Here is a 347,500-nt window from a genome sequence, read left to right on the forward strand (position 1 = left end):
GCCCTGTTCCCAAGTGCTTTGGGCCGGGCCGTCGATCGCCACATTGACCGGCATGCCGCGTGACTGGACCGAGATCAGCGCCTCCATCGCGGTCATGTCGTTGCCAGTGTATTTATAAGGCTCTGCGCCCATCTGGTTCTCGCGGCAGTCGTTGATCTGCATCGCAAGCGTGCGTACTTCGCCCGCCTCTTCGTTCCATTTTGGATAGACCGCGCGGACGCCTTCCATCGATTCCACGTCATTGTGACACGACGCGCAGGACTTGCCCTCGCTGCCCTCTGCCGTGTCCCAAGCCGCTTGGGCTTGGTCGACAAAGATCATGCCGGGGTTGTCGAAGTCGTCCATCTGCGTTTGCTGGGTCTCTGCCGAACGAAAGCGCCAGCCAGACATGATTTCCGGCAAAACCCCCTCAAGATGTGCGGGCGCATCGGTCTTGGTCACCATCTCGATCTCGCCGTTGACGACAAGCTCGGCCTCCTCATCGGCCATCCCCAGCATGGGGGCGGCCACCAAAAGCGCCGCGACAGCGGTCATTGCCTTGAATTTCATGTCTTTCCTCCCTGTTCCACGCATGGTGCTGGCTGATGCGGGATCAGCCGACCGTGATGGATTTGACTTCTTCGTAGACAGAACCGTCGTCATCGTACCACGTGAATTTGAAGTCGCCGGCCTCTGGCACGGTGGCGTCAAATTCGAAATAGGGGTTGGTCGACATCGCCGGTTCCATCTTCACGTCGATCACGCTCTCGCCGTTGAACTCGGCGGTGAAGCGGTTGATGATCGAACGCGGGATGACGTTGCCGTCGCCGTCTTTGCGCTGGCCCGATTCCATCGGGTGGCTGATAAGGGTCTTGATCGTGATGACCTCACCTGTCTCGGCTTTTTCGGCACTTTGACGCGAGGGGTTACACCTTCTGCCATTTTGAAAACTCCTGAAAATTGGGGCGCGCGGGCTTAGCCGCCGCAGCCGCCGATTGTGACTTTGATCTCTGCGCTGGTGCGGGCGAATGTGCCGTCTTCCAGCTTGGCGATGGCAACAACGTCTTGGGTCGTGGCCAAACGAATGCGGGTGGAGGCGCTGCGGCTCCCTGCCAAGGGGCCGAAGTTAAAGGTGCCGACGGGCGGTGTCGGGTTGCCAGTGGCCAGCACCATGATCGCGGAAGCACCCGGCGCTTCGACCGAGATTGGCACGGTGTTGCCGTTCTCAGCGATTTCGGGCGCAGTCAGGGTCACGCCGGTGTCGGCCATATCGGCTCCGCCTGTGAATTCCGCGATCAGCTCGTCGACCGTGGCGGCAGAGGCCCCCACGGGCAGCATGGTCAGCGCCACGGCACCAAGGCCGAGGCCGAAAGTTTCACGTCTTGAGAAGTTCATCTCTCATCTCCTTATGCGTCAACGGCGCTCTGCGCCGTTATTCCATTGCCGCGGTGCGCTGACCGCGATGATCTGTCGAGCCTTCCGCCGCCCCTTGGCCGCGACGGGCCCCGCGTTACTCTTTCAACGTGACCAAGAACGCCACGATATCTTCGATCTGCTGGGCGTCCAACAGAGGTGGCAGCGGCTCAGACCCGGCCTTGCCGGTGAAACCATCGCCGGGGCGGATGTACCCGCTTGTCTTGTAGTAAGACGGCATCATCGAGCCTTCGAAGGTCATTTTGCTGTTGGCAACGATGCCGCGCAGCTCTGCCTCGGTCCAGCGGTCGCCCGCCCCGTCAAGCATCGGGCCGATCTCACCTTGGAAAGGCACATCGCTGAGCGCGCCGATCTGATGGCAGGCCACGCAGTTGCCCGCCTTTTTGTTGCCGACGATGGCGGCACCGCTGGCGGCGTCTCCGGCCGTGCCGGTCAAGGATTGTTCAACCGAACCATAGTCATCATAGGTCACGTCGGCAGGTGCCACGGTTTCAGCGGCGGCCAGAACGGGCGCGCCCGACACAATTGCGGCGGCGATCCATCTCATCATCGAAAACTTCCTCCCAGTGCCGATCACGGTGATGTGTGATCCGGTTTACCTGACCCTAAGACAGGGATGCGGCGCGGCGCAACAACAAATTCAAACTTTTGAATAGCTTTACCCGCGCAGCGCCGCTTTTCATCGGTCAATCCGTGCTGCCGTTGTTGCGCTCTTGGATCATCCGCGCGTGGTAGCGTTGGAAATCCTCAGCCCCCTCAAGGGCGTAGCGTTCCTCATTGACCCACGTCAGCATATCCAGCGTCGTGCCCTTGCCAAAGGCACCCGGCATCACTGCCACCGCGGCTTGCGGCGCTGTCGCGCCTTCGGCCACCTCAGGCGGGAGGAACATCATCGTCGGGGTAAAAGAATCCCCCATTTCCGCGCCATCTGCTTTTCCGAGAGGGTCTCGCCATCGAAATCGGTCACTTCGATATCGCCATGCAAGTTTAGCTGCACAACGAAGTAGTTTTCTTCGATGTAATCGGCGATCTCAGCGGCGGGAAAGACTTCCTCATGCATTTTTGTGCAGTAGATACAGCCGCGCTGCTCGAACATCAGCATCAAGCGCTTGTCCTCGGCCCCGGCCTCCTCCAGATCCTCGCGAAGGTCTTTGAAGGTGTCACGGATCCATGCCGTCTTGTGCAGCCCGTCGTCGCCCAGTTCCGCCGCGGCCAATGGCCAAGCCAGCATCGCTGCCGCCACTGCGGCCCCTATCCTTGAGATAATCATCTTGGCGTCCTCCTCCTTGTTGCGGTTACCCTAACGTCGTGAAGCTGGGGAACCAACGGATCATCGCATCCGCGATCAATTGCACCCCGCCCGTCACGATCAGCACGGCAAAGAGGATCAGCATGACCCCCATCGCCTTTTCGACCTTTTGCACCAGCGCCATATGCCGCGCGGCCCAGTTGAGGAACGGCTTGGCAAGAGGGCCGCCACCACGAAGGGCGCGGTCATCCCGACGCCATAGGCGAACAACAACAGCCCCATGCGTGATGTCCCCCATGCCCGACGCTATCATCAAGATCGCCGCCAGCGCCGGGCCCACGCAAGGTGTCCAGCCAAAGCCAAAGGCCAGCCCCATCACATAGGCACCCCAGATCGACGTGGGCTTGCCGCCCCCTCTAACCGCGCTTCGCGGTAGAGCAGCGGCACCTTGATGACGCCCAGAAAATGCAGGCCAAAGACCAACAAGATCGCCGCCGCCACCCAGCTGAGCGGCTCAAGGTATTGCGTAAACACCTGCCCCAAGGCCGTGGCCCCCATGCCCAAGAGCACAAAGATCGTCGAGACCCCAAGCGCAAAGAGCACCGAAGACAGCACCAACCGCCGCTGCGCCCCCGGCGCAATCGCGCCATCGCCGCGCAACTCGGTCACGCTGAGCCCCGCCATATAGCTGAGGTAGAACGGCACCATAGGCAGAATGCAGGGCGTAAAGAAGCTGAGCAGCCCCGCCAGAAGCGCACCTGCATAGGTGATGTCGAACATGTTACCCCCTGCCCGCGCCGACACATGCCGCCGCGCTTGAACAATTCACATATTCAAATTACGTTGAGTGTTGTCCAAACGTCAATCAGGCAAGCCAATGATCCGCACAGTGACCGCCCTGAGCCTCGCGGCCTTTACCGCCCTGCCCGTTTGGGCGGTGGAACTGGTCATGGTCGAACAGCCCGGCTGCATCTATTGCGAACGCTGGGACAAAGAGATCGCCCCCGCCTATCCCAAAACCGCCGAAGGGGAGTTTGCTCCGCTGCGCCGCGTTGATATTTCTGTCGTCGAAGACAGCGTCACCCAGCGCGCGGTGGTCTTTACGCCGACCTTCCTGCTGGTTGAAGATGACACCGAACTGGGCCGGCTCGAAGGCTACCCCGGCGCGGAATTTTTCTGGCCCATGCTGAACATGCTATTGCGCGACAAGACCGATTTCGAGGAACCAACCGAATGACAGCCCTGCCCGTGATGACACCCGACATGTCTGAAGAAGACATGGACCGGATGCTGACCAATGCCGTGACCGCATCGAATTTCCTCAAAGCGATTAGCCATGAGGGGCGCTTGATGATCCTGTGTCACCTTGTTTCGGGTGAGAAATCGGTGAGCGAGTTGGAAGCCCTGCTCTCGACCCGGCAGGCGGCGGTATCGCAGCAACTCTCGCGGCTCAGGCTCGAAGGTTTGGTGACACCGCGGCGCGACGGTAAAACGATTTACTACCGTCTGGCCGATGATCGGCCCCGCAAAATGCTGGAACTGGTCTACGAATTATTCTGCAAGGATGATTGAACTTCTGGGCCAGCCGCTGACCGCCGCCGTCTTGGGTGGATTGGGCGGCGTATTGCTGGGCCTTGCCGCACGTTTGGGGCGGTTCTGTACAATGGGCGCCATCGAAGACCTGCTCTATGGTGGCTCCAGCCACCGGATGCGCATGTGGGGCTTGGCGATCGGTGTGGCGATGCTGGGCAGTTTCACCCTCGGCGGGCTTGGGCTGATCAACATCGACCGCGCCTTTCACCTGACCATCGCTTTCTCTTGGGCGCCCGCGATCTTTGGCGGGCTGATCTTCGGCTACGGCATGGCACTGGCGGGCACCTGCGGCTTTGGCGCATTGGCGCGGCTTGGTGGCGGTGATCTGCGCGCCTTCGTCATTGTCGTGGTCATGGGGCTGGCAGCCTTTGCTGTGCTTTCCGGCCCCCTCGCCCCGGCGCGTGTGTTTCTCTTCCCCCGCCAGTTGAGCGTGGGCCCGCCCGATGGCATTGCCCATACGCTTTCTGCGCTCACGGGCGGGTCGGTGCCAATGATCGGTGTGGCTCTGGGCCTCGTGATCTGCGCCCTCATGCTGAGCGCCCGCAGCTTTCGCAGTGATTTCCGTATGGTCTTTTGGGGCATAATCGCCGGTCTCGCCATCGTCTCAGGCTGGGCGGGCACGGCGTGGCTGGCGCAAACCGGCTTTGGCGCACAGACGCTCATGTCTCACAGCTATGCCGCCCCCGTGGGAGAGACACTGCTCTACGCCATGCAAGGCTCTGTCCGCCCTCTGAGCTTTGGCATTGGCTCTGTCTCGGGCGTCTGGGTCGGCGCTTTCCTCGGCTCTCTCTGGCAAGGGCATTTCCGTTGGGAGGCCTGCGAAGACCCGCGCGAGCTGCGCCGCCAGATATTCGGCGCGGGGCTTATGGGCGCTGGCGCAGTGATCGCCATGGGCTGCACCATCGGGCAAGGCATCTCGGCCATATCGGTCTTGGCCTTCAGCGGACCTGTTACCTTGGCGTCGATCTTTGCCGGGGCTGCGATTGGTCTGCGTCAACTCATCGTCGGATTTCGCAACAACCCGATCTAGCGCGTCATAAAACCGTGACAGTCATCGTGCAGATGGGGGCCAGCCAAGTCACCAGAGGAAGCATGATGACCCGCCGCGAAATTCTCAACGACCCCGCCATCGGCAACAAGGCCGAAGCCTTTGAGGCCTTTGACGACATCCCCACGAACGCGAACCTTTCGCGCACCATCGGTGATGTGATCAACGCCCGCTATGGCCGCCGCGACATCCTGCGCGGCATGCTTGGGGTTTCCGCCACCACAGCACTTTTCGGCACCGCTGCCGCCATCGCCCCGTCCAAGGCCAATGCCGCCACCAGCCGCTATGTCTTTGATGAACTGGCATGGGGCAATGATGAGACCCACCATGTCGCCCCCGGCTATGACGCGCAGATCCTGCTGCGGTGGGGCGATCCGATCACCGCCAACGCGCCCGAGTTCGACGTGATGAACCAGACCGCCGCCGCGCAGCTACAACAATTCGGCTACAACAACGACTACGTGGGCTTTGTGCCCCTAAACGAAGACGGCAGCCGTGGCCTCCTGTGCGTGAACCATGAATACACCAACGAAGAGGTCATGTTCCCCGGCCTTGGCCGTCAGGACAAAGTCGACTTCAAAGGCATGACGCCTGAGTTGATCGACATTGAGATGGCCGCCCACGGCGGCTCGGTCGTCGAGATCGCCCGCGATGAGGTAGGCAAGTGGCAGGTGGTGCGTGATGGCAAGATGAACCGTCGTATCACCCCGCTCGACACCGCGATGACGCTGAGCGGCCCTGCGGCTGGTCACGCGCGGATGAAGACCAATGACGATCCCAGCGGCACCCACGTCATCGGCACTCTCAACAACTGCGCGGGCGGCCTCACCCCATGGGGCACATGGCTCATGGCCGAAGAGAACTTCCACGGCTATTTCTGGACCGACAAGCTGGATGCCGATGGCAATCCCGACATCAGCGGTGCCGCGGAAGAGAAATCTTGGGACCGCTACGGCGTACCGGGCATGTGGTACGCTTGGGGCCAAAAGCACGACCGCTTCAACGTGGATGCCGAACCCAACATGCCCAACAAATTCGGCTGGGTTGTCGAGGTCGACCCAATGGACCCGACCTCAACCCCCGTCAAACGCACCGCTCTGGGCCGTTTCCGCCACGAAGGTGCCGAGACCACGGTCAGCAAAGATGGCAAGCTGGTGGTCTATATGGGCGACGACAACCGCTTTGACTATCAGTACAAATACGTCTCCGAAGGCACCGTTTCCGATGATCCGGCGGCCAATGGCGCTCTGCTGGACGAGGGTACGCTCTATGTCGCGCGCTTTGAGGAGGATGGCACGATCAATTGGCTGCCGCTGGTGCATGGCGCCGGCCCGCTGACCGCCGAAAACGGCTTCAACGATCAAGGCGACGTGATGATCGACACCCGTCTGGCCGCCGACCTGCTGGGTGCCACCCCCATGGACCGCCCCGAAGACGCGCAGCCGCGCGGCGATGGCACGGCCTATATCCTGCTGACCAACAACACCAAGCGCAAGGAAGGCGACACCAACGCCGCCAACCCGCGCCCCGACAGCAGCTTTGGCCATATCATCGAGATCAAAGAGGCCGACGCCGACCACGCCGCCACCAGCGGCACTTGGTCGATCCTCGTGCAATGCGGTGACCCAAAGGTTGCCGAGGTCGGCGCGCAGTGGAACCCTGAGACGTCCGAAAACGGCTGGTTCGGCAGCCCCGACAACGCCGCGATGGACGCCGACGGGCGGCTCTGGATCAGCACCGATCAGGGCAGCAGCTGGGGCAAGACAGGCAAATCCGACGGGCTTTACGCGCTAGAGACCGAAGGCGAGGCGCGCGGGACCTCAAAGCTCTTCTTCCGTTGCCCCGTGGGCGGTGAGATGTGCGGCCCCTACTTCACCGAGGATGGCGAGACGCTTTTCGTCGCGGTGCAGCACCCCGGTACGGACGGAACCAAGGACATCCCCGGCTTTGAGCGGGAAAGCACGTTCGAAGACCCAGCCACCCGGTGGCCCGACTTCGACCCCAAGATGCCTCCGCGCCCGGCGGTGGTTGTCATCACCAAAGAGGGCGGCGGTAAAATCGCCGTCTGATCAGAATTCTATAAAAGTTATTTCAGCATGTAAGATGTGGTGCAGCTTCCCCGGCTGCACCACTTTTTCGTTTCGGCGCTAGGCTCAATCCGACAGGCAAGCGGCCATGTTCTCTGCCATGCCGCGCAGCAGATCGGCATAGAGCGCAGCGCCCGGTTCCAGATCAGCCCCCAGCGGATCGAGCGTGCCGGTCCCGGTGCCCTGCCCTTCGGTCACGGCGGCGATTAGGCCGGGGTTGAACTGCGGCTCGGCAAAGACGCATTTCGCGCCGCTTTCGGCCACCAAGTCGCGCAGTTCAGAAACCCGCGCCGCGCCGGCGCGCGGGCGTCATTCTCGCTGATGGCGCCGCGTGCTTCGATGTCAAAACGCGCTTCGAAATAGTGGTAGGCATCATGGAAAACGATGAAGGGGCGGTTTTTAACCGGCGCGAGGGTTTCGGCGATGTCCTCTTCCAAGGCGGCAAGCTCGGCCTGCGCCGCGGCGGCGTTCTCACGGTACTGTGCGGCGTTGTCGGGGTCTAGCTCGGCCAGCGCCTCGGCGATCTGGCCCAGCCAAAGCTGACCGTTCTGCGGATCAAGCCAGACGTGGGGGTCAACGCCGCTATGCGCATGAGCCTCATCATGCCCGCGATCGTCATGGTCTTCGTCAGGCGCTGGCGCGTCATGTTCTGCGTTGTCATGCCCTTCGTGGTCATGCTCCTCATCGTCACGCTTCTCGTGGTCATGCTCCTCATGCGCCTCGTCACCATGCGCGTCGTGACCATGCGCTTCGTGATCATCCCCCTTTTCGGCATGCTCCTCCGCCCCGTGGTCTTCATCTCCCTCATCGCCGTGATCATGGGCTTCGAATGTCGCCCCCTCACGGAACGCCAAGACGCGGGTGCCCGGCTGCTCCAGCAAAGCCAGATGGCTCGCGCTGCTGGCCAGAGATTCCAGCGGATCGGCCAGCCAAGGGGTCAGCAACGGGCCGACCCAGACGACCAAGTCCGCCCCGCTCAGCGCCCGCGCCTCGGAAGGGCGCATCGCATAGCCATGTGGTGAACTGCGCGGCGGCACGATGAGGTCAGGCGTGCCAACCCCTTCCATCACCTGAGACACCAGCGCATGGACCGGCGCGATATCCGTGGCGACGGCAGGCACCTCCGCCCAAAGCGGCGATGCGGCAGAGGCAAGAATGGCAGCGGGGAGCGTGAAACGATACATGGCAGACCTTCAAATGTTATAGTATCACCTTGCTAACACCGCTGTTATAACATATCAATACCCAAACGAATTGAGGTCCCCCATGAGCGCCATCGAATTCCGCGATCACGACCATGCCGCCTGTATGCGCAGCACCATGCAGGCCGCCGAAGCACAATGCGCCGCGCGCGGGCTGCGGCTGACGCCCGTACGCCGCCGCGCGTTGGAAATCCTGCTGGCCGAACACCGCGCCTTGGGCGCCTACGACCTCTTGGCCCATCTCTCGGCCGAAGGCTTGGGCGCGCAGCCCCCTGTGGCCTATCGCGCGCTGGATTTTCTTGTCAAAGCCGGGCTAGCCCATAAGATCGAAGCGCTCAACGCCTATGTGGGCTGCGTACATCCGGGCGAAGACCACGCGCCCGCCTTTCTGATCTGCCGCAGCTGCCGGTCGGTGGCAGAGGCCGAAACCTCACCCACGAAAAGCCGCCTTGGCGATGCCGCCCGGGCCGCAGGCTTCCGCATTGAGCGCAGCGTGGTCGAGGCCGAGGGTCTTTGCCCCGCCTGTCAGGAGACCGGCGCATGAGCCTGATTGAGACCCGTGGCCTTACCCTGCGCCACGACAGACAAGTCGCCCTGCGCGATGTGAACTTCAACATCGAACCGGGGGAGATTGTCACCATCGTCGGCCCCAACGGGTCGGGCAAATCCAGCCTGCTTCGGGCGCTGATCGGGGCGCTGAAACCGGCGGCGGGCAAGGTGTCCCGCAAACCGGGGCTGCGCATCGGCTATGTGCCGCAGAAGTTGCAGATCGACGCGACCCTGCCGCTGACCGTGCGCCGTTTCGTCAACCTGCCGCGCCGCCAAACGCCCGAAGCGATCCGCGATGCCCTTGCCACCGCCGGTGTGCCGGAATTGGCCGAGCGGCAGATGGTCGACCTCTCTGGCGGGCAGTTCCAGCGCGTGCTTCTGGCCCGCGCCCTGCTGGAGAAGCCCGACCTGTTGATCCTTGACGAGGCGACCCAAGGGCTCGACCAACCCGGTTCTGCTGCGTTTTACCGCCAGATTGAGGCCGTACGCCAAGATTTGGGCTGCGCCGTGCTGATGGTCAGCCATGATCTGCATGTGGTCATGGCGGCGAGCGACCGGGTGCTTTGCCTCAACGGTCATGTCTGCTGCGAAGGCACACCCGAGACCGTGGCCGATGCGCCGGAATACCGCGCATTGTTCGGCAGTGGCACCCAAGGAGCTCTGGCCCTTTACCGCCATGACCATGATCACCACCACCACCATCACGGCGACGCCTGTGAAGGCCACCACCAAGAGACTGAGAATGCTTGACGATTTTATTCTGCGCGCAGCGCTTGCCGGGCTTGGCGTGGCACTGGCCGCCGCGCCGTTGGGCTGTTTCGTAATCTGGCGGCGCATGGCTTATTTCGGCGATGCCACGAGCCACGCGGCCTTGCTGGGCGTGGCCTTGGCGCTGGCGACCGATTTGCCGATCACCGCGGGCGTGCTTTTGGTGGCGCTGGTCATGGCGCTGGTGATCAGCACGCTTTCGGGCCGCAATGTCAGCGCCGATGCGCTTTTGGGCGTTATGGCCCATTCCGCGCTGGCGCTTGGGTTGGTGGCCGTGTCCCTGCTGCCGGGGCAGCGGGTTGATCTGTCGTCCTACCTTTTTGGGGAAATCCTCGCCGTCACCCGATTTGACCTTGCCGTCATTTGGGGCGGTGCGCTGGCCGTGGCGCTGCTGTTGGCGTGGCGCTGGTCGGCGCTGCTGGCCGCCACGCTGAACCCCGATCTTGCCCAAGCCTCTGGCGGGAACCCGAAACGCGAGCAATTGATCCTGACATTGGCACTGGCGATCATGGTCGCCGTGGCCATCAAGGTCGTAGGCGCCCTGCTCATCGCCGCCATGCTGATCATCCCCGCCGCCACCGCCCGCCCCTTTGCCCGCACGCCTGAGACTATGGCGATTTGGGCGATGGGACTGGGCGCTCTGGCGGCGTTGGGCGGGCTGATGGCATCACTGGAATTCGACACGCCGACGGGGCCCAGCATCGTCAGCATCGCGGCAGGTCTCTTTGCGCTGTCCTCGGCCTTTTCGGCGGCGCTTCCGGCGCTGCGCCGCCGGGGCTGACCCCGGCGGCGGGATCGCTTAGCGGTTGATCACCGCATCGGCTTCGATCTCAAGCTTGGCGGCATCCTCGACCAATCCGGCGACGACCACCATCGCCATGGCCGGGAAATGCTTGCCCATGACCTCACGATAGGCACGGCCCACGTCCTTTTGCGCGGCAAGATATTCTTTCTTATCCGTCACATACCACGTCAGACGGGTGATGTCTTCGGGCGTGCCGCCAGCGGCTTCGACCACCTCGCGGATGTTTTGCAACGCCTGTTTCATCTGGCCGATAAAGTCATGGCAATCGAACTTCTGCTCGGCGGTCCAGCCGATCTGACCGCCGACGAACAGGTGACCATCCGCGCTCAGCACGCCGTTTGCATAGCCCTTCGCGGGGCCCAGCCCTTGGGCTGAATGATTTGATGCGACATGTCGTGTTCCTTTTTGTTAACAGTCACACGCCGAGAAATTGATCGGCGATTTGGGAATCGAGCGCGGGCATCGGGCCAGACCAGACCGAGCGGCCACGTTCGAGAATGACGGCGTGATCGGCCACGCGGCGCAGCTCGGCGAGGGATTTGTCCACCACCAAAAGCGCCAGCCCGCTGTCGCGTTTAAGCTGCGCCACAGCGGCCCAGATTTCTTGGCGCACCACGGGGCCAAGCCCTCGGTCGCTTCATCCAGCAGCAGCAATTTCGGGTTGGTCATCAACGCACGGCCAATTGCCAGCATCTGCTGCTCCCCGCCCGAAAGCGAGCCGGCCGCCTGATCGCGCCGCTCCCCCAGCCGTGGGAAAAGCGCCGTGACCCGCGCCTCGTCCCATGCACCGGGGCGAGCGGCGGCGATGAGGTTTTCGTGCACCGTCAGCGGCGCGAAACAGCGCCGACCCTCGGGCACCAGACCCACCCCGGCCTGCGCGGCCCGGAAACTGGGCAGGCCCGCGATGTCGCGCCCGTCAAAGCGCAGCCCACCGCCATCGTGTTTCAGCATCCGGCAGATCACCTTGATGGTCGAGGATTTGCCCATCCCGTTGCGCCCCATCAGCGCGCAGACCTCGCCCGCCTCCAGCGACAGATCGACGCCAAAAAGCGCCTGCGTCGGCCCGTAGGAGGCGGTGATGTCGTTCAACTCCAGCAAGCTCATGCTGCGTCCTCCTCGCCCAGATAGGCCACCCGGACCTGCGGATCGGCCTTGATCTCGGCCGCCGTGCCGCTGGCGATGATCTGGCCATAGACCAGCACCGAAATGCGGTCCGCCAGTGCGAAAACCGCGTCCATGTCATGTTCCACCAGCAGGATCGGCGCCTCGCGGCGCAGCCCGTCGAGAAAGCCTGTCATCTCCTTAGAGCCGCTGGCCCCGAGCCCCGCCATCGGTTCATCCATCAGAAACACCTTGGGCCGTAGGGTCAGCGCCACGGCGACCTCAAGCTGGCGACGTTGCCCATGCGACAGGTCCGCGGTGCGCTTGGCCGCGTGATCCGCGAGCCCTACCAACTCCAAGGCGCGCATCGCCTCTTCCCGCAACTTCTGCTGCCGCATCACTGGCGCGAAAAAGCGCATCACCCGGCCCGATTGGCCAAGCGCGCCCAGCACCGCGTTTTGCAGCACCGTGTATTCCATCGCCAGCGACGAAATCTGGAACGTTCGCCCCAGCCCCGCCCGCGCCCGCTGCACGGTGGTCATCGGTGTCACGTCCTGCCCGGCAAAATGGACCGACCCGCTGTCCGAGCGCAGCCCGCCCGCAATCTGCTTGATCAGCGTCGACTTGCCCGCCCCGTTGGGGCCGATAAGCGCGTGGATTTCGCCCGTCCGCAGGGTGAGGGAGACATCATCAGTCGCCTTCAACGCGCCAAAGCTTTTGTGCAGGTTGCGCACGTCCAACAGCACATCTGTCATCCCTTCAGTCATGGGCCACCTCCCGTCCGGCAACGAGGCCGATCATGCCGCCGCGCGCAAAGAGCACCACCAGCAACAGCAACAGCCCCAGATAGATGTGCCAGAACTCCGATAGCCCGCCCAAGACATGCTCAAGCAAGATGAATAGCGCCGCCCCGGCCACCGGGCCAAAGAGCCGCCCAACCCCGCCAAGGATCACGAAGATCATGATCTCACCAGAGGTCTGCCACGAGAACATCGTCGGGCTGACGAAACGGTTGAGATCGGCAAAAAGCGCGCCCGCCAGCCCCGTCACCGCTCCCGAGATGACAAAGGCCACCAGCCGCAGCCGGAAGGGCGCGAGGCCCACGGCTTCGACCCGCTCGGCGTTCTGCCGCGCCGCCGACAGCCCAAGGCCGAAAGGAGCCCGCGCCAGACGCCCTGCAAACAGCAGCACCAGCGCCAGCACCGCAAAGGTGATGGCAAAGAAAGTCAGCGGATCAAGCGTGTTGAGCCCCGGAAAGCCGTTGCGCACATAGATCGACAGCCCGTCCTCGCCGCCATATGCGGGCCATGAGATCGAGAAGTAGAACAGCATCTGCCCGAAGGCGAGCGTGACCATGATGAAATAGACGCCCGAGGTGCGCAAAGACAGCGCCCCGATCAGCAGCGCAGCAAGGCCAGAGACCACAATCGCCACCAGCCAGATCACCGGCATCGACTTGGTGCCTTCGATCAGAAATGGGCTCTCCATGATCGGTGTGTAGCTCTGCGCATGGGCGGCGAGAATGCCCATGGCATAGCCGCCGATCCCAAAGAATGCTGCATGACCAAAGCTCACCAGCCCGCCGAGGCCGAGCGCGATGTTCAGCCCCACGCCCGCAAGGGCGAGGATCGCCGCCTTGGTGGCCAGCGTGATGATGAATGGCTCGTCCAACGCGAAAGCCGCCAACGCCGTCACCGGCAGCAGCAGGAAGAGAAAGAGGTTTACGAGTTTTTCGCGCATCATGGCTCAGGCCTCCCCAAAGAGGCCGGTGGGTTTGAACAGCAAGACCCCCGCCATCAGAATGTAAATCGACATGGAGGCGAGCGAGGAGCCGACGGACGTGGCCGCCGAGGCCTCCATGAAATTCGCAAAAAGAGCGGCAGCAGGACCGATCCCAGCGTGTCCGTCAGCCCCACCAGTAGCGCCCCGATCAGCGCGCCCTTGATTGAGCCGATGCCGCCGATAACGATCACCACAAAGGCAAGGATCAGCACCGGCTCCCCCATGCCCACCTGCACCGACTGGATCGCGCCCACCAGCGCACCGGCGAGACCCGCAAGGGCGGCCCCAAGGGCGAAGATCAGCGTGTAGAGTTTGGCGATATCGACGCCAAGCGCCCCGATCATTTCGCGGTCAGCCTCACCTGCGCGGATCTGGATGCCGATGCGCGTGCGGGCGATCAGCAGGAACAGACCTGCAGCAATTACCAGACCGACGCCGATGATCACGAGCCGGTAGAGCGGATACTGGATGCCCCCGGCAGGGTCACCGGGCCGGACAGGGCCGCCGGAATGTCGAGAAACAGCGGGAAGGAGCCAAAGAGAAACCGTGTGCCTTCTGAGAAAATCAGGATCAGCGCAAAGGTCGCCAGCACTTGGTCGAGGTGGTCGCGGTCATAGAGCCTGCGGATCACCGTCATCTCGATCAAGCAGCCCGCCAGCGCCGCCGCGGCCAAGGCCGCCACCAGCGCCAAGAGAAACGACCCCGTCGCCGCCGCAACCGCCGCGGCGGCAAAGGCACCGACCATGTAGAGCGAACCATGGGCGAGGTTAATGAGCCCCATGACCCCGAAGATCAGCGTGAGCCCCGCGGCCATCAAAAACAGCATGACCCCGGATTGGACTCCGTTCAGCACCTGTTCAATCAGCAGGATGAGTGACATTTGGCAAAGCCTCCCGGCGCGCCGGTCGCGAGGACCGGCGTGAAAGCGTTGATACGTCGGCCCCGGCGCGCCAAATCGGCGCCCGGGGCCGCGCGGGATTACATTTTGCAGTCAGCCGCGTAGGCATCAGCGTGATCGGTCAACGAGGGGCCGATCAGCTTGTTGGTATAGACATCACCCTCTTTGACCACTTCGCGCACGTAGTAGTCTTGGATCGGGTGGTTGTTGTTACCAAACGAGAATTTGCCCCGCACGCTGTCGAAATCAGCCTCTTTCAGCGCCGCGCCAAAGGCTTCGGCATCCGACACATCCGCCTTCTCCATCGCGCTTAGCAGCAGGTTCGCGGTATCATAACCCTGACTTGCATAGAGCGACGGCAGACGGTCGTATTCCTCCTGAAAGGCCTCGACGAAGGTCTTGTTGGCTTCGTTATCGAGATCCTTGTTCCATTGGCTGGTGTTCTTGATCCCAAGAGCGGCCTCACCCACGGCCTGAAGGATGCCTTGATCAAAGCTGAAGGCCGGGCCGACAACAGGCAGGTCCACGCCCGAGTTGGCATATTGCTTGAGGAAGGAAATCCCCATCCCGCCGGGCAAGAAGAAGAACACGCTGTCAGCGCCCGAGGCACGGATCTGCGCGATCTCGGCGGCATAGTCGGTTTGACCCAGATCAGTATAGACCTCGCCCGCCGCTGCGCCATCATAGGTCCGTTTGTAGCCCGTCAGCGCGTCCTTGCCCGCCGGGTAGTTCGGCGCCAGCATGAAGGTGTTTTCATAGCCCGTGTCATTGGCATAAGCGCCCGCCGCTTCGTGCAGGTTGTCGTTCTGCCATGCCACGTTGAAGTAAAGCGGGTTGCAGCCTTTGCCCGCCAGCGCCGAAGGGCCTGCGTTGGGTGAGAGGTAGAATTTGCCCTGCGCCGTCGCCGCGGGCACCACGGCCATGGCGAGGTTGGACCAGATGATGCCGGTCATCACGTCGACCTTCTCGGACTGGATCATCTTGTCGGCCAGTTGCACTGCAATCTCGGGCTTGCGCTGGTCGTCTTCGACCACGACCTCTAGGTTCTCGTTCCCGGCCATCTTTGTGGCCAGCATAAAGCCATCGCGCACGTCGATGCCAAGGCCCGCGCCGCCGCCCGAGAGGGTGGTGATCATGCCGACCTTCACCTTTCCCTCTTCGGCCCATGCGCCGCCTGCCGCCAGTGCCGCGACCGAGGCCGCCATCACAAGTGATTTCATCTTCATTTCAGTCTCCCTTGGTTGGTTTGGGCCTCTTTACCGGGCCCGTTCAATTGGGTCGTCTTGCCAGCTTAGCGCCTGCGCCTGATGCTGTCAGGTCACCCGCGCGCGGGTCTTGTATTTTTCGTTATCCCAGAGACGGTTCTCCATCACATCGCGGATAATCGCGACCGCTTTGGAGACATCTTCGGCGTCGATATAAAGCGGCGTGAAGCCAAAACGCATGATGTCAGGCGCGCGGAAATCGCCGATCACGCCGCGGTCGATCACGGCCTGCATCGCGGCATAGCCTTCGTCAAAGCGGAACGACACCTGACTGCCCCGCTCGGCGCTGTTGCGCGGGCTGGCCAGGGTCAGCTGCGGCACGTCGCGCTCGATCTCTTTGATAAACTGCTCTTGCAGCGCGATAGAGGCCGCGCGCAGTTCTTGCATGTCCACATCCGCCCAAAGCTCCATCGCCACTTCAAGCGCGGTCAACTGGATCACCGGCGGGGTGCCGACGCGCATCCGCTCGATCCCCTGTCCGGGCTGGTAGCTCTGCTCAAAAGCGAATGGCTGGCGGTGCCCCAGCCAACCGGCCAGCGCCGGTTGCACTTCGTCGGCCAGATCGGGGCGGACGTAGATGAAGCCCGGCGCACCCGGCCCGCCGTTGAGATACTTGTAGGTACAGCCCACCGCGAACTCGCAGTTGCTGCCCGCAAGGTCCACCGGAAGCGCGCCCGCTGAATGGGCCAGATCCCAGATCATCACCGCGCCATTGGCATGGGCCAATTCGGTGATCGCCTTCATGTCGTGCTTGCGGCCAGTGCGGTAGTCGACCTCGGTCAGCATCACCGCGGCGATATCCTCGCCGATGGCCCCCGTCACCTCTTCTGGCGCCACGGTGCGCAGCTCATAGCCCTGCTCCAAAAGCCCCACCAGCCCCTCGGCCATGTAGAGGTCCGACGGGAAGTTGCCGCTGTCCGACAGGATCACCTTGCGGTTCGGGCGCAGCTTCAGCGCCGAGGCCAGCGCCTGAAAAACCTTGATCGACAGGGTGTCGCCCATAACGACCGAACCTTCCGGCGCGCCAACGATCCCGGCCACCATATTGCCAACGCGGGCGGGCTGTTCCATCCAACCGGCTTGGTTCCAGCCTCGGATCAACATCTCACCCCATTCCGCAGTGATCATCTCCTGCACCCGCGCGGCGGCGGCCTTGGACAATGGCCCCAGCGAATTGCCGTCGAGGTAGATGACGCCCTCCGGTAGGATGAACTGATCTTTTTTCAAAACAGACACTTACAGTGCTCCTCTCACATGCCAAAGCTCAGGGAAAAGCTCCACCTCAAGCATTTTGCGCAGATAGGTCACCCCAGCGGTGCCCCCGGTGCCGCGCTTGAAACCAATGATACGTTCCACGGTGGTCACGTGGTTGAACCGCCAACGCCGGAAGTAGTCTTCGAGATCGACCAGTTTTTCCGCCAATTCGTAGAGTTCCCAATGAGTTGTCGGGTCTTCATAAACCTGTTTCCACAGGGCTTGAACCTCGGCCTTCGGCTGCCAAGCTTGCGGCTCGGGGCTGCCGGCAAGCGACGGCTCCCCCAGCCGCGTGCAAAGCAGATCAATCGCCACCTGATAGAGGCTCGGCTGCTGCATCTCCGCCACCAGCGCCGCATGGGGTTCGGGCGTATGTTCATGCAGTTTGGTCAGCGCCGCGATCCGGTTGCCCAGCAGGTATTCGATCAGACGGTACTGGTAGGACTGAAACCCAGAAGAGGCACCAAGGTGCGGACGGAACTGGGTATATTCGCTCGGCGTCATAGTCCGTAACACATCCCAAGCCGAATTAAGCTGCTCGAAAATCCGTGCCACACGGGTCAACATCTTGAAACTCTGGCGCAATTCCCCTGCCTGAAGCGCCTTTCGGCAGGCGGTCAACTCATGGATCGCCAGTTTCATCCATAGCTCCGAGGTCTGGTGCTGGATGATAAAAAGCAGCCCATCATGCGCCATGTCGAGCGGGTTCTCGGTGGTCAGGATTTGGTCCAGCCCAAGGTAATCGCCATAGGACTTGTCCTTGGCGAAATTCATCTTGGCGCCTTTGGAGGCTTCGTCGAAACTGCTCATGTATCCTCTCTCAGCGCGAAACGCTGGATCTTGCCGGTCGCGGTTTTGGGCAGTTCTTTGATGAAACGAATGTCGCGCGGGTATTTATAGGGTGCGATGGTCGCTTTAACATGATCCTGCAATAGATTGATAGTATTGGCGTCTTCTGGAGTTCCGTCAACCAGAACCACATGCGCCTGAACGATAGAGCCGCGCGCGTCATCCGCGGCGGCCACCACCCCACATTCGCTGACACAAGGATGGCTCAACAGCGCCGCCTCGACCTCCGGCCCGGCGATATTGTAGCCAGAACTGATGATCATATCGTCGTTGCGGGCGGCGAAATGCAGATAGCCATCCTCGTCCATGGTGAAACTGTCGCCGGTGATGTTCCACCCGTCCTTGACATAATCCGCCTGCCGCTTGTCGCCCAAATAGCGGCAGCCGATTGGACCCCGCACGGCCAGACGGCCTACCTCGCCGCGCGGCACCTCGTTTCCGTCCGCATCAATCACCCGCGCCTCATAGCCCGTGACGGGCTTGCCGGTGCAAGCGGCGCGGTGGTCGTCGAAGCGGTTCGAGATGAAGATATGGAGCATTTCCGTCGCGCCGATGCCGTCAAGCATGGGTTTACCGGTCTTTTCCTGCCACTCGTGATAAACCGGTGCAGGCAGCGTCTCTCCGGCGGAAACGGCGGCACGCAGGCTGCTGAGGTCCGCGCCCTCTTCCATCGCCTGCAACATCGCGCGATAGGCGGTGGGCGCGGTGAAACAGACGGTGGCTTTGTACTTCTCGATGATCTCGATCATGTTGGGCGGGCTGGCGGTCTCCAAAAGCGTCGCGGCGGCCCCGAAGCGCAGCGGGAAAACCGCGAGGCCACCAAGGCCAAAGGTAAAGGCCAAGGGCGGCGAGCCGACGAAAACATCCCTTGGCGTGACGTTCAGCACTTCGCGCGCATAGCCATCTGCGATGATCAGAAGATCGCGATGAAAATGCATTGTTGCCTTAGGGTTACCGGTGGTTCCTGAGGTAAAACCCAAGAGCGCCACATCGTCCTGCGCGGTGTCCACCGGCTCGAACTGCACCGGTTTTTCCAGCGCCAACCGGTCCAACTCGGCGTCGTGGTTGCTGGTGCCGTCAAAACCCGCGACCGTTTTGAGGAATTTGGAGGTTTTGGCGCAGGCCGTCATCTCATCCATTAACCGCGTGTCGCAGAGCGCGTGGGTGATCTCGGCCTTGTCGACGATGGCCGCAAGCTCGCCCGCGCGCAGCATCGGCATGGTGTTGACCACAACCGCCCCCGCCTTGGTCGCCGCCAACCAGCAGGCCACCATCGCAGGATTGTTGGCCGAGCGGATCAACACCCGGTTGCCGGGTTTCACCCCCAAATCCTCGACCAGCGCGGAAGCCAGACGGTTGGTCCAGTCAGCCAGTTCCTTATAGGTTCGACGCCGCCCGTTGCCGATCAGTGCGGTGTGGTCGCCAAACCCTTTTTCCACCATCTTGTCAGTGAGTTCGACGCCGACGTTCAGGCGATCGGGATAGTCGAAGCGGTCCAACAGCAAGTCCGGCCACTGGTCGAAGGGCGGCAGGTTTTCACGGGCGAAGGTGTCTTCATGTCCGGTCGGGTGCAGCTTCATGACATGGCTCCCAAAGTCTGGCGGGCGATGACAATACGTTGCACGTCCGACGCGCCCTCGTAAATGCGCAAGGCCCTGATTTCGCGGTAAAGTCGCTCCACTGCCTCGCCATTGCGCACGCCGTCGCCACCGTGCAATTGAACGGCCTTATCGATCACCTTTTGCGCCTGATCCGTGGCGAAAAGCTTGGCCATCGCCGCCTCGCGGGTGACGCGCGGCGCGCCGCTGTCTTTGGTCCAAGCGGCGCGGTAAACCAGCAAAGCGGCGGCATCGACGTCAAGCGCCATGTCCGCGATATGGCCCTGCACCAGTTGCAATTCGCTCAGCGGCGCGCCCTGCACCTGACGGCTGGTGACGCGCAAAAGCGCCTCGTCCAGCGCACGGCGGGCAAAGCCGAGGGCGGCGGCGGCGACGGTGGAGCGGAAGACATCCAGCACCGACATGGCAATGGCAAAGCCGCGCCCCGCCTCACCCAGAAGCGCCGAGCCGGGTAGTTTCACGCCATCGAAATGCAAGGTGGCCAGTGGATGCGGCGCCATAACCTCTAGCCGTTCCTCGACCCTAAGCCCCGGTGTGTCGGCGGGCACGATGAAGGCCGACAACCCCTTGGCGCCCGGTGCCTCTCCGGTGCGGGCGAAGACGGTGTAGACATCCGCGATGCCGCCGTTGGAAATCCACGTCTTGCGCCCGTCGAGCACATAGCCGTTGCCGTCTGACGTGGCTGTCATGGTGGAGTTTGCCACGTCTGAGCCGGACTGCGGCTCGGTTAGGGCAAAGGCCGAAATCGCCTGTCCCGAACGGGTCTTGGGGAGCCATTCGGCCTTTTGCTCATCACTCCCGAAAAGTGAGATCGCGCCGGTGCCAAGCCCTTGCATAGCAAAGGCAAAATCCGCCAACCCGTCATGGCGCGCCAGCGTTTCGCGGATCAGGCAAAGGCTGCGCACATCAAGCACCTCGTCCCCCTCCGCGCCGCTGTGGCGCAGCCAGCCGTCTTGGCCCATCATCGTCACCAGATCGCGGCAGGCCCCATCGGTGTCGCCGTGATCCACGTTCTTCAACTCGCGTGCCGCCCACTCGTCCAGAGCCAGCGCCAACTCCTTGTGGCGCGGCTCAAAAAGGGCCAGTCGAGAAAACTTTTGTCAGCCATGGTTTACGCCTCCCCGCGTGTTTATCTTTTGGCTATTCGTATCTCAGTCCCCTTCGAAGACCGGGCGTTCCTTGGCGACGAAAGCGTTGTAGGCGCGTTCAAAATCGCCCGTTTGCATGCAGATCGCCTGTGCTTGCGCCTCGGCTTCGATCGCTTGTTCGATGGACATCGCCCATTCTTGGGCCAGCATCGTCTTGGTCATCATATGCGCGAAATTCGGGCCGGCTTGGATTTTCTGCGCCAGTTTAAGCGCCTCATCTTCCAGCGTCTCACCTGTCACCAGCCGGTTGTAGAAACCCCAGCGTTCCCCTTCTTCGGCAGACATGGCGCGCCCGGTGTAGAGCAGTTCGGCCGCCCGTGTCTGGCCGATGATGCGCGGCAGGATCGCGCAGGCGCCCATGTCGCAGCCCGCAAGGCCTACGCGGGTGAACAAAAAGGCGGTCTTGGCCTCTGCCGTTGCCAGCCGCAGGTCCGAGGCCATGGCGATGATCGCGCCCGCGCCCACGCAGACACCATCGACGGCGGCAATGACCGGCTTGCCACAGTTCACGATGGCCTTGACCAAATCGCCGGTCATACGGGTGAAACGCAGCAGTTCCTTCATGTTCATGCGGGTCAACGGACCAATGATATCATGCACATCTCCGCCAGAGCTAAAGTTACCGCCATTGGAGCCGAAGATCACCACATCGACATCATCGGCATAGACCAGATCGCGGAACCAGTCGCGCAGCTCGGCGTAGCTGTCGAAGGTCAGCGGGTTCTTGCGGTCAGGCCGGTCAAGCCGCACGGTGGCGATCCGGTCTTTGATTTCACATTGGAAATGCGTCACATCACTGCGCATTGGCTTTTTCCTTTTCTTCCGTTTGGGCGGCGAAAGCCTGCAGGCGGGCCGCCATGGCGCGGGCTTCCTCGGAGGAGATTCCGCGCAGTTTTTCGTTGATCCAGTCTTCATGCGCCTGCGCTTGGCGGGCGAATTGCGCCGTGCCCGCGGGGGTCAAGCGCAGCATCATCGCGCGGCGGTCGCCGGGGACCGGGATGCGTTCGACCAGCCCCTCCTCGCTCAGACGATCGGCGATGCCGGTGACATTGCCGTTGGACACGCGCAGCACGCCCGAAAGCTGGCTCATCTTCAGCCCTTCGGGATGGCGCGAGAGGGCCGACATCACGTCGAACCGCGGCAGCGTCGTGTTATGCTCACGCCGCAGCGTATCGCGCAATTCCTGCTCCAACCCGCGCACGACTTTCAGCAGCCGCAGCCAGAGGCGCACGCGATCCTTGGCCACGTCGCTCATACTTCGCCCCCGATAGCGCCAGCGCGTGGCCGTTGACCGAAGCCGCGGCGTCCGACAGCAGGTAGAGCACGGCACCGGCGACCTCGGAGGTTTCGACAAAGCGGTTCTGCGGGCTGGCGCGTTTCAGCAAGGCGCGGGCCTCCTCGGCGCTTTTGCCGGTGGTGGCGGTAATATTCTCGACCGAGCGTTCCAAGAGCGGCGTGTCGATGAAGCCCGGGCAAATCGCGTTCACGGTGATGCCCGTGCGCGCCAGTTCCAACGCCAGCGCGCGGGTCAGACCGACGACCCCATGTTTCGCCGCGACATAGCCCGCAACGTAAGGATAGCCCTTGAGCCCCGCGGTGGAGGCCACGGCGATCAAACGCCCCTGCCCGGCGTCTTTCATCTCCGACAGCGCGGCCTGCCAGACGTTAAAGACGCCGGTAACGTTCACCGCCATCATATCACTCATGTCCTGCGCTGTGATCTTGTGGAAAGGCGCGGAATGCGCCGCCCCCGCATTGGCGATGACGCCGGTGATCGGGCCATTCTCGGCGCGGGCGGCGGCGAAGGCCGCTTGTACGGCATCCGCATCGGTCACGTCGCAGGTCTGAAACGGCAGGCCCTGCTCGCGCAGGGTGCTTCGCGGCGGCCCATGATCGTGACCTTGGCGCCGGTCCCGGCCACCGTATGGGCGATCTCGGCCCCTACGCCGGTGCCGCCGCCGGTGATGACGATATGGCTCATACTTTCTCCATCTCCGCCGCGCGGTCTGCCAGACGCCATGCCTGATCGCGGCCCGGGCCGTAAGGCAGCGGCCAAGCGGCGTGGCGGTCGCCGATGGCGGCGGCGGCGTGCAAGGTCCAATAGGGATCGGCCAGATGTGGCCGGGCAAGGCAGACCAGATCGGCACGCCCCGCCATCAGGATCGAGTTGACGTGGTCGGCCTCATAGATGTTGCCCACGGCCATGGTCTTGATGCCGCCATCGTTGCGGATGCGGTCGCTGAACGGGGTCTGGAACATGCGGCCATAGACGGGCTTGGCCTGTTTCGAGGTCTGGCCTGCCGAGACGTCGATGATATCGGCCCCCGCGTCGCTGAACATACGGGCGATTTCAACGGCTTCGTCGGGGGTCACGCCGTCTTCTTCGACCCAATCGTTGGCCGAGATGCGCACCGCCATCGGCTTGCCCCCGGGCCAAGCGTCGCGCATCGCTTTGAAGACCTCAAGCGGGTAGCGCATGCGGTTTTCAAGACTGCCGCCATAGGCATCCTCGCGCTGGTTCGACAGCGGCGAGATGAAGGACGAGATCAAGTAGCCGTGCGCGGCATGCAGTTCGACCATGTCGAAGTTGGCCCGCTCGGCCATGCGGGTGGCTGCGACGAATTCGTCGCGGATCGCGTCCATGTCTGCGCGTGTCGCCGCTTTGGGCAGGGCATTGTTTTCCGACCACGGGATCGCGGAAGCCGAGATGATGTCCCAGTTGCCCGCCTTGAGCGGCGCGTCCATCTCTTCCCAACCCAGTTGGGTGGAGCCCTTGCGGCCCGAGTGGCCAATCTGGCAGCAAATCTTCGCCTCGGTTTCGGCATGAACGAAATCGGTCAGGCGCATCCACGCGGCCTCGTGCTCGGGTGCATAAAGGCCCGGACAGCCCGGCGTGATGCGGCCCTCGGGCGAGACGCAGGTCATCTCGGTATAGACCAGCCCCGCGCCGCCCTTGGCGCGTTCGGCGTAATGCACGAAATGCCAGTCGGTCGGGCAGCCATCGACGGCCTTGTACTGCGCCATCGGCGAGACGACGATGCGGTTTTCAAGCTTCATGTCACGCAGTTGAAACGGCGCGAACATCGGCGCGCGGACGGGGCCATTGCTGTCGGCACCCGCTTGGTCGAGGAACCATTTCTCGGCTCCTTCCAGCCACTTGGGGTCACGCTCGCGCAGGTTTTCGTGGCTGATCCGCTGGCTGCGGGTCAGCATGGAATAGTTCAACTGCACCGGGTCCAGATCGAGGTAACGCTCAACATCCTCAAACCATTCGACCGAGTTGCGCGCCGCCGATTGCAGACGCAGCACTTCAAGGCGGCGGGCTTCTTCGTATTTCTCGAACGCCGTGGTCAGGTCTTTGTCGTCGCTGACATGTTTCGCCAGCGAGATCGCAGATTCCAGCGCCAGTTTCGTCCCCGACCCGATCGAGAAATGCGCCGTGGCCGAGGCATCGCCCAGAAGCACGACATTCTCGTGGCTCCACTTTTCGCAAAGCACGCGGGGGAACTTGATCCAAGCCGAGCCGCGGATGTGGCTGGCGTTGGTCATCAGTTTGTGGCCGTCGAGGTGGTCCTTGAAGATCTCTTCGCAGATCGCGATGGTCTCTTCTTGGGTCTTTTCACCAAATCCATAGGCGTCAAAGGTGTCTTGGCTACATTCGACGATGAAAGTCGCCGTGTCTTTGTCGAACTGATAGGCGTGGACCCAGATCCAGCCTTTGTCTGTCTTTTCAAAGATGAAGGTAAAAGCGTTGTCGAATTTCTGATGCGTGCCGAGCCAGACGAAGGGGCAGCGGCGCACGTCGATGTCTGGTTTAAAGGTTTCTTCGAATTCCATCCGGGTTCTGGAGTTCAGACCGTCGGAGGCGACCACCAGATCGTAGTCATCCATGTATTCGGAGGCATCCTTGACCTCGGTCTCGAACTGCAGGTTCACGCCCAACGCGCGCGCCCGCTCTTGCAAGATCAGCAGCAGCCGCTTGCGCCCAATACCGCAGAAACCATGGCCGGTGCTGTGGATCACGTTGCCCTTGTGGTGCAGGGCGATATCGTCCCAATAGGCGAAATGGCTGCGGATTTCGCGTGCCGAGACGGGGTCGTTAACCTCAAGATTATCCAGCGTTTCATCCGACAGCACAACGCCCCAGCCGAAGGTATCATCGGCGCGGTTGCGTTCCAGCACCGTCACATCGGCCTCGGGCTGGCGCAGTTTCAGCGAAATCGCGAAGTACAGCCCCGCAGGACCGCCGCCAAGACAGATTGCACGCATCGAAATTCCCCTCTGGTTCGCTTTGGAACGGAGCCTAGGCTGAGTCGCTTTTTCATTCAAGGATAAATATTTTATGCTTGAAGTAATCGGGCAGTCGCACGGCTGACAGGGCATCGGACGCATTGAACCCGCAGCCCACAGGGCCTATGCCAGACGGAAATTCACGACGAGAGGCGGTGCGATGACCGATGTAAGCAAAGCAGACTGGCTGGCGGTTGAGGTCCAAGACGCGCGGTTGCAGGTCTGGGCGATGCAGGGCGGATCGGCGCTAGAGACCGCCACGGCGGAGTGCGACCCGGCGGGCCTGACCAGCGCCTCGGCCTTTGACGCCGCGCTCAAGACACTCACCGCGCCGTGGCAATTGCCGCGTTTGCCGGTCTTCGTGGCGGGCCTGCCCGTAGGCTGGACCGACGCCGCGCCCCGCATGGTGCCCTGCACCGCCACTGCCGAAGGTGCGACGCCTCTCCCCACGGATAACTTCGACCTTCAGGTCATCCCCGCCCTGCGGCAGCAAAGCCCCAGCGGGCTGCTACGAGGGGCCGAGACACAGATCGCGGGCTTTCTGAGCCTCAACAAAGACTGGGACGGGGTGATCTGCTTGCCAGGCGCGACTTCGGTCTGGGCGCAGATCAGCGCGGGCGAAGTGGTGAGCTTTCAGACTTTCCTGACCGGGGAATTGCTGGACCTTTTGGGCGACGGCACCCCAGCCGAGGGCACGGCGCTGGACGACACGGCCTTTGACGATGCGCTCAGCGATGGGCTGTCGCGGCCCGAGCGGCTGGCGGGGCGTTTGGCCTCCATCCGGGCTGATCTGGCTTTGAACGATATCCCGCCGCCCACGGCAGAGGCGCGGTTGGCTGGCACGCTGATCGGCGCGGAACTTGCGGCGGCACGGGCCTATTGGCTGGGGCAAACGCTGGCGGTGATCGGCACGGGCGGCGCGGCGCAGCTTTACCTGCGGGCCCTGACCCAGCAGGGCGCCCCGGCGACAGAGTCCGAGGGCAGCCGCATGGCGCTGGCCGGAATTTGCGCGGTGCGGCGGGCAGCAAAGGGGCTAACCCCTACGCGTCAGTCTTTCTTTGGCCCGTCGGTCTTTTTCTGCATGTCCAGATTGACGAGGTCTTCGAGCATATCCAGCAGGTCTTCCATCCGCTGCTTGCCGAAACGGGCCTCGAAATCGGAAAACAGCGCCGCGGCATCGCCCGCGTGGTCTTGTAAAATCTGTTGGCCCTGATCGGTGATCGTGACGATGGACTTGCGCCCGTCGTCCGGATCGCTGGCACGGCTCAGCAGCCCCTCTTCCTCCATCGCGCGCAACATGCGTGTCAAGCTCGGCAGCAGCAGACAGGCTTGCTGCGCCAGTGCTGTCTGCTCCATCGGGCCAGATTCCTCGACGACGCGCAACACGCGAAACTTCTGTTCCGAGATGCCGCTTTCGTTCAGGATTTCCCGGATCGGCCCCATCACCCTTTCCCGCGCGCGCAAAAGCGCAATCGGAAGGGAGCGGGCAGTGCGGCGCAGGGGGGCATTGTGGCCATTCTTGACGGTTTCCTGATCGCTACTTACCAAGTCAAAGAGCGCCCAAAAGGGCGTGACGATCACCATAACCGCTGCGGCATCATTCTTGAAGAGGCCAAGCCGCGCGGAACAACAGTGAGACAATACAACAACATGGGGCACAGATCACGTATGACAACCAAGATTATAGGCCAAAGGAGCCGCGGATGAACTGGGAGGATTTCCGCCAGTGGGGCCGCCGTGCGGCCGATTGGGCCGCAGACTACCACGCGGGCCTGCGCAATGAACCCGTCCGCGCACAGGTCGCCCCCGGTGCCGTGCTCTCTGCCCTGCCCGACGCCCCGCCCGAAGGGGCCGAGGCGATGCAGGCGATTTTCGACGATTTTGAGCAGACCATCATGCCCGGCATGACCCATTGGCAGCACCCCCGGTTCTTTGCGTATTTCCCGGCCAATGCCGCGCCTGTCTCGGTGCTGGCGGAATATTTCGTCTCTGCCATCGCGGCGCAGTGCATGCTGTGGCAAACCTCTCCGGCGGCGACAGAGCTGGAAACCCGCGTCTGCGATTGGATGCGCCAAGCGATCGGTCTGCCCGATGGGTTCACCGGCGTGATCCAAGACAGCGCCAGTTCCGCCACGCTTTGCGCCGTGCTGACGATGCGTGAGCGGGCATTGGATTGGCAGGGCAACAAGGCAGGTCTGTCGGGCCAGCCGCGCCTGCGGGTCTATTGCTCGGCAGAGGTGCACACCTCGGTCGACCGCGCCATTTGGATTGCGGGGCTGGGCGAAGAGAACCTTGTGCGTATCCCTACCCACGGCCCAACCCGCGCGATGGATGCCGATGCCTTGCGCGCCGCCATCGCTGCCGACCGCGCGGCGGGGCATCTGCCGGCGGGGATCATCGCCTGCACCGGCGGCACCAGCGCGGGTGCCAGCGATGACATCGCCGCCGTGATGGATGTGGCCGAGGCCGAAGGGCTCTACACCCATGTCGATGCCGCATGGGCCGGATCAGCGATGATCTGTCCAGAGTTCCGCGCCCTTTGGGCCGGGGTCGAACGCGCCGATTCCGTGGTAATGAACCCGCATAAATGGCTGGGCGCGCAGTTTGATTGCACCACGCATTTTCTGCGCAATCCTGACGATCTGGTCCGCACGCTGGCGATCCAGCCGGAGTATCTGAAGACCCACGGCGCGGATGGGATTGTGAACTATTCCGAATGGTCGGTGCCTTTGGGCCGCCGCTTCCGGGCACTGAAACTATGGTTCCTGATCCGTGCCCATGGGCTGGAAGGGCTGCGCGAGATGATCCGCAACCATGTGACATGGGCGCAGGACTTGGCCGCACGGCTGGAGGCGACGGAAGGGTTCGAGATCGTGACCCCGCCAATGCTCTCCTCTTCACCTTCCGCCATTTGGCGACCGCAGACCTTGAGGCGCATAACCAAAAGTTGCTCAATCGGATCAACGACGATGGGCGGATCTACCTGACCCAGACCCGCATCGACGGGGCTTTGGTGATCCGCTTTCAGGCAGGCGCCTTCACCGCCACAGCCGAGGATGTGGCCATGGCCTATGACGTGATCACCAAACTGGCTGAAGCCAATGTTTAAGGCGCGATCAGGCTGACGCACGGCATGGCGCGGATGACTTCGACATCCGCGTCATAAAGCGCCGTCATCCGCTCGACCAATTCCTCGGTCCAGCCGGGCATGTCGAGTTCTTCCTCGATCTCTTCTTCCAGCGCGTATTTGTCGAGAAACGCTGTGATTACCCTCCGTTTCTGCGCCTCGGACATCTCTGGATGGGTGTCGAGATAGCTGCGGAACCGCCGCATCCCCTCTTCGGACATGATGGCGTGCAGCAGATCAAAGCCGCCTTTGATCTTGGTCTCCGGCTCCAATCCGGCCATCTCGCGGATGATCTGCGCCCAGATCAGCGGCGTGTCTTCGTTGCACCAGACCGTGATCGGAATGCCCGGCGCCGCTTCGCGCAATTGGGCAATCGTCTCAGACCAGCGCAGGTCTTCCGGCCCCCGCTCCCCCAGAAGGCCGCCGAAGTCTTGTCGGCCGCTTTGTCATAGAGCACCGGCACCAGCGACGCGGGGTTTCGGATCGCCATAAAGATGCAGATCTCGTCCTCGGGGAACAGCTGCGCCATGCGCAACATCCGAACGGCGGCGGCGGGATAGAGCACCCCCTCTTGCAACGCCGTGGCGGGCGAGCGAAAGAAATTCGCATCCGACAGGATCACCCGGCTGGCTGTGCCCTCATCAAGAATCGCATCAAGCAGAACATCCCGCGCCACCTCAGAAGGCTCTGCCTTGTGCATCGCGTTGAGCGTATCGCGAAACAGATTGCGATAGGTGCTGGGCCCGGGCACTTTGACGCCGGTTTTGGCAAAATCATCCTGATTGCGCAGCAGGCATTTCAGCAGCCGCTCGTCTTCCGTGAAATGAACACCTGTGTGCAAAACGAGTTGCATGATACTCCGCTCAACCTTGAAAATCTTGGCGATGAATAGCCCGTCCCGCGCCGCGTGTAAAATCCGAAAGAAACTCTCATTTCCCCTCTTGCACCCCCGCGCCATTTCTCTAAATGAGCCCTCAGTGCCCCTATAGCTCAGCTGGTAGAGCAACTGATTTGTAATCAGTAGGTCCGCGGTTCGAGTCCGTGTGGGGGCACCACTTAATCCTTAAAATTCAGACCTTTGGCGCTTCGTCCGAATTTGGCCGTCCGACCGTCCGAACCCGTCCGAGTCGGACGGCGGCCATTCATATCGCCAGCATCCCAGTTGCCAGCTGTCGACAGGGTCGACACATGCGATGATGTGGGCCTTCGGATTTGAATGCAGTCCGGCAGGTGATGCACGGCCGCTGGGATAACTTCTCGTCGCGTGTGAGACGATTAATGAATGCAAAAGCCCGCTCTTCAGTTTTATAAACACTGCCTACAGGTCGCCCATTCTTATGCACCTGCCAACCTTCACCGCATCCAATTACGTCAAACATGAGTTCCTCCAATAAAGCTATCAGGCTCGCCCGCTACGTTCGTGCTGTGGAGCTGGTTTTCCGAAAGGATCAGGCCATTGCGGATCGACGCCAGTCTGCCCCTTGATGACAAGAGACACTGCATCGCGCATGAGCGCCATGAAAATCTGCTTCGCACTCTCGTCTTGGACGAATGCCATCTGGATCGAGCCCAAAAACAGCGCGCCATCCATGGTCTTTGGCAATGCGTAGTATGCGACCCATAGATCACCTTCGACACGCATCGCCAGCCTGCCCATTTCCTGTTTCTGGTTCATGCTTTTTTCCTCAGGCTTAGTTGGTTTTAAATAGATGGGGATGGATTTGGCGCGCTGACCGTTCGATCCATGGGGCTCGATGCGTGATACAAATGCGCCAAATCTGCCAGCGGATGAAATTCGCGCACCTGAACCGTGCGAAATATGGCTTGCGATAGTATCCACCGTTTTCAATAGAAATTAGCCTCGCCGTGGGCAGCTTCTTTCTGATGCTTTTAGGGATCATGGTGCCTCCGGGGCGGGTCCAGACGGGTCGAAAATCTCGGCAATCGCCATGTGCTCGGTAGCTTGGCGTTCAAAGGTCGCCAACTCCTCGGCCGTCGCGTCGGCTGGGGCGGTGCCTTTGATATAGCGCCGCCAATCGGCCGCATGGTTTCTAAGAGCATTTGCGACGATTTGTGCCTGTTCTGGTTCTAGGCTGAATTGGGTCATGCTTTTTTCCTCTTGGTTTCAGCTGGCCGCTGGATTGATGCCACCGCACGCGCGGCCGTGTGGAATGAGGGTGGCATGTAGATTTCGCCCAGCTGCGGATCGAGCGCGGCCGAGTTGCCCAGGACATCACCGACATCCTCTTTTGTGCTGCCGCCGGCGCGGGACCAAACCCCGAAGATTCGACGCAGATCTCGGAATTGGAGACTTGCGAGACCTGGCACAGACTTGGACGCCAGTGCGCGTATCGCGGCCCAGCGTTTTCGGAAGAGATCGCCAGAATAGGGTTGCCCGGTCGCCTCATCGATCAGCAGGTAAGTGCGATCTTCACCTTCGACTGGTAGCTGCATGCGCAAGTAAGGCTGCGCCTCGGGGTGTATTGGCATCACGCCATAGTTCTCGCGCTTGGATCGGATCAATTCCCAGATCATCACCGGCGCATCGATGCCCGCCACCTCAACCTCACGGAAATGAGCAACCTTGGCATTGATGACGTCAGTCTGACGTTGCGCCTGGAGGGTCGCCAGAACAATTCCGCAGGCAACGGCATGATAACCCAAAGACTGCGCAGCCTGCACCAGAGCATCAAACTCTGCCCAGGTGGCCGTGCGGTGCCGCTTGCGGACCGCTTTCATCTTCAGCTTGAAACAAGGGTTGGTATTTTCGGCACGCCAGCCCCGCACTTCGGCGTGGCTCATGAGGATCGAAAACATGCGGATCAAGGCTAAGGCCTGCGCCGGACCCGAAGCAGAATATACGGTCTCGTACCAAGTGCGGAGGATCGGCTTGGAGAAGTCCACGACGTTGCTTGGACCCCACTTTGTTTCGATCACGGCCAAATTGATGGCGTAGCTGCGCCGGGTCGCATCGGAGAGTTCCTTGAACGCTACGGAATGCCGATAGTCGGCTATCAGAGCATCAATCGTCCTGCCGCCGCTGCCGCGCGCTGGCGCGGTGTCACCGCGGCGCCTCCGATCAACGTCATCATTCAGGCGCTTGGCCTCACGGGCTGACCAGGTCGGACGATCGCCATTGAGCTCGACAGGCTGAAAGCCAAGTTTCCGAGCGGATGCATTCGGCTCCCACCACACCCGCCACCCGCCATCGGCGCGACGGCGCTGGCGCAGGCTGGCGATCTTGTCGGTGATGGGTGCCGCGCCACTCATGCCCGACGCGCCTCCTCAAGCAGCACCACATTTGGTCCGCCCACGAAGGGATCGTCGGAAGTCGGCCGGCATTGCAGATCAACCCAAGACGTCACCGCATCCTTGCGCCATTTCAACGGCCGCAAGCAGGTTGGCATAGGCAGTGGAAAATCGTGGTCACGCTCAAGACGCGGACGCGCTTGTAGGAATGCAGCGCCGTCGGAGAACCCGGTAAGCGCCGCGACATCAGCGGCGGTTATGAAAGTCACTGCCCCTTCCTTTCCTGAACATCGCCCCAGCGTTGCAGCGAGACCGAAAAGTCGTCTTGCGTTTCCGGGTGGTTGCGTGGCTGGGGGCGCCGAGGTGGCACCAGCAGGAGAACCACGGCCAGCGCGGCCGACAAGACTGTCACCCCGCCGATCGCTGTCAGTATGTCTCGAATGAGTTCCATGTCTTTGCCTGATGGTTTACCGGACAGTGTCGCCAGCCTGTCGGGCTTGTGGGTTGTGAGGGCGGTCGAGCAGACCCGCTGGCGACCCCCGGCAGAAAGTCTATGCAGACGCCTGACGCTTCATTGCGTCGGCAAGCCCTTGCGCGAAGCGGGCAGAATTCTGCATTTGAAGGCTAAGGGGAATGTCGAGGTCGGCGCCCCGAAGCGTCGGGGCTTTCTCTTCGATCTGCCCCGCCCAGTTGTGCATCACGTCGCAGGCATAAAGGAAGCCGCGCCGCTCTTCGGGCGCCATGGATCGGATCATGTCCGCAGGATCAGCAAGATCAGCCATTGTCGCGGACCGAGGGCATAAACGTGACGTTGTCGAGTTCGGTCATATCGGCGATGACGCCCATCGCGCGGCGGCGATGCAGCAGTTCCGTAGCGATCTGAGGGATAGTGAGGATGATCAACGCCGCATCGGCGTCGGAAAGCCCAGTACATTTCTGCGCGGTTGTGCCGGCGCAGATGACCTGTTCGAGCATTTTGTCGGTGATCGGCCCAGCCATAGCATTCGGGACCGTGGGAAGGTTGGCAACCTGTGTCATGTCAGCTCCTGTATGATGTCTTCACACAAGAGTTAGGAGTTGATACCCGCAACTGTCAACTGACTTTTATAGTTTTACTATATTTTTATTTTAGGTTGGCCGTCACACAACTCGCCAGCTACCTATGATTTTGCCCCTTATAAGAACATTGGAGCCATCTACAACGTCAACGCGGCGATCCGCCGCTTCAGGACTTGCGGCAACCAAGACAGGAGGTTCATACCTGCGAAGCAACATCCGAGATGCACCGGTCTTGCCGTCATACTTCTGCGCGATCACCACATCGCCGGCCTTGCAGAGCTCTGATTGATGGGTGTCGAGCAAGATCATATCACCAGGGAAATAGCCCATAAGGCTCAGCGCGCCCCTTTCTATCTGCCAAACGTCAACACCCGGCCTGGCGCCGCCCAACGCAGCAGCGATATTGTATACACCATCACTGCTATTGCCCTTGTCGCCCCAGGGTGCCGCATCACTATCTGCAAACTCGGGCGTGACCCGGCGCGCCTCAACAGGCTTCAACACTCCTGCGCGCTTCAAGACCTCATCGATAGGAACCTGTAGCACTTCAGCAAATGCCCGAGCCCATTCCAGCGACATTTTTTGACGGCCAGTATAGATATTCGAAACGTTCGCGCGCGTGCGACCCATTTTTTGCGCGATATCTTCGGCTGTCGCACCGACGCGTTTCTGCTGCTGCTTGAACCACTTGTCATCCATTTGTCAGCAAGTAGCTACTCACAACTATAATTTCACGATACAAATTCTGTATTTTATAGTTGCCAAGATATACGTCCCGCAGCTAGATGTCGTGTCATGAGTAGCAACCTGACACCACTGGAAGTATGTGAGCGCCTTATCGCCCCCATTGGCGAGTTGGGGCGGATCGTCGATATGGGCGAAAAAGCCGGTTATGGCTGGCGGCGCGCATCTCAATATCGTGATGCCGGCGACATGCCGCCCCGCGTCAATCGCAAGCTTCTTAAATATGCCAGACGCCAAGGCATTCCCTTGGCCGAAAAACATCTGATCTGGGGCGCAAGCCGCGCCGAGATCGAAGCACTGCTGGAGAATATGTCCGCGCAAGAGATTGCAGCGGAATGAGAGTTGCCCGGCACCTCCTCCCTACCGGACAACCGGATTGCTATTGGCCCATGAGGTACAGCGCCGCTAGGTGCGCCGCGATCCGGACTTGCGTGCAGGCCGCCGTGGGCGCGGACGGTCTGCACGCTTTTTTACCGGAGGTGCGCAATGGGCTTTGATCTGCGCAAGTCCGTCCGCCTTGAGGCTCTGTCGATCGGGATGCGGGCACGGTGCAATGATCTGAGCCGCGACGATGTCGATGCCATGGTTACCCGCGCTGAAGAGGCCATGTCTTCTGACGAACCGCTGTTTCGTGCCATCACCGACTTTGCCGTCCAGTACGAGGAATGCCGGTTCGATCGAGAACGCCTGGTCGCGATCGGCCAGACACTGACTGACGCGATCCGGACGCTGGTCCAGCACGAACCTGTCGATGCCGGGAGGGCTGATATCTATGGCTGATCCGGTAGGCATCGATGCACGGTTTTCGGCGGCAGACCAAACGCTCGCATTTGCGCTCACGTGGTTCGCGACCGAACGCGTGGTGTCGCAGCCCAATCAGAGGATGTGGATGGAGATCCTCCGGGATGTCCTGCCGCTGGTCACCGAGGATCATCCAATCGTGGCGCCGATGGTGGCTGCGGCAAAGCAGGTCATCGTGTCTGTCGATTTTAGCGGGGAGCTCTCGTTTCGAGCGCACCTCGATGCCAACACGGCCGTCGCGAAATTCGCGGCATGGCGGGCGGGTCGTTCCTACGAGGTTTTTAAAGAGCTGCGCGCCGACACCTGAAACCCAATCCAACGAATGGAGCATTCTGATGCAGACGTTTTTCGGAACTAAGCAGATCAAGGCCACCGCCATGACCCGGCAAGCCTATAACAACTATCGTGGCTGGACCCTTCCTGCTGATGAGGACGGTGCGGATCACGGCTATTTGGTCGAATACATCGACGGTGGCGCATCGAACCATCCTGACCATGCGGGCTATATCAGCTGGTCGCCGGCTGATGTATTTGCCCGGGCTTATCAGCCTCAGGACGCGATGTCGTTTGGCCACGCGATTATGGCCATGAAGTCTGGCGCCAAAGTCGCTCGGGCAGGTTGGAACGGCAAAGGGATGTGGGTCGCGCTGACGCCGGGATCGGCCTTTCCCGCGAAGCATGCCAAATGTGGTCACGCAGCTGCGAAGCGTGCTGTTGAGATCGATGACCCGGAGGGTGAGATCGAACTGTTGCCGCACATCGATATGCGCGCAGCAGATGGCGCTATGGTGGTGGGCTGGCTTGCATCGCAAACAGACATGCTCGCTGACGATTGGCAGATCGTCCCGGACTGATCATGTCCCAGCGCCCCACATACTCTCTGGATGAGATCAAATCCATGCTGCTGGACCAGCTCGACGGCGTGGTGGCGCAATACGCGCCGCCGGCCAAAGGCTCCTACACAGCGTTTGGCAAGTATTTCACCCTAAACCCCGGCCGCGCAGATCGCTCGGTCGGAAGCTTCTGCGTCACAATGACAGGAGCGGATGCGGGGCGCTGGAATGACTATGCCGTGGGCAGCGTACCCGGAAAAGGATATGGCGACGTGCTGGATCTGATCGCCCTGTCGCTGGACTGTGACCTTGCCCAGGCGGTGCGCGAAGCCCGTTCGTTTCTCGGCCTACGCTCCGACAGCCCCGAGGACTTCGCGCGGCGGAAAGAAGCGGCGCGCAAAGCCGCCGTGCGCCGATCCAAAGCTGAAGCAGAAGATCGAGCGCGCAAAAGGGCTCGCAGCGCCCAGGCGCAAGCGATCTGGCTGGGCGGTCAAGAGCGCATCGCCGACACGCCTGTGGAGTTCTATCTGCGCGACCAGCGCTGCATCGATCTGCGGGCGCTAGGCCGCCAGCCGCGGGTTCTGCGTTTTGTGCCCGAGTGCAGCTATTACCACGAGGATCCAAAAACCGGCGAGGTGTTCGAAGGCAGCTATCCTGCAATGGTAGCGATGGCCACAAACCAACGCGGCGAGAACGTGGCCGTCCACCGCACCTATCTGGCACGCGATGCCCAGGGCCGCTGGAACAAAGCGCCCGTGCCGGCCGCGAAGAAGGTGCTGGGTGAATACCACGGCTCGGCGATCCACATCTGGAAAGGCATTGGCCCCCGTGGCGGCAAGCCGGTCGGCCTGCGCCATGCGCCTGCGGGCACCCATCTGTTCATGGCTGAAGGCATCGAGGACGCATTGTCGATCGTGATGCTGAAGCCCGAGGCCCGCGTTCTGGCGGCGATCTCCCTCGGAAACCTCGGCTTTGTCGCCCTGCCCGACACGGTGACCGATCTCACCTTGGTCGCTGACCTCGACGACAACGACACGGCCCGCGAGCAGCTGGAGCGCGCCGTCGCGCAGCACCAGAAGGCTGGCCGCCGGGTGAAGCTGTTTCAGAACCGCTGGGGCGGCAAGGATTTGAACGACGCTCTGCGCGCCTCGGCCGCAGGGCATGAGCAAGGAAAGGAAGCCGGATGACCCAAGCTGAAATCAAAAGCGATGCGCGCGATCGGATTGGCGAAACCTTAGATTTGGCGCTCCGTATGCGCACGGCAATGTTGAAAAAGAACAAGCGCCGTGCCTGGACAAAATGCCCGGTTTGCGGGTCGAAAATCCGTGCCTATTTGGCTGGTTCCAAAGCGCATTTGCACATGGCCTGTGAGAGCAAAGGCTGCATCTGGGTGATGCAATGAATGCCCTCTTAGCAGCCGACACACTCGAGGTCGGAAACTGCGGCCCAGACTGCGACTGCCAGTCCATCCACTTGGTCATGAACGACGCGGGCGGCGATGGTTTCGCGGCTGCCTCGATGCAGCCTGAGACCGCGCGCCGTGTGGCGGCCGATCTTCTGAAATGTGCTGACATTGCCGAAGCGCAGCAGCTCAAAAATCACGGGCGGATCACATGAATTTTCGCACTGAAATCCGCCTCGGCCGCTACGGCGTCGCCTTTGGACACGGCAGCTGGGCCGGGATCGATCATCTCGGCCTGCTGCATCCGCACTTCAAGGAGAAGGATGTCCTCGATCGCCAGTTCTACGCCAGCGCCATAGGCCTGCTGGACAAAGCCTTGCAGGCGTCTCGCACCCTCGCACCCGGCCCTTACGGGGAAAAGAAGAGCGCCCGCCGGCGCAAGTTTTGCGATCGCGTTGCCTCGGTCGCCAATGAATTGGAGGCACAACAGACGTGACAGAGCAGGCAAGCAACGACGCGTGGCTTGGAAATCAGGATCGCGCCAGCTACCGCAAGGCCCCAAACCGTCCCACCAAGGACGAGCTGCGCGATGCTTTGGACAATGCGCCGGAGGCCCCACGAGCGGATGACAGCGCAGGTGGCGGTGGTGACGCCCCTCCCCCGCCGGGACAGCCCCCGGAGGACGGAGATCGCAGCTATCGCGGCCGCCCCAAAGGAGAAATCTACGATGGCTGCCCTGTTACGCCGTTGGGCGTGCGCGGAGATCATCATTACTTTCTCGATGTGCTGGGTCAGATGCGTGGCGCCAAGAAGCTGGAAGGCCAGTTCATGCAGTCGCTGTTCGGCCATCAGATCCCCAAGCTGTGCTTCAATTTCGCCCAGTGGGAATACAAGGGCGACAGCTGGGTGCGCAAACCCGGCCGCTTCGATGCCTACAAGGCCAGCATGGCGATGTACGAGGCGACGTCGGAGCTGGGCGTCTTCAACCCGCTGCACGACGTGCGCGGTGTGGGTGCCTGGACGGATGACGACGGCCGGCTGATCTATCACGCCGGTGACGCGGTGCTGGTGCGCGGCGAGAAGAAACGCCCCGGCAAGGTGGGCAAGCATATCTATCCCGCACAACCCCCAATCCCCCACCCTGACGAGGCTGATGAAGCCCCGGACCCCGTGCCCGAGATATTGAAAACCATTGAGACCTGGAACTGGGCGGTGCCGGATGTGCACCCATTCATATCTCTGGGCATGATCGCGACGCAGATGCTTTGCGGTGCCCTCGATTGGCGGCCGGTCTTCTGGTTGGTTGCGCCGGCTGCCTCAGGCAAGTCTGAGTTCCAGAAGTTGATCAAGTTGCTGCACGGCGACGACGGCCTTGTGCAGACCACCGACGCCACCAAATCCGGCATCACGTCCAAGCTGGGGCAGTCGAGCTTGCCAGTGGCCGTCGACGAGCTCGAACCCGGCGATGAGCGGTCAACCAAGGAACGGGACATCATCGCGCTGGCGCGGGTCGCGGCATCGGGTGGAGAATGGTTTCGCGGGTCGGCCGACCAGACAGGCGTGGGCGGCAAGGTCTATTCGGCTTTCCTCTTCAGCTCGATCCTGATCCCGGGCGTAATGAAAACACAGGACGTTCAGCGTCTGATCCGGTTGGAGATGAAACCGCTCGATAAGGGCGCGGCCAAGCTGAACTTGCAGCCCCGCACATGGCGGGCACGCGGCGCACGTCTGAAGAAGCTGCTCATCGATCGGTGGGAGAGCTGGCCGGACCGCATGTCCGCGTGGCGTCACGCACTGGAGCATGAAGGTGTTATGGGCCGCGATGCCGACAACTGGGGCACAGTCCTCGCAATGGCGGATATGGCGAGCCAAGCGGATATCGCGACAGAAGATGTCATGGCCAGCTGGGCCAAGAAGATCGCCTTCATCGCCAACGCCGATCGCGAAGACACGGTGAACGATGCCGATGCCATGCTGTTGCACCTTATGGGTCAGCAGTATGATCCCTACCGAAAGGGTCAGCAGTACAACATCGCCCAGTGGGTGATGGGCGCGGCTGGCCTGCCTGGCACACCAGAGGGGCTCCGACACCCGGACGATGAGGGCCACAGCAGCCTGCGCATCACCCAGCAGCGATGTAACACCCAGCTGGCCAGCGTCGGCCTGCGGGTCAGCGGCACGGGCGAAGAGGCGCAGCTGTTCATCGCCAACCAGCAGCTTCAGCAGCTGAAGGACCTGTTCCGGAACTCGGACTGGGCCGGTGGTGTCTGGAAGCAATCAGCGTCCCGCGTTCCGGGTGCCACACCAACCCCGCACCCTCTCACCTTGGCCGGTATTCGATCACGCGGCTACCTGATGCCGATCAAGTCGATCCCGGGCCTGACCAGCTTCCCGATGGACCGTGAGCGCGCCGATGACGTTGTGGGCACACCGGTCTCCAAGCATGACGTCGAGGATTGGGGCTAAGATGATGAACGCTGTGATCAACTACCTGAATTCGCGTTATTCTTTGCGCTTCCCCCGCACCCGCTGGGATGCCATTATCTACGCGCGACGAGGGCCGCAGACCATGGGTCAGGGGCACAACGGCGCACAAAATGAAAACCCCAGCGTTGTGCCCTCTGTTGTGGGCAAAAGACGTTTAACTACAGCGGGTTACTCTCTACCCACAACGCCACAACGCCAAACTGGCCCCCTCTCGTGTGTGTGCACGCACGCGTGCGCGCGTACGAGAGCAACTCCGTTTTTCCGTTGTGGCGTTGTGACTAAACCTTATGACATTGATATATATAGAGAAAGAGGCACAACGCTACCCACAACGCTAGGCCAAAAGGGCCAAAAACCGTTGTGGGTAGCGTTGTGGGCAGCACTTAACCCCCTGTTATCTAATAAAAAAGGGGTTTTTGAGCATGGCTAAGCCCAAGAATTCCTTCGAAGTCATGGCTCGCACCGCTGCTGAGCGGTTGGACAAGGTCCGCGAAGCTGGTGAGCAGCTGACCTTCCTCCCCGATGAGCAGGGCAACGCGGTCGATCTGGTCGAGGACAAGCCAGTCGGCCGTCCGAAGGGTGCCAAGGGCAAGGTGAACAACCAGATGCGCGACTGGCTCGCCGCTCAGGGCTATTCCATGCCAGAGGACGTTCTGGCGCAGATGGCTGGGCTGGCGTCGAGCGGCGATGCCGTGATGGCAGCCATGGAGCGCGCGGAGCTGGTCCTCGCCTGGGCCTTCGACGGTGCGACCCAGAAGGTGAAGGGTGGCGGCACCAAGCCTGCCGTGCCCGGTGCTGGCACGCGGCTGTCGACGTTCATCCAGCTCTACACGATCCAGCTGCGCGCAGCCGACGCACTGCTGCCCTATGGCGCGCCCAAAGCGACACCGGACGTCAGCGTCCAGCAGTCGGTCTTCGTCAACGTTCCCTCCGCCCCGAGCACCGCCCATCCGGGCGACAATGCCCGCGTGATCAGCGGTCGATCGGGCGGTCGGATGGTGCCTGCGGACGTGGCCTACAAAGACCAGCAAAAACAAGAGGTTACCGAAGCGGACAATTCAGCTTCGGACGATGAAAGTCGGACGGAATGAACAACGGGTTGAAACAAAAGGGAAAAGCGGTGCCTGTATCACTGATTGAAAATCATTTGGACAGCATCCCGGCCGGTCCGATCTGCGGGTGTCCCGCGCTGCTGGGCGCGGCCGCCGCGACCCCCGGGGGAGGTCCCGCGCTCCGTCTCTATGGCCCTGTTTCCGACCCCATTCAGCCTTTTGGTCCTTCCGGAGGTTTCAGAATGAGCGCGATTGTTGGATTTGATGGATGGGGTTGGGGGAGAACCTATTCCTCTGCCCATGAAGGGGTTGGGGGAATGCACCTCTTTCGGGTGCAAAGCTCGGACTGACAGATGAACAGATTGCCGCCCTGGCGGGGCAGTCGGCGAAAGAGGCAATTGACAGCCTAGAGGGCGAATTCGCCACTGGCAACCTGCCGGATGTCGAGACGGTCACTTTTCCCGGACCGATCTCCGAGGCGTTCTACTGGTCCAATGCCGATGTCTGCGGCATCCAGGGCCCGGTAGGCTCGGGCAAGACCACCACGCTGATGAAATCGCGCCTGCGTCGCGCGATTGAGATGCCACGGTCCACAATCGACGGTGTGCGGCGCTACAAGGTGCTCTTCATCCGCGAAACCTATCGCCAGTTGTGGTCGACCTCGATCCCATCCTATCTGGAAACCTTTCCAAAGGAGCTCGGGAAATGGTCAGGCGGCCGCGGCGACCCGGTGACCCACGTGATCCACTTCGAAGATGATCATGGGCCGATCGAATTCGTCGCTGAGTTCATGGCGTTTGGTGACGACATCGTCGCCTCGATGCGCGGGGTGCAGACCACCGATATCGTGCTGAACGAAAGCGATACCATGCCGGTGGAAATTTTGACTGTTGGTATTGGCCGGATCGACCGCTGGCCTGCCCGCCAGCACTTCGAAGGCCTGCCGGTGCATCTGCGCGGCTACGGTCAGATCGTGGGGGACTTCAACGCCCCGGATGAGGACAACTGGACCTTTGAGGTTTTCCACGACGAAGAAAAGCGACGGTTGTTGCTGGATGCGCTGTCGGCCGATCTGCCAGAGGGCGCAAAACAAATCGAGATCAAGTTCTACAACCAGCCCGGCTACGGCATGGACGGCTGCGAGAACATGCAGAACCTCTCGCCGACCTATTACCAGCGTCAGATCGCGACACAGCGACTGGCTGGGCGTGGGGATATGGTCGACCGGCTGGTGTACAACAAGGTTACCTATCTGCGCGTGGGCGATCCGGTCTGGAAACGTGAGTTCAGCCGCAGAGTGCACGTCAGTGACACCCCGTTGCAGCCAGTCCAAGGCGTTCCTCTGCGCATCGGCCTCGATCAGGGCTTCAAGGGCGCGGCAGTGATCGCGCAATGTCTTGAGGATTACCGCTGGCGCATCTACGCCGAGCTGCATTTTCCCGAAGAGCGGCTGATGGCGGCGGTCTTTGGCAATCGCCTCGCGGACCTCCTCGATGAACGGTTCAACGGCTTCCGTGTCGAGGCGGGCTGGGGCGACATGGCGGGCGAGCACGGTGCCTCCCAGGCGGCGGACGAGAACGCGACTTGGAACCTGATGGTCGGCAAGGCTGCGGGTTTCTACATCCGGCCTCAGCGGATCGGCACCAACCGGATCACACCGCGTCTTGAGGCGGTTCGCGCAGCGCTGGAAGCCCCTCTGACGCGCGGTGAGCCCGGTCTGCTGATCGACCCCTCCTGCAAGTTCCTAATCCGTGGTTTTGCGGCCCGCTACGTGTGGACCGAAGAGACCAACAAGAGCGGCGACAAGCGGAAGGTCCCCGACAAGAGCTTCACCGAAGCCAACGTGCATGACGGGCTGCAGTACCTGCTCCTGAGCGAACACCAGGCGGACGGCACCAGCCCCTACGCCAAGAAAATGCCCGACACCGACAGACGTGGCCAGATGGGCCACAACGGAGGGCCGCCCCTGTCGGGGAATACCGGCGGCCTGCAAACCGGTTGGGATATCACCAACCCCTATGGAGCGTGAGAGCATGAGCAAGACGGACCAAAAGGCATCCGACGCCAAAATCGACCAAGAAAAGAAGGCGGCTGATGAAAAGGCCTCAGTCGAAGCGAAGGCGACCGAGGACAAAAAGGTAGCTGATGAAAAGGCTCCGGCGGAGGCGAAAGCATCCGAAGACAAGAAGGCGGCTGATGAAAAAGCGGCGGCCGAGGCGCAGCCAACCGAAGAGCCGGTGCAAATCGACAAGCAGCGCGTCAAAGACCTGATCGAACAGGTCGAAAACCGCCATGGCCACCGGATCATGGACCTGGTCCACCGGTTCGAGCGCGAAGAAGGTATGCAGATGGCGGAAGGGGACGAGACCGCAGCACCGAAGATGACGATGGCTGGTGTTTCCTGTCGCTTGCGTGCTGGTCCCGACCAGACCTTGGAAAACTGGGCCAACGCAGCGCGGCGCGCCTTGCTGAAGGCAGCATAGGCCATGAGAGCTACACCACCCGTGCTGGTCCAGCCCTACAGCGATCATGCGGCCATGAACGTTTTGTCGCGGTTGGACGTGATGGATCACATCGAGGCCGAGCAGATGCGCGGTCGCCCCATCTCGCACCTCGAACTGTTCGCTGACTGGCGCGCGATCGAGCCAGCACGGGTGGTGTCTTTGGTGCTCAGCACCGGATCCGAAGCTGCGCCGCGCCCCTTCGCGGTCCTCGGGCTTTCCAACACTGGCCAGGCCGGTGTTGCGCAAGCGGCACTCCTCGCCCGCGACCACAAGAAGTTCCGGGGGCGCTGATCGGTGCCGCCCGGCACATCCGCGCCCAGATGCCCGTGTTCTGCGCTGAAAACGGCATCTACCGCATCGAAGCCCGCAGTTGGGCAGGTCACCCCCGTGCCGCCCAGTTTCTGCGCGCTTGTGGCTTTGTCCACGAAACAGACATGCCCGGTTTCGGCGGGGCAGCCGCCACCATGTTTAGCCAATTCGCCTGGACCCACCCCACCCCCGAGAAGGAAACCTGAACCATGTGTTTTGCACCGAAATCCCCGAGCATTGCGGCCCCTCGTATCGCGGCAGCTGACAACCGTGAAGCCACCCAGCAAGCCGACATCGAGGCTCGCCTGCGCAAACGACGCGCCGGCGCCGCGGCAAACGTCCTCACCAGCAGTGTCGGCATCCCCTCGACCCCGCGTCTAGGTCAGTCCGCATGAAGCCGGACACCGTGATCGAGAATGATCCCCGCGCCGAAGAGGCGATCCGGCGTTGGGATGAGCTGAAAAGCAGCCGAAGCCGTCACGAGCAGGATTGGGAGGATATTGCCAACCTGATGCGGCCGCAGCGCGGCGGTTTTGGTCTCTATGACCACAAGCGGCGGCAGCAGGAAAAGCCGCTGTCCAGTGAGCCAATCATGGCTTTGGGCAGTTTTGCAGCAGGCATGTACGCCGCGCTGACGAACCCGGCCAACCGTTGGGGCGGTTTTGAGACACCGGATCAGGAGCTGAACCAGTGGCGGCCGATGGCCGAGTGGAATGATTTAGTGACCAACCGCGTGCTGGCCAGCTTCAGCCCGTCGGTGTCCGGCTTCTATGGCGCGACTTTCCAAGCCTATTCCGACCTTGCGGGGTTCGGCAACGCGGCGGGCTATGACCAGATCGACACCGTCAACCGAAAGTTCATCGATGTCACGATGTCGCTGGCCGAAGTGGTGGTGGAGATCGACGCCCATGGCCGCGTCGTGGAAATGGTGCGCAAGTTCACCCTGAAACCGCGTGCAGCGGTTCGCGAGTACGGGGCAAAGATGCTGCCGAAAAAAGTCAATGAGATGGCGGACAAGGGCAGCTCCGACGATGTGACCTTCTACTACCACATTCTGAACAACGACCAGTTCGTCAAAGGCAAGCTCGGGCCACGTGGTAAGCCTTGGCTGGGCATCACTGCCTGCGAGGAGGGGCGCTCTCTGGTGAAAATGGCTGGGCACGAAGACATGCCGGCCTATTACCCCCGATGGGACGTCGACAGCGGGATGACCTATGGCACGGGGCCCGGCATGATCGCCCTACCCTCCGCGCGCATGGTCAATTTGATGGATGGCGCTACGATCCGAGCAGCACAGCAGGCCGCAGACCCCACACGGCTTGCACCTGACCGTCAAGCGGTGCCACTGAACGGGACATTCCGGCCCGGATCGGTGGTCTATGGCGCGGTGGACATGCGGGGCAATCCGCTGATCCGGAACCTCGAACAGGCTGGAAATATCGGCCTCACGATCGAGGAAAAACGCGCAAAGACCGAGGCGGTCAAGGAAGCGTTTCACTATGCGGTGATGTCGTTGTCCGGCCGAACCGGGGTCACCGAGGAAGAAACCCGGATCATGGAAGAAGCGCGGCTGCGCAACTGGGCCCCACACGCCGATCGCATCATGGAGGAATATGCGGCGCGCAAATTTGAGCGGCGTTTCCGCCTGCTTTGGCGCGCCGGACAATTGCCGCCACCGCCGCCCGAGGCCAGCGGCATGCCCCTGCGGGTGCGGTACCAGTCAGCCGCGGCAATGGCGATGCGCGCGCGCGAAGGCACCGCAATCCGCCAATTCATCGGCGATCTCGGCCCCCTCGCCCAGTTGAACCGGCGTTATGTCGACCGTTTGGAGCCCGACGCTATTGCCGAAGCCTTGCATGACGCCAGCCCATCGCTGCCGGCACGGATCCTCCGCTCGCGGGAGGATGCCGACGAGATTGCGAAGGCCCGTGCAGAGAAAGAGCAGCAGGCTGAACAGATGCAAATGGCTGAAGCCGCCGGTGGCGTGGCCAAGGACTTGGGCGTCACGCTCGGAAACGGAGGGATCCAATGATCTGGCAGCGCCTCCCCATCATCCGCAGCTTCTTCGGTGGGCCGAGCCCGGAGGTGGACCCGGCCGGCGCTGCGGCGGCGGACGATGCCGCCAGCCTGGTTGCACAACGGTGGCGCCGCGCTTTCGCGCGCGATCCGGAGCTCGCTGAAGATCTGATCCGGCAATCGGGCCTCATGGCCTTGCAGCCGATCGACATGGTGGATGGCTATCCCCAGCCGACCCCCATCGACCCCTACCGCCTTGCATATGACGCTGGGCGACGCGACCTCGCCCTGCTGCTGCTGGCACAGGGCAATATTTCCCACCACGAATTGAGCCAACTGATGGAGAGCCTCGATGTACGTTAAATTTTTCCTCAAACCCCTGATCTGTTTTGCGCCCGAAGGCGACGCCGGTGGCGGCGCTGGCGGTGAAGGTGGCGCTGCCGGCGTGGGGGACGATACAGTGTCCGCCGGCGCGGGCGATGACACCGTCAATGGCGGTGCCGGGGCCGATACCCTCACCGGCGGCGGCAACGATACCCTCACACGTGGTGACGGTGGCTCAGCCAAATGGTGGGAGGGCGACAAGTTCAAAGACCATCGCGACATGCTCGAAGCCACCGGCCTGACCGTCGACGATCCTTTGGACGCTGTGATCAAACTGGCCAAGATGGAAAAATCTGCCCAGACCAAACTTGGCAAGCCAGCCGATCAGCTGCTCACCAAGCCCGGCAAGGACGAAAGCGTCACCGACTGGATGAAGACCAACGCTGATATTTTCGGGATCCCCGAAAGCGCCGACAAATACGACATCAAGAAACCCGAGGCTTGGCCGAAGGATGCCAAGTGGGATGAGGGCCTTGAGGGTAAGGTGCGCGAACTGGGGCTCGAGAAAGGCATGTCGAACGACGCGGTCAACGCAATGGTCGGTCTCTACGCAGAGAACATCATGGCCCTCGATAAGAATTCGGCGGACGATCTGGCCAAAGCCAACAGCGAGATGATGGCCGATCTGCAAAAGGACTGGGGGCAACAAACCGAAGCCAAGCTCACGCTGGCCAGCCAGGCCGCGTCGGTCATCGCCGAAAAAGCGGGGTTGGATCAAACCGCAATGCAGAACCTTGCCGAGAGCCTAAAGCCGAAGATTGGCGACGCGGGGACCATGCGCATCTTTGCCGCGATCGGCGAGATGATGGGCGATGATCAGATGGTGATGGGCAATGGTGGCACGTCGCTGAGCACCACGCCGGCCGAAGCGCGTGCGGAGTTATCGAAGATGCAAAGCCCCGGTGGCGAATATTATGAGGCCACCAGCAAGCGCGACGCTGCCACAATCGCCCGACTGAAGCCGCAGATCGATCGCCTGACCAAAATTGCCACTGGCTAACCCTTGCCTGCTTGACGCCCACGACGCCCCTGCTAGCAGGGGCGTCCTTTCAACACGCGGATTATGCTTAGGTATGGTAGAATCAACAGTGATCTGAAAGCCTCGCGACTATTGCCGAGGAGACATTATGATTACTGAAACATTACGGTCTATGGAAAAACGGATGTCTTGGACCAACGGGCGGAAAATGCTGGCCCTTGCGGGCATTTCGCCAAGCGTAGGTTGGCAGCGGACGATCGAAAAATACTCTGGTGACGATAAAGCCCTCCCTGTTGGAGAGTTGCAGGATGCTTTGACCGAACATAATTTGTGCGGCGACAAATTTACCAAGCTTTACCGGTTCAATGAGGATGCTAGAGACCGCCTATATGCGTTCTTTACTCAATGCGAAGTGACCGAGAGCAAAGCAACTGAAGCTTTCCCGAACACCGTTTCTGATGACGAACTTGACGAGTTGGGTAGTGATTTCGAGATCGTCAATGTCACCAGCAATGAAGATGGCATCGGTATGGTCTTGAGCAGCGTGTTTACTTATACGAAACGAGAAAGCATCGAATTTAGTGTATTCGATGAGCCGTCAGAGATGCGGAACAAATACGAAGAGGTCGTTGGTCTAAAAAACGTCCGCACGCAGCTCCTTCACGTCATCTGGCTACCACATCATCGCGATTACCTAGAAATACGTGTCGATTACCCCAAAGGCATGAAAGAGGTGGAGGCGCACGGGTTTCATTCAATACTCAAACGCAAAGTTAACGATTGGGGTATCGTTGCCTTAGAGAGGCCAATAAATCTGTTTCCTGCTGTGCGTGCGCTCTATGACGACGAAGACGAGGGTACCGTAACCGAAATCACCTTTGCCACACCAACCTCAGCGATCAAGAACGAGAAAATGTTACGTCGAAATCGACAGTATCTAGATCAGCGAAAGGAAGTGTACCATCTCGCAGGGAAGAAGGGACTTGGCGACGACGCCGAAATTATAGTGTACAAGGTCACTGTGGAATGGCCGCGTCCAGAGGAAGGCATCGACTATGTTCCCTCGGTCGCACTGTCAGCATCCGGTCCCTCTGGGAACGGGCCTGGTAACATGCCAACGATCTCAGGGGCCTCAATTGCAAACTGTATCCGCGCCGCTGATTATGAATTTGTCATCGAACGCTTGGGTGAGAAAGCCAAACTAGAGGAGCTCGCAGGTCACTGACGCAGATCAGAATAGATCAGACACTAGACGATCTGGGGTCGGCGAACCTGCCGCCTGGCCTCTATGAAGCATGCGTAGCAATTGCCGAACATCTGCAGCGTTTAGATGAAGGTACGCTGCATTTTATGCCCGCGAGCTATTTCTATTCAAAACTGGGTGACGAGGCGGATCTTCAGTACATTCTGCCAGCATTAAACCTCTTGACCACGATAGAGCATGCTCTGTTGAAGGCGCATGGATATCTCCAGTTTTCCAACGAAGACCCCCGGCCGCTTGACGACGAAGACTTTCACGAATTGTTGGTCACTGGAGAGCTGGTCGACGACGAGAGCGGTGAATTGATCGAAAATCCTTGGACTAAGGTGCACCTTTACTATTCTGCACGGGAAAATGCCTTTGTCTGAGCGTTCACCTGCCTCTTCTGCCTTTGAAGACCTTTTCAAGTTCAATCCTGAACCACAGCTGCGGCTGACATTGGCCTATGCCACGGCGCCAAATTACGAGGCTCGGTTTGAGGCATTAGAAAAGCTGATCGACAAATGCTACCGCACCCTTGTTGATGGCCGGGCGGAGAACCGGGAAGAAAGCGAAGACCAGCTGAGCCAGCGTATAGTTGACATGCTCAAGTTCGCGTCGGTCAACGCCGAGCATGATACAAAGGTCGGAGGCCACTGCGACATCATCGTACGGGGCCCTGAAGATTTTCTTTGGATTGGCGAAGCGAAGGTGCACAAATCTTACCAATGGCTTGTTGACGGATTTCTTCAGTTATCACGACGTTACGCTACCGGCCTTAAAGGCCGGAACAGAGGCGAGATCGTGATTTATCATCGTGAAGGAAAATCTCGGCTAGTCTTGGAAAAGTGGCGGCAGATCATTGATAAAGAATTTTCTGATGTTACGGTCACCCATGAAATTTCTGATGGCGAACTTTGCTTTAGGACCTCACATATCTGCCCCAACAGCGGCCTTACGTTTCACGTCAGGCATTGCATTATCCCATTGATGCACAAACCTGTGAAATAAGGCGGCCGTTGTCGTGTGGCACACCTTATGTCTACTCGCGAAATACTAACCCCTAGTTTTATCTTGACAGAACTCCGAAAATCGCGATGACATTTATGCACGACGGGTGGCATCGCATATGCGTTGTCCGTCTGATCAGGGACAAGCCCCTGCGCTGATGCGGCGTTACGCCCAGGTCGGGTCCGGATATACCGGGCGGCCCCTCCGAAAACTCACCAAAGCAACGTTGATTTTTCGAAGGAGAGGGCTGCATGTCCTACGCTCAATTGGTGGAAGCCCACCACAAGCTCACCTATTCCAACAACATCAAAATGGTCGCACAGCAGATGCAGAACCCACTGCGCGCCGCAGTGACCATGGTGCCGGCAACCGGCGAGGCGCAGGACGCCGCCGATCTGCTTGGCAAGAAAGACTACATCGAGGGCGAGGACTATTCCCGCCGTAACCCTGACAACCCGACCCCGCGCAGCCGTCGCTGGCTGATCCGTCCGACCGTCATCGAGGACGGTGAATACATCGACAAGGAAACCAAGTTCGACGCGGCGCTGGATCCCACGTCTCCGCTGGTGCGCAACTCGGTAAAAACTGTCGAGCGCGGTGTGTTCGATCGCATTCTCGGCGTAAAGAAAACCAGCGCGGGCTTTCAAGCCTTGGGCGGCGGCATCATGGGTCGCGCAGTGGAGGGCAAGCGCCCCGGCGGTACGCCAACGTCACTGGCCACCGGCAACTACGTTGCGGCCGATCTGGACACCCCGGGCACACCTCTTGGTCTGAGCTTGCTGAAAATCCGAAGCGCCTGCGAAGCCATGGAACTTGAAGATTTCGGCCTCGAGACCGACGACGAAATCTACGGCCTGATCACGCCGAAACAAAAGACCGACCTGATCAACCTCGCAATCGAGACCGGCAAGAACCTCAACCCGTTTGAGGTCAAGAACATCTCCGAGGGCAAGCCGGGCCAGCTGCTGGGCGTGAACTGGTTGTTCTCCAACCGGGTGCCGAAGGACAGCAGCGGCAACCGCCTGATCCCGATCTGGTCCAAGGAAAACGTGGTGGCGGGGGTCTGGCAGGATGTCGATGGGCAGATGTGGAATGACACGTCGGCCAAGAACCTCCCCTACATCTACACCGACGCCTACATCGACTGCGTCCGGGTGGAAGATGTGGGTGTGCGCATCATCCGCTGCGCCGAGTAATCCTGATCCCGACGGGGCGGGATCGCCGCCCTGTCGTTTCCCCAAATTCTGACAAAGGAAACGCAAAATGGCCGTTGTCAAATCCACCTCAGACCTGATCCACGACTACTTCGACATGGACGCCTATCCACCCGATCCGGTGCAGGCCCGCGGCCGCCTCGTGATCGCGACTGGCATTGTCGCCAACCTCGCCACCGACAGCGCCCTCAGCCAGTATCATCTGGTCGATCTGCCGTCCTCCTGCATCTTGCACCCAGACACGTTCTTCGACGTCGAGAATGACGGCTTCGCGCAGATTGTCATTGGCACCGAGAGTGACACCGACGCTCTGGTCGATGTTGCCAAGATCAACGGCAACATGATCAGCCCTGTTGCCAAAGGCGATGCCAACCACGGAAAGCGTCTGTGGGAGATGCTGGGACTGGCGGCCGATCCCGGTGGGAACATCGGCATCTGGAAGCATGCTGAAGCTGCAGCAACGGCCGCAGGCTCGATGCCCTTCCAGATCCATTACATCACCGCCTGATCTGGCACCGCACCTGCGCGGGGCGGTGTCTGCCGCCCTGCCCTTCCTGATCGAGGCGTAGCATGGCCACCCCCAAAGCGACATCCACCATCGTCAGCCAAGCATTTCGCTTCATGGAAGTGACGGCGCCGAGCTCGTTGGGGGATGGGTCGATCAAAGCGACAGCTGCCAATGAGCAGTACCCTCTCGCGCTGAATGCTTGCCTTGAACAAGAAGATTTCAGCTTTGCCCGCCGGTTCGTGTCTTTGAAGCTCGCCAACACGCCGGAAGGTGAAGTCGTGGATCCCGATCTACCGAACTTCCACGTCCTTCCCAGCGATTGCCTCAAGCTGCGCGGCCTGCGCGACAAATCAATCAAATGGCGTATCGACGGTCAGTACGTATTAACGGACCGCGCCGAGGCAGTGGCAATCCGCTACACACGCCAGATTACAAACGAAACACGTCTACCGGCCTTGTTTCAAACAGCGGTGAGCTATCAGCTCGCCATCCTTTTGGCTCCGGTCTATGTCGCGTCGCGCACTAAACGGGCCGACTTGGTTTCCGACGGCGCAGCAGCCCTGCGCAAAGCGATCGACAATGACGCGGTGTCTGCCAGCCATGCCCGCTGGGACGGGATGGATGATCAGGGCGACTGGGCCAGCGAGGCGACCCGATGACCCGCTCGCGCACGCCTCAGTTCTCGTTTTCCTCGGGTGAGATTTCACCGCTGCTGTTTTCCCGGCCGGACTATCAACGCAACCAGTCTGGCCTGCGCAGCTGCAACGGCTACATCCCTTTGCGTCAGGGTGGCGCGACGCGTGGACCAGGCACGAAATTCCTCGGCTATACACACGCGAACGCCAAGGCGCGGCTGATCAATTTTGAATTTGCTGAAAATGACGCTTTAACGCTGGAGTTCACCAACCTTCGGATGCGCGTTTGGCGCTATGGTGAACTGGTAATGGACGGGGCCAGCCCGTTCGAGTTGGTCACGCCCTACCCAGAAGCTGTGCTGGGCGACCTGTGGTGGGTGCAATCGGCGGACGTGATCTATCTCGCCGATGGCGTCAGGCCAATTCAGAAGCTCTCTCGCTTCGCTTTGGACAATTGGACAATTACAGACGCACAGTATGACGCCGGGCCGTTCCGGGTGCAAAACCTTGATGAGGCCAAAACCCTTCAGTGCTCCGCTGCGTCGGGCAGCATCACCCTAACCGGCACAGGCAACATCTTCGATGCAAGCTGGGTCGGTGTGCTGATCCAACTAAAGCCGGTCGACTTCACAGCGCTGCCTCTCTGGAGCGGAAACACAGCGATCGCGGTCGGCGACCTGATGCGCTTTGACGACAACATCTACGAGCTTACAGCCGGCACGAATACCGGCGTCAATCCACCCATCCACAACGAAGGCGATCAGCTCGTCGACAGCGAAAAAGGGACGCGCTGGCTTCACATCTCAGACACCTCCGGCATCGTGCGCATCACCGCAGTTGCGAATGCAAATTCTGCAACGGCTGATGTTATCAAATCTATTCCGCAACCCTGCATCACCTCGGCCACGTATCGTTGGTCCGAAGGCGCCTGGTCAGACCGTCATGGCTATCCGCGCACGGTAGAGATCTTCGATCAGAGCTTCTTCGCTGCCTTCAACACTGCTGAACCCCGCGGCATCTGGGCGTCTACTCTTGGTGATTTCAACGATTTTGAGCCGAGCATCGATGCCGACGGGGCATTCGCCTATACGATCTCAGGCAGCGACACCCAAAACTCAGGCACCTGGTTGCGCCGGGCGCGGCGTGGCATCTACATCGGCGCTCTGGGCGAAGTCATCCGCGGATTTTCCAATGCATCAGGTCAGCGGATCGGTCCGACCACCTTCGACACATCAGTGGAAGGGACCGACGGGTCTCGCCCCGTCAGGCCGATCACGCCATATGGCTACCCTGTCTTTGTGACGAAAGACGGAGCTCGGCTGGAAGAAATCCGGTATTCCTTTGAGGAGGATGGCGGCAAGCCCGTCGAGCTATCCCTTCCCTCGCAACATCTTGGCGCGACCGGCTTCGAAGAGATCGTCTGGCAATCGTCGCCGCAGCGGTTGGCATGGATCCGGCGCGGCAGCGGCGATTTGGTCGTGATGCTCTATGACCCGGACGAACAAGTTCTGGGTTGGGCCCGCTGCTCCCTTGCGGGAGGTTTTGTCGAGAGCCTTTCAATTTCCAGCAGCGCAGACAGCAAGACCGATATCCTGACCATGATTGTCCGCCGCACGATTGACGGTCAGACCGTGCGCATGATCGAAGAGCAATCGGTCATCTACGGCATCATTGCGGGCTTCCAACCGATCGCTGAAGCCAACCATTTCTTCGCTGCCTCTGAGTTTACGGCCCTTCCCGCCACCGACACATTCTCTGTCCCGCATCTCGCCGGCGAAACTGTTCATGCTTGGACTGACAAAGGCGAATACGGCCCCTACCTCGTGCCTGCCTCCGGGGAGGTCGTCTTGGATGCCGAGGTAAGCCGCGCCTCTATCGGCCTGCTCGACGAGACCCATGAATTCGAACTGCTAGACATCCCCGCTCCGGCCCGGGATGGCTCCACGATTGGTCGAAAAAAGCGCCTGCACGCCGGAAGCGGAATCATTCTGCGCAAAACCGCAGCTGGCCGCGTCAGCACCGTCGAGCGCAATTTCGCGCAACCCGATACCGTCAATCAATCCGAAGAACTCGTGCCGCTGCAAGTCGCTGCCGACCTCGTGAATGGCTATGACGGCGTGATGCGGCTCGAAGCAAATTCTGGTTACGCCGACGAAGTCAGCCTGCTCTTCAAACCGACCGGCGGTGCCCCCATGACCGTCATGGCCGTGATCCCCAATGTCGAGGAGGCGAATGCCTGATGTGTGATTTTATCACTCCGATGTTGGCGGCCTTCGGTGCTGGCGGGGCTACCGCTGCCGGCGCGACTGCTGGCGCGGCTACCGCCGCTACGACAGGCGCGAGCCTCGCCCAGATCGGTACGTTGCTGTCGATAGGCGGGTCACTGTATCAAGGCTATGCCGCCAATAAAGCTGCGAAACAGAACGTCGCACTCATCGAGCAGCAAAAGGAAACGGAAAAGCAGCTCAACGCGGTCAAGGATCAACGCGAGCGGCTCCGTTTCGCATCGTCGATCTCCAAGCAGGCTGCTGAATTGGCCGGCCGGGGTGTTCAGCTCGACAGCCCCACAGCCGTGCTGCTAGGTCAATCCGCCGCACAGGAAATGTCTTTCCAATCGCAAGCAATCCGCTCGACCGGCCAGGCAACTCAAATGGAACTGACCGGCGAGCAGCGCTCACTGGAGGCGCGTGGCCGCATGGCACTGCTCCGCGGGGGCTCTCAGCCGCAGGCACTTGGCTGAACAGGGAGCCAGATGACTGGCCGGGGCTCGCGGCATGACGCTCACCGTTCCAAAAGCTGGGAGCGACGGCGGCCGCGCCGCTCGGGTTCGTGTGGAAGAGCCCCAAGGCGGCGCCATGCTCGCCCAGTTCGGCGACCAGATGCGTCAGGTGGGCGAAGCTCTGGAAAACGACTACCTGTCGCGCGAGGCGCAGCGGTTCCAAACCGACCTGACCGGCGAAATGAACAATCTGCGCCTTGAGGTTATGGAGATCGGCGACCCCGATCAGGCCGAAGCTGCATGGCGGCAGGGCAGCCAGGCTCTGCGTCAAAGCTACCTTGAAGGTCAGACCGATGATGGCCGGCCCCGCGTCAGCCCAAAGAATGCGGAAAAGTTCGGCCTTACCTTCGATGAGTTGCACAATCGAAATGCTTTTTCTCTTGGCAAGCAAACGCTCGGCGCGCGTCAAGCGCAACAGGAAGCGACCTTCATACGTTATGCGCAGACCGCCACACAGCAAGGCGCAACCGCCGACCCAGACATGCGCGCGACATTGCTTGGACAAGGGTATGAGCAAATCGATCAGATGGTGGCGGCCGGTGTCATTGATGCTGCCGAAGGTGAGCGGCGCAAACTGGGCCTGACCCAAGACATGGACAACGCGCGGGCGATCGCGATGGTGGCCAGCGATCCAGACGGGTTCCTGGCATCCAGCGGCGACGGCGACTTTGCAGGCCTCCCCGCTGATGTGCGGGCACGGTACCGTGTCCAGGCTCAGGGGAACATCGACCGCGCAGCTTCTGCCGCTCAGACGGCAGCTGAGAAGGCCGCGAAAGAACAAGAGAAAGTTGTCGGCGAGCGCCTTCAGGCGATCATCGATGTTCGCGACGGAGGCCTTAAATCGGTCGATGAACGTTGGCTTGCCAGTGACGAGGCAAAGAACCATCCAGACCACCCGAAAGCGATGGCGAAGCTGTCGCTGTCCAACGAACAGCCCCGCCTTCAACAAATGACGCCGGCCGAACTCCGCGCCTCAATTGCTGGCGAAGAAAATCGCCCGGTGAAGCACAAGTATCAGACCGAGCGTGTGCAGCTGCTGAAAGATCGGTTGAAGCTCGCTGAAACCGAACTGAGCAAGGATGCCGTGGCCTATGTGCGCGACATCGGTCTTTATGTTCCTGACCTGCCAGAATTCGACCCGAGCGATCCGGCCGCCTATGCCAAGGGATTGCAGGCACGCGTCAAGATGTCCGATGATCTGGTCGAGAAAGGCTTCGTTCGGGATCCCGTCTATCTCGATGAAACCGAGCTTGAAGCGCTCAAAGAAGCCGCGGCCATTGAAAATGATCCGTCTGCGCGAGCATCGCTGGCCTATGCGCTCACGCAATCTTTGCCAGCGGACAGCTCGGTCACCGTAGCCGACCTGATCGACGATCCGGTCATGAACCATATCGGCGGGCTCCAAGCCGCTGGCGGCCGAGCCACTTTGGCAACTGAGGTGCTTCGCGGCCAGCAGGTCATTGAGGCAGGAAACGTCAAGCTTCCCCCGGCTGCCGATCGCACGAGTGCTGCCCATGTCGCATTGCAGGGTTACTTTGCCGACGAGCCCGAAGGGGAACAAACAGAAGCCGCAATTCGGGCGTCGGCTGACGCGCTTTATGCTGCTCGCGTACGACGCACTGACCCGACGGCGGCGATCGATGAGGATATCTATCGTCAAGCGCTTCATGAGGTCTTGGGCGGCACTGGGAAATACGGCCGGAGCAATGCGAAGGGCGGAATGCAGAATGTCAGGGGCGCTCTCACACCGTTGCCCATGAACATCAGCGCGGACAGCGTTAATCGCGCACTGGCGCAACTCCAGTTCGACATGGAAGGCCGTAAATCCCCCGTTTACGACAGAATGGACGCAGAGTTCGCAGCTATGGCTCAAGCTGGTGGAGCCTTGCCGCCGCAAGACTTCATCGGTGGCGCGGATGCTCAGGCCCGCGCCGATGCAATCTGGCAAGCAGCAAGCCGTTCTGGCGGCCAACCCGGTATCAATGGCGAGGTCATCGCGCCTGACGCCTTGGCCGACATGCGTCTCAAGGCCGTGGGACCCGATGAATACCGCCTCATGCATAACGGCCGCACAGTTGCCGACACACTGTCCGGACTTCCCTTTGAATTCAGCCTCACAGAAATTCTGAAAGGGTATGAGCAATGACCTTCTTCCTCAAGAAACGGTCTGAAGAAGAGCAGCAGCAAGTCGATCAGCTGATGTTTGAGGGCACGCCCTCCTTTGGGGAACGCCTTCAGGCGCAAACCAAAGAGACCCGCATCCGCAAAGACCTCAACGGCCAACGTGCGAAAATGGAAAAGTCTGTTGTCGAAGAAATCACCAGTCAAATTCCGCCCGAATATATCGTCGCGCCTGATCCTGAGGCTGGCATCCCAACCCCGATGCATCGCCATGATACCCTGTTCGCGAGCATTAACCGGGCCAAAGCCGCAAATCCTAAATTTAGTAATCTGCCCACCTCGATCGAGGAGCTTGACGCTGAGGTTGATCGGCGTCGCAAAGAGGAGCTGCAAGAAGCTCAGGATGTCCTTGCCCAGGCAGACGGCTTTGTGCCGGAGCTTTTGGGTGATCTCTGGGCAGAAGTGACGACCCCTGAAGGTGCAATCATGCTCGGGACCGGCCTCACAGGTCCAGCGCGCTTGGGCACCACGATGTTAGTCGAAGGAGGGCTGGCGGCGCTCGATGAAACCCGGACCCTTGCCACGCAACAGCAAGTGGCAGACCAGCTTGATATTGATCCGCCGCGGCCAGTTGCCCAGATTGGTCTTGCAGGTCTGACCGGTGCCGGTTTCGCCGGCGTTCTCGTCGGCGGGGGCCATGCCCTCAGCTATGCAGTGAACCGTCAGCGTACGACTGGGCTTCGTCGCCCTGCCGACGCACCACAGCTGCGCTATGCACAATCGGTGGAAGAGACTGAGACTGCCCTTTCACAGGGTAGTGATCTGCCGACCGACACGGCGCCACCACCCTCCGCCACTCCTCGCTACATCGACACACCGCCGGGCTGGGAGCCGATCAAGAACGGCATTTTCGCAGGGGAAAGTGGCGGCGATTACAACGCGCTCTTCGGCTATCAGAACCGTACCGGCGGCCGGTTTGCCGAAGTCAAACTGACTGAGATGACAGTTGACCAGGCGATCGAATTTTCCAGCGTGCGCGGAGAGTACGGTCAGTGGGTTAAAGGTCAGATCGGTCGCGTCGCCACACCCATGGGCGCTTATCAGATTGTCGGCACCACGCTCCGGCTGGCGAAGAAAGGCCTTGGTCTGCGTGGCGACGAGCTGATGGATGAAGCACTTCAGGATCAGCTGGGCATCTGGATCTATCGCAAGCAAGGCACAAAGGCATGGGAAGGTTATCGCGGGCCACGTAGCACGCCGCCAGCGCCCGCAACAGGCGATGCTCCGGCGACCGACTTTGCCAGCTATGCAACAAGCCGGGGATATACCGCATCCGGTCAAGTCACCGCCGGCCGGGATTTTCGCATCGATGTCGACTATGAGGTCGTTGATGCCAGCACCTTGACCCGCGCGAGTGGCAATCTACAGCCGCGCGATCGCGGACGGGCGTCGAGCGACGAGCAGGTGTCAGAGATCGCCGCGTCGCTGGACCCTGCCCGGTTGATGCCGGCGCCGGAGGCTGATCGCGGCGCGCCTATCATCGGACCCGACAATATCGTTGAGAGCGGCAACGGCCGGGTGATGGCGATCCAGCGGGCGTTCGAGCAGCATCCTGACCGTGCCGCCGCTTATCTCGAAGAAATCGAAGCGGCAGGTTTCGAGGTTCCGGAAGGCGTTGAGCAACCAGTTCTCGTCGGTCGCCGCCGTTCGGAACTGACAGACAGCCAGCGCCAGAACTTCGTGCGGCAAGCAAATTTCTCTGCGACAGCCCGCATGTCGGCGACCGAACGCGCCGCTGTTGATGCGCGCAGTCTCGACGCCGACACGGTTGCGATGTTCGACCCGGCCCAGCCGCTGACCGCGCGCGCGAATGTGCCGTTCACCCAGAGAGTGTTGAACTCTCTGCCCCAGACAGAGCGGAATGCTCTGGTCGATGGTGTCGGACGGCTGAACGCTGAAGGTGTCACCCGTGTTCGGCAGGCAATGTTCGCGCGCGCCTTTGATGCCCCGGATATTCTGGCCCGCTTCGCAGAGGCTGATGCAGGTGATCTGCGCGGGTTGATGGATGCGTTGGAAGGCGCGGCCCCGAGCTGGGCTTCCATGCGCTCAGCGGTCCAGGAGGGTCGCCTGCGCGACGAGCTCGACGTGACACCATTTCTGATGGAGGCGATGCGCACGATCGCCGATGCCCGTCGGATCGCCACGAGGGACAACAAAGCCTCCGCTCAGATGGTCGAAGAGTTGCTGGCGGACGTTGACCTGCTGGATGGGGCTCTACCGCCCCTGACGGCTGCTCTGGTGCGTATGATGTATCCTGACGGCCGTGCCCTCCCCGCGCCCAAGATCACCGCGTTCTTGGACCGCTTTGCGGCCGAAGCCCAGAAGGTGGGCAAAACCGATGCGGCATTGTTCGACGATACCGTCGGTGTGCTGGATATTCTGAAGACGATCGACAGCCGCGCCTTTGGTCAATTGACCGAGATCGGCACAGCCCGGATACCTGCCACGCCCCCGCGATCCGCCGACATGCCCAGCGATGCGATCCCGGAGAATGCATTTGCCGAGGGCGCGTCATCGCCTGAGCTTCAGGAAGCGGATGACGTGCTGGCCGCCGGCTTCGATGAACGCGCCTCACAGAAGGTCGATGACCGTCAGGCGGCGGCTGACATTCGCGCATTGGCTGATGATGTTGCGGCGGGTGAAGACCTCGCGATCCCCATGGCCGATGGCACGACGTTCTCAACCCGGCAGGTGCTCGATGACCTCGACCAGGACGAGGCCTTGGAGACAATCATCGATCTTTGCACAATGAAAGGGGCGGCCTAATGGCGAACATCCATGATTGCTTGGCGCGCGCCGTTGAAGCAGGCGAACTGAACAAGGAACACGCCGAGGCTGCGGCCTCGAATTCGATCAGCTGGTGGCACGGTATGAACAGGCGATGCCACGCCACCAGGCTGAGGTGAGCGCGCGGGCCAATTTGAAAGAGGCAACTTCAAAGGCCCGCCGCTCACGCAGACATATGGTCTTGAACCAGTTGCAGACACTGCAACGGATCAAGGCATTGCTGACCGAGGCGAGAGATCCCTCAAAAGCCATTCTCGACATGTTTGAAACCACGCCGAACAGCGGCTTCAAAGGTGAGAACGTGCGCTTCATCCAGGAGGCCATTCAGGCCCGGATGCGTCACGACATGCGGGAGTTCTTGGAAAAGGCCGGCCTTGGGGTCACCGGCCGCAGCAAAGACCCTGCCCTGATGCGGGATGTGATGCGCGAGCTGCATGATCAACCGACCGAGAGTGCCAATGCCAAGGAATTCGCCGACGCAATCAGAAAGTTGAAAGCCTTTCTGCGTCAGAACTTCAATGCCCATGGCGGCGACATCGGCGAGATCGCTGACCACGGTGTACGCCACAGCCACGATGCCCGCAAGATCGAGGACGCCGGGTTCGAGAGCTGGAAAGATGCAATTTACGACAGTCTCGATTGGAGCAGGATTACCGACCTGTCGACAGGCAAACCCTTTGCCGTGGCTAAAGGCGCCCGCCCTTACCGTGCCGAGGCCGAAGCCTTCCTACAGCGGGTATATGACAACATCACCAGCAATGGCTGGGAGAGCCGCGAGCCAAGCATGAGTTACGGCGGCAAGGCACTTTACAACAAAAACGCCGAGCCCCGCCTGCTGCATTTCAACAATGGCGACGGCTGGATGGACTACAACGAGCTGTTCGGCACCACGGATCCTTTCACCGCGCTGGTCGGCGGCATGGATGCTCTGGCGCGAGACATTGCCTTGATGAAGGTCTTCGGGCCCAATCCAAACGCTGGCATGGAGTTTGCCATCCAAACGCTGCAAAAGCGCGTGAGCACCAGCGGCAATCCAAAGCTGAAATTGAAAGTAGATGAAAGCGCTACGCGCGCGCGGGTTCTGATGAACCACGCCACCGGCGCCATCAACCAGGCGGAAAGCGAGTTCTGGGGCCGCGCCATGTCGACCGTGCGGCACGTCAACGTGTCCACCAAGCTGGGCTCGGCCGTTGTCTCGGCCGTGAGCGACTTGGCCACGCTGACGGCAGGCTCCGTCGCCATGGGGCGCAACCCCAGCAACATGTTGGGCAACGCCGTTTCAATGGTCTTCGCCAACGGAACGCGCAAGTCGGCGGCGCGCATGGGTTTTACCGCCGAGACACTGCTATCGATGATGTCGAGCTCTGCCCGTCTGACCAATGACGAAGTGGCAAACGACTGGGCATCCCGGTTGTCTGGCTTCACCATCCGCGCGTCTGGTCTTAGCCGATGGACGGACGGCATGCGATTGGCCGTACAGATGGAAAACGCTGGCCATCTTGCCGACAATGTTGGACGTGGCTTTGATGATCTGGACGTGATGATCCGCAAGCAGTTGGAACGTCACGGCATCACAGCCCGCGATTGGCAACACCTGTCCGACCCGGCCGCCCTCTTCGATGAGGGCAAGGGCGATTTCCTCACACCGTTCTGGTGGCTGGAACATCAAACCACCCTGCCCCGCGGCGAAGCCGAAGGGCTGGCCCTGAGGCTTCAAGCGTCGATCCAAGACCAAGTGGAATTGTTTGTCCCATCTAAACGGATGCGGGCGACGGCCGCATTTATTAACGACAGCCGTCCAGGCACGCTTGGCGGTGAATTCCTGCGCTCAACCATCGGCTTCAAAAACTACGCGCTGTCCCTGACCTTGGGGCAAATCCATCTTTTCAACGCTCTGCCCACACCTCAGACCAAGGCCGCTTACCTTGTGACCATGGCCGCCTCGACATTGATCATGGGCGCGCTGGCCGTCCAGTTAAAGGAAATGGTCAAAGGCCGTGATCCTCAACCGATGGATACCCCGAAGTTTTGGTTCGCTGCCCAAATGCAAGGGGGCGGTCTTGGCATATTCGGTGATTTTGCATTCGCAGAGAAAAATCGCTTCGGCGGCGGCTTGGCGCAGACAGCCGCTGGTCCTGTTGTTGGCTTAATCGGTGACGCCGCACGCATACCTGCTTCTAACTTCAACCTCGCTGTCGAAGGCAAGGACACCAAATTCGGCCGCGATGTGGCAAACTTCCTGCGCTACAATACGCCCGTCGCGTCGAGCCTCTGGCCCAGCCGTGTAGCATTTGACCGGCTGGTCTTCGATCAAATTCAAATGATGCTGGATCCGGAAGCGGAGGCGCAGATGCGCCGCGCCGAGCAGAGCCAAGTCAAGAACCGTGGCAACGCCTCTTGGTGGGCCCGCGGAACACCTGCTCCTTCTCGCGCCCCTGACCTCTCCAACGCCATAGGTGGCCAATGACGCGCGAAGCTTTTTCCCCCAGCCCCAGCTATCCCATCAGCGGCACAGGCCCCTACCAGATCACGCATCCTTACAAGGAAGGCACACTGGTTGTCGCAGCGGTTCTGGATGGAAGCCGTGTTGAGCTGCTGGAAAGTGAATATGTTGTTTTTCCCCTTGAAAGCCTGACGACTGGGGAAATCACACTCACTGCGCAGTTCGCGGCCGATTACGCTGGCGCCATACTCTACATTCGCAGAATGACAGAGATCGAGCAGGGATGGCTTGGCCAGTCCTCGCGCGAAAAGGGTCTGGAAGCCCAAATGGACTGGCTGGCTGAAGCCGTTCAGGATCTCCGGACTGACAGCAGAAGAACAGTACGTCTCGACAACCCTATTAAAACCGCCACCTCGCTGCCTGGTCATGTGCTGACGTTTGACGAAAGCGGCACACCCATTCCAGGCCCGTCGATTTCCGCGATCTCCGCAAAGGGAGATGGCGTGCTCAATGAATTCGAGAAGAGCTTTACCGTCATCGATCCGGCTGGGCAAAAAACGTTCGCGCTCAATTCTGACCCAATCAACAAAATCCTTTGCGAGGTATTTGTCACCAAGTTTGGGCAAACCGAGCGTCTGAAGCAAAGCGAATTTTCTCTAATCGGGCTGAATATCGTTCTGACCAGCGCAATTTTCCCGCCCGCGTCCGTGGCGATCCGGTACCGGGTTCCGGCTCAGACCAGCGCGGCATCCAGTACGGAACTCATTTCTGCGAACAGTGGGCAAACTCTCGAAGAGGAGATCGGTCAGCGTCCTTTTTCATTCAGAGATCGATCCGCCCTCGCTGCGCACATTGAGAAATACGGAGCGATCCCGGGTCAAGAATATCGCGAGGGCGGACGATCCTACCTAGGCCAAGCTGGAGCCTCGGATATTTCTGACCTCTCGGACATGGTATACGGCGGAATACTCGTGAAAGGGTCGATGCACACTTTTGGCGGCGTGGATGATGGTGCTGTGCTAATCGCCAGCAATCGGTCGGACCTTACTCCCGATCCTGCCAACCGTGGCGCCTACTACTATCAAAACTATTCTTCCTCAAAATCTGGCTCCGGCTCTCTGTTTGGCTATGCCGCCAATATTAAGCGGGTTGGTGGAACACGGAAGGTCGTTCCGGGGCAATTTAACGGCTATGCGATGGACGCCAGTGGAGCATCCGTTTGGGGCGTGGCGACCGAAGCATGGACCGGCGATGCAGTAACTGAGCCTATTGGAGACGCCCCCTCATCGGCGGCGAAGTCTCAATCATCTCCCAAAAGCACGACAACACGAAGCCGCTTGTCGGCTCGGACGTTGTGTTCAAAAACCGCAAGGACGGGGCGACGGAGGTACTTCACGGCTCTATCGGCTCCAATGCTTTTAACCGGTATTCCAAGGGCATCAACATTTCGTCTCAGGATCGCCCGGCTTCGGGCGCGTTCACAGGCTGGGCAACTGGCATCTACTTCGCGTCGGACTCACTGGACGAAAGCCTAGATGGCAAGGCAGTGGGTATTGATATGTCCGTTGTTCCGTCTGCTCGCATCAAAGCGGCTTTTATGCCCCCCAAGGACGTGGCGTCTATGGCGTGGCTGGTCAACGGCGGCGGCGGTATAATGGACGGTATCCGATACAACGGCCCGTCCCGGTTGCTTGAATTTGTGCGCGACGTTGCGGGTACACCAGTAAGCCGTGTGCATATCGATCTGACTTCAGCGGGGCCAACCGGAACCATTCTGGCGTCAGCCGGGACTGCGGCGTCAGCTACGGCAGGAGCCGGTGGTGCTCCGCCAGCAACGGTGGCTGCTTATCTACTGCTCAATATCGCCGGAGTTACCTACAAAATTCCCCTATATAGCAACTAAGGATCACACCAATGGAAAAAGAAAAGCAAATTCAATCATTTATACATGACCAAATCGCGCGGCATATTGGTCATCTGCAAATTGATCTGATTTCAGCTCAAGTGCGCTTTTCTGAAATGCAACAAACAGCGCCAGAGACTCAAGATGACCATGGCGAGCCCAGTAAGAGGGCTAAAAAATGACCGCACCGCCAACCGCTTCATTTGTGGCCCATCTCATCTGCCCCAACGACGAGAGCCACCGAAAATGGCTGACCGATCGTCCAGAACTGGCGCTCACTGCAGCTCGAAATTTCCCTTCAGGTTGGCGGGTCAAACTGTTGTGCACTGCCAGCTTCCCAAATGAGAATTCCTTACCAGATGGTGCGACATGAACCAGCTTGTTCCCAATGCCCGCACGACCCTACGACCCGTCGATCATTTAGCAAACGCGTCGGGCAAAATCAGTCCCGTAATGATTTTAGTCGGGGATAGCATCAGCACGCCAATCCCAACGGCGACCTTTGATGAGACCGCATCTCTCTGGGGTATTCTGCGCGAAGAGGTCCTTAAGCGGAACCCTGACGTAAACCCGAGCTTCTACAATCGAGGCATCGGTGGCGCGCGATGGGACCATCTGAGCGACAACAAGTTTGCGACGCTCAACGCTACTGGCCTGACCTTGCCGACGTGGCCAGATAATCCTGTCTACGATCCAGCGACAGATAGCTGGATAGACACGATCGAAGCGTTGGCGCCCGACGCGGTATTTTTCAACTTCGGGATGAATGATGGCGATATCTTCGTGGAGGCCAATTTTCAGGACGTATTGAACGACTTCGCTACTCGTCTACCGAACACTGACATTGTGCTCATCACGAACATGGTCCCGAACCTTTACAGCACGACCGAGAATATAGGCGGTCAAGCAGCGCAGGATAGTCGGCTCTTCGTGGCCGAACGGATACGCTCCCATGCTTTCTACAATGATATTGGCCTGATTGATTTAGGACGGGAGCAATGCCGAAAAGTAGCAGGGTTTGACCCAACGCTCACCTATATGACACGGGGTGTGAATGCGGCCGCTGTCTCGACACCCTATACGGTGGGGCCGTGTGATCTGGACTTTGGTCTTGTCGCTGACATTCCCGTGCCAAACGTGTGGTCGAGCAGGATAAAGATCACCATCTCCCAGACCGGGGCGAACTCTGCAAGCTGGCTCGAAATCTACCGCGAAGCTGGCAAGGTTGCGGTCGAGTATGTGGTTCTGGACAATGCGGCCGGGCGCTATCGGACGGTAGTTTCGTCAGTGAACAGTCCGACTGAGGGCACGATGACGCTCTCCGTGTTTCTAAGCGGGCCCACGGCGCGCATCGAGCTGAATGGTGAGCTCGTTGATGAGGCTATCATCATGCGCCATGGTGGCCGGTACTCCCCAGTGATGTCCTTCCTCGACGGGCGGTCAACGGCGATCACTGCCACCACCTATCTTGGGACCTTCATGCCCGTCACGCCACAACTAACCTTTGCTGAGTGCTTCGGATCGACCGGCACTGCGGACGATGTCGAGGGCGGGAACGACCAGAACCATCCATCAAGCAAGGGCTGGGCCTATGTGTTCGCATCCGTCTTGGGCGACACGGACCTTCGCCTCGATCGTGGTCATGTCGCCGGTGGTATTTTGCGCACCGGGGGTGTCGTTCCGCTGATTGCCGATAACAGCACATTTGAGATTGAGGCACCGTTCGACAGCGGAACCTTCTATTTGTGGTGCGACCACCAATCCGGAGGGGCGGCTGTCGTTGGAGCGCAGGTTCACTTTTACGCAGGCGCCACACCTTCGGTTCTGTTCTCGCAATTAGGTTCGCTTACGGAGCTTGCGGCAGCCGGAACCGATCTGACCGGTACGACTGGCGCCGACACCAAATTCACCATCAGCGTCAAGAACGGAGCGATCGAGTTGGAAAATCGGCGCGGCACGGCGATTGGCAGCGCGAGGTACATGTTTCTAGGTCCGAAGGGGTAAGTGTGTGACACAGCGTATCGAAAATTCGGATCGCGGCATAACCCTCAACAAGGGACTAGCGTGGACCATGGCCTGCGGCATGGTCGGCGCTGGACTGTGGGTGGGGATGCAACTGGCCAGCGTCACAACCAAGATGGACCAAATCTCTGATGTCAGCGTTGAGGCTGCATCTGCGCGGCTGTCGCTAGAAGTTCGCATCCGGTCGCTTGAGAACACGATGGCCCAGACCCGTGTCCAGTTCGAGACGCTTTACCAATCCCTCCAAGAAATCAAAGCCGATCAGCGTGAAAGCACCACGCTCTTGCGGCGCATTCTGAACGAAAGGATAACCCCGTGAAACTGATCCCGAACTGGAAACAGATTGCCAAGCGATCGCATAGCATGTGGGCCAATTACCTCGGCATCCTGTGCCTACTTGCGCCGGAGGTGATCTACTACGTGACAGAGCGCGACACGAACCCGCGCTTCTGGTGGCTGCTGGGCGTTGGTTTGATCATCTACGGCCTACTCGGCCGTGTGAAGGACCAGGGCGTGGGTGATAGCACGACACGCTGTGCCTCGGCCGTCACCGTTGCTGCCTTCCTACTTGTGGCTTTCCCCCTGGTGGCAAAATGGGAGGGCAAAGAGAACACCGCCTACCTCGATCGCATCGCGAGCCCACCGGTCTGGACGGTCTGCCACGGGGAAACACGCGGCGTCAAAGCAGGCGATCACTACACCGATGCAGAGTGTCAAGCGATGCTCGAAGCGGGGCTGTTGGAGTATCGCGATGCACTTTACCAGTACTTCACCCCTCGCACGATCGACACCCGCCTGACGCCGGAGCGTGACGCCGCCTATGTTTCGCTCGCCTGGAACGTGGGGATCCGTGGCGCCGGTAAAAGCACGGCAACGCGTCGCTTGAACGCGGGCAGCATCGCCAGCGGCTGCACCGCGCTGACGTGGTGGAACAAAGCAGGCGGCCGCGTGGTGCGCGGTCTCGTGCGTCGTCGGTCTGATGAATATCGGCTCTGCATGCAGGGACTGGCATGATCCGCCTCGCCCTGCCCTATATTCTGGCGGCTGTGGTAGCTTCTGCCGGTGTTTGGTGGGTCATGTCCATCAAAGCAGACAATGCCGCCCTACGGGCTGAAAATGAGCGCATCAAACTGACCTTGGCGGGATGTACCGCCCGGGCTGCCAATCGATCCGAGGACAAGGAAAGCGACAATGCGGTTGATAACATGCCTGATCTTCGTGCCGTTCCTGATCACTGGCTGCTCCCCGGCCCCGGTAATGGTGGCGTCTACTGAGGCAGCCTTCTGCGATGTTGAGGAGAAGCGTCGATTTTCGAAAGAGGAAGTCGTCTGGCGTGCCGAGCACGCTCCGTGGAACTTGCGCCGTGATTACAAGACAAACCTCACGTTCGAGCGTGAATGCGAGGCGAAGACAGATTAAACGGCCTAGGGGAATAGAACGATGCCTATTGAACATGTTCGATTTGTTTGGCTGTGGCTTGCGCAGCGCCGAGCTTGCCGCGACCCCTATCTTGCGAAGGGTGCGAACATTCAGGAGGCAGAGCGCCCTGTCGCTCTGAAACAGAATAAGGCCGGCTGGCCGGATTCTAAATTGGAACTCAGGCGGTCACCGAGGCGAGGTTCTACGATTGAAATCCGGACCATTAGATACCTGAGAAGGAGTGCGTGAGATGCCAGAAGATCAGAGAAAGACCGCGACAGAGATCAGAGTAACCGAAGAGATGATATCGGAAGCCTGGAAAGTTGCATCGGAGTTAGACTATGACATTCGTTGCCCGCGAGTTTTTTTACAAAGGTCTTTACTGCTATGATTGAAGCTAAACCGAAACGGGGTAAGTTGTGATCTGAAGTTCGCGAAATACTCTTCCCACCAATGAACGAATATCACTGACGGTATGCGCTAATTCGTCTGGGTCGACCTTTCGTTTCTGGCCTTTTCGTCCCGCAGTTGTGACGTAGGGTGTTACCCAAGCGTCTCCATTCATGTTTCCCTCCCAAAGCCCATGAACATAGAGGTTTCGCACCGCGTTAAGCTTAAACATTTCGTCTACAAACGAAGTCAGCGTCTCTCGATTTTCAACCACGTGTGCTGACATTTGCACAAGGTCTTTAACAATCTGGCATCGGTCTGAGAAATTTCGAACCCTGCCGCAGATAACTTGAGACTGCGCTCGGTCATCGTCCTCACCTAAGGCTGCAGCACCAAGAATCACCAGTAGAAATTCCAAGACTGCAAAGTTAGCGACGATCAATCCCAATTGATAGCTTACGTCGTGGGACTGGTCCACCATGCCAATGAAAGCATCTAGATGCGCGTCTCTCTGATCGTTTTGAGACACAGTGAATGTCCTTTTCAAGATGAAATTAGAGCCCCCAATGGGGACTCGATTTCATTTGAGAGTCAATCCGAGTCGAGACAAATCGTCTAGCAATGCTGCATGGCGCGCGGCATGCGCTCCGTGGAACCTGCGCCGTGATTACAAAACCAATCTGACCTTTGAGCGATAATGTGAGACGGAGAAAGGTTAAACGGCCTCCGGCATTCGTTTTCCTTTCGGTGGCCTCCGGGGGTTTTTAGGATTCAGGTTGAGATGCCTTCATTGCATCAATCCGTTGATCGTTCAGCGCTCCACAGCCCCAATCGCAATGCTCCGTTCCGGCGAGTAGGCATTGGCCGTCTGGCATCATCCCGCATTCTACACATTCCCAAGGATACTGGCCGCACCCATCGCACAGCATGTCGTCTGTAATCACATCTTCGGGGTCGCAATTGTAGACGGCTATTGATTTGGTTTTTGCCATATCGGCCTCCGGCCTGAAAGCACCGTGTTGCCCCACGGAAAGGCGCGGCAGAGGTGGCTAGCGAAGTTCGGACGTCACTCTAAGTCATTGATATCAAACGAACCTGCGAAGTGACTTAAATTCGATAACCCTTTGAAAACACACAATAGCATGGCAATTTGTAATCAGTAGGTCCGCGGTTCGAGTCCGTGTGGGGGCACCACTTTTCCCGCCAGATGAAACACTTATCCTCACGCTGATCCGATACCTGCCGCCCGCGGTTTACGGATGCCTGTGCGCATTGCTCGCCCCCAAGGCCCCGCGATCACACCAGTTTCGGCGAACGCGGGGCCGTGGCGCTTACCCCATCAGCTTGGAACTGTAGCTGCCCGGCGATGCCGGAAAGACCACGGTTTTATTCCCATTCAGAAAGACCCGTTGATGGGCATGGGCGTGGATCGCCCGCGCCAGGACGCTGGCCTCAACGTCACGGCCCAGCGACACATAGTCAGAGGCGCTTTGCGCATGGGTGACCCGTACGGTGTCCTGTTCGATAATCGGTCCTTCGTCCAAATCGGCGGTGACGTAATGCGACGTGGCACCGATCAATTTCACGCCCCGCTCATAGGCCTGTTTATAGGGGTTCGCCCCCTTGAAAGACGGCAGGAAAGAGTGGTGGATGTTGATGATCCGGCCCGACATTTTCTGACACATTGCATCCGACAGGATCTGCATGTAGCGCGCCAGCACGACCAGTTCCGCGCCGGTATCCTCTACCACCTCCATGATCCGCGCCTCTGCCTGCGGCTTGTTGTTCTTGGTTACCTTGATGCAATGAAACGGAATGTCATGGTTCGCCACCACCTTTTGATAGTCCATGTGGTTCGAAATCACGGCGACGATCTCAATCGGGAGGGCTCCGATCCGCACCCGGTAGAGCAGATCGTTCAGACAATGGCCAAAGCGAGAGACCATGACCACGACCTTCATCGTGGTGTCTTGGTCATGGAAATCATAGGTCATGCCAAAGGGTTCTGCGACCGCATCAAACCCGTCGCGCAGGTTCTCAAGCGTGGCCCCGGTTTCCGCCTCTGCGCTGATGCGCATGAAAAACTGGCCGTTCTCCGTGTCGTCGAACTGCGCGCTGTCGGTGATATTGCACCCGGTTTCGGCGATGTAATTGGCGATGGCGGCGACGATCCCCCGTTTCGAGGGGCAAGTCACGGTCAGGCAGAACTGGGTCATGGGGTGGTCCTTTGGGCAGTTGTACGTGGCGGCAGGGGGCCTGTTTTGCTTACGCAACGGATTGCAGGCTCCACGCGGAAAGGCAAGCGATAGCGGGCTCACGGCGCCGCCAAAGCGGCCCATACCAAATGGTGAGCATCTGTTATCGCTTGAAATCTACGCGGCGGCCTTAAATTTGCCCATAGTGGACCCTGTCTGCGGACCATCAAAGGAGCGCCCGAAATGAACGCCAAACCCCAGCCGATGTCCCCTGATGAGGCCTTGAGCCTTTTCGCCACCACCCGCAGCCGGACGCAGGCTTTGGCAGCGCCGCTTTGTCCCGAAGACATGATGCTGCAAAGCATGGAGGATGCCTCTCCGGTGAAATGGCATCTGGCCCATACGACGTGGTTCTTTGAGGAGTTCATCATCAAACCCCGGGTCGCTGACTATCGCTCGCCCGATGACCGTTTCGCGGTGCTGTTCAACTCCTACTATGTGCAGGCTGGACCGCGTCATGCGCGTGACAAACGCGGATTGGTCTCGCGCCCCGATGGCGCCGCGGTGGGGGCCTATCGCGATCATGTGGAGAACAGCCTGAACGATCTGATGAACGCCAGCCGCGACGATGCCGATGAGATCGCTCAACTGGTTGAACTGGGCTGCCACCATGAGATGCAGCATCAGGAGCTGTTGATCACCGACCTGCTTCACGGGCTGAGTTTTAACCCTTTGCTGCCCACCTACAAAGACCCCGAGCCGCTGGCGGTCACCGACGAAATGCCACTCAATTTCAGCCGCTACAGGGGCGGTCTTGTTGAGATTGGCCATGAGGGGGGCGGCTTTGCCTATGATTGCGAAGGGCCGCGCCACAGGGTCTGGCTCGACCCCTTTGAGATTTCCGACCGTCCGGTGACCAACCGCGAATGGATCGCTTTCATGGAGGACGGCGGGTACAGCGACGCGCGGCTATGGCTGATGGAAGGCCATGCCGTAGCGCAGCGCGAAGCATGGGCGCATCCGCTCTACTGGTGGCAGCAGGATGGCGCATGGTGGACCTTTACCCTGCGCGGACCACAGCCCGTAGCGCTCGATGCGCCGGTGGTCCACGTCAGCTATTATGAGGCCGAAGCCTTTGCCCGTTGGGCCGGGGGCCGTTTGCCCACCGAAGCCGAGCATGAAGTTGCCTTTCGCGATGTGCCGATCAACGGCAACCTGATGGGCGATGCCGATGCCATCGGTGCCCTACGCCCCCTGCCCGGCAAGGGCATTTGGGGCGATGTCTGGGAGTGGACCGCCTCTGACTTTGCACCCTACCCCGGTTTCCGCCCGCCTGAGGGTGCTTTGGGCGAATACAATGGCAAGTTCATGGTCAACCAGCGCGTTTTGCGCGGCGGATCGTGCGCCACGCCAAAGCAACAGTTGCGCCCGAGCTACCGGACGTTTTTCTATCCGCATCAACGCTGGCAGATGATGGGTCTGCGGTTGGCGCGCGACGCGGATTAAGGCCTGAGCGGAGTAAGGCCCCGGCGGGAAAAGCCCCGGCGGGAAAGACCGGGCGGAAAAGGCCGAGCGGAAAAGGCCGAAACGCCGGAGCATCGCGGCGCCCCGGCATGAGCCTTGCCGCTGGGCCCGCGGCCTATTGAATGCCAACCCTGAACTGCACTGCCCCGGTCTCACCCGGCAACATCTGCCCGGTGCAGTTCCACTCGATCGCCCCGGCATAGCCTGCCAGGTTGCTTGCTGGCCGCACCAAATCACAACTGAGGTTGGGTGAGACCTGTTGCGGATCGACGATGGATTCCGACAGCTCCGTATAGGGTGGGGTCATGTCGTAAATCTTGACGTTCGATGCCTGGGTGGTCGCATTGTTGCGCAGGTATATTCGGTAAAGCAGGATATCATTCACACCGCCAAGGTTGATGGTCCCTTCACCGGTGCCTTGGGTCTCATTCTCCACCGTTTTGCGCAGCTCGATCTGGGTCGATTGCCCCCCGACCGAGACTTCGTCGGTGTTGCTGGCCGAACTGGTCACCGTGGTGCGCGCAAAGGCCGTGGCCGCCAGCACCTGATAGACATAGGTACTGCCCTGCCCAGCGCCAGACCCGGCAGAAACCCGCGAGACGATACAGACGGTTTGCCCCGTCGTGACCGCGATGGGACCGGTGATCGGCCCATCGACACTGTCGTCACAGCCGATGTCTTGGAAAAGTGCCGCGCTGAACGCGCCGGTTGGGGTCGAGGTGGCACCGGCGTAGGAGAAGGTCACCTGCCCTTCGGAGGTTGCGGTATAGATATGCGGCAGGGTCGCGACCTGCCCCTGAGCGACCGTCGTGGTTTGGTCGTTGGTCAGGCTGGGCAGTTGCAACAGGCCGATATCCAGTCCCATGCGATTGCCGAAAGCCTCAGGGGTGAAGGTAAATTCACCGTCATGGGGGTTGGCGTTCACCAAGTCGGGCAGACCTGCCGCGGCTTCGGAGATCGCGCGGTAGTTATTGGCCGGGATCGCACGGATCGTGATCGGACCGCTATAGGCGCCGGAGAGCCCATAGCTCCACGTGCCATCCGTCGCCAGCCCGGGGGTGGCCAGCACCGCGCCGCCACTGTCGAGGATCTCAAGCACCGCCGAAGACGCCCCTTCTTCGCTGCCATTGCGCAGCGCGTCATGCGCGGTGCCGCCGCCCGCCCCATTGTCGATGAAGACACGGCCCGTCAGGATCCGCTCACCTGTCACAAGGTTCACGGAATAGGACGCTTCGTCGTCATCGGGCAGCTGGTCGAACAGGTCATCGGTCAACGGCCCCGTATTGGGATCGCTGTCGGGATCGGGCAGCGAGCTATAGATGATCTCGGCCTGGTTGGTGAAATCACCGCTGCCAAGCACCGTGGTGGTGATGGTCAGGGTCTCGCTCGCCCCGCTGAGCAGTTCATCCACGAACCACAACCCGGTATCGGACTCATAGGTATCCCCGGTCGCGGGCGCATCGTCCGAGACATAGGCAAAGCCGCTTGGTATTTGGTCAATCACCTTGACGCCCGAGGGCGAGCCGCCGCTGACATTGGTGATCGTAATGATCCAATCAATCGTGTCCCCTTCCGAGACATTTGTGATCGGCGTCGTCGTCCCGGTCGCGGCGGCGATTTTGCTGAGTTCAAGATCACTGCCCGCCGGATCGAACCCGAAGTCTTGGTCACTGGTCACGCGATTGCCGGAAACCGGGACGCCAATCAGCGGGTTAGAGGTGCCGATGGTCAGCCCCGAGGGCAGATCAGGGTCCGCCTCATCCAGCGCGACGCGGTAGGTCGTGTTCACCATCAGGTCACCCACCGCATAGGTGCCATCGGCCAATGTATCCGTTGTGACAAGAAAGATATCATCGGCGGTATTGGCCGGGGTGCCATTGTCGGCAAAGACCGAGATGCCCACGCCCGCCCCGAAATTGGTCTCCCCATTGTCCTTCACGTCCGATGCATCCGCCTCCTCATAGATGTTGCCCGAAATGCCCCCCAGCGGGATCGGTGCTGGCCCCCGACAGGAGACGCCATCGCTGCGCCCGCCTTCGTCAAAGGGAATGCCGGAAACCAGTTGCGGCACACCCGTCGCCGTCGAAATCACGAAAAGGTTGTTGGTGGTGTTGGAATAGCCATAGAGCCTGCCATCGCGGTCAAACCACAGCGCATCGAACTCGCCCGCATAGACGGCGGGACCAATCGCCTGCGGTGTCACGCTGCCCGGTGTGCCGTTGTTGACCGCCGCGCGGAACAAAAAGCCCGAGTTCCTGTCGATCCCATACATGATGCCGTCGACGGGATTAAAGGCGAGGTCTTCCGCATTGACTCCGATGGTGAGTGCGATGTCACCCAATACAATCGGTGCGGCAGGGTTGGTCAGATCAACGATCTGCCATGTGTTTGGATCAACTTCGTAGATCAGCCGCCCATTGGGTAGAATATCCCCGGCGTTCAGCGCATCGTCCGCGCCGGGGATGTTGCCGAAATCCGTGATGTCGCCAGCCCCATCAATCCGGTAGAGCCTGCGGGTGTTCTGCTCCACGCCATAGATATAGCCATCCAGCGCGTTGTAGCCCCAAGCGCCATCGCGGTTCTGCCCGGTGCTGCCAGAAGCCTCAACCGTCGTGGCGTAGCTGCCGCCGCTATCGCGGAAGGTCATACGCACCAGTGTAGAAGGTCTGTCGACGATGGCATAGAGCGATGCATCGCAGACCAGCGGTGGCGGATCGCTGGAGATGGTCAGCGTGTAGTCTTCCACCTCCCCTTCGAAAGCAGTGGCAAGGCCGGTGCTGTCCGTCGACCAGCGAAAACGGGCGTAGGTGGGCAATGTGGTCGCCCCTGCGGGCACCGCCACCTCGAAAAGGATTGTCCCATTGGTCAGACCATCCTTATCCAGCAGACCGCCGTCTTGCAGGTTCAGCGCGACCTGCTCTCCGGCTTGGTTAAAGGTGCCGTCGCCATCAAAATCGATGAAGGCTTGAAGATAAGAAGACCCCGGCGCTCCGGCCAGATCGCTGACCGCCACTGTGATCTCGGCCAACCCGCCGCGATAGAACTGTGGCAAGGTCACCCCGTCTTCGTCATCCGACCCATCGGTATCGTCGCCCGTGGCCCCGATGGAGTTCTGCGCCAAAAGATCGATATCGGGCGCTGTGCTGCCCAGATAGACCTCCGGCGCGCCGGGGCCTTCGATGATATGCTGCGGATCGCCATAGCTGGCAGGGGCATCGCCGCGGTCGGCGTCGGGCGGTGTTCTGATGGTAATGCCATAGTCTTCGACTTCCCCATCGGGGGCGGGGGTGATTGCGTCCAGCCCAGGCGTTGAGGACCAGCGCAGTCGGACGAAAGTCGGGGTCAGCACCGCCGTGACCGGCACGCTGACGGGGAATGAAATTTCACCATTCACCAGCCCATCGAGATCCTGCGCCCCGCCGTCTTGGATATCGGTCGCGACCTGATCGCCAAGAAAGAGGCCATCGCCGCCGAAATCGACAAAGGCCTGCAAATATCCGGTGCGAGGCGTCGGCTCGTTCACCACCACGGTTACGGTGCGGGTCAGATCGCCGTAGAGTTGGGGAAAGCTCTCTTCGTCCTCGTCATCCTTGCCGTCGAGGTCATCGCCCGTGCCATCGACGGAATGCTGTGCCGACCCGTCGCCATCACCGTTGAGCGCGCCGATCCAGTATTGCGCGGTATCCGCGTGCTGCGGATCGCCATAGGTGACCGGCGCATCGCCCCGGTCGGGGCCGGAGCCTGCGTAGATCGTCGTGGGGTCATCGCGCCCCTCGCCTGGCCCGTTGGACGCGACACCATCCCCGTCGCCGGGATTTTCGGAATCCGACAGGTCCGAGACAACCGTCCCGCCCGGCGTCTCGGCAGTGACCTCCGCTTGGTTGCTGATCGTGGTGTCCAAATCTTCGGGCACCAATGTGTAGGTCGCCGTATAGACGGCCTTTTCGCCAACCAAGAGCGTGCCTTCGGGCGACAGCGATGTCGCGGCCTGAAAGGTGATCACGGGCGGCACGCCTTTGCCGCTGAACTGCGTTTCGGCAAGCTGCACATTGGTCAGATCGACATTGCCAAAGTTCTCAGCGGTAAAGACATAGGCGATCGTCTCTCCCGGGTCGGCATAGCCGTTCAGGTTGGCATCGACCAATTGCGCAAGTTTCAGCAGACCGACAGAGCCCACATCGATCGAGACCTGCGCCGGGGCCGAATAGGCCCGCGGCTCATTGGGCAGGATGATGGGCGATTGATAGCGGTAGCCGATCGGCGTCGGCGCGGCAAAAAAGGCCACGAAGGGGGTAAAGGTCAACTCTCCGGTCAGATCATCATAGCTCCACGTGCCCTCTCCCAAGACATCGAAACCCACCCGATGGCCTTCGGAATCGGTCACGATATTCTGCGCCCCGGCGGGCCGGATCAGATCGATGGCCTGTTTGGAATATTCGCTGGGCTGCCCGGAATTATTGGCGGGCGCATTGTTATTTTCGGTCGCGACGCTGTCATTGAACAGGATGTTCACCACCACAGGCTCGCTCAGCACCTGCTCTTTCACGTCGTCCTGCAGAACCGGTGCTTTGAAGTCACCACATTTCAGGTCATAGGTCTGCGCTTCGTCATAGGTTGGATTAGCAAGCCGGACGAGGAAGCCGTTGTTGGCGGTCCGGCCAAAGCGAAAGGTCGAGGTCTGCGGGTAGAAGATTTCCAAACCCGATACCGGCTGGTTGCTATAATTGCGATCCCCAGCGAGATAGAACACCTCTGTCCCGAGGTTCGCGTCCGGCCCTTCGATATAGCCGCGATAGGTGGTCGCACTGCGGTCAATCCGAACATATTCGACCGTCCCGTCGCAAATATTTACATAGACCTGCTCATTCAGCGGCCCATCAATGTCATTGATCTGAAAAAAGACATCCGCCACCACCGGCACGCCGCCCGTGTTGGTCGAGATGTTATGGGTGCCTGCCTCATAGAGGAAGAAATCCATGAAATGAGGGTCTTGTCCGGTCGAGGTGATCTGGATCTGTCCATTGCCAGTGGCGAAAACATGATCCCGACCCGTAAAGATCATCTCACCAACAATATCGACCGTCACCCCGCCAACCGTGCCCGCGTTGCGCCACAAGGCCCGCTCACCAATGCCCGCCCCGACCACAGTGGGGGCGGCGACAGGATTTAGGATCAACTGCTGGGCCACGGCGACCTTGGTCAGCAAGGCGAACGGAAGCAGGGAAAAGAGCGCCTTCGAGATCACCCGCAGCCCTGTCTCCCGCCCGCCCCAAGCGGAGAGAGAGCGCAAACCCTGCGCCACGAACAAGCCGAGAAAATGAAAATAAAAATGCATATCTTTGCTCACAATCTTTTAAAGCAGCCTAGCAATGAACCTTTAAAACAGCTTAGCGACGAAGCGGGTTGGGAGGACTTACGCAGAAAGGTATTAAGATATGCTTCCGGTCAGACAGGTGGCAGAAGACTAGGCGCTGATACGACCTTCGCATATACCGCTACGCCTTTGCTGCGCTCCAACACGGCCCAGCCCGTGCCCTGCTTCGCCCTGCTGTTAACCGTGATTCGCCTCTCCCTCGGCCCCCTGCTCATTTTTTCAAAATTCCCCCTTGACCCTCCAGCGACTGGAAGCCCCATATTCGGCATATGACGGATAGAGGACGTGAAATGGGCAAAGCAGATACACTCACTTTTGGCGTGCAAAACATGAGTTGCGCGTCTTGTGTCGGACGTGTGGAGAAAGCGCTGAACGCGCTGGATGGGCTGCACGAGGCACGGGTGAACCTAGCGGCAGAGAATGTGCGGGTGACGACAGAACCGGGTTTTGACGCGGCAAAGATAGATGCGGCTCTGGCGCAGGCGGGCTACCCCCGCGCAAGACCACCCACCGCCTGCGGCTATCTAACATGAGCTGCGCCTCATGCGTGGGCCGTGTGGAACGGGCGCTTTTGGCGGTGCCTGGTGTGATCTCGGCCTCGGTGAACCTTGCCAGCGAAGAGGCGCAAGTCGAGACCTTGGAGGATGCCGATTTGTTGCCCGCCCTGCGTGAAGCGGCGGCGCAGGCGGGTTATCCCGCGAGCATCGACGCGCCGGACGCCGGCAGCCCCGACGCGGCCGCGCGCAAAGCAGCGGAGGCCAACCATCTCAAACGAATGACTCTCTTGGCGGCTGCGCTCACCCTGCCGGTCTTCGTGCTGGAGATGGGCGGCCATCTGATCCCCGCATTTCACTCCTGGATCGCCGCAAACATCGGAATGGAAACAAGCTGGTTCATCCAATTCATCCTCACCACCCTCGTGCTGGCGTGGCCGGGGCGGCATTTCTATAGCAATGGCCTGCGCGCTCTGGCGAAAGGCGCGCCGGATATGAACTCTCTCGTGGCGCTTGGATCGGGGGCGGCATGGCTCTTTTCGGTCACCGCGCTCTTTGCGCCGGGGGCCCTGCCCGAGGGCAGCCGCGTGGTCTATTTCGAAGCAGCCGCCGTGATCGTGACGCTGATCTTGCTGGGCCGCTACCTTGAGGCCCGCGCCAAGGGGCAAACCGGGGCCGCGATTACCAAGCTTATGGGCCTGCGCGCCAGCAGCGCAAGGGTCGAGCGGGATGGCACAGTCGTTGAGTTGCCGTTGGACAAGATCGTCGCGGGCGATATCATCTACCTCCGCCCGGGCGAGAAGATCGCCACCGATGGCGTCGTCGTCGACGGGCAATCCTATGTCGACGAAAGCATGATCACCGGCGAGCCTGTGCCGGTGGAAAAAGCCAAGGGGACAGAGGTTGTCGGCGGCACGGTCAACGGCACCGGCAGCCTGACCTACCGCGCCACCAAAGTGGGCGGTGACACTGTATTGGCGCAGATCATCCGCATGGTCGAAGAGGCCCAAGGCGCAAAGCTGCCCATTCAGGACTTGGTCAACCGCATCACCCTGTGGTTCGTCCCGGTGGTGATCGCCGTGGCGCTGGTGACCTTTGGGGTCTGGCTCGCCTTCGGCCCATCGCTTAGCCACGCTTTGGTGGCGGCGGTAGCGGTACTGATCATCGCCTGCCCCTGCGCCATGGGTCTGGCCACGCCGACCTCAATCATGGTCGGCACCGGGCGCGCGGCGCAACTGGGCGTCCTGTTCCGGCAAGGCGATGCCTTGCAAAGCCTGCAAAGCGTCAAGACTGTCGCTTTGGACAAGACCGGCACGCTGACCAAGGGCACGCCCGAACTGACCGATCTGGTGATGATGAACGACCTGCCCGAGGCTGAGTTACTGCCCCTGATCGGCGCGGTCGAGGCGCGCTCGGAACATCCCATCGCCCAAGCCATCCTGCGGCGTGCAGAAGCTGCGGGCCCAGTACCGAGCGAGGTCAGCGATTTCCAATCCCACACTGGTTTTGGCGTCAGCGCGACCGTCATGGGCCGCCGGGTCACATTGGGTGCGGACCGCCTTATGACCCGCGACGGGATCGATCTGGGCGACACCGGGCGGATCGCGGCGGAATTGGCAAAGGCCGGGAAAACCCCGCTCTACGCCGCGCTAGACGGTCAGCTGGCGGCGGTGATCGCCGTGGCCGACCCGATCAAACCCGGCACGCCGGAAGCCATCGCGCGGCTGCATGACCTCAATCTCAACGTGGCGATGATCACTGGCGACAACCGGGTCACGGCAGACGCCATCGCGGCGCAACTGGGCATCGATTGGGTCATCGCCGAAGTGCTGCCAGACGGCAAAGTGGCCGCCATCGACAAGCTCAGAGAGGGCGACAACCGCATCGCTTTCGTGGGCGACGGCATCAATGACGCCCCCGCCCTCGCCCAGGCCGATGTCGGGCTCGCCATCGGCACCGGCACCGATGTGGCGATCGAAGCCGCAGATGTGGTGCTGATGTCCGGGGACCTGCGCGGCGTGGTCAATGCCATCGACGTGAGCCAGCGCAGCATGGCGAATATCCGACAGAACCTCTTTTGGGCCTTTGGCTACAACGTGCTGCTGATCCCGGTCGCCGCGGGTGCATTCTATCCGCTGACCGGCTGGCTTCTGTCGCCCGCTCTGGCCGCCGGAGCGATGGCCCTGTCGAGCGTTTTTGTCCTCAGCAATGCCCTGCGCCTGCGCTGGATTGCCGCCCCCTTGGCAGAAAACGCAACCCCCTCACACGGCCCCCGGGCCACCGCCCCCGTGGCCGCAGAATAGGAGCGCACCATGAACATCGGAGAAGTCTCACAACATACGGGCCTGCCGCCGAAAACCATCCGCTATTACGAAGATATCGGATTGGTCAAACCGCTGCGGGATGCCAACGGCTACCGCGCCTTTCGCGAAAGCGAGATGCACAAGCTGGCCTTTTTGGGCCGCGCCAGAACCTTGGGTTTCAGCATCGAGGATTGCCGCAACCTGCTGGCCCTCTGGGAGGACAAAAACCGCGCCAGTGCCGACGTGCGCGCCATCGCCAAAGAGCATCTGGCGCAGATCGAGGCCAAGATCAGCGGCCTGCAAGAAATGCGCGACACGCTGAGCACGCTGGTCCGCGACTGCGCCGGGGATGATCGACCCGACTGTCCGATCCTAAAGACCTTGGGCACCGCAGCGGCCACATAACCACCGCTTTCAATAGCAAAAGGCGCCGCCCAGCCAAGCCGGGCGGCGCCTTTTGCGTTTTGTCAGATCCCGGCCTAGGCCTTGAGCCGGTCCACGATGCTATGCGCCGTGACCGTCCCGATCTGCGTGCCTTCTTCCATCACCGCAATCGCCGCATCCGCCCCGCGCAGCCGCTCCATCAACGCACGCACCGGGGTCTCTGCCGTGGTTTCGCCCTGCGTCGGAGCGCCGTCAATCACGCCCATCACGTCGCGCGCGGTCAGAACCTCCAGCGGGTTCATATTGGCCACAAACTCCGCCACATAGTCCGAGGCGGGGTTCGAGAAGATTTCACGCGGCGTGCCGATCTGCACAATCCGCCCGCCTTCCATGATGGCGATGCGCCCGCCCAGCTTGAAGGCTTCGTCAAGGTCGTGGCTCACGAAGATGATCGTGCGGTTCAATTCGCGCTGCAGGTCCAGCAGTTCGTCCTGCAGCCGCGTGCGTATCAGCGGGTCGAGCGCCGAGAATGGCTCATCCATCAGCAAAATCGGCGCTTCGGTGGCAAAGGCGCGGGCAAGCCCCACACGCTGCTGCATCCCGCCCGAAAGCTCGCCCACCTTGCGGTCGGCCCAATCGCTGAGGCTCACCAGTTTCAACTGCCGCTCGGCCCGTTCCAGCCGCTCGGCCTTGGGGACATTCGACAGTTCCAACCCAAGCGCCACATTGTCGCGCACCGTGCGCCATGGCAGTAGGCCGAACTGCTGAAACACCATCGACACGCATTCACGGCGCACGCGGCGCAGCTCTGCGGCATTGCTAGCGTGGATGTCACAAGACCAGTTTTCGTCATGCACATGCACCGTGCCGCGCACCATCGGGTTAAGCCCATTCACCGCGCGCAAAAGCGTCGATTTGCCCGAGCCCGAAAGACCCATCAGCACAAGGATCTCGCCATTCTCGACGGTGAGTGAGCAATCATGCACGCCCAGCACCTGCCCGGTCGCCGCTTCAATCTCGGCACGGCTTTGGCCTTCGTCCATCAGCGGCAAAGCCTTTTCAGGCTTGTCGCCAAAGACGATGGATACATTGTCGAATTCTACTGCTTTATTCATTTCCGTCCCACCCGCAGGATACGGTCAAGCATGATCGCCACGACGACGATCACCAACCCGGATTCAAATCCCAAGCCTGTGTTCACTTGGTTCAAGGCACGCACCACAGGCACGCCCAACCCATCTGCCCCGACAAGTGCGGCGATCACCACCATCGACAGCGACAGCATGATGGTCTGGTTCAGACCCGTCATGATCTGCGGCAGCGCATAGGGCAGTTCGATCTTCCACAGGGTCTGGCGCGGCTTGGCACCAAACGCCTGCGCGGCCTCAAGCAGCGCCTTGGGCGTCGAAGAGATGCCCAATTGCGTCAGCCGGATCGGCGCGGGCAGAACAAAGATCACCGTGGCGATCAGGCCCGGCACCATGCCGATACCGAAAAAGACAATTGCGGGGATCAGATAGACGAAGGTCGGCAGCGTCTGCATCAGGTCCAAAACCGGGGCCACCCAAGCATACAGCCGGGGCCGATGCGCCACGGCGATGCCAATCGGCACGCCCACACCCATACAGACCACACAGGCCGAGAGCACCAGCGTCAGGCTCTCCATCGTCTCTTCCCAGTAGTCTTGGTTGAGGATGAAAAGGAAACCAAGCACCACAAAGGCCACGGTTTTCCAGTTCCGCTGGATGCCCCAAGTGATCGCTGCGAAGACGGCGATGAGGATCAGCGGGTGCGGGGTTTGCAGCACCCAGAGGATCGCGTCGATCAGCCGTTCCATCAGGTCCGACAACCCGTCAAAGAACCACGCTCCGTTCGTTTGCAACCAATCCAGCGCGTCTTCGGCCACATCGGCCACGGGAATCTTGTTTTCTGTCAGCCAGTCCATGTCAGTCCTTCAGGATTGGAGAATTGCGCATGAGAATGACCCGCCCCATCGCTTTGGGGCGGGTCTTTTCCATCATATCGCGATGATCACTTCAGCGAAGCGACAGCTTCCATCGCGTCGCCACCATCGACGGTGGTCACACCGTCCAGCCAAGTGCTGAGCACGTCGGAGTTCGCTTTGATCCAAGCGGCGGCTGCCTCTTCCGGCTTTTCGCCGTCATCAAGGATCGCGCCCATGATCTCATTCTCCATTTCAAGCGTGAACTCGAGGTTGTTTAGGAATTTACCAAGGTTCGGGCATTCCTCAACAAAACCGGCGCGGGTGTTGGTATAGACCGTCGCACCGCCCAGATCGGGGCCGAAGTAGTCATCGCCGCCTTCCAGATAGGTCAGATCGAAGTTGGCGTTCATCGGGTGCGGCTCCCAACCAAGAAAGACAACGGGCTCTTCTTTGCGGGTGGCGCGCTGGACTTGGGCCAGCATCCCCTGCTCGGAGGATTCAACGACCTCGAACTCGCCCAGTTCAAATGCATTCTCGTCGATCATCGACTGGATCAGACGGTTGCCGTCATTGCCGGGCTCAATGCCATAGATTTCACCTTCCAGCGCATCCGCGTTGGCGGCGATGTCGGCGAAGGTCTTGATGCCCATGTCGGCGGCGGCTTTGTTCACAGCCAGCGTGTATTTCGCGCCTTCAAGGTTGGCGCGCACGGTGTCGACGCTGCCTTCTTCGCGGTACTTCGCGATGTCGCCTTCCATGGTGGGCATCCAGTTGCCCAGAAACACGTCGATGTCGCCCGACGCCATGGAGGTGTAGGTCACCGGCACGGCGAGGATCTTGGTCTCGGTATCATAGCCAAGCGCGTCCAGCACAACAGAGGCGGCGGCGGTTGTCGCTGTGATATCGGTCCAACCCACGTCGGAGAAGGTGACTTCGTTGCATTCAGCAGCAGCCAGCGAGGTCGCGGCGACCGTCGCCAGAGCGGATGTCATAAGCAGTTTTTTCATTGGTGTTCTCCCCAGAGAAGTTTTTATTGACTGATGCGCCAATCAAAAGCCATCGGCCGCGATATTGCAACCGGATTAATTTTGCCAACTTACTGGAGGGCAAAAAGCAATACTACTTGTTTCAAAACTCACTCCCGCGCGGCCTGTTTCGGGCGCAGAACCGGGGTGACATTTTGGTCAGCACCCGGCTCGGGTTCGGCGTCAATCTTCGGGGTCTCTTCGGCGGGGGCGGCGGGCGTCTGAGCAGGCGCAGCCACGGGCGTGGCGGGCGTTGACGGGGGCGCTTCGAGGGTGTCGGCCCTTCGCGTTTCCTCAACGGTTTCAGGGGCTTCTCCCTGCCCCTCTGCCGCTTTCATCCCAAATGCCGCACGGATCGCGGCTTGGGTTCCCTCGCCGTAAAGCCCGTCAATCGCGCCGTCGTAAAATCCGAAATCCGAAAGTTTGCGTTGCAGGGCTTTGCGGGTCTCGCTGTTGAAAAGTTTGGGCTCATCCTGCATCAGCCCCAGGAGCGTGCCGTCCCCGCCCGCAGCGCGCGATAGAGATAGAGCGCCGCATCCGCGGCCCCGCGACCGGGCACTTTGCCATCGTCGATCATCGCGGCAAAGTTGAACATCGCCGCCGGGTGTCGCCTATCGGCTGCGCGGCGGAAATAGTCCAGCGCCAGATCGGAATCGGTTTCCTGCCCCAATTCGCCCTGCAGATGGATGAACCCCAGATCGTTCAGCGCGCCGGCATGGCCCCGCTCGGCGGCGTCGCGATAAAGGGCCATGGCGCGGGCCTCATCCTGACCGACGCCGCGCCCTTCTTCGTAGAGTTGTGCAAGCTGATACCGCGCCTCGGCAGAGCCGGTCTCTACCGCCCGCATCAGTTGGGCCACAGCGGTTTCCGGGTCATAGCGCGGATCGTCAGGGTCGCTTTGCAGCGCGGCGAGACCAAGTTGGGATCGGGTGTCCCCTTGCCGCGCCAATTCGGCCAAGCGCTGGCTTTGCGCGGGGTCCAAATCCCCCATGTCTGCGGGGCCGCATCCGCACTGTCCGTCTCTGCGATGAAAGCTGGCGTCGGGGTCAGCCGCCCAAAGCGCCGGGCGGAGAGGCTGCCGCCGCTACGGCTGCGCAGCGTGGCGCGAAATTCGTCCAGCATGGCGCCGACTTCGACATCCGGCTCGGTCAAAACCTCGGCCAATGTGGCCGCGAAAAGGCCCGCGTTTTCACCGCCCATGTCACAGGCGCCCACCTCACCGGAGGTGACGACCAGCGTGCCAAGGCGCGGCTCGGGCGGCGGCAGCGGGGCGGTCGACTGGCGCGGGGCGGCATGGCAGTTATCAAGCAAAACAAGCCGTATCTGTCGCGCCTTGCCCGCCGCACGCAGCAGCGCGGGCAGCGCCACCCCTGTTGCCGCAGCGACGAGGCCGGGGCCAAGGGCGCATCGACCGGGATCAGATAGCTCTGCCCGCCCGAGGCGACGCGGCGACCCGCGTAGTAGATCAAGGCAATATCCGACGTTTCGGCCTGAAAGGCAAAATCAGAGAGTTCCCGTTTGAACGTGGCGCTATCCGTGTCGATCAGCGTGGTAACATCGAACCCCTGCCCCTCTAACGTTTGGGTCAGCAGCGCGGCATCGGCGCGCGGCCCGTCAAGCGGGGCGGCATCCTCATAGGCAGAGATGCCAATCACCATCGCCACACGGTCTTGGGCCGCTGCAGCGAAGGGCAGAAACAACATCAAGAGGATCGCGGTCAAACGCATATGGCGGGCTCCTTTCGGTCAGCTTCGGTTGGGCGGCGCCGCCCATTAACCTATGCTGGCAGGAAAAGGTTTCCACCATCGTAACAGTTTGAAATGAATCCGACCCTTGCTGCCGTGGTTTAGGCGTTGGGCGAAGTCTCTTCGATCTCGCGGTCTTCTTCCGGCACATTGAGCGTGGCCCACGTATCGCCATCCGGCAGTTCCGGCGGATGCGGCAAGCAATCGCGCCGGTGGATATTCGCCTTGGCCATGAAATTTGCCGAAACCGGAGCCGTGACAAAGATGAAGGCCATGATCAGCAGTTCATGCAGCGACCCCGTACCAGACAGAAACGAACTCACCATGGCCGCCAACAGATAGGCCCCGATCCCCAGCGTCGCGGCCTTGGTCGGCGCATGCAGGCGGGTCATCGGGTCGTTCAGCTTGAGCAAGCCAATCCCGGCGACAAGCACGAAGAAACTGCCGATCACCAGCAGCACGATGATAAAATAGGTGGCGATGATGTCGGGGCTCATTCGATGATATCTCCGCGCAAGACGAACCGGGCATAGGCCACGGTTGAGACGAAACCCAGCATGGCGATGATCAGCGCCGCCTCGAAATAGATCTGCGTGCCTTGCAGGATGCCCAAAAGCACGATGATGCCGATGGCATTGATGAACATCGTGTCCAGCGCCAGAATGCGGTCCCCGGTGCCGGGGCCGATCCACAGCCGGATCATCGCCATGAACTGCGCGATGGCGACCAAGGTCAGGGCACCATAAAGCGCAAGGGTCAAAAGGTCGGTCGCTTGGGTCATACGAAAATCTCCTTCAAGCGGCGTTCGTAGCGGTCTTTGATCTCATCGCGCACGGCGTCGGGGTCAGTGGCGTCCAGCGCGTGTACCAGCAGGTAGCGCCCGTTGTCCGACAGATCCGCCGAAACGGTGCCGGGGGTCAGGGTGATGGTGCCCGCAAGGATCGTGATCGCTTCGGGTTCTTTCAGGTCCAGCGGCACGACAACCCAGGCGGGCGACATGCTGGCGTTGGATTTGGTCAGGATGATCCACGCCACTTGGATATTGGCGATGATGATATCCCACAGGACCAAGATCACATAGGCGATCATGCGCAGCGGGCGAATGCCTTGGGGCCGGTCGGTCCACCACCGCGCGGTCAGCACCGGGATCACGATCCCGAGGATCAGACCAAAGACAAGCATGCCTGCGCTGAACTTGTTTTGCAGCAGAATCCACACAACGGTGAGCAACAGGGTCAGAAACGGGTGCGGCAAGAGCCAACGGATCGGTCGCATCATATCAATGGGCCTCCTCTTTGCCGTCCGACAGCTTGCCGGGGGTCTCCAGCACGGTGCTCAGGTAACGCTCTGGCCCGAACAATTGGTTCGAGATCGCCGTGGCATATTGTGTGGCGGGGCCGGCCAGCAGCGTATGCGCAACCAAAAGGGCCAGCAGGCCACCCACGGCCACATAGCTCAGTGCCGATGGTGCCTCGGCTGGGGTGGCCCCGTCTGGTGGCGCGACACTGCGCGACTTCCAAAACCATGCTGCCCGCGCGGCCAAAGCCCACGAGGCTCAAAAGGCTCGCGCCCAAGATCACGGCCCAGATCCAGACCCAATAATCATTCTCGGCAGCGGCATCCATGATCAGCAATTTGCCCAGAAAGCCCGAAAGCGGCGGCACGCCGACCATGGCGATGGCCGCGACAAAGAACAGGGCCGAAGTCAGCTTGGCCCCCGCCACCTGCGGCTGCGCCGTCAGATCAAGGTTATCGCGCCCCGCCCGCGCCAGATCGGCAATCAGGAACAGCGCGCCCGCCGCCAGTGTCGAATGCACGATATAGTAAAGTGCCGCCGCGATCCCCTCGGGGGTAAACAGCGCAATCGAGATCATCACCATCCCCATCGACCCGATCACCGAAAAGGCCACCATACGGTCCAACTGCTTTGCCGCCAGCACGCCGATCATGCCAAGCGCCAGCGACAGCAGCGCGGCAGGCAGCAGCCATGTGGTGTGCAGGTCCGCCGTGGCGGCAAGGTCTGGCGGGAAGATCAGCGTATAGACGCGGATGATCGCATAGGCGCCGACTTTGGTCATGATGGCGAAGAGCGCCGCCACCGGGCCGGGCGCTTCGGCATAGCTCGAAGGCAGCCAGAAGTGCAGCGGCACCACGGCCGCTTTGACCGCGAAGACCATCAAGAGCAGCACCGCTGCGATGCGGATACCCACGGTCGCGCCTGCATCAATCAAGGCCACCCGCTGTGCCAGATCGGCCATGTTGAGCGTCCCCGTCTCGGCATAGATAGCCCCAAGCGCAAAGAGAAACAGCGTCGAGCCCAAGAGGTTATAGAGCACATATTGCACCCCGGCCCGCAACCGCGGCGTGCCGCCGGCGTGGATCATCAACCCGTAGGAAGCGATCAGCAGCACTTCGAAAAAGACGAAGAGGTTGAAAAGGTCGCCCGTCAGGAAAGCGCCCATGATGCCCATCAACTGGAACTGGAACAGCGCGTGAAAATGCCGCCCGCGTTCGTCCCATTTCGAGCCGATGACATAGAGCAGCACGAAGAGCGCCAGCACCGCCGTCAACGTCACCATCAGCGTCGACAGACGGTCGCCCACCAACACGATGCCAAAGGGTGCTGCCCAATCGCTGAGACGGTAGAGCATGACATCGCCGCTCGACGCCTCAAGCGACAGGCCAAGGCCCACGGCGACCAGCGCCAGCGCCCCGAACAGCGACAGCACCCGCTGGATGGTGATGTGATAGCGTGCGGCCAGAATGATGAAGGGCGCAATAAATGCGGGCAGCACGATGGGCAGGATCAGCCAATGGGTCATGTGCGGTCCTCCGCCTTGGTATCAGTCAGCGGGTCGTCGACATGGTCGTCATTGTTGCCCAGATAGGCTCCGAGGGCGATCATCACCACCACGGCGGTCATGCCGAATGAAATCACGATGGCGGTCAGCACCAGCGCTTGCGGCAGCGGATCGGTATAGCGCGCGGCGTCCGTCAGGATCGGCGGCGCGCCCACGGTCAAACGGCCCGAGGCAAAGAGAAAGACGTTCACCGCATAGGTCAGCAGCGATGTGCCCATGATGACGGGAAAGCTCCGCAAGCGCAGCACAAGATAGAGGCCAGAGGCCGTCAGAATGCCGATGGCGGATGCGACGAGAAGTTCCATGTTTATGCCTCCGCCTTGGTGGTGTCTTCGCGCGATGGGTCGATGTCCATCGGATGGTCGGCCTCAGGCACATGCGCCCGGCGGGCCAGCCGCGAGAAGCTTTCCAGCGACAGCATCACCGCCCCGACAACGGCAAGGAACACGCCAAGGTCAAAGAGCGCGGCAGTGGCCAGTTCGAACTTGTCGAAAGGCGGGATGCGCACATAGGTGAAATCCGAAGTCAGGAAAGGTTTGGCAAAGAGCCACGACCCGATCCCCGTCAGCCCCGCGATCAAGACGCCGGTGCCGATGATCCCGTGATAGGGATAGCGCAGCCGCGCCGAAGCCCAAGCAAAGCCGCTTGCCATATATTGCATCACCACCGCGATCGACACGATCAGCCCGGCGATGAAACCGCCGCCCGGCTCGTTATGGCCACGCAGGAAGATGTAGAAACCCACCATCAGCACCACTGGCATGATAACGCGGGTCATGACCACCATCATCATCGGGTGCCGGTCCCCTGCCCGCGGCTGGTCTGGCTTGCGGTTCAGCAAACGCGCCCGAACGGGGCCCGACAGCAGCGTTTCGGTCAGCGCATAGATCAGCAGCGCGGCGATGCCCAGAACGATGATCTCACCATAGGTGTCAAAGCCCCGGAAATCGACAAGGATCACGTTCACCACATTGGTGCCGCCGCCGCCCTTGTAGGAGTTGGCAAGGTGGAATTCGGAAATGCTTGGTGCGACGGTGTCACGCAGCAGGTAGTGATAAGACAGCGCCATGGTCGCCGCCCCCGCCGCGAGGGAGACCACAACGTCGCGCGTCCGACGCAGCACGCTGCTTTCAATCGGTGTGCGGTTGGGCAGGAAGTTCAGCGCCAAGAGCAACAAGATGATCGTGACCACCTCGACCGTCAGCTGGGTCATCGCCAAGTCGGGCGCGCTGAAGAAGACAAAACCAGCCGAGACGATCAGCCCCACGATGCCGATCAAGATCAGCGACAACAGGCGGTTGCGGTGCAAGAACACCAAGCCGCAGGCCGCCGCCACCAGCATCAGCCAGCCCGCGATCTGAACCGCATTGGTCGGCTGCAACTCGCGGGTCGCCGCCCCCACAGTGCCGGTGGCCCAAGCGAAATAGCCCACCACAACCACGGTCACCGCCATGATCGCGGCATAGCGCGAGAACGCCCCGTCGTGCAGACGCAGCGAAATCGCCTGCGACAGGCCGACAAAGGCCGCGATGACGCGGTCAAAGATCGACTTGGCCTCGGGCCGGGGCGTGGCATCCCAAACACGCAGAAGCGGGGTGAAAAGCGCCAGCAGGATCAGGCCACCAACAACCGCGATGATCGACATATACAACGCCGGACCCAGCCCGTGCCAGATTTTGAAATGCGCCGAAGGCATCTCGGCCGCGCCGCCGAGGACGGAGGCGGTCACCAGCTTCACGAAAGGCTCGGCGAGGAAAGGCGCAAGGCCGATCACCACCACGGGGATGATCAAGAGCGCAGGCGGCAGCCACAGGCCGGGCTTAGGGTCATGCGGATGGTCGGGATAGTCGTCACGCTCTTTGCCAAGGAAGGTATGGCCGATCAGCCGGAAGCTATAGGCCGCCGAGAAGAGCGCGCCAAAGGTCGCAAGCCCCGGCACCAGCCAAGGCATGTCAAAGAGCGTCGTGTGCAGGGTCTCTTCCAGCATCATCTCTTTCGACAGGAAGCCGTTGAGCAGCGGGATCCCCGCCATCGACAGCGCCGCCAGCGTGGCAATGACAAAAGTCACCGGCATCAGATGCCGCAGCCCGCCCAAACGGCGGATGTCACGGGTATGCACCGCGTGATCCACGATCCCCGCCGACATAAAGAGCGCGGCCTTAAAGGTCGCGTGGTTCAAGATGTGAAACACCGCCGCCATCGCGCCAAAGGCCGTGCCGGTGCCCAAAAGCATGGTGATCAGACCAAGGTGGCTGACGGTCGAAAAGGCCAGCAGCGCCTTTAGGTCATGTTTAAACAGCGCAATCACCGCGCCCAGCACCATGGTGATCAGACCCGCCGTGGTGACGATGACGAACCATTCCGGCGTGCCAGACAGCACCGGCCACATCCGCGCCATCAGGAAAATCCCCGCCTTCACCATCGTGGCGGAGTGCAGATAGGCCGAGACCGGCGTTGGTGCTGCCATGGCGTGGGGCAGCCAGAAGTGGAACGGGAACTGCGCCGATTTGGTGAAACAGCCCAAGAGGATCAGGATCAGCGCGGGCAGATAGAGCGGCGAGGCTTGGATCATCTCGCGGTTGTCGAGGATCACGCTCAGGTCATAGCTGCCGACGATTTGACCCAGCAGCAACATGCCACCGATCATCGCAAGGCCGCCCATGCCGGTCACGGTCAGCGCCATTCGCGCACCTTGGCGGCCTTCGGGCAGGTGTTTCCAATAGCCGATCAGCAGGAAGGACGACAGCGAGGTTAGCTCCCAGAAGATCAGCAAGATCAACACGTTATCGCTCAGAACGATACCGACCATCGCGCCTTGGAACAGCAGCAGATAGGTGAAAAACTCACCCATATGATCGTCGCGTGACAGGTAAGACCGCGCATAGGCGATGATCAACAGACCGATGCCAAGGATCAGACAGGCAAAGAAAAAGCCGAGGCTGTCGAGCATCAAGGTCAGGTTCAGGCCAAGCTGCGGAATCCAATCAACCCGCGCGGTGACCAATTCGCCCGCCAGCACGGCAGGCAGATGCGTTAGCAACCCCACCAGCGCCACGAGGGTCACCATAAAGGTCACCCCGGCGCAGGCTTGACGCCCTGCGGAATTCATCAGTCCGGGTAACAATGCGCCCAAGAAGGGCAAGGCAACGATAAGGAAGAGGGACACGCGAACTCCTGATCTGGCGGACTGAAAGGTCACCACGTTCTGTAGAAATTTTCCCGGCACCTCAAGCGAAACCGGGCATTAAACGCCAGATTGTCGCAGGTTACACCGCAGTCCTGCCCCGTGGGATGGCGATACCGCCGCCCCTATGCCCGCTAGAATGGCCCTCGGGCGCCCCTACCCCGGTTGAAACAAGTCCCGGTAGGTGTCGCGCAGCACGTTCTTTTGCACCTTGCCCATCGTGTTGCGCGGCAATTCCGGCAGGACGATCAGCTTGGCGGGTCGTTTGAACTTGGCCAGCGATCCGGCCACATCCCCGGCGATCTGCGCAAGATCCAGCTTCGCGCCCCGGCGCGCCACCAACACCGCCACCACGCTTTCCCCGAAATCGGGATGCGGCACGCCGAACACCGCGCTTTCCAGCACGCCCGGTTGGTCGTCGAGCAGCAGTTCGACCTCCTTAGGGTAGATATTATAGCCGCCCGAGATGATCAGGTCTTTGTCGCGGCCCACGATGGTCACATAGCCATCCGCATCGCGCCGCCCCAGATCGCCGGTGATGAAAAAGCCATCTTCGCGCAGTTCGGCGGCGGTTTTCTCGGGCATCTGCCAATAGCCCTTGAAGACATTCGGGCCACGTACTTCGATGCTGCCTATCTCTCCGTCCGGCAGGGTCGCGCCGGTTTCGGGGTCGGTGATTTTCAACTCCACATCCGGCAGCGGCAGGCCCACGGTGCCCGCACGGCGCTCGCCCTCATAGGGGTTGGAGGTGTTCATATTGGTCTCGGTCATGCCGTAACGCTCAAGGATACGGTGGCCGGTGCGTTCTTCAAAATCGACATGAGTTTCGGCCAAAAGCGGAGCCGACCCCGAGATGAACAGCCGCATGTTCGCTGTCGTCTCACGGGTGAAAATCGCGTCGTCCAAAAGCCGGGTGTAGAAGGTCGGTACGCCCATCATCGCGGTGGCGTGGGGCATCCGATCGATCAACCGGTCGATGTCGAGCTTGGGCATAAAGATCATCGCGCCCCCGCCACCAGCGTCACATTGGTCGCCACGAACAGCCCGTGCGTGTGAAAGATCGGCAGCGCATGCAGCAGCACGTCCGCGTTGGTGAAACGCCACAGATCGGCCAGCGTCTGCGCGTTCGACAAAAGGTTCGCCTGCGTCAGCATCGCCCCCTTAGAGCGCCCCGTGGTGCCGGAGGTATAGAGGAAGGCCGCAAGGTCATCCGCCGCCCGCGCGACGGTTTCGAACTTGTCGGAAGCCGAGGTGGCGCAATCCGCAAAGCTGCCATCGTTCTCCGTACCAAGCGTCTCAAGCTGGCACCCTGTATCCCTAGCCAGCGGTGCCATTTCATCGCGGCGCGCGGGCTGGCAGACAAAGGCCGCGGCCCCGCTGTCGGTCACGAAATAGCGCACCTCATCCGCGGTATAGGCGGTATTGAGCGGCAAAAAGATCACCCCCGTCTGCACGCAGGCGGCATAGAGCGCCAGCGCATCGGCGGATTTGTCGATCTGTACCGCCAGCCGGTCGCCGGGCTTCACCCCCAACTCGGTCAGCACATGGGCAAAACGGGCGGCCCGGCCCAGAAAACCCGCATGGGTCAGCGTCACCCCGCCTTCGAGATGGAGAAAGGCCGTCGTTTTGCCAGCGTGACGGCCAAACAGAGTGTCATAAAGGGGGTTTGCCATCACGGTGCTCCTCGCGTGTTGTTCTTGGGAAAGCCGACTGCCTCCTTGCGGGATTACAACCGCATTACGCGGGGTAATGCAAGCCGACCAAAGCCCGCGCGCGGCGGCACAGTCGGCAAATGTCGAATTAAGGCAATAGCTTGCGGGGCGGCGCTGAGGCGCGCCGCCCCAAGGTTCAGCGGCCCATCAAACCGGGCAACCAAGTGCCGATACCCGGCAGCCAGACGATCAGGGCCAGAACGAAAAGCTTGATCAGCAAGAACGGCATCACCGAGGCATAGATCTGTGGCATCCGGATTTCAGGCGGGGCGACCCCGCGCATAACAAACAGCAGCAGACCGAAGGGCGGCGTCAGCAGGCCGATCTCCATCGTCAGCAAATATACCACGCCGAGGGTCAGCTCGTTGATCTCCATCGCATCCGCCAAGGGCACGAAGACCGGCACGGTGACCATCAGCATCGACACCTGATCGATGAAACACCCCAGAAAGAGCAGGATCGCGATCATCCCCAGAAGCACCATCAGCGGCGTCGGATCGACCGCGTTGATCGCGTTGATCAGCCCATTGGTGGCCCCCGAAAAAGACAGCACCTGCGCAAATGTCTGACTGGCCGCGATGATGAACAGGATCATCACCGACAGCTTCAGCGTCTCCATCAGCGCGCGGCCCATCTTCTCCCAACTCAGGGCGCGATAGGCGGCCCCGATGATTACGGCGGTGATGCTGCCAAGGGCGGCGCTTTCCGTAGGCGTGGCGATGCCCGCGAGCAGCGAACCGATCACCACCGCGAAAAGCACCGACAGCGGCAGCACATAGATCACGAAAGGCGTCCAACGTTCGCGCAGCGGCATTTCTTCGTAGACATCGGGCGGCGCAACTTTCGGGTCCAAAAGGCTCCGCCCCACCACATAGGCCACGAACAGGACCGCCAGCAGCAGCGCGGGCAGCACCCCCGCAATCAGCAGCCCGGCGATGGAAATCCCCGCGAGCGAGCCCACCAGAACCGCCAGCGCCGAAGGCGGGATCAGCATGGCAATCGCGCCGGACGCCATGATCGGCCCCATCGCCATCGACGGGTGATAGCCGCGTTTCAGCATCCCCGGCAGCAGCGTGCCGCCCAGCATCGCGGTATTGGCGATGGTCGAGCCGGAAAGGGCTGCAAAAATCGTGCCGCCAAAGATCGTGACGACCGACATGCGGCCCGGGATGCGCGTCACCACCCGTTCAATCGCGTCAATGGCGCGGTGCGCGACCCCGGTTTGAAAGAGTATCTCTCCCATAAGGATAAACAGCGGTATCGGCGCGAGCTGAAAATTCGCCACCGATTGCGCCGAGTTGCGCGCCAGTTGCAGAATGCCCCGGTCTCCGCCCAGCACGAAATACGCGCCCACGGTCGTCACGGCGATAAAGGCAAAGGCGACCGGCAAGCCGATCAGCAGCAAAACCGCCAATCCGCCCAGCATCAAGGTCAGTGTCAGGCCCCAATCCATGTCAAAGACCACTCAAGCTACGCTCGGCCGTTTCCGGATAGAGCAGACGGCGAATAAAGATGATCGTGCAAAGCGCCAGCGATAGCGGCACAAAGGCCAGCATCCACCACTCTGGGATCACGAAAGACGTGCGGATCATCGACCCGCGTGCGGCAGAGGCCAGCACCGCTTGCAACCCGTACCAGCCCAGCACCCCTGCCGTCACCGCGCCAATGGCGCTGGTCAGGCGGGTCAAAGCATAGGCAGTGCGTTGCGACAGGTTGCTGGTGATCAGATCAACCTTCACATGCCCACCAATCGACAGCACCCAAGGCGCGCCAAGGAAGGTGGCAATCATCAACGCATATTGGATTGCATCCAGTGCCCCATAGACCACCGGCAGCCCCAGATTGCGCAGCACCACGTTGATCGCGATAAACACCGCGATCACCCCGAGGATACCGGCCGAGAAAACGGCCAGCCCCGGAGAGTGTCCGGTCAAACAATGTTGAGATCATGGGGCGATCACTTGGTCATGCAGGCGCGCATCTGCTGCGCAAGATCGGCATCGACCTCTTCGACCGCCGCCCAACCGGCATCGCGCGCGGCATTGGTCCACGCTTCGGCATCGGCCTCGCTGAAGGTGATCGTCTCGATCCCCGCATCCGCCTGTGCGGCGTATTCCGTCGCGTTGCGGTCGGCGTTGTCGTTGTTAAGCTCTTCCATCCAAGCCGCGCCCTCTTCGAGTTTGGCGCGTTGTTCGTCGGTCAGGCCATTCCACGTGTCGAGGTTCACCAGCAGGTTCACGTCGACGTTGTAAAAGCTCGGATCGACCCGGTATTTGGTCTGCTCGTCCCAACCGAGATCCAGCACCCCTTGGCTCGGCCAGCCGTAGCCGTCGATCGCGCCGCGCTCCAGCGCGCTATAGACTTCGCCCGGCGCGGTGCGCACCAGATTGGCGCCCAGTTGCGTGAACATCGCCTGATAAACCGGTGTGGTGCGGATGGTCAGACCGCTCAGGTCCGGCCCCTCGACCGGTTTGGTCAGATAGAGGTGGTAGCCGATCCCGTCGCCGCCGTGGCCGAGGTATTTGACGTTCATCTGCTCTTGGTGAATGCGGTCGACCAGTTCATAGCAGCCATTCTCGCGCTGTTCTTGAATGGTGTTTTCCGCCAGATGCAGCGCGTCGCCCGTGGGCAGCAGGTTGGGGTAATAGGCCGTGGTGTTATTGGCGATGTCGACAACGCCAGATTGCACCGCGTTGCCCAATTCAAAGGGCGGCACGGCTTCCGGCCCGCCGACCATATTGATCTGCACGACCCCCTTGCCGTTCTCGTTGATCCATTCGACAAAGGATTCAAACTCGCGGCTAAAGGCGGTGCCAAGGGTAAAGGCCGACACGGCGCGCAGCGTCACTTCGTCGGCGCTGGCGGTGCTGGTGGTGGCAAGGGTGCTGACGGCAAAGAGCGCCGCGCTGAGCGTGGTTGTTGTTTTCATGGTCGTCTCCCAGTTGTTATCAAAAGCCCGCGATCTCTGCCCCGGTGCTCTCGCATGCATATGCATAATATGTATCTGCATGTAATTCGTAGCGGCAAGATTTCGCCACGTCAATTTAAACTCTCGCCCCCTGCTCCCGCGCCATCGCACAGGCGGTGCCCTGCGCAGATTGTCGCGGCATTAAGATAGTTTAATGACACCCCACACATGAGAACATATATAGAACGCATGGCAAAACAGACACTCGATCAAAAACTGGCGATTCTCAGCGACGCGGCGAAATACGACGCCTCCTGCGCCTCCTCCGGCTCGACCAAACGCGACTCGCGCGATGGCAAGGGGCTGGGCTCAAACGAAGGCAGCGGCATCTGCCACGCATACGCCCCCGACGGGCGGTGCATCAGCCTGCTCAAGATCCTGATGACGAATTTCTGCATCTACGATTGCAGCTATTGCATCAACCGCGTGTCCTCGAACGTCGACCGGGCGCGGTTCAGCGTGGATGAAGTGGTGAAGCTCACCATCGAATTCTACCGCCGCAATTACATCGAAGGGTTGTTTTTGTCCTCGGGCGTGATCCGCTCCCCCGATGCGACGATGTCGGACATGGTGCAGATCGCCCGCAAACTGCGGCACGAAGAGAACTTTCGCGGCTATATCCACCTCAAGACGATCCCCGATGCCTCCCCTGAGTTGATCGAGGAAGCGGGCCGTCTGGCGGATCGTCTGTCGATCAATGTCGAACTGCCCACCGACACCGCGGTGCAGCAATATGCGCCGGAGAAAAAGCCCGAGCAGATCCGCCGCGCCATGGCCAATGTGCGGATGGTCAAGGACGCCAGCAAAGAGAAATCCTTCTCCGGCAAGCGCCCGCCGCGTTTTGCGCCCGCCGGTCAATCCACCCAGATGATCATCGGCGCGGATGGGTCGAACGACGCCACGGTGCTGGGGCAATCGACGCGGCTTTACTCCAGCTACAAGCTGAAGCGCGTTTACTATTCCGCCTTCTCGCCAATCCCCGACAGTTCCGCCAAGCTGCCGCTGATCCGCCCGCCCCTGCAACGCGAGCATCGGCTTTATCAGGCCGACTGGCTGCTGCGCTTCTATGATTTCCAGTTGGACGAGATCACCTCCGTCACCCGCGACGGCAATCTCGATCTGGAGGTCGACCCCAAGCTCGCTTGGGCGCTGGTGCACCGCGAACATTTTCCCCTCGATGTGAACCGCGCCAGCCGCGAGATGCTGCTGCGGGTGCCGGGGTTTGGCGTGAAAACGGTGACCCGCATCCTCGCCGCCCGACGCCATCGGTCCCTGCGCTACGAAGACCTGACCCGCATGGGCGCCTCGATGAAAAAGGCCCGCGCCTTTGTAACGGCAGGCGGCTGGTCGCCCGGTGGGCTGACCGACAGCGCCGACCTGCGCGCACGTTTCGCGCCGCCGCCCGAACAGTTGACCCTGTTCTGATGCACCGCGTCTCCCTGCCCCCGATCGGCGCTGCGAAAGCATGGCGCGAGGCGGCACGCGGCTTTCTCGCGGCCGGTGTCTCGCCCGAGCAAATCCTCTGGGGCGACCATGCTGCCGCGCCCGATCTGTTCGGCGGTGAGACTGTGTCGCCAAAAGGCGGACAGGTCTCGGTCCCGCGCAGTTTTGTCTCCATGGCCGAAACCGCCGTCTGGCACAGCGACCCCGAACGCTTCGCGCGGCTCTATGCCTTTCTTTGGCGCGTGAAAGACGCGCCGCATTTGATGTCGGACCGGGGCGATGCCGACCTCGCCGTGCTGCGCGGGATGGAGAAGAACGTGCGCCGTTGCCAGCACAAGATGAAGGCCTTCGTCCGCTTCCGCGAGATCGGCGCGCCCGATGCCCCGCGCCGCAGTTTCGCCGCCTGGTTCGAGCCGACGCATCACACGGTGGAGCCCACGGCGGATTTCTTCGTGCGGCGATTTTCCGACATGGACTGGCGCATCCTGACGCCCGATGTCTCGGCCATTTTCGAGAACGGCAAACTCACGTTCCAAGAAGGGCACGAAAAACCCGACCTGCCCGAAGACGCGGGCGAGCAGCTTTGGATCACCTATTTCCAGAACATCTTTAACCCCGCCCGCCTGATGGTGAAGGCGATGCAATCCGAGATGCCCAAGAAATACTGGAAGAACATGCCCGAGGCCGCCTTCATCCCCCAGATGATCGCCGAGGCCCCCGCCCGCGCCCGCGCCATGGCCGAGGCAGCACCAACCCTGCCGCCGGTGCGCATGGACCGCGTGCAGGCGCAGCTTTCGGCCTTCTCATCCGCTTGGGACGGCCCGATGGAGGACCTGCCCACCGCGATCCGCGCCTGCACCCGCTGCCCGCTGCATTGCCACGCCACCCAAGCCGTGCCGGGCGAAGGGCCAAACCGCGCCGATCTGATGGTGGTCGGTGAACAACCCGGCGATCAGGAGGATCTCGCGGGCCGTCCTTTTGTCGGGCCGGCGGGACAGATGTTCGACCGCGTGGCGGCAGAGGCCGGGCTCGACCGCGAGGCGGCTTTCGTCACCAATGCCGTCAAACACTTCAAGTTCACCGCCCGCGGCAAACGCCGCATTCACCAGCGCCCCGAGACGCCCGAGATCGACCAGTGCCGCTGGTGGATGAACGCCGAGGTGGCGCAGGTGCAGCCCAAGCTGATCCTCGCCATGGGCGCCACAGCGGCGCAAAGCCTGACGGGCAAGGGCACGGGCATCCTGAAACGCCGTGGCACGATCGAGACGGGGCCAGAAGGCATCCCGGTGCTGATCACCCTGCACCCGTCCTATCTGCTGCGCGTGCCGGATCCGGCGCTGCGCGAAGAGGCCACGGCGCAGTTCCGCTCCGATCTGGCGATGGCGGCACGGATGATGGCAGAGGCGGCTTAATCCTCGGGCTCGATGACCTGGAGCGTGCCGTCCGGCAAGGGGCGTTGCAGGCTGGGCAGCTCGGCCGTTTCAACCGTAAGCCAGCGCTGCACGTCGTCGGGGTTGGTCAGGATCACCGGCATCGCCTTGGGGTGCACGGCCCCGACCTCGGCATTGGCTTCGGTGGTCAGAAAGCCATAGAGGGTATCAGTGGTCTCGCCGTCCTTCAGTTTGCGCACGCTCGTCCATTCGGTCCAGACGCCCGCAAAAAAGGCCAGCGGACGGTCCTCGCCAAGCGCGAACCAGACCGGGCGCGAGCGCTCTCCGGGGCGGTTCAGCGGTTCGGAAAAGGCGGTGAAGGGCACCACGCAGCGATGCTCGGCCCCCAGCCAGCGCCGCCAATGCGGCGAGGCGATGTTGCGGATGTTGGTCACGCCGCGGTCGGTCTTCTTGCCTTTGAGCGCGAAGGCCGGAGAGGGCATCCCCCACCGCATCATCTCCAGCACCGGACCGCCATCGCCGTGGCGCACCACCGGGGCGGCATAGTCGGGGTAGATACCGGGCATCGGCGGCAGGTTGCCTGTTTGGTCGTCGATGCCGTCGAACCAGCCGCGGATTGCGGCCTGCCCCTTGGTCAGGGAATAGAGATTGCACATCGGTTGGCCCCCTTGCCGTCATCTTGGCCCATTAGATGCGGTTTTGCCCGCGTCCGGCAAGGGCCACAGGATCTTTGACAGCACCGCAATTGATGATTTATAACCAGAACAAAATGTGAACATATGGAGTCGTGCATGACAACCGATTCTACATATGGGCAGGTCCTTACCCTGCCGCGGCGCCGTCCGTCGACACCCCCGAACCGGGGGTTCTGGCCGCACATGCGCCGCTGACGGATGTCTTTCCGGGGGCCTTCGCCACGGCCCCGGCCAGTGCCTTCGTGCTGTCGCTGCTGCCGCGTGGCAAGGGGCCGGTGCTTTGGGTGCAGGACTTTCTGTCGCGGCGCGAGAATGGGGCACCCTATACGCCCAGCTTGCGCGGTTTCGGGCTGGAACAACCGGTGCTGCTGGTCACCGTCAACCACCCGCGCGACGTGCTTTGGACGATGGAGGAAGGGGCCGCCTGTGCGGGGCTTTCTGCCGTGATCGGCGAGGTGCACGGCGGGCCGGAGGTGCTGGATTTCACCGCCACCAAACGGCTCTCGCTTCGGGCCGAGGCCTCAAATGTGCCGCTCTATCTCATTCGCAGCGGCGATCCCGGCGGCTTGAGCGCGGCGCGGATGCGGTGGCGCATTTCCTCGCTGCCCTCTCAGGCCCATCCATACGATGCACAGGCCCCCGGCGCAGCCCGCTGGGATTTGGAACTGTTTCGCGCGCGTGGCCATGCGCCGGGGCGTTGGGTGGCTGCCCATGACCCCGACAAAAGCCAAAGCCCCCGCGCCGCGGATCGTCTCCGTCTGGTTCCCTATGCTGACGATGGAGCGGTGGCGCCGGGTGATCGCCCAATACCGCAGCGTTCCGGGGGATGAGGTGCCGGTCGTCCTGTCGCGCGACGGAACCCATGGGCCGGTGGTCCATGGGCTGAGCGCTGCCGCCACGATGCGCGGAATCGAGGCGGGCGCGCGGGTGGTCGATGTGCAAGCGATCCACCCCGATCTGCATGTGGAGCCCGCCGATCTGGAGGGCGATGAGGCGCTGATCCAACGGCTGGTGCATTGGGCGCGGCGCTGGTGCCCTTGGACGGCGCGGGATCAGGACCATGGCCTGCTGCTGGACGTGACCGGCTGCACCCATCTGTTCGGCGGAGAGGTCGCCATGCTGCGCGACATCCGCAGCCGTTTTGCGCTACAGGGGCTGACCGCGCGGGTCGCCATGGCCCCCACTCCCGGTGCCGCGCAGGCACTGGCACGCTTCGGCTCCGGCGCGCAGATCTGCGGGGCTGAGGACGTGGCCACCGCCCTCGCCCCCTGCCCGTCGCCGCCCTGCGGCTGGATGCCCAGACCACGCGGCTCTTGGACCGTCTGGGCCTCAAGACCATTGGCGCGCTCAGCGATCTGCCCCGCGCCGCCCTGATGCGCCGCTTCGCCAGCCTCAAACCTGCACGCAACCCGCTGATCCTGCTGGACAAGGCGCTTGGCACCGCGCCCGACCCGCTGAACGCCCCACCCGATCACCGCCACTTCATGACCCGCAGCCGCTTGCCTGAGCCGGTGATCGACCCCGCCCCGCATCTGCCCGCGCTGGTCGATGACCTCTGCACCCTTCTGGCCCGCGCCGAGCTTGGCGCGCGGCGGTTGCGCCTGACCATCTACCGCATCGACGGCGATTGGCGCGCCCTTGGGGTGGCGACAGCGCGGGCCAGCCGTGACCCCGCGCATCTGCGCAGGCTGTTCAACGGCAAACTGGAAAACATCGACAGCGGCTTCGGCTTTGACCTGCTGACGTTGGAGGCGCTGACCAGCGAACCGCTGCCGCTGATGCAAGACCACCTCGACGGCAAACGCGACCCTTCGGCGGATGTGGCCGGGCTGCTCGACCGGCTCGCCGCGAAGCTGGGCGCGGACAAAGTCAACTGGCCGCAGTGGCGCGAGACCCATAAGCCCGAACGGGTGGAGCAACGTGTCGACGCCCTGCACGGCACGCCTACAGCCGCACCCGCCTTGCTGCGCGACCGTCCGCTGCGTCTGCTGACCCCCGCCGAAGAGGTGCGCGTGATCTATGCCGTGCCCGAAGGCCCGCCCTCGCAGTTCAACTGGCGGCGCGTCACCTATAAAACCATGCGCCACACCGGGCCGGAACGCATCGCGCCGGAATGGTGGTGCGACCGCCCCGGCACCCGGCTGCGCGATTACTACAAAGTCGAGGTCCAGGGCGGCCAGCGTTTCTGGCTCTACCGCGAGGGGGTGATCTATGACGGTCGCGGGGCCGAGCCGCGCTGGTTTTTGCATGGGCTCTTTGCCTGATGCCCGAGCAGGAAGGACATAAGCGCCGCACCTTGGGCGAAGACGGTTTTGCCGACCCGCCGCGGGCGGCCTATGTCGAGTTCGGACTGGCCAGTTGCTTTTCCTTCCTGCGCGCCGCCTCGGACGCCGTGGACCTGATCGAGATGGCCTATCACCACGGCTATGACAGCCTCGGCATCGCCGATCACAACACGCTGGCGGGCGTGGTGCGGCTGCATGTGGAGGCGGAAAAGGCCCATATCCGCCCCCTGATCGGCGCGCGTCTGGCGCTGCTTTGTGGGACCGAACTGCTGGCCTATCCGCAAGACCGCGCCGCTTATGCGCGGCTTTCGACGCTGCTGTCGGCGGGCAAGATGCAATCTATAGACGGCGAATGGCAGCAAAAGGGTGAGACCCATCTGACGCTGGAGATGCTGAGCCAACACGCCGAAGGGCTGCATCTGATCGTCATGCCGCCCGAGAACCTTGACGTCTTTGCCGCTGGCCTGCCGCGTCTGGTGAAAGCACTGCCGGGGATGCGGCATGTGGGCGCAAGCTTCCTTTATCGTGGCGATGACCGGGCGCGGATCAACCGCTTGGACGCACTGGCCCGCGCCCATGGGCTGAGGATTTTGGCCACCAACGATGTGCTCTACCACGCGCGCCACCGGCGGCCCTTGCAGGATGTGATGGTGGCGATCCGCGAGGGCGTGATCGTGCCCAAGGCGGGCTATCTCTTGGCCGCCAATGCCGAACGGCACCTGAAATCGCCCGAGGCGATGCTGCGCCTCTTCGCCGACTGGCCCCATGCCATCGCCGAGACGCGGCGTCTGGCGGACAGGATCACCTTTCGCCTCACCGATCTGGCCTACGAATACCCACATGAGATCGTCCCCGAAGGCCGCAGCCCGATGGAGGAACTCGCCCGCCTCACATGGGAGGGCGCGGCGCGGCGCTACCCGCAAGGCGTGCCCGAGGGGTAGAAAAGACCATCGAAAAGGAATTCGCGCTCATCGGGTCGAAAAAGATCGCCCGCTATTTCCTGACCATCTACGACATCGTGCGCTTTGCCCGCGAGGAAGCTGAGCCGCCGATCCTCTGCCAAGGGCGCGGCTCGGCGGCCAATTCGGCGGTCTGTTTCTGCCTCGGCATCACCTCGGTCGACCCGGCGGTGCATAACCTGCTGTTCGAGCGGTTCCTTTCCGAGGAACGCGATGAGCCGCCCGACATCGACGTCGATTTCGAGCATGAGCGGCGCGAAGAGGTCATCCAATACATGTACGGCAAATATGGCCGCCACCGCGCCGGGCTCTGCGCCACGGTGATCCACTACCGCCCACGCTCGGCCATTCGCGAGGTCGGCAAGGCGATGGGGCTGTCGGAAGACGTGACCTCAAAACTCGCGGGCACGATCTGGGGCAGTTTCGAGGGCCAGATGGACGATGACCGCGCCCGCGAGGCGGGGTTGGACCTGTCAGATCCCTATCTGCGCATGGTGCTGAAACTGGCCTCCCAGATGATCGGCATGCCGCGCCACCTGAGCCAGCACGTCGGCGGTTTCATCCTGACCGAACGCCCCCTGACCGAGATCGTCCCCATCGGCAACGGCGCCATGCCCGAGCGCAGTTTCATCGAATGGGACAAGGACGACATCGACGCGCTGCAAATCTTCAAGGTCGATATCCTCGCCCTTGGCATGCTCACCTGCATCGCCAAATGCTTTGATCTGATCGAGGCGCATTACGACCGCCCGCTGGAACTGGCCACGGTCCCGGTGGAGGATCACGAGGACGACGCCACAGGGCGACCCACCTACGACATGCTCTGCCGGGGCGACAGTCTGGGCGTCTTTCAGGTCGAAAGCCGCGCGCAGATGGCGATGCTGCCGAAGCTGCGCCCCCGCGTGTTCTATGATCTGGTGATCGAGGTCGCCATCGTCCGCCCCGGCCCGATCCAAGGCGACATGGTCCACCCCTACCTGCGCCGCCGCCAGGGGATGGAGAGCGTCGTCTACCCCGCCCCCGGCCCGGCCTATCCGCAGGACGAGTTGTTCAGCATCCTCAGCCGGACGCTGGGCGTGCCGATCTTTCAAGAACAGGCGATGAAGATATCCATCGACGCGGCACAGTTTTCCCCGACCGAGGCGAACGAGCTGCGCAAGGCCATGGCCACCTTCCGCTCGCGCGGGACGATTGAAAAGCTACAAGACAAGATGGTGGGCCGGATGACCAACCGCGGCTATGACCCGGTCTTTGCGCAGCGCTGTTTTGACCAGATCAAGGGGTTCGGCGAATATGGCTTCCCCGAGAGCCATGCGGCGAGTTTTGCCAAGCTGGTCTATGTGTCCTCATGGATGAAATGCCACTACCCGGCGGCCTTTGCCTGCGCGCTGCTGAACTCGCAGCCGATGGGGTTTTACGCCCCCGCCCAGATCGTGCGCGACGCCCGCGAGCATCAGGTCGAGGTGCGCGCGGTTGATGTGAATTACTCCGACTGGAACTGCACGCTGGAGCCCTGCGGCGACGGTTTTGCCCTGCGGCTGGGGCTGCGCATGGTGGACGGGTTGCAGGAAAAAGCCGCCGCGCGGATCATGGACCGGCGCGAGGCGCCTTTGCGGATGTCGAAGACCTCAAGTCTCGCGCCGGGCTCGATGCCAAGGCGATCCGTCAACTGGCCGCCGCCGACACGATGCGCAGCATGGGGATCGACCGGCGTCAGGCGCTCTGGCAGGCCCAAGGGCTGCGCGACGCGCCCGCCTTGCCGATCTTTGACCATGCGGAGGCCGCGGCTCAGGGGCCGGAGCCGGAGGTCACCTTGCCGGTGATGCCGAAGGCCGAACAGGTCGTGGCCGACTACCAAACGCTGCGCCTGTCGCTGAAGGCGCATCCGATGTCCTTTTACCGCTCCAGCCTCGCCGCGCAGGGGTTTGCTTCGGCCCGCGATTTGGCACGCATGGGGCATGGGCGACGGGTCAAGCTCGCCGGGCTGGTGCTGGTGCGGCAAAAGCCGGGCAGCGCCAAGGGGGTCTGTTTCATCACGCTGGAGGATGAATGCGGCGTGGCGAACCTCGTGATCTGGCCTAATATGTTCAAGCTTTACCGCCCCACGATCATGGCCGCGCGGCTGCTGGTGGTCGAAGGGCGCGTGCAGACCGACGGGCGGGTGATCCATGTGGTGGCCGACCGGCTTAAGGACCGCTCTGACAGGCTTGCTTCGCTGTCGGACGCACCGATGCCCGGCATCACCACGCGGGGTGATCACCCGACCCATCCGCTGCCCGGTCAGGTGGCGATGCATAGCCATCCGCGCGACGCGCGTGTGATCCCGAAGTCGCGGGATTTTCATTAACGAATCTTCATGTATTTGATGAAGTGTGACTCGCAAATAGTTGATACAGAACGACAACTCATAAATTAACCATCACCAGTTGACCCTGCCAGCCCGCCTCGCTAGCCTGCCCGCAATCCGTTGGGGTGCCGCAAGGCTGAGAGGTGAAAACCGACCCATCGAACCTGATCCGGGTCGTACCGGCGTAGGGAACGGAACCAAGCATCGGCCCCACGCGGCCCGTCGTTTATCCCGTATCCACACGCCCTTGGCCCATCTAACACATGGGGGCCAAATGGCTTTTCAAGCACTGACGATTGCGGGGTCCGACAGCGGCGGCGGGGCGGGGATTCAGGCCGATCTGAAGACCTTCAGCGCGCTTGGCGTCTATGGGGCCAGCGTGCTCACCGCCGTGACGGCGCAGAACACACGCGCGGTGACCGGGGTTGAGATGATCTCTCCCGCGATGATCCGGGCGCAGATGGCGGCGGTCTTTGACGATCTGGCGATCGGTGCGGTGAAAATCGGCATGTTGGGCGATCCTGAAACGATCACTGCCGTGGCCGAGGGGCTGGCGGGCTGCGCCGCGCCTGTGGTGCTCGACCCGGTGATGGTGGCAAAATCCGGCGATGCGCTGCTCTCTGCCGAGGCGGTGGCGACACTGCGCGACCGGATGCTGCCCTTGGCCCATGTACTAACGCCAAACCTGCCCGAGGCCGCACGGCTGCTGGACAGGCCGGAAGCCACCAATGAGGCCACCATGCTGGAACAGGGCCGCGCCCTGCTCTCTGCCGGTCCCGGCGCGGTGCTGATGAAGGGCGGGCATGGCAAGGGGAGACCTGCGTCGATCTGCTGATCACCGCGGCTGAAACCCTGCGCCTTTCCGCGCCCCGCCAGCACACCGCCAACACCCACGGCACCGGCTGCACCCTTTCCGCCGCCATCGCCGCGGGGCTGGCGCGGGGGCAAACGTTGCCGCAGGCCGTGCAGGCTGCGCATGCCTATCTGCAACGCGCCATTGCCGCGGCGGATGCGCTGAACATTGGGCATGGCCACGGCCCGGTGCATCATTTCCACGCGGTTTGGCCCCATGAGTGACGTCACCATCATCGGCGCAGGCGTTGCGGGGCTTTGGGCCGCGCGGGCCTGTCTGGCGCAGGGGCTGCGGCCCCGGTTGGTCGACCGCAAAGGCACGCCCGGGCCGCATGGCTGTTCATGGTGGGCGGGCGGGATGCTCGCCCCCTTCTGCGAAGGCGCGCTGAGCGAGCCTGCGGTGGTGACCAACGGGCGGCGTGCCGCGGCGCTCTGGTCTGAGATCACCGAGGTCACCCATAGGGGCACGCTGGTCCTCGCCCCGGAACGGGACCGCGCTGAAATCCAGCGGTTCGCCGACCGGACCGACGGCCACACCCCTTGCGACGCCGAGGCCATCGCGGCGGTCGAGCACGAGCTTACCGGGCGTCATCGGCGCGGGCTGTTCTTTGAGGAGGAAGCGCACCTGAACCCGCGCCAAGCCCTGCATGATCTTACCCAAACGCTCGCCGCCCATGGGGTGAAGGTCGAGCCCACGCCCCTCACCCCATCCAAGGTCGCAGGCCCGGTGATCGACTGCCGTGGCATGGCCGCCAGCGCCGACCTACCCGGCCTGCGGGCGGTGCGCGGCGAGATGATCTTGCTGCGCGCGCCTGAGATCACCCTCACCCGCCCGATCCGCCTGCTGCACCCGCGCCACCCGCTCTATGTGGTGCCGCGCGGGAACGGAATTTATATGCTGGGCGCGACCCAGATCGAAAGCGCCAGTCGCGCCCAAATGACCGCGCGCTCGGCGCTGGAACTGCTCTCGGCGGCCTATGCGCTCGACCCGCGCTTTGCCGAAGGCGAGATCATTGAGATGGGCGCCGACCTGCGCCCCGCCTTTGCCGACAACCTTCCCGGCATCGTGCAACGCGGCGCAGTGCTGCATCTTAACGGATTGTTTCGGCACGGGTTTCTCATGGCACCGGCCTTGGCAGAACAGGCCGCAGCCTTTCTTGCAACAGCGACAACAGGGGATTTATTCCGTGAAAATTGAAGTGAACGGCGAAGCGCGTGAGGTCACTGCCACGCGGCTTAACGCGGTCTTGGTGGAGCTTGGCTGGGGCGAAGCCAAGGTCGCCACCGCACTCAACGGCAATTTCGTCCCCGCAGGCGCGCGGGGCGCGACGACGCTGAGCGATGGCGACCAGCTCGAAGTGCTCAGCGCCATGCAGGGGCTAAGCGATGCGCGACTTTTACGGCATTTCGCTGCCCCTGCCGCTGATGCTGGGCACCGCGCGCTATCCCTCGCCCGCGGTGATGGAGGCCGCCTTTCGCCAAAGTGCCGCCCCGGTGGCAACCGTTTCCCTGCGCCGCGAACAGGGTGCGGGTCAGGCGTTTTGGGATATGGTGCGCGGGCTCGGCGTGCATCTGCTGCCCAACACTGCCGGTTGCCATTCGGCGCGGGAGGCGATCACCACGGCACAGATGGCGCGGGAGTATTTCGGGACCAATTGGATTAAGCTGGAAGTTATCGGCCATGCCGACACCCTGCAGCCTGACCCCTTCGGCTTGGTTGAGGCCGCCGAGGCGCTTTGCGCCGATGGGTTCGAGGTTTTTCCCTACACCACCGAGGATCAGGTGCTGGCCGGGCGGCTGGTCGATGCGGGTTGCCGGGTGCTGATGCCTTGGGGCGCGCCGATTGGGTCAGGGCTGGGGCTGAACAACCTGCACGGGCTGCGCAGCCTGCGGGCCGCATTTCCGGAGGTGGCCATGGTGATCGATGCGGGCCTTGGCCTGCCCAGCCATGCCGCACAGGCGCTTGAGATGGGGTTCGACGCGGTGCTCCTCAACACCGCCGTCGCCGAAGCCCGCAACCCCGCCGCCATGGCCGAGGCCTTTGCGCTGGCCTGCCGCGCGGGCGCGCTTGCCGCCGCCTCCGGCCCGATGGGCCAGCGCGATATGGCGATGCCCTCCACCCCCGTGATCGGAAAGGCTTGGCTATGACCCTGCCGCGTTTTTATCCCGTTTTTGACAGTGCTGCATGGGTTGCGCGGGCGGTGCCCTTGGGCGTCAAGCTGGTGCAGTTGCGCATCAAAGACGCGCCGCATGACCTGCTGCGGACCGAGATCACCACCGCGCTTGACCTTTGCCGCCAATACGGCGCGCAGTTGGTGGTGAATGACCATTGGGAACTGGCCATTGAACTGGGGGCCGACTGGCTGCATCTGGGTCAAGAGGATCTGGACACAGCCGACATCCCCGCGATCCGGCGCGCGGGAGTGAAACTGGGCCTCTCCACCCACGACCACGCCGAACTTGACCGCGCGCTGGCCCTCTCCCCCGATTACATCGCCCTTGGTCCGGTCTATCCGACCATTCTGAAAAAGATGAAATGGACCGAACAGGGCCTCGATCGGCTGACCGAATGGAAGGCGCGGATCGGTGACATCCCGCTTTGCGCTATTGGCGGCATGTCGGTCGCCCGTGCGCCGGGGGCCTTTGCCGCCGGGGCCGACACGGTGGCGGCGGTCACGGATATCACACTGAACGCCGACCCCGACGCGCGGATGCGCGAATGGCTCAAGGTGACGGCATGAGCCGCTACGCCCGCCAGACCATTCTGCCGCAGGTCGGTGCCGAGGGGCAGGAACGGCTTGCTGCCGCGCGTATGCTCGTTGTCGGTGCCGGGGCACTGGCGGTGCCGGTGCTGCAATACCTCGTCGGGGCCGGTGTGGGGCGCATCACGCTGGTCGATGGCGATGTGGTGGCCGAGAGTAACCTGCACCGCCAACCGCTCTACCAAATGGGCGATATCGGCAGGCCCAAGGTCACCGCCGCGGCAGAGGCGATGGCGGCGCTGAACCCGGAGGTGACGCTCACCCCGCGTGCCGAATGGCTTACCCCCGCCAACGCCCCCGGATTGCTGGCGGAGTGCGATATTGCCCTCGACTGCGCGGACACTTTCGCCGCCAGCCTGACGCTTTCGGATCTGTCTTTGGCGCAAGGCAAGCCGCTGATCTCGGCTTCGGCGCTTGGGATGTCGGGCTATGTTGGCGGCTTTTGTGGGCCTGCCCCCTCTCTCCGCGCGGTTTTCCCAGATTTGCCGCAGACGGCGGCCACCTGTGCCACGGCGGGCGTTTTGGGCCCCGTGGTGGGAGTAATCGGCGCGGCGCAAGCGCAGATGGCGCTGTCGGTGCTGCTGGGGCTGTCGCCTTCTCCGCTCGGGCAGCTGATGATCTGGGACGCCGCACAATGGCGGATGTCGGGCTTTCGCTTTGACAGCGCTCCCGAACCTGCGTCGCCCGTAAATTTCATCGCCGAGAGCCAGATCGCCCCGCGCGATATGGTTATCGACCTGCGCGCCGAAGCGCCCGCGCCCTTCTCAGCCCAAGCGCGCCATGTCCCCCCGAGGCGCTGCCGGACCTGCCGCTGCCCCCACACACACCGCGCATCGTGCTCGCCTGCCGCACCGGCCTGCGCGCGCATCACGCGGCCAACACCCTCCGCGCCCGCTGGCCGGGAGAAATCGCCCTGCTGGCCCTGCCCGGTGCCTGACCCTTTCTTGAACAAAACCACAAAATGGAGCCTTTCGTGAAACACATCCTTACTCCCCTCGCCCTGACATTGATCGCCGCCCCGGCCTTGGCCCAAGACAAGATGACAGTCATGCTGGATTGGTTCATCAACCCCGACCACGGGCCGATCATTCTGGCCGAGGAAAAGGGCTATTTCACCGAAGCGGGGCTGGAGGTTGAACTGATCTCTCCCGCTGACCCGAACGATCCGCCGCGCATGGTGGCGGCAGGCCGGGTCGATCTGGCGGTCTCCTACCAGCCGGAACTGCATCTCGCCCAGCGCGAGGGGTTGGACCTGCGCCGCGTGGGCACCTTGGTCGAGACCCCGCTGACCTGCCTCGTGGTGCGCGCCGACGGGCCGGTCAAAGAGATGGCCGACCTCAAGGGCCGGAAAGTGGGTTTCGCCGTGGCAGGCGTGCAAGAGATGCTGCTGGACGCGATGCTGAGCCACCATGGCGTGGCCCCCTCTGAGGTTGAGCAGATCAATATCGGCTGGTCGATCTCGCCCGCGCTCATGTCGGGTCAGGTCGACGGCGTAATCGGCGCGTTCCGCAATTTCGAGCTGAACCAGATGCAGATCGAAGGCCATGAGGGCCGTTGCTTTTATCCCGAGGCCGAAGGCGTGCCCGCCTATGACGAGCTGATCTATGTCGCCCATGCCGAGGATATGGACCGCAAGATGATCGCGCGCTTCCTGCGTGCCACCGAACGTGCCGCGGCCGATATCGTCAACGATCCGGCTGCCAGCGGTGAGACCTTTTTGCCTCCGATGCCGAGTTGCGCAACGAGCTGAACACCCGCGCATGGGAAGACACATGGCCGCGTTTCGCCACCCGCCCCGCCGCCGTGGATCATGGGCGCTACGACCGGTTCGAGGCTTTCATGCAGGAAAGCGGTGTGGTCGAGACCGTGATCCCCGCCGCTGATCTGGTGGTCGATGTCACCGCGCAGGCCAAGCCATGACGGCACCCGACTACGGCGATGCCTTTGCCGCATGGCGCAGCGGCGCCGGAGAGGCGTGGCGGGACTACACCCGCCATGCCTTTGTCGAAGAGCTGCGCGCGGGGACGCTGCCACAGGCCAGCTATCTGCACTATCTAGGGCAGGACTATGTCTTTCTGATCCATTTCGCCCGCGCATGGGCGCTGGCCGCAGCCAAGGCGGAAACGCTGGATGAGATGGCCGCAGCCAGTGCCACGGTTCATGCGCTTGTTCATGTAGAGATGCCACTGCATGTGGAAACCTGTGCCCGCCAAGGCATCGACCGCGCCACGCTTGAGGCCACGGCAGAGGCACCGGGCAACCTCGCCTATACACGCTATGTTTTAGAGGCGGGCTATTCCGGTGATTTCCTTGATCTGATGGCCGCACTTGCGCCCTGTGTGTTGGGCTATGGTGAGATTGGGTTGAGCCTTCGGGGCAATGATGGCCCCTATGCCGATTGGTGCGCCGTCTATGGCGGCGAAGATTACCAAGCGCTTTGCCGGGATGTTGGTGCTTTGATCGACGGCGCATTGCGGCGGCGTCTGAGCGCGGAATGGAAAACACTGCCGCGCGCCAAAACCCTGCAAGAGCGTTTCAATACCGCGACCCGGCTTGAGGTTGGTTTCTGGGGCATGGCGCTTGCGCCCGCCGCACCATGACAGCGCCTGCAATTCATCTGTCAGGCGCGCTGCAGGGGCCGCTGCCCCCTTGATCGACAGGTTCGATGTCACCCTCAGGGCGGGGCAATGGAACGTGCTGCTCGGCCCGTCCGGTGTTGGAAAAACGTCGCTGTTGCGACTTCTGGCGGGCCTGCCCTCTGCCGCCCGTCTAAACGGGCGCATCGCAGCCGATGACGATCGGCCCCTCGCGCCCCGCGTCGCGATGATGGCGCAGGATGATCAGTTGCTGCCATGGGCGAGCGCCATGGAAAATGTCACCATCCCCGCCCGCCTGCGTGGAGAGCGCGCGGTTCCTGACCGCGCCACTGCGCTTTTGGCCGAAGTGGGCCTCGCCGCCGAAGGGGGCCGCAAACCCGCCGAGCTTTCCGCCGGTCAGCGCCAGCGCGTCGCCCTTGCGCGTACCCTCTACGAAGATCGCCCCGTTGTCCTGCTGGATGAACCCTTCTCTGCCCTCGACGTGGTGACCCGCCTTAAAATGCAAGACTTGGCGGCGCGGCTGCTTTGCGGGCGGACTGTCGTGCTGATTACCCATGACCCTGCCGAAGCCCTACGGCTGGCCGATCATGCGTGGGTCGTGAGCCGCCAAGGGATCACCCCCTGCAGCCTGCCCGAAGCGCGTCCACCGCGCGAGATCGACGCGCCTGAGACCCTCGCAGCCCAAGCCGATCTCCTCCGCCGGATGGGGCTGGCCGCACCCGCGCAGGTCGCTTGATGGCGCATGTGGGGCATAGACTATGGCGCGGCGCGGTATGCTTTGCGCTTGCTCTGGCGATTTGGCAGCTTGTGGTCACCCTCAGCGGGGTGCCGCGTTTCATCCTGCCGGGGCCATGGCTTGTCGTGCAGGCGCTGGGCGTGAATGCCGCGCTGCTGTGGCAGAATGCGCTGTGGTCGGCGGGCAATCTGGCACTTGGGTTGGGCGTGGGGATTTTTTGGGCATTGAGACGGCGCTGCTGCTGACCCTTTCGCGCCGCGCGCGCTGGTTGCTGCGCCCGATGCTGGTGGTGGCACAAGCCGTGCCTGTCTTCGCGCTCGCCCCGGTCATCACCCTCTGGCTTGGTTACGGCATGCCGTCCAAGATCGTCACCATCGCGCTTGTCACCTATTTCCCCATCGCCTCTGCTCTCTTCGACCGGCTGATGGCGCTGCCTGCGGGCCTGAGCGATCTATCGCGTCTCTCCGGCGCCAACCGTTGGCGCGAAACGCTGCTGCTGCGCCTGCCCCATGCGGTGCCCGGCCTGATCTCGGGCCTGCGTCTCGCGGTGGTCTACGGCCCCCTTGCCGTGCTGATCGGCGAATGGGTCGGATCCTCCCGCGGCTTGGGGCATCTGATGCTGATGGCCAATGGCCGCGGCCAAACCGCTCTGATGTTCGCGGCGTTGATCGTGCTGGCGGCGCTGTCTTTGCTGCTGTGGACCGCGGTCGAAGCACTGGCCCGCTGGGCGGCACGGCGGTTTTATCTGTAAGGGGCTGCGATCTGGGGTATGGTGGCGGAGGAGGTGGGATTCGAACCCACGGTACGCTCTCACGCACGCCGGTTTTCAAGACCGGTGCATTCGACCACTCTGCCACTCCTCCGCAGCACGCTCCTCCTAGTGCGCCCAGATTGATTCGGCAAATGCACATTTTCGCGGCCAGACGCCCGCTGCCCCTTGGGGAAATTCGCCGATCTGCCCTGCGCGGTCTTTTCAAGGGCCGCTCGGTCGGGTTACTCTGCGCCAAAGCCCCTTTCAGGGGGCGAAGGGCGTGCCGATCCAACGGCGCGACATTCTCGCGGGACATGGGTCGCGGCGCGCGACGACAGCAGGCAAGGACATCGAAGGCATGAGCAGGGACAATCAACCGTTGCGCATCAAGAAAAGCCGCGCAGCGGGCTTGGGCGTGGGCATTTTGGCGCTTGGTTTGCTGGCTGGCTGTGAAGGCGGCGATTTCAAACTTCCCTTCGGCGCGAATGAGGGTGCCAGCGCCCCGCGCAGCACCTCAACCAAACTGGTCGAGCGCGATGTCGAAGCGCCTGAAGTGTTCTCGGCCACGGATGAGGGTCTGTGGGACGGACGCCCTTCGCTTGGCGGGGTCTGGGTCGCGCATCCAGATGTGACCGAGCCTGAGCGCGTGATCGTGCGCAATGAGGCGAACGGCAAATTCGTGATCGGCGCGCTGTTTCGCCGTGAGCGGGAACTGCCCGGCCCGAAATTGCAGATTTCCTCGGACGCTGCCGCAGCACTTGGCATTCTGGCGGGCGCCCCGGCCCCGCTGAACGTGACCGCCCTGCGCCGCGAGGAAAGCGCCGCCTCTGAGGAGAGCTTTGAGGCGGAAAACACCGGCGATGCCGCTGGCACGCTTGCCGCCCCTGCCCCCGTGACGGCCACGGCATTGGAGCCCGCCGCGACCGCGTCGGCCAGTACGGCGGCCAGCACGGCGGCCAATTCAACGTCCACCGCCACAGCCAGCACCACCCCGGCGGCCAAACCGCCAGTCGCCGCGGCCCCGAAACCGGCGCGAACGGCGAGCGGTGCCAAACTGTCCAAACCCTTCGTGCAACTGGGCATCTTCAGCGTTGAGGCCAATGCCACCCGCACTGCCAAACAGATGCGCGGCGCGGGCATGGTGCCCACCGTCAAACAAAGCGCGATCAACAACAAACCCTTCTGGCGCGTGGTCATCGGCCCCGCCACCAGCCAATCCGAACTCGACGCCCTTCTTAAAAAGGTCAAGGCCGAGGGCTTTACCGACGCCTACGCCGTGTCGAACTGACAAACCGGAGGAAATGCTTCCTATGATCCGCCTTTTTGCTGCCGCCGTGGCGCTGGTGCTGACGCTCCAGCCTGCCGCCGCCTTCGATACCCGCGCCACTGCCGCCTATGTGCTGGACCAGACCACCGGCACCGTGCTGCTGGCCAAAAACGCGGATGAGCCGCTGCCGCCTGCGTCGATGTCCAAGCTGATGACGCTCTACATGGCCTTTGAGGCCGTGGAACGCGGCAAGCAGAACGGCGGGCTCGACCTTGTCGAAAAACTGCCCGTGTCCGAACATGCCATGTCCTATGGTGGCTCGACCATGTTTCTCGACACCACCGACCGCGTCTCTGTCGAAGACCTGATCCGGGGCATCATCGTGCTCTCGGGCAACGACGCCTCCGCCGTGATCGCAGAGGCGCTGAGCCCCGATGGCACGGAATACGGCTTTGCCCGGCTGATGACACAGCGAGCGCAGCAGATGGGGATGACCAATTCCACTTTCGCCAACTCCAACGGCTGGCCGCAGGCGGGGCATCTGATGTCGGTGCGCGACCTTGGGTTGCTGGCCAACCGGATCATCTCGGACTACCCGCAGTTCTACCCGCTCTTTGCCGAACGTGAGTTTGCCTTTGATGGCCGTGCGCCGCAGAACAAGACCAACCGCAACCCGCTTTTGGGTCTCGGCATCGGCGCGGACGGTCTGAAAACGGGCCACACCAGCGAAGCGGGCTATGGTCTCGTCGGTTCGGCCAAACAGGGCGACCGCCGGGTGATCTTTGTGCTGTCGGGCCTCGACAGCGCCGCTGCCCGCGCGCAGGAGGCTGAATCGGTGGTCAACTGGGCCTTCCGTCAGTTCACGCAGCGCAATCTGGGCGCGGCGGGCAGCCGCATCGCCGAGGCGCCTGTTGCCCTTGGCACGACCCAATCGGTCGGGCTTGAGCTGAAGGACGATCTGTCGATGCTGGTGCCCGTCACCGGCGGGGATGAGATCGAAGCCGAGGTGATCTATACTGGCCCGTTCCAAGCGCCGATCAGCAAGGGCGACGAATTGGGCGAACTGGTGGTCGACCGGGGCGAATTGCCCGCCATGCGCGTGCCGCTGGTGGCCTCCGCCTCCATCGCGCCGGGGGGTTCATGGTTAAAATGACCGCCGCCGCGCTGCATCTGATGAACCGCCTTAACGCGGGGCCGCAGGCGACCCCTGACGTGGAAGCGGAAGCTTCGTGACCAGCGTAGAGAAGGCCCGCGCGCCGGGCCTCTTCGTGACGTTCGAAGGCATCGACGGGTCCGGCAAATCCACCCAAGCGCGGCTTTTGGCAGACCATCTGACAGCGCAGGGCCATGACGTCGTGCTGACCCGCGAACCGGGCGGCAGCCCGGGGGCCGAAGAAATCCGCGCGCTGGTGTTGCAGGGCGATCCCGATCGCTGGTCGGCTCAGACCGAAATCCTGCTTTTTACCGCCGCCCGCCGCGACCATCTGGAGCGGACCATTCGCCCCGCCCTGGAGGCAGGAAAGATCGTCATCTGCGACCGTTTTGCTGACAGCACGCGGATGTATCAGGGCCTCTCGCGCGGTGATCTGCGGCAGATGGTGGACGATCTGCATGCGCTGATGATCGGGGTCGAGCCTGACCTGACCCTGTTGATCGACATGGACCCGGCCAATGGGCTGGAGCGTGCCCTCTCGCGCCAGACGGCGGAGGAGCGGTTTGAGGATTTCGGCGTGGAACTCCAAGCGAAGATGCGGGCCGGTTTTCTGAGCCTTGCCGAAGAATTCAGCGACCGTTTCCAAGTGATCGACGGGGGCCGCGATATTGACAGCGTTGCGCGTGATGTGACCACGACCGTGACCGCCCATTTGGGGTGATCGCCCTGCCCGCTTCCCTCTGCGGCGAAACATGCTAGACCGAGGCCATGACAGACGACGCCCCCAGCCAGACCGTGTGGAAGGTGCCCGCCACCCGCGCGACACGCCGAAACTGATCGGCCAAAGCGCAGCCGAGGCCGCCTTTCTCGACGCGTTTAACAGCGGAAAATTGCACCACGCCTGGATGCTGACCGGCCCACGCGGCGTCGGCAAAGCGACGCTGGCATGGCGCATCGCGCGGTTCCTTTTGGCCACGCCCGACCCCGATGGCGGCATGTTCGACCTGCCCCCGGCTGACACGCTTGAGATCGACCCCGAGCATCCTGTCGCCCGCCGTGTGGCCGCCGGGGCCGAAGCGGGGCTGAAATCCGTCACCCGCACGCTGAACCCCGACACCAAGAAAATGCGCAAGCAGATCGTCGTCGATGACATCCGCGCGCTAAACGGGTTCTTCCAGATGTCCGCCGCCGACGGGGGCCGCCGCGTGGTCATCATCGACGACGCGGATGAGATGAACCCCAACGCCGCCAATGCCTTGCTCAAGATGCTGGAAGAACCGCCAGAACGGGCCATCCTGCTGCTGCTGAGCCATCAACCCTCCAGCCTGTTGCCCACCATTCGCTCGCGTTGCCGTACGCTGCGGCTTGGCACGCTCGACGCGGACCAGATGGCCGAGGCGTTGGCCGGCTCGGGGGTGGAGGTCGAGGGCGACCCCGGAGCGCTGGCCGAGCTTTCCGGTGGGTCGGTCGGCGGCGCGCTGCGCCTGTCGCTGATGGGCGGGGTCAAAACCTATGCCGATCTTGTGGGGCTGATCTCTTCGCTGCCGCAACTCGACCGGGGCCGCGCCATCAAGCTGGCCGAAGCCGCAGCACAGCGCGGGGCCGAAGCCAAGCTCGACCTGCTTTTTATCCTGCTCGACCTGCTGTTGGTCCGTCTGGCACGCACCGGGGCCACTGGTGCGCCGCCTGCGCGAGCCGCCTGCCCCGATGAGATCGCCGTGCTGCAACGTCTCTCGCCCAGTCCCGCACAGGGCCGCGCTTGGGCCGATGCCGCGCAACAGATATCCGACCGCGCCCGCCATGGACTGGCGGTGAACCTTGACCCTGCCGCGCTGGTCCTAGATACCCTGCGGCAGATAGGCCAGACGGCGCCGCGATAGCCGAAAGGACAGCATGACCGACACGCCCCACATCACCGACAGCCATTGCCACCTCGACTTCGAGAGCCTGCAAGAAGACCTGCCCGCCGTCATCGCCCGCGCCGCTGACGCAGGCGTCACGCGCATGGTCACCATCTGCACCCGGCTAAAGAATGAGCCCGCCGTGCGCGCCATTGCCGAGGCGCATGATCCGGTGTTCTACGCCGCGGGCACCCACCCGATGTCCGCCGCCGAAGAGCCGCTCGCCTCGGTCGATGAGTTGCTCGCCCTGACCCGCCACCCCAAGATGGTCGGCATCGGTGAGACCGGCCTTGATTACCACTACACCGCCGAGAGTGCGGAGGTGCAAAAGACCTCCCTGCGCATCCATATCGCCGCGGCGCGGGAAAGTGGCCTGCCGTTGATCATCCACGCCCGCGATGCGGATGACGACATGGCCCGCATCCTGCGCGAGGAACATGCGCAAGGTGCCTATTCCTGTGTCATGCATTGCTTCTCCTCCTCGGCTGAACTGGCCCGCGCGGCGCTGGACCTGGGGTTTTACCTGTCGATGTCCGGCATCACCGCCTTTCCCAAGTCGCAAGATCTGCGCGATATCTTCAGCCAAGCCCCGCTAGACCGTATCTTGGTGGAAACTGACGCGCCCTACCTCGCGCCGCCCCCGCATCGGGGCAAGCCGAATGAGCCCGCCTTCACCGCCCATACCGCCCGCCGCGCGGCAGAGACCTTTGGCCTCGACTTCGCCGATTTCGCGGCCCGCACGCAGGCGAATTTCGAGCGGCTCTTTGCGAAAGCCGCCGCTTGGGAGCCCGCGCGCTGATGGCTGAGCTGCGGGTGACCATATTGGGCAGCGGCTCTTCCGGGGGCGTGCCGCGGATCGGCGGCCACTGGGGGGACTGCGACCCGAATGAGCCCAAAAACGCCCGCCGCCGCTGCTCGATCCTTGTGGAGCGGGTGACGGATGCGGGCACAACCACCGTTCTGATCGACACCTCCCCCGACATGCGCAGCCAACTTCTCGACGCGGGCGTCGGACGGCTTGATGCGGTGATCTACACCCATGCCCATGCGGACCACGTGCACGGGCTGGATGACCTGCGCATGGTGGTGATGAACATGCGCGCCCGCCTGCCGGTCTGGGCCGATGCGCCCACGCGGGACGCGCTGATCGAGCGCTTTGGCTATGCTTTCGTGCAGCCCGAATGGTCCAGCTATCCGCCCATCCTCGACATGCATGACATCACCGGCGAAGTCCGCATCGACGGCCCCGGCGGCACGCTCGAATTCGCGCCCTTTACCGTGACCCACGGCAATATCGACGCGCTTGGCTTTCGCTTTGACGATATCGTCTATTTGCCCGATGTCTCGGCCATTCCCGAGGACTGCTGGCCGATGATGGACAACCTGCGCTGCTGGATCGTCGATGCGCTGCGCCGTGACCCGCATCCAACCCATAGCCATTTGGCACAGACGTTGGAGTGGATCGCCCGCGTGGCCCCACAAACCGCCGTTCTGACCAATATGCACAACGATCTTGATTACCACACCGTCGCCGCAGAGACGCCGGATCATATTCAACCGGCCTATGACGGGCTGACCCTTCATTTCCCCCTTCCTCATTCAGACTAGGCGGCGCCGGGCGCAGGCCAGAGGGTCGGCGCCCCCGGCGAGCCCCCAAAAGGCCCCTTTTAAGTGCAAACTCTTTTAGACGTTATTCTGCCGGTCTTTCTGGTCATCGGCTTTGGTTACGTGGCAGTCTGGCGCGGGCTGTTCCCCGTCTCTGGCATCGACGGGGTGATGAAATTCACCCAAAATTTCGCCATCCCCTGCCTGTTGTTCCAAGCCATTGCCCGCATTGATCTTTCCAGCAGCTATGACCCGCGTCTTCTGAGCAGTTTCTACGGCGGAGCGGCGCTGTGCTTTGCGCTTGGCATCCTCGGCGCGCGGGTGCTCTTTCGCCGCGATTGGGAGGACAGTGTGGCGATCGGGTTTTGTTGCCTGTTTTCGAACTCGATCCTCTTGGGCCTACCGATCACCGAACGCGCCTATGGGCCAGAGGCGCTGGCCGGGAACTATGCGATCCTGTCGTTCCACGCGCCCTTTTGCTATGGCTTGGGCATCACGGTGATGGAGTTCGTGCGCAACCGCGGGCAATCGGGCCTGTCGCTGTTGCGCAACGTCAGCCGCGCGATGTTCCGCAACGCGCTGGTGATCGCGATCCTTGGGGGATTTGCCGTCAACCTCAGCGGCTTGCCGATCCCCGGCGTGGTGGATGACGCGCTGTCGCTCATTGTCCGCGCCGCTCTGCCTGCCGCCCTCTTTGCGCTTGGCGGGGTGCTGCTGCAATACAAGCCCGAAGGCGACATGAAAGCGATCCTCATGGTCTGCGCCATCGCCCTCTTGGTACATCCCGCGCTGGTCTGGAGCTTTGGCACCATGTTTGACCTGCCGCAGGCGGGATTTCGGTCCGGCGTGCTGACGGCGGCCATGGCACCGGGGTTCAACGCCTATATATTCGCCAATATGTACGGCCGCGCGCGCCGTGTCGCGGCAAGCTCGGTGCTGATCGCGACGGGCAGTTCGATCTTGACGGTATGGCTTTGGTTGACGGTTCTGGGTTGAACGAAAGCGTCCGCGAAAAGCCTGAAATATCCGTCATTTAAGAGGGGAAGTGGTGCGGGTGAAGGGACTCGAACCCCCACGCCATAGGCGCCAGAACCTAAATCTGGTGCGTCTACCAATTCCGCCACACCCGCACTGCACCAACCGGTGCCCGCGCTGATTAGCAAACCCGCGCGGCAGATGCGAGAGCAAAAAAGCACAAGACATTAACCAGATGTTTGCATATGGTTGGTGATACCTGAGGCAGGTACAATAGAAAGAGACGCCCATGAAACCGAATACGGTCGGGTGCGTAGGCGACAACGATCGCCGTGGGGGGCAGTTTTCCCCATTTGCTGCGCTGGACACCGGTCTTGTGCAGGGCGCCCTTATTCTGACGCTGGACGGTGAAATCCCGGTTGAGTTCCTCTCGGTCGGGGATCGGGTCATCACGCGCGACAGTGGCTTTGCCAAAATCCTCCATATTCAACGCACGACCCGCAAGGTGCGGCGCATCGCGCTGGCGGCAGGATCGCTGGGCCACACGCGGCCCGAACGCGATGTGCAGCTCGCCGGAGATCAGATGCTGCTGGTGCGCGATTGGCGCGCGCGGGCGCTTTTCAACTCCGAACGCGCCTTGGTCGCAGCGCGCGCATTGGTCGACGAGGAATTCATCACCGATCTGGGTGAGGAAGAGACGACGTTGATCCAGATTTTCTGCAACGGCCCGCATATCATCTATGCCGATGGGCTGGAGCTTGGCACCGCCGATGCCGCCCGCGCCCGCGGCGCGGTGCTGCACGCCGCTTAGACCCCCAAGTCGCGCAACACCTGTGGCATCAGGTCCGGCAGGTCCTCAGCGATCAGCCCCGGCCCGTGCAGCAACGCCGCCTCCGCATGCATCCATGTGGCGAGGGTGGCCGCCTCTACCGGTGCGCCCCCCGCGCGAGCAGGCCGGTAATAAGCCCCGCCAACACATCGCCCGCCCCCGCAGTGGCCAACCACGGTGTCGCGCGGTCTTGGGTCGCACGGTGACGCCGCAGGTCCCCCTCAGGCGTGGCGATGATCGTCTCGGGCCCTTTCAGCAAGATCACGCACCCAAATCGCGTGGCTGCATCCCGGGCGGCTTGCGCTTTTGCGCCCTGCCCCTCAGCCTTGGCGGCCTCCGCCAAATCGGGGGCCAGCCGGGCGAACTCTCCCATATGGGGGTTAAAACGCAGCCGGGGTGAAGGGCGGCGCGCAGATCGGCGTCTTGCGACAGCAGGGTGATCGCATCGGCGTCCAGAACAACTTGGGGCGCGGCAAGGGCGGCCTTGACCATGTCCGCCGCACGCGCCCCCAATCCCAAGGCGGGACCAAGACAAAGCGCGTTGATCCGGCTGTCTTTCAACGCCTCCGACAACGCCGCGCCATCCGGCACCCTTTGCAGCATGATCGCCGTGACCTGCATCGCCGTTTCAAGCTGCGCCGCTGGCGGCACGCCCAATGTCACAGCCCCGGCGCCGATCCTCAGTGCCGCGCGCGCCGCCATCCGTGCGGCACCGGTCTGGCCCGGCCCGCCGGACAGGATCAGCGCATGGCCGTGGTCGTATTTATGCCCCGGCTGCTTGCGCAACAGTGCAACATCAAGGCTCTCGCGGGTGATCTCGGAAATGGTCATGCAATGGGATCTAGCAACTGCCGCCCAAAGGTACAGCCTGAGACCGATTCACGAATGCTTATTTTTTAGGCGAGGTGCGCAAATTCTCAGCGCCCCTTGGCAAATGCATCCGCCGCGCCATGTTACCCCCTGCCCGGCGCTGGACGTTACGCGGGCAGGATGCTCTGTCGAAACCAGAGCATAAATGCGCGGGAATTGTCAGGGGAATACCATGAAAAAGATCGAAGCCATCATCAAGCCGTTCAAACTCGACGAAGTCAAAGAAGCCCTTCAAGATGTGGGCGTTCAAGGCCTCAGCGTGATTGAAGTAAAAGGCTTCGGCCGTCAAAAAGGCCACACCGAACTCTACCGTGGTGCGGAATATGTTGTAGATTTCCTTCCCAAAGTGAAGGTGGAAGTGGTATTGGATGACGATCAGGTCGATGCCGCTATTGAGGCCATCGTCGACGCCGCCAAAACGGAGAAAATCGGTGACGGCAAAATCTTCGTTTCCCCTGTAGAACAAACAATTCGCATCCGTACCGGTGAATCCGGTTCAGACGCACTTTGACATCGGCCTTCGGGCCCAGACTACGAATAGACCATAAAGGACCTACACGATGGATACCCAGGAATTCCTGAGCAAAATCAAAGATGAAGGCATCGAATATGTCGACATCCGCTTCACTGACACCCGCGGCGCCTTGCAGCACGTTACCATCGTAAGCGATCTGGTCGACGAAGATTTCCTCGAAGAAGGCTTCATGTTCGACGGCTCGTCCATCGCAGGTTGGAAAAGCATCGAAGCCTCCGACATGAAGCTGATGCCCGACGTCAGCACCGCCTATGTCGATCCCTTCTATGCAGAAACCACGATCTGTCTGCATTGCTCCATCGCCGAGCCCGACACCGGCGAAAGCTATGAGCGTGACCCCCGCGGCACCGCCGAAAAAGCCGAAGCCTATCTGCGCTCCTCCGGCATCGGCGACAATGCCTACTTTGGCCCCGAGGCCGAGTTCTTCCTTTTCGACAACGTCAAGTTCTCGAACAAGATCAACAAGGTATCTTACGAAGTTGACGCATCCGACGGCTCGTGGAACTCCGACACCGATTATGAAATGGGCAACATGGGCCACCGCCCGGGCCTCAAGGGCGGCTACTTCCCGGTGAACCCGGTGGACGAAGCCCAAGACCTGCGCGCCGAGATGCTTTCGACGATGAAGCGCCTTGGCATGAAGGTCGACAAGCACCACCACGAAGTTGCGTCCTGCCAGCACGAACTGGGTCTCATCTTTGGTGAGTTGACCGAACAGGCGGACGAAATCCAGAAATACAAATACGTGGTTCACAACGTGGCTCATGCCTATGGCAAGTCGGCCACCTTCATGCCCAAGCCGATCTTTGGCGACAACGGCTCTGGTATGCACGTGAACATGTCGATCTGGAAAGACGGCAAGCCGCTGTTTGCAGGTGACAAATACGCCGACCTCAGCCAAGAAGCGCTGTGGTTCATCGGCGGCATTCTGACCCACGCCAAATCGCTCAACGCCTTCACCAACCCGACGACCAACAGCTACAAGCGTCTGATCCCGGGTTTTGAAGCCCCCGTTCTGCGCGCCTATTCCGCGCGTAACCGGTCGGGCTGCGTGCGTATCCCATGGACCGAAAGCCCCAAAGCCAAGCGCGTTGAGGCCCGTTTCCCCGATCCGGCGGCGAACCCCTATTTGGCCTTCTCGGCCCTCTTGATGGCTGGCCTTGACGGCATCAAGAACAAGATCGATCCGGGCGAGGCGATGGACAAGAACCTCTATGACCTGCCCGCAGAAGAGCTGGCGGACATCCCGACAGTGGCCGGTTCGCTGCGCGAAGCGCTGGACGAACTGTCCAAGGACATGGACTACCTGCTGGCCGGTGACGTGTTCACCCGCGACCAGATCGAAGGCTATATCGGGCTGAAGATGGAAGAGGTTCTGAAATTCGAACAGACCCCACACCCCGTCGAATTCGGCATGTACTACAGCTGCTGATCCATCCCCGCCCTACCGGGCGATTGGAGAAATTAGAAAGGGCGCGGTTCATTCCGCGCCCTTTTGCATGCCCCCCGGAACAGAGCCTCCCGTGCCGCGTTGGCTTGGCAGAGCAGCGAGAGAGGGGTGCGGATCATGGCCGAGGATTCAACGGCGCTGACGGATGTTGTTGACGAGCTGAAAGACGCCTCCCAGGGGAAAGACACCGTTGAAGTCGGCCAATTGATCGACGCGCTAGACCAACGGGGCTACGGCCCTGCCCTTGCTGTCATTCCGCTGATGGAGCTTACCCCCTTGGGCGGCATTCCCGGTTTCCCAACCGTTCTGGCGCTGTTGGTCGGCATCCTCGCGTTGCGGCTGCTGCTGGGCTATGAGCATTTTTGGGCCCCGAACTGGCTGCGCGAACGATCTCTGAAATCCGAAAAGGTGTTAAAGTCGGTTGAGTGGCTGCGGCCCGTGTCAGAATGGATCGACGACAAGTTGCATGCCCGGCTGTCCCGCTTTGCAGGCCCCACCGGTCAAAAGGTCGCCTGTGTCGTCATCCTTTGCCTTTGCTTCTCCGTCCCGCCGCTTGAGGTGGTGCCCTTTGCCACCTCGGCACCGATGATCGTGATCTCGATCTTCGGGCTGGCGCTGCTCTATCGTGACGGCCTGCTGATGTTGCTGGCCTTCATCGGGGCGGGCATTGCGGGACTTGCCGGCGCGTCCTATTTTCTAGGCGGCTGACCGCAACCCGCCCCACCATCGCCATAAAAGGGCCACAGGACCTAAGCAATCTTTAACGAGACCCTGCAAAGGAAGCAGATAAGATGGCGACTTCTAAGATGGCGACTTCCACGACGACCTTCAACGAGCGGCTGACCCGCATTGAACAGCGCGCAAAACGCGCGGAAGGCAAGCACCGCCGCGCCAAACGCAGCCGAAAAGGGCTGATGTTTCTGGTGACCCTCGGTTTGCTGTTCGGCGGGGCGAGTTTTGCCCAAGATAGTGCCCCGCAGGTCCATGCCTGGGCAGGCACTGCAATCGAATATGTCCGCGCGCTGCTGCCGCGCTGAGGGTCAAAGATTTTACCTTTCCTTCACCAACTGAGTTGAACCGTTGTCCAGACGGGCTAACCTCTGATCGGCACACAGACGCAGAGGGTCAAACTCATGTTCAAATCACTTTTCACCACCACCGCGGCCATCTGCACCTTTATGGCCGCGCCCGCATTGGCAGCCCAATGCGGCAATACGGCCAATGGCTTTGAGGCCTGGAAAGGCGCTTTCGCCCAAGAGGCCCGCGCCGCCGGAGTAGGCCAGCGCGGACTGGATGCCTTGGCCAGCGCCCGCTACGCCAATGGGACCATCGCCGCTGACCGGAACCAGAAATCCTTTAAGTATTCCCTGTCCAAGTTCATGCAGGTGCGTGGCGCGGATACGATCGTGGCCCAAGGCCGCAAGCGTAAAGCCCGCAGTGCGGGGCTCTTTAACGCGCTTGAGCAGCGCTATGGCGTGCCCGCGGGGGTTTTGCTGGCGATTCACGGGATGGAAACAGGCTTTGGCGGTTTCATGGGCAATAGCGCGGTCGTCTCGGCGATCACGACGCTGGCCTATGATTGCCGCCGCTCCGACTTTTTCGTGCCCCACGCCATCGGTGCCCTAAAGCTGGTGGACCGCGGCGCGATCACGCCCAACACCCAAGGCGCGAAACACGGTGAGCTTGGCCACACCCAATTCCTGCCCGGCAACGCGCTGACCTATGGTGTTGATGGCAACGGTGACGGCCGCGTGGATTTCTATAACGAAGTCGACGCGCTGGCTTCGACCGCCAATTTCCTGCGCCAGAAAGGCTGGCAGCCGGGGGCTGGCTATCAGGAGGGGCAGCCGAACTTCCGCGTCATTCAGGCATGGAACGCGGCGGGCGTCTATCAAAAGGCCATCGCCATCATGGCCAGCCGCATCGACGGCTAAGAACCACTTAACCTTTGTTAAGCCGCGGCGCGTCCCCTTGGGGCGCGCCGCTTGCGTTTGTGGGCTCAGCGGGCCTCTGAGCCCGTTTAATTCCCACAGGCCAACGGGTTCCCTGCAATCTTTTGGTCTGACCGGGGAACCGCCCGCAGCGTCAGTCGTTGGACTGTAGATAAGATAATTGCTGCAGACGAATGGAGGGACCCATGCACGGAATTTTCTACCTCATCGGCCTGATCGTGGTCGTTCTCGCGATCCTGAATCTCGTATTTTAAAGGAGGTCACCATGCCCGACGACAAAAACACACAGACCCAAACCGCCGCCGCGAAAGAGCAGGCGACCGCTGCAAAAGACAAAGCCGCCGCTGCCGCCAGCAGTGCTGCCGAGAGCGCCAAGGCACAGGCCCGGGACGTGGCCGACACTGTATCTGCCGAAGCTACCAACTATGCCTACCAAGCGCGTGACACCGCCGCCGACGAAGTCAAAGGCGTCGCATCCGCACTGCGCACCGCAGCCGATGAGCTGCGCAGCGGCTCCCCGCAGGAGCGCAGCTTTAGCCAACTCGCCGATGGCCTTGCCGATGTCTCAGACACAATGCGCGACAAAGATCTGGGCGAGATGATGGGCGACCTCAATGGCTTTGCCAAGCGCAACCCGCTGGTCTTCCTTGGTGGCGCTGCCCTTCTGGGCTTTGTGGCGACCCGCTTTGCCAAAGCGTCCAGCGACCGGCCTCAGGGCGGCTATGGCGGCAGCGGCGTCGAATATGACGACGACGACCGCATCGACCGGCCCATGCCCGGTACGCCGCCCACAGGTGCCGCAAGCACCGTGCCCGGCCGCACCGCCGCACAGCCGACCCCGCAGCCTGCCGCGCCCAACGTCGTAACAGGAGAGAAAGCATGACCACCGAAAGCAATAAATCCGCCGGGAGCCTGCTGACCGAAGCACTCTCCCACGTCAGTTCCCTGATGCGCAAAGAGGTCGATCTGGCCCGCGCCGAAGTGAACGAGAACCTGAAACATGCGGGCGTGGCCATTGGGCTGATCGTCGGCGCCGTTGTCGTGGCCCTCACTGCACTGAATGTGCTGAGCGCCGCTCTCGTCGCCGCCCTGACCGAAGCTGGCATCGCCGCTGGCTGGTCCGCCGTGATCGTCGGCGTTCTTCTGGCCATCGTCGCCTACGTGATGGTCCAGAAAGGCACCAGTGATCTGAAACTCAGCAGCCTTGCGCCGACCCGCACCGCCAAAAACGTCAAGCGTGACGCAGCAACCATGAAGGAGGTCTACGATGACAAATGACTCCAGAAACCCCGAAGAAATTGAACGCGAAATCGAACGGGAGCGCGCCGGTCTGGCCGACACGCTGGACGATTTGCAAGACCGCTTCTCGGTCGAAGGCATCGCGCGTCAGTTTTCTGACCAGTTCCGCGAACATGGCGGCGACTGGGGTCGCTCCATCTCTGACGCGGCCAAGCGCAACCCAGTTGCTCTGGCGCTGACAGGTGCTGGTCTGGCGTGGATGATGTTCGGCAGCGGCAACAGCCGTGACCGCCGTGGCTACGAAGGGCTAAACCGCGACCGCGCACATCCCGTGCCGGTGCCGGTGACCAACACCGAAACCCGTCCCGCCGTGCGTGACGCACGCCGCTCCTCCGCCCCTGCAAGCGCCTATGCCTCCAGCTATGGCTCCGAGCGTGGCGCAGGTGACAATGTGCCCGCATGGGCCCGTGATGTGCATCATGATGACGATGATAGCCGTGGCTTGGGCGACCGTGCCCGCTCTGCCGCTGGTAGCGTAAAGGGGGCCGCAGGCTCCGCCGCGAGTGGTGTGTCCGGTGCCGCAGGCTCCGCCGCCGGTAGCGTCAAAGGCGCTGCAAGCTCGGCTGCTGGTCGTGCCCGCTCTGCCGGGTCGTCGGTTGCCAGCGGTGCCCGCTATGCCCGTGATCGCGCGTCTTATGGTGCAAGCTCTGCCGTAGACAGCATCCGCAGCACCGCCAGCGGCGCCGCCCATAGCGTGCGTGACAGCGCCAATGCCGCCAACGAGCGTGCCCATGTGCTGCGCGACCGTCTGTCGGAAGGCACCGAGAACATGACCGCCGAAGCGCGTGAGCGCATCGTGATGGCCCGTGCTCGTGCCGTCGATGCGTGGAATGCCGGTGGCCGCTATGCCCGTCAGGGCGGTGAGCGTGCCTCGGACATGTTCGAAGAGCATCCGATGGTCGCTGGTGCATTGGCTCTCGCAGTGGGTGCCGCCATCGGTGCCGCCCTGCCCCGCAGCCGCACCGAAGACGCCTATCTGGGCGAGCACAGCGATGCGCTCTTTAACGAAGCCGAGCGTATCTACGTGGAAGAGCGTGACAAGCTGAGCAAAGTAGCCAAGGCCGCCACGGATGAGGCAGGCAAAGTCTTGAAAGAGACGAAAGCCAACGCCGACGCCGCAGCCGACGAAGAGACCGCCGCCGACGCCGCCGTGAAAAAGGCCAAGGAAAGCGGTCAGCGCGTTGCAGATGCTGCCAAAAGCGAAGCCGACAAGCAAAAGCTCGGCGACGTGAAGAGCTAAGCGATACCATTGCCCGCTCCCGGCATCCGGGGGTGGGCTCCTTTTTACGACAATAATTGCAAGTCAGAGGTACGATTATGGCGCGCGGACGTGAAGCGGAAACGCCGATGGAGATACCGGCCCCCGGATGGAAAGACATCCTGTTTCGGGTCAAGGATGAAATCGCCGCCGATCACGTGTCGCTCGTTGCCGCCGGTGTTGCCTTTTATGCGCTGCTGGCGATTTTTCCCGCTGTCACCGCGCTGATGGCGCTGGCCGGGCTGGTGATGGAGCCTGCACAGGTCACCGCCCAGCTTGAAGCGCTGACAAACCTCATTCCCAAAGAAGCTGCAACCATCATTCTCGATCAGGCCGTTGCCGTGACCGGGTCGGAAGAGACGGGGCTCGGCTGGGCCTTTCTCATCGGTCTGGGTCTTGCGCTCTACTCTGCCTCCAAGGGCGTTGGCAGTCTGATGGAAGGTCTCAACGTGGCCTATGATGAGAATGAAACCCGTGGTTTCGTCACCAAATTGATCTGGACACTGGGCCTCACTGTGATGTTGATCGGTGTGCTGCTCTTGGGTCTTGCCGCGACACTGGCGGTGCCTGCGGTAGTCGCCTTCCTCGCCCTGCCGGATTGGGTTGAGACATTGCTTACCTATGGCAGTTGGGTATTGCTTGCCGCGCTCACAACGCTCGCGCTGGCCGTGCTTTACCGCTATGGCCCCGCCCGCGATGACGCAGAGTGGAAATGGCTCACCCCCGGCTCCGTCATTGCCTGCATCCTGTGGATCGTCGCCTCTGTCGGCTTTTCGATCTACGTCAGCAACTTCGGCAGCTATAACGAGAGTTTCGGCAGCATGGCCGGGGCGATCATCCTGCTGATGTGGCTGTGGATTTCGGCCTTCATCGTGCTCTTGGGGGCCGAGTTCAACTCCGAAATGGAAGCCCAGACCCGTAAGGACAGCACCACCGGTCCAGAAGAGCCGATGGGCCACCGCGACGCGGTCAAGGCCGACAGGCTGGGCCGCGCCAAGGGTAAATAGGAGGGGATCCAATGGCACCGCGCGCACTCTGGAAAGGTCAGCTTCGCCTCTCATTGGTGTCGATCCCGGTCGAGATATTCTCGGCTACCAAGACCAGTTCCAAGGTCTCTTTTCGGCAGATCCACAAACCCTCGGGCAAGCGGGTTCGCTATGAGAAATCCGTGCCCGGAATCGGGCCGGTCAAGGCAGAAGATATCGTCAAAGGCTATGAGGTCGGCAGTGACGAATATATCCTGCTTGACCCCGACGAAGTGGATGAGATCAAACTCGAGACGAAGAAGACCTTTGAGTTGGTGCAATTCGTCGACGCCTGCGAAATCTCTCCGCTCTATTTTGACAAACCCTATTACATCACCGCCTCCGACGATCTGGCACAAGATGCCTACCGCGTGGTGCGCGACGCGCTGCGCCAAGCGGGCAAGGTCGGTTTGGGGCAGGTCACCATGCGCGGCAAAGAATATCTGGCCTGCGTCAAACCCTGTGGCGACGGGCTGCTGATGGAGACGCTGCACTACGCCGATGAGCTGCGTGAGGCGGATCAGATTTTCACCGATTTCGAGGATGAGAAGACCGACAAGGACCTGCTCGATGTGGCGACATCGCTCATCGACAAGAAAACAGCCCCTTCGACGCCTCCGCCTATACCGACAAATATGCCGAGGCGATGCAAAAGCTTTTGGATGCGAAGGTGAAGAACAAGAAAACCCCGCGCGTGCAAACCGGGGATGACGGCCCTGCCGAGGGCGAGAATGTCATCGACCTGATGGGCGCATTGAAAGAGAGCCTGAAGGAAGCAGGCGGTAAATCCAGCGCCAAGAAGAAGGCGCCGCGCAAGAAGGCCTCGTGATGGCCAAATCCCCCGACAGGCTTGCCAATTATAACGCCAAGCGCGATTTCGAGACGACAGCCGAACCCCGTGGCCAGATCGGCAGCGGCGCGGGCCAAGGCTTCGTTGTCCAAAAACATGACGCAACCCGCCTGCATTATGACTTTCGTCTTGAATGGGAAGGGGTGCTGCTGAGCTGGGCCGTCACCAAAGGCCCCTCTCCCGACCCATCCGAAAAGCGCCTTGCCGTGCGGACAGAGGATCACCCGCTCGACTACGGCGGGTTCGAAGGGACGATCCCAAAGGGGCAATATGGCGGCGGCACGGTGATGCTCTGGGACCGGGGCACTTGGATGCCGCAGGGCGATGTCGCCAAGGGATTGAAGGACGGCAAGCTCAAATTCACGCTGCAAGGCCAACAGATGCAGGGCGGTTGGACACTGGTGCGGATGCGGGGTCAGGAAAAGCGTGAGAACTGGCTGCTGATCAAGGAACGAGACGACTATGCCCGCGATGTACCGGATGGGCTGACCAAGGGCACTGCCCGGTCTATCACCACAGGCCGCACCATGGCGGAAATCGCCAAGGATGCCCCCGCGAAAGATGTCGCGGACCCACAGCCCAAACGCAAAGGCAAGAACCCCAGCTTTGTCAAACCACAGCTTGCCACGCTCGTTTCCGACGCGCCCGAGGGCGAGGATTGGATGCATGAGACGAAATTTGACGGCTACCGCTGTCTGGTCTCTCTCGGCAAGGGCGGTGCGCGGCTCTATACCCGCTCGGGCAAGGATTGGACCGACAAATTCAACGGGCTTGGCCATGCCTTTGATCCGCTGCCCTGCGACCGCGCCCTGCTGGACGGAGAAGTGATGGCGGCCAAGATCAACGGCTCTGCGTTTTCATCGCTGCAAAAAGCGCTGAAAGAGGGGCATCCGCTGGTTTTTTACGCTTTCGATTTGTTGTCACTTGATGGCGATGACTTTCGGAGCGATGCACAAAAAGACCGCCGCGCGCGTCTGGCAAAGCTGCTTTCCGGCGTGCCAGCGGGCGGGCCGTTACGGCTGAGCGAACATGTTGTCGGTCATGGCCCCGAAGTCTTTGACCGCGCGTGCAAAGCCGGGGCCGAGGGGATCATCAGCAAACGTATCGACGCGCCCTACTCCGGCAGACGCAGCAAGAGTTGGCTCAAGGTCAAATGCACCCGGCGGCAGGAATTCGTCATCATCGGCTATTCCCCTTCTGACAAAAAGGGCCGCGCCTTTGCCTCTCTGCTGTTGGGCAGCCATGAGGGGGTGAGTTGCGCTATAAAGGCCGTGTCGGCACGGGGTTTTCCGAAGCGGTGATGGCCGATCTTGCCCGTGCCATGACCGCCCGCAAAACCCCGCCCGCCAGCGACGTGCCAGCCGAGGTTGCGCGGGATGCGAAATGGGTCCGGGCCGATCTGGTGGCCGAGGTCGACTTTACCGAGTTCACCGCCGATGGCGTGATCCGCCACGGCAGTTTTCTGGGCCTGCGTCAGGACAAGGACGCCGGCCAAGTGACATTGGAGGAACCGCAGGAGGAGCCGAAGATGGGCGATGACAGCAAGATCGGCGGCGTGCAGATCTCCAACGCCGACCGCAAGGTTTTCCCCGATGCCGGTTGCACCAAGGGTGACGTGGCACGGCATTACGCGCGTGTCGGCCCGCGCATGATTGAACTCATGGGCCATCGCCCTCTGTCGCTGTTCCGCTGCCCCTCGGGGATCGACGGGCAATGTTTCTTTCAAAAACATGACAGCGGCGGGATGCCTGATGCGCTGTCGCGGGTGTCGATTGAACAAAGCGATGGCGACGCGGCGGATTACCTCTATGCCACGCGGCCCGAAAGCCTGATCGCGGCCGCGCAGATGGGCAGTCTGGAATATCATATCTGGGGCGCGCGGGTTGACCGGTTGGACCGCCCCGACCGGCTGGTCTTTGACCTTGACCCCGATGAGGGGCTGGACTGGCCCGATGTCCGCGCGGCAGCCTTTGAGCTGCGCGACGCGCTGGCGGCTCTGGGCCTGCAGTCGGGTGCCATCGTCACCGGCGGCAAGGGCGTGCACGTCTGGCTGGCCTTACGCCGGACACGCGGCTGGGAGACGGTCAAGCTGTTCTCCAAAACCTTTGCCCATGTCATGGCGGCGCAGAACCCTGATCGCTATGTCGCGACCATGTCCAAGGCCAAGCGCAAGGGCCGCATTTTCATCGATTGGCTGCGCAATGAACGCGGGTCTACGGCCATCGCGCCCTATTCCCTGCGCGCGCGCCCCGGTGCGCCGGTCGCCGTGCCGGTAACGTGGGAAGAGTTGGGAAACCTCGACAGCGCCAACGGGTTCCGCATGGGCGATATCGCCGCGCGGCTGGATCGGCCCTGCCCCGCGCTGGCGGTGCAAGACGATTTGCAATCGCTGACCGATGGGGCGATCGAGAAGCTGCAGGCTTGGTCTGAAACCTAGCGGTTATTTTTCGCGCACCGGGACGGGCACAACATCGTGCCCTGCGCGAGATTGGCCGCGGAGGCCCGCGGCCAATGAGGTTACTGGCCGAGCGCTTGCCCCAGATCAGCACCAAGGTCTTCGACATCCTCAATCCCGACCGAGAGCCGCAGCAGCCCTTCGGGGATCCCGGTGTGCGGCTCAATCGTGTGGCGATGCTCGACAAGGCTTTCCACACCGCCAAGCGACGTGGCGCGGTGGAAAAGCTCCAACCGCCCTGCCGCTTTCAGCGCCGCTCCCGCCCCGCCTTTGACGACAAATGACAACAGCCCGCCATAGCCCCCGCTCATCTGCTGCGCAGCAAGGGCGTGGCCGGGATGGTCCGGCAGGCCGGGATACATCACCTGTTCGACCTGAGGGTGATCCGCCAGAAACTCCGCCAATGTCATGGCATTGCGGGACATCTCGCGCATTCTGAGCGGCAGGGTACGCATGCCGCGCGCCAGCAACCACGCCTCCATCGGGCCGATCACCGCGCCCGCTTCGTTCCGGTCATCGCGGATCATCTGCCAGCGCGGCGCGCCTGCGTCATTGGTGGCAAGCGAGCCGGCCAAAACATCGGAATGGCCATTGATCCCCTTGGTGGCCGAATGCATCACGATATCCGCGCCATGCTCCAGCGGGTGGCTCAGCACCGGCGAAGCCGCCGTGCTATCGACCACTAGCGTCGCGCCGACCTCATGCGCGGCGGCGGCGGCCCCGGCGATATCGGTGATCCGCAGCCATGGGTTCGAAGGGGTCTCGATCAAACACAGGTCAGGCTTTTCGGCCCTGCAAAGTGCTGCAAAGGCATCAAGATCGCTGGCGTCCACCTCATGCAACGCAATCTGCCGACGGGTGCAGAAATCGCGGATCCATTTCGTCGTGCCCCAGTAAATCTGGCTTTGCACCACAACGCTCGCGCCATTGGGCACGGTCCGGAAGACCGCCGCGATGGCGGCCATGCCCGAGGGGAAAATGAGCGTCTCTTCGGCCCCTTCGAGCGCGTTCAGGATACGCTCCGCCACACGGGTGTTTTCGTTGTGAGAGCGCAGATAGACGTTGTCGGGATTGACCAGATCGTAGTTCTCATCGCGCAGATAGGTGGTGGCAAATTGCACCGGCGGCACCACCCCGCCCGAAGCGGGATCGACGGCGCCTGCGGCCTGAGCCGCGATGGTGGCAGGGTGCAATTGGGGTTTGGGAGGCTGTGCCAAGTGGTTTCTCCAACAGATGTTTTTCCAAGTGGTATACAAAGCAACAAGCCGGGGCAAATGGGATCACGGCCAGTGCTTTCACGTAACGCTTGGGTGAGCAGAGAGCCACGGCCCTTGATCCAACGGCAGAACATGTCACCTTTGATGCACCCCAAACTGGAGCGCCCCATGGCCACTGAACGTATCACATTCCCCGGCCCGGATGGCACGGAACTGGCCGCCCGGCTGGACATGCCCGAAGGGCCGCATCTGGCGACCGCGCTGTTTGCGCATTGCTTTACCTGTGGCAAGGACATCCCCGCCGCGCGGCGTATCGCCGGGCGGTTGGCGGCGATGGGCATCGCCGTGCTGCGGTTTGATTTTACCGGGCTGGGCCATTCGGGCGGTGAATTTGAGAACACGTCTTTTTCTTCAAACGTCAACGACTTGATCGCTGCCTGCAGCTATCTATCGAGCCGCGACATGGCCCCGGCGCTGTTGATCGGTCATTCTCTGGGCGGAGCAGCGGTGCTGAAAGCAGCGGCGCAACTGGCCCATGTCAAAGCGGTCGCCACGCTCGGCGCGCCCTTCGATCCGGCCCATGTCACCCATAATTTCGCCGAGAGCCTGCCTGAGATTTCGGCCAATGGCAGTGCTGAGGTCAATCTTGGCGGGCGGCCTTTCACCATCAGTCAGGGCTTTATCGACGATGTGCAGGGCGCCTCCCTCGCCCCTGATATCGCCAAGCTGAAAGCCGCGCTGCTGGTGCTCCACGCCCCGCGGGATGAGATTGTCAGCATCGACAACGCGGGCCAAATTTTCTTGGCCGCGAAACATCCTAAAAGCTTTGTTACGCTGGACGATGCCGACCACCTCATCACCCGCGCGGGCGATGCCGAATATGCAGCCGAGATCATCGCCACATGGGCGGATCGCTATATGACACTGAAATTCCCCGCCCCGCCCCCGGCGCGCCCGAAGGGATCGTTCGGGTGAGCGAGGCCGATCCCGATGGGTTCTTGCAAGACGTGAACGCAGGCCCCCACCACCACGCTTTGGCGGATGAGCCGCTGGCTTATGGCGGAACCAATCGCGGCATGTCGCCCTATGGGTTTTTGTCTGCGGGCTTGGGCGCTTGCACGTCAATGACGATCCGCATGTATGCGCGGCGCAAGGGCTGGCCGCTGACGGGTGTCAGCGTGGATGTGTGCCATGACAAGGTCCATGCGCAGGACGCGGGGACTGGGGCAGCGGAGAAGATTGACACGTGGCGGCGACGTATCCGGTTGGAGGGGGATCTGAGTGAAGAACAGCGCCAACGGTTGTTGGAGATCGCGGATAAGTGCCCGGTGCATCGGACGTTGGAGCGGAGTTCGACGGTGCTGACGGAACTGTTGTAAGAAGGATGAAACCGGTCACAGCCCGGAATTAAGCCGTCGGCGCCGGGCCATCGTCTGTCCGCCCGTCACGCCAGAGGCGTGCCGAATAATTGCGGTGCACCTGCGGTGCGACGGGCCGGCGATTTGGTGAGGCTGGGCGTCCGTCTTCGAGGTCACCCCAAGGCTGCCCCATTAAGTGGCACGAAGCCACCTGAGCATCGCCACTCCACGGGCAGACACTGACCCGCCCTCCTCACACTTGTCCTTAACCCCAAGTCAGTCTATGCCGCCCCTGACCCATCCCCTGTCCTAAAAAGGTGCGCGCATGATCCCCCGCTATTCCCGTCCCGATATGGTTGCCGTTTGGTCGCCGGAAACGAAATTCCGCATCTGGTTCGAGATCGAAGCCCATGCCTGCGACGCGATGGCCGATCTGGGCACCATCCCGCGCGAGAATGCCGACGCCGTATGGAAAGCCAAAGACGTCGAATTCGACGTGGCCCGCATCGACGAGATCGAAGCCGTCACCAAACATGACGTCATCGCCTTCCTGACCCACTTGGCCGAACATGTCGGCAGCGACGAAGCGCGTTTCGTGCATCAGGGCATGACCTCGTCGGATGTGCTCGATACCTGTTTCAACGTACAACTGACCCGCGCCGCTGATCTGCTGCTTGTCGGCATGGACAAGCTGCTCGCCGCGCTGAAGAAACGCGCGCTTGAGCATAAAGACACCGTCCGCGTCGGCCGCAGCCATGGCATCCACGCCGAGCCTACGACCATGGGCCTGACCTTTGCCCGCTTCTACGCCGAGATGGACCGCAACCGCGCTCGTCTTGTCGCCGCGCGTGAGGAAATCGCCACCGGCGCGATCTCGGGCGCTGTCGGCACCTTCGCCAATATCGACCCGCGCGTCGAAGAGCATGTCTGCGAGAAACTGGGCCTCAACCCTGAGCCGATCTCGACCCAAGTGATCCCGCGCGACCGTCACGCGATGTTCTTTGCCACGCTCGGCGTTATCGCCAGCAGCATCGAAAACGTGGCGACTGAAATCCGCCACATGCAGCGCACCGAGGTGCTCGAAGGGGCGGAATTCTTCTCGATGGGGCAAAAAGGCTCCTCGGCCATGCCGCATAAAAAGAACCCCGTGCTGACCGAGAACCTCACCGGGCTTGCCCGTCTGGTGCGCATGGCCGTGGTTCCGGCGATGGAGAACGTAGCACTTTGGCACGAACGCGACATCTCGCATTCCTCCGTCGAGCGCGGTATCGGCCCTGACGCAACCGTCACACTTGATTTCGCCCTGCACCGTCTGGCAGGCGTGATCGACAAAATGCTCGTCTTCCCCGAGAACATGCTGGAGAACATGAACAAATTCCCCGGCTTGGTGATGAGCCAGCGGGTGCTTCTGGCCCTGACCCAAGCTGGCGTAAGCCGCGAAGACGCCTATTCCATGGTGCAGCGCAACGCGCTGAAAGTCTGGGAAGAACGCCTTGATTTCCGCGAATTGCTGCTCGCCGATGAAGAGGTCGTCGCGGCCTTGGGCGAAGATGGCATCAACGAGAAATTCGACATGGGCTATCACACCAAACATGTCGACACGATCTTCAAGCGCGTCTTCGGCGCGTGATGCGATCATCGTAATGCTTTGAGATTGGCGCGGACGGGTGTACCCTGTCTGCGCCTGTCAAAGGAGCAAACGACATGAAACTCGCACTGACACTCGGCGCCCTCATGGCGCTCACGGCCCCCTCCCTCGCCCTTGCATCGGGCTGCATTCATGACAAACAGGTCATGACCTGCGCCGAGGGAATGAAACTCGACATCAGCAGCGGAACCTGCGTGCCAGACGCCACCGCCTGAGGTTTTCAACGGCGGCAGGGTTTCTCATTGCTGGATCAGAGGGCCGCGCCCTGGCGGCCCCCGCGGCTGCGACTGCGCGGGCCTTCGACGGCTGACCCCGGCCTATGACGCGCGGGATGGCTTGTTGCGCGGGGCGGCGCAGGCTATGTCAGGAAAACTTTAACAGCCTGTCAGAGCCCATGTCGGACCAAGCCCCCCAAGTCAAAAATCCCTATCCCTTCGGTCGCCGGGCGCGCCATTACCTGAGCAATCTGCTGATCGTCGGGATCATTCGCACGGCTTTGGCCCTGCCCTATAAGGCGCGGCTCAGCTTTGTCGGCAGCTTGGTGCAGCATGTCTTGGCCCCGCTGGCGGGCTACCGCCGCCGCGCGCTTGATAATCTGGAACACGTCTGGCCCGAGATGCCGCTCGCCCGTCGCGAAGAAATCGCCACGCGCTGTCTCAACAACCTTGGCCGGTCTTTCATCGAGAATTACTCGGCCGATGATTTCCCCAAACGCATGGCCGATGCCGAGCCGCGGGGCCCCGGCATGGCGGCGCTGGAGGAGGCCAATCGCAGTGGCCAGCCGGTGATCTTGGTGACCGGGCATTACGGCAATTACGAAGCGGCGCGGGCGTCCCTCGTGGCGCGGGGCTATGACATCGGCGGGCTCTACCGCGAGATGAAGAACCCTTATTTCAACGCGCATTACGTCAAAACGCTCGAAGCCTTCGGTGGGCCGGTGTTTCCGCAAGGACGGCGCGGCACGGCGGGGTTCGTGCGGCATCTGAAACAGGGCGGTCGGCTGGTGCTGCTGTTTGACCAGCATGTCATCCGCGCGCCGATCCTCGACTTTATCGGCAAACCTGCCCGCACCGCGATCTCGGCGGCAGAGCTGGCGCTGCGCTATGACGCGCTGTTGATCCCGTTTTACGGCATCCGCCAAGACGATGGGGTGAGCTTTGACGTGGTGCTTGAGGCTCCGGTACCGCATAGCGATCCGATGACCATGACGCAGGCGCTGAACGACAGCCTGACCGCGCAGGTCACCAAGACACCTGAGCAGTGGTTCTGGGTGCACCGCCGCTGGCGCCCGCACGAGAAGTAACGGCTGCCGCGGCTTATTTGCTGCGCGCTGCCGCAAGAATCGCGCCCGGACCGCCCTTCTCTTGGCGTTGAATGATCACGACAACAGGCAAATCACCCTCGACCTTCGCGCTCAGCGACAGGGGTGCCGACCCGTCCCAATCGGTTAAGACTTGCCAGTCTTGGACGACATTGCTGTGCTCCATGACATGGCCCGCATTCTCGCCGCGGGTGACCTTGGTCCGCTCCATCGGAGAGTAGCGCAGCATGTGCACATGCATCGGCTCTGATGTCGTGGCCAACGGCTCCGCTTCAATTTGAACGGCATCGCCTGAGCGGCTGATCGCCAGCGCTACGCGCGGCGTGGCCTCAGCGTGTTTCTCGACCGCGTCCATCAGCTTCATCGGTTTGGCGCCCACAATGTCGGTCTGCCCCTGCACGATCAGCTCCGGCGTATAGACACTGCGCCGCCCGCCCACGGCGGCATAGGCGCGCTGGCGCTCGGCATGGGCCGGGTCGCCAAAGGGGTCTTCCCAACCGATATAATCCCAGTAATCCACGTGCAGCGCCAAGGCGATAATGTCGTCCCGATCGGCCAATTCGGCGAGCATTTCATCGGCGGCGGGACAAGAGGAACAGCCCTGAGAGGTAAAGAGTTCGACCACCACAGGCTGATCCTGCTCGGCCTGCAACGGGGCGGCCAGCAGCGAAAACGCGGCGAGAACGGGATAAATCAGGGGCTTCATAAAATTCCAGACGGATCAATATCGCGGTGATGGCATTGGTCTAACGGCTTGGTGGCTGAAACACCAATCAACCTTTGTTGAGACGCCCGTTAGCGCCCCCAGCGGGCTTTGCGCAGACTGCCCCCTTTAATCTCGGTACACAATGGTATACAAATTCACGCGAACCCGCTTGATAACAGTTGAACCGCCGCGCCTCTAGTGGCATTGAGACGGCAATCTAGCCACCCATCAGACCCCGAAGGGAGCCCGCCATGACGATCCAAGTTGGTCACGACAGTGCCAAGACCCGCAAGACCCTCTCCGTTGGCAGCCAGAAAGTCGCCTATTACTCCATCCCCGCCGCCGAGGCCGCGGGCTTGGGCGATTTCTCCAAATTGCCAGCGGCGCTGAAAGTCGTTCTGGAAAACATGCTGCGTTTCGAAGACGGCAAGACCGTCACTCAGGACGACATCAAGGCTTTCGCCGAATGGGCGACCAAAGGCGGCAAGAACCCCCGTGAAATCGCCTACCGTCCGGCCCGCGTGCTGATGCAGGATTTCACCGGTGTTCCAGCCGTCGTTGACCTTGCCGCGATGCGCGACGGTCTGGTTGCCTTGGGCGGTGACGCTGACAAGATCAACCCGCTGAACCCTGTTGACCTTGTCATCGACCACTCCGTCATGATCGACGAATTCGGCAACCCGCGCGCGTTCCAGATGAACGTCGACCGCGAATATGAGCGCAACATTGAGCGCTACACCTTCCTCAAGTGGGGCCAAAAGGCGTTTAACAACTTCCGCGTTGTGCCCCCCGGCACCGGCATCTGCCACCAGGTGAACCTTGAGTATCTCAGCCAGACCGTTTGGACCGACAAGGACCAAAACGGCGAGGAAGTCGCCTACCCCGATACGCTCGTCGGCACCGACAGCCACACCACCATGGTCAACGGCGCTGCCGTTCTGGGCTGGGGTGTTGGCGGGATTGAGGCCGAAGCCGCAATGCTGGGGCAGCCGATCTCCATGCTGATCCCCGAAGTCATCGGCTTTGAGCTGACAGGCCGCATGATGGAAGGCACCACCGGTACCGACCTCGTGCTGAAAGTCGTGGAAATGCTGCGCGAAAAAGGCGTGGTGAGCAAATTCGTCGAATTCTACGGCGAAGGTCTGGATCACCTGCCGCTGGCCGACCGGGCAACCATCGCCAACATGGCCCCCGAATACGGCGCGACCTGTGGGTTCTTCCCGATCGACGACGAGACCCTGCGTTACCTGACCAACACAGGCCGCGACAAGGATCGTGTGGCGCTGGTCAAAGCCTATGCCCAAGAGAACGGCATGTGGCGCGATGCGAACTATGCGCCGGTCTACACCGACACGCTGTCGCTCGACATGGGCACCATCGTGCCTGCGATTTCCGGCCCCAAACGCCCGCAGGATTACATCGCTCTCGACAGTGCGCACACTGCATTCGCCGAATACGTCAAAGGCATCCGCGAAGGCAAAGACACTTCGGCCAACTCGGAAATCCGTTGGGAAGGCGAAGGCGGCCAGCCCGAGCCGCGCGACATCCCCGGTGACGAAGGCCATCACAACCGCGGCTATGTCGCCACGGATGATGGCAACTACCAGCTGCACGACGGCTCCATCGTGATCGCCTCGATCACGTCCTGCACCAACACCTCGAACCCCTACGTCATGATCGGCGCGGGCCTCGTGGCACGCAAAGCGCGTGAATTGGGCCTGACCCGCAAGCCTTGGGTCAAGACATCGCTGGCGCCGGGCTCGCAGGTCGTGTCGCATTACCTTGAGGCCGCTGGCCTGCAAGAAGACCTTGATGCGATTGGCTTCAACCTCGTGGGCTATGGCTGCACCACCTGCATCGGCAACTCCGGCCCGCTGGAAGCGCCGATCAGCAAGGCGATCAACGATTATGACCTGATCGGCACCTCGGTCCTCTCAGGCAACCGTAACTTCGAAGGCCGGATCAGCCCTGATGTACGTGCCAACTACCTCGCCTCCCCGCCCCTCGTGGTGGCCTATGCGCTGGTGGGTGACATGAACCACGACCTGACAAACAGCCCGCTGGGTCAGGACAAGAACGGCAACGACGTCTACCTGAAAGACATCTGGCCCTCGACGCAGGAAGTCGCTGAACTGGTCGAACAGACCGTGACGCGCGAAGCCTTTCAAGAGAAATACGCCGATGTCTTCAAAGGCGACGAAAAGTGGCAGTCGGTCGAAACCACGGACAGCAAGACCTACGACTGGCCGCCGACCTCGACCTACGTGCAAAACCCGCCCTACTTCCAAGGCATGTCGCCAGAGCCGGGCGTGATCTCCAACATCGACGGCGCGAAAGTGCTGGCGGTGCTGGGTGACATGATCACCACCGACCACATCTCGCCCGCCGGTTCCTTTAAGGAAACCACCCCTGCGGGTCAGTACCTGACAGAGCGTCAGGTGCCGGTGCGGGAGTTCAACTCCTACGGGTCGCGTCGTGGTAACCACGAGGTCATGATGCGTGGCACATTCGCCAACATCCGCATCAAGAACGAGATGCTGGACGGCGTTGAGGGCGGTTATACCAAAGGCCCCGATGGCGCGCAGACCTCGATCTTTGATGCCGCCATGGCGCATCAGGAAAACGGCACCCCGCTGGTGATCTTCGGTGGCGAACAGTACGGCGCGGGCTCCTCGCGTGACTGGGCCGCCAAGGGCACAGCCCTGCTGGGTGTGAAGGCCGTGATCGCCGAGAGCTTTGAGCGTATCCACCGCTCCAACCTCGTCGGCATGGGCGTCATCCCGTTTGAGTTCACCGGCGGCGACACCCGCAAATCGCTGGGCCTGACCGGCGAAGAAACCGTGTCGATCAGCGGTCTGGACACCATCAAGCCGCTGCAAGAAGTGCCCTGCACGATCACAATGGCCGATGGCAGCACCAAAGAGATCACGCTGAAGTGCCGCATCGATACCGCGATTGAGATCGAATACATCGAACACGGCGGCGTGCTGCACTACGTGCTGCGCAACTTGGCGAAATCGGCCTAAGCGCCGATCGCCCTCGCGAACTGATCAAGGAGCGGCCCCCAGCGGGCCGCTCCTTTTCTTTGCCCCAAGCCCCTGCGCGGGAACCTGCCTGCCGATCACGGGTTGCCCCTGTAAGACGATCGCGTTCGGGGAAGGCAAAGCAATGATAGCAGGTTACGCGCTTGGCGCTTTGGGCGCGCTGATCCTAGCTATCGTGCTGCTGGACTTTCTCTATACCGCCATCGGTGCCGCCCCTGTCGCGCCCCTGTCGGAGCGGGTTGCACGGGCGGCGTTCTTCGTCTTTTCCAAAATCATGCCAGAGGGCAACGCCCGCCACCGCCTCTCTGGCCCGGTGGTGATGACAGCCATTGCGGTGACATGGATCATACTCGTCTCGCTTGGCTGGACCTTGGTCTTTCAGATAAGCCGCGAGGCCGTGGTGATGACCGAAAGCGAACGCCCGGCGGGCTTTCTGCGCGATTTCGCATTCGTCGGCCATCTGCTCTCAACCCTCGGCGGCGGGCCGTTTCAGACCGAAAACCCCTTTTGGCTGGTGCTGTCGGTCCTTGCTGGGGTCAACGGTATGGTGATCCTCACGCTGTCGGTCAGCTTTGTGCTGTCGACCACCACCACCGTGGCCCAAGCGCGCGGGCTGCTGACCAAAGCGTCCATGTTTGCAGCCGATAGCAACGAGATGAACACCATCATCCTGCCTGAGCTTGCCGATCTGGTGTCGAACCTCAACGCGATGCAATTCGCGCTCTACTACAGTGCCGAACACCCTGCCCGCCGCGTGCCCGCGGCGATGGTCGAGATGGCCCAGCGGGTCGCACCCTACCCCGAACAGATGCGCCGCCTGCGCATCGCACTAGAGCCGCTGCCCGATTTTACCGCGCCTGAGGGCACCTTGGATCAACTGACCGATGCGCAGTTCATCGCCCGACTGCGAGACTGGGCGCGGCAGTATTCGCTTTGAGCGGGAGGAACAGAACACCCTGCGAGCCGTTGATCTTGACGCACCCAAGCGAAAGGACACCTCATGAGCCCGAAAATCACCGTTCTTTTCTACTCCACCTATGGCACAAACCACGCCATCGCTGAGGAAGCCGCCCGCGCCGCCAAAGAGGCAGGCGCCGAGGTTCGCCTCCGCCGCTGTACCGAAACCGCCCCAAGAGCCGTTGTCGACGGACAAGATGCGTGGCGCGAACAGTTGGACAAGATGAAAGACATTCCCGAGGCCAAGCCCGAAGACATGGAATGGGCCGATGGCTATTTCATCTCCGTCCCGACGCGCTTTGGCGTCGCCGCCAGCCAGTTCCGCGCCTTTATCGACACGTTGGGGCCGCAGTGGCAATCAGGCGCGCTGGCCAATAAAGCGGTCACCGCGACAACCTCTGCCCAGAACCCCCACGGGGGCCAAGAAACCACACTCCAATCGATCTATGTCACTGCGATGCACTGGGGCGCGATCATCGTGCCGCCGGGCTATGCCGATGGGGTGAAGTTCGAAGACGGCGGCAACCCTTACGGCTATTCCTGCGAACCCGGCCCGCTGGGTGAAACGGGCAAGAAATCCGTCGCCTTTCAGGCCAAACGTCTGGTCGAATTCGCAGGCAAGATCAGCGGCTAAGCGCGTCTTGCAATGCCGGGAGGAACCGCTGCTCGTAATCGCTGCCGACCAGCGGCCCGGCAAATCGGAACAGCACCGTCCCGTCACCGCCAACGATGAACGTCTCTGGCGGGGCGGTCACGCCCCAGTCGATCGCCACCCGCCCTTGGGGGTCGAAACCAACCCCGGCAAAGGGGCTTTTTTCGTCTTCCAGATAGGCGCTGGCGTTCTTCTCGGTATCCTTGAAATTCACGCCGATGATGTTCATCCCCTCGGCCTGCAATTCCAGCAGCTTGGGATGCTCAGCACGGCAGGGCGGGCACCAGCTTGCCCAGAAATTCACAAGGCTCACCTCCCCCGCGCAGCATGTCGTCGGTGGCCTGCGGATAGCCGGGCAACGCGGCCTCGGGCATGGCGGGCGCCTGTTTGCCAACCAGCGTAGAGGGCAGCCCCTCAGGGTCATCGCGGTACATGCCGACCGCCGCCAGCGCCACGAAGGCCGCGAAGATCAGCGGCGGGGCGATCATCATGGGAGAGAGTTTAGCCACGGCGTCCGGCCTCCGCTTCGACCTCTTCCAAAGCGCGGCGTGCCGCCCGGCCCCGCAGCAGGGTCAGCCCCACCAATGCGGCCAACAGCAGCAGCGACACCCCATAGGCCGAGAGCACCTCGGCCGCATATTTTCCAAGTTCCGGCATCACGCCCCCTGTTCATCCGCGCCCGCAGCGCCGCCGTGCGGCGCAGGCGAATTTCGGTGCCCGTGCGGTAGACCACCAGCGCCAGAAACAGCAGGCCGAAGCCGATCATCGCCAGCACCAAAGGATAGAAAAATACATCCGCCACGCTGCGGTTGCCCGTGGCCACGGGGATCGACGTGCCCTGATGCAGCCCTTGGTTCCAGAACTGCACCGCATAGCGCGACAGCACCGCAAAGACCGAGCCCACAAGGCAGAGGACCGATGTCAGATCGGCAGCGGTGTCTGGGTCTTCGACCGCCTGCCACAGCGCGATATAGCCAAGGTAGAACAAAAACAGGATCAGAAACGACGTCAGCCGCGGATCCCACGCCCACCATGTGCCCCACATCGGCTGACCCCAGATCGCCCCCGTCACCAGCGCGATTAACGTCATGACCAGCCCCACGGGGGCCGCAGCCTTGGCCGCCAAGGCGCTGACGTGGTGCCGACGGATCAGCCAGATCAGCGAGGCGACCAGCATCATGAACCATGCGTTGATCGCCATCAGGGCGGCAGGCACATGCAAATAGATGATCTTGACCGTGCTGCCTTGGCGCGCGTCATCGGGCGTGCCGAAGAACCCCCAGAGCAGGCCGAGGCTTACAAAAACAGCCGCAAGCGCCCAAAGCACAGGCTGCACACGCTCTGAAAGCGCAAGGAATTTGACCGGGTTTGCGTATTGCCAAAGGGACATGCGGACTACCTATCGCGCGGGTGGGTGGTGCTCAATGCACAAATACTTGGGGCACGATTTCTTGGGGTCATCGCAACCCCATCCGAAGCACCGCCGCTGCGGCAAATGGCATCAAGGCCAGAACGGCCAGCGTCAGCCCCGCCAGCATGAAAAGCGGTGTGCTGACATCCAGCCCCGCCGCCCCGCGCCGCGCGACCTCGGCGCCGAAAATAAGCGTGGGGATATAAAGCGGCAGCACCAGCAGTGACAGCAGCAGACCACCGCGTTTGATCCCAACCGTCAGCGCCGCGCCGAACATGCCGATTACCGACAGCGCAGGCGTGCCGAGTGCGAGCGAGGCCAGCAGCCACAGATGTCCGGGTGCGGCGAGTTGCAGCATCACGCCAAGGAATGGGGCCGCCAGCACCAGCGGCAACCCTGTGGTCAGCCAATGCGCCAAAGCCTTGATCGCAAGCGCACCTTCAAGGGGCAAAGGCGCAGTGAGTAGCAGTTCCAGCGACCCATCTTCGAGGTCGAGCGCCAGCAGACGGTCGAGCGACAATAGGCAGGCCAACAGCGCCCCGAGCCAGAGCACACCGGGGGCAATCGCCTTGAGCAGCGTGGCCTCTGGCCCAACGCTAAAGGGCACCAGCATCGTCACGATCAAAAACGCCAGCCCAAGGCCAAAGCCTCCGCCCGCGCGCAGCGCCAGCCGCAAGTCCCGCAGCAACAGCGCCTTCATAGGAACGCCGCGTCGCTGGCGCCGAAATCGGCATCGGGGGCCGCGCGAAATGCGGTGATATCAAGCACGCGGGCATCGACCCCCAGATCAATATGCGTGGCCATCAGCGCCGATCCCCCCGCCGCGAGATGCCCGCGCAGAACGCTGCCGAACAGCGCCACGGCATCCGCATCGAGCGAAACCGTCGGCTCGTCCAACACCCAAATCGGCCGCCCGGTCACCAACAGCCGCGCCAGCCCCAGACGCCGCTTTTGCCCGGCAGAGAGCGTCCCTGCCAAACGATCTGCAAGCGGCCGCAGCGCATAACCATCAAGCGCCTCAGAAATATCTGCGTTCCCAAAGACTTGGGCCCAAAAGCTCAGGTTCTCGCGCACGGTCAGCATGGATTTCAGCCCATCCGCATGGGCAGCATAGGCGACACGGTCCTCCGCCCCCTCGATCTGCCCCGTGAGCGGCGCTTGCAGCCCAGCGATGCAGCGCAGCAGCGTCGTCTTGCCCGCCCCGTTGGGGCCGCGCAGCACCAAAGCCTCACCCGACTCCAGTGCGAAGGATACGCCCGAAAGCACCGGCACCCCGCCGCGCGCCACGCTGAGATCGCTTATTTGCACCGGCGTCGCCGCTCCGCCCTTAGACCGGCAAAAGGGCCAGTGCGATGCGCCGCCCCTCGCTCAGCAAGATGTTGTAGGTCCGGCAAGCGGCGGGGGACGACATGACCTCGACCCCCAGGCCCGCCTCCTCCAAAGTCTCACGCAGGTCGTCGGGGATATGCGCCACGTCCGCCCCGGTGCCGAGGAAGACCACATCGACCTTGCCCGCCAGCGCCAGCACCGGCGCGGGATCAGCCAGACCGCCCCAGCCTGTGATGCCGTCGGGGCCGATCACTTGCGGCCCTTGCACAACCTCTCCGCCAATGCGGAAAAAGCCGGGGCCGTAGCCGTCGATCGGTTTGGCGTCGGTATAGGTGATCTCATTCAATCGCATGTCATGTCCCTCTCAGGCTCAGGTATTCCACAGCGGCAGGCCAAGGATAGCCGATGCGGCGATGACGATATAGGCCACCGCGCGAAAAAGCCGCTCTCGGCCCGGATCAAATAGCCGCGCCCCGACGATATTGGCGATGACATTCGGCACCCCGGCCAAGAGGCCCAGCATCAGCACCGGCCAGACCACCTGCCCCGTCGCTGCCAGCATCGCAAAGAGCATCAAGTCCAGCCCCAGAAGATAGAGCAGGAAATTGGCGCGGATCACCGCAGCGGGCCGACGGCTGGCCATATAGAGCAGGATCACCGGCGGCCCGGCGATGCCCGCGAAACCGGTCATGAAGCCACCCAGAGCGCCGGTGGCCGTCACCAGCTTCGGGCCAAGCGGGCCATGGTAGCGCCAGCCCGCAAGCAGCAGCACCAGAAGCCCCAGAACCCCACCGGAAACGATCCAGCCAAAGCCCTCGGGCGACATCAGCGACAGCCCCCAGAGCCCCAGCGGCATCCCGATCAGCACGCCCAGCAGTAGCCGCCCCACTTCACGGGGGGCACCTTCGCGCAGGGCATCAGGGAGGTTTGGCAGGGGGCCGATTAACTCGGCAGCGGTCATGAACAGGATCGCTTCGACCGGAGAGAGCACAGAGGCCGCCGCCGGCATGATAATCATGGCAGAGCCAAATCCCGCAAAGCCGCGGACCAGCCCTGCCACGATCACGGCCAGCGCAAGCCAAGCCACCCCGGGGTGGCCATGGCCTGCGCCAGCAGGTCAGGCATCAATATTGGCGAATTGTGTGCCTGCGCCCGCGTCGGGCTTGGACCAGTCGCGTTTCACGCCAAGGTACAGCACCACATTCTTGGCCACATAGACCGAGGAATAGGTGCCGACGATCACGCCCCATGTAATCGCAAAGACAAAGGCCCGGATCACATCGCCGCCCAAGATCAGCAGCGCGATCAGCGCCAGCAGCGTGGTGCCCGAGGTCATCAGTGTCCGGCTGAGCGTCTCGTTCACGCTGAGGTTCATCACCTCACGCAGAGGGCGCTTTTTGTATTTGCGCAGGTTCTCCCGCAGCCGGTCAAAGATCACCACCGTATCGTTGATCGAATAGCCAATGATGGTCAGGATCGCGGCCACCACCGGCAGGTCGAAACGGATTTGCAGGATCGAGAACAGGCCGATCGTCAGCACAACGTCATGGAACAGCGCCACCACCGCGCCCACCGAAAACTGCCATTCGAACCGCAACCAGATGTAGATCAGGATCGCCGCCAGCGCCCCGCCCACGGCGAGGAACGCCGTCTGGATCAGCTCGCCCGAGACCTTGGGCCCAACGGATTCCACCGATGTGAACTTGATGTCGGGGGACACGCCTTGCAGCGCGGCCTCGATGGTTTGGATGGTTTCCGTGGTCGCCGCTTCTTGGCCCTCTTGGGCCTGCACGCGGATCATCGCCACATGGCGATCCGCGCCGAAACCGGGGTCAAAGACCTCGGAAATCGTCACGTCGCCCAGTTCCAGAGGGCCGAGGGCATCGCGGTAAGCGCCCACGTCGATGGCCTCAGAGCTTTCCGTCCGCAGCGTGGTGCCACCGCGGAAGTCGATGCCAAAGTTCAGCCCCATCACGCCCCAAGCGATCAGCGACAGGATCATCGCCACCACAGACGCGCCAAAGGTGATCTTGGCATAGCCGAAGAAATCGAAGTTCGTGTTGTCGGGTACCAGCTTCAGTCGCATGTCAAACCTCGATTGTCTTGGGGCGGCGGCGTTCAAACCAGATCACCACCAGCAGACGGGTGACGAAGAAGGCGGTGAAGACCGATGTCATGATGCCCAGTCCCAGCGTTACGGCGAAGCCGCGCACCGGGCCAGAGCCTAGGGCAAAGAGGATGACCGCCACGATGAAGGTCGTGATGTTGGCATCCAGAATGGCGCTGAGTGCGCGCTCATAGCCCAGCGAGATCGCCCGCGCGGCACCCTTGGCGTTGCGTTGCTCTTCGCGGATACGCTCAAAGATCAGCACGTTGGCATCCACCGCCATGCCGACCGTCAGCACGATCCCGGCAATGCCCGGCAGGGTCAGCGTGGCCCCGATGAGGCTCAGCAGGCCAAAGATCAGCCCGACGTTGATGATCAGCGCGATATTGGCGAAGAACCCGAAGAGCCCATAAGACGCCCACATGAAGAACAGCACAGCGGCAAAGGCCACCATGGTCGCGATCTTGCCCGCGTCGATGCTGTCTTGGCCCAGTTCCGGCCCGATGGTGCGTTCTTCGACAAAGCTCAGCCCCGCAGGCAGGGCCCCGGCGCGCAGCAGCACGGCAAGGTTGGTGCTTTCCTCGACCGAGAAGCGCCCGGTGATGATGCCTGAGCCGCCGGGAATATGGCTTTGGATGGTCGGCGCGCTGATGACTTCATCGTCAAGCACGATGGCAAAAGGCGAGCCGATGTTCTCGGCCGTGTAGTCCCCGAATTTGCGCGCACCGGAGGTGTCAAAGCGGAAGGACACGGCAGGTGCGCCGTTCTGATCAAAGCTTGGCTGCGCGTCGACGAGTTGCTCGCCGGTGACGACGGGGGCGGTTTCGATCGTGTAGAACACGCCCTCTTCATCCGCCGCCGGCAGGATCGCGTTGCCGATGCCGGGGTTGTCGTTTTCATTGGAGCCACGGTTGACCACCGGGTTGAAGGTCAGCTGCGCCGTGGTGCCGATGATCGCCTTCAACTCGGCAGCAGAGCCAATGCCCGGCACCTGAATCAGAATGCGGTCTGCACCCTGACGCTGGATCGTCGGCTCGCGGGTGCCGACTTCGTCGATGCGGCGGCGCACAATTTCGAGGCTCTGCTGCATGGTGCGCTCATCGGTGGCCTGCATTTCGGCCTCCGACAGGGTGATTGTGATGACGCCATCAGCGCCGCTCACGTCGATGTCGCTGCCGCCTGCCCCGGTCACCGTAGTGACGGGACGTGCCAGATCACGGGTGATCTGCAGCGCTTCGGCCATTTTCGACGGATCATTCAGACGGACCCGCAATTCCCCCGCTGGCGCTTCTTCGCGCCGGACCGGGGTCAGGCTGCGCAGGGCATCGCGGACCTCAGGCCATTGGGCTTCCATCCGCGAGGCATAGACATCGGCCAGTTGCACTTCGGCCAGCAGATGCGCGCCGCCGCGCAGATCGAGGCCAAGGTTCACCAACCCCGAGGGCATCCATTCAGGCCAAAGCGCGCGCTGCGCTTCCAGTTCGGGCGTGCTGCCCTGAACTTCGATGGCCGCAACGGCGTCATTGTGCTTTTCAACAGGAGCGTAAAGGCATTGGGAAGCGCCAGCCAAAGCCCTGCCAAACAGGTCAGGACAATGACAATCCGCTTCCACAGATCAATCTGTAGCATAGTTCCGCCTTTGGGTTGCGGCCTCGGGGTAGGGTTTATTTCGCCGGTTCGGTCTTGGAAACGACGGTCGCGATGGTGGCCTGCACCACCCGAATTTTCACGCCTTCGGCGATTTCCACCTCAAGCTCGCCGTCGTCTTTGACCTTGGAGACCTTGCCGATGATTCCGCCTTGGGTGACGACCTGATCGCCGCGGCGCAGGCCGGCCACCATGGCCTGATGTTCTTTGGCCTTCTTCTGCTGCGGGCGGATGAGCAGAAAATACATGATCGCGAAGATCAGGATCAGCGGCACAAATTGCTGGATGCCTTCCATGGGGGTCGTCCTTTTCGATGGGTATTGGGCCGCAGGATGGGCCCTGAGAATTTGGCCAGAACCTATGCGCGGCGGCAGCGGGGTGCAAGGTGGAAAGCCGCCGCCGCATGGCCGCCTGCGCGGGGCCAATCGCCGCACGGTTGCGGCCCCTACCGCCGCGCAGCACTTTGAGGCATAAGGCAACGAAACCGACTCACCCGATCTTGAGGACAAACCCATGCACGACATCCGCGCCATCCGCGACAATCCCGAGGCTTTTGACGCCGCTCTCGCCCGCCGGGGCGAGGCTGCGATGTCGCAGGCGGTGCTGTCGCTCGATGCCGCGCGCCGCGCTAAGATCGCTGCGGCTGAGACGGCCAAAGCCGAGCAGAACAAGGCCAGCAAAGAGGTTGGTGCTGCCAAGGCAAAGGGTGATGAGGCCGAATTTGAGCGCCTGCGCGCGCTGGTCAGCGACAAAAAGGCCGAAGTCGCCGCGATGAATGCTGAGGCGCAGGAGCTGGATGCACAGCTGATCGACATGCTGGCCCGCATCCCCAACAGCCCCGCCGATGACGTGCCGCAGGGCGATGACGAAGGTGACAACGTCGAGGTGAAAAGCTGGGGCGAGAAGCCCAGCTTTGATTTCAAACCGGTCGAGCATTACGAGATCAAGGGCGTCAAACCCGGCATGGATTTCGAGACCGCGGCCAAGACTTCGGGCGCGCGGTTCGTCATGCTGAAAGGCGCCGTGGCGCGGGTGCACCGGGCGCTGGCGCAGTTCATGATCGACACCCATGTGGATGAGAATGGGCTGACTGAGGTAAACTCCCCCGTGCTGGTGCGCGACGAGGCGATGTATGGCACGGATAAGCTGCCCAAATTCGGCGAGGACAGCTATCAAACCACCAATGGCTGGTGGCTGGTCCCGACCTCGGAAGTGCCGCTGACCTATTCGGTGGGCGGCGATACGTTAGAGGAAAGTGCCCTGCCGATCCGGCTGACCGCCCATACCCTCTGCTTCCGCTCCGAGGCCGGGAGTGCTGGCCGAGACACCGCTGGCATGCTGCGCCAACACCAGTTTGAGAAGGTCGAGATGGTCTCGGTCACCCACCCGGATCAAAGCGACGCCGAGCAGCAGCGCATGGTTGGCTGCGCCGAAGGTATCCTTGAAAAACTCGGCGTACCCTACCGCACGGTGATCCTCTGCACCGGGGACATGGGCTTTGGCGCGCGCCGCACCTATGACATCGAGGCTTGGGTGCCGGGGCAGAATTGCTACCGCGAGATTTCCTCGGTCTCGACCACCGGGGATTTTCAGGCGCGGCGCATGAACGCGCGGTTCAAGCCCGAAGGCGGCGGCAAGCCGCAGTTCGTGCATACGCTGAACGGTTCTGGTTTGGCCGTCGGACGCTGCCTCATCGCGGTGTTGGAGAATGGCCAGCAGGCGGATGGGTCGGTGAAACTGCCGGACGCGCTGGCGCCCTATTTGGGTGGGAAGACGACGCTGACCGCGGAAGGTGTGCTCGCCTAAGGATGGGGCATCCACTAGGCCCGGGATCAAGCCGCATGCGCCGGGCCATCGCCTGCCCGCCCGGACGGGTAGGCGATGGCCCTTGGTTGCCATGGTTCCCGCCCGCTCTAAGATTAGCTGTACCGCAACAGCTAATCCCGCGAGGCCCCCGCTTGCCCAAATCCTCCCGCACCCTGATCGCAGCGCTCGCACTGCTGCTCAGCATCGCCTTCGCGATTTCGCCCTTCTTCGTGCCCAGCTTTTCAGGCTTTGACCCAAACCAATTCCCGATCCCGCAAGACAACCCGCCCGCGCAGCCCGCGGGCTATGCGTTTTCCATCTGGGGCGTGATCTATCTTTGGCTGATCATCGGACTGGCCTATGGGCTTTTGCGCGCGCCGCGGGATGGGCAGTGGCACGACATGCGCGTGCCGCTCTGCCTGTCGCTCGCCGTGGGGACGACATGGCTCGCGGTGGCCACCATGAGCCCGATCTGGGCGGCGGTGCTGATCTGGGTCATGCTGATCACCGCCCTGATCGCCCTGTTCCTCGCCCCGGTCGAAGACCCGCTGTGGGCCGCGGCCCCGGTGGGGCTCTACGCGGGCTGGCTCTCTGCCGCATCCTGTGTGTCACTGGCGCTGCTTGCGGCGGGCTATGGCTATCTGGAAGACCAGACGGCCGCCGTGGTCTTTGTCGGGCTCGCAGGGGCGATTGGGGCCATCGTGCAGACCGCCCTTGGCCGGACCCCCACCTACGGTATCGCGGTGATCTGGGGGCTGGTGGGCGTGATCGTGACCAATTGGGGCGAAACGCCCTTGGTCGCCTATCTGGCCTTTGGGGGCAGCATCCTTGTGGCGCTGCCCATGCTCAGGGCGTTTCGGCGGGGCTGACCACGGTCAATCCCGGCGGCGACCGTCGGTGTGCTTGCGCAGCTTCGACGGCGCGGCCTTTTTGCGGTTTTTATAGGGGTTGGCATCCGACTGGCCGCGCATCCACAGACGGATCGGCGTGCCGGGCATGTCGAAATCCAACCGCAACCCGTTGACCAGATAGCGCGTGTAGCTGTCCGGCACCTTGTCGGGATGGCTGCACATCACAACGAAGCCCGGCGGACGGGTCTTGGCTTGGGTCATGTAACGCAGCTTGATGCGCTTGCCCTGCGGCGCGGGGGCGGATGCGCCTCCATCATGCCCGAGAGCCAGCGGTTGAGCTGTGCGGTGGTGATCCGGCTGTTCCAGACCTCATAGGCGCGCATGATCGCGGCCTGAAGACGGTCAAGCCCCCTGCCCGTTTTGGCAGACACAGTGATCAGCGGCGCGCCACGCAACTGCGGCAAGAGCCTCTCAAAGCTTTCCTTGAGATCGCGCAGCTTTTCCTGACGGTTCTCTTCGATGTCCCATTTGTTCACGGCCACAACGACCGCGCGGCCCTCACGTTCGGCCAGATCGGCGATGCGCAGGTCTTGCTGCTCAAACGGGATTTCGGCGTCGAGCAGGACGACAACGACCTCGGCAAATTTCACCGCGCGCAGACCATCGCTGACACTGAGCTTTTCAAGCTTCTCCTGTACCTTGGCCTTTTTGCGCATCCCGGCGGTGTCGAAAATCCGCATTGGCACCGGATCACCATCCGGCCCGGCCCATTCGGTCATGAGAGAGATCGCATCGCGGGTGATCCCCGCCTCCGGCCCGGTGAGCAAGCGGTCCTCGCCCAAAATCTGATTAATCAACGTCGACTTGCCCGCATTGGGGCGGCCCACCACGGCAACCTGCAGAGGTTTGGAGCGCGTGGGCATCGGCACGGATTCGGCTTCGAGATCGGCGTCATCCTCAGGCAGGTCCACATCCGTCTCGGGCGCGTCCTGCGTGGCGCGGTCCTCATATTCATCGGCCAGCGGCATCAGCACGGAGTAAAGATCGGTCAGACCTTCGCCATGTTCGGCGGACATGCGAATGGGCTCGCCCAGACCCAGCGAATAGGCCTCGATCATGCCAGCATCGGCGGCTTTGCCCTCGGCCTTGTTACCGGCGAGAATCACATGGGCGGATTTTTTGCGCAGGATCTCGGCAAAGACCATATCCGACGGGGTCACGCCGACACGGGCGTCGATCATGAACAGACAGATATCGGCCATATCCACGGCACGCTCGGTCAGGCGGCGCATCCGGCCTTGGAGGCTGTCGTCGGTGACCTCTTCCAGACCGGCCGTGTCGATCACGGTAAAGCGCAGGTCGGCCAGTTTGGCCGCCCCTTCGCGCAGATCGCGGGTCACGCCGGGCTGGTCGTCGACCAGCGCAAGGCGTTTGCCGACAAGGCGGTTGAACAGCGTGGATTTCCCGACATTGGGACGGCCCACGATGGCAAGGGTAAAGGACATAATTCAGGCTCCGGGCCCCGGTTGGGCCAGTTCAGACACGCGCCTTAGCCTATTTGCGGCCTAACGGAAAGCGTGCAATTGCCCCTTGGTGGAGACGACATAAAGCGTGCCGCCTGCCACGACGGGGGCAGTGGTCGCCCCGCCGGGGATTTGGGTGGTGCCCGTCAGCCCGCCGCCCACGGGGTCAAAGCTGCGCAGCACCCCGTCGTTGGACGCCACGATCACGCGGCCTCCGGCGATGATCGGGCCGTAATGCGCCACGACTTCGGATTGCCTTCTGGGCCGGTCCTTGACGAAATTCGGCAGCGGCGTGCCCCAGATGCGGCGGCCCGTGCTGGCGTCGAGCCGCACAAGTTCATTGAGGTCGGTGACCGCGAAAACAGAATCGCCCGCAGGCCAGACCGGGCCGATCGCCCCGTCGCGCGCGACCCATTTACGGTCCCCGCTGTTAACGTCGAGCGCGGCCAGACGGCCCGAATGGTTGCCCACATAGACAGTCCCGCCCGAGACCACGGGCGCGCTTGTCACGTCGCCAACAAAGCTCAGCGCGCGGCCCTGACGTTTGCCCAGAACAGAGGTCGCCCACCGCTCCAGCCCGCCTTGACGGAACAGCCCCTGAACCTCACCCGAGCCGAAGGCAAAGATCGCAAGATCATTGGTGACGGCGGGCGCCGGTGCGCCCAACACGTTGCTGAGGCTGGTGACAGCACCGGTCTGCCACTGGATGCGGCCTGTGGTTTTGTCGAGCGCGAAGCCGGTATCGTCACCCGCCGTGAGATAGACCAGATCGCCCGAGACGGTCGGCGTGCCGGAGCCCGTGGCGTCGAGGTCTTGCGTCCAACGCACTCCGCCTGTCGTCACGTCGAGCGCGGCCAGAACACCAAAGCCCACAGAGACGTAAAGCGTTTCGCCGTCCACGGCGAGCCCGCCACCGGAGGCTTGGCCTTCGCGGTCGGATGCGGGGGTGAGGTCGCGGGTCCAGAGCGTTTGCCCGGAGGTCGAGGTCGCAGTGACCTGCGCGCCGGCATCGAGCGTAAAGACGCGCCCGCCCGCGACCACCGGATCAGCAGTGATGCGCTGTTTGCGGCTGTCGCCCGCGCCGATCTTGGCGCTCCAGACCGGCTGCAATGTGCTGCGCAACGCGGGGTGGCCCACGCGGGTCGAGGGGGTGCCGACACTGTGGGTCCAGTTGGCGTTGTTTACCGCGCCGCCCAAAGCGATGGCGCGGCTGGTGTTTTCTGGCACCGGGCCGTCAATGGCGTCAAAGGCCGGGTTTTGCACACCGGGGTTTTGCAGCACCGCGCGCACGTCTTCGCGTTTGCCCGGCAGATAGGTCTGCTCATCCGCGCAGGCCGTCAGCAACAGCGCGGCACCGAAGGCCCCCGCCACGCCCAGCCCCCGCAGACCCGCATGGCCGGGTTCGGATTCGCGATGCTTCGTCATGGACCTGCTCACTTTCTGTCTTTCCTCAACCTTCACGCCCCCGCCGTTTTCGGCGGGTGGATATGTGTCAGTCACCCGTTGCTTCGGGGATCTCCAGCTCAGCCGCTGCAGCAGCGTCTTCGACCCCCGGTTCTTCACCCAAGGCCACAATCACCTGAAGGGCGCGTTGTTGCAAGTCCGGGGTGGTTTCCGCATCGGAGAGAATGGATTGGTAGCGCGCCACGGCCTTGTCGGTCTCACCCTCTTGGATGTCGATCAGGGCCAGTTGCTCTTCGGCCAGTAGGCGCAGCGGGGCACCGGGCTGGGCCAGTGCTTCGAGCGCCTGACGCCGCTCTGCCACGGGCACCGATTGGCCCTGAAGGGTCACGGCTTTGAACTGCGCCAGTTGGCGGTAAATCGGCGCAAGATCGCCGTCGAGCGCCACGGCGTCGAGCTGTTCAACGGCGGCGTCAATCTCGCCGGCCTCGGCCAAGGCATCGGCGCGCATGAAATTCAACACGGCGCGGGCACCGGGCCTTCGGCCTCAATCGGGGCAAGCGCTTCGGCGCGGGCATTGCTGGCATCCGCTTCAAGCGCTTCGAGCATGGCATCGCCCAAGGCTTCGGCCTGCGCGCGTTCTTGCGCTTTGCTATATTCGTTCCACGCGGCACCGCCGACGATGGCAACCACAGCGACCACAGCGATCCAGCCATAGCGGCGCAGCAGGCCATAAAACCGGTCGCGGCGGACCTCTTCGTTCACTTCGTCAATAAAACTGTCGGTATCGCTCATCGCGCCCTGCCCCCGGCCTGATTTTGCCCCTCTTACCGCGCGTGAGCAGCCAAGCCAAGACCCAGCGAACCGCAGCACGGTGTTGAGCGCTTGGCGCGGGCCGAGGTCACGCTAAGTCAGTGGCAGGATGCAGCGAAAGGAGACGATGATGAGAGCGATTGCAATGGCGGCAGGTCTGGTGATGGCGGCGGTGCCCGCCTTGGCCCAAGATTTGGTGGCCAAAGTCTCACCCCATGACGTGGTGACGACGATGGACCGGCTGGAAAGCGCCGTCGAAGAGGCCGGGGCCGAGGTTTTCGCCCGCGTCGATCACGCCGCAGGGGCCGAGAAGGCCGAGATGGAATTGCGCCCAACGCAGCTTTTGATCTTTGGCAACCCCAAGCTCGGCACGCCCGCGATGCAGGACGCCCAGACGGCCGGGCTGGATCTGCCGATGCGGGTGCTGGTCTATGCTGATGGTGAAGGCGCGGTGCACGTCGCCTATGCCGCGCCCGAGACGCTGGTCACGGCGCATGGTCTGCCGGAAGAGGCCGAATATATCACTAAGATGACCGAGGCGCTGGACAACCTCACCGCCAAGGCGATCGGCGAAGAGTAACGCTTCTCCCCGCCCGGACCTTAGCGTTTGGGCGGGGTGTTCTGCGCCTTGATGAGGTTTTCCAGATCGGTCAGCCGCGACATGACCTCATCGCGGTAGGTATTGGTCTGCTCGTTGCTTTCCTCATGATGCGCGTCTTGCATTGAGTTCACGATCAGACCGACCAGCAGGTTCACCACCGCGAAGGTCGTGACCATGATGAAGGGCACAAAGAACATCCACGCATAGGGATAGACCTCCATCACCGGGCGCACGATGCCCATCGACCACGATTCCAGCGTCATGATCTGAAACAGCGAATAGCCCGAGCGCCCCAGCGTGCCGAACCACTGCGGGAAATCCGCGCCAAAGAGTTTGGTGGCCATGACGGAGGCGATGTAAAAGATCACCCCCATCAGCAGGAAAACCGACCCCATGCCCGGCAGCGCGTTGACCAGCCCCTCAACCACGCGGCGCAGCGAGGGGGCGACGGAGACCACGCGCAGCAGGCGCAGGATACGCAGGGCACGCAACACGCTGAGCCCTTGGGTCGCCGGGATCAGCGAAATGGCAACAATCACGAAGTCGAAGATGCTCCAGCCGCGTTTGAAGAAATCCATCCCCCGACCGTAGAGTTTAATCGCGATCTCAATGACAAAGATGCCAAGGCAGACCTTGTCGAGCAGCAGGATCAGCGACCCCACCTCCGCCATCACCTCATCCGAGGTTTCCAGCCCCAAGATCACGGCGTTGAACAGAATCACGCCCAGAATGAAGTTCTGAAACGATGCGCGGTCAGCCAGTCGCGCCGCGCGGGCGCGCAGCGATTGTGGCGAGGGAGGAGAGATCGGTCATGGCGGTAGATATCGTGTGCCGCTTGGCACAACGCAAGAGCAGATCAGCAGCGATTGCACCATCGGCGGCAACGCTCCGCCCGTCTGCCAAAACAGAAGGCGGGGCCTGCGCGGCGTTTACTCTTCTTCCGCCTGCTGGCGCTGCCATAGCTGGGCATAACGCCCGCCTTGGGCCAAGAGCACCTCGTGGCTGCCCTGCTCGATGATCTCGCCCTTCTCCAGCACGACGATGCGATCCGCCTCTGCGATGGTCGACAGACGGTGGGCGATGGTCAGCACCGTGCGCCCCTGCCCGGCCCGGCGCAGCGCGTCTTGGATTTCGTGCTCCGTCTCACTGTCGAGCGCGCTTGTCGCCTCGTCCAGCAGCAGGATGGGCGGGTCTTTCAGCAACGTCCGGGCGATGCCCACGCGCTGTTTCTCGCCGCCTGAAAGCTTCAGCCCCCGCTCGCCCACCGTGGTCTTATACCCCTGCGGCAGCGCCATGATGAAATCGTGGATCTGTGCAGCGCGGGCGGCGGCTTCGACCTCTTCCTGCGTCGAACCATCGCGTCCGTAGGCGATGTTATAGCCGATGGTGTCGTTGAACAGCACCGTATCCTGCGGCACCACGCCGATGGCCATATGCAGCGAATGCTGGGTCACATCGCGCACGTCTTGCCCATCGATTTTCAGTGCGCCTCCGGCGACATCGTAGAACCGGAACAACAGCCGCCCGATGGTGGATTTGCCCGACCCGGTCGAGCCGACGATCGCCACCGTCTCTCCCGGTCGCGCCTCAAGCGAGATGCCTTTGAGGATTTCACGGTCGGTGTCATAGGCAAAGCGCACATTCTCCAGCGTCACATGGCCGCCCGTCACCTTGAGGTCCGGCGCATTCGGCTTGTCGTCAATCTCTGCCGGTTGTTCGAGCAGGCCGAACATCTGGCCCATATCCACCAGCGCCTGACGGATCTCGCGGTAAACGGTGCCAAGGAAGTTCAGCGGCACGGTCAATTGGATCATGTAGGAGTTCACCATGACGAAGTCACCGACGCTGAGTTCACCGCTTTGCACGCCCATCGCCGCCATGACCATGACGCCCACAAGCCCCGCGGTGATGATCAGCGCTTGACCAAAGTTCAGGAAAGCGAGCGAATAGTTCGTCTTGATCGCCGCGTTTTCATAATCCGCCATTGCCAAGTCATAACGCGCGGCCTCACGGCCCTCGGCGCCGAAGTATTTCACCGTCTCATAGTTCAGCAGGCTGTCGATCGCACGTTGGTTGGCCTCGGTGTCGCTGTCGTTCATCTGCCGCCGCAGACGCACGCGCCATTCGGTCACGGCAAAGGTAAACCAGACGTAGACCGCGATGGTCACGGTCACGACCGCCAGATACCAAATGTCGAACAAAACGGCGAGGATCACGCCGACGAGGATCAGCTCAAGGATCAGCGGCCCGATGGAGAACAGCAAAAAGCGCAGCAGAAAATCGACGCCTTTGACACCGCGCTCAATGATCCGGCTCAGCCCGCCGGTCTTGCGGGTGATGTGATAGCGCATCGAGAGTTTGTGGATGTGCTGAAAGGTCTCAAGCGCCAACATCCGCAGGGCGCGCTGCCCAACACGGGCAAAGACCGCATCGCGCACCTGTTGAAAGCCCACGCCCATCAGTCGCGCCATGCCGTAGGCCACGGTCAGGCCAATCGCCCCAAGCGCCAGCATCGGCGCGCCCTCGCCCGCCAGCGCATCCACCGCGTCGCGGTAGAAGAACGGCGTGGCGACGATGATCAGTTTCGACACCAAAAGCGCCAACATCGCCAGAACCACCCGGCGCTTTACCCAAGGCATATCCTTGGGCCAAAGGTAGGGCGCCACCTTGCGCAGCACCAAAAGCCCGATTGACGCTCGGCAGCGTCGATCATCTCGGCCTCTGTGGGGATGCGGTCAGGCTTGGGGGTTTTGCGGTCGCGCCGACGCGCGGCGGGAGATTGGTCTGTATCGGCTGGCATGGGAATTCCTGAAGTGATTACAGGCTACATAGGCCCCATGCGCCGAGGTTGCCAGTGTGAGGCGGCGCACAGCCGGTCTGCGCGCTGCGAATGCCGCCCCGGTTTGGGCCCCTGAGGTCGGGCGTCGGATCACTCAGATGCGGGTTCTTCGGGCAAATCGAAAACCTGTCCGGGGTAGATCAGATCGGGGTCGCGGATGTTGCCGCTATTGGCCTCGAACACCTTCACGTAAAGCAACGGATCACCGTAGCGTTCGCGTGAGATCGCCCAGAGCGTGTCGCCTTTCTGGACCGTCACAGCGCTCAGCGGGCCGCTCAGCCCTTCGGTGGCGGCGGCCAGCACCTCGGGGGATCGCGTTTGAAGGGTGTCTCCACCCGGCTGGTCACATCGCCTGCGCGAGAAAGCTCATCCACCCGCAGGGTATAGACGCCCTCATCGACATTGGGCAGATCGCCCCGCCAGCGGCCCTCCTGATCGACCGGCAGGCTGATCACCGCGTTGTTGTTGAGATAGACGCGCACTTCGCTGGTGTCCGGCTGCGCACGGCCTGCAAGCTGCACGTCCCCCTGATCGGAATAGCCGATAGTGTCGAGCGCTACATTGGTCATGACTTGCGGTGGCGCGGTGTCGAGCCGCTCCACCCCCTCGGCCGTGGATTTCAGCACCGGGGCTGGCGCAGATGGCTGAGCCGGGGCGGCGGTGGTGTCGGTTTCTTTCGTGGGCGTCGGGTTTGTGGTCTCAGGGCTGGGCGCGTCGCGTTCCGCGAGGCTGGGGGCATCGGTTGTGGGATTTGGCGTCGTGGCCCCCTGCGCAGGGGATGCGGTATCATCGGCAGCGCCAGTGGCGGGATCCGCCGTTCCCGTCTCCGCCAGCGGCGTGGCTTGGGCTAGGGCGTCGGAGGTCGCCTGTTGCCCTTGGTCAGGCGCAGTATTGTCGCCCGCGCCGGTGCCCGTTCCGGCCAACCCCGCGCCAGTGCCCGTTCCGGCCAACGGAGTCGCTTGAGAGGGCGCGGTGCCGGTGGCAAGGTCTTCCCCCGCCTCGGTGGCTTGGTCCTGCTCCGGTGCGGAGCCCGCTCCCTCCGCGGGGCCGGTTTCGGAAAGCGGTGTGGCCTGAGTGGGGTCAGAGACGGTGGCAGTCTCTCCTTCGCCCGCGGCAGCCTCTTGCTCTGGGGCGGAGTTCGCGCCCTCCGCGGTGCCGGTTTCGGAAAGCGGTGTGGCCTGAGTGGGGTCGGAAATGTTGGCGGTCTCACTTTCGCCCACGGCAACCTCTTGCTTTGGGGCGGAGTTCGCGCCCTCCGCGGTGCCGGTATCGGAAAGCGGTGTGGCCTGAGTGGGGTCGGATACGTTTGCAATCTCTCCTTCGCCTGCGGCAGGCTCTTGCTCTGATGCGCTGCCCCCGGGCCTGTCGGTTTCCGTAGGCTCGGATTGGCCTCCGCCCTCAATGGTCTCTTGCTCCGCTGTGGCCGTCTCGCTTGCAGCGGCGGGCGTTGGCGAACCGTCGTCAGATGATGGCTGGCTTTCGGCAGCCTCCTCAGCCTCGGCGGTCGCAGTCCCGGCGAGCGGGGTCGCCTGTGCCGGAGCGGTCGCGGCGGGCTCGATTGCGGCCTCGTCCCGCTCTTCGGCAGGAGCATCGGTCGAAGCCGTCTGATCCGCAGGCGCCTCTCGCGTCATCTCCGCCTCGGCAAGCGAGGTCACGTCAGAGGCTTCAGACTCAACCTGCGCGTCGCCCGGCGATGCGAGGTCAGGCTCGGCACCCTCGTCTGCTGCCGCGTCGCCACCGGGGTCCGCGCCCTCCTCCGCAATCCCAAGCGGGCTTTGCTCGGGCGTGGTGTCCGCCTCTGCCATCTGCAGAGGCGCTGCATTCGGCGTGAGGATGATTTCTTCTTCCGAGGCGAGCTTGGTCTCACCGTCCTGCCCCAAAAGCGTCAGCACATGGCCCTTGCCGTCGGGAGGGATCATCGCGAGGGTCGCGAACTTTCCGGACCCATCGGCGGTGGCGGTGGCGATCTCCTTGCCGTCTTTCAACACTGCCACGCTGCTGCCGGGGGCCGCGCGGCCTGCGATCACGGTCATCCCATCGCTTTCGCGGCGCACTTCGTCAAAGGCTGGGGCCTGCGGCTCTGTCGCTTGCTGTGTGACCTTGGGCTCCGTCGCTGCCGCGTCTTCGGGGCCCACGGAAACGCCCTGCACGGCATTTGGCACAAGCGTGGCGTTCTCTGGGGTGGCATCGCGTTCGGGGAGCACGGCCACCGTGGTTTGCCCTGCCTCCTCCGGCCCGCTGCGCTTGCTGCCGATCCACGCGCCAAGCGCCAGCACCGCCGCCGCAAAGGCGCCCGCCGCCATCGCTCCCATGCCGCCAAACCGGCCAAATCCCTTGAACATCTTCTACTTCCCCTGTGGTTGAGCCTTTTTAGCAAGCAGGCTAACAGGGGTCAAAAGCGCAGACGATCCGCGCCGAATTTTCCTAATCATCAGGACGCTTTACCATGCAACATTCTGTCTGTGTCTATTGCGGCTCCCGCCCCGGCGATGACGATGCCTTCACCCAAGACGCCGAAACGCTGGGCCGTGGTCTGGCCGAAGCCGGGCTGCGGCTGGTCTATGGCGCTGGCGATGTCGGCCTGATGGGCAGCGTCGCCCGTGCCGCCCAAGCGGCTGGCGGAGACACCTTTGGCGTGATCCCCGCGCATCTTGTTGCATGGGAAGTCGGCAAGACCGATCTGACCCGCTACATCGTAACCGAGACGATGCATGAACGCAAAAAAGTGATGTTCATGAACTGTGATGCCGTAGCCGTTTTGCCCGGCGGCGCGGGATCGCTGGATGAGCTTTTCGAGGTGCTGACATGGCGCCAGTTGGGCCTACATGAAAAACCGATTTTCCTTGTGAACACAAACGGATACTGGGATCCGTTCATGTCATTGATGAACCATGTCGTGGCTCATGGTTTTGCCGATGCGACGCTATTGAATTACGTCACCGTAGTGGCGGATGCCGATGCCGCTCTCAGCGCCCTGCGCCGCGCCTTGTCCTGACGGAAGCTGCTGACGGAATAGACCGCCAACGCGCACCAGATCAGAACGAAAGCCTGCACATGCCAGCCAGTGAAAGGCTCGCGAAACAGGACCACGGCGCAGAAAAACTGCAAGGTCGGATTGATGTAGCTCAGCAATCCGGCCGTCGCCATCGACAGCCGCCGCGCGGCGTAGCTAAACAGGATCAGCGGCGTGGCCGTGATCGGTCCGGCCAGTATCAAAAGCGCCGTATCGCGAAACGACGCACCAAAGGCCCCGGCCCCATTGTCACCCGTTTGCCACAGCACGAGCACCGCGAGGGGCGACAAAAGCAGCACCTCCGCCGTGACGGAGACCACCGGCCCCACCGCCAACCGCTTTTTCGCCAACCCATAAAGCCCGAAGGAGGCCGCCAGCGCCAGGGCGAGCCAGGGCGCGGTGCCCAGCCCATAGGTGAGAAATGAGACGGCCACGGTGACCAAACCGACCGAGAAGAGCTGCACAGGGCTCAGCCGCTCGCCAAAGACCAGCCGCCCCAGCAGGACGGAGACCAGCGGGAAGATGTAGTAGCCCAAAGCGGCCTCGGTCGCCTGCCCGCTCTGCACCGCTGAGATGAAAAGATACCAGTTCGTCGCGATCACCAGCGCCGCGAAGGCGAGCAGACCAAAGGCCCGCGGCCCCGCCATCGCGTCGAATACCGCCCGCAGACGCCGCTGTACCGTCAAGACGATGATGAAAAACACCAGCGACCATAGGGTACGATGCGCAAGCACCTCGGCGGCGGGCACATGCGACAACAATTTATAGAAGATCGACGACAGCCCCCAGATGCAGCAGGCCGCGATCATGGCGGCGAAACCCTTGGTGGTGTCGGTCATTGGAAATCCTTGGCGCGGTAGACTGCTTCCTTGTGAAGGCAATCAATTCCCGCGCCAAGGGAAAAGTCAGGCCTGGGCCAGTTCCCCGGCCACGATCTTTTCGATCTCATCAATGGGGTGGTTGGTCAGGGTCTTGGGGATTTCGCCCACGACCTTGTTCCGCACCTCTTTGTGAAGATCATCGCGCAGATCACCCAGCACGGCGGGTGGCGCCACCAGAACGATCCGCTCGAAACGTCCCTTGTGGGCAAGCTTGTAAAGAATGTCCGCCAAGTCTTTGGCAAAGCGCTCTTTTTCCAGCTCGTGCCAATCGGTATCGTCAAAGGCAGAGCGGTGCCCGCTGGGCCCGTCGCTCATACGTCCGGGGCGGTTGGCGGCTTGTTCCCGCGTCGGGGGATTTTCCTGCTCTTCCTTGCGCACGACCTGAAGATAAGGGTCTTCGCCATCCGTGTGGTTTTGCAGGAAAAGGGCCTTTTCGCCGTCCGCGATCAGCACCCATGTGTCTTGGCTGAGTTTGGTCATGAAGGCTCTCCGTGGTTGCGTTTGTCTTCGCCGGTGACACGGGTCACGCCGTCTTCGCCCTTCGCGGCGCGGCGCATGGCATCTTGGGTGCCCACGTCCTTTTGCAGGTCTCCCACGGCGCGGCCACCTTGGTCTGGCGTCTCAGTCTCGGAGAGGAATTTTTCCGTTTCCTTGGTACCGTCGTTGGATCGTTTCCGCTCGGCCATGTTGTCCTCCTTTTTTGACGTGAAGTCTCATGGGAAAAACATCCGCGAAGGGGCTTGGGTTCCAACGAAAAAACCCCGCAGCAGGCTGCGGGGTTCTGTCTGCCACTTGGGGCCAGCCTGAAGGCCGGAGGGTCAAATCACAATCGCGAGGCGACGTTGTCCCAGTTCACCCAGCCTGCGGCGCAGCCGCGGGCGGCGGTGGCTGGGAGAGCAACACCCGCATCAAGCGCAGGCGTCGCTCAAACGCGCCGCAACCTAATCACAGGCGCGAGGCGACGTTGTCCCAGTTCACCAGATTGTCGAGGAAGTTCGAAAGGTAGTCGGGGCGCGCGTTGCGGAAGTCGATGTAGTAGGAGTGTTCCCACACGTCGCAGCCCAGCAGTGTCGTTTGGTCAAAGCAGATCGGGTTCACGCCGTTCTCGGTCTTGGTGACCTTCAGGCTGCCGTCTTTATCCTTAACCAGCCACGCCCAGCCCGAGCCGAACTGGCCCGCGCCTGCGGCTTTGAACTCATCCTTAAACTTGTCGACGGAACCAAAGCTCTCGGTGATCGCTTTTTCCAGCTCGCCGGGAAGCTTGTTGTCTTCGGGGCTCATCATTTCCCAGAACTGGTTGTGGTTCCACAGCTGGCTGATGTTGTTGAAGATGCCGCTTTGCGCCACGGCGTTCGGGTCATAGGTGCCCTTGATGATCTCTTCGAGGGTCTTGCCCTCCCACTCGGTGCCTTCGATCGCCTTGTTGCCGTTGGTCACATAGGCGTTGTGGTGCTTGTCGTGGTGGTATTCCAGCGTTTCCTTGGACATGCCTTTGGATGCAAGCGCGTCGTGGGCATAGGGGAGATCGGGAAGTTCAAAAGCCATTTCTGGGCCTCCTCATTTGGGAATTTCGCTGCGGCCACTTGATGGGGATCAAGCGCCAACGTCAAGGTCAACGTCTGCAAATCACATCCGTTCCAAGCGAAATAGTCAGTTTTTCTCCCGACTTATACCGTTTGGAAATGGCCCACCTCGCTGCCGGGCTGGGCCGCGACACTGAGCAGGTCGAACATATACTGGGCAACCGACCGAAAGCAGATCACCTCAAAGGCACCGTCTTCGCGCAGCCATAAGGCCGCTGGCACCTGCCCCATGCGGGTACGGCGGAACATGCCGGAGGTGAACTGACCGGGGGCGAGGTCGACCGGCGCCAGCTTGGCCAGCACCTCCCGCGCATGGGGGCCTTCGACGCGAAACACCGCCCGCGCGCCAGAGACATCCACCGCTGTGGTATGGGTATCCTCAAAGGCCGCATGCAGCCGCGCCAGCACCTCTGGCACCTGCGGGTGCGGACAGAAAAGCAGCAGTTCGTCGGGCGACATCCAAGCCACGCCGGCTGCGCCTTCGAACTGGCACTGCCCGTGCTCCGGGCGGTCAACGCCGGTGAGTTTTTTGGTCACCTTGCGGACATAGGGGGCATCCAGATCGCCGCGAATGGTGATCATGCCCAAGGGGGCGACTTCGGAAATCGTAGCGATACCAGCGTCGTAGCGGGCGTTCTTCAATGCGGTGACGGGTTCAGACATTCTGTTTCTCCCCTTTGGGATCATAAAACACCGGGTCGACGATCATCGCCTCATAGGTTTTGCCGTCGGTGCCGGGGAAGGTCAGCACTTCGCCCATCCGGTCCGGCCCGTTCAGCACCAGCCCCATGGCGATGCCGCGGTCGAGCGTCGGCGAATGATAGGTCGAGGTCACGCGCCCCTGCATTACCTTTTGCCCGTTCTCATTCTCTCCCTCGCCAAGCGCGTAGGCGCCATCCGGCAGGGTGCTACCATCGGTGGTTTCCAGTCCCACCAACTTCCAGCGTGTCGGGTCCTGCATATGGCGGCGCTGCTGGGCGCGTTTGCCAAGGTAGTCATCTTTCTTTTTCGAAATCGCCCAGTTCAGGCCAAGGTCTTGCGGGATCACCGTGCCATCGGTTTCATCCCCGATCATGATAAAGCCCTTTTCCGCGCGCAGAATATGCAGACATTCCGTGCCATAGGGCATTACGCCCAAATCATGTCCAGCAATCAGCAGTGCGTCCCAGAATGCTTGCCCCTGCCCGGCCTCGACCGCGATCTCATAGCTCAACTCGCCCGAGAAAGAGATACGGAAGACGCGCACCTTGAAACCGCCAAGCTCACCGTCGGTCCATTCCATGAAGCCAAGCGCCTCGCGGCTGAGGTCCATGCCGCCGAGTTTCTCCAGACATTTGCGCGCATTTGGGCCGACCACGGCCACCTGCGCGTAATTTTCGGTGGCGTTGACCACATGCACTTTCCAGTCCCACCATTCGGTTTGAAGCCATTCTTCCATGTGGGCATGGATGCTCTCGGCCCCGCCAGTGGTGGTGTGACAGAGGAAGGTCTGCTCATCCAGCCGCGCGACCACGCCGTCGTCGATCAGAAACCCGTTTTCGTTGCACATCAACCCATAGCGGCATTTGCCGGGCTTCAGCGTCGACATCATATTGGTGTACATCATGTCGAGGAACCGCGCCGCATCCGGGCCGCGCACGATCAGCTTGCCCAGTGTCGAGGCATCCAGCAGGCCGAGGTTTTGCCGCGTATTCGACACCTCGCGCATCACCGCGTCATGGGTGCTTTCGCCGCTTTGCACATAGGCATAGGGCCGCCGCCATTGGCCGACCGGCTCCCACACCGCGCCATTGGCCGCGTGCCAATCATGCAGCGAGGTGCGGCGGATCGGTTGGAAGGTATCGCCCCGCGCCGACCCCGCAATCGCCCCCATTGAGATCGGGTGATAAGGCGGGCGGAAGGTGGTGGTGCCGACGCTGGGGATCTCTGCGTCCAGCGCCCCCGCGAGCGCGGCCAGCCCGTTGATATTGCTGAGCTTCCCCTGATCCGTGGCCATGCCGAGCGTGGTATAGCGTTTGGCATGTTCAACCGAGACGAAGCCCTCTTGCGCGGCCAGACGCACATCTGAGACTTTGACGTCGTTCTGGTAATCGAGAAAGGTCTTCTCGCGCAGTTTGACGCTGGCGCCCTGCGGCATTTGCCAGACCGGCATCATCGGCGCTTCCTCGCGGCGCACGGCCTCGGGCGAGGTGAAATCGCGCGGCATCTTGAACCCGAGCGAGGTGGCCACCCCATCGGCGGCGGCATGGGCGTCGTGCAACACGTCGTCGAGCGCGAAGACCCCCGCCGCAGCCCCCGCGGGCGTGACGAAACCGTGGCCATCCGCCCCGGTGGGCGGATGATCCTGATCGGGGCGGAAGCAGGCATGGGTCGTGTCCCACGTCAGCTTGCCGCCGCAATGGGACCACAGGTGCACCACGGGCGACCAGCCGCCCGACATGGCGACCGCATCGCAGGCGATCTCTTCCAGCACCGCGCCTTCGCCCGCCTGCGAACAGACCGCCACGCCGGTCACGCGCTTGCCCCCTGAACCGAGGAAACCGCATGGCCCATGACCACCCGAATGCCGAGCGCCTTGGCCTTTGCGACCAATTCGCTGTCTTGTGGCAATACCCGGGCATCTAGCACGGCAGGCACATCCAGCCCCGCCTGTTTCAGCGCAATGGCGGTAAGATAGGCGTTGTCGTTATTGGTGACCAGAACAGTGCGGTCCCCCGGCGAGACCCCGTAATTCGCCACATAGTCGCGCATGGCCGAGGCCAGCATCACGCCGGGCACGTCATTGCCCGCAAAGCTCAAAGGCCGCTCAATCGCGCCTGTCGCGGTGATCACATGCCCGGCCCGAACGCGCCACAGCCGGTGGCGTGGTCCGGCATCCTCCGGCACATGATCCCGCAGCCGTTCATAGCCCAGCACATAGCCGTGATCGTAGACACCCGCGCCCATGGTCCGGTCGCGCAGGTCGACATTCTCCATGCCGCGCAGACGGTCGAGCGTTTGGGCAATCCAATCCTCAACCAGTGCGCCATCCACCGTGCCCCCATCGACCGGCGCACGCCCGCCCCAATGGCCGGATTGCTCCATCACGATGACCCGCGCGCCGCTCAGCCCCGCCGCCAGCGCCGCTTGCAGCCCCGCGACCCCGCCGCCGATGACCAGCACGTCGCAGAAGGCGTGGAAGTGTTCATAGGTATCCGCATCCGCCGCCTTTGGCGCTTTGCCCAGGCCTGCGGAATGGCGGATGATCGGCTCGTAGAGATGCTTCCACAGTGGGCGCGGATGCATGAACATCTTGTAGTAGAACCCCGCGGGCAGAAAGCGGCTGAGGTGTTTGTTAAGGGCGCCGACATCGAACTCAAGGCTCGGCCAATGGTTCTGGCTCGCCGCTTCCAACCCTTCATGCAGTTCGGTCGTCGTAACACGGGCATTGGGCTCGAACTGCCCCTCTTGGCCCAGCCCCACCAAACCGTTGGGTTCTTCGGGGCCGGAGGTCACGATGCCGCGCGGGCGGTGGTACTTGAACGAGCGCCCGACCAACACCTGATCGTTGGCCAGCAGAGCCGAGGCCAGTGTGTCGCCCTCATAGCCGCGCATTTGCTTGCCGTTGAAGGTGAAACTCAGCGGTTTGCTTTTGTTCAGCAGGCGGCCGCCTGTGGCCAGTCTTGTGCTCATCTTGGAAAACCTTGCGGGCTGAAGAAAGGGGGATGCCGATGTGGGGATCGGAACCGAACGGGGCTAGTTGGCGCTGCGCCACTGCCAGTCGGGATGGCGTTTGCGGATCGCATCACGGATGTGATCGGGCGGGGCGAGGGTCTGGGCCGCATAGCTGCCAAAGACCTCAAGCGTAGCGGTATCACGGGCCATGTGAAACCACTTGCCACAGCCATAGACATGGCGCCACCGCTCCAGATGCACTCCCTTCGGGTTCTCGCGCATGAACAGATAGCTCTCGAAATCGTCGTCCGCGCCGCCGGGGCCGACACGTTTCAGATGCGCTTCACCGCCGCCGTGAAACTCTGTCTCCTCGGCGGTGACATGACAGCAAGGACAGGTGAGGATCAGCATGGGCAGGCTCCTTGTCGTATGGAGAACGGCAAAACGCCGCCCCGGCGCAAAAGCGCGGAACGGCGTCGGTCGTGAGAGGGCAGCGCCACGCGGGACGCTGCCAAAGTCGGTTTACTCAGTCGGTGTGGCTGTCTCTTCGACGGCGTCCGCTGTGCTTTCGGCTGCGCCTTCGATGGCTTCGCCTGTGCTTTCGGTTGCGCCTTCGACGTTGACGTTAACGTCATTCGCACCGTCGATGTCGCCACCTGCAAAGAGGAAGTAGGCCAGCAGAGCCACGACAACGACAACCGCGCCAACGATAAAGGCAAGGCCGCTGCTGCCGCCACGGTCAGTCGTGGTTGTGGTCGTGGTGGTGTTGGTGTGATCAACGTGGTCTGTGCGGTTGTTTTCCGGGGTTGCCATTGTTCAGCTCCGTTATATTCAATGTCTGAACAGGCAACTCCAGCGCGGGCGAAATCGTTCCGCGCAATACAACGCTTCAGCGATTTGTGGCCGATCCGCAACATCAATGGGCCACCCCGGCGGCCACGGATTCGTCGATAAAGCGGCCTTCGGCGAACCGCTCTAGCCCAAAGGCGTCGGTCAGCGGCGAATGCCCCTTGGCCATCAACTCGGCAAAACCCCAGCCCGACCCGGGGATCGCCTTGAACCCGCCCGTGCCCCAGCCGCCGTTGATAAAGACCCCTCCACCGGGGTCTTGCTGAGGATCGGAGAGCGGTCGCCGGTCACATCCACGATCCCGCCCCACTGCCGCAACATCTTAAGCCGTGAGATCATCGGGAAGGTCTCAACCAGCGCGCGCACCGTCTCTTCGATATGATGGAAGCTGCCGCGTTGGGTGTAGTTGTTGTAGCCATCCGTGCCGCCACCGATGACCATCTCGCCCTTGTCGGACTGGCTCATGTAGCCGTGCACCGTATTGGCCATCACGACCACATCCATACAGGGTTTGATCGGCTCGCTGACCAGCGCTTGCAGGGCGACGCTTTCCATCGGCAGACGGAAGCCCGCCATATTCGCCAACTGCCCGGAATGCCCGGCCACCACCATGCCCAGCTTATCGCACTCAATATCGCCGCGCGTGGTGCTGACACCGGTGACCTTGCCGCCCGTCTGGCGCACGCCGGTGACCTCACATTTCTGGATGATGTCCATGCCCATATCCGAGCAGGCCCGCGCATAGCCCCAAGCCACCGCATCATGCCGCGCCGTGCCGCCGCGGGCTTGCCACAATCCGCCGAGCACCGGATAGCGCGGCCCGTCGATGTTGATGATCGGCACCAGTTGTTTAACCCGGTCCGGCCCGATGAATTCGGTGCTGACGCCCTGAAGCGCGTTGGCATGCGCCGTGCGCTGATAGCCGCGCACCTCATGTTCGGTCTGCGCCAGCATGATCACCCCGCGGGGGCTGAACATGACGTTGTAGTTCAAATCCTGGCTCATCGTCTCGTAAAGGCTGCGCGCCTTTTCATAGATCGCGGCAGAGGGATCTTGCAGATAGTTCGAGCGGATGATCGTCGTATTGCGCCCGGTGTTACCACCGCCGAGCCATCCCTTTTCAAGCACCGCTACATTGGTGATGCCGAAATTCTTACCCAGATAATAGGCCGTGGCCAGCCCATGCCCGCCTGCGCCGACGATGATCACATCATAGCGTTTCTTGGGCTGCGCATCGCGCCAGGCGCGGGTCCAGCCCGTATGATGGCGCATGGCCTCTCGGGCCACTGCGAAAACGGAGTATTTCTTCATCACGTCACTTCCCGGCAAGGATTCGGGCCGCGCGGGCGGCTGAGGTCTTTTCTGAGCCTAGGAGCAGATATTCGAAATGACCACCACGGCATTTGGATGCGGTTTTGCGACATGTGGCGCGATTGGTGAAAAATGCCGCAGGGGGCGCGGCATTTGCGGTCTTTTGTCGGCGCCGGGCAAAGGTTAGGTAGAGGGCATGATATTTTGGTTTCTCTCTGGCGCGATGGCGCTTGTCGTGGGCGGTTTTCTAGCGCGGGCCGCGTGGCGCGGCGCGGATACGCCCCTGCCCGCGCAGGCGGATTATGACCTCAAGGTCTACCGCGACCAATTGGACGAGGTCGAGCGTGACCTCGCCCGCGGTGTGGTGTCTGAGGCCGATGCCGTCCGGATCCGCACCGAGATTTCGCGCCGCATCCTTGCCGCCGATGCCGCGCAGGATGGGGGCAAGCAAAACACCTCGCGGCCCGCGCCCGTTGTGCTGATCGCAGGGGTCGTGGTCTTGGGTGCCGGATCACTGGCGCTCTACTGGCATCTGGGGCAGCCCGGCTATGGCGATCTGGCCTTGGCCGACCGCATCGCCTTTGCCGAAGACATGCGCCGCAACCGCCCCAGCCAGCAAAGCGCGGTGGAAAGCCTGCCTGCCAGCCCCAGTACCGAGGGGCTGAGCGCGGATTACCTCGCGCTGATGCAGCAGCTTCGCGCCACGGTCAAAGAACGGCCCGAGGATTTGCAGGGCCAGACCCTGTTGGCGCAGAACGAGGCCCGTGTCGGTAATTTCGCCGCCGCAGCCGAGGCGCAGGGCAATGTGCTGCGTCTCAAGGGCGCGGACCGGACCGCGAAGGACATCGCGGATTACGCCGAACTTTTGGTGCTCGCCGCGGGGGCTATGTCTCTCCCGAGGCGGAAACCGCCCTGCGGGAAGTGCTCAACCGCGATGAGCAGGATGGCCGCGCACGCTATTACCTTGGCCTGATGATGGTGCAGACTGGGCGGCCGGATGTCGGTTTCCGCATTTGGGACGCGCTGTTGCGGCGCGGGCCTGCGGATGCGGCATGGATCGAGCCGATCCGCGCGCAGATTTCGCAGGTCGCCAGCCTTGCCGGGGTGAATTACGAAATGCCTCAGATCGGCACCGGCGCCCCTGCGCGGGGGCCATCCGCCGAAGACATTGAAGCCGCCTCGGAGATGAGCGCGGACGACCGGATGGAAATGATCGGCGGCATGGTGGCTGGCCTGTCGGATCGTCTGGCCAGCGAAGGAGGCCCCCGCAGGACTGGGCGCGGCTGATCACATCGCTCGGCGTTTTGGGGGACACCGATCAGGCCCGCGCGGTCTATGACAACGCGCTTGAGGTCTTTTCAGGCGATAATGCGGCGCTGGACATGATCCGCAGCGCCGGAGAACGTGCAGGAGTGGCAGGATGATTTACGACGACACGGCAGATTTCATCGCCGCCCTGCCCCCGATGCAGGCGTTGATCGGGCTTGACCTGGGCGAAAAGACCATCGGCGTCGCGGTGAGCGACAGCTTCCAATCCGTCGCCACCCCGCTGGAAACCGTGCGGCGCAAGAAATTCGGCGTGGATGCCGCCCGTCTGGCCGAGATCATCGCCGAGCGCCGTATCGGTGGGCTGGTTTTGGGATTGCCGCGCAATATGGACGGCTCAGAAGGGCCGCGCTGCCAATCGACCCGCGCTTTCGCCCGCAACTTCGACCGGCTCACGCCGCTGCCCATCACCTATTGGGACGAGCGGCTGTCGACCGTGGCCGCCGAACGCGCATTGCTAGAGGCCGACACCACCCGCAAACGCCGCGCCGAGGTGATCGACCATGTGGCCGCGGGCTACATCCTTCAGGGGCTTTTGGACCGTTTGCAGGTGATGCGCCGTGAATAAGAAAGTCTGGCAACGCGATGAGATCGAAAGCCCCTGCATCAACATCTGCGTGGTGCATCCCGAAAGCCGGCTCTGCACGGGCTGTTTGCGTTCGATTGATGAGATTGGCCGCTGGTCGGCGATGAGCGCGGAGGAGCGCCGCGCCATCATGGCGGAATTGCCCCAACGTGAAAGCGCCCACGCAAAACGGCGCGGGGGCCGCGCGGCGAAACTGGCACGACGGCGCGACTAGAGCGGCCTTAGGCGCCGCGACGCTGGACGATCTCGTTCAGGAAAATAAGAGCCGCTTCGCCGTTCGTGGCATCGTGGAGGCCCATCGGGGTCGCGTTGTAATTGGCCGCGGGCACCGAGGCACGGGCAAATGTCAGGCTGGTTTCGCGGGTGAACATCCCGTCAAAGCGAAATGCCCGACGGCCACGGCGCGCAGGTTTCCAATAGGCGAGGTCACTGCCCTGCCCTTTGAGGATGATCGCTTTGGTCCCGCTTCGGCGCATCTCGTCACGTCCCTTGGTTCGGATGATTCTGCGTTTGTTAAGGCAGTAAGCCAGTTGTTTGTGTCGAGATTGCGGCAATTTGATGAACATTGTCCGAAATTGGGCAGAAACCGTCACATTCCGGCAGGTTTAAGGTCAAAAACGGGTCAACTCAGCCCCAAAGTGCTTTTCTCAACATATTTAGCGCCACCAGCACCAGAAACACGGCAAAGACCCGTCTGAGCGGCTTGGGGTCCATCGCATGGGCCAACCGCACGCCCCAAGGCGCGGTGATGAGCGTCATTGTCACGACGATCCCGAAGGCACCTAGATTAACCGCGCCGATGGTCAAGGGCGGGCGGCTTTGCGCGATATCAACGAAGAGAAAGGCAATCACCGAGGGCACGGCGATCAAAAGCCCAAAGCCCGCCGCCGTGGCCACGGCCCGGTGAATGGGCCGACCATGGAGCGTCATCAGCGGCACGCCAAAGCTGCCGCCTCCGATCCCCATCAGCACCGACAGAAACCCGACCATCGGCGACAGGGTCGCACGTTTGATGCCACGCGGCATGGTCTCTCCCAAGCGCCAATCGCTGCGCCCGAACCCTAGGTAGAGCCCGACAATCAGCGCCAGTCCGCCAAAGATCGCCTGAAGCGTCTGGGTGCGTAATTGCGCCACCAGCAGCACGCCCAAGATGGCCCCCACCATGATCCCCGGCGCCCAAGTGCGCAGGATTTCCCAATCGACCGCGCCCTTTTTATTATGCGCATGGACCGAGCGCGCAGAGGTGACGATGATCGTCGCCAGTGATGTCGCAAGGCAAATCTGCATCAGCTGTGGCCCGTCATAGCCGAGCGATTGCAGCGCATAGAAAAACGCGGGGACCAAGACGATCCCCCCACCGACGCCCAGCAGCCCTGCCAAAACCCCGGCAAAGCCTCCGATCAGGGCGATAAGCATCAGCATCGGCAAAAGATCGTTCAACTCTGGCATGTGGCCCCTCCCGGCTGTCGATGCGCCTATCAAGCCCTTTCGCGCCGGGGGTTCAAGCGATAACGCCGGGGTTGCACTTCCCCCAAGGGGGTTAGGTTGCGCGCGAAAGTCGGCCCCAGACATCGGTCTGCGCTTGCCGCCTTGCCCATTTGGCCCCGGCCATCCCATCCGAAAGGACATCACGTGCTACGTTCAGCGCTCATTCTCGGGTTGCTGGGGCTGGTCGGCCCCTTCGCCATCGACATGTATCTGCCCGCCATGCCTGCCATCGCTGCCAGCTATGGCGCGTCAGAGACGGCGGTTCAGGCGACCATCACGGCCTATTTCATCGCCTTCGGGCTGGGTCAGCTTTTCTATGGCCCATGGGCCGATCAGGCGGGGCGCAAGCTGCCGATCATGGTGGGGCTGGTGCTGTTCCTCATCGCGTCATTCGGGGCCGCCTTCGCGCCGACGATGGCGGCGCTGACGGGCTGGCGCGCGCTGCAAGGGCTTGGCGGGGCCGTGCTGATGGTGGTGCCGCGTGCGATCATCCGTGACCAATACACCGGCACCCAGGCGACGCGGTTGATGGCGATGCTGATGCTGGTGATCTCAATCTCGCCGATGTTGGCCCCACTGGCGGGCAGCGCGGTGATGGCGCTTGCCGATTGGCGCGCGATCTTCGTGACTCTGGGCGTGTTGGCCATCGCCGCGCTGGCACTCACCGCCTTCGCCCAGCCCGAGACGCTGCCCGTCAAACGCCGCGTGCGGATCAACCCGCGCAACCTTTGGCGCGGGGCGAAAGTGCTGCTGAGCGATCCGATCTTCATGGGGCTGACCTTTATCGGCGGCTTTGCCATGGGGTCATTCTTTGTCTTCATCGCCTTTGCGCCCTTTGTCTATACCGGGCAATACGGGCTGGGGCCGACGGGGTTTTCGCTGGCCTTTGCGGTCAACGCGGTCGGCTTCTTCTCGGCCTCGCAACTGGCGGGGTGGCTGGGCGAACGCTGGGGCATGCGCAGCCTTGTGCGGCGCGGGGTGGCGGGCTTCGTCCTCTTTTCCGCCGCGATTTTTGTCACAGCACTGGCAACCGATCCGGGCCTCTATCTGGTGATGGCGGGGCTGTTTTGCGCCAATGCCTGCCTTGGCGTTGTGGTGCCGACAGTGATGGTCGTGGCGCTGGACGATCACGGCGATATCGCTGGTCTCGCCTCTTCGCTGGGCGGCACATTGCAGATGGTGGCGGGTGGCCTCTCCATCGCGCTGGCCGGGCCGTTTTTTGACGGGACTGTCACACCGATGCTGGGGGCGATTGCGGCCTGCGGACTGGTGGCCGCCCTGCTCACGCTGGCGCTGCTGCGGCCCGCCCGGTGGCAGAGCCCACGGTCTAACCCTACCCCGCCGCGGCGATTTCCTGCGCCGCGGCGACCTCGGCCAAGGCGGCCTCGACCAGTTCCGGCCCCGCGCCGGGCTTATGCGCCCCTTCGGACAGGATACGCCGCCACTGCCGCGCGCCGGGCCGCCCGGCAAAAAGCCCCAACATATGCCGGGTGATTTGCCCCAGACGCCCGCCGCTGGCCAGATGCGCCTCGATATAGGGCAACATCCCCTGCACCGCGGCCTCTGCACTCCTGTCAGTACCCCGCCCGTAGATGCGCCGATCAGCGCTGGCGAGGATATCGGTCGGCGCATGATAGGCGCTGCGCCCCACCATGACGCCATCTAACCCGGCATCCAGAAAAGCTTCGGCCTGATCGAGCGATGTGACCCCACCGTTGACCGAAATATGCAGGTTCGGAAACAGCCCCTTCATCTGATGCACGAGATTATAGTCCAACGGCGGAATATCGCGGTTTTCCTTGGGGCTCAGCCCCTGCAGCCACGCCTTGCGCGCATGGATCGTGACACGGGTGCAGCCCGCCGCCACGATACGCGCGAGGAACTCGGGCAAGATTTCCTCAGGGTTCTGATCGTCCACGCCGATACGGCATTTCACGGTCACCTCGACATCGCAGGCCGCGCGCATGGCATCCACACAGTCCGCCACCAGCCCCGGCTGCTGCATCAAGACCGCGCCAAAGGCGCCCGATTGCACCCGGTCAGACGGGCAGCCGCAATTGAGGTTAATCTCATCATAGCCCGTGTCAGCCCCCAACCGTGCTGCCCGTGCCAGCTCTGCGGGGTCCGACCCGCCAAGTTGTAGGGCCACGGGATGTTCCGAAGGGTCATGATCCAGCAGATGCAACGCCCCACCCCGCACCAGCGCGGGGGCGGTGACCATCTCGGTATAGAGGAGCGTCTCACGGCTTAGCAGCCGGTGGAGGTAGCGGCAGTGGCGGTCGGTCCAGTCCATCATGGGTGCCACGCTCAGGCGGGCTGATTTTTCAACCTTATTTTTCAATCTCTTAACCTCAGCTCCGAATGAACTTCATGTAGCACGCTATGCGTGGATTTCCGGGGGTTTTCCCCGATTATCCGGGGTTTTCGATTCTGCATTGCTACCGTGTAGCAGATCCGCATTGCCAGAACACCGCCACTTCATCCGGCCTGGTTCGCCCCGCGGTCCGCCCCTTCGCGCTGTCCCTCAGGCAAGGAAGTCGGGAAACAAACAGAGAACACTTTTTTCGCGGAAGCGCCGACTTCCTTCTCACAACAGCACAGAAGGAACTTTCTTTATGACCACCATCGACGACAGCACCAAGAGCGTTTTGGCTATGATCACCGCGGAGCGAGCCGCCTGCCGTAACAATGCCCCTGCTTGGGAACAGGTTTCGAACCCAGCAATCACCCCCTTGCCGACGCAGAACGTTGCCTCCGCAGAGTCTGCAAGCAAAAAGAAAGCTAAGCCTCGCTCGCGGCATATCAGGTCAAGGCCACAAGAACCGCGCCGAGCCCTATCAAACCAACGCCGCTCCATCCGGTCATTGATAACTTCTCTCCCAGAAAAACCGCGGCGATAATTGCGGCAAGCACAACGCTCAACTTGTCGATAGGTGCTACCTGCGAGACCTTGCCGAGCTGAAGCGCGCGAAAATAGCACAACCATGACGCGCCAGTCGCAAGACCGGACAGCACCAGAAAGATCCCCGTCTTCGCGGAGATTGTAGATAACGACTGCACCTCGCCCGTCAACCAAACCAGCAGACCCAACGCGAGAACGACGATAATGGTGCGCAGAAAAGTGGCAAAGTTGGAGTTTACGCCCGACACCCCGACTTTTGCAAAGATCGCGGTGAGCGCCGCAAATATGGCGGCGAGAATGGCCCAAAAGAGCCAGGATTCTGAAACGGAATGCATAAATTCTCCTCTTTTGAGTTTGAGCGTTTAGGCGAGGTGGAGGTTTGCTTCGTTTTTTAGATCAGGCACATAAAAGAGAACTGCAATTTCCGCGTCAGGACCCCAACAGAGCACGACTACGCTGTTCGCGCACGGTGATGTAGATAACCGTTAGATCGATCGCAGTCAGGATCAGCAAAGCCACGCCGCCAACAGTGAGCCATTCGAATAGTTGATAGATCACAAACGCCCAGAGCACGAAAACCGCTGCGCGATGCGCCCATGCTGCGCCGTAAAGCAGCGCCACGACAATCGCGATATGAAGTCCACCATGCGCCAGAAAGTAAGTGGTATAGAACGCCAGATCCGATGTCGGGATGACACCGGCGAGCGACATGGCGCGGGTCGCGAGGAAATCATTAGGGTTCTCCGCAAGCTCTGCGCGAAAGAACCATTGGGTGAGAGCAGGAAGGCGATCTACTGCTCCCGCGAAGATCGACGCAGCCGTTGCCAATTGAAGAACGCCCAAGACTGCTTTTGCAAAAAGGGTCACCGCAAATAATCGGTGGTTCAAGCTTTTTGAATTATGCTGTTTTAACGCTGTCATCTTTCTGCCTTGGGGCGAAGCAACCGCCATACATAAAGCACAAGAAGGCCTCCAAGCAGGACGTTTGTCACCGGATTGATCCACGTCTCAACTTTGGCAAACTGCGCTTCCAGCAGATAGCCTGAAATGGTGAGGGCGGCTGTCCAGAGCAGGCTGCCCAACCCGGTGTAGAGAAGAAACGGCAATAGCGGCATTCCCGTCATACCGGCGGGGACGGATATGAGCGTTCGGACCCCGGAACCATCCGGCCCAGAAACACCGCCATGCCGCCATTGCGCCGAAACCACGCAAGGGAACGATTGAGATCTTGTTCTGAGATGGTCAGCCACCTGCCGTGCCGCACGATGAGCTCGCGCAACCGTGTTTCGGAAGCCAATGTGCCGATCCAATACCATAGGAATGCGCCGGCCACTGAACCGATCGTGCCTGCGATCACGACACTGACGAAGTAGAGGTCACCGCTCGCCGCGAGATAGCCAGCGAAGGGCATGATGACTTCCGAAGGGATCGGAGGGAAAACGTTCTCAAGCAGCATCAGGGTAGCGACGCCCAGGCTGCCCATGGAGGCGAGTAGCGATGTGATGAAGGCAAACATGGTCGGGCCTTTGCGGGTGGCTGTGCTGGACTGCGGGTGTCAACATTGGACCGTGCCGCTGTCTGTTTCCATCGATCCGGGACCGGTGAGGTAGGTCCAGCTGGCCGTTTTAACTGTAAAGGTCAGCTTCAGCATGCCTGTCGTTCCGGTGATTAGTCGCTCGGAGAAGGCCGCAGGCTCAAGGTTGCCCTGTGTTGATTTGCCACCGGCCCCAACCACGAAGGCGATCGTGCCGCCCTGGTCCGGTTTGCCCTCGGCATTCAGCGGCGCAGTGCGTTCGTAGAAGTGGTTGTGTCCATGTAAGACAAAGCGGACGCCTGCTTTCGCGACAAGCCGGAACAGCGCCCGCGCACTGTCAGTTCGGCTGCGCGTCACGCTCGAATACGCAGGTTTGTGGAAATATGCCGCAGTGCAGCTGTCTGTGTGCGCTGCGAGCACTTCCTTTACCCATTCTGCCTGTGCAGACCCTGGGGACGCATCAATCTCGCTGTTCAGCGACAGGATCAACCAGTTCCCGGCTTGCAGGGCGTAATAGCCGTTTCGGTCTGGCCCCGCGCGATCTTGCCAGTAATCGTAATAGGCATATGCATAAGGCGAGTGGTATTCGTGGTTTCCGGGGTCGGCCATGTTTGTGCCCATGCAGCCCCCCAATATGGGTCGTAGCAATCTTCAAAGCCCACAGCTTCGCCGTGTTTATAAACCAGATCCCCCAAGGCGAGCACCGCCGTATTGGGGTGTTGGTCTAAGATACTTTTGGTTTCCAACATGCCCTCGTTCGGCGCGGCCTCTGCCCTGGGGAGACCAACCGCATAGCGTAGGTTTCTATTTGTTCTTCCAAAGTAGCCCCCGTTTGCGCAGGAGGCGACGTCACCTGCCGCGAGAGCAGAGAACGGCAATGTCACATCCAGCTTGTGGACCCGTTTTGTGTCGAACAGTTGCGAGTGAGAGGAGCCGGTCAGTGACCGTAGGCCAGATGCCGCAATTGAGAAAAACTGCCCCTCGGTTCCAGCGATCAGAATGACGGCCGCCGATGCAGCCAGTAGGGTTCGAAAGACGGTTTTTTTCATCGGGTTCTCCTCAAAAGCACCTGTAGAGTTTGCCGACTGATGAAAGGCTTACCGAAAGGTTACCAATTGGTAAGGTGTCGCTCGGACTACCGGCGGCGCTTAGGATGAAGGGAAAGGAAAATTCCAGCGCGGCAGCAAGATGAACCTGTGCCGCGCCGGTATAGATTTAGCCGTTGTCGTCATCTTTCTCGTCGTCATCGTCCATGAACGGGCCTTGTGCGATTACTGATCCGTCATTGGCATCGATAAGGATCTCGGTCATGGACCCATCCGGGGCGACGGCGACTGCCTCGTAGACAGCCTTGCCATCCTCGCTTTCGAATTCAATTGAGGTGATCTTGCCATCCACACCTTCCAAAGCAATGGTGAGTGCTTTCTGGATGTCGATCTGCGCTACAGAGAACAGTGTCATTTCTTTCGCATTTTCTGTTTCAGCCAGTGCCATTCCGGCCATCGCGACCGCACCTGCGGCAATCAGTGTGGTAAGAGAAATCATACGTTTCATCGTGGTCTTCCTGTCTTGCACGGCCCCCAACTGGAACCTCGCCTCAAGAGATAACCGACCCTTGTAGCCGGGAACGTCTCCACCAGATTACTGATTGGTTAGATTGGCAGACGGTTCCACATCGACCGGCCCGCCGGCTTTGTGCGGGGTGCGAAACGCCCACAATCTGCTGAGTGCAAAAGTCAAAACCGCCGCGGAACCGGTTGAGATCCACAGGCTCACTGTGTCGGATAGATCCCCTTCGGATAGCAACATGATCAGAAGCCCTTCGTTAATGGCAAAGCCGATCAGGGCGACAAGCGCAAATTTCCACAGCGCGCTTGATGCGCTGACTTCCTGATCGGCAAAGGAAAATCCGAGATGGCCGATGAAGCTGACCACGAAAGCGATTGTGAAGGCGAGCAGGTTCGCCAAAAGAGGATGCCAGGTCGACTGGATCAGCAGAAAGCCGATCATCATGTGAACGAAGGTCGCGAGCAGACCGACCATCCCGAACCGCAACAACTGGCGCCACATCACAGGTGCTCCGAATCTGCTGAAAAATCCTCGGCGATGATAAAGCCAGGACGGCCTTTGACCTCGGTAAAGACCCGCGAGAGGTATTCGCCCAACACACCGATGGAGATAAGCTGCACCCCACCCAATAACATAACGGCCACCACAAGGGTCGACCAACCCGGCACGTCGATGCCGAAGATCAGGGTGCGGACGGCAATCCAGAGGGCGTAGAGGATCGAACAGGCAGCAATGGTCATACCAACCCCTGTCCAGACCCGCAGCGGCCAGGCGGTGAAGGACGTGAGCCCGGTCAAGCCTAACTTAAACAAGCCAGTGAAGCCGAATTTAGAGGCCCCGGTCGCGCGCGGGTCCAACTCAATCGCCACAGCCTTGGCGCGAAAGCCAACCCAGCCATACAGCCCTTTCATGAAGCGGTTGCGCTCTGGCAAAGCGCAGAGCGCATCGACAACCCGTCGATCCATGAGCCTAAAATCGCGCGCATTGGCTGGTATCGCGGTGTCGCCGCCGATATTCAGCAGAGCGTAGAACGCGCGGGTAAAAAACCGTTTACGCCATGTCTCGTCTCGACGTTGCGCGCGGACGGCATAGACCATCTCATACCCCTCGGCGCGATGTTTCAACATGGTTTCGAGATGAAAAAGGGGTTCCTGAAGATCAGCATCAAGGATAACCACCGCTGCACCCACCGTGCGCTCCAGACCGGCCATGATCGCATGTTCCTTGCCGAAATTCCGCGACAGGCGCAGCACACGAAGCGGATATCTGGCGCATAGCTCTCGGCTTTCTTCAAATGTTCCATCAAGGCTGCCGTCATCCACAATGATGATCTCGAAGCTGGGCACCAGCCTGCGGGCATGCGCCTCTACCTGGGCCACCGTTCTGGCGATATTGCCCGCCTCATTGAACGCGGGGATCACAAAGGAAAGATCAGGAACTTGCTTTGCAGGCGGAACGATCCGGGGCTTTTCAAACCCTTCGGGACGACGGTTCATGATGCTTCCCCCTGATCCAGATCTTCGACAAACAAAATGCGGTGCCCGAACCGTCCGGCGGGGCCAAACCGCGGTCCCAAATAGGGAGCGATTTCCGAGGCGACAGCCCTCGGGATGGCCACCGCGTCGCGCAGGCCATTGTCAGCGAAAATGTCGAATGTCGCGGTTCGTTCGGTGAATTTGACGCGACCGCGGGTATAGAACTCGGCAGAAAAGCTGCGACCGCCCCAATAGGTAATCTGCACATCAAGGTCGTAACTTTGCGCCGCAATTACCAATGCGCGCTCGGATCGATTGGTGACGCTTTCTGGCTGGTAGCGCGCCAGAATCGTCACCGTTAGAAATGCTGCCCCAACGAGGCCGATGGCCACGGCTGTCGCTCTTCGCCCCCACCAGCCCGGCTGCCCCCTCACTTGCGCCCAAAGCGACACCAAGAGAACCGCTGCGGCGGGAAGCCCGGGCAAAGCATAGGCTGGCAATATGTTTGCGGCGGGCGTGAAGAGGATCAGCGGCGCAACGACCCAAAGTGCGAGATAGCTGTGCCAGCCCCGGTCATTGCCCGTCACCTCGTTGACGCAAGAACCCGGCCGGGAAAGTAAGGCCAAGAAAAACAAGCTCCACGGCAGAAACGTAGCCCCGGCATAGACCCAGATCAGGCCTTTGGGCTGCTGATGGCCGGACCCGTAAAGATCCCCCTGCCAGCCCGGCACGACAAAGCGCTGGAAGTGTTCTCCGACAAGAAAGTAGCGCAGGAAACCCGGCGTCTTGATCTCGGCAAGGATATACCAAGGAAGGGTCAGCGCCGCCGCGATCAATAGCCCCGACAACCAAGGAAATCCATGTAGTTCGCGCCAGCGCCCTGTCAGCGCGAGCCACGGCACAAGCGCGATCATCGTGATGACAAGCGCGACCGGTCCCTTTGCCAAAAGGCCGATAGCGATTCCAACAAAGAACCACCGCCCCCAGGCGCTGCGCGCGGGGCTGTCCGACAGGCAATTGTAGAAGCCGATCATGCTCAATGTAGTGCCAAGCACCATGACCATGTCCGTCATTACGAAGGCCGACGCGCCGAAAAACATTAAAGATGAGGTGAGCACCGTCGTCACGACAAGAGCCTGATCTGCGCCTCGATGCTGGCGCACCCAAGTGAAAATTAGGCTTAGCACCCCCAAGGAGGCAGCAAAGATGAATACCCGCGCGCCAAAGGTTCCAACGCCAAAAAACTTCATCCCTAAGGCAGACAGCCAAGTATGTAAGGGAGGTTTGCCCCAAAACGGGACGCCATAGTCGAACTGAGGTGTGACCCAGTCCCCGGTCTCGACCATCTTACGCGCGATCTCGGCATAACGGGCTTCTGTTGAATCTGTGAAAGGCCACCAGAACAGGGCAAGCAGACGCAAGGCGAACAAAGCACCAAGCGCAAACAGCAGGAACCGTTGGTCGCTGCGCGTTAAGCCAAAGCGCCCCGCATGCTCTTGCCGCACGGCTGTGTCGAATTTGGGATCGATTGCGACCATGTTGTCCTGTCCTTTTTCTAAGGGCATAGGACGGCGGTGATCTGCAAAAGGTGGTCGGCACTATACCGATCCGTAATATTACGAAGATGGTGCAAAGCCGCAAAGCAGGCTATTTTCTCAATACCTTATGGAGCTTGAGCGCAGATGCGGGTGCTTGTTGTAGAAGATGATGGCGAGACGGCTGAGTATATCTGCACGAGCCTGAAGGCACTTGGCCATGTGACGAAACATGCGTCGGATGGCAAACAGGGCTTCCTCGATGCGCTGGACAATGACTTTGATGTCATCGTAGTCGACCGGATGCTGCCCGGCTTGGATGGGTTGACCCTCGTCAAATCAGTGCGCGGTGCGAACGTTGATACGCCGATCCTGTTCTTGAGCGCGCTCGGCGGTTTGAACGACCGGGTGAATGGATTGGAAGCCGGGGCGGACGACTATCTTGTGAAACCTTTTGCGTTTTCTGAGCTCTCCGCGCGCCTAACTGCACTTGCACGCCGCCCCCCGATGCAGGCCGAAGAAACGCGACTTCAGGTTGCCGATCTGGAGATCGACCTGATCCGCCATACTGTGTGCCGATCCGGTCAGGAGATCGCTGTGCAGCCGCGAGAGTTTCGCTTGCTGTCTTATCTGATGAAGAACGCCGAGCGGGTGGTGACACGCACCATGTTGCTGGAAGCAGTCTGGGATTTTCACTTCGACCCGAACACCAATGTCGTCGAAACGCATATCAGCCGTCTGCGCAACAAGATCGACAAACCCTTCGAGCAGCCGTTGATCCATACCGTTCGGGGCGCTGGATACAGCCTTCATGGATAACCCTAAGCGCAAAGGTCCTTCAGCGTTGCGGACATCCATACGGCTGTCTTTGCAATACTCGTTCCTCTATTCGGTGCTTTCTGCGCTCGTCTTCGCATTGGCCTACTGGTTCACGCAATACGAAGTCCAAGATTGGGTCCTCGATCAAATGCGCAGCGATGCGGCCACACTCGTTGAGATTTTTGAGTTGGGCGGCGATGAGGTGCTGGTCGACCGCGTCGACGCCCTTGCCGAAGTCAGTTTTCAAAATGCCCGGGTCTACCAACTGCTGAACGCCGACGGCGCTATTATTTCCGGCAACTTGTCCTCGACCGTTGAAAGCCCCTTGCCCGACTACCTTTCGGCACAGGCATTGCCGCTTGCTGGAGAGATTCACGACGAAGTCACCGGCTATTGGCTGCGCGCAGATGACGTCGGCCCTTACCGCCTGATCCAAGGGGCAGGCGACCATATCGTCTTGGAGATACTCGAAGCGCTCGGCATGGCTTTGGTGGTCGGCTATCTGGCAGTCGTAATCCTCGGTCTAATCGTCGGTATTCGGATCGGCCGCATTACCGAGCGACGGATTACGGCGATATCCAACACTCTCGCGGAGGTTTCCTCTGGCAACCTCGCTTCCCGTATTTCGACCGCCCCAAAGGCACGCGACGATCTTTCGCGGTTATCAACCGAGATCAATAGTATGCTCGGGCAGATCAAACGCCTGCTCGAAAGCCAAGAACAAATCTCCAATGACATTGCCCATGACATGCGCACACCGCTTCAGCATCTTCGGCAGCGGCTGGAGAAACTACGAGACAGTCCGACTATCAACCCGGGCGACATTTCTGCGAGTCTGGATCAAACTGAAGAAATCATAGCGACCTTTAACGCCCTTTTGCGCATTGCGCAGATTGAGGAAGTGACCGTCGTGAAAGGTTCGCGTGGAACGACCTGCGTGAGGTCATAGGCAATGTTACGGAAGTCTTCGAGCCTACTGCCGAGGATGCTGGTATTGAGTTGACCATTAAGGTGCCGGACGAACAGCTTGAGGTTTTTGGGGATAAGAACCTGCTGACGCAACTGCTGTCGAACCTTGTCGAGAACGCGATCAGACATTGTCCCGTTGGTTCTAAGGTTTTGGTCTTGGCGGAAACCACACCTGTCGGTCCGACCTTGCGCGTCACTGACGATGGTCCGGGTATCGAATGCGAGAATCGAGAGCGTATTTTTCGACGGTTCTTCAGGGGTGAGAAAAGTCGGAACAGTCCTGGGAATGGCCTTGGCTTGGCATTAGCAAAAGCAATCTGTGATCTGCATGGCGCCGAAATAACCGTCTCGGAGAATGATCCAGGAACAACTTTCGAGATCAATTTTCTGCGGTAAATGCGATCTGGGTTGTTGATTGTCACCGAGAACTGACCCGGCATTTTCACCGAGACTTGACCCACCCAGTTGTTATGTTCTTTGCGTTATGATGGCGTCAATGCCGCTTTTTCCTTTCGTTTCTGTTTGGCTGTCGCGGAGCTGGCCTTGAACCGGTAGCTGTCATTGCCGGTCTCGAGAATGTGGCAACGATGTGTGAGGCGGTCGAGGAGCGCGGTGGTCATCTTTGCATCACCGAACACGCTGGCCCATTCGCTAAAGCTCAGGTTGGTTGTGATGACGACGCTGGTGCGCTCGTAGAGTTTGCTTAGAAGGTGGAACAGCAACGCGCCACCCGTAGCGCTGAACGGCAGGTATCCCAGCTCATCCAAGACCACTAAATCGGCTTTCACCAGCACCTCGGCGATCTTTCCTGCCTTGCCTTGGGCCTTTTCCTGCTCCAACGCATTGACCAACTCGACCGTGGAGAAGAAGCGCACACGCTTGCGATGATGCTCGATTGCTTGAATGCCGAGGGCGGTAGCGACATGCGATTTTCCCGTTCCAGGGCCTCCGATCAGCACTACATTCTCAGCCGCGTCCATGAACTCGCATCGGTGAAGTTGGCGGACCAAAGCTTCACGGACTTCGCTGGCGCCAAAGTCGAAGCCAGAGATGTCTTTGTATGCCGGAAAGCGTGCTGCCTTCATGTGGTAGGCAATGGAACGCACCTCACGTTCAGCAATCTCGGCTTTAAGCAGCTGCGACAACATGGGGATCGCTGCATCGAAAGCAGGCGATCCCTGCTCATGCAGGTCCTGCACGGCCTGAGCCATGCCTGGCATCTTCAGGCTACGCATCATGATGACGATGGCAGCACCGGCGGGATCATGACGCATGACGTGTTCCTCCCGTGGTGCGTAGCCCGTCATATCGTGCGACATTGGCCTCGGGCTCCTTATTCAAAGAAAGGGCCGCAGGCGGGGTCACATCGGGCTGGTCTATCGGTGCGCCATCCACCAGCCTGTGAAGTAGGTTCAAGACATGGGTTTTTGTTGGTACGCCCGCCTCCAGCGCCATTTCTACTGCGCAAAGCACGGCCTGTTCGTCATGGTGGAGGACCAAGGATAGGACGTCGATCATCTCGCGGTCACCACCTGGCCTACGCAACATATGATCCTGCAGCTTCCGGAACCCTTCTGGCATCTCAACGAAGGGCGCCCCGTTGCGCAGCGCGCCGGGTTTGCGTTGAACCACCGCCAGATAATGGTGCCAGTCATAAATAACGCGCCCTGGCTGACGGTGTGAGCGTTCAATAATGCGCTCATGCGTGCAGACCACATGGCCTTCGGCGACGATGACCAGCCGTTCAGGATAGATGCGGAGACTGACAGGGCGGTTCGCAAAGCTGGCAGGCACTGAGTAGCGATTACGGTCGAATGCTATCAGACAAGTGGGGGATACCCGCTTGCTCTGCTCGACAAAGCCGTCAAACATTGTGGGCAGTGGCATCAGCGCGGCCTTCTCGGCGTCCCAGATATCCGCAATATTGCCAGGCAATCTGCCATGCGGTGTCTCGGCCCAGAGAAGCTTGCAGCGCTCCTCCAGCCATTCATTCAGCGCATTGAGGTCCGGAAAGGCGGGCATGAGTTGCCAAAGCCGATGGCGGGCGTCGCGCACATTCTTCTCAACCTGACCTTTCTCCCACCCTGCCGCAGGATTGCAGAACTCAGGGTCAAAGACATAATGGCTGGTCATCGCAAGGAACCGTGCGTTTACATCGCGCTTCTTGCCGACACCAATCCGGTCAACGGCTGTCTTCATGTTGTCATAGACGCCACGCCCCGGAACACCCTCAAACACCCGAAAGCCATGCCAGTGGGCATCAAACAGCATCTCATGCGTTTGCAGTAGATAGGCCCGCACCAGAAATGCGCGGCTGTGCGACAGCTTGATATGAGCGACCTGAAGCTTGAGGCGCTCGCCGCCGACATAGGCCCAGTCCTCGCTCCAATCGAATTGGAACGCCTCGCCCGGCTGAAAGACCAAGGGCACGAAAACACCCCGGTCAGTCGTATGTTGAGCACGCTGGCGTTCGCCCTTCCAGTTCCGCACGAAGGCCGCGACACGCTCATATGAACCATCAAAGCCGAGCTGAACCAGATCTGCATGCATCTGTTTGGCCGTTCGCCGTTCCTTGCGTGATTTACGCTGCTCAGACAGCAACCAGCCTGTCAGCTTCTCAGCATAAGGGTCTAACTTGCTCGGTCGGTCCAAAATTTGGAACTCGGGCTCAACTATCCCTGTCCGCAGATACTTCTTGATCGTGTTGCGAGACACCCCTGTCCGGCGCGCAATCTCGCGGATGGGCATCTTGTCTCGCAGAGCCCATTTCCGAATAATCCTCAGAAATCCCATGTCTAACACTCCAATAGCTCCCAGCTGATTCAAGCAGGGGCAAGGTTACACATGGGTCAATTCTCAATGACAATTTCTGCAGTTGCCGGGTCAGTTCTCGGTGACAATCAACAATCTGGGTCTCAACATTGGCTTTCTTTGCCGTATTCAAGATGCGCAGTCAGAGTCGCCTTAAAGTAGACATTGCTCAATAGAAAGAGCAACGTCACTTGCGGGTCGCTCTTGCCAGATCAGTTTATGCTGCAATTGCGAAGACCTTCATTACTTACGCGGTCAATTTGGGCTCACTGCGGACGTTTGCCGCACTACACGTCAAGGTTCGCACAGCGGACTTTGCAGCCGTTCGCTGCGGACGCACAGTTTCCGATTCAGTTGAGAAGACCTCTTGGAGAAAAGCGCCGAAAACCAGACCTTCGCTGCGGTCGCAAGAAAGCTGACGGAGGCACCAAAAGCAGACGCTCGCCAAGCGCAATTGAACTTTCCGATCATGGCCTCCGTTTGCTGACCGGAGGTCAGCCCAGCTCATGCTCAATAACGCACAGTTTGGCAATTCTCTGAACTCTTGCGTTCCTAAAACATGGAACCGATATCCGACGCCCCCGTGGGATAGGCTGCCGGCATCGTCTTTACCTGGTCAACCGTAAGCCCCAGTTTGATTGCCAGCGAAAAGATATTGATGAGTTCCGCGTAGTCCGGACCAAACATATGCGCGCCCAAGATTTTACCATTCTCATCAGAGATGATTTTGGCACCTGCATGGGTCTCTCCCAATCGTTTCTGAGAGAACCAGTTGGATGTATCTGCGAATGATACCTCCACATCACCAGTCTCACGCGCTTCTTCCTCCAACATGCCGACCCGGGCGAGTTCTGGAATGGTGAACGCCACGCTGGGGACGCCGGTGTAATCAGGTGCGGTTTGTTTGTTTTTCAGCATGTTCGATGTGGCAATCTTGCCTTCGAAAACAGCCACCGGGGTCAAAGGTTTCCCCGGGGAGGCCGCGGCATCACCAGCGGCATATACGCGAGGGTTGGATGTGGACTGTAGCCACTCTTCGACTTTGACGCCGCCATGCTCAGCCTCAATGCCCGCAGCGCTTAGATCTAAGCAATCGACGGCAGGCACGCGACCCGCGCCATGGACAACAAGGTCGGCCTCTTTGACATGTGATTTGCCATCGACGCTATAGGTGACGCGCTCCATGTCACCCGCAGAGTCGATTCGGTCGGGCGCGGCATTGGCGATGATCTCAATTCCGACAGCACGGCTCCGCTCCAGCAGCATATCGACAAGATCGGGGTCGAACATTTTCAGCTGCTGCTTGCCATGATCAAGAATGGTGACCTCGGCACCTGCTCGGGCAGCAATATGGGCAAACTCAAAAGAGATGTATCCACCACCCACGAATACGATGCGTTCGGGCAGGTTCGGCAGGTTCAGAAACTCGGTGCTGTCGATGAGCCGATCGGCACCGGGAAAGCCCAGAGGTCGCGGTTTGGCGCCTGTTGCGATCAAGGCATGCTTGAAGGTGAACTCCCCATGGCCTTCGATTCCGAGTCGATCCTCTGCGGTAAAGCGCGCCGACCCATGCAGCGTCTTCACGCCAGCTTGCTTCAACCCGTCTTCCATGTTCTCCGGCACCGGATCGGTGAAGCTTTCTTTGTGTTCCATGAGCGCTGGCCAGTCGATCCGCGTGTCACCTGCAACGCCCTTACCCTTTAGTAAACGAGCTGCGTCGATCGCTTCAGCTCCGGCCCGTAGCATTTTCTTCGGGTCGCAGCCGCGCAGCGCACAGGTGCCGCCGTAGGGCAGTTCGTCCACAATGGCGACGGACCATCCAGCCCCGGCTGCTTTTTTCGCGGCGTTGATCCCGGCCATGCCGGCGCCGATGACGATCAGATCAAGTGTTTCGGTCATGAAGTGTCCTTGCAGGCGAGAGTTAGGAAGGCTTTTGTTCCAAGTTCAACGATATCGGCCGAGTTTTCGTTCACTGAGCCACCAGATCCCGGTCGCGCCGACGCCGATCGTGAGCCCAAGCCAGCGCCAACCGTCGCTGCCCAGTGGCAGCGCGCCTACACCATAAGCCAGCACCGGCAGCGTCATGGCCAGCAGGAACGGCCCGGTGTAGCGGCAATGCGCCCGGCCACAGCGCCGGGCATTGCGCAGGCAGGCGACGCCCATCCAAGCAAGGGCGATGACCCAGATTGCGGTTTTGGGGCCGTCGGCGAGCGGGACCGCCAGAAGCATCGCGCCGATGGGAAGGCCCCACGCGAGCAGGCTGCCAAGCCGGGTGTTTAGCCAATCGTGGGTGGAGGGATCTGCCATGTCTTTACCCCGCGCAACAAGACAGGGCAGCAACGTCCTTCTCGAAAGTCTGGGCCGCCAGTTTCAAACCCTCGACGGTGGTCAGATAAGGCATGATCGTGTCGCCAAGCTCTTCGTAGGTCAGCCCGGCCTTCAGCGCCATCGCTGCGGTCTGGATGCTGTCGGCCCCTTCCGGTGCCATGATCTGTGCGCCGAGCAGCCGTTTGCTTCCCGCTTCGGCCACCAGCTTGATGAGGCCACGCGTATCGCGGGCCCCCAAGGCCCGCGGCACGGCATCCAGCGGCAGAACGGAGGTCAGCACTTCATGACCAGCAGCGCGGGCCTGCGCTTCGCTGAACCCAACGCCTGCCACCTGCGGATCGGAAAAGACGACCCAAGGCATGGTGGCATTGTCATAGCTGCGGGCCTCACCCGCCACCGCATTGCGCGCCGCGATCTTGGCGCCATAGGCGGCCATATAGACAAACTGGTCACGGCCCGTGACATCGCCCGCCGCCCAGATATTTTGATTGCCGGTGCGCATTTGAGGATCGGTCTGAATGCCGTCCCGCGCATCCACTGCAACTCCAGCAGCCGGGAGGTTCAGCCCGTCACTGTTTGGCACACGGCCGGTTGCGAGCACGAGCCGTTCCGATGTCAGTGCTTGGCCATCCGAGAGATGCAGCGTGATATGGTTGTCACCGTTCGAAATGCGGTCATAGCCATTAGCGCGGACCACACGGATGCCCTCATCGCCCAAGTAACCTGCCAGCGCCTCTGACACTTCCGGTTCTGCCTCCGGCAAGACGCCTCGGCGGCTGACCAGCGTCACGGCAACACCGGCTCGCGCAAAAAGCTGCGCCAGCTCCACGCCGATATATCCCGCCCCAAGCACAATCATGGATGCCGGAAGAGCGCTCAGTTCCAGTGCTGTTGTGCTGTCGAGGGTGTCGACGTCCTCGATTCCCGGGATTGCAGGCACATGGGGGCGGGAGCCGGTGGCAATGACGACCTTTGCTGCCGGGAAGAGACTGCCATCGACCGTCAACCTGCCATCGTCATCGAATGTCGCGCGGCCTTCGACGTAATCGACATTCTCATGCCGGGGTAGAACATCTGCATATTTCGCCGCACGTAATTTTTCGACCAGCGCCTGCTTTTGCGCGACAGTCGCCGCCCAGTGGAACACGCGGGCCTCGGCCTCTATCCCATCAAACCGAGCCGCAGCAAGCGTATGATGCAAACTCTCAACCGCGCGGATCAACGCCTTGGACGGCACGCAGCCCACGTTGACACAGGTGCCGCCAATGGTGCCCGCGCCGATGAGCGCCACCCGCGCGCCGGTCTCAGCCGCAGTGATGGCGGCAGAGAAACCCGCGGAACCGGCGCCGATCACGGCAAGGTCATAAGATTTCCTCTGGGGGGATTTAGTGTCTTTCATGATGATCTCTCTGAATCGCGGCACTTCCAAAGCGCGTAAATTGTGATGCCGATGAAGATGGCGAGCGCTGGCAACAGCACGTAATCAAGCCAGCCCAGCAGCGCCGACAGGCCAACAGCGCCGAACAGGATCACCAGCACTGGCGTGAAACAGCAAAGGGCGACGATGACCGTGCCAATGAGTCCGAACTTGAGCAGGCCACTCTGGGTGTCGGAACCCTCCACGCCGCTCACGATCCGTTCTCCGCATTCAAGGCAGCGCGATATCCGACGGCCGTCACAGCGGCGACAATGGCCTGCGGGTCTGTCAGCGCATCATCATAGCGCAGAACATAGAGGCCATTTTCCGCCTCGCCTGCGATAAACTCCTGCACTTCGACGCTGTCCACGCGCTTCATGGCAGTAGCGACGATATAGCTGCAAGAGGGGCAATTGAGCCCCTCAACGGCAATGCGAGTGGTTGCTTCTGCGGCCAGTGTTGGGCTGGCAGAGAGGATAAGCACAGCGGTGGAGACGAGCAGTTTCATAGGAGACCTCATGGTCAGAATGTCAAAAGAAGGGGCGAGACTATTGGAAAGGCGAGCGCCAGAAGCACGACAATCAAAGCGCCCCAAAGCAACCGCCGCATCACCCCGCGGTCGACCGGGCGCGCACAGATGCCGTCCGTGCAAGCTTCCTTCGGCACCGGGCGATAGGCTTTCCAAAACCCATATGCGAGCGCGAGCGTTGCGAGGCTGAAGGTCACCCATTTGTAGGCATAGAGCGCGGTAAGTTGACCGATGAAGACTCCGGTGACGCCAGAGCTGACCAATACCAACGGCAGAATACAGCAAGATGACATGGCCAATGCTCCGAACACACCGGCGCCGGTGGCCAGCCAGCCAGAACGATCATCATGCTCGGTCGGTGTCGCAGGAGTGTGATCTGTCATCGCGGTGCTCATGGTTGCCTCCGTCATGACAGGCAAGGTAGGGTCTGTAGCAACTACAGGATCAAGGAGAAACTTCATGTCGAGCGATCACGGATTTGCGAGCGCCTTAAAGCGTTCCGATCTTGCGAAGTTGACCGGCTGCAACCTTGAGACCATCCGCTATTATGAGGGTGTCGGCTTGATGCCGGACCCACCGCGCAGTCCCGCCGGGCACCGCCGTTACGGAACTGCGCATGTTGAGCGGCTGAGCTTTATCATGCGAGCGCGAGAACTGGGTTTTACCATGGAAGAAATCCGAGGGCTGCTCAGCATGGTCGATCGCGGCAGCCATACCTGCGGCGAAGTCGAGAAACGTGGGCGGGATCACCTCAATGTCGTGCGGGCGAAGATAAGGGATCTGCAAAGCATCGAGGCAATCTTGGCAGAAACGATTGCGAAGTGCAGCGGTTCGGATGCACCGGAATGCCCACTCCTCAACGTGCTGTCAGATGGAGCTGTGGCCAAGGCAGATTGACCCGCACTTTACGGGACCTGAAGGAAAGGTGTTTTCAGCGTTTGAAAGTGCCGCAAACTTTGGAAGATTGCCCAGAACGGATTCCGAAGGATCAGAACGATTGCCACCAGCGGAGGAACGTCGGCTTTCTGGATGCTGTTGCGCAGCAAATCTCTAAGACCCGAATGGCAGCAATGGGCCGCTCTTGGCGGCGCAGCTTATGCCGCAACTGCGAAGAACTCCGCCCCACAAACGGTCAGTTTGGGCTCGAAGAAGACGTTAACTGCAACGAGCACCAAGGTCGCCAGAGCGGACATAGCGCCAATTCGCTGCGGCTGCGCCAACCGCAGCTTTTGAAGGCCGACAAAATATTGACATGAAGTCTCGTTAGGATGGGACTGCACTGACCAATACAACCGGGATTGAATGATGCTGATTATGAGAACTTTTTTCACCGGTCTATTTGCTTTGTTGCTTGCGGCTCCAACCTTAAGCTACGCGCAGGACATCCTAACGGTTGCGACGGCGGATCGAACGGAGAGCTTCACCCTCGAAAAAATTCTCGCGATGCCCCAGACAACTGTTGTGACGAAAAACGACTACGTTAACGAAGCGACCACCTTCCAAGGGCCGAGCCTGCGCTCAGTTCTGAAAGAGATGGATGTTGCTCAAGATGCGACCCTGAAAATGGTCGCGCTCAACGACTTTTCCTCGGAAGTGCCGGCTGCGGATGCTTTTGCGTATGACGTCATTCTGGCGGTTTTGCTTAACGGGGAAACAATGCCGGTTCGTGACAAAGGACCGATTTGGGTTATCTACCCAATGGACGGCAACCCGGAACTTCATGACGACATCTACAATGATAGGTTGGTATGGCAGTTAAAGAGCATCTCCGTCGACTAATTCCTTACAGGAAATTTATTCGCGGCTTGCTCCTTTTATTGTTTATCGGCGCAGTAATTTTTGGGATCACGGTAGTTGCCAAGCTGGACGACGGGGTCCAGAAAATTCAAACTGCTGAGCAGAGTGACCCACTGTGGGTTGCCTCACAATTGCAGTTTGAAGTGCTACGGCTCGAGAATGCCCTCGGCGAGTATGCACTCGGGTCTAAAACAGCGATAGATGTGGTCTTGCGGTTTGAAATCGCATGGAGCCGCATTAATATTCTCCAGAGGGGAGATCTGCCGCAGCTTATCGAAAGCTTTCAAGTTGATAGCGACGTCGTCTCGGATCTTGAGGCCACCTTCATACGCTTGGAGCCGGTGATCCAAGGCCTCAACACGGATAGCCTCACCGGTGTCGATCGCAGTGAGACGGTTGAAGCCATTCTGTTTGAACTGGAAGGTTTTGATCTCTCGATCAGGAAGTTTCTTGTGACGCTCTCGCAGGCAAAATCTCAGGCCATGGGAGAGTTCAGATCCGGCCTCCTCACCCTTTCAGATACCGTGGCCTATCTCAGCGCGACAATTCTGGGCCTTCTGGGGATATTCGTCTTTTCGCTTATGCTTGAACTAAGAGCATCCAAAGATGCCGAAAACGAGATGCGCCAACTCGCTGAGGAAGCAACATCGGCTGCCCGGATGAAAATGAATTTCATGAGCATCGTCAGCCACGAGCTAAGGACGCCTCTGACTTCAATCATCGGCGGCCTCGCTTTATTGAAGCGCCGCGTTGCAGATACGATGAAGGATGAGGTCACACTGAAGCTGATTGATGTCGCGTCTCGTAATGGAGACCGACTTCTGGCACTGGTCAATGATATTTTGGATGCGCAGGCTTTGGCAGAGGGGAAAGTTAAAGCAGACCTCAAACCTGTCGATCTCAATGCAGTTGTGTCTTCGGCAGTCGAAGGGTGCCAAGCTTACGGTGATAAACATAACGTCAGCTATCTCGTAGAAACGCCGAACGAGAAGCTGAAAACACTGACAGACAGCGCCCGTGTCAGCCAGGTTCTGGCCAACCTGATTTCCAACGCTACAAAATTTACGACTCAGGGGACGTCGTGAAAATTAGATTGAAAAAGATGGGCCAGAAGGCGCGGATCGAGGTCACCGACAACGGGATCGGAATCCCCATCGCCGCGCAAACTGCCATCTTCTCCCCTTTCATCAGGTCAACCCGGGCACCACCGGAGCCACACAGAGCAGTGGCTTGGGTTTGAGCATTACAAAACAGTTAATTGACTTGCTGGGCGGAGAGATAGGGTTCAAGTCTTTCGAAGGAAAGGGCTCAACGTTTTGGATCGAGTTGGATCTGCTTCCCAACACCCCCGAAACCCAAGCAAGGGCGTGACCTGTGAGCGTAGCGCCATTCGCAGAGCGGAAGTTCGCGCAAAATGCAGCATCGGTCAATTTGGGCTCAAAGCGAACGTAGCGCTTCGAGGCTCAGAAACGCCCGATACCGTGATGCTTCCGCCGAGAGATCGGCGTTGATCAAAGGCTAAGAGCCTTCTCTGCCTCGCTGTGTTCAAAGGCGTCTGCGAGGGCATTCAGATCTTCTCCACCAACACCGAATTGCCGCATGAGAGGTTTCCACCGGTTGGCGATGACTGATGCCATCGCGCGCGCCCTTTTGCGCGCCTCGTGCTCCGATAGATCGAAGAACTCCGCAGCGGCCACCGCAAGATCGAGCGATGCCTTAAATGGCCCTCCTTCTATGATCGCCGTCTCGAGATAGCGATGGCGTCCCGCTTGTGGGTTCACATCAAAGAACGGAGAGAGCCGCCAAAGGCCGTTGTCGGCATAGATGAAGCCGTGGTTCTTCAGGTGATCATCCGTGTTGGTGACCAGGACGTTGAAGGCCATTCGCGCCCAAAGCTCATGCAGATCTGCCCGCGCAGCCTTACTGATCATCCGGATCGCCTCTGCGATCTCTGTATAGGACCCCTGCTCCGCACCGGATCGATTAAGAGCTGTGCGGGCTGAAAAATAGGGGACACGCGCGCCCGCCCGCCGATCGAAGCGTCTGATCTCCTCGTTCATCCTGCCGAGAAAATTATACTTCCGCATCCCCTTAAGATCCGGGGGGATTACCATTGGTAGCCACGGAGAGGCGGGCATTTTGATGCAAATTATATTTTAGCGTATCTGGCACTTAATAAATCCCTGCGATCTGCGACCTTCGTTATCTGCCAATACTTCAAGCTTCCAACTACAACAATAAGCCAGAATAGCCAGAAACAGGCACTCGGGTTGGTTAGTAAAAACGCACTACTCTTAATCATGTATACACACGGGGAAGCACATAGGGTCATTTAGCTCTTAGTCGCTTGAATTCCAATGCCTCACTCTCCCAAAAATGGCGGGAATGAGAAACGCTGCTTTGTACGCGCCTCCTATCAGTATCGCCGCACAAAAGTGGCATGCCAAAGACTGAAACCCCCGCCATACTTTGGCGCAAATGAGCGATTTCTGACAAGATGGCTAGACCAGTGCTTACCTCCGTCCCAATACGCTTTTGAAGAGAAGCACGGGAAAGCCTTGGCAAAAAACCGACTTTGTGACCGAATTCTAGAATCTGCGCAGTAGGTTTCCAGTTGGTTAATTGGAAAGGTAGGTCAGCTTTTCTAATAAGCGTTCCAAACCGAACTCTGGATAGGTTTGCTTGTCCAAAACCGATCATGCCCGTCAAAACTGTAACGTGATAATCAACATTATTGCCCCACGCTTCACCGAGAAGAAAATCATTAATCCTTATTATGAGATCATGATCATCAATTTCATCTGGTGATATATCTGAAGAAAGAGGTCCATTTCCAACAACCGCGATGCGGTTTTTCTGCGTGCCAACCCTCCGTGAAAAACCTAGATCGGTAGCGTCTACTCCAGCAAGACCGGCGAGTGCCGGGGAAACCAATTTATTCGCGAAATTTGATACCACCAGACACTGTTGAATAATGCTTTGTGGAATAGCAGCTTTAGACAAAGCTTTCGCCGCCGCTTCGTTGTCTTCCACAGCCAATGCGACTGCGGCCACACGTACTTGCAACAGATGTCTCGCGCCTACCACTCTGTCCAATGCACTAGTCGCGTCACGCAATAATTGTTTTTTATCGCTCGAACTGCGCCTTAGATATTCGACTAGGTACGAAATTCGAATTTGACAAACCAACTCTGGATTTACCAACTGCTCACGGGCAGCGTTCATTTCTGCATCGCCAAACAAATGAAACCGCGCTGGAAAAATCGCTGAGACATGTTCGACATACGCCATTGGAAGTTCCTCTTTGTGGACATGTTTGTTGAGGATACCCGCAACGTCCATCCTCCACAGCTTTGAGGCTCTTTCTTCCATTGCCAACCGAGCCGCTTCATATTCAACTGCGGTATTGGTTAAACTCAGAACGTTCAGAATCTGCTCCTCATTGACGAGAACCTCAGGGCTTTTCAGATTGCGAAATAACTCGACGGCCGACTGCCACCAAATTGGAGCTTTGCTGTCGGGGATCAATCTGTCCCATCCCGCAGCATCGGCTCCAAAACGGCCAATCGATGAAAGCCAACGCAACGGCGAAACACTTGATACGATTCTGTCAGCAACAAGTTGAGCAGCCCGCCAGCCTTCGCCGCTTGCCTGCGACACGGCAATCAATTGCGCATCTGGAACAACGCCCCCTTCTTCAAGAAGGTCAGCGATTACATCCATTGCAATTCGGGGGCGGTTAAACTGTAAGTGTAAGCGTGCGTCCTTCAAGCGCTCATGCACTGGCAAAACACTGGCCGGTTGCTGTGGCGGCGTTTGGGTAAGTAATTTTGGTGGGGTTTGTTTTTCAGCCCAATCAAAAAGTCGATCGTAAATGATACGGTTTGTCTTAATTCTATTCAATGCAATCACCGCTTCACTTTGTGTCTTACAAACGGGAAGCTTTGCGGATGCGGCATCTAAGAGGTCCGCCAATTTGTGTGTATTAGCATCCATGAGTATGAATGGTACACGAGCACGAACCGCAGCGAACATCACGTGATGACGCCCCGTCAGGACCGCACCTGCTGTTGCCAAAGTCGCAATCGCGTCCGACCAATCATAATCTGCAAGATTGAAATAGGGGAGCTTTGAAAATGGCCCCGACGTGCTTCTGACGAAGCCGCCAAAGTCCTTGTTGAAAAAATCAGTGACAACTGTTGCGCCACCGAAATCAACGACGGGCTCGCGTGGCTCAATAGGGGCAAATAATGACAAGTCCGCATGGTGGAACGCAGCCACGCCATGTCGCTCAAACATATCGGCAGCACTGGCCGGACCGCGCAACGTCAACACGTCAAGATTTCTTAGAACATCATCGAACCTTCCACTATTTTCCTGCCAGACTGCATTCACCAAACAGGTTTTTTCCAAGCATTTGGGCAGCTGCTAGCTGCTCCATCTTTGCAACAAAATGGGCGGAATCATGGTGCATAGATCCCTCGCCATTTACAATGAGAGTGTCAAAGGGGCCCCCGTTTCTGCAAACGTGACATCGGGCAACATTCGCCTTATTGCTGAAATCACTGCTGCGCTTCCGCCATGGTATTGACTATGGTCACCTGACAAGAAAACTCTCTGAGACTTAGCACGCTCTGGGGCCATCATCATACCTCCCTTTCTTAAGTATTTTTCTATTTCCACGAATTACAACCTTAAAAGGTGAGCCCCCTCGAATACGGCCCCCACCGAGAACGCGGAATACTCGATGTATTTTCAAATCGCCTGCTTTCTTTCTGGCTACCTTCACAGCACACCACTCAATGCGGATGTTGTCGCATCTATAACGCATCGCCTTTGTGCACCACATTTACGGAGGGGTTGACAGTAAAATCTTTCAGTCCCGACTTCGAACCGACAAAGATCAAACCCTTTGTACTTGAAATACTCTGGCCAGTCGGCGTCCCGTCGATAGCCCATTGTCAGCCAATGTTGAACAGCGTGATCAGCGTATCGAGAATAAACTGCAGCATGGTTCCCCCGGTTTATTTGCCGATCCCCTAGGGGGCAAGGAAGCAGGGAAAAATCCTATCGGACCTGCCCGTCCGTTCATCGCAGGTGATCAGTCCACTGTGACCAGATCGTTATCTTCGAATTTCAACCGCCTAACGGTCGGCCAAACCAGCGCGGTTGATCGCCTCCGCCGCGAACAGCACCGTATCATATGCATAGCCGCCATAGGCCAAGAGAAAACTCTCGCCAGTTGCGCTTTCATAAGCTCGCTTGTAGCTCCCGCAGCCCTCACGTTCATGCCAAGCAGGCCCTGTTTGAAGTCTTCGGGGGTGTCGGGGTTCGTCATGGTGATCATTGAAGTGGTCCCATCTTTTCGGACAGGTTTGCAGCTTCTCTAAGGTGTATCGTGTTTAGGTTTCATGCTGTTTTCGCTCGTCGCACGCTATCCCAATATGCATCGTCGGGCGTCAGCCGATCAAGCGCGGAATGGGGCCGCTCGGTGTTGTAAAATCTCATCCAGTTGCTAATCACCCTGCGAGCTTGGAACCCATCTTGGATTTCCTCAAGGTAGACGGCTTCCTGCTTCAGTGACCGCCAGAGGCGTTCGATGAAGATGTTGTCGGAGGTATCGGCCGCGCCCGTCCATCGAGATGCAGACCCCGGCGTCTTTCAGCGTGGTGGTCCAGGCCGATCCGGTGAACTGCGATCCTTGATCCGTATTCATGATCTCTGGCGGGCCGTGTTTGGCGATTGCCTCCTTCAAAGCCTCGACGCAAAAGTTGGCATGCATCGTATTGCTGAGCCGCCAGCTCAGCACCTTCCGGGTTGCCCAGTCCATAATCGCCACCAAATACAGGAAGCCATTCTTGACTGGCACGAAGGTGATGTCGGCGCACCAGACCTGGTTGGGGCGGTCGATCACCATCTTCCTCAGCAAATTAGGATAGACCGGATGCTGTGGGTGTGGCTGGCTGGTTCTGGGGCGTTTATAGATTGCCTCCAAGCCCATCTTTGCCATCAGACGTCGCACGCGGTGGCGTCCCACGATGATGCTCTCCCGGCGCAGATATGCCGCGAACTGGCGTGACCCAAAGAACGGATATTTGGTGAACACCCGATCAATCGCTTTCATCATTTCCAGCGTCGCTGCATCAATCCCGACCGGCGTGTAGTAGAACCCCGACCGGCTCAGGTTCACCAGCTTGCATTGCTGGCTGACGCTCAGCCTAGGATGGTCGCGCTGAATCATCGACCGTTTCTTGAAAGGGCTCACCTTTTGAGCCCTTTCGACAAAAAATCGTTCTCAACGGCCAACCTCCCAATTTTGGCATGTAGCTCCTTCACATCTGCCTCGGTTGGGCCGCTCTGGCTGCCGCCCGAGAACACGTCCGCCATGCCGTCGATGGCCTGCCGCTTCCACGTGCTGACCTGGTTCGGGTGCAGCTGATGCTTCGCGGCAATCTCTTGCACGGTCTTGTCGCCCAGCAGCACTTCCAACGCCACCTTGGCCTTAAACTGATCTGTAAAGTTCCGGCGCTTTGCCATGTTCGTATCCTTCCAAAAGGGTTGGATACACCTTAGCCGACTGTCCGATTTTCTGGGACCACTTCACAGGATTGCGTACCACGGCGGGTCTTCTTGTTGGCCAAGCCCAAAACTCGCTCGGTTGGGGCGGTGGGTAACCTCCGTTGATTTCCAAGCCGCTTCGGCCGAGAAAGTCCAGCCCAACACAGCGGGCGGAACATCCACAAGGCGGGCGCCGTTGGCCGGGTCGAATACCCCCTTTCAAACCTTGTTTGCCTGCAATAGCAACGTCCCGCGCGCCACGATGTCGCAAAGGTCGCAACGCTCCGTCAAAACGCTGTGGCCGTTTCCGTCTGTGACAGAATGCCCAAGCTTGCAAACGCACGTTCCAGATCGCGGTCACCGAAAGGTTTCTGAACCACGGCGCAGCGACCCAAAGCCGCGGCGGAGGGCACTTCCGCTTGGCCGGTGGCAAAGATGATGGGCATATCGGGATGCTGCGCCCGCACGCGGGTGGCGACCTCCTCGCCCGAAATATCCGGCAGGCCCACGTCGATCAGCAGCGCGTCGAATTGCCCGGCTTGCAGCCTGTCCAATGTCTCCTGCCCCGACGCGGTTTCGGTGACCTCGGTGCCCAGCCCGCTGAGGATATCCGCCAGATCGAGCCGTATCAGCGCGTCGTCTTCGCAGAGCAGAACATGACGGGGCCGGTCTGGCTGCTCTTGGACTGCGTCAGCCTTTGTTTTTGCAGCGGGAGCCGAGGACAGCGCGTCGCGGACTTTGATCGCCAAAGCGTCTTTGGTGAAGGGTTTGGCGAGGAACTGCACCCCGGCATCCACCCGGCCATCGCGCACGATCGCATCGCGCGAATAGCCCGAGATGAAGAGGATCGGCAGGTCGGGCCGCTCGGCCTGAAGGGTTTCGGCCATGTCGCGGCTGCTCAGTTCTCCGGGCATGACCACGTCCGAGACCAACAGATCGAATTCCGGCGCTTGCCGCGCGGCTTTGAGGGCGGTGGCGGGGTCTTCTGCGGTGCGTACGCGGTAGCCCAGATCCGACAGCAAGGCGGCGGTGGCGTCGCGCACCTCGGCGTCGTCTTCGACCAGCAGAACGGTCTCGTTCCCGCCCGCGATGTCTGAGGGGTCATGCCATTGCAAAGGCTCCGCCGCCGTCTCGGCGCGCGGCAGCAAAAGCGTCACCGTCGTGCCCGCGCCGGGATGGCTGGCGATGGTGGCCCGCCCGCCCGATTGCCGCGCGAAGCCATAAACGGTGGAGAGCCCAAGCCCGGTGCCTTTGCCCACCGGTTTGGTGGTAAAAAACGGATCGAACACTTTGGCCAGCGTATCCGCCGGGATGCCGGGCCCGTGGTCGATGACTTTGACCTCAAGATAGTCGCCCGCCACCATGTCAGGCTCACCCAGCAACTCTTCGGGGCCGATATGCCGGTTTTCGACCGCGATTTTCAACTTGCCGCGCCCCTCCATCGCGTCGCGCGCGTTGATGACGAGGTTTAGCACGGCGTTCTGGGTGCTTGCCGCATCGACATAGGCTGGCCACAGGGCATCGGGCGTGTCGAGTTCGACCTCCATCCCCTCGCCCAAGGCGCTGCGCATGATGTCGTCGATATCACTGAACAGATCGCGCAGGTCGATTGAGCGCGGCTGCAATGGCTGACGGCGGCTGAACGCAAGCAGTTGCGAGGATAGGGACGCGCCGCGCTCCACCGCCCGCATGGCCGCGTCGATCCGCACCCGCGCCGGGGAATCGGCTGCAATTTCGCGCGCGGCCATGGTCAGGCTGCCTGTCATCACCTGCAGCAGGTTGTTGAAATCATGGGCAACGCCGCCAGCAAGATTGCCGACCGCCTCGACCCGCTGGCTTTGGGCCAACCGGTCGTGAAGCTCTTCCAACTCACGGTTGCGTTTCTCGACACGCTCTTCCAAAGTCGTGTTCAGATCGGCCAGTTGGCGGGACAGTTCTTTCTGCTCGTGGATTTCGGAATTCGTGCCGACCCAGCGCATCAGCGCGCCTTGGTCATCTCTGGTCGGCACGGCTCGCACCAAGTGCCAGCAATAGGCACCATCGGCCCGTCGCAGGCGAAATTCGCTCTCGTAGACCGCCCCGGTTTCCACCGCCTCGGCCCAAGTGGCTATCGCCTCGGCGCGGTCCTCGGGGTGAATGATCGCGGGCCAAGCATCCCCGACCAGACTGCCCGGCGCCGCGCCCGAAAAGGCATATATCTGATCGCTGACCCAATCCAAACGCCCATCGGCGGTGGCGGTCCAGACATGGACCGGCATGGTATGGGCCATGGTGCGGAACCGTTCCTCCGCCTCGCGCAGCTTGGTTTCGGCAAGCTTATGCGCGGTGACGTCATTGCCTTGGATCACAATGCCGATGGTTTCTCCCCGCACGTTGTCGAGCGGTTGAAACACGAAATCGACGACGACCCGTTCAGTCGGACCTCCGGGGCTGCGTTGCACCCATGCCTCGGCCCCCTGTTGGCTCACGGCCTCGCCGGTGCGATAGACCTCGTCCAGCATTTCGAAAAAGCCTTGCCCCGCGATTTCGGGCAAAGCCTCGCGCGCGGGTTTGCCAATAAGATCGCGCTTGCCAATCATCCGTAAATAGGCGGCGTTGACCGTGCGAAAGACGTGGTTCGGCCCCATGAGGGTGACCATGAAATTCGGCGCCTGTTCAAAGATCAGCTTGAAAAGTCTGATCCCGGTATCGAGTTCCAGATTCTGCTGCGTCACCTCATGGGCACGGCGCAGCACGGCAGCTTGGGCCGGGCCTGCGCGCGCCTCACCCGGGGCTTCGGCGGTATAGACTTCGGTGATGTCCTGCGTGTGCTGCAAAATGAACTCAACCTCGCCATCCGCACCTAGGATCGGCGTATGGGTCGCGCTCCAATAACGGTCTTCGGTCTTGCCCTCGGCACTGGCGATTGGATAGGGGATGACCGGCAGGTGATCGGTGGTGCCATCGCGGAACACCCGCGCGAAAGACGCGCGCAGCATGCGGCCCGACTCGCTTTCGGGGTCAGATGGAAATTCCTCGAACAAGTCCTTCCCGATAAGCCGCTCTAACTGGCGATCAGTCACCTGTAGGTAGGCATCATTCGCCCAGACCACCCGAAGCTCACTGTCCAACAACACGAAGGGCGACGGCGCGGCCTGGAGGATTCTTTCAAAGTCATGGGTCATCGTGTGTTGATCTTCTTATCTATTGGAACGTGCGGGTCAGCAGTCTCAGCCGCGCATTCAATCTTGATTTGAGGTGTCAGGCAAGGACGGTTGCAGCGCCGTGTCTCGCGGCTGCCCTGGCTTGGCCCGCTACGGCAGGGAGGCTTTCGGAGGCTGCTCTAGATTTCATCGTATCTCGGAATTTTTAGGTCTGGGCGGCGGCGCCGCTGCGTCTCAACCGCGCGTCACGCATATGTAGCCCGCAATCCCTGCGGAACCAGAACCTCGCGCAGATTTTGCAACGTCTTGCACTCTGCGCTGAGTTTGCGATGAATGGAGCCGCTGCGCCTACCATGCCCCACGGGCCGCGCAGCCGATCAGCCATCGCCCTTTTTCTCATTTCCGCCCGCGCGCCCCTTTCCCAAAGCTATTCAGGACCACCGCATGACATTCCGCTTCATCCACGCGTCTGACCTGCACATCGGGCGCAAGTTCGCCAATATCCCGCAAGCGGCGGATGGCAACATCCGGGGGCGTCTGATGGAAGCGCGGCATGGGGCCATCGCTAAACTGGCCCAAGCCGCGCGGGATCACGGGGCGGCGCATGTGCTCTTGGCGGGCGATACATTCGACACTGCGACACCTTCGGCCGCTGTGCTGCGGCAGGCCTTGACCGCCATGGGCGAGGCGGCAGAGGTGACATGGTGGATCCTGCCCGGCAACCACGACAATCTGCGCGATGCCGAACCCCTGTGGGAAGTGATCCACCGCGATGCCCCTGCCAATCTGCGCGCTCTCTTGGATGCTGCCCCGGTTGAGATCAGCACGGATGCCAGCCTGTTGCCCTGCCCCGTGGCCTTTCGCGCGGGCGCCAGCGATCCGAGCGCCCCTTTGGACAAGATGCAAAGCCCCGAGGGGCATCTGCGCATCGGCCTCGCCCACGGCGGCGTCACCGATTTCACCGACAGTGGAGAGGCGATCGCGCCCGACCGGGACCAGCGCGCGGGGTTGGACTACCTCGCCCTTGGCGATTGGCACGGGCGGATGGCCGTTTCAGACCGGGTACAATACTGCGGCACGCCGGAGCAGGATCGTTTCAAACACGGGCGCCGGGGCGTCTGCCTTGCGGTTGAGGTTGCAGGCCCCGGCGCTGCCCCCAAGGTGGATGAGATCGAAACCGGCAGCTTCCTTTGGTCCGAGGCTGAGCTTGCGCTTCACCCCCGCCAAGACGCGGCGGCGGCATTGCAGGCCCTGCTGCCCGCTGCGGGCCGCCGGGATCACCTGCTGCGCGTCAAAGCAGGGGCTGGGCGGGCCTTCCCGATCGCGCAGCGCTTGCCCGCGCGGCCGAGGCCTGCGCCCCCGATTTCGCGCATTTCGAACTGGTGACCGAAGGTTTGGGCACGCAATATGAGGCCGCAGACCTTGATGAGATCGACCGCGGCGGTGCCCTGCGCATGGCGGCGGATACCTTGGTGAACGAGGCACAATCCGACACCCTGCCCCAGTCCGAGCGTGATGTGGCCGCCGATGCCCTCGCCCGGCTTCATGCCTATGTGCAGGGGGCGAAAGCATGAAGATCCGCGCCATCACCCTCAACAACGTCCGCCGCTTCACCGACCCCGCGCAAGTGACCGGAATAGGCGACGGGATCAATGTCTTGAGCGAGCCGAACGAGCACGGCAAATCCACGCTTTTCGACGCGATACAGGCGCTGTTCTTCAAACCCTTCGGCTCTCGCGATAAAGAGGTCGCCGCCCTGCGCCCCCATGCGGGCGGTGCGCCGGAGGTGACCATCGAGGTCGAAACCGACGAGGGGCGCTTTGCCGTTCACAAGCGGTGGTTCCAAAAGCCCCTTGCCACCGTGCACCGCGATGGCAGGCTGATCGCACAGGCGGATGAGGCCGAGGCATGGATCGCGCAGCTTTTGGGCGGGGATGCGGGCGGGCCGTCGGGGCTGATCTGGGTCCGGCAGGGCATGACCGCGCTGACCGGTGGCTCGACCAAAGAGGAGAAACTGGCGCTGGAGGCGCGGCGCGATCTGATGACCTCGGTCGGGGCCGAGGTCGAAGCGATGACCGGCGGGCGGCGCATGGACAAGGCGCTGGCACAATGCCGCGACGAGCTTGCCCAGTATGCCACCGGCACCGGACGCCCGCGCACCGGCGGACCGTGGAAAGAGGCCCAAGATCAAGTGGAGGCGCTACAGGCCACGCGCGACCAACTGACCGCCACCGCGCGAGAGTTGCAGGACGCCTTGGCCGAGCGTCAGCGGGCACGGCGGGCCTTGGCCGACCTCGAAGCGCCTGAGGTGGTCGAAGAACGCCGCCAAAAGCTTGAGGCCGCCCGCACCGCCCATGACGCCGCCACCCGCCACGCGGAAGAACTGGAAACCCTTGACCGGGCCGTGGACCTCGCGCGTCTCACGGCTGAAAGCGCCACATCGCGGCTCGACAGCTACCGCGCCGGAGAGGTCGAGCAACAGGCCGCCCGCGCCGCCGAAGCCACAGCCCGCAAAGCGGCAGAAACCGCCCACAGCACCCTATCTGAACGCCGCGGGACGCTTGACACCGCAGAGGCCGCCGCGACAGATGCCCGCGCCGCCCTCAAAACCGCCGAGGACCACCACCGCCACGCCTTGCGGGCGCGTGCCGCGCGGGACGGCGCAGACCGTCGCCGCGCGCTTGAGGATCGCATCAAAGAGGCCGAAGAGGCCCGCCGCCGGATGGAGACCGCCGGTGCCGCCGCCCAATCCGGCCCGGACGCCGCCACGATGCAACGGCTTGAAACCCTCTCTGCAGAACTCTCCGCCAGCCGCGCCGCCCGCGATGCCGCAGCCCCCAAGTGATTGTCCGCTACGCCCCCGGCCAATCGGGCAGCATCCACAGCGACAGCGGGCCGTTGGCGGAGGGCACCCCCTGCCGCTTCCGCGCAGCACCACCCTGCGGATCGACGGTATCGGCAGTTTGGAAGTCCACCCCGGCGCGGAGGGCGCAGAGGACGGCACAGTCGAAACCGCCGCCGCCAGCCTGCAAGCCGCGCTCGACCAGATTGGCGCGGCTGATCTGGCCGGGGCTCGCGCCGCCGCCGCGGCCCGTGTGGAGGCCGCCGCGCGTCAGGGAGAGGCCAAGGCCGTTCTCAACAGCCTCGCCCCTGAGGGGATCGACGCGCTGCACCAAGCCCTCGCCGCTATTCCGGCCTCGGAGGAGGTTTCCGACGCACCTGATCTTGCGCGCGCCGAAGACGCCCTCGAAACTGCGCAGGCCGGGCATGAGACGTGCCGGATCGCGCGGGAGACGGCAGCCGAGGCGCTGGCCGATGCCAAGGCCGATGCCGCGGTCAAAGACGCGCAGCTTGCCTCGCTCAGTGACCGGTTGCAGCGCGCCGAGGCGCAGCAGGCCAAGCTGGGCGATGTCACGGAAGACGCGCTTGCCACCCAAACCGCCAGCACCGCCGCCGCGCTGGAGGCCGCACGCCTGTCCCACGCCGAAAAGGCCAAAGACGCGCCAGATGCGGCCAGCCTTCGGGCCGCCCTCACCCGCGCGGAATCGGTTGAGGCGCAAGCCCGAGAGGAAGTCGCCCGCCTGCGTCCCCTGCTGGCCCGGCTCAGCGAACGCATCACCCGCGCCTCTGGCGACGCGGTGGAGGAACGGCTCGCCGAGACCGAAGACCAATTGCAGGCCGCCGAAGAGACCCTCGCGCGGATCGCCCATGAGGTTGCGGTGCTCATCCGGCTGGAAGGCGCTTTGCAAGACGCGCGGAACGAGGCGCGAGAGCGGTACTTCACCCCCATCGTCAAAGAACTCAAACCGCTGCTGCAGCTCCTTTGGCCCGATGCTGAGCTGACATGGGGCGAGGAATCGCTGCTGCCGCACGCGCTGATCCGCGAAGGTCGCGAAGAGCCGATCGATGTCCTTTCAGGCGGCACCCAGGAACAGGTGGCGCTTTTGGTACGGCTGGCCTTTGCGCGGATGCTGGCCCGCGCGGGGCGCATCGCGCCGGTGATCTTGGACGACGCGCTGGTCTTTACCGATGACGACCGGATCGAGCGGATGTTCGACGCGTTGCACCGGCAGGCCAGCGATATGCAGATCATCGTCCTGACTTGCCGCCAACGCGCCTTTCGTGCCCTTGGCGGACAGGCTTTGCGGCTGCAAACGGTGGGCCCATAGAAATAACGGCATCAAGTGCCCAGCGTGAATGAACTTTTCCCCCGTCCCGCGTTGGCTTCGTAGCATCTGCGCAGGGCATGTTGGGGGAATACATTGAACGATATCGCCGCGATCAGACGGCTGTTGGAAGTGCTGGTACTGATCGCCCTCTTCGTGACTGCCTATTTCGCCAAGGATTTGCTGCTGCCGATCCTGCTTGGTTTCCTCCTCGCGCTGACGCTTAGCCCGCTGATCCGCTCCTTTGAAAAATTCGGCATCTCGCCTCCGCTGGGGGCTGTGCTGCTGATTGGCTTTGTCGGGCTGATCATCTTTGTGCTGGCCGGGCTGTCGGCGGGCACCGTGGCCACGTGGTCCGACGAAATCCCCTCGATGGGCAATGAGATACAGCGCAAGCTGCAAGGCTGGATGAAGACGGTAGAGGATGTCCGCTCTGCCACGGAACAGGTCGAAAAGATCGGCGCAGATAACGGCGCCAGCAAACCCGAAGAGGTGGTGGTCAAACAGCCGGGCCTGCTCGACAATGCCATGAACACCGGCGCGCGGATTGGCGGCACGGTGGCCGTCGCCCTTGTGCTGGCGCTGTTCCTGCTGGCCTCGGGCGATCTGTTTTACCTCAAGCTGGTTCAGTCCTTCCAGACCTTCACCGGCAAGAAGCGCGCGCTAAAGGCGGTCTATGACGTTGAGCGCCGCGTGTCGCGCTACCTGCTGACCATCACCATCATCAACGCGGGGCTTGGCGTCTCTGTTGGGCTTTACCTTTTCGCGCTTGGGCTGCCCGTTCCTTATGTCTGGGGCTTGGCGGCGTTCTTGCTGAACTTCCTGCCCTATATCGGCGGGGTGATCGGCGCGGTGCTGGTGGGGGCCTATGCCATCGCCACATTCGACAGCGTCGGCTATGCGATCCTTGCCCCCATCGGCTATCAGATCCTCACCGGGATCGAGGGGCAGTTCATCACGCCCTACCTTGTGGGGCGTCGGTTGGAGTTGAACACCGTTGCCGTGTTCCTCACCGTGGTCTTTTGGGGCTGGCTTTGGGGGATTGCAGGCGCGCTCGTGGCGGTGCCCTTCCTCGTGGTCTTCAAGGTGATTTGCGAGAATGTCACCGCGCTCAACATGATCGGGCATTTTCTGGATAAATCCGCCCCCGATGTGGCGGCAACCGCGGCGGATGAACCCGCCGCGGAAAAGCCCGGTGGCTAAAGCCGCCTAGCCCGCGAGGGACGGCAGCCAAAGCACGATCTGCGGGAAGGCCACAAGCAAGCCGATGGTCACCGCGTCGGCGATGAAGAAGGGCATCACGCCGCGGAACACGTCCTGCACGCTGAGATCAGGGCGTACGCCCGCGACGACAAAGCAGTTGAGGCCAATGGGCGGGGTGATCAGACAGAACTCCGCCATTTTCACCACCAGAATGCCAAACCAGATCGCGCACATTGGCCCCGACATGCCAAAGGCGCTGTCAGCAGCCGAGACGAACTCGCCCCCGTTGAGCGCCATGACCGCCGGATAGACCACGGGCAGCGTCAAAAGCAGCATGCCGATGGCGTCCATGAACATACCCAATACCGCATAGGCCAGCAGGATGCAGATCAGGATGATCATCGGAGAGGTTTCGAGCGAGGAGATCCAATCGGCAAAGGCACCCGGCAGATCGGCAAAGCCCAAGAAACGCACGTAGATCAACACGCCCCAGATGATGGTGAAGATCATCACTGTCAGCTTGGCTGTCTCCAACAGCGCGTCCTTCAACTCGGCCAGACGCATCCCACGGAAAACCGCCATGCAGAAGACGATGAACGCACCCACGGCGCCACCTTCAGTCGGGGTGCCCCAAGCGTCGCCAAAGGGGTTGTAGACGAAGAAGATGATGATCACGACCACCGCCACAATCGGCAGAGCGGCAGGCAAAGCGGCAAAGCGTTCACGCCATGTGAAGCCGGTCACCGGCGGGCCGACGTTCTTCCAGATCATGGCGATGCCAATGATCAAGATGGCATAGACCACCGCCGAGAAAGCACCGGGGATAAAGCCTGCGAGCAGCAGCTTGCCCACGTCCTGCTCAACGATGATCGCATAGATCACCAAGATCGCCGAGGGCGGGATCAGCGAAGCCAGCGTGCCCCCTGCCGCCACGACGCCCGCCGCGAATTGCTTGTTATAGCCGATCTTGAGCATCTCGGGGATGGCGATCCGCGCGAAAACCGCAGCCGTGGCCACCGAGGCGCCGGAGACCGCCGCAAAGCCCGCCGTAGCAAATACGGTCGAGACGGCCAAGCCACCCGGCACCCAAGCGAACCAGCGTTTCGCGGCCTCAAAGATCGCTTTGGTCAGACCCGCGTAATAGGCCAGAAAGCCAATCAGAATGAAGGTCGGGATGAGTGAGAGTGTCTGGCTCGATACTTTCGAGTGCGGCACCTGCCCCGCGGTCTTGATCGCCACGGTCAGCGCCCAGCCAAGCTGGTCCCACTCCATGCCCTTCTTGGCCCAGAAAATCCAGATAAGGCCGATAAGCCCGGCCATGGCGGCGGCAAAGGCCACCCGCATGCCAAGCACCACCATAAGCAGCATGCCGCCCGAGACCCAAAGGCCGATTTCAATAGGATCCATCAGTCACGTCCATCCAGTTGTTCGGCCTCGGCCATTGCTTGTTCTGCCGCCGATTGCACCAGCGGCACGGCCACGGGGCGGTCCAGCCCCAGTATCAAGGCCCGGCCATAGCCCCAAATCTGCAGGCAAAGCCGCAGAGAGATCACGGCAAAGGCCACCGGCACCACCAGTTTGCTGGGCCAGATTGGCAGGCCGATATCGATCGAGCTGTCACGGCTCCACATCGGGGCAGCCATATCAAAACTGCGGTCGAAATGCGCCCAAGCGCCCCATGTCAGCGCCAGCATCAAAAGCAGGATCAGCACCACAGACAGCAGTTCCGCCGCCCAAAGCGCGCGACCCTTAAGCTGGCCGATCAGAATGTCCATGCGCACATGCCCGCCCATACGTTGGGTATAGGCGATGCCCATGATGGCGATGAACGGCATGGCCGCTTCGATCCAGTCGACATAGCCCGCCAGTGGCGTGGAAAAGAACTTGCGCCCCCCACGGACCAAACGGCCAGCACCATCAACATGAAAACGGCAATCCCCGAGATCAGGGCAAAGAAGGTCTCCAGTTTCAGCAGGCCCCGGTCGAGGCGGCTGAGGAGGCTGCTGTCCTCCAGCACGGCGGATGATCCGGCCATCGGCTCTCCTTTTCAGAAAGTCTGTTTGTTACGTCATTAAAGTCGAAAGGGCCGCGCGGTTTGCCGCACGGCCCTCTAAGTCATGCGCGCAAGGCTTAGTTCGACGCGCGTTCTTTTTTCAGCGTTTCCATCACGAGGTCATAGAGTTCCTGACCCGGAATGCCTTGGGCTTCCATGTCTTTGATCCATGCTTCGCGCGCAGGATCAGCCGCTTTGGCTTTGAACTCGGCGATCACCTCGGGGAGAATTCGACCTTCTCGACGCCCTTTTCTTCAAGAACGGAATCCCACCGCTCAAGCAGTTCACCGTAGTTGGCAAGGTAGTGATCCAGCGCCTCATCGACGGACCCATCAAGCGCTTCGCGCTCTGCGTCGCTCAGCGCCTCATAGGCGTCGATGTTCACCACAACGGGGCAGTTCACGGTGCCGGGGTTGAGGTTCGCGGTCCACCAATCGGCTTTGTTGATCGTGCCAAAGCTGAGGTGCGCGTGCTGGGCGAAGGCCACAGTGTCGACAACACCGGATTCCATCGCGTTATAGGCTTCCGAAGAGGTCACGGATGTCGGCACACCGCCCACGGCTTCGAATGCTTTGCCCAGACCGCCGGTGGCGCGCACGCGCATGCCGTCAAAGTCTTCCAACGTGGTGCGCGGATCGCCGGTGCCGACAAGGTTGTACTGCGGCATGGGCGAGGTCATCAGCATCTTCGCGTTCCACTGCGCCATCTCTTTGGCCACGGCGGGGTGCGCATAGACGGCACGGCTGACCGCGACTTCTTCTTCAAGGTTGCTGACGCCAAGGAAGGGAAGTTCCAACACGGTGATCGCGCGGTTCTTGTCGGCGTGGTAGCCGGCGCAGAACTGGGCCATCTCGAAGGCACCGATGGAGATACCGTCGAGGTTCTCACGGTTCTTGGACAGGCCGCCGTAGCTGACGTTGATGGTGAATTCGCCGTTGGTCTTTTCGCTCACCAGTTCGGCGATCTTTTCGACATGTTCGGTGAAGGCGCGGCGCTTGCCCCAGACGGAGGCGTTCCATTCGGTCGCGGCAGCTTCGCCGACAAAGGCAACGCTCAGCGCACAGGCGGCGGCACCGCTCAGCAGGTTTTTCATGATGTCTCTCTCCCATTGTTGCCGCCCCTTGGATGGGCGGATTGGCGCACAGGCTACCCCGAGGGGACAGGCCTGCCAACCCCGTCATGCCGCGCAAATACGACAGCCGCAAGACAGTTGGGCAGGGTTTGACTGCCAAGGCATTGAAAAAGCGCGTCATTCCCCGGCACAGATCGGAAAATTTACAGATACCCCGCCAATTGGGAAAAACCTTTACAGGCAAGCCCTTGTATTCCAGTTGCTTATTCACTTCTTTTCACGGGCCGCTATGATCCAGCTTAGGAGGAGGCCACGGCAGCCGGGTGAGATCTGCGCCCCGTGGCAAGATGCGAACATCAAGGGAGGAACCACCATGTCCGACGCCACCGCAAAGACCTATCCGCCATCCGCCGACATGGCCGCCCGCGCCCATGTGGATGCGCAGACCTATGACAAGATGTACCACGCCTCGGTCACCGACACCGAGGAATTCTGGCGCGAACAGGCGCAGCGGATCGACTGGATCAAACCCTTTACCCAAGTGCGCGATGTGAACTTTGACCTTGGGTCAGTCAGCATCAATTGGTTCGCGGATGGCGAATTGAACGTCAGCGCCAATTGCATCGACCGCCACCTTGAGACGCGCGGCGATCAGACCGCGATCATTTGGGAGCCGGACAGCCCCGAGGACGCCGCCAAACACATCAGCTACCGCGAATTGCACAGCGCCACCTGCCGCATGGCCAATGTGCTGCGCGATCTGGGCGTGGGCAAAGGCGACCGCGTCATCATCTACATGCCGATGATCCCCGAAGCCGCCTATGCCATGCTGGCCTGCGCGCGGATCGGCGCGATCCATTCCATCGTTTTCGCCGGGTTCTCACCGGATGCGCTGGCCGCCCGCGTCAACGGCTGCGAAGCCAAGGTCGTAATCACCGCAGATGAGGCCCCGCGCGGCGGCAAGGCCACCCCGCTCAAGGCCAATGCCGACAAGGCGCTGGCGCAGTGCGACGCCAGCGTGCAATGCCTCGTGGTGCGCCGCACCGGCGGGGATGTGGCATGGAACGACGCCCGCGACCGCGATTACAACGTACTGGCCGAGCAGGCCGCCGACACCTGCGAGCCGACAGCCGTGGGGGCCGAAGACCCGCTGTTCATCCTCTATACCTCTGGCTCCACCGGCCAGCCCAAGGGTGTGGTCCATAGCACCGGCGGCTATCTCACCTATGCGGCGCTGACCCATGAGGTGACCTTTGATTACCACGATGGCGATGTTTATTGGTGCACCGCTGATGTGGGCTGGGTCACCGGGCACAGCTATATCGTCTATGGCCCGCTGGCCAATGGCGCGACCACGTTGATGTTCGAAGGGGTGCCGACCTACCCCGACGCCAGCCGTTTCTGGCAGGTCTGCGAGAAGCATAAGGTCACGCAGTTCTACACTGCCCCCACAGCAATCCGCGCCCTGATGGGGCAGGGCAAAGAATTCGTCACCAAAAGCGATCTGTCGTCGCTGCGCATCCTTGGCACCGTGGGTGAGCCGATCAATCCCGAGGCGTGGAACTGGTACCACGACGTCGTCGGCCAAGGCCGCTGTCCCATTGTCGACACTTGGTGGCAGACCGAAACAGGCGGTCATCTGATGACCCCCTGCCCGGCGCGCATGACATGAAACCGGGGGCCGCGATGAAACCGTTCTTCGGGATCAAACCCGTGGTGCTCGACCCAACCTCGGGTCAAGAGATTGAGGGCAATCCAGCCGAAGGCGTGCTTTGCATCGCGGACAGTTGGCCGGGCCAGATGCGCACCGTCTGGGGCGATCATGAGCGGTTCGAGAAAACCTATTTTGCGGATTATCCCGGCTACTATTTCACCGGCGATGGCTGCAAACGCGATGCCGATGGCGACTACTGGATCACGGGCCGCGTCGATGATGTGATCAACGTCTCAGGCCACCGCATGGGCACCGCCGAGGTCGAAAGCGCGCTGGTCGCCCATGACAAAGTCGCCGAAGCCGCCGTGGTCGGCTACCCGCATGATGTCAAAGGTCAGGGCATCTATTGCTATGTCACATTGATGAGCGGTGAAGAGCCTTCCGATGATCTGCGCAGCGAACTGCGCAACTGGGTCCGGCAAGAGATTGGCCCCATCGCCTCGCCCGATCTGATTCAATGGGCGCCCGGCCTGCCAAAAACCCGCTCGGGCAAGATCATGCGCCGCATCCTGCGCAAAATCGCCGAAAACGATTATGGCGCCTTGGGGGATACATCGACACTGGCGGATCCCAGCGTGGTGGATGATCTTATCGACAACCGAATGAACCGCTAAAGCTTGGCACGGCGCGGGTGGCTGCCCGCCCCCGCGCCGTGCCCTAAGAAAGAGAGACATGGACCAAACCGCCCCCAGATACTGCCGCCCGCCACAGCAGCGGAATGTGACGCCGCCCTGCCGGATATCCTCGCCGCGCCCAAGGATGGCGCCGTCATAGAGCAGCTCTGTTTCCGCTCTGATTACGGCCTGCGAGACCACCCCGATCAGCTGGACCTGACCGTAGGCGAAGGCATCCGTGGCGAGCGTTGGACCAAGAAACCTTGGCTGACCCTGCCCGATGGCAGCCCCGACCCGCGGATACAGGTTTCGATCCTGCCCAAACGCATCATGGACCTGTGCTGGCGCGACCGCGCAAACACGCCCCACCCCGGCGATACGATGATCGTTGACATGGACCTTAGCCATGAGAATCTGCCCGTCGGCACACGGCTACAGGCCGGATCGGCGGTGCTCGAGGTGAGCGACAAGTTCAATACCGGCTGCATCAAATGGCGCGACAGATATGGCCAAGACAGCCTGCGCTGGATCAACCGAAAGGAAAACCGCCCCCACCGCCTGCGCGGTATCCTGTGCAAGATCGTGCAGGATGGCACCGTGCAGGTCGGCGATCAGCTCGTTAAACTTTGAGGCTTGGCAAAGAGCAAAGGCCGCCCCAATAGGACGGCCTTACGTTCATTTCATATTTGTAAGCTCGGCTCTCGCCTTGCGCGGGCTTAGCCTTCGACGCGCTGCAGGTTGATCTCACCCACGCCCACAGCAAAGTTCACGCCGGTCTGGGTGTTCACGCTCAGCGGCTGAAGCGCCAGCGTGTTTTCCGAGCCACCTGTCATCAGGTTGGCGCCTGCCCCGACACCAACGGTCGCCTCAGCAGAGACACCCTTGTAGCTGCCGTTCAGACCGCCTTCGTAATATTCCTGCTCAGTTGGGGCCAACACCAGCCAAGACATCTGGCCGTTCTGGGTTTTGCCGATATCGACGCCCCAGCGGTTGATCTCACCGACATAGGTCTCATCCTCGAGACCTTCTTCGATGGGGTTGAACGTACAGGTCAGCTCGCGGGTGGAGCCAAAGATAAAGCCGGTGCCATCGCCCACATCGCAAGACAGCGACCCGATCTCAGCGTGGTCTACGGTCTCATTGTCATCGGCCATCGCGGTGGAACCGAAAGCGGTGGCGCTCAAGAGGGCGGCGCCGAGGGTCAGTTTGGTTGCATGCATCATCTTTTGTCACTTTCCGGCGCGGCGTTGCGCGCCTTTTCTGCTTTGAACGGCATTCGGGTGCCTTGGACAGGCGGCGCAGATGACCTGCCCCGCCCCTTTCAGACAGCCAGCATCGACACCAGGTAGGGGCCGATGATGCCTCTCATCGCAGACCCAACGCCCATCCCCGGCTGGGGTTCCTGCCCGTGGCCACAGAGGCGAAATACCGCGCAGGGTGACGGGGCGCGCAACGCCCCGGCACCGCTGGACAAATCAGCCGCTACATGGCACCGCTTGTCGCTATGAGTGATGATCTGATCCCCTTCTCGCCCGACAGCGGCGATGCCCCAGCCCTGCGCCGCGCTTTTGGGCGTTTCGGCACCGGCGTGACCGTGGTGACCGTGAAAACCGCACAGGGCCCCTTGGGGATGACCGCGAATTCTTTCGCCTCGGTCTCGCTTGAGCCGCCCTTGGTGCTGTGGTCGCCTGCGATCTCATCCAAACGGCACGACAGTTTCACCTCGGCCGCATCGTTCTGCATCCATGTCCTTGGCGCGGATCAAGAGGATTTGGCCCAGCGGTTCGCCGGCCAAGGTCACGACTTTTCCGGTTTCGACTGGACCGAAGATGCCGCAGGCGTGCCGACCTTTTCGGGCTGCCTTGCCCGGTTTCACTGCAACACCTACGCCGTGCATCCGGCGGGCGATCATTCGCTGATTTTGGGCCATGTGCAGCAGGTCGCCCTGCGCGAGGATGGCGCGGCGGGTCTGATGTTCGACCAAGGCCGCTATGGCCAATTTACCCCGCGCGACGCAGATTGAACGCGGCCAAGGGCGCCCCGCAAGGCGCCCCCGTTCTCAGTAATCCCGCTCAAAGAAGATGCCGATGCTGCTGTCGCCATCCGAGCCAAGCGTGCCCTTGGCCGTTAGGCTTTCGGTAATGTCGAGGTTGAGGAAACCTCGCCAGTCCCGTCAGAGGCCGCCGTGACATCGGTATAGACATTGTCGGTCAGGTATTTCCCAAGCCGCAGCGCCGTTGCACCGTCGTCGGTGGTGGTCACATCCAGATCGTCCAAGCCAAAGCCTTCGCGCAGGTTGCCGATCACCCCTTCGCCGCCACGGCCCGCAAGGGTCGCCACCGCACTGGCCAATTGCAGCGCTTGGAAGGCCGAGATTTCCGAGATGTTGCGACCAAAGAGCAGTTGCGACAGCACCTCATCCTGCGGTGCGGCGGGGGTGGATTCGAAGGTCACCTCTGGCTCATTCGCAGGGCCGCTGACGATGACACGCACCTCGCCCGCTTCGGTATCGGTCGAGGTCACGAAGCGGATATAGGGAATGAAATCGCCTTGAAACTGGACCGAGCCTTCGTCGAGCAAAAAGCGTTTGCCCAAGATATCAAGCCGCCCCCGGATCAGTTCAAACCGCCCGGCAGAGATGATCCGATTGGTGGTGCCGCTGAGCTTAAGCGAGCCGCCCAGTTCCGCATCAAGCCCGCGCCCGCGCACGAAAATCCGGTTGGGCGCGTTCAATTGCAGGTTCAGGCCAAAGCCGGGGCTAGAAGCATCCTCGGCAGGGTCTTCCCCCGCCTCGGCCCCCTCCAGCCCGGCCTTGCGCCGCGTTGCCAGAACATCGGCGGGCGCGTTGACATGGGTGATCTGCGGAATGTCCCCGATTGAGGTCAGCCCCGTTGCGGGCACCTGAATATTGGTCTCGCCTGCGTTGATCACCCCGGTGATCTGCGCCCCACCGCTTAAGGGGCCTGCAAGCCGCAGGTCGCCGTTCAGCGTGGTGCTGTAAAGGCTTGGGTCTGCATAGACGAGATTGCGCAGGGTCACGCTGATATCCGCAGGCAAGGCCGGTGTCAGGGTGATCGCCCCCGCCACACGCAGCTCTCCGCCGTCGACTGCCTGACCGGTCACGTTCAACTGCGCCCGGTTGTTGCCAAGCTGGATATCCGCATTGATCCCGCGCAGCGCCACGCGCAGGTTCGGCGCGGTGAACGTCGCGTCGCTGGTGGTGATGCGCCCACTGACCGACGACAGCGCCGCCGGGCCATTGATTTGCAAGTCAAACTGCGCCTGCCCCTGCAAGTTGCGCGGGGCAAGGAAGGGACGCGACAGGCCAAGCGGCGCGTCGCCCGCGATATCAAGGTTCAGCGTCCCATCGGGGTTCACCAACCCAGCCACGGTCGCCTGCGTGCCGGCGGGGCCATTGGCATTGGTGTCAATCCGCCATGCCTCCCCTCGCGCCGGGCCGAGCCTGCGACGCTCAGCGGGCCGTTCACCTGCTCCACCAAGGAGCCGATGTCCGGCATGTTCAGCTGGAAATCGACCGCCGCATTGGGGCCGGTCACCAAGCCTTCGACCGTCGCCCGCGCGCCGTAGGGGCCGCTGGCGCTTGCATCAAGCACCACACCTGCTTCGGTCTGGCGCGCCACGCCATTCGCGGCGAAAGAACCCGTGACGCTGGGCACCAGCGGGTTCACATTGGGAACGGAGACGTCGAACCGCATTGAGACCTCACCGGTGACCAGCCCTTCGACCATGGCATTGCTGCCATAGGGGCCGTTGGCGCTCACATCCACGGCGATCCCGTCTTCTGTTTGACGGATGTCGCCGGTGGCCGAAAGCGGGCCATTCACACCGGGGGCGATGGGGCTAAGGTCGGGTACCGACAGATCAAAGCTGAGCGCCATATTCGGACCGGTTGCCAGACCTTCGACCACGGCGCTGCTGCCGTAGGGGCCGGTCGCGGCGACATCCACGGCAATGCCATCCTCTTGCTGGCGGACGGTGCCCTGCGCGGCAAGCGGCCCGTTGACGCCGGGGGCCAGCGGGCTGACATCCGGCAAGGTCAGGTCAAAGCGCAGCGCCATGTCAGGGCCGGTTGCCAGCCCTTCCAGCGCAACGCGACTATCGTAGGGGCCATTGGCGATGGTATCGACGACAAACCCCTGTTCGGTCTGCTCCAACGTGCCACTGGCCTCAACCCCGCCGCTGATCTGCGGCACGAGGGGTTGGATATCTGGCAACGACAGGTCAAAGGCCACATCCACGCGCGGCGTGACCAGCCCCCTGACCGAGGCCTGCGCATCAAGCGGGCCGCTGGCGTCGGTGTTGATCTCCCAGCCCTGTGGTGTCTGGCGCAACTCGCCCTTGGCCGTGACAGGCCCGGTGATATCCGCGTCGGGTACGAAATCTTCGATCCGCGGGATATCTGCGGTGAAATCGATCTGCGCGTCCTCGCCCGTGGCCAAGCCCGACACGGTCAGCGCCGCGTCATAGGGGCCATCGGTCACCGCATCAACAACCCAGCCGCGCGCTTCTTGTACCGCTGTTGCCTTGACCGCGATGGGCCCTTCGTACTGTGGCAGAACCAGCCCGACATCGGCGAGCGTAAAGTCCAAAGCCGCGCGGCTGTCTTCGCTGCGCAACTCGACATTGCCGGTCAAATCAATCGCGTCGTTCTTGAGGTCCAGATCACGAAGATAAGTCCCGGTCTCATTGCGCTTTGCGACCATGCTGAGGCTGGTGCGACCCGCCAGAACCGCATCGGCCTGTTCGATCCCAATCTCAAGGTCATCCGTCCCGCCCGCAATCGCCAGATCAAACATACCGCCCAAAGGCGTGACCGTCCCGTTCAGCGCCAGCGCCGTAGCGCCCGCGATATCGCGGCCTGCCAGCGCGGAAAAGCGACTGATATCCTGCGCTTCGAGCGTCATCTTCAACTGCGTGAGCAGCCCGGTATCCACCCCATCGATCGCCGCCTCGCCGGTCAGGCCATAGTCTTCCCCGACAGGGTCAGCCCGTTGATCTCAATCGGTTCACCTTCGACGAAACGATCTCGGCGCTGCCGGTGATCGCGTCCCCAATGGCCTCGGCACTGGCCGGGTCGGTCAGCGACATCCCCTCGGTGGCAAAGGTCACATCGCCAAGGAATTGGCCCAAACTGCCAAGGTCGCCTTCGAGGATCCCATCAAGCGCCAGTTGCGTCTGCGCGATTTGCAGCGCGCCCGTGTCCAGCCCGGTGATGTCGAACGCACTTTCAAAGCGGTCGCCATCGGCGGCATCGTAATCCACGCGCAGGGTCACGGCCTCTACCCGCGTGCCCTCACCCGAAATCGGCAACAGGGTCGAAGTGCCATCGGGGTTTGCGATCCGGCCAGAGATGTCGATCAGGGTCGGCCACTTCTCTTGGTTCAGCGTGACCTGCCCCTCAAGATCGACGGAATTCGCCGCAAGAGCAAAGCTGCTGACCTCAACGGCACCGTTGCTCTCAAGCAGCGCATCAACCGCCAACCGCACGTCTTCCCCGAAAAATTCGCGGTAGCGCGGAGCGAGCAGCGCGGTGATGTCGCCCCCGATATCGGCCTGAATGCGACGGTCAGGGGTTTCGCTGGCGCGGCGTGGGGCCTGCGTGCCAAGGGTCACTTGCCCGGCCAAACGCTCCTCGCCATCGGTGGCGATGGTCACATCGGTCGCGAAATCATCCAGCGGGCCCGCGCCTTCGACGGTCATCTGCACTGAAGGCTGCCCCGGCAGGTTCAGCAGTTTCGAGGCGATGCCTTCGGGGTCTTCGGTCAGGTTCAGCAGCAGATCCAGCACATTTTCCGTGCGGTCGAAATCTGCCTGAATGTCGAACTCACCCTTTTTGCCATCGGTCCGGCGGGCCTGAAAATCGACAATACCAACCGTATCGGTCAGCCGCGCATTGGCGCGGACCGAAAGCTGCGCAGCCTCGCCCAAAATGGGCTCGCCCAGATTGATCTCATCTACGGAAAAGTCAGCGATTTCAATGGAAACGGGCAGATCGGGCAAGGCAAAGGGTTTGGCCTCGGCATCGGGCAGATCGACCTCATTGCTGACTGGCAGACGCTCGACATCCAGCCGCCCGGCGGTGAGCTGTTCAACCTCCAGCCGTCCGCGCAGCAGGGCCGAGCGGTTCCAATCCAGCACCACCTCTTCCAACGTCAGCCAGATGCCATCGTCGTCCGAAATAGTCATCCGATCAAAGGAGGCTGCTGAACTCAGCGCCCCCGAGAACCCGTCGATGCTGACGGTGCGGCCCGCGCCACTGAGTGCATCCTGAATGGTCCGGGTGAGAAAACCCTTGTCGTCATCCTGCGCAAAAGCCGGTGTGAGGCAGGCCAGATAGACAAAGCTGGCGGTGAGAATCTGCAAAAACTGTCGCATTAAAACGCCTGTCCAATCCCGATATAGACTTGGAAATCTTCATCAACTTCCGGCCCCGAGGTGGGCACGGCCACATCCAGACGGATCGGGCCGATGCCCGTGGCATAGCGCAGCCCCAGCCCCGCGCCGGAGTGCCAAGTGCCTGATCCGTCGTAGAATTCTTCTGACCCGATATAGCCCGCATCGGCAAAGCCCACGACGCCGATCTTCTCGGTCAGGGCCACGCGCGCCTCTGCCGAGAGGCCGACAAAGCTGCGCCCGCCCACGGTGTCGCCGCTTGCCAGATCAACCCCCAGCGACTGATAGGGCTGCCCGCGCACGGTGCCGCCCCCGCCAGAGTAAAACAGGTAATCCGCAGGCGCCTCGGAAAGGTCCGGCCCAGCGACGGAGCCAAGCTGCCCCCGGAAGGCCAGTGTCACGGGGCGCTCGGTTCCAAAGCTGCGGTAGTAACGCGCATCAAAATAGGTCCTCAGACCGCTTTCAGACCCCGACAGCGCGACGAAGGGCGTGATATTAGCGTCGATGTAATAGCCCTCGGTCGCGTCCAGTTCCTTGTCGCGGTAGTCGAACTCAGCCCCCAGCGGCAAGGTCAGCAGGGTGTATTGGTTGGTGCCAAAGGCATCCTCTGTCTCGGCCACACGCAGGCCAAGGCCCGCAGAATAGGTGCGGTTTTGGTTGGCGATCCGCTCGATCCCCGCTTCCAGATCCAACTGACGGGAGAAGTAATTCACCTCATCCAGCTGCTCTAGCGTCGCCAGCGCATAGAAATCGGTATCTTCGTTAAAGGTCGCCGGACGCTCGAACCGAGCGGAGAGCGTATAGTCTTCGCCGCCCGAGTTGCCGCCGATGCCTTCGATCTCTGCCGACAAGCGCAGCCGTTCGGCTCCGCCCAACAGATTACGGTGCAGCCAGAAGGTGCTCAACGTCAGCCCTTCGAGCGAAGACAGTTCCGCGCCAAACCCAAAGCGGCGCTTGGGCGCTTCTGTCACCTGCGCGGCAATGGGCAGCGTGTCATTTGGGCCAATCCGATCCGCTTCGATCAGGGCCACGGCATCAAAAGCGCCGGTGCGGCGCAGCCGTTCGGTGGCCAGTTCCAACTCCTCGGGAGAGAAGACCTCTCCCTCCGGCAGGCCCGCGATCTCAATCAGGCGGGCGGTGCGCACGTCTTCGTTGCCGGTCACGGTCAGCGCACCAAAGCGCAGCTTTGGTCCCGGGGCGATCCGCAAGGCAGCGTCGATCTGCCGTTCACGGTGTTTGGCCACAAGATCCTGATCGGCCAATTCCGCCTTTGCGTGGCCCACATCGCGCCAGCCGCTGACCCCGGCCGAGACGGTTTCCTTGAGCACACCAAGGCTCGCAGTTTCGCCGCTGGCGAAACCCTCCGGCAGTTCGGTACCGGGGGCAACAGGCGCGATACGGGCCGCGCCAAAGCGGAACTTTGGCCCCGGGTCCACGGTGATCACGGCGCGGTCGATGCGGCGCGGCGGCTGCACCGGGGGAATCGCGGCGGCATCGACGCCGTCCAATGTGATTTTAAGCGTCGGCCCGAAATACCCATTGTCGTAAAGCAGCGCCAAAAGCCTGCCATAGTCCGCCTGCGCTGCGGCGACCAATTCCTGCGGCGTGGCCGGTTCGGCATCTTCATCGGTTTGCTCGGCCAGCAGCGACCCGTCGCGCAGGGTGGCATAAAGCTCTGAATCATCGTCGATACCGGTGATGGCCAGTTCTGCCGCCTGCGCCGCAGCCCCCACCAAGAAGAAGTCCAAGAGCGAGACAATACGCCGCCCCTTGAGTCTGCCCTTGTTGCGCCACGCGCTACCCTCCTTGCGTTTCGTCACCCCGGTTTTCGCGCCGGTTTTCCTTAGCCCGCTCAGCACGAGCCTTTTTCTCATCAACCGTTAAACGGCATTGCCGCCTTGGCTGCAAACATTCTGCCGGGGCAATAGCGGTATGAGAGCCCTGTTCGCCCGTCTCGCACAGAAGCGGACCGCAAAATCGGCAAAATACCGCGCAGCAAAGTGTAGTCTGCACGCGACGAGAGACGAGGGCTGAAACGAGTTTTCTTTTTTGGGTGATCCAACCATCGCTTTGCCATTGCAAAGCATGGTGGTGCGGTCGGAGAGACTCGAACTCTCACGGGTGTTACCCCACAGCGACCTCAACGCTGCGCGTCTACCATTCCGCCACGACCGCACGCCATGGTTGGTGGGCGGGGTTTAGCCAAAGACCAAGGGCTTGTGAAGAGGCAATCGGCAAAATTTTTCAGTGAGTTTCAGAAAGCGGGTTAAGCCCCTATTTTCCCGCGGCCACTTCGCTGATCACAATCCCTTTAATGCCCTGCAATCTGACACCTCAGACGTTGAAACGCCGCGTCCGGCAAGCCATCTGTGGACCAAGCAACAAGGAACACGCCATGCCCGCAGATACCGCCACGCCTTCAACTGACGCCCCCACCGTGCAGATCGACATCGTGTCGGATGTCATGTGCCCTTGGTGTATCGTTGGCTATAAACAACTGGAACAAGCGCTCGGCGCGGTCGGCGTGGGCGCATATCTGCGCTGGCATCCCTTTGAGTTGAACCCGCAGATGCCAGCCGAAGGCCAAAACATGGCCGAACATCTGGCCGAGAAATATGGATCCCCCCGCGCAATCGGTCGAGAATCGCAAGCGGCTGTCCCAGATGGGCAGCGACTTGGGCTTTGCCTTCAACTTTTCCGACGACACGCGGATGCAAAATACATTCGCCGCGCATCAGTTGCTCACTTGGGCGCAGGCCAAGGGGCTGCAACACCCGCTCAAAATGGCGCTCTTCGATGCGCATTTCACGCAAGGTCACAATGTGAATGATCCCGAGGTGCTGGCCGATGTCGCGGCCTCCGTCGGGCTGGACCGCACCGAGGCGCTGGCGGTGCTTAGCAGCGGCAGCTTCGCCGAACAAACCCGCGAAGCACAGCAATTCTGGACCTCCCGCGGCATTTCCGGCGTGCCGTCGATGATTTTTGAGGGCAAATACCTCGTTACCGGAGCACAGGGAGCCGATAATTATGCCCAGATGCTCCGCAAGGTTCTGGAAGAACGTGACGCCGCCGCCTAACGCAGAGCCTCTGGCGGTGCGGCGCGGGTCTTGCTAAGGCATCCCTATGGTTGAATGGATCATCAGCGACGGCTTGACCGATTACCGCACCGCCGAGGCGTGGATGGAGGCGCGCGCCACCGCCATCGCCGCGGGCGAAGCCGAGGAATGCATCTGGCTGGTAGAACACCCCCGCTCTACACCGCGGGCACCTCGGCGCGTGCCGAAGACCTGACAGAGCCGGACCGCTTTCCCGTCTATCCCACCCGGCGCGGCGGGCAGTACACCTATCACGGACCGGGCCAGCGCGTGGCCTATGTGATGCTGAACGTCGCCGCACGGGGCCGCGATGTCCGCTGTTTCGTGCGCCAGCTTGAAAATTGGGTGATCGCCACATTGGATGAATTCAACCTGCGCGGCGAGGTTCGCCCTGGGCGTGTCGGCGTTTGGGTACAGCGGCCCGAGAAACCCGCCCAGCCCGATGGCAGCCCCGCCGAAGACAAGATCGCCGCGATTGGAATCAGGCTGCGCAAATGGGTCAGCTTTCACGGCATCAGCATCAATGTTGAACCGGAGCTCAGCCATTTTGGCGGCATCGTGCCCTGCGGCATCACGAACCATGGGGTGACCTCACTGGTCGATCTGGGCCTGCCCGTGACGATGGACGATGTCGATCTGGCCCTGCGCGCCACCTTCGATGATGTCTTTGCCAATGACCCCTCTGGCAGCTGCGACATCGCCTCCTGAGAGAGGCAAAGCGCGCGCCAAGCGGCGTTAGAACCCGATTATACGTCGATAGCCGCAGCGGAAAAAATACCCTCCCTGCGACCATCGCGCCCATTGCCCCCGCGAGACGGTCGCTCTAAAACGGGCGCGACACCGCATGTGCCGCCTATGGCGCCATGTGTCCAATTCATTTGCAGGAGGCACCGCATGGCAGACGCAGCCATTCACGGCCAAGATCATCACGACGACCGGGGGTTCTTTACCCGGTGGTTCATGTCCACAAACCACAAAGACATCGGTATCCTTTATCTGATCGTCTCGGCCTTGGTCGGTCTTATCTCGGTGGCATTCACCGTTTACATGCGCCTTGAGCTCATGAACCCCGGCGTTCAATACATGTGTATGGAAGGCGCGCGTTTCATCGCGGATAGCTCTGCCGCCTGTACGCCCAACGGCCACCTGTGGAACGTGCTGATCACCGGCCACGGCATCCTGATGATGTTCTTCGTCGTGATTCCCGCCCTGTTTGGCGGTTTCGGCAACTACTTCATGCCGCTGCAAATCGGCGCGCCGGATATGGCGTTCCCACGGATGAACAACCTCAGCTTCTGGCTCTATGTCGCCGGTACAACGCTGGCGGTCTGCTCGCTGCTGACACCGGGCGGCAATGGCCAACTGGGCTCCGGCGTGGGCTGGGTGCTCTACCCGCCGCTCTCGGTACGTGAAGCAGGCATGTCGATGGACTTCGCGATCTTTGCGGTCCACGTCTCGGGTGCGTCTTCGATCCTCGGTGCGATCAACATGATCACCACCTTCCTGAACATGCGTGCCCCCGGCATGACCCTGTTCAAAGTACCGCTCTTTGCATGGTCGATCTTCGTCACAAGCTGGCTGATCCTTCTGTCCCTGCCGGTACTGGCGGGCGCGATCACCATGCTGCTGATGGACCGCAACTTCGGCTTCGCCTTCTTTGACCCCGCAGGCGGTGGTGACCCGATCCTCTACCAGCACATCCTGTGGTTCTTTGGTCACCCCGAAGTATACATCATCATCTTGCCTGGCTTTGGCATCATCTCCCACGTGATCGCGACCTTCTCGCGTAAACCGGTCTTCGGCTACCTGCCGATGGTTTGGGCGATCATCGCGATTGGCGCTCTGGGCTTCGTCGTTTGGGCGCACCACATGTACACCGTCGGCATGACCTTGAACCAGCAGGCCTACTTTATGCTGGCCACCATGGTCATCGCGGTGCCAACAGGGGTGAAGGTCTTCAGCTGGATCGCCACCATGTGGGGCGGCTCTATCGAGTTTAAAACTCCGATGCTTTGGGCCTTCGGCTTCCTGTTCCTCTTCACCGTCGGTGGCGTCACCGGCATCGTGCTGAGCCAGGCCGCTGTGGACCGTGCCTATCACGACACCTACTACGTCGTGGCACACTTCCACTACGTGATGTCGCTCGGTGCCGTCTTCGCCATCTTTGCAGGCATCTACTTCTACCTGCCCAAGATGACAGGCCGTATGTACCCCGAATGGGCCGGCAAACTGCACTTCTGGGCAATGTTCATCGGCGCCAACCTGACCTTCTTCCCCCAGCACTTCTTGGGCCGTCAGGGCATGCCACGCCGCTACATCGACTACCCCGAGGCATTCGCCTACTGGAACCAGTGGTCCTCGATCGGCGCCTTCCTCAGCTTCGCCTCCTTCCTGTTCTTCTTCGGGATCATGGCCTACACGCTGACACGCGGCGCCCGCTCCACGGCGAACAACCCATGGAACGAGTTCGCGGATACGCTAGAATGGACCCTGCCCAGCCCGCCGCCCGAACACACGTTCGAGCAGCTTCCAAAGCAGGAAGACTGGGACAAACAGCACAGCCACTAAGCGCTGCGTCACCATTTCAAAGGCCCCGCCACACGCGGGGCCTTTTCTTTGCACCGCTGCACTGTCACACTCAGCGAAAGCCCCAGACAAAGGTCACCCCATGCCTCTCACCCTCACTCCGATTTACGCCGCCCTTTGTGCGCTGGTTTTTCTCGGCCTCAGCTGGCATGTGATTGCCTACCGGCGGGTCAATCGCATCTCTCTCGGCGATACCGGAGACAAGGCGCTGCTCAAACGCATGCGCGCACAGGCCAATGCCGCAGAATACATGCCCATCGCGCTGATCTTGCTGGCGCTGACCGAAGCCAATGGCGCCCCCGCACTGGCTGTCCACGCCCTTGGCCTCGCGCTGCTGACAGGCCGCATCCTGCATCCTCTAGGCTTTGCCGCCACCCCGCAAAAATTCATCCTGCGCCAGGTCGGTATGGTTCTGACCCTCGCCATGATCGCCGCCTCGGCCCTCGGTTTACTGGGTCACGCCCTCTTCTAATTCATCCTTTTTCAAATACCCGCGGGGTCCGGGGGCAGCGCCCCCGCCCTGCGCAACTTTTTCCGCCAAAAACCACATTTCCCTCTTGAAGCCCCCTGCCCCAATGGGTATTTCGCCCTCACCAGACGGTAAGCGGGCGTAGCTCAGGGGTAGAGCATAACCTTGCCAAGGTTAGGGTCGGGCGTTCGAATCGCCTCGCCCGCTCCATCTGGTCTTCACAGGGTCGCATCCTCGGATGCGGCCCTTTGTGTTTTTCAGGCCCGTGACGAATGCCAGAAAAATCGCATGGACCCGGCCAAGCCGCCGCATTTTACCTCTTGCAGCCCCCCGCGCGAATGGGTATTCCCCCTCACCAACCGGATGCGGGCGTAGCTCAGGGGTAGAGCATAACCTTGCCAAGGTTAGGGTCGGGCGTTCGAATCGCCTCGCCCGCTCCAGGTTGATCCTACCACCCCGTAGGAAACGCAAAGCCGCCCCTCGGGGCGGCTTTTGTGTATCTCGCGTCCACCATGACATAAAAAAACGCCCCATGACGAACACGGGGCGTAAGGTACGGAACGAGGGACAGTAGGTGGCCGGCAGGCGTTCCGGGCCTGCGGTCACCTTTAAATTTAGGAACCCTTGGCCGTTTTCAAAGGGGCCGGACCCTGCGGCCCCGCCCCCTGCCCGGTTTTGAGCCAGTTCTTGCCGATTCTCAGCCCCCGACCCGGCTGGCATAAAGCGCAATCGCTGCAGCATTGGAAACGTTGAGCGACCCAAATCCGCCCGCCGCATCAATCCGCACCAGCGCATCCACGGTCTCGCGGGTCTTCTCACGCAGCCCCGGCCCCTCGGCCCCCAGAACCAGCGCCACAGGGCGGTCACGGCGGCCCTCCACCGCGCCCTCGATGGTCTGGGTGGCCTCCCCATCCAGCCCCAGCACCAGATACCCCATATCCTGCAGGGCGCGGATCGCATCAGCGAGGTTGCGCACCCGCAGATAGGGCTGACGCTCCAACGCGCCGCTGGCGGTCTTGGCCAACGCGCCGGTCTCAGGCGCGGAGTGGTGCTTGGTGCCGATGACCGCCGAAGCGCCCAAGACTTCAGCCGAGCGGAGAATCGCGCCGACGTTGTGCGGATCGGTCACCCGGTCGAGCAACAGCAGCCGCGGTGCGGAATCACCGATGGCGACATCCTCCAACCGGCCCCAGTTCAGCGGCTTCACTTCCAGCACCGCGCCTTGGTGGACGGAGTTGGGATCGAGCGGCGGGCGGAACTTGCGCGGGTCAACGACCTGCGGCGTGATTCCCGCCTCTGCGATGGCATCCTCCAACTTGGCTTGGGCATTCGGCGTGACCATCAGCTGCAGTTTTTCGCGGTTCGGGTTCATCAGCGCATCGCGCACCGCATGCAGGCCAAAAAGCCAGACCGTCTGCGCCGCTTCGGCCTTCTTGTCCTGCTCTTTTTGCACGACCCATTTGGGTTTCTTCATCTCTTTATCCTTTCGTGCGATTTCCCCAACATTTCTCAGGAATTCGCCTTGACGCTTCTTTGGGTCGCTTGTAATCACGCCCCCACGTCAGGTGCAATGCACAGGACAAAGTGGGCGACAGGCCGCAAGGTGTGGCAGGGGACTGTAACTCCCTCGCGGAGACGCACGCCTGGTTCGATTCCAGGGTCGCCCACCACTTTCTCCTCCGTAGATGGCCCCGGAACCACGCGAGCGTAACGCCCGTGGCCACCGATCGATCCTGCGCGCGACGGCAACGTAACCGCCTCACGGGATCAGCACGCCCCCCGCGAAAACGCCTCAAGCTCCATGCTCAGATCGTCGTATACCAACTGAACCCGAACCGTCTGAACAGACCCGAGGTCGAATGTCAGATACGGCTGCGGATCATCATCCAGAATCGCATTGGGCGAAGGCAGCGCCTCGTGACAGGGGGCATCGGCCAATTCTGCATCGGCGCGTCGTTGACCGCGATTGCCATGGCGGCCAGCCCGCAGCGCCAGCTCCACAGATGGGTGACATAGACGAGGTCCTGCCCATCATACTCCCGCACCGCGATCCAATTGCCGCGCGTCGCGTTCAGGATCGGCTTCACCTCTGCGGCGGTTGTGAATCGGCCCGTGGGGGTTTGATCTTCGGCAACCAATCCGGGGGCACGGCAGCCATGTGAAATGCCCGGGGCGGTTCTGCGGGTGCGAGAGGCGCCGCCGGACTGGCCGGTGCTGCGGGCCGCGCCGGGGCCTGCACCGTCAACGGCGCATCCGGTCGGCCAACCCCGTCCAAAGGGGCGGCTGGTCCGCCAAGGCTGATCGCGATCACGGCGAAGACAAAATCGAACATTCCGAACCCTCCCGCAGGCCGCTCAAATTGCTGGCTTTTGCCAAGAGACGCCTGCCCCTATATTGGCCGAAAACCAAAAGGCCTTGCCCAAGTATGACACGCAATTCGCGTATCCCGCAAACTTTCAACGTCGTCATCGTGGGGCAGCAGGGCCGGCTGGCCTATGAAGCGTTGCTTTTTGCCGCCTCCCTGCGCCATTCTTGCCCGCAGTTCCAAGGCCGCCTGCTGATCGCCGAGCCGCAGCCCGGACCGCTTTGGGACAACGACCCGCGCATCATCGACACCGCGCTGCGTGAGGCGCTGACCGACCTCGGAGCAGAGTTCATCCCCTTCGAGAGCCAGCATTTCGGCAGCGCCTACCCCTATGGTAACAAAATCGAGATGCTCAGCGCCCTGCCCGCGGGTGAACCCTTTGTTTTCTTTGACACAGACACGCTGATCACTGGCGATCTGGCCGCCGTGCCTTTTGATTTCGACCGGCCCTCGGCCTCCCTGCGGCGCGAAGGGACATGGCCCGAGCCGCAGCTTTACGGACCGGGCTATACCGCGCTCTGGAAGTCGCTTTACGACAAGTTTGACCTCAACTTCGCCAGCAGCCTCGACCTGAGCCAGCCGGATGAATATTGGCGCCGTTATCTCTATTTTAACGCCGGGTTCTTCTACTACCGCTGCCCGCGCGAATTTGGGGCGCTGTTTCTGCGCTATGCGCTGGCGGTACGGGATGATCCTCCTGTGGAACTCTGCGCGCAGAGCTTTGACCCATGGCTCGACCAGATCGTGCTGCCGCTGGTGATCCACGCCCTCGGCGGCGGGCGGGATGCCCTGCCCTCTGGCTTGCTGGATGGCTCGGTGACCTGCCACTACCGGTTTCTGCCGCTGCTCTATGCCCGCGAAAGCGACCATGCGATTGAGGTTCTAGAGACCATCACCGCCCCCAACCAGATGAAAAAGCTGCTCAAGCAGCGCGATGCGTTCAAGCGTATGGTCTATCAGGGGCGCGGCGCCAAGGTGCGCGCGCTCTTTGATCGCAGCAACCTGCCGCGCCGCGAACAGGCGATCCGCAACCGGATCAAATCCAACGGTTTTTGGATGCGCTGAGCGATCCGTCCCCCGTTGTCTGGATGGATCTTTGCGCCTAGGCTGCGCGAAATCCATTCTTCTGAGAGGACAGACCAATGGCCGACAGCCCCAAACATCAATTTGACACGTTGCAGATTCACGCAGGCGCCACACCCGACCCGGCCACCGGTGCGCGGCAGACGCCGATCTACCAGACCACGGCCTATGTCTTTCGCGATGCCGATCACGCGGCGGCGCTCTTTAACCTGCAAGAAGTCGGCTATATTTATTCGCGCCTGACCAACCCCACCAACGCCGTCCTGCAAGAGCGGATTGCCACGCTCGAAGGCGGTGTGGGGGCGGTCTGCTGCTCCTCGGGTCACGCGGCGCAGATCATGGCGCTGTTCCCGCTGATGGGACCGGGCAAGAATATCGTCGCCTCCACCCGTCTTTATGGCGGCACGGTCACGCAGTTCAGCCACACGATCAAACGCTTTGGCTGGTCCTGCAAGTTTGTCGATTTCGACGATCCGCAAGCCGTCGCCGATGCGATCGACGACGACACCCGCGCGGTCTTTGGCGAGGCCATCGCAAACCCCGGCGGCTATATTATGGATGTGCGCGCCATTGCCGATGTGGCTGATGCGGCGGGCATTCCGCTGATCATCGACAACACCAGCGCCACGCCCTACCTCTGCCGCCCGATTGAGCATGGCGCTACGCTGGTCGTACATTCCACCACAAAATACCTCACCGGGAACGGCACCGTCATGGGCGGCTGTGTGGTGGATTCGGGCAAGTTCGACTGGTCCGCGAATGAAAAATTCCCCTCGCTCAGCCAGCCTGAGGAAGCCTATCACGGGATGAAATTCCACGAGACCTTCGGCGCGATGGCCTTCACTTTCCACGGCATCGCCATCGGCCTGCGCGATCTGGGCATGACGATGAACCCACAAGCGGCGCACTATACCTTGATGGGGATCGAGACGCTCTCGCTGCGGATGGACCGCCATGTGGAGAATGCGGTGAAGGTGGCCGAGTGGCTCGAACAGGACGACCGCGTTGATTACGTCACCTACGCCGGGTTGAAATCCTCGCCCTATCACGACCGGATGCAAAAGGTTTGCCCCAAGGGCGCGGGCGGGCTTTTCACCTTTGCGGTCAAGGGCGGCTATGATGCCTGCGTGAAACTGGTCAATAGCCTCGATATCTTTAGCCATGTGGCGAATTTGGGCGATACGCGCTCGCTGATTATCCATTCGGCCTCGACCACCCACCGCCAGCTTACGGAAGCGCAGCAGGAAGCGGCAGGGGCCGGGCCGGGCGTGGTGCGTATCTCAATCGGGACCGAAGACGCCGACGATCTGATCGCCGATCTGGACCAGGCGCTGACCAAAGCGACCAGCTAAACCTTTGCCCCCGCCGATCACCTCGGCGGGGGATTTTCCATCCAAGGCGGCTTACTGCCCCGGCGCAATCGCGAAGGTCATGGAGACCTCGGCCTGCAGCTCGACCTCGCCTTCGGCCACGGCGCTGTCCATCGCCATGCCCATGCGGGCGGCCTCGAACATCTTAGGCTGGGAATGCGAATTCTCGGTCATGCGGATCAGCGTGCCCAGCTTCACCCCCGCGGCATCGGCCAATTGCCGGGCGCGTTCGGTGGCATCGGCAACCGCGGCTTTGCGCGCCTCTGCCAGCGCGTCTTTCGGATCTTGAAGGCTAAAGTCCAAGCCGTTGAAATCATTCGCACCTTCGTCGATCACCGCGTCCATCATCGCACCAAGCCGGTCCAGATCGCGGACCTTTACGGTCACCGAATTGCCCGCTTGATAGCCGGTGATGCGCGGCGGGGCGCCATTTTCGACGGGGCGGCGGTCATGCACGGGGCGCAGGTAGAAGCGGCTGGTCTGACGGTCCTTCGCCGCGATGCCCTGCGCGTCAAGCTGGGTCAGGATCGCAGATACCGCTTCGGTCACCTTGTCCATCGCGGCTTTGGCGGTCTCGGCCTCTTCGGTCACGCCCAGCGTGATCGTCGCCATGTCGGGCACGGCGGCGATGCTGCCTTGGCCGGTGACGATAATCCCCTCTTCCGGTCCCTGCTGGGCCGAGACCAGCCCCGCCCCCGCCATCCACGCCAGTGCCACCCAATTCATCAGTCGCATGTTCGCTCCTTTCCGTGCATCAATGCGCCGCCATTTGCCCATTGCGGGCCCCCGCTGACAAGCACCTGCGCGGCGCGCACCCTTCCCTTGGGCGAACTCCTGCTCTATCCTTCGCGAAGACTGCGGCGCGTCTGTAAGTGCGCCCTACCCCATGCTAAAGTCGACCCCGATGAAGCCGAATTTTACCCTCTCCCTGTCGTTCGACGGCATTCGTTTGCTCCACCGCACATCGGGCGGCTGGCAGCTTGTTGGTGAAGTGGCGCTCGATAGCGCCGATCTGGCGGCGGAACTGGCGGTCTTGCGCAAAACCGCGACGGCATTAGAGCCCGGCGGGCTGCGCAGCCTGCTGCTGATCCCCGACGCGCAGATCAAATATCTGGCCATCGACACCGCCGGAATGGACCCCGCCGCCCGCCATGCCGCAGCGGCTGAGGCGCTTGAGGGGGCAACGCCCTATCCGGTGGCTGATCTGGTGTTCGACGTCCACGCCGATGGCGCGCAAAGCCATGTGGCCGCCGTGGCCCGCGAAACCTTGGAAGAGGCCGAAGCCTTTGCGGTGGAGCACCGTTTCCACCCTGTCAGCTTTGCCGCCGCCCCTGCCGCCGAGGCGTTTGTAGGCGTGCCGCATTTCGGCATGACCCAAGCCGCATCGGCGCTTTTGGACCCCGGCGAAACCGTGACTCCCGAAGCGGAGCCCATCGTGATCTCCGGCGTGATGAGCGCGCCTGCGGGGCCGATCGTGGACACGGATGAGACGACGCCCGTGGCCGACACATCAGTGGCAGACACACCGGTGGCCGATACGCCCGTGGCCGATACGCCCGTGGCGGAACCTGATCTCGCAGCTACGCCCGAAGAGACACCGCCGCCGGCAAAGGAAGACCTGCCCGAGTTGGCCACCCCCGAGGAATCGCCGGAAACACCCCCGGCGGCGTTGGAGCCGACCCCCAAAGAGACGCCCCCGCCCCTTGAGGAAGACCTGCCCGCACTGGACGCGGCAGTGATCCCTGCGGCAGAGGAAACAGAAGCGTCAGCCCCCGCGGCAGAGGCTGAACTGGCCCCCACGCCAAAAGAAACGCCACCGCCAGTGGAAGAGGACCTGCCCGCGCTGGATATCCCTGCGCCCGCCACAGAACCGACTGAGGCTGCGCCGCAATCGACGCCCCCCGCGAGCGGCAGCGTTGCGGCCTCCGCCGCGCCACTGGCCGCAGCGGCAGCGGCTCAGGCCGAGCCGTCCGCCGCCCCGCGGTCTGAGCCTTCGCGCAGGGTCGATTTCTCTGCCCCGCCGTCGCGCAGCGCCCCTGCTGCCGGTTTCGCAAGCCGCCGTGGCGGGAGTGAGAGCGCCCCCAGCCTTGGTGGTGCGAGCCGCGCGACACCGCCGCCTCCGCCCGCCGCGAAGCCGGAACCATCGCCCGCACCCGCGCCCAGCACACCGTCGCTGCCCGTCGGCGCGCCTTCGCCCGCCGCGGCCCCGCTGGCGCCGCAGATGCCCGTCGAACCGGCAGCCACCGCCGCCGCGGCAGTGGCCGCAGCCCCCAGCCCGACAGCAGTTCCCTGACGCCCGAAGCGCCCTCCTCCGGTGGGGCTTTCCTCAGCCGTCGCAAGCCGAAGGCATCGAAAGACCGCCGGTCAGCTCCGGCTGCCGCGGCCACCGCCACCCCCGCCTCAGAAGCCGATCGAATGACCGTTTTCGGCGCCCGCCGCCGCAACGAAGTCGGCGGCAAGCCGCGTTTCCTTGGCTTGATCCTGACAGCGGCGCTCTTGGTTTTCCTTGCAGGTGTCGCCGCTTGGGCCTCGATCTTCCTTGACGAGGGCAGCGCCTTCTCCCGGCTCTTTGGCGATCGCAGCCCGCGCAGCACCGCCGAAGCCTTGGCCCCGGCGGAAACGCCCAGCATCGACGAAGAAATCGCCGTGCTGCCCCCTGAACCAGCTGAGCCGGACGCGATTGAAACCGCCGCGTTAGACGCCGGTCTGACCGATGAAGACGGTGCCGTGCTCGACGCCCTGCGCGACCCCGAGCCGCGCCCCCTGACCGAGATGACCGAGGCCGAGATTGACGCCAAATATGCCACCACCGGCATCTGGGCGCGCGCACCGGACGTGCCCCCGGCCCCGGCTGCGGCAATTGATATCGACGATCTTTATCTCACCAGCATCGACCCGATCAGCAGCACGACAGACGCCGTGGCCCTACCCTCGGTCGATGCCTTTGGCACCGATACGGCCCCCGGCGCGGTCAGCTCACCCGTAGCGGCAGGCACGCAATTTGCGCTGGACTCCCGCGGTCTGGTCAAACCCTCAGCGCAAGGGGCGCTCAGCCCCGATGGGCATCTGGTCTACCTTGGTCGCCCCTCCGCCGAGCCGCCCGCCACACTGACCCGGCCAGAGGCCGAACCGGTGGCCCCGGAGGTCGATAACGCCTTGGCAGAGGCCCGGCCCCGCGACCGGCCCGATGATCTGGAAGAAACCACCGAACGCGCGCAGCTTGATGGGCTGACACGCTCCGAACTGGCGGGCCTGCGCCCTCAGTTGCGGCCAAAGTCAGTGCAGGAAGAGGCAGAAGAAGCGCTTGTTGCTGCCGCCCCGCCCGAAGTGACCGTTGATCCGATTGACACCAGCGGCGCCGTTGCCGCCGCACTTGCCACGCCTCCGGCGATCCAGAACGCCACGAAACAGGCCACCACTCAATCACGCCGCCCCGATACGCGGCCCCGCAATTTTGACCGCATCGTGAAACGCGCCGCCCGCGATGCGGCCCCCGCTCAGGTCGCCAGCGTCGCCCCTAAAGCGGTGCAGCCGCGCTTTCCGTCCAAAACCTCGGTTGCGAAACAGGCCACGGTGAAGAATGCGATCAACCTGCGGGACGTCAATCTGATCGGGGTCTACGGCAAACCATCGAACCGCCGCGCCTTGGTCCGGCTCAGCAATGGGCGCTATCAAAAGGTTGAGGTGGGTGACCGTATCGATGGGGGCCGCGTCTCTGCGATTGGGGACAGCGAGTTGCGCTATGTCCGCCGGGGCCGCAATGTCGTGCTGAAGATGCCGAACTAACGCCGGTTTGACTGCCCGCAACCGCGCGCAAAACGGGGCGCCGAAGCGCCCCTTCACCCTCCCCGGATGTGCTTTGTTTACGAGGTCTCAAGCTCGCCGTTGTCGATCTGCTCTTGCTCGATCGATTCAAACAGCGCTTTGAAGTTGCCTTCGCCGAACCCGTCATCGCCCTTGCGTTCGATAAACTCAAAAAAGATCGGGCCGATGACCGTTTTCGAGAAAATCTGCAACAGGATGCGCGTCTCGCCCCCGTCGACGACACCTTCGCCGTCGATCAGGATGCCGTGTTTCTGCATCCGGTCCAGCGGCTCTTCGTGGCCGGTCACGCGGTCCTTGCTCATCTTGTAGTAGGTCTCGGGCGGGCCGGGCATGAATTTGAGACCGTTGTCGGCAATCGCATCCGTGGCGTCATAGATATCGCGCGCGCCCACGGCGATATGCTGGATGCCTTCGCCGTTGTACTTCTTCAGATAGGCCACGATCTGCCCGGTCTCGCCGCGGTCTTCGTTGATCGGGATGCGAATGCGGCCACAGGGCGAGGTCAGCGCCCGGCTGGTCAGGCCGGTGAACTTACCTTCGATGTCAAAGAAGCGAATTTCGCGGAAGTTAAACAGGTCGCCGTAGAACTTGAACCAGACATCCATATTGCCCTTGTGGACGTTATGCGTGAGGTGATCGAGGTAGTAGAACCCAACGCCCTCGGGTTTGGAGGTCGCGATCCAGTCGTATTCCCAATTGTAGGGCGAGGTGTCGTAATACTGATCAACGAAATAGATCAGCGAGCCGCCGATCCCCATGATCGCAGGCACGTCCAGCACCTTGCCATCGCCTTTGTATTCCTCGGCCCCCTTGGCGACCGCATGTTCCAACGCCTTTTGTGCATCGACCACACGCCAGCCCATCGAGGGTGCGCAGGGGCCATGCTCTTCGACGAAACGCGCGGCAAAGCTTTCGGGGTCGTGGTTCAGCACATAGGTGATGTCACCCTGCTGCCAAAGTTCGATCTTTTTCGTCTTGTGATTGGCGACATGGGCATAGCCCTTTTTGGTAAAGACATCGCGCAGCGCCTGCGGGTCGGGGCTGGCAAATTCGACAAACTCGAAACCATCGGTGCCGGCGGGGTTCTCTGCCGTGATCTGCGATTTCGGGGCGTCATGTGGGAAAGGGCCCATGTCAGTCTCCTCTGCTTTTGGGATTTGGCCCATGATACGATGCTGGTTCTGCGTTGTTTGCGCGTTTCGCGGCATGGTTCTGGCAATTTTCGCGCAGGCGGCGCATAGTACCCGTAAACCATGCGGGAAATGCGCATCATGTTGGATGAAACAGATCGGCGGCTGCTGACGGCACTGCAAAAAAACGCCCACCTCACGGCGCAGGAACTGGGCCAAGAGCTCAACCTATCCTCCAGCCAAGCCGGGCGCAGGCGGCAGCGGTTGGAGGCAGAGGGCTATATTCGCGGCTATCATGCGCGGCTCGATCCGGTGCGGATGGGGCTTAATGTGCAGGGCTTCGTGCAGGTGCATCTGGGCACCCACGGGCCAGAGCATTCGGCCAGCTTTGCGCGGCTTATGGCCACCCGTCCCGAGATTGTGAGCGTTTGGACGATGACGGGGGATGCGGACTATCTCTTGAGAGTCTATTGTGACGATCTGCCGAGCCTGAACAGGCTCATTCACGACGTTCTTCTGCCCCATCAGGCCGTTAGCCGGGTGCATAGCCAGATTGTCATGGACCAACTGAAACAGGACGGGCCGCTGCCCACCTGACATTGAGAGAGGACCGCAATGGAAGGTTTCCTGTTCCAAGCCTCCGTCTATCTGGCTGCCGCCGTGATCGCCGTGCCGATTGCCGCGCGATTGGGGCTTGGGTCGGTGCTGGGCTACCTCGCGGCGGGCATTCTGATCGGCCCGGTGCTGGGCCTCGTCGGGTCCGAGACGAAGGACGTGCAGCATTTCGCAGAATTCGGCGTGGTGATGATGCTGTTCCTCATCGGGTTGGAACTGGAGCCCCGTGCGCTCTGGGACATGCGGCATCGGCTTTTGGGCTTGGGCGGTCTGCAGGTGCTGCTGTCGACAGCGGCGCTGATGGCCATCGCCATGGCCTATGACCAGCCGTGGCGCGTGGCGCTGGCGATTGGTCTGACACTCGCGCTTTCTTCCACGGCGATCGTGTTGCAGACCCTTTCGGAAAAGGGATTGATGCGAACACAGGGGGCAGATCCGTCTTCTCGGTGCTGTTGACCCAAGATATCGCGGTGATCCCCATCCTCGCCTTCCTGCCGCTGCTGGCCACGGGGCTTGCCGGGGGATCCTGCCCAACGGGGCGATTTCACTTGATCCCCAAGAGGTCGAGAACGCGCATCTGAGCGCGGAGGCCAGCCACGGCAATGACGCCGCCCATGCCGCCCAGACCTTTGTTCAAAGCCTGCCCGGCTGGGGCGTGACGCTGGTAACCATTGGGGCCGTAGCGGCGATCATCCTCGTCGGCATCTACCTGACCCGGCCCGTGTTCCGCTATATCCACCTTGCCAAACTGCGCGAGATGTACACGGCGCTGGCGCTGCTGATCGTGGTGGGGATTTCCTCGCTGATGACGGTGGTCGGGCTCTCACCCGCGCTTGGTGCCTTCCTCGCCGGTGTGGTCTTGGCCAGCAGCGAATTCCGCCACGAGCTAGAGACCGACCTTGAGCCCTTCAAAGGGCTGCTCTTGGGGCTGTTTTTCATCACCGTCGGCGCGGGCATCAACTTTGTCCTGCTGTTCGAAAAACCGCTAATCCTGATCTGCATGGCGCTTTTGGTCATCATCGTCAAAGCGCTGATCCTCATGGTGCTGGGCCGCCTGTTCCGTCTGAAAGGACGCGATGGCTGGCTGTTTACGCTGGCACTCGCGCAGGCCGGGGAGTTTGGCTTTGTGCTGGTCAGCTTCTCCCTCGCCACCGGTGTCATGCCCGACCCGATTGGCGAGACGCTCTTGCTGGTGGTGGCGCTGACCATGCTGATCACGCCGCTGCTGTTTATCCTGCACGACCTGATCAGCCGACGCCTTGACGACAGCGCCCCCGTCATCGCCGATGAGATCGACAGCAGCGGTCCGGTGATCATCGCGGGCGTGGGGCGTTTTGGGCAGATGGTGAACCGGATGGTACAGGCCAGCGGCTTTCAAACCGTCGTGTTGGACCACAACCCCGAGACCATCGCCGTCATGCGGCGCTTTGGCTTCAAAGGTTTTTTGGGTGATCCGACGCGGCCCGACATCCTGCGCAAGGCGGGTTTGCAAGAGGCCAGCGTGCTGGTGGTGGCGCTTGATGACCCGAAATCGGCGGTCTCTCTGATCTCCTACGCGCGCAAGGAGAACCCGCATATGCATATCGTCAGCCGCGCGCGCGACCGCGAAGAGGTCTATCGCCACTATCAGGCCGGGTCGAATGACATCGTGCGCGAGATGTTCGACAGCTCCCTCAGGGCCGGGCGATATGTGTTGGAAAACATGGGGCTTTCGGATTTCGAAGCGAACGAGGCGCAAAAGCTATTCTATGCCCATGACCGGGATTCGGTCCGCGAATTGGCGGCCCTCTGGCGCCCAGATGTGCCCCCTTCGCAGAACGCCGCCTATGTCGCCCGGGCGAAAGAATTGCAGAAAGACTTGGAAACGGCCTTTCTCAATCTGGGTGAAAGCAAGGGCAAGGAAAGCGCCTGAACCGGGCAGCTAGCCCCCTTTCCGGGGGCTGCCCGGCACCGCGCTATGCGTCGCTCACGCCCGCTTCGGCAAAGGTGGCCATGCTCGCGTGACAGGCAAGGGCGGTCTTGAGGATGCCGATCGCCAAGCCTGCGCCAGAGCCTTCGCCGAGCCGCAGGTTCAACTCCAGCAGCGGCTCCTTGTCCATCGCGCCCAGCAGACGCCGGTGGCCGCTTTCGGCGCTGAGGTGGCCCGCGACGCAGTGATCCAGCGCGCCCGGTGTGGTGCGTGCAAGGCCAAGCGCGGCGGCACAGCAGATGAAACCATCAAGGATCACCGGAATGCGCAGCTGCCGCGCCCGCGCCATGGCCCCGGCCATCGCGGCCAGTTCGCGGCCACCAAGGCGGCGCAGGCTCTCCAACCCGTCACCCTTGTCCGCGTGCAGGGCAACGCCCTCGGCCACGACGTCGGTTTTCTGCGACAGGCCCGCATCATCCACCCCGGTGCCCCGCCCGGTCCAGAATTCGGCCCCGCCGCCCAAGATCGCGCTGGCAAGGGCAGCGGCAGAGGTGGTGTTGGCGATGCCCATTTCGCCCACGACCAAAAGATCGGCCTCGGAGTTCACCGCCTCCCAACCTGCGCGCAGCGCTTCGAGGAATTCATCCTCGTCCATCGCGGGCTCAACGGTGAAATCCTTGGTCGGCTTGTCCAATGACAGCGGGACCACATCAAGGCTCGCCCCATTCACCCGCGCGATTTGGTTGATCGCCGCCCCCGTGCTGAAAGTTCGCCACCATCTGCGCGGTCACCTCTGCCGGAAAGGCCGAAACACCCCGCGCGGCAACCCCGTGGTTGCCCGCAAAAACGATGATCTGAGGCGCTGCAATCTCGGCCCGGGCACCGCTGCGCCAGCCTCGGTACCAGATCGCCAGTTCCTCTAACCGGCCTAGCGCCCCGGGAGGTTTCGTGAGGATGCTATCATGGGCGCGCGCCTCTTCCATCGCGGCGCTGTCGCAGGCGGGCATCGCGCGCAGAAGGCTGCGAAATTCGGAAAGACTGGCGAAAGACGTGTTCATATGCGGCCCTTTGCGGATTGATATTCAATCGTTTCTAGCCTTAGCCTGTCGGCGCTGAAAGTGCCGAAGGGGCGAAATAATGGCCATTCCCGACATCACCACCCTAAGGCACGCCTTTCGCGCTCGCGACATCGCGGTGGCCTTTGCCCTGCTGACCCGCCTGCCCCTGCCGCATTTCCACTTCCCGACCGAGCCGCAGCGCCCCCGGCCCGCAGCGCCTGGGCCTATCCGCTGGTAGGCATTGTGCTGGCGCTGATCGCGGGGGCCGTGGGGCTGGCGTTAACGCGGATGGGGGCAACCCCGCCGCTGACAGCGGCTTTCGTGCTGCTTGCGTTGGTGATGCTGAGCGGGGCGATGCATGAAGACGGCCTCGCTGATTGCGCCGATGGGTTCTGGGGCGCTTGGACGGCAGAGAAACGGCTGCGCATCATGAAAGACAGCGTGATCGGCACCTACGGCGTGGTGGCGCTGGTGCTGTCGCTTTTGCTCCGGTGGTATCTGATCAGCGAACTGATCACGGATGAGGCGCTGATCTGGGCGCTGGTCATCGCCTCTTGCGGGTCACGCGCCGCGATGGTCTGGGTGATGGACAGCCTGCCGACGGTGCGCCGCGACGGGCTGTCAAACCGCACCGGCCGCCCCGGCGAATTGGCGACGGCGGTGGCAGTGCTGATCGGGGTGGTGGTGATCGTGGTGGCGCCGGACTATTCAGCATGGCGCTTGGCGCTTTTGGGGCTGCTCGGGGCGCTAGTGGTGCGGCAGATCGCCAAACGCAAGATCGGCGGGCAGACCGGCGATGTGCTGGGCGCGACTCAACAGGTGACAGAGATTGCCCTGCTAACAGGCTGTCAGATGATGGCCTACGGCTGGCAGGCCATCCCCTAACGAAAAAACCGCGCCCCTAGGGGACGCGGCATGATCTCAACCTGCGGCGCTCTTAAGCGGCGACGCGGCTTTCCAGCACATCGCCCACCTGCTTCGCGGCGGCGAGTTCGTCGCCCCCGAAACGGCGGCCACTTCGCGGGTCAGACGCTCAAGGGCGGCTTCGTAAAGCTGACGCTCGGAATAGCTCTGCTCGCGCTGGTCGTCGGTGCGGTGCAGGTCGCGCACCACCTCGGCAATGGCGATCAGATCGCCGGAGTTGATCTTTTGCTCATACTCCTGCGCGCGGCGGGACCACATGGCGCGCTTGACCTTGGCCTTGCCCTTGAGGGTCTTCATCGCGTGGTTGATCACGTCGGGCGTGGACAGCGCGCGCATGCCAATTTCGGTAGCCTTATGGGTCGGCACCCGAAGGGTCATCTTGTCTTTCTCAAAGGAAATCACGAACAGCTCCAGCGCAATGCCGGCAACTTCCTGCTCCTCAATCGAGACGATCTGCCCCACGCCATGCGCAGGGTAGACGACGAATTCATTGGGGCGGAAATCAAGCTTTTTCGATTTGGTCATATAGGTCGCTCCTTGGCGCGCGGGGAAGCCCCGCCATTAACTCAGACACCTGAACAGCACGTAAAACGCATGCGAAGCGCAGCCTGAGCGGCCTGCGATCGGGTGCGTTTAATTTAGAAATGTGAGGTCAACCTTGGCAGCAGGGTCGAAACATTATCAGGCTCGTGTGTTACAGCTTGAAGACATCATAGCACAGAATCACGCCGTCCGAAAGCTACACCAAGTCCTACTTGGCGGTTTCCCGGTCATTCCAGCGGTTTAACCCGAAATCTTGAGGTCACAAAGCGGCAACAAAGCGCGAATCGGTTGGGCCTCAGCCGCCCTCGCCCGGCTTTTCCGAGAAGAGCTCCATCTTGCCCTCTTTGCCGTCCATCTCCTCTGCCTCGGGCAGCGGGTCTTTCTTGGTGATGATGACGGGCCAAAGCTCGGAATACTTGCGGTTAAACTCAACCCACTTTTCCATGTCCGGCTCGGTGTCCGGGCGGATCGCATCGGCGGGGCACTCAGGCTCGCAGACGCCGCAGTCGATGCATTCATCGGGGTGGATCACCAGCATGTTCTCGCCTTCATAGAAGCAATCCACCGGACATACTTCGACGCAGTCGGTGTATTTGCAGGCGATGCAGGCGTCATTCACGATATAGGTCATGCGGGAAACTCTGGCTGGGTATGTGAGGGACTAGCTAAACCGGGGCGCGGGATCATTCAAGGTGGCGTGCCTTAGAAAGATCAAGCTGCCTGCGGTCGCGCTTGGTCGGGCGGCCCTTTCCCTCAAAACCGGGATTTTCGGGCTGTCTGTCCTTTGGTTTTGGCTGCGGTGGGGACAGATCGGTATAAAGCGACTGCGCCTCAGGGGCCGGACCCCGCCGCTGGCCTATTGCCTCGATCCGGATGACACGAACGTGATCACCCTGGCTGAAGGTCAGCACATCACCGGGGCCAACATTGCTGGCGCGTTTCTGGGTGGGGGTGCCATTGATCCGGACCGCGCCGCCCGCCACCTGAGCGGCAGCGAGCGAGCGGGTTTTGAAAAAGCGGGCGTGCCACAGCCATTTGTCCAGCCGCAGTTTCGCGCCCGCCTCCACTTACTTGTCGTCCTTCAGCCCCATAAGTGCTGCGGCAAAGGGGTTATCAGGGTCAATCTGCTTTTCCTTGCGCGGCGGACGCGCAGAGAAGTTTTGCGATTTGCCGCCCTTGTCACCACCGGGCTTGCGCCCCTTGCCCTTGGCGGGCTTGCCACGCGGCTTGCCCTGCCCCTGAGGACGGTCCCCCCGCGGCGGTTGCCACCGGCATTGCCGCGCGGGCTGCGCGCCCAAGTGAAGATATAATAGGTCTCCAACTCCGGCCCGGCGACATCGGCGTCAGGTGCGGTGCCCTGCGGAATTTCTTCGGCCGGTACTTCAGGGATGTTGGTATCGACCTCGGGGTCTTCCGCCGCCACATCGGCCATAGGCGCAATGCCATCGTCGGGCATCTGGGCCACGTCCGCCGGGCGGTCGTCGGGGTTGGTCTCATCCGATGGGGTTTCGATGATACCGCCTGCGGGCTCCTCGGCGGCGACATCCATGATTGGCTTGTCTGCCGCGTCATCGCCGGGCAGATCGCTGTCGAGCTTTTCGGGCACGTTGGTATCGGCAGAGGGGTCCATTGCATCATGGCTGCCATCTTTCGGCATCACGACATCAACGGGTTTCACCTTGGTCCGCTCGTCTTTTTCCGCCTTGTACCCCAAGCCCTCCATCAGGTCGGCAAATTGCTCAAGGGTCATGCCGGTGATCGACAGCATGTCAGGCTTGGCTTCGAACCCACCACGGGAATCTTCGGCGCGCAGCATGTCGGCCAAACGCTCCAGCATGTCGATGCGGATCGCGCGTTTGCCTGCATTGCGGTAGCCCGACATGGTGTCGGCCCCTTCGGGCGCGCCGGTTTCGACCGGAATGGTCACCAGACCGGGAGGGGGCGATTCCGGGAACTCGTTCAGGCCCTTGCTGAGCGACCATAGCACCAAGCGCAGACGTGTCGGCGCAGGCTTGAGCATCAGCGGCATAAAGATAGTGAACTGGCCAAAGCGGATGCCATGTTTACGCAAAGCACCGCGGGCGTCTTGATCCAGCGCTTTCACGTCCTCGGCCACTTGGGCGCGCGGCAGAATGCCGAAATTCTCAACCAGTTGGAAGGCAAAGCCACGGGCCAAGCCGGTCAGCGTCTCATCCTTGCTCAGCCCCAGCAGCGGCTCGAACAATGCGGCAACCTTGCGGTCGATGAAGTGCTGCAAACGGCGCTTCACCTTCTCCGCCACTTCGGGACCGGCGATATCATCGACGAAAACCTCGACCTGCGGCTTCAGCGCGTCGCTGCCAGCGGTCAGTTTACCAACCGCAGCGCTGCCCCACATCAGGCCGCCCTGTTCGGTGAAATCAATCTCGGTATCGGGTGCGTTGTAGAACCGGTCGGCACGCAGATGGAACTGCGGAGCCAAGGCCTGCAATGCGGCGGTTTTCACCGTCTTGTCCTCGGCCGCGCCCGCGCCCTTGTCCACCCGAAAGCGGAACCCGTCCAGCTTGCCTACAAATTCACCTTCAACGGTGACTTCACCGGTCTCGTTTACATCGGCCACCATGGCTTCCTTCTGTCCAAGCCGGCGCAGCAATACGGATGTGCGCCGATCTACAAATCTTTGCGTCAAACGCTCATGCAGAGCGTCCGACAAGCGGTCTTCTACGACACGCGTCGTGTCGCGCCAATGGCTTTCGTCCTTTGTCCAGCCTTTGCGCTGCGCAACGTAGGTCCATGTGCGAATAAACGCGAGTCGTTTGGACAACGCATCAATGTCGCCATCGGTTCGATCAATTCTCTTGATTTGTCGCCCAAGCCAATCGTCGGGGATATATCCGCGCTGGTGCAGGTCGTTAAAAATGGTCTCCAAAAGCCCCGCATGTTCCGCGTGGCTGATGCCGCGAAAGTCGGGAATACGGCAGACATCCCAAAGTAGCCGCACCGAAGCGCCGTCGGTGGCGCGGGCAAAAACTTCATCCACCTGCGCCAGCGCTTTCAAGGCCCGCAGATCATCGGATTCACGCGCCCGTACCAACCGCTCGTCCTCGGGGGCAATTCCAGCGTCTGGATCAGCCGATCGATGCTGCCGAACTGCAGAGCGTGGTTGCGCCAGTTTACCTTGTTCTGCGGGGTAAAGTTGTGATCCATGATCGCGCGGGCCACGTGATCGTCCAGCGCAGGCGCATCGCCGGTGGTGCCGAAGGTGCCGGACTTAAACCCGCGCCCCGCCCGGCCCGCGATCTGCGCCAACTCATTCGGGGCCAGCGGCCGCATGCGACGCCCGTCGAATTTGGAAAGCGCCGAGAAGGCGACGTGATCAACGTCTAGGTTAAGCCCCATGCCGATGGCATCGGTGGCGACCAGATAGTCGACTTCTCCGTTCTGGTACATCTCTACCTGCGCATTGCGCGTGCGCGGGGAAAGTGCGCCCATCACCACGGCTGCACCGCCCTTTTGGCGGCGGATCAGCTCGGCGATGGCATATACATTCTCAACCGAAAATCCGACAATCGCGCTGCGCGGCTTCATCCGGCTTATCTTTTTCTGACCAGAATAGATCAATTCGCTCATCCGGTCACGGCGCATGAAATCAACGCCCGGCACCAGTGCGGCAATCGTCCCGCGCATGGTGTCGGCGCCCATGAACAGCGTCTCATGTAGGCCGCGCGCCCGCAGCAAGCGGTCGGTGAACACATGGCCGCGCTCGGGGTCGGCGCAGAGCTGGATCTCGTCAATGGCCACGAAATCCGCGCCCATCTCTTGCGGCATCGCCTCAACGGTGCAGACCCAGTATTGCGTGCGCGGCGGCACGATCCGCTCTTCGCCGGTGACCAAGGCCACGACCGAGGGCCCGCGCGCCTTGACGATCCGGTCATAAACCTCACGCGCCAGTAGCCGCAGCGGCAGGCCGATCACCCCGGTCCGGTGCGCCAGCATCCGCTCAATTGCATAGGTCGTCTTGCCGGTATTTGTCGGGCCGAGAACGGCCACGACGCGCTTGTTGCCTGCCACCTGTCTATCCTTGAATTAAAGCTCGCGCCCGATGCCTTCCCGGCGCAGACCCTCAAGGGCCGACCGGGCGTCTTCGTGATGCGGGTTGAGGGCGAGCACCTTACGGTAAAGCGCCGCGGCGCGGCCCAGATCTCCGAACTCCTGTATCATCACGGCAAGTCCGAAGATCGCGTTGTAGTTGTTGGGGTTCAGCGCCAGCGTCCGTTCCAGATCATCCAGCGCGGGACCATAGAGGTTGGCCGCATAATAGGCCTGCGCCCGCGTGTGGAACCCTTCGGCAAACTCGGGCGCGTGATCGGTCAGCGCAGTCAAATGCTCAATCGCCAACCGGCTGTCGCCATTTGCCATCGCTTCGCGCCCTCGCGACAGCAGCAAATCCATCGAGGCCGAGCCGGACCGCTGCCAATGCGCTTCGATCTCATGGGCGATTCTGGGGGCTTCGGCCGCCGGGGCCTCGCGCAGCTTTTGCATAAGCTCAGGCAGCGCCCCCTCGGCCACGGCCATGCCCGCAAGCAACACAAAGCCACCAACTGCCGCAACGGTATGTTTGAGGTTGACGGGTATGATGCGCATAACAAAACTGAATGTAACAGGCTGCCGCCGCAATTCCAGACGTAGCGGGGCCAAATGCCAAAAAAGGGCGAGCGATGAGCGATATTGTGAACGAAGCGGTTGTAGTGCTGAACGAAAAGCTGGCCGGCAGCGATTTTGACGGCACGGCCAAGTTCGACATCGAAGGCGAAGGCACCGTGATGATGGACGAAAACGGCGCCCGCGCTGCTGACGAAGAAGCGGATGTGACGCTCAGCGCCGACGCCGAAACCTTCCAGTCGATTCTCGAAGGCGACACCAACCCGACCTCCGCTTTCATGACCGGTAAGCTCAAGATCGACGGCGACATGGGCATGGCGATGAAGCTCGCTGCTGTGCTCGGCTGATGCGGCTGGACCCGGCCCCGCTTTTTACCGATATCGCCCCCGGCCCCGAGGGGGCCAAGCCCATTGGGCCGAGACATCGGATGGCAAGCGGATCAGGCTGGGTCATTGGCCCTGCGCCGGGGCGCGCGGCACGGTGCTGCTGTTCCCCGGGCGTACCGAATATATTGAAAAATACGGGCTTTGCGCCGCCGACTTCGCGCGGCGCGGCCTTGCCACCATGGCGATTGACTGGCGCGGGCAGGGTCTGTCGGACCGGCTGCTGCCAGATACCCGCATCGGCCATGTGGATGTTTTCAGCGACTATCAAAAAGACGTTGCCGCCATGCTGCGCGCCGCGCGCAGCCTGAACCTGCCGCGGCCCTATTTCCTGCTGGCGCACTCCATGGGGGCTGCATCGGGCTGCGCGCCGTGATGGAGGGGCTGCCGGTGCAGGCCGTCGCTTTCACGGGCCCGATGTGGGGCATCTATGTTGTCCCGCACCTGCGCGCCGTTGCTTGGTCCTTGGCGCAGTTCATGCCCCGGGTCGGACAGGGCCACCGCTTGCCGCCGGGCACCAAGATCGAAGCCTACCCCGCCATCGCCCCTTTCGACGACAACCTGCTGACCACCGACCCGCAGATGTACGACATGATGCGCGATCAACTGGCCGCCCATCCTGAGCTTAGCCTTGGTGGCCCCAGCTTCGTCTGGCTGCGCGAGGCGCTGGCCGAGACGAAGCACCTCGCCGGGCGGTCCGCGCCCAACATTCCTTGCGTTACCTACCTTGGCAGCAACGAGCGTATCGTCGCCACCGACCGGGTGCACAGGCGCATGGCGCAGTGGAAAGGCGGGCGGCTAGAGATTGTTCCGGGCGGCGAGCATGAGGTGCTGTTGGAGAGGCCGGAGCTGCGCAAGCCGATCTTCGACGGGTTGGAAAAGCTCTATCTGGGCAATATCGCCGGTTAACCCGGCCCAGGCGTCATTTTTCTGTGCAATCGGCCCGCGCCGCCTAGATTGCTTGGAATGACACGTGAACATGTCCTTACCTTCACCGAAAACGGCATCTATTGCCCCGCCGGTGACTTTTACATCGACCCTTGGCGCCCCGTTGACCGGGCGTTGATCACCCATGGCCATGCCGACCATGCCCGCGACGGGATGGGCAGCTATCTGGCCACCCACGCCGCGCTACCGGTGATGCGCCACCGGTTGGGCGAGATTGCCATTGAGGGCATCGCCTATGGCGAAACGCGCCAGATTGGCGGGGCGATGGTCTCTTTCCACCCGGCGGGCCATGTGCCCGGCAGCGCGCAGATCCGGGTCGAGGTCGCGGGCGAGGTCTGGGTCGCTTCGGGCGATTACAAGGTGATCGACGATGGCATGTCAGAGCCCTTTGAGCCGGTCCAGTGCCACCATTTCATTACCGAGAGCACCTTTGGCCTGCCGGTCTTTCGCTGGGCGCCGCAAGCCGAGGTGGCGGGCCAGATCAACGACTGGTGGGCGGGCTGCAAGGCCGCTGGCAAGATGGCTTTTCTGGGGGCCTATTCGCTGGGCAAGGCGCAGCGGCTCCTGTCGATGCTCGATCCCGCGATCGGACCGATCCTGACCCATACGGCGGTGGAAAATACCAATGCGGTGCTGCGCGCACAGGGCATCACCCTGCCCGAGACCACGCTTGTGACGCCCGAGTTGGTGCCAAAGGAGCATCCCGGCGCGTTGGTGCTGGCGCCGCCCTCGGCCTTGGGCAGCCAATGGGCGCGGCGCTTTGGACCGCAGGAGAGCGCCTTTGCCTCGGGCTGGATGGCGCTGCGCGGGGTGCGCAGACGGCGCGCGGGGGATCGTGGATTTGTCATCTCGGACCATGCGGATTGGCATGGGCTGCTTTGGGCCATCCGTGAGACTGGCGCGGAAAACATATACGTAACCCATGGTTACACCGATATCTTCACGCGTTACCTTAATGACGAGGGCTGGAACGCGCAGGTCGTCCCGACCCAGTTCGACAGCGATGGAGGCGACAGCGAATGAAGGACTTTGCCGCTCTTTTCAATGCCGTCGACCAGACCACCAAAACCACGGTAAAGGTCGCCGCCTTGGCCGAGTATTTCACCACCGCGGCCGAAGACGACCGTCTTTGGACCGTGGCGCTTTTCTCAGGCCGCCGCCCGAAACGCGCCGTCACCACGACCAAGCTCCGCGAATGGGCCTCAGAGGCGTCCGGTGTGCCGCTGTGGCTGTTCGAAGACAGCTACGCCATCGTCGGCGATCTGGCCGAGACCATCGCGCTGGTCCTCCCCCGGTAGAGAACGACGACACCGGCACGCTGACCTCGTGGATCAACGCCCTGCGCGGGCTGAAAGACGAAGACGACGCGGCGCGCAAGGCATTCGTCCTTTCGGCTTGGCAACAGCTTGGCGGCACCGAGCGGTTCCTGTTCAACAAGCTCATCACCGGCGGTTTTCGCATCGGCATCAGCCAAAAGCTGATGACCCGCGCCCTGTCCCGCGCCAGTGGCCGCACCGAGCCGGAAATGGCGCACCGCCTGATGGGTAACTGGCACCCCGATGACGTGACGTGGCACAGCCTGATTGAGGCCGAAGACGCCAGCGCCGACGCCTCGCGCCCCTACCCTTACTACCTCGCCTATGCATTGGAAGACGGACCGGAAGCCCTAGGCACCCCCGAAGACTGGCGCGCGGAATGGAAATGGGACGGCATCCGCGGCCAGCTTATCCTTCGCGATGGCGACTACTTCGTCTGGTCACGCGGCGAGGAACTGATGACCGACCGCTTCCCCGAACTCGCCCGCGCAGCCGATCACCTGCCGCCGGGCACGGTGCTCGACGGCGAGTTGCTGGTCTGGCAGCCGGGGGCCGAATTCCCTTCCTCTTTCAACGCATTGCAGGCCCGCATCGGACGCAAGACTGTGCCCAAAAAGCTGCTAAAGGAAGCGCCCGTGGTGCTGCACGCCTACGACCTGCTGGAATGGCAGGGCGAGGACATCCGCGACCGTCCCTTTGCCGAGCGCCGCGCGCTGTTGGAGCAGGCCGCAGCCGATTTGCCCGCCGACGCGCCCGTGCGCCTGTCGCCGCAGCACCAATTCACCGATTGGGCCGGGCTGGCCACCCTGCGCGACACCGCCCGTGAGGCGCAGGCCGAGGGGTTGATGCTGAAACGCGCCGACAGCCCCTACCTGTCGGGCCGCAAAAAGGGCGACTGGTGGAAATGGAAGCTGGACCCGCTGACCATCGACGCGGTGATGATCTATGCGCAATCGGGCTCGGGCCGCCGCGCGAACCTTTTTACTGACTTCACGTTTGCAGTCTGGAACGGCAATGATCTGGTCCCCTTCACCAAGGCCTATTCCGGCCTGACGGATGCCGAGTTCCGCCAGATCACCGCATGGGTGCGCAAGAACACACAGCAACGCTTTGGCCCCGTGCGGCAGGTGACCCCGCATCATGTATTCGAGATCGCCTTTGAAGGCATTCAACCCAGCCCGCGCCATAAATCCGGCGTCGCCCTGCGGTTTCCGCGCATGCTGCGCTGGCGCAAGGACAAGCCGCTGCAAGAGGCCAACACCCTCGACGATCTGAAAGAAATGCTGCGCATCTACGGATAGGTTGTTCCGGCCCGCCCGGAGGCATAGATGTGACGAAACGCAAACGAGGTACACCGATGTTTCAGCTTCCCTTCCCGCTTCACGATGCCAACGCCAGCGCGGGGGCAAAAACCTCGGCGATCTGCCGGAATGGGATCTGAGCGACCTTTACACCGCCGAAGACGCGCCCGAACTGAAGCGCGACCTCGACTGGCTAGAGGAAGCCTGCGCGCGTTTTGCCACTGATTACCAAGGCAATCTGGCCGCGCTCGACGCCAAAGGGCTGCTCGATTGTGTGCTGCGCAACGAAAAGATCAATCAGGTCGCGGGGCGCATCATGTCCTACGCGGGCCTGCGCTATTACCAGCAGACGACGGATTCAGGCCGGGCCAAGTTCATGTCCGACTGCCAAGAGAAAATCACCGATTACACCACGCCGCTGGTCTTTTTCACGCTGGAACTGAACAAACTGCCCGACGATCACCTTGCCAAGCTCTTGGACGAAAACCCGGATCTGGCACGCTACAAACCCGTCTTCGACCGTATCCGCGCCATGAAGCCCTATCAACTGTCGGATGAAATGGAGAAATTTCTGCACGACCTCGGCGTGGTCGGCGATGCTTGGGAGCGGATGTTCGACGAGACAATCGCCGGGCTGGAATTCGAAGTCGACGGCGAGACGCTCAACATCGAAGGCACGCTGAACCTCTTGACCGACCCCGACCGCAACAAGCGCGAAGCGGGCGCGCGAGAACTGGCCGATGTGCTGGGCCGCAACATCCGCACCTTCGCCCGCGTCCATAACACGCAGGTGAAAGAGAAAGAGGTCATCGACCGCTGGCGCGGCATGGAGACACCGCAGACCGGGCGGCACCTCAGCAACCATGTCGAGCCCGAGGTGGTCGAAGCGCTGCGCAACGCCGTGGTCGAAGCCTATCCGAAGCTGAGCCACCGCTACTATGAGCTGAAGCGCAAGTGGCTCGGCCTTGATGTGATGCAGGTCTGGGACCGCAACGCGCCGCTGCCGATGGAAGACCCCAAGGTGGTCGACTGGGCGCAGGCCGAAGCGACCGTGATGGAAGCCTATACCGCCTTTGACCCGCGCATGGGCGAGTTGGCCAAGCCGTTCTTCACCAAGGGCTGGATCGACGCGGGTGTGAAACCGGGCAAAGCACCGGGCGCCTTCGCGCATCCCACCGTGACCGACGTGCATCCCTATGTGATGCTGAACTACCTCGGCAAACCGCGCGACGTGATGACGCTGGCGCATGAGTTGGGCCATGGCGTGCACCAAGTGCTGGCCGCCGATCAGGGCGAGATGCTGTCCTCGACCCCGCTGACACTGGCCGAGACCGCCTCCGTGTTTGGCGAGATGCTTACCTTCCGCAAGATGCTCGACAAGGCCAAGACACAGGCCGAGCGCAAGGTGCTGCTGGCGGGCAAGGTCGAGGACATGATCAACACGGTCGTGCGCCAGATCGCCTTTTATGATTTCGAGTGCAAATTGCACGAAGCGCGCCGCGGCGGGGAGCTTACGCCCGACGACATCAACGCGCTGTGGATGAGCGTTCAGGCCGAGAGCCTTGGGCCAGCATTCGAGTATATGGACGGCTATGAGACCTTCTGGGCCTATATCCCGCATTTCGTGCATTCGCCCTTCTACGTCTATGCCTATGCCTTTGGCGACGGGCTGGTGAACGCGCTCTACGCAGTCTACGCCGAGGGCGAGGAAGGCTTTGAAGAGAAGTATTTCGATATGTTGAAAGCAGGCGGCTCGAAACACCACAAGGAGCTTCTGGCCCCCTTCGGGCTTGATGCCTCTGACCCCGCCTTCTGGGACAAGGGACTGTCGATGATCTCTGACATGATCGACGAATTGGAAGCGATGGAGGACTGATGTCCCTCGCCGAGCGCATGAAGGACAGGTTCGCGCCGTTCTTTGCTTGGGTCCAAAGGCGGATCCCGCCCGGGTTCAGGTTTGCGCTCGGCCTGCTGCTGATCTGCGGCGGCATCCTTGGGTTCTTGCCGATCCTCGGCTTTTGGATGCTGCCGCTTGGTTTCATGGTGGCGGCGATGGATGTGCGGTTGTATCGGCGCTGGCGCTCTCTTCGGCGTCGGCGCCGGGCAATCCGCTCCTAACCTCACTTCAACTGGCTGTCTTTCGACCCGCGCCGGTTTATCCCGCCGCGCATCTGCGCCTGCCCGTCCCGGTCGCGCACGCAATCAATGCAAAGTTTCACCCCCGGCAGAGCAATACGTCGTGCTTCGGGGATAGGCTCTTCGCATTCCGCGCAATGGGTCAGGCTCTCACCCACCGGCGCGCGGCGGGCTTTCAGCCGTGCCAATTCGTCCGATATGGATGCTTCGATCTGTTCGCTTACCGCGCCATCACGCGCCCATCCGCCTGCCATGTCACGCCCTCCTGTTGCTATGCTCATCATTGATATGGCGCCCGCGGGCCGCATTTCACGGACCTGCGCCCGACATCTATGCCAAGCCCTCGCTGCCCTCATCAGAGTGTAACAAATGGGGGGCCTGCGCGAATATACAAGGTTCACAGGCCGAGCCGATGCGCCGGAGGATAATTGCGCGAAACGCGACCGTACCGCCTGCCCGACATAAAAAAACACCCCCATAAGGGGTGCAGTTGCTAGGCATTGGACTGTGCGTCAAGCAGCACGCAGGGTCGTATCTCCTTCATTTTGACGATTGATCAGGACGGACAGGGTAACGGCACTTTGAATGAGCCGTTGGCGAAGCTCTTGGCGCTGCCCGGCAGGGCGCAGCGGCACGTTGGTGCGCAGGTACACGGTCTGCGGCATGGCGCGCGGATGGTGCGTATAGGTCACCTCGACCACCGCCTCCACCCTGCCAAAGTCGCGGTCATGGTGGACACTGTGGAAACGCGCGCTGCAAATGTTTAGAACAGCGGGAAATTCATCGGAAGGATGACAGACGGTAACGGGTTCATAGCTGCGCCTACGGCGGATAATGTCACCTGCATTGAGGGACGCGATGGGGCCGGATGTTTCTGGCGCGATGGAGCGGCTTTGCATGTCTAATCCTCTTTCTACTCGCCTGTTCGTTAGTCTTCCCTTTCTGTGGGCTGTTGCGTTCCCTCGGGAGGTTCCGCTGTTGCCCAACCTGTATACATGTTGTCCGATCCAATTGCGGCAAGAATGGGGCAACAACTTGCCGACAATGGGGCAATCGTATAATTCGACAATCTTTTTTCACACGATCTATGCGAATGGAGCGCTTAACCCGCCTTTTCGACCTCTAGGAGCCAGGTCTCCTGAAGGCGGTTCTCGATTGCCTCAGGGAAGTGATCCCGCACTAGGGCAATGGCGTCGCCTGCCGGAAGCCCGGCCCCCATCAGCAACCAAGCTGCAATAAGTCCGCTACGGCCCGCCCCGTATTGGCACGACAGGGCCACCGTCTCCCCCGCATCCAACGCCTGCTCAAAACCGGCCCGACGTTCCGGCCATTGCGTCAGAAAAGCGTCGCCGGGCACATTGAAATCTTGGATCGCCGCGAAAGAAAGCCTCAGGCCAAGGGGTTGAGAAACTTTGGAAATCAAAGGAAACGCCCCCTCGGGAAGCTCTGCTTCCTCAGTCAGGATGAGCAATTGACGCGCGCCGGTCGCGCGCAACCCTTCCAAGGTTTCGGCCATTTGATGCGGATCAAGATAGGCAGAGCCATCGACATGGGTCAGCAGCCCCGGAAAGCCAGTCATCGCCAGATGCCCCCACGCGGGGTCGGGATGACGGCGCGTATCGAGGTCGCTTCGGGATCGAAAAAAGGCAGAACGACAGACATGACAGCATCCATAAAATTTGAGTAAGCGCAGCGACACCTGTATACATGTTAGTCAGGCAAGATGTGAACAGACCGAAGGATGCCGGGCAATGCTCAACCAAGTCAAATCCAGCACTGCGATTGCTGACACGCTCCGGGCGGATATCTGCCTGAATCGCGACATTGCGGATGGTATGTTGCACGAGATGGCCTTGGCGCAGCGGTTTGGCGTCTCCCGCACGCCCATCCGACAAGCGCTGCAACGGTTGGCCTATGAGCGGATGATCGCCGTTAAATCCGGTGTAGGCTCTGTCGTGACGCCCTTGGAGGAGTCGATGCGCGCTGACGATATCTGCGCAGCAGCGGCGATTATTGAGGCCGCAGCCAAATGCGCGCCCTCTAGCCCTGCGCCGCCCACGCAATTCATGTCGCTGGCCGGGCTTTTGGGGATGATGGACATCAGCCAGCTGGACCAAGCCGAGGCGTTTTTCGAGATACGCGCCCAGCTTTTGAATGCCTTATCCGAGATGATCGAGAACCCGATCCTCAGTGATGCTTTTCGCGCGGCCTATTGGCGTCTGATCAGGTGGTCCCTGCGGGATTTCGAGACCCAGCCACAGGCCCAGATTGCGCATCTGCGTGAAGTGTTGCAAACCGCGGCCCGCGCGATGAAGAGCGGCACCCTTGCCGCCTGCTTTGAACAGATTGCCGAAATTGAAAGCAGGGTTGCCGAACCGAGCCAGACGTAAAAAAGCCCCGCTCCTGGGAGCGGGGCCATCTATGTTAAGTTAGCCTAGAATTAGCTGGCCGCCATCATGCCTTTTTCCTTCGCCAAGTCGCGCATGCGCTTCTGCAACTTTTCAAAAGCACGCACTTCGATTTGGCGAATACGTTCGCGGCTGACATCATATTGCGACGACAGGTCTTCCAAAGTGACCGTTTCATCCGACAGGCGGCGTTGGGTCAGAATGTCCTTTTCACGGTCGTTCAACACGTCCAAGGCTTCGGCCAACATCTCACGCCGGGTTTCCAACTCGTCACGTTCGGCATAGTCGCCCGCTTGGTCGGCGTCTTCGTCCTCCAACCAATCTTGCCACTGCATCGTGCCTTCGCCTTCGGACCCGACGGTGGCGTTGAGCGAGGCATCCCCGCCCGACATCCGCCGGTTCATCGAAACGACTTCAGCTTCGGTCACGCCCAGTTGGGTCGCAATCTCTGTCACATTCTCGGGGCGCAGATCGCCTTCTTCCAGGGCACCGATCTTGTTCTTTGCCTTACGCAGGTTGAAAAACAGCTTTTTCTGACCCGAGGTTGTGCCAAGTTTCACCAGCGACCACGACCGCAGGATATACTCCTGAATTGACGCGCGGATCCACCACATCGCGTAGGTCGCAAGGCGGAAGCCCTTCTCCGGATCGAAACGTTTGACCGCCTGCATCAGGCCGACATTCGCCTCCGAGATCACCTCGGACTGCGGCAGCCCATAGCCCCGGTAGCCCATCGCGATTTTCGCGGCAAGACGCAGGTGCGACGTGACCATGCGGTGCGCGGCTTCGGTATCTTGTTCCTCGACCCAACGTTTGGCCAGCATGTATTCTTCCTCAGGCTCCAGCAGTGGGAACTTGCGGATCTCTTGCATATAGCGGTTCAGCCCGCCTTCTGGTGTCGGTGCGGGCAGATTTGCATAATTTGCCATGTCTTGTCCCTTTCCCCAGTTTGATCGGGGCCTATGTTATTTCGCTTAACATGCAATATGGGCGGCCCCCTTCGTGCTTTCAAGACAGAAGCCTTCACGCTTTTGTTCATGGTTGCACAGCTTCTGTGAACAAAACGTAACCAATCCTAGGGCGGTTCCCTGAGGTGGCGGGGTCACGCCGACGGGGTTGCTGGCCCTTCACGAAGCAATTGCAACAGCGCTGCCATATCCGATGGCAAAGGCGCTTCGAAACGCAGGCTTTCGCCCGTCACTGGATGCTCAAACCCCAAAACAGCGGCGTGCAGCGCTTGGCGGGGAAGGCGCGGATGGCGTCGGCGGTGGCCTCGGGCAAGGCCGCTTTGGCCAGCTTGCGCCGCCCGCCATAGGTCGCATCCCCCACCAAACCGTGGCCTGCGTGAGACATATGCACGCGGATCTGGTGCGTGCGCCCCGTTTCCAGCCAGCATTCCAGCAGCGCCAGAACGGGTGGCGTGCCGAAACGCTCAACCGTGCGGGCGCGGGTTACGGCGTGGCGGCCGCCTTGGAACAGCACCGCCTGCCGCTGGCGGTCGGTCTTGTGCCGCGCCAACTGGGTGGTCATGCGCAGGATATTCCCCGCCTCAAAGGACGCGCCTTTGACGCCGCGCAGACGCGGGTCGTTGGCATCCGGCACACCGTAGACAAGCGTTTGGTAGTACCGCTCAACCGTATGTTTTTCGAACTGCGCCGCCAGCCCGTGATGCGCGGCGTCGGATTTGGCGACAACCAGCAACCCCGTGGTGTCCTTATCAATTCGGTGCACGATGCCGGGCCGCTTCATCCCGCCCACGCCCGAGAGATCATCGCCGCAGTGTGCTAACAATGCGTTAACCAGCGTGCCGGAAGGCGACCCCGGAGCGGGATGCACCACCATGCCCGCTGGTTTGTCAATCACGATCAGATCGTCATCTTCGAACACCACCGACAGGGGTATGTCTTCGGGCAGGATGTGGCTTTCCGCCGCCTCTTCGACCGTGATCTGCACCGCCTGCCCTTCGGCCACTTTGGCGCGGGGGTCTTGGACTTTGACACCGTCCAGCGTTACGGCCCCGTCGGCGATCAAACGGCCCAATCGCGTGCGCGACAGGTTCGCTTCCTCTGGCACATCGCGGGCCAGCGCCTTATCAAGACGGGCGGGCGGGCTATCGCCCAGAATGAAATCAATGCGGCGGTGAGACATGGACACGGACAACCCTGATGAACCGGCGAACCTGCGGTTTCTGCGGCGGATGGTGACGGTCTTGACCGTCGTGATGATTGGCGGGGTTCTAGTGCTGATCTTCGTGCTTGTCACCCGTCTGAGCGATCAAGGCCCGACCATGCCGCGCAGTATTTCCCTGCCCGATGGCAGCAGCGCCCAAGCATTTACGCAAGGACGCGGCTGGTATGCGGTGGTGACGGACGCAGATGAAATCCTGATCTTTGACCAGTTGACCGGCGAATTGCGCCAGACGATCCCGATCGAATAATCAGCCGCGGATCGTTTTGGCGAAGGTCGAATAGATCGGCTCGTTGGAGCAGATAATCTCGCCGTGCTGCAGGATATTGCGCTCGGGACGGATCGCCTCGACAAGGCCACCGGCCTCTTTCACGATCAACATGCCTGCGGCCACGTCCCACGGCTTCAAACGGCGCTCCCAGAAACCATCGTAGCGGCCCGAAGCGACGTAAGCCAGATCAAGCGAAGCCGCACCCCAGCGGCGCACACCGGCGCAAACGGGCAGAAGACGGCCCAGATCTTTCAGCGTTTCGGGCAGGTCGGCGCGACCGCCGAAAGGCAGACCCGTGGCAAAGATCGACTCGATCATCCGGTGGCGGCCCGACACCCGCAGACGGCCTTCGTTCATCCAAGCGCCGGTGCCCTTCTCGGCAAAGAACATCTCATCCTTGGCGGGGTCGAAAACCACCCCGGCAACGATTTCGCCCTTATGCTCCAACGCGATGGAGACTGCCCAATGCGGCAGACCGTGCAAGAAGTTGGTCGTGCCATCCAGCGGGTCGACAATCCAACGGCGCGTGGGGTCTTGGCCCTCTTCCTCGCCGCCCTCTTCGGCCAGCCAGCCGTAGGTCGGGCGCGCGCCCATCAGGTCGTCTTTGATGATCTTCTCGGCGCCAATGTCGGCTTTGGTTACGAAATCGCCCGCGCCTTTGACCGAGACCTGAAGGTTCTCGACCTCGCGGAAATCCTTGACCAATGCACGCCCCGCTTTGCGTGCCGCTTTGATCATGATGTTAAGATTCGCACTGCCGATCATTGTTCGCGCCCTTTGATGGATAAGGCGGGACGTATAGGGCGCAAGAGCGCAATTGCCAAGGGGGCAGAAACCTAGGCCGCTGGGGCATTCTTACGCAGCGTGCGGGTTGTTTTAAAAGCACAAGGTGACACCTTGGACCCAAAGCAATCAGCCCGAAGGAAATCCCATGTCCGACCAGATGCAAAAAATCGTCCTCGCCAGCCGCCCTGACGGCGCGCCCACGCCTGAGAACTTCCGTCTAGAGAGCGCGGATATGCCCCAGCCGGGCGACGGGGAAATCTTGGTCGAAGTGCACTACATGTCGCTTGATCCCTATATGCGGGGCCGCATGGATGATGCGAAATCCTACGCGCAGCCCGTGCCTATTGGCGGGCTCATGGAGGGCGGCAGCGTCGGCAAGGTGATCGCCTCCAAAGATCCGAGCTTTAACGTTGGCGATTTTGCCTTTGGTGCCTTTGGATGGGCGACCCACGGCGTTGCCCCGGCCAAGCAGTGCCAAAAGGTCGACGCCGAAGCCGTGCCGATCACCGCCTCGCTTGGTGTGCTGGGGATGCCCGGATTGACCGGTTGGTACGGGCTGAACGAAATCGGCCAGCCGAAAGAGGGTGAGACGCTTGTCGTCGCGGCCGCCACGGGGCCTGTCGGGTCGATCGTGGGGCAGTTGGCCAAGGCCAAAGGGCTGCGCACCGTCGGCATCGCGGGCGGGGCTAAGAAATGCGAGATCGCCACGCGCGACTTCGGCTTTGACGTCTGTCTTGACCACCGCGCCTATGACGACGCCAAATCCCTGCGCGCCGCGTTGAAAGAGGCCGCGCCGGATGGCATTGATATCTATTACGAAAACGTCGGCGGCAAAGTGCTGGATGCGGTACTGCCGCTGATGAACCCGCATGGCCGTATCCCGCTTTGCGGCATGATCGCGTGGTATAACGCAGGCGGGCTTGGTGCCGACGCGGAGGGCGCTGGCCTCACCGCGCCGCGGCTGTGGCGAACAATTTTGGTGAATTTCCTCACCGTGCGCGGCTTCATCATCTCGAACCACTGGAACCGCATGCCGGAGTTCCACCGCGAGGTGGCCCCGATGGTCGCGGCTGGACGTGTAAAAGTGAAAGAGGACATCACCGAGGGGCTGGAGAATGCGCCGCAGGCGTTCATCGACATGCTGAATGGCGGCAACACTGGCAAGGCAATCGTTAAGGTGAAGTAAGCCTTGCGCCTACCTTTGGCCCGGAATCAAGCCGCAGGCGCCGGGCCATCGCCTGCCCGTCCCCCGGGTAGGCGATTTGATGAGGCAAGGCGCTGCCCCTCAGCAACCCTCAGGCCCGCTGCAACTTCCGCGCCTCTTGCCCGGCCAGTTTCAACAACTCATCCATAAACGGTTTGCCCAGATCATCCTTGCGCACCGCCGCATACAGCCGCCGCGTTATGCCCTGTGCCGTCAAAGGCCGCGTGACGTAATCCGACGAATATTTCACCTCGCGCACCACCCAATCGGGCAGGACCGACACCCCGCGATTGGACGCCACCAATAGCAAGATCACCGCCGTTAGCTCGACCTGCCGGATCGCTGCAGGCTCGACCTTGGCGGGGATCAACAACTGGCTGAACACATCCAGTCGCGTCCGTTCCACCGGGTAGGTAATGAGCGTCTCACCACGAAAATCAGCCGCCTCCACAAAGGGTCTCTCGGCCAGAGGGTGGCTTTGCGACGCCACGAAAACCGGATTGTAATCAAAGAGTTCGACAAACTCGACCCCCGGCAGTTCTTCGGGATCCGATGACACCACCAGATCAACCTCTTCGCGCAGCAGAGCGGGCAGCGCGTCAAATGCCAGACCGGGGCGGATATCGACATCAACATCCTGCCAATGCCGCCGGAACTGCTCCAACACCGGGAAAAGCCACTCGAAACAGGCGTGGCATTCAATGGCAATATGCATCCGCCCCGTGCTGCCTGCCCGCAGCCCCGAGAATTCATCTTGCAAGGCTTCGACCTGTGGCAAGACCTGCTGCGCCAGTTTCAACAACCTCTGCCCGGCGGGCGACAGCTTCAACGGTTTTGAGCGCCGGACAAACAACTCAACCCCCGCCTGATCCTCCAAGCCCTTCACCTGATGACTTAACGCCGATTGCGTGATATTCATCTGATCCGCCGCGCGGGCCAGCCCGCCCGCCTCGTGAATGGCCTTGATTGTGCGCAGGTGACGGAACTCAATGTGCATGTGAGGCATTACTCATGTTCAAGATGAATGTTATGAGTTTGTCTCACAAGGCTAGATATGAGACAAGACGTGAAACCGCCAAAAGGATCTCTCAATGACCACGCCTGCCGTTTCCTTCGAAGTCTTCCCGCCCCGCACCGTCGGCGCGGCGTTCAAACTGTGGGATGCAGCTCAGGCGCTGGCCCCACTGGCGCCGCGTTTCTTCTCGGTCACCTATGGCGCGGGTGGCACGACCCGGGATCTGACCCATGATTCGGCACATGTGCTGCACCGTACCTCCGGTCTGCCTGTCGCCGGGCACCTGACATGCGTGGGGGCCAGCCGCGCGGAAACCATGGAAGTCGCCGATAAATTCGCCGAAGCGGGCATCAAAGACATCGTCGCCCTGCGCGGCGATCCGCAGGCGGGCACCGACAAATTCGCGCCCCACCCCGAAGGTTTTGCCGATAGCTGCGAGTTAATCGAGGCGCTGGCGAAAACCGGCAAATTCACCATCCGAGTGGGCGCCTACCCCGACCCGCACCCCGAAGCGGCCGACCAGCAGGCCAATATCGATTGGCTGAAACGCAAGTTCGACGCGGGCGCGGATGAGGCCTTGACCCAGTTCTTCTTTGAAGCCGATACCTTTCTGCGCTTCCGCGACGCCTGCGTCAAAGCAGGCATTGACAAACCGATCACGCCGGGCATCCTGCCAGTGGTGAATTGGACCTCAGCCCGCAAATTCGCCGTCAAATGTGGCACGCCCATCCCGGAATGGGTCGACCAAGCCTATGAAGCGGCGATCCGCGATGACCGTCATGACCTGCTGGCCCAAGCCATGTGCACCGAACTGTGCAGCGAATTGATCGACGAGGGCGTGGACGCACTGCATTTCTACACGCTCAACCGCGCCGAACTGACCCGCGATGTTTGCCGCGCCATCGGTGTGACACCGCAGGTTGATCTGTCGGACGTCGCGTAAACTTGGCACCTCGGGCGCAGGGGCTTGCCCCTGCCCCCTCGGGCGTATCCTCCGGCGAAATTCATCTGCCGGAGAAGACCATGCCCCGCATCGCCCAAAGCCCTGCTGACCTTTTGTCCCAATCCGAGGCCCTGAAACTGTCGGGGCTGGAGTTCATGCAGGCCATCCTCGACGGCACCAACCCCGGCCCGCCCATCGGCCAAACCATGGGCTATGCGCTGCATTCGGTCGAAGAGGGCCGCATCATCTTTCGCGGCGCGCCGAGCTTCGCCATGACCAACCCGATGGGCACGGTGCATGGCGGCTGGTACGGCACGCTGCTCGATCGGCGATGGCCTGCGCGGTGATGACGAAAGTGCCGCGCGGCTCGGTCTATACCACTTTGGAATACAAGATTAATATCCTGCGGGGCCTGCCCTTGGGGATGGAGATCGACTGCATCGGCGTGACCGATCACGTAGGCCGCTCCACCGGTGTGGCGCATGGTGAAATACGCGGGGTCGAGGATGGCAAACTCTATGCCACCGGCTCAACCACCTGCATCGTGATGAAGTTGGGCTAACGCCATCCATGAAAAAACCCCGGCGTGGACGGCGCCACGCCGGGGTCAAAACTCTTTCGGCAAAGAGTTAACCGTTCAGATCAGTCCCAGAAACCTTCGTCAACGCTGGGCAGCGCTTCCAGTTCTTCTTCGCTCAGGCGGGTGACATAGGCATAGGTTTGGTCGTCGACCGCCACGAGGTTCACGTCGGGCGTCGAAATCATGACATGTTTGTCACCAATATCGAGGAAACCACCGACTTCGGCCACGATACCGACCATTTGGCCGTTTTTGGAAAGAACGATGTCTTCGATCTCACCGATCTCGTTCCAGTCGGTGCCGATTTCGGAATATGCCGTGTTGGGGCTCCATTCGTCGCCGGCTTCGTTGATGGTGAAGATCTCTCCACCGGTGATATCCCGCGAGCGGATCAGATCGCCGCGCATCTCGTTCATCGCCACACTGTCGAGGTTGGAATGGTCGACCATATGGGCCTCTGCGAAAGCGGCGGTGCCTGCGATTGTTAGGGCAAGGGTGCTGGCTGTGAGCGTTTTCATGTCTCTCTCCTCTTTCGTTAATTGCTGTGGTTACAACGAAAGCTGCGAATTAACGTTCCAGAAAAAGCTAAAATTAACTATGGATTAGGGCGGAAACGCTGGTGCGGCACCGCGCGGCCAGCCCTCGCGGACAGGTGCCAGCCTCGCTGGAAAGAGTGACCGATGTACTAAAGGGGGGATGGTACCACCTCCTGGTCTCGAACCAGGGACCTCTTGATCCACAATCAAGCGCTCTAACCAACTGAGCTAAGGCGGCACTGGGGCGGATTTAGCGCCCGTGGCAGAGGAATGCAAGACCTCAGGGACAGAAGAATGGTCGGTTTTGGGCAGAATTTTCGCGTCATCCCGAGCGTCACCTTTTCCGGGGAAACTTCGGCGGCTGGCCATTGGTTCTTGCGCCCCTGCCCTTAAACCTCGCCTTCTTCAGTCCGCTCGGCTCAGAGGTGTGCCAGAAAACGGCATTGTAGCCCACCACGCGCCGCATAGAAGGTCAGCGTTTCCCGCCGGCATCCGCGCCTTGCCGAATCCCGGTCCCCAAAGCCCCGCAACACCGCAAGATCCCTTGCCTTTTCTGCCACGCCGCGCTAGCGATAAGCCCCACCAAACCGGAGGCTCCCATGGGCATCGACACCGAACGCGATATCGAAGCAAACCTGCAAATCGGCCCGACCGACAAAGGCATGGTCCGCCTTTTTGTCGAAGGGGACGGCGTTGAAATTCCGATGGATTTCACGCCCGAGGAAGCCCGCGAAATCGCCGAAGAAATCATGGCCGCAGCGAACCGCGCGGGAAAAAAGGGGCGCTAAGCCCCTTTGAGGGAACGGTAGCCTGCAGGGCATTGCGTTCTTCCAGCGCTCTGCCAAGGCACCCTTTCGAAGCAAAAACTGCGCCCGGCCCCACAATCAAGACCAGTTCGGCACCATATCTGGATCGCGCAGCCGATGCAGGCGCCGGGCGGCATGGGTCGCGAATTTTTGCACCATCACCTTGCGCCGGGCGGGCGCAAGTTTGGTCTCATCGCTCATCCGAACGATCTCGGCCCCATAGGCGTCACCGATGATAAGACCGCTGTCCTCCGGCAGCAGCTCGACCGGAAAATCACTGTCGACGGCCCAAAAGAACCGGTCCGCCCATTCCAAATAGCCCTCCCATTTTGCATCACCCATGAAATCGGCGCGGCAGGATTTACATTCGACGATCCAAATCTCCCCCTTGGGGCCAAGTGCCATCACGTCCACCCGCAGGCCGCGCGTTGGCACCAGTTCCTCAACAGAGGCGAAACCCAGATCGGCCAAATGCCGCATCACCCCCCGCGCCAGAAGCTGACCGGGTTGGAACTGTCGTATCTCGTTTTCCATCATAGCGACAAATATGAACATTTGGTGAACATTCGCAAGAGCCCAAACCGGAAAGTTTGGTATTTCCCGCACAACCCCCTATCTTCAAACAAGCAAAGCGAGGGGGCCCATGGCACAACGCGAACCGATGAGTGAGACACAGGCGCGCGGGGTGCGCTATGCCCGTGAATTGGAGGGCCATTTGACATGGCTCGACACATTCTCAGGCACGGCGCTTGGTGTCCTCGCCGTGGCCTCGGGCATCTACACCTACCTTGGCGTTTCCTCACTGCTTGATGACAACGGCGCCATGTCGGCCTTTGCCGCGATCGCCTATTCCGTGGCGGTTTCGGTCGGTATCTTCGTCTTTTGGTCCTATCTCCTGCGGCTCTTCCCTGCCGTGCGCACGACACGGGCGCGGATGGGGCTTTTGGGGGCGATGGGTCTCGGCTCCGTGGCGATCATCGCGATGTCGAGTTGGCTGAACGCCGCGGCGCTGGCCGGGTCGGCGGCGGTCGAACAGCATCTGGCCGAAACGGTGCAAGACTACCAAGGCGCGCTAGAACGCACCCATGAAATTGCCCTTTCCGCACAAGGGCTTGAGCGTGACGTGGCGCGGGTTAGACAGAGTTTCGAGGACCTGAGCGAACAAGAGGCCGCGGGCAGCCTTTCGGGCCTTGCCGGGCGCGGCGCGGTGTTCCGTGTCCTGCGGCAGAAATCGGCGGAATTGGCAGGGCTAGAGGCGCAGATCGCCACGCAGACCCCGCTGGTGAATGACGCCTTTGCAGAGGGCAACCAAATCCTCAGCCGGATGCGCGCGCTGACGGTAGAGCCCGGCCCGGTCCAAGCACGCTCGGTCGAGTTTTCCGAACAGGCCGTGCGCCTTGCCGGTCTGATCACCCGTTTGCGGCAACTTTCGGTCGCACCACTGGTTGAACGCGCGGCGCAGGATTTGGCGGCCTCCGTCGTGCTGCCGGAACTGGACGGCAGCAACGAAGAACAGCGCGGGGCGCAGGGCGCAACGATCACCTCGGTGCTCGAAGTGCTGGCGCAGCGCGCAGCGACATTGGAACGCGCGGCGCAGGATGTGCAGGCCATGCCGCCCGCCGCCGACACGACCTATACCCCGATTTCCAGCGCCGATGCGGTGATCCTCTATGCGCGCAACTTCGTACCCTCTTGGGCCGGTGCGATTGCGATTGACCTGTTGCCCGCCGTGCTGGTGATGATCCTCGCCATTACCCAAGGCGCGATCCGCTCTGGCCGCGAGGGGGCCGCGGTCGAAGACACGCTGACCCTTGCCGAGCTGCGCGCAGCACTGGCCGCCGTGCGCGATGTCGATGTGGCGATGCAAGAAAGCCCCGCCCACAAACGCCCCACCGCCGAAGCCGCCCCTTTGCCCAATGAGAGCGTGCGTGAAGACGCTCCCGGCCACGTCACGCCGATAAAAAGCACATGAGCGAGGAGACTTCGGAAGAAATGGAAGGCACCCGCCGCCCGCCCATCGTCGGGCGGGTGCTGATCGGCGTGCTGATCTTTCAACTGGGCCTCGCGGTGCTGCTGTTCTGGGGCGATTTAGGCGAAGGACTGCGCCTGCCCGGCTTTGGCCCGCGCGCACCGGAACTGACCGAGCCCATCCGCCCCGGCGACCAGACCCGCCGCTTTCGCCCCGATCGCGCGCCAAATCCCGGCCAGCCGATGCCCGATACCGCCCTGCCCGACCGGCTGATCCTGACGCCCGTCTCTGGCGGTCGCGCGGCATTGTTAGAAGGCACCATCGAAGCAGGCGATGCAGAGCGGATCGCCAAGCAATTGGCGGAGCTTACCCCCGCGCCCGAGGAAATCTATCTCAACTCCCCCGGCGGGTCGGTCCGCGATGCGCTGGAACTGGGCCGCTACCTGCGCCGCGAAGGGTTTGACACCGCGCTGCGTGAGGGCGACATCTGCTATTCCGCCTGCCCCTACCTGCTGGCCGCAGGCGAGGCACGCACTGTCCCCGACAGCGCCTCGGTCGGGGTGCATCAGCACTACTTTGGCGAAAGCACGATCCTGCCCGCCTTTGTCGCCGTTGAGGATATCCAACGCGGCCAAGGAGAGGTGATGCGCTATCTGGATGACATGGGGGTAGACCCGCTGGTGATGCAGCATGCGCTGGTCACCCCGCCCGATGAAATCTACGTGCTGCTGCCGGAAGAGTTACGCCGCTATGGCTTTATCCCTTCTGAGGACTGAGCGGAGCGCAGAAGTTTTGCAAATCCACCTTCGCCCCCTTGCCGCAGCCCCCCATGGACCCTACATCGGGGGTCGACGGGTTCTGCCCTGTTCGTGAACGTTACATTCCAGTGGCCTTAAGCAAATCCGAGGGAGCTGGCTCTGTCCGAGCCCTGGTTCGGTTACCTGGCGCCCACCTGTACATACAGGTCCTCGGGAATATAAAACAGCAGCGGCAGGCGCGGTTCCCGTCACTTTTCCCAAGATAATGATGTGGTTGATGGCCCCTCGGGGCCACTTTCCCTTGCGTTTAAAACGCTTCGGGACGGGCCTCGCGTGCCATGTGGTCGAGCACGGCGTTCACAAAGCTCGGCTCGCGCCCTTCGGGGAAGAACGCATGCGCCACGTCGACATATTCCTTGATCACCACGCGCGGCGGCGTCTCATCATGGCGGAACTCGGCACCGGCGGCGCGGAACAGTGCACGCAGGGTCGGGTCGATCCGGGCGATGGCCCATTTGGCGACGATGGCACGGTTGGCCATCTGGTCGATCGGTGCCTGATAGTTCACCGCATCTTCAAGCACGCGAGAGAAGTGATCGACATCCCCTCCTGCATTTCGTCGCCCTCATAGACGGCGCCGAAACGGTGGTCGATGAACTCGTGACGCACGACATCGACCGTCTGCGCGGAATGTTCCATCTGGAACAGCGCCTGCACGGCATAGAGCCGCGAGGCCGACTTCATCTTACGTTTCTGATTGCCCGAAAGCGCGTTGCTGGTCATGCGAGGTTTGATCCATCCGTGTCGCCGGCCATCAAAGTGTCCTGCCCGAATGGCTTGAACCCGATGCCCTTGCTCTGGCGGCCCCATTTACGAGCGAGCGCGATAAGATGCAAGGCCGCAGCCGCCGCACCGCCACCTTTGTTTTGCCCCTCAGGGTCGGCGCGAACTTCGGCCTGTTTCTTGTTCTCGACTGTCAGGATGCCGTTGCCGATGCAAAGCCCTTGCAGACCAAGCAGTTGCAGGGCGCGGCTGCTGTCGTTGCAGACGGTTTCATAATGCGTCGTCTCGCCACGGATCACGCAGCCAAGCGCGACATAGCCGTCAAAATTGCTGCCTCGGTCGGAAATGCCGATGGCGGTGGGGATTTCCAGCGCGCCGGGCATCTCGACGACCTCATAGGCGGCACCTGCAGCCTCAAGCTCGGCCTTGGCGCCGGCCAGCATGCCGCCCGCAATGTCCGAGTAATAGGGCGAAACGACGATCAGCAGCTTCACCGGCTCATCAAATTCCGGGCGCGGCAGGATGGTGTGTTCTTCGGCGGAAGCCATGGCGATTACTCCGTGGTGATGGGCCGGGTGCCCACGATTTCCAGCGCATAGGCATCAAGGCCCAGATAGCGCGTGTCGGGATTGTCGGTCAGCAGGACCAGTTCATGCAGGCCCATCGACGACAGGATCTGCGCGCCCAGCCCGGTGCGTTTGATCGTGCGCGGGCGCTCATCGTCTTCTGCATCCAGCCGCAGACGCGGGTAAGGGTCGCGGAACAGCACCACGGCCCCCGCCCTTCATCGGCGATGATCTGCATCGCGCGGGGCAATTCATCCGCCGGGCTGGGGCCAAGGCCCAGAATGTCTTCCAGCGCGTTGATCGCATGGGTCCGGATCAGCACCGGCTCGGGGGTTGAGATATCGCCCTTGGTCAGCACCACATGGTCAGTGCCCGTGATTTCGTCAGAGAAGACCCGCATCTGCCAGTCTCCACCATAAGCCGAGGTCACGGTGCGGCTGTCCCGCTCAACCAGCAGGTTGTCGTGTTTGTGGCGGTAGGTGATTAGATCGCTGATCGTGCCGATCTTAAGCTTATGCTCGGCGGCGAATTCCACCAAATCCGGCAGACGCGCCATTTCGCCATCATCTTTCATGATCTCGCAGATCACGCCCGAAGGATGCAGGCCAGCAAGCCGCGAAATATCGACCGCCGCTTCGGTATGTCCGGCACGCACCAGCACGCCACCATCGCGGGCGCGCAGTGGGAAGACATGGCCGGGGGTCGCGATATCCGCCGAGCCGGCTTGCTCAGAGATCGCCACCGCCACGGTCAGCGCACGGTCTGCCGCAGAAATGCCCGTGCTCACGCCTTCGCGTGCTTCGATGCTGACGGTAAAGGCCGTTTCATGCCGAGACGAATTGTTCACCGCCATCATCGGCAGGCCCAGATGATCAACCCGCGCTGAGGTCATCGGCAGGCAAATCAACCCGCGCCCATGGGTCGCCATGAAATTGATCGCCGCGGCATCGGCAAACTGCGCCGGGATCACCAGATCGCCTTCGTTCTCGCGGTCCTCATGGTCCACCAGAATGAACATGCGACCTTGGCGCGCGTCTTCGATGATGTCTTCGATCGGCGAAATCGCGTCGCTCAGCCCTGTCTCGACCGGTCCGGGTTTGTCAAATTGCATCGGCTGCTTCCATCTATCTGTTGCCCGGCTCTTAGCCTGACCTGCGCCGCTTGGCCAGAGCGTGCCCCGAAGGGCGCTGCGTTACATCTCGTTCAGACGTGCCACATACCGCGCCAGCGTGTCGATTTCGAGGTTGACCAGATCGCCAACCCTGGCGTCACCCCAAGTGGTCACCTCTTTGGTATGCGGAATGAAGTTGATGCCAAAATCGCAGCCTTCGACGTCATTCACCGTCAGCGAGGTGCCGTTCAGCGCCACGGAACCCTTGGGCGCGATGAACCGCGCCAAATCCTTCGGCGCGCGCAGCGTCACGCGGGTGCTGTCGCCCTCATCTTTCATCTCGATGATCTTGGCCACGCCATCGACATGGCCCGAGACGATATGCCCGCCCAGCTCATCGCCCACCTTCAACGCGCGTTCAAGGTTCACGCGCCGCCCTTCGGCCCAATGCTGGCCTAGGTTGGTCTTGGCCACCGTCTCGGCGCTGATCTGTACCTCGTACCAATCATCGCCCAGCCCCACGACCGTCAGGCAGACCCCGTCGCTGGCGATTGACGCGCCCATGTCGATGCTGCTGGTGTCATAGCCGGTCTGAATGCGCGCGCGCAGGTCGCCTTCCTGTTCCAGCTTGGTCACGCTGCCAACGTCTGTGATAATGCCGGTGAACATGGATAGGCTCCTTTGCTGTTTGGCGCAGTGGTAAACCCGCGCACCGCCACAGGCAAGAGCGGGTGACGCCACATTGTCGCCCCTATTATATGGTGGTTAAGGGTAAAACACGCCGATTTAGGACCCGTATGACCGTGACCGCTGCCCCCGCCCGCACCTTCCTGTTCCTGCAAGGCCCGCATGGGCCTTTCTTCAACAGTCTGGGCAAGATGCTGCGCCGGGCGGGCGCTGAGGTCTGGCGCGTAGGGTTCAACGCGGGCGACCGGGCCTTTTGGTTTCATCCGTCGACCTACATTCCCTATCGCGGCACGGTCGAGGAGTGGCCGAGCGTTTTCGCCACCCTGTTAGAGCAAAAACAGGTCACCGACATCGTGCTTTATGGTGACACACGGCCCATCCACGCCGAAGCGGTGGCCGAGGCCAAGCGCCGCGGCATCACCGTGCATGTTTTCGAGGAAGGCTATATGCGGCCCTATTGGGTCACCTATGAGCGCGGCGGCTCAAACGGCAACTCGCGCCTGATGGAGATGACCATTCCGCAGATGCAGGCCGCGCTGGCGCGCTCGGACATGGAAGCCCCCTGCCCCCGGCCACTGGGGCGACATGCGGCACCACATCTTTTACGGCGCGCTTTACCATTGGTTCGTGATGTTCCGAAACGGCGACTACCGCAATTTCAAACCGCACCGCAGCCTGCCGGTGACCAAAGAATTCCGCCTCTACCTGAAACGCCTGCTGCTGATGCCGGTGCTGGCCGCCGACCGTTTGCTGGCGACGCTAAAAATCCGGCTGGGCGGCTTTCCCTATCATCTGGCGCTGCTGCAACTTGAGCATGATTCCTCTTTCCAAAAGCATTCACCCTTCGACACGATGGCCGATTTCCTAGAGTTGGTGATCGAAGGCTTTGCCAAGGGCGCGCCGCAGCACCACCACCTCGTCATCAAGGCGCATCCGTTGGAGGATGGCCGCGTCCCCGTGCGGCGCGATGTCAAACGGCTGGCACGTGCCTTCGGCGTTTCAGACCGGGTGCATTTTGTCCGCGGCGGCAAGCTGGCACAGCTTTTGAACGACACCCGCAGCGCGGTCACGGTGAACTCTACCGCCGGGCAACAGGTGCTTTGGCGCGGCATCCCCCTCAAGGTCTTTGGCCGGGCGGTCTATTCCCAGCCAGAATTCGTGTCGGACCAGCCTTTGCCGGATTTCTTTGCCACGGCCAGCCGCCCCGACAACCGCGCCTATAAGGATTACCGCCGCTATCTGCTTGAAACTTCTCAGGTTCCGGGCGGGTTCTATGCCGCGCGGGGGCGGCGGCAATTGCTGCGCCAAGTGGTCGATATGATGCTCGCGCCCGACGATCCATATGACGCGCTGGAACAGGGCACCGCGGCCCCTCGGCAACAGTTGCGGGTCGTCACCTGAGTTAACCCATTCCGGCCTGTAGATTTTTTCGTTAGGCTGCGCTAAGTTGCAAAGTAATACGCCAAAACAATTGGCGATTTCGAGGCAGATATTTCAGGTCGAGGAGACCGGGCAGTGAAATCCGTATCTTTCCGGTGGGCGCGTCCCGTCGCAGCACTGGCGGCAGTGGCCGTCATCTCATCTTGTGGTTTGCCGCAGGTCGGGCCGAACAAGCGCCAAATCTATGCAGGCTCCGTTCAGCGCGAGGGCGATGCCTTTGTCGTCAGCGTGAACGACCGCGTCACCCGTGCCACCGCCGTGGCCCCCGCGCTTGGCTTTTCCGAAAGCTTTAAAAACGCAGGCCGGGTCGGCTCTGACACGATCCAACCGGGCGACATCCTTGGCATCACCGTTTACGAAAACGTCGACGATCCGCTACTGGGTGTCGAAGGTGCCCCTGCCACCCTGCTGGAAGAAGTGCAGGTCGATGGCGCGGGTTTTATCTTTATTCCCTACGCGGGCCGCATCCGCGCCGCGGGCAACACGCCCGAGGCCATCCGCCGCATCATCACCCAAAAATTGGGCGAACAGACCCCCGACCCGCAGGTCGAAGTGCGCCGCGCGGCAGGCGATGGCTCAACCGTGTCGCTGATTGGCTCCATCGGCGCGCAGGGCGTCTATCCCATCGAACGCCCCACCCGCACGCTGGCCGCCATGCTGGCCCGCGCAGGCGGTGTGACCATCATTCCCGAAATCGCTCAGGTCACCGTGATCCGTGGCGGGCAGCGGGGCAAAATCTGGTTCCAAGACCTCTATGATCACCCCGAACTCGATATCGCGCTACGCCCCGGCGACCGTATCTTGGTCGAAGAGGATACACGTTCATTCACCGCACTTGGCGCCACAGGCGGTCAGGCCCGCGTGCCGTTTGAATCGCAAAACCTGTCACTGCTCGAAGGCATCGCACAGGTCGGCGGGCTGAGCCCGATCTCGGCTGACCCAACCGGCGTCTTCGTCTTCCGCAACGAGCCGGAAGCAGTTGCCGAACAGGTGTTGGGCCGCAGTGATCTGACCGGCGCGCAGCGTATGGTCTATGTGACCGATCTGACCAAGCCCAACGGCATGTTCATGGCCCGTGACTTCGTTATCCGCGACGGTGACACGATCTATGTGACCGAAGCCCCCTTCACCCAGTGGAGCAAGGTGATTTCGGCCATCACAGGCACGGCAAGTTCGGCCGACAGCATCTCATCGCTCACCAGCGGCTGATCCACGCCGGTGGCCTTTGAAGCTGACCCATACCAATACTCTGCCGCCGGTCCCGAAAGGAGCCGGCGGCTTTTCGTATATAACGGCGGGTTTCTGACGCAGCGGCGGGTGCGGCGCATTTTGCAGCTGTCGGGCCATTCCTTGCGTCTTGGCCTGCCCGGCCCCGATGATGCCGTGGCGGTCTGGGGCAACTCCCCCACCGCGCATCGCGGGCTGGCGGTGGCGGCAAAGCGCGGCGTGCCGGTGATCCGTGTGGAGGACGCATGGCTGCGCTCCCTCCACCCCGGCCGCGCCGGAGAGCCGCCCTTGGGGCTGCTGATCGACAGCCGGGGCGCCCATTTCGACCCCGCCCAACCTTCTGACCTTGAAGAACTTCTTGCCCATCATCCGCTGGACAACACCGCCCTACTGGACCGCGCGCGGGGCGGCATGGCGCAGATGGCAGAGGCGCATCTGACCAAATACGCGGGCTTTGACCTCGGCACCCCTGCCCCTGAACCGGGCTATGTGCTGGTGATCGACCAGACCCGCGGCGACGCTTCGGTCACCGCTTCGGGGGCGGATCGCGCACGGTTTCTGGAAATGCTCGTCTTCGCGCAAGAAGAACACCCCGGCGCGCGGGTCATCATCAAGACTCACCCAGAGACCGCGCAGGGATATCGTCCCGGCCATTTCGGCCCCGAGGATACCAATGACCGGATCACCCTGCTGACCGATCCCATCAGCCCTTGGGCGTTGTTCGAAGGCGCTGTCGGCGTCTATACCGTCTCCTCGCAAATGGGGTTCGAGGCGATCTTTGCCGGGCACAGGCCGCGCGTCTTTGGCCAGCCTTTCTACGCGGGCTGGGGGCTGACGGAGGATGAATTCCCCGTCCAACGCCGCCAGCGCCGCCTTAGCCGCGCGCAGCTCTTTGCGGCGGCGATGATCCTCTATCCCACGTGGTACGACCCCTACCGCGACGGGCTCGGCAGTTTCGAGACCGCTCTCACCGCGCTCACAGCACATGCCCGCGCGTGGCGGGAAGATCACCCCGGTTGGGACGCATGGGGCATGCGCCTGTGGAAGCGCCGTCCGCTGCAGCAATTCTTTGGCGCGTCAACGCCGCTTCGCTTTCGCAAAGGCGCGGCAGAGACGCCGCAGCCGCCCCGTCGCGCCATGGTCTGGGCCAGCAAGGCAGAGACCGCGCCTCAAGGTGCGTTGCGGGTCGAAGACGGGTTTCTTCGCTCACGCGGGCTGGGGGCCGAACTGGTCCCGCCCCTGTCGCTGGTCTGCGATGATCTGGGCATCTACTACGACCCCCAAGGGCCAAGCCGTCTGGAAAAATGGATCGAAATACGCGCCGAATTGCGCCCCGATCAACTGGCCCGCGCCCGCGCGCTGATCGACAGGCTCACCGGCGCGGGGCTGAGTAAATACAACCTTGGCGGCGCCGCGCCCGATCTGCCCCCGGGCCGCCGCATCCTTGTGCCCGGTCAGGTGGAAGATGACGCTTCGATCCTCACTGGCACAGACACCGTGCGCAGCAACGCGGCCCTGCTGGCCGCCGCCCGCACCGCCAACCCGGATGCCGTGATCCTCTACAAACCCCACCCCGATGTCGAAGCGGGCCTGCGCAAAGGCGCGACCGAGGCGGGCGACGCCGATCTGATCCTGCACCACGGCGACCCGATGGCGCTTTTGGATCAGGTCGATGCGGTTTGGACCATGACCTCGCTCTTGGGGTTCGAAGCCCTGCTGCGCCGCGTGCCGGTCGTGACCTTGGGCGCGCCTTTTTACGCAGGCTGGGGGCTGACCGAAGACCGGAGCGATGTGCCGCCCGCCGCCGGGCGCAACCGACGTTGGAAGGGCTGGTCCATGCTGCCCTCATCGACTACCCGCGCTACCGCGATCCGCTAAGCGGCCTGCCCTGCCCCGTCGAAGTGGTGGTCGAACGGCTGGCTTCCGGCAGCCTGCCCCGCGCCGGGCTGGGCAACCGGCTGCTGTCGAAACTTCAAGGGGTCTTTGCCAGCCAGAGCCACCTCTGGCGGCGGTAGCGTTTAGTCGGCCGCGTTCCGACGCCAAACGTGCAGCAAGTCCGGCCCGATCTGCTGGCTCGATTGCAGGGCAAAGCGCGGCGCCTCGGCCAGCCGCGAAAGACCGAGCGCTCCGATCCCCGGCAGACCTTCGGCGCCGATCACCAGCCCAGCGGTAAAGCCCACCAGCCGATCGACCAAATCCGCCTCAATCAAGGACGCGGCCAAGGCGCTGCCGCCCTCGCAGAAGATACGGGTGAGCCCATGGCCCGCCAGTTGCCGCAACACATCAGTGGGGTTCAATTGCGCCCCCGCGCGGCGCAGGGCAGCATCGTGGCCCCCAGATCGGACCACGCTTTGACCAAGGCCGGATCGGCATCCGTGCCATGGCAGAGGATCAACGGCACCTCTGCCGCCGTCCGCGCCAACTGCCCCATCAGCGGCAGGTCAAGCCTGCGCGAGACGACGACGCGGGCCGGTTGCTGGGCGACGCCAAGACCGCGCACCGTGAGGCTTGGATCATCCTTGCGCGCGGTGCCTGCCCCGACCATCACCGCGTCGTGCCGCGCGCGCATGGCATGGGTCAACCGCCGCGCCGGGGCGTCGGTGATCCACTGGCTCTCGCCCGTACCGGTGGCGATGCGCCCGTCAAAGGAATTGGCCAGCTTCAGCGTGAGCATCGGACGGCCCAAATCGGTACGGCAGAAGAAACCCGCGTTATCCGCGCGGGCCGCGTCTTCGTGCAGCCCGACTGAGACCTCGATCCCCGCCGCGCGCAACATCGCGATGCCGCGTCCGTTCACCCGCGCGTCGTCATCTTGCGTCGCGATCACTACCCGCGCCACGCCTGCGTCGATCAGCGCCTGCGCGCAAGGCGGTGTCTTACCGTGGTGGGAACAGGGCTCAAGCGTGACATAGACCGTCGCCCCGCGCGCCGCAGCGCCCGCCTGCGCCAGCGCCTGCGGCTCTGCATGGGGGCGCCCGCCGGGCTGGGTCCAACCGCGCCCAACGATCCGGGCGCCTTGCGTGATCACACAGCCGACCGCCGGGTTGGGCCAGACATTGCCCTGCCCGCGCCGCCCCAAGGACAGCGCCAGCGCCATGAACCGCACGTCGCTCACCCTATCGCCGGTCACTCTTCCGGCAGGGCGTCGGGCCGCAGTTCTTGGACGAATTTATCGAAATCATCCGCGGCTTGGAAGTTCTTGTAAACAGAGGCGAAACGCACATAGGCCACGGTGTCGATCCGGGCCAGCGCCTCCATCACGATCTCGCCGATGTGTTTCGAGCTGATGTCGGTCTCGCCCATGCTTTCCAACCGCCGCACGATGCCAGAGATCATCTGATCGATACGCTCGGGATCGATGGGGCGTTTTTGCATGGAGATGCGGATCGAGCGTTCCAGCTTGTCGCGGTCAAAGTCTTCGCGTTTGCCAGAGGTTTTGATCACCACAAGATCGCGCAGCTGCACCCGTTCATAAGTGGTAAAACGACCCCCGCAGGCCGGGCAAAACCGTCTGCGCCGGATCGAGACGTGATCCTCGGCCGGGCGGCTGTCTTTCACTTGGGTGTCGATATTTCCGCAAAACGGGCAGCGCATGGGCCGTCCCCCTCTTCATCCTGCCTCACTTGTGGGGCGCGCGGCCCTCTTGTCAAAACTTATAGGGGAGCCGCGAGGTTTTGGGTAGAGAAGATTTCCACAGCTAGATGTTGCGTTCAAAAATGTGTCATGGACCCAACGCCATGCCCCTGCGTTGGTCAGCCAAGGACATAAACGGAGTATGCTATGACCAAGACACTTTTCCTCACCGGTGCCTCCAGCGGGATCGGCGCGGCCACCGCGCGAGCCGCAGCCAAGGCGGGCTGGAACATCGGCCTGTTCGCCCGCAGCGAAGAGAAACTGAATGCCCTCGCCGATGAGATCGGTGATCAGGCGCTGGTGCTCGTGGGCGACGCCACCGATTACGACACGCAGAAACAGGCGCTCGACAAGCTCGCCGATCACTTTGGCGGGGTCGATGCGGCATTCGCCAATGCCGGACGTGGCACCAGCCCGGCGGGCACCGAAAAGGGCGATCCGCAGGATTGGAAGGCGATGGTAGACCTCAATATCATGGGCGCGCTCTATACCGCTCATGCCGCCATGCCGCATCTGCGCAAAACGACCGGGCAATATGTCGTCACCGGCTCTGCCGCAGGACGGCGCCATATCCAAGGCTCGATTTATAGCGCCACCAAATGGTTCATCCACGGCTTCGCGGGCAATCTGGCGGATGAGATGGCCGAATGGGGTGGCCGCTGCATGGTGGTGTCCCCCGGCATGGTCGATACGGCCTTTTTCGATGAGGCCAAACCCGACAAGCTGCAACCTGAGGACGTGGCAAATGCCGTCATGCATGCGCTCGACGCGCCTGCGCGGGCGGCGGTGCGTGAAATCCATCTGATGCCGACGGGCTAAGCCCGGTCCGGTCCGGCGTCAGTCGGGCCGGAAATGCGCCGCGATTTGGCGGTGATGGGGGGCGTTGCGGTGCTCGAACAGATAGATGCCCTGCCATGTCCCCAGCATCATCCGCCCCCGCCCCACGGGGATGCTGAGGCTGACGGGCAGAACCGAGGCTTTGATATGCGCAGGCATGTCATCCGGCCCTTCCAACAGATGCGTGAGATAGCCCATTTGCGGCGCATCCGCAGGCGGCACCAGCCGCGCGAAATAGGCCAAGAGGTCGCGCTGCACGTCTGAATCGGCGTTCTCTTGGATCAACAGCGAGGCAGAGGTGTGCCGCACAAGGAGCGTCAGCAGCCCCTCCCCCTGCCCGGCAAGCCAGCGGGCCACATCATCGGTGAATTCGTAGAGCGCCTGCCCGCGCGTTTCGACGGTAAATACAGTCTGCATCTTAGCAGGCTCCCCAATTTTGCGCGTCAGCGTCCCAGCATTGGCCCGCCGCCTGTTTCGCATCGCTGAGCGCAAAGAGCCCCAGTTCCGCCGTGCCGCTGTCGCAGGTAAGCGCCGCGATCTCTCGGCCCTGCTCGGTCACTGTCACACCGCCATTGCTGGTTTGATCAATCTTGTCGTATGCGCCGTAGACCTCATAGGAAAACGCCCCGTTGCGAAAGGTCGTGCTCTCCCAAATGGCGCGACCAATCCCCGGCCAAGGCTGATGCGCGACCTCCTTGATCGGAGCGCTCAGCCTCAGGTCAGGCGCGGTGTGAGGGCCAAAGCGGTAGGTCACGCGATCCCCGGTGATACAGACATCCAACTGCTTGGTGCCCCTGCCGGTCGTACAGCTCAAAACCGTGGTGCTGCCTGCGTCGCAAAGGGCAGCGGCTTGGCTGACGCCGAGGGTCAGAAACAGGCTGGCAAGAACGAGACGCATGAGATTGATCCACCGCAACATCCCACGCAGGATAGGCCCGAGGTGCCGCGCAAACAACGGTCTGGGTCAGAGTGTGGCTCTAGAAATCTTCCAACTCGATCAGGTGGTCCAAACAGAACTGGCGCGCATGGTGGCTAGGCAGGTTCTCTCCCGCGCGGCGCAGGGTGACGGAATAGGACTGCCGGATATCGCCGTTCACCCGCTCGAGATCGGTGGTGAAAACAACGCCGGTTCGGCCCACACCGCTGAGCGACGGCCCACGGGGCGTTTTGATGAAAAGCCGCTCACTGCGCGGCAGGCCCAAAACATCCTGCGCAAACTCCGCAGCGGCGCACCAGACGTGACGCGCGCCTGCGCCGTGGTCTTCGATCACTTCAAAATCACGCGCGGTGAGGGGCACGACGACCAACCAATTCTCGGCCCGATAGGCCTGCGCGGCGGCTTGCAGCGGCAGCACCAAGCACAGAAGGGTAAGGAGAGTTTTGCGCATCATGGGATCCTCCTTGGGATATCCCATTGATGTAAGCGGCGCGCGCGGCAGGTCAAAGGCCCACCCCGCAAAGGAAACGCGGCCACCGGGGCCGCGCATCGTTTTATTGATCAAGGAAGCTGCGCAGCTTGCGCGAACGGCTCGGGTGTTTGAGCTTGCGCAGTGCCTTGGCTTCGATCTGGCGAATACGTTCGCGGGTGACCGAGAACTGCTGACCGACTTCTTCGAGCGTGTGGTCGGTGTTCATGCCGATACCAAACCGCATCCGCAGGACACGCTCCTCCCGCGGGGTGAGCGAGGACAGCACGCGGGTCGTGGTCTCCTTGAGGTTTTCCTGAATGGCGCTGTCGAGCGGCAGCACGGCATTCTTGTCCTCAATGAAATCGCCCAGTTGGCTGTCTTCCTCATCGCCGATGGGCGTCTCAAGGCTGATCGGCTCTTTGGCGATTTTCATCACCTTGCGGACCTTTTCGAGCGGCATCTGCAGCTTCTCGGCCAGTTCCTCTGGCGTCGGCTCGCGGCCGATTTCGTGCAGCATCTGACGACCGGTCCGAACCAGCTTGTTGATCGTCTCGATCATATGCACCGGAATACGGATGGTGCGCGCCTGATCGGCGATCGAACGGGTGATCGCCTGACGGATCCACCACGTCGCATAGGTGGAGAACTTGTAGCCGCGGCGGTACTCGAACTTATCCACGGCCTTCATCAGGCCGATGTTACCTTCCTGAATAAGATCAAGGAATTGCAAGCCGCGGTTCGTGTACTTCTTGGCGATGGAGATGACGAGGCGCAGGTTCGCTTCGACCATTTCCTTCTTGGCCTGACGGGCTTCTTTTTCGCCCTTCTGGACCTGCTGCACGATACGGCGGAATTCAGAGATATCAAGACCGACATACTGACCGACCTGCGCCATGTCAGCGCGCAGTTCTTCGACCTTGTCGCTGGAGCGTTCGATAAACATCTGCCAACCGCGACCGGACTTCTCGGCCATCCGCTCCATCCAGTTGGGATCAAGCTCGTAGCCACGGTAGTTGTCGACGAACTCCTTGCGGTTGATGCGCGCTTGGTCGGCGAGCTTTACCATCGCGCTGTCGATCTGCATGATGCGGCGGTTGATGCCGTAAAGCTGGTCGATCAGGGCTTCGATACGGTTGTTGTGCAGGTGCAGTTCATTCACCAACAGCACGATCTCGGACCGCAGCTTTTGGTACATCGCTTCCTGATCTTTGGTGAAAGACCCGTCTTCGTTCAGCGTGGCCGAGATACGGCTGTCCTGCATCGCGCTGAGCTTTTCGTAGTCGTCGGCGATGATGTCGAGCGCTTCGAGAACCTGAGGCTTCAGCGCCGCTTCCATGGCCGCAAGGCTCATGTTGGCCTGTTCGTCCTCATCGTCGTCGTCGTCGGATGAGATCGGGTTGCCGTCGGCGTCGTACTCGGGCTTGGCTTCTTCGCTCTTGGTCTCGGTCCCGGCGGCAGGGGCCACGACCGGCGTGGTTTCTTCCTCATCGCCCATCTGCGTGCCAAAAGTCGCCTCAAGGTCGATCACGTCGCGCAGCAAAATGTCTTCGGACAGAAGTTCGTCGCGCCAGATGGTAATCGCCTGAAACGTCAGCGGGCTTTCGCAAAGCCCCGCGATCATCGTGTTGCGGCCGGCCTCGATCCGCTTGGCGATGGCGATCTCGCCCTCACGGCTAAGCAACTCAACGCTGCCCATCTCGCGCAGGTACATGCGGACCGGGTCATCGGTGCGGTCGAGTTTTTCAGAGGTGCCAGACGACAACGCCACATCACGGTTGGACTCGGTGGTCGTGACTTCGGTCGAGCCTTTGTTCTCTTCCTCTTCGGCCTCTTCGTCTTCGATGATGTTGATGCCCATTTCCGACAGCATCGACATCACGTCTTCGATTTGTTCCGAGCTTACCTGATCGGGCGGCAGCACTGTGTTGAGCTGATCATAGGTGATATAGCCCTTCTCGCGGGCCTCGCCGATCATCTTCTTCACGGCGGCTTGGCTCATGTCGAGCGAGTGGCCAGCCTCTGAATCGTTGCTCTTTGCGTCGTCATTCGTATCTTTGGCAGCCATCTCATGCTCCTTCAGCGCGTCAGCGCGAATCATCCGCAGACGATTCGGTTTTCCGAATCATGCGGGGTTATTGGTGATTCTTAAACCCGTTGCCCAGCATTTTCAAAAAGTCCTGCAAATGGGCCACGCTGATGCCTCATCCGCGACCCTTCGACTTCTCATATTTAATCGTTCCCAAGAGCGCATCCAGTGCGCTGCGTTCATCGCGGTCCATGGTCATGCCGTTGTCGCCCACGTCGAATTCCCCGTTGCTTTCTTCCTGCGCGCTGCGGCGGGCAAGGTCGGCGGCGCGGGCCGCTTCGCTCAGACGCCAGGTTACCCCCTCGTCCGCCGGGCCACTGAGGTCTTCGACGGCTTCGGCAATCTCTTCGTTCAGCCCACGGGCGGCATCCAGCTTGGCCAGTTCCTCGGCCACAGTCAGGCGGGTCATGTCCACGTTGCCGGGATTGCGAATGCAGGGCGTGATGGCAACGTGGCGTTGCCCCTTCATGTTTTCAAGTGTCTCCCAGCCCAGCGAATAGGAAATCTCATCGCGCAGCGTCTCTTGACCCGCATGGCCAAAGCGCAGCAGCAGATCGCGCAGCCGGGCGTGGTCGGGATCGTCGCAGCGCATCGCCTCTAACCCGGTCTCGAAAGTCTCGACCAATTGCGGGCAGTCCACGAGGGCCACGAGGATCACCGCCTCGCGCAGATGCATGCCCACCTGTTCATCGCTCATCGCCACGAGGGCCGAGGCTTTCGTGCTCGCCAAAGGGGCCAGCGGCGCGCCCCATGGAGCACCCTTGCCCCCTTTGCCCCCGCCCTTGCCCGGCCCCCTGCCGCCCACGGGGCGGAATTCAGGGCGCTGTTTTTGCGGGCGGAAGAGGTCCCACCGCAGGTCTTTGATCTCTTGCCCATAGTGGCTGCGGATCGACGGATCGCGGATAAGTTTGATCTTTTCACGCAGACTTTTATCCAGCGCCGCTTTTCGTTCGGGGCTGTCAAAGACTTTGCCCTCGGTCTCGCGCTGCCACAGCAGGCGCACCATGGGCAGGGCGCTGTCTAAGAGCTTTTGCAAGGCCCCGGCCCCTTGGGCCCGCAGCAGATCGTCGGGGTCTTGCCCCTCGGGCATCACCGCGAAACGCAGGCTTTGCCCGGCCTCTAGCAGCGGAAGCGCCAGATCGATCAGCCGAAGCGCAGCACGCTGGCCCGCCGCGTCGCCATCCAGCGTAATAATCGGCTCGGGCGCGATCCGCCAAAGCATCTGCAACTGGTTCTCGGTAATCGCGGTGCCAAGCGGGGCCACGGCGCCTTCAAACCCCGCCCCATGCAGGGCGATCACATCCATATAGCCTTCGGCCACGATCAACGCCTGCCCCCGACCTGCAGCGGCGCGGGCGTCTTTCACATTGTAAAGGCTGCGGCCCTTGTCGAAGAGTTCTGTCTCAGGCGAGTTGAGGTATTTCGCCTTGTCCTCTGGGTCCATCGCGCGACCGCCAAAAGCAATCGCCCGCCCCCGCGCATCGCGGATCGGGAACATAATGCGCCCGCGAAAAGTATCATAGGGTTTTCCCCCTTGGACGAGGGTTTCGCCAGCCCCGCACCAAGGATCAACTCATCCGCCACGCCCTTAGATTTGAGGGCATCCCAAAGCCCCTGCCAACTGTTCGGCGCAAAGCCAATCTCCCAATGCGCCTGCGCCTGTTCCGAGAGGCCGCGCTTGATCAAATAGTCCCGCGCCGCCCCCGCCGCGCCGGTGCGCAATTGCAGGCGGAACCACTGCGCCGCTTGCTCCATGACCTCGGCCAGTTGCGTGCGCTTGTCGGCCTTGGCCTGCGCGCGCGGGTCTTGCTTGGGCACCGGCATGCCGACTTCACGGGCGATGATCTCTACCGCCTCCATAAAGCTCACATTCTCGGTCTCGCGCACGAAAGAGATCGCATCCCCTTCGCGTGGCAGCCAAAGCAGTAGTAGAACCCCTTGCGGTCATCGACGTGGAAGCTGGCGGATTTTTCCTGATGGAAAGGGCATGGCGCCCACATGTCGCCCTTGCCCTGATTGGACTTTCGGTTGTCCCATATGACCTTGCGCCCCACCACCTGAGACAGGCTGGCGCGGTCACGCAGTTCTTCCAAAAATCCAGGGGGCAGGCTCATGGTTTCATATACCGGCTGGGGCGGATCAGAGTCCAGAGGAGGCAGGTCAGCCACGGGCGGCAAAGCGCCTTTCCATGCCGGGCAGCGCCCCTGCCCGGCATGGTGTTTGTTAGCTTACTGCGCGAGGCACATTTCTTTCCACGCGGCGGAGAGATCGTTCTTTTTCACGTCGTGCATTTTCATCTCATAAACCCAAGGGGTCACCAGCGGGATCGCGGTGTTAAAGCTTTCGGGCCATGTCGCCTTGGCCTTCACGGCGGCAGGCACTTCGCGTTCCTTCACGCGATCAAGCCGCGCCTGCTGCACGGCGGCGACCACGGCGGCCTGATGCATACAGCTGTCTTCTTTTTCGAGGCTGCCAGCGCCGGGCCCGAGACCGCCATGCTGATCGCGGCCAAAGCGGCGAAAATCGTTTTGTTCATGTCTATGCTCCGTTGTTTGCCAAACGGGGATCGGGCCCCCGCCGGACAACCTAGCGCCGCGATGCCACCGCTTCCATAGCGCGGCGCAACTCCTGCACCAAAGTGGCGGCCATCGACCGATAGACCATCAGCAGGAAGCCGGTCTCAGTGCGGGTGATCGAGGCAGGCATGTCGCGCAACGCGCTGCGCAGGGTCTGGCCGGATTTGAACGCCGCATCGCGCAGGTCCACCGGGGCCAATCGCGCCAGCACATCCTCGGCCCCCGGCCCCTGCAATTCCGCCACCGCCCATCCGTCTGAGACATCGACGAGGGCTGCATGTTTCGCAAGCGCCTCATCAGGCGTAGGCCCGACAAGCAGCGCCTCTACCCGGCCAAACCACAGGCATTGGGCATCGCCCTCAGCGGTGCTCTGAAGTGGCTCTGGCAGTGCAACCCCATGGGCCGCCTCAAGCGCTTTGGAGAGGCCCGCCCGATCAGACACGCCCAGTACGGTCAACTGGCCCAGATCACGGGCCGCCACCGTCATGTCACCGATGTGCAGCGGGAGCAGCTCGCCGAACGGCGTTTGCGCTTTCAATTCAACCACGGGCGCGCCCTCCTTCCGGGTCCACAAAGACCGGGGCGCAGATCTCCACCTCGGCCTCGATTTCGCGCAGATGGTCGACCATGCGCATCACCTCCCCATACCGTGCGCGGCCCCGGGTAACAAAGCCCAGTCCGACAAAGGTACCGACATCCGGCGCAAAACCGACCGAAGTCGTATGCCCCTGCACATTCTCGCGCGTGGCCACGGCCCCGGCCTCGAACAGAAACGCCCCTGCGGTCAACTGCTTCACCGCGCCCACAGGCCGCAGCCCCACCAGTTGCGCGCGGCTTGGATCGCGCAGGCCGGGGCGTTCCGACATGGTCTTGCCGATACAGTCCTTGCCGTCCGACACCATGCGCTCCATGCCGATGTCGCCCGCCGTGGCGCGCCCATCAATCTCTGCATGGGTGATATGGCCCTTTTCCAACCGCAGCACGTTCAGCGCCTCCATCCCGTAGGCGCCGCCCTCCAGCGCCTCGGCCCGCGCGACCAGCAGATCGAACAGCGCCGCGCCATAGCGCGCGGGCACCGCGATTTCATAGGCATGTTCGCCAGAGAAAGAGATGCGGAACAGCCGCGCCGCGACACCGCCGAGCCACACGTCACCACAGGCCATGAAGGGAAAGCTGTCATTGTCGATCGGCTGCTCCAGCAGCCCATTCAGCAATTCACGAGACTTCGGCCCCGCCACGGCGAATTGGGCCCATTGTTCGGTGACCGAAGACAGATGCACCTGCCATTCGGGATGCAGACATTGCGTCACGAATTCCAGATGGCGCATCACCTCACCGGCAGCGCCGGTGGTGGTGGTCATCAGGTAATGCGTCTCCCCCAACCGCGCGCAGGTGCCGTCGTCCATGACGAAACCATCCTCGCGCAGCATCAACCCGTAGCGCACTTTGCCGACCTTCAAGGTGCTGAACTTATTCGTATAAACCAGATCGAGCAGCTTGGCCGAATCCGGCCCTTGAATGTCGATCTTGCCCAAGGTCGAGACATCGCAGACCCCAACCGTGTTGCGCACAAAACCGACCTCCCGGTCACAGGACTGCCGCCAGTTGCGTTCCTGCCCGCGCGGGAAATAGCTGGGGCGATACCACAGCCCCGCCTCCACCATCGGGGCGTTCATGGCAAGGCTGGCCGCGTGGCTGGTCGTCAGCCGTTCGGGCGCAAAGCCCTTGCCCTGCCCGCCCGCGCCCATCGCTGCAATCGCAACCGGGGTATAGGGCGGGCGGAAGGTGGTCGTGCCCGTCTCGGCAATGCCGCGCCCCGTGGCATCGGCCAGCACCGCTAGCGCCGCAACGTTTGAGTTTTTACCCTGATCGGGTGCCATGCCTTGGGTCGTGTAGCGTTTCATATGCTCGACCGAGCGGAAGTTTTCTGCCGCCGCCTGCTGCACGTCTTTCACACAGACATCGTTCTGAAAATCGAGCCACGCCCGGCCCTTGCCCGGCACCGCCCAGAGGGGTTTGAGAGTGTATGGCGCATCATCGGCCTGCGGCAGGTCCACGGCCTCTGCTTTGCAGCCCAGCGCCTCCAGCGCGTCCCCGGCCGCGGCTACACCCGCGGCACGGCAGCCGTGGGTCGAGAAGGTGCCGTTGCAGGCCCCCGCCACATGCATCCCCGGCACAGCGCCGGGGGTTGGGACGAAGGCGTGAATATCGGGCTCCCACGTCGGTCGCCCGCCCAGATGACAGGTCAGATGCAGCGAAGGATTCCAGCCGCCCGACATGGCCAGACAGTCAGCCTGTATCTTGTGCTCTCCGCCCGCTGTGCGGATGGTCACGGCCTCCAATTCCTTGCGGCCCGAAGCGTTGCAGACCACGGCACCGCGCAGCACCGGAAAATCCGCGCCTTCAATGCTGACCCCCTCGCGGCTGTCGATCAATGCAGCCACATGCACCCCCGCCGCTGCCAGATCGCGCGCTGTGCGGTGGGCGTCGTCGTTGTTGCCAAAGACCGCCACTTGCTTGCCCGGTGCCACGCCCCAACGGTTGAGATAGGCCCGCACCGCGCCTGCCGTCATGATGCCGGGGCGGTCGTTGTTGGCGAAGGCCACGGGGCGCTCTAACGCGCCTGCCGCAAGGATCGATTGCTTGGCCGCGATGCGCCAGAAACATTCCAGCGGCGCACCCTCGCCGCGCCGCGCGCGGTGTTGGTTGACCCGTTCGAGCGCGCCGAACATGCCGCCGTCATAGGCCCCGGTGACCGTCGTGCGCGGCATCAGGCGGACGTTCTCCATCGCGGCCAGTTCCGCCACCATTCCCGCTGCCCATGTGTGACCCGGTTGGCCACCGATACTCTCGTTCTCGGCATTGAGCCGCCCGCCCATCAGCGCGTCTTCGTCGGCGAGGATCACATCGGCCCCAGCCCGCGCAGCCGTCAGCGCCGCCATCAACCCCGCCGGCCCCGCGCCGATGACCAATAGGTCGCAAAAGGCATAGGCTTTCTCATAGGCATCGGCATTGGGTTGACCGCTCAGCCGACCAAGCCCCGCAGCACGGCGGATCACCGGCTCGTAGACATGTCGCCAGAACCGGCGCGGCCACATGAATGTCTTGTAATAGAACCCCGCCCCCAGAAAGGGCGCGCCAAGGTCGTTTACCGCCATCAGATCAAAATCGAGGCTCGGCCAAGCGTTCTGGCTGCGCACCGCCAGCCCCTCGTAAATCTCTTGCATCGTGGCGCGAACGTTAGGCTCTGACGCGGGACCGACACCTGTGGTCACCAGCGCGTTCGGCTCTTCGCTGCCCGCGCTGAGCACCCCGCGCGGGCGGTGGTATTTGAACGACCGCCCCATCAGCCGCTGCCCGTTCGCCAGCATGGCCGAGGCGACCGTATCGCCCGCAAAGCCGTCATAGCGCCGCCCGTCGAAGGTGAATCTGACCGGCTTGTCCCGGTCAATCAATCCGCGCCCTGCGATCCTCATGCCATGGCCCTTTTCACATCAGATGCCAGTTCCACGGCCTGCACCGCATGGGTCACCGTATCGCGGGTGACGACCAGCCACGCGCCGCAACCGCTCTCATGCTGCCACAGATCGCGCGTCTGCCCTGCCGGGTTGTCGCGCAGGTGGAGGTAGCCGTCCCAGACATCGTCGCCAGCATCAGGTGCTGGCCGCGCCAAGGCGATGGCGTCGCCGCGATAATAGAACTCTCGCCGGTCCCGGCTGCCGCAGATGGGGCATTCAATCCGCATGGTCGCCCTCCCTCAATGCAAGTTGTGCTGAGACCCGGTGGCCTCTTCATCCATCAGACCTTCGCCCGAGCGGAAACGGTCGAGCCTAAGGCCCGCCGCCGTCTCATGGTGTTGCCCGGTGGCCATCAGATGCGCCAGCGCATAGCCCGAGGCCGGCACCGCTTTGAAGCCGCCGTAACACCAGCCGCAATCGATGAACAAACCTTGCGTATCAGTCTTGTCGATGATCGGGCTGCCATCGGGGGTCATGTCCATGATCCCACCCCAAGAACGCAGCACACGGGCCTTGCCGAGCATCGGCATCAGGGTCATCCCCGCCTCCATCACATGTTCCATCATCGGCATATTGCCGCGCTGTGCGTAGGAGGCATAGAAATCCAGATCGCCGCCAAAGACCAATCCGCCCTTGTCGGACTGGCTGATATAGAAATGCCCCATGCCGAAGCTCACCACATGGTCGATCACCGGCTTCAGCCCCTCGGTCACGAAGGCTTGCAATACATGGCTCTCAATCGGCAGGCGCATCCCGGCCATCGCGGCCACTTGGCCCGAGCGCCCCGCTGTCACAATCGCCACCTTCTTGGCCCGGATCGGCCCGCGCGTGGTCTCTACGCCGCGCACCTTGCCATTCTCGATGTCGATGCCGGTGACCTCGCATTGCTGGATCAGATCGACGCCGCGCTGGTCCGCGCCGCGCGCATAGCCCCATGCCACCGCATCATGCCGCGCGGTGCCGCCGCGCCGGTGCAGCAACCCGCCATGGATGGGAAAACGGCCGTTGTCGTAGTCCAGATAAGGCAGCAATTTTCGCAAGTCGTCGCGGCCCAAGAGTTCCGCGTCGTCGCCTTGGTTGATCATCGCATTGCCGCGCCGGGCCGAGGCGTCGCGCTGTGCGTCGGAGTGAAACAGCGTGATCACCCCGCGTTGGCTGAACATGACGTTGTAGTTCAATTCCTCCGACAGCCCTTCCCAGAGCTTCAGCGAATGGCTGTAGAACTCGGAATTGCCCGGCAAAAAGTAATTGCCCCGCACAATCGTGGTGTTGCGCCCCACGTTGCCACCGCCCAGATAGCCTTTCTCAAGCACCGCGATATTGGTCATCCCGTGGTTTTTGGCGAGGTAATAGGCCGTGCTCAGCCCATGGCCGCCCCCGATAATCACCGCGTCATATTCCGCCTGCGGCTCTGGATCGCGCCATTGCGCTGTCCAACCGCGATTGCCGGTCAAACCTTCGCGCAACACCCGCAGTCCTGAAAATCGCATCATTCGCCTCCCCGGTCTTGCCGCAGTCAAGCAACTTGAAGCGCAAGTATCAATGACCGAAAACGCCCTCTGCCCCCATCGTGGGCCCGGTCAGCAAAAAGGGGCGCACTGCGCCCCTTTTCGTTCACTTAAGGGGAAATACGCCCCCTCAAAGCCCTTTGGCGTGATAGCTCGCCGCCACCTTTTCAATCGAGACCAGATAGGCGGCCGTGCGCAGGTCATCGACGTCGTCGCGGCTGTGCCAGACATGCGCCATCGCCTCATAGGCCGTGCGCATCGTGTCGTCCAAGCCAGAGCGAACCAGCTCCAACTCGCCCGCGCCGCGCAGGTACTTCTCTTTGAAGTTCGGGCTCAGCGTCCAACCCAGTTGCTTGTCCGCGCTCAGCCGCTCAAGCTCGTCCACCACCAGTTGGTGACGCGATTCCTCGGCGCGGCGCTGCATACGGCCAAAGCGGATGTGGCTAAGGTTCTTGACCCACTCGAAGTACGAGACCGTTACACCGCCCGCGTTGGCATACATATCCGGCACGATGACCGTGCCCTTCTTGCGCAGCACCTCATCCGCCCCGGCGGTCACAGGGCCGTTGGCGGCCTCGATGATCAGCGGCGCTTGGATACGCTCGGCATTGCTGAGGTTGATGACACCTTCAAGCGCGGCAGGGATCAAGATATCGCATTCTGCTTCCAAAAACTTGGCGCCATCTTCCTCAAACTTCGCATCAGCGTAGCCTTTGATGCTGCCGTGCTTTTCGATCCACTTGTGCACGGCTTCGACGTTCAGCCCGTCTTCGCTGTGCAGCGCGCCATCGCGTTCGATGATTGCGGTGATCTTTGCGCCATCCTCTTCGCTCAGGAACTTGGCGGCGTGATAGCCCACATTGCCGAGACCCTGAATGATGACCCGCTTGCCCTCAAGCTTACCGCTCAGACCGGCTTTCTTTAGCCCCTCGGGATCACGGAAGAAGGCTTGCAACGCATATTGCACGCCCCGGCCCGTCGCCTCGGTCCGGCCTTGGATGCCGCCTGCGTTGATCGGCTTGCCGGTGACACAGGCGACACCGTTGATGTCGGTGGTGTTCATGCGTTTGTATTGATCCGCGATCCACGCCATCTCGCGCTCGCCAGTGCCCATGTCGGGGGCGGGCACGTTCTGCGCGGGGTTGATCATATCGCGTTTGATCAGCTCATAGGCAAAACGCCGGGTGATCAACTCTAGCTCATGCTCGTCGTAGTCGCGCGGATCAATGCAAAGCCCGCCCTTGGACCCGCCAAAGGGCGCTTCGACCAAGGCGCATTTATAGGTCATCAGCGCCGCCAGCGCTTCTACCTCGTTCTGGTTCACGGCCATGGAGTAGCGGATGCCGCCCTTCACAGGCTCCATATGTTCCGAATGCACCGAGCGGTAGCCGGTGAAAGTATGCATACGGCCCCGCAGGCGGACGCCGAAACGCACCGTGTAGGTGGCGTTACAGACGCGGATTTTCTCTTCAAGACCGGGTGGCAAATCCATCAGCGCGACCGCGCGGTTGAACATCAGGTCCACACTGTCGCGGAAACTCGGCTCATTGGCTGGATTCATCGGTCTCTCCTCTTCTTGTCTGGCCGCGTTACCTCTGTTGCGGGGCGCGACTCATCTGGCTGCCCTAGGGGCATGCTGCCGCACCGTAGGACGCCTCATGACGGGGTGCGACCTAATTCAGCGCGATTTGCAAAACTTTATCAACCCTGGGTAGGGCCGGGAAACACGCCCTCCCCGTTCGGTGGAAATCAGCCAGTGCTAGGTGGGTCATTTCCATGAAAACCTGCCCGGAACGCTGCCTATTGCCCCAGATGCGCCAAACTCTGGACACTTTCCCACAGCACAACAAGGGCAAGGCAAATGCCGCCCATTCCCTTTGGTGCCCGCAGGACGCCACAGGAAGAAAGGTTGATGACGATGCGCAAGACATCTCACAGTTCGGAACATTCCCCGCGGCCCCTGCCCGCGCTGCTTCGGCGTTTTGCGCGGGAAGAAGACGGGTTGGTCACGTTTTTCGCCATTCTGATGATCCTGTTGATGATCCTTTTGGGCGGTGTCGGGGTGGACCTGATGCGCCATGAGCGTGAACGCTCTCTGGTGCAGGCCGTGGCCGACCGCGCCGTGCTGGCGGCAGCTGACCTAGATCAGACGCTCAGCCCCGAAGCTGTGGCCCGCGACTATTTCGACAAGGCAGGGCTGGCCGAATATGTCTCAAGCGTCACGGTCGAAGAAGGGCTGAACTACCGCCGCGTCACGGTCGATGCCTCCCATACCCTGAACACCATGTTCATGAGCAAATTCGGCCAAGACAACCTGCGGGTCCCCGCCAAATCCCAAGCCGAGGAAAAGGTGAACAAGGTCGAGATTTCCATGGTGCTCGATATCTCCGGCTCCATGCGGGAGAACGGCAAAATGGCCAACCTACACGATGCAAGCGATGCCTTCATCGACACGGTGATCAAACCCGAGAACGCCGACCTGATCTCAATCTCGGTGGTGCCCTATACCGCGCAGGTGAACGTCGGGCAGGACATCATGAATGAGCTGAACGTCACCCAACTGCACTCCTTTTCGCACTGCGTTGATTTTGACGACAGCGAATTTGATCTCACCGCCATCAGCCAGACCCGCAGCTATGAGCATATGCAGCATTTCGAGGCGGGATATAGCTGGAACGGCTATGACCGCGAGAACACCGGGCGCTATGACAACATCTATAATCCCGGCTGCCCGAAACAAAGCTATGAAGAGGTGGCCGCCTTCTCGCAGAACGCCGCCGCGCTGAAGGCCCGTATCTCAAATTTCCAGCCCCGCGCGAATACTGCCATCCATCTGGGGATGAAATGGGGCGTGGCCCTGCTCGACCCGTCCTTCCGGGCGATCAACCAGGCCACGGGTGGCGAGGCTGCATTTCAAGATCGCCCTGCGGCCTATGATGATATCGAGACGCTTAAGACAGTGATCCTGATGACTGACGGCGTGAACGTGACCACCCGCCGGATCAACCCGCAGGTCTATGCCAACATGGACCACTACCGCCACTGGAGCGATTACCCCTTTTATTGGTGGCTCAACCGCAATGTCCGCTCAAGCGAGCAATACCGCTGGTATTACACCAAATACACCGCCTCGCGGGCCGACGCCCTGTTGGACAACATCTGCGACGCGGCCAAGGCCAAGGGCATCGTGATCTGGTCGATCGGCTTTGAGGTGACCGACCATGGCGCGTCGGTCATGAAAAACTGCGCCTCTTCCGACAGCCATTTCTTCCGCGTCGAAGGGGTCGAGATCGTCAGCGCCTTTGAGGCCATCGCCCGGCAAATCAACCAGTTGAGGCTGACGCAATGATACAACGCAGCATCAAAGCATGGCGCCGGTTTCGCGGCGATGAGGATGGATCGGCGATGCTGATAGAATTCGCCATCCTGTCGCCGCTGCTGTTTGGCTGTCTGCTTATGTCGGTCGAAATGAGCTTTTACGCCATCCGCCACATGCTCCTTGATCGGGGCTTGGACATGACGGTGCGCTATGTCCGGCTAAACACCAACACACCGATGACGCATCAGACCATCAAGGACAAAATCTGTGAATCCGCGATCTACTTGGAAGACTGCAGCGAAGTCCTGCGTCTTGAGATGATCCAAGTGGATCCGCGCAATTTTGCAAGTTTCGATCAGTCACCCGATTGCGTCGACACCTCCGAAGACCCCAAACCGGTGCGCGGCTGGACCCTCGGGGTGGAGCATCAGTTGATGCTGCTGCGCGCCTGTGCCCGGTTTAAACCCTTCTTTCCGACCACCGGCCTTGGCTATGCCCTTGAGAAAGACGGCGCGGGCCGTGTTTCCATGGTCTCAAGCGCGGCCTTCGTACAGGAGCCGAACTGATGCGTGCGCTCATCTCTCTGCTGGCCCGGTTCAAAAGGCGCGAAGACGGCTCGATCGCCGTTGAAACGGTGATCATGCTGCCGTTGATGTTCTGGGCCTATCTGGCCATGTATTCGACCTTTGACACCTTCCGCATGTATAACCTCAACCAGACGGCGGCCTATACCGTGGGCGATGCCATCTCGCGGGAGACGCAGGCGATTGACCCAGACTACCTGCAAGGAATGCAGCAACTTTTCGAATATCTCACCCGTGGCACAGGGCAAACCGACATGCGGGTCAGCTCGATTTGGTATGATGAGGCCAACAACCGCTACCATACGGATTGGTCGCAGGTGCGCGGCACCCCCACCCCTCTGACCAGCGATGACGTGCGCAATTGGCACGACAAGCTGCCGGTGATGCCCAACAACGAACGTGTCACCTTGGTCGAGACATGGCGCGATTTCGAGCCACTGTTCAAAACCGGGCTCGAGCGCCGCGATATCTATAACTTCGTCTTCACCCGTCCGCGCTATGCGCCGCGCACGGTCTGGTCAGACGGTTAAGCCGCGTCACGCTCGGCCAGTTTGGCGCGGATGATCTCGGCGATCAGCTTGGTCTCGTTGGCCGGGGTCATGCCACCAACACCAATACGGCGGCCAAGGCTCCACCACAGGCCCAAGCGCCAGCCCCGCGCCACGCGGCGGTTGGTCTTGAGCAGGAAACCGTTTGAGGGTTTGACCGCGAAAGCCCCTGATCAATGCGGGCGATTTCGTCGATGCGGACGATCACCCGGCCATCGGCATCGCGCAGCGCCTCATTGGTGAGTTCCACGCCGCTGGCGGTTGAGCGGCGCATCAATTCGGCAATGCCGATGAAGCCCAGCCCCACCAGCGCCAGCGCGATCTGCCACCCCGGATCGGGCGAACGGGTGAGCGCGGAATAGATCAGCAACAGCCCCAGCCCCGCCAGCGACAAAAGCCCCACCCCGCGCCGCGCGGGAGAGGCTTTGGCCCTGGCCAGCACGGTTTCCGCGCCGCTGTGCATCGTCTGGGGGGTATCGGTCATCGGCCGGGCTTTCTGAGGGGCAATGGGGCCGCACGCCTGCCGCCGCCTGCCGATTTCATTCGCCCTCGGCCTAGCCCGCCGCCCCGCAAAGGGCAAGACCGCGCGCCCGGGGGCGCCCTGCCCGATTAACGCTCAGCCTTGCTCTCGCGCTTGTCTTTTTTGCGGGCGTGCCCGGCTTGCAACCGCTCTTGCAGCTTGTCGGCATAGGCTTTGCGGGCGGCGGTATCCATCGCGCTGACCTCGGCCAGCCATGCGTTATGGGCCACGGTTTGAACACTGGCCGCCGCCTCTCCTTGCGCGGCGAGCACCGCCGCGGCCACATCCGCCTGAAACGGCTCTGCCCGCAGCGCGGCAAGCATCTCGTCATAAAGCGCGCGCCGTGCCGCCCGGTCGAGATGATGCGCCTTGCCGCTGCTGCGCATCTTGCCGTGCAGATCGCGCCGCGCTTCGGGCGGCAGCGCCTGCACATAGGGCGAAGCATAGCTGCGCAGCCCCGGCAGATCGCCATCGCCGCGCGGCCCCGGCCCGCCATGACGCCACATCGCACCGCCAAGCGCGCCGAGGATCATCACGTTCAGCGCCAGCGACAGACCAAGCGCCAAGCGCATCAGTCGCCTGCGCCGTGGTGTGGGAACCTGTGTCATCTCAACTTTCCTCCATGTCCCAGCCAAAACCACCCAGTTCGGTGCCTGTATCGGCTTCGCCCGTGTCCAATGTCTCGGCCGTCCATGTGCCGGAGACGAATTGCCCGGCGAGATCCGGCATGCCCTCGGGCGGGGCGACGCCGACCCAAACCCCAACCGCCGCGGCAGTGGCAAGACCGCTTAGCCCCGCCGCACCGCCCAAAAGATGCCAAAGTGCTTGGTGCCACGGCTGGCGCGCTGCTTTGGGCATATGCGCTTGGGCATCGGCCAGAACCCGCGCTTGCAGATCGGCAGAGACCTGTGGCGGATTGGCCCGGGCTGCGGCAAAGAAATTTTCCAGTGCGGCGTCACTCAATGCCCCATCACTTAATGCGTCGTCAAAGTCATTCATTTTCAAACCCCAATGCGTCCCGTTGCGCAGATAGCTGCGCGGCCAACGCCCGTTTGCCCCGTGCGGTCAGGCTCTCCACCGCTTCGACCCCAATGCCCAAGACTTCGGCAATTTCGGGGTTTGCCATACCGTCGATATGGCGCAGCACCACCGCTTGGCGCTGCCTGTCGGGCAAGCTCGCCAACGCCTGTTGCAAGGCATCCACACGGGCCGCCTGCTGCATCTTTTGCGTGACACCCGGCGTCGGATCGGCCGGCTCGGCCACATCGTCCAGCCCTGCCGCACCCGCACCGCGACGCCGCAAACGGTCGGTGCACAGGTTCGCCACGACCCGGTAAACCCAAGTGGTGACCTTGGCCTCTCCCGCGCGCCATTGGGGTGCCTGACGCCACAGCCGCAACATTGCTTCTTGGGCCACGTCCTCTGCTTCGGCGCGGTCGCCCAAGACCCGCAGCGCATGGCCGTGAATGCGCGGCACCAGTCGCGCGGTCAACAGCCGCGCCGCCGCCGCATCGCCACTGGCGTAGCGCTGCAACAACTCGGCATCCGCATCGCGCTGATCGTCGGACAAATTCTGCATCCCGTCCATGGCTAAGATCCGGGCGCGCTTTGATCAAGCGCGCCCGAAACATCATTTAGTCGCGCTGCGGCTTGTCGTGGTCCATCTTGTGACCCTTGCCGTGGCGCTTGCCATGCATTTTCTTCGCCGCTTCGAACTCTTCGGCGCTGATGCTGCCGTTTTCGTCCTTGTCCAGACGCTCGAACATCTTGGCGGGGTCGTGGCGCTGCGTCATCTCTTCCATCGACAGCTTGCCGTCGTCATTGGCGTCCATACGCTCGATCATGCGCTCGCCGCCTTTGTGACCGCGCTTGCCGTCCTTTTTGCCGTCGCGCTTGTCACCGCGTTTGTCACCCATGGCTTCCAGTTCAGAGGCATCAAGGCTGCCGTTGCCGTCGGTGTCGAACCGCTCCAGCATCTTGGCCGAACGCTCGGCCTTGCGTGCCTCGCCTGCGGCTTTCAACTCTTCGCCAGTCACGAAACCGTCGCCATCGGCATCAACCTTGGCGAAACGCGCCTCGGCGTGGGCTTGAAACTCTGCCTGTGTGATCTCGCCGTTGCCGTCAGCGTCAAGCTGCTGGAACCGGTCCTGCCCACTTGGCTGCGCGGTGGCGGCGACGGCACCGATGGCCAACAATCCGCTGAGGGCTGCGATCTTCATATTGGTACGAATGGTCATCTTGATACTCCTCGTTTTTTAAAGATCGTCTCACGCTTTTGCGCCGCGATCACAGGGTCAAACGGCTGGCGCCAGAACTTCCGTCGCTCGAACCCGAAGTTTTTTCAAAAAGTCGGCAAAGCCCCGCCCCCTGCGCGACATGGCGCCGCAACGGCGTCCTCAAGTCTTTTCTTTTCACGCCCCAGCCTGCATCTACCCCTCAACCAAAGGATCGCCCCTATGTCACAGACACAGCAATTGGCCCCCGACACTGCCGAGACGCAAGACAGCGAAGAGCGGCCTCGCCTGCCCGCCATGCTGCGCGGCTGGCGCGGCAAATGCCCCTCTTGTGGGGGCGGTCAGTTGTTGCACGGCTATCTTAAGGTGAATGACGACTGCGCCGTCTGCCGCCAAGAGTTTCACCACCACCGCGCCGATGATGGCCCAGCCTATCTGACCATTCTTCTGGTCGGCCACCTGCTGGCCCCGGGGCTGCACATCGCCTTTGTGGTCTGGCGGCCCGAGCCTTTGACCCTGTTCACCATTTTTGCGGTTGGCTGCACGGCGCTGTCCCTCTACCTTCTGCCCAGACTGAAGGGGGCCATGATCGGCTTTCAATGGGCCAAAAGGATGGGCGGCTTCGGCGGCACCACCTAGCGCGGCCCGCCCTTCGGCCCCTGACCGCCGGAGCATCGCCGCATGACCATCGACAAGACCAAAATCCGCAACGCCGCCACGGTGATCGTGCTGCGCGACCGCCATGTGACCCCGCATATCCTGATGGGGCAGCGCGGGGCCAAGGCGGCATTCATGCCCAATAAATTCGTTTTTCCCGGCGGTGCAGTCGATGCGACCGATGCGCAGGTGCCGCTGGCCGCGCCGGTGAACGCGCTCTGTCACGGCAGGCTTTGCGATGACGCCGAACCGTCCTTGGCCCATGCCATCGCCGTCGCCGCCATTCGTGAGTTGTGGGAGGAGACCGGTCTGGTGCTGGGCCGCAAGGGCGCGTGGGAGGGCGACGTGCCCGCCGATTGGCAGACCTTTGCCGCTACGGGGCACTTGCCCGACGCCTCTGCCCTGCAATTCGTGTTTCGCGCGCTGACACCTCCGGGCCGTCCGCGCCGCTTTGATGCGCGGTTCTTTTTGGTCGACGCCGAAGACATCGCCAGTGACCCCGATGATTTCGACGCCGCCTGTGATGAGCTTTCGCATCTGCAATGGGTGCCGCTCAGCCGGGCGCGGTCGTTTGACATGCCCTTCATCACCGAGGTCGTGCTCGCCGAAGTCGCCGCCCGCGCGCGCGATACCAATCCGCCCGCCTCGGTCCCGTTTTTCAAAAACAACGACGAAGAGAGCCTGTTCCTGCGTCTGCATGGCCGCCCGATGACGGGCTAAGTCGCCAGCACCAGCGCCAGGATCGACAGCGCCAGCACGGCCATCCCCGCCCATTCCCGGCGCGAGATCCTTTCGCGGAAAAACAGAGTTGAGGCGGCGATGCTCAGCATCAACTCCACCTGCCCCAAAGCCTTCACATAGGCCGCGTTTTGCAGGGTGAAGGCGATGAACCAGCACAGCGAGCCACCCATCGAGGTCAGTCCAATCCAGACCGCCACCCGCCGCGCCGCCCAAACCCGGCGCATCTGCCCCGGCTCGCGCAGGCGCAGCCAAACGGCCATGATCAGCGTCTGCATCAGCACCACCGCCGCCAGCGTCACGCCCGCGCGTAGCAGCGGATCGTCAGAGACCACGGCCAGCGACGCGCCGCGATAGCAGACCGCCGAAATGGCGAACAAAAACCCCGAAGCGATCCCCAGCCCCGCCGCGCGGTTGCGCAGATCGGCCAACCGCAGCCCCTTGGCCTCGGCCCCGCCGGACAGAAGCAGCAGCCCCACCACGCCAAGCGCAATGGCGGAAAACCCCGCGCCCGACACACCTTCGCCCAGCACGATCCAGCCCATCAGCACGGTCTGGATCACTTCGGTCTTCTTAAAGGTGATGCCGACGGCAAAATTGCGTTGCTTGAACAGCAGCACCACACAGACCGTCGCCATGATCTGCGCCGTGCCGCCCATCGCACCGTACAGCCAGAACCCCGGCCCTAGCGCGGGCAGCGCCTGCCCGCTAAGGCCCAGATAGAGCGGCAACAGCAGCGCGATGAAGGGCGCGGAGTAGAGAAACCGCGAAAACGTCGCCCCGCCCGCCGACAGCGTATCGGTCGCCAAATGCTTTTGCAGCATGAAGCGCCCGGTTTGAAACGTGGCGGCGGCAAGGGTGACGAGGACCCACAGATCGGGCGCGAAAATACTGTCCATAACAGCCTATAGGCCGAAGCCGGGCGGCAGTGCCAGCGCCGTCGTGGTCAGCGCCTCATTTGCAGCGCGCTGAGGTTGTAGCCGTTGAAATCCAAAATCTCTTGCGCCGCGGTGATCCGGTCTTCGCCGCCTGTCGCCTGACGGTCAAGGATCCAGCCGTACCCCCTCGGGGCTGCCGATGACGGCGGTGCGGAAGCCTTCATCGACCCAAAGCACCCAGAAGGCGCGCTCGGCCCCACCCACGGCGGCGCGCATGGTATAGCGCGCCGGGCCCTCTTCGCTCAGCGCCCAGAGATCACGGCGGTCGGTGCAAGCTCCAGCAGCATGACAGACTTGGCGGTGCTCGATCAGCGTTGGCCCCTGCGGTGCGAAGGTCACCGCGCGCAGATTGGCATCATTGGCAAAGGCCGCCCGGACCTGCCAATCACCGCCAAACCGCGCCGCGTCATAGCGGCTGGTGGCCCCGATCAGCGCCTCGGCATTGCGAAAGCCGGTCTGCGCGGGCGGCGGTGCGCTGCGGTTGCAGGCGGCCAGTGCGCCGAGCAACACTAGCACAACGACACGGCGCGCCCCAGAAGATGCGAAACGGCCCATCAATAGGGCATCGGATGGGATTTATGCGCCGCATCAAGGTCGGCCATCACCTCATCGCTCAGGGTCAGGTCGGACCCGCCGAGCGCCACATCAAGCTGCTCAAGGCTGGTCGCGCCAAAGATCACCGAGCCCATGAAGGGCCGCGTCGCGCACCATGCCAGCGCCATCTGCACCGGGTCGATCCCGTGTTTCTGCGCCACATCAAGGTAGGCGGCAACGGCCTCAAAGGCGCGGGGTGTGACGCGGCCGCCCAGGTCTTCGTTCAGCGACAGACGCGATCCAGCGGGCACTTTGCCATCCTGATATTTCCCGGTCAGCAGCCCTGCGGCGAGGGGTGAGAAAGACAGCATGTCGATCTGTTCGTTCACACATGTTTCCGACACATCGGTATCGGCCAAACGGCACATCAGCGAATATTCGTTCTGCACCGAGATCGGGCGCGGCCCGCCCGTGCGCTCGGCCACGGCGGCCCATTGGGTCAGCCCCCATGCGCTTTCGTTGCTCAGACCAAAGGCGCGGATCGTGCCCCGCTCAACCTCGCGCTGCAGCGCGCCGAGGGCGTCTTCCATATGGGTGATGGTCTCGGCCCGGTTCTGACTTGAGGGGTCAAAGGTCCAGTTCTTGCGGAACATATAGCTGCCCCGGTTCGGCCAGTGAAATTGGTAAAGGTCGATGTAATCCGTCTGCAACCGCTTCAGCGACCCTTCGATGGCACCGGGGATCGTGTCGGATGAAATCGGCGCACCATCGCGGGCGTGTTGCATCCCCTCGCCGGAATGTTTGCTGGCCAAGACCACCTCATCGCGGCGCTTGTCGCGGGCAAACCACTGGCCGGTGATCTCTTCCGTCCGGCCAATAGTCTCGGCGCTGATCGGGTTTACGGGGTACATCTCGGCCGTGTCGATGAAGTTGATCCCGGCGTCGAGCGCGCGGTCGATTTGCGCGTGGCCCTCTTCGGCGGTGTTCTGGGTGCCCCATGTCATGGAGCCCAGACAGAAATGCGAGACCTCGATATCGCTTGAGCCGAGCTTGTTCATCTTCATCTTGTGGTCCTCGCTTGTGATTTGCCCGCAACCTAGCCGCCTGCCCGGCCTTCGCAAGGGCAATTGCCAAGCGCCAATCTCACGGCCCCGGCAAAAATGCGGACCCGGCGCATTCGCGCTTCCGTTCGGGCAGCAATGGACGCAATGTGCCCTCATGCGCCTGCTCATTTCCTTCGCCGCCCTGTTTTTCTCGGTCATCCTTTTGCAACTCTCCACCGGGGGTGTGGGGCCAATTGATGTGCTTTCTGGCGTGCAGCTTGGGTTTAGCCGTCAGGAAATCGGTATGCTCGGCTCGGCGCATTTTCTGGGGTTTTTCATCGGCTGCTGGTGGGCCCCGCGGCTGATGGGCAGCGTCGGCCACAGCCGCGCCTTTGCCGCCTTCACCGCCGCCGGGTCAATCGGGTTGATGGCGCATATGATGGTGGTGGATCCTTACGCATGGGGCCTGATGCGGGTGGCGTCGGGCATGTGCGTCGCCGGGTGCTATACGGTGATCGAGGCGTGGATGCAGGCCAAGGTCACCAATGAGACGCGCGGGCGCACCATGGGGGTTTACCGGGTGGTCGACATGAGCGGTTCGCTCGCCGCGCAGTTGATCGTCGGCGTGCTCGCCCCGGCGTCATATGTCTCGTATAATCTGCTCGCCATCGGCTGCTGTGCCGCACTTTTGCCCCTGACGCTGACCAAAGTCCGCCCGCCAGAGACGCCCAACCAACCAAGGCTGCGCCCGCGCCTTGCCTTTGACCGTTCGCCTTTGGCGGCGGCGGGTGTCGTGGTGGCGGCGGTCTCAAGCGCGTCGTTCCGGATGGTCGGGCCGATCTACGGGCAAGAAGTGGGTCTTAGCGCCCCACAGATCGCTTGGTTCCTTGCCGCTTTCGTGCTCGGCGGGGCGCTGGCGCAATATCCGATGGGGATTCTCGCCGACAAATACGACCGCCGCTGGGTGTTGATCTGGCTGTCGGTCGCGGCGATGGGTGGCTGCGCTGTCACGATGATGGGCGCGGGCTATGGCACGGCGGGGATCATGCTTTCGGCAGGGCTCTTTGGGGCCACGACATTCCCGATCTATTCCGTCTCTGCCGCCCATGCCCATGATTTCGCAAGCTCTGACGAGCGTGTCGAACTGTCTGCCGCCTTGATGTTCTTTTTCGCCGTGGGCGCCATCGGCGCGCCCTACCTTGCCTCTGTGCTGATCGACGGTTTCGGTGCATCGGCGTTGTTCGCGATGATCGCGGCGGCCCATGGGGTGCTGGTGGTCTTTGGCCTTGCCCGGATGCGCGCCCGGCCCACGCGCGCAGAGCGTACGCCCTATGTCTATGCCCCCGGACCACCTTTCTTATCGGGCGCTTGCTGGGCCGCACCCGAGACCGCGACTAGCCGATCCCGTCTTTTGCTGGCAACAGCGCAGCCCTTGCGATAAGGCTGCGCCAAGCACCGGGAATATTGATATGACACGCCACCTCATCACCTCCGCCATCCCCTATATTAACGGGATCAAACATCTGGGTAACCTTGTGGGCAGCCAACTGCCTGCGGACCTCTATGCGCGCTACCAGCGTGGCCGGGGGCAGGATGTTCTGTTCCTCTGCGCCACCGACGAACACGGCACCCCTGCCGAACTCGCCGCCGCCAAAGCGGGCAAACCGGTCGAGGAATACTGCGCCGAGATGTATGAAACACAGGCCCGCATCGCCGAAGGCTTTGGCCTGTCGTTCGACCACTTTGGCCGTTCTTCCAGCCCGCAAAACCGCAAGCTGACCCAGCATTTCGCGGGCGCGCTGGCGGATCAGGGGCTGATCGAAGAAGTTTCGCAGCGCCAGATTTACTCCCCACTGATGGCCGCTTCCTGCCGGATCGCTATGTCGAAGGCACCTGCCCCAACTGCGGGTTCGAGGACGCGCGCGGCGATCAATGCGACAACTGCACCAAGCAGCTCGACCCCGAAGACCTGATCAATCCGCGCTCCACCATTTCAGGCGCGACCGATCTGGAAATGCGCGAGACCAAGCATCTGTTCCTGCGGCAGAGCAAGCTGAAGGACGAGCTGGACGACTGGATCAATTCCAAGACCGATTGGCCCGTGCTGACCACCTCCATCGCCAAGAAATGGCTTCATGACGGCGATGGTCTGCAAGACCGTGGCATCACCCGCGACCTTAGCTGGGGCGTTCCGGTGAAGCGCGGCGATCAGGATTGGCCGGGCATGGAGGGCAAGGTCTTTTACGTCTGGTTCGACGCGCCGATCGAATATATCGCCTGCGCGCAGGAATGGGTCGATACGGGCAAAGGCTCTGACTGGGAAAGCTGGTGGCGCACCGACAAGGGCGCAGACGACGTGCGCTATACCCAGTTCATGGGCAAGGACAACGTGCCCTTCCACACGCTCAGCTTTCCGGCCACGATCAAGGGCTCGGGCGAGCCGTGGAAGCTGGTGGATTACATCAAATCCTTCAACTACTTGAATTACGACGGCGGCCAGTTCTCCACCTCGCGCGGGCGCGGGGTCTTTATGGATCAGGCGTTGGAGATCCTGCCCGCGGATTATTGGCGCTGGTGGCTGCTCAGCCACGCACCCGAGACTTCGGATGCCGAATTCACATGGGAAAACTTCCAAGCGTCGGTGAACAAAGATTTGGCAGACGTGCTGGGCAACTTCGTCAGCCGCATCACCAAATTCTGCCGCTCCAAATTCGGCGAAGCCGTGCCGGAGGCCGGGGAATACGGTGCGGCGGAGCACGCCTTGATCGAAGACATCACCGCCCGCGTCGCGCGTTACGAGGCGCTGATGGAGGCGATGGAAGTCCGTAAATCCGCCGCCGAACTGCGCGGCATCTGGGCGGCTGGCAACGAATACCTGCAGGCCCAAGCGCCCTGGACCACCTTCAAGACCGACCCCGACAAAGCGGCGGCACAGGTGCGGCTGGCGCTGAACCTGATCCCGCTCTATGCGGTGCTATCGGCCCCATTCATCCCTGCGGCTTCGGCCTCGATGCTCGAGGCGATGAAGGTCGAAGACATGCCTTGGCCCGATAATGTGCCAGCGGCCTTGGGCAAACTAGCCCCCGGTCATGGCTTTGACGTGCCCGAGGTGCTTTTTGCCAAGATCAGCGATGAGGACCGCGAAAGCTGGGCCGAACGCTTCGCCGGCAAGCGGGATTGATAGAAACCGACGGATCAGCGGCGCCGCGTAAGTCGCCGCTGTTTCTTTATGCGCTGATGGGCATTCGCGGCTAGCTGCCCATGGCGCGCCGCGAAGCCCCTTCCCCAACGCGCGCACCGGTCCCACATCGTTCGCCGCGGCTTCCACGCCCCGAAACCGGATGGTTTGAACCCGCCCATCAGGGCCGCGCGCCGCGCTGAACTGTCCGTCGACGATCCGGGCTGTGTCCTCTCCCGGGTGCATCTGAAAACGCCCCTGCGGACACTGCCCCCGCAGGACCTGCGTCCAAAGTTTGCCGATCTCAGCCCCATCGCAAAGCCTTGGGCCAAAAAGATCGTAGATATGCTGTCCGTTCAGACAATCCCCCAGCCCGTAGGTGACGCCGCAGGCCGCCTCATTCGCGTGGCGGACGCGCCCGTCCGGCGCAAAGTCCACTTCGATCTCAGCCATATCGACGTTGACGTTGGAAAGGATGCGCGCCCCTTCAGCCCCCGTCAGCGCCGCGTGACAGAAAGTGGGGAAAAGCCCGCCGCAGCGCCGCGCCTTGGGCGCCGCCCCGCCTGCGACGCCATCGTGATTGTGCCTAAACATGCGCCGCTCTGCCGCGAAAACGATGGAGATAAGCGGGAATTGCCCTAAGGTAAGCGGTCCCTCTGAACCAGTTAAGTCCTTGCGGAAAACCAGCCTGTTTTCGCACTGCCTTCCTCGCCCAAACGCACGACGCTGCCGCGCCCGCCCCATCAGCTGCCCGACATGGCGAAACAAGCGAAAAACAAATCGCCGCAATGGTTTAGACGGTTTCACCCGCTCGTTTAATTCTACCATACCCCCGCCTTTTCCTCATCTCGCCGCAATACCGATCATGGCTGAGGTTTAGCGCCCTGCCCTTAAGAGCGAGTTAAAACTGCAGCATAGTGTGAACTTGCGGGGGCCTTATTTTGGCCTTATTCGGCCAGCAATTAACTAAATCTTAGTATTTGATAGGATTAAGATGTTCCGGGTCGCCCACAGTATTCATCATGATCACGACCTCGGGCTCGTGCTGCTGGCGGCGCTGCTTTGTATCTTTGGCAGCTGGGTGGTGTCGCGGCTTTATCAGCATGTGCTTGAGCAGCCGCGCGCACAGGCAATGATCTGGTGCTATTTGACCGCGATGACCGCCGGGGTCACGATCTGGTGCACCCATTTCATCGCGATCCTTGCCTATCAGCTCGACGCGCCAGCAACCTTCCATTTCTCCCTGACTTTCCTGTCCCTGATCATCGCCATCGTTGGATCGATCTTGGGTGTCGTCATCGCGGGTCTGTTAAAATCGCGCCGCGCCACGGTTTTGGGGGGACGATCTTCGGCTTGGCAATCTCGGCCATGCATTACACCGGCATGATCGCCTACCGTGTGCAGGGCACCATCCAATGGGACATGGGCTATCTGGCCGCCTCTGTGATCATCGCGGTGACCCTCGCCACCCTTGCGCTCGGCGCCGCCGGCCGTGGGGGAAAGGGCAGCGTGCTGTGGATGACCGGGCTTTTGGCCTTGGCCATTATCCTATTGCATTTCACTGGGATGGCCGCCTTTCAGGTGACGCCGCTCGCCGCGCAGCCTCTCTATGCCAATCCTGTCGAATACCGGCTCATCGCGCTGATCATCGCCGGAACCGCCGCCATCATCGCGCTGGCCGCGCTTTTCAGCTATGTGGTCGAAAACCGGACACGCAACGAAAGCGTCGAGGAACTGCGTCAGGCCCGCGATGCCGCCGAAAGCGCCAGCCGCGCGAAATCGGAATTCATGAGCGTGCTCAGCCACGAATTGCGCACCCCGCTGACCATCGTCATCGGCTACGCCAGCTTCCTGTCGGAACTCAAGCGTCACAACCTTGCCAAGCTCGAACCGGAGGAGAAACCGGCATCAGAGCATTTCACCAAGATGGGCGATCAGGCGGAACTCTACGGTCAGCGCATCAAATTTGCGGGCGGGCAATTGCTGACCATTATCAACGACATCCTTGATTACACGAATATGGAGTTGAACGACCTCGCGCTGGACAAAACCCCTTTGATACGCGCATGTTATTGGAGGAAGTGGTCGAGCAGCACCATGGGGCGGCGCATGACAAGACGGCCAGGCTGCATATCGACACCCCCGCTCACCGTTACCGCCGACCGCCGCCGCAGCCTGCAGCTGCTCGGCCATATCGTCGGCAATGCGCTGAAATTCTCCAAGGCGCGCGACATCCACCTACGCGCCCGCCCGCATGCAGGCGGGTTCGTTTTTGAGGTCGAAGACAACGGCGTCGGCATCGCCGCGCAGGACTTCGACCGCATCTTCGAAGCCTTCACCCAGATTGAAGACGCCGACGACCGCGCCGAAGGCGGCACAGGTCTGGGGTTGGCGATCTGCAAGAAACTGGCGCTCGCGCACGGCGGCGACATCACGGTCAAAAGCACCCTTGGCCAGGGCACGATCTTTACCGTCTTCATCCCCGGCGCCACGCAGATGGCGGAACCTGCGACGCTGGCCCAAGCAAGCTAAGTCTTTGAAAAAGGTGGTGCGGGCGGTGGGACTCGAACCCACACGGGGCTACGCCCCAACAGATTTTAAGTCTGGTATGTCTACCATTCCATCACGCCCGCATCGGGGCGCACAATAAGCATCACGTGGGCGGTGTAAATGGGGGAATGCCCCGGCCCACGGTTTAGGCCGTATCGGCCAGCATGGTTTCTTTCACCGCCTCCATCGCCACATAGGTCGATGTGCTGGCCACATGCGGCAGGGTCGAAATAACCTCCCCCAGAAAGCGCCGATATTCCGACATGTTCCGCGTGCGAATCTTGATCAGATAATCGAAATGGCTGGCGATCATATGGGCCTGTTCGATCTCTGGCACCTTGGCGACGGCGACGTTGAAGGCCCTCAGCGCCGCCTCGCGCGTGTCGTTCAACCGGACCTCGACAAAGGCCACATGGTCGAGCCCCAGCCGGATCGGATCCAAAAGCGCGCGGTAGCCGAGGATCACGCCGCTTTCCTCCAACCGGCGCAGGCGCGCTTGGGTGGGTGATTTCGACAGGCCGATGCGGCGGGCAAGGTCGGTGATGCTGATGCGGCCATCCTCGGCCAGCACCGATAGAATCGCGCTGTCGAACCGGTCCAGATCGAAAAGTTCATTTGCCATGTGATTACCCCATACTTCAGTTTGATCGACTGAAGTATGTATTATCTTCAGTCGAATATCCCGCCGATCATCAGGTATTCTGGGTCAAACATCAACTGGAGCTTGCCATGCCCCTCGATCACGCCCCCGCCCTCCGCCAAACCATTGACGCGCGCACCTATGCCGACCCGGATGCGCTGCTGACCGAGCTCAAGGCGCAGGCCAATCTTTCTGCCGAAGATCGCGCCCAGATCACCGCCGATGCGGCGGGTCTTGTCCGTGACATTCGCGGCACCTCCGCGCCGGGGATGATGGAAGTCTTCCTCGCTGAATACGGTCTCAGCACCGACGAAGGCGTGGCGCTGATGTGTCTCGCCGAGGCGCTGCTGCGGGTCCCAGATGCCGAGACCATCGACGCGCTGATCGAAGACAAGATCGCCCCCTCGGACTGGGGGCGCCACATGGGGCATTCGACCTCCAGCTTGGTGAACGCCTCCACTTGGGCGCTGATGCTGACGGGCCGCGTGCTCGACGATGACCAGCCCGGCCCGGTGCGCCACCTACGCGCCGCGATCAAACGTCTGGGCGAGCCGGTGATCCGTACCGCCGTCAGCCGCGCCATGCGCGAGATGGGCCGTCAGTTCGTTCTGGGCGAAGACATCCACGCCGCGATGAAACGCGCGAAGGGGATGGAGAAAAAGGGTTTCACCTATAGCTACGACATGCTGGGCGAAGCGGCGCGGACTGAGGCCGATGCCAAACGCTACCACCTCAGCTATTCCCGTGCGATCTCGGCCATTGCCGATGCCTGCACCCATGACGATATCCGCAAGAACCCCGGCATCTCGGTCAAGCTATCGGCCCTGCACCCGCGCTATGAATTGGCGCAGGAAAAGGCGGTGATGCGCGATCTAGTGCCGCGTCTGCGGGCGCTGGCGCTCTTGGCGAAATCCGCGGGCATGGGCCTGAACATCGACGCCGAAGAAGCCGACCGCCTCGCGCTCTCGCTCGAAGTGATCGACACGGTGATGGCCGAGCCTGCGCTGGCAGGCTGGGACGGTTTCGGCGTGGTGGTGCAGGCCTATGGCCCGCGCGCGGGCGTGGTGCTCGACACGCTTTATGACATGGCCAAACGTCACGATCGGCGCATCATGGTCCGTCTGGTCAAGGGCGCCTATTGGGACACCGAGATCAAGCAGGCGCAGGTCGAAGGCATCGACGGCTTCCCGGTCTTCACCCGCAAGGCCGCGACCGATGTGAGCTATATCGCCAACGCCCGCAAACTGCTGAACATGACGGATCGCATCTATCCGCAGTTCGCCACCCACAACGCGCATACCGTTGCCGCCGTGCTGCATATGGCCGACGACCCCGAGGCCTATGAGTTCCAACGCCTGCACGGCATGGGCGAGACCCTGCATGACATCGTGATGGAAAAACACGGCACCCGCTGCCGCATCTACGCCCCCGTCGGCGCGCACCGCGACCTGCTGGCCTATCTGGTGCGGCGTTTGCTTGAGAACGGCGCGAACTCCAGCTTCGTGAATCAGATCGTTGACGAAAACGTGCCGCCCGAAGTGGTGGCCGCCGACCCGTTTGACCAGTTGCAGGACAGCGCGCCGACGATCCCGAAAGGCCCGGACGTGTTCCAGCCGCAACGCGCCAATGCGCGGGGTTTCGATCTGGCCCACACCCCGACGCTTGCCGCCATCGAAGAGGCCCGCGCCCCCTTCGCCGATGCCACATGGAACACTGCGCCAATCCTTGCAGGCACCCCCGCGCCCGAAGCCGCAGAGGAGGTTTCCAACCCGACTGGCGGAACCTCCCCCGGCACGGTGCAACCGGCATCTGAGGCCGATGTCGCCACGGCCCTGGACACTGCCGCGCTTTGGGACGCCCCGCTCGACTCACGCCGCGCAACGCTTTTGCGGGCCGCTGACATGTTGGAGGACCGCTACGGCGAGATCTTCGCCATCCTCGCCCGTGAGGCCGGGAAAGGCATGCCCGACTGCGTGGCCGAACTGCGCGAGGCGGTGGACTTCCTGCGCTACTACGCGGGCCAAGCCACCAATGAGCCGCCCGCGGGCATCTTCACCTGCATCTCCCCGTGGAACTTCCCGCTGGCGATCTTCTGCGGGCAGGTCACGGCGGCGCTGGCCGCTGGCAATGCCGTACTGGCCAAACCGGCTGAACAAACGCCGTTAATCGCCAAACTCGCCGTCGAAGTGCTGCACGAAGCCGGCGTGCCGCGTTCCGCCCTGCAACTGCTGCCCGGTGGCGGCAAGGTCGGCGCGGCATTGACCGGCGATGCCCGTGTGAACGGCGTGGCCTTCACCGGCTCCACGGCCACTGCCCTGCGCATCCGCGCCAGTATGGCCGAACACTGCGCCCCCGGCACCCCATTGATTGCCGAGACCGGTGGCCTCAACGCGATGATCGTCGACAGCACCGCCCTGCCCGAGCAGGCCGTGCAGGCCATCGTCGAAAGCGCCTTCCAATCGGCCGGCCAACGCTGTTCCGCCGTGCGCTGCCTCTATGTGCAAGAGGACATCGCCGAAGACCTGATCCGCATGCTGACGGGGGCCATGCAGGCGCTCAACATGGGCGATCCGTGGCACCTGTCGACCGATGTCGGCCCGGTGATCGACGCGCAGGCGCGCAAGACAATCGTGGATCATATCGAAGCGGCCCGCGCCGAGGGGCGGCTGATCGCCGAGATGACGGCCCCCGAGGGCGGCACTTTCGTCGGCCCGGCGATCCTGCGGGTGGGCAGCATCAGCGAGATGAAACGCGAGATTTTCGGCCCCGTGCTGCATGTCGCGACCTTCAAGAGCCACGAACTTGACACCGTGATCGACGCGATCAATGCCACGGGCTACGGGCTCACCTTTGGTCTGCACACCCGCATCGACGACCGGGTGCAGCATGTCTCGGAACGGATCGAGGCGGGCAACATCTACGTCAACCGCAACCAGATCGGCGCCATCGTCGGCAGCCAGCCCTTCGGCGGCGAGGGGCTTTCGGGCACGGGGCCAAAGGCGGGCGGGCCGAACTATCTGCCACGTTTCTCGGCACCTGACCATCAGGAGGCCGCTGGCACTTGGGACAGCGCAGAGGCCAAGCTTCCCACCCTGCCCGCCCAGCATCCGACCGTTCTGGAAACCCAGTCGATGCCCGGCCCGACCGGTGAGAGCAACCGCCTGTCGACTCTGCCGCGCCCCGCACTGTTGTGCATGGGACCGGGCGCCGAAACGGCAGAGGCGCAGGCCAAGGCCGTGCGGGCGCTCGGCGGTGTTGCGGTCACGGCCTCTGGCCGGATCGACCCTGAGGCGCTGACCACCGGCCCGGCCTATGGCGGCGTGCTTTGGTGGGGCGAGGATGCGACGGCGCGGCAGATCGAGAAGGCACTGGCGGCCCGCGAGGGCGCGATCATCCCGCTTTTGCGCGGCAAACCCGACACCGCCCGCGTCCGCGCCGAACGGCATGTCTGTGTTGACACCACGGCCTCGGGCGGCAATGCACAGCTCTTGGGCATGATGGCCTAAAGCAGACAATCGGAGGAGCGCCATGCTGACGAACAGCGACATCGAAGACCTGACGCGGTTTCGCAGGGCGCTCCACCAATATCCCGAAATCTCGGGCGAAGAGATTGAGACCGCCCGGACCATCGCGGCGGAACTGGCAAAACTCGGCCCCACCCGCATTCTCTCCGGCCTCGGCGGGCACGGTGTCGCGGCGGTCTTTGACAGCGGCAGCCCCGGCCCAACGGTGCTGTTCCGCGCCGAGTTGGACGCTCTGCCGATCCCCGAAGAGCACGACATTCCGTGGGTCTCGAAAGTGCCGGGGAAAAGCCATGTCTGCGGGCACGATGGACATATGACCATGCTGCTGGCGCTTGGGCGATTGGTCGCACGACAGCCGGTTGCAAAGGGCCGCGTCGTGCTGATGTTTCAACCCGCCGAAGAAGACGGCAGCGGCGCACGCGCCGTGGTGGACGACCCGGCCTACGCCGAGATCGCCGCCGATTATGCCTTTGCCATCCACGTCGAGCCGGGCCGCCCCTTCGGCCATGTGGATACAGCCCCCGCCCTGATCAATTGCGCCTCCAAGGGCATCGCCCTGACCCTCAGCGGCAAGACCGCCCATGCCGCCAGCCCCGAAGACGGCAGATCGCCCGCGTCTGCGCTGGCCGAGTTGATCCCGGCACTGCAAGCCCTCGGCCCCGGCGGGCCGCTCGACGATGACTTCCGCCTTGTCACCTTGACCCACCTGCGCATGGGCGAGCCGACCTTTGGCATTGCCCCCGGCGCAGCGGTGCTCTACGCCACGCTGCGCAGCACCCGCGACGATGCACTGGCCGAGATCGAAGCCGCCCTGCGCGCCGAGGTCACCCGCAGCGCAAAGGCCCATGGGCTGAGGGCGGAATTCGCAGAGTCCGACCATTTCGCCGCCTCAATCAATCATCCCGAAGCCTACGACATCGCCGCCGCGGCGATGAACGCGCTTGGCGTGTCGCACGGGCAGAGAAATCTGCCGATGCGCGCCTCTGAGGATTTCGGCCTGTTTGGACGCGACGCCAAGGCGGCGATGCTCTGCCTCGGGCCGGGAGAAGATTACGCCGCGCTGCACAATCCCGATTACGATTTCCCCGATGATCTGATCCCCATCGGCGCGGGTATTTTTGAGCGGATCGCACGGGATTTGCTCGGTTCTGCTTGACAGACGCCCCGGCGGGCGCAGCTAAACATGCAAGTTCCCCCGTGCCGCTTGACGCTGCGCGCGACTTGGCAAAGGCTGGCCCGCATGTTCCCGATCCGCGATCATAACCCCTCGGGCCGCACGCCCTATGTCACCTATGCGCTGATGGCGGTGAACATCGGGGTGTTCCTGTCTTCCCTGTCGCTGATGGCGGATGAGCGTGCCTTGGCAGAGTTTTACTACACCTACGCTCTGCTGCCCGCGCGGCTGAGCCATGGAGAGGGGTATTTCGGCCTCATCACCTCGCAATTTCTGCATGGCGGCTGGATGCATTTGGCCGGTAACATGCTGTTTCTGTGGATCTTCGGCGATAATGTCGAGGATGAGATGGGTCACGGGCGCTACCTGCTGTTCTACCTTGCCTGCGGTATCGCGGCGGGGCTGGGCCAAGTCGTAACAGAGCCGCTCTCATGGGTGCCCATGGTCGGCGCCTCGGGCGCGATTGCGGGGGTCATGGGGGGCTATTTGCTGCTGTTCCCCCGCGCCAAAGTGGATATTCTGGTGATCCTTATCGTGTTTTTCCGCATCTTCGCGATCCCGGCTTGGATCATGCTGGGCCTGTGGTTCGGCATGCAGTTCATCGGGGGATCGGCGCCACACCGGGCACCGGCGGCGTGGCCTATTGGGCCCATGCGGGCGGGTTTATCGCGGGGCTGGTTCTGACCCTGCCGCTGTGGCTGCGCCGGGGCGGTTTTGCCTTTTGGCGACAGACCGACGGCCATCCGCCCCATGCCGCTGCCGACTATGACCTCAGCGAAAGTCGCATTCCGAAAGTGAGACGCAAATGACCGAAACCTCAGAAACCCGCCGCGCCTCCTGCCATTGTGGGGCGGTACTGATCGAAGCCCTGTTCCCGCGCGGTCTGGCCTCGGCCTCGCGATGCACCTGTACGTTCTGTCGCCGTCGCGCGGCGGCCACGGTGACCGCACTGGCCGAGACTGTGACCGTGTTGAAAGGCGCCGAGAACCTCACGCTTTATACATGGGGCACCCATACGGCGCAGCATTACTTCTGCAAGACCTGTGGCATCTATACCCACCACCGCCGCCGCTCGAACCCCGATGAATGCGGCGTGAACCTTGGCGCGATCGAAGGGGTCCTGCCTTGGGAGATGGAGCCGCTGCCCTATAGCGACGGGGTCAATCACCCCTCGGACCGCAAGGGCAGCTAAAGGCTGGAGATCACCCCCTGCATCCGCGCCAGAAGCCCCGGCTGCGGCTCGGCGTGCGCACGGCGTTGATCCACGCTTTCGTGCAGCCGCTCTGACGGGTCCGCGCCCACCAGACGGCGGCGGCGGGTCACAAGCATTTTGCCATAGCCGCGCCAGCGCCCGATGGAGGGTGCAGCGGGGTCTTGATCAAAGCGTGTGGTCCAGCCGTCGGGGAGCGGCAGACCGCTTTCTTCCATCCGCGACAACAGCCAGACAAGCGGGATATTTGCCAAGGGGCGCGCGGCCTCATCACCGCCCAACTGCCCGCCGACATCGCCGTGGGTGCCCGGAAACCAGACCTGCTCAAGCCGCCCGGCATAGCCCTCGGGCGTGGTCCACATCACCGGGGCATAGGCGACACGGGTTTCGTTCAGCGCCAGCGCCTGAAAGCCGTTCTTCACATTGCGGCTTAGATCGTGGTTGTGGAACATGTGCAGCGGCTGCGAGAACCGCCAGAACAGTGGCGCGTTCAGACCCAGCGACTTGACCGTATCCCAAACGCCGATCGCCTCGATCTCCACCTCGGGGTGGCAGTTGGCCCGCGCAAACAATTCGCCCGCCTTGCTCAGATGATGCGCCTCGTAATGGCGGTAGACATCGCGGATGTTACGCTCTGTCGCGACCTCGGCGCGCAGAAGGCCCACACGGTCGATCACCCCGGCGAGCGAACGCACGGCATAGCCGCCACGCGAATAACCCATCAGGAAAATCCGGTCCCCGGGTCGGTAGCGCGATGCGAGATAGCCATAGGCGCGGCGGATCTGTCGGTTGATCCCGCGCCCCATGATCACATCGCGCGCGCTGCGCCAATCACGCCATTGCAGACCCGGTTCATAATAGATCGACAGAGCACTGCCCATCTCGCGGCACAGGCTATAGGCGATGCCGGCGTTGGTCTCTCGCCCCAGTTCGAGCGAAGACATGGTCCCATCAAGGATAATGACGTGGGTCACCGCCCCCGGCGCGGGCCGAAGTCACTTTCAGGCCGTCGCCATAACCGCCCAAAGAGCCGTTGGAACAGGCTTTTACTCGGCTGCGATTGCGGCACCTTGCAGCATCTCCCAGACCCTATGCGGGGTGAAAGGCATATCCGCCTGCCGCACACCGCGTTCCCAAAGCGCATCCTGCACCGCGTTCGACACCGCCGCCAGCGCGCCCACAGTCCCAGCCTCACCACAGCCCTTCATGCCCATGGCATTGGCGGTCGAGGGCACAGGCTCAGACGTGAAAGAGATCATCGGCAGGTCGGCGGCGCGGGGCATGGCGTAGTCCATGAAGGTGGCGGTCAGCAGTTGCCCGTCTTCGTCATAGACGACCCGTTCTTGCACCGCTTGGCCGATGCCTTGGGCTACCCCGCCATGCACCTGCCCCTCGGCCAGCATCGGGTTGATCAGGTTGCCGAAATCATCGACCACCGTATAGCGGTCGAGGGTCACCACCCCGGTTTCAGGGTCGATCACCACCTCGGCCACATGCGCCCCGTTGGGATAGCTGCGCCCCGGCAGGCTGGCGCGTTCGTGGTGGGACAGCAGATCGTCGCGGCCCTTGGCGCGCACCATTTCGGCCACCTCTAGCATGGTGGGCGTGGCGTTTGACCCTTCGGCGCGGAAGCGTTCGTCGTCAAAGGTGATATCGCTCGCCGCAACGCCCAGTTCATCAGCCAGAAACGCGGTGAAGACTTCGGTTATCTTCGCCACGGTCGCCAAGGTCGCCGTGTTCTGCGTGGTGACCGAACGCGAGCCGCCGGTGCCGCCGCCCTTTTCAATCAGGTCGCTATCCCCCTGCACAACGCTGATCCGCTCCGCCGGGATGCCGGTCTGATCCGACAGGAACTGCGCATAGACCGTCTCATGCCCCTGACCGTTGCTTTGGGTGCCGACATAGATCGTCACGTGGCCATTCTCCTCAAAGACCACTTTGGCCCCTTCGGAAGGATCGCCGAGAATGCTTTCGATATAGTAACACAAGCCCTGCCCCCGCAGCAGGCCGCGCTTGGCGTCGGCGGTACGGCGGGCCGCGAACCCCTCACGGTCGGCCTCCTCTGCCGCCCGGGTCAGGAGGCGCGCGAAATCGCCCACGTCGTAAAGCTCTCCCGTGGCGGTGGTATAGGGAAACTGATCCGGCTTGATAAAGTTGATCCGCCGCAATTCCCACGGATCGACGCCCAACTCACGCGCGGCGCGGTCCATCAACCGCTCCAGCACATAGATTGCCTCGGGCCGCCCGGCGCCGCGATAGGCATCGACCTGCACGGTGTTGGTGTAATAGCCCTCGACATGCAGATAGGTGTCTTGCACGTCATAGACGCCCATCAAAACCTTAGAGAACAGCGTCGACTGAATCGGCTGGCCGAACTGGCTGTTATAGGCCCCGAGGTTGCAGCGCGTGTCGACACGGTAGGCGGTGATCTTGTGGTTATCGTCAAAGGCGAATTCGGCCCAAGACACCAGATCGCGCCCGCCATTGTCGGTGAGCATGGCTTCGGTCCGCTCTGACATCCAGCGCACCGGGCGGCCCAGCGCCCGCGCGGCTTGAGCGATGCAAAAATACTCTGGGTAGGTCATCGCCTTCATACCGAAACCACCGCCGACATCGGGGTTTGTCACGCGCACGGCATCTTCGCTGAGACCAAAAGCTTTGACAAAGAAGCCCTTATGCGCCCAGACGCCCTGCCCGCCCAGCGCCACATGCAACCGGCCATCGGCCCATTCGGCATAGCAGCCGCGCGGCTCCATGGAGTTGACGATGATGCGGTTGTCGCCGACCTCCAGCCTGACGCGGCGCGCAGCCTTGGCAAATGCCGCTTCAACCTTGGCCTCATCCCCCATGCCCCAATCAAAGGCGCGGTTGTCGGGGGCCTCAGGATGCAGGGTCTCGCCTCCGGGGGTGAGGTCCATCTTGGCGGGCAGGTCATCAGCGTCGAAAAGGATCAGTTCAGCCGCATCGCGCGCCTTTTGCAAGGTTTCGGCCACAATCAGAGCGACCGGCTCTCCCACATAGCGCACCCGGTCTTTCGCCAACATCGGGCGCAGCGGTGCCGCCCCTTGCTGCCGTCACGGTTGTCGACCACCGTATGCGGCAGGGCGATATTCATACCCGCCGCTTCCAGATCGGCACAGGTCAGCACCAGATGCACGCCCTCCGCGTCGCGGGCATCGCTCACGTCCAATTCAGTGATCACTCCATGGGCCACCGGCGCGCGGAAGAACACGCCGTGCAGTGCCCCCTGGGGGCGATGTCATCGACATAGCGGCCATCGCCGGTCAAGAAACGGTGGTCTTCCACCCGTTTGACCGGCTGGCTTTTCCCGAACTTTTCCATCTGACGCTGCCCCTGCTGCCCTGCCTATTCCAGCGCAACAGTAGCGGGCGAACCGCCAGTGTCCAGAGGCTCAGGCCGCCTTGCGTTTGGGCACGGCTCCAAGGTCCGAAACAAGCGTGATCCCTGCCAGCCCATAGCCATTAAAGGCGGTGGACATGGCGATGGAATAAGCCCCCATCCCGCCAAACAACAGATAATCCCCCGTCTGTGCATCTTCGGGCAGCGGCAGGCCGTCGGGCAAACGGTCGAGCGAATCGCAAGTAGGGCCAAAGACCACGCGCGGTGTCAGCGCCCCTTGGCGCAGCGCCCCTCCGGGCCGACCACATCTACCAGACCCGACAGGCCCATATCCCGCAGATCGGGCAGACCCCCATAGATACCGTCGTTCAGGAAGACCGTCCGCCCGGCGTTGCGCATCCCCTTGATACGGGTCGCCAGCACGGCGGCATCGGCAACCATCGCGCGCCCCGGCTCGCAAAGAAGCGAGGGCGCATCCGTGCCAAAACTCTCGGCAAGCGCCGCCTTCACCGCGGCAAAGACCGCCCGGTGATCCGGCGCGTCAAATCCACGATCCACGGCAAAACCCCCGCCGATATTCATCCGTTTTATAGAGACACCCGCCGCACGCAGGATATCCGCCGCCGCGTGGACATATTGCACCCAAGCCTGCGGATCATTGCACTGCGTGCCGGGGTGGAAACACATTGACGGAGTGAATCCCATCTCAGCCACCGCGCGCAACAGCTCCGCCGCCTGCTCAGGGGCCGCGCCGAATTTCGACCCGAAATCATAGGCCGCACCCTTCACTGGCAAGGCAAAGCGCACCGCAACTTCATTGTCGCGCGGCACGTCGCGCAGCTTGGCCAGTTCCGACATATCGTCGATCGACCAGCTATAGACGCCCGCCGCGATCCCGGCCCGCACCTCTGCCGCCGAGCGGACAGGGTTGTTGTAATGCAGCACCGCCTGCGGGCAGACCGCCCGGACCGCCGCCATTTCTGCCGGAGAGGCCACGTCGAAGGTGGTGATCCCCGCCGCGACAAGGTTCGAGAGCACCTCGGGCCGGTCATTGGCCTTGACCGCATAGGTCACCAACCCGTCGAAATCCGCCTGAAACCGCCGCGCTGTGGCCTGCAGCACCGAGGGGGCCAGGAACAACACCGGCGCATCTGGGCTATGTTTGGCCAGATAGGCGGCGGGCCTGTCGGAAAGGGGGCGATATGCTGCATGGGGGCCTCTTGTTTGCTTTTCTCCAGTAAACCCGCGATTTCAGTCGATTCATCGTGTCAAACCGCCTAAAGTGACGCGAACTTTCGGCGGATTGACGATATGACAATACATCTTGACGATACCGACCGCGCGTTGATTGCGGCGCTGCAATCCAACGCGCGTTTGCCCGTCGCAGATTTGGCACGCAGTTTGGGTCTTGCCCGCACCACCGTTCAGGCGCGGCTGGAACGATTGGAGCGCAGCGGTGCCATCGTCGGCTACACCCTGCGCTTGGGCGAAGCCACCCGTGCCCCGCTGCACGCCACGGCCCTGGTCAACATCGAACTGCGCGCTGGCCCCGCCGTGCTGGCCCGGTTGCGCAGCCTGCCCGGCGTGCAGGTCGTTCACACCACCTCGGGTCGCTTTGACCTGCTAGTGCAAATCGCCGCGCAGACCACGCAAGAGTTGGACGAAACCCTCGACCGTATTGGCGAGACGCGCGGCGTGAAGGGCAGTGAGAGCCTCATTCACCTCAGCACCAAGATCGACCGGCGCGGCTAGGCCGCTTCCCGCCCCAAATCCGCTTTGCCATAGGTCTTTCCCTCGCCGCGCCAGACCGCTAAACGGGGCGCAACAAAAGGGATCATGACCATGGCACTCGAAAAGACCTTCAACGCCGCTGAGGCCGAAAGCCGCATCTACGCCGATTGGGAAACCAAAGGCGCGTTCAAAGCGGGCGCGAATGCGCAGCGTGATGAGCATTTCTCGGTGATGATCCCGCCGCCCAATGTCACTGGCTCGCTGCACATGGGCCATGCCTTTAACAACACACTGCAGGATATCCTCGTGCGCTGGCACCGCATGCAGGGCTTCGACACCCTCTGGCAGCCGGGCCAAGACCACGCGGGCATCGCCACGCAGATGGTGGTGGAGCGCGAATTGGCCGCCACCGGCCAGCCGGGCCGCCGCGAACTGGGCCGCGAGGCGTTTACCGCTAAGGTCTGGGAGCAAAAGCAGAAATCGGGCGGCACGATCATCGACCAGCTGCGCCGTCTGGGTGCCTCCTGCGACTGGTCGCGCAATGCTTTCACCATGTCCGGCGCGCCGGGTGCGCCCGAGGGTGAAGAGGGCAATTTCCACGATGCCGTCATCAAGGTCTTCGTGGACATGTACAACAAAGGGCTGATCTACCGCGGCAAGCGGCTGGTCAACTGGGACCCGCATTTCGAGACGGCGATCTCGGATTTGGAGGTCGAGAGCACCGAAGTCGACGGCCACATGTGGCACTTCAAGTATCCGCTGGCCGGGGGCGAGACCTATACCTACGTCGAGAAAGACGAAGACGGGAACACGCTCTTCGAAGAGACCCGCGACTATATCTCCATCGCCACCACACGGCCCGAAACCATGCTCGGCGACGGCGCTGTTGCGGTTCATCCATCGGATGAGCGTTACGCCTCAATTGTCGGGAAACTCTGCGAAATTCCCGTTGGCCCGAAAGAGCAGCGCCGCCTGATCCCGATCATCACTGACGAATACCCAGACAAGAACTTCGGCTCTGGTGCGGTCAAGATCACCGGCGCGCATGACTTCAACGACTACGGCGTCGCCAAGCGCAACGGCATCCCGCTCTATGCCCTGATGGACACCCAAGGCCAGATGCGCGCCGACGGGTTGCCCTACGATCAGGCCGCCGCCCGCGCGCAGGCCATCGCCGATGGATCGGAGCCCGCCCCCGAGGACGCGACCGAGATCAACCTCGTCCCCGACGCCTACCGCAGCCTCGACCGGTTCGAGGCCCGCAAGCGCGTGGTCGAGGACGTGACCGCCGAGGGCCTCGCCGTGATGACCGAGGCGACCGACCCGCGCCTCGGCCGCGCCGCCAAGAAGGCCCCCGTCGAGCCCGGCGAAGGCGGCGAGATGCGCACCGAGGAAGAGAACCTCGTGCCGCTCGTCGAGGCCAAGAAGATCATGCAGCCCTTCGGCGACCGCTCCAAAGTGGTGATCGAGCCGATGCTGACCGACCAGTGGTTCGTCGCCACCGACAAGATCGTGCAGCCCGCCATTGATGCGGTGCGCTCTGGCGAAGTCACGATCCTGCCCGAACAGGACCGCAAAGTGTACTTCCACTGGTTGGAGAACATCGAGCCATGGTGCATCTCGCGCCAGCTGTGGTGGGGGCATCAGATTCCGGTGTGGTTCGACGATGAGGGCAATGAGTATTGCGCGCCGACCGAGGCCGAAGCACAGGCCATGGCCCCCGGCAAAACCCTGCGCCGCGACCCCGACGTACTCGACACCTGGTTCTCCTCTGGCCTCTGGCCCATCGGCACGCTGGGCTGGCCCGAGCAGACCGCCGAGCTTGAGAAATACTTCCCCACCTCCGTGCTGGTCACTGGTTTCGACATCATCTTCTTCTGGGTCGCTCGGATGATGATGATGCAATACGCCGTGGTCGATCAAAAGCCCTTCGACACCGTCTATGTCCACGCGCTGGTGCGCGATGAGAAGGGCAAAAAGATGTCGAAATCCTTGGGCAACGTGCTCGACCCGCTGGAGTTGATCGACGATTTTGGCGCGGATGCGGTGCGCTTTACGTTGACCTCGATGGCCGCCATGGGGCGTGACCTGAAACTCAGCACGCAACGCATCGCGGGCTATCGCAATTTCGGCACCAAGCTCTGGAACGCGCACCGCTTTGCGGAGATGAACAACGTCTTCGACAGCATGCCCGCCGCGATGCCGCAGCCGCAGGCCACGCTGAACAAATGGATCGTGGGCGAGACCGCGCGCATCCGCGAAGAGGTCGACGCGGCGCTTGGCAACTTCCGCTTCAACGACGCGGCCAATGCGCTTTATGCCTTTGTCTGGGGCAAGGTCTGCGACTGGTATGTGGAACTCTCCAAACCGCTGTTGCAAGACGACGCGCCCGAGGCCGAAGAGACCCGCGCGACGATGGCTTGGGTGCTAGAGCAATGTCTGGTGCTGCTGCACCCGATCATGCCTTTCATCACCGAAGAACTGTGGCAGACCACCACCAAGCGCGACCAACTGCTCGCCCTGACCGATTGGCCGACCTACACCACCGCCGATCTGCTGGATGCAGAGGCTGACCGGGAACTGAACTGGGTGATCGGCCTGATCGAAAGCATCCGCTCTGCGCGTCAGCAGATGCATGTGCCCGCCGGGCTGAAGGTGCCGATGCTGGTGACAGAGATGGACGAGGCTGCACAGGGCGCATGGGATCGCAACGAGGTGATGATCAAACGCCTCGCGCGGGTCGAGAGCCTTGAGCGTGCCGAGAGCTTCCCCAAAGGCACCGTGTCGATTGCGGCACCGGGGGCCAGCTTCGGCCTGCCCTTGGCCGGGTTGATCGACATCGACGCCGAGAAGGCACGGTTGCAAAAGTCGCTCGACAAGCTGGGCAAGGAGATCGGTGGGCTGAAGGGGCGTTTGAACAACCCCAAATTCGCGGCCTCCGCGCCCGAGGAAGTCGTGGCCGAAGCGCAGGCCAATCTGGCCGCGCGTCAGGAAGAGGCGGACCAGTTGCAGGCCGCACTGGACCGTCTGGCCGAACTGGGCTGAGATTGAGGGCGTGGCGGTTTAGCTGCCACGCCAAAAACGCCACGCGAGCCGGGCAGCGCCAGACCGCGGGGTGGCGCTGCATACGGGGCAGTTGGGCAGTTTATCCCTGCCGCGCATACACATTTATTTCAGGACGGCACTCCAATAGCTAAAGCGCCAGCCCGTCCGGGCGGTCTGGCGCTGCCCGGCGGCCTTACGGCCTTGATTCCGGGCTGTTCCGGAGAACGCCACCAGCCTACTTAAACACCGCAGGCCGCTTGCCGAACTCCGCCGCGATCACCTCCATCTGCTCTGGCTTGCCCAAGAGCGCTGCCTGTTCACGTGACTCGGCCTCCAGTACATCCACATCAGACGCCCCCGTTTCCGCATAGCCAATCAACCGCTTGGCCGCCCGCACGGCATTCGGCCCCTTCCCCGCAATCACCTGCGCCAGTTCCAAAGCCGCCGCCTGCGGATCATCGGCGACCTCGGTCACCAGCCCCCAGCGCTCGGCCTGCGCGGCCCCCACGGGTGCCGCCGTATAGGTCAACCGCCGCAGCACATCCGAGCGCACCAAACGCGGCAGCAACACCATGCCGCCCATATCCGGCACAATGCCCCATTTCATCTCCATCACCGCGAGCTTGGTCTCTGGTGCCGCAATCCGAATATCCCCCCAAGCGCCAATTGCATCCCGGCGCCATAGACCACCCCGTGCAGCGCCGCGATCACCGGGATTTCCAAACGGTGCCAGACCATCGACACCTCCTGCCATTTGTTCGTTGTGCCCTCGCCATGGGTGCGCGGCATGATCAGCGCCTCAACATCCTGCCCCAGCATCCCCGAAAGCCCGCCGATATCGATGCCCGCGCAAAAACCTTTGCCCTCGCCCGACAACACCACAACGCGGGCATCCGAGGCCGCAACCTCCTGCCCTGCCGCGATGATCGCTTCGATCATCTCATCATCCACGGCGTTCATCTTGTCGGCGCGGGTGAGGGTCACATGGGCAATATGGTCTTCGATCCGGGTGGTGACGCGGGGCATGGCTGTTCTCCTAAATGTTTGGCGCAGTTCAGCGCAGATCAACGCGCGGCACCAGCAAAACGTGGCGGCAGGTGCTGCGACCCTTGCCCTCTCAACGGCGCAACCCTACACCTTGGCGCATGACATATGCACGCCTTACCCCCTCGCCCAAAGCCTGCCCGCCAACGTCCCCTTTGTGGGCCCCGAAGCGCAGGAGCGCACGCTTGGCCGCCCCTTCAAAGCGCGGCTTGGCGCCAATGAAAACGTCTTTGGCCCCTCGCCCCGTGCCATCGCGGCAATGGCTGAGACGGAGATGTGGAAATATGGCGATTCAGAAAGCGTGGAGCTGCGCGCGGCATTGGCCGAATTGCATGGCGTGACGCCCGACAATATCATCGTCGGCGAAGGCATCGACGGGCTGCTGGGCTATCTCGTCCGTCTGCTGGTGGACGAAGGCGATGCGGTGGTAACCTCGGAAGGCGCGTACCCAACCTTCAACTACCATGTCGCGGGCTTTGGCGGCGTGCTGCACAAAGTGTCCTACCGCGACGATCACGAAGACCCGGCAGCGCTTTTCGCCAAAGCGGCAGAGGTTGACGCCAAGCTCGTCTACCTCGCCAATCCCGACAATCCGATGGGCACTTGGCATGAGGGCACGGCACTGGCGCGCGCGCTTGACGATCTGCCCCAAGGCAGCCTGCTTTTGCTGGATGAGGCCTATATCGAATGCGCCCCCGAGGGCACAGCACCCCAGCTTTCCGCCGATGACCCGCGGGTGATCCGGATGCGGACCTTTTCCAAAGCCTATGGCCTCGCCGGAGCGCGGATCGGCTATGCGATTGCAGCGCCCGACTTGATCACGGCCTTTCACAAGGTTCGCAATCACTTTGGTCTCAACCGCGCAGCACAGGCAGGTGCCTTGGCGGCGGTACAGGATCAAGACTACCTCAAGAAAGTTCAGACCCAGATCGCCGAGGCCCGCGACAGGATCGCTCAAATCGCTGAAAAGAACGGGCTGAGCACCCTGCCCTCCGCAGCCAATTTCGTCGCGATCGACTGTGGCGGCGATGGCGCCTTCGCCAAGGCGGTGCTGGATGCCCTAGTGGCGCGGGGCATCTTTGTGCGGATGCCCTTTGCCGCGCCGCAAAACCGCTGCATCCGCATCAGTTGCAGTACGGCTGAGGAACTGGATCACTTCGCCACCGCATTGCCCGAGGCCTTGGCCGAAGCCCGCAAGCCCGAAGCGCGCGGGGCCTAGGCCCCGCCGATCACCTCCGCCGCCGCTTGCAGTGCGCCGGGCCCGTGGTCGATTTTTAGCGCGCAAAGCCCAGCTTCGATCCCGCCGAGCAGCCCCATGACCATATGGCCGTTCACATGGCCCATGTGGCCAAGGCGGAAAAACCATGCCACGCAGGCTCTCCGGGCAGGGCCATGCCCAGCCCCACGCCCAGTGTCAGGCCCAGATTGCTCTGTACCCAATCGCGCAACTCTGTCGCATGGGGCGCTTGCAGCCGCAGAGCGGTGACGGCATGGCTGCGCAGGGCGCGGTCTTCGATGTTGAACCGCAGGCTGCCCTCTGCCGACCATGCCTCGCACGCTGCCCAAACCGCGCGGGCCAAGGTGGCATGGCGCTGCCAGACCTGCTCGATCCCCTCTTCATGGATCATATCAAGGGCGGCCCGAAGGCCATAAAGGTGATGCGTCGGCGCGGTGCCGCCGTGGTATTGATAGAATTCCTGCGCATGGGCGCGCGGCGACCAATCCCAATAGCGGCTCACCCGCGGCAGACGCGCGCGGGCTTCCTCGGCCCGGTCGTTGAAGAACACGAAGGCCATGCCCGGCGGCACCATCAGCCCCTTTTGCGAAGCGGTGACCATGACATCGACGCCCCAAGCGTCCATCTCGAACCGCTCGCACCCAAGCGAGGCGATGCAATCGGCCATCAAAAGCGCGGGGTGGCCTGCCTCATCCAACAGGCGGCGCAGGCCGGGGACATCGTTGCGCACCGAGCTTGAGGTGTCGACATGCACCGCCATCAGCGCCTTGATCTGGTGGCCCGTGTCGGCCTTCAAACGCTCGGCCACCTGCGCCAGATCAACCGGCGCATTGCGGCCAAAGTCGAGGATATCCACCTCCGCCCCCAGCCCCGTTGCCATCTCGGCCCAACCATGGCCGAAACGCCCCGTCGCCAAGACCAGCACGCGGTCGCCCGGTGCTATGACATTGCTCAGCGCGGCCTCCCAGGCGCCGTGGCCGTTGCTGATATACATCGCCACATGACGATCTGTACGCGCCACACGCTTCAAATCGGCCGCCAGTGCCGGCATCATCTCAACCAACTCACCCTCATAGATATTGGGCGCGGCGCGGTGCATCGCGCTCAGCACCGCGTCGGGCATGACCGAGGGGCCGGGAATGGCAAGGTACGAACGACCTTGGACGAGTTTATTCTGCTTTGTCATGATATTGGCTGCCGTTTTGAAAATGCGTGACCGGGCTGCGGTCGGGCGCAGCTTACTGCCCGCCGGGCCGGGGTCAACACGCGATCGGACGTAAGGTAAGCCGCGCCCCGGACGTCCCTACCCCGGCCCGCTCCGGCCCGGATGCGCGTCCCACGCGCACCCTGCGACGGCTTGCCCTGCCTGCGCGGCTTTCGTACACGGGATCCGACTGCCCAAAAGGATCAGGCACCGGCATGAATGATGACAGTTACACCTCCGCGCAGTTGATGCGTTGGCTTTGGCATGACTATCTAAAGAAACACACCGGCCTGATGGCCATCGCGGTGATCTTCATGATCATCGAAGGCTCGACCTTGGGCGTGCTAGCCAAGCTGATGGAGCCGATGTTCGACCGCGTCTTTGTCGGCGGCGACCAAGGTGCGCTGGTTTGGGTGGGGCTGGTGCTGGTGGCGATCTTTGCGCTGCGCGCGCTGGCCACGGTGGTGCAAAAGGTGCTGCTGACCCGCGTGGCGCAACGCACGGCGGCGGACCTGCGCATCGACCTGTTGGACCGGATGATGCAGCAGGATGGTGCCTTTCACCAAAACCACCCGCCCGGTTTTCTTGTGCAGCGCGTGCAATCGGATGTGAACGCGGTCAGCGATGTCTGGCGCGCGGTGATCACCGGCGCGGGGCGCGATCTGGTGGGGCTTGTGATCCTGATGGGCGTCGCCATCGCGATTGATCCGATCTGGGCGCTTTTGGCGATGGTCGGCGTGCCGCTGATGGTGCTGCCTGCCGCCATCGCCCAGCGTTTCGTCCGCGCCCGCTCGCGTGAGGCGCGCGACATCGGCGCCAGCCTCTCGACACGTCTGGACGAGGTCTTTCACGGCATCGTGCAGATCAAACTGAACGCGCTGGAAGACTATCAGGCCCGACAATACCGCGAGTTGACGCGCACCTTTATTCGCACCGAAGTTCGCGCCGCCTTTGGCAATTCCGCGATCCCGGCGATGATCGACATCATGTCAGGCATCGGTTTCATGGCCGTGATCGTATACGGCGGGTCCGAGATCATCGCGGGCAACAAGACCATTGGCGAGTTCATGACCTTCTTTACCTCGCTCGGGTTCATGTTCTCCCCCTGCGTCGCCTCGGCGCGATCAGCGGCCTGTGGCAGATGGCCGCCGCCGCGCTGGAGCGGATCAAGGAGCTGCTCGACGCGCCCCTGCACCTGCGCAGCCCGGCCAAGCCCGTGGCCGCGCCCGATGGCCCGCCTGACGTTACCTTGGCGGATGTTTCGCTCTCCTACGGCGATACGAAGGTGCTGAATGCATTGAACCTGACCGCGCAAGCGGGCCAGACGACCGCCCTTGTCGGCGCCTCGGGCGCGGGGAAATCGACCATTTTCAACCTGCTCACGCGGCTGGTGGATCCACAAAGCGGCACGGTTCAAATCGGCGGGGTCGACACCACGTCGATGACCATCCCAGACCTGCGGGGCCTGTTTTCTGTCGTGACGCAAGAGGCGCTGCTGTTTGATGAGACCCTGCGCGAGAATATCGTGCTGGGCCGCGAGAACGTCAGCGACGAAGAACTCGACCGGGTGTTGAAAGCCGCCCATGTGGCCGATTTCCTGCCGCAGTTGGAACAGGGGCTAGAGACCCGCGTCGGCCCGCGCGGCTCGGCCCTGTCGGGCGGGCAGCGTCAGCGTGTGGTGATCGCCCGCGCCCTGCTGCGCGACACGCCAATTCTGCTGCTTGATGAGGCCACCAGCGCCTTGGATGCGCAATCTGAACAGGTTGTGCAGGATGCCCTTGATCGGCTCGCCAAGGGGCGCACCACCATCGTGATCGCGCATCGGCTCTCGACCATCCGCAGCGCGGATAAGATCGTGGTGATGGACCGCGGCCAAGTCACCGATGAAGGCACCCACGACGAATTGATGGAGCGCGGCGGCATCTATGCCGACCTTTACCGCCTGCAATTCCGCGACGGAAAGACGGTGTCGGATGCACGCGGCCTCAGCGCCCTCTCTGCAAAAAAGCGCCGCGAAAGGGCGCGCCAGCCCAATCTGTTCCAACGGATCGGGGCGGTCTTCTTTAACTGAGTGCAGGGGCGTGAGGGCGACCCGCGCCCGTTTTCACGACCGCCGATAGCTTACCGCAAGGGCGTCGGGGCTGGTGCCCATTGCATAGCGCATCAGCGTCCACAGGTTGCGCCCACCGCGGCGCAGCCAGCCCTGACGGCGGTATTTCTCGGCACTGGTCACCGCGATGCCCTCAAGCCGCGCCAAACGGCCCCGCAGGGCGCGGGCCAGTGCGACATCCTCCATCAGCGGCTGATCGGGGTAACCGCCGACCGCGTCATAAAGCGCGCGGGGCAGCAGCAGCCCCTGATCACCATAGGGCAAGCCACAAGCGCTGCGCAGGTTCGCCCAACCTGCGACCAATCGTGGTGCCGGCCCGCGCTGATCGAACCTGAGGCGAAACCACCCCGCAGCCCCTGCCCCGCGCGCCATGTGATCCTGCACCGCATCGGTCCACCCCGGCGCCAGCACCGTGTCGGCATGGATCACCAAGAGCCACTCCCCCGTGCCGCTTCGCATCCGCGGCGCAACTGCCCCCCGCGAGGGCGCGCCCGAGATCACCTCGCCCCCCAGCTTTCGGCCAGCTGAGGCGTGCCATCTGCCGATCCCCCATCGCTCAGGATCACCTCGCGGATCAGCCCGGCCTGCAACCCTTCGACAAGCGCGGCAAGGCAGGCAGGCAGCGCGGCGGCTGCATTGAGACTGGGAATGACGACAGAGATCGGCGCGCGCATGGTTGCCCCTTTTGGATGGGTTTGACAGGTTATATGTCATGGCCAGCAATCAAAGGACAACCGCATGACCAAGCGCCGCATTCTGCGCCTCTCCGGCCCCGACACCCGCGATTTCCTGCAAGGCATCGTGACCAATGACGTTGGCAAACTGGACCAAGGCCCGGTCTATGCCGCCCTGCTGACGCCGCAGGGCAAATATATGGCCGATTTCTTTCTGATCGCTGACGGCGATAGCGTTCTGCTTGATGTGGACGAAAGCCTTGGCGACATGCTGAGCCAACGGCTGTCGATGTATAAGCTGCGCGCCAAGGTGACGATTGAGCCGACCGAGCTGCACCTGCACCGTGGCACCGGCCCCGCACCCGAAGATGCCGTGGCCGACCCGCGTCATCCAGAAATGGGCTGGCGCGCCTATCGCGACACGCCGCAGACCGATGACACAACCGATTGGAACGCCCTGCGCGTGGCGCATCTGATCCCCGAAACCGGTGTGGAACTGACGCCTGATACTTTCATCCTCGAAGCCGGGCTTGATCGGATCAACGGGCTCGACTTCCGCAAGGGCTGCTATGTCGGCCAGGAGGTCACGGCGCGGATGAAACACAAGACCGAATTGCGCAAGGGGCTGACGCGGGTCGAGGTTAGCGGCACCGCCGCGCCGGGCACGGCAATCACGGCAGATGGCAAACCGGCGGGCACGCTGTTCACTCAAGCGGGGGACCAAGCGCTGGCGCATCTGCGCTTTGACCGCGCCAAAGGGCCGATGCAGGCGGATAAGGCGCAGGTCACTTGGCCCGGCCCTGCCGCCTGAGCGCCCCAAAACAAGAAAAAGCCCCGGCAAAACCGGGGCTGATCTAGCTTACGTTGGATGACGTTGCGTCAAGCGCGTTCGACATATTCCATGGTTTCGGTGTTCACCACGATCGCTTCGTCCTGCCCCACGAAGGGCGGAACAGAGATCTTCACACCGTTTTCCAGAATGGCTGGTTTGAAGGAATTCGCCGCTGTCTGGCCTTTGACGACCGGCTCGGTCTCGGCAATGTTGCAGACCACTTTTTGCGGCAGACGGGCGTTCAGCGCCTCGGCGTCATGGTACTCGACCACGATCATCATGCCGTCTTGCAGGAAGGGGCGTGTGTCACCCAAAAGCTCGGCATCAAGCTGCACCTGCTCATAGGTTTCGGTGTCCATTACCACCAGCATACCGTCGTCTTCATACAGAAATTGCTGGTCTTTTTGCTCCAGTCGCACGCGCTCGACCTTATCGGCAGAGCGGAAGCGTTCGTTCAATTTGGAGCCGTTGCGCAGGTTGCGCATCTCGACTTGGGCAAAGGCACCGCCCTTGCCGGGCTTCACGTGATCGACCTTCACGGCCGCCCAAAGGCCACCGTTATGTTCAAGGACGTTTCCGGGGCGGATCTCGTTTCCGTTAATCTTGGGCATGTGACAAAACCACGACATAAGGTTGATGATAAGATGACCGGGTCTATATCGGGAGGGATGGTCCCCTGCAAGCGGGCGATATCCGGGCGTCGCTGCGGCAACTAGATATGCGCAAGTTGCATGGGAGGTATGCTAAATAGAGGTATCCGAATCAAATGATATCCGTCATAAGGGCCTCCACGCCCGAATGACAAGAGCAAGAATAATCGAAAGGACGACGAGATGAAAGATTTCGTTGATGGCACCGCTTTCAACAACGAGCAAGGCAACCGCGCACGCAAGCTCTTTGCTGCTGTGGTGCTTGCTGCTTTGGATGACGCAATTGCCGACGACAAGAAATATGGCAACGGCCCAGAACAGATTGCCCGCTGGGCCCGTTCGCGCGATGGCCGCGAAGTGCTGAGCTGTGCCGGGATCGACCCCAATGAGCGGGTCGTCGAAGGCCTGATGGAATTTGTCGGCAAAGGCGTGCGGACCTCCGTCGCCCTGTCGCGCGAAGAGTCCGAGCGCCGCAATGCCGCGCTTCAGGCCGAAGCCGCCTGAGAATATCCGCCAAGCGGAGCAATTGACGCAGCCTTCGGGCTGCGTTTTTTTGTGTCTGCTGTTTCTCGCGCGGTCAATCTGCCCCGAAAAAGAAGATCCAGTTGCGCAAGGCTAAACCTTCGGCCAGCAGCAGCGCCAATGTCACGCAGGATAGCACCCAGCCCGGCCTACGCCACCAAAGCGTAATAGCGGCGAGCGCGCCCACCAGTGCCTCAACGGGTGCGACCCACCCCGCGCCGTGACGCACATCCCAATAGCTGATGGGGCTTTCAAAAATCCAACCCGTTAGTGGCCAGAAATGCGCACGCCCGTCATCGTGATGCAGCGGCAGGTCGAACATCAGATGCAGCAGCGCCGCGCCGGTAAGCGCCACGGCCCAGCCCGTTTGCCGCCAGACCGCAAGTCCCAAAAGCGCGCCCCAGACGATGAAAGAGTTATCGATGGAAAAAACCGTCTGCCAGAGGTCGGAATAGTAAAGCTCCCCAAAGACCACACTCCCCGGCAGCCCTTGGACATAGAGCGCAAAACCCGCCATCAGATAGAGCGACAAGTCCGGCAGCAGCGCCCCGGCAAGTGCTGCCCAGATTAACGGCTTGGCCCCTTCCCGCCCCATCACGGCAGCGCCCAAAAGCAAATGTGCAGGCGTGTTCATCGCGGCTCTTTCCCCTTGGATCATTTTGCGCCAGTTTGCGCGAAACAGGGGCAGAATGACATGACCAAAGCCATCATGATACAGGGCACCGGCAGTAATGTCGGCAAGTCGATGATCGTTGCCGGATTAATCCGCGCCTGCACCCGGCGCGGGCTGCGCGTGCGCCCGTTCAAACCGCAGAACATGTCCAACAACGCCGCCGTCACCGAGGACGGGGGCGAGATTGGCCGCGCGCAGGCCTTGCAGGCCCGTGCCGCAGGCGTGGCACCGCATACGGACATGAACCCGGTGCTGCTGAAGCCTCAAAGCGCCACCGGCGCGCAGGTCGTGGTGCAGGGCAAGATCGCGGGCCAGCAAGAGGCGTGGGAGTTTGGGCGCAACAAAGCGAGCCTGATGCCCGCCGTGCTACAGTCCTTTCACCGCTTGGCCGAAAACTGCGACCTAATCGTGATCGAAGGCGCGGGCTCCCCGGCAGAGACCAACCTGCGGGCAGGCGATATCGCCAATATGGGTTTCGCCCGCGCCGCCGGGGTGTCTGTGGTGCTGATGGGCGACATCGACCGTGGCGGGGTGATCGCGCAGATCGTCGGGACGCAGGCGGTGCTAGATGCCGAAGACAACGCGCTGATCCGCGGCTTTGCCGTCAATAAATTCCGTGGCGACCGCAGCCTCTTTGATGCAGGTCGCGACGACATCGCCGCGCGCACCGGCTGGCCGAGCCTTGGCGTGATCCCGTGGTTCGACGCCGCGCACCGCCTGCCCGCCGAAGATGTGATGGATCTGCCCGCCCGCGCCCGTTCCGGTGGCTCAGGCTGTGTGATCGCCGTCCCGCGCCTGCCGCGTATCGCCAATTTCGATGACCTCGACCCATTGGCCGCCGAGCCGGGCGTCGACCTGACGATGATTATGCCCGGCAGCCCCCTGCCCGGCGACGCCGATCTGGTGCTGATGGTCGGCAGCAAATCGACGATCTCCGACCTCGAAGCCTTCCGGGCCGAGGGATGGGACATCGACCTTGCCGCACATATCCGGCGAGGCGGCCATGTGTTGGGGCTTTGCGGGGGCTATCAGATGCTGGGCAAGACGATCACCGATCCCGAGGGGATCGAAGGCCCGGCGGCGCGGGTGGCGGGGCTGGGGCATCTGGACGTGGAAACCACGATGGCCCCGCTGAAACATCTGGCGGAAAAATCCGGCCAGCATCCTGCCAGCGGCACCGATCTCACGGGATATGAAATTCACATCGGGGAAACCACAGGCCCCGATTGCGTCCGCGCTTGGCTCACCTTTGACGGCACGCCCGAGGGCGCGGCCTCCCCTCGGGCCGGGTGCAGGGCTGCTATATGCATGGAATTTTCAGCTCAGACGCCTTCCGCCGCGCCTACCTTGGCGGTTTTGGCGTGACCTCATCGCTGGATTTCGAAAGCGGCGTGGATGATGCGCTCGACGCGCTGGCCGATCATGTCGAGACCTATATCGATGTCGACCTGTTCCTCTCCCTCGCGGCAGAGGTCTAGGCTGGAGAGCGCGCAGCCCTCCAGCCCAATATTTAGAATTCGACGACCGCGCGGATCGATTCACCTTTGTGCATCAATTCAAAGCCTTCGTTGATCTGATCCAGCGTCAGCTTATGGGTGATCATCGGGTCGATCTCGATTTTGCCGTTCATGTACCAATCAACGATCTTGGGCACGTCCGTCCGCCCCTTGGCCCCGCCAAAAGCGGTCCCGCGCCAAACCCGGCCGGTGACCAATTGGAATGGCCGCGTGGAAATCTCGGCTCCCGCAGGTGCCACGCCGATGATGATGCTTTCGCCCCAGCCCTTGTGGGCGCATTCCAGCGCGTCGCGCATGACCTTGGTGTTGCCAGTCGCGTCAAAGGAATAGTCCGCGCCGCCTTTGGTCACTTCGACCAGATGCGCCACCAGATCGCCCTCGACGTTCTTAGGGTTCACGAAATCGGTCATCCCGAAATAACGTCCGACCTCTGCTTTGTCGTCGTTAAGATCGACACCGACGATCTGATCCGCGCCTGCCATCCGCAGACCTTGGATCACGTTCAACCCGATGCCGCCCAGCCCAAAGACCACGCAGCGCGCGCCCAGTTCGACCTTGGCCGTGTTGATCACCGCACCGATGCCCGTGGTCACGCCGCAACCGATGTAGCAAATTTTATCAAAGGGCGCGTCTTTGCGGACCTTGGCCAGCGCGATTTCCGGCACCACGGTGTGGTTGGCAAAGGTTGAGCAGCCCATATAGTGGTGAATCGGCGTGCCATCGAGCATCGAAAACCGCGTTGTGCCATCGGGCAGCAAGCCTTGGCCTTGGGTCACGCGGATTTTTTGGCAGAGGTTGGTTTTGCCCGACAGGCAGTATTCGCATTCGCGGCATTCTGGCGTGTAGAGGGGGATCACATGGTCGCCCGGCTCCAGCGTGGTCACGCCTTTGCCCACTTCCAGCACCACGCCCGCGCCTTCGTGGCCAAGGATCGCGGGGAAGATCCCTTCGGGGTCGTCGCCCGAGCGGGTGAATTCGTCGGTATGGCACAGGCCGGTTGCCTTGATCTCAACCAAGACCTCACCGCGTTTCGGCCCTTCAAGGTTCACCTCCATGATTTCAAGCGGTTTGCCAGCTTCCACGGCAACGGCGGCACGGGTTCTCATCATGGGTCTCTCCTTCGAGGTTAATCACTTGGTGCTATATGGCGCACGCGGGCGTCAAATGTCCATTTCAGAACGACACCGCAACTTCGCGCGCGTTTCGCCAGTGGGGCACGCGGCGTTCACCTTAGCCGGTGATCGGCGCGTCGGATTTGATCTGCCGCAAGATCACATTGGTGGTGGCCGAATTGACCGCCGGATGTAGGAACAAAAAGCTTTCTAGAAAGGCGTTATAGGCGTCGATATCGCGGCAAAGAACGCGCAGGTGATAATCCGCTTGGCCGGTGGTGGCGAAACACTCCGTCACCTCCGTCCGGCTTTGGATCGCACGGATGAAACTGGCAAGGGCCGAGGCGTCATGCCGGGTCAGATGCACATGCACCATCGCCTCAAACCCCAGCCCCATCGCCTTGGGATCGACCACCGCGGCATAGCGTTTGATCACCCCCGCCTGCTCCAACGCCTTGACCCGCCGCCAGCAGGCAGAGGCCGAGATATTCAGCTTTTCGGCAAGTTGCGCATTGGGCAGACGCGAATCCTGCTGGAGCAAAAACACAAGCTGTCGGTCTGTCGCATCCATCTCACTCATCGGGTAAATCTTTCACTTCACGGAACTACAATGGATAAATTACCCGGATTTCACCCATATCGCCAGCAAAACCGGAGCGAAAATTCGGACCCCCTGCGGTATACTCCCAAGTGAGGAGACCCCCATGACAGAACAACCGCGCGAATTTACCACTTATAAACTCGACGACCGCTATGATCAGACCGAAGGCCGCGTTTTCCTGACCGGGACGCAGGCACTGGTGCGCATCATGCTGGATCAGGCCCGCCGCGATCGCGAGGCGGGGCTGAACACCGCCGGTTTCGTTTCGGGCTACCGCGGCTCCCCCTTGGGCGGGCTCGATCTGGAATACTGGCGCATCAAAGACCGCGTGGCCAAGGCGGGGGTGAAATTCCTGCCCGCCGTGAACGAAGACCTCGGTGCCACCGCGGTCTTGGGCGCGCAACAGGCCCACCTCGACCCGCAGGCGGAGGTCGAGGGCGTCTTTTCTATGTGGTACGGCAAGGGGCCAGGGGTGGACCGTTCGGGCGACGCGCTGAAACATGGCAACGCTTACGGCTCGGCCCCCAGGGGCGGCGTTTTGGTGGTCGCGGGCGACGATCACGGCTGCGTCTCGTCCTCCATGCCGCATCAATCCGATGTGGGCTTCATGTCGTGGTTCATGCCGACGCTGAACCCGGCGAGCGTGGCCGAATATCAGGCGTTTGGCGAATACGGCATCGCGCTTTCACGCTTCTCGGGCACTTGGGTGGGTTTCAAGGCGATCTCGGAAACCGTGGAAAGCGGCGCATCGGTGACACTGACACCCGACCGCGTGTTCAACCAGCCCGACTACACCGCGCCTCCGGGCGGGCTGCACGTGCGGCTTGGCGATCTCCCCTCGCCCGAGATTGAGACGCGGCTGCATCACAAGCTCGACGCGGTGCAGGCTTTCATGCGCGCCAATCCCATTGACCGGCATATCTACGACACGCAGGACGCCTCTTTCGGCATCGTGACCACCGGCAAAGGCCACCTCGACACGATGGAAGCGCTGCGGCTTCTGGGCCTTGATGAGACCGCCTGCCGCCGCCTCGGCATCGACATCTACAAGATCGGCATGGTCTGGCCGCTGGCGCTGGACGACGCGCTCGACTTCGTCAAGGGCAAGCGCGAAGTGCTTGTGATCGAAGAGAAACGCGGCATCATCGAAAGCCAGTTTAAAGAGGCATTCTATGACTGGCCCGGCTCCAAACCTGCGCGGATGGTGGGCAAACATGACGAAAACCTTGAGGAGTTGGTGCCTTGGACCGGCGAGCTGTCGCCGCTCAAGCTGCTCCCGATCATTGCCGCGCGGCTCAGTGCCTTCTTTCCCGAAGAGAACCTGCTGGAAAAGGCCCGCGCCCTGACTGACCAGCCGCCCGTGCTGCTGAACGTCCCCGGCGCCACCCGCACGCCTTACTTCTGTTCGGGTTGCCCACATAACTCCTCGACCAAACTGCCCGAAGGATCAAAGGCCAACTCCGGCATTGGCTGCCATGTCATGGCCTCGTGGATGGACCGTGAAACCGCCGGTTTTGCCCAGATGGGCGGCGAAGGCGTGCCGTGGATCGCCACCTCGATGTTCAACGGGGGCAAACATGTGTTCCAGAACCTTGGCGAGGGCACATGGTACCACTCCGGCTCGCTCGCCATCCGCCAAGCGGTCGCGGCAAAGACGAACATCACCTACAAGATCCTCTACAACGACGCGGTTGCCATGACTGGCGGGCAGCCTGTCGATGGCCCTGTCTCAGTAGCCGCCATCGCGCAGGCCTGCCGCGCGGAAGGCGTGGCGCGGATCGCGCTGGTCTCGGACCGGCCCGAACTGCTGGAGAAGGGTGATTTCCCCGACGGCACCACATTTGATCACCGCAGCGCGCTTGACCGCGTGCAGCGCGAGCTGCGCGATATTCCGGGCGCCACGGTGCTGATCTATGAGCAGACCTGCGCCACCGAGAAACGCCGCAAGCGCAAGCGCGGGCTGATGGACGACCCTAAGAAATTCGTCATGATCAACGAACTGGTCTGCGAGGGTTGCGGCGATTGTTCGTTGGAATCCAATTGCCTAAGCGTCGAGCCGAAGAAGACTGAGTTCGGCACCAAACGGCAGATCAACCAATCGACCTGTAACAAGGATTACTCCTGTCTCAACGGGTTCTGCCCCTCTTTCGTCACCGTCGAGGGGGCAGCCGCCGCAAACGCTCAGGGGCCGGGCTGGACGTGGCGGGCCTTTCGGCGCAGCTGCCGATGCCCGAACTGCCCAGGCTCGACCAGCCCTTCAACCTGCTGGTGACTGGCGTAGGCGGCACCGGCGTTGTCACCGTGGGCGCGCTTATCACTATGGCGGCGCATCTCGAAGGGCTGGGCTCCAGCGTGCTGGACTTCACCGGCTTTGCACAGAAGTTCGGCACCGTGCTGGGCTATGTGCGGCTCGCCCAAACCCCCGAGGAAGTGCATCAGGTACGCATCGATCAGGGCGGCGCGGACGCAGTGATCGGCTGCGACATGGTGGTCAGCTCCGCGCCCAAAGCCTCGGCCCACTACCGGCGTGGCACGCGGATCGTGCTTAACCGCGCCGAGATGCCGACCGGCGATCTGGTGCTGAACCGCGACGCCGAGTTGCGCATCAACGACCGCGAGGCGGTAATCGCGCAGGCTGTGGGTGCTGAGAACCTCAGTGCCTTTGACGCCAACGCCATGGCCGAAAAACTGATGGGCGACGCGGTCTTCGCCAATGTGATGATGCTGGGTTATGCTTGGCAGAAGGGCCTTGTGCCGGTCTCGCTCACCGCGCTGGAGCAGGCGATCGAGTTGAATGGCGTGGTGCCCGATAAGAACCGCGCCGCCTTTGGTTTTGGCCGGGTCATGGCCGCAAACCCCGAGGCGATTGCGGCGCATTTTGCCCCGGCGCCCGCCCCCGATGACAGTGTCGACAGCCTAATCGCGCGGAGGATGGAGTTCCTTACCGGCTACCAGAACCGAGCCTACGCCGAGCGCTATAAATCCCGCCTTGATGCTTTGACAAACGCGCTGCCAGACGGCTCCGAAGACCTGCTGCGCGCCGCGGCGAAATCGCTGTTCAAACTCATGGCCTACAAGGACGAATACGAGGTCGCCCGCCTGCACCGCCAAAGCGGTTTTGAGGATCGCATCGCCGATAGTTTCGAGGGCGACTACAAGGTGCACTACCACCTCGCCCCGCCCGCATGGCCCACCGGCCGCGATGGCCGCGGACGCCCCAACAAGCGCAAGTTTGGCCCATGGATGGGGCGTGCCTTTGACCTATTGGCCGCGATGAAACCCCTGCGCGGCACATGGGCCGACCCGTTCAGCTATGGCGCTGATCGCAAGCTGGAGGTCGGGCTGATCGACTGGTACGAGGCGGTCATGGCCAAGGCCCCGGCCCTGCCCCATGACGAGGCGCTCGCGGTGCTTTCCGCACCGATGGAGATCCGCGGCTACGGCCCCGTGAAAGAGGCCGCGGCCGAAAAGGTGCAGGCCGAAGTCGCTGCGCGCTTAGTCTAAGAGCGTCGTCGAGAAATCACCGCGCAGCCCGGCCTCATACAATTCGAGGTCGGGCGAACAATGGGCAAAGTGCGCCACCATCCCCGGGGGGATGACGAAAGCGTCGCCCGCCTCCCGCCTGCGCAGTGCTTGCACAGGTTCCGCCAAGATCGTCCAGCAAGCGCTTCTACATGGTCCCCCTCACGGCTCTTACAGTAGTTGAGCGCACAGGCGCGGCAGGCTTTTACTGCGCGCAACGTACGACATCCGATAAAGTTTCCCTCAATCACCTAAGCGTGAAGACGAGTCGCAACGCGAAACCCCTCAGGTTCACAAGAACCGCATATTCTCGCCCTGTTTTGGCTCTTTATTCCGCTTCTCTGCGCCCAGAATTCCGCACGATATCCGCCAAATCACCTCCCGCGACGCGGGAAAACAAGGGCGCGAGGCTGCCACAGGCTGCGAATTCAATGGTTTCCCGGAACTTCAAAATATGGTTAATAATTAACGGAACGGCACAAACTATTGGTGCAGCAACGTCACAATTTCGCCGGGTTTATACGACTAAATGTGAACAGATTATAAAGACACCCGGACTGCCCGTCTGCCCCACGAAAGAGGTGCCAAAAATGAAAATTCTTGCCGTCGACGATGACCCTTTTATCCGCGAATTGCTGCCCGTCGTTTTCCGCGAAGCTGATTATCCCTATCTGACACTGGCCGATTCCGGCGCTGCCGCTTTGGAACTGCTCGAAACCACCAAAGACCATTTTGATTGCCTGCTCTTGGATATTGAAATGCCCGAAATGGACGGCATCACCCTATGCCGCCGCATCCGCACGCTGGAGGCTTATCAAGACACGCCGATCTTGATGGTGACCTCGCGCGCCGACGCGACCGCGATCGAAAGCGCTTTTGCCGCTGGGGCCAACGACTATGTGACCAAACCTTTCGATGTGAAAGACATCGCAACCCGCGTGCATATCGCCGAGCGGATGTTGGAAAACACCCAGCGTGCCCCGCGCCTTGACCCGCATCATCTGAAAGAAGCAGGAGAGCCCGGCGCCCATGATTTCGCGCTGGCCGATCCTGTGCATATCAACGGGGTCGAGCAGTTGGTGCTGCCCTTCTCTTTGGGCAATTACCTGTCGCAATTGTCGCGCCAGCACCTTGATATCTGTCAGGTTTTCGCCGTGAAGATCGAACATATTGATGAGCTTTACGCGACCTGCAACACCCGCGAATTCGCCCGCGCCGTTACCTCTGCCGCCCAAGCGATCGCGCGGGTGGTCGATTGCCCGCAACTGCTGATGACCCACAATGGGTCTGGCACGCTGCTGTGCATCGTGACCGGCGACAGCCTGCCCGCATGGCCCGAGATCGAAGTGCTCATTCAAGGCGAGCTTGACGGGATGGACCTGCGCTACGACGACAACAGCCCACTGTCGGTAATGCTTTCCGTGGGCGGCCCGATCCAGCCCAATGCCAGCCGCACCCAGCGGGTCAGAAAGACATTTGATCGCGCCATTCGCCGTGTGGCGATGCGCCAGAAGGTGAAACTCGACACCGCCCCGACCGAGAAACCCTCCGTCTCTGCCGCGCATTGAGCCAAAAGAGACCTCATGAAAAACCCGCCTCACTGGCGGGTTTTTGCATTCAGTTGATGGGGAATTGCACCAGACAACGCTCGGCGATGCGGCGGTAATCCTCCAATGTGTCCGGCACGCTGCGTCGGTCGCGCATCACCTCCATCGCCGCACGTTTCTGGGCCCAACTGCCCTCAACATGTCGGTCAAGGATGCGCACGGTGACGCCCAGCATCACGTTTTTCTCCCCTCGCCGATCAGCTCCGCCGAAGAAAGCGCCACAGCCGTCAGGGCCAGCGTGTTGGCGCAGCGCAAAGCGGCGGCCTCGCGCCCCTCATAGATACGTGTGCCCGCTGTCGCCATGCCGGGATGGGCCAGCGCGCCAAAGGACAAAGCAAAAACCGCAACCGCCGTTAGAGAGAACCTGCGCGGCACCTCAAAAGACCTTGAAGGTCATCGTGGTCAAGGACCGCTCAATGCCTTCGATGTCCAATAGGTTGTCGTTGATGTAGACGCCCACATCCTCCCCCTTGGGGATATAAAGCTTCATTAACAGGTCATATTCACCAGAGGTGGAATAAAGCTCAGAATGGATTTCGCGCAGGGCGATTTCCTCGGCCACACGATAGGTCGTGCCCGGTCGGCAGCGGATCTGGATGAATACGCAGGTGGTCATGTCGCGCCTCTTTCTGGGATTTGGTTCAAGCTGACATATGGGCCCTGCCCCCGCAATCCCCGATCGCGTCAGCCCGGGCTAAAGGTGCTTCACCGCTTGGGCTTGGCGTGGCGGCATGCCCTGCTATAAGGGCGCAGCAATTGCCTTCGGAGATGCCCCATGCGTCGCAGCACCCTGACCCGCACCACTGCCGAAACCGACATCACGGTCGAGATCAATCTCGACGGCAGTGGCCGCTATGACAATGAGACCGGCGTGGGTTTCTTTGACCATATGCTCGACCAATTGTCGCGCCACTCGCTGATCGATATCACGGTGCGCGCCAAAGGCGATCTGCACATCGATGATCACCACACGGTCGAAGACGTAGGCATCACGCTGGGCCAAGCACTGACCCAAGCGCTCGGCGACAAACGCGGCATCCGCCGCTATGGGTCCTGCCTATTGGCGATGGACGACGCGCAAATCCGTTGCGCGCTCGACCTCTCTGCCCGGCCCTTTCTGATCTGGAACGTGGATTTCCCCACCAGCAGCATCGGCACATTCGACACCGAACTGGTGCGTGAGTTCTTCCAAGCACTCAGCACCCACGGCGGCATCACCCTGCATGTCGACGCGCTGCACGGGTTCAACAGCCACCATATCGCCGAAGCGGTCTTTAAATCGGTCGCCCGCGCCCTGCGCGAGGCGGTCGAAACCGACCCGCGCAAAGCGGATGCCATCCCCTCGACCAAGGGCGCCTTGTAAGCCAATGCTGACAGCAATCATCGACTACGAATCCGGAAATCTACACTCGGCCCACAAAGCCTTCGAGCGTATGGCCCGCGAAAACGACGCAGGCGAAGTCACGGTGACCTCAGACGCCGAGGTCGTCGCCCGCGCCGACCGTCTGGTGCTGCCCGGCGATGGCGCCTTCCCGGCTTGTATGGCAGCGCTGAAAGGCGCCGGTGGCCTCTATGACGCCATGGTCGAAGCGGTTGAGGAAAAGGGGCGCCCTTTCCTTGGCATCTGTGTCGGCATGCAACTGATGGCCAGCATGGGCCGCGAATACAAAGACACCCCGGGATTGGGCTGGATCGGCGGAGAGGTGACCCAGATCACCCCCGCGGACCCGAAACTTAAAGTCCCCCACATGGGCTGGAACGACTTGGTGATTGATCATGACCATGCGGTCTTCGACGGGTTGCACACCGGTGATCATACCTATTTCGTGCACAGCTACCACATGGCCGTAGCAGACCCTGCCGAACGTCTGGCCCATGTTGACTACGGCGGCGAAGTCACGGCGATCATCGGCCGCGATACGATGCTGGGCATGCAGTTTCACCCGGAGAAAAGCCAAACCACCGGCCTGCGGCTGATTTCGAACTTTTTGAACTGGACGCCTTAACCCGCGCCGCGTCTGTCGAAGCGTCGGACGGTATTTAAGAAAGGATGAAGTTGAAGAAAGACCCTCTTCAACTTCATCCTTTTACAAATACCTCTGCGCTGCGCTTGCCTTACGCAAAACGTCAAGAAGGCGCGGAGATCGTTCCTCGCGCCTTCTGACTTTCGTATCGAGGCAACGGCGTTACTTAAGGCGCGCCCAGGTCTGTTTCGAACAAATCAGCCCGCCCGCGACGCAGCCCGAAAGTTTGAGCGATTTGCCCGAGACGTCCATCTTGCCGATATAGATTTTGCCGTTCGACGGGCGCCATACTTTACCGGCGTATTTGCCGCCGCCCTGAGGCTTCATATCGATGACGAGCGTTTTGCCGATATTGGGTGATTTATACTCACCGCTGTCGTTGAACGTGCGCGCGATAGTGCCGCAGATCGCCCCGCCGCAGGGGGCCATTTTCACATGGGCGTATGCGCCGTCATCCACCTGAGTTTGCCATGTACCGACTGCCGGATCCGCCGCATGGGCGGCACCGGTCAGGCCAAGGCCCAGAAGGGCCGCTGCAAAAAACTGTTTCATGATCTCTCCTCCCGATCTCGGTTTAGTGTTAGACACAACTTTCTTTCGGGCAAGACTGACCTAGGGTCGCGTTGCAAAATCCTTGGCGACGTGCAAAAGGAAACCAACGTTCAGAACAAGGGCCCGGCCATGATCCTCTACCCCGCTATTGATCTCAAAGACGGTCAGGCCGTGCGCCTCGTGCATGGCGATATGGACCGCGCCACCGTTTTCAACGACGACCCTGCCGCGCAGGCGTTGAGTTTCGTCGAGGCGGGCTGCGAATGGCTGCATCTGGTTGATCTTAATGGCGCCTTTGCCGGAACACCGGTGAACGCCGCCCCGGTCGAGGCAATTTTGAAAGCCTGCAAGGTGCCCGCGCAATTGGGCGGTGGCATTCGCGATATGGCGACGATCGAAAGCTGGCTGGATAAGGGCTTGGCGCGGGTCATTCTGGGCACCGTTGCTGTAGAGAACCCTGAACTGGTCCGCGAGGCAGCCGCCGCCTTCCCCGGTCATGTTGCCGTGGGAATCGATGCGCGGGGCGGCCGGGTTGCGACCAAGGGCTGGGCAACGGAGACCGATGTCATGGCCACCGATCTCGCGAAATCCTTTGAGGACGCGGGCGTGGCCGCGATTATCTATACCGATATCATGCGCGATGGCGCGATGGGCGGGCCGAATGTCGAGGCGACGGCCGATCTGGCGCGGGCGGTTTCGATCCCTGTGATCGCCTCGGGTGGGGTTTCGTCGCTCGAAGATCTGGCGGCGCTGCGCGACACCGGGGTGATCGAGGGCGCGATCTCGGGCCGGGCGCTTTATGACGGCGCGATTGATTTGACCGAAGCCATGAAGATGTTGAAGGGCTGAGCCATGCTGAAGACCCGCATCATCCCCTGTCTCGACGTGGCCGATGGGCGCGTTGTCAAGGGCGTGAACTTTGTCGGCCTGCGCGATGCGGGCGATCCGGTGGATGCCGCCATTGCCTATGACGCGGCGGGGGCGGATGAACTTTGCTTTCTCGACATCCATGCCACGCATGAAAACCGCGGCACGATGTTTGATCTGGTCACCCGCACGGCCGAGCATTGCTACATCCCGCTGACCGTGGGCGGGGGTGTGCGGACCGTGGCAGATGTGCGGGCGCTGCTCTTGGCGGGGGCCGACAAGGTCAGTTTCAACTCCGCCGCCGTGGCGAACCCGGAAGTGATTGCCGAAGCGGCGGATCATTTCGGCAGCCAGTGCATCGTTTGCGCGATTGATGCCAAGACAGTCAGCCCCGGTAAATGGGAGATCTTCACCCATGGCGGGCGCAAGCCCACGGGCATCGACGCGGTCGAATTCGCGCGCACCGTGGCGGCCAAGGGCGCGGGGGAAATTCTGCTGACATCCATGGACCGCGATGGCACCAAACAGGGCTTTAACCTGCCGCTGACCCGTGCAATTTCGGACGCGGTTTCAGTGCCGGTGATTGCTTCGGGCGGGGTCGGCAATCTGGATCACCTCGTTGACGGGGTGATCGAAGGCGGTGCGTCGGCAGTGCTGGCGGCGTCGATCTTTCACTTCGGTGAATATACCGTGCATGAGGCCAAGCAGCATATGGCAGCAGCAGGCATTCCAATGAGGCTTTCATGACGCTTGATGACCTTTACGCCACCATCCTGAGCCGCAAAAGCGCTGATCCCTCAAGCAGTTGGACGGCGCAATTGCTGGCCAAAGGACCCGAAAAATGCGCTGAGAAGTTTGGCGAAGAAGCGGTTGAGGCGATCATTGAGGCGGTGAAGAACGATCCGAAGGGGCTTACCTCGGAAGCGGCGGATGTGCTCTATCACCTGCTCGTCATGCTGGCGTCGCGGGATGTGCCGCTTAGCGATGTGTTGGACGAACTGGCGCGGCGCCAGTCGACATCGGGCATCGCAGAAAAGGCCGCACGAAACTAGGCTCAGCCCAGCAGGCGCGGGATTTCAACCTTGGGGCAGCGGTCTTGGATCACATCCACGCCGCGTGCTTCGGCCTTGGCCGCGGCTTCGGCATTGGTGATCCCCACTTGCATCCAGATCGTTTCCAGATCGGGAAACGCCGCGAGCGCCTCATCCACGACGGGGGGCACATCCTCGGACCGGCGGAAAATATCGACCATCTGGACCGGCGGATCAATCTCGGCCAATGTCGCGACGATGGTCTTGCCGAAGACTTCTTTGCCCGCGTGCACGGGGTTCACCGGCACGACGTCATACCCCTTTTGTGCAAGGTATTCAGAGACATAGTGGCTGGGTCGCGCCGGGTTGGGAGAGACGCCAACCACCGCGATGCGGCGGGTGCGGGTGAGAACGTCTTTGATCAATGCATCTGTCATATGCTGAACTTAAGCGCCTGCGCGCGGGTTTCAACGCCATAATGACGCGGCGTAAAGCGTGGTGCCCCCTGCCCGTGATTGGCAAGCCTGCAGCGATTGCATAGGCTTGCCCCAAAGGAACGCCCAGCGGAGGAGCCGGGCGGCACCGCGAACCATCATCACCGGGAGCATAGGATGATCGATCAGACCTTGGACATGAACAATCTCGATATTTCGGAAAAGGCCAAACCGCTTTTGGCAGCTGTTACCAAGCACATCCGCGAGAATGTCGATCCGATCACCGAGGAGTTTTTTCGCCTTGGCGAAGGCCGCGCCGACCGTTGGTCCTATGCGCCGGGTCAATTGGAATTGCTTGATGGGGCCAAGCAGAAGGCGCGAGAGGCGGGGTTGTGGAACTTCTTCCTGCCCAATGCAGAAACCGGCGAAGGGCTGGCAAACCTTGATTATGCCTATATCGCCGCCGAACTGGGCAAAAGCCCCTAGCCCCGGAAACGCTGAACTGCTCGGCGCCCGATACCGGCAATATGGAGGTGCTGGAGCGTGTCGGCACGCCTGAGCAAAAGGAGCAATGGCTGAAGCCCCTGCTCGCGGGCGAAATCCGCTCGGCCTTTGCGATGACGGAGCCTGATGTCGCCTCTTCGGACGCGCGCAATATCTCTACCAGCGCGGTTCTCGATGGCGACGATTGGGTAATCAACGGCGAAAAATTCTATATCTCCGGGGCAGGCGATCCACGCTGTAAGATCATGATCGTCATGGTGAAAACCTCGCCCGAGGCTGAAACCTTCCGCCAGCAGAGCCAGATCCTCGTGCCGATGGACACGCCGGGGGTGGAGATCCTTGGCCCGATGCATGTCTTTGGCCATGACGACGCGCCGCATGGGCATATGCATATCCGGTTCACCGATGTGCGCGTGCCCCGTGAAAACGTGCTTTGGGGCGAAGGGCGCGGGTTCGAGATCAGTCAGGTGCGGCTTGGGCCGGGGCGGATTCATCACTGCATGCGCTCCATCGGGTCGGCGGAAAAAGCGCTGGACCTGATGATTGAGCGCGGGTTGGGGCGTGAGGCATTCGGGAAAAAGATCATTGATCTGGGCAAGAACATGGAAACCATCAGCCGCGCGCGGATCGACATCGAAGCGATGCGGCTGATGGTGCTGAAAGCGGCCAAAGCGATGGATGTCTTGGGCAACAAAGAGGCCCGCATCTGGGTCAGCATGATCAAGGCGCTGGTGCCGGAAAAAGCCTGTGAGATCATCGACGCCTCGATGCAGGTGCATGGCGCCACGGGGATGAGCCAGTGGAGCCCGCTGTCGGGCATGTACACTTGGCAGCGCGCCCTGCGCTTTGCCGATGGGCCGGATGAGGTGCATCATCAGGTTATCGCGCGGGCCGAGGTGAAGGCGTTTCAGGCGTCGAACACGCGCGGCTCTGACGGCGACAGCTGATATGGAACTCGCGGGGCGCGTCATCGTCATCACCGGGGCGGCCAGCGGCATCGGGCGGGCCATGGCCCTGCGCTTTGCCAAGGAAGCGCCAGCGCATCTGGTCTGTGTGGATATCGACGGCCCGGGGGCCGAGGCGACGGCGGCCGAGGTTGGCGGCACGGGCTTTCGCGTCGATGTTGCACACGAGGCCGAGATCGCCCAACTGATCGAAACCGTCGAGCGTGACATTGGGCCGATTGATCTATTCTGCTCCAACGCTGGCATCTCGGTCGAGGGCGGGGTCGAGGTGCCGGATGCCGATTGGCAGCGCATTTGGGAGATCAACGTGATGAGCCATGTGCGCGCCGCGCGGCATCTGGTGCCGCTGATGCGCGCGCGGGGCGGAGGTTACTTGCTCAACACCGCTTCGGCGGCGGGCCTGCTTAATCAGGTCGGGGCCGCGCCTTACGGGGTGACGAAACACGCCGCCGTTGGCCTCGCTGAATGGTTGGCGATGACCTATGGCGATGATGGGATCAAGGTTTCCGTGCTTTGCCCGCAGGCGGTGCGGACCGAAATGATACGCGGGCTGGAGGATCATGTCGCCGCGATTGACGGCATGCTTGAGCCGGAACCCGTGGCCGACGCCTGCGTGCAGGCGATCCGCGATGAGGTGTTTCTGGTGCTCCCGCATCCACAGGTGCGCGATTATATCCGAAGCAAGGCGCAGGATTATGACCGCTGGATTGGTGGAATGCGCAAGCTGAACCGGCGGTTCGGGGCGCCAAACGACAGCTAGAAAACGCCTGTCCGGTGGCACAGCGCCCCAACCTCAGGGGAGGGGGCTGCCCTTAACTTTCGCCTTTCGGACGTATCGGCCGCAGCAGCCCCTCTTGCGCCACGCTCGCCACCAACTGACCGTTCTGATTGTAGATCATCCCGCGATTGAACCCCCGCGCACCACCAGTAAACGGCGCATCCAGCGCGTAGAGGTGCCATTCGTCAAAGCGGATCGGCGCGTGGAACCACATGGCGTGATCCAGACTTGCCGTCATCACCTTGCCCTGAAACCACGTGAGCCCATGGGGCCGCAGCGACGAGCCCAGCAGATTCATATCAGAGGCATAGGCCAAAAGCGCGTGCTGCATGACCGGGTTCTGGCCTTCGGCGGCGGCCATGCGGAACCACAGATAGTTGCGGTCGTCGACCTTTTCGGGCGTCATGAAATCGCGCGGCTCGACCTCCCGGATCTCGATGGGTCGCTCGCGCAGGAAGTCCCCGCGATATTTTTCGGGCAATTTCTCGGCAAAAGCCTCGCGCAACTCAGGTCGGTCCGGCCAGTTTTCGGGGGCAGAGACCTGCGGCATCTCATGCTGCCAGTCAAACCCCTCTTCCTCCACCTGAAAAGACGCCGACAAGTTCAGGATCTGCTTGCCATGCTGGATCGCCACCACGCGCCGGGTCGTGAAACTGCCCCCATCCCGAGCGCGGTCGACCTGATAGATCACCGGAATCTTCGGATCCCCGGGCCGGATGAAATAGGCATGAAGCGAATGGCATGCGCGCTCGGGCACGGTGCGATATGCGGCCATCAATGCCTGCGCGATGACATGGCCGCCAAAGATCCGCATCGATGTCTCGCCCCCGCACCGGTGCCCCGAAACAGATCGACCTCAAGCTGTTCGATATCCAACAGATCAAGCAATTGCCGCGCAGCATTGGTCATGGGTCATCCTTTCAGGCCGGGGTGTTCCGGCCCTAGCAACAGGTTTTCGCCCCAAAGCTCAAGCACCAAAATGCCCGCCGCCCGGTCAGCGGTCGCGATCCAGCGCCTCTAGCCCGTGGCGCGCAAAAACCGGGACATATTGCCCTAATTTCAGCCCATATTCGGGGTTTGAGGCATTGCCCTCCAACGCGCGTTTCAGCACGCCTTGGATGATGGCGGCCATGCGGAAAAAGCAAAAGGCGAGGTAATAGCCGAAGTTGTCGATCCCCTTTAGCCCGCGCCTGCGGCAATAGGCGGCGATAAACTCCGCATCGGTCGGCAGGCCAAGCGCCTTGCGGTCCACCCCGGCCAAGCCGCGCCCCTCGGCCCCCACGGGCATCTGCCATTGCATGATGACGGCGGCGAGATCGGCAAAGGGGTGACCGATTGTGGAAAGCTCCCAATCCAAAACCGCGCGGCAGGCCGTGCCATTGGTATCAAAGATCATGTTGTCGATGCGGTAGTCCCCGTGCACCAACGTGCGCTGCCCGTCATCTTCGGGCAACTCGGCACTCAAGCGCTGCATCAGCGCATCCATATCGGGCTGTTGCTCTGTCTCAGACGCGCGGTACTGCTTTGACCAGCGCCCCACCTGCCGCTCAAAATAGTTCCCCGGCGGGCCATAGTCCGACAGGCCAACCGCGTCGATATCGACCTCATGCAAGGCGGCCAACACGCCGTTCATCTCATCCACGACCGCGCCGCGCTCGGCCGGGGTGAGTTCCGGCAGGGTCGGATCGTTGAAATTGCGGCCCGGAACATGGTCCATGACATAGAACATCGAGCCGATGACGCTCTCATCCTCACAGAGCAGATGCATCCGCGCGACCGGCACCTGACTGTCGGCCAGCGCCCTTTGCACCCGAAACTCCCGGTCCACCGCATGGGCGGATTTCAACAGCGTTCCCGGGGCTTGCGGCGCAGAACATAGTCATGCGCAGGGGACGAAAGGAGGAAGGTGGGGTTTGATTGGCCCGCCTGGAACTTGGTCACTTCAAGCGGCCCGGCAAAGCCCGGCAGGTTTGCTTCCAACCAGTGGCAGACAGCCGCCTCGTCCAAGGTTTGCGTATCCGTGCTCATTGCGCAAACTCCGCGGCCAACCGGGCCCCAGCGGTGCGGTATTCGGTCTCGATCCGGTCCACCAGTTCAGCCACCCCGCCGATTTGCTTGACCGCGCCAATGCCCTGCCCCGCGCCCCAAATTTCCTTCCACGCTTTGGGCTTGGAGGAGCCGGAGCCGAAGTTCATTGAAGAGGCATCCGCCGATGGCAGATTGTCCGGGTCCATCCCCGCCGCCTCAATCGAAGGCCGCAAATAGTTGCCCGAGACCCCGGTGAAGAGCGAGGAGGTCACGATGTCATCCGCGCCGCCAGCGACAATCATGTCTTTGTAACCCGGCACGGCGTTGGCCTCTCGCGTGGCGATAAAGGCCGACCCCATATAGCCCAAATCCGCCCCCATGGCACGCGCGGCCAGGAGCCCCTCGCCCGTGGCCAAAGCCCCAGAGAGCAGTACCGGGCCATCGAACCATTCGCGAATTTCGCGGATCAACGCAAAGGGAGACTGTGGCCCCGCGTGCCCCCGGCCCCGGCGGCCACGGCGATCAGCCCATCGGCGCCCTTCTCAATCGCCTTCCGGGCAAAGCGGTTGTTAATGATGTCATGCAGCACCACGCCGCCACAGGAATGCGCGGCCTCGTTCACCTCCACCCGCGCGCCGAGTGAGGTGATCCAGATCGGCACCCGATGCTTTACGCAAATCTCAAGGTCGCGCTCCAACCGGCTGTTGGAGCGGTGCACGATCTGGTTCACCGCAAAAGGCGCCGCAGGCCGGTCCGGGTTTTCTTGATTGTGCTTGTCCAAAGCCTCGGTGATCTGGGTCAACCACGCATCAAGCAGCGGCGGCTCGCCCTCGGCCTCGCGGGCATTCAATGCCGGGAAAGAGCCGACGATCCCGGCCTTACACTGTGCGATGACCAACTCAGGCCCCGAAAGGATGAACATCGGCGAGGCGACCAGCGGCAGGCGCAGCCCGCGCAGGGCTTGGGGTAGATGGCTGTCGTCACGCATGGGTGGTCTCCGTCTGAGTTTTCGTATGTGTCATGACAATGCTCTTTCAAAAATATTGGGGCCTGACATCACGTTGATGCCGCCGCTGACCGGGATCACCGCACCGGTGACATAAGCCCCGCCGCGCCCGCAAAGGAACAGCATGCAGCCTGCGATATCTTCATCGCGGCCGACACGGCCAAGCGGGACATCTTTGCCCACGGCTTCGCGCGTGGTCTCATCTTGGGTGGCGAAGGCCGTCATACGCGACACAAATGGCCCCGGCGCCAGCGCGTTCACTGTGATCCCCTCCCCGGCCAGTTCTTTGGCGAGGATTTTGCTCAGGTGGATCACCGCCGCTTTGGAGGCGGCGTAGCTATAGGCCCCGTCGCCCATCTCGCGCTCGCCCATGACCGAGCCCAAATTTACGATCCGTGTCGGATCATCCGCCGTGGCCCCGGCCCGTAGTAGGGGCAGCAGCTTTTGCGTCAAATCGAAAAGGCCGGCAACATTGACGCCCATGACCTTATCCCATGCCCGGAAGGGAAATTGCCCCAGCGGCGCGCCCCATGTCACGCCCGCGTTGTTCATGAGAATATGCAGCCGGTCGCCGCGCGCCTGAACCTCGGCCACAAGCGCGTCAACGCCCTCTTCGCTGCCGACATCCCCGGCGAAACCTTCGGCACTGCCCCGGGCGCCTAGCGCATTCAACTCCTCTGCGACAGCTTGGCAGGCCTCTCCGGTCCGGCTGGCCAGCAAAACCCGCGCGCCCGCCCGTACCAAAGCCTCAGCCGCCATGCGCCCGATGCCCGTGGCGCCGCCAGTGATCAGCGCGGTTTTCCCCTCCAGCCCAAAGAGCGTCTCAATATCCATGTCCTGCCTCCCAGCCGCCGACTTTGACGCCACTGTGACAGGGCCTTGGGCGGGGTCAAGCGGATGGGAAGCCGCGACTGCAGTAACCGGGCGTCATAACAACTCGACAAAAGTGTAGTTTTACAACCCAAAACCGCCGCAGCTTTTATAGCTGCGGCGGTTTTGTTATTCTGTTCATCGTCGAGAGATACTTTTTTTATCAGGAACTTATTAGGTTTGGCGATGACCTACTCTCCCACGTCTTAAGACGCAGTACCATCGGCGCTACGGCACTTAACGGCTGGGTTCGGGATGGGACCAGGTGTTTTGCTCGCGCTATGATCACCAAACCAAATAAATTCCTGATAAAGCGCTCTGCGCGTTGCGACGCAGAGCGTGTTCCAAGTCATGTACAACTGATTGTATGTGTATGCTTTTGCCCAGTTAAGCAGTCTTGCTTCTACTGGATCAAATCAAGCCTATCGAGCAATTAGTACCAGTCAACTGAACGTGTTACCACGCTTACATCTCTGGCCTATCGACGTGGTGGTCTACCACGGCTCTCAGGGATACCTTGTTTTGAGGGGGCTTCCCGCTTAGATGCCTTCAGCGGTTATCCTGTCCGATCATAGCTACCCAGCACTGCTATTGGCATAACAACTGGTCCACCAGTGGATCGTTCACCCCGGTCCTCTCGTACTAGGGGCAACTCCTCTCAAGTATCCTACACCCACGGAAGATAGGGACCGAACTGTCTCACGACGTTCTAAACCCAGCTCACGTACCTCTTTAAACGGCGAACAGCCGTACCCTTGGGACCTGCTCCAGCCCCAGGATGAGATGAGCCGACATCGAGGTGCCAAACACTGCCGTCGATATGGACTCTTGGGCAGTATCAGCCTGTTATCCCCGGCGTACCTTTTATCCGTTGAGCGATGGCCCTCCCACTTGGGACCACCGGATCACTATGGCCGTCTTTCGACTCTGCTCGACTTGTCAGTCTCGCAGTCAGGCTGGCTTCTGCCATTGCACTCAACGAGCGATTTCCGACCGCTCTGAGCCAACCTTCGCGCGCCTCCGTTACGATTTAGGAGGCGACCGCCCCAGTCAAACTACCCGCCACACAGGGTCCCGGAACCGGATAACGGTCCGCGGTTAGACATCAAGCAGAACAAGGGTGGTATCTCAAGGGAGGCTCCACCGAGACTGGCGTCTCGGTTTCAAAGCCCACCACCTATCCTGCACATGTTCGGCCTAATGCCAGTGTGAAGCTGTAGTAAAGGTGCACGGGGTCTTTCCGTCTAACCGCGGGTAACCGGCATCTTGACCGGTAATTCAATTTCGCTGAGTCTATGTTGGAGACAGCGGGGAAGTCGTTACGCCATTCGTGCAGGTCGGAACTTACCCGACAAGGAATTTCGCTACCTTAGGACCGTTATAGTTACGGCCGCCGTTTACCTGGGCTTCAATTCAGAGCTCTCACCCCTCCTTTTAACCTTCAGGCACCGGGCAGGCGTCAGACCCTATACGTCGTCTTACGACTTCGCAGAGCCCTGTGTTTTTAATAAACAGTCGCCACCCCCTGGTTTGTGCCCCCAGCCTCTAGTTGCCTAGAAACCGGGCCTCCTTCTCGCGAACTTACGGAGGTATTTTGCCGAGTTCCTTCAACATAGTTCTCTCAAGCGCCTTGGTATTCTCTACCTGTCCACCTGTGTCGGTTTAGGGTACGATCTAGCGATGGAGCTATTTCCAGGGACCTCTAAGCAGCCCATTCAATCCGATAAGGATGAACTACCCTCGAGATCCGTCACTTCCATCTGGCCCAGGAATATTAACCTGGTTCCCATCGACTACGCCTTTCGGCCTCGCCTTAGGGGTCGGCTTACCCTGCTCAGATTAGCTTTAAGCAGGAACCCTTGGACTTTCGGCGAGAGTGTCTCTCACACTCTTTGTCGCTACTCATGTCATCATTCTCACTAGTGATCTCTCCACCGGATCGCTCACGCGCCAGCTTCACAGAAAGCTCCTTGTGTCCAATCCTACCTAAGTAGGTAAGGACACATGGAACTATGTCACACTACGCTCTGCTACCATGCAATAAATGCATCCTCAGCTTCGGCTCATGGCTTGAGCCCCGTTACATCTTCGCCGCAAGACAACTTATTTAGACCAGTGAGCTGTTACGCTATCTTTAAAGGATGGCTGCTTCTAAGCCAACCTCCTGGTT

At 61.7% G+C, this 347,500-nt stretch carries 287 protein-coding genes, 9 tRNA genes, 2 rRNA genes, 1 other RNA gene, 68 pseudogenes and 1 riboswitch (1 of these 368 cut by a window edge); of the genes and pseudogenes, 178 read left to right on the forward strand and 189 right to left on the reverse strand.

Annotated elements, in window-relative coordinates:
- From ACFQAU_RS00005 to ACFQAU_RS00030, 6 genes and pseudogenes are all read right to left on the reverse strand, one after another.
- Positions 1-549 (reverse strand): annotated as a pseudogene (locus ACFQAU_RS00005) (sulfur oxidation c-type cytochrome SoxA); the annotation flags it as partial.
- Between the two features lie 43 nt (positions 550-592).
- A pseudogene (gene soxZ / locus ACFQAU_RS00010) lies at positions 593-921 on the reverse strand (thiosulfate oxidation carrier complex protein SoxZ).
- A 33-nt stretch (positions 922-954) separates the two neighbouring features.
- Entirely contained in the window at positions 955-1,374 is a 420-nt protein-coding gene (gene soxY, locus ACFQAU_RS00015; RefSeq protein ID WP_067628363.1) for a thiosulfate oxidation carrier protein SoxY, read from the reverse strand.
- A 115-nt stretch (positions 1,375-1,489) separates the two neighbouring features.
- On the reverse strand, positions 1,490-1,963 hold the full coding sequence (gene soxX, locus ACFQAU_RS00020) for a sulfur oxidation c-type cytochrome SoxX (RefSeq protein WP_386279657.1): 474 nt from the start codon (positions 1,961-1,963) through the stop codon (positions 1,490-1,492).
- 136 nt (positions 1,964-2,099) lie between these two features.
- Positions 2,100-2,683 (reverse strand): annotated as a pseudogene (locus tag ACFQAU_RS00025) (thioredoxin family protein).
- 25 nt (positions 2,684-2,708) lie between these two features.
- Positions 2,709-3,442: pseudogene (locus ACFQAU_RS00030) on the reverse strand (cytochrome c biogenesis CcdA family protein).
- A 97-nt stretch (positions 3,443-3,539) separates the two neighbouring features.
- Here ACFQAU_RS00030 and ACFQAU_RS00035 point away from each other — a divergent pair.
- The 4 genes from ACFQAU_RS00035 (at position 3,540) to ACFQAU_RS00050 (ending at position 7,372) form a co-directional block, all read left to right on the forward strand.
- The gene (locus tag ACFQAU_RS00035) at positions 3,540-3,899 is read left to right on the forward strand and encodes a hypothetical protein (RefSeq protein WP_386279660.1); all 360 of its coding nucleotides are present in this window, start codon (positions 3,540-3,542) and stop codon (positions 3,897-3,899) included.
- Positions 3,896-4,234 (forward strand): ArsR/SmtB family transcription factor, encoded by a 339-nt coding sequence (locus ACFQAU_RS00040; RefSeq protein WP_067628371.1) that lies wholly within the window; start codon positions 3,896-3,898, stop codon positions 4,232-4,234. Before ACFQAU_RS00035 ends, ACFQAU_RS00040 begins: the two co-directional genes overlap by 4 nt.
- A complete protein-coding gene (locus tag ACFQAU_RS00045; RefSeq protein WP_132443578.1) occupies positions 4,227-5,285 on the forward strand; it encodes a YeeE/YedE family protein in 1,059 nt (352 codons plus the stop codon). Before ACFQAU_RS00040 ends, ACFQAU_RS00045 begins: the two co-directional genes overlap by 8 nt.
- Before the next feature lie 65 nt (positions 5,286-5,350).
- Positions 5,351-7,372: a PhoX family protein gene (locus ACFQAU_RS00050; protein ID WP_132443579.1), complete on the forward strand. Its 2,022-nt coding sequence runs from the start codon at positions 5,351-5,353 to the stop codon at positions 7,370-7,372.
- 84 nt (positions 7,373-7,456) lie between these two features.
- On the opposite strand, the gene ACFQAU_RS00055 is transcribed toward ACFQAU_RS00050, so the two are convergent.
- Both ACFQAU_RS00055 and ACFQAU_RS00060 read right to left on the reverse strand, forming a co-directional pair.
- Positions 7,457-7,654: a metal ABC transporter solute-binding protein, Zn/Mn family gene (locus ACFQAU_RS00055; RefSeq protein ID WP_386279665.1), complete on the reverse strand. Its 198-nt coding sequence runs from the start codon at positions 7,652-7,654 to the stop codon at positions 7,457-7,459.
- Positions 7,597-8,574: a zinc ABC transporter substrate-binding protein gene (locus ACFQAU_RS00060; protein WP_386279670.1), complete on the reverse strand. Its 978-nt coding sequence runs from the start codon at positions 8,572-8,574 to the stop codon at positions 7,597-7,599. The genes ACFQAU_RS00055 and ACFQAU_RS00060 overlap by 58 nt, the downstream gene beginning before the upstream one ends.
- Positions 8,575-8,656: 82 nt before the next feature.
- Here ACFQAU_RS00060 and ACFQAU_RS00065 point away from each other — a divergent pair, with 82 nt between their 5' ends.
- The 3 genes from ACFQAU_RS00065 to ACFQAU_RS00075 are packed head-to-tail and all read left to right on the forward strand — an operon-like array spanning position 8,657 to position 10,690.
- The gene (locus tag ACFQAU_RS00065) at positions 8,657-9,136 is read left to right on the forward strand and encodes a Fur family transcriptional regulator (protein ID WP_132443581.1); all 480 of its coding nucleotides are present in this window, start codon (positions 8,657-8,659) and stop codon (positions 9,134-9,136) included.
- On the forward strand, positions 9,133-9,891 hold the full coding sequence (locus tag ACFQAU_RS00070) for a metal ABC transporter ATP-binding protein (protein WP_132443582.1): 759 nt from the start codon (positions 9,133-9,135) through the stop codon (positions 9,889-9,891). The genes ACFQAU_RS00065 and ACFQAU_RS00070 overlap by 4 nt, the downstream gene beginning before the upstream one ends.
- Entirely contained in the window at positions 9,884-10,690 is an 807-nt protein-coding gene (locus ACFQAU_RS00075; protein ID WP_205570912.1) for a metal ABC transporter permease, read from the forward strand. Before ACFQAU_RS00070 ends, ACFQAU_RS00075 begins: the two co-directional genes overlap by 8 nt.
- An 18-nt stretch (positions 10,691-10,708) precedes the next feature.
- On the opposite strand, the pseudogene ACFQAU_RS00080 reads toward ACFQAU_RS00075, so the two are convergent.
- From ACFQAU_RS00080 to ACFQAU_RS00145, 14 genes and pseudogenes are all read right to left on the reverse strand, one after another.
- Positions 10,709-11,106: pseudogene (locus ACFQAU_RS00080) on the reverse strand (RidA family protein).
- A gap of 23 nt (positions 11,107-11,129) precedes the next feature.
- A pseudogene (locus ACFQAU_RS00085) lies at positions 11,130-11,818 on the reverse strand (ABC transporter ATP-binding protein).
- The gene (locus ACFQAU_RS00090; RefSeq protein WP_120350835.1) at positions 11,815-12,570 is read right to left on the reverse strand and encodes an ABC transporter ATP-binding protein; all 756 of its coding nucleotides are present in this window, start codon (positions 12,568-12,570) and stop codon (positions 11,815-11,817) included. Before ACFQAU_RS00090 ends, ACFQAU_RS00085 begins: the two are co-directional and overlap by 4 nt.
- 4 nt (positions 12,571-12,574) lie before the next feature.
- Positions 12,575-13,558, reverse strand: coding sequence for a branched-chain amino acid ABC transporter permease (locus tag ACFQAU_RS00095; RefSeq protein ID WP_132443584.1), 984 nt, complete (start codon positions 13,556-13,558; stop codon positions 12,575-12,577).
- 3 nt (positions 13,559-13,561) lie between these two features.
- Positions 13,562-14,477: pseudogene (locus ACFQAU_RS00100) on the reverse strand (branched-chain amino acid ABC transporter permease).
- 98 nt (positions 14,478-14,575) lie between these two features.
- On the reverse strand, positions 14,576-15,721 hold the full coding sequence (locus ACFQAU_RS00105; RefSeq protein WP_067941293.1) for an ABC transporter substrate-binding protein: 1,146 nt from the start codon (positions 15,719-15,721) through the stop codon (positions 14,576-14,578).
- Between the two features lie 87 nt (positions 15,722-15,808).
- On the reverse strand, positions 15,809-16,996 hold the full coding sequence (gene kynU / locus ACFQAU_RS00110; protein ID WP_132443586.1) for a kynureninase: 1,188 nt from the start codon (positions 16,994-16,996) through the stop codon (positions 15,809-15,811).
- The gene (locus ACFQAU_RS00115) at positions 16,997-17,824 is read right to left on the reverse strand and encodes a tryptophan 2,3-dioxygenase (protein WP_120350831.1); all 828 of its coding nucleotides are present in this window, start codon (positions 17,822-17,824) and stop codon (positions 16,997-16,999) included.
- Positions 17,821-19,443: an AMP-binding protein gene (locus ACFQAU_RS00120; RefSeq protein WP_132443587.1), complete on the reverse strand. Its 1,623-nt coding sequence runs from the start codon at positions 19,441-19,443 to the stop codon at positions 17,821-17,823. The genes ACFQAU_RS00115 and ACFQAU_RS00120 overlap by 4 nt, the downstream gene beginning before the upstream one ends.
- A pseudogene (locus ACFQAU_RS00125) lies at positions 19,440-20,590 on the reverse strand (acyl-CoA dehydrogenase family protein). The gene ACFQAU_RS00120 and the pseudogene ACFQAU_RS00125 overlap by 4 nt, the downstream one beginning before the upstream one ends.
- Before the next feature lie 43 nt (positions 20,591-20,633).
- Positions 20,634-21,434 carry an enoyl-CoA hydratase family protein gene (locus ACFQAU_RS00130; protein ID WP_120350828.1) on the reverse strand — a complete coding sequence of 267 codons (801 nt, stop codon included), beginning with the start codon at positions 21,432-21,434 and terminating at the stop codon, positions 20,634-20,636.
- Positions 21,424-21,885, reverse strand: coding sequence for a MarR family winged helix-turn-helix transcriptional regulator (locus ACFQAU_RS00135; protein WP_067627975.1), 462 nt, complete (start codon positions 21,883-21,885; stop codon positions 21,424-21,426). The genes ACFQAU_RS00130 and ACFQAU_RS00135 overlap by 11 nt, the downstream gene beginning before the upstream one ends.
- Position 21,886: 1 nt before the next feature.
- Positions 21,887-22,611, reverse strand: a pseudogene (locus tag ACFQAU_RS00140) (SDR family NAD(P)-dependent oxidoreductase); the annotation flags it as partial.
- Complete coding sequence (locus ACFQAU_RS00145) at positions 22,608-24,899, reverse strand: bifunctional salicylyl-CoA 5-hydroxylase/oxidoreductase (protein WP_132443590.1); 2,292 nt, start codon at positions 24,897-24,899, stop codon at positions 22,608-22,610. The gene ACFQAU_RS00145 and the pseudogene ACFQAU_RS00140, both read right to left, overlap by 4 nt.
- Before the next feature lie 181 nt (positions 24,900-25,080).
- Between ACFQAU_RS00145 and ACFQAU_RS00150 the strand changes: the two are divergent.
- Positions 25,081-25,920, forward strand: a pseudogene (locus tag ACFQAU_RS00150) (2-dehydro-3-deoxygalactonokinase); the annotation flags it as partial.
- 47 nt (positions 25,921-25,967) lie between these two features.
- Here ACFQAU_RS00150 and hpaR read toward each other — a convergent pair.
- Positions 25,968-26,561 (reverse strand): homoprotocatechuate degradation operon regulator HpaR, encoded by a 594-nt coding sequence (gene hpaR, locus ACFQAU_RS00155; RefSeq protein WP_386279685.1) that lies wholly within the window; start codon positions 26,559-26,561, stop codon positions 25,968-25,970.
- A gap of 62 nt (positions 26,562-26,623) precedes the next feature.
- Here hpaR and ACFQAU_RS00160 point away from each other — a divergent pair.
- Positions 26,624-28,029 (forward strand): annotated as a pseudogene (locus ACFQAU_RS00160) (pyridoxal phosphate-dependent decarboxylase family protein).
- On the opposite strand, the gene ACFQAU_RS00165 reads toward ACFQAU_RS00160, so the two are convergent.
- Together ACFQAU_RS00165 and ACFQAU_RS00170 are read right to left on the reverse strand one after the other, a co-directional pair.
- Positions 28,026-28,412, reverse strand: coding sequence for a hypothetical protein (locus ACFQAU_RS00165; protein WP_386279688.1), 387 nt, complete (start codon positions 28,410-28,412; stop codon positions 28,026-28,028). The pseudogene ACFQAU_RS00160 and the gene ACFQAU_RS00165 sit on opposite strands and share 4 nt — an antisense overlap.
- On the reverse strand, positions 28,352-28,900 hold the full coding sequence (locus tag ACFQAU_RS00170) for a hypothetical protein (protein WP_386279691.1): 549 nt from the start codon (positions 28,898-28,900) through the stop codon (positions 28,352-28,354). The genes ACFQAU_RS00165 and ACFQAU_RS00170 overlap by 61 nt, the downstream gene beginning before the upstream one ends.
- A gap of 126 nt (positions 28,901-29,026) precedes the next feature.
- On the opposite strand from ACFQAU_RS00170, the gene ACFQAU_RS00175 reads away from it, so the two are divergent.
- Positions 29,027-29,102: transfer RNA gene (locus tag ACFQAU_RS00175), tRNA-Thr, on the forward strand.
- Positions 29,103-29,446: 344 nt separating this feature from the next.
- Here the strand turns inward: ACFQAU_RS00175 and ACFQAU_RS00180 are convergent.
- The 8 genes from ACFQAU_RS00180 to ACFQAU_RS00215 all read right to left on the reverse strand — a co-directional run bounded on the left by ACFQAU_RS00180 (position 29,447) and on the right by ACFQAU_RS00215 (position 33,054).
- Positions 29,447-29,896, reverse strand: a complete 450-nt coding sequence (locus tag ACFQAU_RS00180; RefSeq protein ID WP_206054263.1) for a hypothetical protein — start codon at positions 29,894-29,896, stop codon at positions 29,447-29,449.
- Positions 29,897-29,944: 48 nt separating this feature from the next.
- Positions 29,945-30,154: a hypothetical protein gene (locus tag ACFQAU_RS00185; RefSeq protein WP_132443594.1), complete on the reverse strand. Its 210-nt coding sequence runs from the start codon at positions 30,152-30,154 to the stop codon at positions 29,945-29,947.
- On the reverse strand, positions 30,151-31,317 hold the full coding sequence (locus ACFQAU_RS00190; RefSeq protein ID WP_132443595.1) for a site-specific integrase: 1,167 nt from the start codon (positions 31,315-31,317) through the stop codon (positions 30,151-30,153). The genes ACFQAU_RS00185 and ACFQAU_RS00190 overlap by 4 nt, the downstream gene beginning before the upstream one ends.
- On the reverse strand, positions 31,314-31,565 hold the full coding sequence (locus tag ACFQAU_RS00195; RefSeq protein WP_132443596.1) for a hypothetical protein: 252 nt from the start codon (positions 31,563-31,565) through the stop codon (positions 31,314-31,316). Before ACFQAU_RS00195 ends, ACFQAU_RS00190 begins: the two co-directional genes overlap by 4 nt.
- Complete coding sequence (locus ACFQAU_RS00200) at positions 31,562-31,747, reverse strand: hypothetical protein (protein WP_132443597.1); 186 nt, start codon at positions 31,745-31,747, stop codon at positions 31,562-31,564. The genes ACFQAU_RS00195 and ACFQAU_RS00200 overlap by 4 nt, the downstream gene beginning before the upstream one ends.
- A 100-nt stretch (positions 31,748-31,847) precedes the next feature.
- Complete coding sequence (locus ACFQAU_RS00205; RefSeq protein ID WP_132443598.1) at positions 31,848-32,039, reverse strand: hypothetical protein; 192 nt, start codon at positions 32,037-32,039, stop codon at positions 31,848-31,850.
- Between the two features lie 31 nt (positions 32,040-32,070).
- Positions 32,071-32,334, reverse strand: a complete 264-nt coding sequence (locus ACFQAU_RS00210; RefSeq protein WP_132443599.1) for a hypothetical protein — start codon at positions 32,332-32,334, stop codon at positions 32,071-32,073.
- Positions 32,335-32,436: 102 nt separating this feature from the next.
- On the reverse strand, positions 32,437-33,054 hold the full coding sequence (locus ACFQAU_RS00215; protein WP_132443600.1) for a helix-turn-helix domain-containing protein: 618 nt from the start codon (positions 33,052-33,054) through the stop codon (positions 32,437-32,439).
- 96 nt (positions 33,055-33,150) lie between these two features.
- On the opposite strand from ACFQAU_RS00215, the gene ACFQAU_RS00220 reads away from it, so the two are divergent.
- From ACFQAU_RS00220 to ACFQAU_RS00245, 6 genes are all read left to right on the forward strand, one after another.
- On the forward strand, positions 33,151-33,438 hold the full coding sequence (locus ACFQAU_RS00220) for a hypothetical protein (RefSeq protein WP_132443601.1): 288 nt from the start codon (positions 33,151-33,153) through the stop codon (positions 33,436-33,438).
- 147 nt (positions 33,439-33,585) lie between these two features.
- The gene (locus tag ACFQAU_RS00225) at positions 33,586-33,879 is read left to right on the forward strand and encodes a hypothetical protein (protein WP_132443602.1); all 294 of its coding nucleotides are present in this window, start codon (positions 33,586-33,588) and stop codon (positions 33,877-33,879) included.
- Positions 33,872-34,207 (forward strand): hypothetical protein, encoded by a 336-nt coding sequence (locus ACFQAU_RS00230; RefSeq protein ID WP_132443603.1) that lies wholly within the window; start codon positions 33,872-33,874, stop codon positions 34,205-34,207. Before ACFQAU_RS00225 ends, ACFQAU_RS00230 begins: the two co-directional genes overlap by 8 nt.
- Before the next feature lie 28 nt (positions 34,208-34,235).
- Entirely contained in the window at positions 34,236-34,754 is a 519-nt protein-coding gene (locus ACFQAU_RS00235) for a DUF2829 domain-containing protein (RefSeq protein ID WP_240791535.1), read from the forward strand.
- 2 nt (positions 34,755-34,756) lie between these two features.
- Positions 34,757-35,920, forward strand: coding sequence for a DUF7146 domain-containing protein (locus ACFQAU_RS00240; RefSeq protein WP_132443604.1), 1,164 nt, complete (start codon positions 34,757-34,759; stop codon positions 35,918-35,920).
- The gene (locus ACFQAU_RS00245) at positions 35,917-36,135 is read left to right on the forward strand and encodes a hypothetical protein (protein WP_132443605.1); all 219 of its coding nucleotides are present in this window, start codon (positions 35,917-35,919) and stop codon (positions 36,133-36,135) included. The genes ACFQAU_RS00240 and ACFQAU_RS00245 overlap by 4 nt, the downstream gene beginning before the upstream one ends.
- An 8-nt stretch (positions 36,136-36,143) precedes the next feature.
- On the opposite strand, the gene ACFQAU_RS00250 is transcribed toward ACFQAU_RS00245, so the two are convergent.
- Positions 36,144-36,335, reverse strand: coding sequence for a hypothetical protein (locus ACFQAU_RS00250; RefSeq protein ID WP_165935528.1), 192 nt, complete (start codon positions 36,333-36,335; stop codon positions 36,144-36,146).
- An 11-nt stretch (positions 36,336-36,346) separates the two neighbouring features.
- Here ACFQAU_RS00250 and ACFQAU_RS00255 point away from each other — a divergent pair, with 11 nt between their 5' ends.
- The 28 genes from ACFQAU_RS00255 (at position 36,347) to ACFQAU_RS00390 (ending at position 65,863) form a co-directional block, all read left to right on the forward strand.
- Positions 36,347-36,631 carry a hypothetical protein gene (locus ACFQAU_RS00255; RefSeq protein ID WP_132443607.1) on the forward strand — a complete coding sequence of 95 codons (285 nt, stop codon included), beginning with the start codon at positions 36,347-36,349 and terminating at the stop codon, positions 36,629-36,631.
- The gene (locus ACFQAU_RS00260; protein ID WP_132443608.1) at positions 36,628-38,601 is read left to right on the forward strand and encodes a hypothetical protein; all 1,974 of its coding nucleotides are present in this window, start codon (positions 36,628-36,630) and stop codon (positions 38,599-38,601) included. Before ACFQAU_RS00255 ends, ACFQAU_RS00260 begins: the two co-directional genes overlap by 4 nt.
- Positions 38,602-39,044: 443 nt before the next feature.
- Positions 39,045-39,713, forward strand: a complete 669-nt coding sequence (locus tag ACFQAU_RS00265) for a hypothetical protein (protein WP_132443609.1) — start codon at positions 39,045-39,047, stop codon at positions 39,711-39,713.
- A 541-nt stretch (positions 39,714-40,254) separates the two neighbouring features.
- Complete coding sequence (locus ACFQAU_RS00270; protein WP_386279706.1) at positions 40,255-41,703, forward strand: hypothetical protein; 1,449 nt, start codon at positions 40,255-40,257, stop codon at positions 41,701-41,703.
- Complete coding sequence (locus tag ACFQAU_RS00275) at positions 41,693-42,157, forward strand: hypothetical protein (RefSeq protein ID WP_386279709.1); 465 nt, start codon at positions 41,693-41,695, stop codon at positions 42,155-42,157. The genes ACFQAU_RS00270 and ACFQAU_RS00275 overlap by 11 nt, the downstream gene beginning before the upstream one ends.
- A gap of 3 nt (positions 42,158-42,160) precedes the next feature.
- A complete protein-coding gene (locus tag ACFQAU_RS00280; RefSeq protein WP_386279712.1) occupies positions 42,161-42,469 on the forward strand; it encodes a hypothetical protein in 309 nt (102 codons plus the stop codon).
- Between the two features lie 29 nt (positions 42,470-42,498).
- Entirely contained in the window at positions 42,499-42,693 is a 195-nt protein-coding gene (locus tag ACFQAU_RS00285; RefSeq protein ID WP_386279715.1) for a hypothetical protein, read from the forward strand.
- A gap of 185 nt (positions 42,694-42,878) precedes the next feature.
- Positions 42,879-44,519, forward strand: a complete 1,641-nt coding sequence (locus ACFQAU_RS00290) for a portal protein (protein ID WP_132443613.1) — start codon at positions 42,879-42,881, stop codon at positions 44,517-44,519.
- Positions 44,516-44,866: a hypothetical protein gene (locus ACFQAU_RS00295; protein ID WP_132443614.1), complete on the forward strand. Its 351-nt coding sequence runs from the start codon at positions 44,516-44,518 to the stop codon at positions 44,864-44,866. The genes ACFQAU_RS00290 and ACFQAU_RS00295 overlap by 4 nt, the downstream gene beginning before the upstream one ends.
- Positions 44,856-45,887: a calcium-binding protein gene (locus ACFQAU_RS00300; RefSeq protein WP_132443615.1), complete on the forward strand. Its 1,032-nt coding sequence runs from the start codon at positions 44,856-44,858 to the stop codon at positions 45,885-45,887. Before ACFQAU_RS00295 ends, ACFQAU_RS00300 begins: the two co-directional genes overlap by 11 nt.
- Before the next feature lie 127 nt (positions 45,888-46,014).
- Positions 46,015-47,091, forward strand: coding sequence for a hypothetical protein (locus ACFQAU_RS00305; RefSeq protein ID WP_132443616.1), 1,077 nt, complete (start codon positions 46,015-46,017; stop codon positions 47,089-47,091).
- A gap of 125 nt (positions 47,092-47,216) precedes the next feature.
- Complete coding sequence (locus ACFQAU_RS00310; RefSeq protein WP_132443617.1) at positions 47,217-47,495, forward strand: hypothetical protein; 279 nt, start codon at positions 47,217-47,219, stop codon at positions 47,493-47,495.
- Positions 47,488-48,117, forward strand: a complete 630-nt coding sequence (locus ACFQAU_RS00315; RefSeq protein WP_132443618.1) for a hypothetical protein — start codon at positions 47,488-47,490, stop codon at positions 48,115-48,117. The genes ACFQAU_RS00310 and ACFQAU_RS00315 overlap by 8 nt, the downstream gene beginning before the upstream one ends.
- A 251-nt stretch (positions 48,118-48,368) precedes the next feature.
- A complete protein-coding gene (locus ACFQAU_RS00320; RefSeq protein WP_132443619.1) occupies positions 48,369-49,313 on the forward strand; it encodes a phage capsid protein in 945 nt (314 codons plus the stop codon).
- A 67-nt stretch (positions 49,314-49,380) separates the two neighbouring features.
- Positions 49,381-49,839 (forward strand): hypothetical protein, encoded by a 459-nt coding sequence (locus ACFQAU_RS00325; RefSeq protein WP_132443620.1) that lies wholly within the window; start codon positions 49,381-49,383, stop codon positions 49,837-49,839.
- Between the two features lie 62 nt (positions 49,840-49,901).
- Positions 49,902-50,498 (forward strand): phage connector family protein, encoded by a 597-nt coding sequence (locus tag ACFQAU_RS00330; RefSeq protein ID WP_132443621.1) that lies wholly within the window; start codon positions 49,902-49,904, stop codon positions 50,496-50,498.
- The gene (locus ACFQAU_RS00335) at positions 50,495-52,714 is read left to right on the forward strand and encodes a phage tail protein (protein WP_132443622.1); all 2,220 of its coding nucleotides are present in this window, start codon (positions 50,495-50,497) and stop codon (positions 52,712-52,714) included. Before ACFQAU_RS00330 ends, ACFQAU_RS00335 begins: the two co-directional genes overlap by 4 nt.
- Positions 52,714-53,214: a hypothetical protein gene (locus tag ACFQAU_RS00340; RefSeq protein ID WP_386279731.1), complete on the forward strand. Its 501-nt coding sequence runs from the start codon at positions 52,714-52,716 to the stop codon at positions 53,212-53,214. Before ACFQAU_RS00335 ends, ACFQAU_RS00340 begins: the two co-directional genes overlap by 1 nt.
- A gap of 34 nt (positions 53,215-53,248) precedes the next feature.
- Complete coding sequence (locus ACFQAU_RS00345) at positions 53,249-55,399, forward strand: hypothetical protein (protein ID WP_132443624.1); 2,151 nt, start codon at positions 53,249-53,251, stop codon at positions 55,397-55,399.
- Complete coding sequence (locus ACFQAU_RS00350; RefSeq protein WP_132443625.1) at positions 55,396-58,200, forward strand: hypothetical protein; 2,805 nt, start codon at positions 55,396-55,398, stop codon at positions 58,198-58,200. The genes ACFQAU_RS00345 and ACFQAU_RS00350 overlap by 4 nt, the downstream gene beginning before the upstream one ends.
- 238 nt (positions 58,201-58,438) lie before the next feature.
- Positions 58,439-60,688, forward strand: coding sequence for a hypothetical protein (locus ACFQAU_RS00355; RefSeq protein WP_132443626.1), 2,250 nt, complete (start codon positions 58,439-58,441; stop codon positions 60,686-60,688).
- On the forward strand, positions 60,685-62,199 hold the full coding sequence (locus ACFQAU_RS00360; protein ID WP_386279738.1) for a hypothetical protein: 1,515 nt from the start codon (positions 60,685-60,687) through the stop codon (positions 62,197-62,199). The genes ACFQAU_RS00355 and ACFQAU_RS00360 overlap by 4 nt, the downstream gene beginning before the upstream one ends.
- Before the next feature lie 86 nt (positions 62,200-62,285).
- Positions 62,286-62,567 carry a hypothetical protein gene (locus ACFQAU_RS00365; protein ID WP_386279741.1) on the forward strand — a complete coding sequence of 94 codons (282 nt, stop codon included), beginning with the start codon at positions 62,286-62,288 and terminating at the stop codon, positions 62,565-62,567.
- An 11-nt stretch (positions 62,568-62,578) separates the two neighbouring features.
- Positions 62,579-62,749, forward strand: a complete 171-nt coding sequence (locus ACFQAU_RS00370) for a hypothetical protein (protein WP_165935529.1) — start codon at positions 62,579-62,581, stop codon at positions 62,747-62,749.
- Between the two features lie 187 nt (positions 62,750-62,936).
- Positions 62,937-64,571 carry an SGNH/GDSL hydrolase family protein gene (locus ACFQAU_RS00375; protein WP_132443628.1) on the forward strand — a complete coding sequence of 545 codons (1,635 nt, stop codon included), beginning with the start codon at positions 62,937-62,939 and terminating at the stop codon, positions 64,569-64,571.
- A gap of 4 nt (positions 64,572-64,575) precedes the next feature.
- Complete coding sequence (locus tag ACFQAU_RS00380; protein WP_132443629.1) at positions 64,576-64,908, forward strand: hypothetical protein; 333 nt, start codon at positions 64,576-64,578, stop codon at positions 64,906-64,908.
- The gene (locus ACFQAU_RS00385) at positions 64,905-65,603 is read left to right on the forward strand and encodes a lysozyme (RefSeq protein WP_132443630.1); all 699 of its coding nucleotides are present in this window, start codon (positions 64,905-64,907) and stop codon (positions 65,601-65,603) included. Before ACFQAU_RS00380 ends, ACFQAU_RS00385 begins: the two co-directional genes overlap by 4 nt.
- Positions 65,600-65,863, forward strand: a complete 264-nt coding sequence (locus ACFQAU_RS00390; protein ID WP_132443631.1) for a hypothetical protein — start codon at positions 65,600-65,602, stop codon at positions 65,861-65,863. The genes ACFQAU_RS00385 and ACFQAU_RS00390 overlap by 4 nt, the downstream gene beginning before the upstream one ends.
- A 542-nt stretch (positions 65,864-66,405) precedes the next feature.
- Here ACFQAU_RS00390 and ACFQAU_RS00395 read toward each other — a convergent pair.
- A complete protein-coding gene (locus ACFQAU_RS00395; RefSeq protein ID WP_132443632.1) occupies positions 66,406-66,927 on the reverse strand; it encodes a hypothetical protein in 522 nt (173 codons plus the stop codon).
- Between the two features lie 802 nt (positions 66,928-67,729).
- Complete coding sequence (gene purU, locus ACFQAU_RS00400) at positions 67,730-68,614, reverse strand: formyltetrahydrofolate deformylase (protein ID WP_132443634.1); 885 nt, start codon at positions 68,612-68,614, stop codon at positions 67,730-67,732.
- Positions 68,615-68,836: 222 nt separating this feature from the next.
- On the opposite strand from purU, the gene egtB reads away from it, so the two are divergent.
- Entirely contained in the window at positions 68,837-70,099 is a 1,263-nt protein-coding gene (gene egtB, locus ACFQAU_RS00405; protein ID WP_132443635.1) for an ergothioneine biosynthesis protein EgtB, read from the forward strand.
- A gap of 133 nt (positions 70,100-70,232) precedes the next feature.
- Here the strand turns inward: egtB and ACFQAU_RS00410 are convergent, their stop codons facing one another.
- Positions 70,233-75,452: a DUF11 domain-containing protein gene (locus ACFQAU_RS00410; protein ID WP_132443636.1), complete on the reverse strand. Its 5,220-nt coding sequence runs from the start codon at positions 75,450-75,452 to the stop codon at positions 70,233-70,235.
- 329 nt (positions 75,453-75,781) lie between these two features.
- Between ACFQAU_RS00410 and ACFQAU_RS00415 the strand changes: the two are divergent.
- A pseudogene (locus tag ACFQAU_RS00415) lies at positions 75,782-78,288 on the forward strand (heavy metal translocating P-type ATPase).
- 9 nt (positions 78,289-78,297) lie between these two features.
- The gene (gene cueR / locus ACFQAU_RS00420) at positions 78,298-78,693 is read left to right on the forward strand and encodes a Cu(I)-responsive transcriptional regulator (RefSeq protein ID WP_120350818.1); all 396 of its coding nucleotides are present in this window, start codon (positions 78,298-78,300) and stop codon (positions 78,691-78,693) included.
- Between the two features lie 74 nt (positions 78,694-78,767).
- Here the strand turns inward: cueR and choV are convergent, their stop codons facing one another.
- The 17 genes and pseudogenes from choV to dctP all read right to left on the reverse strand — a co-directional run bounded on the left by choV (position 78,768) and on the right by dctP (position 94,073).
- Complete coding sequence (choV, locus tag ACFQAU_RS00425) at positions 78,768-79,787, reverse strand: choline ABC transporter ATP-binding protein (RefSeq protein WP_132443638.1); 1,020 nt, start codon at positions 79,785-79,787, stop codon at positions 78,768-78,770.
- A complete protein-coding gene (gene choW, locus ACFQAU_RS00430; protein ID WP_067626912.1) occupies positions 79,784-80,617 on the reverse strand; it encodes a choline ABC transporter permease subunit in 834 nt (277 codons plus the stop codon). Before choW ends, choV begins: the two co-directional genes overlap by 4 nt.
- Positions 80,618-80,703: 86 nt before the next feature.
- Positions 80,704-81,624 (reverse strand): choline ABC transporter substrate-binding protein, encoded by a 921-nt coding sequence (locus ACFQAU_RS00435; protein WP_120350816.1) that lies wholly within the window; start codon positions 81,622-81,624, stop codon positions 80,704-80,706.
- Positions 81,625-81,752: 128 nt separating this feature from the next.
- The gene (locus tag ACFQAU_RS00440; RefSeq protein ID WP_386279760.1) at positions 81,753-82,121 is read right to left on the reverse strand and encodes a peptidoglycan-binding domain-containing protein; all 369 of its coding nucleotides are present in this window, start codon (positions 82,119-82,121) and stop codon (positions 81,753-81,755) included.
- Entirely contained in the window at positions 82,121-82,501 is a 381-nt protein-coding gene (locus ACFQAU_RS00445; protein ID WP_386279763.1) for a tetratricopeptide repeat protein, read from the reverse strand. Before ACFQAU_RS00445 ends, ACFQAU_RS00440 begins: the two co-directional genes overlap by 1 nt.
- Complete coding sequence (locus ACFQAU_RS00450; RefSeq protein ID WP_386279766.1) at positions 82,489-82,842, reverse strand: hypothetical protein; 354 nt, start codon at positions 82,840-82,842, stop codon at positions 82,489-82,491. The genes ACFQAU_RS00445 and ACFQAU_RS00450 overlap by 13 nt, the downstream gene beginning before the upstream one ends.
- On the reverse strand, positions 82,791-83,369 hold the full coding sequence (locus ACFQAU_RS00455; protein ID WP_386279769.1) for a caspase family protein: 579 nt from the start codon (positions 83,367-83,369) through the stop codon (positions 82,791-82,793). Before ACFQAU_RS00455 ends, ACFQAU_RS00450 begins: the two co-directional genes overlap by 52 nt.
- A gap of 119 nt (positions 83,370-83,488) precedes the next feature.
- Positions 83,489-83,884 (reverse strand): monovalent cation/H(+) antiporter subunit G, encoded by a 396-nt coding sequence (mnhG, locus tag ACFQAU_RS00460; protein WP_067630875.1) that lies wholly within the window; start codon positions 83,882-83,884, stop codon positions 83,489-83,491.
- Positions 83,881-84,168, reverse strand: coding sequence for a K+/H+ antiporter subunit F (locus ACFQAU_RS00465; protein ID WP_067630872.1), 288 nt, complete (start codon positions 84,166-84,168; stop codon positions 83,881-83,883). The genes mnhG and ACFQAU_RS00465 overlap by 4 nt, the downstream gene beginning before the upstream one ends.
- Positions 84,165-84,665, reverse strand: a complete 501-nt coding sequence (locus ACFQAU_RS00470; protein ID WP_067630869.1) for a Na+/H+ antiporter subunit E — start codon at positions 84,663-84,665, stop codon at positions 84,165-84,167. The genes ACFQAU_RS00465 and ACFQAU_RS00470 overlap by 4 nt, the downstream gene beginning before the upstream one ends.
- A 1-nt stretch (position 84,666) precedes the next feature.
- Positions 84,667-86,209, reverse strand: a pseudogene (locus tag ACFQAU_RS00475) (monovalent cation/H+ antiporter subunit D).
- Positions 86,206-86,553 carry a Na+/H+ antiporter subunit C gene (locus tag ACFQAU_RS00480; protein ID WP_120350813.1) on the reverse strand — a complete coding sequence of 116 codons (348 nt, stop codon included), beginning with the start codon at positions 86,551-86,553 and terminating at the stop codon, positions 86,206-86,208. The pseudogene ACFQAU_RS00475 and the gene ACFQAU_RS00480 overlap by 4 nt, the downstream one beginning before the upstream one ends.
- Before the next feature lie 2 nt (positions 86,554-86,555).
- Positions 86,556-89,414 carry a monovalent cation/H+ antiporter subunit A gene (locus ACFQAU_RS00485; protein WP_132443640.1) on the reverse strand — a complete coding sequence of 953 codons (2,859 nt, stop codon included), beginning with the start codon at positions 89,412-89,414 and terminating at the stop codon, positions 86,556-86,558.
- Positions 89,415-89,588: 174 nt separating this feature from the next.
- Positions 89,589-91,105 (reverse strand): annotated as a pseudogene (locus ACFQAU_RS00490) (malonate--CoA ligase).
- 175 nt (positions 91,106-91,280) lie between these two features.
- A complete protein-coding gene (locus ACFQAU_RS00495; RefSeq protein ID WP_132443642.1) occupies positions 91,281-92,597 on the reverse strand; it encodes a TRAP transporter large permease in 1,317 nt (438 codons plus the stop codon).
- 1 nt (position 92,598) lies between these two features.
- Positions 92,599-93,078, reverse strand: coding sequence for a TRAP transporter small permease (locus tag ACFQAU_RS00500; protein ID WP_386279779.1), 480 nt, complete (start codon positions 93,076-93,078; stop codon positions 92,599-92,601).
- Between the two features lie 23 nt (positions 93,079-93,101).
- Positions 93,102-94,073 (reverse strand): TRAP transporter substrate-binding protein DctP, encoded by a 972-nt coding sequence (gene dctP, locus ACFQAU_RS00505; protein ID WP_120350809.1) that lies wholly within the window; start codon positions 94,071-94,073, stop codon positions 93,102-93,104.
- 228 nt (positions 94,074-94,301) lie between these two features.
- On the opposite strand from dctP, the gene ACFQAU_RS00510 reads away from it, so the two are divergent.
- A complete protein-coding gene (locus ACFQAU_RS00510; protein WP_132443741.1) occupies positions 94,302-95,537 on the forward strand; it encodes a putative DNA modification/repair radical SAM protein in 1,236 nt (411 codons plus the stop codon).
- Positions 95,537-96,967, forward strand: a complete 1,431-nt coding sequence (locus ACFQAU_RS00515) for a UdgX family uracil-DNA binding protein (protein ID WP_132443643.1) — start codon at positions 95,537-95,539, stop codon at positions 96,965-96,967. The genes ACFQAU_RS00510 and ACFQAU_RS00515 overlap by 1 nt, the downstream gene beginning before the upstream one ends.
- On the opposite strand, the gene ACFQAU_RS00520 is transcribed toward ACFQAU_RS00515, so the two are convergent.
- Positions 96,964-97,602: an SOS response-associated peptidase gene (locus ACFQAU_RS00520; protein ID WP_132443644.1), complete on the reverse strand. Its 639-nt coding sequence runs from the start codon at positions 97,600-97,602 to the stop codon at positions 96,964-96,966. The genes ACFQAU_RS00515 and ACFQAU_RS00520 overlap by 4 nt on opposite strands.
- 131 nt (positions 97,603-97,733) lie before the next feature.
- Here ACFQAU_RS00520 and ACFQAU_RS00525 point away from each other — a divergent pair, with 131 nt between their 5' ends.
- The 14 genes and pseudogenes from ACFQAU_RS00525 to ACFQAU_RS00590 all read left to right on the forward strand — a co-directional run bounded on the left by ACFQAU_RS00525 (position 97,734) and on the right by ACFQAU_RS00590 (position 110,930).
- A complete protein-coding gene (locus tag ACFQAU_RS00525) occupies positions 97,734-98,471 on the forward strand; it encodes an ImuA family protein (protein ID WP_386279786.1) in 738 nt (245 codons plus the stop codon).
- On the forward strand, positions 98,437-99,015 hold the full coding sequence (locus ACFQAU_RS00530) for a Y-family DNA polymerase (protein ID WP_386279789.1): 579 nt from the start codon (positions 98,437-98,439) through the stop codon (positions 99,013-99,015). Before ACFQAU_RS00525 ends, ACFQAU_RS00530 begins: the two co-directional genes overlap by 35 nt.
- Entirely contained in the window at positions 98,955-99,905 is a 951-nt protein-coding gene (locus ACFQAU_RS00535) for a DNA polymerase Y subunit UmuC family protein (protein WP_386279792.1), read from the forward strand. The genes ACFQAU_RS00530 and ACFQAU_RS00535 overlap by 61 nt, the downstream gene beginning before the upstream one ends.
- A pseudogene (locus ACFQAU_RS00540) lies at positions 99,905-103,232 on the forward strand (error-prone DNA polymerase). The gene ACFQAU_RS00535 and the pseudogene ACFQAU_RS00540 overlap by 1 nt, the downstream one beginning before the upstream one ends.
- Before the next feature lie 111 nt (positions 103,233-103,343).
- Positions 103,344-103,440, forward strand: a riboswitch (TPP riboswitch).
- A 66-nt stretch (positions 103,441-103,506) separates the two neighbouring features.
- Positions 103,507-104,309 (forward strand): annotated as a pseudogene (gene thiD / locus ACFQAU_RS00545) (bifunctional hydroxymethylpyrimidine kinase/phosphomethylpyrimidine kinase).
- Positions 104,302-105,282: an FAD-dependent oxidoreductase gene (locus ACFQAU_RS00550; RefSeq protein ID WP_132443648.1), complete on the forward strand. Its 981-nt coding sequence runs from the start codon at positions 104,302-104,304 to the stop codon at positions 105,280-105,282. The pseudogene thiD and the gene ACFQAU_RS00550 overlap by 8 nt, the downstream one beginning before the upstream one ends.
- Positions 105,283-105,334: 52 nt before the next feature.
- A pseudogene (locus ACFQAU_RS00555) lies at positions 105,335-105,403 on the forward strand (sulfur carrier protein ThiS); the annotation flags it as partial.
- A gap of 67 nt (positions 105,404-105,470) precedes the next feature.
- Positions 105,471-106,232, forward strand: a complete 762-nt coding sequence (locus ACFQAU_RS00560; protein ID WP_132443650.1) for a thiazole synthase — start codon at positions 105,471-105,473, stop codon at positions 106,230-106,232.
- Positions 106,229-106,825, forward strand: coding sequence for a thiamine phosphate synthase (locus tag ACFQAU_RS00565; RefSeq protein ID WP_132443651.1), 597 nt, complete (start codon positions 106,229-106,231; stop codon positions 106,823-106,825). The genes ACFQAU_RS00560 and ACFQAU_RS00565 overlap by 4 nt, the downstream gene beginning before the upstream one ends.
- Positions 106,822-107,823 carry a HesA/MoeB/ThiF family protein gene (locus ACFQAU_RS00570; protein ID WP_386279799.1) on the forward strand — a complete coding sequence of 334 codons (1,002 nt, stop codon included), beginning with the start codon at positions 106,822-106,824 and terminating at the stop codon, positions 107,821-107,823. The genes ACFQAU_RS00565 and ACFQAU_RS00570 overlap by 4 nt, the downstream gene beginning before the upstream one ends.
- Positions 107,820-108,766, forward strand: a pseudogene (locus ACFQAU_RS00575) (ABC transporter substrate-binding protein). Before ACFQAU_RS00570 ends, ACFQAU_RS00575 begins: the two are co-directional and overlap by 4 nt.
- Positions 108,763-109,446: a TenA family protein gene (locus tag ACFQAU_RS00580; RefSeq protein WP_132443654.1), complete on the forward strand. Its 684-nt coding sequence runs from the start codon at positions 108,763-108,765 to the stop codon at positions 109,444-109,446. The pseudogene ACFQAU_RS00575 and the gene ACFQAU_RS00580 overlap by 4 nt, the downstream one beginning before the upstream one ends.
- A 49-nt stretch (positions 109,447-109,495) precedes the next feature.
- The gene (locus ACFQAU_RS00585; protein ID WP_386279804.1) at positions 109,496-110,179 is read left to right on the forward strand and encodes an ABC transporter ATP-binding protein; all 684 of its coding nucleotides are present in this window, start codon (positions 109,496-109,498) and stop codon (positions 110,177-110,179) included.
- Positions 110,179-110,930, forward strand: a pseudogene (locus ACFQAU_RS00590) (ABC transporter permease). Before ACFQAU_RS00585 ends, ACFQAU_RS00590 begins: the two are co-directional and overlap by 1 nt.
- 22 nt (positions 110,931-110,952) lie before the next feature.
- Here the strand turns inward: ACFQAU_RS00590 and ACFQAU_RS00595 are convergent.
- A tRNA-Ser gene (locus ACFQAU_RS00595) sits at positions 110,953-111,042 on the reverse strand.
- A gap of 168 nt (positions 111,043-111,210) precedes the next feature.
- Between ACFQAU_RS00595 and ACFQAU_RS00600 the strand changes: the two genes are divergently transcribed.
- From ACFQAU_RS00600 to ACFQAU_RS00630, 7 genes and pseudogenes are all read left to right on the forward strand, one after another.
- The gene (locus ACFQAU_RS00600) at positions 111,211-112,218 is read left to right on the forward strand and encodes an SPOR domain-containing protein (RefSeq protein WP_132443657.1); all 1,008 of its coding nucleotides are present in this window, start codon (positions 111,211-111,213) and stop codon (positions 112,216-112,218) included.
- A gap of 22 nt (positions 112,219-112,240) precedes the next feature.
- A pseudogene (locus ACFQAU_RS00605) lies at positions 112,241-113,430 on the forward strand (D-alanyl-D-alanine carboxypeptidase family protein).
- Positions 113,427-114,071: a dTMP kinase gene (gene tmk, locus ACFQAU_RS00610; RefSeq protein WP_132443659.1), complete on the forward strand. Its 645-nt coding sequence runs from the start codon at positions 113,427-113,429 to the stop codon at positions 114,069-114,071. Before ACFQAU_RS00605 ends, tmk begins: the two are co-directional and overlap by 4 nt.
- Positions 114,072-114,102: 31 nt before the next feature.
- Positions 114,103-115,230: a DNA polymerase III subunit delta' gene (locus tag ACFQAU_RS00615; RefSeq protein WP_386279810.1), complete on the forward strand. Its 1,128-nt coding sequence runs from the start codon at positions 114,103-114,105 to the stop codon at positions 115,228-115,230.
- Between the two features lie 13 nt (positions 115,231-115,243).
- On the forward strand, positions 115,244-116,050 hold the full coding sequence (locus ACFQAU_RS00620) for a TatD family hydrolase (RefSeq protein WP_132443661.1): 807 nt from the start codon (positions 115,244-115,246) through the stop codon (positions 116,048-116,050).
- Positions 116,050-116,859 carry an MBL fold metallo-hydrolase gene (locus ACFQAU_RS00625; protein WP_132443662.1) on the forward strand — a complete coding sequence of 270 codons (810 nt, stop codon included), beginning with the start codon at positions 116,050-116,052 and terminating at the stop codon, positions 116,857-116,859. The genes ACFQAU_RS00620 and ACFQAU_RS00625 overlap by 1 nt, the downstream gene beginning before the upstream one ends.
- Positions 116,860-116,922: 63 nt before the next feature.
- Complete coding sequence (locus ACFQAU_RS00630; RefSeq protein ID WP_067939491.1) at positions 116,923-117,852, forward strand: AEC family transporter; 930 nt, start codon at positions 116,923-116,925, stop codon at positions 117,850-117,852.
- Between the two features lie 50 nt (positions 117,853-117,902).
- Here the strand turns inward: ACFQAU_RS00630 and ACFQAU_RS00635 are convergent.
- Positions 117,903-117,986, reverse strand: a tRNA-Leu gene (locus tag ACFQAU_RS00635).
- Between the two features lie 134 nt (positions 117,987-118,120).
- Between ACFQAU_RS00635 and ACFQAU_RS00640 the strand changes: the two genes are divergently transcribed.
- Positions 118,121-118,642 (forward strand): Hint domain-containing protein, encoded by a 522-nt coding sequence (locus tag ACFQAU_RS00640; RefSeq protein WP_067625769.1) that lies wholly within the window; start codon positions 118,121-118,123, stop codon positions 118,640-118,642.
- Positions 118,643-118,757: 115 nt separating this feature from the next.
- Here the strand turns inward: ACFQAU_RS00640 and ACFQAU_RS00645 are convergent.
- A pseudogene (locus ACFQAU_RS00645) lies at positions 118,758-119,491 on the reverse strand (NAD(P)H-hydrate dehydratase).
- 211 nt (positions 119,492-119,702) lie between these two features.
- Between ACFQAU_RS00645 and ACFQAU_RS00650 the strand changes: the two are divergent.
- The 13 genes from ACFQAU_RS00650 (at position 119,703) to ligD (ending at position 130,336) form a co-directional block, all read left to right on the forward strand.
- A complete protein-coding gene (locus ACFQAU_RS00650) occupies positions 119,703-120,041 on the forward strand; it encodes a P-II family nitrogen regulator (protein ID WP_067266338.1) in 339 nt (112 codons plus the stop codon).
- A 49-nt stretch (positions 120,042-120,090) separates the two neighbouring features.
- Positions 120,091-121,497 (forward strand): type I glutamate--ammonia ligase, encoded by a 1,407-nt coding sequence (glnA, locus tag ACFQAU_RS00655; protein WP_132443664.1) that lies wholly within the window; start codon positions 120,091-120,093, stop codon positions 121,495-121,497.
- A gap of 135 nt (positions 121,498-121,632) precedes the next feature.
- On the forward strand, positions 121,633-122,223 hold the full coding sequence (locus ACFQAU_RS00660) for an exopolysaccharide biosynthesis protein (protein WP_120350784.1): 591 nt from the start codon (positions 121,633-121,635) through the stop codon (positions 122,221-122,223).
- 83 nt (positions 122,224-122,306) lie between these two features.
- Entirely contained in the window at positions 122,307-122,552 is a 246-nt protein-coding gene (locus tag ACFQAU_RS00665) for a hypothetical protein (protein WP_132443665.1), read from the forward strand.
- A 96-nt stretch (positions 122,553-122,648) separates the two neighbouring features.
- Positions 122,649-123,449 (forward strand): lytic murein transglycosylase, encoded by an 801-nt coding sequence (locus tag ACFQAU_RS00670; protein ID WP_067625783.1) that lies wholly within the window; start codon positions 122,649-122,651, stop codon positions 123,447-123,449.
- 283 nt (positions 123,450-123,732) lie between these two features.
- Positions 123,733-124,350, forward strand: coding sequence for a hypothetical protein (locus tag ACFQAU_RS00675; protein ID WP_120350782.1), 618 nt, complete (start codon positions 123,733-123,735; stop codon positions 124,348-124,350).
- Positions 124,347-124,745, forward strand: a complete 399-nt coding sequence (locus ACFQAU_RS00680; protein ID WP_120350781.1) for a phage holin family protein — start codon at positions 124,347-124,349, stop codon at positions 124,743-124,745. The genes ACFQAU_RS00675 and ACFQAU_RS00680 overlap by 4 nt, the downstream gene beginning before the upstream one ends.
- Entirely contained in the window at positions 124,735-126,006 is a 1,272-nt protein-coding gene (locus tag ACFQAU_RS00685; protein ID WP_132443666.1) for a DUF3618 domain-containing protein, read from the forward strand. Before ACFQAU_RS00680 ends, ACFQAU_RS00685 begins: the two co-directional genes overlap by 11 nt.
- Before the next feature lie 77 nt (positions 126,007-126,083).
- On the forward strand, positions 126,084-127,031 hold the full coding sequence (locus ACFQAU_RS00690; RefSeq protein WP_067623518.1) for a YihY/virulence factor BrkB family protein: 948 nt from the start codon (positions 126,084-126,086) through the stop codon (positions 127,029-127,031).
- 11 nt (positions 127,032-127,042) lie between these two features.
- Positions 127,043-127,723: a non-homologous end joining protein Ku gene (ku, locus tag ACFQAU_RS00695; protein ID WP_386279831.1), complete on the forward strand. Its 681-nt coding sequence runs from the start codon at positions 127,043-127,045 to the stop codon at positions 127,721-127,723.
- Positions 127,720-127,878, forward strand: coding sequence for a hypothetical protein (locus tag ACFQAU_RS00700; protein ID WP_386279833.1), 159 nt, complete (start codon positions 127,720-127,722; stop codon positions 127,876-127,878). The genes ku and ACFQAU_RS00700 overlap by 4 nt, the downstream gene beginning before the upstream one ends.
- The gene (locus ACFQAU_RS00705; RefSeq protein ID WP_386279835.1) at positions 127,878-129,200 is read left to right on the forward strand and encodes a DNA polymerase ligase N-terminal domain-containing protein; all 1,323 of its coding nucleotides are present in this window, start codon (positions 127,878-127,880) and stop codon (positions 129,198-129,200) included. The genes ACFQAU_RS00700 and ACFQAU_RS00705 overlap by 1 nt, the downstream gene beginning before the upstream one ends.
- Entirely contained in the window at positions 129,155-130,336 is a 1,182-nt protein-coding gene (gene ligD / locus ACFQAU_RS00710) for a DNA ligase D (RefSeq protein WP_386279837.1), read from the forward strand. Before ACFQAU_RS00705 ends, ligD begins: the two co-directional genes overlap by 46 nt.
- 80 nt (positions 130,337-130,416) lie before the next feature.
- On the opposite strand, the gene ACFQAU_RS00715 is transcribed toward ligD, so the two are convergent.
- Positions 130,417-131,571 (reverse strand): trans-sulfuration enzyme family protein, encoded by a 1,155-nt coding sequence (locus ACFQAU_RS00715; protein WP_132443669.1) that lies wholly within the window; start codon positions 131,569-131,571, stop codon positions 130,417-130,419.
- A 168-nt stretch (positions 131,572-131,739) separates the two neighbouring features.
- On the opposite strand from ACFQAU_RS00715, the pseudogene ACFQAU_RS00720 reads away from it, so the two are divergent.
- The 4 genes and pseudogenes from ACFQAU_RS00720 to ACFQAU_RS00735 all read left to right on the forward strand — a co-directional run bounded on the left by ACFQAU_RS00720 (position 131,740) and on the right by ACFQAU_RS00735 (position 135,880).
- Positions 131,740-132,950 (forward strand): annotated as a pseudogene (locus ACFQAU_RS00720) (bifunctional alpha/beta hydrolase/OsmC family protein).
- 304 nt (positions 132,951-133,254) lie between these two features.
- Positions 133,255-134,559, forward strand: a complete 1,305-nt coding sequence (purB, locus tag ACFQAU_RS00725; RefSeq protein ID WP_120350775.1) for an adenylosuccinate lyase — start codon at positions 133,255-133,257, stop codon at positions 134,557-134,559.
- Positions 134,560-134,633: 74 nt separating this feature from the next.
- On the forward strand, positions 134,634-134,792 hold the full coding sequence (locus ACFQAU_RS00730; RefSeq protein ID WP_165935531.1) for a hypothetical protein: 159 nt from the start codon (positions 134,634-134,636) through the stop codon (positions 134,790-134,792).
- Positions 134,793-134,971: 179 nt separating this feature from the next.
- Positions 134,972-135,880, forward strand: a complete 909-nt coding sequence (locus ACFQAU_RS00735; protein ID WP_132443671.1) for a lysophospholipid acyltransferase family protein — start codon at positions 134,972-134,974, stop codon at positions 135,878-135,880.
- Positions 135,881-135,893: 13 nt separating this feature from the next.
- Here ACFQAU_RS00735 and ACFQAU_RS00740 read toward each other — a convergent pair whose 3' ends face one another.
- Positions 135,894-136,604, reverse strand: a complete 711-nt coding sequence (locus ACFQAU_RS00740; RefSeq protein WP_120350773.1) for a DUF1223 domain-containing protein — start codon at positions 136,602-136,604, stop codon at positions 135,894-135,896.
- 251 nt (positions 136,605-136,855) lie between these two features.
- Here ACFQAU_RS00740 and acnA point away from each other — a divergent pair, with 251 nt between their 5' ends.
- The 3 genes from acnA (at position 136,856) to ACFQAU_RS00755 (ending at position 141,239) form a co-directional block, all read left to right on the forward strand.
- Entirely contained in the window at positions 136,856-139,630 is a 2,775-nt protein-coding gene (gene acnA / locus ACFQAU_RS00745; protein ID WP_120350772.1) for an aconitate hydratase AcnA, read from the forward strand.
- Between the two features lie 142 nt (positions 139,631-139,772).
- Complete coding sequence (locus ACFQAU_RS00750; RefSeq protein WP_132443672.1) at positions 139,773-140,585, forward strand: hypothetical protein; 813 nt, start codon at positions 139,773-139,775, stop codon at positions 140,583-140,585.
- Positions 140,586-140,648: 63 nt separating this feature from the next.
- On the forward strand, positions 140,649-141,239 hold the full coding sequence (locus tag ACFQAU_RS00755; RefSeq protein ID WP_132443673.1) for an NAD(P)H-dependent oxidoreductase: 591 nt from the start codon (positions 140,649-140,651) through the stop codon (positions 141,237-141,239).
- On the opposite strand, the pseudogene ACFQAU_RS00760 reads toward ACFQAU_RS00755, so the two are convergent.
- The 10 genes and pseudogenes from ACFQAU_RS00760 to yajC all read right to left on the reverse strand — a co-directional run bounded on the left by ACFQAU_RS00760 (position 141,229) and on the right by yajC (position 148,047).
- Positions 141,229-141,745: pseudogene (locus tag ACFQAU_RS00760) on the reverse strand (DsbE family thiol:disulfide interchange protein). The gene ACFQAU_RS00755 and the pseudogene ACFQAU_RS00760 sit on opposite strands and share 11 nt — an antisense overlap.
- Before the next feature lie 13 nt (positions 141,746-141,758).
- Positions 141,759-141,914 carry a heme exporter protein CcmD gene (gene ccmD / locus ACFQAU_RS00765; RefSeq protein ID WP_067627937.1) on the reverse strand — a complete coding sequence of 52 codons (156 nt, stop codon included), beginning with the start codon at positions 141,912-141,914 and terminating at the stop codon, positions 141,759-141,761.
- 13 nt (positions 141,915-141,927) lie between these two features.
- Positions 141,928-142,647: pseudogene (locus ACFQAU_RS00770) on the reverse strand (heme ABC transporter permease); the annotation flags it as partial.
- 67 nt (positions 142,648-142,714) lie between these two features.
- Positions 142,715-143,368 carry a heme exporter protein CcmB gene (ccmB, locus tag ACFQAU_RS00775; protein WP_386279845.1) on the reverse strand — a complete coding sequence of 218 codons (654 nt, stop codon included), beginning with the start codon at positions 143,366-143,368 and terminating at the stop codon, positions 142,715-142,717.
- A complete protein-coding gene (gene ccmA, locus ACFQAU_RS00780; protein ID WP_132443676.1) occupies positions 143,365-143,976 on the reverse strand; it encodes a heme ABC exporter ATP-binding protein CcmA in 612 nt (203 codons plus the stop codon). Before ccmA ends, ccmB begins: the two co-directional genes overlap by 4 nt.
- 19 nt (positions 143,977-143,995) lie before the next feature.
- Positions 143,996-144,349 carry an Mth938-like domain-containing protein gene (locus ACFQAU_RS00785; RefSeq protein WP_132443677.1) on the reverse strand — a complete coding sequence of 118 codons (354 nt, stop codon included), beginning with the start codon at positions 144,347-144,349 and terminating at the stop codon, positions 143,996-143,998.
- Between the two features lie 18 nt (positions 144,350-144,367).
- On the reverse strand, positions 144,368-145,084 hold the full coding sequence (locus ACFQAU_RS00790; RefSeq protein ID WP_386279849.1) for a sulfite exporter TauE/SafE family protein: 717 nt from the start codon (positions 145,082-145,084) through the stop codon (positions 144,368-144,370).
- Positions 145,085-145,114: 30 nt separating this feature from the next.
- Positions 145,115-146,083: a protein translocase subunit SecF gene (gene secF / locus ACFQAU_RS00795; protein WP_120350762.1), complete on the reverse strand. Its 969-nt coding sequence runs from the start codon at positions 146,081-146,083 to the stop codon at positions 145,115-145,117.
- Position 146,084: 1 nt separating this feature from the next.
- A pseudogene (gene secD, locus ACFQAU_RS00800) lies at positions 146,085-147,733 on the reverse strand (protein translocase subunit SecD).
- Between the two features lie 35 nt (positions 147,734-147,768).
- A complete protein-coding gene (yajC, locus tag ACFQAU_RS00805) occupies positions 147,769-148,047 on the reverse strand; it encodes a preprotein translocase subunit YajC (RefSeq protein ID WP_067627241.1) in 279 nt (92 codons plus the stop codon).
- A gap of 217 nt (positions 148,048-148,264) precedes the next feature.
- Between yajC and serS the strand changes: the two genes are divergently transcribed.
- The gene (gene serS / locus ACFQAU_RS00810; protein WP_132443679.1) at positions 148,265-149,557 is read left to right on the forward strand and encodes a serine--tRNA ligase; all 1,293 of its coding nucleotides are present in this window, start codon (positions 148,265-148,267) and stop codon (positions 149,555-149,557) included.
- Positions 149,558-149,709: 152 nt separating this feature from the next.
- The gene (locus ACFQAU_RS00815; RefSeq protein ID WP_132443680.1) at positions 149,710-150,426 is read left to right on the forward strand and encodes a tryptophan-rich sensory protein; all 717 of its coding nucleotides are present in this window, start codon (positions 149,710-149,712) and stop codon (positions 150,424-150,426) included.
- Between the two features lie 6 nt (positions 150,427-150,432).
- On the opposite strand, the pseudogene der reads toward ACFQAU_RS00815, so the two are convergent.
- From der to ACFQAU_RS00830, 3 genes and pseudogenes are all read right to left on the reverse strand, one after another.
- Positions 150,433-151,913 (reverse strand): annotated as a pseudogene (gene der, locus ACFQAU_RS00820) (ribosome biogenesis GTPase Der).
- A gap of 60 nt (positions 151,914-151,973) precedes the next feature.
- Positions 151,974-153,356, reverse strand: a complete 1,383-nt coding sequence (locus ACFQAU_RS00825; RefSeq protein ID WP_132443682.1) for a PQQ-like beta-propeller repeat protein — start codon at positions 153,354-153,356, stop codon at positions 151,974-151,976.
- 67 nt (positions 153,357-153,423) lie between these two features.
- Positions 153,424-154,127, reverse strand: a pseudogene (locus tag ACFQAU_RS00830) (hypothetical protein).
- Between the two features lie 148 nt (positions 154,128-154,275).
- Here ACFQAU_RS00830 and ACFQAU_RS00835 point away from each other — a divergent pair.
- Complete coding sequence (locus tag ACFQAU_RS00835; RefSeq protein ID WP_132443683.1) at positions 154,276-154,725, forward strand: DUF302 domain-containing protein; 450 nt, start codon at positions 154,276-154,278, stop codon at positions 154,723-154,725.
- A gap of 20 nt (positions 154,726-154,745) precedes the next feature.
- Here the strand turns inward: ACFQAU_RS00835 and ACFQAU_RS00840 are convergent, their stop codons facing one another.
- The 5 genes from ACFQAU_RS00840 to ACFQAU_RS00860 form a co-directional block, all read right to left on the reverse strand.
- Complete coding sequence (locus tag ACFQAU_RS00840) at positions 154,746-155,474, reverse strand: ion transporter (RefSeq protein ID WP_386283742.1); 729 nt, start codon at positions 155,472-155,474, stop codon at positions 154,746-154,748.
- 201 nt (positions 155,475-155,675) lie between these two features.
- Positions 155,676-157,385 (reverse strand): ABCB family ABC transporter ATP-binding protein/permease, encoded by a 1,710-nt coding sequence (locus tag ACFQAU_RS00845; protein ID WP_386279857.1) that lies wholly within the window; start codon positions 157,383-157,385, stop codon positions 155,676-155,678.
- Positions 157,373-157,546: a hypothetical protein gene (locus tag ACFQAU_RS00850; protein WP_386279860.1), complete on the reverse strand. Its 174-nt coding sequence runs from the start codon at positions 157,544-157,546 to the stop codon at positions 157,373-157,375. Before ACFQAU_RS00850 ends, ACFQAU_RS00845 begins: the two co-directional genes overlap by 13 nt.
- 129 nt (positions 157,547-157,675) lie before the next feature.
- Positions 157,676-157,888 (reverse strand): LysM peptidoglycan-binding domain-containing protein, encoded by a 213-nt coding sequence (locus ACFQAU_RS00855; protein WP_386279863.1) that lies wholly within the window; start codon positions 157,886-157,888, stop codon positions 157,676-157,678.
- Entirely contained in the window at positions 157,861-159,927 is a 2,067-nt protein-coding gene (locus ACFQAU_RS00860) for a hypothetical protein (RefSeq protein WP_386279866.1), read from the reverse strand. The genes ACFQAU_RS00855 and ACFQAU_RS00860 overlap by 28 nt, the downstream gene beginning before the upstream one ends.
- A 104-nt stretch (positions 159,928-160,031) precedes the next feature.
- Between ACFQAU_RS00860 and ACFQAU_RS00865 the strand changes: the two genes are divergently transcribed.
- Positions 160,032-160,580, forward strand: coding sequence for an LOG family protein (locus ACFQAU_RS00865; RefSeq protein WP_132443684.1), 549 nt, complete (start codon positions 160,032-160,034; stop codon positions 160,578-160,580).
- Here ACFQAU_RS00865 and rarD read toward each other — a convergent pair.
- From rarD to ACFQAU_RS00910, 9 genes and pseudogenes are all read right to left on the reverse strand, one after another.
- Complete coding sequence (gene rarD / locus ACFQAU_RS00870) at positions 160,517-161,437, reverse strand: EamA family transporter RarD (protein WP_132443685.1); 921 nt, start codon at positions 161,435-161,437, stop codon at positions 160,517-160,519. The genes ACFQAU_RS00865 and rarD overlap by 64 nt on opposite strands.
- 66 nt (positions 161,438-161,503) lie before the next feature.
- Complete coding sequence (locus tag ACFQAU_RS00875; protein WP_120350750.1) at positions 161,504-161,959, reverse strand: host attachment family protein; 456 nt, start codon at positions 161,957-161,959, stop codon at positions 161,504-161,506.
- Positions 161,956-162,165 (reverse strand): hypothetical protein, encoded by a 210-nt coding sequence (locus tag ACFQAU_RS00880; RefSeq protein WP_132443686.1) that lies wholly within the window; start codon positions 162,163-162,165, stop codon positions 161,956-161,958. The genes ACFQAU_RS00875 and ACFQAU_RS00880 overlap by 4 nt, the downstream gene beginning before the upstream one ends.
- A gap of 259 nt (positions 162,166-162,424) precedes the next feature.
- Entirely contained in the window at positions 162,425-163,024 is a 600-nt protein-coding gene (locus ACFQAU_RS00885) for a superoxide dismutase (protein ID WP_132443687.1), read from the reverse strand.
- A 122-nt stretch (positions 163,025-163,146) separates the two neighbouring features.
- The gene (locus ACFQAU_RS00890) at positions 163,147-163,725 is read right to left on the reverse strand and encodes a sarcosine oxidase subunit gamma (RefSeq protein WP_132443688.1); all 579 of its coding nucleotides are present in this window, start codon (positions 163,723-163,725) and stop codon (positions 163,147-163,149) included.
- Positions 163,718-166,734 (reverse strand): annotated as a pseudogene (locus ACFQAU_RS00895) (sarcosine oxidase subunit alpha family protein). Before ACFQAU_RS00895 ends, ACFQAU_RS00890 begins: the two are co-directional and overlap by 8 nt.
- Positions 166,735-166,797: 63 nt before the next feature.
- Positions 166,798-167,127, reverse strand: a complete 330-nt coding sequence (locus ACFQAU_RS00900; protein WP_120350747.1) for a sarcosine oxidase subunit delta — start codon at positions 167,125-167,127, stop codon at positions 166,798-166,800.
- A 111-nt stretch (positions 167,128-167,238) separates the two neighbouring features.
- A complete protein-coding gene (locus ACFQAU_RS00905) occupies positions 167,239-167,529 on the reverse strand; it encodes a hypothetical protein (RefSeq protein ID WP_067630669.1) in 291 nt (96 codons plus the stop codon).
- 103 nt (positions 167,530-167,632) lie between these two features.
- Positions 167,633-168,876 (reverse strand): annotated as a pseudogene (locus ACFQAU_RS00910) (sarcosine oxidase subunit beta family protein).
- Between the two features lie 196 nt (positions 168,877-169,072).
- Between ACFQAU_RS00910 and ccmI the strand changes: the two are divergent.
- The 3 genes and pseudogenes from ccmI to ACFQAU_RS00925 all read left to right on the forward strand — a co-directional run bounded on the left by ccmI (position 169,073) and on the right by ACFQAU_RS00925 (position 171,002).
- Positions 169,073-170,300, forward strand: a pseudogene (gene ccmI, locus ACFQAU_RS00915) (c-type cytochrome biogenesis protein CcmI).
- The gene (gene ruvX / locus ACFQAU_RS00920) at positions 170,297-170,770 is read left to right on the forward strand and encodes a Holliday junction resolvase RuvX (protein WP_132443691.1); all 474 of its coding nucleotides are present in this window, start codon (positions 170,297-170,299) and stop codon (positions 170,768-170,770) included. Before ccmI ends, ruvX begins: the two are co-directional and overlap by 4 nt.
- On the forward strand, positions 170,763-171,002 hold the full coding sequence (locus ACFQAU_RS00925) for a DUF1289 domain-containing protein (RefSeq protein ID WP_132443692.1): 240 nt from the start codon (positions 170,763-170,765) through the stop codon (positions 171,000-171,002). The genes ruvX and ACFQAU_RS00925 overlap by 8 nt, the downstream gene beginning before the upstream one ends.
- Before the next feature lie 7 nt (positions 171,003-171,009).
- Here the strand turns inward: ACFQAU_RS00925 and ACFQAU_RS00930 are convergent, their stop codons facing one another.
- Together ACFQAU_RS00930 and ACFQAU_RS00935 are read right to left on the reverse strand one after the other, a co-directional pair.
- Complete coding sequence (locus ACFQAU_RS00930; protein WP_120350741.1) at positions 171,010-171,264, reverse strand: hypothetical protein; 255 nt, start codon at positions 171,262-171,264, stop codon at positions 171,010-171,012.
- Between the two features lie 151 nt (positions 171,265-171,415).
- Entirely contained in the window at positions 171,416-172,237 is an 822-nt protein-coding gene (locus tag ACFQAU_RS00935; RefSeq protein ID WP_132443693.1) for a sulfite exporter TauE/SafE family protein, read from the reverse strand.
- 243 nt (positions 172,238-172,480) lie between these two features.
- On the opposite strand from ACFQAU_RS00935, the pseudogene ACFQAU_RS00940 reads away from it, so the two are divergent.
- A pseudogene (locus tag ACFQAU_RS00940) lies at positions 172,481-173,503 on the forward strand (multidrug effflux MFS transporter); the annotation flags it as partial.
- A 106-nt stretch (positions 173,504-173,609) separates the two neighbouring features.
- Here the strand turns inward: ACFQAU_RS00940 and dusA are convergent.
- The 10 genes from dusA to ACFQAU_RS00990 form a co-directional block, all read right to left on the reverse strand.
- Positions 173,610-174,572 (reverse strand): tRNA dihydrouridine(20/20a) synthase DusA, encoded by a 963-nt coding sequence (gene dusA / locus ACFQAU_RS00945; protein WP_240791548.1) that lies wholly within the window; start codon positions 174,570-174,572, stop codon positions 173,610-173,612.
- Positions 174,573-175,078: 506 nt separating this feature from the next.
- Positions 175,079-175,513 (reverse strand): EamA family transporter, encoded by a 435-nt coding sequence (locus tag ACFQAU_RS00950; RefSeq protein ID WP_132443696.1) that lies wholly within the window; start codon positions 175,511-175,513, stop codon positions 175,079-175,081.
- A gap of 94 nt (positions 175,514-175,607) precedes the next feature.
- Positions 175,608-176,099 (reverse strand): DUF2127 domain-containing protein, encoded by a 492-nt coding sequence (locus ACFQAU_RS00955; protein WP_165935533.1) that lies wholly within the window; start codon positions 176,097-176,099, stop codon positions 175,608-175,610.
- Positions 176,096-176,293 carry a hypothetical protein gene (locus ACFQAU_RS00960; RefSeq protein ID WP_386279885.1) on the reverse strand — a complete coding sequence of 66 codons (198 nt, stop codon included), beginning with the start codon at positions 176,291-176,293 and terminating at the stop codon, positions 176,096-176,098. The genes ACFQAU_RS00955 and ACFQAU_RS00960 overlap by 4 nt, the downstream gene beginning before the upstream one ends.
- Positions 176,294-176,298: 5 nt before the next feature.
- Positions 176,299-176,694: a DedA family protein gene (locus tag ACFQAU_RS00965; protein ID WP_386279889.1), complete on the reverse strand. Its 396-nt coding sequence runs from the start codon at positions 176,692-176,694 to the stop codon at positions 176,299-176,301.
- Positions 176,695-176,733: 39 nt separating this feature from the next.
- Entirely contained in the window at positions 176,734-177,333 is a 600-nt protein-coding gene (locus tag ACFQAU_RS00970; RefSeq protein ID WP_386279892.1) for a metallophosphoesterase family protein, read from the reverse strand.
- 594 nt (positions 177,334-177,927) lie between these two features.
- On the reverse strand, positions 177,928-178,266 hold the full coding sequence (locus ACFQAU_RS00975) for a PepSY domain-containing protein (RefSeq protein ID WP_132443700.1): 339 nt from the start codon (positions 178,264-178,266) through the stop codon (positions 177,928-177,930).
- A gap of 87 nt (positions 178,267-178,353) precedes the next feature.
- Positions 178,354-178,782 (reverse strand): GtrA family protein, encoded by a 429-nt coding sequence (locus ACFQAU_RS00980; protein ID WP_132443701.1) that lies wholly within the window; start codon positions 178,780-178,782, stop codon positions 178,354-178,356.
- Complete coding sequence (locus ACFQAU_RS00985; RefSeq protein WP_132443702.1) at positions 178,782-179,777, reverse strand: glycosyltransferase family 2 protein; 996 nt, start codon at positions 179,775-179,777, stop codon at positions 178,782-178,784. Before ACFQAU_RS00985 ends, ACFQAU_RS00980 begins: the two co-directional genes overlap by 1 nt.
- Positions 179,774-181,294, reverse strand: a complete 1,521-nt coding sequence (locus tag ACFQAU_RS00990) for an ArnT family glycosyltransferase (RefSeq protein ID WP_240791540.1) — start codon at positions 181,292-181,294, stop codon at positions 179,774-179,776. Before ACFQAU_RS00990 ends, ACFQAU_RS00985 begins: the two co-directional genes overlap by 4 nt.
- 144 nt (positions 181,295-181,438) lie before the next feature.
- On the opposite strand from ACFQAU_RS00990, the gene ACFQAU_RS00995 reads away from it, so the two are divergent.
- The 3 genes from ACFQAU_RS00995 to ACFQAU_RS01005 are packed head-to-tail and all read left to right on the forward strand — an operon-like array spanning position 181,439 to position 183,475.
- Entirely contained in the window at positions 181,439-182,110 is a 672-nt protein-coding gene (locus ACFQAU_RS00995; RefSeq protein ID WP_120350731.1) for a winged helix-turn-helix domain-containing protein, read from the forward strand.
- Positions 182,103-183,059, forward strand: a complete 957-nt coding sequence (locus ACFQAU_RS01000; RefSeq protein WP_386279904.1) for a hypothetical protein — start codon at positions 182,103-182,105, stop codon at positions 183,057-183,059. Before ACFQAU_RS00995 ends, ACFQAU_RS01000 begins: the two co-directional genes overlap by 8 nt.
- Positions 183,060-183,109: 50 nt before the next feature.
- Complete coding sequence (locus ACFQAU_RS01005; RefSeq protein ID WP_386279907.1) at positions 183,110-183,475, forward strand: sensor histidine kinase; 366 nt, start codon at positions 183,110-183,112, stop codon at positions 183,473-183,475.
- Between the two features lie 86 nt (positions 183,476-183,561).
- Here the strand turns inward: ACFQAU_RS01005 and istB are convergent, their stop codons facing one another.
- From istB to ACFQAU_RS01045, 8 genes are all read right to left on the reverse strand, one after another.
- Positions 183,562-184,353 (reverse strand): IS21-like element helper ATPase IstB, encoded by a 792-nt coding sequence (gene istB, locus ACFQAU_RS01010; protein ID WP_386279912.1) that lies wholly within the window; start codon positions 184,351-184,353, stop codon positions 183,562-183,564.
- The gene (gene istA / locus ACFQAU_RS01015; RefSeq protein WP_132447149.1) at positions 184,343-185,872 is read right to left on the reverse strand and encodes an IS21 family transposase; all 1,530 of its coding nucleotides are present in this window, start codon (positions 185,870-185,872) and stop codon (positions 184,343-184,345) included. Before istA ends, istB begins: the two co-directional genes overlap by 11 nt.
- Before the next feature lie 570 nt (positions 185,873-186,442).
- Positions 186,443-187,789 carry a dihydrolipoyl dehydrogenase family protein gene (locus ACFQAU_RS01020; RefSeq protein ID WP_132446795.1) on the reverse strand — a complete coding sequence of 449 codons (1,347 nt, stop codon included), beginning with the start codon at positions 187,787-187,789 and terminating at the stop codon, positions 186,443-186,445.
- Positions 187,790-187,834: 45 nt separating this feature from the next.
- Positions 187,835-188,197: a hypothetical protein gene (locus tag ACFQAU_RS01025; protein ID WP_132446793.1), complete on the reverse strand. Its 363-nt coding sequence runs from the start codon at positions 188,195-188,197 to the stop codon at positions 187,835-187,837.
- A gap of 4 nt (positions 188,198-188,201) precedes the next feature.
- The gene (merA, locus tag ACFQAU_RS01030; RefSeq protein WP_132446791.1) at positions 188,202-189,617 is read right to left on the reverse strand and encodes a mercury(II) reductase; all 1,416 of its coding nucleotides are present in this window, start codon (positions 189,615-189,617) and stop codon (positions 188,202-188,204) included.
- Positions 189,614-189,850 carry a mercury resistance system transport protein MerF gene (gene merF, locus ACFQAU_RS01035; protein WP_240791680.1) on the reverse strand — a complete coding sequence of 79 codons (237 nt, stop codon included), beginning with the start codon at positions 189,848-189,850 and terminating at the stop codon, positions 189,614-189,616. Before merF ends, merA begins: the two co-directional genes overlap by 4 nt.
- Positions 189,847-190,143, reverse strand: a complete 297-nt coding sequence (locus ACFQAU_RS01040) for a heavy-metal-associated domain-containing protein (RefSeq protein ID WP_132446787.1) — start codon at positions 190,141-190,143, stop codon at positions 189,847-189,849. Before ACFQAU_RS01040 ends, merF begins: the two co-directional genes overlap by 4 nt.
- Before the next feature lie 14 nt (positions 190,144-190,157).
- Positions 190,158-190,559, reverse strand: coding sequence for a mercuric transporter MerT family protein (locus ACFQAU_RS01045; RefSeq protein ID WP_240791679.1), 402 nt, complete (start codon positions 190,557-190,559; stop codon positions 190,158-190,160).
- Between the two features lie 64 nt (positions 190,560-190,623).
- On the opposite strand from ACFQAU_RS01045, the gene ACFQAU_RS01050 reads away from it, so the two are divergent.
- The 5 genes and pseudogenes from ACFQAU_RS01050 (at position 190,624) to ACFQAU_RS01070 (ending at position 193,332) form a co-directional block, all read left to right on the forward strand.
- Positions 190,624-191,061 carry a MerR family transcriptional regulator gene (locus ACFQAU_RS01050; RefSeq protein WP_120350722.1) on the forward strand — a complete coding sequence of 146 codons (438 nt, stop codon included), beginning with the start codon at positions 190,624-190,626 and terminating at the stop codon, positions 191,059-191,061.
- Positions 191,058-191,420, forward strand: a complete 363-nt coding sequence (locus tag ACFQAU_RS01055) for a hypothetical protein (RefSeq protein WP_132446785.1) — start codon at positions 191,058-191,060, stop codon at positions 191,418-191,420. Before ACFQAU_RS01050 ends, ACFQAU_RS01055 begins: the two co-directional genes overlap by 4 nt.
- A gap of 46 nt (positions 191,421-191,466) precedes the next feature.
- The gene (locus ACFQAU_RS01060; protein ID WP_240791678.1) at positions 191,467-191,943 is read left to right on the forward strand and encodes a putative pterin-binding protein; all 477 of its coding nucleotides are present in this window, start codon (positions 191,467-191,469) and stop codon (positions 191,941-191,943) included.
- Positions 191,913-193,046: a sensor histidine kinase gene (locus tag ACFQAU_RS01065; RefSeq protein WP_386279930.1), complete on the forward strand. Its 1,134-nt coding sequence runs from the start codon at positions 191,913-191,915 to the stop codon at positions 193,044-193,046. Before ACFQAU_RS01060 ends, ACFQAU_RS01065 begins: the two co-directional genes overlap by 31 nt.
- Before the next feature lie 17 nt (positions 193,047-193,063).
- A pseudogene (locus tag ACFQAU_RS01070) lies at positions 193,064-193,332 on the forward strand (ATP-binding protein).
- Between the two features lie 140 nt (positions 193,333-193,472).
- On the opposite strand, the gene ACFQAU_RS01075 reads toward ACFQAU_RS01070, so the two are convergent.
- From ACFQAU_RS01075 to ACFQAU_RS01090, 4 genes and pseudogenes are all read right to left on the reverse strand, one after another.
- Entirely contained in the window at positions 193,473-194,048 is a 576-nt protein-coding gene (locus tag ACFQAU_RS01075; protein WP_165935620.1) for a type II toxin-antitoxin system HipA family toxin, read from the reverse strand.
- Positions 194,049-194,289: 241 nt separating this feature from the next.
- A complete protein-coding gene (locus ACFQAU_RS01080) occupies positions 194,290-196,374 on the reverse strand; it encodes a hypothetical protein (protein ID WP_386279935.1) in 2,085 nt (694 codons plus the stop codon).
- A 996-nt stretch (positions 196,375-197,370) separates the two neighbouring features.
- A pseudogene (locus ACFQAU_RS01085) lies at positions 197,371-198,498 on the reverse strand (IS3 family transposase).
- Between the two features lie 308 nt (positions 198,499-198,806).
- The gene (locus tag ACFQAU_RS01090) at positions 198,807-201,683 is read right to left on the reverse strand and encodes a hybrid sensor histidine kinase/response regulator (protein WP_132446773.1); all 2,877 of its coding nucleotides are present in this window, start codon (positions 201,681-201,683) and stop codon (positions 198,807-198,809) included.
- Between the two features lie 423 nt (positions 201,684-202,106).
- On the opposite strand from ACFQAU_RS01090, the gene ACFQAU_RS01095 reads away from it, so the two are divergent.
- From ACFQAU_RS01095 to ACFQAU_RS01115, 5 genes are all read left to right on the forward strand, one after another.
- Positions 202,107-203,048 (forward strand): metallophosphoesterase family protein, encoded by a 942-nt coding sequence (locus ACFQAU_RS01095; protein WP_386279940.1) that lies wholly within the window; start codon positions 202,107-202,109, stop codon positions 203,046-203,048.
- The gene (locus tag ACFQAU_RS01100) at positions 203,045-203,236 is read left to right on the forward strand and encodes a hypothetical protein (RefSeq protein WP_386279944.1); all 192 of its coding nucleotides are present in this window, start codon (positions 203,045-203,047) and stop codon (positions 203,234-203,236) included. The genes ACFQAU_RS01095 and ACFQAU_RS01100 overlap by 4 nt, the downstream gene beginning before the upstream one ends.
- The gene (locus ACFQAU_RS01105) at positions 203,233-204,507 is read left to right on the forward strand and encodes an AAA family ATPase (protein ID WP_386279947.1); all 1,275 of its coding nucleotides are present in this window, start codon (positions 203,233-203,235) and stop codon (positions 204,505-204,507) included. Before ACFQAU_RS01100 ends, ACFQAU_RS01105 begins: the two co-directional genes overlap by 4 nt.
- Positions 204,508-204,625: 118 nt before the next feature.
- A complete protein-coding gene (locus tag ACFQAU_RS01110; RefSeq protein ID WP_386279951.1) occupies positions 204,626-205,831 on the forward strand; it encodes an ATP-binding protein in 1,206 nt (401 codons plus the stop codon).
- 93 nt (positions 205,832-205,924) lie between these two features.
- Positions 205,925-207,031, forward strand: a complete 1,107-nt coding sequence (locus tag ACFQAU_RS01115) for an AI-2E family transporter (protein ID WP_082849525.1) — start codon at positions 205,925-205,927, stop codon at positions 207,029-207,031.
- A 6-nt stretch (positions 207,032-207,037) separates the two neighbouring features.
- Here the strand turns inward: ACFQAU_RS01115 and ACFQAU_RS01120 are convergent, their stop codons facing one another.
- The 3 genes and pseudogenes from ACFQAU_RS01120 to ACFQAU_RS01130 all read right to left on the reverse strand — a co-directional run bounded on the left by ACFQAU_RS01120 (position 207,038) and on the right by ACFQAU_RS01130 (position 210,177).
- Positions 207,038-208,438 (reverse strand): TRAP transporter large permease, encoded by a 1,401-nt coding sequence (locus ACFQAU_RS01120; RefSeq protein WP_120350717.1) that lies wholly within the window; start codon positions 208,436-208,438, stop codon positions 207,038-207,040.
- Positions 208,438-209,066 (reverse strand): annotated as a pseudogene (locus ACFQAU_RS01125) (TRAP transporter small permease subunit). The gene ACFQAU_RS01120 and the pseudogene ACFQAU_RS01125 overlap by 1 nt, the downstream one beginning before the upstream one ends.
- Positions 209,067-209,161: 95 nt before the next feature.
- Positions 209,162-210,177: pseudogene (locus tag ACFQAU_RS01130) on the reverse strand (C4-dicarboxylate TRAP transporter substrate-binding protein).
- Between the two features lie 352 nt (positions 210,178-210,529).
- Here ACFQAU_RS01130 and acs point away from each other — a divergent pair.
- Together acs and ACFQAU_RS01140 are read left to right on the forward strand one after the other, a co-directional pair.
- Positions 210,530-212,484 (forward strand): annotated as a pseudogene (acs, locus tag ACFQAU_RS01135) (acetate--CoA ligase).
- Positions 212,485-212,562: 78 nt separating this feature from the next.
- A complete protein-coding gene (locus ACFQAU_RS01140; RefSeq protein ID WP_386283746.1) occupies positions 212,563-213,114 on the forward strand; it encodes an MOSC domain-containing protein in 552 nt (183 codons plus the stop codon).
- An 86-nt stretch (positions 213,115-213,200) separates the two neighbouring features.
- Here ACFQAU_RS01140 and ACFQAU_RS01145 read toward each other — a convergent pair whose 3' ends face one another.
- A complete protein-coding gene (locus ACFQAU_RS01145; protein ID WP_120350712.1) occupies positions 213,201-213,707 on the reverse strand; it encodes a DUF992 domain-containing protein in 507 nt (168 codons plus the stop codon).
- A gap of 263 nt (positions 213,708-213,970) precedes the next feature.
- On the opposite strand from ACFQAU_RS01145, the gene ACFQAU_RS01150 reads away from it, so the two are divergent.
- Positions 213,971-214,507 (forward strand): flavin reductase family protein, encoded by a 537-nt coding sequence (locus ACFQAU_RS01150; protein ID WP_120350711.1) that lies wholly within the window; start codon positions 213,971-213,973, stop codon positions 214,505-214,507.
- Between the two features lie 104 nt (positions 214,508-214,611).
- Here ACFQAU_RS01150 and ACFQAU_RS01155 read toward each other — a convergent pair whose 3' ends face one another.
- The 5 genes from ACFQAU_RS01155 to ACFQAU_RS01175 all read right to left on the reverse strand — a co-directional run bounded on the left by ACFQAU_RS01155 (position 214,612) and on the right by ACFQAU_RS01175 (position 221,073).
- Positions 214,612-215,874 (reverse strand): translocation/assembly module TamB domain-containing protein, encoded by a 1,263-nt coding sequence (locus tag ACFQAU_RS01155; RefSeq protein WP_386279961.1) that lies wholly within the window; start codon positions 215,872-215,874, stop codon positions 214,612-214,614.
- Positions 215,859-217,439: an AsmA family protein gene (locus ACFQAU_RS01160; protein ID WP_386279965.1), complete on the reverse strand. Its 1,581-nt coding sequence runs from the start codon at positions 217,437-217,439 to the stop codon at positions 215,859-215,861. Before ACFQAU_RS01160 ends, ACFQAU_RS01155 begins: the two co-directional genes overlap by 16 nt.
- Positions 217,440-217,488: 49 nt before the next feature.
- Positions 217,489-218,880 carry a hypothetical protein gene (locus tag ACFQAU_RS01165; RefSeq protein ID WP_386279969.1) on the reverse strand — a complete coding sequence of 464 codons (1,392 nt, stop codon included), beginning with the start codon at positions 218,878-218,880 and terminating at the stop codon, positions 217,489-217,491.
- On the reverse strand, positions 218,880-220,772 hold the full coding sequence (locus tag ACFQAU_RS01170; protein ID WP_386279973.1) for an autotransporter assembly complex protein TamA: 1,893 nt from the start codon (positions 220,770-220,772) through the stop codon (positions 218,880-218,882). Before ACFQAU_RS01170 ends, ACFQAU_RS01165 begins: the two co-directional genes overlap by 1 nt.
- A 215-nt stretch (positions 220,773-220,987) precedes the next feature.
- Positions 220,988-221,073: transfer RNA gene (locus ACFQAU_RS01175), tRNA-Leu, on the reverse strand.
- Between the two features lie 220 nt (positions 221,074-221,293).
- On the opposite strand from ACFQAU_RS01175, the pseudogene ACFQAU_RS01180 reads away from it, so the two are divergent.
- The 6 genes and pseudogenes from ACFQAU_RS01180 (at position 221,294) to ACFQAU_RS01205 (ending at position 225,488) form a co-directional block, all read left to right on the forward strand.
- Positions 221,294-221,975: pseudogene (locus ACFQAU_RS01180) on the forward strand (DsbA family oxidoreductase).
- A gap of 46 nt (positions 221,976-222,021) precedes the next feature.
- Positions 222,022-222,701, forward strand: a pseudogene (gene lipB / locus ACFQAU_RS01185) (lipoyl(octanoyl) transferase LipB).
- 186 nt (positions 222,702-222,887) lie between these two features.
- Positions 222,888-224,561 (forward strand): cytochrome c oxidase subunit I, encoded by a 1,674-nt coding sequence (gene ctaD, locus ACFQAU_RS01190; RefSeq protein WP_067622408.1) that lies wholly within the window; start codon positions 222,888-222,890, stop codon positions 224,559-224,561.
- A 100-nt stretch (positions 224,562-224,661) separates the two neighbouring features.
- Positions 224,662-225,051 carry an MAPEG family protein gene (locus ACFQAU_RS01195; protein WP_120350705.1) on the forward strand — a complete coding sequence of 130 codons (390 nt, stop codon included), beginning with the start codon at positions 224,662-224,664 and terminating at the stop codon, positions 225,049-225,051.
- A 132-nt stretch (positions 225,052-225,183) separates the two neighbouring features.
- Positions 225,184-225,258 (forward strand) — tRNA-Gly (locus tag ACFQAU_RS01200).
- A 155-nt stretch (positions 225,259-225,413) separates the two neighbouring features.
- A tRNA-Gly gene (locus ACFQAU_RS01205) sits at positions 225,414-225,488 on the forward strand.
- A 257-nt stretch (positions 225,489-225,745) separates the two neighbouring features.
- On the opposite strand, the gene rlmB is transcribed toward ACFQAU_RS01205, so the two are convergent.
- On the reverse strand, positions 225,746-226,522 hold the full coding sequence (rlmB, locus tag ACFQAU_RS01210; RefSeq protein WP_067626569.1) for a 23S rRNA (guanosine(2251)-2'-O)-methyltransferase RlmB: 777 nt from the start codon (positions 226,520-226,522) through the stop codon (positions 225,746-225,748).
- Positions 226,523-226,634: 112 nt separating this feature from the next.
- Between rlmB and ACFQAU_RS01215 the strand changes: the two genes are divergently transcribed.
- A tRNA-Tyr gene (locus ACFQAU_RS01215) sits at positions 226,635-226,718 on the forward strand.
- Between the two features lie 192 nt (positions 226,719-226,910).
- Here the strand turns inward: ACFQAU_RS01215 and ACFQAU_RS01220 are convergent.
- Positions 226,911-227,186: a hypothetical protein gene (locus ACFQAU_RS01220; RefSeq protein ID WP_386279984.1), complete on the reverse strand. Its 276-nt coding sequence runs from the start codon at positions 227,184-227,186 to the stop codon at positions 226,911-226,913.
- Between the two features lie 287 nt (positions 227,187-227,473).
- Here ACFQAU_RS01220 and ACFQAU_RS01225 point away from each other — a divergent pair, with 287 nt between their 5' ends.
- Positions 227,474-228,478 (forward strand): hypothetical protein, encoded by a 1,005-nt coding sequence (locus ACFQAU_RS01225; RefSeq protein ID WP_132446755.1) that lies wholly within the window; start codon positions 227,474-227,476, stop codon positions 228,476-228,478.
- Between the two features lie 77 nt (positions 228,479-228,555).
- Positions 228,556-229,848: an O-acetylhomoserine aminocarboxypropyltransferase/cysteine synthase family protein gene (locus ACFQAU_RS01230; RefSeq protein WP_132446753.1), complete on the forward strand. Its 1,293-nt coding sequence runs from the start codon at positions 228,556-228,558 to the stop codon at positions 229,846-229,848.
- A gap of 51 nt (positions 229,849-229,899) precedes the next feature.
- Here the strand turns inward: ACFQAU_RS01230 and ACFQAU_RS01235 are convergent, their stop codons facing one another.
- The gene (locus ACFQAU_RS01235) at positions 229,900-230,601 is read right to left on the reverse strand and encodes an SIMPL domain-containing protein (RefSeq protein WP_132446751.1); all 702 of its coding nucleotides are present in this window, start codon (positions 230,599-230,601) and stop codon (positions 229,900-229,902) included.
- A gap of 151 nt (positions 230,602-230,752) precedes the next feature.
- Between ACFQAU_RS01235 and ACFQAU_RS01240 the strand changes: the two genes are divergently transcribed.
- Together ACFQAU_RS01240 and ACFQAU_RS01245 are read left to right on the forward strand one after the other, a co-directional pair.
- Entirely contained in the window at positions 230,753-232,159 is a 1,407-nt protein-coding gene (locus ACFQAU_RS01240) for a hypothetical protein (protein WP_386279990.1), read from the forward strand.
- Between the two features lie 122 nt (positions 232,160-232,281).
- Complete coding sequence (locus ACFQAU_RS01245; protein ID WP_132446082.1) at positions 232,282-233,652, forward strand: hypothetical protein; 1,371 nt, start codon at positions 232,282-232,284, stop codon at positions 233,650-233,652.
- A gap of 77 nt (positions 233,653-233,729) precedes the next feature.
- Here ACFQAU_RS01245 and hppD read toward each other — a convergent pair whose 3' ends face one another.
- A complete protein-coding gene (hppD, locus tag ACFQAU_RS01250; RefSeq protein WP_132446084.1) occupies positions 233,730-234,824 on the reverse strand; it encodes a 4-hydroxyphenylpyruvate dioxygenase in 1,095 nt (364 codons plus the stop codon).
- Positions 234,825-234,962: 138 nt separating this feature from the next.
- On the opposite strand from hppD, the gene ACFQAU_RS01255 reads away from it, so the two are divergent.
- Both ACFQAU_RS01255 and ACFQAU_RS01260 read left to right on the forward strand, forming a co-directional pair.
- Positions 234,963-235,418: an Lrp/AsnC family transcriptional regulator gene (locus tag ACFQAU_RS01255; RefSeq protein WP_067626139.1), complete on the forward strand. Its 456-nt coding sequence runs from the start codon at positions 234,963-234,965 to the stop codon at positions 235,416-235,418.
- 18 nt (positions 235,419-235,436) lie between these two features.
- Positions 235,437-237,348 (forward strand): annotated as a pseudogene (locus ACFQAU_RS01260) (monovalent cation:proton antiporter-2 (CPA2) family protein).
- Positions 237,349-237,391: 43 nt separating this feature from the next.
- Here ACFQAU_RS01260 and cobT read toward each other — a convergent pair.
- Positions 237,392-238,403, reverse strand: a pseudogene (gene cobT, locus ACFQAU_RS01265) (nicotinate-nucleotide--dimethylbenzimidazole phosphoribosyltransferase).
- A 79-nt stretch (positions 238,404-238,482) separates the two neighbouring features.
- Here cobT and ACFQAU_RS01270 point away from each other — a divergent pair.
- Both ACFQAU_RS01270 and ACFQAU_RS01275 read left to right on the forward strand, forming a co-directional pair.
- Positions 238,483-238,641: a hypothetical protein gene (locus ACFQAU_RS01270; protein ID WP_386283999.1), complete on the forward strand. Its 159-nt coding sequence runs from the start codon at positions 238,483-238,485 to the stop codon at positions 238,639-238,641.
- Positions 238,635-239,288 (forward strand): adenosylcobinamide-GDP ribazoletransferase, encoded by a 654-nt coding sequence (locus tag ACFQAU_RS01275; protein ID WP_386283749.1) that lies wholly within the window; start codon positions 238,635-238,637, stop codon positions 239,286-239,288. Before ACFQAU_RS01270 ends, ACFQAU_RS01275 begins: the two co-directional genes overlap by 7 nt.
- A 52-nt stretch (positions 239,289-239,340) precedes the next feature.
- On the opposite strand, the pseudogene ACFQAU_RS01280 reads toward ACFQAU_RS01275, so the two are convergent.
- The 5 genes and pseudogenes from ACFQAU_RS01280 to ACFQAU_RS01300 form a co-directional block, all read right to left on the reverse strand.
- Positions 239,341-239,852: pseudogene (locus ACFQAU_RS01280) on the reverse strand (CarD family transcriptional regulator).
- 313 nt (positions 239,853-240,165) lie between these two features.
- The gene (fdxA, locus tag ACFQAU_RS01285) at positions 240,166-240,501 is read right to left on the reverse strand and encodes a ferredoxin FdxA (protein WP_067262482.1); all 336 of its coding nucleotides are present in this window, start codon (positions 240,499-240,501) and stop codon (positions 240,166-240,168) included.
- 52 nt (positions 240,502-240,553) lie between these two features.
- Complete coding sequence (locus tag ACFQAU_RS01290) at positions 240,554-240,937, reverse strand: RNA-binding S4 domain-containing protein (protein WP_120350699.1); 384 nt, start codon at positions 240,935-240,937, stop codon at positions 240,554-240,556.
- A pseudogene (locus ACFQAU_RS01295) lies at positions 240,938-243,920 on the reverse strand (helicase-related protein).
- A gap of 15 nt (positions 243,921-243,935) precedes the next feature.
- On the reverse strand, positions 243,936-244,493 hold the full coding sequence (locus tag ACFQAU_RS01300; RefSeq protein WP_132446092.1) for a tetratricopeptide repeat protein: 558 nt from the start codon (positions 244,491-244,493) through the stop codon (positions 243,936-243,938).
- 74 nt (positions 244,494-244,567) lie between these two features.
- On the opposite strand from ACFQAU_RS01300, the gene ACFQAU_RS01305 reads away from it, so the two are divergent.
- The 6 genes and pseudogenes from ACFQAU_RS01305 to ACFQAU_RS01330 all read left to right on the forward strand — a co-directional run bounded on the left by ACFQAU_RS01305 (position 244,568) and on the right by ACFQAU_RS01330 (position 250,577).
- Complete coding sequence (locus ACFQAU_RS01305; RefSeq protein WP_067262473.1) at positions 244,568-244,858, forward strand: SCP2 sterol-binding domain-containing protein; 291 nt, start codon at positions 244,568-244,570, stop codon at positions 244,856-244,858.
- Positions 244,859-244,991: 133 nt separating this feature from the next.
- A pseudogene (locus ACFQAU_RS01310) lies at positions 244,992-245,803 on the forward strand (alpha/beta fold hydrolase).
- A 57-nt stretch (positions 245,804-245,860) separates the two neighbouring features.
- Positions 245,861-246,865 (forward strand): ligase-associated DNA damage response exonuclease, encoded by a 1,005-nt coding sequence (locus ACFQAU_RS01315; protein ID WP_132446096.1) that lies wholly within the window; start codon positions 245,861-245,863, stop codon positions 246,863-246,865.
- Positions 246,862-248,459: pseudogene (locus tag ACFQAU_RS01320) on the forward strand (ATP-dependent DNA ligase). The gene ACFQAU_RS01315 and the pseudogene ACFQAU_RS01320 overlap by 4 nt, the downstream one beginning before the upstream one ends.
- A gap of 56 nt (positions 248,460-248,515) precedes the next feature.
- Positions 248,516-250,335 (forward strand): annotated as a pseudogene (locus ACFQAU_RS01325) (M3 family oligoendopeptidase).
- On the forward strand, positions 250,335-250,577 hold the full coding sequence (locus ACFQAU_RS01330; RefSeq protein ID WP_240791650.1) for a hypothetical protein: 243 nt from the start codon (positions 250,335-250,337) through the stop codon (positions 250,575-250,577). The pseudogene ACFQAU_RS01325 and the gene ACFQAU_RS01330 overlap by 1 nt, the downstream one beginning before the upstream one ends.
- Positions 250,578-250,579: 2 nt before the next feature.
- On the opposite strand, the gene ACFQAU_RS01335 is transcribed toward ACFQAU_RS01330, so the two are convergent.
- The 3 genes from ACFQAU_RS01335 to ACFQAU_RS01345 form a co-directional block, all read right to left on the reverse strand.
- The gene (locus ACFQAU_RS01335; protein WP_120350693.1) at positions 250,580-250,849 is read right to left on the reverse strand and encodes a DksA/TraR family C4-type zinc finger protein; all 270 of its coding nucleotides are present in this window, start codon (positions 250,847-250,849) and stop codon (positions 250,580-250,582) included.
- Between the two features lie 258 nt (positions 250,850-251,107).
- Positions 251,108-251,494, reverse strand: a complete 387-nt coding sequence (locus tag ACFQAU_RS01340) for a hypothetical protein (RefSeq protein ID WP_120350692.1) — start codon at positions 251,492-251,494, stop codon at positions 251,108-251,110.
- A 203-nt stretch (positions 251,495-251,697) separates the two neighbouring features.
- The gene (locus tag ACFQAU_RS01345) at positions 251,698-252,174 is read right to left on the reverse strand and encodes a protein-tyrosine phosphatase family protein (protein ID WP_386280008.1); all 477 of its coding nucleotides are present in this window, start codon (positions 252,172-252,174) and stop codon (positions 251,698-251,700) included.
- Between the two features lie 172 nt (positions 252,175-252,346).
- On the opposite strand from ACFQAU_RS01345, the gene ACFQAU_RS01350 reads away from it, so the two are divergent.
- The gene (locus ACFQAU_RS01350) at positions 252,347-252,985 is read left to right on the forward strand and encodes a GntR family transcriptional regulator (protein WP_132446104.1); all 639 of its coding nucleotides are present in this window, start codon (positions 252,347-252,349) and stop codon (positions 252,983-252,985) included.
- A 50-nt stretch (positions 252,986-253,035) separates the two neighbouring features.
- Here the strand turns inward: ACFQAU_RS01350 and rpoH are convergent, their stop codons facing one another.
- Positions 253,036-253,932 carry an RNA polymerase sigma factor RpoH gene (gene rpoH, locus ACFQAU_RS01355; protein ID WP_067624486.1) on the reverse strand — a complete coding sequence of 299 codons (897 nt, stop codon included), beginning with the start codon at positions 253,930-253,932 and terminating at the stop codon, positions 253,036-253,038.
- A 173-nt stretch (positions 253,933-254,105) separates the two neighbouring features.
- Positions 254,106-255,151 (reverse strand): annotated as a pseudogene (locus ACFQAU_RS01360) (RluA family pseudouridine synthase).
- Here ACFQAU_RS01360 and ACFQAU_RS01365 point away from each other — a divergent pair.
- Positions 255,150-255,440, forward strand: a complete 291-nt coding sequence (locus tag ACFQAU_RS01365) for a DUF6476 family protein (RefSeq protein ID WP_120350688.1) — start codon at positions 255,150-255,152, stop codon at positions 255,438-255,440. The pseudogene ACFQAU_RS01360 and the gene ACFQAU_RS01365 sit on opposite strands and share 2 nt — an antisense overlap.
- On the opposite strand, the gene ACFQAU_RS01370 is transcribed toward ACFQAU_RS01365, so the two are convergent.
- Positions 255,441-256,226, reverse strand: coding sequence for an inositol monophosphatase family protein (locus ACFQAU_RS01370; RefSeq protein ID WP_120350687.1), 786 nt, complete (start codon positions 256,224-256,226; stop codon positions 255,441-255,443). It lies immediately after the preceding gene.
- 166 nt (positions 256,227-256,392) lie between these two features.
- Here ACFQAU_RS01370 and ACFQAU_RS01375 point away from each other — a divergent pair, with 166 nt between their 5' ends.
- Positions 256,393-257,433, forward strand: a complete 1,041-nt coding sequence (locus tag ACFQAU_RS01375; RefSeq protein WP_132446106.1) for an NADP-dependent oxidoreductase — start codon at positions 256,393-256,395, stop codon at positions 257,431-257,433.
- A gap of 109 nt (positions 257,434-257,542) precedes the next feature.
- Here the strand turns inward: ACFQAU_RS01375 and ACFQAU_RS01380 are convergent, their stop codons facing one another.
- Positions 257,543-258,448, reverse strand: coding sequence for a LysR family transcriptional regulator (locus ACFQAU_RS01380; protein ID WP_067624470.1), 906 nt, complete (start codon positions 258,446-258,448; stop codon positions 257,543-257,545).
- Positions 258,449-258,542: 94 nt separating this feature from the next.
- Between ACFQAU_RS01380 and metF the strand changes: the two genes are divergently transcribed.
- Entirely contained in the window at positions 258,543-259,409 is an 867-nt protein-coding gene (gene metF / locus ACFQAU_RS01385) for a methylenetetrahydrofolate reductase [NAD(P)H] (protein ID WP_120350684.1), read from the forward strand.
- Positions 259,410-259,489: 80 nt separating this feature from the next.
- Positions 259,490-259,971: pseudogene (locus ACFQAU_RS01390) on the forward strand (PaaI family thioesterase).
- Positions 259,972-260,051: 80 nt separating this feature from the next.
- Here ACFQAU_RS01390 and ACFQAU_RS01395 read toward each other — a convergent pair.
- On the reverse strand, positions 260,052-260,507 hold the full coding sequence (locus ACFQAU_RS01395) for a PRC-barrel domain-containing protein (protein WP_132446108.1): 456 nt from the start codon (positions 260,505-260,507) through the stop codon (positions 260,052-260,054).
- Positions 260,508-260,686: 179 nt separating this feature from the next.
- A tRNA-His gene (locus tag ACFQAU_RS01400) sits at positions 260,687-260,763 on the reverse strand.
- 361 nt (positions 260,764-261,124) lie between these two features.
- On the opposite strand from ACFQAU_RS01400, the gene ACFQAU_RS01405 reads away from it, so the two are divergent.
- Entirely contained in the window at positions 261,125-261,313 is a 189-nt protein-coding gene (locus ACFQAU_RS01405; RefSeq protein WP_067624462.1) for a DUF6324 family protein, read from the forward strand.
- A gap of 96 nt (positions 261,314-261,409) precedes the next feature.
- Here the strand turns inward: ACFQAU_RS01405 and ACFQAU_RS01410 are convergent, their stop codons facing one another.
- On the reverse strand, positions 261,410-261,886 hold the full coding sequence (locus tag ACFQAU_RS01410; protein ID WP_240791651.1) for an MmcB family DNA repair protein: 477 nt from the start codon (positions 261,884-261,886) through the stop codon (positions 261,410-261,412).
- 88 nt (positions 261,887-261,974) lie between these two features.
- Here ACFQAU_RS01410 and ACFQAU_RS01415 point away from each other — a divergent pair, with 88 nt between their 5' ends.
- From ACFQAU_RS01415 to ssrS, 3 genes are all read left to right on the forward strand, one after another.
- Complete coding sequence (locus ACFQAU_RS01415) at positions 261,975-263,303, forward strand: hypothetical protein (RefSeq protein WP_120350679.1); 1,329 nt, start codon at positions 261,975-261,977, stop codon at positions 263,301-263,303.
- Entirely contained in the window at positions 263,300-264,076 is a 777-nt protein-coding gene (locus ACFQAU_RS01420) for a COG3904 family protein (protein ID WP_206054327.1), read from the forward strand. Before ACFQAU_RS01415 ends, ACFQAU_RS01420 begins: the two co-directional genes overlap by 4 nt.
- 76 nt (positions 264,077-264,152) lie before the next feature.
- Positions 264,153-264,307, forward strand: a non-coding RNA gene (gene ssrS, locus ACFQAU_RS01425) — 6S RNA.
- A gap of 58 nt (positions 264,308-264,365) precedes the next feature.
- On the opposite strand, the pseudogene nusB reads toward ssrS, so the two are convergent.
- The 4 genes and pseudogenes from nusB to ACFQAU_RS01445 all read right to left on the reverse strand — a co-directional run bounded on the left by nusB (position 264,366) and on the right by ACFQAU_RS01445 (position 267,187).
- A pseudogene (gene nusB / locus ACFQAU_RS01430) lies at positions 264,366-264,841 on the reverse strand (transcription antitermination factor NusB).
- Positions 264,838-265,389, reverse strand: a complete 552-nt coding sequence (locus tag ACFQAU_RS01435) for a 6,7-dimethyl-8-ribityllumazine synthase (RefSeq protein WP_132446110.1) — start codon at positions 265,387-265,389, stop codon at positions 264,838-264,840. Before ACFQAU_RS01435 ends, nusB begins: the two are co-directional and overlap by 4 nt.
- A gap of 5 nt (positions 265,390-265,394) precedes the next feature.
- Positions 265,395-266,518 (reverse strand): annotated as a pseudogene (ribB, locus tag ACFQAU_RS01440) (3,4-dihydroxy-2-butanone-4-phosphate synthase).
- A gap of 81 nt (positions 266,519-266,599) precedes the next feature.
- Positions 266,600-267,187 (reverse strand): riboflavin synthase, encoded by a 588-nt coding sequence (locus ACFQAU_RS01445; protein WP_132446114.1) that lies wholly within the window; start codon positions 267,185-267,187, stop codon positions 266,600-266,602.
- Between the two features lie 128 nt (positions 267,188-267,315).
- On the opposite strand from ACFQAU_RS01445, the pseudogene ACFQAU_RS01450 reads away from it, so the two are divergent.
- The 3 genes and pseudogenes from ACFQAU_RS01450 (at position 267,316) to ACFQAU_RS01460 (ending at position 271,887) form a co-directional block, all read left to right on the forward strand.
- Positions 267,316-268,606, forward strand: a pseudogene (locus ACFQAU_RS01450) (capsule biosynthesis protein).
- A gap of 114 nt (positions 268,607-268,720) precedes the next feature.
- Positions 268,721-269,854: a polysaccharide biosynthesis/export family protein gene (locus ACFQAU_RS01455; protein WP_205570909.1), complete on the forward strand. Its 1,134-nt coding sequence runs from the start codon at positions 268,721-268,723 to the stop codon at positions 269,852-269,854.
- Between the two features lie 9 nt (positions 269,855-269,863).
- Positions 269,864-271,887: pseudogene (locus ACFQAU_RS01460) on the forward strand (capsular polysaccharide biosynthesis protein).
- A gap of 3 nt (positions 271,888-271,890) precedes the next feature.
- On the opposite strand, the pseudogene ribD reads toward ACFQAU_RS01460, so the two are convergent.
- Together ribD and nrdR are read right to left on the reverse strand one after the other, a co-directional pair.
- Positions 271,891-272,969, reverse strand: a pseudogene (gene ribD / locus ACFQAU_RS01465) (bifunctional diaminohydroxyphosphoribosylaminopyrimidine deaminase/5-amino-6-(5-phosphoribosylamino)uracil reductase RibD).
- A 29-nt stretch (positions 272,970-272,998) separates the two neighbouring features.
- Entirely contained in the window at positions 272,999-273,466 is a 468-nt protein-coding gene (gene nrdR, locus ACFQAU_RS01470; RefSeq protein ID WP_067264800.1) for a transcriptional regulator NrdR, read from the reverse strand.
- Between the two features lie 186 nt (positions 273,467-273,652).
- Here nrdR and ACFQAU_RS01475 point away from each other — a divergent pair, with 186 nt between their 5' ends.
- Positions 273,653-274,324, forward strand: coding sequence for an SDR family oxidoreductase (locus ACFQAU_RS01475; RefSeq protein WP_120350671.1), 672 nt, complete (start codon positions 273,653-273,655; stop codon positions 274,322-274,324).
- A gap of 18 nt (positions 274,325-274,342) precedes the next feature.
- On the opposite strand, the gene ACFQAU_RS01480 is transcribed toward ACFQAU_RS01475, so the two are convergent.
- From ACFQAU_RS01480 to ACFQAU_RS01530, 11 genes and pseudogenes are all read right to left on the reverse strand, one after another.
- Complete coding sequence (locus ACFQAU_RS01480; protein WP_132446120.1) at positions 274,343-274,759, reverse strand: secondary thiamine-phosphate synthase enzyme YjbQ; 417 nt, start codon at positions 274,757-274,759, stop codon at positions 274,343-274,345.
- A gap of 1 nt (position 274,760) precedes the next feature.
- On the reverse strand, positions 274,761-275,240 hold the full coding sequence (locus ACFQAU_RS01485) for a hypothetical protein (protein ID WP_132446122.1): 480 nt from the start codon (positions 275,238-275,240) through the stop codon (positions 274,761-274,763).
- A gap of 79 nt (positions 275,241-275,319) precedes the next feature.
- Positions 275,320-275,733 carry a hypothetical protein gene (locus tag ACFQAU_RS01490; protein WP_240791652.1) on the reverse strand — a complete coding sequence of 138 codons (414 nt, stop codon included), beginning with the start codon at positions 275,731-275,733 and terminating at the stop codon, positions 275,320-275,322.
- A 100-nt stretch (positions 275,734-275,833) separates the two neighbouring features.
- The gene (rpoD, locus tag ACFQAU_RS01495; protein ID WP_120352171.1) at positions 275,834-277,816 is read right to left on the reverse strand and encodes an RNA polymerase sigma factor RpoD; all 1,983 of its coding nucleotides are present in this window, start codon (positions 277,814-277,816) and stop codon (positions 275,834-275,836) included.
- Between the two features lie 136 nt (positions 277,817-277,952).
- Positions 277,953-279,951 (reverse strand): annotated as a pseudogene (gene dnaG, locus ACFQAU_RS01500) (DNA primase).
- A 114-nt stretch (positions 279,952-280,065) separates the two neighbouring features.
- Positions 280,066-280,284 (reverse strand): hypothetical protein, encoded by a 219-nt coding sequence (locus ACFQAU_RS01505; protein WP_386280047.1) that lies wholly within the window; start codon positions 280,282-280,284, stop codon positions 280,066-280,068.
- Positions 280,285-280,423: 139 nt separating this feature from the next.
- Positions 280,424-280,960 carry a sarcosine oxidase subunit gamma gene (locus tag ACFQAU_RS01510; RefSeq protein WP_132446126.1) on the reverse strand — a complete coding sequence of 179 codons (537 nt, stop codon included), beginning with the start codon at positions 280,958-280,960 and terminating at the stop codon, positions 280,424-280,426.
- Positions 280,953-283,889 (reverse strand): sarcosine oxidase subunit alpha family protein, encoded by a 2,937-nt coding sequence (locus ACFQAU_RS01515; protein WP_132446128.1) that lies wholly within the window; start codon positions 283,887-283,889, stop codon positions 280,953-280,955. Before ACFQAU_RS01515 ends, ACFQAU_RS01510 begins: the two co-directional genes overlap by 8 nt.
- Complete coding sequence (locus ACFQAU_RS01520) at positions 283,886-284,158, reverse strand: sarcosine oxidase subunit delta (protein WP_132446130.1); 273 nt, start codon at positions 284,156-284,158, stop codon at positions 283,886-283,888. Before ACFQAU_RS01520 ends, ACFQAU_RS01515 begins: the two co-directional genes overlap by 4 nt.
- Positions 284,159-284,170: 12 nt before the next feature.
- On the reverse strand, positions 284,171-285,421 hold the full coding sequence (locus ACFQAU_RS01525; RefSeq protein WP_386283752.1) for a sarcosine oxidase subunit beta family protein: 1,251 nt from the start codon (positions 285,419-285,421) through the stop codon (positions 284,171-284,173).
- A gap of 148 nt (positions 285,422-285,569) precedes the next feature.
- Positions 285,570-287,000: a Glu/Leu/Phe/Val family dehydrogenase gene (locus tag ACFQAU_RS01530; protein ID WP_120350664.1), complete on the reverse strand. Its 1,431-nt coding sequence runs from the start codon at positions 286,998-287,000 to the stop codon at positions 285,570-285,572.
- Positions 287,001-287,357: 357 nt separating this feature from the next.
- On the opposite strand from ACFQAU_RS01530, the gene ACFQAU_RS01535 reads away from it, so the two are divergent.
- The 3 genes from ACFQAU_RS01535 to ACFQAU_RS01545 are packed head-to-tail and all read left to right on the forward strand — an operon-like array spanning position 287,358 to position 289,872.
- A complete protein-coding gene (locus ACFQAU_RS01535; RefSeq protein WP_120352168.1) occupies positions 287,358-288,788 on the forward strand; it encodes a TadE/TadG family type IV pilus assembly protein in 1,431 nt (476 codons plus the stop codon).
- Positions 288,785-289,324: a TadE/TadG family type IV pilus assembly protein gene (locus ACFQAU_RS01540; protein WP_120350663.1), complete on the forward strand. Its 540-nt coding sequence runs from the start codon at positions 288,785-288,787 to the stop codon at positions 289,322-289,324. Before ACFQAU_RS01535 ends, ACFQAU_RS01540 begins: the two co-directional genes overlap by 4 nt.
- Complete coding sequence (locus tag ACFQAU_RS01545; RefSeq protein ID WP_132446132.1) at positions 289,324-289,872, forward strand: TadE/TadG family type IV pilus assembly protein; 549 nt, start codon at positions 289,324-289,326, stop codon at positions 289,870-289,872. The genes ACFQAU_RS01540 and ACFQAU_RS01545 overlap by 1 nt, the downstream gene beginning before the upstream one ends.
- Positions 289,873-289,939: 67 nt before the next feature.
- On the opposite strand, the gene ACFQAU_RS01550 is transcribed toward ACFQAU_RS01545, so the two are convergent.
- The 5 genes from ACFQAU_RS01550 to ACFQAU_RS01570 form a co-directional block, all read right to left on the reverse strand.
- Complete coding sequence (locus tag ACFQAU_RS01550) at positions 289,940-290,374, reverse strand: hypothetical protein (RefSeq protein ID WP_386280060.1); 435 nt, start codon at positions 290,372-290,374, stop codon at positions 289,940-289,942.
- Positions 290,375-290,499: 125 nt separating this feature from the next.
- Positions 290,500-291,018 (reverse strand): periplasmic heavy metal sensor, encoded by a 519-nt coding sequence (locus ACFQAU_RS01555; protein WP_132446134.1) that lies wholly within the window; start codon positions 291,016-291,018, stop codon positions 290,500-290,502.
- 1 nt (position 291,019) lies between these two features.
- Positions 291,020-291,409, reverse strand: a complete 390-nt coding sequence (locus ACFQAU_RS01560) for a hypothetical protein (RefSeq protein WP_132446136.1) — start codon at positions 291,407-291,409, stop codon at positions 291,020-291,022.
- Complete coding sequence (locus tag ACFQAU_RS01565; RefSeq protein ID WP_132446138.1) at positions 291,402-291,998, reverse strand: RNA polymerase sigma factor; 597 nt, start codon at positions 291,996-291,998, stop codon at positions 291,402-291,404. The genes ACFQAU_RS01560 and ACFQAU_RS01565 overlap by 8 nt, the downstream gene beginning before the upstream one ends.
- 46 nt (positions 291,999-292,044) lie before the next feature.
- Complete coding sequence (locus tag ACFQAU_RS01570) at positions 292,045-292,647, reverse strand: EF-hand domain-containing protein (RefSeq protein WP_132446140.1); 603 nt, start codon at positions 292,645-292,647, stop codon at positions 292,045-292,047.
- A 219-nt stretch (positions 292,648-292,866) separates the two neighbouring features.
- Here ACFQAU_RS01570 and ACFQAU_RS01575 point away from each other — a divergent pair, with 219 nt between their 5' ends.
- Together ACFQAU_RS01575 and ACFQAU_RS01580 are read left to right on the forward strand one after the other, a co-directional pair.
- Positions 292,867-293,283 (forward strand): DUF983 domain-containing protein, encoded by a 417-nt coding sequence (locus tag ACFQAU_RS01575; RefSeq protein ID WP_132446142.1) that lies wholly within the window; start codon positions 292,867-292,869, stop codon positions 293,281-293,283.
- Between the two features lie 42 nt (positions 293,284-293,325).
- Positions 293,326-294,021 carry an NUDIX hydrolase gene (locus tag ACFQAU_RS01580; protein ID WP_067627603.1) on the forward strand — a complete coding sequence of 232 codons (696 nt, stop codon included), beginning with the start codon at positions 293,326-293,328 and terminating at the stop codon, positions 294,019-294,021.
- Here ACFQAU_RS01580 and ACFQAU_RS01585 read toward each other — a convergent pair.
- The 3 genes from ACFQAU_RS01585 to ACFQAU_RS01595 form a co-directional block, all read right to left on the reverse strand.
- Positions 294,018-294,938 carry a DMT family transporter gene (locus ACFQAU_RS01585; protein WP_067915998.1) on the reverse strand — a complete coding sequence of 307 codons (921 nt, stop codon included), beginning with the start codon at positions 294,936-294,938 and terminating at the stop codon, positions 294,018-294,020. The genes ACFQAU_RS01580 and ACFQAU_RS01585 overlap by 4 nt on opposite strands.
- Before the next feature lie 144 nt (positions 294,939-295,082).
- The gene (locus tag ACFQAU_RS01590; protein ID WP_386280074.1) at positions 295,083-295,532 is read right to left on the reverse strand and encodes a lipocalin; all 450 of its coding nucleotides are present in this window, start codon (positions 295,530-295,532) and stop codon (positions 295,083-295,085) included.
- Entirely contained in the window at positions 295,532-296,575 is a 1,044-nt protein-coding gene (locus tag ACFQAU_RS01595) for an aldo/keto reductase (protein WP_132446146.1), read from the reverse strand. Before ACFQAU_RS01595 ends, ACFQAU_RS01590 begins: the two co-directional genes overlap by 1 nt.
- Before the next feature lie 154 nt (positions 296,576-296,729).
- Here ACFQAU_RS01595 and ACFQAU_RS01600 point away from each other — a divergent pair.
- Positions 296,730-297,952, forward strand: a pseudogene (locus ACFQAU_RS01600) (MFS transporter).
- 71 nt (positions 297,953-298,023) lie between these two features.
- Positions 298,024-299,735 (forward strand): annotated as a pseudogene (gene metG, locus ACFQAU_RS01605) (methionine--tRNA ligase).
- Here metG and ACFQAU_RS01610 read toward each other — a convergent pair.
- Complete coding sequence (locus tag ACFQAU_RS01610) at positions 299,631-300,326, reverse strand: PAS domain-containing protein (RefSeq protein ID WP_386280079.1); 696 nt, start codon at positions 300,324-300,326, stop codon at positions 299,631-299,633. The pseudogene metG and the gene ACFQAU_RS01610 overlap by 105 nt on opposite strands.
- A 400-nt stretch (positions 300,327-300,726) precedes the next feature.
- Between ACFQAU_RS01610 and ACFQAU_RS01615 the strand changes: the two genes are divergently transcribed.
- A complete protein-coding gene (locus ACFQAU_RS01615) occupies positions 300,727-301,119 on the forward strand; it encodes an MHYT domain-containing protein (RefSeq protein ID WP_386280084.1) in 393 nt (130 codons plus the stop codon).
- The gene (locus ACFQAU_RS01620) at positions 301,086-302,264 is read left to right on the forward strand and encodes a sensor histidine kinase (protein WP_386280088.1); all 1,179 of its coding nucleotides are present in this window, start codon (positions 301,086-301,088) and stop codon (positions 302,262-302,264) included. Before ACFQAU_RS01615 ends, ACFQAU_RS01620 begins: the two co-directional genes overlap by 34 nt.
- 14 nt (positions 302,265-302,278) lie before the next feature.
- On the opposite strand, the gene ACFQAU_RS01625 is transcribed toward ACFQAU_RS01620, so the two are convergent.
- Positions 302,279-302,365 (reverse strand) — tRNA-Leu (locus tag ACFQAU_RS01625).
- Between the two features lie 62 nt (positions 302,366-302,427).
- Complete coding sequence (locus tag ACFQAU_RS01630; RefSeq protein WP_067622609.1) at positions 302,428-302,904, reverse strand: Lrp/AsnC family transcriptional regulator; 477 nt, start codon at positions 302,902-302,904, stop codon at positions 302,428-302,430.
- Between the two features lie 107 nt (positions 302,905-303,011).
- On the opposite strand from ACFQAU_RS01630, the gene putA reads away from it, so the two are divergent.
- From putA to ACFQAU_RS01650, 4 genes and pseudogenes are all read left to right on the forward strand, one after another.
- Complete coding sequence (gene putA, locus ACFQAU_RS01635; RefSeq protein WP_132446156.1) at positions 303,012-306,428, forward strand: bifunctional proline dehydrogenase/L-glutamate gamma-semialdehyde dehydrogenase PutA; 3,417 nt, start codon at positions 303,012-303,014, stop codon at positions 306,426-306,428.
- Between the two features lie 22 nt (positions 306,429-306,450).
- Positions 306,451-307,602 carry an amidohydrolase gene (locus ACFQAU_RS01640; protein ID WP_132446158.1) on the forward strand — a complete coding sequence of 384 codons (1,152 nt, stop codon included), beginning with the start codon at positions 306,451-306,453 and terminating at the stop codon, positions 307,600-307,602.
- Positions 307,603-307,686: 84 nt separating this feature from the next.
- Positions 307,687-308,429: pseudogene (locus ACFQAU_RS01645) on the forward strand (rhomboid family intramembrane serine protease).
- The gene (locus tag ACFQAU_RS01650; protein ID WP_132446160.1) at positions 308,426-308,812 is read left to right on the forward strand and encodes a GFA family protein; all 387 of its coding nucleotides are present in this window, start codon (positions 308,426-308,428) and stop codon (positions 308,810-308,812) included. The pseudogene ACFQAU_RS01645 and the gene ACFQAU_RS01650 overlap by 4 nt, the downstream one beginning before the upstream one ends.
- Here the strand turns inward: ACFQAU_RS01650 and ACFQAU_RS01655 are convergent.
- From ACFQAU_RS01655 to ACFQAU_RS01665, 3 genes and pseudogenes are all read right to left on the reverse strand, one after another.
- A complete protein-coding gene (locus tag ACFQAU_RS01655) occupies positions 308,809-309,804 on the reverse strand; it encodes a DUF2235 domain-containing protein (RefSeq protein ID WP_240791653.1) in 996 nt (331 codons plus the stop codon). The genes ACFQAU_RS01650 and ACFQAU_RS01655 overlap by 4 nt on opposite strands.
- Before the next feature lie 72 nt (positions 309,805-309,876).
- A pseudogene (locus ACFQAU_RS01660) lies at positions 309,877-312,172 on the reverse strand (xanthine dehydrogenase family protein molybdopterin-binding subunit).
- A 70-nt stretch (positions 312,173-312,242) separates the two neighbouring features.
- Positions 312,243-313,360 (reverse strand): annotated as a pseudogene (locus ACFQAU_RS01665) (type III PLP-dependent enzyme).
- A 147-nt stretch (positions 313,361-313,507) separates the two neighbouring features.
- Between ACFQAU_RS01665 and ACFQAU_RS01670 the strand changes: the two are divergent.
- Positions 313,508-313,942, forward strand: a complete 435-nt coding sequence (locus ACFQAU_RS01670) for an Lrp/AsnC family transcriptional regulator (protein ID WP_132446194.1) — start codon at positions 313,508-313,510, stop codon at positions 313,940-313,942.
- Positions 313,943-314,032: 90 nt separating this feature from the next.
- Entirely contained in the window at positions 314,033-316,966 is a 2,934-nt protein-coding gene (locus ACFQAU_RS01675; RefSeq protein WP_132446166.1) for a valine--tRNA ligase, read from the forward strand.
- Positions 316,967-317,201: 235 nt separating this feature from the next.
- On the opposite strand, the pseudogene ACFQAU_RS01680 reads toward ACFQAU_RS01675, so the two are convergent.
- Positions 317,202-317,992: pseudogene (locus tag ACFQAU_RS01680) on the reverse strand (crotonase/enoyl-CoA hydratase family protein).
- On the opposite strand from ACFQAU_RS01680, the gene ACFQAU_RS01685 reads away from it, so the two are divergent.
- Positions 317,991-319,229 (forward strand): pyridoxal phosphate-dependent aminotransferase, encoded by a 1,239-nt coding sequence (locus tag ACFQAU_RS01685; RefSeq protein ID WP_386280102.1) that lies wholly within the window; start codon positions 317,991-317,993, stop codon positions 319,227-319,229. The pseudogene ACFQAU_RS01680 and the gene ACFQAU_RS01685 sit on opposite strands and share 2 nt — an antisense overlap.
- Here ACFQAU_RS01685 and ACFQAU_RS01690 read toward each other — a convergent pair.
- Positions 319,226-320,433: pseudogene (locus tag ACFQAU_RS01690) on the reverse strand (pyridoxal-phosphate-dependent aminotransferase family protein). The gene ACFQAU_RS01685 and the pseudogene ACFQAU_RS01690 overlap by 4 nt on opposite strands.
- 233 nt (positions 320,434-320,666) lie before the next feature.
- Here ACFQAU_RS01690 and ACFQAU_RS01695 point away from each other — a divergent pair.
- A pseudogene (locus ACFQAU_RS01695) lies at positions 320,667-322,522 on the forward strand (ABC transporter ATP-binding protein).
- Between the two features lie 33 nt (positions 322,523-322,555).
- On the opposite strand, the pseudogene ACFQAU_RS01700 reads toward ACFQAU_RS01695, so the two are convergent.
- Positions 322,556-323,235: pseudogene (locus ACFQAU_RS01700) on the reverse strand (TIGR04283 family arsenosugar biosynthesis glycosyltransferase).
- Positions 323,236-323,299: 64 nt separating this feature from the next.
- Here ACFQAU_RS01700 and ygfZ point away from each other — a divergent pair.
- Complete coding sequence (ygfZ, locus tag ACFQAU_RS01705; protein WP_132446976.1) at positions 323,300-324,046, forward strand: CAF17-like 4Fe-4S cluster assembly/insertion protein YgfZ; 747 nt, start codon at positions 323,300-323,302, stop codon at positions 324,044-324,046.
- Between the two features lie 68 nt (positions 324,047-324,114).
- On the opposite strand, the gene efp is transcribed toward ygfZ, so the two are convergent.
- The gene (gene efp, locus ACFQAU_RS01710; protein WP_067629376.1) at positions 324,115-324,678 is read right to left on the reverse strand and encodes an elongation factor P; all 564 of its coding nucleotides are present in this window, start codon (positions 324,676-324,678) and stop codon (positions 324,115-324,117) included.
- A 222-nt stretch (positions 324,679-324,900) separates the two neighbouring features.
- Here efp and ACFQAU_RS01715 point away from each other — a divergent pair, with 222 nt between their 5' ends.
- Positions 324,901-325,221, forward strand: a complete 321-nt coding sequence (locus ACFQAU_RS01715) for a DUF6280 family protein (RefSeq protein ID WP_007120494.1) — start codon at positions 324,901-324,903, stop codon at positions 325,219-325,221.
- 73 nt (positions 325,222-325,294) lie between these two features.
- On the opposite strand, the gene ACFQAU_RS01720 is transcribed toward ACFQAU_RS01715, so the two are convergent.
- Positions 325,295-325,873, reverse strand: coding sequence for a cobalamin biosynthesis protein CobQ (locus tag ACFQAU_RS01720; protein WP_132446978.1), 579 nt, complete (start codon positions 325,871-325,873; stop codon positions 325,295-325,297).
- A 60-nt stretch (positions 325,874-325,933) separates the two neighbouring features.
- Here ACFQAU_RS01720 and ACFQAU_RS01725 point away from each other — a divergent pair.
- Positions 325,934-327,390: pseudogene (locus tag ACFQAU_RS01725) on the forward strand (cobyric acid synthase).
- A 32-nt stretch (positions 327,391-327,422) separates the two neighbouring features.
- On the opposite strand, the gene ACFQAU_RS01730 reads toward ACFQAU_RS01725, so the two are convergent.
- Both ACFQAU_RS01730 and ACFQAU_RS01735 read right to left on the reverse strand, forming a co-directional pair.
- Entirely contained in the window at positions 327,423-328,535 is a 1,113-nt protein-coding gene (locus tag ACFQAU_RS01730) for an S-(hydroxymethyl)glutathione dehydrogenase/class III alcohol dehydrogenase (RefSeq protein WP_132446998.1), read from the reverse strand.
- 124 nt (positions 328,536-328,659) lie between these two features.
- Positions 328,660-329,121: an Lrp/AsnC family transcriptional regulator gene (locus ACFQAU_RS01735; RefSeq protein ID WP_067629340.1), complete on the reverse strand. Its 462-nt coding sequence runs from the start codon at positions 329,119-329,121 to the stop codon at positions 328,660-328,662.
- Between the two features lie 124 nt (positions 329,122-329,245).
- Between ACFQAU_RS01735 and ACFQAU_RS01740 the strand changes: the two are divergent.
- Positions 329,246-332,646, forward strand: a pseudogene (locus tag ACFQAU_RS01740) (indolepyruvate ferredoxin oxidoreductase family protein).
- Between the two features lie 608 nt (positions 332,647-333,254).
- Entirely contained in the window at positions 333,255-334,232 is a 978-nt protein-coding gene (locus ACFQAU_RS01745; protein ID WP_120350632.1) for a response regulator, read from the forward strand.
- 49 nt (positions 334,233-334,281) lie between these two features.
- Here the strand turns inward: ACFQAU_RS01745 and ACFQAU_RS01750 are convergent, their stop codons facing one another.
- From ACFQAU_RS01750 to ACFQAU_RS01760, 3 genes are read right to left on the reverse strand one after another with little or no spacing between them, the layout of a single operon-like run.
- A complete protein-coding gene (locus ACFQAU_RS01750; RefSeq protein ID WP_386280111.1) occupies positions 334,282-334,449 on the reverse strand; it encodes a hypothetical protein in 168 nt (55 codons plus the stop codon).
- Positions 334,446-334,646: a hypothetical protein gene (locus tag ACFQAU_RS01755; RefSeq protein WP_386280114.1), complete on the reverse strand. Its 201-nt coding sequence runs from the start codon at positions 334,644-334,646 to the stop codon at positions 334,446-334,448. The genes ACFQAU_RS01750 and ACFQAU_RS01755 overlap by 4 nt, the downstream gene beginning before the upstream one ends.
- A gap of 1 nt (position 334,647) precedes the next feature.
- Positions 334,648-334,887, reverse strand: a complete 240-nt coding sequence (locus ACFQAU_RS01760; RefSeq protein WP_007120503.1) for an Lrp/AsnC family transcriptional regulator — start codon at positions 334,885-334,887, stop codon at positions 334,648-334,650.
- 159 nt (positions 334,888-335,046) lie between these two features.
- On the opposite strand from ACFQAU_RS01760, the gene hisB reads away from it, so the two are divergent.
- Both hisB and hisH read left to right on the forward strand, forming a co-directional pair.
- The gene (gene hisB / locus ACFQAU_RS01765; RefSeq protein WP_132446984.1) at positions 335,047-335,634 is read left to right on the forward strand and encodes an imidazoleglycerol-phosphate dehydratase HisB; all 588 of its coding nucleotides are present in this window, start codon (positions 335,047-335,049) and stop codon (positions 335,632-335,634) included.
- A gap of 4 nt (positions 335,635-335,638) precedes the next feature.
- Complete coding sequence (gene hisH / locus ACFQAU_RS01770; protein ID WP_120350630.1) at positions 335,639-336,277, forward strand: imidazole glycerol phosphate synthase subunit HisH; 639 nt, start codon at positions 335,639-335,641, stop codon at positions 336,275-336,277.
- Positions 336,278-336,457: 180 nt separating this feature from the next.
- Here hisH and ACFQAU_RS01775 read toward each other — a convergent pair whose 3' ends face one another.
- Positions 336,458-336,847, reverse strand: a complete 390-nt coding sequence (locus ACFQAU_RS01775; protein ID WP_132446986.1) for a DUF2147 domain-containing protein — start codon at positions 336,845-336,847, stop codon at positions 336,458-336,460.
- A gap of 129 nt (positions 336,848-336,976) precedes the next feature.
- Between ACFQAU_RS01775 and hisA the strand changes: the two genes are divergently transcribed.
- Genes hisA through ACFQAU_RS01790 form a run of 3 tightly spaced genes read left to right on the forward strand, consistent with a single transcriptional unit; the run spans position 336,977 to position 338,766 of the window.
- On the forward strand, positions 336,977-337,696 hold the full coding sequence (hisA, locus tag ACFQAU_RS01780) for a 1-(5-phosphoribosyl)-5-[(5-phosphoribosylamino)methylideneamino]imidazole-4-carboxamide isomerase (RefSeq protein WP_120350628.1): 720 nt from the start codon (positions 336,977-336,979) through the stop codon (positions 337,694-337,696).
- 3 nt (positions 337,697-337,699) lie between these two features.
- On the forward strand, positions 337,700-338,461 hold the full coding sequence (gene hisF / locus ACFQAU_RS01785) for an imidazole glycerol phosphate synthase subunit HisF (RefSeq protein WP_132446988.1): 762 nt from the start codon (positions 337,700-337,702) through the stop codon (positions 338,459-338,461).
- Positions 338,458-338,766, forward strand: coding sequence for a phosphoribosyl-ATP diphosphatase (locus ACFQAU_RS01790; protein ID WP_120350626.1), 309 nt, complete (start codon positions 338,458-338,460; stop codon positions 338,764-338,766). The genes hisF and ACFQAU_RS01790 overlap by 4 nt, the downstream gene beginning before the upstream one ends.
- Before the next feature lie 2 nt (positions 338,767-338,768).
- Here ACFQAU_RS01790 and ACFQAU_RS01795 read toward each other — a convergent pair whose 3' ends face one another.
- Positions 338,769-339,182, reverse strand: coding sequence for a CoA-binding protein (locus ACFQAU_RS01795; protein ID WP_132446990.1), 414 nt, complete (start codon positions 339,180-339,182; stop codon positions 338,769-338,771).
- Positions 339,183-339,377: 195 nt separating this feature from the next.
- Here ACFQAU_RS01795 and ACFQAU_RS01800 point away from each other — a divergent pair.
- Together ACFQAU_RS01800 and ACFQAU_RS01805 are read left to right on the forward strand one after the other, a co-directional pair.
- Positions 339,378-340,630, forward strand: a pseudogene (locus ACFQAU_RS01800) (acyl-CoA dehydrogenase family protein).
- A gap of 1 nt (position 340,631) precedes the next feature.
- Positions 340,632-341,408: an SDR family oxidoreductase gene (locus ACFQAU_RS01805; RefSeq protein ID WP_132446992.1), complete on the forward strand. Its 777-nt coding sequence runs from the start codon at positions 340,632-340,634 to the stop codon at positions 341,406-341,408.
- A gap of 52 nt (positions 341,409-341,460) precedes the next feature.
- Here the strand turns inward: ACFQAU_RS01805 and ACFQAU_RS01810 are convergent.
- The 6 genes and pseudogenes from ACFQAU_RS01810 to ACFQAU_RS01835 form a co-directional block, all read right to left on the reverse strand.
- Positions 341,461-342,335: pseudogene (locus ACFQAU_RS01810) on the reverse strand (acyl-CoA thioesterase).
- A gap of 85 nt (positions 342,336-342,420) precedes the next feature.
- Positions 342,421-343,454 (reverse strand): annotated as a pseudogene (locus ACFQAU_RS01815) (phosphotransferase family protein).
- A pseudogene (locus tag ACFQAU_RS01820) lies at positions 343,451-344,442 on the reverse strand (NAD(P)H-dependent flavin oxidoreductase). The pseudogenes ACFQAU_RS01815 and ACFQAU_RS01820 overlap by 4 nt, the downstream one beginning before the upstream one ends.
- 30 nt (positions 344,443-344,472) lie before the next feature.
- Positions 344,473-345,294: an SDR family oxidoreductase gene (locus ACFQAU_RS01825; RefSeq protein ID WP_120350620.1), complete on the reverse strand. Its 822-nt coding sequence runs from the start codon at positions 345,292-345,294 to the stop codon at positions 344,473-344,475.
- Between the two features lie 214 nt (positions 345,295-345,508).
- Positions 345,509-345,623 (reverse strand): 5S ribosomal RNA (rrf, locus tag ACFQAU_RS01830).
- Positions 345,624-345,742: 119 nt separating this feature from the next.
- Positions 345,743-347,500, reverse strand: a 23S ribosomal RNA gene (locus tag ACFQAU_RS01835) (it continues 1,073 nt past the right edge of the window).

Origin of the sequence: Sulfitobacter profundi (genome assembly GCF_042661425.1) — a bacterium.
Taxonomy (GTDB): domain Bacteria; phylum Pseudomonadota; class Alphaproteobacteria; order Rhodobacterales; family Rhodobacteraceae; genus Sulfitobacter; species Sulfitobacter profundi.

Excerpts from the sequence above, each read along its gene's own strand:
- soxY (WP_067628363.1), bottom strand. The coding sequence starts at position 1,374 with ATGAACTTCTCAAGACGTGAAACTTTCGGCCTCGGCCTTGGTGCCGTG.
- soxX (WP_386279657.1), bottom strand. The coding sequence starts at position 1,963 with ATGATGAGATGGATCGCCGCCGCAATTGTGTCGGGCGCGCCCGTTCTG.
- ACFQAU_RS00035 (WP_386279660.1), top strand. The coding sequence starts at position 3,540 with ATGATCCGCACAGTGACCGCCCTGAGCCTCGCGGCCTTTACCGCCCTG.
- ACFQAU_RS00040 (WP_067628371.1), top strand. The coding sequence starts at position 3,896 with ATGACAGCCCTGCCCGTGATGACACCCGACATGTCTGAAGAAGACATG.
- ACFQAU_RS00045 (WP_132443578.1), top strand. The coding sequence starts at position 4,227 with ATGATTGAACTTCTGGGCCAGCCGCTGACCGCCGCCGTCTTGGGTGGA.
- ACFQAU_RS00050 (WP_132443579.1), top strand. The coding sequence starts at position 5,351 with ATGACCCGCCGCGAAATTCTCAACGACCCCGCCATCGGCAACAAGGCC.
- ACFQAU_RS00060 (WP_386279670.1), bottom strand. The coding sequence starts at position 8,574 with ATGTATCGTTTCACGCTCCCCGCTGCCATTCTTGCCTCTGCCGCATCG.
- ACFQAU_RS00065 (WP_132443581.1), top strand. The coding sequence starts at position 8,657 with ATGAGCGCCATCGAATTCCGCGATCACGACCATGCCGCCTGTATGCGC.
- ACFQAU_RS00070 (WP_132443582.1), top strand. The coding sequence starts at position 9,133 with ATGAGCCTGATTGAGACCCGTGGCCTTACCCTGCGCCACGACAGACAA.
- ACFQAU_RS00075 (WP_205570912.1), top strand. The coding sequence starts at position 9,884 with ATGCTTGACGATTTTATTCTGCGCGCAGCGCTTGCCGGGCTTGGCGTG.
- ACFQAU_RS00090 (WP_120350835.1), bottom strand. The coding sequence starts at position 12,570 with ATGACAGATGTGCTGTTGGACGTGCGCAACCTGCACAAAAGCTTTGGC.
- ACFQAU_RS00095 (WP_132443584.1), bottom strand. The coding sequence starts at position 13,558 with ATGATGCGCGAAAAACTCGTAAACCTCTTTCTCTTCCTGCTGCTGCCG.
- ACFQAU_RS00105 (WP_067941293.1), bottom strand. The coding sequence starts at position 15,721 with ATGAAGATGAAATCACTTGTGATGGCGGCCTCGGTCGCGGCACTGGCG.
- ACFQAU_RS00115 (WP_120350831.1), bottom strand. The coding sequence starts at position 17,824 with ATGAGCAGTTTCGACGAAGCCTCCAAAGGCGCCAAGATGAATTTCGCC.
- ACFQAU_RS00120 (WP_132443587.1), bottom strand. The coding sequence starts at position 19,443 with ATGAAGCTGCACCCGACCGGACATGAAGACACCTTCGCCCGTGAAAAC.
- ACFQAU_RS00130 (WP_120350828.1), bottom strand. The coding sequence starts at position 21,434 with ATGCGCAGTGATGTGACGCATTTCCAATGTGAAATCAAAGACCGGATC.
- ACFQAU_RS00135 (WP_067627975.1), bottom strand. The coding sequence starts at position 21,885 with ATGAGCGACGTGGCCAAGGATCGCGTGCGCCTCTGGCTGCGGCTGCTG.
- ACFQAU_RS00145 (WP_132443590.1), bottom strand. The coding sequence starts at position 24,899 with ATGCGTGCAATCTGTCTTGGCGGCGGTCCTGCGGGGCTGTACTTCGCG.
- ACFQAU_RS00170 (WP_386279691.1), bottom strand. The coding sequence starts at position 28,900 with ATGCAACTCGTTTTGCACACAGGTGTTCATTTCACGGAAGACGAGCGG.
- ACFQAU_RS00185 (WP_132443594.1), bottom strand. The coding sequence starts at position 30,154 with ATGACCCAATTCAGCCTAGAACCAGAACAGGCACAAATCGTCGCAAAT.
- ACFQAU_RS00190 (WP_132443595.1), bottom strand. The coding sequence starts at position 31,317 with ATGAGTGGCGCGGCACCCATCACCGACAAGATCGCCAGCCTGCGCCAG.
- ACFQAU_RS00200 (WP_132443597.1), bottom strand. The coding sequence starts at position 31,747 with ATGGAACTCATTCGAGACATACTGACAGCGATCGGCGGGGTGACAGTC.
- ACFQAU_RS00205 (WP_132443598.1), bottom strand. The coding sequence starts at position 32,039 with ATGGCGCCCGAAGAGCGGCGCGGCTTCCTTTATGCCTGCGACGTGATG.
- ACFQAU_RS00210 (WP_132443599.1), bottom strand. The coding sequence starts at position 32,334 with ATGACACAGGTTGCCAACCTTCCCACGGTCCCGAATGCTATGGCTGGG.
- ACFQAU_RS00215 (WP_132443600.1), bottom strand. The coding sequence starts at position 33,054 with ATGGATGACAAGTGGTTCAAGCAGCAGCAGAAACGCGTCGGTGCGACA.
- ACFQAU_RS00220 (WP_132443601.1), top strand. The coding sequence starts at position 33,151 with ATGAGTAGCAACCTGACACCACTGGAAGTATGTGAGCGCCTTATCGCC.
- ACFQAU_RS00225 (WP_132443602.1), top strand. The coding sequence starts at position 33,586 with ATGGGCTTTGATCTGCGCAAGTCCGTCCGCCTTGAGGCTCTGTCGATC.
- ACFQAU_RS00230 (WP_132443603.1), top strand. The coding sequence starts at position 33,872 with ATGGCTGATCCGGTAGGCATCGATGCACGGTTTTCGGCGGCAGACCAA.
- ACFQAU_RS00235 (WP_240791535.1), top strand. The coding sequence starts at position 34,236 with ATGCAGACGTTTTTCGGAACTAAGCAGATCAAGGCCACCGCCATGACC.
- ACFQAU_RS00240 (WP_132443604.1), top strand. The coding sequence starts at position 34,757 with ATGTCCCAGCGCCCCACATACTCTCTGGATGAGATCAAATCCATGCTG.
- ACFQAU_RS00245 (WP_132443605.1), top strand. The coding sequence starts at position 35,917 with ATGACCCAAGCTGAAATCAAAAGCGATGCGCGCGATCGGATTGGCGAA.
- ACFQAU_RS00255 (WP_132443607.1), top strand. The coding sequence starts at position 36,347 with ATGAATTTTCGCACTGAAATCCGCCTCGGCCGCTACGGCGTCGCCTTT.
- ACFQAU_RS00265 (WP_132443609.1), top strand. The coding sequence starts at position 39,045 with ATGGCTAAGCCCAAGAATTCCTTCGAAGTCATGGCTCGCACCGCTGCT.
- ACFQAU_RS00270 (WP_386279706.1), top strand. The coding sequence starts at position 40,255 with ATGCCACGGTCCACAATCGACGGTGTGCGGCGCTACAAGGTGCTCTTC.
- ACFQAU_RS00275 (WP_386279709.1), top strand. The coding sequence starts at position 41,693 with ATGGAGCGTGAGAGCATGAGCAAGACGGACCAAAAGGCATCCGACGCC.
- ACFQAU_RS00280 (WP_386279712.1), top strand. The coding sequence starts at position 42,161 with ATGAGAGCTACACCACCCGTGCTGGTCCAGCCCTACAGCGATCATGCG.
- ACFQAU_RS00285 (WP_386279715.1), top strand. The coding sequence starts at position 42,499 with ATGCCCGTGTTCTGCGCTGAAAACGGCATCTACCGCATCGAAGCCCGC.
- ACFQAU_RS00290 (WP_132443613.1), top strand. The coding sequence starts at position 42,879 with ATGAAGCCGGACACCGTGATCGAGAATGATCCCCGCGCCGAAGAGGCG.
- ACFQAU_RS00295 (WP_132443614.1), top strand. The coding sequence starts at position 44,516 with ATGATCTGGCAGCGCCTCCCCATCATCCGCAGCTTCTTCGGTGGGCCG.
- ACFQAU_RS00300 (WP_132443615.1), top strand. The coding sequence starts at position 44,856 with ATGTACGTTAAATTTTTCCTCAAACCCCTGATCTGTTTTGCGCCCGAA.
- ACFQAU_RS00305 (WP_132443616.1), top strand. The coding sequence starts at position 46,015 with ATGATTACTGAAACATTACGGTCTATGGAAAAACGGATGTCTTGGACC.
- ACFQAU_RS00310 (WP_132443617.1), top strand. The coding sequence starts at position 47,217 with ATGCCCGCGAGCTATTTCTATTCAAAACTGGGTGACGAGGCGGATCTT.
- ACFQAU_RS00320 (WP_132443619.1), top strand. The coding sequence starts at position 48,369 with ATGTCCTACGCTCAATTGGTGGAAGCCCACCACAAGCTCACCTATTCC.
- ACFQAU_RS00325 (WP_132443620.1), top strand. The coding sequence starts at position 49,381 with ATGGCCGTTGTCAAATCCACCTCAGACCTGATCCACGACTACTTCGAC.
- ACFQAU_RS00330 (WP_132443621.1), top strand. The coding sequence starts at position 49,902 with ATGGCCACCCCCAAAGCGACATCCACCATCGTCAGCCAAGCATTTCGC.
- ACFQAU_RS00335 (WP_132443622.1), top strand. The coding sequence starts at position 50,495 with ATGACCCGCTCGCGCACGCCTCAGTTCTCGTTTTCCTCGGGTGAGATT.
- ACFQAU_RS00340 (WP_386279731.1), top strand. The coding sequence starts at position 52,714 with ATGTGTGATTTTATCACTCCGATGTTGGCGGCCTTCGGTGCTGGCGGG.
- ACFQAU_RS00345 (WP_132443624.1), top strand. The coding sequence starts at position 53,249 with ATGACGCTCACCGTTCCAAAAGCTGGGAGCGACGGCGGCCGCGCCGCT.
- ACFQAU_RS00350 (WP_132443625.1), top strand. The coding sequence starts at position 55,396 with ATGACCTTCTTCCTCAAGAAACGGTCTGAAGAAGAGCAGCAGCAAGTC.
- ACFQAU_RS00360 (WP_386279738.1), top strand. The coding sequence starts at position 60,685 with ATGACGCGCGAAGCTTTTTCCCCCAGCCCCAGCTATCCCATCAGCGGC.
- ACFQAU_RS00365 (WP_386279741.1), top strand. The coding sequence starts at position 62,286 with ATGGCGTGGCTGGTCAACGGCGGCGGCGGTATAATGGACGGTATCCGA.
- ACFQAU_RS00370 (WP_165935529.1), top strand. The coding sequence starts at position 62,579 with ATGGAAAAAGAAAAGCAAATTCAATCATTTATACATGACCAAATCGCG.
- ACFQAU_RS00375 (WP_132443628.1), top strand. The coding sequence starts at position 62,937 with ATGAACCAGCTTGTTCCCAATGCCCGCACGACCCTACGACCCGTCGAT.
- ACFQAU_RS00390 (WP_132443631.1), top strand. The coding sequence starts at position 65,600 with ATGATCCGCCTCGCCCTGCCCTATATTCTGGCGGCTGTGGTAGCTTCT.
- purU (WP_132443634.1), bottom strand. The coding sequence starts at position 68,614 with ATGACCCAGTTCTGCCTGACCGTGACTTGCCCCTCGAAACGGGGGATC.
- egtB (WP_132443635.1), top strand. The coding sequence starts at position 68,837 with ATGAACGCCAAACCCCAGCCGATGTCCCCTGATGAGGCCTTGAGCCTT.
- ACFQAU_RS00410 (WP_132443636.1), bottom strand. The coding sequence starts at position 75,452 with ATGCATTTTTATTTTCATTTTCTCGGCTTGTTCGTGGCGCAGGGTTTG.
- cueR (WP_120350818.1), top strand. The coding sequence starts at position 78,298 with ATGAACATCGGAGAAGTCTCACAACATACGGGCCTGCCGCCGAAAACC.
- choV (WP_132443638.1), bottom strand. The coding sequence starts at position 79,787 with ATGAATAAAGCAGTAGAATTCGACAATGTATCCATCGTCTTTGGCGAC.
- choW (WP_067626912.1), bottom strand. The coding sequence starts at position 80,617 with ATGGACTGGCTGACAGAAAACAAGATTCCCGTGGCCGATGTGGCCGAA.
- ACFQAU_RS00435 (WP_120350816.1), bottom strand. The coding sequence starts at position 81,624 with ATGAAAAAACTGCTTATGACATCCGCTCTGGCGACGGTCGCCGCGACC.
- ACFQAU_RS00440 (WP_386279760.1), bottom strand. The coding sequence starts at position 82,121 with ATGCAGGATGAGCCCAAACTTTTCAACAGCGAGACCCGCAAAGCCCTG.
- ACFQAU_RS00450 (WP_386279766.1), bottom strand. The coding sequence starts at position 82,842 with ATGGGCGGTGAAAACGCGGGCCTTTTCGCGGCCACATTGGCCGAGGTT.
- ACFQAU_RS00455 (WP_386279769.1), bottom strand. The coding sequence starts at position 83,369 with ATGCGTTTGACCGCGATCCTCTTGATGTTGTTTCTGCCCTTCGCTGCA.
- mnhG (WP_067630875.1), bottom strand. The coding sequence starts at position 83,884 with ATGAGCCCCGACATCATCGCCACCTATTTTATCATCGTGCTGCTGGTG.
- ACFQAU_RS00465 (WP_067630872.1), bottom strand. The coding sequence starts at position 84,168 with ATGACCCAAGCGACCGACCTTTTGACCCTTGCGCTTTATGGTGCCCTG.
- ACFQAU_RS00470 (WP_067630869.1), bottom strand. The coding sequence starts at position 84,665 with ATGATGCGACCGATCCGTTGGCTCTTGCCGCACCCGTTTCTGACCCTG.
- ACFQAU_RS00480 (WP_120350813.1), bottom strand. The coding sequence starts at position 86,553 with ATGGAACTTCTCGTCGCATCCGCCATCGGCATTCTGACGGCCTCTGGC.
- ACFQAU_RS00495 (WP_132443642.1), bottom strand. The coding sequence starts at position 92,597 with ATGGATTGGGGCCTGACACTGACCTTGATGCTGGGCGGATTGGCGGTT.
- dctP (WP_120350809.1), bottom strand. The coding sequence starts at position 94,073 with ATGAAAACAACAACCACGCTCAGCGCGGCGCTCTTTGCCGTCAGCACC.
- ACFQAU_RS00510 (WP_132443741.1), top strand. The coding sequence starts at position 94,302 with ATGGCAAAACAGACACTCGATCAAAAACTGGCGATTCTCAGCGACGCG.
- ACFQAU_RS00515 (WP_132443643.1), top strand. The coding sequence starts at position 95,537 with ATGCACCGCGTCTCCCTGCCCCCGATCGGCGCTGCGAAAGCATGGCGC.
- ACFQAU_RS00520 (WP_132443644.1), bottom strand. The coding sequence starts at position 97,602 with ATGTGCAATCTCTATTCCCTGACCAAGGGGCAGGCCGCAATCCGCGGC.
- ACFQAU_RS00550 (WP_132443648.1), top strand. The coding sequence starts at position 104,302 with ATGAGTGACGTCACCATCATCGGCGCAGGCGTTGCGGGGCTTTGGGCC.
- ACFQAU_RS00560 (WP_132443650.1), top strand. The coding sequence starts at position 105,471 with ATGCGCGACTTTTACGGCATTTCGCTGCCCCTGCCGCTGATGCTGGGC.
- ACFQAU_RS00565 (WP_132443651.1), top strand. The coding sequence starts at position 106,229 with ATGACCCTGCCGCGTTTTTATCCCGTTTTTGACAGTGCTGCATGGGTT.
- ACFQAU_RS00570 (WP_386279799.1), top strand. The coding sequence starts at position 106,822 with ATGAGCCGCTACGCCCGCCAGACCATTCTGCCGCAGGTCGGTGCCGAG.
- ACFQAU_RS00580 (WP_132443654.1), top strand. The coding sequence starts at position 108,763 with ATGACGGCACCCGACTACGGCGATGCCTTTGCCGCATGGCGCAGCGGC.
- ACFQAU_RS00615 (WP_386279810.1), top strand. The coding sequence starts at position 114,103 with ATGCTAGACCGAGGCCATGACAGACGACGCCCCCAGCCAGACCGTGTG.
- ACFQAU_RS00620 (WP_132443661.1), top strand. The coding sequence starts at position 115,244 with ATGACCGACACGCCCCACATCACCGACAGCCATTGCCACCTCGACTTC.
- ACFQAU_RS00625 (WP_132443662.1), top strand. The coding sequence starts at position 116,050 with ATGGCTGAGCTGCGGGTGACCATATTGGGCAGCGGCTCTTCCGGGGGC.
- ACFQAU_RS00640 (WP_067625769.1), top strand. The coding sequence starts at position 118,121 with ATGAAACCGAATACGGTCGGGTGCGTAGGCGACAACGATCGCCGTGGG.
- ACFQAU_RS00650 (WP_067266338.1), top strand. The coding sequence starts at position 119,703 with ATGAAAAAGATCGAAGCCATCATCAAGCCGTTCAAACTCGACGAAGTC.
- glnA (WP_132443664.1), top strand. The coding sequence starts at position 120,091 with ATGGATACCCAGGAATTCCTGAGCAAAATCAAAGATGAAGGCATCGAA.
- ACFQAU_RS00660 (WP_120350784.1), top strand. The coding sequence starts at position 121,633 with ATGGCCGAGGATTCAACGGCGCTGACGGATGTTGTTGACGAGCTGAAA.
- ACFQAU_RS00665 (WP_132443665.1), top strand. The coding sequence starts at position 122,307 with ATGGCGACTTCTAAGATGGCGACTTCCACGACGACCTTCAACGAGCGG.
- ACFQAU_RS00670 (WP_067625783.1), top strand. The coding sequence starts at position 122,649 with ATGTTCAAATCACTTTTCACCACCACCGCGGCCATCTGCACCTTTATG.
- ACFQAU_RS00675 (WP_120350782.1), top strand. The coding sequence starts at position 123,733 with ATGCCCGACGACAAAAACACACAGACCCAAACCGCCGCCGCGAAAGAG.
- ACFQAU_RS00680 (WP_120350781.1), top strand. The coding sequence starts at position 124,347 with ATGACCACCGAAAGCAATAAATCCGCCGGGAGCCTGCTGACCGAAGCA.
- ACFQAU_RS00685 (WP_132443666.1), top strand. The coding sequence starts at position 124,735 with ATGACAAATGACTCCAGAAACCCCGAAGAAATTGAACGCGAAATCGAA.
- ACFQAU_RS00690 (WP_067623518.1), top strand. The coding sequence starts at position 126,084 with ATGGCGCGCGGACGTGAAGCGGAAACGCCGATGGAGATACCGGCCCCC.
- ku (WP_386279831.1), top strand. The coding sequence starts at position 127,043 with ATGGCACCGCGCGCACTCTGGAAAGGTCAGCTTCGCCTCTCATTGGTG.
- ACFQAU_RS00705 (WP_386279835.1), top strand. The coding sequence starts at position 127,878 with ATGGCCAAATCCCCCGACAGGCTTGCCAATTATAACGCCAAGCGCGAT.
- purB (WP_120350775.1), top strand. The coding sequence starts at position 133,255 with ATGATCCCCCGCTATTCCCGTCCCGATATGGTTGCCGTTTGGTCGCCG.
- ACFQAU_RS00730 (WP_165935531.1), top strand. The coding sequence starts at position 134,634 with ATGAAACTCGCACTGACACTCGGCGCCCTCATGGCGCTCACGGCCCCC.
- ACFQAU_RS00735 (WP_132443671.1), top strand. The coding sequence starts at position 134,972 with ATGTCGGACCAAGCCCCCCAAGTCAAAAATCCCTATCCCTTCGGTCGC.
- ACFQAU_RS00740 (WP_120350773.1), bottom strand. The coding sequence starts at position 136,604 with ATGAAGCCCCTGATTTATCCCGTTCTCGCCGCGTTTTCGCTGCTGGCC.
- acnA (WP_120350772.1), top strand. The coding sequence starts at position 136,856 with ATGACGATCCAAGTTGGTCACGACAGTGCCAAGACCCGCAAGACCCTC.
- ACFQAU_RS00750 (WP_132443672.1), top strand. The coding sequence starts at position 139,773 with ATGATAGCAGGTTACGCGCTTGGCGCTTTGGGCGCGCTGATCCTAGCT.
- ACFQAU_RS00755 (WP_132443673.1), top strand. The coding sequence starts at position 140,649 with ATGAGCCCGAAAATCACCGTTCTTTTCTACTCCACCTATGGCACAAAC.
- ccmD (WP_067627937.1), bottom strand. The coding sequence starts at position 141,914 with ATGCCGGAACTTGGAAAATATGCGGCCGAGGTGCTCTCGGCCTATGGG.
- ccmB (WP_386279845.1), bottom strand. The coding sequence starts at position 143,368 with ATGAAGGCGCTGTTGCTGCGGGACTTGCGGCTGGCGCTGCGCGCGGGC.
- ACFQAU_RS00785 (WP_132443677.1), bottom strand. The coding sequence starts at position 144,349 with ATGCGATTGAATGAGATCACCTATACCGACGCCAAACCGATCGACGGC.
- secF (WP_120350762.1), bottom strand. The coding sequence starts at position 146,083 with ATGCGACTGAAGCTGGTACCCGACAACACGAACTTCGATTTCTTCGGC.
- yajC (WP_067627241.1), bottom strand. The coding sequence starts at position 148,047 with ATGGAAGGCATCCAGCAATTTGTGCCGCTGATCCTGATCTTCGCGATC.
- serS (WP_132443679.1), top strand. The coding sequence starts at position 148,265 with ATGCACGACATCCGCGCCATCCGCGACAATCCCGAGGCTTTTGACGCC.
- ACFQAU_RS00825 (WP_132443682.1), bottom strand. The coding sequence starts at position 153,356 with ATGACGAAGCATCGCGAATCCGAACCCGGCCATGCGGGTCTGCGGGGG.
- ACFQAU_RS00835 (WP_132443683.1), top strand. The coding sequence starts at position 154,276 with ATGAGAGCGATTGCAATGGCGGCAGGTCTGGTGATGGCGGCGGTGCCC.
- ACFQAU_RS00845 (WP_386279857.1), bottom strand. The coding sequence starts at position 157,385 with ATGCCTTGGGTAAAGCGCCGGGTGGTTCTGGCGATGTTGGCGCTTTTG.
- ACFQAU_RS00850 (WP_386279860.1), bottom strand. The coding sequence starts at position 157,546 with ATGCCAGCCGATACAGACCAATCTCCCGCCGCGCGTCGGCGCGACCGC.
- ACFQAU_RS00860 (WP_386279866.1), bottom strand. The coding sequence starts at position 159,927 with ATGTTCAAGGGATTTGGCCGGTTTGGCGGCATGGGAGCGATGGCGGCG.
- ACFQAU_RS00865 (WP_132443684.1), top strand. The coding sequence starts at position 160,032 with ATGCAACATTCTGTCTGTGTCTATTGCGGCTCCCGCCCCGGCGATGAC.
- rarD (WP_132443685.1), bottom strand. The coding sequence starts at position 161,437 with ATGACCGACACCACCAAGGGTTTCGCCGCCATGATCGCGGCCTGCTGC.
- ACFQAU_RS00875 (WP_120350750.1), bottom strand. The coding sequence starts at position 161,959 with ATGACCAAACTCAGCCAAGACACATGGGTGCTGATCGCGGACGGCGAA.
- ACFQAU_RS00880 (WP_132443686.1), bottom strand. The coding sequence starts at position 162,165 with ATGGCCGAGCGGAAACGATCCAACGACGGTACCAAGGAAACGGAAAAA.
- ACFQAU_RS00885 (WP_132443687.1), bottom strand. The coding sequence starts at position 163,024 with ATGGCTTTTGAACTTCCCGATCTCCCCTATGCCCACGACGCGCTTGCA.
- ACFQAU_RS00890 (WP_132443688.1), bottom strand. The coding sequence starts at position 163,725 with ATGTCTGAACCCGTCACCGCATTGAAGAACGCCCGCTACGACGCTGGT.
- ACFQAU_RS00900 (WP_120350747.1), bottom strand. The coding sequence starts at position 167,127 with ATGCTGATCCTCACCTGTCCTTGCTGTCATGTCACCGCCGAGGAGACA.
- ACFQAU_RS00905 (WP_067630669.1), bottom strand. The coding sequence starts at position 167,529 with ATGGCAACCCCGGAAAACAACCGCACAGACCACGTTGATCACACCAAC.
- ruvX (WP_132443691.1), top strand. The coding sequence starts at position 170,297 with ATGATTTACGACGACACGGCAGATTTCATCGCCGCCCTGCCCCCGATG.
- ACFQAU_RS00930 (WP_120350741.1), bottom strand. The coding sequence starts at position 171,264 with ATGCGCCGAAGCGGGACCAAAGCGATCATCCTCAAAGGGCAGGGCAGT.
- ACFQAU_RS00935 (WP_132443693.1), bottom strand. The coding sequence starts at position 172,237 with ATGCCAGAGTTGAACGATCTTTTGCCGATGCTGATGCTTATCGCCCTG.
- dusA (WP_240791548.1), bottom strand. The coding sequence starts at position 174,572 with ATGATGGACTGGACCGACCGCCACTGCCGCTACCTCCACCGGCTGCTA.
- ACFQAU_RS00950 (WP_132443696.1), bottom strand. The coding sequence starts at position 175,513 with ATGCATTCCGTTTCAGAATCCTGGCTCTTTTGGGCCATTCTCGCCGCC.
- ACFQAU_RS00955 (WP_165935533.1), bottom strand. The coding sequence starts at position 176,099 with ATGACAGCGTTAAAACAGCATAATTCAAAAAGCTTGAACCACCGATTA.
- ACFQAU_RS00960 (WP_386279885.1), bottom strand. The coding sequence starts at position 176,293 with ATGCCGCTATTGCCGTTTCTTCTCTACACCGGGTTGGGCAGCCTGCTC.
- ACFQAU_RS00965 (WP_386279889.1), bottom strand. The coding sequence starts at position 176,694 with ATGTTTGCCTTCATCACATCGCTACTCGCCTCCATGGGCAGCCTGGGC.
- ACFQAU_RS00970 (WP_386279892.1), bottom strand. The coding sequence starts at position 177,333 with ATGGGCACAAACATGGCCGACCCCGGAAACCACGAATACCACTCGCCT.
- ACFQAU_RS00975 (WP_132443700.1), bottom strand. The coding sequence starts at position 178,266 with ATGAAACGTATGATTTCTCTTACCACACTGATTGCCGCAGGTGCGGTC.
- ACFQAU_RS00980 (WP_132443701.1), bottom strand. The coding sequence starts at position 178,782 with ATGTGGCGCCAGTTGTTGCGGTTCGGGATGGTCGGTCTGCTCGCGACC.
- ACFQAU_RS00985 (WP_132443702.1), bottom strand. The coding sequence starts at position 179,777 with ATGAACCGTCGTCCCGAAGGGTTTGAAAAGCCCCGGATCGTTCCGCCT.
- ACFQAU_RS00990 (WP_240791540.1), bottom strand. The coding sequence starts at position 181,294 with ATGGTCGCAATCGATCCCAAATTCGACACAGCCGTGCGGCAAGAGCAT.
- ACFQAU_RS00995 (WP_120350731.1), top strand. The coding sequence starts at position 181,439 with ATGCGGGTGCTTGTTGTAGAAGATGATGGCGAGACGGCTGAGTATATC.
- ACFQAU_RS01000 (WP_386279904.1), top strand. The coding sequence starts at position 182,103 with ATGGATAACCCTAAGCGCAAAGGTCCTTCAGCGTTGCGGACATCCATA.
- istB (WP_386279912.1), bottom strand. The coding sequence starts at position 184,353 with ATGCGTCATGATCCCGCCGGTGCTGCCATCGTCATCATGATGCGTAGC.
- istA (WP_132447149.1), bottom strand. The coding sequence starts at position 185,872 with ATGGGATTTCTGAGGATTATTCGGAAATGGGCTCTGCGAGACAAGATG.
- ACFQAU_RS01020 (WP_132446795.1), bottom strand. The coding sequence starts at position 187,789 with ATGACCGAAACACTTGATCTGATCGTCATCGGCGCCGGCATGGCCGGG.
- ACFQAU_RS01025 (WP_132446793.1), bottom strand. The coding sequence starts at position 188,197 with ATGGCAGATCCCTCCACCCACGATTGGCTAAACACCCGGCTTGGCAGC.
- merA (WP_132446791.1), bottom strand. The coding sequence starts at position 189,617 with ATGAAAGACACTAAATCCCCCCAGAGGAAATCTTATGACCTTGCCGTG.
- ACFQAU_RS01040 (WP_132446787.1), bottom strand. The coding sequence starts at position 190,143 with ATGAAACTGCTCGTCTCCACCGCTGTGCTTATCCTCTCTGCCAGCCCA.
- ACFQAU_RS01045 (WP_240791679.1), bottom strand. The coding sequence starts at position 190,559 with ATGAGCACCGCGATGACAGATCACACTCCTGCGACACCGACCGAGCAT.
- ACFQAU_RS01050 (WP_120350722.1), top strand. The coding sequence starts at position 190,624 with ATGTCGAGCGATCACGGATTTGCGAGCGCCTTAAAGCGTTCCGATCTT.
- ACFQAU_RS01060 (WP_240791678.1), top strand. The coding sequence starts at position 191,467 with ATGATGCTGATTATGAGAACTTTTTTCACCGGTCTATTTGCTTTGTTG.
- ACFQAU_RS01065 (WP_386279930.1), top strand. The coding sequence starts at position 191,913 with ATGGCAGTTAAAGAGCATCTCCGTCGACTAATTCCTTACAGGAAATTT.
- ACFQAU_RS01075 (WP_165935620.1), bottom strand. The coding sequence starts at position 194,048 with ATGCGGAAGTATAATTTTCTCGGCAGGATGAACGAGGAGATCAGACGC.
- ACFQAU_RS01090 (WP_132446773.1), bottom strand. The coding sequence starts at position 201,683 with ATGACCCATGACTTTGAAAGAATCCTCCAGGCCGCGCCGTCGCCCTTC.
- ACFQAU_RS01095 (WP_386279940.1), top strand. The coding sequence starts at position 202,107 with ATGACATTCCGCTTCATCCACGCGTCTGACCTGCACATCGGGCGCAAG.
- ACFQAU_RS01105 (WP_386279947.1), top strand. The coding sequence starts at position 203,233 with ATGAAGATCCGCGCCATCACCCTCAACAACGTCCGCCGCTTCACCGAC.
- ACFQAU_RS01120 (WP_120350717.1), bottom strand. The coding sequence starts at position 208,438 with ATGGATCCTATTGAAATCGGCCTTTGGGTCTCGGGCGGCATGCTGCTT.
- ACFQAU_RS01145 (WP_120350712.1), bottom strand. The coding sequence starts at position 213,707 with ATGATGCATGCAACCAAACTGACCCTCGGCGCCGCCCTCTTGAGCGCC.
- ACFQAU_RS01150 (WP_120350711.1), top strand. The coding sequence starts at position 213,971 with ATGGCACCGCTTGTCGCTATGAGTGATGATCTGATCCCCTTCTCGCCC.
- ACFQAU_RS01165 (WP_386279969.1), bottom strand. The coding sequence starts at position 218,880 with ATGCGACAGTTTTTGCAGATTCTCACCGCCAGCTTTGTCTATCTGGCC.
- ACFQAU_RS01170 (WP_386279973.1), bottom strand. The coding sequence starts at position 220,772 with ATGAGAAAAAGGCTCGTGCTGAGCGGGCTAAGGAAAACCGGCGCGAAA.
- ctaD (WP_067622408.1), top strand. The coding sequence starts at position 222,888 with ATGGCAGACGCAGCCATTCACGGCCAAGATCATCACGACGACCGGGGG.
- ACFQAU_RS01195 (WP_120350705.1), top strand. The coding sequence starts at position 224,662 with ATGCCTCTCACCCTCACTCCGATTTACGCCGCCCTTTGTGCGCTGGTT.
- rlmB (WP_067626569.1), bottom strand. The coding sequence starts at position 226,522 with ATGAAGAAACCCAAATGGGTCGTGCAAAAAGAGCAGGACAAGAAGGCC.
- ACFQAU_RS01225 (WP_132446755.1), top strand. The coding sequence starts at position 227,474 with ATGACACGCAATTCGCGTATCCCGCAAACTTTCAACGTCGTCATCGTG.
- ACFQAU_RS01230 (WP_132446753.1), top strand. The coding sequence starts at position 228,556 with ATGGCCGACAGCCCCAAACATCAATTTGACACGTTGCAGATTCACGCA.
- ACFQAU_RS01235 (WP_132446751.1), bottom strand. The coding sequence starts at position 230,601 with ATGCGACTGATGAATTGGGTGGCACTGGCGTGGATGGCGGGGGCGGGG.
- ACFQAU_RS01240 (WP_386279990.1), top strand. The coding sequence starts at position 230,753 with ATGCTAAAGTCGACCCCGATGAAGCCGAATTTTACCCTCTCCCTGTCG.
- ACFQAU_RS01245 (WP_132446082.1), top strand. The coding sequence starts at position 232,282 with ATGACCGTTTTCGGCGCCCGCCGCCGCAACGAAGTCGGCGGCAAGCCG.
- hppD (WP_132446084.1), bottom strand. The coding sequence starts at position 234,824 with ATGGGCCCTTTCCCACATGACGCCCCGAAATCGCAGATCACGGCAGAG.
- ACFQAU_RS01255 (WP_067626139.1), top strand. The coding sequence starts at position 234,963 with ATGTTGGATGAAACAGATCGGCGGCTGCTGACGGCACTGCAAAAAAAC.
- ACFQAU_RS01270 (WP_386283999.1), top strand. The coding sequence starts at position 238,483 with ATGGCCATTCCCGACATCACCACCCTAAGGCACGCCTTTCGCGCTCGC.
- fdxA (WP_067262482.1), bottom strand. The coding sequence starts at position 240,501 with ATGACCTATATCGTGAATGACGCCTGCATCGCCTGCAAATACACCGAC.
- ACFQAU_RS01300 (WP_132446092.1), bottom strand. The coding sequence starts at position 244,493 with ATGCGCATCATACCCGTCAACCTCAAACATACCGTTGCGGCAGTTGGT.
- ACFQAU_RS01305 (WP_067262473.1), top strand. The coding sequence starts at position 244,568 with ATGAGCGATATTGTGAACGAAGCGGTTGTAGTGCTGAACGAAAAGCTG.
- ACFQAU_RS01315 (WP_132446096.1), top strand. The coding sequence starts at position 245,861 with ATGACACGTGAACATGTCCTTACCTTCACCGAAAACGGCATCTATTGC.
- ACFQAU_RS01330 (WP_240791650.1), top strand. The coding sequence starts at position 250,335 with ATGTCCCTCGCCGAGCGCATGAAGGACAGGTTCGCGCCGTTCTTTGCT.
- ACFQAU_RS01335 (WP_120350693.1), bottom strand. The coding sequence starts at position 250,849 with ATGGCAGGCGGATGGGCGCGTGATGGCGCGGTAAGCGAACAGATCGAA.
- ACFQAU_RS01340 (WP_120350692.1), bottom strand. The coding sequence starts at position 251,494 with ATGCAAAGCCGCTCCATCGCGCCAGAAACATCCGGCCCCATCGCGTCC.
- ACFQAU_RS01345 (WP_386280008.1), bottom strand. The coding sequence starts at position 252,174 with ATGACTGGCTTTCCGGGGCTGCTGACCCATGTCGATGGCTCTGCCTAT.
- ACFQAU_RS01350 (WP_132446104.1), top strand. The coding sequence starts at position 252,347 with ATGCTCAACCAAGTCAAATCCAGCACTGCGATTGCTGACACGCTCCGG.
- rpoH (WP_067624486.1), bottom strand. The coding sequence starts at position 253,932 with ATGGCAAATTATGCAAATCTGCCCGCACCGACACCAGAAGGCGGGCTG.
- ACFQAU_RS01365 (WP_120350688.1), top strand. The coding sequence starts at position 255,150 with ATGGACACGGACAACCCTGATGAACCGGCGAACCTGCGGTTTCTGCGG.
- ACFQAU_RS01370 (WP_120350687.1), bottom strand. The coding sequence starts at position 256,226 with ATGATCGGCAGTGCGAATCTTAACATCATGATCAAAGCGGCACGCAAA.
- ACFQAU_RS01375 (WP_132446106.1), top strand. The coding sequence starts at position 256,393 with ATGTCCGACCAGATGCAAAAAATCGTCCTCGCCAGCCGCCCTGACGGC.
- ACFQAU_RS01380 (WP_067624470.1), bottom strand. The coding sequence starts at position 258,448 with ATGCACATTGAGTTCCGTCACCTGCGCACAATCAAGGCCATTCACGAG.
- metF (WP_120350684.1), top strand. The coding sequence starts at position 258,543 with ATGACCACGCCTGCCGTTTCCTTCGAAGTCTTCCCGCCCCGCACCGTC.
- ACFQAU_RS01395 (WP_132446108.1), bottom strand. The coding sequence starts at position 260,507 with ATGAAAACGCTCACAGCCAGCACCCTTGCCCTAACAATCGCAGGCACC.
- ACFQAU_RS01405 (WP_067624462.1), top strand. The coding sequence starts at position 261,125 with ATGGGCATCGACACCGAACGCGATATCGAAGCAAACCTGCAAATCGGC.
- ACFQAU_RS01410 (WP_240791651.1), bottom strand. The coding sequence starts at position 261,886 with ATGTTCATATTTGTCGCTATGATGGAAAACGAGATACGACAGTTCCAA.
- ACFQAU_RS01415 (WP_120350679.1), top strand. The coding sequence starts at position 261,975 with ATGGCACAACGCGAACCGATGAGTGAGACACAGGCGCGCGGGGTGCGC.
- ACFQAU_RS01420 (WP_206054327.1), top strand. The coding sequence starts at position 263,300 with ATGAGCGAGGAGACTTCGGAAGAAATGGAAGGCACCCGCCGCCCGCCC.
- ACFQAU_RS01435 (WP_132446110.1), bottom strand. The coding sequence starts at position 265,389 with ATGGCTTCCGCCGAAGAACACACCATCCTGCCGCGCCCGGAATTTGAT.
- ACFQAU_RS01445 (WP_132446114.1), bottom strand. The coding sequence starts at position 267,187 with ATGTTCACCGGCATTATCACAGACGTTGGCAGCGTGACCAAGCTGGAA.
- nrdR (WP_067264800.1), bottom strand. The coding sequence starts at position 273,466 with ATGCGCTGCCCGTTTTGCGGAAATATCGACACCCAAGTGAAAGACAGC.
- ACFQAU_RS01475 (WP_120350671.1), top strand. The coding sequence starts at position 273,653 with ATGACCAAGACACTTTTCCTCACCGGTGCCTCCAGCGGGATCGGCGCG.
- ACFQAU_RS01480 (WP_132446120.1), bottom strand. The coding sequence starts at position 274,759 with ATGCAGACTGTATTTACCGTCGAAACGCGCGGGCAGGCGCTCTACGAA.
- ACFQAU_RS01485 (WP_132446122.1), bottom strand. The coding sequence starts at position 275,240 with ATGCGTCTCGTTCTTGCCAGCCTGTTTCTGACCCTCGGCGTCAGCCAA.
- ACFQAU_RS01490 (WP_240791652.1), bottom strand. The coding sequence starts at position 275,733 with ATGATGCGCAAAACTCTCCTTACCCTTCTGTGCTTGGTGCTGCCGCTG.
- rpoD (WP_120352171.1), bottom strand. The coding sequence starts at position 277,816 with ATGGCTGCCAAAGATACGAATGACGACGCAAAGAGCAACGATTCAGAG.
- ACFQAU_RS01505 (WP_386280047.1), bottom strand. The coding sequence starts at position 280,284 with ATGCATCAGGCCGCCGTGGTCGCCGCCGTGCAGCAGGCGCGGCTTGAT.
- ACFQAU_RS01515 (WP_132446128.1), bottom strand. The coding sequence starts at position 283,889 with ATGAGGATCGCAGGGCGCGGATTGATTGACCGGGACAAGCCGGTCAGA.
- ACFQAU_RS01520 (WP_132446130.1), bottom strand. The coding sequence starts at position 284,158 with ATGCGGATTGAATGCCCCATCTGCGGCAGCCGGGACCGGCGAGAGTTC.
- ACFQAU_RS01525 (WP_386283752.1), bottom strand. The coding sequence starts at position 285,421 with ATGCGATTTTCAGGACTGCGGGTGTTGCGCGAAGGTTTGACCGGCAAT.
- ACFQAU_RS01530 (WP_120350664.1), bottom strand. The coding sequence starts at position 287,000 with ATGAATCCAGCCAATGAGCCGAGTTTCCGCGACAGTGTGGACCTGATG.
- ACFQAU_RS01535 (WP_120352168.1), top strand. The coding sequence starts at position 287,358 with ATGCGCAAGACATCTCACAGTTCGGAACATTCCCCGCGGCCCCTGCCC.
- ACFQAU_RS01540 (WP_120350663.1), top strand. The coding sequence starts at position 288,785 with ATGATACAACGCAGCATCAAAGCATGGCGCCGGTTTCGCGGCGATGAG.
- ACFQAU_RS01545 (WP_132446132.1), top strand. The coding sequence starts at position 289,324 with ATGCGTGCGCTCATCTCTCTGCTGGCCCGGTTCAAAAGGCGCGAAGAC.
- ACFQAU_RS01550 (WP_386280060.1), bottom strand. The coding sequence starts at position 290,374 with ATGACCGATACCCCCCAGACGATGCACAGCGGCGCGGAAACCGTGCTG.
- ACFQAU_RS01555 (WP_132446134.1), bottom strand. The coding sequence starts at position 291,018 with ATGACACAGGTTCCCACACCACGGCGCAGGCGACTGATGCGCTTGGCG.
- ACFQAU_RS01560 (WP_132446136.1), bottom strand. The coding sequence starts at position 291,409 with ATGAATGACTTTGACGACGCATTAAGTGATGGGGCATTGAGTGACGCC.
- ACFQAU_RS01565 (WP_132446138.1), bottom strand. The coding sequence starts at position 291,998 with ATGGACGGGATGCAGAATTTGTCCGACGATCAGCGCGATGCGGATGCC.
- ACFQAU_RS01570 (WP_132446140.1), bottom strand. The coding sequence starts at position 292,647 with ATGACCATTCGTACCAATATGAAGATCGCAGCCCTCAGCGGATTGTTG.
- ACFQAU_RS01575 (WP_132446142.1), top strand. The coding sequence starts at position 292,867 with ATGTCACAGACACAGCAATTGGCCCCCGACACTGCCGAGACGCAAGAC.
- ACFQAU_RS01580 (WP_067627603.1), top strand. The coding sequence starts at position 293,326 with ATGACCATCGACAAGACCAAAATCCGCAACGCCGCCACGGTGATCGTG.
- ACFQAU_RS01585 (WP_067915998.1), bottom strand. The coding sequence starts at position 294,938 with ATGGACAGTATTTTCGCGCCCGATCTGTGGGTCCTCGTCACCCTTGCC.
- ACFQAU_RS01590 (WP_386280074.1), bottom strand. The coding sequence starts at position 295,532 with ATGGGCCGTTTCGCATCTTCTGGGGCGCGCCGTGTCGTTGTGCTAGTG.
- ACFQAU_RS01595 (WP_132446146.1), bottom strand. The coding sequence starts at position 296,575 with ATGAAGATGAACAAGCTCGGCTCAAGCGATATCGAGGTCTCGCATTTC.
- ACFQAU_RS01610 (WP_386280079.1), bottom strand. The coding sequence starts at position 300,326 with ATGTTTAGGCACAATCACGATGGCGTCGCAGGCGGGGCGGCGCCCAAG.
- ACFQAU_RS01615 (WP_386280084.1), top strand. The coding sequence starts at position 300,727 with ATGTTCCGGGTCGCCCACAGTATTCATCATGATCACGACCTCGGGCTC.
- ACFQAU_RS01630 (WP_067622609.1), bottom strand. The coding sequence starts at position 302,904 with ATGGCAAATGAACTTTTCGATCTGGACCGGTTCGACAGCGCGATTCTA.
- putA (WP_132446156.1), top strand. The coding sequence starts at position 303,012 with ATGCCCCTCGATCACGCCCCCGCCCTCCGCCAAACCATTGACGCGCGC.
- ACFQAU_RS01640 (WP_132446158.1), top strand. The coding sequence starts at position 306,451 with ATGCTGACGAACAGCGACATCGAAGACCTGACGCGGTTTCGCAGGGCG.
- ACFQAU_RS01650 (WP_132446160.1), top strand. The coding sequence starts at position 308,426 with ATGACCGAAACCTCAGAAACCCGCCGCGCCTCCTGCCATTGTGGGGCG.
- ACFQAU_RS01675 (WP_132446166.1), top strand. The coding sequence starts at position 314,033 with ATGGCACTCGAAAAGACCTTCAACGCCGCTGAGGCCGAAAGCCGCATC.
- ACFQAU_RS01685 (WP_386280102.1), top strand. The coding sequence starts at position 317,991 with ATGGCTGTTCTCCTAAATGTTTGGCGCAGTTCAGCGCAGATCAACGCG.
- ygfZ (WP_132446976.1), top strand. The coding sequence starts at position 323,300 with ATGACCAAGCGCCGCATTCTGCGCCTCTCCGGCCCCGACACCCGCGAT.
- efp (WP_067629376.1), bottom strand. The coding sequence starts at position 324,678 with ATGCCCAAGATTAACGGAAACGAGATCCGCCCCGGAAACGTCCTTGAA.
- ACFQAU_RS01715 (WP_007120494.1), top strand. The coding sequence starts at position 324,901 with ATGAAAGATTTCGTTGATGGCACCGCTTTCAACAACGAGCAAGGCAAC.
- ACFQAU_RS01720 (WP_132446978.1), bottom strand. The coding sequence starts at position 325,873 with ATGAACACGCCTGCACATTTGCTTTTGGGCGCTGCCGTGATGGGGCGG.
- ACFQAU_RS01730 (WP_132446998.1), bottom strand. The coding sequence starts at position 328,535 with ATGAGAACCCGTGCCGCCGTTGCCGTGGAAGCTGGCAAACCGCTTGAA.
- ACFQAU_RS01735 (WP_067629340.1), bottom strand. The coding sequence starts at position 329,121 with ATGAGTGAGATGGATGCGACAGACCGACAGCTTGTGTTTTTGCTCCAG.
- ACFQAU_RS01745 (WP_120350632.1), top strand. The coding sequence starts at position 333,255 with ATGAAAATTCTTGCCGTCGACGATGACCCTTTTATCCGCGAATTGCTG.
- ACFQAU_RS01760 (WP_007120503.1), bottom strand. The coding sequence starts at position 334,887 with ATGACCACCTGCGTATTCATCCAGATCCGCTGCCGACCGGGCACGACC.
- hisB (WP_132446984.1), top strand. The coding sequence starts at position 335,047 with ATGCGTCGCAGCACCCTGACCCGCACCACTGCCGAAACCGACATCACG.
- hisH (WP_120350630.1), top strand. The coding sequence starts at position 335,639 with ATGCTGACAGCAATCATCGACTACGAATCCGGAAATCTACACTCGGCC.
- ACFQAU_RS01775 (WP_132446986.1), bottom strand. The coding sequence starts at position 336,847 with ATGAAACAGTTTTTTGCAGCGGCCCTTCTGGGCCTTGGCCTGACCGGT.
- hisA (WP_120350628.1), top strand. The coding sequence starts at position 336,977 with ATGATCCTCTACCCCGCTATTGATCTCAAAGACGGTCAGGCCGTGCGC.
- hisF (WP_132446988.1), top strand. The coding sequence starts at position 337,700 with ATGCTGAAGACCCGCATCATCCCCTGTCTCGACGTGGCCGATGGGCGC.
- ACFQAU_RS01790 (WP_120350626.1), top strand. The coding sequence starts at position 338,458 with ATGACGCTTGATGACCTTTACGCCACCATCCTGAGCCGCAAAAGCGCT.
- ACFQAU_RS01795 (WP_132446990.1), bottom strand. The coding sequence starts at position 339,182 with ATGACAGATGCATTGATCAAAGACGTTCTCACCCGCACCCGCCGCATC.
- ACFQAU_RS01805 (WP_132446992.1), top strand. The coding sequence starts at position 340,632 with ATGGAACTCGCGGGGCGCGTCATCGTCATCACCGGGGCGGCCAGCGGC.
- ACFQAU_RS01825 (WP_120350620.1), bottom strand. The coding sequence starts at position 345,294 with ATGGATATTGAGACGCTCTTTGGGCTGGAGGGGAAAACCGCGCTGATC.